General features: G+C 71.1%; 418 protein-coding genes, 5 tRNA genes, 5 pseudogenes and 2 riboswitches (2 of these 430 only partly in view). Of the genes and pseudogenes, 284 read left to right on the plus strand and 144 right to left on the minus strand.

What is annotated here, in order from left to right; all coding sequences use genetic code 11:
- Together FF096_RS00530 and FF096_RS00535 are read left to right on the plus strand one after the other, a co-directional pair.
- Window positions 1–2,436, plus strand: the 3' portion of a protein-coding gene (locus tag FF096_RS00530) for an ATP-dependent Clp protease ATP-binding subunit (protein ID WP_155214781.1). The gene continues 99 nt to the left of window position 1, outside the view; only the last 2,436 of its 2,535 coding nucleotides appear in the window; the start codon falls outside the window, past its left edge; its stop codon occupies window positions 2,434–2,436.
- Window positions 2,437–2,896: 460 nt separating this feature from the next.
- Window positions 2,897–3,550 (plus strand): C39 family peptidase, encoded by a 654-nt coding sequence (locus tag FF096_RS00535; RefSeq protein WP_309222581.1) that lies wholly within the window; start codon window positions 2,897–2,899, stop codon window positions 3,548–3,550.
- Window positions 3,551–3,601: 51 nt separating this feature from the next.
- On the opposite strand, the gene FF096_RS00540 is transcribed toward FF096_RS00535, so the two are convergent.
- The gene (locus tag FF096_RS00540) at window positions 3,602–4,504 is read right to left on the minus strand and encodes an A/G-specific adenine glycosylase (RefSeq protein WP_155214782.1); all 903 of its coding nucleotides are present in this window, start codon (window positions 4,502–4,504) and stop codon (window positions 3,602–3,604) included.
- Window positions 4,505–4,599: 95 nt separating this feature from the next.
- Between FF096_RS00540 and FF096_RS00545 the strand changes: the two genes are divergently transcribed.
- The 3 genes from FF096_RS00545 to FF096_RS00555 all read left to right on the plus strand — a co-directional run bounded on the left by FF096_RS00545 (window position 4,600) and on the right by FF096_RS00555 (window position 6,562).
- Complete coding sequence (locus FF096_RS00545) at window positions 4,600–5,112, plus strand: glycine cleavage system protein R (RefSeq protein ID WP_155214393.1); 513 nt, start codon at window positions 4,600–4,602, stop codon at window positions 5,110–5,112.
- Between the two features lie 23 nt (window positions 5,113–5,135).
- Window positions 5,136–5,702, plus strand: coding sequence for a peptide deformylase (locus FF096_RS00550; RefSeq protein WP_375335280.1), 567 nt, complete (start codon window positions 5,136–5,138; stop codon window positions 5,700–5,702).
- 128 nt (window positions 5,703–5,830) lie between these two features.
- On the plus strand, window positions 5,831–6,562 hold the full coding sequence (locus tag FF096_RS00555; protein ID WP_155214394.1) for a hypothetical protein: 732 nt from the start codon (window positions 5,831–5,833) through the stop codon (window positions 6,560–6,562).
- A 60-nt stretch (window positions 6,563–6,622) separates the two neighbouring features.
- Here the strand turns inward: FF096_RS00555 and disA are convergent, their stop codons facing one another.
- The 4 genes from disA to FF096_RS00575 all read right to left on the minus strand — a co-directional run bounded on the left by disA (window position 6,623) and on the right by FF096_RS00575 (window position 11,173).
- Complete coding sequence (disA, locus tag FF096_RS00560) at window positions 6,623–7,801, minus strand: DNA integrity scanning diadenylate cyclase DisA (protein WP_309222401.1); 1,179 nt, start codon at window positions 7,799–7,801, stop codon at window positions 6,623–6,625.
- A 97-nt stretch (window positions 7,802–7,898) separates the two neighbouring features.
- Window positions 7,899–9,395, minus strand: coding sequence for a DNA repair protein RadA (gene radA / locus FF096_RS00565; RefSeq protein ID WP_155214395.1), 1,497 nt, complete (start codon window positions 9,393–9,395; stop codon window positions 7,899–7,901).
- Between the two features lie 64 nt (window positions 9,396–9,459).
- Window positions 9,460–10,194, minus strand: coding sequence for a hypothetical protein (locus FF096_RS00570; protein WP_309222402.1), 735 nt, complete (start codon window positions 10,192–10,194; stop codon window positions 9,460–9,462).
- A gap of 139 nt (window positions 10,195–10,333) precedes the next feature.
- A complete protein-coding gene (locus tag FF096_RS00575; protein ID WP_155214396.1) occupies window positions 10,334–11,173 on the minus strand; it encodes a UbiA family prenyltransferase in 840 nt (279 codons plus the stop codon).
- A gap of 46 nt (window positions 11,174–11,219) precedes the next feature.
- Here FF096_RS00575 and FF096_RS00580 point away from each other — a divergent pair, with 46 nt between their 5' ends.
- The 4 genes from FF096_RS00580 to FF096_RS00595 are packed head-to-tail and all read left to right on the plus strand — an operon-like array spanning window position 11,220 to window position 14,897.
- Window positions 11,220–11,957, plus strand: coding sequence for a methyltransferase domain-containing protein (locus FF096_RS00580; protein WP_155214397.1), 738 nt, complete (start codon window positions 11,220–11,222; stop codon window positions 11,955–11,957).
- Between the two features lie 47 nt (window positions 11,958–12,004).
- Entirely contained in the window at window positions 12,005–13,177 is a 1,173-nt protein-coding gene (locus FF096_RS00585; protein ID WP_155214398.1) for an acyl-CoA dehydrogenase family protein, read from the plus strand.
- Between the two features lie 55 nt (window positions 13,178–13,232).
- Entirely contained in the window at window positions 13,233–14,282 is a 1,050-nt protein-coding gene (locus tag FF096_RS00590) for a 3-oxoacyl-[acyl-carrier-protein] synthase III C-terminal domain-containing protein (RefSeq protein ID WP_309222403.1), read from the plus strand.
- A 27-nt stretch (window positions 14,283–14,309) separates the two neighbouring features.
- Complete coding sequence (locus FF096_RS00595; protein WP_155214399.1) at window positions 14,310–14,897, plus strand: hypothetical protein; 588 nt, start codon at window positions 14,310–14,312, stop codon at window positions 14,895–14,897.
- A 47-nt stretch (window positions 14,898–14,944) separates the two neighbouring features.
- On the opposite strand, the gene FF096_RS00600 is transcribed toward FF096_RS00595, so the two are convergent.
- Window positions 14,945–15,616 carry a hypothetical protein gene (locus tag FF096_RS00600; protein WP_155214400.1) on the minus strand — a complete coding sequence of 224 codons (672 nt, stop codon included), beginning with the start codon at window positions 15,614–15,616 and terminating at the stop codon, window positions 14,945–14,947.
- A 372-nt stretch (window positions 15,617–15,988) separates the two neighbouring features.
- Between FF096_RS00600 and FF096_RS00605 the strand changes: the two genes are divergently transcribed.
- The 4 genes and pseudogenes from FF096_RS00605 to FF096_RS26470 form a co-directional block, all read left to right on the plus strand.
- Complete coding sequence (locus FF096_RS00605) at window positions 15,989–16,474, plus strand: CarD family transcriptional regulator (RefSeq protein WP_007073334.1); 486 nt, start codon at window positions 15,989–15,991, stop codon at window positions 16,472–16,474.
- 56 nt (window positions 16,475–16,530) lie between these two features.
- Window positions 16,531–17,226, plus strand: a complete 696-nt coding sequence (gene ispD, locus FF096_RS00610) for a 2-C-methyl-D-erythritol 4-phosphate cytidylyltransferase (RefSeq protein ID WP_309222404.1) — start codon at window positions 16,531–16,533, stop codon at window positions 17,224–17,226.
- Window positions 17,227–17,239: 13 nt separating this feature from the next.
- On the plus strand, window positions 17,240–17,725 hold the full coding sequence (ispF, locus tag FF096_RS00615) for a 2-C-methyl-D-erythritol 2,4-cyclodiphosphate synthase (RefSeq protein WP_309222583.1): 486 nt from the start codon (window positions 17,240–17,242) through the stop codon (window positions 17,723–17,725).
- Window positions 17,726–17,735: 10 nt separating this feature from the next.
- A pseudogene (locus FF096_RS26470) lies at window positions 17,736–18,410 on the plus strand (tetratricopeptide repeat protein); the annotation flags it as partial.
- Between the two features lie 660 nt (window positions 18,411–19,070).
- Here the strand turns inward: FF096_RS26470 and FF096_RS00625 are convergent.
- Complete coding sequence (locus FF096_RS00625) at window positions 19,071–20,237, minus strand: homogentisate 1,2-dioxygenase (protein WP_155214403.1); 1,167 nt, start codon at window positions 20,235–20,237, stop codon at window positions 19,071–19,073.
- A gap of 77 nt (window positions 20,238–20,314) precedes the next feature.
- Between FF096_RS00625 and FF096_RS00630 the strand changes: the two genes are divergently transcribed.
- The 5 genes from FF096_RS00630 (at window position 20,315) to FF096_RS00650 (ending at window position 24,751) form a co-directional block, all read left to right on the plus strand.
- A complete protein-coding gene (locus tag FF096_RS00630) occupies window positions 20,315–21,181 on the plus strand; it encodes a hypothetical protein (RefSeq protein WP_309222405.1) in 867 nt (288 codons plus the stop codon).
- On the plus strand, window positions 21,178–22,392 hold the full coding sequence (gene fahA, locus FF096_RS00635; RefSeq protein ID WP_155214404.1) for a fumarylacetoacetase: 1,215 nt from the start codon (window positions 21,178–21,180) through the stop codon (window positions 22,390–22,392). Before FF096_RS00630 ends, fahA begins: the two co-directional genes overlap by 4 nt.
- A gap of 171 nt (window positions 22,393–22,563) precedes the next feature.
- Window positions 22,564–22,773 (plus strand): DUF397 domain-containing protein, encoded by a 210-nt coding sequence (locus FF096_RS00640; protein ID WP_155214405.1) that lies wholly within the window; start codon window positions 22,564–22,566, stop codon window positions 22,771–22,773.
- A gap of 90 nt (window positions 22,774–22,863) precedes the next feature.
- Window positions 22,864–23,337, plus strand: a complete 474-nt coding sequence (locus FF096_RS00645) for an SRPBCC domain-containing protein (RefSeq protein ID WP_155214406.1) — start codon at window positions 22,864–22,866, stop codon at window positions 23,335–23,337.
- Window positions 23,338–23,503: 166 nt separating this feature from the next.
- Window positions 23,504–24,751 carry a PQQ-binding-like beta-propeller repeat protein gene (locus tag FF096_RS00650; RefSeq protein ID WP_155214407.1) on the plus strand — a complete coding sequence of 416 codons (1,248 nt, stop codon included), beginning with the start codon at window positions 23,504–23,506 and terminating at the stop codon, window positions 24,749–24,751.
- A 127-nt stretch (window positions 24,752–24,878) separates the two neighbouring features.
- On the opposite strand, the gene hisC is transcribed toward FF096_RS00650, so the two are convergent.
- From hisC to hppD, 3 genes are all read right to left on the minus strand, one after another.
- The gene (gene hisC, locus FF096_RS00655) at window positions 24,879–25,982 is read right to left on the minus strand and encodes a histidinol-phosphate transaminase (RefSeq protein WP_155214408.1); all 1,104 of its coding nucleotides are present in this window, start codon (window positions 25,980–25,982) and stop codon (window positions 24,879–24,881) included.
- Window positions 25,979–26,920, minus strand: a complete 942-nt coding sequence (locus FF096_RS00660; protein WP_155214409.1) for an RDD family protein — start codon at window positions 26,918–26,920, stop codon at window positions 25,979–25,981. Before FF096_RS00660 ends, hisC begins: the two co-directional genes overlap by 4 nt.
- Window positions 26,921–27,095: 175 nt before the next feature.
- On the minus strand, window positions 27,096–28,301 hold the full coding sequence (gene hppD, locus FF096_RS00665) for a 4-hydroxyphenylpyruvate dioxygenase (RefSeq protein ID WP_155214410.1): 1,206 nt from the start codon (window positions 28,299–28,301) through the stop codon (window positions 27,096–27,098).
- 141 nt (window positions 28,302–28,442) lie between these two features.
- On the opposite strand from hppD, the gene FF096_RS00670 reads away from it, so the two are divergent.
- Window positions 28,443–28,928 carry an Lrp/AsnC family transcriptional regulator gene (locus FF096_RS00670; RefSeq protein WP_155214411.1) on the plus strand — a complete coding sequence of 162 codons (486 nt, stop codon included), beginning with the start codon at window positions 28,443–28,445 and terminating at the stop codon, window positions 28,926–28,928.
- A 6-nt stretch (window positions 28,929–28,934) separates the two neighbouring features.
- Here FF096_RS00670 and FF096_RS00675 read toward each other — a convergent pair whose 3' ends face one another.
- Entirely contained in the window at window positions 28,935–29,921 is a 987-nt protein-coding gene (locus FF096_RS00675; RefSeq protein ID WP_155214412.1) for a helix-turn-helix transcriptional regulator, read from the minus strand.
- 66 nt (window positions 29,922–29,987) lie between these two features.
- Between FF096_RS00675 and FF096_RS00680 the strand changes: the two genes are divergently transcribed.
- From FF096_RS00680 to FF096_RS00690, 3 genes are all read left to right on the plus strand, one after another.
- A complete protein-coding gene (locus FF096_RS00680) occupies window positions 29,988–31,295 on the plus strand; it encodes an MFS transporter (protein ID WP_309222406.1) in 1,308 nt (435 codons plus the stop codon).
- A gap of 103 nt (window positions 31,296–31,398) precedes the next feature.
- Entirely contained in the window at window positions 31,399–32,835 is a 1,437-nt protein-coding gene (locus FF096_RS00685; RefSeq protein WP_309222407.1) for a PQQ-binding-like beta-propeller repeat protein, read from the plus strand.
- A 242-nt stretch (window positions 32,836–33,077) separates the two neighbouring features.
- On the plus strand, window positions 33,078–34,739 hold the full coding sequence (locus tag FF096_RS00690; RefSeq protein WP_155214413.1) for a fumarate hydratase: 1,662 nt from the start codon (window positions 33,078–33,080) through the stop codon (window positions 34,737–34,739).
- 59 nt (window positions 34,740–34,798) lie between these two features.
- Here the strand turns inward: FF096_RS00690 and FF096_RS00695 are convergent, their stop codons facing one another.
- Window positions 34,799–37,192, minus strand: a complete 2,394-nt coding sequence (locus tag FF096_RS00695) for a hypothetical protein (RefSeq protein ID WP_155214414.1) — start codon at window positions 37,190–37,192, stop codon at window positions 34,799–34,801.
- Window positions 37,193–37,381: 189 nt separating this feature from the next.
- On the opposite strand from FF096_RS00695, the gene FF096_RS00700 reads away from it, so the two are divergent.
- Complete coding sequence (locus tag FF096_RS00700) at window positions 37,382–38,791, plus strand: class II fumarate hydratase (RefSeq protein ID WP_155214789.1); 1,410 nt, start codon at window positions 37,382–37,384, stop codon at window positions 38,789–38,791.
- Window positions 38,792–38,908: 117 nt separating this feature from the next.
- Here FF096_RS00700 and FF096_RS00705 read toward each other — a convergent pair whose 3' ends face one another.
- Complete coding sequence (locus FF096_RS00705; protein ID WP_155214790.1) at window positions 38,909–39,454, minus strand: CGNR zinc finger domain-containing protein; 546 nt, start codon at window positions 39,452–39,454, stop codon at window positions 38,909–38,911.
- 84 nt (window positions 39,455–39,538) lie between these two features.
- Between FF096_RS00705 and FF096_RS00710 the strand changes: the two genes are divergently transcribed.
- The gene (locus FF096_RS00710) at window positions 39,539–40,498 is read left to right on the plus strand and encodes a DMT family transporter (RefSeq protein WP_155214415.1); all 960 of its coding nucleotides are present in this window, start codon (window positions 39,539–39,541) and stop codon (window positions 40,496–40,498) included.
- Window positions 40,499–40,511: 13 nt separating this feature from the next.
- Complete coding sequence (locus FF096_RS00715) at window positions 40,512–41,282, plus strand: HAD family hydrolase (RefSeq protein WP_155214416.1); 771 nt, start codon at window positions 40,512–40,514, stop codon at window positions 41,280–41,282.
- Here FF096_RS00715 and FF096_RS00720 read toward each other — a convergent pair.
- Window positions 41,205–41,894: a helix-turn-helix domain-containing protein gene (locus FF096_RS00720; protein WP_309222408.1), complete on the minus strand. Its 690-nt coding sequence runs from the start codon at window positions 41,892–41,894 to the stop codon at window positions 41,205–41,207. The genes FF096_RS00715 and FF096_RS00720 overlap by 78 nt on opposite strands.
- A 105-nt stretch (window positions 41,895–41,999) precedes the next feature.
- Here FF096_RS00720 and cysS point away from each other — a divergent pair, with 105 nt between their 5' ends.
- The gene (gene cysS / locus FF096_RS00725) at window positions 42,000–43,415 is read left to right on the plus strand and encodes a cysteine--tRNA ligase (protein WP_309222409.1); all 1,416 of its coding nucleotides are present in this window, start codon (window positions 42,000–42,002) and stop codon (window positions 43,413–43,415) included.
- The gene (rlmB, locus tag FF096_RS00730; protein WP_155214417.1) at window positions 43,415–44,536 is read left to right on the plus strand and encodes a 23S rRNA (guanosine(2251)-2'-O)-methyltransferase RlmB; all 1,122 of its coding nucleotides are present in this window, start codon (window positions 43,415–43,417) and stop codon (window positions 44,534–44,536) included. The genes cysS and rlmB overlap by 1 nt, the downstream gene beginning before the upstream one ends.
- Before the next feature lie 67 nt (window positions 44,537–44,603).
- On the opposite strand, the gene FF096_RS00735 is transcribed toward rlmB, so the two are convergent.
- The gene (locus FF096_RS00735) at window positions 44,604–45,695 is read right to left on the minus strand and encodes an ABC transporter ATP-binding protein (RefSeq protein WP_155214418.1); all 1,092 of its coding nucleotides are present in this window, start codon (window positions 45,693–45,695) and stop codon (window positions 44,604–44,606) included.
- 319 nt (window positions 45,696–46,014) lie between these two features.
- Here FF096_RS00735 and FF096_RS00740 point away from each other — a divergent pair.
- Both FF096_RS00740 and FF096_RS00745 read left to right on the plus strand, forming a co-directional pair.
- Window positions 46,015–46,091, plus strand: a tRNA-Thr gene (locus tag FF096_RS00740).
- A gap of 216 nt (window positions 46,092–46,307) precedes the next feature.
- Entirely contained in the window at window positions 46,308–47,066 is a 759-nt protein-coding gene (locus tag FF096_RS00745) for an enoyl-CoA hydratase/isomerase family protein (protein WP_309222410.1), read from the plus strand.
- A 15-nt stretch (window positions 47,067–47,081) separates the two neighbouring features.
- Here FF096_RS00745 and FF096_RS00750 read toward each other — a convergent pair whose 3' ends face one another.
- Entirely contained in the window at window positions 47,082–48,608 is a 1,527-nt protein-coding gene (locus FF096_RS00750; RefSeq protein ID WP_155214419.1) for an FAD-dependent oxidoreductase, read from the minus strand.
- A 120-nt stretch (window positions 48,609–48,728) separates the two neighbouring features.
- Window positions 48,729–49,211 carry an MSMEG_6728 family protein gene (locus tag FF096_RS00755; protein ID WP_155214420.1) on the minus strand — a complete coding sequence of 161 codons (483 nt, stop codon included), beginning with the start codon at window positions 49,209–49,211 and terminating at the stop codon, window positions 48,729–48,731.
- Between the two features lie 100 nt (window positions 49,212–49,311).
- Between FF096_RS00755 and FF096_RS00760 the strand changes: the two genes are divergently transcribed.
- Window positions 49,312–51,096, plus strand: coding sequence for a potassium channel family protein (locus FF096_RS00760; RefSeq protein ID WP_375335268.1), 1,785 nt, complete (start codon window positions 49,312–49,314; stop codon window positions 51,094–51,096).
- On the opposite strand, the gene FF096_RS00765 is transcribed toward FF096_RS00760, so the two are convergent.
- Window positions 51,087–52,334, minus strand: a complete 1,248-nt coding sequence (locus tag FF096_RS00765; protein WP_309222411.1) for an APC family permease — start codon at window positions 52,332–52,334, stop codon at window positions 51,087–51,089. The two genes, FF096_RS00760 and FF096_RS00765, sit on opposite strands and share 10 nt — an antisense overlap.
- A gap of 4 nt (window positions 52,335–52,338) precedes the next feature.
- The gene (locus tag FF096_RS00770; protein WP_309222412.1) at window positions 52,339–53,100 is read right to left on the minus strand and encodes a phosphatase PAP2 family protein; all 762 of its coding nucleotides are present in this window, start codon (window positions 53,098–53,100) and stop codon (window positions 52,339–52,341) included.
- A gap of 25 nt (window positions 53,101–53,125) precedes the next feature.
- On the opposite strand from FF096_RS00770, the gene FF096_RS00775 reads away from it, so the two are divergent.
- Window positions 53,126–54,412 carry a DUF4032 domain-containing protein gene (locus FF096_RS00775; protein WP_230462214.1) on the plus strand — a complete coding sequence of 429 codons (1,287 nt, stop codon included), beginning with the start codon at window positions 53,126–53,128 and terminating at the stop codon, window positions 54,410–54,412.
- A gap of 16 nt (window positions 54,413–54,428) precedes the next feature.
- On the opposite strand, the gene nagA is transcribed toward FF096_RS00775, so the two are convergent.
- The 3 genes from nagA to FF096_RS00790 form a co-directional block, all read right to left on the minus strand.
- Entirely contained in the window at window positions 54,429–55,538 is a 1,110-nt protein-coding gene (nagA, locus tag FF096_RS00780; RefSeq protein ID WP_155214423.1) for an N-acetylglucosamine-6-phosphate deacetylase, read from the minus strand.
- Complete coding sequence (locus FF096_RS00785; protein ID WP_309222414.1) at window positions 55,535–56,509, minus strand: ROK family protein; 975 nt, start codon at window positions 56,507–56,509, stop codon at window positions 55,535–55,537. The genes nagA and FF096_RS00785 overlap by 4 nt, the downstream gene beginning before the upstream one ends.
- 87 nt (window positions 56,510–56,596) lie before the next feature.
- Window positions 56,597–57,526 carry an SIS domain-containing protein gene (locus tag FF096_RS00790; RefSeq protein WP_155214424.1) on the minus strand — a complete coding sequence of 310 codons (930 nt, stop codon included), beginning with the start codon at window positions 57,524–57,526 and terminating at the stop codon, window positions 56,597–56,599.
- A 193-nt stretch (window positions 57,527–57,719) separates the two neighbouring features.
- Between FF096_RS00790 and FF096_RS00795 the strand changes: the two genes are divergently transcribed.
- The 6 genes from FF096_RS00795 (at window position 57,720) to FF096_RS00820 (ending at window position 62,946) form a co-directional block, all read left to right on the plus strand.
- Entirely contained in the window at window positions 57,720–58,505 is a 786-nt protein-coding gene (locus tag FF096_RS00795) for a DeoR/GlpR family DNA-binding transcription regulator (RefSeq protein WP_309222415.1), read from the plus strand.
- Between the two features lie 152 nt (window positions 58,506–58,657).
- A complete protein-coding gene (locus FF096_RS00800; protein WP_155214425.1) occupies window positions 58,658–59,668 on the plus strand; it encodes an ABC transporter ATP-binding protein in 1,011 nt (336 codons plus the stop codon).
- Entirely contained in the window at window positions 59,665–60,678 is a 1,014-nt protein-coding gene (locus FF096_RS00805; RefSeq protein ID WP_309222416.1) for an ABC transporter permease subunit, read from the plus strand. The genes FF096_RS00800 and FF096_RS00805 overlap by 4 nt, the downstream gene beginning before the upstream one ends.
- A gap of 161 nt (window positions 60,679–60,839) precedes the next feature.
- Complete coding sequence (locus tag FF096_RS00810; protein ID WP_155214426.1) at window positions 60,840–61,298, plus strand: DUF3263 domain-containing protein; 459 nt, start codon at window positions 60,840–60,842, stop codon at window positions 61,296–61,298.
- Window positions 61,299–61,377: 79 nt separating this feature from the next.
- Complete coding sequence (locus FF096_RS00815; protein WP_155214427.1) at window positions 61,378–62,334, plus strand: hypothetical protein; 957 nt, start codon at window positions 61,378–61,380, stop codon at window positions 62,332–62,334.
- Window positions 62,335–62,439: 105 nt separating this feature from the next.
- Complete coding sequence (locus FF096_RS00820; protein WP_309222417.1) at window positions 62,440–62,946, plus strand: GNAT family N-acetyltransferase; 507 nt, start codon at window positions 62,440–62,442, stop codon at window positions 62,944–62,946.
- 12 nt (window positions 62,947–62,958) lie between these two features.
- Here the strand turns inward: FF096_RS00820 and FF096_RS00825 are convergent, their stop codons facing one another.
- From FF096_RS00825 to FF096_RS00855, 7 genes are read right to left on the minus strand one after another with little or no spacing between them, the layout of a single operon-like run.
- Window positions 62,959–65,328, minus strand: coding sequence for an AAA family ATPase (locus FF096_RS00825; protein ID WP_309222418.1), 2,370 nt, complete (start codon window positions 65,326–65,328; stop codon window positions 62,959–62,961).
- A 35-nt stretch (window positions 65,329–65,363) separates the two neighbouring features.
- Entirely contained in the window at window positions 65,364–65,879 is a 516-nt protein-coding gene (locus FF096_RS00830) for a hypothetical protein (protein WP_155214429.1), read from the minus strand.
- A 42-nt stretch (window positions 65,880–65,921) separates the two neighbouring features.
- Entirely contained in the window at window positions 65,922–66,695 is a 774-nt protein-coding gene (locus FF096_RS00835; RefSeq protein ID WP_196222412.1) for an ATP/GTP-binding protein, read from the minus strand.
- The gene (locus FF096_RS00840; protein ID WP_155214430.1) at window positions 66,673–67,152 is read right to left on the minus strand and encodes a DUF742 domain-containing protein; all 480 of its coding nucleotides are present in this window, start codon (window positions 67,150–67,152) and stop codon (window positions 66,673–66,675) included. Before FF096_RS00840 ends, FF096_RS00835 begins: the two co-directional genes overlap by 23 nt.
- Complete coding sequence (locus FF096_RS00845; RefSeq protein WP_309222419.1) at window positions 67,149–67,619, minus strand: roadblock/LC7 domain-containing protein; 471 nt, start codon at window positions 67,617–67,619, stop codon at window positions 67,149–67,151. The genes FF096_RS00840 and FF096_RS00845 overlap by 4 nt, the downstream gene beginning before the upstream one ends.
- Complete coding sequence (locus tag FF096_RS00850) at window positions 67,616–70,183, minus strand: nitrate- and nitrite sensing domain-containing protein (protein WP_155214431.1); 2,568 nt, start codon at window positions 70,181–70,183, stop codon at window positions 67,616–67,618. Before FF096_RS00850 ends, FF096_RS00845 begins: the two co-directional genes overlap by 4 nt.
- Window positions 70,170–71,342 (minus strand): hypothetical protein, encoded by a 1,173-nt coding sequence (locus FF096_RS00855; RefSeq protein ID WP_155214432.1) that lies wholly within the window; start codon window positions 71,340–71,342, stop codon window positions 70,170–70,172. The genes FF096_RS00850 and FF096_RS00855 overlap by 14 nt, the downstream gene beginning before the upstream one ends.
- A 370-nt stretch (window positions 71,343–71,712) precedes the next feature.
- On the opposite strand from FF096_RS00855, the gene FF096_RS00860 reads away from it, so the two are divergent.
- From FF096_RS00860 to paaN, 6 genes are all read left to right on the plus strand, one after another.
- Window positions 71,713–74,580, plus strand: coding sequence for an alpha/beta fold hydrolase (locus tag FF096_RS00860; RefSeq protein WP_155214433.1), 2,868 nt, complete (start codon window positions 71,713–71,715; stop codon window positions 74,578–74,580).
- On the plus strand, window positions 74,580–75,479 hold the full coding sequence (locus FF096_RS00865) for an ABC transporter permease (RefSeq protein WP_155214434.1): 900 nt from the start codon (window positions 74,580–74,582) through the stop codon (window positions 75,477–75,479). Before FF096_RS00860 ends, FF096_RS00865 begins: the two co-directional genes overlap by 1 nt.
- A 173-nt stretch (window positions 75,480–75,652) precedes the next feature.
- Window positions 75,653–76,099, plus strand: coding sequence for a DoxX family protein (locus FF096_RS00870; protein ID WP_155214435.1), 447 nt, complete (start codon window positions 75,653–75,655; stop codon window positions 76,097–76,099).
- Window positions 76,100–76,228: 129 nt separating this feature from the next.
- Window positions 76,229–76,364: riboswitch (SAM riboswitch) on the plus strand.
- 9 nt (window positions 76,365–76,373) lie between these two features.
- Window positions 76,374–77,660, plus strand: a complete 1,287-nt coding sequence (gene thrC / locus FF096_RS00875; RefSeq protein WP_155214436.1) for a threonine synthase — start codon at window positions 76,374–76,376, stop codon at window positions 77,658–77,660.
- Between the two features lie 467 nt (window positions 77,661–78,127).
- Window positions 78,128–79,147, plus strand: a complete 1,020-nt coding sequence (locus FF096_RS00880) for a GNAT family N-acetyltransferase (RefSeq protein WP_155214437.1) — start codon at window positions 78,128–78,130, stop codon at window positions 79,145–79,147.
- 53 nt (window positions 79,148–79,200) lie between these two features.
- Window positions 79,201–80,874: a phenylacetic acid degradation protein PaaN gene (gene paaN, locus FF096_RS00885; protein ID WP_196222413.1), complete on the plus strand. Its 1,674-nt coding sequence runs from the start codon at window positions 79,201–79,203 to the stop codon at window positions 80,872–80,874.
- Between the two features lie 90 nt (window positions 80,875–80,964).
- On the opposite strand, the gene FF096_RS00890 is transcribed toward paaN, so the two are convergent.
- Window positions 80,965–81,495, minus strand: coding sequence for a GNAT family N-acetyltransferase (locus FF096_RS00890; RefSeq protein ID WP_155214439.1), 531 nt, complete (start codon window positions 81,493–81,495; stop codon window positions 80,965–80,967).
- A gap of 211 nt (window positions 81,496–81,706) precedes the next feature.
- On the opposite strand from FF096_RS00890, the gene FF096_RS00895 reads away from it, so the two are divergent.
- The 3 genes from FF096_RS00895 (at window position 81,707) to groL (FF096_RS00905) (ending at window position 85,026) form a co-directional block, all read left to right on the plus strand.
- Window positions 81,707–81,910: a cold-shock protein gene (locus FF096_RS00895; RefSeq protein WP_091594539.1), complete on the plus strand. Its 204-nt coding sequence runs from the start codon at window positions 81,707–81,709 to the stop codon at window positions 81,908–81,910.
- A 318-nt stretch (window positions 81,911–82,228) separates the two neighbouring features.
- Window positions 82,229–83,128 (plus strand): hypothetical protein, encoded by a 900-nt coding sequence (locus FF096_RS00900; protein WP_155214440.1) that lies wholly within the window; start codon window positions 82,229–82,231, stop codon window positions 83,126–83,128.
- Window positions 83,129–83,403: 275 nt separating this feature from the next.
- The gene (gene groL, locus FF096_RS00905; protein ID WP_155214441.1) at window positions 83,404–85,026 is read left to right on the plus strand and encodes a chaperonin GroEL; all 1,623 of its coding nucleotides are present in this window, start codon (window positions 83,404–83,406) and stop codon (window positions 85,024–85,026) included.
- A 101-nt stretch (window positions 85,027–85,127) separates the two neighbouring features.
- On the opposite strand, the gene FF096_RS26985 is transcribed toward groL (FF096_RS00905), so the two are convergent.
- Entirely contained in the window at window positions 85,128–85,259 is a 132-nt protein-coding gene (locus FF096_RS26985; protein WP_255456573.1) for a hypothetical protein, read from the minus strand.
- A gap of 150 nt (window positions 85,260–85,409) precedes the next feature.
- The gene (locus FF096_RS00910; RefSeq protein ID WP_155214442.1) at window positions 85,410–87,923 is read right to left on the minus strand and encodes a S8 family serine peptidase; all 2,514 of its coding nucleotides are present in this window, start codon (window positions 87,921–87,923) and stop codon (window positions 85,410–85,412) included.
- Window positions 87,924–88,022: 99 nt separating this feature from the next.
- On the opposite strand from FF096_RS00910, the gene FF096_RS00915 reads away from it, so the two are divergent.
- Complete coding sequence (locus FF096_RS00915) at window positions 88,023–89,846, plus strand: glycerol-3-phosphate dehydrogenase/oxidase (RefSeq protein ID WP_309222420.1); 1,824 nt, start codon at window positions 88,023–88,025, stop codon at window positions 89,844–89,846.
- An 84-nt stretch (window positions 89,847–89,930) separates the two neighbouring features.
- On the plus strand, window positions 89,931–90,455 hold the full coding sequence (locus FF096_RS00920; protein WP_155214443.1) for a hypothetical protein: 525 nt from the start codon (window positions 89,931–89,933) through the stop codon (window positions 90,453–90,455).
- A gap of 1 nt (window position 90,456) precedes the next feature.
- Here FF096_RS00920 and FF096_RS00925 read toward each other — a convergent pair whose 3' ends face one another.
- Complete coding sequence (locus FF096_RS00925) at window positions 90,457–91,857, minus strand: FAD-binding oxidoreductase (RefSeq protein WP_155214444.1); 1,401 nt, start codon at window positions 91,855–91,857, stop codon at window positions 90,457–90,459.
- A 67-nt stretch (window positions 91,858–91,924) separates the two neighbouring features.
- On the opposite strand from FF096_RS00925, the gene FF096_RS26205 reads away from it, so the two are divergent.
- Window positions 91,925–92,239 (plus strand): DUF4031 domain-containing protein, encoded by a 315-nt coding sequence (locus FF096_RS26205; RefSeq protein WP_309222421.1) that lies wholly within the window; start codon window positions 91,925–91,927, stop codon window positions 92,237–92,239.
- Here FF096_RS26205 and FF096_RS26210 read toward each other — a convergent pair.
- A complete protein-coding gene (locus tag FF096_RS26210) occupies window positions 92,208–92,846 on the minus strand; it encodes a metal-dependent phosphohydrolase (RefSeq protein ID WP_309222422.1) in 639 nt (212 codons plus the stop codon). The genes FF096_RS26205 and FF096_RS26210 overlap by 32 nt on opposite strands.
- 114 nt (window positions 92,847–92,960) lie before the next feature.
- Here FF096_RS26210 and FF096_RS00935 point away from each other — a divergent pair, with 114 nt between their 5' ends.
- On the plus strand, window positions 92,961–94,214 hold the full coding sequence (locus FF096_RS00935) for an FUSC family protein (RefSeq protein ID WP_309222584.1): 1,254 nt from the start codon (window positions 92,961–92,963) through the stop codon (window positions 94,212–94,214).
- Between the two features lie 57 nt (window positions 94,215–94,271).
- Entirely contained in the window at window positions 94,272–95,774 is a 1,503-nt protein-coding gene (locus tag FF096_RS00940) for a PrsW family intramembrane metalloprotease (protein ID WP_155214446.1), read from the plus strand.
- 53 nt (window positions 95,775–95,827) lie between these two features.
- Here FF096_RS00940 and FF096_RS26215 read toward each other — a convergent pair whose 3' ends face one another.
- Window positions 95,828–95,995 (minus strand): hypothetical protein, encoded by a 168-nt coding sequence (locus tag FF096_RS26215; protein WP_166458800.1) that lies wholly within the window; start codon window positions 95,993–95,995, stop codon window positions 95,828–95,830.
- Window positions 95,996–96,192: 197 nt separating this feature from the next.
- Window positions 96,193–96,531 carry a co-chaperone GroES gene (locus tag FF096_RS00945; protein WP_309222423.1) on the minus strand — a complete coding sequence of 113 codons (339 nt, stop codon included), beginning with the start codon at window positions 96,529–96,531 and terminating at the stop codon, window positions 96,193–96,195.
- A gap of 169 nt (window positions 96,532–96,700) precedes the next feature.
- Between FF096_RS00945 and FF096_RS00950 the strand changes: the two genes are divergently transcribed.
- Window positions 96,701–97,999 (plus strand): AI-2E family transporter, encoded by a 1,299-nt coding sequence (locus FF096_RS00950; protein ID WP_155214447.1) that lies wholly within the window; start codon window positions 96,701–96,703, stop codon window positions 97,997–97,999.
- A 63-nt stretch (window positions 98,000–98,062) separates the two neighbouring features.
- Here FF096_RS00950 and FF096_RS00955 read toward each other — a convergent pair whose 3' ends face one another.
- Window positions 98,063–100,249 carry an ATP-dependent DNA helicase gene (locus FF096_RS00955; RefSeq protein WP_155214448.1) on the minus strand — a complete coding sequence of 729 codons (2,187 nt, stop codon included), beginning with the start codon at window positions 100,247–100,249 and terminating at the stop codon, window positions 98,063–98,065.
- Window positions 100,250–100,343: 94 nt separating this feature from the next.
- On the opposite strand from FF096_RS00955, the gene FF096_RS00960 reads away from it, so the two are divergent.
- The 3 genes from FF096_RS00960 (at window position 100,344) to FF096_RS00970 (ending at window position 102,750) form a co-directional block, all read left to right on the plus strand.
- Window positions 100,344–100,850, plus strand: a complete 507-nt coding sequence (locus FF096_RS00960) for a DUF402 domain-containing protein (RefSeq protein ID WP_155214449.1) — start codon at window positions 100,344–100,346, stop codon at window positions 100,848–100,850.
- A 264-nt stretch (window positions 100,851–101,114) separates the two neighbouring features.
- The gene (locus tag FF096_RS00965; RefSeq protein ID WP_309222425.1) at window positions 101,115–101,741 is read left to right on the plus strand and encodes a DUF47 family protein; all 627 of its coding nucleotides are present in this window, start codon (window positions 101,115–101,117) and stop codon (window positions 101,739–101,741) included.
- Between the two features lie 4 nt (window positions 101,742–101,745).
- Window positions 101,746–102,750, plus strand: a complete 1,005-nt coding sequence (locus FF096_RS00970; protein ID WP_309222426.1) for an inorganic phosphate transporter — start codon at window positions 101,746–101,748, stop codon at window positions 102,748–102,750.
- A 42-nt stretch (window positions 102,751–102,792) separates the two neighbouring features.
- Here FF096_RS00970 and FF096_RS00975 read toward each other — a convergent pair whose 3' ends face one another.
- Window positions 102,793–103,761: a Gfo/Idh/MocA family protein gene (locus FF096_RS00975; RefSeq protein WP_155214450.1), complete on the minus strand. Its 969-nt coding sequence runs from the start codon at window positions 103,759–103,761 to the stop codon at window positions 102,793–102,795.
- Window positions 103,762–103,893: 132 nt separating this feature from the next.
- Here FF096_RS00975 and FF096_RS00980 point away from each other — a divergent pair, with 132 nt between their 5' ends.
- Window positions 103,894–104,724 carry an NUDIX domain-containing protein gene (locus tag FF096_RS00980; RefSeq protein ID WP_155214451.1) on the plus strand — a complete coding sequence of 277 codons (831 nt, stop codon included), beginning with the start codon at window positions 103,894–103,896 and terminating at the stop codon, window positions 104,722–104,724.
- Window positions 104,725–104,729: 5 nt separating this feature from the next.
- Here the strand turns inward: FF096_RS00980 and mshD are convergent, their stop codons facing one another.
- The 3 genes from mshD to FF096_RS00995 all read right to left on the minus strand — a co-directional run bounded on the left by mshD (window position 104,730) and on the right by FF096_RS00995 (window position 107,387).
- On the minus strand, window positions 104,730–105,656 hold the full coding sequence (gene mshD / locus FF096_RS00985) for a mycothiol synthase (RefSeq protein ID WP_155214452.1): 927 nt from the start codon (window positions 105,654–105,656) through the stop codon (window positions 104,730–104,732).
- A gap of 54 nt (window positions 105,657–105,710) precedes the next feature.
- The gene (locus FF096_RS00990) at window positions 105,711–106,562 is read right to left on the minus strand and encodes a polysaccharide deacetylase family protein (protein ID WP_155214806.1); all 852 of its coding nucleotides are present in this window, start codon (window positions 106,560–106,562) and stop codon (window positions 105,711–105,713) included.
- Between the two features lie 87 nt (window positions 106,563–106,649).
- Complete coding sequence (locus tag FF096_RS00995) at window positions 106,650–107,387, minus strand: response regulator transcription factor (RefSeq protein WP_309222427.1); 738 nt, start codon at window positions 107,385–107,387, stop codon at window positions 106,650–106,652.
- Window positions 107,388–107,638: 251 nt separating this feature from the next.
- On the opposite strand from FF096_RS00995, the gene FF096_RS01000 reads away from it, so the two are divergent.
- From FF096_RS01000 to FF096_RS01015, 5 genes are all read left to right on the plus strand, one after another.
- Window positions 107,639–108,670, plus strand: a complete 1,032-nt coding sequence (locus FF096_RS01000; RefSeq protein WP_309222428.1) for a hypothetical protein — start codon at window positions 107,639–107,641, stop codon at window positions 108,668–108,670.
- Between the two features lie 110 nt (window positions 108,671–108,780).
- Window positions 108,781–109,566, plus strand: a complete 786-nt coding sequence (locus FF096_RS01005) for a DUF2993 domain-containing protein (RefSeq protein ID WP_309222429.1) — start codon at window positions 108,781–108,783, stop codon at window positions 109,564–109,566.
- A gap of 72 nt (window positions 109,567–109,638) precedes the next feature.
- Entirely contained in the window at window positions 109,639–109,716 is a 78-nt protein-coding gene (locus FF096_RS27420) for an Ms5788A family Cys-rich leader peptide (protein ID WP_311202345.1), read from the plus strand.
- 209 nt (window positions 109,717–109,925) lie between these two features.
- Window positions 109,926–110,774 carry a sulfurtransferase gene (locus tag FF096_RS01010; protein ID WP_155214455.1) on the plus strand — a complete coding sequence of 283 codons (849 nt, stop codon included), beginning with the start codon at window positions 109,926–109,928 and terminating at the stop codon, window positions 110,772–110,774.
- A gap of 1 nt (window position 110,775) precedes the next feature.
- On the plus strand, window positions 110,776–111,111 hold the full coding sequence (locus FF096_RS01015; protein ID WP_155214456.1) for a DUF1416 domain-containing protein: 336 nt from the start codon (window positions 110,776–110,778) through the stop codon (window positions 111,109–111,111).
- A 180-nt stretch (window positions 111,112–111,291) separates the two neighbouring features.
- Here FF096_RS01015 and FF096_RS01020 read toward each other — a convergent pair whose 3' ends face one another.
- Entirely contained in the window at window positions 111,292–115,668 is a 4,377-nt protein-coding gene (locus tag FF096_RS01020) for a S8 family serine peptidase (RefSeq protein ID WP_155214457.1), read from the minus strand.
- A 290-nt stretch (window positions 115,669–115,958) separates the two neighbouring features.
- On the opposite strand from FF096_RS01020, the gene FF096_RS01025 reads away from it, so the two are divergent.
- Together FF096_RS01025 and FF096_RS01030 are read left to right on the plus strand one after the other, a co-directional pair.
- Window positions 115,959–116,498, plus strand: coding sequence for a winged helix-turn-helix domain-containing protein (locus FF096_RS01025; protein ID WP_309222430.1), 540 nt, complete (start codon window positions 115,959–115,961; stop codon window positions 116,496–116,498).
- A 12-nt stretch (window positions 116,499–116,510) separates the two neighbouring features.
- On the plus strand, window positions 116,511–117,368 hold the full coding sequence (locus FF096_RS01030; RefSeq protein WP_309222431.1) for a hypothetical protein: 858 nt from the start codon (window positions 116,511–116,513) through the stop codon (window positions 117,366–117,368).
- Between the two features lie 33 nt (window positions 117,369–117,401).
- Here FF096_RS01030 and FF096_RS01035 read toward each other — a convergent pair whose 3' ends face one another.
- The 3 genes from FF096_RS01035 to FF096_RS01045 form a co-directional block, all read right to left on the minus strand.
- Complete coding sequence (locus tag FF096_RS01035) at window positions 117,402–119,453, minus strand: glycogen debranching N-terminal domain-containing protein (RefSeq protein WP_309222432.1); 2,052 nt, start codon at window positions 119,451–119,453, stop codon at window positions 117,402–117,404.
- Complete coding sequence (locus tag FF096_RS01040) at window positions 119,450–119,830, minus strand: SCP2 sterol-binding domain-containing protein (RefSeq protein ID WP_309222433.1); 381 nt, start codon at window positions 119,828–119,830, stop codon at window positions 119,450–119,452. The genes FF096_RS01035 and FF096_RS01040 overlap by 4 nt, the downstream gene beginning before the upstream one ends.
- A gap of 97 nt (window positions 119,831–119,927) precedes the next feature.
- A complete protein-coding gene (locus FF096_RS01045) occupies window positions 119,928–120,302 on the minus strand; it encodes a DsrE family protein (RefSeq protein WP_155214458.1) in 375 nt (124 codons plus the stop codon).
- Between the two features lie 12 nt (window positions 120,303–120,314).
- Here FF096_RS01045 and mtfM point away from each other — a divergent pair, with 12 nt between their 5' ends.
- Window positions 120,315–120,419: a small membrane protein MtfM gene (gene mtfM, locus FF096_RS27145; RefSeq protein ID WP_046570768.1), complete on the plus strand. Its 105-nt coding sequence runs from the start codon at window positions 120,315–120,317 to the stop codon at window positions 120,417–120,419.
- A gap of 55 nt (window positions 120,420–120,474) precedes the next feature.
- Window positions 120,475–121,068, plus strand: a complete 594-nt coding sequence (locus FF096_RS01050; protein WP_309222434.1) for an FABP family protein — start codon at window positions 120,475–120,477, stop codon at window positions 121,066–121,068.
- 18 nt (window positions 121,069–121,086) lie between these two features.
- On the opposite strand, the gene FF096_RS01055 is transcribed toward FF096_RS01050, so the two are convergent.
- Window positions 121,087–121,935, minus strand: a complete 849-nt coding sequence (locus tag FF096_RS01055) for an aminotransferase class IV (protein WP_155214459.1) — start codon at window positions 121,933–121,935, stop codon at window positions 121,087–121,089.
- Between the two features lie 67 nt (window positions 121,936–122,002).
- On the opposite strand from FF096_RS01055, the gene FF096_RS01060 reads away from it, so the two are divergent.
- The 4 genes from FF096_RS01060 (at window position 122,003) to FF096_RS01075 (ending at window position 125,520) form a co-directional block, all read left to right on the plus strand.
- Window positions 122,003–122,431 (plus strand): Fur family transcriptional regulator, encoded by a 429-nt coding sequence (locus FF096_RS01060; RefSeq protein WP_309222435.1) that lies wholly within the window; start codon window positions 122,003–122,005, stop codon window positions 122,429–122,431.
- Window positions 122,428–123,540 (plus strand): folate-binding protein YgfZ, encoded by a 1,113-nt coding sequence (locus FF096_RS01065; RefSeq protein WP_155214461.1) that lies wholly within the window; start codon window positions 122,428–122,430, stop codon window positions 123,538–123,540. The genes FF096_RS01060 and FF096_RS01065 overlap by 4 nt, the downstream gene beginning before the upstream one ends.
- 99 nt (window positions 123,541–123,639) lie before the next feature.
- Window positions 123,640–124,467: a 3-keto-5-aminohexanoate cleavage protein gene (locus tag FF096_RS01070; protein ID WP_155214462.1), complete on the plus strand. Its 828-nt coding sequence runs from the start codon at window positions 123,640–123,642 to the stop codon at window positions 124,465–124,467.
- Window positions 124,468–124,560: 93 nt separating this feature from the next.
- The gene (locus tag FF096_RS01075; protein WP_309222436.1) at window positions 124,561–125,520 is read left to right on the plus strand and encodes an asparaginase; all 960 of its coding nucleotides are present in this window, start codon (window positions 124,561–124,563) and stop codon (window positions 125,518–125,520) included.
- An 11-nt stretch (window positions 125,521–125,531) separates the two neighbouring features.
- On the opposite strand, the gene FF096_RS01080 is transcribed toward FF096_RS01075, so the two are convergent.
- The gene (locus tag FF096_RS01080) at window positions 125,532–126,329 is read right to left on the minus strand and encodes an alpha/beta hydrolase (RefSeq protein ID WP_309222437.1); all 798 of its coding nucleotides are present in this window, start codon (window positions 126,327–126,329) and stop codon (window positions 125,532–125,534) included.
- Between the two features lie 112 nt (window positions 126,330–126,441).
- Here FF096_RS01080 and FF096_RS01085 point away from each other — a divergent pair, with 112 nt between their 5' ends.
- From FF096_RS01085 to FF096_RS01110, 6 genes are all read left to right on the plus strand, one after another.
- A complete protein-coding gene (locus FF096_RS01085) occupies window positions 126,442–127,071 on the plus strand; it encodes a helix-turn-helix domain-containing protein (RefSeq protein ID WP_155214464.1) in 630 nt (209 codons plus the stop codon).
- Window positions 127,068–127,901: a hypothetical protein gene (locus FF096_RS01090; RefSeq protein ID WP_155214465.1), complete on the plus strand. Its 834-nt coding sequence runs from the start codon at window positions 127,068–127,070 to the stop codon at window positions 127,899–127,901. The genes FF096_RS01085 and FF096_RS01090 overlap by 4 nt, the downstream gene beginning before the upstream one ends.
- Before the next feature lie 70 nt (window positions 127,902–127,971).
- Entirely contained in the window at window positions 127,972–128,286 is a 315-nt protein-coding gene (locus tag FF096_RS01095; RefSeq protein WP_155214466.1) for a DUF2516 family protein, read from the plus strand.
- A complete protein-coding gene (locus FF096_RS01100; protein ID WP_309222438.1) occupies window positions 128,283–129,170 on the plus strand; it encodes an alpha/beta hydrolase in 888 nt (295 codons plus the stop codon). Before FF096_RS01095 ends, FF096_RS01100 begins: the two co-directional genes overlap by 4 nt.
- Window positions 129,171–129,181: 11 nt before the next feature.
- Window positions 129,182–129,919, plus strand: a complete 738-nt coding sequence (locus FF096_RS01105; protein WP_155214468.1) for an alanyl-tRNA editing protein — start codon at window positions 129,182–129,184, stop codon at window positions 129,917–129,919.
- A 124-nt stretch (window positions 129,920–130,043) separates the two neighbouring features.
- Window positions 130,044–130,958: an SDR family oxidoreductase gene (locus tag FF096_RS01110; RefSeq protein WP_155214469.1), complete on the plus strand. Its 915-nt coding sequence runs from the start codon at window positions 130,044–130,046 to the stop codon at window positions 130,956–130,958.
- On the opposite strand, the gene FF096_RS01115 is transcribed toward FF096_RS01110, so the two are convergent.
- The 5 genes from FF096_RS01115 to FF096_RS01135 are packed head-to-tail and all read right to left on the minus strand — an operon-like array spanning window position 130,949 to window position 135,560.
- Complete coding sequence (locus tag FF096_RS01115; protein WP_309222439.1) at window positions 130,949–131,977, minus strand: YafY family protein; 1,029 nt, start codon at window positions 131,975–131,977, stop codon at window positions 130,949–130,951. The two genes, FF096_RS01110 and FF096_RS01115, sit on opposite strands and share 10 nt — an antisense overlap.
- Before the next feature lie 3 nt (window positions 131,978–131,980).
- On the minus strand, window positions 131,981–132,631 hold the full coding sequence (locus FF096_RS01120) for a response regulator transcription factor (protein WP_155214470.1): 651 nt from the start codon (window positions 132,629–132,631) through the stop codon (window positions 131,981–131,983).
- The gene (locus FF096_RS01125; RefSeq protein WP_155214471.1) at window positions 132,628–133,896 is read right to left on the minus strand and encodes a sensor histidine kinase; all 1,269 of its coding nucleotides are present in this window, start codon (window positions 133,894–133,896) and stop codon (window positions 132,628–132,630) included. The genes FF096_RS01120 and FF096_RS01125 overlap by 4 nt, the downstream gene beginning before the upstream one ends.
- Before the next feature lie 10 nt (window positions 133,897–133,906).
- Window positions 133,907–134,641: an ABC transporter permease gene (locus FF096_RS01130; protein ID WP_155214472.1), complete on the minus strand. Its 735-nt coding sequence runs from the start codon at window positions 134,639–134,641 to the stop codon at window positions 133,907–133,909.
- A 10-nt stretch (window positions 134,642–134,651) separates the two neighbouring features.
- Window positions 134,652–135,560, minus strand: a complete 909-nt coding sequence (locus tag FF096_RS01135; RefSeq protein ID WP_155214473.1) for an ABC transporter ATP-binding protein — start codon at window positions 135,558–135,560, stop codon at window positions 134,652–134,654.
- 160 nt (window positions 135,561–135,720) lie between these two features.
- Between FF096_RS01135 and FF096_RS01140 the strand changes: the two genes are divergently transcribed.
- The gene (locus FF096_RS01140) at window positions 135,721–136,512 is read left to right on the plus strand and encodes an EI24 domain-containing protein (RefSeq protein WP_375335269.1); all 792 of its coding nucleotides are present in this window, start codon (window positions 135,721–135,723) and stop codon (window positions 136,510–136,512) included.
- 75 nt (window positions 136,513–136,587) lie between these two features.
- Here FF096_RS01140 and FF096_RS01145 read toward each other — a convergent pair whose 3' ends face one another.
- The 6 genes from FF096_RS01145 to FF096_RS01170 all read right to left on the minus strand — a co-directional run bounded on the left by FF096_RS01145 (window position 136,588) and on the right by FF096_RS01170 (window position 143,248).
- Complete coding sequence (locus tag FF096_RS01145) at window positions 136,588–137,595, minus strand: LacI family DNA-binding transcriptional regulator (RefSeq protein ID WP_155214475.1); 1,008 nt, start codon at window positions 137,593–137,595, stop codon at window positions 136,588–136,590.
- Window positions 137,596–137,614: 19 nt separating this feature from the next.
- The gene (locus FF096_RS01150) at window positions 137,615–138,985 is read right to left on the minus strand and encodes a GH1 family beta-glucosidase (RefSeq protein ID WP_309222440.1); all 1,371 of its coding nucleotides are present in this window, start codon (window positions 138,983–138,985) and stop codon (window positions 137,615–137,617) included.
- Window positions 138,982–139,815: a carbohydrate ABC transporter permease gene (locus FF096_RS01155; protein ID WP_155214476.1), complete on the minus strand. Its 834-nt coding sequence runs from the start codon at window positions 139,813–139,815 to the stop codon at window positions 138,982–138,984. Before FF096_RS01155 ends, FF096_RS01150 begins: the two co-directional genes overlap by 4 nt.
- Before the next feature lie 67 nt (window positions 139,816–139,882).
- Entirely contained in the window at window positions 139,883–140,890 is a 1,008-nt protein-coding gene (locus FF096_RS01160) for a carbohydrate ABC transporter permease (protein WP_155214477.1), read from the minus strand.
- Window positions 140,891–141,007: 117 nt separating this feature from the next.
- Window positions 141,008–142,312 (minus strand): ABC transporter substrate-binding protein, encoded by a 1,305-nt coding sequence (locus tag FF096_RS01165; RefSeq protein WP_155214478.1) that lies wholly within the window; start codon window positions 142,310–142,312, stop codon window positions 141,008–141,010.
- 171 nt (window positions 142,313–142,483) lie between these two features.
- A complete protein-coding gene (locus FF096_RS01170; RefSeq protein WP_155214479.1) occupies window positions 142,484–143,248 on the minus strand; it encodes a maleylpyruvate isomerase family mycothiol-dependent enzyme in 765 nt (254 codons plus the stop codon).
- 70 nt (window positions 143,249–143,318) lie between these two features.
- On the opposite strand from FF096_RS01170, the gene FF096_RS01175 reads away from it, so the two are divergent.
- On the plus strand, window positions 143,319–144,401 hold the full coding sequence (locus FF096_RS01175; RefSeq protein ID WP_309222441.1) for a UDP-N-acetylmuramate dehydrogenase: 1,083 nt from the start codon (window positions 143,319–143,321) through the stop codon (window positions 144,399–144,401).
- 78 nt (window positions 144,402–144,479) lie between these two features.
- Here FF096_RS01175 and FF096_RS01180 read toward each other — a convergent pair whose 3' ends face one another.
- Window positions 144,480–145,292, minus strand: a complete 813-nt coding sequence (locus FF096_RS01180) for a class I SAM-dependent methyltransferase (RefSeq protein WP_155214480.1) — start codon at window positions 145,290–145,292, stop codon at window positions 144,480–144,482.
- Between the two features lie 10 nt (window positions 145,293–145,302).
- The gene (locus FF096_RS01185; protein ID WP_155214481.1) at window positions 145,303–146,067 is read right to left on the minus strand and encodes an SDR family oxidoreductase; all 765 of its coding nucleotides are present in this window, start codon (window positions 146,065–146,067) and stop codon (window positions 145,303–145,305) included.
- Window positions 146,068–146,251: 184 nt separating this feature from the next.
- Between FF096_RS01185 and mshA the strand changes: the two genes are divergently transcribed.
- Window positions 146,252–147,601, plus strand: a complete 1,350-nt coding sequence (gene mshA, locus FF096_RS01190; RefSeq protein WP_309222442.1) for a D-inositol-3-phosphate glycosyltransferase — start codon at window positions 146,252–146,254, stop codon at window positions 147,599–147,601.
- A 94-nt stretch (window positions 147,602–147,695) separates the two neighbouring features.
- Window positions 147,696–148,229 carry a YbjN domain-containing protein gene (locus FF096_RS01195; RefSeq protein WP_155214482.1) on the plus strand — a complete coding sequence of 178 codons (534 nt, stop codon included), beginning with the start codon at window positions 147,696–147,698 and terminating at the stop codon, window positions 148,227–148,229.
- An 81-nt stretch (window positions 148,230–148,310) separates the two neighbouring features.
- Here FF096_RS01195 and FF096_RS27425 read toward each other — a convergent pair whose 3' ends face one another.
- Window positions 148,311–148,631: a hypothetical protein gene (locus FF096_RS27425; RefSeq protein WP_375335270.1), complete on the minus strand. Its 321-nt coding sequence runs from the start codon at window positions 148,629–148,631 to the stop codon at window positions 148,311–148,313.
- Here FF096_RS27425 and FF096_RS01200 point away from each other — a divergent pair.
- Entirely contained in the window at window positions 148,516–149,199 is a 684-nt protein-coding gene (locus FF096_RS01200; RefSeq protein WP_375335271.1) for a hypothetical protein, read from the plus strand. The two genes, FF096_RS27425 and FF096_RS01200, sit on opposite strands and share 116 nt — an antisense overlap.
- Before the next feature lie 419 nt (window positions 149,200–149,618).
- Here FF096_RS01200 and FF096_RS01205 read toward each other — a convergent pair whose 3' ends face one another.
- Window positions 149,619–150,926 (minus strand): MFS transporter, encoded by a 1,308-nt coding sequence (locus FF096_RS01205; RefSeq protein ID WP_309222443.1) that lies wholly within the window; start codon window positions 150,924–150,926, stop codon window positions 149,619–149,621.
- A 149-nt stretch (window positions 150,927–151,075) separates the two neighbouring features.
- Here FF096_RS01205 and FF096_RS01210 point away from each other — a divergent pair, with 149 nt between their 5' ends.
- From FF096_RS01210 to FF096_RS01220, 3 genes are all read left to right on the plus strand, one after another.
- The gene (locus FF096_RS01210; protein ID WP_155214484.1) at window positions 151,076–151,843 is read left to right on the plus strand and encodes a phosphoglyceromutase; all 768 of its coding nucleotides are present in this window, start codon (window positions 151,076–151,078) and stop codon (window positions 151,841–151,843) included.
- Window positions 151,844–152,039: 196 nt separating this feature from the next.
- Window positions 152,040–153,317: an ATP-binding protein gene (locus FF096_RS01215; protein WP_309222444.1), complete on the plus strand. Its 1,278-nt coding sequence runs from the start codon at window positions 152,040–152,042 to the stop codon at window positions 153,315–153,317.
- Between the two features lie 57 nt (window positions 153,318–153,374).
- The gene (locus FF096_RS01220; protein WP_155214485.1) at window positions 153,375–154,055 is read left to right on the plus strand and encodes a response regulator transcription factor; all 681 of its coding nucleotides are present in this window, start codon (window positions 153,375–153,377) and stop codon (window positions 154,053–154,055) included.
- Here FF096_RS01220 and FF096_RS01225 read toward each other — a convergent pair.
- On the minus strand, window positions 154,037–154,867 hold the full coding sequence (locus FF096_RS01225; protein WP_309222445.1) for a hypothetical protein: 831 nt from the start codon (window positions 154,865–154,867) through the stop codon (window positions 154,037–154,039). The two genes, FF096_RS01220 and FF096_RS01225, sit on opposite strands and share 19 nt — an antisense overlap.
- Before the next feature lie 72 nt (window positions 154,868–154,939).
- Here FF096_RS01225 and FF096_RS01230 point away from each other — a divergent pair, with 72 nt between their 5' ends.
- Window positions 154,940–155,884 carry a Ppx/GppA phosphatase family protein gene (locus tag FF096_RS01230; RefSeq protein ID WP_155214486.1) on the plus strand — a complete coding sequence of 315 codons (945 nt, stop codon included), beginning with the start codon at window positions 154,940–154,942 and terminating at the stop codon, window positions 155,882–155,884.
- Between the two features lie 75 nt (window positions 155,885–155,959).
- Window positions 155,960–156,766, plus strand: coding sequence for a sugar phosphate isomerase/epimerase (locus FF096_RS01235; protein WP_309222446.1), 807 nt, complete (start codon window positions 155,960–155,962; stop codon window positions 156,764–156,766).
- A 43-nt stretch (window positions 156,767–156,809) separates the two neighbouring features.
- Here the strand turns inward: FF096_RS01235 and FF096_RS01240 are convergent, their stop codons facing one another.
- The 3 genes from FF096_RS01240 to FF096_RS26475 are packed head-to-tail and all read right to left on the minus strand — an operon-like array spanning window position 156,810 to window position 158,863.
- Window positions 156,810–157,367 carry a CGNR zinc finger domain-containing protein gene (locus FF096_RS01240; RefSeq protein WP_309222447.1) on the minus strand — a complete coding sequence of 186 codons (558 nt, stop codon included), beginning with the start codon at window positions 157,365–157,367 and terminating at the stop codon, window positions 156,810–156,812.
- Between the two features lie 18 nt (window positions 157,368–157,385).
- On the minus strand, window positions 157,386–158,552 hold the full coding sequence (locus FF096_RS01245; RefSeq protein ID WP_309222448.1) for a glutathionylspermidine synthase family protein: 1,167 nt from the start codon (window positions 158,550–158,552) through the stop codon (window positions 157,386–157,388).
- 2 nt (window positions 158,553–158,554) lie between these two features.
- On the minus strand, window positions 158,555–158,863 hold the full coding sequence (locus tag FF096_RS26475) for a hypothetical protein (RefSeq protein ID WP_230462216.1): 309 nt from the start codon (window positions 158,861–158,863) through the stop codon (window positions 158,555–158,557).
- Window positions 158,864–158,931: 68 nt separating this feature from the next.
- Between FF096_RS26475 and FF096_RS01255 the strand changes: the two genes are divergently transcribed.
- The 11 genes from FF096_RS01255 to FF096_RS01305 all read left to right on the plus strand — a co-directional run bounded on the left by FF096_RS01255 (window position 158,932) and on the right by FF096_RS01305 (window position 169,046).
- Window positions 158,932–159,852 (plus strand): proline dehydrogenase family protein, encoded by a 921-nt coding sequence (locus tag FF096_RS01255; protein WP_155214487.1) that lies wholly within the window; start codon window positions 158,932–158,934, stop codon window positions 159,850–159,852.
- Between the two features lie 82 nt (window positions 159,853–159,934).
- Window positions 159,935–160,735: an alpha/beta fold hydrolase gene (locus FF096_RS01260; RefSeq protein WP_155214488.1), complete on the plus strand. Its 801-nt coding sequence runs from the start codon at window positions 159,935–159,937 to the stop codon at window positions 160,733–160,735.
- Window positions 160,728–161,315, plus strand: a complete 588-nt coding sequence (locus FF096_RS01265) for a WHG domain-containing protein (RefSeq protein ID WP_309222449.1) — start codon at window positions 160,728–160,730, stop codon at window positions 161,313–161,315. The genes FF096_RS01260 and FF096_RS01265 overlap by 8 nt, the downstream gene beginning before the upstream one ends.
- A gap of 60 nt (window positions 161,316–161,375) precedes the next feature.
- A complete protein-coding gene (locus tag FF096_RS01270; RefSeq protein WP_155214489.1) occupies window positions 161,376–162,779 on the plus strand; it encodes a hypothetical protein in 1,404 nt (467 codons plus the stop codon).
- A 51-nt stretch (window positions 162,780–162,830) separates the two neighbouring features.
- Window positions 162,831–164,219: an efflux RND transporter periplasmic adaptor subunit gene (locus FF096_RS01275; protein WP_155214490.1), complete on the plus strand. Its 1,389-nt coding sequence runs from the start codon at window positions 162,831–162,833 to the stop codon at window positions 164,217–164,219.
- Entirely contained in the window at window positions 164,216–164,950 is a 735-nt protein-coding gene (locus FF096_RS01280; protein WP_309222450.1) for an ABC transporter ATP-binding protein, read from the plus strand. The genes FF096_RS01275 and FF096_RS01280 overlap by 4 nt, the downstream gene beginning before the upstream one ends.
- Window positions 164,947–166,131, plus strand: a complete 1,185-nt coding sequence (locus FF096_RS01285; RefSeq protein WP_309222451.1) for an ABC transporter permease — start codon at window positions 164,947–164,949, stop codon at window positions 166,129–166,131. The genes FF096_RS01280 and FF096_RS01285 overlap by 4 nt, the downstream gene beginning before the upstream one ends.
- A 225-nt stretch (window positions 166,132–166,356) precedes the next feature.
- Window positions 166,357–166,566 carry a helix-turn-helix domain-containing protein gene (locus tag FF096_RS01290; RefSeq protein ID WP_111242884.1) on the plus strand — a complete coding sequence of 70 codons (210 nt, stop codon included), beginning with the start codon at window positions 166,357–166,359 and terminating at the stop codon, window positions 166,564–166,566.
- Window positions 166,567–166,788: 222 nt separating this feature from the next.
- The gene (locus FF096_RS01295) at window positions 166,789–166,890 is read left to right on the plus strand and encodes a 30S ribosomal protein bS22 (protein WP_007465623.1); all 102 of its coding nucleotides are present in this window, start codon (window positions 166,789–166,791) and stop codon (window positions 166,888–166,890) included.
- Between the two features lie 117 nt (window positions 166,891–167,007).
- Window positions 167,008–168,081 carry an NAD-dependent epimerase/dehydratase family protein gene (locus tag FF096_RS01300; RefSeq protein ID WP_155214491.1) on the plus strand — a complete coding sequence of 358 codons (1,074 nt, stop codon included), beginning with the start codon at window positions 167,008–167,010 and terminating at the stop codon, window positions 168,079–168,081.
- Window positions 168,082–168,143: 62 nt separating this feature from the next.
- Entirely contained in the window at window positions 168,144–169,046 is a 903-nt protein-coding gene (locus FF096_RS01305) for a lysophospholipid acyltransferase family protein (protein WP_309222586.1), read from the plus strand.
- Window positions 169,047–169,317: 271 nt separating this feature from the next.
- On the opposite strand, the gene FF096_RS01310 is transcribed toward FF096_RS01305, so the two are convergent.
- Complete coding sequence (locus FF096_RS01310; protein WP_309222452.1) at window positions 169,318–170,178, minus strand: DUF5667 domain-containing protein; 861 nt, start codon at window positions 170,176–170,178, stop codon at window positions 169,318–169,320.
- A 254-nt stretch (window positions 170,179–170,432) separates the two neighbouring features.
- Entirely contained in the window at window positions 170,433–171,380 is a 948-nt protein-coding gene (locus tag FF096_RS01315; protein WP_155214492.1) for an ECF subfamily RNA polymerase sigma factor, BldN family, read from the minus strand.
- A gap of 507 nt (window positions 171,381–171,887) precedes the next feature.
- Between FF096_RS01315 and FF096_RS01320 the strand changes: the two are divergent.
- The 9 genes and pseudogenes from FF096_RS01320 to FF096_RS01360 form a co-directional block, all read left to right on the plus strand.
- Window positions 171,888–172,301 (plus strand): annotated as a pseudogene (locus tag FF096_RS01320) (AMP-dependent synthetase); the annotation flags it as partial.
- Complete coding sequence (locus tag FF096_RS01325) at window positions 172,294–172,545, plus strand: glutaredoxin family protein (protein WP_155214493.1); 252 nt, start codon at window positions 172,294–172,296, stop codon at window positions 172,543–172,545. The pseudogene FF096_RS01320 and the gene FF096_RS01325, both read left to right, overlap by 8 nt.
- 107 nt (window positions 172,546–172,652) lie before the next feature.
- Window positions 172,653–173,321 carry an HAD family hydrolase gene (locus FF096_RS01330; RefSeq protein ID WP_155214494.1) on the plus strand — a complete coding sequence of 223 codons (669 nt, stop codon included), beginning with the start codon at window positions 172,653–172,655 and terminating at the stop codon, window positions 173,319–173,321.
- 337 nt (window positions 173,322–173,658) lie between these two features.
- Window positions 173,659–174,429 carry a redox-sensing transcriptional repressor Rex gene (locus FF096_RS01335; protein WP_155214495.1) on the plus strand — a complete coding sequence of 257 codons (771 nt, stop codon included), beginning with the start codon at window positions 173,659–173,661 and terminating at the stop codon, window positions 174,427–174,429.
- Window positions 174,426–175,754, plus strand: a complete 1,329-nt coding sequence (locus FF096_RS01340) for a glutamyl-tRNA reductase (protein WP_309222453.1) — start codon at window positions 174,426–174,428, stop codon at window positions 175,752–175,754. Before FF096_RS01335 ends, FF096_RS01340 begins: the two co-directional genes overlap by 4 nt.
- Window positions 175,751–176,743, plus strand: coding sequence for a hydroxymethylbilane synthase (hemC, locus tag FF096_RS01345; RefSeq protein WP_155214496.1), 993 nt, complete (start codon window positions 175,751–175,753; stop codon window positions 176,741–176,743). Before FF096_RS01340 ends, hemC begins: the two co-directional genes overlap by 4 nt.
- On the plus strand, window positions 176,740–178,320 hold the full coding sequence (locus tag FF096_RS01350) for a uroporphyrinogen-III synthase (RefSeq protein WP_155214497.1): 1,581 nt from the start codon (window positions 176,740–176,742) through the stop codon (window positions 178,318–178,320). The genes hemC and FF096_RS01350 overlap by 4 nt, the downstream gene beginning before the upstream one ends.
- 39 nt (window positions 178,321–178,359) lie before the next feature.
- Window positions 178,360–179,343: a porphobilinogen synthase gene (gene hemB, locus FF096_RS01355; protein ID WP_155214498.1), complete on the plus strand. Its 984-nt coding sequence runs from the start codon at window positions 178,360–178,362 to the stop codon at window positions 179,341–179,343.
- A gap of 542 nt (window positions 179,344–179,885) precedes the next feature.
- Window positions 179,886–180,392, plus strand: coding sequence for a helix-turn-helix transcriptional regulator (locus FF096_RS01360; protein ID WP_155214499.1), 507 nt, complete (start codon window positions 179,886–179,888; stop codon window positions 180,390–180,392).
- 19 nt (window positions 180,393–180,411) lie between these two features.
- On the opposite strand, the gene FF096_RS01365 is transcribed toward FF096_RS01360, so the two are convergent.
- The gene (locus tag FF096_RS01365; RefSeq protein ID WP_155214827.1) at window positions 180,412–181,428 is read right to left on the minus strand and encodes a GNAT family N-acetyltransferase; all 1,017 of its coding nucleotides are present in this window, start codon (window positions 181,426–181,428) and stop codon (window positions 180,412–180,414) included.
- Between the two features lie 72 nt (window positions 181,429–181,500).
- Entirely contained in the window at window positions 181,501–182,688 is a 1,188-nt protein-coding gene (locus tag FF096_RS01370; RefSeq protein WP_309222454.1) for a lytic murein transglycosylase, read from the minus strand.
- 56 nt (window positions 182,689–182,744) lie between these two features.
- Between FF096_RS01370 and FF096_RS01375 the strand changes: the two genes are divergently transcribed.
- Complete coding sequence (locus FF096_RS01375) at window positions 182,745–182,963, plus strand: zinc ribbon domain-containing protein (protein WP_155214501.1); 219 nt, start codon at window positions 182,745–182,747, stop codon at window positions 182,961–182,963.
- 165 nt (window positions 182,964–183,128) lie between these two features.
- The gene (locus FF096_RS01380; protein ID WP_155214502.1) at window positions 183,129–185,957 is read left to right on the plus strand and encodes an adenylate/guanylate cyclase domain-containing protein; all 2,829 of its coding nucleotides are present in this window, start codon (window positions 183,129–183,131) and stop codon (window positions 185,955–185,957) included.
- A gap of 51 nt (window positions 185,958–186,008) precedes the next feature.
- Here FF096_RS01380 and FF096_RS01385 read toward each other — a convergent pair whose 3' ends face one another.
- On the minus strand, window positions 186,009–186,545 hold the full coding sequence (locus FF096_RS01385) for a phospholipase (RefSeq protein ID WP_309222455.1): 537 nt from the start codon (window positions 186,543–186,545) through the stop codon (window positions 186,009–186,011).
- 181 nt (window positions 186,546–186,726) lie between these two features.
- A complete protein-coding gene (locus FF096_RS01390) occupies window positions 186,727–187,452 on the minus strand; it encodes a methyltransferase domain-containing protein (RefSeq protein ID WP_155214504.1) in 726 nt (241 codons plus the stop codon).
- 149 nt (window positions 187,453–187,601) lie between these two features.
- Here FF096_RS01390 and FF096_RS01395 point away from each other — a divergent pair, with 149 nt between their 5' ends.
- From FF096_RS01395 to FF096_RS01405, 3 genes are all read left to right on the plus strand, one after another.
- On the plus strand, window positions 187,602–188,354 hold the full coding sequence (locus FF096_RS01395; RefSeq protein ID WP_309222456.1) for an ROK family protein: 753 nt from the start codon (window positions 187,602–187,604) through the stop codon (window positions 188,352–188,354).
- A gap of 102 nt (window positions 188,355–188,456) precedes the next feature.
- Window positions 188,457–188,825, plus strand: a complete 369-nt coding sequence (locus tag FF096_RS01400; protein ID WP_155214505.1) for a M48 family metallopeptidase — start codon at window positions 188,457–188,459, stop codon at window positions 188,823–188,825.
- A 116-nt stretch (window positions 188,826–188,941) separates the two neighbouring features.
- Window positions 188,942–189,196, plus strand: coding sequence for a Smr/MutS family protein (locus FF096_RS01405; RefSeq protein ID WP_013736060.1), 255 nt, complete (start codon window positions 188,942–188,944; stop codon window positions 189,194–189,196).
- Between the two features lie 13 nt (window positions 189,197–189,209).
- Here FF096_RS01405 and FF096_RS01410 read toward each other — a convergent pair whose 3' ends face one another.
- On the minus strand, window positions 189,210–191,588 hold the full coding sequence (locus FF096_RS01410) for a M28 family peptidase (protein ID WP_309222457.1): 2,379 nt from the start codon (window positions 191,586–191,588) through the stop codon (window positions 189,210–189,212).
- 219 nt (window positions 191,589–191,807) lie between these two features.
- Here FF096_RS01410 and FF096_RS01415 point away from each other — a divergent pair, with 219 nt between their 5' ends.
- The 7 genes from FF096_RS01415 (at window position 191,808) to FF096_RS01445 (ending at window position 200,644) form a co-directional block, all read left to right on the plus strand.
- Complete coding sequence (locus FF096_RS01415; protein ID WP_155214831.1) at window positions 191,808–192,986, plus strand: fused response regulator/phosphatase; 1,179 nt, start codon at window positions 191,808–191,810, stop codon at window positions 192,984–192,986.
- Entirely contained in the window at window positions 192,983–194,749 is a 1,767-nt protein-coding gene (locus FF096_RS01420; RefSeq protein WP_309222459.1) for an ATP-binding protein, read from the plus strand. Before FF096_RS01415 ends, FF096_RS01420 begins: the two co-directional genes overlap by 4 nt.
- Window positions 194,746–195,198, plus strand: a complete 453-nt coding sequence (locus FF096_RS01425; protein WP_155214506.1) for a response regulator — start codon at window positions 194,746–194,748, stop codon at window positions 195,196–195,198. The genes FF096_RS01420 and FF096_RS01425 overlap by 4 nt, the downstream gene beginning before the upstream one ends.
- Window positions 195,191–196,000, plus strand: coding sequence for an inositol monophosphatase family protein (locus FF096_RS01430; RefSeq protein WP_309222460.1), 810 nt, complete (start codon window positions 195,191–195,193; stop codon window positions 195,998–196,000). The genes FF096_RS01425 and FF096_RS01430 overlap by 8 nt, the downstream gene beginning before the upstream one ends.
- A 250-nt stretch (window positions 196,001–196,250) precedes the next feature.
- Entirely contained in the window at window positions 196,251–197,255 is a 1,005-nt protein-coding gene (locus FF096_RS01435) for a hypothetical protein (protein WP_155214836.1), read from the plus strand.
- Window positions 197,256–197,291: 36 nt separating this feature from the next.
- Complete coding sequence (locus FF096_RS01440; RefSeq protein WP_155214507.1) at window positions 197,292–198,845, plus strand: fused MFS/spermidine synthase; 1,554 nt, start codon at window positions 197,292–197,294, stop codon at window positions 198,843–198,845.
- Window positions 198,846–198,916: 71 nt separating this feature from the next.
- Window positions 198,917–200,644 (plus strand): serine/threonine-protein kinase, encoded by a 1,728-nt coding sequence (locus FF096_RS01445; protein ID WP_155214508.1) that lies wholly within the window; start codon window positions 198,917–198,919, stop codon window positions 200,642–200,644.
- 9 nt (window positions 200,645–200,653) lie between these two features.
- Here FF096_RS01445 and FF096_RS01450 read toward each other — a convergent pair whose 3' ends face one another.
- Entirely contained in the window at window positions 200,654–201,325 is a 672-nt protein-coding gene (locus tag FF096_RS01450; RefSeq protein ID WP_155214509.1) for a TrkA family potassium uptake protein, read from the minus strand.
- Window positions 201,315–202,649: a potassium transporter TrkG gene (locus FF096_RS01455; protein WP_309222461.1), complete on the minus strand. Its 1,335-nt coding sequence runs from the start codon at window positions 202,647–202,649 to the stop codon at window positions 201,315–201,317. The genes FF096_RS01450 and FF096_RS01455 overlap by 11 nt, the downstream gene beginning before the upstream one ends.
- A 371-nt stretch (window positions 202,650–203,020) precedes the next feature.
- Between FF096_RS01455 and FF096_RS01460 the strand changes: the two genes are divergently transcribed.
- The 5 genes from FF096_RS01460 (at window position 203,021) to FF096_RS01480 (ending at window position 207,873) form a co-directional block, all read left to right on the plus strand.
- Complete coding sequence (locus FF096_RS01460) at window positions 203,021–204,226, plus strand: substrate-binding domain-containing protein (RefSeq protein ID WP_155214510.1); 1,206 nt, start codon at window positions 203,021–203,023, stop codon at window positions 204,224–204,226.
- 6 nt (window positions 204,227–204,232) lie between these two features.
- A complete protein-coding gene (locus FF096_RS01465; protein WP_155214511.1) occupies window positions 204,233–204,976 on the plus strand; it encodes an ABC transporter ATP-binding protein in 744 nt (247 codons plus the stop codon).
- A gap of 67 nt (window positions 204,977–205,043) precedes the next feature.
- The gene (locus FF096_RS01470) at window positions 205,044–205,862 is read left to right on the plus strand and encodes an ABC transporter ATP-binding protein (RefSeq protein ID WP_230462217.1); all 819 of its coding nucleotides are present in this window, start codon (window positions 205,044–205,046) and stop codon (window positions 205,860–205,862) included.
- Complete coding sequence (locus FF096_RS01475) at window positions 205,862–206,752, plus strand: branched-chain amino acid ABC transporter permease (RefSeq protein WP_155214512.1); 891 nt, start codon at window positions 205,862–205,864, stop codon at window positions 206,750–206,752. Before FF096_RS01470 ends, FF096_RS01475 begins: the two co-directional genes overlap by 1 nt.
- Window positions 206,749–207,873: a branched-chain amino acid ABC transporter permease gene (locus FF096_RS01480; protein WP_155214513.1), complete on the plus strand. Its 1,125-nt coding sequence runs from the start codon at window positions 206,749–206,751 to the stop codon at window positions 207,871–207,873. Before FF096_RS01475 ends, FF096_RS01480 begins: the two co-directional genes overlap by 4 nt.
- Window positions 207,874–207,934: 61 nt before the next feature.
- Here the strand turns inward: FF096_RS01480 and FF096_RS01485 are convergent, their stop codons facing one another.
- Complete coding sequence (locus FF096_RS01485; RefSeq protein WP_155214514.1) at window positions 207,935–208,729, minus strand: hypothetical protein; 795 nt, start codon at window positions 208,727–208,729, stop codon at window positions 207,935–207,937.
- 92 nt (window positions 208,730–208,821) lie between these two features.
- Between FF096_RS01485 and FF096_RS01490 the strand changes: the two genes are divergently transcribed.
- Together FF096_RS01490 and FF096_RS01495 are read left to right on the plus strand one after the other, a co-directional pair.
- Entirely contained in the window at window positions 208,822–210,999 is a 2,178-nt protein-coding gene (locus FF096_RS01490; protein ID WP_155214515.1) for a RecQ family ATP-dependent DNA helicase, read from the plus strand.
- Window positions 211,000–211,088: 89 nt separating this feature from the next.
- The gene (locus FF096_RS01495) at window positions 211,089–212,114 is read left to right on the plus strand and encodes a hypothetical protein (protein WP_155214516.1); all 1,026 of its coding nucleotides are present in this window, start codon (window positions 211,089–211,091) and stop codon (window positions 212,112–212,114) included.
- A gap of 4 nt (window positions 212,115–212,118) precedes the next feature.
- Here the strand turns inward: FF096_RS01495 and FF096_RS01500 are convergent, their stop codons facing one another.
- The 3 genes from FF096_RS01500 to FF096_RS01510 all read right to left on the minus strand — a co-directional run bounded on the left by FF096_RS01500 (window position 212,119) and on the right by FF096_RS01510 (window position 215,616).
- Window positions 212,119–212,571 (minus strand): helix-turn-helix domain-containing protein, encoded by a 453-nt coding sequence (locus FF096_RS01500; protein ID WP_309222462.1) that lies wholly within the window; start codon window positions 212,569–212,571, stop codon window positions 212,119–212,121.
- A 119-nt stretch (window positions 212,572–212,690) separates the two neighbouring features.
- Entirely contained in the window at window positions 212,691–213,866 is a 1,176-nt protein-coding gene (locus tag FF096_RS01505; RefSeq protein WP_155214518.1) for an SAM-dependent methyltransferase, read from the minus strand.
- A 52-nt stretch (window positions 213,867–213,918) separates the two neighbouring features.
- Window positions 213,919–215,616 (minus strand): DEAD/DEAH box helicase, encoded by a 1,698-nt coding sequence (locus FF096_RS01510; protein WP_155214519.1) that lies wholly within the window; start codon window positions 215,614–215,616, stop codon window positions 213,919–213,921.
- 349 nt (window positions 215,617–215,965) lie between these two features.
- Here FF096_RS01510 and FF096_RS01515 point away from each other — a divergent pair, with 349 nt between their 5' ends.
- Window positions 215,966–216,619 carry a ferritin-like fold-containing protein gene (locus tag FF096_RS01515; RefSeq protein ID WP_309222463.1) on the plus strand — a complete coding sequence of 218 codons (654 nt, stop codon included), beginning with the start codon at window positions 215,966–215,968 and terminating at the stop codon, window positions 216,617–216,619.
- A 31-nt stretch (window positions 216,620–216,650) separates the two neighbouring features.
- Here the strand turns inward: FF096_RS01515 and FF096_RS01520 are convergent, their stop codons facing one another.
- Window positions 216,651–216,878, minus strand: coding sequence for a DUF3107 domain-containing protein (locus tag FF096_RS01520; protein ID WP_093403539.1), 228 nt, complete (start codon window positions 216,876–216,878; stop codon window positions 216,651–216,653).
- A 62-nt stretch (window positions 216,879–216,940) separates the two neighbouring features.
- Window positions 216,941–217,579: a TetR/AcrR family transcriptional regulator gene (locus FF096_RS01525; RefSeq protein WP_155214520.1), complete on the minus strand. Its 639-nt coding sequence runs from the start codon at window positions 217,577–217,579 to the stop codon at window positions 216,941–216,943.
- Window positions 217,580–218,250: 671 nt separating this feature from the next.
- Between FF096_RS01525 and FF096_RS26480 the strand changes: the two genes are divergently transcribed.
- The 6 genes from FF096_RS26480 (at window position 218,251) to FF096_RS01555 (ending at window position 225,589) form a co-directional block, all read left to right on the plus strand.
- A complete protein-coding gene (locus FF096_RS26480; RefSeq protein WP_305070125.1) occupies window positions 218,251–220,536 on the plus strand; it encodes a hypothetical protein in 2,286 nt (761 codons plus the stop codon).
- 23 nt (window positions 220,537–220,559) lie between these two features.
- Window positions 220,560–221,534 (plus strand): alpha/beta hydrolase, encoded by a 975-nt coding sequence (locus FF096_RS01535; protein ID WP_309222464.1) that lies wholly within the window; start codon window positions 220,560–220,562, stop codon window positions 221,532–221,534.
- A 160-nt stretch (window positions 221,535–221,694) separates the two neighbouring features.
- Window positions 221,695–222,468 carry a DUF3152 domain-containing protein gene (locus tag FF096_RS01540; RefSeq protein ID WP_309222465.1) on the plus strand — a complete coding sequence of 258 codons (774 nt, stop codon included), beginning with the start codon at window positions 221,695–221,697 and terminating at the stop codon, window positions 222,466–222,468.
- 158 nt (window positions 222,469–222,626) lie between these two features.
- Entirely contained in the window at window positions 222,627–223,328 is a 702-nt protein-coding gene (locus FF096_RS01545; protein WP_309222466.1) for a DUF3152 domain-containing protein, read from the plus strand.
- 124 nt (window positions 223,329–223,452) lie between these two features.
- Window positions 223,453–224,634, plus strand: a complete 1,182-nt coding sequence (gene moeZ, locus FF096_RS01550; RefSeq protein ID WP_375335272.1) for an adenylyltransferase/sulfurtransferase MoeZ — start codon at window positions 223,453–223,455, stop codon at window positions 224,632–224,634.
- Between the two features lie 133 nt (window positions 224,635–224,767).
- Window positions 224,768–225,589: a squalene--hopene cyclase gene (locus tag FF096_RS01555; RefSeq protein WP_375335273.1), complete on the plus strand. Its 822-nt coding sequence runs from the start codon at window positions 224,768–224,770 to the stop codon at window positions 225,587–225,589.
- 12 nt (window positions 225,590–225,601) lie between these two features.
- On the opposite strand, the gene FF096_RS01560 is transcribed toward FF096_RS01555, so the two are convergent.
- Window positions 225,602–226,846 carry a glutamate-5-semialdehyde dehydrogenase gene (locus FF096_RS01560; RefSeq protein ID WP_155214522.1) on the minus strand — a complete coding sequence of 415 codons (1,245 nt, stop codon included), beginning with the start codon at window positions 226,844–226,846 and terminating at the stop codon, window positions 225,602–225,604.
- Window positions 226,847–226,923: 77 nt separating this feature from the next.
- Window positions 226,924–228,033 carry a glutamate 5-kinase gene (proB, locus tag FF096_RS01565; RefSeq protein ID WP_309222468.1) on the minus strand — a complete coding sequence of 370 codons (1,110 nt, stop codon included), beginning with the start codon at window positions 228,031–228,033 and terminating at the stop codon, window positions 226,924–226,926.
- 61 nt (window positions 228,034–228,094) lie between these two features.
- On the opposite strand from proB, the gene FF096_RS01570 reads away from it, so the two are divergent.
- The 5 genes from FF096_RS01570 (at window position 228,095) to FF096_RS01590 (ending at window position 233,530) form a co-directional block, all read left to right on the plus strand.
- Complete coding sequence (locus FF096_RS01570; protein WP_309222469.1) at window positions 228,095–228,409, plus strand: MGMT family protein; 315 nt, start codon at window positions 228,095–228,097, stop codon at window positions 228,407–228,409.
- A gap of 32 nt (window positions 228,410–228,441) precedes the next feature.
- Entirely contained in the window at window positions 228,442–229,962 is a 1,521-nt protein-coding gene (locus FF096_RS01575; protein WP_155214525.1) for an MFS transporter, read from the plus strand.
- A 27-nt stretch (window positions 229,963–229,989) separates the two neighbouring features.
- A complete protein-coding gene (locus tag FF096_RS01580; protein WP_155214526.1) occupies window positions 229,990–231,441 on the plus strand; it encodes an aminotransferase class V-fold PLP-dependent enzyme in 1,452 nt (483 codons plus the stop codon).
- A 128-nt stretch (window positions 231,442–231,569) separates the two neighbouring features.
- The gene (locus FF096_RS01585) at window positions 231,570–232,175 is read left to right on the plus strand and encodes an NADH-quinone oxidoreductase subunit B family protein (RefSeq protein ID WP_309222470.1); all 606 of its coding nucleotides are present in this window, start codon (window positions 231,570–231,572) and stop codon (window positions 232,173–232,175) included.
- 38 nt (window positions 232,176–232,213) lie between these two features.
- Complete coding sequence (locus tag FF096_RS01590) at window positions 232,214–233,530, plus strand: DUF2252 domain-containing protein (RefSeq protein WP_155214528.1); 1,317 nt, start codon at window positions 232,214–232,216, stop codon at window positions 233,528–233,530.
- A 95-nt stretch (window positions 233,531–233,625) separates the two neighbouring features.
- Here the strand turns inward: FF096_RS01590 and FF096_RS01595 are convergent, their stop codons facing one another.
- Window positions 233,626–234,672 (minus strand): glucose 1-dehydrogenase, encoded by a 1,047-nt coding sequence (locus FF096_RS01595; protein ID WP_309222471.1) that lies wholly within the window; start codon window positions 234,670–234,672, stop codon window positions 233,626–233,628.
- A 161-nt stretch (window positions 234,673–234,833) separates the two neighbouring features.
- Here FF096_RS01595 and FF096_RS01600 point away from each other — a divergent pair, with 161 nt between their 5' ends.
- On the plus strand, window positions 234,834–235,550 hold the full coding sequence (locus FF096_RS01600; RefSeq protein WP_230462219.1) for an NADH-quinone oxidoreductase subunit C: 717 nt from the start codon (window positions 234,834–234,836) through the stop codon (window positions 235,548–235,550).
- Window positions 235,550–236,512, plus strand: a complete 963-nt coding sequence (locus FF096_RS01605; protein ID WP_155214529.1) for a complex I subunit 1 family protein — start codon at window positions 235,550–235,552, stop codon at window positions 236,510–236,512. Before FF096_RS01600 ends, FF096_RS01605 begins: the two co-directional genes overlap by 1 nt.
- Window positions 236,513–236,572: 60 nt before the next feature.
- On the opposite strand, the gene FF096_RS01610 is transcribed toward FF096_RS01605, so the two are convergent.
- A complete protein-coding gene (locus FF096_RS01610) occupies window positions 236,573–237,628 on the minus strand; it encodes a glutathione S-transferase family protein (protein ID WP_155214849.1) in 1,056 nt (351 codons plus the stop codon).
- A 118-nt stretch (window positions 237,629–237,746) separates the two neighbouring features.
- On the opposite strand from FF096_RS01610, the gene FF096_RS01615 reads away from it, so the two are divergent.
- The 8 genes from FF096_RS01615 to FF096_RS01650 all read left to right on the plus strand — a co-directional run bounded on the left by FF096_RS01615 (window position 237,747) and on the right by FF096_RS01650 (window position 246,694).
- Complete coding sequence (locus tag FF096_RS01615) at window positions 237,747–238,358, plus strand: NuoI/complex I 23 kDa subunit family protein (protein WP_375335274.1); 612 nt, start codon at window positions 237,747–237,749, stop codon at window positions 238,356–238,358.
- Window positions 238,355–238,876: an NADH-quinone oxidoreductase subunit J gene (locus tag FF096_RS01620; protein ID WP_309222472.1), complete on the plus strand. Its 522-nt coding sequence runs from the start codon at window positions 238,355–238,357 to the stop codon at window positions 238,874–238,876. Before FF096_RS01615 ends, FF096_RS01620 begins: the two co-directional genes overlap by 4 nt.
- Window positions 238,873–239,253: an NADH-quinone oxidoreductase subunit NuoK gene (nuoK, locus tag FF096_RS01625; protein ID WP_309222473.1), complete on the plus strand. Its 381-nt coding sequence runs from the start codon at window positions 238,873–238,875 to the stop codon at window positions 239,251–239,253. The genes FF096_RS01620 and nuoK overlap by 4 nt, the downstream gene beginning before the upstream one ends.
- Window positions 239,250–241,166: an NADH-quinone oxidoreductase subunit L gene (locus tag FF096_RS01630; RefSeq protein WP_309222474.1), complete on the plus strand. Its 1,917-nt coding sequence runs from the start codon at window positions 239,250–239,252 to the stop codon at window positions 241,164–241,166. The genes nuoK and FF096_RS01630 overlap by 4 nt, the downstream gene beginning before the upstream one ends.
- A 49-nt stretch (window positions 241,167–241,215) precedes the next feature.
- Window positions 241,216–242,751 (plus strand): NuoM family protein, encoded by a 1,536-nt coding sequence (locus FF096_RS01635; RefSeq protein ID WP_155214531.1) that lies wholly within the window; start codon window positions 241,216–241,218, stop codon window positions 242,749–242,751.
- Window positions 242,748–244,253, plus strand: a complete 1,506-nt coding sequence (locus FF096_RS01640) for an NADH-quinone oxidoreductase subunit N (protein WP_230462220.1) — start codon at window positions 242,748–242,750, stop codon at window positions 244,251–244,253. The genes FF096_RS01635 and FF096_RS01640 overlap by 4 nt, the downstream gene beginning before the upstream one ends.
- A gap of 136 nt (window positions 244,254–244,389) precedes the next feature.
- On the plus strand, window positions 244,390–245,262 hold the full coding sequence (gene htpX, locus FF096_RS01645) for a zinc metalloprotease HtpX (protein ID WP_309222475.1): 873 nt from the start codon (window positions 244,390–244,392) through the stop codon (window positions 245,260–245,262).
- A 172-nt stretch (window positions 245,263–245,434) separates the two neighbouring features.
- Window positions 245,435–246,694, plus strand: coding sequence for an MFS transporter (locus tag FF096_RS01650; RefSeq protein WP_309222476.1), 1,260 nt, complete (start codon window positions 245,435–245,437; stop codon window positions 246,692–246,694).
- Between the two features lie 99 nt (window positions 246,695–246,793).
- Here the strand turns inward: FF096_RS01650 and FF096_RS01655 are convergent, their stop codons facing one another.
- Window positions 246,794–247,018 (minus strand): winged helix-turn-helix domain-containing protein, encoded by a 225-nt coding sequence (locus FF096_RS01655; protein WP_155214532.1) that lies wholly within the window; start codon window positions 247,016–247,018, stop codon window positions 246,794–246,796.
- Window positions 247,019–247,528: 510 nt separating this feature from the next.
- Here FF096_RS01655 and FF096_RS01660 point away from each other — a divergent pair.
- On the plus strand, window positions 247,529–248,716 hold the full coding sequence (locus tag FF096_RS01660; RefSeq protein WP_309222477.1) for a helix-turn-helix domain-containing protein: 1,188 nt from the start codon (window positions 247,529–247,531) through the stop codon (window positions 248,714–248,716).
- A 643-nt stretch (window positions 248,717–249,359) separates the two neighbouring features.
- On the opposite strand, the gene FF096_RS01665 is transcribed toward FF096_RS01660, so the two are convergent.
- Window positions 249,360–250,508, minus strand: a complete 1,149-nt coding sequence (locus FF096_RS01665) for a Fic family protein (protein WP_155214533.1) — start codon at window positions 250,506–250,508, stop codon at window positions 249,360–249,362.
- A gap of 757 nt (window positions 250,509–251,265) precedes the next feature.
- Here FF096_RS01665 and tcmP point away from each other — a divergent pair.
- The 3 genes from tcmP to FF096_RS26490 all read left to right on the plus strand — a co-directional run bounded on the left by tcmP (window position 251,266) and on the right by FF096_RS26490 (window position 253,668).
- Complete coding sequence (gene tcmP / locus FF096_RS01670) at window positions 251,266–252,447, plus strand: three-Cys-motif partner protein TcmP (RefSeq protein ID WP_309222478.1); 1,182 nt, start codon at window positions 251,266–251,268, stop codon at window positions 252,445–252,447.
- Window positions 252,448–252,577: 130 nt separating this feature from the next.
- Complete coding sequence (locus tag FF096_RS26485) at window positions 252,578–253,267, plus strand: IS630 family transposase (RefSeq protein ID WP_309222479.1); 690 nt, start codon at window positions 252,578–252,580, stop codon at window positions 253,265–253,267.
- Window positions 253,268–253,338: 71 nt separating this feature from the next.
- The gene (locus tag FF096_RS26490; protein ID WP_230462252.1) at window positions 253,339–253,668 is read left to right on the plus strand and encodes a transposase; all 330 of its coding nucleotides are present in this window, start codon (window positions 253,339–253,341) and stop codon (window positions 253,666–253,668) included.
- Between the two features lie 7 nt (window positions 253,669–253,675).
- Here the strand turns inward: FF096_RS26490 and FF096_RS01680 are convergent, their stop codons facing one another.
- Complete coding sequence (locus FF096_RS01680) at window positions 253,676–254,434, minus strand: DUF5131 family protein (RefSeq protein ID WP_155214534.1); 759 nt, start codon at window positions 254,432–254,434, stop codon at window positions 253,676–253,678.
- 268 nt (window positions 254,435–254,702) lie between these two features.
- Entirely contained in the window at window positions 254,703–255,197 is a 495-nt protein-coding gene (locus FF096_RS01685; RefSeq protein WP_155214858.1) for a YajQ family cyclic di-GMP-binding protein, read from the minus strand.
- A 149-nt stretch (window positions 255,198–255,346) separates the two neighbouring features.
- Between FF096_RS01685 and FF096_RS01690 the strand changes: the two genes are divergently transcribed.
- The 59 genes and pseudogenes from FF096_RS01690 to truA all read left to right on the plus strand — a co-directional run bounded on the left by FF096_RS01690 (window position 255,347) and on the right by truA (window position 300,384).
- A tRNA-Tyr gene (locus FF096_RS01690) sits at window positions 255,347–255,430 on the plus strand.
- Between the two features lie 149 nt (window positions 255,431–255,579).
- A complete protein-coding gene (locus tag FF096_RS26220) occupies window positions 255,580–256,137 on the plus strand; it encodes a hypothetical protein (protein ID WP_309222480.1) in 558 nt (185 codons plus the stop codon).
- Between the two features lie 662 nt (window positions 256,138–256,799).
- On the plus strand, window positions 256,800–256,946 hold the full coding sequence (locus FF096_RS01700; protein ID WP_155214535.1) for a hypothetical protein: 147 nt from the start codon (window positions 256,800–256,802) through the stop codon (window positions 256,944–256,946).
- Window positions 256,947–257,010: 64 nt separating this feature from the next.
- A complete protein-coding gene (locus FF096_RS01705; RefSeq protein WP_155214536.1) occupies window positions 257,011–259,539 on the plus strand; it encodes a bifunctional diguanylate cyclase/phosphodiesterase in 2,529 nt (842 codons plus the stop codon).
- Window positions 259,540–259,631: 92 nt separating this feature from the next.
- A tRNA-Thr gene (locus FF096_RS01710) sits at window positions 259,632–259,704 on the plus strand.
- A gap of 25 nt (window positions 259,705–259,729) precedes the next feature.
- A tRNA-Met gene (locus FF096_RS01715) sits at window positions 259,730–259,802 on the plus strand.
- Window positions 259,803–259,934: 132 nt separating this feature from the next.
- Window positions 259,935–260,102 carry a 50S ribosomal protein L33 gene (gene rpmG, locus FF096_RS01720; RefSeq protein WP_093403583.1) on the plus strand — a complete coding sequence of 56 codons (168 nt, stop codon included), beginning with the start codon at window positions 259,935–259,937 and terminating at the stop codon, window positions 260,100–260,102.
- Window positions 260,103–260,226: 124 nt separating this feature from the next.
- A complete protein-coding gene (locus tag FF096_RS01725; RefSeq protein WP_155214537.1) occupies window positions 260,227–260,673 on the plus strand; it encodes a MaoC family dehydratase N-terminal domain-containing protein in 447 nt (148 codons plus the stop codon).
- 1 nt (window position 260,674) lies between these two features.
- Window positions 260,675–261,067 (plus strand): MaoC family dehydratase, encoded by a 393-nt coding sequence (locus FF096_RS01730; RefSeq protein ID WP_309222481.1) that lies wholly within the window; start codon window positions 260,675–260,677, stop codon window positions 261,065–261,067.
- A gap of 126 nt (window positions 261,068–261,193) precedes the next feature.
- A tRNA-Trp gene (locus tag FF096_RS01735) sits at window positions 261,194–261,266 on the plus strand.
- A gap of 209 nt (window positions 261,267–261,475) precedes the next feature.
- Entirely contained in the window at window positions 261,476–261,862 is a 387-nt protein-coding gene (secE, locus tag FF096_RS01740; RefSeq protein ID WP_309222482.1) for a preprotein translocase subunit SecE, read from the plus strand.
- 39 nt (window positions 261,863–261,901) lie between these two features.
- Entirely contained in the window at window positions 261,902–262,627 is a 726-nt protein-coding gene (gene nusG / locus FF096_RS01745; protein ID WP_309222483.1) for a transcription termination/antitermination protein NusG, read from the plus strand.
- Window positions 262,628–262,824: 197 nt separating this feature from the next.
- Window positions 262,825–263,256, plus strand: coding sequence for a 50S ribosomal protein L11 (gene rplK, locus FF096_RS01750; protein WP_093403591.1), 432 nt, complete (start codon window positions 262,825–262,827; stop codon window positions 263,254–263,256).
- 80 nt (window positions 263,257–263,336) lie between these two features.
- Entirely contained in the window at window positions 263,337–264,053 is a 717-nt protein-coding gene (rplA, locus tag FF096_RS01755; protein WP_155214538.1) for a 50S ribosomal protein L1, read from the plus strand.
- 74 nt (window positions 264,054–264,127) lie between these two features.
- Window positions 264,128–264,916, plus strand: coding sequence for an ATP-binding cassette domain-containing protein (locus tag FF096_RS01760; RefSeq protein WP_155214539.1), 789 nt, complete (start codon window positions 264,128–264,130; stop codon window positions 264,914–264,916).
- Window positions 264,913–265,602, plus strand: a complete 690-nt coding sequence (locus FF096_RS01765) for a hypothetical protein (RefSeq protein ID WP_309222484.1) — start codon at window positions 264,913–264,915, stop codon at window positions 265,600–265,602. The genes FF096_RS01760 and FF096_RS01765 overlap by 4 nt, the downstream gene beginning before the upstream one ends.
- Before the next feature lie 327 nt (window positions 265,603–265,929).
- Window positions 265,930–266,475, plus strand: coding sequence for a 50S ribosomal protein L10 (rplJ, locus tag FF096_RS01770; protein WP_155214540.1), 546 nt, complete (start codon window positions 265,930–265,932; stop codon window positions 266,473–266,475).
- A 54-nt stretch (window positions 266,476–266,529) separates the two neighbouring features.
- Window positions 266,530–266,919 (plus strand): 50S ribosomal protein L7/L12, encoded by a 390-nt coding sequence (gene rplL / locus FF096_RS01775; RefSeq protein ID WP_155214541.1) that lies wholly within the window; start codon window positions 266,530–266,532, stop codon window positions 266,917–266,919.
- 571 nt (window positions 266,920–267,490) lie between these two features.
- A complete protein-coding gene (locus FF096_RS01780) occupies window positions 267,491–270,922 on the plus strand; it encodes a DNA-directed RNA polymerase subunit beta (protein ID WP_155214542.1) in 3,432 nt (1,143 codons plus the stop codon).
- 128 nt (window positions 270,923–271,050) lie between these two features.
- Entirely contained in the window at window positions 271,051–274,938 is a 3,888-nt protein-coding gene (locus tag FF096_RS01785; protein WP_309222587.1) for a DNA-directed RNA polymerase subunit beta', read from the plus strand.
- Window positions 274,939–275,071: 133 nt separating this feature from the next.
- Complete coding sequence (locus FF096_RS01790; RefSeq protein WP_155214543.1) at window positions 275,072–275,437, plus strand: hypothetical protein; 366 nt, start codon at window positions 275,072–275,074, stop codon at window positions 275,435–275,437.
- Window positions 275,438–275,949: 512 nt separating this feature from the next.
- Window positions 275,950–276,321, plus strand: coding sequence for a hypothetical protein (locus FF096_RS01795; protein WP_309222485.1), 372 nt, complete (start codon window positions 275,950–275,952; stop codon window positions 276,319–276,321).
- Window positions 276,322–276,853: 532 nt separating this feature from the next.
- Entirely contained in the window at window positions 276,854–277,228 is a 375-nt protein-coding gene (gene rpsL / locus FF096_RS01800) for a 30S ribosomal protein S12 (RefSeq protein ID WP_013735958.1), read from the plus strand.
- A gap of 1 nt (window position 277,229) precedes the next feature.
- Window positions 277,230–277,700 (plus strand): 30S ribosomal protein S7, encoded by a 471-nt coding sequence (gene rpsG, locus FF096_RS01805; RefSeq protein ID WP_155214544.1) that lies wholly within the window; start codon window positions 277,230–277,232, stop codon window positions 277,698–277,700.
- A gap of 74 nt (window positions 277,701–277,774) precedes the next feature.
- Window positions 277,775–279,871, plus strand: coding sequence for an elongation factor G (gene fusA, locus FF096_RS01810; RefSeq protein WP_309222486.1), 2,097 nt, complete (start codon window positions 277,775–277,777; stop codon window positions 279,869–279,871).
- 222 nt (window positions 279,872–280,093) lie between these two features.
- Window positions 280,094–281,287, plus strand: a complete 1,194-nt coding sequence (tuf, locus tag FF096_RS01815) for an elongation factor Tu (protein ID WP_309222487.1) — start codon at window positions 280,094–280,096, stop codon at window positions 281,285–281,287.
- A gap of 349 nt (window positions 281,288–281,636) precedes the next feature.
- Window positions 281,637–281,945, plus strand: coding sequence for a 30S ribosomal protein S10 (gene rpsJ / locus FF096_RS01820; RefSeq protein WP_007073037.1), 309 nt, complete (start codon window positions 281,637–281,639; stop codon window positions 281,943–281,945).
- An 11-nt stretch (window positions 281,946–281,956) separates the two neighbouring features.
- Complete coding sequence (gene rplC, locus FF096_RS01825; protein ID WP_155214545.1) at window positions 281,957–282,622, plus strand: 50S ribosomal protein L3; 666 nt, start codon at window positions 281,957–281,959, stop codon at window positions 282,620–282,622.
- Window positions 282,619–283,269, plus strand: a complete 651-nt coding sequence (gene rplD, locus FF096_RS01830; RefSeq protein ID WP_309222488.1) for a 50S ribosomal protein L4 — start codon at window positions 282,619–282,621, stop codon at window positions 283,267–283,269. The genes rplC and rplD overlap by 4 nt, the downstream gene beginning before the upstream one ends.
- Window positions 283,266–283,568: a 50S ribosomal protein L23 gene (gene rplW / locus FF096_RS01835; protein WP_309222489.1), complete on the plus strand. Its 303-nt coding sequence runs from the start codon at window positions 283,266–283,268 to the stop codon at window positions 283,566–283,568. Before rplD ends, rplW begins: the two co-directional genes overlap by 4 nt.
- A gap of 12 nt (window positions 283,569–283,580) precedes the next feature.
- Window positions 283,581–284,420 carry a 50S ribosomal protein L2 gene (gene rplB, locus FF096_RS01840; protein ID WP_155214546.1) on the plus strand — a complete coding sequence of 280 codons (840 nt, stop codon included), beginning with the start codon at window positions 283,581–283,583 and terminating at the stop codon, window positions 284,418–284,420.
- A 12-nt stretch (window positions 284,421–284,432) separates the two neighbouring features.
- Window positions 284,433–284,714 carry a 30S ribosomal protein S19 gene (gene rpsS / locus FF096_RS01845; RefSeq protein WP_120330655.1) on the plus strand — a complete coding sequence of 94 codons (282 nt, stop codon included), beginning with the start codon at window positions 284,433–284,435 and terminating at the stop codon, window positions 284,712–284,714.
- Window positions 284,715–284,754: 40 nt separating this feature from the next.
- Entirely contained in the window at window positions 284,755–285,210 is a 456-nt protein-coding gene (rplV, locus tag FF096_RS01850; RefSeq protein ID WP_155214547.1) for a 50S ribosomal protein L22, read from the plus strand.
- The gene (gene rpsC, locus FF096_RS01855) at window positions 285,210–286,076 is read left to right on the plus strand and encodes a 30S ribosomal protein S3 (protein WP_155214548.1); all 867 of its coding nucleotides are present in this window, start codon (window positions 285,210–285,212) and stop codon (window positions 286,074–286,076) included. The genes rplV and rpsC overlap by 1 nt, the downstream gene beginning before the upstream one ends.
- Window positions 286,077–286,079: 3 nt before the next feature.
- Complete coding sequence (gene rplP, locus FF096_RS01860; protein WP_007465292.1) at window positions 286,080–286,505, plus strand: 50S ribosomal protein L16; 426 nt, start codon at window positions 286,080–286,082, stop codon at window positions 286,503–286,505.
- Window positions 286,505–286,741: a 50S ribosomal protein L29 gene (rpmC, locus tag FF096_RS01865; protein ID WP_076466662.1), complete on the plus strand. Its 237-nt coding sequence runs from the start codon at window positions 286,505–286,507 to the stop codon at window positions 286,739–286,741. The genes rplP and rpmC overlap by 1 nt, the downstream gene beginning before the upstream one ends.
- Entirely contained in the window at window positions 286,738–287,016 is a 279-nt protein-coding gene (gene rpsQ / locus FF096_RS01870) for a 30S ribosomal protein S17 (protein WP_155214549.1), read from the plus strand. Before rpmC ends, rpsQ begins: the two co-directional genes overlap by 4 nt.
- A 95-nt stretch (window positions 287,017–287,111) precedes the next feature.
- A complete protein-coding gene (gene rplN / locus FF096_RS01875; RefSeq protein WP_015619002.1) occupies window positions 287,112–287,480 on the plus strand; it encodes a 50S ribosomal protein L14 in 369 nt (122 codons plus the stop codon).
- Window positions 287,477–287,797, plus strand: a complete 321-nt coding sequence (rplX, locus tag FF096_RS01880) for a 50S ribosomal protein L24 (RefSeq protein ID WP_170863408.1) — start codon at window positions 287,477–287,479, stop codon at window positions 287,795–287,797. The genes rplN and rplX overlap by 4 nt, the downstream gene beginning before the upstream one ends.
- Entirely contained in the window at window positions 287,797–288,366 is a 570-nt protein-coding gene (gene rplE / locus FF096_RS01885) for a 50S ribosomal protein L5 (RefSeq protein ID WP_155214550.1), read from the plus strand. The genes rplX and rplE overlap by 1 nt, the downstream gene beginning before the upstream one ends.
- Window position 288,367: 1 nt before the next feature.
- Window positions 288,368–288,553 (plus strand): type Z 30S ribosomal protein S14, encoded by a 186-nt coding sequence (locus FF096_RS01890; protein WP_007073023.1) that lies wholly within the window; start codon window positions 288,368–288,370, stop codon window positions 288,551–288,553.
- Between the two features lie 96 nt (window positions 288,554–288,649).
- Window positions 288,650–289,057, plus strand: a complete 408-nt coding sequence (gene rpsH / locus FF096_RS01895; RefSeq protein WP_018784557.1) for a 30S ribosomal protein S8 — start codon at window positions 288,650–288,652, stop codon at window positions 289,055–289,057.
- A 16-nt stretch (window positions 289,058–289,073) separates the two neighbouring features.
- Window positions 289,074–289,616 (plus strand): 50S ribosomal protein L6, encoded by a 543-nt coding sequence (gene rplF / locus FF096_RS01900; RefSeq protein WP_155214551.1) that lies wholly within the window; start codon window positions 289,074–289,076, stop codon window positions 289,614–289,616.
- A gap of 67 nt (window positions 289,617–289,683) precedes the next feature.
- A complete protein-coding gene (rplR, locus tag FF096_RS01905; protein ID WP_281572198.1) occupies window positions 289,684–290,073 on the plus strand; it encodes a 50S ribosomal protein L18 in 390 nt (129 codons plus the stop codon).
- Between the two features lie 34 nt (window positions 290,074–290,107).
- On the plus strand, window positions 290,108–290,722 hold the full coding sequence (rpsE, locus tag FF096_RS01910) for a 30S ribosomal protein S5 (RefSeq protein WP_155214552.1): 615 nt from the start codon (window positions 290,108–290,110) through the stop codon (window positions 290,720–290,722).
- Entirely contained in the window at window positions 290,722–290,904 is a 183-nt protein-coding gene (gene rpmD / locus FF096_RS01915) for a 50S ribosomal protein L30 (RefSeq protein ID WP_018784560.1), read from the plus strand. Before rpsE ends, rpmD begins: the two co-directional genes overlap by 1 nt.
- Complete coding sequence (rplO, locus tag FF096_RS01920) at window positions 290,904–291,347, plus strand: 50S ribosomal protein L15 (RefSeq protein WP_155214553.1); 444 nt, start codon at window positions 290,904–290,906, stop codon at window positions 291,345–291,347. The genes rpmD and rplO overlap by 1 nt, the downstream gene beginning before the upstream one ends.
- 231 nt (window positions 291,348–291,578) lie before the next feature.
- A complete protein-coding gene (secY, locus tag FF096_RS01925; protein WP_155214554.1) occupies window positions 291,579–292,901 on the plus strand; it encodes a preprotein translocase subunit SecY in 1,323 nt (440 codons plus the stop codon).
- A complete protein-coding gene (locus tag FF096_RS01930; protein ID WP_155214555.1) occupies window positions 292,902–293,555 on the plus strand; it encodes an adenylate kinase in 654 nt (217 codons plus the stop codon). It abuts the gene before it with no gap.
- A gap of 88 nt (window positions 293,556–293,643) precedes the next feature.
- Window positions 293,644–294,495, plus strand: coding sequence for a type I methionyl aminopeptidase (gene map / locus FF096_RS01935; protein WP_155214556.1), 852 nt, complete (start codon window positions 293,644–293,646; stop codon window positions 294,493–294,495).
- A gap of 59 nt (window positions 294,496–294,554) precedes the next feature.
- Window positions 294,555–295,121, plus strand: a pseudogene (locus FF096_RS26225) (DUF1707 domain-containing protein); the annotation flags it as partial.
- Between the two features lie 407 nt (window positions 295,122–295,528).
- Window positions 295,529–295,750: a translation initiation factor IF-1 gene (gene infA / locus FF096_RS01945; RefSeq protein ID WP_007073013.1), complete on the plus strand. Its 222-nt coding sequence runs from the start codon at window positions 295,529–295,531 to the stop codon at window positions 295,748–295,750.
- A gap of 90 nt (window positions 295,751–295,840) precedes the next feature.
- Window positions 295,841–295,954: a 50S ribosomal protein L36 gene (gene rpmJ, locus FF096_RS01950; RefSeq protein WP_203997444.1), complete on the plus strand. Its 114-nt coding sequence runs from the start codon at window positions 295,841–295,843 to the stop codon at window positions 295,952–295,954.
- 215 nt (window positions 295,955–296,169) lie between these two features.
- Window positions 296,170–296,550: a 30S ribosomal protein S13 gene (rpsM, locus tag FF096_RS01955; protein ID WP_093403631.1), complete on the plus strand. Its 381-nt coding sequence runs from the start codon at window positions 296,170–296,172 to the stop codon at window positions 296,548–296,550.
- 132 nt (window positions 296,551–296,682) lie between these two features.
- Window positions 296,683–297,090, plus strand: a complete 408-nt coding sequence (gene rpsK, locus FF096_RS01960; protein WP_013288613.1) for a 30S ribosomal protein S11 — start codon at window positions 296,683–296,685, stop codon at window positions 297,088–297,090.
- Between the two features lie 13 nt (window positions 297,091–297,103).
- A complete protein-coding gene (gene rpsD, locus FF096_RS01965) occupies window positions 297,104–297,730 on the plus strand; it encodes a 30S ribosomal protein S4 (RefSeq protein WP_155214558.1) in 627 nt (208 codons plus the stop codon).
- Between the two features lie 98 nt (window positions 297,731–297,828).
- Window positions 297,829–298,851, plus strand: a complete 1,023-nt coding sequence (locus FF096_RS01970; protein ID WP_155214559.1) for a DNA-directed RNA polymerase subunit alpha — start codon at window positions 297,829–297,831, stop codon at window positions 298,849–298,851.
- A 34-nt stretch (window positions 298,852–298,885) separates the two neighbouring features.
- Window positions 298,886–299,440 carry a 50S ribosomal protein L17 gene (rplQ, locus tag FF096_RS01975; protein WP_155214560.1) on the plus strand — a complete coding sequence of 185 codons (555 nt, stop codon included), beginning with the start codon at window positions 298,886–298,888 and terminating at the stop codon, window positions 299,438–299,440.
- A 119-nt stretch (window positions 299,441–299,559) separates the two neighbouring features.
- The gene (gene truA / locus FF096_RS01980) at window positions 299,560–300,384 is read left to right on the plus strand and encodes a tRNA pseudouridine(38-40) synthase TruA (protein WP_309222490.1); all 825 of its coding nucleotides are present in this window, start codon (window positions 299,560–299,562) and stop codon (window positions 300,382–300,384) included.
- 9 nt (window positions 300,385–300,393) lie between these two features.
- Here truA and FF096_RS01985 read toward each other — a convergent pair whose 3' ends face one another.
- Window positions 300,394–301,497, minus strand: coding sequence for a hypothetical protein (locus FF096_RS01985; RefSeq protein WP_196222417.1), 1,104 nt, complete (start codon window positions 301,495–301,497; stop codon window positions 300,394–300,396).
- 127 nt (window positions 301,498–301,624) lie between these two features.
- On the opposite strand from FF096_RS01985, the gene FF096_RS01990 reads away from it, so the two are divergent.
- From FF096_RS01990 to FF096_RS02000, 3 genes are all read left to right on the plus strand, one after another.
- A complete protein-coding gene (locus FF096_RS01990) occupies window positions 301,625–302,230 on the plus strand; it encodes a methyltransferase (protein ID WP_309222491.1) in 606 nt (201 codons plus the stop codon).
- Between the two features lie 48 nt (window positions 302,231–302,278).
- Window positions 302,279–303,958 (plus strand): ATP-binding cassette domain-containing protein, encoded by a 1,680-nt coding sequence (locus FF096_RS01995; protein ID WP_309222492.1) that lies wholly within the window; start codon window positions 302,279–302,281, stop codon window positions 303,956–303,958.
- Between the two features lie 73 nt (window positions 303,959–304,031).
- On the plus strand, window positions 304,032–304,985 hold the full coding sequence (locus tag FF096_RS02000; protein ID WP_155214872.1) for an aldo/keto reductase: 954 nt from the start codon (window positions 304,032–304,034) through the stop codon (window positions 304,983–304,985).
- A gap of 62 nt (window positions 304,986–305,047) precedes the next feature.
- On the opposite strand, the gene FF096_RS02005 is transcribed toward FF096_RS02000, so the two are convergent.
- The 3 genes from FF096_RS02005 to FF096_RS02015 all read right to left on the minus strand — a co-directional run bounded on the left by FF096_RS02005 (window position 305,048) and on the right by FF096_RS02015 (window position 316,432).
- Complete coding sequence (locus FF096_RS02005; RefSeq protein WP_309222493.1) at window positions 305,048–305,593, minus strand: hypothetical protein; 546 nt, start codon at window positions 305,591–305,593, stop codon at window positions 305,048–305,050.
- Window positions 305,594–305,655: 62 nt separating this feature from the next.
- Window positions 305,656–311,490: a ThuA domain-containing protein gene (locus FF096_RS02010; protein WP_309222494.1), complete on the minus strand. Its 5,835-nt coding sequence runs from the start codon at window positions 311,488–311,490 to the stop codon at window positions 305,656–305,658.
- Window positions 311,491–311,779: 289 nt separating this feature from the next.
- Window positions 311,780–316,432, minus strand: coding sequence for a ThuA domain-containing protein (locus tag FF096_RS02015; RefSeq protein WP_309222495.1), 4,653 nt, complete (start codon window positions 316,430–316,432; stop codon window positions 311,780–311,782).
- 419 nt (window positions 316,433–316,851) lie between these two features.
- Window positions 316,852–316,961, plus strand: a riboswitch (TPP riboswitch).
- Here FF096_RS02015 and thiE point away from each other — a divergent pair.
- From thiE to thiC, 7 genes are all read left to right on the plus strand, one after another.
- The gene (gene thiE, locus FF096_RS02020; RefSeq protein WP_309222496.1) at window positions 316,956–317,582 is read left to right on the plus strand and encodes a thiamine phosphate synthase; all 627 of its coding nucleotides are present in this window, start codon (window positions 316,956–316,958) and stop codon (window positions 317,580–317,582) included. (Overlaps the previous riboswitch by 6 nt.)
- Window positions 317,576–318,751 carry a glycine oxidase ThiO gene (gene thiO, locus FF096_RS02025; protein ID WP_155214563.1) on the plus strand — a complete coding sequence of 392 codons (1,176 nt, stop codon included), beginning with the start codon at window positions 317,576–317,578 and terminating at the stop codon, window positions 318,749–318,751. The genes thiE and thiO overlap by 7 nt, the downstream gene beginning before the upstream one ends.
- Window positions 318,742–318,942, plus strand: a complete 201-nt coding sequence (thiS, locus tag FF096_RS02030; protein WP_309222497.1) for a sulfur carrier protein ThiS — start codon at window positions 318,742–318,744, stop codon at window positions 318,940–318,942. The genes thiO and thiS overlap by 10 nt, the downstream gene beginning before the upstream one ends.
- A 5-nt stretch (window positions 318,943–318,947) precedes the next feature.
- On the plus strand, window positions 318,948–319,733 hold the full coding sequence (locus FF096_RS02035; protein ID WP_155214564.1) for a thiazole synthase: 786 nt from the start codon (window positions 318,948–318,950) through the stop codon (window positions 319,731–319,733).
- A gap of 17 nt (window positions 319,734–319,750) precedes the next feature.
- Window positions 319,751–320,515 carry a thiamine phosphate synthase gene (locus tag FF096_RS02040; RefSeq protein WP_375335275.1) on the plus strand — a complete coding sequence of 255 codons (765 nt, stop codon included), beginning with the start codon at window positions 319,751–319,753 and terminating at the stop codon, window positions 320,513–320,515.
- Between the two features lies 1 nt (window position 320,516).
- Window positions 320,517–321,305 carry a bifunctional hydroxymethylpyrimidine kinase/phosphomethylpyrimidine kinase gene (gene thiD / locus FF096_RS02045; RefSeq protein WP_155214565.1) on the plus strand — a complete coding sequence of 263 codons (789 nt, stop codon included), beginning with the start codon at window positions 320,517–320,519 and terminating at the stop codon, window positions 321,303–321,305.
- A gap of 14 nt (window positions 321,306–321,319) precedes the next feature.
- Complete coding sequence (thiC, locus tag FF096_RS02050; RefSeq protein ID WP_155214566.1) at window positions 321,320–322,912, plus strand: phosphomethylpyrimidine synthase ThiC; 1,593 nt, start codon at window positions 321,320–321,322, stop codon at window positions 322,910–322,912.
- Window positions 322,913–322,998: 86 nt separating this feature from the next.
- Here thiC and FF096_RS02055 read toward each other — a convergent pair whose 3' ends face one another.
- From FF096_RS02055 to FF096_RS02070, 4 genes are all read right to left on the minus strand, one after another.
- Complete coding sequence (locus tag FF096_RS02055) at window positions 322,999–325,338, minus strand: hypothetical protein (RefSeq protein ID WP_155214567.1); 2,340 nt, start codon at window positions 325,336–325,338, stop codon at window positions 322,999–323,001.
- 78 nt (window positions 325,339–325,416) lie between these two features.
- Window positions 325,417–325,746 carry a cupin gene (locus FF096_RS02060; protein ID WP_155214568.1) on the minus strand — a complete coding sequence of 110 codons (330 nt, stop codon included), beginning with the start codon at window positions 325,744–325,746 and terminating at the stop codon, window positions 325,417–325,419.
- Complete coding sequence (locus tag FF096_RS02065; protein WP_155214569.1) at window positions 325,743–326,693, minus strand: LLM class F420-dependent oxidoreductase; 951 nt, start codon at window positions 326,691–326,693, stop codon at window positions 325,743–325,745. The genes FF096_RS02060 and FF096_RS02065 overlap by 4 nt, the downstream gene beginning before the upstream one ends.
- Window positions 326,694–326,695: 2 nt before the next feature.
- Complete coding sequence (locus FF096_RS02070; protein WP_155214570.1) at window positions 326,696–327,481, minus strand: ABC transporter ATP-binding protein; 786 nt, start codon at window positions 327,479–327,481, stop codon at window positions 326,696–326,698.
- Between the two features lie 268 nt (window positions 327,482–327,749).
- Here FF096_RS02070 and FF096_RS02075 point away from each other — a divergent pair, with 268 nt between their 5' ends.
- Together FF096_RS02075 and FF096_RS02080 are read left to right on the plus strand one after the other, a co-directional pair.
- A complete protein-coding gene (locus tag FF096_RS02075; protein WP_155214571.1) occupies window positions 327,750–328,775 on the plus strand; it encodes an ABC transporter substrate-binding protein in 1,026 nt (341 codons plus the stop codon).
- 97 nt (window positions 328,776–328,872) lie between these two features.
- Window positions 328,873–329,733: an ABC transporter permease gene (locus tag FF096_RS02080; protein ID WP_155214572.1), complete on the plus strand. Its 861-nt coding sequence runs from the start codon at window positions 328,873–328,875 to the stop codon at window positions 329,731–329,733.
- A 166-nt stretch (window positions 329,734–329,899) separates the two neighbouring features.
- Here FF096_RS02080 and FF096_RS02085 read toward each other — a convergent pair whose 3' ends face one another.
- A complete protein-coding gene (locus FF096_RS02085) occupies window positions 329,900–331,081 on the minus strand; it encodes an ABC transporter substrate-binding protein (RefSeq protein WP_155214573.1) in 1,182 nt (393 codons plus the stop codon).
- 443 nt (window positions 331,082–331,524) lie between these two features.
- On the opposite strand from FF096_RS02085, the gene FF096_RS02090 reads away from it, so the two are divergent.
- Genes FF096_RS02090 through FF096_RS02105 form a run of 4 tightly spaced genes read left to right on the plus strand, consistent with a single transcriptional unit; the run spans window position 331,525 to window position 336,021 of the window.
- Window positions 331,525–334,608, plus strand: a complete 3,084-nt coding sequence (locus tag FF096_RS02090; RefSeq protein ID WP_309222498.1) for a sensor histidine kinase — start codon at window positions 331,525–331,527, stop codon at window positions 334,606–334,608.
- A complete protein-coding gene (locus FF096_RS02095) occupies window positions 334,605–335,012 on the plus strand; it encodes a roadblock/LC7 domain-containing protein (protein WP_155214574.1) in 408 nt (135 codons plus the stop codon). The genes FF096_RS02090 and FF096_RS02095 overlap by 4 nt, the downstream gene beginning before the upstream one ends.
- Window positions 335,013–335,054: 42 nt before the next feature.
- Window positions 335,055–335,417 (plus strand): DUF742 domain-containing protein, encoded by a 363-nt coding sequence (locus tag FF096_RS02100; protein ID WP_155214575.1) that lies wholly within the window; start codon window positions 335,055–335,057, stop codon window positions 335,415–335,417.
- Entirely contained in the window at window positions 335,398–336,021 is a 624-nt protein-coding gene (locus tag FF096_RS02105) for an ATP/GTP-binding protein (RefSeq protein WP_309222499.1), read from the plus strand. Before FF096_RS02100 ends, FF096_RS02105 begins: the two co-directional genes overlap by 20 nt.
- A 65-nt stretch (window positions 336,022–336,086) precedes the next feature.
- Here FF096_RS02105 and FF096_RS02110 read toward each other — a convergent pair whose 3' ends face one another.
- From FF096_RS02110 to FF096_RS02130, 5 genes are read right to left on the minus strand one after another with little or no spacing between them, the layout of a single operon-like run.
- Window positions 336,087–337,175 carry a uroporphyrinogen-III synthase gene (locus FF096_RS02110; RefSeq protein WP_155214576.1) on the minus strand — a complete coding sequence of 363 codons (1,089 nt, stop codon included), beginning with the start codon at window positions 337,173–337,175 and terminating at the stop codon, window positions 336,087–336,089.
- On the minus strand, window positions 337,175–337,522 hold the full coding sequence (gene nirD, locus FF096_RS02115; RefSeq protein WP_155214577.1) for a nitrite reductase small subunit NirD: 348 nt from the start codon (window positions 337,520–337,522) through the stop codon (window positions 337,175–337,177). The genes FF096_RS02110 and nirD overlap by 1 nt, the downstream gene beginning before the upstream one ends.
- Entirely contained in the window at window positions 337,519–340,056 is a 2,538-nt protein-coding gene (nirB, locus tag FF096_RS02120) for a nitrite reductase large subunit NirB (protein ID WP_155214578.1), read from the minus strand. The genes nirD and nirB overlap by 4 nt, the downstream gene beginning before the upstream one ends.
- On the minus strand, window positions 340,053–341,498 hold the full coding sequence (locus FF096_RS02125; protein WP_155214579.1) for an FAD-dependent oxidoreductase: 1,446 nt from the start codon (window positions 341,496–341,498) through the stop codon (window positions 340,053–340,055). Before FF096_RS02125 ends, nirB begins: the two co-directional genes overlap by 4 nt.
- Window positions 341,495–343,606 carry a molybdopterin oxidoreductase family protein gene (locus FF096_RS02130; RefSeq protein ID WP_155214580.1) on the minus strand — a complete coding sequence of 704 codons (2,112 nt, stop codon included), beginning with the start codon at window positions 343,604–343,606 and terminating at the stop codon, window positions 341,495–341,497. The genes FF096_RS02125 and FF096_RS02130 overlap by 4 nt, the downstream gene beginning before the upstream one ends.
- Before the next feature lie 265 nt (window positions 343,607–343,871).
- Between FF096_RS02130 and FF096_RS02135 the strand changes: the two genes are divergently transcribed.
- From FF096_RS02135 to FF096_RS02165, 7 genes are all read left to right on the plus strand, one after another.
- Entirely contained in the window at window positions 343,872–344,129 is a 258-nt protein-coding gene (locus tag FF096_RS02135) for a hypothetical protein (RefSeq protein WP_155214581.1), read from the plus strand.
- Window positions 344,107–344,412, plus strand: a complete 306-nt coding sequence (locus FF096_RS02140) for a type II toxin-antitoxin system PemK/MazF family toxin (RefSeq protein ID WP_309222500.1) — start codon at window positions 344,107–344,109, stop codon at window positions 344,410–344,412. Before FF096_RS02135 ends, FF096_RS02140 begins: the two co-directional genes overlap by 23 nt.
- A 119-nt stretch (window positions 344,413–344,531) precedes the next feature.
- On the plus strand, window positions 344,532–345,899 hold the full coding sequence (locus FF096_RS02145) for a NarK family nitrate/nitrite MFS transporter (protein ID WP_155214582.1): 1,368 nt from the start codon (window positions 344,532–344,534) through the stop codon (window positions 345,897–345,899).
- A gap of 207 nt (window positions 345,900–346,106) precedes the next feature.
- Window positions 346,107–346,550 (plus strand): 50S ribosomal protein L13, encoded by a 444-nt coding sequence (gene rplM / locus FF096_RS02150; protein ID WP_309222501.1) that lies wholly within the window; start codon window positions 346,107–346,109, stop codon window positions 346,548–346,550.
- Between the two features lie 20 nt (window positions 346,551–346,570).
- A complete protein-coding gene (gene rpsI, locus FF096_RS02155) occupies window positions 346,571–347,035 on the plus strand; it encodes a 30S ribosomal protein S9 (RefSeq protein ID WP_155214583.1) in 465 nt (154 codons plus the stop codon).
- Window positions 347,036–347,169: 134 nt separating this feature from the next.
- On the plus strand, window positions 347,170–348,522 hold the full coding sequence (gene glmM / locus FF096_RS02160; protein WP_155214584.1) for a phosphoglucosamine mutase: 1,353 nt from the start codon (window positions 347,170–347,172) through the stop codon (window positions 348,520–348,522).
- Between the two features lie 124 nt (window positions 348,523–348,646).
- Window positions 348,647–349,735 carry a hypothetical protein gene (locus FF096_RS02165; protein ID WP_155214585.1) on the plus strand — a complete coding sequence of 363 codons (1,089 nt, stop codon included), beginning with the start codon at window positions 348,647–348,649 and terminating at the stop codon, window positions 349,733–349,735.
- Window positions 349,736–349,804: 69 nt separating this feature from the next.
- Here FF096_RS02165 and FF096_RS02170 read toward each other — a convergent pair whose 3' ends face one another.
- Window positions 349,805–350,998 (minus strand): pyridoxal phosphate-dependent aminotransferase, encoded by a 1,194-nt coding sequence (locus FF096_RS02170; protein WP_309222502.1) that lies wholly within the window; start codon window positions 350,996–350,998, stop codon window positions 349,805–349,807.
- A 155-nt stretch (window positions 350,999–351,153) separates the two neighbouring features.
- Between FF096_RS02170 and glmS the strand changes: the two genes are divergently transcribed.
- Window positions 351,154–353,067 carry a glutamine--fructose-6-phosphate transaminase (isomerizing) gene (glmS, locus tag FF096_RS02175; RefSeq protein WP_155214586.1) on the plus strand — a complete coding sequence of 638 codons (1,914 nt, stop codon included), beginning with the start codon at window positions 351,154–351,156 and terminating at the stop codon, window positions 353,065–353,067.
- An 11-nt stretch (window positions 353,068–353,078) separates the two neighbouring features.
- On the opposite strand, the gene FF096_RS02180 is transcribed toward glmS, so the two are convergent.
- Window positions 353,079–354,668: an alpha/beta hydrolase gene (locus FF096_RS02180; protein ID WP_155214587.1), complete on the minus strand. Its 1,590-nt coding sequence runs from the start codon at window positions 354,666–354,668 to the stop codon at window positions 353,079–353,081.
- Window positions 354,665–354,961, minus strand: coding sequence for a hypothetical protein (locus FF096_RS02185; protein WP_155214588.1), 297 nt, complete (start codon window positions 354,959–354,961; stop codon window positions 354,665–354,667). The genes FF096_RS02180 and FF096_RS02185 overlap by 4 nt, the downstream gene beginning before the upstream one ends.
- A 221-nt stretch (window positions 354,962–355,182) precedes the next feature.
- Here FF096_RS02185 and FF096_RS02190 point away from each other — a divergent pair, with 221 nt between their 5' ends.
- The 10 genes from FF096_RS02190 (at window position 355,183) to FF096_RS02235 (ending at window position 364,328) form a co-directional block, all read left to right on the plus strand.
- The gene (locus tag FF096_RS02190) at window positions 355,183–356,652 is read left to right on the plus strand and encodes an NAD(P)H-hydrate dehydratase (RefSeq protein WP_155214589.1); all 1,470 of its coding nucleotides are present in this window, start codon (window positions 355,183–355,185) and stop codon (window positions 356,650–356,652) included.
- 42 nt (window positions 356,653–356,694) lie between these two features.
- The gene (gene alr / locus FF096_RS02195) at window positions 356,695–357,813 is read left to right on the plus strand and encodes an alanine racemase (protein WP_155214882.1); all 1,119 of its coding nucleotides are present in this window, start codon (window positions 356,695–356,697) and stop codon (window positions 357,811–357,813) included.
- A 55-nt stretch (window positions 357,814–357,868) separates the two neighbouring features.
- A complete protein-coding gene (locus tag FF096_RS02200; protein WP_309222503.1) occupies window positions 357,869–358,972 on the plus strand; it encodes an alpha/beta hydrolase in 1,104 nt (367 codons plus the stop codon).
- A complete protein-coding gene (gene tsaE / locus FF096_RS02205) occupies window positions 358,951–359,448 on the plus strand; it encodes a tRNA (adenosine(37)-N6)-threonylcarbamoyltransferase complex ATPase subunit type 1 TsaE (RefSeq protein WP_155214590.1) in 498 nt (165 codons plus the stop codon). Before FF096_RS02200 ends, tsaE begins: the two co-directional genes overlap by 22 nt.
- Window positions 359,449–359,528: 80 nt before the next feature.
- Entirely contained in the window at window positions 359,529–360,230 is a 702-nt protein-coding gene (gene ung / locus FF096_RS02210; protein ID WP_155214591.1) for a uracil-DNA glycosylase, read from the plus strand.
- Window positions 360,231–360,545: 315 nt separating this feature from the next.
- Window positions 360,546–361,697, plus strand: coding sequence for a glycoside hydrolase family 11 protein (locus FF096_RS02215; protein ID WP_196222418.1), 1,152 nt, complete (start codon window positions 360,546–360,548; stop codon window positions 361,695–361,697).
- A 185-nt stretch (window positions 361,698–361,882) separates the two neighbouring features.
- A complete protein-coding gene (gene tsaB / locus FF096_RS02220; protein ID WP_309222505.1) occupies window positions 361,883–362,560 on the plus strand; it encodes a tRNA (adenosine(37)-N6)-threonylcarbamoyltransferase complex dimerization subunit type 1 TsaB in 678 nt (225 codons plus the stop codon).
- Window positions 362,557–363,009 carry a ribosomal protein S18-alanine N-acetyltransferase gene (gene rimI, locus FF096_RS02225; RefSeq protein WP_309222506.1) on the plus strand — a complete coding sequence of 151 codons (453 nt, stop codon included), beginning with the start codon at window positions 362,557–362,559 and terminating at the stop codon, window positions 363,007–363,009. Before tsaB ends, rimI begins: the two co-directional genes overlap by 4 nt.
- Before the next feature lie 5 nt (window positions 363,010–363,014).
- Window positions 363,015–364,061, plus strand: coding sequence for a tRNA (adenosine(37)-N6)-threonylcarbamoyltransferase complex transferase subunit TsaD (gene tsaD, locus FF096_RS02230; protein ID WP_155214593.1), 1,047 nt, complete (start codon window positions 363,015–363,017; stop codon window positions 364,059–364,061).
- Window positions 364,062–364,073: 12 nt separating this feature from the next.
- Window positions 364,074–364,328, plus strand: coding sequence for a hypothetical protein (locus FF096_RS02235; protein ID WP_309222507.1), 255 nt, complete (start codon window positions 364,074–364,076; stop codon window positions 364,326–364,328).
- Window positions 364,329–364,354: 26 nt separating this feature from the next.
- Here FF096_RS02235 and FF096_RS02240 read toward each other — a convergent pair whose 3' ends face one another.
- The 7 genes from FF096_RS02240 to FF096_RS02270 all read right to left on the minus strand — a co-directional run bounded on the left by FF096_RS02240 (window position 364,355) and on the right by FF096_RS02270 (window position 372,884).
- The gene (locus FF096_RS02240; protein WP_155214594.1) at window positions 364,355–365,995 is read right to left on the minus strand and encodes a copper resistance protein CopC; all 1,641 of its coding nucleotides are present in this window, start codon (window positions 365,993–365,995) and stop codon (window positions 364,355–364,357) included.
- A gap of 17 nt (window positions 365,996–366,012) precedes the next feature.
- Window positions 366,013–366,750: a DUF4142 domain-containing protein gene (locus FF096_RS02245; RefSeq protein ID WP_155214595.1), complete on the minus strand. Its 738-nt coding sequence runs from the start codon at window positions 366,748–366,750 to the stop codon at window positions 366,013–366,015.
- A 146-nt stretch (window positions 366,751–366,896) separates the two neighbouring features.
- On the minus strand, window positions 366,897–368,078 hold the full coding sequence (locus FF096_RS02250) for an ROK family transcriptional regulator (protein WP_155214596.1): 1,182 nt from the start codon (window positions 368,076–368,078) through the stop codon (window positions 366,897–366,899).
- 29 nt (window positions 368,079–368,107) lie between these two features.
- Entirely contained in the window at window positions 368,108–369,367 is a 1,260-nt protein-coding gene (locus FF096_RS02255; RefSeq protein WP_155214597.1) for a sugar ABC transporter permease, read from the minus strand.
- Window positions 369,364–370,182 carry an ATP-binding cassette domain-containing protein gene (locus tag FF096_RS02260; protein WP_309222508.1) on the minus strand — a complete coding sequence of 273 codons (819 nt, stop codon included), beginning with the start codon at window positions 370,180–370,182 and terminating at the stop codon, window positions 369,364–369,366. Before FF096_RS02260 ends, FF096_RS02255 begins: the two co-directional genes overlap by 4 nt.
- Before the next feature lie 104 nt (window positions 370,183–370,286).
- Complete coding sequence (locus FF096_RS02265; RefSeq protein ID WP_155214598.1) at window positions 370,287–371,381, minus strand: sugar ABC transporter substrate-binding protein; 1,095 nt, start codon at window positions 371,379–371,381, stop codon at window positions 370,287–370,289.
- A gap of 231 nt (window positions 371,382–371,612) precedes the next feature.
- Window positions 371,613–372,884, minus strand: a complete 1,272-nt coding sequence (locus tag FF096_RS02270; RefSeq protein ID WP_309222509.1) for a methyltransferase domain-containing protein — start codon at window positions 372,882–372,884, stop codon at window positions 371,613–371,615.
- Between the two features lie 371 nt (window positions 372,885–373,255).
- On the opposite strand from FF096_RS02270, the gene groES reads away from it, so the two are divergent.
- From groES to FF096_RS02285, 3 genes are all read left to right on the plus strand, one after another.
- Window positions 373,256–373,570, plus strand: a complete 315-nt coding sequence (gene groES / locus FF096_RS02275) for a co-chaperone GroES (protein ID WP_089155197.1) — start codon at window positions 373,256–373,258, stop codon at window positions 373,568–373,570.
- Between the two features lie 70 nt (window positions 373,571–373,640).
- Window positions 373,641–375,290 carry a chaperonin GroEL gene (groL, locus tag FF096_RS02280; protein ID WP_155214600.1) on the plus strand — a complete coding sequence of 550 codons (1,650 nt, stop codon included), beginning with the start codon at window positions 373,641–373,643 and terminating at the stop codon, window positions 375,288–375,290.
- Between the two features lie 116 nt (window positions 375,291–375,406).
- Window positions 375,407–377,002 (plus strand): molybdopterin-dependent oxidoreductase, encoded by a 1,596-nt coding sequence (locus tag FF096_RS02285; protein ID WP_309222510.1) that lies wholly within the window; start codon window positions 375,407–375,409, stop codon window positions 377,000–377,002.
- Window positions 377,003–377,083: 81 nt separating this feature from the next.
- Here the strand turns inward: FF096_RS02285 and FF096_RS02290 are convergent, their stop codons facing one another.
- On the minus strand, window positions 377,084–377,467 hold the full coding sequence (locus tag FF096_RS02290) for a WhiB family transcriptional regulator (RefSeq protein WP_155214601.1): 384 nt from the start codon (window positions 377,465–377,467) through the stop codon (window positions 377,084–377,086).
- A gap of 252 nt (window positions 377,468–377,719) precedes the next feature.
- Here FF096_RS02290 and FF096_RS02295 point away from each other — a divergent pair, with 252 nt between their 5' ends.
- Window positions 377,720–378,520, plus strand: coding sequence for a response regulator transcription factor (locus FF096_RS02295; RefSeq protein WP_309222511.1), 801 nt, complete (start codon window positions 377,720–377,722; stop codon window positions 378,518–378,520).
- Window positions 378,521–378,527: 7 nt separating this feature from the next.
- Here the strand turns inward: FF096_RS02295 and FF096_RS02300 are convergent, their stop codons facing one another.
- Window positions 378,528–378,935 carry a DUF5319 domain-containing protein gene (locus tag FF096_RS02300; RefSeq protein WP_309222512.1) on the minus strand — a complete coding sequence of 136 codons (408 nt, stop codon included), beginning with the start codon at window positions 378,933–378,935 and terminating at the stop codon, window positions 378,528–378,530.
- Between the two features lie 196 nt (window positions 378,936–379,131).
- Between FF096_RS02300 and guaB the strand changes: the two genes are divergently transcribed.
- The 3 genes from guaB to FF096_RS02315 all read left to right on the plus strand — a co-directional run bounded on the left by guaB (window position 379,132) and on the right by FF096_RS02315 (window position 383,396).
- The gene (gene guaB, locus FF096_RS02305; protein ID WP_309222513.1) at window positions 379,132–380,694 is read left to right on the plus strand and encodes an IMP dehydrogenase; all 1,563 of its coding nucleotides are present in this window, start codon (window positions 379,132–379,134) and stop codon (window positions 380,692–380,694) included.
- 36 nt (window positions 380,695–380,730) lie between these two features.
- On the plus strand, window positions 380,731–381,849 hold the full coding sequence (locus FF096_RS02310; RefSeq protein ID WP_155214603.1) for a GuaB3 family IMP dehydrogenase-related protein: 1,119 nt from the start codon (window positions 380,731–380,733) through the stop codon (window positions 381,847–381,849).
- Window positions 381,850–381,965: 116 nt separating this feature from the next.
- Entirely contained in the window at window positions 381,966–383,396 is a 1,431-nt protein-coding gene (locus FF096_RS02315; protein WP_375335276.1) for a M1 family metallopeptidase, read from the plus strand.
- A gap of 44 nt (window positions 383,397–383,440) precedes the next feature.
- On the opposite strand, the gene FF096_RS02320 is transcribed toward FF096_RS02315, so the two are convergent.
- The gene (locus tag FF096_RS02320) at window positions 383,441–384,553 is read right to left on the minus strand and encodes an LCP family protein (RefSeq protein WP_155214604.1); all 1,113 of its coding nucleotides are present in this window, start codon (window positions 384,551–384,553) and stop codon (window positions 383,441–383,443) included.
- A gap of 221 nt (window positions 384,554–384,774) precedes the next feature.
- On the opposite strand from FF096_RS02320, the gene FF096_RS02325 reads away from it, so the two are divergent.
- Together FF096_RS02325 and guaA are read left to right on the plus strand one after the other, a co-directional pair.
- Entirely contained in the window at window positions 384,775–386,448 is a 1,674-nt protein-coding gene (locus FF096_RS02325) for an FAD-dependent oxidoreductase (protein ID WP_155214605.1), read from the plus strand.
- A 145-nt stretch (window positions 386,449–386,593) separates the two neighbouring features.
- On the plus strand, window positions 386,594–388,150 hold the full coding sequence (gene guaA / locus FF096_RS02330; protein WP_155214606.1) for a glutamine-hydrolyzing GMP synthase: 1,557 nt from the start codon (window positions 386,594–386,596) through the stop codon (window positions 388,148–388,150).
- Between the two features lie 294 nt (window positions 388,151–388,444).
- Here guaA and FF096_RS02335 read toward each other — a convergent pair.
- A pseudogene (locus FF096_RS02335) lies at window positions 388,445–388,816 on the minus strand (PspC domain-containing protein); the annotation flags it as partial.
- A gap of 144 nt (window positions 388,817–388,960) precedes the next feature.
- Here FF096_RS02335 and FF096_RS02340 point away from each other — a divergent pair.
- The 3 genes from FF096_RS02340 (at window position 388,961) to FF096_RS02350 (ending at window position 392,268) form a co-directional block, all read left to right on the plus strand.
- Window positions 388,961–389,908: an NUDIX hydrolase gene (locus tag FF096_RS02340; RefSeq protein WP_309222514.1), complete on the plus strand. Its 948-nt coding sequence runs from the start codon at window positions 388,961–388,963 to the stop codon at window positions 389,906–389,908.
- 146 nt (window positions 389,909–390,054) lie between these two features.
- Complete coding sequence (locus FF096_RS02345) at window positions 390,055–390,960, plus strand: NUDIX domain-containing protein (protein ID WP_309222515.1); 906 nt, start codon at window positions 390,055–390,057, stop codon at window positions 390,958–390,960.
- A gap of 363 nt (window positions 390,961–391,323) precedes the next feature.
- The gene (locus FF096_RS02350; RefSeq protein WP_155214894.1) at window positions 391,324–392,268 is read left to right on the plus strand and encodes a phosphatidylcholine/phosphatidylserine synthase; all 945 of its coding nucleotides are present in this window, start codon (window positions 391,324–391,326) and stop codon (window positions 392,266–392,268) included.
- Window positions 392,269–392,382: 114 nt separating this feature from the next.
- Here FF096_RS02350 and FF096_RS02355 read toward each other — a convergent pair whose 3' ends face one another.
- The 3 genes from FF096_RS02355 to FF096_RS02365 all read right to left on the minus strand — a co-directional run bounded on the left by FF096_RS02355 (window position 392,383) and on the right by FF096_RS02365 (window position 396,047).
- The gene (locus tag FF096_RS02355) at window positions 392,383–393,630 is read right to left on the minus strand and encodes a phosphatidylserine decarboxylase (RefSeq protein ID WP_155214607.1); all 1,248 of its coding nucleotides are present in this window, start codon (window positions 393,628–393,630) and stop codon (window positions 392,383–392,385) included.
- A 186-nt stretch (window positions 393,631–393,816) separates the two neighbouring features.
- Entirely contained in the window at window positions 393,817–394,245 is a 429-nt protein-coding gene (locus FF096_RS27430) for a hypothetical protein (protein WP_155214608.1), read from the minus strand.
- The gene (locus tag FF096_RS02365; protein ID WP_230462222.1) at window positions 394,242–396,047 is read right to left on the minus strand and encodes a PspC domain-containing protein; all 1,806 of its coding nucleotides are present in this window, start codon (window positions 396,045–396,047) and stop codon (window positions 394,242–394,244) included. Before FF096_RS02365 ends, FF096_RS27430 begins: the two co-directional genes overlap by 4 nt.
- Window positions 396,048–396,217: 170 nt before the next feature.
- On the opposite strand from FF096_RS02365, the gene FF096_RS02370 reads away from it, so the two are divergent.
- The 8 genes from FF096_RS02370 to FF096_RS02405 all read left to right on the plus strand — a co-directional run bounded on the left by FF096_RS02370 (window position 396,218) and on the right by FF096_RS02405 (window position 405,826).
- A complete protein-coding gene (locus tag FF096_RS02370) occupies window positions 396,218–397,483 on the plus strand; it encodes an ATP-binding protein (protein ID WP_155214896.1) in 1,266 nt (421 codons plus the stop codon).
- On the plus strand, window positions 397,483–398,169 hold the full coding sequence (locus FF096_RS02375; protein ID WP_155214609.1) for a response regulator transcription factor: 687 nt from the start codon (window positions 397,483–397,485) through the stop codon (window positions 398,167–398,169). The genes FF096_RS02370 and FF096_RS02375 overlap by 1 nt, the downstream gene beginning before the upstream one ends.
- Before the next feature lie 177 nt (window positions 398,170–398,346).
- Window positions 398,347–399,531 (plus strand): thioester domain-containing protein, encoded by a 1,185-nt coding sequence (locus tag FF096_RS02380; RefSeq protein WP_155214610.1) that lies wholly within the window; start codon window positions 398,347–398,349, stop codon window positions 399,529–399,531.
- A gap of 414 nt (window positions 399,532–399,945) precedes the next feature.
- On the plus strand, window positions 399,946–401,580 hold the full coding sequence (locus FF096_RS02385) for an ABC transporter substrate-binding protein (RefSeq protein ID WP_155214611.1): 1,635 nt from the start codon (window positions 399,946–399,948) through the stop codon (window positions 401,578–401,580).
- A 99-nt stretch (window positions 401,581–401,679) separates the two neighbouring features.
- Window positions 401,680–402,690, plus strand: a complete 1,011-nt coding sequence (locus tag FF096_RS02390; RefSeq protein ID WP_155214612.1) for an ABC transporter permease — start codon at window positions 401,680–401,682, stop codon at window positions 402,688–402,690.
- Window positions 402,691–402,762: 72 nt separating this feature from the next.
- A complete protein-coding gene (locus FF096_RS02395) occupies window positions 402,763–403,701 on the plus strand; it encodes an ABC transporter permease (RefSeq protein WP_155214613.1) in 939 nt (312 codons plus the stop codon).
- 84 nt (window positions 403,702–403,785) lie between these two features.
- Entirely contained in the window at window positions 403,786–404,823 is a 1,038-nt protein-coding gene (locus FF096_RS02400) for an ABC transporter ATP-binding protein (protein WP_155214614.1), read from the plus strand.
- Window positions 404,816–405,826 (plus strand): ABC transporter ATP-binding protein, encoded by a 1,011-nt coding sequence (locus FF096_RS02405; protein WP_155214615.1) that lies wholly within the window; start codon window positions 404,816–404,818, stop codon window positions 405,824–405,826. Before FF096_RS02400 ends, FF096_RS02405 begins: the two co-directional genes overlap by 8 nt.
- Window positions 405,827–405,995: 169 nt before the next feature.
- On the opposite strand, the gene FF096_RS02410 is transcribed toward FF096_RS02405, so the two are convergent.
- Window positions 405,996–406,355, minus strand: coding sequence for a chorismate mutase (locus FF096_RS02410; protein ID WP_230462223.1), 360 nt, complete (start codon window positions 406,353–406,355; stop codon window positions 405,996–405,998).
- 287 nt (window positions 406,356–406,642) lie between these two features.
- Here FF096_RS02410 and pcrA point away from each other — a divergent pair, with 287 nt between their 5' ends.
- Window positions 406,643–409,063, plus strand: a complete 2,421-nt coding sequence (gene pcrA, locus FF096_RS02415) for a DNA helicase PcrA (protein ID WP_155214616.1) — start codon at window positions 406,643–406,645, stop codon at window positions 409,061–409,063.
- Window positions 409,064–409,084: 21 nt separating this feature from the next.
- Here pcrA and FF096_RS02420 read toward each other — a convergent pair whose 3' ends face one another.
- Window positions 409,085–409,867, minus strand: coding sequence for a M23 family metallopeptidase (locus FF096_RS02420; RefSeq protein ID WP_309222516.1), 783 nt, complete (start codon window positions 409,865–409,867; stop codon window positions 409,085–409,087).
- A gap of 278 nt (window positions 409,868–410,145) precedes the next feature.
- Window positions 410,146–410,859: a M23 family metallopeptidase gene (locus FF096_RS02425; protein ID WP_309222517.1), complete on the minus strand. Its 714-nt coding sequence runs from the start codon at window positions 410,857–410,859 to the stop codon at window positions 410,146–410,148.
- Between the two features lie 471 nt (window positions 410,860–411,330).
- Between FF096_RS02425 and FF096_RS02430 the strand changes: the two genes are divergently transcribed.
- The 3 genes from FF096_RS02430 to sucD all read left to right on the plus strand — a co-directional run bounded on the left by FF096_RS02430 (window position 411,331) and on the right by sucD (window position 414,342).
- A complete protein-coding gene (locus FF096_RS02430) occupies window positions 411,331–411,735 on the plus strand; it encodes a cobalamin B12-binding domain-containing protein (protein WP_155214617.1) in 405 nt (134 codons plus the stop codon).
- 537 nt (window positions 411,736–412,272) lie between these two features.
- The gene (sucC, locus tag FF096_RS02435; RefSeq protein ID WP_309222518.1) at window positions 412,273–413,451 is read left to right on the plus strand and encodes an ADP-forming succinate--CoA ligase subunit beta; all 1,179 of its coding nucleotides are present in this window, start codon (window positions 412,273–412,275) and stop codon (window positions 413,449–413,451) included.
- Window positions 413,452–413,454: 3 nt separating this feature from the next.
- Entirely contained in the window at window positions 413,455–414,342 is an 888-nt protein-coding gene (sucD, locus tag FF096_RS02440) for a succinate--CoA ligase subunit alpha (RefSeq protein ID WP_155214618.1), read from the plus strand.
- A 122-nt stretch (window positions 414,343–414,464) separates the two neighbouring features.
- Here the strand turns inward: sucD and FF096_RS02445 are convergent, their stop codons facing one another.
- The gene (locus FF096_RS02445; RefSeq protein WP_309222519.1) at window positions 414,465–414,725 is read right to left on the minus strand and encodes a DUF4190 domain-containing protein; all 261 of its coding nucleotides are present in this window, start codon (window positions 414,723–414,725) and stop codon (window positions 414,465–414,467) included.
- Window positions 414,726–414,903: 178 nt separating this feature from the next.
- Between FF096_RS02445 and FF096_RS02450 the strand changes: the two genes are divergently transcribed.
- Entirely contained in the window at window positions 414,904–416,196 is a 1,293-nt protein-coding gene (locus FF096_RS02450) for a DUF6350 family protein (protein WP_155214619.1), read from the plus strand.
- 210 nt (window positions 416,197–416,406) lie between these two features.
- Here the strand turns inward: FF096_RS02450 and FF096_RS02455 are convergent, their stop codons facing one another.
- Window positions 416,407–417,081, minus strand: a complete 675-nt coding sequence (locus tag FF096_RS02455; RefSeq protein WP_155214620.1) for a DUF4190 domain-containing protein — start codon at window positions 417,079–417,081, stop codon at window positions 416,407–416,409.
- Window positions 417,082–417,272: 191 nt separating this feature from the next.
- Between FF096_RS02455 and purN the strand changes: the two are divergent.
- Together purN and purH are read left to right on the plus strand one after the other, a co-directional pair.
- Window positions 417,273–417,884, plus strand: a pseudogene (gene purN / locus FF096_RS26495) (phosphoribosylglycinamide formyltransferase); the annotation flags it as partial.
- A gap of 3 nt (window positions 417,885–417,887) precedes the next feature.
- The gene (gene purH / locus FF096_RS02460; RefSeq protein ID WP_309222591.1) at window positions 417,888–419,459 is read left to right on the plus strand and encodes a bifunctional phosphoribosylaminoimidazolecarboxamide formyltransferase/IMP cyclohydrolase; all 1,572 of its coding nucleotides are present in this window, start codon (window positions 417,888–417,890) and stop codon (window positions 419,457–419,459) included.
- A 43-nt stretch (window positions 419,460–419,502) separates the two neighbouring features.
- Here purH and FF096_RS02465 read toward each other — a convergent pair whose 3' ends face one another.
- The 6 genes from FF096_RS02465 to FF096_RS02490 all read right to left on the minus strand — a co-directional run bounded on the left by FF096_RS02465 (window position 419,503) and on the right by FF096_RS02490 (window position 427,685).
- The gene (locus FF096_RS02465; protein WP_309222520.1) at window positions 419,503–421,872 is read right to left on the minus strand and encodes an EAL domain-containing protein; all 2,370 of its coding nucleotides are present in this window, start codon (window positions 421,870–421,872) and stop codon (window positions 419,503–419,505) included.
- Window positions 421,873–421,974: 102 nt separating this feature from the next.
- On the minus strand, window positions 421,975–423,003 hold the full coding sequence (locus FF096_RS02470; RefSeq protein ID WP_155214623.1) for an ABC transporter ATP-binding protein: 1,029 nt from the start codon (window positions 423,001–423,003) through the stop codon (window positions 421,975–421,977).
- Window positions 422,987–424,024, minus strand: coding sequence for an ABC transporter ATP-binding protein (locus FF096_RS02475; protein WP_309222521.1), 1,038 nt, complete (start codon window positions 424,022–424,024; stop codon window positions 422,987–422,989). The genes FF096_RS02470 and FF096_RS02475 overlap by 17 nt, the downstream gene beginning before the upstream one ends.
- Window positions 424,025–424,090: 66 nt before the next feature.
- Entirely contained in the window at window positions 424,091–425,047 is a 957-nt protein-coding gene (locus tag FF096_RS02480) for an ABC transporter permease (protein WP_155214624.1), read from the minus strand.
- Window positions 425,048–425,065: 18 nt separating this feature from the next.
- Entirely contained in the window at window positions 425,066–426,004 is a 939-nt protein-coding gene (locus FF096_RS02485) for an ABC transporter permease (protein ID WP_155214625.1), read from the minus strand.
- A gap of 76 nt (window positions 426,005–426,080) precedes the next feature.
- A complete protein-coding gene (locus FF096_RS02490; RefSeq protein ID WP_155214626.1) occupies window positions 426,081–427,685 on the minus strand; it encodes an ABC transporter substrate-binding protein in 1,605 nt (534 codons plus the stop codon).
- 434 nt (window positions 427,686–428,119) lie between these two features.
- Between FF096_RS02490 and FF096_RS02495 the strand changes: the two genes are divergently transcribed.
- The 3 genes from FF096_RS02495 (at window position 428,120) to FF096_RS02505 (ending at window position 431,575) form a co-directional block, all read left to right on the plus strand.
- The gene (locus tag FF096_RS02495) at window positions 428,120–428,980 is read left to right on the plus strand and encodes a bifunctional methylenetetrahydrofolate dehydrogenase/methenyltetrahydrofolate cyclohydrolase (RefSeq protein WP_309222522.1); all 861 of its coding nucleotides are present in this window, start codon (window positions 428,120–428,122) and stop codon (window positions 428,978–428,980) included.
- A gap of 168 nt (window positions 428,981–429,148) precedes the next feature.
- On the plus strand, window positions 429,149–430,099 hold the full coding sequence (locus FF096_RS02500; RefSeq protein WP_155214628.1) for a malate dehydrogenase: 951 nt from the start codon (window positions 429,149–429,151) through the stop codon (window positions 430,097–430,099).
- Between the two features lie 258 nt (window positions 430,100–430,357).
- Window positions 430,358–431,575, plus strand: a complete 1,218-nt coding sequence (locus FF096_RS02505; protein ID WP_155214629.1) for an NADP-dependent isocitrate dehydrogenase — start codon at window positions 430,358–430,360, stop codon at window positions 431,573–431,575.
- 364 nt (window positions 431,576–431,939) lie between these two features.
- Here FF096_RS02505 and galT read toward each other — a convergent pair whose 3' ends face one another.
- From galT to FF096_RS02525, 4 genes are all read right to left on the minus strand, one after another.
- The gene (galT, locus tag FF096_RS02510; RefSeq protein ID WP_155214630.1) at window positions 431,940–433,013 is read right to left on the minus strand and encodes a galactose-1-phosphate uridylyltransferase; all 1,074 of its coding nucleotides are present in this window, start codon (window positions 433,011–433,013) and stop codon (window positions 431,940–431,942) included.
- A 2-nt stretch (window positions 433,014–433,015) separates the two neighbouring features.
- On the minus strand, window positions 433,016–433,798 hold the full coding sequence (locus tag FF096_RS02515; RefSeq protein WP_309222523.1) for a DeoR/GlpR family DNA-binding transcription regulator: 783 nt from the start codon (window positions 433,796–433,798) through the stop codon (window positions 433,016–433,018).
- Between the two features lie 94 nt (window positions 433,799–433,892).
- A complete protein-coding gene (gene cysC / locus FF096_RS02520; protein WP_155214631.1) occupies window positions 433,893–435,422 on the minus strand; it encodes an adenylyl-sulfate kinase in 1,530 nt (509 codons plus the stop codon).
- Window positions 435,422–437,122, minus strand: coding sequence for a glycosyltransferase family 2 protein (locus FF096_RS02525; RefSeq protein WP_155214632.1), 1,701 nt, complete (start codon window positions 437,120–437,122; stop codon window positions 435,422–435,424). The genes cysC and FF096_RS02525 overlap by 1 nt, the downstream gene beginning before the upstream one ends.
- Window positions 437,123–437,332: 210 nt before the next feature.
- Here FF096_RS02525 and FF096_RS02530 point away from each other — a divergent pair, with 210 nt between their 5' ends.
- From FF096_RS02530 to FF096_RS02545, 4 genes are read left to right on the plus strand one after another with little or no spacing between them, the layout of a single operon-like run.
- Entirely contained in the window at window positions 437,333–438,247 is a 915-nt protein-coding gene (locus tag FF096_RS02530) for an ABC transporter ATP-binding protein (protein WP_309222524.1), read from the plus strand.
- On the plus strand, window positions 438,240–439,124 hold the full coding sequence (locus FF096_RS02535) for an ABC transporter permease (RefSeq protein ID WP_155214633.1): 885 nt from the start codon (window positions 438,240–438,242) through the stop codon (window positions 439,122–439,124). Before FF096_RS02530 ends, FF096_RS02535 begins: the two co-directional genes overlap by 8 nt.
- A complete protein-coding gene (locus FF096_RS02540; protein ID WP_155214634.1) occupies window positions 439,121–440,068 on the plus strand; it encodes an ABC transporter ATP-binding protein in 948 nt (315 codons plus the stop codon). Before FF096_RS02535 ends, FF096_RS02540 begins: the two co-directional genes overlap by 4 nt.
- Window positions 440,068–440,778, plus strand: a complete 711-nt coding sequence (locus tag FF096_RS02545) for an ABC transporter permease subunit (protein WP_155214635.1) — start codon at window positions 440,068–440,070, stop codon at window positions 440,776–440,778. Before FF096_RS02540 ends, FF096_RS02545 begins: the two co-directional genes overlap by 1 nt.
- A gap of 147 nt (window positions 440,779–440,925) precedes the next feature.
- Here the strand turns inward: FF096_RS02545 and valS are convergent, their stop codons facing one another.
- The 5 genes from valS to FF096_RS02570 form a co-directional block, all read right to left on the minus strand.
- Window positions 440,926–443,529, minus strand: a complete 2,604-nt coding sequence (valS, locus tag FF096_RS02550; RefSeq protein ID WP_155214636.1) for a valine--tRNA ligase — start codon at window positions 443,527–443,529, stop codon at window positions 440,926–440,928.
- Window positions 443,530–443,592: 63 nt separating this feature from the next.
- Window positions 443,593–445,470, minus strand: a complete 1,878-nt coding sequence (locus tag FF096_RS02555; RefSeq protein WP_309222525.1) for an ABC transporter ATP-binding protein — start codon at window positions 445,468–445,470, stop codon at window positions 443,593–443,595.
- Window positions 445,467–447,320: an ABC transporter ATP-binding protein gene (locus FF096_RS02560; RefSeq protein WP_375335278.1), complete on the minus strand. Its 1,854-nt coding sequence runs from the start codon at window positions 447,318–447,320 to the stop codon at window positions 445,467–445,469. Before FF096_RS02560 ends, FF096_RS02555 begins: the two co-directional genes overlap by 4 nt.
- A 337-nt stretch (window positions 447,321–447,657) precedes the next feature.
- Complete coding sequence (locus FF096_RS02565; RefSeq protein ID WP_309222592.1) at window positions 447,658–448,161, minus strand: methylated-DNA--[protein]-cysteine S-methyltransferase; 504 nt, start codon at window positions 448,159–448,161, stop codon at window positions 447,658–447,660.
- 8 nt (window positions 448,162–448,169) lie between these two features.
- Entirely contained in the window at window positions 448,170–449,597 is a 1,428-nt protein-coding gene (locus FF096_RS02570) for an AlkA N-terminal domain-containing protein (RefSeq protein ID WP_309222526.1), read from the minus strand.
- Between the two features lie 131 nt (window positions 449,598–449,728).
- Here FF096_RS02570 and FF096_RS02575 point away from each other — a divergent pair, with 131 nt between their 5' ends.
- Together FF096_RS02575 and ychF are read left to right on the plus strand one after the other, a co-directional pair.
- Entirely contained in the window at window positions 449,729–450,211 is a 483-nt protein-coding gene (locus FF096_RS02575) for a hypothetical protein (protein WP_155214638.1), read from the plus strand.
- A gap of 51 nt (window positions 450,212–450,262) precedes the next feature.
- Window positions 450,263–451,348 carry a redox-regulated ATPase YchF gene (gene ychF, locus FF096_RS02580; protein ID WP_309222527.1) on the plus strand — a complete coding sequence of 362 codons (1,086 nt, stop codon included), beginning with the start codon at window positions 450,263–450,265 and terminating at the stop codon, window positions 451,346–451,348.
- Window positions 451,349–451,387: 39 nt separating this feature from the next.
- Here the strand turns inward: ychF and FF096_RS02585 are convergent, their stop codons facing one another.
- Entirely contained in the window at window positions 451,388–451,753 is a 366-nt protein-coding gene (locus FF096_RS02585; protein ID WP_155214639.1) for a PH domain-containing protein, read from the minus strand.
- 42 nt (window positions 451,754–451,795) lie between these two features.
- Window positions 451,796–452,560, minus strand: a complete 765-nt coding sequence (locus FF096_RS02590) for a TetR/AcrR family transcriptional regulator (RefSeq protein WP_155214640.1) — start codon at window positions 452,558–452,560, stop codon at window positions 451,796–451,798.
- Window positions 452,561–452,665: 105 nt separating this feature from the next.
- Here FF096_RS02590 and FF096_RS02595 point away from each other — a divergent pair, with 105 nt between their 5' ends.
- The 4 genes from FF096_RS02595 to FF096_RS02610 are packed head-to-tail and all read left to right on the plus strand — an operon-like array spanning window position 452,666 to window position 457,372.
- Complete coding sequence (locus tag FF096_RS02595) at window positions 452,666–453,625, plus strand: ATP-binding cassette domain-containing protein (RefSeq protein ID WP_155214641.1); 960 nt, start codon at window positions 452,666–452,668, stop codon at window positions 453,623–453,625.
- Window positions 453,622–454,440 (plus strand): ABC transporter permease, encoded by an 819-nt coding sequence (locus tag FF096_RS02600; protein WP_309222528.1) that lies wholly within the window; start codon window positions 453,622–453,624, stop codon window positions 454,438–454,440. The genes FF096_RS02595 and FF096_RS02600 overlap by 4 nt, the downstream gene beginning before the upstream one ends.
- Entirely contained in the window at window positions 454,437–456,782 is a 2,346-nt protein-coding gene (locus tag FF096_RS02605; protein WP_196222419.1) for a DEAD/DEAH box helicase, read from the plus strand. Before FF096_RS02600 ends, FF096_RS02605 begins: the two co-directional genes overlap by 4 nt.
- The gene (locus tag FF096_RS02610) at window positions 456,779–457,372 is read left to right on the plus strand and encodes a hypothetical protein (protein WP_155214643.1); all 594 of its coding nucleotides are present in this window, start codon (window positions 456,779–456,781) and stop codon (window positions 457,370–457,372) included. The genes FF096_RS02605 and FF096_RS02610 overlap by 4 nt, the downstream gene beginning before the upstream one ends.
- Here the strand turns inward: FF096_RS02610 and FF096_RS02615 are convergent.
- Window positions 457,359–457,664 carry a 4a-hydroxytetrahydrobiopterin dehydratase gene (locus tag FF096_RS02615; protein WP_155214644.1) on the minus strand — a complete coding sequence of 102 codons (306 nt, stop codon included), beginning with the start codon at window positions 457,662–457,664 and terminating at the stop codon, window positions 457,359–457,361. The two genes, FF096_RS02610 and FF096_RS02615, sit on opposite strands and share 14 nt — an antisense overlap.
- Window positions 457,665–457,846: 182 nt before the next feature.
- Between FF096_RS02615 and FF096_RS02620 the strand changes: the two genes are divergently transcribed.
- Entirely contained in the window at window positions 457,847–458,290 is a 444-nt protein-coding gene (locus FF096_RS02620; RefSeq protein WP_309222529.1) for a (deoxy)nucleoside triphosphate pyrophosphohydrolase, read from the plus strand.
- Window positions 458,291–458,413: 123 nt separating this feature from the next.
- On the opposite strand, the gene FF096_RS02625 is transcribed toward FF096_RS02620, so the two are convergent.
- Window positions 458,414–459,325, minus strand: the 3' portion of a protein-coding gene (locus FF096_RS02625; protein ID WP_155214646.1) for a succinate dehydrogenase/fumarate reductase iron-sulfur subunit. Its footprint extends 159 nt past the window's final position; 912 of the gene's 1,071 nt are visible here — the last part of the coding sequence; its start codon lies off the right edge, out of view — the gene reads right to left on this strand; the stop codon is at window positions 458,414–458,416.

Below are 459,325 nucleotides of genomic sequence, written 5' to 3' on the forward strand. Positions count from 1 at the left end.
CTGTTGGGCCTCATCCATGAGGGCGAGGGTGTGGCGGCGAAGGCTCTGGAGAGCTTGGGGATCTCTCTGGAGGGCGTTCGCCAGCAGGTTGAGGAGATTATTGGTCAGGGCCAGCAGGCGCCGAGTGGGCATATTCCGTTCACGCCTCGGGCTAAGAAGGTGCTGGAGCTGTCGCTGCGCGAGGCGTTGCAGCTGGGCCACAACTACATCGGCACGGAGCACATCCTGTTGGGGTTGATCCGTGAGGGCGAGGGTGTGGCCGCGCAGGTGTTGGTGAAGCTGGGGGCGGACCTGAACCGGGTTCGTCAGCAGGTGATCCAGTTGCTGTCGGGCTATCAGGGCAAGGAACCGGCGGCGGCGGGGACGGCTCCGGGTGAGGCTGCGCCGTCGACGAGTCTGGTCTTGGACCAGTTCGGGCGGAATCTGACGCAGGCTGCCCGTGAGGGCAAGCTCGATCCGGTCATTGGGCGGGAGAAGGAAATCGAGCGGGTGATGCAGGTGCTCTCCCGCCGGACGAAGAACAACCCGGTGCTGATCGGTGAGCCGGGTGTGGGCAAGACGGCTGTGGTGGAGGGGCTGTCTCAGAAGATCATCAAGGGCGAGGTGCCGGAGACGCTGAAGGACAAGCAGCTGTACACGCTTGACCTCGGTGCGTTGGTGGCGGGGTCGCGGTATCGGGGTGACTTCGAGGAGCGCCTGAAGAAGGTGCTCAAGGAGATCCGCACCCGCGGCGACATCATCCTGTTCATTGATGAGATCCACACGCTGGTGGGTGCGGGCGCGGCGGAGGGTGCGATCGACGCCGCGAGCATCTTGAAGCCGATGTTGGCGCGAGGTGAGTTGCAGACCATCGGCGCGACGACGTTGGACGAGTACCGCAAGCACCTGGAGAAGGACGCGGCGCTGGAGCGACGGTTCCAGCCGATCCAGGTCGGTGAGCCGTCGTTGGCGCACACCATCGAGATCCTCAAGGGCTTGCGGGATCGGTACGAGGCGCACCACCGTGTGTCGATCACCGACGCGGCGTTGGTGGCGGCGGCGACGTTGGCTGATCGCTACATCTCCGACCGGTTCCTGCCGGACAAGGCGATCGACCTGATCGACGAGGCGGGTGCGCGGATGCGGATCCGTCGGATGACCGCGCCGCCGGACCTGCGTGACTTCGACGAGCGGATCGCGCAGGTGCGCCGCGACAAGGAGTCCGCGATCGACGCGCAGGACTTCGAGCGGGCCGCGCAGCTGCGGGACAAGGAGAAGCAGCTGCTGGGCCAGAAGGCGCAGCGGGAGAAGGAGTGGAAGGCCGGTGATCTGGACGTCGTCAGTGAGGTCGACGACGAGCAGATCGCTGAGGTGCTGGGCAACTGGACGGGCATCCCGGTCTACAAGCTGACCGAGGAGGAGACCTCGCGTCTGCTGCGCATGGAGGACGAGCTGCACAAGCGCGTCATCGGCCAGGAAGACGCGGTCAAGGCGGTGTCGAAGGCGATCCGACGCACGAGGGCAGGTCTGAAGGACCCGAAGCGTCCGTCGGGCTCGTTCATCTTCGCCGGCCCGTCCGGGGTGGGTAAGACCGAGCTGTCCAAGGCTCTCGCGGAGTTCCTGTTCGGCAGCGAGGACGCCCTGATCCAGCTGGACATGTCCGAGTTCCACGACCGGTACACGGTGTCCCGGCTCGTCGGTGCCCCTCCCGGCTACGTCGGCTACGACGAGGGCGGGCAGCTGACCGAGAAGGTGCGGCGTCGGCCGTTCAGCGTGGTGCTGTTCGACGAGATCGAGAAGGCCCACCCGGATGTGTTCAACACGCTGCTGCAGATCCTGGAGGACGGTCGGCTCACCGACGGTCAGGGCCGGATCGTGGACTTCAAGAACACGGTCATCATCCTGACCACGAACCTGGGCACCCGGGATGTCGCCAAGGCGGTGTCGCTGGGCTTCCAGGCCTCGGAGGACTCCGAGTCGAACTACGACCGGATGAAGCAGAAGGTCAACGACGAACTCAAGCAGCACTTCCGGCCGGAGTTCCTCAACCGGATCGATGACACCATCGTGTTCCACCAGCTGCGCCAGAACGAGATCCTGTCGATCGTCGACATCATGATCAGCCGGATCGAGACCCAGCTGCGGAACAAGGACATGGGCCTGGAGTTGACCGACAACGCCAAGAAGTACCTGGCCGCGAAGGGCTTCGACCCGGTGCTCGGGGCGCGTCCGCTGCGTCGCACCATCCAGCGCGACATCGAGGACAACCTCTCCGAGCGCATCCTGTTCAACGAGCTGACCCCGGGTCAGATCGTGGTGGTGGACTGCGAAGGCGATCCCGACAACACCGACAAGTCGAAGCTTGTCTTCAAGGGGTCTGACCGGCCGGTGCAGGTGCCGGACGCCGTACCGGCCGACCTCGGCGGCACGGCGGCCTCGACAGGCACGGACGAGTAGCTCGTCAACCGAAGTAACGGCGGCCCGGTGGCACACAGCCACCGGGCCGCCGCCTTCTGTCCCGGGGGCGGCTCGGTAGGCCGGGGGGTAGCCCACTCAGCCCGGCCTACGGGGCGAATGCGGCGACCGACTGCGTCGCTGGGGCCCTTGGTGCGCGGTCGAGCGGTGGCACGCCGCGGTGGGCAGGTTGGGCACCCAGCTGACCGGCTGAGTGGTTTGACCGATTAAAAGGTCACTTGTCGTGACGGCGGTCACGGTTTGTCCGGGCATTGACCCGCCCTCGCGGCCGTTGTACGAGGAGTAACCGCGACGGCCTGTGCCTCCGCCGCCCGGAAATGCCGGGCCCACCCGAGGCCGTTGTAGCCCGGGGCAGGCGTTCCAGCCGCCCCCTTCTCCCGACGCGGTATCCGCATCCTCCTTTTCCCGGTTTCGTGTCGATCCCCCGAGACGGAAGGCAACGATCATGACTAGCCCGATCCGCAAGGCTGCCCTGACCGCCGCCGGTGCCGTCTGCGCCGGTGGAATGATCGCCGGCCCGGTGGGCGCGTTGGCGGCCCCGCCGACGGGCAACCCGCTGGGCGCCGTGACCGAGCGAGGACACGGCAAGGGTGAGCGACAGCTGAAGGTCCGCTACGAGGCGCAGCCGAACTTCTACTACTGCGGCCCGGCCGCGGTGCGGAACACCCTGAGCATCCTGAACAAGGAAGTCTCCCAGGACGACCTGGCCCGCGAGATGGGCACCACCGAACGCGGGACCGACTCGGCGTACCTGATCACCGAGGCCCTCAACCGGAAGGCCGGCAAGGACCTCTACCGCACGGTGGAGATCCCCGGCCAGAGTGCCGACCGCGCCGAGACCGACCGGCTGCGTGAGGACGTCGTCCGCGCCATCGACGACGGCCGGGGCGTGGTGGCCAACGTCGTCGGCACCGCCACCGACCTCGACGGGGGTAGCCACACCTTCGACGGTGGTCACTACATCGCGGTGACCGGCTACCGCCACGGCGGCGATCAGATGAAGATCGCTGACTCGGCCGACGCCGCTCGGGCCGAATACTGGATCAGCACCGACGCGTTGGCCGACTGGATCGCCAGCCGCGGCTACTCCGCCTGATCCTCCTCGAAACACGCGACTGAGGGCCGGCCCACACGGGCCGGCCCTCAGTCAGTTCGTCACCGGTGCCGGCGGTCCATCCCCGACCAGCCGGAACGAGGTCTCCCCGACCGGCTCGACCAGTCCGTCGGTGACCAGTCCGGCGAGGGCCCGGGCGCGCTGCACGTCGTCCGCCCAGACCTGATCCAGACGCTGGTGCGGCACTGGGCCGGTGGCTTCCCGGAGCACTCCCAGCAGCAGGCCGCGTACCTGCCGGTCGGTGCCCGCGTACCGCTGAGGGCGGCGGGTCGGACCGGCCGGCGCGGGAAGCCCCGACGCCCGCCAGGCGCAGGTCGACTCGACCGGGCAGGCTGGGCAGCGAGGGGACCGGGCGGTGCAGACGACCGCCCCCAGCTCCATGATGGCGGCGCTGGCCAGGGCGGCGGCAGCCGGATCGGCGGGCAGGAGTTCCTCGGTGGCGACCAGATCGGCGGGTCGGGTGGTCGGGCCGGCGTCCGGTTCGCCGGCAACCGCCCGGCAGACCACCCGGCGTACGTTGGTGTCGACCACCGGGTGACGCTGGCCGTACGCGAAGGCGGCGACCGCCCGGGCGGTGTACGTGCCGACCCCGGGCAGCGCCAGCAGCTGTTCCAACCGGTCCGGCACCTCACCGCCGTGACGCTCCACGAGCGCCGTCGCGCAGTCGTGCAGCCGGAGCGCCCGGCGGGGATAGCCGAGTCGCCCCCACATCCGGATCGCCTCCGCCGGACTGGATGCGGCCAGGGCGGCCGGGGTCGGCCAGTGCTCCAGCCACGCCTGCCAGGCCGGTATCACCCGGGCGACCGGAGTCTGCTGGAGCATGACCTCGCTGACCAGGATCGCCCATGGAGTGACGCCGGGGCGACGCCACGGCAGGTCCCGTGCGTGCTGCTCGTACCACCGGCTCACCCGACCGGCGAAGGAGAGTTCTGTCATCGCGTCGCCGATGATGTCACGCACCTCGGTCCCGCCGTATGGACGGTGGGGTGGGTCGCCGCCGACAGCGGGTGACGATCGGGCAGAATGCCCGGATGAACGAGCTCGCGATCACCGTCATCGGTCGGGACCGGCCCGGCATCGTGGCTGACGTCGCCGAGGTGCTCGCCCGGCTCGGTGCCAACCTCACCGACAGCACCATGACCCGCCTGCGGGGGCACTTCGCGATGACCCTGATCTGCGTCGGCCCGGCCGCCGCCGAGGTCGAGACCGCACTGGCGCCACTGGCCGCCGACGGTCAACTGCTGGCCACCGTACGCGCGGTGACACCCGACGGCGAGACGGCACCGGCAGGCGACCCGTACGTGATGGCGGTGCACGGTGCCGACCGGATGGGCATCGTGGCCGAGATGACCCGGGTGCTGGCCGACGCCGGCGGCAATGTCACCGACCTGAGCACCCGCCTGGCTGGTCCGCTCTACGTGGTGGTCGCCGAGGTGGAGCTGCCCCCGGGCACGGCCGGTGAGCTCGCCGACCGGTTGAACGAGGCCGCCGCCGGGCTCGGTGTCGAGGTGACCCTCCGGCCCGCCCTACCGGACATGCTGTGAGCGGCGCGCCGGATGGGCCGCACGTGGAGGAGCGGTCCGATGTCTACGTGGGCCTCGGCGACTGGACGCCTGAGTCACTGGGCAGCGGCCGGGTCGTCCCGGTGGTCGCCGCCCCGGACCCGGTGCTCAGTCGGCCGGGAGCGGAGGTCGACCCGACCGCCGAGGAGACCGTGCGGCTGGCGGCCGATCTGGTCGCCACCATGCGGGTGTCGCCCGGGTGCGTGGGTCTGGCCGCCCCGCAGGTCGGGGTGAGTGCCCAGGTCTTCGCGGTGGACGTCACCGGGCACCCCAAGACGGTCACCGGGCACGGCGTCTTCGTGCTCTGCAACGCTCGGGTGGTGGAGGCGACCCGGTGGAAGGCGGGCCGGGAAGGCTGCATGTCAGTGCCGGACCTGACCGGCGATGTGAAGCGCGCGACCCGGCTGGTGGTGGAGGGCGTGCTGCCCGGTAGCGGCGAAAGCGTACGGCTGGTGACGGACGGCTTCGAGGCGCGCGCCCTGCAACACGAGATCGACCACTGCGCCGGACTGCTGTTCCTGGACCGGGTGGCTGGCGCGCACGCGATCTACCAGCGGAAGGTCTACCTCTGAGGCAGTCGCGCTGAGTGACCGTCGCCGAGGCGAACTGTCGTGAATGGAGGGTCGGATCCGATGGGTCAGGTGGGCCACGGCGCGTCGCTGCGGTCCGCCGCACCCGCCGCCGCTACGGTGGTGACATCATGCGTCTGACGGTCGGCCCCCTGCCTCCCACCGTGTACTGGCGGCGTCGTGCCGTCGTGCTCGGTGCGGTGCTGCTCTTCCTGATTGTCCTGCTCTACTCGTGTAACGGGCCCAACGGGGGCAACGACGCGAGCAATGACGGCCGTCCCGATCCGGGCGCGGCGACCGGCACGCCGGACCCGACAGGCTCGGTGCTCACGCCGCAGACCGGCGCGCCGCCGTCCGGTGACGCCGGGGCCGATCCCTCCGCCTCCGGCGAGGAGACCGACCCCACCACTCCGGAGAGTGAGCGGAGCCTCAGCAACGACCCGCCAGCGGTCAACCCGGTGTCGGACGAGGGAAACTGCGCGGACTCTGAACTTTCGGTGACCGCCGTGCCGCTGCCCGCGCAGGTGGCCTCCGGCGCCACCGTCGACCTGCACCTGAAGGTCCGCAACCGGTCGGATCGCACGTGCAGCCGGGACGTCGGTGCCACCGCCCAGGAGTTGTACATCAAGGCCGGTGCCGAGGTGGTCTGGTCCTCGGACACCTGCGGCACGGCCGCTGGGTCGGACGTGCAGTCCTTCACTCCCGGCTTCGAACGCTCCTACCTGGTCAGTTGGAACGGCAAGGACAGCAGCCGGTGCGCCGACGGCCTGGCCAACGGCCCGGTCGTGCCCGCCGGGACGTACGAGGTGTTCGCCCGGGTGGGCACCAAGCTCAGCCAGCCCGCGAAACTGGTCCTCAAATAGCTCTCCGACGGTTCGGCCCGGGGGCGGCCCCCGCCGTGCTACGTCCAGCGCCGGACGGCGTCAGACGTAGCGCTCCAAGATGGACGCCTCAGCGAGCCGGGACAGCCCTTCGCGTACGCCCCGAGCCCGGGCGTCACCGACGCCCTCGACCGCCTGGAGATCCTCCACGGTGGCGCCCAGCAGGCGTTGCAGGCTGCCGAAGTGCACCACCAGCCGGTCGACCACGGCCGTCGGAAGTCGGGGCACCTTGGCCAGCAGCCGGAAGCCACGCGGGCTGACCGCGGCGTCCAGCGCGTCGGACGCGGCCGGATAACCGATCGCCTTGGCGACCGAGACCAGGTCGATGAGTTCGGTGGCGCTGAGCAGATCCAACTCGACGAGCGCCTCGTCGAGGGTCCGGGACTTGCGACCGGCGGGCAGGTAGTCCCGGATGACCAGGGTGCGATCGGCGTCGACGCCGGCCATCAACTCGTCCAGTTGAAGGGCGAGCAACCGCCCGTCGGTGCCCAACTCCACCACGTAACCGGCGATCTCGTCGGCGATCCGTCGGACCATCTCCAGCCGCTGCACCACGGCCACCGCGTCGCGTACGGTGACCAGATCCTCGATCTCCAGGGCGGAGAGCGTGCCGGACACCTCGTCCAGACGGAGCTTGTACCGCTCCAGCGTGGCCAGTGCCTGGTTGGCGCGGGAGAGGATCGCCGCCGAGTCGTCCAGCACGTGCCGCTGGCCGTTGACGTAGAGGCTGATGATGCGCATGGACTGGCTGACCGAGATGACCGGGTAGCCGGTCTGCCGGGCGACCCGCTCCGCGGTCCGGTGCCGGGTGCCGGACTCCTCGGTGGGGATGGTCGGGTCGGGCATCAGGTGCACTGCCGCGCGGACGATCCGGGTGCCGTCGCTGGAGAGCACGACCGCGCCGTCCATCTTGCACAACTCGCGGACGCGGGTCGCGGAGAACTCGACGTCCAGCGGGAAGCCGCCGGTGCAGAGGCCCTCCACCACCTTGTCGTAGCCGAGGACGATCAACGCACCCGTCCGACCCCGCAGGATCCGTTCCAACCCGTCCCGTAGGGCGGTGCCCGGTGCCATCAGGGCGAGGTTGGCGCGTAGCGGGTCGCCGAGGACGCCGCCTCCGGTCACGCTCACGCTGATCGGTCGGGCGGGCGAGCCCACGGCACCGGCGCGGGCGTGGGGAGTCGCGCCGGCAGGCTTGGTGGTGTCGCGGTCGATCGGCACGGGCACAGTCTACGGACTGCCCTGCGGTGGGTGCTCTTGCGGTTACTGTGCTGTGTCACGATTCCGCCCAGCGTGACCGACCCGCCCGGTGGACGGCTCACTCCGCCGACGCCCGTGCCGCGGCCTGCAACGCCGAACGGACGTCGGACACCTCGATCACCCGCATCTGCTCCGGCCCGGCGCCGGTGCTCGTCGGCCCGCAGCCGGGCGGCACGAGGGCGAGTCGGAAGCCGAGTCGGGCGGCCTCGGCCAGCCGACGTGGTACCGCGCCCACCCGGCGTACCTCGCCGGTGAGGCCGACCTCGCCGATCGCCACCAGGTGTGGTGCGATCGCCAGGTTGAGCCCGCCGGAGGCGACCGCGAGGGCGACCGCCAGGTCGGCGGCGGGCTCCACCACCCGGATGCCACCCACCGTGGCGGCGAAGACCTCCCGGTCGTGCAGGGTGAGCCGTTCGGTGCGGCGTTGGAGCACCGCCAACACCATCGCCAGCCGGGCGGAGTCGAGCCCGGAGACGGTACGCCGGGGAGAGCCGGCCACCGTGGCGCCGATCAGCGCCTGAACCTCGGTGAGCAGGGCTCGGCGGCCCTCCATCGCCACCGTCACGCAGGTGCCCGGCACCGGTTCCGAGTAGCGGGTCAGGAACAGGCCGGAGGGGTCGGCGAGGCTGCTGATGCCGCCCTCGTGCATCTCGAAGCAGCCGACCTCGTCGGCCGCGCCGAACCGGTTCTTCACGCCACGCACCATCCGCAGCGACGAGTGCTTGTCGCCTTCGAAGTGCAGCACCACGTCGACCAGGTGTTCGAGCACCCGAGGACCGGCGACCTGGCCGTCCTTGGTGACGTGGCCGACGAGCACGGTGGCGACGCCGCGTTCCTTGGCGACCGCGACGAGGGCGGCGGTGACCGCCCGGACCTGGGTCACGCCGCCCGGTACCCCCTCGATGCCGGAGGTGGAGATGGTCTGCACCGAGTCGAGGACGAGCAGGCCGGGTTTGACCGCGTCGAGGTGACCGAGCACCGCCGCGAGGTCGCTCTCAGCGGCCAGGAAGAGTTGATCGTGCAGGGCGCCCATGCGTTCTGCCCGCAACCGCACCTGGCTGACCGACTCCTCGCCGCTGACCACCAGCGACGGGCTACCCGCACCGGCGGCCCACTGCTGGGCGACGTCCAGCAGCAGGGTCGACTTGCCCACCCCCGGCTCACCGGCGAGCAGCACCACCGCACCCGGGACCAGGCCGCCGCCGAGGACGCGGTCCAGCTCACCGACCCCGGTGGGGCGGGCGCGGGCCGGTGCCGCGCTGATGGTGGCGATGGGCCGGGCCGGCTCGGCGGGCATCCGGGAACTCACCACCCGGCCCGAGACGGTCGGGCCGGTGACGGTGCTCTCGATCACGGAACCCCACTCGCCGCACTCGGGACAGCGCCCCACCCACTTGGGCGGCTGGTGCCCGCAGGCGTCGCACTCGTAGGCGGGGCGGGGCTCGCGACCGGCGGCCCGGCTGCGCGAGCCGGTGCCCGCCCGGGACGGGGTCGATCGGGAGATGCTCACCCGACCGACGCTAACCCCCGGGTACGACGACGGCGTCGTCGGCATGGCTGAACATGCCGACGACGCCGCCGGAAATCACCTGGACCGGTGCGATCCCGGTCGAACGGGCTCAGTGGCCGCCTTCGCCCTCGTACTCGGTGTGCCGCTCGATGATCGGCGACGGCTGCGGCGCGGGGGTGAGCGGCACGGCGATCGGCGCCGGAGCGGTGATCGTCTCGCCGTCGAACTCGAAGCTCAGCGTGACGTTCTGGCCGGCGAGCCGGGCCTCGGTCAGCCCGAGGAGCTGGAGCACCTGCTCACCTTCGGTGTTCAGCTGCACGTAGTTGAACGCCGGGATCTCGATCCGGGCCGGGCCGCCCGTGGCGGATTCGCTCGGGCTGGGCGACGGGGAATCATCCGGTGAGGGCGAGTCCGGCGAGGGGGAGTCGTCCGGCGAGGGGGAGTCGTCCGGAGACGGGGAACCCTCGGGGGACTGCTCCGGCGACGGTGACGCGCTGGGTGAAGGGCTGGTCGCGGCGGCGACGGTGGTGAGCACCACCTCGCGGGCGTCCGGCGAGGTGATGGTCACCGTGACCGGTTCGGGTGAGTCGTTGTAGAGCACGACGTTGAGCAGGGCGTTGTCCCCGGCCTGGTAGCCCTCGACACCGGGATAGGCGACCAAGGCGCCGCGTACGGCGTACTTCCCGTCACCGGCCTGGATGTTGGCGCCCTGGATCGACGGCACCTTGTTGGCCGTCTCGGAGATCTGGCCGGCGCCACAACCGGACAGCAGCAGCCCGGCTGCCGCCGCGATCCCGGGCAGCAGCACGGCAGCCCGCCGGGAACCCCTGATCGAGCGCCTCACGTCGGTCCTCCTCGTTACGATCACGCCCGGCTCGTCCGCCGGAACCGCTGGCCATGCCCGCGCAGACCGGGCTCCAGGGTAGTTGGAGCTGATCGTGGCCCGCACGCCGACCCGGTGCGGCCACCTGCGGGAGTGAGACTCAGCCCAGCCGACCGTTGGTGACCAGCAGCACGACGTCGATCAGAGCGACCAGCAGCACCGCCCGGAAGGCGGCCACCGGCCGGTCCCCGCCACGACCGCCGCCCCGGCCCAGGTACCACGCCAGGGTGAAGATCACGACGGCGGCGACGACCGCCGCGAGGCCGACGCGGGTCGGTGGTCCGGGCGGCCCGAACACCAGCGTGACGGTGGCCGCGATCAGCAGTCCGACAGCGGCGACCCGGCTGCCGACCGGGCCGAGTCGGTGGGGCAGCCCCCGGACCCCGGTCCGGGCGTCATCGGCGAAGTCGGGCAGGACGTTGGCGAAATGAGCACCCGCACCGAGCAGCGCCGCCGCGGCGACCAGCCAGGCCGGGGGTGGCGGAGCGCCGGGCAGGGCCAGCACCACGAAGGCGGGCAGCGCGCCGAAGGAGATCGCGTACGGCAGTACCGAGATCGGGGTGGACTTCAGCGGCCAGTCGTAGAGCAGCGCCGACACCAGGGCGACGGTGGCGCACAGCGCGGCCGTCGGGTTGGTGGTCAGGGCCAGCGCCACGGTCGCGGTGGCGGCCACGGCGGCGGCCACCGCGACGGTACGCCGGCCGAGCGCGCCGGAGGCCAGCGGTTTGTCGGTACGCCCGACCACGGCGTCGCGATCGGCGTCCAACAGGTCGTTGGTCCACCCGACCGCGAACTGGCTGGCCGCGACGGTGAGCACCACCGCGAGGACGCCGCCGGGTGGGTGCCCGACCCCGACGGCGAGCAGACCGGCCACTGTGGTGACCGCCACGGTCGGCTCTGGATGGCTCGCTCTGACCAGCCCTAACACCGTCGACGACATAACGGAAGTCTGGTCGTTACCGGGGAGTCGTGCCACGCTCGTTGCTATGCGTGACGCTGGCCTCGTGCTGCCCCGCAACGACCCACGCCAGTACGACGAACTGGCGGACGAATGGTGGCGGCCGGACGGCGTGTTCGCCATGCTGCACTGGCTGGCTCGGGCTCGGGCCGCGCTGGTACCCCCGGCGGCGCGACCCGGTGCGCTCCTGGTCGACCTGGGCTGCGGGGCGGGACTGCTCGCGCCGCACCTGGCCGGCAAGGGTTACCGGCACGTCGGAGTGGACCTCACCCGCTCCGCGTTGACACAGGCTGCGGCGCACGGCGTGACGGCGGTCAACGGCGACGCCACGGCGGTGCCGTTGGTGGACGGTTGTGCCGATGTGGTCGCCGCCGGTGAGCTGCTGGAACACGTGCCGGACTGGCGGGCTGCGGTGGCCGAGGCGTGCCGTCTGCTGCGTCCCGGTGGCCTGCTGGTGCTGGACACCCTCAACGACACCGCGCTGGCCCGGTTGGTCGCCGTCCGGATCGCCGAGCGACTACCGACCGTGCCGCGTGGCATCCACGATCCACGGTTGTTCGTCGACGATCGTGAGCTGGTCACCGAATGTGCCCGGCACGGCGTCGACCTGAGCGTGCGTGGCGTACGGCCGGGCGTGTCGGGGCTGCTGCGGTGGCTGTTCCGGCAGGCGCGGGGGGCCGCGACGCCGCCCGGTCAGGAGCCACGCATCGTGCCGACCGGGTCGCCGGCGATCCTCTACCAGGGCCACGGCGTACGCGACGGATAGCTGATCCAGGTGAGGGTATGGACATGGCCGAAGAGGGGGTTCCATCCATGACCGAGCGCAGTGGAGCGCCGGCGGCGGCCCGGCGGCTGGCGCCCCGACTGGCGGCGCGGGCGGCCGGGCACGACCGCGACGGTTCCTTTCCTGTGGACGACTTCGCCGACCTGCGCGAGGCGGGGCTGTTCGGGCTGATGGTCCCCGCCGAACTCGGTGGTGCCGGTGCCACCTTCGCGGAGTACGCGGCAGTCGCCACCGAGTTGGCCCGGGGCAACGGTGCCACCGCGTTGGTGTTCAACATGCACGCCTCGGTCACCGGTGCGCTCGGTGCGGTGACCGAGGAACTGGCCGAGGCGCTCGGCGTACCGGCGGAGGCGCTGGCCGCCCGGGACCGCCTGTTGCGGGCGGCGGCCGACGGGGCGTGGTACGGCGTCGCGATGAGCGAGCGGGGCGCGGGTGCCCGGCTGTCGCAGCTCGCCACGGTCTACGAACCGGTCGACGGAGGCTGGCGGATCAAGGGCAGCAAGACTTTCTGCTCCGGTGCCGGTCACGCCGACGGTTACCTGGTGGCCGCCCGCAGCGCCGCCGACCCGTCGGTGGTCTCGCAGTTCCTGGTCCCGGCCGGTGAGGGGCTCACCGTCGAGCCGACCTGGGACGCCCTCGGCATGCGCGCCACCGCCTCACATGACCTGCACCTCGACGTGACCGTCGGGACCGACCGGCTGCTCGGCGGGGTCGAAGGGCTGGCCCTGGTGGTGGCGCAGCTCATGCCGCACTGGCTGGTGGCCAGCTACGCGGCCGTCTACGTGGGAGTGGCCCGGGCGGCGATCGACGCGGCCGTGGAGCACCTGAACGCCCGCAATCTCGCCGGGCTGCCGGCGGTACGCGCCCGGCTGGGGCGCGCCGACGCCGCCGTGGCGGCGGCACAGTTGGTGGTCGCCGAGGCGGCGCGGCGGGTGGACGAGGCACCGGGCGACGAGGAGACCAATCGGTGGGTGTGGCGGGCGAAGCTGCTGGCCGGCACCACTGCGGCGGACGTCGCTGCGTCCATGCTGGAGGCGGCGGGCACCTCCGCCACCCGCCGGGGTCATCCGCTGGAGCGCCTGTACCGCGACGCCCGTTGCGGGTCGTTGCACCCGGCCACCTCCGACGTCTGTGCCGACTGGCTCGGCATCGCCACACTCGGTGGTGACCCGGACCGTGACGGGTCGACTCCTCGTTGGTGAGACGGGACGGGGCTGGTCGGCGTGAGATGTGCGTCTGCGAGAGGAAGGTGGGACCGTGTCCGTACCGGTGATCGCGGGCCTGGGCACGGCCCACCCGCCCTCGGCTGACCAGCAGGAGCTGTGGGAGAAGTTCTTCTCCCAGCACTTCTCCGGTTCCACCCGCGCCCTGGCCGAGCGGATATTCGCGCACTCCGGGGTGACCCGGCGGCAGGCGGCGGTCAACCCGCTGCTCGAGGACGTCTCCGACTGGCCGACCGAACGACGGATGCTCCGCTACCAGGTCGAGGCGTTGCCGTTGGGTAAGGAGGCGGTCGGCCGGGCGCTGACCGCCGCCGGGCTGGACGCCCGCGACGTGGGCCTCTTCGTGGTCTGCTCCTGCACCGGGTACGCCACCCCCGGGCTGGACATTCTGCTCGCCCGGGACCTGGGCATGGCCAGGACGACCCAGCGGATGTTCGTCGGTCACATGGGCTGTTACGCGGCCTTGCCGGGGTTGGGTGCGGTGGGTGACTTCGTCACCGCGCGGGGCCGTCCCGCGCTGCTGCTCTGTGCCGAGCTGACCAGCCTGCACCTTCAGCCCTCCTCGGCCCGGATGGACACCCAGCAGATCGTCTCCCACGCGCTCTTCTCGGACGCCGCGGTCGCCGCGGTGGTGGTTCCCGGGGGTCGGGGCTACGCGGTTCGGGAGGTCGCCTCGGTGACCGACACCTCCACCGCCGACCACATGACCTGGGACGTGACGGACACCGGTTTCCGGATGGGACTGTCGCCGAAGGTGCCACAGGTGCTGTCGACGCACGTCCAGGGCCTGGTCGACGAGGTGCTGGCCCGGCACGGCACCAACCGTGGTGAGGTGGACGGCTGGGCAGTGCACCCGGGCGGCCCCCGCATCCTCAACGTGGTGGAACGGGAGTTGGGGTTGGCCCCGGCGGCGTTGGCGGCGTCCCGGGCGACGCTGGACGAGCACGGGAACTGTTCCTCGCCCACGGTGCTGTTGATCCTCGACCGTCTGTTCCGCGCGGCAGCGGCACCGAGCCGGGTGGTGATGATGGCCTTCGGGCCGGGTCTCACCCTCTATGCCGCCCTGCTGGAACGCCACCCCTGATCTTGCGCGAAGGGCTACTCTCTAAGCATGTTCGTCGATGCTGAGCATCGGCTGCGCGGGGTGCTGTTGGCCGCTGTCGGGGTGGCGGCGCTGGCCCTCGGCGGCTGGTGGTGGCAGACGCAGACGCCGGAGGCGTCGAGCGACGGGAGTGCCGCGCCGGGCGGCTCGTCCGCCGTCGTGCAGTGGCGCGATTACCAGGAGCCGGGCGAGCTTGTGCGTGAGGCCCCCGCTGCCTCAGCCCACATGCTCATCGACGAGCGCACCGGCGCCGTGGTGCGGTTGCACGATGAGCCCATGGAACCCGCTGGCTCCACCCGTCCCCGGTCCGATCTGGTGTGGACGGAGCAGGCGAGGCTACCCGCCGGTGGAGGAGTCGTCCGGCAGGCCCGGATGGGCCCCGGCGAGCGACATCTGCTGCGCCTGCGCTGTACCGGGCCGGGGGAGCTGCTGGTCGCCGTCGCCGGGGCCCGGTCAGCGGCTCCGATCACCGTGGCCTGCGACGGCGGGCTGGTCACGATGGAGATCACCGGCAGCGGAGGGCCGGCACGGCTGTCGTTCTCGCCCGCCGGATCCGAGTCGGTCGAGGTAGAAGCCCGCTTGATCGCCCTGCGCTGAGCGACTGCCGACGGCGGGCCGAGACTTCGAATCCGAGCGGAGGCGGGTCAGTCGGCCAGTCGGGAGAGTTCGGCCCGGTGGTCGGCGATCGAGATCATCTTGGGTACGACCAGGGTGATCCGGCCGGTGCGGTCGGCGAGCAGGGCGGTCACGCCGTCGTGGCTGGCGGGCACGTGCAGGAAGGCGCGTAACCCTCCGGCGGGGTCGGCGAGGGCGCGGACCCGGGTGTCGGCCGGTGCCGCCCGTGGCACGGCACCCGCCACGGTGACCACGGTCACCCCGGGCGGTGCCGCCGTCGCTGCCTGCGCGACCTGCTCCGGGCAGGCGCAGCCGTCCACCAGCAGCACCACGACCGGCAGCAGCCCGCGCAGTGGTACCGGCGATTGCCCGGCGTCGACCAGGTCGAGCGCGGGTAGCGGGCGGCCGGTCAGCAGGGTTGGTGCCGGGTCGTACGTGCTGGTGCTCGGCCCGGTCCGGCCGTTCCTGGGCCAGGTGACGGCGGCCAGACCGGCGATGGTGGTCAGCACCGCGACGACCAACACGATCACCGGGCCGGCGGGTGGACGCCAGCGACGGTGCTCCGCGCCCGCCCGTCGCAGCTCCCGCCGGACCTGCTCAGCCTCGTCAGCCAGGGCGGATATGTCGTCCGGTATGACCACCCGGCCCCACTCCGGTGGCAGATCGGGCAGTCCGGGACCGTCGGCGTCAGCCTTGCCCATTACGACCCCCTGGAACATCACGGGTGCGCGGACGGGGCACCCCTCCAGCGTCCCGCACCGGGCCGGGTACCGCTACCGCTGCCCGCACCTCGCTGCGGCGGGATACCATGGAAAGGGTGCGTAGCCCTTGATCTCCAGCGGGCGTGTTGCAGTGCCTTGGCGATTACGTTTCCGGATCTTCGCGTTCACAGCGGCGGGTCCGGGGGGTCATCTCTAGGTTACTGAGCGTGTTGGAATCATCGTCTGGATGGTCTGTCAAGCCGAAGAAATACCTCTCACATGGCCCCTGAGCTGCGCCAACGGTCAGGACAGCGGTGAGACATCGGTGCCTGAGCGTGTTACCCTAGACACAGCGAAAGGGGTTTCGAACCTATGGTTTTCAGTGTCGGCGAGACCGTTGTTTACCCCCACCACGGGGCCGCACTCATCGAGGCAATCGAGACTCGGGTCATTAAGGGCGAGCCCAAGCAGTACCTCGTCCTGAGGGTCGCGCAGGGTGACCTGACGGTCCGGGTACCGGCCGAGAACGCCGAGATCGTGGGTGTGCGCGAGGTGGTCGGCGAAGAGGGCCTCGGCAAGGTCTTCGACGTCCTCCGGGCTCCGCACACCGAGGAGCCGACCAACTGGTCGCGGCGTTACAAGGCAAATCTGGAGAAGCTGGCCTCCGGCAACCCGCTGAAGGTGGCCGAGGTTGTTCGCGACCTGTGGCGTCGGGAGCGGGAGCGGGGTCTGTCCGCTGGCGAGAAGCGGATGCTCGCCAAGGCGCGTGACATCCTGGTCGGCGAGGTCGCGCTGGCCGAGAAGAGCACCAAGGACGAAGCGGAGACGCTGCTCGACAAGGTGCTGACCGAGGCCTAGTCCGCACAGCATCGTCGTACCCGATTCGTAGCGAACAAACCGTCGAGGACCGCGACGTGACCGCGCAGCTCAATCCGTGCGGTGACGTCGCGGTCCTCGTGCCTGCGGCCGGTGCCGGGGTACGCCTCGGGCCTGGTCGCCCGAAGGCGCTGCGCCTGCTGGCCGGAGAACCGCTGCTGGTGCACGCGGTCCGGCGGCTGGCCGCAGCCCCCTCGGTGCACAGCATCGTGGTGGCGGCTCCGGTCGCCGAGCTCGACGCCGTGCGTACGCTGCTCGCGCCGGTCGCCCCGGTGACGGTGGTGCCCGGTGGGGCGGAACGGCAGTCCTCGGTGGCCGCCGCGCTCGCCGCGGTGCCTGCCGGTCCGGAGATCATCCTGGTGCACGACGCGGCCCGCGCGCTCACTCCGCCCGCGCTGGTCGAGTCGGTCGCCGCCGCGGTCCGGGCGGGCCACGACGCCGTGATCCCGGTGCTGCCGGTCGTCGACACGATCAAGCAGGTCGACGCGGACGGCGTGGTGCTCGGCACCGTCGACCGGACCGTGTTGCGCGCGGTGCAGACTCCCCAGGGATTCCGCCGGGCGGTGCTGTCCGCCGCGCACGCCGCTGCCGCCGACGCCCTCACCGACGACGCCGGGCTGGTGGAGAGGCAGGGCGTGCCGGTGTGCTCCGTGCCCGGTTCGGAGCACGCCTTGAAGATCACCAGGCCGTTCGACCTGGCGCTGGCCGAGCACCTGCTGGCGACACCGCACTAGCACGTACCCTCGAATCATGATCGTTCCTCGGGTGGCCATCGGGACCGACGTGCACGCCTTCGAGGCGGGCCGACCCTGCTGGGTGGCCGGCCTGCACTGGCCGGAGCAGGACGGGTTGGCCGGCCACTCGGACGCGGACGTGGCCGCCCACGCCGCCTGCAACGCGTTGCTCTCCGCCGCCGGTCTGGGTGACCTCGGCGCCAACTTCGGGGTGGGGCAGCCCGAATGGGCCGGAGCGAGCGGGGTGGCGCTGCTGACCGAGACGGCCAACCGGGTACGCTCCGCCGGCTTCGCCATCGGCAACGTGTCGGTGCAGGTGGTCGGTAACCGTCCGAAGATCGGCCCGCGTCGCGCCGAGGCCGAGCGGGTGCTGTCGGAGGCCGTCGGGGCGCCGGTCACCGTCTCCGCCGCGACCACCGACGGTCTGGGCTTCACCGGGCGCGGCGAGGGACTCGCCGGGATCGCGGTCGCCCTGGTGTACGAGCAGCCGAGCGCCTAGGCTCGCCGCGATGTCCTCCGACGTCCCCACCGACCCGCCCGGCGCCGACGGCTACCTGGAACGCGCCACGCTCCTCGCCGAGCTGGGCCGGTACGACGAGGCCGTGAGCGAGTTGGGCTTCGCGCTGGCCCTCGACCCGACCGACGCCGAATTGTTGATCATGCTGGCCCGGGTGCAGCTGGCCGCCGGTCGGCCGGTCGAGGCGCTGGCCGCCGCCGAGGCTGCGGTGGCTGCCGCGCCGGGGCAGGTCCCCCCGCTGGTCACCCGGGGGCTGGCCCTCGGTGACCTGGAACGGTACGCCGAGGCCGCTCGTACCGCTGACGAGATTTTGGAGCTGGGGCCGCAGGACGCGTACGCCCAGCGCAGCGCGGCGGCGATCCTGGCCGGCTCCCGGAACGGACAGCCCGCGTTGAACGCGGCCTGGCGCGGGGTGGAGTTGGCGCCCGAGGAGCCGCAGGGTCACCTGGTGCTGGGACTGGTCGCGGCCAACATGCGGATGTACGACCTGGCCGAGCGGGCCTACCGGGAGGCGCTGCGGCTGGACCCGCGACTCGCGGAGGTGGGCGACGACGTCGGGGTGCTGCGGTTGGAGCAGCGACGGTGGAGCGCCGCATTGGAGCGATTGGCGGAGGCGGCCACGGCATACCTGCCGCCGACCGATCCCCGCCGCGCCGACGAGGTACGCGACGACGCGAGCCGACGTGACCAGGCCGACGACGATCCGAACCGTCCGGGTACCGCCCAGCCGGGCGGCCCGGCTGGGGAGCGCGGCGACGGTAACCGCCCCACTGCGGGATCGGCGGAACCGCCGGGCCGGCCAGCGCGGGACGCGGACCTCTCCGCCGGTGGGCAGCCGCCCGCCAGCGCCGGAGACCCGGAGCGGACCGGACGTGGCGAGGTCTGGCCGGCTGGGCCGGAGCAGGTCGGCACCGGGCCGGTCGTCGCGCGCCAGCCGGTGCCGGTGGCACTGCGGCAGTTCGTGCTCTGGGGCGCCGGATGGTCGATGGTCGCCGCCATCGTGATCGCCTGTTCGACCGCGACCGGTTCCGGGTTCTCCCGGCTGCTGGCGGTGGTGGCGGCTGCCGGTGGCGGCGTGATGCTCTGGCAGCAGGCGTCCCGGCTGCCCGGATTGACCCGGACCGTGCTGCCGGTGCTGCGGCGTACCGACCGTCCGCTGGCGCTGGCCGTGTACGCCGCCGTGGCCGCACCCGGGCTGATCCTGCTCTACGCCCTGCTGGGCACCCCGTGGTCACTGGTCCTGGCCATCGTGATCGCCACCGCCGCCCGGCTGGCGATCGTCGGCCGGCCGGTGGCCTGACCGCCGACCGCTCACCGGGTGCGAACGTCAGGGCCGTCGGGCCCAGGTCCAGGCGTACCCGTCGTCCTCGCACTCGGCTGCCGCGTCGCAGAGGTCGAGGGGGCGGAAGGTGTCGACCATGACCGCCAGTTCGTCGAAGAAGTCCACTCCGATGGAGCGTTCCGCCGCGCCGGGCTGCGGTCCGTGCGTGAAGCCGGACGGGTGCAGTGAGATGGAGCCCTGCTCGATGCCGGAGCCGCGCCGCGCCTCGTAGTTGCCCCCGGTGTAGAAGAGCATCTCGTCGGAGTCCACGTTGTGGTGGTGGTACGGCACCGGGATGGCGTCCGGGTGGTAGTCGACCTTGCGGGGCACGAACGAGCAGATCACGAAGTTCGGGCCGGCGAAGGTCTGGTGCACCGGTGGCGGCTGGTGGATCCGCCCGGTGATCGGTTCGAAGTCGTGGATGGAGAACGCCCACGGGTAGAGGTGCCCGTCCCAGCCGACCACGTCGAACGGGTGGTTGGCGTAGACGTGTCGGGTCCATCCGCGTCGATGGCGGACCAGCACCTCGACATCGGTCCCGTCGACCAGCAGCGGCGCGTCCGGTCCCCGGACGTCGCGCTCGCAGTACGGCGAGTGTTCCAGGAACTGGCCGCGTACCGAGAGGTAGCGCTTGGGCGGGCCGATGTGCCCGGACGCCTCCACGGCCAGCAGCCGGGTCGGAGCGTCTCCGGTGGGCACCAGCCGGTGCACGGTCGAGGTCGGGATGATCACGTAGTCGCCGGCCACCGCGTCGAGCACGCCGAACGTCGACTCGACCCGCAGGGCGCCCGCCTCGACGTAGAGGCAGTGGTCGCCGGTGGCGTCCCGGAACAGTGGGGAGGGCTGGTCGGCCAGGACGTAGGCGATCCGTACGTCGTCGTTGGCGAGCAGGTACCGCCGACCGAGGACCGGGTCCGCGCCGGTCCCGTCGAGCTTGTGGGTGCGCAGGTGCCGGGGCTTGAGTGGCAGGTTGGGCACCCGGGTCACGGCGGGTGGGGTGAACTCCTCGGCGGCGACGATCGCGGTGGGGGCGTACCGGTGATAGAGCAGGGAGGAGTCGGAGGAGAAGCCCTCCTGGCCCATCAGTTCCTCGGTGTAGAGACTGCCGTCCGGCTGCCGGAACTGGGTGTGGCGCTTGCGTGGCAGCTCGCCGACGCTGCGGTAGTACGGCATCTCGCCTCCCGGTCCGCTGTGTCCGATAATCGGACGCTGTTGTCCGCTTCCTGAAGCGTCCCGTACATTCTTGTCTCGTGTCAACGCAGCTGCCCACTCTTGTCGCTGGCCTGGTCGACGACGCTGCGGTCTTTCCGCCGGGCAGCGCGCCGCTGCCCGACGCGATCCGTGCCCACCGTCGGCACCGCACCGCGTGGTACGCCGACCTGGTCGGCCCGTTGCTGTTGCCGGCCTCCACGATCACGGCGGGCGAGCTGAGTGGCCTGGTCGACCCCGAAGAGAACCTCGCGATCGGGTTGGTCGGGGACACCGGGCTCGACCGGCTGCCCTTCGCGCTGTCGTCCCTGCCTCCGCTCGGGCTGCGGGCACGGCAGATCGAGGCACCTGTCGCCCGCCGGGGCGAGGACTGCCAACCCGGACTGACCGAGCTGGTGAAACTCGCCGAGCGGCTGGACGGCGTCCCCGTCTACGCGGAGATCCCGCTCACCTTCGGGCTGATGGGCGCGCTGGACGCGCTCGCCGCCGCGCGGGCCGCCGGGGTGCCGATCGCCGCCAAGTTCCGCACCGGTGGGCTCGCCGCCGAGCTGTTCCCGACACCGGCCGAGCTGGCTGCGGTGATCTGCGCCTGCCGGGACCGGGAACTGCCGTTCAAGCTCACCGCCGGACTGCACCACGCGGTGCGGCACGTGGACCCGGAGACCGGCTTCACCCACCACGGCTTCGGAAACGTGCTCGCGGCGACGGTCGCCGCCGCCGACGGCGCGACCGTCGCCACGGTCGCCGAGCTGCTCACCGTCCGCGACGAGCGGCCACTGGTGCAGGCGGTCGACGGGCGGCACGACTCGGCGCGTCCGCTGTGGGTGGGATTCGGGTCGTGCAGCATCGTGGAACCACTTACCGATCTGATCCGGCTCGGGCTGGTGAACGGAGGCTTTGAGGCATGAGCGAACGTCAGTCGGCGAGTTGGGTGCCGGGTGCGGCGGGTTCCGGATACGACGTGCACCACCTGCCGTACGGGGTGTTCCGGGCCGACGACGGCGAGCCGCGCATCGGCGTACGGGTCGGGAACCAGGTGTTGGACCTGGCCGCCGCAGAGTCCGCGGGCCTGGTGCTGGCCGGTGGCGCGCTGTGCCGCCCGACGCTGAACGCGTTTCTGGCCCTGGGGCGTCCGCAGTGGACAGCGGCACGGGATCGGATCACCGAGTTGCTCACCGATCCGGCACACCGCACCGCGGTGGAGCCGCTGCTGGTGCCGGTGGACGAGGTACGGATGGAGCTGCCCTTCGAGGTGGCCGACTACGTGGACTTCTACTCCTCGGAGCACCACGCGTCGAACGTCGGCCTGATCTTCCGTCCCGGTCAACCTCCGCTGCTGCCCAACTGGCGGCACCTGCCGATCGGCTACCACGGCCGGGCCGGCACGGTCGTGGTCTCCGGCACCCCGGTGGTCCGTCCGCAGGGGCAGCGGCCCGGCCCGGATGGGCCGACCTTCGGTCCGTCGGCGCGCCTGGACATCGAGGCCGAGGTCGGATTCGTGGTCGGCGTGCCGAGCCCGCTCGGTCGTCGGGTGGCCGCCGCCGACTTCGCGGACCACGTCTTCGGCGTCGTGTTGGTCAACGACTGGTCGGCGCGGGACATCCAGGCCTGGGAGTACCAGCCGCTCGGACCGTTCCTGGGTAAGTCGTTCGCCACCTCGATCGCAGCCTGGGTCACCCCGTTGGACGCGCTGCGGCACGCCTTCGTGGCGGGCCCGGCACAGGATCCGCCGGTGGCCGACTACCTGCGGGATGAGCCGCGTCAGGGCCTCGACCTGCGGCTGAGGGTGATCTGGAACGGGGAACCGGTCACCGAGCCACCGTTCGCCGGGATGTACTGGACGCCCGCCCAGCAACTGGCCCACCTGACCGTCAACGGTGCCTCGTTGCGCACCGGCGACCTGTACGCCTCCGGCACCGTTTCGGGCCCCCGGCGCGACCAGGTCGGCTCGTTCCTGGAACTCAGTTGGGGCGGCCGCGAGCCGGTCACCGTGGGCGGGGCGGAACGGACCTTCCTCGCTGACGGCGACACGGTGACGATCACCGCCACCGCACCCGGTCCGGATGGCACCACCCTCACGTTGGGCGAGGTGACGGGCGTCGTCCTGCCGTCGAACTGACCTGAACCCGACACCAGTCCTTGATCGCACAGCGGGTGCGATCGGGGGCCGTCGCCGCCTTCGTTGATCGCCTCGGAACTGCGTCGCCACGCCGCGCCGGGCCAGCCGGTACCCCCTTACCGGTCGGCCCGGCCCCGGCGGGCGCAACGTCGAAAGCTGAGGGAGATGACGATGCACGATCTCGTGGGCGCGGTCTGGCGCACCAGCAGCCGCTCCAACGACCAGGGCCTCTGCGTGGAGGTGGCCGACAATCTGGCCGGTGTCCACGGTGTGGTGGGTATCCGCGACTCGAAGGACCAGGCCGGGCCGGTGCTGGTGGTCAGCCCGTCGGGTTGGACCTCGTTCGTCGACGCGATCCGGGCCGGTCGGTTCGTCGCCTGATGCCCACGAGGGGTCTCCGACGGGGGGGTCTCCGCTCGGGGACCCCGAGCCGCGCTCACGCGGCGTACCGTCGACACCACGGGAGGTGGCATGTCGACGGTTTCGGTCAACGGTCTGGTCGCGGCACCCGCGGGCGAGCTGTGGCGGGTGCTCACCGATCTGTCCCGGCTCAGATCCGGCGGTCGGCCGGTGCGACCGCTGACCACGGGCCCCTTCGGTCCGGGCACCTCGTGGCGCGAGGACCGGACCCGGCCGGACGGCGGCACGATGACCGAGGAGTTCGTCGTGTTGGCCGCCGAACCACCCCGGCGGCTGGTCCTCGGCTCGCCCGGTGAGGGCGTCGACTACCGGATCACCTGGGCACTGCGGGACGTCCGCCGTCGCGGGCGTCGGCACACCTCGGTGACGGTGACGGTACGCGCCCAGCCGGCCGCACCCGCCGGTCGGGCGTTGGCGTTCCTGCTCGGCGGTCTGGCTGCCCGAGCGGCCGAACAGGTGCTTCGGCAGGATCTCGCCGTACTGGCCGCCGAGGCGGGCGTCCGCCCCGAGCCGGCCGTGGCCTGACGGGTTCCGCGACCGCGCGCAGGCATTGCGATCCGGTGGGCCGCTCCCGGTCCGCGTGCGGAGTCGGTGCCCACGTCGTGACGTCACGTCCGTGCCGTCGTGACGTCACCCATGGCCCGGGGCGGCTGCCGGGAACGCTGGGTAGGGTGCCGTGCGGAGGTGCGGCATGGGGTGGGCAGGTCGGCGGCGGATCGTGGCTGCGGCGACGGCGGTGGCTGTCGCCGCCACGGTCGGGGTCATCGCGTACCGGGTCCTGGCACCGGCCGAGGTGAGCACCCCCGCCCAAGAGGGCTACCCGCAGCGGAGCACGCCGACCGTCGGCGTGACCGGCCGGCTGCCGGTCGCTCCGCTGATCGTCGACGGGCGGCTGCGGGTGTACGCCGCGCCTCGGCAGGTGTACGCCGACCAGCCGGTCGACAGTCGCAGCCGGAACACCCCGTACTGGTCCTTCCGGCGCTGGCCGGCGAGCCTGGACGCGGTGGTGGCGAGCGGGACGACGGTGGTCAGCCGATGGTCGGACGGTCAACTGGTGGCCCTCGACGCGCGTACCGGTCGGGTCGCCTGGCGGGCGGAAGGGCCGCCACCGGCGTCGGAGCGGACGACGCGACGCACCGGCACCGCCGTCGTCTGGCAACCGAGCGGGCTCTCGCTGGGCACCACCGCCGACCGTCGGCAGGTGGTGCTGACCTCCGGTGCCGGCGAGGTGCGGGCGGTCGACCTGGCCGACGGCGGGACACTGTGGCAGGCGGCGGTGGACTCCGGCTGCCGTGAGCCGGTGGGCACCGGCCCCGGTGGACGGCTGCTGACCGTCGACGAGTGTGCCGGACCGGCCGTGGTCGAGTTCCGGGATGTCGCGACCGGCGTGGTGACGGCCAGGTGGCGACCGCTGGGCGCTGGCGACGAGTTGACGGCCACGTTGATCGGTTGCGGACCGGGCGGCGTCGGCTGCGCCGCCCTGCGTACCGCAGGGCCCGGTGACGGGTCCGCGCAGGGCTGGTTGCTCGGCCCGGACGAGCCGGTCCAACTGCCGGAACTGGATGGACCGGGTACCGAACTCGTCGACGACACGGTGGTGAACATGGTCGACGGGGTGCTGGTCGGCCGGGTTGTGCCCGACGGCGGGGAACGCTGGCGGGTCGAGATCGGTCCGGGCCGGTTGATCGCCGTCCAGCCCGGCCGGGTACACGTGCTGACCGAGGCGAACGAACTCGTCACGCTGGACCCGGCCACCGGTGCGCGGCTGTCCGGGTTCGTCCTCGACATCGGCGCCGACGGCACCGGATGGACACCGGGTCAGGCGTACGCCGCCGACGGGTACGTGGTGGTGGAGCGGTTGCGCCGTCCGGTAGATCCCGACGGCGACGACCAGCGGTACTACCTCACCGCCGAGGCGTTGATCGTGGCGGCGACCTGACCGCGCCGGTGCCGGCGGTGCCGTTCGCATCGCGTACCGGGACGGCAGCGGCTGCCGGTTGTCGCAGGAGTAGCAGACTCCGGGCCGGTCCGCTGGGGGATGGCGGACCGGCCCGGTCCGTGCTGGTTCAGCCCAGCGCGGCCTCGGCCGCCGCCAGGAAGGCGTCGTTCTCGGCCGGCGTACCGATGGTGACCCGCACCCCGTCGCCGGAGAACGGACGTACGATCACGCCCCGCGACTCGCACGCCTTGCCGAACGCCACCGACCGGTCGCCCAGCGGCAGCCAGACGAAGTTCGCCTGGCTGGCGGGGACGCCGGGGACGAGCTTGCCCAGCGCCTCGCCGACGCGCTCGCGTTCGGCCACCACCAGCGCGCACCGCCGATTGACCTCGTCGGCCTGGGCCAGCGCGGCCAGTGCGCCCGCCTGCGCGGCCATGCTGGTGGAGAACGGCGTGACGACCTTGCGTACCGCCGCCGCGACCTGTGGCTGAGCGACCAGGAAGCCGATCCGCAGACCGGCCAGTCCCCAAGCCTTGGAGAGGGTACGCAGCACCGCCACGTTCGGCCGGTCGACGTAGGTCAGTCCGTCCGGCACCTCCGGGTCGGTCACGAACTCGCGGTAGGCCTCGTCGATCACCACCAGGACGTCATCCGGCACCGCGTCGAGGAAGCGGTCCAGCTCGGCACGGCGGACGGCGGTGCCGGTGGGGTTGTTGGGGTTGCAGACCAGCACCATCCGGGTGCGGTCGGTCACCGCCGCGGCCATCGCCGTCAGGTCGTGCCCGTGCCCGGCGTCGTTGGGCACCTGCACGCTGGTCGCGCCGCTGGTCGCCGCGATGATCGGGTACGCCTCGAACGAGCGCCACGAGTAGACGAGTTCGTCACCGGGCAGGCAGGTGGCCCGGACCAGGTGCTCGGCCAGCGCCACCGAGCCACAACCGGTGGCCACCCGGTCGACGCTCACCCCGTACCGGTCGGCGAGCGCCTGGCGGAGTGCGACGACGCCCATGTCCGGGTAGCGGTGCACCCCTGCGGCGGCTTCGGCGACCGCTTCCACCACCCCGGGCAGCGGACCGTACGGCACCTCGTTGCTGGCCAGCTTGATGGCCTCGGGGAGGCCCAGTTCCCGGGCCAGGTCGGCCGGGCTGCGTCCGGGTACGTAGTTGGGCAGCGCGTCCAGGTCGGCGCGGGTCAGCCGCACTGCCGCCTGGTGTCGTCCGTCGTCGGTCATGTGGTCTCTCCCGGGGGGTTGGCGCGGTCGTCGGGGGTACGTGGAACCTGAACCACCACGGTCTGCGCCCGCTTGTCGTGCAGCGCCTGCCGTAGCGGATGGTCGAACAGCGGTGAGAGCGCGTCGATCAGCTGGAGCACCAGGCCCAGGCCGCAGCAGTACCAGAGCAGCGTGGGCAGGCCGAGGGTGTTCCAGCGACGCAGTGCCCGACCGAAGCCCAGCGGCGCGTCCGCCTCGACCGGCACCGCCCGCACGCGCAGCAGTCGCTTGCCGAAGGTCTGTCCACTGGCCGCCATCGACGGCACCTCGTAGGCGAGCCAGAGCGAGGTGGCGATCAGCAGGATCGTCACGACCAGCGCGCCGGCCTGGTCACCGGCGGCGGGCAGCGGATCGGTGGTGCGATCCTGCTCCTGCACCCGGCGCCAGAACTCGTTCAACGGCGTGGAGAGTTCCTGGAGGTAGCGCCAGACGAACCAGCCGTTGACCAGGGCGTTGAGCGCGAAGACGATGCCGAAGTCGATCAGCCGGGCACCCAGCCGGGTGCCGAGCGAGGCCAGCGGCATCCCGTGTGGTCGGGGGGCCGGTGGCGGCACCGGCCAGTTCGGGTACGGCCAACCGGGTGGCGGCTGCGACGCGCCGCCGGTCGGCCAGGTGGGCGGCGTGCCCGGCGGAACTCCCGGTGCGCTCGCGCCAGCCGGCCCGCCCGACGCCTGGCCGTGCGGCCAGGTGGCCGGCGGGGTACCGGCGGCGGATGGTGCCGAGGTGGACGCCGGTGACGGGGACTCCGGCTCGGGCTCGGGCTCGGGCTCAGGCGGGGGTGGGCCCTCCGGCGGCGTGGCGTCGACCGGGATGGGCGCGCCGATCCAGCCCCCGCCGTCCCAGTACCTACGGGTCTCCGGGTCGGCGGGGTCGACGTACCAACCGGGTGCCACACTCATGTCGCGGCCTCGCTGCGCTCGTTCACCTCGCCACCTTAACGACGACTGTCCCGGCGACCGTCTCGTGGAGTGGTTGCTGCCAGGGCTTGTCCGACAGGGGCCGGAGGCCGTCGGGGTGACGGCCGCCGGCCGGGGGCACAGGCCCGTCGGCCGGCGGCGAAAGCACGGGTAGCTCCTACAGGTTGCCGCGCTTCTCCTGCTCGCGCTCGATGGCCTCGAAGAGCGCCTTGAAGTTGCCCTTGCCGAAGCCGAGCGAGCCGTGCCGCTCGATCAGCTCGAAGAAGACCGTCGGCCGGTCCTGCACCGGCTTGGTGAAGATCTGCAACAGGTAGCCGTCCTCGTCCCGGTCCACCAGGATCTTGCGGGACTTGAGCTCCTCGATCGGTACGCGCACCTCGCCGATCCGGGCACGCAGCTCCGGGTCGTCGTAGTAGGAGTCCGGGGTTTCGAGGAACTCGACGCCTGCTGCCCGCATCGCGTCGACGCTGGCCAGGATGTCGTTGGTGGCCACGGCGATGTGCTGGGCGCCCGGACCCTGGTAGAACTCCAGGTACTCGTCGATCTGCGACTTCTTCTTGGCGATCGCCGGCTCGTTGAGCGGGAACTTCACCTTGCGGGTGCCGTTCGCGACCACCTTGCTCATCAGCGCCGAGTAGTCGGTGGCGATGTCGTCGCCGATGAACTCGGCCATGTTGGTGAATCCCATGACCCGGCGGTAGAACTCGACCCACTCGTCCATCCGGCCCAGCTCGACGTTGCCGACGACGTGGTCGACGGCCTGGAAGAAGCGCTTCGGCTGGATTCCGGCGTCGATCATCGGCTGCCGGTCCACGATCGGACCCCGGGCGGCGAAGCCGGGCAGGAACGGACCGGTGTAGCGGGACCGGTCCACCAGCGTGTGCCGGGTGTCGCCGTAGGTGGCGATGGCCGCCAGCCGTACGGTGCCGTGCTCGTCGGTCACGTCGTGCGGCTCCACCAGGCCGGTCGCGTCCTGCGCCGTGGCGTGCGCGTACGCGGCGTCGACGTCGGGCACCTCCAGCGCGATGTCGCTGACGCCGTCGCTGTGCCGGGCGACGTGCTCGGCGCCCTCGGCGTCGGGGCGTACCGCGCCGGTGAGCACGAACCGGGCCGAACCGCTGGTCAGCACGTACTCGGCGTGGTCGCGGTAGCCCTGCTCGGGTCCCCGGTATGCCACGCAGGTCATGCCGAACGCGGTGGAGTAGTAGTGCGCGGCCTGCTTGGCGTTACCCACCAGGAAGCGCACGTGGTCGAGCCCCTTGACCGGGAACGGGTCCTTGCTGGTGTCGTGGTCGACGGCGCCGATGAGAGCGTCGACGTCGACTTCCTCGGTCGGCTGGGGTCGGTCGATCGCCTGGGTCATGGTGGCCTCCCTCGCGTACCGGCCGGCCTCGTGGGCCGACGGATCGTGTCTGCTGCCGCCGAGCATCGCGGGGACCGGCCCGACTGGGCAACCCTCTCTGCCTGGGCTGGTCAGGTTGCACAAACGGTATGGTGTTCCGGCATGAACAGTGGTCAAATTGCCCAGCTCGACGAGCTGGATGTGCGACTCATCGAGTTGCTCGCCGAGGAGCCTCGGATCGGCGTGCTGGAATGCTCGCGCCGGCTTCAGGTCGCCCGGGGGACGGTGCAGGCGCGGCTCGACAAGCTGGTCGGGCGGGGGGTCATCGCCGGCTTCGGGCCGGATCTCGGCCCGGCCGCGCTGGGCTTCACGGTGACCAGCTTCGTCACCCTCGAAATCAGCCAGCGGCACGGGCATGATCCGGTCACCCGCCACCTGGCGGCGATCCCGGAGGTGTTGGAGGCGCACACCATCACCGGCTCAGGCGATCTGCTCTGCCGGATCGTGGCCCGGTCGAACACCGACCTCCAGCGGGTGATCGACCAGATCGTGGCGTACGAGGGGATCACCCGCGCCTCCACGATCATCGCGCTCGCCGAGCAGATTCCCTACCGGGTCCTCCCGCTGCTGCGCTCGGCGGTGCGGTGAGGCCGGTCAGTCCTCCGCCAGCGTGTCGCCCAGCGGGGTGCGGCGGTAGCGGACGGATCGGCCGGACCGGACCCGGGTGATCAGGCCCGCGTCGCGCAGCACGGCCAGGTGGTCGCCGACGCCGCCCAGGCTCATCCCGAGTTGCGCGACGAGTTGACTGGTCGTGGCGGGCAGGGCGAGTGCCCGCAGCACCGCCGCGCGGGACCGCCCGACCAGCCGGTCCAGGGCGTCGGCGGGGCGGTCCGGGTCGGGTGGCCCGAGCAGTTCGGCTACTCCGGAGGCCCGGTAGACGATCGCGAACGGCCACGGCGGCTCGACATAGTTGATCATCATGCCGAATACCGTGGGGATGAAGAGCAGGCCCCGACCGTCGAGCGAGTAGCTGCGGGGATCGCGGTCGGCCACCTCGATCGCGCCGAGGGCACCGTCGGAGACCCAGCGCAACCGTGGGTCCAGGTCCGCCACGGCGGCCCCCCAGCCGTACGCGAGCAGCCGGCCGGCCCGGTGCACCAGGTCCCGCTCCAGCACGGCTCGCAGGCGCGGCCAGTCCGGCTGCACCAGCGACACCCAGGCCGCCTCGATCGCGTCGGCCATCTGGTCGACGACGTCCGGCGAGTCGTAGATCCGTCGGGCGTACGCGGGTGGGTTGCCGTGCCCGGCGAGATTGCGGGCGAGTTCGCTGCGGGCCTGGGCGAGCGGTGTGGCCCGGACCACGGCGATCTCCTCGGCGAAATCGCGTGGGTTGCCGTCCGGGGCGGGATGGATGAAGTCGGCGTTGTAGCCGCCCCGGCGCAGCAGCGCCAACAGCGCGCCCACCGCCGGCCGCTCCCGACGCAGCCGCTCGAACGTCGGCCGGGTGCGGGCCACCCAGGGCGCCAGCCCCGGCACGGAGTGCTGACCTGCGTGCACGCGCAGCGCCCAGACCGCCTCGCCCAGCGGCGAGATGGCGTACCGGCTGGCCGCCACGTCCGCCGGGGTGACCTCGATCCGCATCGCCGACCTTTCGTTGACCAGCGAAAGGATAGAGCCGCCCCGGGGTGGGCGACCACGCTGGCCGGCGTGGACAACACCAGCCTGAGCGCGCCGAAGGTGGCCGAACGACCGGCCACCTTCCGGGACGTGTTCGCCGTCGCCGAGTTCCGGGTGATCTTCGGCAGCTTCGGGATCTTCATGATCGGCGAGACGGTGAAGATGCTCGCCCTCTCCGTGCTGGTCTATGAGCGCACCGGATCCGGGTTGCTGGCCGCGCTGGCGTACGTGACCGGGTTCCTGCCGCACGCGCTCGGCGGGGTGTTCCTGCTGGCCCTGGCGGACCGGATGCCGGCCCGCGCGCTGATCGTCGGGTACGACCTGTTGCGACTGGCGGTGGTCGTGGTGCTCGCCACCGGCGCGCTGTCACCGCCGCTGATGCTCGGCCTGGTCGCCGTCGTGGCGCTGTTCGGCCCGGTGAGCAGTGCCGCGCGGACGGCGCTGCTGCCCGAGGTGCTGCACGGCGACGCGTACGTGTTGGGTCGGTCGCTGCTCTCGGTGGCCGCCGGGGGCACCCAGGTGGCCGGCTTCGCCGTCGGTGGCCTGCTGCTCGGACTGGTCGGGCCCTACGGCGCGCTCTGGCTGACCGCGCTGACCTGCGGCCTGTCCGCGCTGCTGGTACGCGTCGGCCTCACCCGCCGTCCCGCCCGGATCCGCACCGCCCCTGCCACCGATGCCGTAAGCACTGGTGCCGTGGGCCCGGCCAGCGGTGCCGGGGGCGCAGCCGTGGGGCGCGGCAGGGGTGGTGCCGTTCGGGAGACGCTGCGGGTCAACCGGCAACTGCTCGCCGATCGCCGGATCCGGGGACTGCTGCTCGCCCAGTGGCTGCCCGGCTCGCTGCTCGTCGGTGCCGAAGGCGTGGCGGTGCCGTACGCGGCGCAGTTGGGGCTGGGCGCCAGTGCCGGCGTACTGCTGATGGCCGGTGCGGGCGGGATGCTGGTCGGTGACCTGGTGGTGGGACGGTTCGTGGCGCCGGCGCGCCGGGAGCGGTGGACGCCGTGGCTCGCGCTGCTGCTCGGCGTACCGATGCTGGTGTTTCTGGCCGGTCCGGGGCTGCTGCCGGCGGCGGCGCTCTTCGCGGTGGCCACCGCGGGCTTCGCCTACCAGCTCGGGCTGGCCCGGCGCTTCCTCGACGCGGTGCCCGAGTTGCGCCGGGGACAGGCGTTCGGGCTGGTCAACACGGGGATGATGGCGATGCAGGGGCTGGCGGCGGCGGGCGCGGGCGGGCTGAGCGAGTGGCTTGCTCCGGGCGTGGTGATGGCGGTGGCCGGTGCCGCGTCGGTCGCCGCGACGCTGACACTGTGGCCGGTGCTGAAGCCTGCCGCTCACTCGCGTTAACAAGGGGCCCTTCTACTACCGCAGGCGTTAATAAGGTGCCCTTCCTTTCACGACACGCGGTGTGGTGCGGGCGGTGGGGGGTGCGGGTGGCTACCGTGTTCCGGTGGCGAAGGGGAGCGGCCTCGGCGTACGTAGCTGGCTGCTGCTCGGCCTGATCACGGTGGTGGTGCTGGCTGCTACCGGAGTCTGGAACCCGTTTCCTACCATGTGGGACTGGGTTAATCGCCGCCAACCCATCTCCCAGCCGGACGTGGTCTGGCAGCAGCGCGTCGGCGGAACTCCGCGCAGCGTCACCATCGCCGGGGAGAGCGTGGTGATCGAGCAGCGCACCCGCGTCGAGGCCCGCAGTCTGGCCACCGGCACCCAGCTCTGGGAGCGCAAGGCCGACTGGAGCGCGGTCGCGGGCGCCGGCGGGGAGTCCGTGGTCGTCGTGGGCAAGCTCCTGGTCAAGGGGTACGAGGTGCTCGACCCCACCACCGGGGTGACCCGTCGCCGTGACGACGACGCGGTGGCCGTCTGGACGTACCGCAACCTGCTGTTGGACGCGCGGTGCGTGGAGGCCACCGACTGCACGCTGAGCGCCTGGGACCCGCGCGGCACCACTCCGCTGTGGACGGCCTTCCTCCCAGGGGTGAGCTCGGGCCTGCTCGCCGACAACCCGAACCTGCTCGACACCCGGCGGCTCACCAGCAACCGGATCCACGGCGAGGTGGCCGGCCCGGAGGCGGTACCCCCGCTGCTCGGCTTCCCGGTCGACGGCCGGGTGCACGTGGTGGACACGGCGAACGGCCGGGTGCTCCAGAACGTCGAGCCCGGCCGCGAGGAGCGGCTCGCGGTGATCGGGGGTCGGCTGCTGCGGATCACCGCCCGTGCCCAGGACGGCAGCTGCTACTACGCCATCTCCGGCCAGGACTCGGCCACCGGCCAGGAGGCGTGGCAGCAGTCCGGGCTCAACCTCCGTACCGCCGACAGCGCCGGTTGCGTGCAGCGGGAAGACCCGTACGGTGCCCGCAACGTGCTGCTCGGTGTGTCGCCGGACGGCCGGGAGGCGGTCCTCGACGGGTACGACGGGCGGCTGCTGCTGGTCACCGCCAACGCCGAACGGGTGCTCGCCGTGGACGACCGGTACGCGCTGGTGCGTACCGCCGACGGTGGCACCGTCTCTGCCCGTGAACTCGGCACCAAGCAGACCCGGTGGAACCGTCCGGCCGGGAAGAAGGCGGGTGCCGCCCTCACCCCGTACGCGGCGATCGTCACTGACGAGAAACCCAACCGGTTGATCGCGCTCGACCCGCGTACCGGGCGGGAGCTGGCCGTGCTGCGTACCTCCGCCAACGCCCTCGCCGTCGGGCCCGCCGGGATGGTGATCGGTGAGGGCCGGGAGATCGGGTACGTCCGCTTCGGCGCGACAGCCGGTGAGTCGCGGCGCGACGCCGACAGGGCGGATCCGGGGCCCGACGGCAGTGGCCCGGAGCCGCAGCCACAGGGCAGCTGCGGTCCGAAGAACGAGCTGTGTGCCGCTCCTGATTCCGGTAAGTGATCGGGCCCCCCGGGGGGTGGGACGGGCAAACCCTCTGCCCTAGGCTTTGCCACCATGAGCGAGCGGCAGCGAGCGAATCATCAGCACAGAGCGATGGTGTCTCACGGCGGCGCGGAGCGACAGCGGAGTGTCGTCGTGAGCGAGCGGCAGCGAGCGAATCATCAGCACAGAGCGATGGTGTCTCACGGCGGCGCGGAGCGACAGCGCAGTGTCGTCGTTAGCGAGCGGAGCGGAGTGCTGTCATGAGCGCCGACTTCTCGTATGCCCCCCTGCTGCCGACCGGCCCCGACCAGACGGAGTACCGCCTGATCACCGACGAGGGCGTCGACGTGGTCAACGGTCCGGGTGGTCGACGTTTCCTGACGGTCGAGCCGGCCGCGCTGACCGCGCTGACCGCCGAGGCGATGCACGACATCGCCCACTTCCTGCGTCCCGCGCACCTGGCCCAGCTGCGGTCGATCATCGACGACCCGGCGGCCTCGCCGAACGACCGGTTCGTCGCGTTGGACCTGCTGCGCAACGCCAACATCGCGGCCGGTGGCGTGCTGCCGATGTGTCAGGACACCGGCACGGCGATCGTGATGGGCAAGCGTGGCCGGCACGTGCTCACCGACGGCGCCGACGCCGAGGCGATCTCGCGCGGCGTGTGGCAGGCGTACACCCGGCTCAACCTGCGCTACTCGCAGCTCGCCCCGCTGACCATGTGGGAGGAGCGCAACACCGGCAGTAACCTGCCCGCGCAGGTGGAGCTGTACGCCGAGGACCCGGACGGCCACCCGGACGCGTACAAGTTCCTCTTCATGGCCAAGGGTGGTGGCTCGGCCAACAAGTCGTACCTCTACCAGGAGACCAAGGCGCTGCTGAACCCGACGCGGATGATGCAGTTCCTGGAGGAGAAGCTGCGGCTGATCGGCACCGCCGCCTGCCCGCCGTACCACCTGGCGGTCGTGATCGGCGGCACCAGCGCCGAGTACGCCCTGAAGACCGCGAAGTACGCCTCCGCCAAGTACCTCGACGCGTTGCCCACCTCCGGCTCGATGGCCGCGCACGGCTTCCGGGACCTGGAGCTGGAGGCCGAGGTGCTGGAGTTGACCCGCAACTTCGGCATCGGCGCTCAGTTCGGCGGACGCTACTTCTGCCACGACGTCCGGGTGGTGCGGTTGCCTCGGCACGGGGCCTCCTGCCCGGTGGCGATCGCGGTGTCCTGCTCGGCCGACCGACAGGCGGTGGCCAAGATCACCCCGTCGGGCGTGTGGTTGGAGCGCCTGGAGACCGACCCGGCGCGCTTCCTGCCCGACGTCACCGAGGCGCAGCTGGACGCGACCGAGGTGGTGCGCGTCGACCTGAACCGGCCGATGGACGAGATCCGCGCCGAGCTGTCCAAGTACCCGGTCAAGACCCGGTTGTCGCTCAGCGGGCCGCTGGTGGTGGCCCGAGACATCGCCCACGCGAAGATCGCCGAGCGGCTGGACGCGGGCGAGTCGATGCCGCAGTACCTGCGCGACCATGCCGTCTACTACGCCGGCCCGGCGAAGACCCCGGAGGGCTACGCCTCCGGCTCCTTCGGCCCGACCACCGCCGGTCGGATGGACGCCTACGTGGAGAAGTTCCAGGCCGCCGGTGGCTCGATGGTGATGCTGGCCAAGGGCAACCGCTCGACACAGGTCACCCGCTCCTGCGAGCAGCACGGCGGCTTCTACCTCGGCTCGATCGGCGGCCCCGCCGCCCGGCTCGCCCAGGACTGCATCAAGCACGTCGAGGTCCTGGAGTACGCCGAGTTGGGCATGGAGGCGGTCTGGAGGATCGAGGTGGAGGACTTCCCGGCCTTCATCGTGGTCGACGACAAGGGCAACGACTTCTTCGCCGAGGTCACCAAGCCCGTCCTCACCATCGGCCGCCGCTGACACACCGACACGACGAGGGGCGCCGGGCGGAGGCCCGGCGCCCCTCGTCGTTGCGGACCTCAGCCCGGGTGGTTGACGTTGAAGTAGTAGTAGTCCTCGCCGGACGTGGCCCCCGACGCGGTCCTGCTCGACACGTACAGGTAGTGGCTGCCGTAGTGCTGCGGGGTCAACGTGATCGTCGCGGTGCCGTCGGCTCCAACGGCGACCGTCTCCTCCTCCCCGTTGTACCGGTAGACGAACTCGGCGCTGCCGGGCATCTGCGCGGTCAACGTGAACTGGCCCGGAACACCTGGGCCGCCTCCGCCGGTGGGCGGGTAGTCCGAGCTGCTCACGGTCGGGGCCAACCGCTTCAGTATCAAGGAGTGCTCGGTCTCGTCTGAGACGATGGAGCCCATCGTGGCGCGTACGGTCAGCCGCACCCAGCCGGACCGGTCGGCGGGGTAGGACTGCGGCGTCCAGCTGATCGTGGCAACTCCGTCGGCACCCGCGATGACCGTCCGTTCCTCCTCGCCTTCGAAGGTGTAGACGTAACCGGTCACGCCGTCTCGGGCCGGGCGGAAGGTGAACTCACCGGCGACTCCCGGTCCGCCGCCCTCCTGGTAGATGGGATAGTCCGTCGATTCGATCGTCGGTGCCCATGACGTCGCTTCGAAGTACACGGAGGCGGTACCCGAGACGGTGCCGTCGGCGGTCCGGCTGTAGACCTGCATCCAGTGGAATCCGCCGAAGGTGGAGGTGAAGGTCACGCTCGCCGTACCGTCCGCCTTGGCGGCGACCGTCTGCTCCGGTCCGCCGACCACCGACCAGACATACTCGGTCACGCCGGGCATGCCGGGGCGGAAGACGAACGTACCGGGAGTACCGACGAGGGCGCCTTCGCCGCCTCCGATCGGGTACTGCTCCGAGGAGACGGTGGGCTCGGTCGCCAGGTAGAAGTACAACTGCCCCTCGCTGCTGGGCAGTCCGCCGGAGGTTCGACTGGTCACGGTGATCTGGTTCGAGCCGGACTTGCGGGGAGTTATCGTCGCGGTCGCCGTGCCGTCCGCTTCGGCCGGCACGGCGACCGGCTCGTCGTCGTTGAGCCGGTAGGTGTACTCGACCACGTCCTCCATACCGGGTGTGAACGTCAGCTCGCGGGGCTCACCGATCGCGCCATTCGGATTTCCGTCGGTGATCCGAGGAGCGGTGTCGCGCACCGTGAACTCGTAAGTCGTCTGTGCCGAGCGGTTGCCGGTCCGGTCGACGGCCTGCACGTACAGCCGGTTGCTGTAGGTGCGCGTCGGCGCGTGGCTGATGCTGGCGGCCCCCGACTCGTCGGCGACCACGTAGGAGGTCGGTCCGCTCTCGCCGTAGTAGTAGCCGGCGATGTCGTCCGCGCCCGGCGCGGTGAAGTGGAAGGTGCCGGGGATACCCGGACCGCCGTGACCTGGCGGATTCCAGCCAGACGGGTAGTCGGTGGAGGTCACCGTCGGGGCTGGCGGCCGAACCGTGTCGACGGTGAACCGGCACTCCGGTGACCAGTCGGAACTGGCGTGCTGATCGGCGGCGCGCACCGAGAAGGCGTACGTGCCGCCGTTGACCAACACACCCTCCGGCACCGTGTAGGTGAAGCGGGCCGGTGCGTAGGAGCGGTAGGACGTCCACTCGGTGCGCTCGGTGGGCCGATCGACCGACCACCAGGCAAAGGTCGCCGTCACCTGATCGCCGGCCGACCCCTCGACCGTGTCCGGGTCGGTGATCTCGGCGCTGAGCACCGGGCTGGTGGTGCCGATCAGACGGCCGTCCGCGCAGGTTAGACCTGCGACAGTCAGCGCGCTGGGGACGTCGGGTGCGGCGTTCGCCTCAATCGAGATGCCCAACGGGGTGAGCCACCGGCTGAAGCGCTTGTTCTTTTCGTGGTGCCCGGCCACCCGGGCCATCAGGGTGAGCTTGTCCTGCCCGTCGGTGACCGCCTGGCGCAGCGTCTCGGTGAGGTCGAGTTCCAGGTAGCTGGCCGGGCAGGCGGGGGAATCGAAGACGTCACCGGCCTGCTCGTGCACCTGCGGTGCGGTCTTCCAGGTCGGGGGCTGTGCCGGCGTGTCGGTACGCCAGATCTCGATCTTGCGTGGCTTCTCGCAGTCGGTAACCGACGATTCTCCGATGACCCCGCCGGCCTGGATGATGTCCTTGCCCTGATAGGGCGCCAGGTCGAAGGTGAAGTACGCCCGGGAGGTGTGGTTACCCTCGTCGGATTTCCAGGTACCGACCGGCACCTCGTCGGTGGTGTCGACCGGAAACGCGACGGAGGGCTGCTTGGCGTCGGTGTAGCTGATGCTCGTCGCGCGTTCGAATCTGGTCACGCTGGCGGCTGCCGGCGTGGTGGTGCCGAGCACGGCGAGTGGTGCGGTCAGCAGGGCGGCCGCCCCGGTGACGAGGAATCGGCGCGGTGCGCGCCACCGGCGTGCGGTGCGCACGCCGGCCCCGTTGTGATGCAACGTGCAAACCTCCTGAGCGGAGTGGTGGGATTTCGACGATGTTAAGAGCATCACTGCCTGCGAGGTGCCAGACTTTCGGGTGGAAGCCGACTCCCGGCCGGCTCGGTGGCTCATCCGGAATCGTGCGGCTGGGGCGAACATCTGCACGTCGTCGCGGTGCGCGGCAGGATGGTACGCGTGACGACTCCAGAGAGCATGGGCTACCGGATCGAACGCGACTCGATGGGCGAGGTGGAGGTGCCCGCCGAGGCGTTGTGGCGGGCCCAGACGCAGCGGGCGGTGCAGAACTTCCCGATCTCCGGCCGGGGCATCGAGCCGGCCCAGATCCGGGCGTTGGCCCAGATCAAGGGTGCCGCCGCCGAGGTCAACGGCGAGCTGGGGGTGATCGACGCGAACGTGGCCGCAGCGATCGCCGCAGCCGCTGCGCACGTGGCCGCCGGCGGGTACGACGACCAGTTCCCGGTGGACGTGTTCCAGACCGGTTCCGGCACGTCGTCCAACATGAACACCAACGAGGTGATCGCCACCCTGGCCAGCCGTGAGCTGGGTCGGGAGGTGCACCCGAACGACGACGTCAACGCCTCACAGTCCAGCAACGACGTCTTTCCGTCCTCGATCCACCTGGCCGCGACCGAGGCCGTGGCGGGGGATCTGCTCCCGGCGCTGGCCCACCTGGCCGGTGCGCTGGAGGCGAAGGCGGCGGAGTTCGAGACCGTCGTAAAGGCTGGGCGTACGCACCTGATGGACGCCACCCCGGTGACGCTCGGGCAGGAGTTCGGCGGGTACGCCGCCCAGGTCCGCTACGGCATCGAGCGGTTGGGGGCGGCGCTGCCCCGGCTGGCGGAGTTGCCGCTGGGTGGCACGGCGGTGGGCACCGGCATCAACACTCCGCTCGGTTTCGCCGCCCGGGTGATCGAGAAGCTGCAGGCCTCCACCGGGTTGCCGGTGACCGAGGCACGTAACCACTTCGAGGCGCAGGGGGCCCGGGACGCCCTGGTGGAGACGTCAGGCCAGCTGCGTACCGTCGCGGTCGGGCTCTACAAGATTGCCAATGACATCCGCTGGATGGGTTCCGGCCCCCGTGCCGGTCTGCGCGAACTGCGCATCCCGGATCTTCAGCCGGGGTCGTCGATCATGCCCGGCAAGGTCAATCCGGTGGTCTGTGAGGCCGTCCGACAGGTCTGCGCGCAGGTGGTCGGCAACGACGCGGCCGTGGCCTTCGCCGGGTCACAGGGCGACTTCGAGCTGAACGTCATGCTGCCGGTGATGGGCCGCAACATCCTGGAGTCGATCCGGCTGATCGCCGCGTCGAGCCGCCTGCTCGCTGACCGGTGTGTGGTCGGCCTGGTCGCGGACGCCGAGGTCTGCCTGTCGTACGCCGAGGGCTCGCCGTCGATCGTCACCCCGCTCAACCGCCACCTCGGGTACGACGAGGCCGCGTCGATCGCCAAGGAGGCGCTGGAGAAGCAGATCTCCATCAAGGAGGTGGTGATCTCGCGTGGCCACATCGACTCCGGGAAACTCTCCGAAGAGCAGTTGGAGGAGGCGCTCGACCTGCTCCGCATGACCCACCCCTAACTCGCCGCACTGGCCCGCGCCGGGCGGCGGTCGTCTGCGACAAGACGTGGGTACATCTGTTGTCGTGCGAGCGACAAGAAATGTACCCATGCCGCCACCCGATCTTGCCGCGCCCGGTCAGGCGCGGGCGGCGGCCTTGCGGGCACGGTAGGCGCTGACCGCAGCCCGGTTGCCGCAGCCGGCCTCGCAGAACCGGCGTGACCGGTTCTTGGAGAGGTCGACCAGCACGTTGTCGCAGTCGGGGTGATCGCAGATGCGCAGCCGGCGCAGTTCGTCACCGCGTACCACGTCGGCGATCGCCATCGCCGCCTCGACCGCCATCCGGGTGGCCAGCGGGGCGTCCCGGGGTACGGCGTGCAGGTGGTACGGCTCGGCGTCGTGCGTGATGAGCTGGGGCAACGCACGGTGCTCGCGGAGCAGGGCGTTGACGATCGACACGATCTCGTCGACCTCGGCGTACCAGATGCGGCGGAGCCGGGGGCGTAGCGCGCGCACCGCCCGCAGCTCGGCCTCGGTGTGTTCGTACCGACCGCTGTAGGCATGGCGGGTGTAGAAGGCGTCCAGGGCTGCGACGTCCGGGAGCCCTTCCCCGTCGGGGCCGGCGGTGTTCACCAGTGCGGCGGCGGCGATCAGCGAGCATTCGGTGTCATGGGCGAACAGCAACTTGACTCCTGTCGTGGCCCCATCTAGCGTCATCGGCGAAAGCTATCTTTGCCCATGGCGGGCAGTCGCGCCAAGGAGAGCCCCATGCGTCAACCGCCCGCCGCCGGTGCCGGTCTCACCCTGGCGCTGCTCTCCGCGATCACCTTCGCCACCTCCGGCACCTTCGCCCGATCCCTGATCGACGACGGCTGGTCGGCCGAGGCGGTGGTCATCGCCCGGGTCGGCATCGCCTCGGTGATCCTGGCGGTGCCCGCCATGCTCGTCCTGCGCGGGCGGTGGCAGGTGTTGCGCCGGAACCTCGCCTCGATGGGCGTCTTCGGGCTGTTCGGTGTCGCGGTGGCGCAGGCGTGCTTCTTCAACGCGGTGCGCTACCTGCCGGTAGGCGTTGCGCTGCTGCTGGAGTACCTCGGCATCGTCCTGGTCGTCGGATGGACCTGGCTGGTGCAGGGTCAGCGCCCTCGCCGCCTGACCGTCGCCGGATCGGTGGCGGCCATGGTCGGCCTGGTCTTCGTGCTCGACCTGGCCGGTGCGGGCCGACTCGATCTGGTCGGCGTGCTCTGGGGCCTCGGTGCGGCGGTCGGATTGGCCGGGTACTTCGTGCTCGCCGGTCGGGTCGACCCCGCCCTGCCGTCGATGGTCCTGGCCAGCGGCGGGATGGCCGCCGGTGCCGGCGTGCTGCTGCTGCTCGGCCTGGCCGGGGCGCTGCCGCTGCGGGCCACGTTCGACACCGTGCAGTTCGCCGGCATGCAGACCAGTTGGCTGGTGCCGATCGCCGGACTGACGCTGGTGGCCGCGGTGGTCGCCTATTCGGCCGGGATCGCCGCCGTGCGGACGCTCGGCTCCCGCCTGGCATCGTTCGTCGGGCTGACCGAGGTGCTGTTCGCGGTGCTGATCGCCTGGCTGGTGCTGGGGGAACTGCCAACCGTGGTGCAACTGCTCGGTGGGTTGCTGATCGTCGCGGGGGTGGCGTTGGTACGCCTCGACGAGCTGCGGGCCCCCGTCGAGCCCGCCCCGACGGAGGCGACGGAACCAGCCCTGCGGTGACAGGCTGAGCCACATGCTGACCACCGTGGTGTTCGATGCCGACGAGACCCTGGTCGATCTGCGGCCCGCCGTCACCGGTGGGCTGGAGGCCGTACTGGCGCGGATGCGACGGCTGACCCCGGCCGCAGTCGGGGTCACTCTCGCGGACCTGGAATCGGACTGGTCTGCGGTCTTCGGAGACCTGGCCGCCGCGCCGGTGGCGGAGATCCGGCGAGCCGCTCTGGCCCGGTCGCTGGACCGGGCGGACCTCGGTGGCCACCTGGACGAGATCGTTGAGCTGTTCTTCGCCCGTCGCTTCGCGCTGACCCGGCCGTTCGCCGACGTGCTGCCGGCACTGGCCGCACTGCGTACGCAGTGGTCGGTCGGCCTCGCCACCAACGGCAACAGCCGCGCGGAGCGCTGCGGCCTCACCGGTCAGTTCGCTTTCGAGGTGTACGCGCACCACGACGGGGTGCCGAAGAAACCGGACCCGGACTTCTACGCGGCTGCGTGTGCCGCCGCCGGAGCTGATCCGACTCAGGTGGTGCACGTCGGCGACAACCTGGTCAATGACGTGGTCGCAGCGCAGCAGGCCGGCCTGCGTGCCGTCTGGCTCAACCGTCGCGGCGAGCGGTTACCGGCCGACGTGGTGCCGGACGCGGTGGTCTCGACGCTGACCGAGCTGCCCGGGGCGCTGGCCAACCTGTCGCGCGGAGTGGCTCGCGGGTCAGGCCAGGGCGGTGGCGATGGCGGCGGCGGCGGCCGTCACCTGTGCGCCGACCGCTTCGGCGTCCAGCGGCGCTAGCGCCACCACCCCGACGCTCGCCTCCAGACCGGGCACGCCGAGCACCGGCGCGGCCACCCCGTACGCGCCGGGTTGCAGCTCACCGACGGTGCTGACCGGCCCGGCCTCGCCCGCGCGCCCGGCCAGGATGGCCTGCCCGGCGGCGCCGCGTTCCAGCGGATGCCGGGCACCGGTCCGGTACGCGACGTGGAACGACGTCCAACTCGGCTCGACCACCGCCAGCGCGACCCCCTCACCACCCTCGACCACGGTGAGATGGGCGGTGGCTCCGGCCTGCTCGGCGAGGCGGCGCAGCGCGGGCAGCGCACCCTCGGCGAGCAGCGGCTGGGCCCGCCGGGCCAGGTGCAGCACCCCGGCGCCGAGGCGCAGCCGGCCGTCCGCGCCACGGCGCAACATGCCGTGCCCGGCCAGCGGCCCGACCAACCGGTAAACGGCGGCGCGGCCGATGCCCAACTGGTTGGCGGCCTCGGTGACGGTCAGACCGCCGGGGACGTCCGCCACCAGTTGCAGCAACCGCAGCCCCCGGTCCAGGGTCTGCGACGCCTCCCCGCCTGGTGACCGACCGCCTGGCGTTGCCGACGGGGTGGCACCGGGCGTCGCTGGATTGCTCACGACCAGCAGCGTACGGCTCGCGGGGCGGCCACCGGCAGACGGCGAGCGGCCCGATGGCACCAGGCTCGCACCGACCGGACGAGCGTGGACGGCTACCCTTGTACGGTGACGCTACGCCTGTATGACACCGCCACCCGATCGGTGCGGGACTTCGTCCCGCGGGAAGCCGGCAAGGTGGGGGTCTACCTGTGTGGTCTCACCCTCCAGGCACCGCCGCACATCGGCCATCTTCGCTCCGGCGTCAACTACGACGTGTTGCGTCGCTGGCTGTCGGCCGCCGGTTTCCAGGTCACCTTCATCCGCAACCTGACCGACATCGACGACAAGATCCTGGTCAAGGCGCAGGAGCAGCAGCGGCCCTTCTGGTCGATCGCGTACGCCAACGAGTTGAAGCTCGCCGAGGCGTACCGGGCGTTGAACGTGCTGCCGCCCACCTACGAGCCACGGGCCACCGGCCACATTCCCGAGATGCACGAGCTGATCGCGCAGTTGATCGAGCGGGGGCACGCGTACCCGGCCACCGACGGCTCGGGTGACGTGTACTTCGACGTGTGCTCGTGGCCGGCGTACGGGGCGTTGTCGAACCAGTCGCCCGACGACATGCAGTCCGCCGACGACGCGCCGGATCGGGGTAAGCGCGACCCGCGTGACTTCGCCCTCTGGAAGGGGGCCAAGCCGGACGAGCCGGCGGACGCCTACTGGCCGTCGCCGTGGGGGCGGGGCCGACCCGGCTGGCACATCGAGTGCTCGGCGATGTGCTGGCGCTACCTGGGCGCGGAGTTCGACATCCACGGCGGTGGGCTCGACCTGACCTTCCCCCACCACGAGAACGAGTTGGCCCAGTCCCAGGCCGCCGGCCTGCCCTTCGCCCGCTACTGGGTGCACCACGGCCTGCTCGGCATCGGCGGGACGAAGATGGGCAAGTCGCTGGGCAACGCCCTCGACCTGGACTATGTCGCCTCCCTCGGGGTGCGTCCGGTGGAACTGCGCTACTACTACGTGGCCGCCCACTACCGTTCCCGGATCGACTACTCCGAGGAGGCGTTGCGCGAGGCGGCCGTCGCGTACCGGCGGATCGAGGGCTTCGTGACGCGGGCCGTGGAACGGGTCGGCGCGGGCGGCCACGGTGCGCTGCCCGAGGCGTTCACCGTGGCGATGGACGACGACCTGAACACCTCGGCCGCGCTGGCGGCCCTGCACGAGGTGCTGCGCGACGGCAACAGCGCGCTGGCCGCCGGGGACGATGTGACCGTCCGCACCACGCTCGCCAGTGTCCGCGCGATGCTGGATATCCTCGGGGTCGACCCTCTCGACCCGGCGTGGACCGGCGGAGCCCGGGCGAGTGACCTCCGTGGTGTGGTGGACTCCCTGATCGCCCTGGCCCTCGAACAACGCGCGCAGGCCCGGGTCCGTAAGGACTGGGCCGCCGCCGACGCCCTGCGGGATCAACTCAAGCGAGCCGGAGTGGTGGTCGAGGACACCCCACAGGGGCCGCGTTGGACTATTGGAGAGCATGACTGATGGCCGGCAATTCTCAGCGCCGTGGCCGACGGGTGGTATCGAAGGCTAGTGCCCCGAAGGGGTCCGGTGGCAAGAACCGGGACTCCCTCGCTGGGCGTGGCCGGACGTTGCCGGCCGACGAACGCCCCTGGCACAAGGCCTACTCCGGCACCGAGAAGTTGCCGCAGCGCACCGCGTGGAAGCAGGAGAAGGAGCGCCGGGCGGCGGCCGAGGAGGGGCGTGCCCCGAAGGTCGGCCAGCCGGGCAGCAAGGACACCACCTGGGGCAAGGGCGGCGGCCGGGGCCCGGGCGTCGGGAAACCGTCCCGGGGCAAGCAGCCCGCCGGGCGCAGCGGTCCCCGCGTCGCGCCGGGGCGCAAGTCCAACCCGGCGAAGGACACCCCGGAGTTGTTGGTCGGTCGTAACCCGGTGCTGGAGGCGCTGCGTACCCACGTTCCGGCGACCGCGCTCTACACGGCGCAGGGCATCGACATCGACGACCGGGTCAAGGAGATCGTCCGTACGGCTGCCGACCGGGGGATCGCGATCCTCGACGTCAGCCGCGCCGAGCTGGACCGGATGACCGGCGGGGTACTGCACCAGGGCGTCGGTCTCCAGGTGCCGCCGTTCGCGTACGAGCCGTTCGACGATCTGATGGCCGCCGCACTGGAACAGCCGGCACCGCTGCTGGTGGCGCTGGACGGGGTCACCGATCCGCGTAACCTCGGCGCGGTGATCCGCTCCGCCGCCGCGTTCGGCGCGCAGGGCGTCTTCGTGCCGGAGCGGCGGGCGGCCGGGATCACCGCGACCGCGTGGCGGACCAGCGCGGGCGCAGCGGCTCGGGTGCCGGTGGCCCAGGTGACCAACCTCACCCGGTCACTGAAGGCATGCCAGGCCGCCGGGTTCGTGGTGGTCGGTCTGGACGCCGACGGGGAGACCGACCTGTACGACCTGGAGGCAGCCGTCGGCCCGCTGGTCGTGGTGGTCGGCTCGGAGGGGCGGGGGCTGTCCCGCCTGGTCGGGCAGACCTGCGACCTCAACGTCAGCATCCCGATGATCTCCGAGGTGGAGTCGCTCAACGCGAGCGTGGCGGCTGCGGTGACCCTCGCGGAGGTGGCGCGCCGCCGGGCCGCCGAGGGCTGACGAACCGGACAGCGTACGTAAGAAGGGCGGCCCGCCATCGGCGGACCGCCCTTCTCGTGTTGCTACGTCAGATGCGCTGCCCGGAGGCGGCGTGGAAGACGTGGCTCTGGCCGGTACGCGGCTTCACGAAGATCGTGTCGCCCATGTTCGGCATGTGCCGACGGTCGGTGCGGACCACGAACCGCTCGGAGGCACCGTCGAGCGCGGCGTGGCCGTAGACGTTGGCGTCGGAGCCCAGGTCCTCGACCAGTTCGACGACGACCGGCATGCCGCCCTCGGTCGGGCTGACGATGTCGCAGTCCTCCGGACGGAAGCCCACGGTCACCTTGCCGTTGCCGCCGTCGGCGTTCGCCGCCTCGGCCTGCTCACGGGTCAGCGGCACGAACATCTCGGCGAACGCCGCGCCCTGCTCGGTGAGCGGAACGGTCTTGATGTTCATGGCGGGCGAGCCGATGAAGCCGGCGACGAAGACGTTGGCCGGGGCGTCGTAGAGGGTCCGGGGCGTGTCGACCTGCTGGAGCACGCCGTCGAGCATGACCGCCACCCGGTGACCCATGGTCATGGCCTCGACCTGGTCGTGGGTGACGTAGACGGTGGTGATGCCGAGCTTGGCCTGAAGCGACGCGATCTGCGTACGGGTCTGCACCCGCAGCTTGGCGTCGAGGTTCGACAGCGGCTCGTCCATCAGGAAGACCTGCGGCTCCCGGACGATGGCCCGGCCCATCGCGACCCGCTGGCGCTGACCACCGGAGAGCGCCTTGGGCTTACGGCTGAGGTACTCCTCCAGCTGGAGCAGCGCCGCCGCCTCCTTGACCCGCCGGTCGATCTCGGACTTGGAGGTCTTGCGCAGCTTGAGCGCGAACGCCATGTTCTCGTACACCGTCATGTGCGGGTAGAGGGCGTAGTTCTGGAAGACCATCGCGATGTCACGGGCCTTCGGCGGCAGGTGGGTGACGTCCCGGTCGTCGATGTAGATGCCGCCGTCGTCGACGTCCTCCAGGCCGGCGAGCATGCGCAGGCTGGTGGACTTACCACAACCGGAGGGGCCGACCAGGACGAGGAACTCGCCGTCGCCGATCTGGAGGTCGAGCTGGTTGACCGCGGGGCGTTCGGTGCCCGGGTAGATCCGGGACGCCTTCGCGTAGGTGACCGTAGCCATGGGGGAACGCTTCCTTTCACCGGCAGGAACGTGCCGGACGATCCGAGTGAAGGAGCGACCGGTACGTAGGCCCGTACCGGCGCCACGGCCACCGCGAGGCACGCTCGCGTCAGCCGTGTCACTGCACGGTAAACGGCTTTCGCCGCGATGCCAAGGTCCACGGTCGACCGGTACTTCCGAAGCATTCGCATTCCGGTCACTCGGGCACGGTCGGACACGAATCGACGCTCGCAGGTCGGGTTGTTGACGTTTCCCATGCTCGGAACCCCTGCCGAGCAGGAAAAGCTGACGTCGGTCGCTATGCTGGCCTCGACACAACGCCCCTGTAGCTCAGCTGGCCAGAGCACCCGCCTTGTAAGCGGGATGTCGCCGGTTCGATCCCGGCCGGGGGCTCCATCCGTATCGCAATGGTTCACCGGGCGGACGTCGCGGCGTAACCGGGTGCTCGGGACGGGCCGTCAGGCTCGGTCTCCACCCGCCACGCCCGGCCCGGTCACCTCGACCGAGGGCCACCCGCCACCGTGCGCCGCGCCCGTCTGCCCGCCCGGGCAGGCGACGTCGCTAAGGTCGCCGCAGGTGACGTACGACGTGGTGCGGCGAAGGGATGGTGCGGTGACGGACGCGGACCTGGTGGTCGAGGTCGCGGGTGCGGTGGCCACGGTGGTGATCCGCAATCCGGGCCGACGCAACGCGATGACGCCGGCCATGTGGCGGCGACTGCCCGTGCTGCTCGACGGTCTTGAGGTCGACCCGGCGATCCGTGTGGTGGTGCTGACCGGAGCCGACGGCACCTTCTGCGCGGGTGCCGACCTCGGCGACCTGGACGAGTTGCTGGCGGCCGGTGACGGCAGCATCGCCGTCGCGGCGGAGGAGCGGCTGGCGACCTTCGCCAAACCGACCGTGGCGGCCATCCAGGGTGCCTGCGTCGGGGGCGGCTGCCAACTGGCGGTCGCCTGCGACCTGCGGATAGCCGCGGCCGACGCGCGGTTCGGCGTACCGCCGGCTCGGCTGGGGCTGGTCTACCCGGCACCGACCACCCTCCGGTTGTCCCGACTGGTCGGCCCGTCGGCGGCCAAGCACCTGCTTTTCACCGGCGAGTTGATCGACGCCGAGCGGGCGATGCGGATCGGCCTGGCCGACGAGGTATTGCCCGGCGACGAGCTGGCCGCCCGGGTCGCCACGCTCACCGGCACGATCGCCGAGCGCTCGCAACTCAGCGTCGCCGCCGCCAAGGAGATCGTCGACGGTCGGGCGGACGAAGCCCGGATGACCTGGTGGCACGGGCAGGTACGGGCCAGCGGCGAGGCCCGGGAGGGCGTGGCCGCCTTCCACGAACGTCGCGCTCCGCGATTCGGCTGGACCCACCCCTGAGCCGGTGGGCAGCAGTCAACGCCGGACGAGCAGCCCACGCGGGCGGATCGAGTGCACCGGCTCGGTGGCACCGCCCACTGCCCGCAGAACGTGGTTCGCCGCGAGGACACCGGTGGCCGCCGCGCGTTCCATCAGGGCGCTGGGGAAGTCCGTGCGGATGCCGTCGCCGGCCAGGTAGATGCCGGCCGCGTCGGTGCGGACCCCCGGCCGTCCGGCATGGCTGCCCGGCGTGAAGGCCGGTGCCTTCGCCTCGACGCGGGCGCGCAGGTGCCGTACCCGCAGTCGTGCCGTCTCCGGCCAGAGTACGGCCAGCTCGGCCCGCATCCGTTCGGCCAGCTCCGTGGCGGGCACGTCCGGCTCACAGGCGTACGCGTGCAGCTCGATCACCGAACCGCCGGTCTGCTCCGCCCACTGGCGGGACTCGCGTTCCAGCCGGTGGTACACCGTCACCGAGTCCAGCGTGGGCTGTCGGGACACTCCACTGAAGATTGCCCGCTCCGGGTCGACGTCCCCCTCGCACCAGTAGCGGGCCACCGCGTACGGCGGACCGGGCCGACCGTACGCGGGCATCGCCGCCGCCAGCGCCGGAGCCTGCTCGGCCAACTCCGGGCAGGCCGCGACCAGTGCGGCGAGCGCCGGTGGGTCGACGGCGAGCACGACGTGTTCGGCTCGGTACGTGCCTTCGGCGCTGCTCACCCGCCAACCGTCGGCCTCGCGGCGCAGCCCGGTCACCGGCTCCCCGGTACGGACCCGGCCGCCGTGCCGCTCGACGTGTCGGCTCAGCGGCCCCCAGATCGCCGTGGCGTAATCCTCGTCGGGGCAGTCGAAGGCCAGCCCTTCCGGGTTGCCGAGCAGGTAGAAGTGGAACTGCGCGATCATCTCGGCGGCCGACATGTCGGCCTCGTGGTTGAAGAACGAGTGGGAGAAGACCTCGAAGAGCATCGCCCGGGCCCGGTCGGGCAGGCGCAACGAGTCGAGCAGCTCGTCGGCGGTGGTGTGGTCGAACTCGGCGTAGGTACGCACCGGGTCGTAGGTCAGCAGTGGCAGGGCGGCGTCCCGGTCCATCGCGCGCAGGTCGCGTAGGCGGAGACTTGGGCTGCGGGCGAGCAGGGTGAGCAGGTTCGCCGGTGGCGCGGGCGGCAGTCGCCCGAACTCCTCCGTCGGCCACTCGGCACTGAGCACCGGATAGCCGGGGACGGGCCGCAGGAAACGCAGGGCCGGGTCGGCTCGGCGCAGGATGTTGCGCCAGTTGTAGTACTGCCGGAAGAAGGCGTGGAAACCGTGCTCGTTGACCTGGCGGGTGCCGTCGTCCAGGGCTTCCGGCCAGGCGCCGAGCCGGCCGCCCAGGGTGGCCGCGGCCTCCAGCACGGTCACCTCGACACCGCGTTCGGCGAGCACCACGGCCGCCGACATGCCGGCGATGCCGCCGCCGACGACCACCGCGGTGACCGGGCGCGGCACGCGTCGAGCGCCACCGCCGCCCGGGTCGACCTCATGCCGGCGTACGCCGATGAGCCGTCCAGCAACCTGCGACAGGGCCATGTGGAACCTCCCGAGTCGCCCACCAGTCTGCCCAGTCGCAAGGAAGGGCCCCTTGTTAACACGCTGCTGTTAACAAGGGGCCCGGGCACCTCACGAGGCGTTAACAGGGGGCCCTTCCTTTCACCGAAGGCAGCGGCGGGGGCGGTCGGAGTCGGGCCAGACGTATTCCAGGTCGTCGGGGACATCGTCGCCGAAGATTGGGCGGTAGTGCGCCGGATCCTTGCGCAGCAGCGACGAACGGTGGCTCAGGTGCACCTCGGTCCGGCCGAGCCAGGGCGGCAGTTCCCTGGCGACGGCAAGCTCCTGCTGGGTACGGACCTCTTCGATGCCGCAGGCGGTGGCCAGGTCCACGGCCAACGTGGTGGCGCAGGTGTCGGCTCGTCCGGCCGCGCACCAGACCGCGCAGACGTCCAGCCCGTAGCGGGTCAGGGCCTCCTCGTACCCGGCCCACATCTTCACCGCCGGGTGGTTGCGCCACCCGTACGTGGGCCAGGTCAGCCCGCGCAGCACCTGGATCGCCTCCACCCGCTGTTTGCCGAGTCGGCGCTGGTCCAGCGCCCGGGCACTGGCCAGGAAGTCCGGGTACGGCAGGAAGGTCTGCATACCGCTGCCCTACCCGGCGCGGGCCAGGACATGCCGCGCGACGGCAACCACGATCATGAAGGGCTGCGCGGGCTGCGACCGGCTGATTACCATGCGGGGCATGGCGGAGCCGCTGCTCGACCGGGCCCTGCGGGCCAGCCGCCGATTGCGGGTCAACGGGGAACCCCGGGCACACTTCGTGATCTGCGGGCAGGACCCGCTCGCCTACTGGGTGGTGCGGGCGATACTTGCTGGCGAAACGCAGGCGGGCCGGATACGGATCACCCTGATCGTGCCGGACCGTCGGCGCTCTCCCGCACCGGACGGCCGTGACCTGCCGGGCATCGAGGTGGTCCGGGCCGACCGGCTCGACGAGCGCACCTTCCGTCGGGCGGGGCTGGCCGGCGCGGCCGGGCTGGCCCTGCTGCATCAGGACGACGTGGGCAACATGCACGCCGCGCTCTGCGCGCAGGAGGTGGAGCCTGGGCTGCGCCTGGTGGTGCGGATGTTCAACACCGGGCTGGCCAACGGCGTACGACAGATCTTCCCCGACTCGGCGGTGCTCTCGGACGCCTCGATGGCCGCACCGGCCTTCGTGGCCGCCGCGCTCGGCGAGGTCGCGCCGACGCACTTCCGGCACGGCGGGCGCACCCTCTACGTGGCCCGCCGTGACGACGTACGCCCGAGCGAGGTGGTCTGCGGGGTGGCCGACACTCGCGACGACCAGCAGGATCTGGTACTGCCCGCTGACGAGCGGGACGCCGACGTGGTGATCGCCGAGGCGGTCGGTCGACCGGCCGGCACCGAACTGGCGGCGCGGCGGCTGGTCCGGGCGCGGCGGCTGCGTCGACCCGTGGCGATGCTGCTCCGCGCGATCCGCAGCTTCGCCACCCGGAAGATCGGCATCGCGGTGCTCTCGCTGATCGCCATGGTGGCCGCGCTGGGCTGGCTGTACGCCGACGCCGCGGATGTCGGCTGGGCCGAGGCGCTCTACCTGACCCTGGTCACCACGCTGACCGGGCAGGACCCGGACACCACCAAAGGGGGCGCCGAACAGGTCATGCAGGTGGTGCTCAACCTTGCCGGGCTGGCACTGATCCCGCTGATCACGGCGGTGGTGGTCGACGGGGTGGTGCAGGCCCGGTTGGCCCTGCACACCGGGCGGATCCTGCCCGAGCGCTCGGGGCACGTGGTGGTGGTCGGTCTGGGCAACATCGGTACCCGGGTGATGGGTCAGCTGCACGACTTCGGCGTCGAGGTGGTGGCGATCGACAAGAACGCCGACGCGCGCGGTGCCGGGCTGGCCCGGCGGCTGGGCGTACCGCTGGTGGTGGGTGACGCGGCGCAGGAGGAGACGCTGCGGGCCGCCTCGGTCGCGTCCTGTCAGGCGTTGGTGGTGGTCTCGACCGACGACGGGGCCAACCTGCGGGCGGCGCTGAACGCCCGAGCCCTCGACGAGGAACTCCGGGTGGTGCTGCGGCTCTTCGACGGCGACTTCGCCGAGCGGGTGCAGCGCGCCTTCGGCATCGGCACCTCGCGCAGTGTTTCGTACCTGGCGGCACCGTCGTTCGCCGCGGCCCTGCTGGACCGGGCGGTGGTCGCCACCATCCCGGTGGGCCGGCACGCCCTGCTGGTCACCGAGGTCGCGGTGGCCGCCGGTTCGGCCCTGGACGGTCGTACCCTCGCCGCCGTCGGGCGGCCCGGCAGCGTACGCCTGCTCGCGCACGCCCGCAGCGGGCAACGGATCGACTGGTCACCAGATCCCCGGATGGTGATCATCGCCGGTGACCGGTTGACCGTGGTGGCCCGCCGCGCCGGTCTCAACGCGCTGCTGCGCGAGACGGCGCCGCCACCCCCGGAGCCGGACTCGTCGGTGGCACCGATGCCCCGCGACGGTCAGCGCTGATCCGTCAGGCGGTAGCGGTGCCGCACGGCGTACCAGGCGGCGCCGAGGGCGAGCACGCCGAAACCGGCGAGCACGGAGGCCAACGGCAGGTTCACCGCGAGCAGGACGCAGCCGAGCAGCCCGGCCACGGCGAGCGCCTGGACCGGGAGCTTCCGCTCCGGCTCCCGCCCGAGGGTCAACGCTGCGGCGTTGGCGATGGCGTAGTAGACCAGCACCGTGCAGGCGGAGAAGCCGATCGCGCCGCGCACGTCGCCGAGCACGACCACCAGGATCACCACGGCGGCGACCGCCAGTTCGGCCCGGTGCGGCACCCGGTGCACCGGGTGCACGGCGGCCAGCGTGACGGGCAGGTCCCGGCGGCGGGCCATCGCCAACGTGGTGCGGGCGACCCCGGCCAGCAGGGAGAGCAGCACCCCGGTCACCGCGACGGCTGCCCCGACGCGGACCACCCAGGCCAGGCCGGGCAGCCCGGCCGCGCTCACCACGTCGGCCAGTGGTGCGGCCGACCCGGCGAGCCGGTCCGGCCCGAGCACCCCGAGCGTGATCACGGCCAGCACCAGGTAGCTCACCAGCACCACGCCGAGTGCCAGCGGCACCGCCCGGGGGATGGTCCGCTCCGGGTCGCGTACCTCCTCACCGAGGGTGGCGATCCGCGCGTACCCGGCGAAGGCGAAGAAGAGCAGGCCAGCGGCGGTGAGGATGCCCCGCGCTGAGCCGCCGGGCTGATCGATCCGACCGATCGACAGGTCGGTCGCGCCAGCCACCGCCACCAGTGCCAGCACCGCCAGCACGATCAGCACCAGGACCCGGGTGGCGGTCGCGGTCTTCGCCACGCCGCGCAGGTTGACGGCGGTCACCGCGACGACCGCGGCGACCGCGACCAACCGGGCCTGACCCGGCCAGAGGTACGCCCCGATGGTCAGCGCCATCGCCGCGCAACTGGCCGTCTTGCCGATGACGAAACCCCACCCGGCGAGGAACCCGGCGAACGGGCTCAGCCGCTCCCGGCCGTAGACGTAGGTGCCGCCGGACTCCGGGTAGCGGGCGGCCAGCCGGGCGGAACTGGTGGCGTTGCAGTACGCGACGAAGCCGGCCAGCGCCAGGGCGACCAGCAGTCCGGTGCCGCCGGCCGCGCTCGCGGCGGGCGCGAAGACCACGAAGACGCCCGCGCCAAGCATCGATCCGAGGCCGATGACCACGGCATCCGGTACGCCGAGGCGACGCGAGAGTCGGTCCACCGGCCTAGTGCCGCTCGGTGAACGGCGCGTCCCAGCGCCGTAGTCGGCCACCCAGCGGCAGGTCGTCCCAGGGCACCCGGTGCAGGAACCGGTCCAGCAGCAGCCCGAGCAGCAGGGCGGCCAGCCCGTCGGTGAGCCAGTGGAAGTTGAGGTAGGTGGTGGTGATCAGCAGGATCCCGGGCGGCGCGTAACGAACCAGTCGGTACCCGCCGACGGGCAGCCGACCGGCGGTCAGCGAGACCAGCAGCAGGGCGATCACGCCGTACCAGACGATCGCGTTGGCCACGTGCCCCGACGGGTACGACATCGAGTACGCCCCGGCCGGCAGTTGGTTGAAGATCTGCACCGCCTCCTCGGGAGCCAGGAACGGCTCCTTGACCGAGGCGGTGGGTGCCGCCCGGTCGGTCCAGATCTTTAGCGGCCCGATGGTCAGCATGGTGACCAGGAAGGCGGCGGCGACCAGCAGGAATGGCCGGACCGTACGACGACGCCAGGCCACCGCCACCGCCAGCGCGCCGGAGACCGGTAGCAGCAGTCCGCCACCTTGGCCGAGCAGGTTGAACACCCGGGCGGTCCAGTACGCCGGGGCCGGGTCGTGGGTGAAGGCCCACTCGCTGACGGCGAGGTCGAGGTCGAGCAGGTGTCCCCGGGCGAGCGCGGCGGTCAGCGCCGCGAATCCCGCCAGCAGCACGGCGTCGAACCACCAGCCGGCCGGACGTACCGGCGTCAGACGCGTCCCACGGCGTACCGATGTCGTCTTCCGCACCCCGGTCACGCTACCGGCCTGCGGGATGCTCGCAGCGGACGCCGACTGTGGGCCCAACCACGTGGGGAGGCGTTCCGACCCGGAAGACGTCAGACTTGACGTCGTGCGGATCACCTCGGCCCTCGTCGACCCGGCGTTGCTCGACCTTCCCTGGTCGACGCCGTTGGAGCAGTGGCCGGCCGAACACCTGGTCGCACTGCCCCAGGGCATCTCCCGGCACGTGGTGCGTTTCGTGCAGTTGGGCGGGTACGTCTACGCGGTCAAGGAAACCGGCGAGCGGGTGGCCGAGCGGGAGTACGACCTGCTGCGGGCCCTGGAACGGATCGACTTCCCGTCGGTGAAGGCGGTGGCGATCGTCGCCGACCGGGAGTCCGACGCGGGTGAGCCGCTGGACCCCGTCCTGATCACCCGGCACCTCCAGTTCTCCCTGCCGTACCGGGCGCTGTTCTCGCACACGCTGCGCCCGGAGACGATGGGCCGTCTGCTCGACGCGCTCGCCGCGCTGCTGGTCCGGATGCACCTGACCGGCTTCTTCTGGGGCGACTGCTCGCTGTCGAACACGCTGTTCCGGCGGGACGCGGGCGCCTTCGCCGCGTACCTGGTCGACGCCGAGACCGGCGCGCTGCGCAGCGTGCTCTCCAACGGTCAGCGTGGCGAGGACCTGGAGATCGCCCGGGTCAACATCTTCGGGGAGGCGCTCGACCTCCAGGCCGCCGGTCTGCTGCACGACTCGATCGATCCCGAGGTCGTCTGCGAGGAGGTGGTGCAGCGCTACGAGCGGCTCTGGCACGAGATCACCTACGAGCAGCAGGTGGAACGGCAGGCCCGGCACGATATCGAGGGGCGCATCCGCCGGCTCAACGAGCTGGGCTTCGACGTGGCCGAGGTGGCCATGTCCACCATCGACAACGGCCGCTACCTGATCCGGCCCAAGGTGGTCGACGCCGGGTACCACCACCGTCGGTTGCTCCGCCTCACCGGGCTCGACGCCGAGGAGAACCAGGCCCGCAAGCTGCTCAACGACCTCGACGCGTATCGGGCGGAGAGCGACCTGACCGACGAGCAGCAGGCCGCGCACCGCTGGCTGACCGAGGTCTTCGAGCCGGTGGTCCGGGCGGTACCGGCGAACCTGCGGCGGAAGCTGGAGCCGCAGGAGCTGTTCGCCCAGATCATCGAGCACAAGTGGCTGCTCTCCGAGCAGGTCGGTCGGGACGTCGGGATGCGCCACGCGGTGCAGTCGTTCCTGTCGGACGTGCTGGTGCACCGTCCCGACGAGCAGGCCGTCCTCGGTGTGGAGATCTCTTCCGGCTGACCCGCCGGCTGCCGCGTCACTCCACCCAGACGCCGGCCCGCATCACCCGGACGATCTCCAGGTCGTCGTCGAGCACCACCAGGTCGGCGCGGAGCCCGGCCTGGAGGCTGCCCACCTGGTCGCCGAGCCCGACGGCGAGAGCCGGCGTGGTGGACGCCATGCGTACCGCGTCGGGGACCGGGACCCCCGAGGCGACCGCGTTGCGCAGTGCCCTGTCCATGGTCAGCGTGCTACCCGCGATCGCCCCGTCGGGGGAGAGCCGGGCGACCCCGTCGCGCACGGTCACCGCCTGGCCGCCCAGCTCGTACTCGCCGTCCGGCATTCCGGCGGCGGCCATCGAGTCGGTGACCAGCGCGCACCGTTCCGGCCCGGCGGTCGAGGTGGCGAAGGTGAGCGTCCCCTCGTGCAGGTGCACCCCGTCGGCGACCAGCTCGCAGATCACGTTCGGGGCGGCCAGCAGCGCCACCACGGGGCCCGGCTCGCGGTGGTGCACCGGGCGCATCCCGTTGAACAGGTGGGTGCCGACGCTCGCGCCCGCCGCCACGGCGGCGCGGGTCTGCTCGTACGTGCCGTCGGTGTGGCCGACCGCGGCGACCACCCCGTGCCGGGTGAGCATCTCCATGGTCGCCAGCGCGCCGGGACGCTCGGGGGCGAGGGTGACCATCCGGACCGCTCCCTCACCGACCTTGATGAGCTCGGTCAGCTCGTCGACGGAGGGGTCCCGCAGGAACTCCGGGTTCTGCGCCCCGCACCTGGCGGCGGAGAGGTACGGCCCTTCGAAGTGGATGCCGGCCAGCACGCCGTCGCGGACCAGCGGCGCGAACGCGACGGTGGCCGAGCGCATCAGCTCGAACGGCGAGCTGACCAGGCTGGCCACCAGGCTGGTGGTGCCGTGGCGCAGGTGGAACGCGGCGGCGGCACGCGCCTGGCCGGCGTCGCCGGTGGTGAAGGTGTGCCCGCCGCCGCCGTGGCTGTGGATGTCCACGAAGCCGGGCACGATCCAGTGGCCGTCGCGCCCCGACGGGTATTCGGCGACCGCGCTGATCCGGTCGCCTTTGACCTCGACGCAGCCTTGCGCGATCACCCCGGCCGGGGTCACCACCTTGCCGTTCACCCGTACGGTCATGGCGTCTCCAGTTGATCGAGAGCGAGCAGTGCGGCACCGAGGCAGCCCGCCTCGTCGCCGAGGACGGCCGGGACCAGTCGTGGCTCCCGGTGGAAGGTCAGCCGGTCCCGCAGCGCGGCACGAAGCGGGTCGAACAGCCCGGCGCCGGCCTGGGCGAGGCCGCCGCCCAGGACGATGGTCTCCACGTCGAACAGGGCCTGAGCGGTGGCGAGGCCGTCGGCGAGGGCTTCCACCGTCTCCCGCCAGACCCGGGTGGCCAGTTCCTCACCGGCTGCGGCCCGGGCGGCCACGTCGGCGGCGGTCACCATGGTCCGTCCCGGCTCGGATTTCCCGGCGGACCCACCGTCCGACGTCGCGCCGGTGAGTTCGGCGTAGCGGCGAGCGACGGACGAGGCGGAGGCGATCGCCTCCAGGCAGCCCGGTCGTCCGCAGCCGCAGGTCGGCCCGTCCGGACGGACCAGGATGTGACCGAGTTCCCCGGCCGCGCCGTGCGCCCCGGTGGCGGCCGAGCCGGCCACCACGTGCGCTGCGGCGATGCCGGTGCCGATCGCCACGAACAGCACGTGTCCCCGGTCCCGGCCGGCGCCCAGCCGGGCCTCGGCGAGGCCACCGGCGCGTACGTCGTGGCCGAGCGTGGTGGGCAGGCCGAGCCGAGTGGACGCCAGGTCGCGCAGGGGCACGTTCCGGAAGCCGACGTTCGCCGACCAGACCGCGACGCCGCGCGCGGTGTCCACGACGCCCGGCACCACGATGCCGAGCGCGGTCGGCGTGAGTCCGTCCGCCCGCGCCTTGGCGGCGAGGCCCTCGGCCACCGTCAGGATCGTCTCGACCACGGCGTCGGGGCCGCGCCCGGCGTCCGTGGGGTGCCGTTCGGCGTGCCGTACCGCGCCGTCCGCGCCGACCAGCGCGCACTTCATCCCGGTGCCACCCACGTCCAGCGCGACGGCGACCTGCCCGTCGTTCACCGCCACCGCGTCACCTGACGCCTCGAAGCGCTCGGGTCAGGTCGGAGGGTCCTGCTGCGGGCGGGTTCGGGCCGGGATCTCGTGGCGTCGAGGTCACGTGAGCACCACGGAGCGGCTCAGGTGCCGGGGTGCGTCGGGGTCGAGCCCACGGCTGGTGGCGAGGGCGACGGCGAACCGCTGGGCCAGGATCAGGTCGGCCATCGGGTCGACCGGGGTACGCCCGGCGGCCCACCGGCCGAGCACCGAGTGGTAGCCGTGGGTGCGGCTGTGCGCGAAGGAGGCTCCGGTGGCGGCGACGTCCTCCGGCAGCCCGTCGGGCAACTCGCCGAACGCCCAGACCAACCGCCCCGGGGCGGCCACCGAGATGGGGCCGTGCCGATAGTCCATCGCGGGGTACGCCTCGGCCCAGAAGGTCGCCGCCTCGCGACACTTCAGCGCGGCCTCCTGGGCCAACCCGATGGTCCAGCCGCGACCGAGGAAGGTGACCTGTTCGATCAGGCTCGGGTCGATCGGCAGCGGGGTACGTACGGCGACCTCCGCGTCGGCGACCAGCGCGGTCATGTTGTCGCCCAGGTGTGCGCGGAGCAGGGCCAGCGCGGTGGTGGCGAAGCGGGTCTGCACCACGGAGCGTTCGTCGGCGAACGGCATGGTGACGGCGGCGTCTGCGATCTCGACCACCGGTGAGTTGGGATCACCGACGATCACCGTCGTCGGGGTCTGGCCGTGCAGCGCGGTGAGCAGGTCCAGCACCTCCGTGGTGGTGCCGGAGCGGGTGATCGCCAGCAGCCGGTCGTAGCGGCGGCCGGTGGGGAACTCGCTGGCCTGGAAGGCGTCGGTCTCGCCCTGGCCGGCGGCCTCGCGGCGGGTCGCGTACGCCATGGCCATGAACCACGACGTGCCGCAGCCGACGACGGCGACCCGCTCACCGGGGCGGGGCAGGCGGTCGAGCATCGCAGGTGCCAGCTCGCTCGCCTGACGCCAGCAGTCCGGCTGGCTCGCGATCTCCGCGTGGACGTACGCCATGAGAACTCCTCGCAGGCCGAGCCTGCGCGTTACGGCTCGTTAATCCCGTCTTTCGAGCGTCATTCTGCGTGAAACTTACCGGAAATGGCAACCGCAGGAGTGATCGAGCACACCCGGCTTTTGCCACTTCGTAGTTTCGAGCACTAGTGTGCACGCAACCAAGCACCGATCGTGCAGACACGGGAGGCCCGGGGTGGACCGCTACGCGAGATGGAACGCCCTGCTCGAAATGCTGACCGATTCGGGTCGGGTCACCGTCGAGGAGGCCGCCGACCGGCTGGACGTTTCGCAGGCGACCATCCGCCGCGACTTCGACCAACTCGCGCAGCAGCAGATGATCACGCGTACCCGGGGTGGCGCGGTCGCCAACGGCGTCTCGTACGACCTGCCACTGCGTTACAAGACGGCCAAGCACTCCGCCGAGAAGCAGCGGATCGGTGCGGCTGCGGCGGCACTCGTCTCTCCGGGGACGGTGGTCGGCCTCAACGGCGGCACCACCAGCACCGAGGTGGCTCGGGCGCTGGCCGTACGCCCGGATCTCAACACCAACGCCGAGGGTGCCCAACTGACCGTGGTCACCAACGCCCTGAACATCGCCAACGAGTTGCTCGTCCGGTCCCGGATGAAGGTCGTGGTGGCCGGCGGCGTGGTGCGGCCGAAGTCCTTCGAACTGGTCGGCCCGCTGGGTGGGGCGCTGCTGCGCGAGGTCACCCTGGACGTGGCGCTGCTCGGGGTGGACGCCATCGACCCGTCGCTCGGTGCGGCAGCCCATCACGAGGGCGAGGCGGCGATGAACAACCTGATGGTGGCGCGGGCCAAGCGGGTGGTGATAATCGCCGACTCGTCCAAACTGGGCGGTCACGCCTTCGCCCGGATCTGCCCGGTCGAACGGGTCGAGACGCTGGTCACCGACTCCGGGGCCGCGCCGGATCTGGTCGACGCCTTCCGTGCCGCCGGGGTCCACGTCATCTGCGCCTGAGGGCGTACTGGGTCAACGCCGCGTCGCGGTTGCGCTGCTTGACGTGTAGGAAGCCTGCCCTTTCGGCGTGTCGATACATACCGGGTATTGCGCGGTGATGCATACCGCGTATGGTGTCGTCGTCGCCCACACACCAACGGGGGAGGTGCAGCTTGCCGGCTGTCCTGGAAATCGAAGGTCTACGAAAGACGTACCGAAGTCGACGCCGGGGTACCCGTAACGCCCTGGACGGCTTCGACATGCAGGTCGAGGCGGGTCAGGTGCACGGCTTCCTCGGCCCCAACGGGTCGGGCAAGACCACCACGCTGCGTACGCTGCTCGGCCTGATCCGGCCGGACGGCGGTCGGATGGCGATCCTCGGGCACGAGGTGCCCGCAACGCTGGACCAGGTCGCTCCGCAGGTCGGCGCGATCGTGGAGAGCCCGCAGTTCTTCCCGCACTTCACCGCGCGGGACACGCTGTCGCTGCTGGCCAGCGCCGGTGAGCTGCCCGAGCAGCGGGTCGACGAGGTGCTGGAGCTGGTCGGGCTGCGCGACCGGGCCGGTGAGCGGGTCAAGACGTACTCGCTCGGCATGAAGCAGCGGCTCGCGGTCGCCTCGGCGCTGCTCAAGAACCCCAAGCTGCTGATCCTCGACGAGCCGGCCAACGGTCTCGACCCGGGCGGCATCCGGGAGATGCGGACGCTGATGCGCGACCTCTCCGCCTCCGGGATGACCGTGGTGCTGTCCAGCCACATCCTCGGTGAGATCCAGCTGATCTGCGACTCGGTCACCATCATCTCGCTGGGTCGGCGGGTCGCCTTCGGCCCGGTCGACGAGGTGCTGGCCCAGCACTCGTCCGGTGCGGTCCGGGTGCGGCTGGAGGCTGCCGCCGACCTGCCGGTCGCCGCCACGGCGCTGACCCGGGCCGGCGTACGCGTCACCACCAACGACGACCACCTGATGCTCGCCGGGGTGGACAAGCCCGCCACGGTCACCCGGCTCCTGGCCGAGCAGGGCCTCTACGTCAGTGAACTCGCGCCGATCGCGGTCGACCTGGAGAGCGTCTTCCTCGAACTGACCAACACCGCGCCGCTACCCGGCCAGCATCGACAGGTCGACCAGTCCGTACGAGTCGACGGGGCGGCGTCGTCCGCGCCCGTCGGGGGAGGTTGGGGCGCGTGAGTCTCTTCCGTACCGAGCTGCGCCGGCTGGCCAAGCGGCGTTTCGCCCGCTGGATGACCGCAGGTGGCCTGGTGGTGCTGGTCCTGGTGGCGGCGGGCATGTTCCTCAGCAACGAGAAGATCGGCCCGGACCAACTCGCGGAGGCGCGCCAGGCCGCCGACCGGCAGCACCAGGAGCAGGTCCGCTGGGCCGAGCAGGAACGCGCGAACTGCGAGCGGGCCAAGGCGGCCGGGGAGAACGTCGACTACTACCCGGTCGACTGCGCCGAGATCACCCCGCCGCCCCGCGAGTCGATCGAGGAGCAGTGGTTCCTGCCCTCGACCTTCAACTTCCGGGAAAGCTTCGGGGAGATGCTCATCCCGCTCGCCGCGATCCTGGCCCTGGTCGGATTCGTGGTCGGCGCCTCCTTCGTGGGTGCCGAGTGGAACACCGGCGGCATGATGAATCTGCTGCTCTGGCGGCCGAAACGGCTGACCGTCCTGCTGACCAAGCTGGGCGCGCTGCTCACCGGACTGCTCGCGCTGGCCCTGCCCGCCACTGCGGCCTGGTTCGGCAGCATGTGGCTGATCGCCAACTGGCGGGGCACCACCGAGGGGATGACCTCCGGCGCCTGGCAGTCGTTCCTCATCACCGGGCTGCGCGGCATGGTGCTGGCGTTGGTCGCGGCGACGGTGGGCTTCGCCCTGGCCTCGCTCGGCCGACACACCGCGATGGCGCTCGGCGGGGCGATCGCGGTGATGGTGGTCGGCCAGATCGGGCTCGGCATCGTGCTGTCCATGGCGCAGGTCCGGTTCGCCGAGGCGTGGCTGCTGCCCACCTACGCGTACGCCTGGATGGCCAAGACGGTCACCCTTCAGGACTGGCAGGCGTGCAACGCCACCTACACCGGCGAGTGCGAGCCGGCCACCCTGGACATCACCTGGCAACACTCGTCGGTGCTGTTCAGTGTCGGGATCGTGCTCTTCCTGGGCGCGGCGCTGTGGACGATGCGTCGGCGGGACATCACCTGAGCCGGGGTGGGCGCGACCGCATCCCGGTCGCGCCCACCCACGCCTCCGACCGTGCACGGGGACGGTCGGAGGCGTGGTCGGATGCGCCAGGTGGTGCCCCTGGTTAGGCTGGTAGGCCCGGTTGGCGTCGCCCGACCCGCCGCCCCCGCGTGAGGAGCACGATGCAGCCCGCCGACGCCACCCCGGCAGCGCAGACCGGTCCGGACGCCGTCACGGTGCCGCCGCCGAGGGCCGCCCCCGAGGTCGAGTCGTCGCCGCAGGCCGCCGCTCCAACCACCGTGCCCACGGACGCCACCGTCTCCACGGAGGCCGCCGCGCGCACGGCCGCCGCCGAGTCGACGGACGCCGGGGGGTCGGACACCGGCTCGGGACGTGCCGGGTCGGCCTCCGGCGGACTCGACGAGCGGGAACGCGAGATGCTCGCCTTCGAGCGACAGTGGTGGCGGCACGCCGGAGCCAAGGAGCAGGCCATCCGGGACCGGTTCGGCCTCTCGGCCACCCGCTACTACCAGCTGTTGAACGCGTTGCTGGACAATCCCGCGGCGCTCGCCGCCGACCCGGTGCTGGTGGGCCGGTTGGTGCGACTGCGCGCCTCCCGCAGCCGCAACCGCCGGCGGTAGGCGCGCGGGACCGACACCATCCCGGCCGTGACGTGTCGTCCGGTACGAGGCGGGTAGCCGGAGCGCGGTGGAGGTGGCGATGAGCGGCGCGGGGGCAGGACGAACGGGACGGACGACGCATCCGGACACCGGGGTGCCCGAGGCCGCCCCGGAGGAGCGCCGACGGGGTGCGGTGGTCGGGCACCCACCCACCATGCGGGTTCGATCCGCTTCCGCCCCACCGCCCGGTCGGACCGTCAACGAGGACCTGGTGTTCCGGTTCGGGCCGCTGGTCGGGGTGCTGGACGGCGCGACCGTGCCGGAGGGCTTCGACACCGGCTGTGTACACGGACCGCAGTGGTATGTCCAGCACCTCGCCGCCCGCCTCGGCCTGGCCGAGGCGGCGCGTCCGGCCGCAACGCTGGTCAGCAACCTGGCCGCCGCGATCCTCGCGGTCCGTGCCGACCACGGCGAGCAGTGCGACCTCGACCACCCCGGCACCCCGTCGAGCACGGTGTGCCTGCTCCGCGACGGTGGCGACCAGGTCGACTACCTCGTGCTCTGTGACAGCCCGCTGGTGCTCGACACCGGTGGTCGCATCAACGTGGTGACCGACGACCGGCTCGCCAGCTCGGTGAGGGACCTGCGGGAGACGGCGGAACTGCTGCCCGAGCCGACCGATCCGGCCACCCGGTTCCGGCACGCGGTCACCGCGCAGCGGGCGCGGATGAACCGCACCCACGGCTACTGGGTCGCCGCCGCCGATCCGGACGCGGCCTACCACGCGGTGGTCGGGACGGTGCCCCGGCACGGTCCCGAGGCGTTGCGCCGCGCCGTGCTGCTCTCCGACGGCGCCTCCGCCCTGGTCGAGGAGTTCGGTCTGCTCGACTGGCCCGGCCTGTTGGACGTGGTGACCACGGAGGGACCGGACGCGCTGATCGACCGGGTACGCGTCGCCGAACGAGACCATTCCGACCGACGCCGACGGCACAAGGCGGCCGACGACGCCTCCGCCGTCTACTGCGAGTTCGCCCGGCCGGACGATCGCGGAGCGTGACCCGGGAGGCTGATTCGACCCGACCGGTCGGTACCGCTCCGCCGGAGGGTCCGGTCGTCGCCAACTGGCTGGACGCACGGCTCCGGGCGCGGAAGACTGCGGCACGTGACTGGTGCGGTCCGGTTGGAGCCGGTGGACGAGCGGAACCTCGAACCGTTGCTCTCCGTGGCGGTGGCCGAGGCGGAGCCGGCCGACGTGATGCCGCCGGTGGAGGCACCGGCCGGCTGGTCGCACGCCCGGCGGGAGGCGTTCCGGGACTTCCACCGGGCCAGCTTCGGTGGGCTGGGCGGGTCCGCTCGCAGCGCGATGTACGCGATCGTGGCGGGCGGCGAGGTGGTCGGGATGATCCGGATGAGCTGCCGGGACGAGCCTGGCGTCGCCGAGGTGGGCATGTGGCTCGGCCGGTCGGCCCGAGGGCAGGGGATCGGCGCGGCAGCGCTGCGGGAGCTGCTGCACCTGGCGGCGGCGGCCGGCATGCGGACCGTGGTCGCCGAGACCGCGCCGGAGAATCGCGGCGCACTCTCCGTGCTCGGCAGGTGCGGCGCGAAACTGCGCGAGGCCGACGACCGGGTGTACGCCGAGATCTCGCTGGACGACACCGCGCCCTGTTGACCGTCGGCGCGCTCAGCCGCGCTGTTCGGCGTACGCGGCGAGCCAGGCGACCTGGGCCGGGTCCAGGGACGGGCGCACCCGGGACCGGGCCGCCGCGACGTGCTCGGCGGTGACCGTGGAGGCGGTCAACGACTCCCGCATCGCGGCCAACGCCGCCTCACGGACCAGCGCCGCGCAGTCGGCGGCCGAGAACCCGTCCAACTCCGCGCCGAGGGCGGGCAGGTCGACGCCCTCGGCGAGCGGCACGTTGCGCGCGGCGGCCCGCAGGATCTCCGTGCGGGCCTCGGCGTCCGGTGGCGGCACGTAGACCAGCCGTTCCAGCCGCCCCGGACGCAGCAGCGCCGGGTCGACCAGGTCGGGACGGTTCGTCGCGCCGACCACCACCACGTTGCGCAACGCCTCCACCCCGTCCAGCTCGGTGAGCAGCGCGGCGACCACCCGGTCGGCGGTGCCGCCGTCGGTGGCCTGGCCGCGTACCGGGGCGAGCGCGTCGATCTCGTCGAGGAAGACCAACGTCGGGGCGGCCTCCCGGGCCCGGCGGAACAACTCGCGGACCGCGCGTTCGCTCTCGCCGACCCACTTGGACAGCAGCTCCGCGCCCTTGACCGACAGCACGTTCGCCCGTCCGGTCCCGGCCAACGCGGTCACCAGGTAGGTCTTGCCGCAGCCGGGCGGGCCGTAGAGCAGCACACCGCGCGGCGGCTGCACGCCGAGCCGGGCGAAGGTGTCCGGGTAGGTCAACGGCCACAGCACCGACTCGGTGAGGGTCTGCTTGACCTCCACCAGGTCGCCGACGTCGTCCAGGGTCACCCGGGCCAGTTCGAGGGTGGCGGCGGCCATGGTGGTCGGCCGTACCACCTCGAGCGCGGCGGTGAAGTCCGCCATCAGCACCGTGGGCGTCTGCGCCGACTTCTGTCGCAGGGCCGCGCGTACTCCGGCCTCGCGGACCAGCGCGGCCAGGTCGGCGGCGACGAAACCGGGGGTACGCGAGGCGACCTCGTCGAGCCGTACGTCGTCGGCGAGCGGAACCGGGCGGGTCAGCACGGTCAGCTGCTCCCGGCGCAGGGCCGCGTCGGGCAGCGGTACGTCGATCCGCAACGAGAGTAGGCCCGGGGCACGTATGGCCGGGTCCACCGCCTCCGGTCGGCTGCTGGTGCCGACCACCGCCGCGCCGGCCGCGACGAGCTGTGCCACGCACTGGCGGAACACCGTGGCCAGCGGTCCGGGTGTCTCCGCCGGGGTCAGTGCCTCCACGTCGGTGACCAGCAGCACGGCCGGTCCACCGGTCAGCGCGTCGGCGGTCACCGCCCGGAGCCGGGCCGCGGCCGAGTCGTTGGTCAGCGCCGCGAGCTCCGGTGCCCAGAGCGCATGCACCCGGGCACCGACCTGGGCGGCCACCGCCCGGACCAGCGCCGCCTTGCCCGACCCGGCCGGCCCGCTCACCAGCACGCCCAGCGCCACGGTGGTGCTCAGCCGGCTGAGCACCTCCCGGTGGTGGAAGCCGAGGTCGAGCAGTTCGGTCAGTTCCTCCGCCTGGGCGCGTAGGCCGGGCAGCTCGTCCACCGAGGGCACGTGCTGTCCGTCCGCCTCGTCGGCCAGATTTCCGTCGATGTCCTGCCCCGCGTCGGTACGCGAGGCGCCCCGCGACGCGGCCCGGACACCGCCCGCGTCGCCGGGCCGCCCGCCGCCAGCGGTCGGCGTACCCGGCCAGCCGTTGGCGGTCGCACCGTAGGTTGGCCAGTCACCGGCCCCACCACCGGGGTGCCGGTCGCCGGCACCCGAGGCGTCGGCCGCCCCGCCGTGGGTGGCTGGACCGTGCTCCCAGGCCACCAGGGTGTCCATGGTGACCAGTGCGCCCGGATCCGGCTCGGCGGCCAGCACCCGCAGCAGGGTGCTGGTCCAGGCGTAGCCGACCCGGGTGGACAGGCTGCGTCGGGCCGCCTCGACCAGGGTGCGGGACGAGGCGTCCGGCAGCACGTCCTGGGGCAACAGGGAGACGTCGTCCCCGGTGGTGACCACCTTCCCGAGCAGCGCCAGCCGCAGCATCTCCGGGGATACCACCGCGACGATCTCGGCCGGTCCGGCGAGCAGCACCCGGCGGGCCGGGGTGACGGGTATCGGGCTCAGTCGCACCTGCCCGCCGTCACGTACGCCGAGATTGCCCAGCATCAGGTCGTCGGCGTGCAACAGGGCCGCGCTGGCCGTGCTCTCGGCCGCCGCGACGAGGCCGGCGGTCACCCGCCGTCCGGCCAACCGGACCGGGTCACCCGGGCGCAGCGCGAGGGCGGTGAGCGCCTCCGGGTGCAGCCGGACGATACCCCGTCGGGCGTCCAGCGCGGCCGGCCGCAGGCTCGCGATCAGGGTCAGCTCTGGTTCGCCCACCGCCCGACCCTAGCGCCTGGCCGCCCGTCGCCCGGTCAACCGGCTGGCTCCTCCCCGGTGAGCAGCGACGGATCGCGCCGGATCAGCTCGGCCAACCGGGCCGCCGGGGCCTCGGTCAGGCCGTCCGGTGCGGAGGACCGGACGGGCACGGTCTTGATCGACAGCGGCCAGGAAGGCGGCGGCGCGGCGGGCTGCCCGCTGACCGTGACCTCCTGATCGACCCACGTGACCCGTAGGTCGTACGCCTTCCCGCCATGCTCGACCCGGGCGGTGACGGAGGTGCCCGGATGCGCCGCCACGGCTGCCCGCAGCGCCTCGGCGACGTCCTCCACGGGGTGCCGGGACGGCGTCTCGTGAGCGGGAGGACGGGTGCCGACCCAGCCGGGCCCCGCGTTGCGGTTGTCGGTCCGGCTCAAAGAGGAGCCGCTGCCCCCCTCCGGCCCCGGACCGGGTTGGTCGTCGGCCGCCCCGGTCGGATCTCCGGCCCGTCGGCGCAGCGCCTCCTCGCGCCGACGCATCCGGGCCAGAGTCTCGTCCAGTCCGCCTCTCATCCGCCTCACCCCTTCCCACGAGGGGCCCGTGAGCCGATCGGCTCAGGCCCGCTTCTCCCGGGTGGCCCGGTCCAGCGCACGGTCCAGGACGACCAGCAGGGCGTCCCTGACCGAGAGCCGGTCCCGCGCGTCGAACTGCACCAGAGGTATATGTTCGCCGATCGCCAGCGCCCACCGGATCGCACCCAGGTCGTGCGCCAACCGCCCGTCGAAGGCGTTCACCCCGACCACGAACGGCAGTCCCGACCGTTCGAAGAAGTCGATCGCCGGGTAGCAGTCGTCGAGCCGGGCGCTGTCGACCACCACCAGCGCACCGAGCGCACCCCGGGCCAGGTCGTCCCACATGAAGCCGAAACGGGTCTGGCCCGGTGTGCCGAACAGGTAGAGCTTCAGGCTGCGGTCGATGGTGACACAACCGAAATCCATCGCCACCGTGGTGGTGGTCTTCCCGGAGCGCTGACCGGGGTCGTCGACCCCGATTCCGGCGGTGGTCATCTCCGCCTCGGTGGTCAGCGGAGCGATCTCCGAGATCGAGCCCACGGTGGTGGTCTTGCCGACCCCGAAGCCGCCGGCCACCAGGATCTTCACCGGGATCGGCGGCTTCGCCCGGTGGCGCGTACCCGAGCCGGACGACGCCGCGGCCGGCGGCCGGTACGGCGGGGGTACCGGGGCGGGATGGGCCGGCGGCGGCGGCGCGGGGGCCCGGCCGATGGACGGCGGTGGCGGCGCGGAACCGCCGTAGCGGGTCGCGGCGCTGTTGGCGGCGAGCGCGCCCGGTGGTGCTGCGGGCCAGTCAGGAGATTGCACGAAGTCCATCAATCACTCGCAGGATGACATCGGGGTCGAGGGCGTCGTCGGCATCGGTCACGTGCACGTCCAGATGGCCGGCGGCGCGCAGGTCGCCCACCAGCACTCGGGTCACGCCGAAGTGCAGGCGGGTCTTGGCGGAGATCTCGGCGACCGAGATCGGCTCACTACACAGCGCCACGATCGCCTGGAGTTCGGGGCTCAACCGGGTGGCTGTGACACTCCACGGCTCGGTGGCCGGTCGGGCGGTCACCTGTGTCTCCAGGCCGATCGTGGGATCGGCACCGGCCACCCGGCCGGCGGTCAGCACGAAGGGGCGCGGCCCGGTCGGTCCGACCTCCTCGGGCTCCGATCCCGCCGCCGGTGCACCTGCCGGGCCGGCGGAGCCGACCGGGGAGGAGTCGCGCAGGTAGGGCCGGATGCGGATCACCGGCTCCTGTTCCGCACCGGCGGCGTCGGGAGTCATTGCTGCACGGAGTTCTTGAGTTCGGCGATCAGGCGCGGGGTGAGCGCGCCACCGGCTCGACCGGCGAAGAGGGTCATCTCGTAGGCGACGGTGCCCAGGTTCGCCGACCGGTCCGCGACGACGCCGAGCACCGAACCGCTGCTGATCGCGCTGATCAGGAGATAACCCTCGGCCATGTCCACCACGACCCGGTTCAGGCCGCCCAACGCGTACCAGCTGGCGGCCCCACCGGCCAGGCTGGTCATGCCGGAGACCACCGCGGCGAGGCGCTCCGCGTTGGACCTGTCCTTGATCGCGGACATCGCCATCAGCAGACCGTCCGACGACACGGCGATCGCCTCCAGCACCCCTGCGGTTCCCGAGGTGAAGGAGTCCAGAAGCCAGTTGAACGTCCGGGCCTCGGGGCTGAGGTCACCGGCCGGATGGTTCTGGTGGTCGAGGTTCTCGTGCACGTGCGGGCTGGTCACCGTGGCGTTCCTTCGTTGTCGTTACGGACGTCGCGCAGAGCCCGGGCGACGCCCGTCTCGAACGCGTTGATGCGATCGCGGACCTCGGCCGGGTCACCCGGGTCCTGGGCGACCGGTTGCTGCGGTCGCTGTGCCATCAGGTTGGCACCGGGCACTCTGCGGGACAGGTGCGACATCCCCGGGGGAGCCGGTGGTTCGACCGGCTGTGGCAGGGCGTCGGCGTGGCTCTGCTCGGCCCGGCGTACCCCGGACTCGAACGCCTCGACAGCGGCGCGGGCGGCGATCGGGTCGACGTCGGTGACGCCGCCGCTCTGACCCGCCTTCGGCGTCGTCTTCGGCAGGCTGGCTCCCGGAACCCGCTGCCGGATGCCGGGCATCGGAGCCGGTGGGGCCGTCGACACCGGTGCGATCTGCGGCACCGTCACGGTCGCCGGGTCGATTCCGCTCGACGGTCGCGGGCCGGTCAGCTCCGGGGCCTCCGGGGCGGTGGCGAAGGCGTCCCAGGACTCGGAGACATCCAGGCTCTCGGTTGCCCGGGTCAGCAGCATCGGGTTGAACCCGGCCGGCACCGTCGCCGGCTCCGTGGTCGGGTCGAGCGCCACCGGGGTCTCCCGGGCCGATGACGCCGGCGGGAGCTGGTGCCGGTTCGGGCCGACGGCCACCGGGGTGGCCCGGCCGACTGGCGGCACCGGGGGGCCGGGCGGCTCGGGCGTCCCGACGACCAGGGAGGTACGAGGAATTCGGAGGGTGGCGGTGACACCGCCACCCGGAGTGGCGGAGAGGTCGACCGCCCAGCGGTGCCGACGGGCCAGCCGACCCACCACGAACAGCCCCAACACCTCGGTCGGCGCGAGGTCCAGCCGTTCCCGCCGGGTCAGCCGGGCGTTCTCGTCGGCCAGCCGTGCCTCGGTCATGCCGATGCCGTGATCCACCACGGTGAGCTGTACGCCGTGCTCGTCGAGTTCGCCGCTGACCAGCACCCTGGTGTGCGGCGGCGAGAAGACGGTGGCGTTCTCCATCAGCTCGGCGAGCGCCAGGACCAGGTCGCCGACGATCGCCGGGGCCGCCTCGGCCTCGGTGGGCACCTGGACGTCCACCCGGGTGTAGTCCTCGATCTCACCGAGGGCGAGGCGGACCACGTTGGCCAGCGGGACCGGCGCCATGTGCGCCACGTCGCCCACCGCACCGGAGAGCACCACCAGGTTGCCCGCGTTGCGCCGCAGGCGGCTGGAGATGTGGTCGAGGCGGTAGAGGTTCTCCAACCGTTCCGGGTCGGTCTCCTGCTGCTCCAACCGGTCGATCAGGGCGATCTGTCGACCGACCAGGTTCTGGGTACGCCGACCGACGTGACCGAACATCTGCGCGACGTTGCGTCGGCTCGCCGCCTGCCGTTCCACCAGCCGCGCCGCCGTGCTCTGCACGCGTTCGAAGGCACGGGCCAGGTCGCCGACCTCGTCCCGGGCCCGGACGTCGATCGGGTCTAGGCGAACGGGTTGGGCGTTGTCGACCTCGTCGTCGGCCACCCGGACCAGCTCGGACTCGGCGACCCGGGCGACCCGGTCGGCGGAGCGGGTGAGCCGGGTCAACGGTCCGGTCACCGTACGGCCGATGGCCAGGGCGAGCAGCACCACGCCGACCAGGATCGCCGCCACCAGCGCGGTCACCCAGTACGCCCCGAACAACGCCGCCTGCCGCTGCGCGCGTACCTCGGCGGTCACGTCGGCGACCAGCTTCTTCTCGACGAACTGACCCAGTGTGATCAGTGAGGAGACGGTCGGGAAGAGGGCCTGGACGGGGATGTCCGCCACCGCTGCCGCCGGGTCCTGGGCGCTCTGCTGGAGGAACTCCGGGCTGGTCCGGGCGGCCACGGCGGTCTGCTCGATGTTCACCAGCGCCTGCTGCTCCGGGGTGAGCAGGCCGAGCATCTTGTTGCTCTCCGACTGGAGGGTGGCCATGTTGGCCACGAAGGCGGTGGCGAACTGTGGGTTGTTCGTGGTGGCGACCAGCACGATCAGTGCTCCGCCGCCGCTGAGTCCCTCGCTCTTGCGCAGGATGCTGTCCAGCGCCAGCGTCTGCCGCCCGGCGGGGGTTCGGGTGTCCACGTCGTAGGGCAGCCGCAGCGAGTCGATCAGGGCGAGGTGGATCGGCCCGTACGCGCCGACGATCTGCGGCGGTTCCGCCTGTCCGGCCAGGACCGCGGTGCGCAACCCGGCCAGTTGCTGGACGCCGTCGAGTGCCCGGTCGACCTCGGCCGGGAGGTCGGAGTCGAACTCGGTCCGCAGGTCGACGATCCGGTCGTCGACCTCGGCGATCTCCTGCACCAGCGCGCTGCGCTCGACCTGCCCGAGCAGGAAACCGATGGCGAGCATGCGTTCCCGCTGCATGTGTTGGAGCAGGGTGCCGACCCGGCTGGCGAGCTGGACGGTCTGGTCGATGTCGCCGGCTCGTTGGGCCACCCCGGTTCGTTCCCAGACCACGGGCAGGGTCAGCCCCAGCATGCAGAGCAGGGGAACGGTCACCAGCAGGGTGAGCTTGCCCCGGATCCGGAGCCTACCGAGCAGCATCGAAGGGCCTCCACCGATCCGGCTCCTGGAGCTGTCCCACCGGCTGGAGCGCCGGTGGCTGCTCGCCGGGGCGTACCCCGACGGGATCCCGCCGGAGGTCGGCCGGCGACATCGGCGTCACGTCCTCCGACATCCTCGCCGGGGTGTCTCGCCGTGGGGACAGCCAACTGCTCACCATGAGGCCGACCAGCAGCAGCGCGGCGAGCGCGCCCGCGCCGAGGATCAGCAGACGATCCCGGTCCAACTCGTCGAGTCGCTCCACCAACAGCCGGTCGATCTCGTCGAGGAGGACCGGTTGGAGCAGCTTCGCGGCCTGTTGTGCCTCGTTACGGGAGGCCAGCAGTCGGGTGGTGTCGAACGTGCCGGCTCGGCCGGTCGGCTGTGAGTACAGGGCCAGCGCCTCCACGGCCCGCTGGTAGGCGTCGAAGGGGGTGAGCACGTTCGCGCCCAGGTCGGCGCTCTCGGTGTTCTCCACCACCGCCCGCAGGTTGTTGGCCAGGTCGTTGGCGGGTTGCAGCGCGGCAGCCCGCAGCGCGGCCAGCTGGCTGAGCGACTGGACCCGCTCGTCGGCGGGCCGACGGTTGATCAGCACGGCCAGGTCGGTGAGCCGGGCGACGGCGACCACCGCCTCCGGCATCTCCTCCCCGACGCCGTCCTGGAGGAAGTAGGCGTCGGCGCTGGAGTCCCGGATCAGGCCGGAGGTCTCCCGGACCTTGCCGTGCAGGGCCAGCAGCAGGTCGGTGGCCTCGCCGTACACGGTGAAGGCGGCCTCCGGGTCGGCGAGCGGGCGTTCGGGCAGGGCCTCCAGCTTCGCGCGGAGTCCGGCCCACCGCTCGCTGGTGCTCAACTCGCCGCCGATGCGCGCGTCGACCGCGGCGGCCCGCTCGACCGCCTGGTCGAGGGTGTCCCGGCGCAGCGACCGGCCGGTGACGGCGGCGCTCTGTGCGTCGACCAGCGCGTCGGTCACCGGGCCGAGGGCGCGGAGGTATTCGACGCCGAGTCGCTCCCGGGCGAGGACGTCGCGGTCGGCGTCGACGAGTTGGTGTGCCTGAATGACGAGAAACGCCACGGGCACCAGGAGTGCCGTGGCGAGTAGCAGCGGCAACAGCCGGCCCGGTGTTCGGGATCGGCGACGCACCCGCGAAGCGGGAACGGTCATGGTTTGTCTCCTCCGGCGTGGCGCAGGGTTGTCCGACGGCGTCGACGAGCCGGTCCCGTGCGCCGGACCGGAAAACTAATCGAAGCCCGCAGGTCTGGGATCGGTCTGCAACCGTCAGCTTTGCGTCACTTCGAGCGATGTGACTTACGGCGATCGATTTCTGCACCGTCGGTGGCGCTGGTCCAGGGGATAGGCGCGCTTCAGTATGGAATCGGTGAAAGGCGGGAATTTCCATGATGTGAGTTCGCCCTGAAGGTTCGCCGACTGGACGCTGTGCGGACGACCGCCGCCGGATGACGATCGGGCTACCAGAACGGACGTACGGCGGATCTCAGCTAATACTCAGGTCGCGGGCCGTACCGTGTGCCCAATGAGATCGCCGTTCTCGGCCGCGCGGATCCGACGCGCCCTGCCCACCGGTCGCCGGGCCGTCGCCGCCACGGTGGCCGCCGGTCTGCTGGCGGTCGCCCTGGTGTGGGCGGCCTGGCCGGACCGACCGGGCTTCCGCACCGAGTCCGCGATGCTCACCGTCCGTTCCGGACCCAACGGCGACGAGCCGGTCGACCTGGACACCACGCTGTATCTCCCGCGTGACGCCGCCGCTGGTAGTGCGGTCCCGGCGGTGCTGCTCGCCCACGGCTTCGGCGGCACCAAGGAATCCGTCCGAGCCGACGCCGAGGATCTGGCCGACCGGGGCTACGTCGTCCTGACCTGGACCGCTCGCGGCTTCGGCCGCAGCGGTGGCCAGATCCACCTGGACAGCCCCGACCACGAGGTTCGCGACGCCCAGCGGTTGCTGGACTGGCTCGCCGAGCGTCCGGAGGTCCGTACCGACGCCGCGGGTGACCCCCGGGTGGGCGTGGTCGGCGGCTCCTACGGCGGCGCCCTGGCGCTGCTGCTCGCCGCGCAGGACCAGCGGGTGGACGCCATCGTTCCCATGATCACCTGGAATGACCTGTCCCGTGCCTTCCTGCCGGAGAGCACCGGTGGCGAGCCGGTCGACGGCGTGTTCAAGTCCGGCTGGGCCGGGATCTTCTTCGGGGCCGGCGGAAACCTCGGCTCCGGCCCGGCCGGAATGACCGGCACCAGCGCCGAGACTCCGGAGGGCGCGCCGGGTGCCGGGCCACCCAGCCCCGCGCCCGGTCAGGGCCCCGGCACCGCACCCGGCGCACCGACCGGCGGCGGGCTGCCCGATCCCGCCTGCGGCCGGTTCGCCGCCGACGTCTGCGCCGCATATCTGCGCATCGCCACCACCGGGCGGGCCGACCAGGCCGCCGTGGACCTGCTGCGTCGGTCCAGCCCGGCCGGTGTGCTGAATCGGATCGAGGCGCCCACCCTGCTGATCCAGGGCGCGGCCGACACCCTCTTCCCGCTCGGTGAGGCCGACGCCAATGCCCGGGGCATCGCCGCGAACGGCACGCAGGTGCGGGTGGCCTGGTTCACCGGCGGGCACGACGGCGGCTCCGGGCCGCAGACCGACTCCGACCGGGTCAGGTTCCTCACCGCGCAGTGGCTCGACCACTGGGTCGCGGGGACCGGGGTGGCGCCGGGCCAGACCTTCACCTTCTCCCGCATCGCCGGCTTCGACGCGATGGACCGGGGCCTGGTCGCCACCGGCTACCGCACCGACGACTACCCCGGTATCGGCGGCGACTCGCGCACCGAGGTGACCGTGACCGGCCCGGCCCAGCCGGTGGCCAACCCGCCCGGCGGCAACCCCGCCGCGATCTCCTCGGTGCCGTTCGCCGGCTCGTTGGGGTCGCTGCTCGGCGGGGTGGCCGGTGACATACCGGGGCAACACGGCCGGTTCGAGTCCGAGCCGCTGGCCGAGGCGGTCGACATCGTCGGCGCGCCGACCGTGTCCCTGCGCGTCGCCTCCAGCAGCGGCGAGGCGGTCCTCTTCGCCAAGCTCTACGTGGTCGACCCGGAAGGGGCGGCCACCCTGCCCAGCGGACTGATCGCGCCGATCCGGCTCAGCGGCCTGCCGGACAGCATCGACGCCGCGGCGCCGGTCACCGTGACCCTGCCCGCGATCGTCCACCGGGTGGAGGCCGGGCACCGGCTCCGCCTGGTGGTGGCCACCTCGGACCAGGCGTACACGACCCCGAGCGAGCCGGTCGTCCACACGGTCGCGGTCGGTGACGACCCGGTCAGCCTGCCGACGGTCGACGCCGACCCGATCCCCACCGAGGCGGTCCTCTGGCGCTGGATCCTGGTGGGGCTGCTCGCCGCGATCGTGATCGGGCTCGTGGTGCTCGTCGCCGTGCTGCGCCGGCGGCACCGTCGCCAGGACACCTCGGTGCATCCGGAGTACGCGAACACGCCGCTGGCGGTACGCCGACTGCGCAAGGAGTACGCCGACGGTTTCGTCGCGGTCTCCGAGGTGGACTTCGAGGTGCATCCCGGTCAGGTGGTCGGGCTGCTCGGGCCCAACGGCGCCGGTAAGACCACCACGCTGCGGGTGCTGATGGGGCTGACCCAGCCGACCGCAGGGGAGATCTACGTCTTCGGGCACCGGCTGGTACCCGGCTCACCCGTGCTGTCGCGGATCGGCGCGCTGGTGGAGGGGCCGGGATTCCTGCCGCACCTGTCCGGTCTGGAGAACCTCAAGGCGTACTGGCGGGCGACCGGCCGACCGGAGGCCGACGCCCACTTCGAGCAGGCCCTGGAGATCGCCGGGCTGGGTTCGTCGGTGCACCGGCGGGTGCGCAAGTACAGCCACGGCATGCGGCAGCGGCTGGCCATCGCCCAGGCCATGCTCGGCCTGCCGGAACTGCTGGTGCTCGACGAACCGACCGACGGGCTGGACCCGCCGCAGATCGCCGAGATGCGTCGGGTGCTCCAGCGGTACGCCACCGACGGTCGGGCGGTGCTGGTCTCCAGCCACCTGCTCGCCGAGGTGGAGCAGACATGCACCCACGCCGTGGTGGTGAACAAGGGCCGGATCGTGGCTTCCGGACCGGTCGAGGAGATCGTCGGTGACTCGCCCAGCGTGCTGGTCGAGGTGAGCGACGCGGTCGCCGCCCGGGACGTGCTCGACGGTCTCGGTGGCGTACGCGTCCTGGACGACGCCGACGGACAGTTGGTGGTCGACACCAACGGCACCGCCCGCAGCGAGGTGGTTGCCGAGTTGGTCCGGGCCGGGATCGCGGTGGACCGGGTGGTGCCCCGGCGTCGCCTGGAGGACGCATTCCTCGCCCTCGTGGGTGAGAATTCCCGAGGAAGCGGGGACCGGTGATGACGCGCTCGACTGTCGACCCGACGCCGGAGCAGACCGGAGTGGCCGCCTCGGGTGCGGCGACCGGTTACCGGCCCGCCCGGACGCTGCCGTTCGGTGCGGAGTTCCGCAGGCAGGCATCGCGCCGACGCACCCAGCTGGCGCTCGGCTTCATGGTGCTGCTGCCGTTGATCATTCTGATCGCGTTCCAGTTCGACACGAACGACGACGACAACGGCAGAGGCGAGTTCGGCAGCCTGATCGATCTCGCCACCTCGGGTGGGCTCAATTTCGCTCTCTTCACCATCTTCGTGTCGGCCTCTTTTCTGCTGGTCGTGGTGGTGGCGCTGTTCTGCGGCGACACGGTGGCGAGTGAGGCGAGTTGGGGGAGTCTGCGTTACCTGCTGGCGATCCCGGTGCCGCGGGCTCGACTGCTCACGGTGAAACTGCTGGTCGCGCTCACGTACTCGGCGCTGGCGTTGGTGCTGCTCGCCGGTACGGCCCTCACCATCGGCACGCTGCGCTACGGCTGGTCGCCGCTGCGCAGCACGGTCGCCGCGCAGTTGGAGCCGGGCGAGGGGCTGCTGCGGCTGCTTGCCGTGCTCGGCTACCTGGCCATCGTCCTGCTGGTGGTCGCGGGTCTGGCGTTCCTGCTCTCGGTGACCACCGACGCGGCGCTCGGCGCGGTGGGCGGTGCTGTGCTGCTCTGGATCCTCTCCAGCATCCTGGACCAGATCACCGCGCTCGGCGTGATCCGGTCGTTCCTGCCGACCCACTACAGCACCGCGTGGTTGGGCTTGCTCTCCACGCCGGTGCAGACCGACGACATCGTCCGGGGCACCGTCTCGGCGGTCTGCTACGCGACCGTTTTCTGGGGTCTGGCCTTCTGGCGCTTCACCCGCAAGGACGTCACCAGCTGACTTATGCCTGGTCGGCCGCTGTTCACTTTACGGCTGGCGAAACGGAGGGCTGTCTCGCGGAAGTTCCGACGGCTAAGCTTGATGTGGGAGCGTTCCCACGTAGAGAGATTGCATCGACAACTATCTATAGATCTCGCATTCTGGTACCACCACCCCACTAGTAGGAGGTACCAATGCGAGTTGACCGGTTCGGCGGGCCGGCATTGTCCCTGTTCCGCATTGTGATCGGGTTACTCTTCCTGATTCACGGCATGTCGTCTGTGTTCGGTCTCTTCGGCGGCAACCGTGGCACCGGCGAGGCGGTGCCACTCGGCGAGTGGCCCGGCTGGTACGCCGCGCTGATCCAACTGCTCTGCGGCGGCCTGGTGCTCCTGGGGCTGTTCACCCGGCCCGCGGCTCTGCTGGCGTCGGGTTCGATGGCCTACGCGTACTTCGTGGTCCATCAGCCCGAGGCGCTGCTGCCGATGCGTAACCACGGCGAGTTGTCGGTGCTCTTCTGCTGGTCGTTCTTCCTGGTCGCGGTGCTCGGTCCGGGTACCTGGGCGGTGGACAACCTGTGGCGACGAGGTGCGTCGACGGTCGCCGTCGGTGAGGACGAACGACGTTCCGTGCCGGCCTGACCGGCGACGCTCGGCGGCGGTGCCGGTGGGTGCGACCGGCACCGCCCAGGCGGGTTCGACCGCTCACAAGCTGGGATTGACCTGCGACGGCCCCAGTCGGAGTGCCTAGACTCGGCGGCACAACTGCATACCTCATCCAGAGGGGCTGAGGGATACGGCCCGACGACGCCCCGGCAACCACCTCGCGCGCTCGACGCTGAGCGTCCTGCGGGGCAGGTGCCAATTCCGTCCCCGCCGCAGGGTGCGATGCGGGGAAAGATGAGAGGACTTCGACATGACGTCGACGCTCGCCCCGTCCGGCATCGACACCTCCGCCAGCCCCGCCCGTGCCCTGGTCTGCCGGGCCTGTTCGGCTCGATACCCGCTGGCTGCCCAGCACGCCTGTTACGAGTGCTTCGGCCCGCTGGAGGTCGACTACGACCCGGCGGCACTCGCCACCGTGACCCGCGAGCAGATCGAGGCCGGCCCGCGCAACCTCTGGCGCTACGCCGCTCTGCTGCCCGTCGGCCAGGACCCGGCCACCAGGGTCACCCTGGACCCGGGGTTCACGCCGCTGGTGGCCGCCGACCGGCTCGCCGCCGAGTTGGGCATCACCGCGCCGCTGTGGGTCAAGGACGACAGCGCCAACCCCACCCACTCGTTCAAGGACCGGGTGGTGTCGGTGGCGCTGACCGCCGCCCGGGCGCTCGGCTTCTCCCGGTTCGCCTGCGCCTCCACCGGCAACCTCGCCAACTCCGTCGCCGCGCACGCCGCCCGGGTGGGTACGCCGTCGGTGGTCTTCATCCCCAGTGACCTGGAGCAGGGCAAGGTCGTCACCACCGCCGTCTACGGCGGTGATCTGGTCGCCATCGACGGGTCCTACGACGACGTGAACCGGCTCTGCGGCGAGTTGGTCGAGACCGACGAGTTCGAGGACACCGCGTTCGTCAACGTCAACGTGCGGCCGTACTACGCGGAGGGATCCAAGACGCTCGGCTACGAGGTGGCCGAGCAGCTCGGTTGGCGGATCCCGGCCCAGGTGGTCATCCCGATGGCCTCCGGCGAACTGCTCACCAAGATCGACAAGGCGTTCAGTGAGCTGGTCGAGATCGGCCTGGTCGAGGCGCCGGCCGACGGCTGGAAGGTCTTCGGCGCGCAGTCGACCGGGTGCAACCCGATCGCCACCGCATTGCACGCCGGCACCGACGCCATCACCCCGGTCAAGCCCACCGGCATCGCCAAGTCGCTGAACATCGGTGACCCGGCGGCGGGACTGTACGCCCTGGAGGCGGTGCGGCGTACCGATGGCTGGATGGACCACGCCGACGACGACGAGATCCGGGCGGCGGTGCGGCTGCTGGCGCGTACCACCGGGGTCTTCGCGGAGACGGCCGGTGGCGTGACCGTGGCGGTGCTGCGCAAGCTGGTCGAGTCGGGCCGGCTGGACCCGGCCGCCGAGACGGTGGTGTTCAACACCGGCGAAGGGCTGAAGACGCTCGACGCGGTCGCCGGTCAGGTGGGCCCCACCCACCGGATCAAGCCCTCGTTGCGGGCCGCCCGGGACGCGGGCCTGCTGGGCTGACCCGACCCGTGGGCTGTAAGCGGCATTTCGCAGGGAGTGAGCAAAACACGCCCCCGGGGACTTGACGGCCGCAAACGGACGGCGCAAGATGCTCCGTGCGGGAGGGCGTTTCGCCGTAGACTTTCAGTCTTTACGACCCAGCGCCGGAGGCGTTGTGCGATCGACCCTCCCGACCAACGTCCGAGCGGGCCAGCGAGAACTCGCTGGCCCGCTCGCCTGTCTGTGGCGCATGCTGCCGCGATGACTGTCACCGTCACCCCCTTCGGCCCCGCCGACGAGCAGACGATCGAGTAGGCATGCCCGATCGGCGCGGCGTACGTCGCCGCCGACCTGCCCGATTACCCACCCTTGTCCGGCAACGGTTCTCGGCGATGATCTGCCATCAGATGCCGGGCACGTGTCGATCAGCCGGTGACCGGCGGAAAACCGGTGGCGGTGAGCGTCGGCCGCCCGGCAGGCTCGCGCCCATGGCCATCACTGTCACGCCGTACGACTCCACCGACGAGGCAGCGCTCGACGACGCGTACCGGGTCGTCGCCGCAGCGCAGGCGGTGGACCTGCCCGACCTGCCGGTGGGGGACCGCGACGAGTTCGAGCTGCTGGTCGCCCACCCGCCGTACGGCAGCGTGATCCACCAGGCGTTGGCCCGGCGTGACGGTGTGGCCGCCGGGCACCTGCGGATGCGGCTACCGCAGCTGGACAACACCGCGATGGCCACCGTCGAGCTGACCGTCGACCCGGCGCAGCGTCGGCGCGGCGTGGGCCGGGCGCTGCTGGCGTACGCCCGGAAGGTGGCCGTCGAACAGGGCCGGAAACGGCTGTTCGGCGAGACCCCGGGCCCGCTGCCCGGCGGGCCGGGGCGCCCGGCGCCCGGGGCGGCCTTCGCGGCGGACGCCGGAGCACAGGCCGCGCTGGCCGAGGTGCGGCGGCGGCTGGAGCCCTCGCGGCTCGACCAGGCGAGCCTGACCGCGCTGCTCGACGCCGCCCGCGAGCGGGCCGCCGGCTACCGGACGGTGGCGTGGCAGGGGGCGGTCGCCGAGGAGTACGTGGCCGACATCGCCCGACTGGAGGGCCGGCTGCTCATCGACGCGCCGATGGGTGACCTCGTCATCGAGGCGGAGCAGGTGGATGCCGTGCGGATCCGGGAGTCGGAGCGGGTCCAGCGGCTGCGGGGACGACGGCGCTACCACGTCGGCGCGGTGCACGAGGCGACCGGTCGAATGGTCGCCTGGACGGTCATCGACCGGGGGCCGTCCACGCCGTGGCACGCCTGGCAGGAGATCACCATCGTCGACCCGGCGCACCGGGGCCACCGCCTCGGTCTGCTCGTCAAGGTCGAGAACCTCAGGCACGCGTTGGCCCACGAGCCGGAGCTACGCGCGATCGACACCTGGAACGCGGCGGCCAACGAGCACATGATCAGCATCAACGAGCAGCTCGGCTTCTGCCCGGTCGACGCCTGGACCGACTGGCAGCTCGCCATCTGAAGTTGTGACACGCCCCTACTGATCTGAGGGCTTGGTGTTGCATGATGGCGGGCATGACGGAGACCCCGCACCCCCTCTACGACAGGCACGCCGAGACCCTCAACCGCGCGCTGACCGCGATCGCGGAGCGGGGATACTGGTCCGCCTACCCGGAGTCACCCAGTCCACGGGTGTACGGCGAGACCGCCGCCGCCGACGGCAAGGCCGCCTTCGAGGCGTACCTGGGCGCGGACTTCCCGCTCGACCAGCCCGGCGACGGCGACCGGGTGGCCAGCGAGAGCAGCCCGTTCGGCGTGGCGCTGGGCGTCCGCTACCCGCACACCGACGCCGACCGGCTGATCGCCGCCGCATCCGCGGCGCTGCCCGCCTGGCGTGACGCCGGCCCGCAGGCCCGGGTGGGCGTCTGCCTGGAGATCCTCGACCGGCTGCACCGGAACATCTTCGAGCTGGCCAACGCGGTGCAGTTCACCAGCGGTCAGGCGTTCGTGATGGCCTTCCAGGCCGGTGGCGCGCACGCGCTGGACCGCGCGCTGGAGGCGCTCGCCTACGCGTACGCGGAGATGACCCGGCACCCGGGCACCGCCGGCTGGGAGAAGGCCGCTGGCAAGGGCGACCCGCTGCGGATGACCAAGACCTTCCACGTGGTGCCCCGGGGGGTGGCCCTGGTCGTCGGCTGCAACACCTTCCCGACCTGGAACTCGTACCCGGGTCTGTTCGCCTCGCTGGTCACCGGCAACCCCGTCGTGGTCAAGCCGCACCCGCGCGCCGTGCTGCCGCTGGCCATCACCGTCCGGTACGCCCGCGCGGTGCTCGCCGAGGCTGGCTTCGACCCGAACCTGGTCCAGTTGGCCCCCGAGGCACCCGGCGAGAAGCTCGCCTCGACCCTCGCCCTGCACCCCGCTGTGAAGATCGTCGACTTCACCGGCTCCACCGAGTACGGCGACTGGCTGGAGGCCAACGCCCGGCAGGCGGCCGTGTACACGGAGAAGGCCGGGCTCAACACGGTGGTGATCGACTCGACCGACGACTTCGTCGGGATGTGCCGCAACCTGGGCTTCACGCTGACGCTCTACAGCGGCCAGATGTGCACCACCTCGCAGAACATCCTCATCCCCCGGGGCGGCATCGAGACCGACCAGGGGCACAAGAGCTTCGACGAGGTGGCCGCCGGCATCGCCGCCGCGGTGGGCAAGCTCACCGGCGACCCGGCTCGGGGCGTGGAGCTGACCGGCGCGATCGTCAACGACGGGGTGTTGGAGCGGCTGGACGAGGTGACCAAGGTCGGCGTGCCGGTGCTGGAGTCGCGTACCGTCGAGCACCCGTCGTTCCCGGACGCGGTCGTGCGTACGCCGACCATCGTGAAGCTGGAGGCCGACGACACCGCGACCTACTCGCGGGAATGGTTCGGGCCGATCTCCTTCGTCATCGCCACCGACTCCACCGCACACAGCGTGGAGATCCTGCGCTCGACCGTGGGCGAGAAGGGTGCCCTCACCGCAGCGGTCTACTCCACCGACGGGGCGGTGCTGGACGCGGTCGAGGCCGCCGCGATCGAGGTCGGGGTGCACCTGTCGGCGAACCTCACCGGAGGCGTCTTCGTGAACCAGTCGGCGGCCTTCTCCGACTTCCACGGCAGCGGGGCGAACGCGGCGGCGAACTCGGCGCTGACCGACGGGGCGTACGTGGCCAACCGGTTCCGGATCGTGCAGAGCCGCCGGCACGCCTGAGCCGTGGCGGGCTCCGGGCGGACTGCCCCGGAGCCTCCGGCCCGGGCCTGTGTCGAAGTCCTCGGTCGAGCCGAGGACTTCGACGCAGGCCTAAGCGGCCCGGCGCATATGGAGTTCGCGCAGGGTGGGGATGCCCGGGTGGGGCAGGCGGACGCCGGTGTCGACGAAGCCCAACCGCTGATAGGCGCGATAGGCACGGTCGTTGCCGACCACCACTTCGAGCATCAGCTCGTCGCGCCCGCAGGCCCGGGACCACTCCGCCACCCCGTCGACCAGATCCGCGAGCAGTCCGGTGCGTCGCCAGGTCGGGGTGATGTAGACGGCGTAGAGCACCGTCACCCGTCGCTCGGTCGGGTGGGCGACCCCGCCGACGTGCCCGACGAGTCGGCCGCCCGGATCCGCCACGAACTGCGCGGTGTGCCCACCGGCGGAGACCTGGGCGATCCGGGCGGCGTACTCGGCGTGCGGCCGGGCCGCGGCCTCGGCGATCGTCTCCAGGAACGCCAGCGGTGCGTCGGCGAGCATCTCCAGGCGCAGGGCACGCATGCGGGCCGCGTCGGCGGGCTCCACCCGGCGGACGACGGCACGGCGTGCGCCCGTCCGGTCGGCGGCGCTGGTCATCCCGCATGGATATCACAATGACGTCGGACGATGTGGCTGACTGTAATACGCCCGATTTGTGGTCGTGCGCGGTCGTCACTGCTCGTGTAGCGTGCGATTTCGGTCACCCGTTTCGGCGGTCGTCGCCGATTGTCGAAACCAGTGATTTCCGGGGTGCCGGGGCGCCGGCGACCGGTGGTAGTGGAACGCCGTGCAGAGTGAGGAAAACACCGTGGCACAAGGCACCGTGAAGTGGTTCAACGCCGAGAAGGGCTACGGCTTCATCGCCGTCGACGGCGGGCAGGACGTCTTCGTCCACTTCTCCGCGATCGAGATGGACGGCTACAAGGCGCTGGACGACGGTCAGCGGGTGGAGTTCGAAATCGCCCAGGGGCAGAAGGGCCCGCAGGCCGAGCGGGTACGCGTCATCGGCTGAACGCGAAACACCCACCCCACTGACTGATCGTCGTCGGGTGGCGTGACCGTGGCCGGAGGGGGCTGCGATGCCGGTGCCCCACAAGGGAAGATCATGGGCCGTTCCAGCCGATGCTGAGGAGGGTCCATGTCCGACCAGCCGCCCCCGACGGGTCCGTCCGCCCACCCCCCGGGCGGGTGGGGGCCACCCGGCGGTTGGGTTGGGCAGCCGCCTCACCCCGCTGCGCCGCCGTACGGTGCCCCGGTTTATCCCGCTGCGCCGCCCCATGCCGCTGCGCCGCCGTACGGTGCTCCGGGTTATCCCGTACCACCGCCCGGGATGCCGTATCCCGGCCAGCCTGGTTACCCGGGCCATCCGGCATCCGGCAGCTATGGACTCGGCCCGGCCGACGCTTTGGTCAACCCGCCCGGTGCCGGGCTGGAGGGCTGGCTCACGCGCCTGATGGGAGCGGTCCGCCGGGGCTGGCGCCTGTTGCTGCCGATCCTGCTGCTGACCCAGGTGGTGCCGGGGGCGCTGATATCGGGTCTGCTGCTGGTGTTCGACCGGACCGGGCAGTGGGAGGACGAGATAGCCGCCGGCGAGGTCCTGCCGGCCGCCTACTGGGCCGACCTGGGCTCGTTGTTCGCCGTGCTGGCGGGTGGCACCGCCCTGCTCGGCCTGGTGCAGGCCGCGGGCTGGGCTGCTGGCACCTGGGTGATCACCCGGCAGGCAAGCGGTGCGCCGGCCGACGTCTCGGCGGCACTGAACTACGGAGTACGCCGGGCACCCGCGCTGTGGGGTTGGACGCTCCTGGTCGGCTTCATCGTCACCATCGGCATGTTCTGCTGCTTCCTTCCGGGCCTCGTCGCCGGGTTCATGCTCAGCATGACCGGGCCGGTGTTCCTCTTCGAGCGGGCTGATCCGATCGGTCGTTCGTTCCAGATGTTCCGGAACCGGGCGGCTCTGCTGTCCAGCCGGGTGGCGTTGGTGGTGGGGGCGACACTGGTGTTCCTGCTGCTGACCACCCTGCTGGATCGGGCCTCGGTTCCGCTGTTCGGGGCGCAGCCCCTGACCTCGCTGGGTACGGCGTTGGGCGCCATCTCGATGGTGCTGGTGATCGCGGTGCTGATGCTGCCGGCCTACTTCGCGCAACTGGTCGGGTTCGTCGTCACGTACGCCGAGCAGCGGGCTCACGAGGGCCCGGTGAACAGCGCGCGACTGGTGGCCGAACTCCGCTGACCCGGGCCATCGTGCTTGCACTCGGCAGGGCAGAGTGCTAAACAAGTCATTGGCACTCGCATGGCGTGAGTGCCAGTTGGTCGGGACGGTGGGGCCTCGGTCGCACTCGTGGCATAACCACGGGTGAGGCACGTGGCCGGTCGTCGCGGGCTATCCGGCCCGGCCGAGGAGACGTCACCGTCGCCAGGTGGTGACGTCCCAAGGTGCGTACACCAGACGGCCCATCCGGGGCACACACTCGGGTGGCCCGTGAGTGTCCAGGAGGACAACGCCGTATGGCCAAGATGATCGCGTTCGACGAAGAGGCGCGCCGCGGCCTCGAGCGGGGCATGAACCAGCTCGCCGACGCCGTAAAGGTGACCCTCGGCCCCAAGGGCCGCAACGTGGTGCTCGAGAAGAAGTGGGGCGCCCCCACCATCACCAACGATGGTGTGAGCATCGCCAAGGAGATCGAGCTCGAGGACCCCTACGAGAAGATCGGCGCTGAGCTGGTCAAGGAGGTCGCCAAGAAGACCGACGACGTCGCCGGTGACGGCACGACGACGGCGACCGTCCTGGCCCAGGCACTCGTTCGCGAGGGTCTGCGCAACGTGGCCGCCGGTGCCAACCCGATGGCCCTGAAGCGGGGCATCGAGGCCGCCGTCGCCAACGTCTCGGAGGAGCTGCTGAAGCTCGCCAAGGACGTTGAGACCAAGGAGCAGATCGCCTCCACCGCCTCCATCTCCGCCGGTGACACCAGCGTCGGCGAGATCATCGCCGAGGCGATGGACAAGGTCGGCAAGGAAGGCGTCATCACCGTCGAGGAGAGCAACACCTTCGGGCTGGAGCTGGAGCTCACCGAGGGTATGCGCTTCGACAAGGGCTACATCTCGGCCTACTTCATGACCGACCCGGAGCGTATGGAGGCCGTCTTCGACGACCCGTACATCCTGATCGCGAACAGCAAGATCTCGTCGGTCAAGGACCTGCTCCCGATCCTGGAGAAGGTCATGCAGTCGGGCAAGCCGCTGCTGATCATCGCCGAGGACCTGGAGGGCGAGGCCCTGGCCACCCTGGTGGTCAACAAGGTCCGTGGCACCTTCAAGTCGGTGGCCGTCAAGGCGCCGGGCTTCGGTGACCGTCGCAAGGCCATGCTGACCGACATCGCCATCCTCACCGGTGGCCAGGTCATCAGCGAGGAGGTCGGCCTCAAGCTGGACGCCGTCGGCCTCGACATGCTGGGCCGCGCCCGCAAGGTCGTGGTGACCAAGGACGAGACCACCATCGTCGACGGTGCCGGCGACGCCGAGCAGATCCAGGGCCGGGTGAACCAGATCCGGGCCGAGATCGACAAGAGCGACTCCGACTACGACCGGGAGAAGCTGCAGGAGCGGCTGGCCAAGCTGGCCGGCGGCGTTGCGGTGATCAAGGTCGGCGCGGCCACCGAGGTCGAGCTCAAGGAGCGCAAGCACCGCATCGAGGACGCGGTCCGCAACGCCAAGGCCGCCGTCGAGGAGGGCATCGTCCCGGGTGGTGGCGTCGCGCTGGTCCAGGCCGGCAAGACCGCCTTCGACAAGCTCGACCTGGCCGGCGACGAGGCGACCGGTGCGCAGATCGTGAAGATCGCGCTGGACGCCCCGCTGCGGCAGATCGCGGTGAACGCCGGCCTTGAGGGCGGCGTCGTGGTGGAGCGGGTTCGCAACCTCGACTCGGGTCACGGCCTCAACGCCGCGACCGGCGAGTACGTCGACCTGCTGGCCGCGGGCATCATCGACCCGGCCAAGGTGACCCGTTCGGCGCTGCAGAACGCCTCGTCGATCGCCGCGCTGTTCCTCACCACCGAGGCCGTCGTGGCGGACAAGCCGGAGAAGACCCCGGCCGCCCCGGCTGGCCCGGGTGGCGGGGACATGGACTTCTGAGTCCAGCTCCAACGCCGAAGGGGGCGGGCCGCGTCAGCGGTCCGCCCCCTTCGGCGTTGTCTGGGCAGTCGGCGCCCCGGCCGCCGACGTCCTCCACCTGGTCAGGGTGGTCCGGAGACGCCGCCTCGGTGGCCGAACGGGTCGTCGGTGGCCGACCTGGTGACCACGTGTATCACCCCGCAGCACAGGGCCACGACGAGGGCCGGGACACCCAGCAGGACCAGAAGGGCCATGCCCCGCCACCGGGCTGTCGACGGCGGCGGGAGGGGAGCCGCCGCGCCGGGCGAATGACCATGCATGAAGCCGCAAGATAGCAGTTCAGGCGAGGTTGGATAACCCCGGAGCGAGATCCGCTCACGTCGGGTGGGAGCGTTCCTCCGCGATCATCCACGGGCGGCGGAGACCGCCGCGTACGCGTTGACCAGGCCGGCACCGACGAGGTTCGCCCCGCCACCACAGTCGTCGGTCTGCTCCCGGGGCGAGTCGCCGGTCTCGACCGGGTCGGCCGTCTCGGCCAGGATCCGCCGGGTCCGGTCCAGGTCGCCGACGAGTTCCGGATTGGCCGACCACATCAGCGCCACCACGCCGGCCACCTGAGGGGTGGCCATCGAGGTGCCGTCGAGTACGGCGTACCCGCCACCGGGCATCGCCGAGAGGACATCCTTGCCCGGTGCCATCAGGTCCGGCTTCGCCGCTGCGGTGACCGTCGGGCCCCGGGAGGAGAAGGCGGTGACCCGTCGCCGGTCGTCCACCGCACCGACGGTCAGCACGTCCGGGTACGGCGCGGGAGGATCCTGCACGGAGCCGCAGAACGGGCCGGTGTTGCCGGCCGCCGCGACGACCAGGATCCCGGCCGCCTCCAGCGCGGCGGTGGCCGGTCGCAGCGCCTGCGGGTCGCAGCCCTCGATCGGCGGGCAGCCCCACGAGTTGGTCAGGATCTCCGGTGCTCGCGCCGGTCGACCCTGCCGGAACGGGTCACCACCGGGTGGGAAGGGCGCCAGCATGAACTGGAGGCAGTCGAGGTAGGCGGCCGGATTGCCCAGGTTGCGGTCGAGGTTGACGCAGCCCACCCACCGCGCCCCCGGGGCCACGCCGATGCCGTCCCGGCCGACCGCACTGGCCATCGTGTGGGTGCCGTGCCCGCTGCGGTCGGTAGGTGACCGGGTGCCGTTCCACGGGTCGAACCACGAGTCGTCGCCGCCGCGGAAACCCTCGGCCAGGGTCGGATGCCGCCCGTCCACGCCGGAGTCGGAACTGCCCACGGTCACCCCGGCACCGGTGACGCCGAGTTCGGCCCAGACCCGATCCGCGCCGAGCATGGTGATGTTCCATGGTGGGCCGGACGGGGCGGCGGCGCTGCCGGTGGCGCTGGTCGCGGGCATCGGCAACGGACGCAGCCGTTGGCTGACCAGCACCCGGGCCACCTCGGGTCGGCTGGACAGCCAGGCCCGTACCGCCGGACCGCCCGCCACCTCGATCGCGTTGACCAGGTAGTAGGGGGTGTGTGGCAGCCGGGCCCGCCGCAGGTCCCGCCGTAGCTCGGCCTGGCTCCGGTAGGCGGTGTCGACCAACCGCCGGTAGACCTCCTCGGCGCGGGCGTCCCGACCCGCTCGACCTGAGCCGCCACCGATGTCGCTCAGGTCCGCCTGCTCCCGCAGCAGCACCAGGAGCCGCTCGCCGTGCAGCCCGGGTTGGCCGACCGTCGCGCCGACCAGGCCGACCGTGACCAGCAGCGTCAGCGCGCTCGCGGCGGCCAGCGTCCGATGGGGTACGCGGGCCGAGCGCCGCGCCAGCAGCAGCCCGTACCCGATCGCCAGCACCACGGCGACGACGAGCCCGGCACCGGTCGCGACCGCCACCCAGAACGGCACGTCGCGGGTGCCGACCAGCAGCAGGCTGACCTCCTCCGGGTCGGTGAACGCCAACGGGCCGAACACGCCGAGCCCGACCAGCCAGGCGGTCGGAGCCGAGCCCCGCGCCCCGCCCGGACGGCGGGCCACGGCGCGCAGCGCGGCCAGCGTGAAACCGACCGGCGGTAGCGTCACCAGCAGCGGCAGCTGCGCACCGGAGTGGCCGACGCCGGCGGCCACCAGGAGCAGCACCACTGCGGCGACGGACCCGCCCAGCAGCACCAGGCGGGCGGGCCGAGGCGGCTCGCCGGCCTCGAACCGAGCCCAGAACCGGGCGTCGAGCAGCGCCCCGGCCAGCGCGCCGACCGTCGCCGCGCCCAGCCCGGCGAGAACGGTCTCCAGCAGCCCGCCCAGCGCGCCGATCCACACCCAGGGCAGCAGCAGGGCGAGCCCGGCGGTGACCGCCAGCAGTACCGCCACTGACGGGCGCGCGTCCGATCGCGCCGGATGCCCGAGCCGCCCGGTCGCCCCCGCGCTCGGCTCCGTGGGCTCGGCGGCGACCGCCTCCGGACCGTCCGAGGGCTCGCCGGGGCGGTACGCGGCCGCTCCGGCCTCGGCGAGCCGACCGGGGCCGAGAACCCGGGCCGGCAGTCGGGTCGCCACCACCGTCAGCAGCCCGGCCATGGTGGCCAGCGCGGCGAGGTACGCCTCGTGGTGCACCGGAGGGATCGCCCGCAGCAGCCCGAGCACACCGAGTACGAGCGCCCCGGCGAGCCAGAGTCGGCCGGTGACGCGGACCGCCGCCGAGCGTGGCACGAGGGCCAACGGCAGCGCCGCAGCGGCGATCAACAGCACGGTGAACAGGCCGACCACCGGCCAGAGCGGCACCAGCCGGTCCAGACCGCCGATCAGCACCACCTGGTCGACGGCCCAACCGCCGGTCTGCGTCACGATCGTGACCGCGACCGTCCAACAACCGGCGAGAACCGCCGCCACGATCGCCCAGGGGCTACCGGTCGAGCCGGGTGTGGTGTGTTCCGCCCGCATCCGCACACAGTACGACCCCAACCCTGGCGGCCGGGGCGACTGATCCGGCCCCCGTGCCGCCACGTGTCGACGGTGGGTCGGGACGGTTACCGTGGACGGGTGCGTGATCCGTTCGTACCGCGGTCCGTTGCCGGACAGCTCTCGCCCGCCCGCCGCGCCGCCGACCTGCGTCGGTTGCGCGCCGAGCGGTTCGACGTGCTGGTGATCGGAGGCGGGGTGACCGGCGCCGGAGCGGCCGTCGACGCCGCGTCCCGGGGCCTCAAGGTGGCCCTGGTGGAGGCGCGTGACTTCGCCGCCGGCACCTCCAGCCGGTCCAGCAAACTGATCCACGGTGGTCTGCGTTACCTGGAGCAGTTGGAGTTCGGCCTGGTGCACGAGGCGTTGACCGAGCGCGGGCTGCTGGCCACCCGGCTGGCACCGCACCTGGTGCGGCCGGTGCCGTTCCTGGTGCCGCTCCCCGCCGGTCAGAGCCTGCGTGACCTGCCGGCCCGCCTGCTGCGTCGGGCCTACTACGGCGCCGGGGTGGCCGCGTACGACGCGTTCGCCGGAGTCTTCGGCGGCGGCCGGGGCATGCCGCTGCACCGACACCTGAGCCGGGAGGGGGCCCGTCGGGTCTTCCCGAGCCTGCGCTCTGACGCGGTGTCCGGCGCGATCCGCTACCACGACGGGCAGGTCGACGACGCCCGCCTGGTGGTCACCCTGGCCCGCACGGCGGCCAGCCTGGGCGTGACGGTGGTCAGCAGTACCCGGGCGGTCGGGCTGATCCGCCAGGCACGGGAGGTCACCGGGGTCCGGGTCCGTGACCTGGAGGCACCCGTCGGCTCAGCCGATGCCGAGTTCGAGGTGGGCGCGCGTACGGTCATCGCCGCCACCGGCGTCTGGACCGACGACATGTCCCGGATGCTCAACGACGTCGGGCTGCGCCCGGGTATCCGGGTCCGGGCGTCCAAGGGCGTGCACCTGGTGGTGCCCCGCTCGGCGATCACCGGTGAGACCGGGCTGATCCTGCGTACGGCCACCAGTGTCCTGTTCGTCATCCCCTGGGGCGGGCACTGGATCATCGGCACCACCGACACCGACTGGCGGCTGGACCGTTCGCACCCGGCGGCCTCCGCCAGCGACATCGACTACCTGCTCCGGCAGGTCAACACGGTGCTGGACCGTCCGCTGACCACCGCCGACATCGAAGGTGTCTACGCCGGGCTGCGCCCGCTGCTGGCCGGCGAGGCGGACTCCACCTCGAAGCTGTCCCGGGAGCACGCGGTCATCGAGCCGATGCTCGGGCTCCTGTTGGTGGCCGGTGGCAAGTACACGACGTACCGGGTGATGGCCGCCGACGTGGTGGACCGGGCGGTGCGCCGGCTCGGCAGCCGGCGGGTGTCGCGTACGGCTGACCTGCCGCTGCTCGGCGCGGACGGGTACGGGGCCATGTGGCGGGACCGGGCGGACCTGGCCCGCCGCCACGGGTTGCCGGTGGGCGTGGTGGAGCACCTGCTGGAGCGCTACGGCAGCCTCACCATCGACCTGCTCGCCATGATCGACGCTGATCCGTTGCTGGCCTCACCGTTGGCCGGTGCGCCGGAGTATCTCGCCGCCGAGGTGACGTACGCGGCCCGCGCCGAGGGGGCGTTGCACCTGGAGGACGTGCTGACCCGGCGTACCCGGATCTCGTTCGAGACGGCACACCGGGGCCTGGAGTCGGCCGAGCACGCGGCCGAGCTGATGGGCGCGGTGCTGGGCTGGGACGCGGCGACCCGGGACCGCGAGGTGGCCCACTACCGGGCCCGGGTGGAGGCCGAGCGGCAGTCCCAGCTGATGCCGGACGACGCGACCGCCGACGCCGCCCGACTCGGTGCCCCTGACGTGCGGGGTTACGCGGCGGATCGGGGTGCCGACGACGGCGCGGCGGGCCTGGCCCGCTGACGGATCCACTCGGGAACCACCGGTCACGGATGTCCGTCCGACGGGTTACGCTCCCTACCTACGGTGGGGTAAGTTCCGCGAGTGATGGCGCTTTCCCGATCACGACTGGCCTTCCTACCCGGCGTCGCCCTGCTGGCGATCGTCCTCGGCGGCTGTGCGTCCTTCGGTGACCGCTCCGAACCACCCGTGGAGGCGAGCGCGCCGGCCGCCGACCAGCCCGGCGGCACGGGAGCCACCACCACCGGCAAGGGGCGGGTCAGCCTGCTCCAGAACCACGGTCCCGACGGCCCGCTGCGCACCCTGAACGTGGAGCCGGACGGCCGGTGGGAGTGCATCGACTGCGCCGGTGACGGGGTCACCTCGACCGGGGCGCTGAGCGAGGAACAGCGGGAACGGTTGCAACAACTCCTGGCCGAACCGGAGCTGGCACAGGAGACCGACGAGGCCCGGGGATACCGGGTCAGCTGCGTCGGCGCCCTCACCTCCAGCCTGCTGACCTCGGTCGGCCTGATCACCTCGCAGGACTGCCCGGGGGAGGAACGCCCACCCGTGGCCGAGGAGATCCTGCTGCTGCTCACCCAGAACACCCCCGCCGAGATGGTCGGCTAGGTCAGAGCACCTTCCCGGGGTTGAGCAGGCCCGTCGGGTCCAGCGCCGCCTTGATCGCCTGATGCACGCGTACGCCCACCGGGCCGATCTCCCGGGCCAGCCAGTCCCGCTTGAGCAGGCCGACGCCGTGCTCACCGGTGCACGTACCGCCCAGTTCCAGCCCCAGCCGCATGATCTCGTCGAAGGCCCGCCGACCGCGTTCCAGGCTCGCCGGATCCGCCCGGTCGACCACGATGTTGGGGTGCATGTTGCCGTCCCCGGCGTGGCCGACCACACCGATCGGCACCTGGCACTCGGCCGCGATCCGGGTCACCCCGTCGAGCAGGGCGGCGAGCGTTCCCCGGGGCACCGCCACGTCGTCGATGATCAGACCGCCGTTGCCACCCGGGTACGTGTCCGCGGCGTACTTCTCCATCGCCGAGTGGGCCAACCGCCGGGCCTGCAACAACGCGGCGGCCTCCACGGCGTCGTCGGCCGCGTAGACCTCCTCGGCCCCGGCGGCCGCGCAGACCCTGGCCAGTTCGGCGAGGTCCGCCGCCGCTCGGGGGCCGGTGTCGGCCGCAGCCAGCAGCAGCGCCTCGGCGTCGGTGCGCAACCCCATCGGCCGGTACGCCTCGATCGCGACCAGGTGGGTGCGGTCGAGTAGTTCCAGCAGGCTGGGGGAGAGCCCCTGAGCGGCGATCCGCGCCACCGCCTCGCCGGCCTGCGCGGTCGAGCCGAACACCGCCACCAGGGTCAACGACTCCGCCGGAGCGGGCCGCAGCGCCACGGTCACCTCGGTGATCACCCCGAGCGTGCCCTCCGAGCCGACGAAGAGTCGGGTCAGGTCGTAGCCGGCCACCCCCTTGGCCGTACGCCGCCCGGTGCGCAGCACCTCGCCGGAGGCGAGCACCACCTCCAGGCCGAGCACGTACTCGGTGGTCACGCCGTACTTGACGCAGCACATGCCACCCGCGTTGGTGGCGACGTTGCCGCCGATGGTGGACGACTCCCAGGAACCCGGGTCCGGCGGATACCACAGACCGTGCTCACCGACTGCGGCGGTGAGCGCGGCGTTGACCACTCCCGGCTGGACGACCGCGATCCGACTGACCGGGTCGATCTCCAGGATCGCGTCCATCGCGGTCGTGCTGACCACCACCGCGCCGTCGACCGCGTTCGCCGCGCCCGCCAGCCCGGTCCGCGCGCCCTGCGGCACCACCGGTGCGCCGTGCCGTCCGGCCGCCCGGACCACCGCGACCACCTCCTCGGTGGTGCGCGGCCGGGTCACCACCAGCGGCGTACCCGACGCGCACAGGTCGGCCTCATCCCGCTCGTACGTGCGCAGCAGGTCCGCATCGGTGAGCACCGCGTCCGGCCCGAGGGCGGCACGTAGGTCGTCGAGGAGGGGGGAGGTGGCCATGCGGCCGAGGCTACGGCCGACCGTCGGTGATCATCAACCCGCGCCGACACCCGGTACGGTGGCTGCCGTGATCTACCTGGACCGGCCGTCCTGGCCGGGGCGCGGCCGTCTCTGGTCGCACCTGATCAGCGACGTCTCCCTCGCCGAACTGCACGTCTTCGCCGAGCTGCTGGGCGCGCCCCGGAAGGGCTTCGACCGGGACCACTACGACATTCCTGCGGAGCGTTTTCCGATGGCTGTCTGGCTCGGCGCGCGGGTCGTCTCCAGCCGCGACATCGTCAGTCTGCTCCGAGCCGCCAACCTCCGCCGCCCCAAACACCTCAACCCGCCCCGACCCCGCCCGCACGAGGTCAGCGGGACAGACGCGCCAGTTCGCGGGTGAGGTTGGCGCGCGCGGGGTGACTCCAGCGGGCGGCCAGGGCGGGGATGCGGTAGAGGGAGGGCAGGGCGAGCAGGCCGGAGAGCACCCGGGCGCGGCCGACCCGGTAGTCCGGTTCGGGCACGTGGGCGTACTCCCGGCGGATCGCCGTGGCGTACCTGTCGTAATCCGGTTCCGGTGCGGCCAGCACGGCCAGGTCGGCGTCGCAGAGCAGCGCCCCGTCGGCGTCTGACGGATCCACCGCGTGCCCGGCGGTGAGCAGGATCAGCCGATGCACCTCGGTCACCTCGTCGGCGGGTAGGCCCAGCCGGGTGAGCAGGGCGTCGGCCAGCGCCGCGCTGTCGCGTTCGTTGCGGTCGCCGGAGGCGCGCGGGTCGTACACCGCGTCGTGGCACCACGCGGCGAGCCGGACCAGATCGGGGTGCGGCGCGGTCGAGGCGTACTGGTCGATCACGTCCAGCATGGCGGCCAGGTGGGTGAGCGTGTGGTAGTGCCGGTGCGGCTCCTGCCACCGTTCGAGCAGCTCGGCCCCCACCGCGTCGACCACCGCCGGATCGACCGCACCGGCAGCCCGTGCGGTGGTACGCCATCGCTCGTTCAACCCCGCCACCCGGTCGAGTCTGCCCCATCCGGCGACGTGCCGCCATCGTTGCCTCCCGTCCGGACGGGTGGGTCGCTTCGGCGGGAATGTCCGGGCGTGACGTGGGTAGTCCCGGCCATGGCAGTGGCCAGGGAGCGGGTTTCTCGGCTGCTGCGCCGCAGCACGCCTGACGGCCGATCCGACATCGACACGGCCCGGATCTCCGAGGCGGTGGCGCAGCTGCACCACCGTGGGAAGGCCACCCTGCGCGATCGCCTGCATCGGGTACGTCTGTCGCTCGGCGTGGCCGCCCAGGCAGGTCTGGCGGCCGGGCTGGCCTGGCTGGCCGCGCACGAGCTGTTGGGTAACCCGCAGCCGGTCTTCGCCCCGATCTCCGCTGTCGGCACCCTGGCCGTATCGGTAGGGCAGCGGTTCCGCCGAACCATCGAGCTGATCATCGGGGTGGGTGTCGGGGTGGCCGTCGGCGACCTACTGGTCTATTTCCTCGGCACCGGCCCGTGGCAGCTCGCCCTGGTGGTCACCGCTGCCATCGTGCTGACGGTCTTCGCCGGGGGTAGCGTCGCCGTGGTCATCCAGGCCGCGGCGACGGCGGTGCTGATCGTGACGCTCAGCCCGTCGGTCGAGGACCTGGAGATACCCCGCTTCATCGACGCCCTGGTCGGTGGCAGTTGCGCCCTGCTGGTCACCGCGATCCTGCTGCCGCTCAACCCGCTACGGGTGCTCAACCGCGCCGCCAGGCCGGCGCTCATCCTCCTCGCCGACCAGCTCGACCTCGCCGCCGAAGGGCTGGGGGAACAGGATCGTGACAAGATCCAGACTGCGCTGGAGCGGCTGCGAGACAACAAGGCGGAGTTGGCCACCTTCTCCGAGGCGATCGAGGGTGCCAAGGAAACCGCGATGCTCTCCCCGGCCCGCTGGCACCGACGCAGCGAACTCACCCACTACGCGGAGGCGGCCGACCCGATCGAACGGGCGATGCGTAACAGCGGCACGCTGATCCGTCGCGCGGTGACCCTGGTGGAGGACGACGAGCCACTCCCGGAACCGATGCCGGACGCGGTCGGTCACCTGGCCGAGTCGGTACGCCTGCTCCAGAAGGAGTTCGCCCAGGGCGACGAGCCCGAGAAGGCCCGGGAGCGGGCGCTGCGCGCCGTCAGCGAGGCCGGCCGGGCGTACGGCCGTGGGGTCGGGTTCTCCGGCAGCGTGGTGGTGGCACAGGTGCGTACCACCGCCAGTGACCTGCTGGTGGCCTCCGGTCTCAGCCAGGAGGAGGCGAACCGGCTGGTGCGGCGTTCCTTCGGTGAGCTGGAGCGACCGGGAGCACCGGCCGGACCGGAGCCGGCTGTGCAACAACCCACCGCGCCCCCGGTCGGCTGACCACCGGGGGTGGCCGTGCGCCCGGACCGACGGGCCGGGCATGACTACGCTGATCGCATGGCCGTCACCCCGTCCGGCGGATCTCTGCCGCCGTCACCGTACGTGCCCGCTGCGCCCGGCGCGGATGGTGGCGTACCCGGAATGCCACGACGCCGGCTCAGCTGGCGGCGGGCGCTGGTGCTGGTCGGGGTGATCATCCTGATCGCGGCCTGCGCGATCTTCATGCTCTTCACGCTCGGCACCAGCCTCGGCTCGGAGGCGTTGCTGGTCGGAACCGCCGCGGCGGTGCTGCCGGTCCCGGTGCTGGTGGCCTGCTTCCTCTGGCTCGACCGGTACGAGCCCGAGCCGCTGAAGTACCTCGTCTTCTGCTTCGCCTGGGGCGCTTTCGTCTCCACCGCGGCGTCACTGATGGTCAACGAGACGGCCGCCGGCTGGTTCGAGGACCAGGGCCTACCCGTCGCGCTCACCGCCGTCCTGGTGGCGCCCTTCATCGAGGAACTGACCAAGACCCTGGGCCCGATCCTGCTGCTGGTGTTCCGGCGGCGGGAATGGTCCGGCATCACCGACGGCCTCGTCTACTGCGGGCTCTCCGCGATCGGCTTCGCCATGGTGGAGAACATCCTCTACCTCGGTGGACACGGCTACGCCTCGGGTGTCGAGCAGTACGGCCCGGCGACCGGTGCGCAGCAGGTCATCGCGATCTTCATCGTCCGGATCCTGCTCTTCGGGTTCGCCCACCCGTTGTTCACCTCGATGGCCGGTATCGGACTCGGCATCGCCGCGCGGTCGGCGGACCGGCGGGTGCGGTTCTTCGCCCCCCTCGCCGGGCTGCTCCTGGCGATGATGCTGCACGGGACGTGGAACCTGCTGCCGACGCTGACCCAGGCCACGGGCGAGGTGCTGATCTCGATCTTCGGCTTCGTCGGCGTGATGGTTCCGATCTTCTTCGGCATGGTCGGTCTGGCGGTGTGGCTGCGCGCCTGGGAGGGGCGGCTCACCGAGCGGGTGCTGCCGGACTACGTGCGGGCCGGTTGGCTGACGCCGCCGGAGGTGGCGGCGTTGAGCAGCCTCGGCCGACGCCACGCGGCCCGGGTATGGGCCCGGCGGGTGGCCGGCGACGCCGGTCTCCGGGCGATGCGCGGCTACCAGTTCGCGGCGACCCGGCTGGCCCTGCTCCGGGATGGTGCGACGCGTGGTCTGGACCGCCGACCGGTCGACCGGGACCGGACGGCCCGGGAGGAACAGGAGCTACTGAACTCGATCGCCGCGTACCGGTCGTACTTCGTGGGTCGAGACCCGCAGTCGCCGGTCGGTGTCTGGGACGGGCACCGCTACCACCTGCGTTTCCCCGACGGCTCGCAGCGAGCGGTGGAAGCACCGGAGGAACCGGTGGTGCCGATTCCGGTGGTGCTCACCCCACCGCCTCCGCCGCCCGTCTCCCCCGGCGGCTACGGCCACCCGGGCTGGCCCAGCCCCGCCGGCTCCTGGCCGCCCGGCCCCGGTCCCGCCGGCCACTGGCCACCGGGCCCCGGCGGCTCGTGGCCACCCGGCCACCGCTGAGCGTCGGCACCTGGCCACCGCCGCCCGCCCGTCGACCGGGTCGGGCGGCGGACTCAGGTCATCAGGCTGGTGAGGAAGTCTCCGAGCCCCTGCGCCATCATCATCAGGGCCGCACCGATCGCCTTGAACATCTGCGCGGCGCCCTCCGGCCGGAACGCCATGAAGTAGATCAAGAACGCGAGGCTTCCCCAGGCCAGCACCTTCTTCACGAATACCGGCATCGTCCCTCCCCAGGCCGGTGGTGCGGCTGGCTTCCCGCCGGGGAGCGCGGCAAACGACGCGTGGGCCGATCGAGGGGCGGCAGGGGTGGTCCCGGTGGGCTCAGCGGCGGGCAGGACGGCGCCGGGCGGCTGGTCGCGCCGCGCCGCATCCGGCGTGACCGGCTCCGAACGGGTCACCCAGATGGCGACCGCTCGCGTCAGAGGTAGAGCCCGGTCGCGTCTTCCTCGATCCGCTCGGCGGCCACCGCGTGCACGTCGCGTTCCCGCAGCAGGACGTATTCGCGGCCGTGCAGCTCGACCTCGGAGCGGTCGTCGGGGTCGAACAGCACTCGGTCGCCGGAGACGATGGAGCGTACGTTGGGGCCGACGCCGACCGCGGTTGCCCACGCCAGCCGTTTGCCCACGGCTGCGGTAGCGGGAATCACGATGCCGGCGCTGGAACGCCGCTCTCCATCGCTGCCCTCTATCCGCACCAGCACACGGTCGTGCAGCAGCCGGATGGGCAGGCCAGTGTCGAGGTTCGGGTCGGCGGTCACGCCGCAGACGCTACCGTGTCCGTCCCCGTCGGATGTCGGTGGTATTCCGGTTAGCGCACGCAGTGAGCGGGGCACTGTGGGTGGTGAAATTCGTCCTACCCTCGACCGGTCGGGCGTATCCTGTCCGACCTGACGCAGAGCGCGGGCCGAGATCTGCCGGGAGGTGCGCTTGAGTCGCTTCGAGCGGTTACGCGGACGGCTGCGTCGCGCGTACGAGTCGGGCCGGGACGCGGTCCGTGCGGGTCGTCAGACGCCACCCGACGTTCCGGAGCCGGCGCGGGTGGCCTCGCCGTCGAGCCCCGGGCCGGAGGCGCCGACGTCGGCGACCGTGGTCGATGCCGAGACGCCCACCCCGGTCCACAACTCCACCTCCAGCCGCGACGACGCCGACGTGCCGCACGCGTTGCGGATCGCCGCCGCCTGGTGCTGGCGACTGATCGTCATCGGCATCGTCTTCTGGGCGTTGCTGAGACTCGTCAGCATGATCAGCATCGTGATCATCCCGTTGGCCGTGGCGCTGCTGCTGTCGGCGCTGCTGGCACCTGCGGTCGGCTGGCTGCTACGGGCCCGGCTGCCGAGATCGCTGGCGACCGCAGTGGTGCTGGTCGCCGGGTTGGCCGGGGTGATCGGCACGCTCACCCTGGTGGTGAACGAGTTCATCAAGGGCGTTCCGGAGCTGACCGAGAAGTCGACCCAGGGTCTGCAGCAGATCCAGGACTGGCTCAAGACGGGGCCGCTGCACCTGTCGGACAACGACCTCGACCGGTTTATCGAGGAGACCCAGCAGTGGGTCAACAACAACACCGAGCGCTTCACCAGCGGTGCCCTCTCCACCGCAGCCACCCTGGCCGAGGTGCTGACCGGGATCGTGCTGGTCCTCTTCGCGACCTTCTTCTTCCTCCGCGACGGTGCGGTGATCTGGCGTTTCCTGGTCCGGATGCTGCCGGTGGCGGCGCGCTGGAAGGTCGACGACGCCGGCCGGGCCGCCTGGGCGACGCTCGTCGCCTACGTCCGGGCGACGGTGCTGGTCGCCTTCATCGACGCCGTCGGCATCGGCATCTTCCTGGTGATCTTCGACATCCCGTTCGCCTTCCCGTTGGCCGCCCTGGTCTTTCTCGGCGCGTTCATCCCGATCGTCGGTGCCACCCTCTCCGGGGGTGTGGCGGTGCTGGTGGCGTTGGTCGACAGTGGTCCGGTGACCGCGTTGATCATCCTTGGCGTGGTGATCGGCGTACAGCAGGTGGAGGGGCACGTCCTCCAGCCGCTGATCATGGGTAGGGCGGTGGCCATCCACCCGCTCGCAGTGATCATCGGTCTGGCGGCCGGCGTGGTGCTCGCCGGGATCACCGGCGCGCTGGTCGCGGTGCCCATCATCGCGGTGCTCAACACGGCGATCCGCCGCCTCGCCGCCCGGAGCGTCCCGGACACCCCGCCGGACGCCGTCGTCGTCGCCTCCCGCGCACCCTGAGCGGCTGAGGGGGCCATGCCCGCCGCGCCAGCCCGAGACGACCGGGCCGCGCGGCGGGGCCGCTCAGCTCGCCCCGAGGCGGGTCAGCGCGCCCCGGGCCACCTCCGGGCGGGTCGTGTACCAGAACGGGGGCAGCGAGCGGCGCAGGAACGAGCCGTAGCTGCGCGCGGTCTCCAGCCGGGAGTCGAGCACCGCCACCACGCCCCGGTCACCGTTGGCGCGGATCAACCGGCCCACGCCCTGCGCCAGCCGGACCGCCGCGATCGGGACGCTGACCGCCGCGAAACCGGAGCCGCCCTTGGCGTCGACCGCCGCCGCGCGGGCTGCGGCGAGTGGCTCGTCGGGACGCGGGAAGGGGAGCCGGTCGATCACCACCAACTGGCACGAATCCCCGGGAACGTCGACGCCCTGCCAGAGCGACATCACCCCGAACAGACAGCTCGACCGTTCCTCCCGGAAGCGCCGGACCAACAACGGCAGCGCCTCCTCACCCTGGAGCAGCACCGGCAGGTCGGTCCGAGCGCGCAGCAACTCCGCCGCCTGCTGCGCGGCCCGTCGGGAGGAGAAGAGGCCGAGCGTACGCCCGCCGAGCGCGGTGACCAGCGCGAGCAGTTCCTCCCCGGCGGCCTCGGGCAGCCCGGAGGCCCCTGGGCGGGGCAGGTGGGCGGCCACGTAGAGGATGCCCTGCCGGGGATAGTCGAACGGCGAGCCGACATCCAGCGAACGCCACCCGAGCCCCGAATCGGTCAACCCGTCCACCTCGTCGGCCCGGGCCGACGCCTCACCCGCCGAGTCCTTCGGCTCTCTCGGTCGCCGGGTCGCCTCGGCCAAAGCGGTGGCGGCCGGCGACGGTGGGCTGGGCGGCGGCGAGTCGAGGCCCAGGGCCCGGGCGACCGTGTCGAACTGACCGCCCAGCGCGAGCGTGGCCGAGGTGGCCACCACCGTCCGCTCGTCGAAGAGATGGGTGGCGAGGGTACCGGCCACCGAGAGCGGGGCCACCACCAGCGCCCGCCGTCCGGTGACGTCGTTGCGCTCCACCCAGGCGACGTCGTGCTCGGCTTCCTCCAGCAGCCGTTGGGTGGTGGTGGACAACTCGTCGAGGACCGCCTTGGCCTGCTGCTTGCGCACCGGGTCGGGGTCGTCGGCCTTGACGTCGCCGATGCTGTCCAGGGCGGTACGGGTGGCACCGTCCAGCAGCGTGCACGCCTCCCGCAGCGCAGCGGGTAGCCCGCTGGTGATCCGCCCGGCCGGCGCCTCGGCCAGCCCGACCGCGAGGGCGTCGCCGGACTCGGTCAACGCCTCGGCAATCTCCGGCCGCAGCAGCGGGCGGGCCCGCCGGGCGGACCGGTCGATCAGCTCCGGGGTCAGTTCCGCCTGGGCCGCCGAGGAGACCCGGTCGGCCAGTTCGTGGGCCTCGTCGACGATCAACAACCGGTGCGGCGGGACGATGTGCCGGCCGGCCAGCATGTCGACGGCGAGCAGGCTGTGGTTCGTCACCACGATGTCCGCCTCCCGGGCGCGGGCCCGCGACGCCTCGGCGAAGCACTCCGCGCCGTACGGGCAGCGGGCGGCACCGACGCACTCGCGGGCCGGCATGGAGACCAGCCGCCACGTCTGGTCGTCGACGCCCGGGTCCAACTCGTCGCGGTCACCGGTGTCGGTCTCCAGGGCCCAGTCCCGTAGGCGCTGGATCTGCTTGCCCAGCCGACCGGCCTCACCGAGCCAGCGGGTGCCGCCGGTCCGCTCGGCGGGGGCGTCGAAGAGGGTGTCCTCCGGTTCGTCCGCTGTGGAGTTCTCCAGTCGGGCCATGCAGAGGTAGTGGTGCCGGCCCTTGAGCACGGCGAACGTGGGACGTCGCCCGAGCAGCGGTTCGACCGCGTCGGCCAACCGGGGCAGGTCGTGCTCCACCAGTTGCGACTGCAACGCCAGGGTGGCGGTGGAGACCACCACTGGGCCGTCCACGGTCAGTGCCGGGGCGAGGTAGGCCAGGGACTTGCCGGTGCCCGTGCCCGCCTGCACCAGCAGGTGGTCTCCGCTGCTGACGCACTCCTCGATGGCCTTGGCCATCCGCTGCTGACCGGGACGGGCGGTACCGCCGGGCACCGCTGACACCGCGGCGGACAACAGCTCGGCGCCGCTCGGCCGGTCGCCCCGACGGCGGGTCTTCGCGTGGGCGGTGCCGGTGGCGATGCGGGGCGGAGTCACCGTGGCACGGTACCCGTCGGGGCGGACGTGGTTGCTACCCCGCAGTCGTGTCGCGGGTCGTGCCGAGCGGAGATGTCACCGCCTCGTCCGGTAACTTCCCGACGGCGCCGCATGGGCGGAATCGGCTAGGGTGCGACTCATGCCGAGCGACGTGATCCGGGTGATCTACCGCAAGTTCGACGGCAGCGCCCACCGCGACTACCCGGCCCGTCGGCTGGCCGAGGACGACCTCGGCATCTGGCTCGGGGTGCCGGCCGGCACCAGCTCGGTCTACCACGGCCGACCCTCGGTCGAGCAGATTCCCTTCGTGCTGCTGGTGCCGCACCACGCCTGGTGGACGTGCATGTTCAACCCGCCGCCGCGAACCAGCGAGGTCTACTGCGACATCGCCAGCCCGGCCCGCTGGGAGGGCGACGACACCGTCCACCTGATCGACCTGGACCTGGACGTGGTCCGGCGCCGCGAGACCGGCCTGGTGGAGCTGCGCGACGAGGACGAGTTCGCCGAGCACCGGGCCCGGTTCGGATACCCGGACGACCTGGTGGTGGAGGCCGAGGCGGCGGCGCAGTGGCTGCTCGGCGCGCTCGGCGACGGCACGGAGCCCTTCGCCAGCTCGTACCGTAAGTGGTTGGCCCTGGTGGTCTGACCCGCCGGATCGGTCGGCTGAGACGTTCGACACCCTGGTTCCGGGCATCCACCCGGCCGACTCCGACGCCGCGCGGGGAACGGAAGCGACTGCTGGGAATCACGGGGCCGGTGAAGGTGAACAGAAGTTGAACAGGCGGTGAAAGCTGTCTCGCCAGGGGTAGGCCGCCGAATTTCCAAGCCGATGGTTCCCTAGCATTCCCCTGAGCAGGGCGCCGGAGCGGCGGCTGCCACCCCTTTCACCCGACACGACGAGGTCCTTGCTGTGAGGTTTTCCTTCCGCCCCAACGAGGGCGCTTTCTACGAGCTCTTCACCAGGGCTGCGCAGAACCTGGTCCGGGGTACCCAGCTGCTCAACGAGCTGTCCCTGCCCGATGTCGAGGTGCAGTCGGTCAGCGAGCGACTCACCGAGGTGGAGCACGACAGCGACCAGATCACCCACGACCTCTACAAGAAGATCAACTCCACCTTCGTCACCCCCTTCGACCGGGAGGACATCTACCGTCTCGGCTCGCTGCTCGACGACGTGATGGACCACCTGGAGGCGGTGGGCAACCTGCTCTACCTCTACGGGCTGACCAAGCTGCCGTCGCTGCCCCGGGAGATGCACGAGCTGGTGCACGTGCTCGATCAGCAGGCGAAGCTGACCGCCGACGCGATGCCGCGGCTGAAGTCGATGAAAGACCTCGAGGACTACTGGATCGAGATCAACCGGCTGGAGAACGACGGCGACCAGGCCTACCGGATGCTGCTGGTGCGCCTCTTCTCCGGTGAGTACGACGCGTTGACCGTGCTGAAGATGAAGGAGGTCGCCGACGAGTTGGAGGCCGCCTGCGACTCCTTCGAGCACGTGGCCAACACGGTCGAGACCATCGCGGTCAAGGAGTCCTGATCCTGTGAGTCCCGAGCTCATCGCCGTGCTGGCGGTGATCGGGGTGGCCCTGGTGTTCGACTACACCAACGGCTTCCACGATGCCGCGAACGCGATCGCGACCAGCATCTCCACCCGGGCGCTGACCCCACGGGTAGCCCTGGCCATGGCGGCGGTCGGCAACTTCATCGGCGCCCACTTCGGCGCCGAGGTCGCCAAGACCGTCGGTAGCGGTCTGGTCGAGCTACCGACCGGGGTGTCCAGTCTCGGCATCGTCTTCGCCGGTGTGATCGGCGCGATCACCTGGAACCTCATCACCTGGTACTTCGGGCTGCCCTCGTCGTCCTCGCACGCCCTGATCGGTGGTCTGGTCGGCTCGACCGTCGCCGCCTCCGGCACCGTGCTCTGGACCGGCATCGGGGAGAGCGTGATCATCCCGATGATCCTGTCGCCGATGGTCGGTTTCATCCTCGGCTACATCGTGATGATCGCCGTGCAGTGGATCTTCCGGAACGGGCACCCGGGCAAGCTGAACCGGGGCTTCCGCTGGGCCCAGACCGCCTCGGCGGCGGCCATGTCGGTCGGTCACGGCATGCAGGACGCCGCCAAGACCATCGGCATCGTGGTGCTCGCCCTCTACGTCGGCGGCTACCAGAGCGACCCGACCCACATCCCCGAGTGGGCGTTCTGGACCTCGGCGGCGGTGCTGGCCGCCGGGACGTACGCCGGTGGTTGGCGGATCATCCGCACCCTTGGGCGGAAGATCATCGACCTGCGCCCGCCGGAGGGTTTCGCGGCCGAGACGGTGGCCAGCGGGGTGCTCTACTTCAACGCCCTGGTGCTCGGCGCCCCGATCTCGACCACGCACACGATCACCTCGGCGATCATGGGGGTGGGTGCCACCAAGCGGCTCTCCGCCGTGCGCTGGGGCGTGGCCGGCAACATCGTCGGCGCCTGGATCCTGACCTTCCCCGCCGCCGGTGCGATCGGCGCCCTGATGTACTTCCTGGCCCGCCCGCTGTTCAGCTGAGCTGAGTCGAGGGGGCCCTGGCCATGGCCCCCTCGACCAGCGTCAGATGTAGGAGACCCCGATCTGGGCGCGGATGTCGTCCAGCAGGCCCATGATCTCCAGAGTGGCCGAATGGGGCACCAGCGGACTCTCGGTCAGCCCGTCGGCCAGACACCGCTGCACCTCGATGGCCTCGTGCTGGTAGCCCGAACCCACCAACTCCTCGGTGAACGTCTCCGGTTCCGCGTCGGCCCGGTACAGGGTGAACCCGCCCGGCCGGAAGAACGGCTCGGGCAGGTCGATCCGCCCGGTGCTGCCGGTGATCGAGGCGGTGAGCCCGGTGGCCCCCACCATGCTGCAACCGAGCGTGGCCACCGCACCGGAGTCGTACCCGAAGACCATGCCGGTGTTCTCGTCCGTGCCCTCCGGGCCCAGCTTCGCCCAGGACCGCACGTGCTGCGGCACGCCCAGCAACAGGTGCGCCAGACTGATCGGGTACACACCGAGGTCCAGCAGCGCGCCACCGCCCAGCGCCCGGGCGCGCATGCGGTGTTCGGGCGGGAACGGTCCGGCGACGCCGAAGTCGGCCCGGACACCGGTCAGCGTGCCGATCGCACCGTCGGCGATCAGCTGGCAGACCCGCCGGATGAGCGGGTTGCACCGCATCCACATCGCCTCCATCAGGAAGACTCCGGCGGCGCGGGCGGTGTCGACCAACTCGGTGCTGGTGGCGAGGTCGAGAGTGAACGGCTTTTCCAGCAGCACCGGACGACCGGCGGTAAGGCAGGTCAGGGCCGCCTCGTGGTGCGCGGCGTGGGGAGTGGCGACGTAGATCACGTCGACGTCGGCGTCCCTGGCCAGTTCCGCCCAGGAGCCGTACGCACGGGGTACGCCGTGCCGTTGCGCGAAGCGCTCCGCGCTCTCGGCGGTGCGCGAGCCGACCGCGACGAGTTCGGCCCCCGGCACCAACCGGAGGTCTTCGGCGAAGCGGGCGGCGATTTGGCCGGTGGCCAGGATGCCCCAACGAGTCATGGCGCGACGCTACCGAAGATCAGCAGTGGGCTGTACTGGGCATCCATGTGTCGGGACAGCACGGCGGCCACGACTGTCGACGCCGTGGTGACCCGGTGGAGGTCGCCGCTTCGCGCCCTCTAGTCTCGGCGCATGACGACCGACCGTGGCTACCCGGCGCCACCGGCACTGGTGGAGCACGCCCGCCGGTTCCGCGACTCCGGCGCGCAGCCAGCGGTACCCCGGGTGGCCGCCACCGTGTTGTTGCTCCGCCCCGCCGACGATGGCTTCGAGGTCTACCTGATCCGGCGGGTCGCGGCGATGGCGTTCGGCGGCATGTACGCCTTCCCGGGCGGTGGGGTGGATCCGTCGGACTCCACCACCCACCTGGACTGGGCCGGTCCGACCCCGACCGACTGGGGGGTACGCCTCGGCCAGGCCCCGAGCGCGGCGCAGGCGGTGGTCTGCGCGGCGGCTCGCGAGGTCTTCGAGGAGGCCGGCGTACTGCTCGCCGGGCCGGATCCGACCCGGGTCGTCGGTGACGTCAGCGACGACGGCTGGGAGAGCGCCCGAGTCGACCTGGAGCAGCGGCGTACCGGGTTCGCCGACCTGCTCGCCGGGCGAGGGCTCACCCTGCGGTCGGACCTGCTGCTGCCGTGGAGTCGGTGGGTGACCCCGGAGTTCGAGCCGCGCCGTTTCGACACGTACTTCTTCGTGGCGCTGCTGCCGGAGGGGCAGCGGACCCGCGACGTCTCCGGCGAGGCCGACCACACGCTGTGGATCCGACCCGTGGACGCGGCGCGGCAGGCGGCGGCCGGTGAGCTGACCATGCTCCCGCCGACCCTGGTCACCCTCGGCGAGGTGGCGGCCTGCGCCGACCTGGTGGCGGTGGCGGAGGCGGCGGCGGGCCGGGACGCGGTCACCCCGATCACGCCCCGCCTGGATCTGGCCGATCCGGAACGACCCCGGTTCTACCTGTCCTGAGCGGGTCAGCCGAGGTGATAGTTGACGTGGGCGGCCCACCGGGCGAAGCCGAGCCGTTCGTAGAGCGCCACTGCGCCGGTGTTCGACTCGTCGACGTAGAGCATCACCCGGTCCAGCCCACGCCGGTCGCGTAGATACGCCAGGCCGGCCGTGGTCAGGGCCCGACCGAGCCCCCCACCGTGCGCGTCGGGCTCCACGCCGAGCACGTACACCTCACCGATGCGGGCGGAACCGGGTCGTTCATGGACCTTGGTCCAGTGGAAGCCGAGCAGCCGACCGGTCGCCGACTCGACGGCGAGCAGGAAACCGGCCGGGTCGAACCACGGTTCGGCGAGGCGTACCCGTAGGTCCTCGGCGGTCCACCGGCCCTGCTCCGGATGGTCGGCGAAGGCGCGTGCGTTGAGCGCCAACCAGGCCGCGTCGTCGCGGCCGGGTTGGAACGCGCGCAGCGTCACCCCGTCGGGCAGGCGCGGTTCGGGCAGCGGGGCGGCGAGCGGTCGACGTAGTTGCCAGAGCACGCGTGCGCGCTGGAAGCCGAGGTCCACCGCGAGGGCGGCGGCCGAGGGGTGGTCGCCGTGCGCCCATGCCCGCAGCGGCCCGGTGGCGGTGGCCAGCACCGCCTGGGCCAGTCGTCGGCCGGTGCCCCGCCGCCGGTACGCCGGGTGCACCATCAGTTCCACGCCGACGCCGCGCTCGGGGTCGGTCGTGTCGAGGTGGGCGTACCCGATGAGCGTGCCGTCGGCGGCGCGGGCCACCAGGTGGCTCGCCGGGGCGTTGTCGTCCCGTAGGCGGAGCAGCACGTGTTCGTCCATCGGATCGGCTCCGTCGGCGTCACCGGTCGTCCGGGCGAGCGCCAGCACGGCGGTGACCTCCGCCGGGCCGAGCCGGTGGATGTGGTGGACCTGGTCGCTGCCCGGCCGGGTGCTGCTCATCGCTTCACCGTATCCGGACGGCGGGAGCGTAGCCGGAGACGGGTGGTGCGTCCGTCACAGTCCGCGTGGCGGCAACGCCTGGACGTCGAGCCTGCCGGCCAGTTCCGGCAGGATCTGGTACAGCGCGTTGACGGTGCCCTGACGGTCGCCGCCCGCGTCGTGCAGCAGAACGATCGAGCCGGGTCGTACCCCGTCGAGCACGAAGCTGGCGATCCGGTTCGCCCCGGGTGACCGCCAGTCGGAGGGGTCCACGGTCCAGTGCAGCGGGGTCATGCCGAGGTCCCGGGAGACGGAGATGACCGAGTAGGTCCAGGCCCCGCCGGGCTGCCGGTACCAGGCGATCGGCGCGTCCGGCGCCGCCGCGCGGATCGCCTCGCTGGTACGCATCAGGTCGGCGCGGATCCGGTCGGTGGACCGGCTGCCCAGGGCGACGTCGTGGTCCCAACTGTGGTTGCACAGCGTGTGACCCTCGGCGGCGATCTGCTCGATGAGCCACGGGTACGCCTTGGCGTTTCGGCCGACCACGCAGAAGGTGGCCGTGACGTTGTAGTCGCGCAGGATCGCGAGGACCTGCGGGGTGTAGTCGGGGTGTGGCCCGTCGTCGAAGGTGAGCGCGACACCGGCGGTACCGGTGCTCACTCGGGTGCCCATCGGGCCGAAGTTCGGGTCCTGCTCCTGCTCCTGCTCGTCGGAGCGTTGCGCCCCGTTCGGCGAACCGGTGGCGGTGGGTTCGGCGTCGGTGGGGGCGGACTGGTCGGCGTACTCCGGATGGTCGGCGCCGGTCGCGGTGACCGCGCTGCCGTTGCGTGTCGGCTCGGGTACCAGGCTGCGTCCGAGCAGGTACGCCGAGCCGAGCACCGCCGTCACCACGAGCGTGATGATTCCGGCGGCTCGCACCGCCCCCATCTGGTTACCGCCCACCGATGCCCCCCGCTGGTCAACTGGCAGTCACCATAAGGCGCGCAAGTAGACCAAAAAGGGCATATGGGAAATTTATCCTTCGGTGGTGAGGGCGTGCATCGGCATCGCCGCGTGCTCGGCCGTCTCCGACATGCCGCGCGACGGCGGGACCACGAACTTGTAGCCCACCTGCCGAACGGTGCCGATCATCGACTCGTACTCGGAGCCGAGCTTCGCCCGCAGGCGACGCACGTGCACGTCGACCGTCCGAGTGCCGCCGAAGTAGTCGTAGCCCCACACCTCGCGCAGCAACTGGTCGCGGGTGAACACCCGGCCCGGGTGCTGTGCCAGGAACTTCAGCAGCTCGAACTCCTTGTAGGTGAGGTCGAGCGGGCGGCCCTTGAGCTTCGCGGCGTAGGTGTCCGGGTCGATCATCAGCTCGCCGGCCCGGATCGAACCGCCGGCCCCGGCGGTCGCGTTGCTCAGCCTGCCGACCGCGAGCCGCAGCCGCGCCTCCACCTCCGCCGGGCCGGCGGACGCGAGGATGACGTCGTCGACGCCCCAGTCGGCGTTCAGCGCGATCAGCCCGGCCTCGGTCACCACCGCGACGAGCGGTACGCCCAGCCCGGTCGCGTGCAGCATCCGGCAGGTGGCTCGGGCCTCGCTCAGCTCGGAACGGGCGTCGACCAACACGGCGTCCGGGCTCGGGCCGGCGACCAGGGTTCGGACATCGCGGGGCGCGGTGCGAACCGAGTGCGGCAGCAGATCCAGGGCCGGCAACACGACGGATGGTTCGCCTGCCCGGGCGCTGACCAACAGCAGGATCTCCACGACTACCTCCGTCCCGGCGGCCGTTGCGGCCGCACGCGACCAGCGGCACTCCTGCGGATGTGGCGCTGGGAACTTCCGTGGGTCCCGGCGTCGCTGACGGGCGGGTTTCGCCGTTGAGCGTAGCCGATGGCTCGCGTACGACCATGGCACGATTTCCTCTTTGCCCTATCTGCCCCTGATCGCGGCTCAGGTTTTAACGTGGCGGAAACGGTGGCACCCGCGATCTGCGGTTGGTCTGGCACGATCGGTGGGTGTTTCCCTCCAACTCGCCCGAGACCGGCCGTGACCCGTGGACCGACGACCCGTCCACGGCGCAAGGCACGGCACCGCGCACCGGTCCGGGCGTGGAAACCGACGAGAGACGCGCCCGAGGCCCACGCCGGTTGCGTCGGGGCGGCTCGGCTCGCCGCCCCGACGACGAGGCCGACGCCGACGTCGAGGACGAGGAGGAACCGCCGGTCGAGGTGAGCCGGCAGCTCTCGCTCGCCATCGGTGGTTTCGCCGCGCTGCTCGGCCTCGGCCTGATCGTCGCCGCGCAGACCTCCAACCCCGGTTACCGGCTGCCCTTCACGCTCGTGGTGCTCACCGTCCAGGTGTTGTTCGCGCTCTCCTGGACCATGGTCACCCGGCCACCCGCGGTGGCGGTCGTCCTCGGGGTCGCCGTGGCGACCGGGCTCGCCGCCGACGTGGTGGCCGTACGGTCAGCCGAGGCGCGGCTGGCGCCGCTGTTCTACCTCGCGGTCGGCGGGGCGTTCGTGGCGGTGCTCGGCCAACTGGTTCGCCGGGTGGACCGGGCCCGGGTGACCGACTCGTTGCGGACCACCGCGACCACCGTGTTCGGCGTGGTCGCCTTCGCCACGCTCATCGTGCTCAGCCGGATTCCGGCCGGCACCCAGGCGATCGCCGTCTGCCTGCTCGCCGCCGGGGTGGCGCTCACCGTCGCGCGGCTGACCGACGCGGTGGCGGCCTGGCCGCGACTGGCGCCCCAGGTGCCCAGGGGAGCGGCGGGAGTGGTCGGCGGCGCGATGATCGGCACCCTGGTCAGCGCGCTGCTCGGTGGTTACCTGGTCACCCCGTTCACCCCCACCCGGGCCGCGATCATCGGCCTGGTGGCGGCGGTGGTCGCGGTGCTGGCCGATCTCGCCGTCAGCTACGCGGAGGCGGGTCGGCTGATGGCCGGCGAGGTGCCGACGGTCTGGGTCGCCCGGCACGTGCAGGGGCCGCTCGGCGGCTTCGCGATGGCGGCACCGGCCGCGTACCTGATGTGTCGGCTGGTGCTCTGACCGTCGGCGCGCGGTGGCCCGAGTCGGTCGTCGGAGATTGAAGAATCCGCACCACGGGTACCACCGGATGGCCGCTGGCGGCATCGAGGTACGACGAGACAGGAGGCGGCGTGGAGCCGGAGCAGACGTACGGACACCGGCCACGGCGACGTGGGCGCAAAGTGCTGATCGGGTTCGTCGTCCTGCTGCTGGTGCTCGCCGGGCTGCTCGCCATCGCCGACCGGGTGGCGGCGAGCGTGGCCGAGCGCGCCATCGCCGACGAGGTGCGCCAGCAGGTCGCCGAGCAGGGCGCGCAGTCCGCGCCACCCGAGGTCGAGGTGGGCGGTTTCCCGTTCCTCACCCAGGTGCTCGACGGCCGGTACGAACGCATCTCGATCAAACTGCGGGACGTGAGCGCCTCGGTGCAGGGCGACGCGGTCGCGCTGCCCAGCCTGGACGTCGACGCCCGCAACGTACGTGCCTCGCTCGACACCCTGCGTACCGGCCAGGGTGAGGTGGTGGCCGAGACGGTCAACGGCACCGGCACCGTCAGCTACCAGAGTCTGGCGGCCCTGCTGGACCGGGAGGGACTGACTCTCGGCGAGCGGGACGGACGACTGGCCGTCACCGCCCCGGTGGACATCCTCGGTCAGCAGCTCACCGTCACCGGCACCGCCGACATCGTCGTCGGCGAGCAGGGAGAGGTGGCGCTGAAGTTCGAGGAGTTGACCGCCGAAGGGCTGCCGGACGTACCGCTGGCCCGCACCCTGGTGAACAACTTCGCCCGGAGCATCTCGGTCGACGTACCCCTGCCGGAGCTACCGTTCCAGCTCACCGTCCGGGAGGTACGGCCGCAGCCGCAGGGGCTCACCGTCACCGCCGATGCGCGGGACGTGCCGATCAACTCGGCGCGCTGACCTCCGGCCCGGCGTCCCGGATGCTGGTCGACCCGATAGAGATTTCTGGGATCGCTGGTAGGCTCCCTGCTCATGGGGACGCTCCTCACCAAACGGCGCGCGGTCGACCTGTGCCGCGTGGCCACCTGCCTGTGTCGCCCCGTCATCTGACGGCGGGGCTGTTTCGGGCCGCCTAGCGGCCTAGGCACTCGGGGCACGCGTACCTAGTTCCCGGTGCACCCACCGGACGTCCGGCAGCGGCGCCGTCGCACGAACCCGTGATCCGTTCCTAGCTATGGGTCCCGCGCGTGGTGCGACATCTAGACATCCCACGACCTCCGCGCGCTGGCTCACCACCATCCTCACCAGGGAGTGATCTGATGAGTCGCGACACCGCACTCGTTTCGGCCGAGTGGGCCGAGAAGAACCTCGACGCCCCGGGCGTCGTCTTCGTCGAGGTCGACGAGGACACCACCGCCTACGACTCCGGCCACATCGCCGGTGCCATCAAGCTGGACTGGAAGACCGACCTGCAGGACCCGGTCCGCCGGGACTTCGTGAACAAGGCCCAGTTCGAGGCGCTGCTGTCCGAGCGGGGCATCAGCAACGACGACACCGTCATCCTCTACGGCGGCAACAACAACTGGTTCGCCGCGTACGCGTACTGGTACTTCAAGCTCTACGGCCACCGTGACGTCAAGCTGCTCGACGGCGGTCGCAAGAAGTGGGAGCTGGACGCCCGTCCGCTGGTCAACGACACGGTGACCCGCCCGGCCACGCAGTACGTCGCCAGCGAGCCGGACACCAGCATCCGGGCCTTCCGCGACGAGGTCGTGGACGCGATCGGCACCAAGAACCTGGTCGACGTGCGCAGCCCCGACGAGTACGCCGGTCGCCTGCTCGCCCCCGCCCACCTGCCCCAGGAGCAGGCGCAGCGCGGCGGCCACATCCCGACCGCGATCAGCGTGCCGTGGTCGAAGGCGGCCAACGAGGACGGCACCTTCAAGTCCGACGACGAACTGCGCAAGATCTACGGCGAGGCCGGGCTGGACGACAGCAAGGAGACCATCGCCTACTGCCGGATCGGCGAGCGTTCCTCGCACACCTGGTTCGTGCTGCAGGAGCTGCTCGGGCACCGCAACGTGAAGAACTACGACGGATCGTGGACCGAGTACGGCTCCCTGGTCGGTGTGCCGGTGGCACTCGGCGATGAGCCGGGGGAGGCCTGAGATGACCGCACCCACCGCCGCGAGCGCCGCCACCGGCTGCGCCGCCCCCGACCAGGCCGCCCCGCTGCCCGCCGGTCTCGACCTGGAACGGGAAACCGTCATCACCGGTATCGTCCGCTCCGCCGAGGGCGAGGCGGTGCCCGGGGCGTACGTCCGTCTGCTCGACTCGACCGGTGAGTTCACCGCCGAGGTGGTGACCTCAGCTGCCGGTCAGTTCCGCTTCTTCGCCGCGCCGGGTGCCTGGACGTTGCGGGCGCTCTCCCGCCAGGGCAACGGGGACACCACGGTGACCGCCGGTCTCGGCATCAACGAGGTGGGCGTCACCGTCACCGACTGACCCACGCTCTGATCGACCTGGTGGCCCGCATCCCGGCGAGGGATGCGGGCCACTGTCGTCGGGGCCGTCCGCGCCTACCGTGCCGCCGCGTGACCTCGTCGTGGCGACGGCAGCGGTGCCCGGAACATGCCGATCTCGGGGCACCGGCCTGGATGGCCGGCACCCCGAGGTGTCGACGGGTCAGATACCGGTGGCTCTGGTGCAGGTGGAGGCGGGCTCCAGGGCGAAGTCGAGCGTGCCGACGATGCCTGCCTCGACCCGGTGCCGCTGCACCTGTGGCACCCAGCCGTCCTTGGCCACGATCACCTCGTAGCGGCCCTTCGGCAGCCACCACTCGTAGCGGCCGTCGGCCCCGGCCGTCAGCGTCGTGCCGGTGCCAGCCGAGATCAGGTTCACCCGTACCGTCGCCGGGATGCCGACCGTGACGCCGCCGCAGGTGGTGCCCGTGACGGTGCCCCGGAGTTTGCCCCAGCTGGCCGGCGGTGACACGTTCATCTCCACCGAAACCGGGCTGACCGGGTAGGGGGTGTCGGAGGCGACGGCGATCTCGCCCGCGTACCGGCCGGGCTGGGCGACGCCCGCCGCCTCGGTGGCGGTGAGGGTGACGGTCACCGTCTTCGACTCACCCGGGGCGAGGGTGAACGTGGTCGGGGAGGTGCTCAGCCAGGCCAGGTCAGCCTCGGCGGCGCAGAGTTCCAGACCACCGAGCCGTTCGCTGTCCGCGCTGCCCACGAAGGAACTGGGCGACCCGCCGACCTTGTACACGCCGCAGGCGGCGGCTCCCCGGTACCGGCCGAACCGGACGTTGGGCAGGTCACGCCAGGCCCCGGTGGCCGGATCGAAGCCGACGGTGCGGTTGGTGACGGCGGTCGATCCGTCGGTCACCCCGCCGGCCAGCACCAGCAGCCCACCGGCTGCCGCGTACTGCGACCCCCACAACTCCAGCGGCAGGTTCGGCAGCGGGCTCCAGCTGTCGGCCGCCGGGTCGTACCGGTAGGCGTCGGTGTACTCGGTGCTGCCCGTGCCACCGGCACAGTAGACCGCGGAACCGATCCCGCCGCAGGCCAGCCAGGACACCGGATGCGGGTAGGTGGCACCGGTGCTGAACGAGCCGGTGGCCGGGTCGAACACCACCAGTTTGTCGCTGTCGGTGCAGGTGGCATCGGCGCAGCCACCCACGAGGTACACCTTGCCGCCGACCACCGCCGTACCGGCCGCCGCGACCGGAGCGGGGTTGGTCGCTCCCGCCAGGGTGCTCCAGGTGCCGGCGACCGGGTCGAAGACGTCGACCGTGGCGACGGGGGCGTCGTCAGCGCCCCAACCGCCGAGCACGTACAGCTTGCCGTCGGCCGCTACCGCGGCGGGCTTGGAGCGCACCGTCGGCAGGTCCGGCAGGGCGGTCCAGGCGCCAGGCCCCGGGTCGTACGCCCAGACCTTGCGCTCGGTGCCGGTACCGCCACCCCCACCGACCGAGTAGATCTTCCCGTCCAGCCACACTGCGGCGTTGTCGTAGATCGCCGCCGGTAGCTTGGCGATCTCGCTCCACGCGTCGTCGGCGGCGGTGCCGGCCGTCGGTGCCGCCCCGCCGTACGCGGTGCCGGTGCGCGCCTTGCTGAGCCCCTTCACCTTCTGTTCCAACAGCGGTGCGCCGTCCTGCTTCAGCAGGTCGAACCGACCGGCGCGTTCCAACAGATCGACGCTGGCCGGTGCGGTGCCGGTGTTGCGCACCGTCACCCGGGTGGTGCGGGTGCTGCCGTACGGCTGATGGGACTCGACGGTCGTCGGGCTGACGCTCAGGCGACCGGCGGTGAGGGCGAAGTTCGCCCGCTTGACCCGGTCGGCGGTGACCGTCACCTCCTTGGTGACCGACGCGTACGGGGTGCGCTCGGCGGTGACCGGGTGGGTGCCGGTCAACTCGGAGAAGAACCAGTAGAAGCCGTCCGGCTCGGCCGGGTCCGCTGGCGTGGCCCCCGAGACCGCGCTGTTCTCGGGTCGGTGGTCGCTGGCCACCGTCACGCCGTTGAGCGGGTCGCCGGTGTTGCGGTCGGTGGTGGTACCGACCACCAGCCCACCGGGCACCGGCGAGCACTCGCGGTTGACCACCTCCACGTCGTCCACCTGCCACCACCAGGCGAAGGTGCCCTTGAAGCGGAAGCGGACCAGCGCCGAAGCGGCGTTCGCGGCCGGGTCGAGCGGCACCTCCTCGATCCGGGGGCCACGCCGGCTGGCGGTCTGGTGCCAGACGTTGGTCCAGGTCTCCCCGGCGTCGGTGGAGACGTCGATGTCGGCGGTGTCGCTGATGCCGACGGCGCGCCAGTCACTGCGGAACCGCAGCACCGGCGCGGCGGTTGTGGACAGGTCGATCGGTGGGGCGATCAGGTCGGTGTCCTGGGTGTTGCCGGAGCCGAGGGCGTCACTGTCGATGATGGCGAAGCCGCCGGTGCCGCCGGTGAGGTTGCCCCGGGAACGGGGGTCGTCGAAGACCCAGCCGCCGGAGGCGGTGCGGTTCGCCACCGTCCAACCGGTCGGCGCGCTCGTGCCGTCGAAGCTCTCGGTGAACAGTGGAGCGCCGAACTGAGCCGTGTACCCGGCCGCGGTGCAGGCGGCGTCGACGGGTACCGCCAGGTTGATCGTGGTGTCCGCCCCACCCACGGCCACCTGCCGGGTGACGGTGCGGTACCCCGGGTACTGGGCGGTCACGGTCAGCCGGTACGAGGTGTTGCCCGGCAGGGTGAGCGAGTAACGGCCGTTCACCGGGTTGGTGAACACCGCATCGCCGGTGCGGCCCGCGACATCGATCCGGGCGTACAGCGGCCAGCCGTGGCCGGAGGCGTCGGTGACCTTTCCGCTGACCGTGACGCTCGGGGTGGCCAGCAGGGCGAAGTCCTGGTCGAGGGTGCCGCCGTCGGGCACCGTGACGGTCGCCGACTGGTCGGCGTAACCGAAGGCGCTGACCGAGAGGGTGACCTCGCCGGCCGGCACGGTCAGCGCGTACCGTCCGTCGGCGCCGGTGGTGGTGCTGCGGGTGCCGTCGGTCACCGTCGCGCCGGGCACCGGGTCGTCGTCGGCGGAGTCGGTGACCACCCCGCTGACCCGGCCGACCGGCCCACGGGGGGCGTCCCGCACCGCCGCGTACGCGTCGAGCCGCCCCTCGCCGAAGACGTTGTTGTCGGCCGGCGTGCCACCGCAGGTGGTGGCGTCGACGTCGCGGGCCGTGCGGTCCAGCAACTCCTCGGTGGCGGTGATGTCCCCACGCAGACCGGGGGAGGCCCCCCAGAGCAGCGCCACGGTGCCGGCGACGTGCGGGGCGGCCATCGAGGTGCCGCTGAACGAGGCGTACCCGCCGTTGCGGACGCTGGATCGGACGCTGCTGCCGGGCGCGGCGATGTTCGGCTTCAACACCTCGGTGCCGGAGCCGCGGCCGGAGAATCCGGCGATGTTGTTGTTCACGTCGTACGCGCCGACCGCGTACGCGTTGACGTAGTCCCCCGGTGAACCGGCGCTGCCGCAGGCCGGCCCGTCGTTGCCGGCGGAGAAGACGGGGAAGATGCCGGCGGCCCGCCACGCGGTGACCGTCTGCTGGTACCAGGGGTCGCCCCCGTCCCCGCCCCAGGAGTTGTTCACGATGTCCGGGCGGAGATCGGGCCGGGGGTTCTGGCCGGCGGCGTCGGTGGGGGCGAGCACCCACTGCCCGGCGGCGAGCAGCGAGGCGTCCGAGCAGCTGTTCGACTCGCATCCCTTGGCGGCGATCCACCGGGCACCGGGGGCGACGCCGATCTGGTTGCCGGCACCGTCGTCACCGACCATGGTGCCCATCGTGTGCGTGCCGTGGTCGTGGTTGTCGCAGGGTGCCGTGCCGGCGCACACGCCCGCCGGGTCGAACCAGTTGTACGCGTGGTCGAAGTTGCCGCCGCCGAGGTTGCCCCGGTAGGAGGCGACGAGGGCGGCGTGGTCGTAGCGAACGCCGCTGTCGATGTTGGCTACGACCACGCCCTCGCCACGGGCGCCGAACTCGTCCCACGCCCGGGGCGCGCCGATGTTGGTCAGTCCCCATTCGACGGCGGTGGTGCGAGCGCGCGTGGCCTCGGTCTCGGTCGGTTGGATGAGGGGATAGCTGCGGCTCGGCGTGATCCGGGCCACCTCCGGGCGGCGGGAGATCTCGTCGAGCAGGGCCTTGTCGCCCTCGACCCGCAGCGCGTTGGCGATCCAGTACGAGGTGTACGGCACCTTGCGGTCGTCGAGCAGCGTGCGCAGGTCGCGCTGGGTGCGGGTGGCCGTGCCGGTGAGCAGCCGGTGCACCTCACCGGCCCGGGCGTCGGGGTCGCGTTCGCGGCTGGCCTGCGCCAGCGGGGCGGTCTCGGTCAGATAGACCAGGAACGGGGCGGTCGACGTGGTGCCGAGCTGGTCGAGCAGCGCCGGGTCGACGGCGGCCCGGTGCGGTGCCGGCTGTGGGGCCGGCGCGGCGATCGCGGGCTGGCCGGTGACGCACAGCACGGCGGCGGTCAGCACCGCTATCGCCCGCCATCGTGGCGACCGGCTGGATGGTCGTATGAACAATTTTCCTCCCCACGTCGTCGGTCCCGATCCGTTCGGGCCCGCACACCCGCGCGCCGCGACGCGGCGGCGCGGAGCGGCCGGGGCGATGTGGGTGGTCAGTGGTGGTGCCTCCGCCCGCTGAGAGTCATGCTCTTGCGCCGACCGGCGGTGATCAATGGACGGCGTCGGTCAGTACTCGGTCAGTGACGAGGCGCGATCCTGACCGATAGGCTGCATCCGGGCGTCATCGGTGACCGTCATTGGCGATCGATGGAAGTCGCAGGTCAGAGGGCTTGCTCGGGGGAGGCGTCGTGTCCGGTGAAGAGTTTCCGATCCTGGTCTGCGTCAGCTCGGACGCCACCGTCCGGCAGCGGGTGGTGCAGCGGCTGGACGGTGTCGGCCCGGTGGTGATCTGCGCCGACCTGGCCCAACTGCGGGCGATGTTCCCGGCCCCACCGTCGGAGTCGGGCGGGCCGGCTGACGATCCCACCGAGCGCCCCACGGAACGGCCGGCCACCTGGGGTGATCTGGTGGTCGACCGGGCGGGGCACCTGGTCACCTGGCGCGGCACCCCGCTGGGGCTGACCCGTACCGAGCGGGAGCTGTTGGCCCGGCTGGTCAGTCCACCGATCACGCTGTGGAGCTACGAGCGGCTGTTCGCCTCCGTCTGGGGCGGTGCCTACCTGGGCGACACCGCGATCCTGCACTCGGCGGTGAAGCGGCTGCGCCGAAAACTGCGGGCGCTACCCGACGGGCCGCAGGTGCAGACCGTACGCGGCGTCGGCTACCGACTGAGCGCGCCGCCGGAGTCCGGTGACGGGCGTCCCGACGGACGGTTGCAGCAGGCGTGACACGATGACCGGGTGAGCAACGCCGTCCACACGTACCCCCCGCCGACCGGTCCCCGACCACCGGCCACCGAATCCCGGTGGCCGCGCTGGCTGGTTGTGGCGACGGTGCTCTGGGCGGTCCTGCTGGCCGGTCTCACCTGGATCTCGGCGGCCGACGACCCGCCGACCGTCCGGGAACAACGCACCCTCACCCAGGCCGGGCTGGTGGTCGACGCCGCCGTCGGTGAGCTGGTCGCGGCAGCTGGTGACGGCGTGCTGGCGTTGACACCACCCGATCTCGACAGGGGCTGCCGGATCAGTCCGCTCGCCGACGGCGCGACGCTGACCCGCGCGGTCGACCTGGCCGCGCCGGTGGGCGAGGAGCAGGCGCTGCTGGAGCGGGTCGCCGACCGGCTACCCGCGCGGTGGCGGGCCGGTGTCCGGCTCACCCCCGACGGTTTCCGGCTGCGTGGCGACGCCGGTGAGTTCGTGACGGTGACCGGGCGACCGGCGACCGACGGCCGGATTTGGGTCACCGTCGACACGGGATGTCGACCGGTGGGCGACGACTACGACCCGGCCCGCCCCGGCCCGGCCGGGCCCGAGGTCGGTGTGCTGGCCGAGGCGCTGCGGGCGTTGGGTGGCCGGGTCGACGATCCGGAGTCGGTGGTGAGCGCGCCCTGTCCCGGCGGCGGCGCGGCCCGTACCGTCCGGTCCGTGGTGGACCGGGTGGCCACCGAGCCGCACGCCGCGCTCGCGCCGTTGGCCGGCGGCACGCCGGTGGTGGACACCCCCGATGTGTACGGCTACCGGCGCGACGGCGTCGCGGTGCTGGCCGACGTCCAACCGGAACAGGTCGTGGTCTCCGCGACGACGGGCTGCACCGGCTGAGCGACGCCGATGCGCTGGCGAACCCGCCGCCGCTCACTCGGCAAGCCCTGGCTCCTCCTCGCGGCTGCGACCCAGTGCGTCCACCCGGCCCCACCGGCCGGGGATGTCCAGCAACTCCACCCGGCCCAGGCCAGGCGGCACGTGCGGGTCGATGATCAGGTGCTCGCCCTTGGGTTCGAGGCCGAGCATGACCCGCAGCAGCAGCAGCGGCGTGCCCGCCGACCACGCCTGCGGGCTGCACGCGGTCGGGTACTCCACCGGAAAGTCGGTCAGGTCCCGTTCGTAGCCGGCGAACGCCTCCGGCAGTCGGCCGGAGAAGTACTGGGACGCCTGCAACATGCCGTCGCAGATCCGGCTCGCCTCCTCCCGTAGGCCGTACTTCCACAGACCCCACGCGATGATCGAGTTGTCGAACGGCCAGACAGTGCCGACGTGGTAGCCGATCGGGTTGTATCGGCCCTGGTCGTCGGCGAGGGTGCGGACACCCCAGCCGGAGAAGAGCTGGGGGCCGAGCAGGTGGTCGGCGACCTGTCGGGCCCGGGATTCGTCGACGATGCCGCTCCAGAGCAGGTGCCCGATGTTGGAGCTGAGCGCGTCGACCTGGCTGCCGTCGGAGTCCAGGGCCAGTGCGTAGTACCCCTTGTCCGGCAGCCAGAAGTCCCGGTTGAAACGCTCCTTCAGCTCGGCGGCCTCCCGCTCCAGCCGGTCGGCGTAGACCGGGTCGTTCCAGTACTGGCGGGCCAACCGCGCGCCGCGCATCTTGGCGTCGTAGGCGTAGCCCTGCAGTTCGCAGGTGGCCCGGGGGAAGCTCGGCAGCCGACCGTCGGCGTAGCAGATCGCGTCCCAGGAGTCCTTCCAGCACTGGTTCTCCAGGCCGGTGGCGGGGTTACGGGTCTGGTACCAGACGTATCCGGTGCCGAGCAGGTCACCATAGGTGTCGATCCAGGTCAGCGCGGCCCGCGCGGCGAACTCCAACTGTTTGATCAGCTCGGCGTCGCCGGTCCACCGCTCGTACTCGTCGAGCAGAATCACGAAGAGCGGGGTGGAGTCGGCGGCGCCGTAGTAGGGCGAGTGGGGCTGCTCCTCGAAACCAGCGGTCTCGCCGTACCGCAGCTCGTGCAGGATCTTGCCCGGCTCCTCGTCGCGGAAGTCGTCCACCCGGTGACCCTGCAGCCCCGCCAGCATGGTCAACGTCGGCGGGATCAGCTCCGGTACGAACGGCAGCACCTGAAGCGAGGTGAAGATGCTGTCCCGGCCGAACAGTGTCATGAACCAGGGCAGACCGGCGGCCATCAGCCGGGCGCCGAGCGCGATCGACTCGTACCGCAGCGATTCCAGGTCGGCCAGGCTGCGCCGGTACGCCCCGGCCAGCGGCTGGCAGTCACAGCTCAGCTTCGGCGCCTGATCGACGAAGTCCGCGTGTTCGCTCTCGATGGCCGCCGACGTCCTGCTGCCCGCGAAAGGCAGCAGGGCGCGGACGTTCTGGCCACGGGCACCGTAGATGACAGTGGTGACCGTCAGGCGGGTGGTCCACTCTCCGTGCGGTCCGATCCGGATCTGGAAGGTCATCCCCCGACGGTCGACCTGGGCGTCGGCGCTGCTGTGGATCGTGGTCTCGCGGTGGAACGCGTCCCGCCGATAGGTCAGCCGCAACGAGTTCTCGCCGGGCGTGGCCGTGTTGTGCCCCTTCTTACTCTTTATGTCCTTGATCTCGAAGATGTCCGCGAAGTCCGAGGCCATCTCCATCCGTACGGTGAAGCTCATCTCCTGTCCGGAGTGGTTCAGCACGGTCAAGTCTTCGGACAGGTCACCGCTGACCATCCGACTCCTGATCACCGAGACCTTGGTGTCCAGGAAGTGGGTCGCCTCGCCCGGCACCAGGAAGTAGCGGGTGCGGTGGCAGGCGGCGTCGTCGACGGAGAGAGCGTGCAACCGCTGGCCGTCGATCAGCAGCAGCCAGGTGGACAGGAAACGGGTGTCGAAGGAGAACAGCCCGGTGGGAAAGTCCAGCGACGGCTCGACGTCCCCACGCTGGTCGCTGACCAGGAAGGTGTTGCCGTCCAGGATGCTGACCAGGTCCTTCACCGGGTCCACCTGGCATGCTCGCGGGCGACCTCGCGCGGATCGCGGGTACTTGGTGCGGACGGGAAGAACCGGCGGAAGGCGAGCAGCAGCACCACGTTTCCGCGAAAGGTGCTCTCGTTGCGGAGCACCGCCGCGATCGTCTGCGCCCGTCCGGTGACCAGCCGGTCGAAGAGTTCCGTACCGCAGTACCAGGTCGCGTCGCTCGGCTCTGGTCCCCGGTCGACCTCGGCGGCACCGGGTCGCATCCGGACCAGCCAATGGTCGGTGCAGTGCCCGTCGGACAGGTCGATCCGCAGCGTTCCCGCGACCGGGGCGCGCAGGACCTCAGGCGCGCGGGCCGGCAGGGTCGCGAAGAACTGCTCGGTCGCCTTGGTCACATCCGAATCGTAGGCATTCGTCCGCCTTGACGGGTCTGTTCCGGTCGCCTTCCCGGGCCTTGCCCGGCAGCGAGCCCGCCAGACCCTGTCCGGCGAGTCAGTAGACGAGTGCCTGTGCGCCCTCGGCCATGATCTCCTCGACGAAGACGGCCGCGCCCGCGATCCGTACCCCCGGGATCACGTCGCCGGAGTCGATGTCGCGGCGAGCCGCGCACTGGGTGCAGGCCGTCACCTTGCCGGTGGTGAGGACCACGTGCAGCAACTCGGCCAGCGGGGCCGAGTGCGGCAACTCGAAATCCCGCGCCCGGCCGGGTAGCGCGAACCAGGTCGACTCCCCGGTCAGCCAGAGTGAGACGGCCACCCCGGCGGCGGCTGCGGTGGCGGCCACGGTGAAGGCCTGGGCACACCGTTCCGGAGCGTCGGCACCGGCGGTGGCCTTGACGACAAGAGTGCGGGCCATGTCCGCCAGCATAGGATGACCCGGATGGTCACCGAGATCGGGTTCGTCAGCCTGCTGGTCGCCGGCCTGGGCGCGCTCGCCGGTGGCCTGGTCTACCTGGCTGTACGCATATCGAGAGGCAAGTGGTGATCCCGAGGAGTGCGCCGCTACGGCGAGCCCCGCAGTCGCGAACGAAGGTGGTCCGGTGAGTGACGACAACCCGTTGGCGCCGCCGCCCTGGCTGAACGCGCCCCCGGTCGAGCCGTACCCCTTCGAGGAGAGTCACGACCTGCGGGTCGGCCCGAAGCTGCACCCCACACTCGACGGCCTGCTGCCGTACATCGGCGTCTGGCGGGGGCGGGGACGAGGCGGCTTCCCCACCATCGAGGACTTCGACTTCGCCCAGGAGATCCGGATCAGCCACGACGGGCGGCCGTTTCTGCACTACGAGTCGCGGGCGTGGATCCTCGACGAGCAGAGCCGACCGGTCCGGCCGGGCGGCCGGGAGGTCGGCTGGTGGCGTCCGGTGCTCGACGGCGATCGGGCGACCGACGAGTTGGAGGCGCTGCTGACCACCCCGACCGGGGTGATGGAGTTGCACATCGGCCGACGTAAGGGCACCCAGGTCGAGTTCGTCACCGACGCGGTCGTGCGGACCTCCACCGCCAAGGAGGTCACCGCCGGTCACCGCCTCTTCGGCATCGTCGAGGGCGCCCTGCTCTACGCGCAGGACATGGCCGCCGTCGGTCAGCCGCTCTCCCCGCACCTGTCGGCGCGCCTGATCCGGGTCGCCGGCTGATCCAGCCGGGGGCCCGGTCTACGGCAGCGGGAAGCCGAGCAGGTCCTGCAACGGCCCGGTACGCGGGCTGACGGGCAGCGGCACACCGTCGAGCGTGTGTACCGCGACCAGGCCGCGCACCGACGAGGTGAGCCACACCCCGTCGGCTTCGCGTAGGTCCGCCGGGGTGACCATGCGTTCGGCCGCTGTGCAGCCGACCTGGCCGCAGTGGGCGAGCAACCAGGCGACGGTGGTGCCGGGCAGGATGCCGGTGCGGGCAGCGGGCACCGTGCACAGCGTCTTCCCGGCCAGCCAGACCAGGTTGGCGGTCGGTCCTTCCAGGGCGTACCCGTCGGAGGAGACCCAGAGCACGTCGTCCACGCCGACGCGGGCGGCCCAGCGTCGGGCGGCGGTGCTCGCGCCGTACGAGGTGGACTTGATGCCTACCGGAAGCCAGTCCAGCTCCGGGCGGGCCTCGGCGGGCACACCGAGGGAGAGGGTGGCCACGCTCACCCCGTCGCGTCGGGCCTGGCGGGCCGTGGGGGAGACTGCCGACAGGGTGGCGTAGACGGTGGGCGGGCCGCCGCCCTCCGGCCCACGGGTGCAGATCAGCCGCAACGCGCCCTCCACCTCGGTCGGCCAGCCGTCGGCGACCTCGTCCAGCAGTTCGACCAGGGCGGCGTCCGCCGGCAGGGTCAGCTCCACGGCCGCCGCGCCGACCCGCAGCCGGGCCAGGTGCTCCTGGCGCAGCCAGGCCCGTCCGTCGCGTAGGTGCATCGTCTCGAAGAGGCCGTCACCTCGCAGTACGCCGAGATCGTCGCCGCGCAGCACCGGTTCACCGATCGGCAACCGGCCCCGACCCAGCACGCCGATCCGAGAGGTCGCCATCTGCCGAGCATAGTTGTGGCGTTGGTCGCCCCGGGAGGCGCGCGTACGGCCGAACTATGATCGGAGGGTGTCCGAATCCTCCCTCGCGGAACTGCTCCGCGCCCGTGGGCTGCGGCTGACGGCGCAGCGACAGCTGATCCTCCAAGCGGTGTTGGACCTGGGGCACGCCACCCCCGAGCAGGTGCACACCGCGGTACGCGAGGTGGCCGCCGGGGTCAACATCACCACCATCTACCGCACGCTGGAGCTGCTGGAGCGGCTCGGCCTGGTCACCCATACCCATCTCTCCCACGGGTCGCCGACCTACCACGCCGCCGGGGAGGACCAACACGTACACCTGGTCTGCCGTGAGTGCGGCGCGATCGACGAGATGGAGCCGGAGCTGATGCGCCCGCTCGCCGATCGACTGGCCGGGGAGCGGGGCTTCCGGGTGGACATCAGCCACGTCTCCTTCTTCGGCCTGTGCGCGCGGTGCGGAAACGGGGAACAGACATGATCGACATCGCGGGCGCGGTGGCTGTGGAGAGCATCGACGAGGCCAGCCGGGACCAGCCGGAGCCGGCTCACGCCGCAGCCGGCGTGCGGGGCGTCGCCGCGCACTACGGCGACCCGATGCGTGAGCAGCGTCAGGCCAGCACCGAGGTCGGCCTGGTGGACCGTTCCCACCGGGGCGTCATCGCCGTGCCGGGTGCTGAGCGGATCTCCTGGCTGCACACCCTCACCACGCAGCACCTGGCCGAGTTGGGCCCCTGGCAGGGCACCGAACTGCTCGTGCTCTCGCCGCACGGCCACGTCGAGCAGCACGCCATGGTGACCGAGGACGGCGACACCACCTGGCTCGACACCGAGCCGGGGGCGACCGAGGGGCTGTTGGGCTACCTGGAGAAGATGCGGTTCTTCAGCCAGGTCGATCCGCGTGACGTCACCGCCGAGCACGCGCTGCTGTCGTTGGTCGGGCCGAAGGCCGCCGAGGCGGTGGCGCTGCTCGACGTACCGCCGCTGGCCGAGCCGGACGTGGTGGCGCTGCCCGGCCCGAAGTTCCGCTCCGGTGAGGTGCCGCCCCGCCCGACCGCCCGCTACGCGGTGCGACCACTGCCCCAGGGCGGGTGGGCCCGACGCGGTCCGCTCGGCGTGGACCTGCTGGTTCCCCGGCCCGCGATGGACCAGATGGTGGCGCGGCTGCGCGACCACGGGGTGCCTCCGGTCGGGCTGTGGGCGTACGAGGCGGTGCGGGTGGCCGCCCGGCGGGCCAGGGTCGGCGTCGACACCGACCACCGGACGATCCCCGCCGAGGTGGACCTGATCGCCCCCGCCGTGCACCTGGACAAGGGCTGTTACCGGGGGCAGGAGACGGTCGCCCGGGTGCACAACATGGGCCGCCCGCCGCGCCGACTGGTGCTGCTGCACCTCGACGGGGTCGCCACCGACCAGTTGCCCGCCGCCGGTACCCCGGTGACCCTCGACGGCCGTACCGTCGGCTTCGTCGGCACCGCGGTGCTCCACCACGAGTTGGGCCAGGTGGCGCTCGCGGTGGTCAAGCGTTCGGTGTCCGACGACGCCGCGCTCCGGGTCGGCGACAGCGCCGCCGCCATCGACCCCTCGTAGCATCCCGTTCGATCGGACGGCGGCGACTCCACAGGTCCGCTGATCAGCGGAGTCACCGGGTGCGGCGCTGGTGGCGGCGGGCACTCTAGGATCGCGGGCATGACAACAGGGACGTTGATCACGGTTGCCCCCACCGGCGCGGAGTCGGCGAAGACCGAGGTGCCGGCGCTGCCGGTGACCCTCGACGAGCTGCTGCTCACCGCCAAGGAGTGCGAGGCGCTGGGTGCCTCCGTGATCCACGTCCATATCCGGGACGACGCGGCGCGGCCCACCCTGGACCTGGGTCGGCTCCGCGCGACCGTGGCGGCGCTGCGGGAGAGCACCGACCTGATCGTGCAACTGTCCACCGGGGGTGCGGTCACCGACCCGGAGGCCGACCGGCTCGCCGTGCTGGACGCGGGCCCGGACATGGCCTCCTGCACCATGGGTACGGTCAACTTCGGTGACGAGGTCTTCCTCAACCGCTGGGAGTTCGTCGTCGACCTGCACACCCGGATGCAGGAACGGGGCATCGTGCCGGAGTACGAGATCTTCGATCTCGGTCACCTCAGCGCCCTCCAGCGCCTGTTGGGCAGGTACGGCCTGCCGCACGGCGGCCATGTCCACGTCGACTTCGTGATGGGCGTGCCGGGCGGTATGCCGGGCACCACGGCGACGCTCGTCGCGGCTCAGCAGATGCTGCGGGATCTGCCCGAGGGCACCACCTTCTCGGCTACCGGCATCGGCCGTACCAGCCTTCCGGTGCTGCTCGCCGCGCTCTCCGCCGGGGGACACCTGCGGGTCGGGATGGAGGACACGGTCACCTACGCCAAGGGCCGTCCGGTGGAGTCGAACATGCAACTCGTCGCGCGTGCGGTCGGCTTCGCTCAGCTCGCGCAGCGGCCCCCGCTGAACACCGCCGAGGCCCGCGAGCTACTCGGCCTGTAAGGCGCGCATCGCTGTAGGTTCTTTACGCCCGGAGGTGGATTCCCTGCTCACCCCGGCGTGAGGGCGTTCGGACACCTCGGTACCGTCCACGTTGTGGGAAAGACGTACGAGGGTGGCGTGCCGCTCGCCGAGGTGGTCCGGTCCGACTTCGTGGAGGGCGTACACCGAGGGTCGGTGGTGGTGCTCGACGGTGTCGGCGCGCCGCTGGCCGTCGCGGGTGATGTCACCTCGCCGATCTTTCCCCGATCGTCGAACAAACCGATGCAGGCCGTCGGGATGCTCCGGGCCGGTCTGTCGCTGACCGACTCCGCCGACTTGGCCATCGTGGCGGCCAGCCACGCGGGGGAGGGGTTCCACCTGGCCCGGGTCGCTGGGCTGCTCACCGAGGCCGGGCTCGACGAGGGCGCGCTGCACTGCCCGCCGGAGCTGCCGGTGGGCGAGCAGGCGCGCAGCGCGGTACTGCGGGCCGGCGGTGGGCCGACCCGGATCCAGATGAACTGCTCCGGCAAACACGCCGGAATGCTGCTGACCTGCCGCGTCGCTGGTTGGCCGTTGGACGGGTACTGGCGTGCCGATCATCCGCTCCAACGGTGGCTGCGCGGGACGTTGGAGGAGTTCACCGGGGAGGAGGCGGTGGCGGTCGGCGTCGACGGGTGCGGCGCGCCGGTGCTGTCCGCGTCGCTGACCGGGCTGGCCAGGGCGTACCTGCGGTTGGTCACCGCCGACGGCGACACCGAGGCGGGGCTGGTGGCCGGTGCGATGCGGGCCCACCCGGAGCTGGTCGGCGGTACGCAGGCGGACGACACCCGGCTGATGCGCGGCGTACCCGGGCTGCTGGCGAAGGTCGGCGCGGAGGGTGTCATCGCCACGGCGCTGCCCGGCGAGGGTGCCGTGGCGCTGAAGATCGACGACGGTGCTGGCCGTGCCCGGATGCCGGTCCTGGTGTCAGCGCTGCGCCGGCTCGGCGTCGACGCGCCGGTGTTGACCGAGTTCGCCGAGGTGCCGATCTTCGGCGGCGGCCTTCCCGTCGGTGCCATCCGCTCCCTCTGGTGATCCCCCAGGCCCTAGCCGAGGAAGCTGAGGAGGGCGGCGTTGATCTCGCTGGGGCGTTCGAGAGGGAACAGGTGGGCGGCGTCCGGTATGTCGGGCAGGCGGGACGCGTGGGGTGCCTCGGCGGCGATCCGGTCGGCCAGCTGCCGGATGTCGGGGATGTCGGCGGCACCTGCGGCGACCAGTACGGGCATGGTCAACTCGGCGAGTCGCCCGATGGCCGGTGGGTTGAGTTCGGCGACGTCCACGGCGCTGAGGGCCATTTCGGCGGCGAGTGCGCGTTCGTCCATCTGCACGGCGAAGCTGACCAACTCAGGGGCGACGGCGGCCGGTTCGCGTTCCGGGCCGACCACCCAGAACCGCACCTCACCGGCGGCGCTCGCGGCGAAGTCCTCCTGGTCGACGTCACCGACCAGCTGGTCCCACAGTTCGTTGGTCTGCTCCGACCATTCGTAACCGGACACGGCGGTGCCGAGCAGGGCGAGCGCGCTCACCCGGTGCGGGTGAGCGAGCGCCGTGTCGATCGCCACCGCCCCGCCGAAGGAGCAGCCGACCAGCGCCGCGCTGGCCAGCCCGAGGGCGTCGAGCAAGCCGACGACGTCGTCGTGGTGGGCGAAGGCGTTCGGCGGCAGTTCGGACTCCCCGTAGCCGCGTAGGTCGACGGCGATCACCCGGTGTCGGGCCGCGAGCGGGTCGATCTGCTCGCGCCACATGCGGCGGTCGGCGATGCCGGCGTGCAGGAGGACGACCGGTGATCCGGTGCCGGCCTCGTCGTACGCCAGAAGGGTTCCATTTACCTGGATCTTGGTCACCGCAGGACGGTACGACCAGGTCCAGGGGTTTGCAACTGAACTATGAGAGACGTCGCTAACTCTGGCTAGCACTTTGCTTGCAGCTGCTAGCAGGGCGGGCTAGCGTTGAGTCATGGCCACTTCCAAGGACCTTCCCGACGTCGGCGGGTTCATTCGTGACCTGCGGCGGAACGCGAAGATCTCACTCCGGCAACTGGCCGAGCAGGCGGGGGTCAGCAATCCCTACCTCAGTCAGATAGAGCGCGGCCTGCGCCGACCGAGCGCCGAGGTGCTCCAGCAACTGGCCAGCGCGCTGCGGGTATCCACTCCCGCGATGTATCTGCGGGCCGGTCTGCTCGATGACAAGGAGGGCCAGGGTGTGCTGGCGGCCATCGCCGTCGACCCGGACCTGACGATGGCCCAGAAACAGTCCCTTACCCAGATATACGAGACATTCCGCCGGGAGAACGCCCGGCTGGCGGAAGCGACCGCGACGGCGAGCGGGGACACCACCGCCGGACCGGCCCCGAGCGACGCGACAGGTGGCTCCGGCGCGGACGACATCGCCGCCCCAGACGTGGCCAATCTGGCCGCCACCGGGCCCACCACCGAGGCGGGAACTCCGACCGAGGCGGTGCTTGAGTCGGTCGCCGTCACCGAAGCGGGTTCCGCGCCCGCCCCGAACAACACCTCACCCAGGAAGACCGCCCGCAAGGTGGTCCGCAAGACCGCTACCGCGGTCCAGAAGGAGAAGCAGTCATGACCCAGCCGAAGACCAATCGCATTCCTGCTCCGATCTACGCTGCGGCGGGTGCCGGCGAACTCGCCCTACAGCAGCTGCGCAGGCTGCCCACGGTGGTCGGTGAGCTGCGTGACCGGGTCGTCGCCGACGGCGGCCGGGTCGTCAACGAGCTGGGCGGCAAGGCTGTCGTCACCGGCTTCGAGCTGCGCCAGAAGGCCAACGACACGCTGCGCAACGCCAACCGGACGGCCGAGACGCTGCGGCAGAAGGCCGCCCCGACCGCCGACCTGAACCGGCTGCGCGAGCACGCCGACCTGGCCAAGCTCCGCGAGGCGGCGGATCTCACCAAGCTGCGGGAGACCGCCGACCTGAACAAGCTGCGGGAGGTCGCCGACCTGGACCGCCTGCGCGAGGTGGCCACCCGCAACGCGGCAGTGGTGGTCGCCGGTGCCCAGGCTGCCCAGGAGCGGGCGCTGGCCGCGTACGGCGCGCTGGTGGCACGGGGTGAGCGGGTCGTCGGCACGGGCGTGTTGGAGGCCGCCGAGACGGTGAACGCCGACATCGAGGCGACCGAGGCCACCGCACCGGTGGCGACCGTCACCGACATCACCGAGGCGGCGTCGACCGGCGACAAGCCGACGACCGCCCGGAAGGCCGCGACCGCTCGCAAGCCCCGGAAGACCACGCCCGCCGAGGTGCCGAGCCCGGCCGAGGTGGCCGAGATCGTGGAGGCCAAGCCGGCCGCCGCGAAGAAGGCCACCCGGACGAGGTCGACCACCCGGCAGGCCGCCGTCAAGCGGACCGACAGCCCGTCGGCGAAGCTTCCCCGGAGCACCAAGCGGGGCCAGTGAGCCAGTAGCCTGCGATCCCGGGGCCGTCCTGTCGCCACGGACCCGGGATCGCAGGCATAAGCTTGCCGTCATGGCCAACGCCGCGCCGATCTTCGTCTTCGACGTCCGCCTCGTGATCGAACTGATCCTGTTCGTCTTCGCGCTGATCGTGCAGGGGGTGGCGCTGGTGCACGCCGTGACGCAGCGCTCCGATGCCTTCCCTGCCATCGGCACCCTGCCCAAGGGCGGCTGGATCGCGATCCTTGCGGTCACCCTCCTGCTCACCCTGCTCACCCGCTCCACCCTCAGCATCTTCGGGCTGATCGGTGTGGCGGCGGGCCTGATCTACCTGCTCGACGTCCGGGTCGGGCTCCGCGACCTGGGCGACAACAGAGGGTCCTGGTGAGGTCCTTCCGGTGGCCACCACCGCCGGACGGCGGCCCACGCACCTGGGGCCCCGGCCCAGGTGCCCCACGCACCGGTCGACCGCCGCTGCCCGATCCGGAAACCGAGCTGGTCGCCACCCCGCACGGCGTACGGCTGGAGCGGCTGGTCACCGGCACCGGTGACCCGGTCACCGTCTTCGCGCACGGGCTGGCCAACGGCATCGCCACCACCAGGCCCTTCGGCAGCGGTGTCGCCGGTCGCCGAGTCTTCTTCCAGTTCCGTGGGCATGGTCGATCCGACGCGCCCGACGGCCCGTGGAGCTACCTCGACCTGGCCCGTGACCTGCGGGCGATCGCCGATCTCAGCGGGGCGACCCGTGCCTTCGGGGCCAGCCTGGGAGCCGGTGCGCTGTGCCGCCTGCTCGCCGAGAGTCCAGAACGCTTCGAGCGGCTGGTCTTCTTCCTGCCCGCCGCACTCGACCGGCCGCGCGGCCCGGTCGCCCGTGCCCGGCTGACCGAACTGCTGTCGGCGGTGGAGAGCGGGGACGCCTCTGCGGTGGCGGAGGTCGTCTCGACCGAACTGCCACCGGCCGTACGCAACACCCCGGCTGGCTGGGCCTACCTGCGACAACGGCTGGATCACCTGCTGCGCGACGGACTCGCCGCCGGGCTGGTCGACCTGCCGGAGCAGGCTCCGCTGCCCGATGCCACGGTGCTCGCCCGGGTGACCGCCCCGGCGCTGGTGATCGCGGCTGCGGGCGACGACCTGCACCCGGTGGAGGTGGCCGAACAAATCGCCGCCGTGCTGCCCCGGGCCATCCTGCACCGCTACGACCGCCCCGGCGTGCTCTGGACGGAACGCGCCGACCTGCGTGGGCGGATCTCGGACTTCCTCAACGGGTAGCCTCCCCTGTCATGGGCGTCACACACCATGGCCGTACCCACCGACTCGACCTCGCCGATCCGACCCTGCGGGAGTGGGAGTGCACCGTCCTGCACGCCGACCCGGAGCAGGGCGTGGTGTTGGACCGTTCGGCGTTCTACCCGGGCGGTGGCGGCCAACCACCGGATCACGGCGTACTGCTCTGGCAGGGGGTGCAGACCCGGATCGTCGGCACTCGTAAGGGCGACGACCTGTGGCTGATCCCCGCCGAGGGCGACCCGTTGCCGCCCGCCGGGACCACGGTCACCGGCGCGGTCGAGGACGAGCGGCGTACCCGGCTGATGCGTACCCACTCCGGTCTGCACGTGCTCTGCGGGGTGGTGTTCCGTGATTTCGGCGCGCTGGTAACCGGCGGCAACATGGAACCGGGCGAGGCCCGGATGGATTTCAACCTCCCTGAGGTGCCGGCGGACTTCAAGACCCGCATCGAGGAGTTGGTCAACGCCGAGGTCGCGGCGGACCGGGCCGTCGCCACCCGGGTGCTGCCGCGCGAGGAGGCGCTGGCCCTGCCGGACATCATCCGTACCCAGTCGAATCTGATCCCACCCGACGAGGTGGAGGTACGCATCGTCGACATCGTGGGGCTGGACGTGCAGGCCGACGGCGGCACCCACGTCGCGTCGACCGCCCAGATCGGCAAGGTTCGGGTGGTCAAGGTGGAGAGCAAGGGGCGGGCCAACCGCCGGGTACGCATCCGCCTGGCCGACTGACCCGGCCCATCGGCACGGCGTTTCACCGCCTCCGGCCACGCTGCTCGGCCACCGTTCACCCGGTCGGCCGGTTGCCAGGAATACCTGACCTTGGCTGTCAGGTATTCCTGGCAGCGTGGCAGCCATGACGACATCGCTGACAGGGAAGGTGGCGCTGGTCGCCGGGGCGACCCGGGGCGCGGGCCGGCAGATCGCCGTGCAACTCGGTGCGGCGGGAGCCACCGTGTACGCGACCGGCCGCAGCAGCCGTGCGGGCCGCTCCGAACTGGACCGCCCGGAGACCATCGAGGAGACCGCCGAGCTGGTCACCGAGGCCGGAGGCACCGGCATCGCGGTCCGGACCGACCACCTGGTGCCCGACGAGGTGCGGACGCTCGTCGAGCGGATCGACGCCGAACAGGGGCGGCTCGACGTGCTGGTCAACGACGTGTGGGGTGCCGATCCGCTGATCACCTGGGAGAAGCCGGTCTGGGAACAGCCCCTTGACGCCGGGTTCCGGACGCTGCGGCTGGGCGTCGACACGCACGTGATCACCAGTCACTTCGCGCTGCCGCTGCTGATCCGTCGACCCGGAGGGCTGGTCGTGGAGATGGGGGACGGTACGAAGGCGTACAACGAGCGCAACTACCGGCTCTCGGTCTTCTACGACCTGGTCAAGACCTCGGTCAACCGGCTCGCCTTCAGCTGGGCCCACGAACTCAAGCCGTACGGCGGGACGGCGGTGGCGCTCAGCCCGGGGTGGCTGAGGTCGGAGGCGATGCTGGAGCACTTCGGCGTGACCGAGGCCAACTGGCGGGACGGCGCGGCCAAGGACCCACACTTCCTGATCTCGGAGACCCCGGCGTTCGTCGGCCGGGCGGTCGCCGCGCTCGCCGCCGACCCGGACAAGGCGCGCTGGAACGGCCAGTCCGTCTCCGCCGGGGAACTGGCCAAGGTGTACGGCTTCACCGATGTCGACGGCAGTCAGCCGGACGCGTACCGCTACATCAGTGAGGTGGTCGACGCCGGTCGCCCCGCCGACGTCACCGGCTACCGCTGACCGTCGCCCGCCGACCGGCTCTCCTCGCCGGTCGGCGGCCTCCGGTCGGCGGCGTAGAGGGCCGTGGTCCGCCTCGCCGCCTCGGCCAGCAACGCCCGCAGCTCGGGCGGGTCGAGCACCTCCGCCTCCGGGCCGAGACCGAGCAACTGGCTGTACGCCACCTCGACGGACTCGACGGGTAGCCGGAGCGTCAGCCAGCCCTGCTCGTCTGGTCCGGTCGCGGCGGCGACCGCCTCGTCGTACCCGAACGGTGCGTCGACCACGTGCCGCAGGCCGCGCAGGCCGACGGGGCTCACCCGGAGCGTCACCTCGGCCCGCAGCATCTTCCGCAGGAACGACGCGGCCTGGCGCTGCCAGTGGGCGGCCAGGTCGAAGTCCGGCTCGCGGTCGAAACCCTCCTCGTGCTGCTCGACCGCGATCACCCGGTCCACCCGGTAGGTGCGGAAGTCCTCGCCGACCCGACCGACGAGATACCAGGTCCCGCTCTTGAGGACCAGGCCGCACGGGCAGACCCGGCGGGTCACCTCGTGTTCCCCGCGCCGGTAGCGGAGCGTCACGATCCGGTCCCGCCAGACCGCACCGGCCAACTCGGTCAGCCACGGCGGCGGGGCGTTCTGGTGGTGGTACCAGCCCGGCACGTCCAGGTGGAACCGCTGTCCGGCGCGTACCGGGGCGTCGCGCAGGCTCGGTGGCAGCGCGGCCAGCACCTTGAGCTGTGCCGCTGCCACCGCGTCGGTCAGCCCCATGTCACCGGCCGGTCCGGGCAACCCGGCGAGGAAGAGCGCCTCCGCCTCGTCGCGCGTCATCCCGGTCAGCCTGGTCCGGTAACCGCCGAGCAGCCGGTAGCCACCCGCCCGCCCCCGGTCGGCGTAGACCGGCACCCCCGCGGCGGAGAGCGCCAGCACGTCCCGGTAGACCGTCCGCTCCGAGACCTCCAGCTCGCGGGCCAGCTCCGCCGCCGTCATCACCTCCCTGGCCTGCAACAACAGCAGCAGCGAGATCAGTCGCGCGGCGCGCACCGGTCACCGTCCACCGGGCGTGAGCAGCCCGCGGTCGTACGCGGCGGCCACCGCCGCGGCCCGGTCGTTGACCCCGAGTTTGGCGTAGACGTGCAGCAGGTGGGTCTTGACGGTGGCCTCGCTGATGAACAGCCGGGCGGCCGCCTCGCGGTTGGACGAGCCGCGCGCCACCAGGGTCAACACCTCGAGTTCGCGCTGGCTGAGTGGTTCCTCGGCCGGCTGGCGTGGGGTGCGCAGCCGACCCATCAGCCGACTGGCCACGCTGGGGGAGAGCACCGACTCGCCCCGTGCGGCGGCGCGTACCGCCCGGACCAGTTCCTCGCGGGGCGCGTCCTTGAGCAGGTAGCCGGTGGCGCCCGCCTCGATCGCCGGCAGCACGTCCGCGTCGGTGTCGTACGTGGTCAGCACCAGCACCCGCACCGGGTCGTCCGCCGCGACGAGGTGGCCGATCGCGGTCACCCCATCCATCCCGGGCATCCGTAGGTCCATCAGCACCACGTCGGGGCGGTGACGGGCAGCCATCGTGAGCGCCTCGGCACCGTCCGCCGCCTCGCCGACCACCTCGAACCCGGGATCGCCGACGAACATGCCGCGTAACCCGTCCCGCACCACCGGGTGGTCGTCGACGATGAGCAGCCGTACCGGGTCACTCATGCGACGCCCTGCGGCAGGGCCGGTACGGTGGCCGAGATGGCGGTGCCGCCACCCGGCTCGGACTCGACGGCGAGTTGACCACCGACCCGGATCACCCGCTGTCGCATCGCGGTCAGGCCGTAGCTGCCGTCCCGGTCCGGCGCTGTCGACCGCTCGGTCACGTCGAACCCCGAACCGTCGTCGCGGACGTCCAGAGTCACCACATCCGACATGTACGACAGGGTCACTCCGACCCGGGACGCCTCGGCGTGCCGGGCCACGTTCGCCAGTGCCTCCTGGGCGGCCCGCAGCAGCGTCACCTCGATCTCCGGATGCAGCGGGCGGGGGGTGCCGGTGGTGCTGACACTCGCCGCCACCCCGTGCAGGGCGGACCAGCGTCCGCCCAGCTCGGAGAGGACGTCGGGCAGCCGGGCGGTCTCCAGCGGCTCCGGGCGGACGGCGCGTACCGAGCGGCGGGCCTCGGTGAGGCTCTCCCGCGCCAGGCTCAGCGCGTTGTCCACGTGCCGCCGCCAGTCGGTCGAGCGGTCCCGGGACTGTTCGGCGGCCTCCAGCTGGGTGATGATCCCGGTGAGCCCCTGGGCGAGGGTGTCGTGGATCTCCCGGGCCATCCGCTGGCGTTCGTCCAGCATGCCGGCCTCCCGGGCCTGGGCGATGAGCTGGGCGTGCAGCCCTTCGTTCTCCCGCGCCGTCTCGGCGAGCCGCTCGTTGGCGGCGGTCAGTTCCGCCACCAGTTGCCTGCGTCGTTCGTTCTCCCGCTGGGCGACGTACGCGAACCAGCTCACCCCACCCGCTACCACCAGGTTGAACAGCACCATCACCAGCCAGATGGGCCAGTCCGACCACACCGACGTCAGACCGCCGATCTGTGAGGTGGCGACCAGTACGGCGGTGGCGGCGACACCGGCGATCGGCCACCTGCCGGTCAGGAGGTGGGCGTGCAGGTAGCCGACCCAGGCGAAGAAGCCGAACCACGGGCTGACGATCACCAGGGCGGCGGCGAGCGCGAGCAGCCCCACGTAGTAGAACGCCATCAGCGCCCGACGGCTCTCCCATTCGGGATGCAGGGTGACGAACCAGGCGACCCAACCTCCGGCCACTCCGGCGAGGGCCAACGTGCCCGCCGTCGGCAGGCCGGTGGCCGTCGGCGCGAGGACGGCCAGCAGCGTGCTCACCGCCAGACCGCCGTACGGCAGCACCCGGTAGAGCGTCGCCTCCCGTGCCTGCCAGACGTCGTGCCGACCCTCGGCTTCTCCGTAGCTGGTCATCGGTCCCCGCTCACTCCCAGCGGAACAGTTTCGCCGCGCCGACGCCGGCCGTCACGGCGACGACCGCCATTATCCCCAGGTGCAGCGGGTGCGGTGCGGTGCCGGTCCAGGCATCGAGCAGCGCCTGCACGCCCGGCGGCGTGTACGCGCCGACATCGGCCAGAAAGTCGGGTAGCAGGAATCGGGGCAGGTACACCCCACCGAAGAACATGATCACCATGAACACCGGTACGGCCATCGCCTGGGCGGTCTTGGCCGTCGGGGCGACCGCGGCGACCAACAGGCCCAGCGCGAGCAGCGCCGCCGTACCGAGGACGAGGGCCACCGTGAACCCGAGCAGGTGCTGCGGCAGCGGAGAACCGAACGCCACCCGAGCCACCACGGCGAGGAGTGCCGCGCTGACCAGGATCCCGGCCAGCGCGAGGACGAGCTGGGCGGTCAACAGCGCCAGCGGACTGGCCGGTGTGGTGGCCAGCCGGCGGAGGATGCCGCGCTCCCGGTAGGTGGCCAGCACGGTGGGCAGGGTGTTGATTCCGACCATCGCCAGGGTGATCACCAGTAGCGAGGGGGTGAAGTACGTGACGAAGGACTGGTCGCCGAACTCCGGGCTCGGCTCCCGCAGCGCGGGAATGAGCCCGAGCACCACCAGGATGAACGTGGGCAGGGCGACGGTCAGCGCCCACGTCGGGACGTCGCGCAGGTGGAGCTTCGCCTCAGTCCTGAGGATCTGGCCGAAGGCGTGCATCGCTTTCCTCTCAGTCGGTGAGCCGGTGCCCGGTCAGCTCGACGAACGCGTCGTCCAGTGTGGCCTGCTCCAGCCGTAGGTCGGCGACGACGATCCGGTGGCGGGCGAGCAGCGAGGCGACCGCGTACAGCAGGTCACCGGTTCCGGTCACCACCACCTGGGGGCCGCTGCGGGTCACTGCGGTCACCTCGGGTAGGTCGGTGAGGTGCCGGTCGTCGAGCGGTGCGGAGGGCCGGAAGCGGATCCGCTGCTCCGGAGCGACGGCCGAGACCAGCCCGGCCGGACTGTCCAGCGCCACCACCCGTCCCTTGTCGATGACGGCCAGGCGGTCGCAGAGCCGCTCCGCCTCCTCCATGAAGTGGGTGACCAGCACGATGGTCACTCCGCGGTCGCGTACCCGCTCGATCAGGCTCCAGGTGTCCCGCCGGGCCTGCGGGTCCAGCCCGGTGGTCAGCTCGTCCAGGATGGCGATCCTGGGATTGCCGACCAGGGCCAACGCGATGGAGAGCCGCTGTTTCTGGCCGCCGGAGAGCTTGTCGTACGGGGTGTTCCGCTTCGGCCCGAGCCCCAACTCGTCGATCAGCTGAGCCGGGTCGGCCGGGTCGCGGTAGAACGACGCGTACAGCTCCAACGCCTCCGCGACCCGGAGCCGATCCGGTAGCTGGCTCTCCTGGAGTTGCACCCCCACCAGCTGACGTAGCCGGGCGGCGTCCCGGCGAGGGTCGAGCCCGAAGACCGACACCTCGCCCCCGTCAGGGACGCGCAGCCCGGCGACGCACTCCACCGTGGTGGTCTTGCCGGCACCGTTCGGACCGAGCACGCCGAAGATGTCTCCGGTCTCGACGTGGAACGACACGTCGTCCACCGCCACGGTGTCGCCGTATCGCTTGTGCAGGTTGGTCACCTCGATGACCGGCATAGTCCCCTGCCTCTCACCATCGGTTTCGCGTACCTCTCAAGGGTCGCGACCGGCGGTCGGCGACGAATCGACCAGCTGTAGATGATCTCGGTCCGCTTCCGGTGGATGCCGCCGATCCGTCAACCGGTGGATGCGGCGACAACTGGTTAGGCTCCACGGCGTGCAACCATCCGGAATCCCCGGCACTGCCGTCGGCGCGGGCCGCCGTTTCGCCGGCGGAGCCGCGCTGCTGCTGCGGGGCATCGGCCTGTACGTACGCAGTCCAGGGCTGATGCTGCTCGGCGTCGTCCCGGCGCTGATCTCCGGCACGATCTTCGTGGGCGCGTACGCCTTGCTGGTCTTCTTCGTCGACGACCTGGCCGTCGCGGTCACGCCGTTCGCCGACGACTGGTCGACGACGCCCCGCAGCGTGGTCCGGGTGGTCGCCATGCTGGGTTTCCTCGGCCTCGGTGGCCTGCTCACCGTGCTCACCTTCACGGCGGTCACACTGGTCGTCGGCGACCCGTTCTACGAGAAGATCTCCGAGCGGGTGGAGCAGCGCTACGGCGGCACTCCCGACGCGGTCGAGGTGCCCTTCTGGTCGTCGCTGCGGCGCAGCGCCGCCGACTCGATCCGCCTGGTGGCCCTGGCCGTCCTGGTGGGCATCCCGCTGTTCGTCGCCGGTTTCATCCCGCTGGTCGGCCAGACCGTGGTGCCGGTGATCGGCGCGGTGGTGGGCGGCTGGCTGCTCGCCGTCGAACTGGTGGGCGCACCCTTCTACCGTCGAGGCAAGGGGCTGCGGGACCGGCGGGCCGTGCTGAAGGCGGACCGCCCCACCGCGCTCGGCTTCGGCGTGGCCGTGTTCGTCTGCTTCCTGATCCCCCTCGGTGCCGTCCTGCTGATGCCGGCGGCGGTGGCCGGTGCCGCCCTGCTGGCCCGCCGCTCGCTCGGCCAACCCATCACCGAGGGCTAGCGGACGCGGCATCGAGGGGGTGTGGGTACGTTTGTTGTCGCCTGGACGGCAACAAACGTACCCAGGCGCGGCGGATCAGGCGGATTCGCGGATGATCAGCTCGGTGGGCAGGATGAGGGCCGGCTCGACCTCTTCCCCGGCGGCGAGGCGGAGCAGCAGCCGGGTGCCCTGGCGGCCCAACTCCACTATCGGTTGCCGGACGGTGGTCAGCGGCGGGTCGGTGTACGCGGCGGTCTCGATGTCGTCGAAGCCGATCACCGCCACGTCCTCGGGCACCCGCCGCCCCGCCTCGCGCAGCGTACGCAGGGCGGCGTGTGCCATCAGGTCCGACGCGGCGAAGACGGCGTCCAGGTCCGGGTACGTGTCGAGCAGCTCACGCATCGCCGCCGCGCCGGACTCGCGGGTGAAGTCACCCACTGCCACCATCTCCGGCAGCCCGGCGGCGGCGACGGTGTCCCGGTAGCCGGCCAACCGCTCGATGCCGGCGACCATGTCCTGCGGGCCGGCGATGGTGGCGATGCGACGTCGGCCGGTGTCGATCAGGTGGCGTACCGCGCGGGTGACCCCGCCGACCTGGTCGACGTCGATGTACGGCACGTCCGCCCCGTCGAGCGGCCGACCGCTGCACACCACCGGGATGCCCAGCGCGGCCAGCCGGGCGGGCAGCGGGTCGGCACCGTGCAGCGAGGCGAACAGCACCCCGTCGACGTGCCGGCCGGTGGTGTACCGGGCGACCCGCTCGTGCCCGGCCGGCGATCCGGCCAGCATCAGCACCAGCTGTTTGTCGGCGGCCTCCAACTCCTGCGCGGCCCCTCGGATGATCCCCGGGAAGACCTGGTCGTCGGAGAAAACCCGGGTGGCCTCCTCCGGCATGACCAGGGCGATCGAGTCGGTCCGCTGGGTGACGAGGGTGCGTGCGGCCAGGTTCGGCACGTACCCCAACTCGGCGACCGCCTGGCGGACCGCCTTCTGAATCGGCTCGGCGACCGTGGTCGAGCCGTTGACCACCCGGGAAACGGTGGCCCGGGACACCCCGGCCCGTCGTGCCACCGCCTCCAGGGTGGGCCGCTGCGCCCCCGTCATCGGAGAAACCACCACCTCGTCACAGCCCGTTCCGGGAGATCACCTCCTGGTACCACCGGGCGCTGGACTTCGGTGTACGCCGCTGAGTGAGGTAGTCGACGTGCACGATGCCGAATCGCTTGCGGTACCCCTCGGCCCACTCGAAGTTGTCAAGCAATGACCATACGAGATAGCCGCGCAGGTCGACGCCCCGGGCGATGGCCTCGTGGGCCGCGCGCAGGTGACCGTCGAGGTACGCGATCCGGTCGGTGTCCTGAATCGGGCTGGTCACGTCGGTGGCGGCCTTGTCCGGGAAGGCGGCGCCGTTCTCGGTGATCAGCAGCGGCACCGCCGGGTAATCGGTGGCGATGCGTTCCAGCAGCCGGGTCAGACCGGCCGGCTCGATCATCCAGCCCATGTCGGTCAGCGGCCCGACCGGCGCGAGGAACTCCACCGCCCCCTCGGTGCCGGGGTACGCCCCACCGCCGGCGCCGTCCGGTCGCCCGGCCACATAGGTCGGCGCGTAGTAGTTGATCCCGAGCAGGTCGATCGGAGCCGCGATGATCTTCTCGTCGCCGTCCTGCACGAACACCGGATCGACGATTCGTGCGACGTGCTCGCGGACGTCGTCCGGGTACCCGCCGACCAGCAGCGGATCGAGGAAGATCCGGTTGTGCAGGCCGTCGACGAGGCGTACGGCAGCGGCGTCGGCGGCGCTGTTCGGGTCGGCGGGGCGTACGTCGGCGGGATTGAGCGTGACCCCGACGCGGCCGGCACCGCCCGCGCGCAACGCCTGGGCGGCGAGGCCGTGCGCGAGCAGCAGGTGGTGTACGGCGGCGAAGGCCGCGCCCGGATCCTGCACCCCCGGTGCGTGCACGCCGTTGCCGTAACCGAGGTAGGCCGAACACCACGGCTCGTTCAGCGTCGTCCAGGTGCCGATCCGGTCGCCGAGCCGGGCGTACACGGCGGAGGCGTAGGTGGCGAAGTGCTCCGCCGTCTCACGGCTGACCCACCCGCCCCGATCCTGCAACGTCTGCGGCAGGTCCCAGTGGTAGAGCGTGATGATCGGGTCGATGCCCCGGCGCAGCAGCTCGTCCGTCAGACGGTCGTAGAAGTCCAGGCCGCGCGGGTTGACCGGGCCGGTGCCGTCGGGCTGGATGCGGGGCCAGGACACCGAGAAGCGGTACGCCTGCAAACCCAGGTCCGCCATCAGCGCGACGTCGTCGGCGTACCGGTGGTAGTGGTCGCAGGCGACGTCACCGGTGTGGCCGGCGTACACCTTGCCGGGCGTACGGCTGAAGGTGTCCCAGATCGACTCGCCGCGACCGTCGTCGCGGGCCGCGCCCTCGATCTGGTACGCCGCAGTGGCCGCACCCCAGAGAAAGTTGTCGGGGAATCTCAACTCAGTCACGCCTTGACCGCACCTTCCATGATCCCGCCAATGATCTGGCGGCCGAACAGGACGAATACCAGGAGAAGGGGCAGCGTGGCGATGGCCGTGCCGGTGAAGACCTGGGACATGTCCTGGTAATAGCCGTCAGACAGGGCCCGCAACGATAGCTGCACGGTGGGATTCTCCGGGTCGTTGAGCACCGCGTACGGCCAGAGGAAGTCATTCCACGTGGTCATGAAGGTGAGTAGACCAAGCACGGCGGCGGCCGGCCGCAGTGCCGGCACCACCACATTCCAGTAGATGCGGGCGGTACCGCAACCGTCCACCCTGGCCGCCTCGATCAGTTCGCTGCTGACCGCCTGCCCGGCGTACTGCCGCATCATGAACACGCCGAAGCCGGTGACCAGCGCGGGCAGGATCACCGCCGGTAGCCGGTCGTTCAGGTTCAGCTTGGTCATCAGCATGTACAGCGGGATGATGCCGAGTTGGGTGGGCACCATCATCGTCGCGATGATGATCATCAACAGGGCGTTGCTACCCCGGAACCGCAGCTTGGCGAAGGCGAATCCGGCGAGCGTGGAGAAGAGCACCACCGAGATGGTGACCACGGTGGCGACGATCGCCGAGTTGATCAGGCCGGTCAGGAAGTAGGCGTCGGTGTTGGCGAACAGCCGCGAGATGTTGGCACCCAGGTTGCCGCCGGGGGTGACCGGCGGCGGCAGCTGCCCCATCGCGTCACTGGACCGGCTGGCCACCACGAACATCCAGTAGATCGGGAAGACCGACAGGACCCCGGCGGCGACCAGTGCGAAGTACGTCAGCGGGCTAGCCCGCCACAACCTGCTCATCGCTTCACCTCGCTTCGCTCGGCGCCGCGATGAGGCACGGTCGCACTGAGCCGAATGATTCGCTCGCTCATCGCGCCTTTCCCTTTCGCTTTCCGGTGGCTGGCTGGGCACCCGCGCCGAGTCGGCGGATGATCAGAACGTTGATCGCCGCGACGATGGCGATCAGGGCGAAGAGCAGCCAGGCGACCGCGGACCCGTAGCCGAAGTTGTAGTAGGGCGCGAAGGCGTTCTCGAACATGTACATGGTCATCGTCTGCGATTCGCGCATCGGCCCGCCGCGGATCGCGTTGGTGCCGGAATGGAACAGCCGGGGCTCGGTGAACAGTTGGAGCCCGCCGATGGTGGAGATGATGACGCAGAAGATGATGGTCGGCTTGAGCAGTGGCACGGTGATGGTCCAGAACTGCCGGGCCCGGTTCGCGCCGTCGATCGCCGCCGCCTCGTAGAGGTCGCGGGGAATGGCCTGCATGGCGGCCAGGAAGATCAGCGCGTTGTAGCCGGTCCAGCGCCAGTCGACCATGGTGGAGATGGCGACCCAGGAGGCGAACCGGTCGGACTTCCAGGCGATGCCGTCGATGCCGACCAGGTCGAGCATCCAGTTGATCATGCCGAACTCGCGGCCGAACAACACCCCGAACACGATCGCCACGGCGGCCGTGGAGGTGACGTTGGGCACCAGTACCGCCATCCGCCAGCCGGTACGCATTCGCAGTTGCCGGTTGAGCAGGTTCGCCAGCCAGAGTGCGGCGAGCAGTTGCGGGACGGTGCTGATGACGAAGATGCCGAGGGTGTTGACGACCGAGTGCCAGAAATCGCCGTCGACCAGCAGCCGGGTGTAGTTCTCCGCGCCGACGAAGGTGGGATCGCTACCCAGCAGGTCCCAGTCGTGCAGCGAGACCCAGAAGGTGTACGCCAGCGGCCAGGCCCCGAAGATCGCGAAGACCACGAAGAACGGTGCGATGTAGAGATAGGGCGAGTACTTCGCGTCCACCCGGCTCAGCCACCCGGCCCGGGACGGGCGGATGCCACGCGGCGTCGGTGCGGCCGGTGGTCGCGCGTCGAGCTGCAACGCCATGACCCGTTGACTCCTTTCCGAGCCCCCGCCCCGCGCCGGGCCAGGGTGAGCCGCTGTACGCGTCGGGTGGACGCGGCGGGACCCTGGACCGGCGGCGGGGTGGGGCCGTCCAGCCGGTTACTTGGCGGCGGCCTTCTTGGCGTTGTTGATGGCGTCCTGCCAGGCCTGGTCGGGGTTGCGCTGGCCCAGCTCGACGGTGCGGACCGCGTTCTCCACCTCGGTACGGACGGCCTGGTTCTTCGGGCCCATGTAGACCGGCTTCAGCGTCTTCGCGCCCTCACCGAAGATCTTGCCGACCGGTGCGTCGGAGAAGTACGCGTTGGTGGCCTCGGTGATGGCGGGGTCGTCCAGCGCCTGCGGCGAGGACGGCAGCGGACCCTTGGCCTTGAAGGCACCGATGTGGCCCTCGGCGCTGGTCAGGAACTTGACCAGCTTGACCGCCTCGTCCTGGTGCTTGCTCTGCTGCGGCACGGCCAGGTGCGAGCCGCCCCAGTTGCCGCCGTTGCCCGGCACCCGGGCGATGTCCCACTTCCCGCTGGCCTCCGGCCCGGCGTTGCCCTCGATCACACCGGTCATCCAGGCGGGGCAGGCGATGGTGGCGAACTTGGCCTGCTTGAACGCCGAGACCCACTCCTCCGACCAGGAGCCGTACTTGCCCGACAGCCCGGCGTTGATGATGTTCATGGTGGTGTCCCAGGCCTGCTTCACCGCCGGGTTGCTGTCCACCACCAGGTTGTCGCTGGTGTCGTAGTAGTGGTAGCCCTGCGCGTTGCCGGCCGTCTGGAGCACGATCGTGTTGAAGGTGTTGGTGGCCGCGTCCAGGAACGAGGCGCCGGTGTTGGCGCTCTTGAACTTCTCGCCGGTGGCGATGTAGTCCTCCCAGGTCGGCCAGAGTGCCGAGACCTGCTCGCGGTCGGTGGGCAGGCCCGCCTTCTCGAAGAGGTCCGTGCGGTAGCACATGGCCATGCCGCCGACGTCGGTGCCGAGCCCGATCAGCTTCTGGCCGTCGGCGGTGAGCCCCTGGTTCCACTTCCACTCCAGGAAGTTCCCCTTGAGGTCGGCGGCGCCGTGGTCGAGCAGGTTGACGAAGTTGTCCGGGTTGGCCTTGTACTCGACCATCAGGCCCTCTTCGATGGCCACCACATCGCCGGCGCCCTTGCCCGCGGCGAGCCACTGGGTCAGCTTCGGCGAGTACTCGTCGAGGTTGCCGCCGGTGCCCCGCTCGACGATCTTGATGTTCGGGTTGGCGTCCATGTACTGCTGGTAGAGCTGCTCGTAGCCGAACTGCCCGAAGACGTCGACGGTGAGCGTTATCTTGCCGTCCCCGGCCTCGTCGCTGCCGCCGCAGCCGCTGGCGACGAGTAGGACGCCGGTGGCGGCCAGAGCGACCGCCGCGAGGCGGTGACGCGGGAATGTGCCCATTGTCTGATGACCCCTCTCAGGTCGATTGGTGGTGGAGAAGCTGTCTGAGAGCGCTCTCACGTAGCCTGCGGCGTGGGCCCTACGCTGTCAAGAGAGCGCTCTCTCAGGAGGGGTCACAGAATGGCCACGGCGGCCCTCGGGTACCGAGGGCCGCCGTGGGCCGCGCGAGGATCAGCCGGTGCGGACCCCGTCGAGCAGGGCGCGATCACCGGCGACGGTCAGCGTGTCGAAGCTGACCCGCCCCCAGAGCGCCAGCAACAGATCGCTGGCCGTGCCACTGACCTGTACCCGGGCGTGATGGTCGTCGTGGTCGAGGATGGTGCCGGTGTCGAGTAGCGCGACACCCTCGCCGCGCAGCCGCAGGTACCACTCCTGGGCGGCGTCGGTGGCGGTCAGCCGGACGACCCCCTGCCACGGGCCGCCCGACCTGCGCCGACCCGCCGGCAACCAGGTGTCCAGCACCTCGCTCACCCCGTCGGCCGCGAGCTTGGCCTCGATCGGCTCACCCGAGGCGATCGCGAGTTGGGCGTCCCAGCGGTGCACCGCCGTCTCGTGAGCCATCCGGCGCGGCCAGAAACCCGCCTTCTTCGGCTGTGGAGCCCAGTTCCACGCCGGGGCCTCCGGGTCGAGGGAGTCGAAGAGCGTCATCAGCTCGTCGTACGCCTGCTGCCACTGCTGCACGGCGGTGACGCCGTCGACCGGCTCGACCGGCTGCGAGCGGCTCTGTTGCGGTGCCGTGGCGTCACCCGAGGCGACCAGGCCGTGCACCCACCGATAGATCCCGGCGAGGTGGCGGGTCAGGTCGGTGACGGTCCAGCCTGGGCAGGACAACACGGGCGTCTCGGGTGGCGCCTCGGCCACCGCGGCGGCGAACGCCGGGCCCTCCGCCCGGAGTGCCCCGATCCAGAAGTCCTTGCTGCCGTGCAATCTGCTCATCGCCATCCTCCCGGGGGTGACCGGGCCACCAGTGGGTGCCACGGCTACCTATCAGCCTAGGGTGAGAGGCGTGTCTGACGTCTACGCCCAGCCGACAGCCGCCGCCCAACCCGCCAGCACGGGCGATCTGGCGCAATACACGACATTGTGCCTGGGCGGGCCGGCCGGCAGGGTCGTCACCGCCACCACCGCCGACGAGATCGTCGGCCGGGTACGCGAGGCGGGCTCCGAGATCCTGTTGCTCGCCGGGGGCAGCAACGTGGTGATCGGTGACGCCGGCTTCCCCGGCACGGTGATCCTCGTCCGCTCCCGGGGGTTGCGGGTGCTGACGGAGGACGAGCGCACCGTGACGGTACGCGTCGAGGCCGGTGAGCCGTGGGACGACCTGGTCGCCGCGACGGTGCGAAACGGCTGGGCGGGGCTGGAGTGCCTGTCCGGCATCCCCGGCTCGACCGGGGCCACCCCGATCCAGAACGTCGGGGCGTACGGGCAGGAGGTCGCCGAGACGATCGTGGCCGTGCAGGTGTACGACCGAATCGCCGGGACCGTCGGGCAGGTCGAGACCGACGCCTGCGGCTTCGCCTACCGATCCAGCATCTTCAAGTACAGCGAGCGCTGGGTGGTGCTCTCGGTGGACTTCCGGCTGGCCCGCTCGCCGCTGTCCGGCCCGGTGCGTTACGCGGAACTGGCCCGGGCGCTCGGCGTCGAGGTCGGTGACCGGGTGCCGTTGGCGCAGGCCCGGTCCACCGTGCTCGGGCTGCGCGCGGGCAAGGGCATGGTGCTCGACGCCGACGACCCGGACACCCGTTCCGTCGGCTCGTTCTTCACCAACCCGGTCCTCGACGCCGCGACCTACGAACAGGTGCGGCAGCGCGCCGCCGACCTTGGTGAACCGCCGTCCTGGCCCAGTGCCGGCGACACGGTCAAGGTCAGTGCCGCCTGGCTGATCGACAAGGCCGGCTTCGGCAAGGGGTACGCCGGTCCCGAGGGCACCGCCATCTCCAGCAAGCACACCCTCGCCCTCACCAACCCCACCGCGAGTGCGAGCACCCAGGCCCTGCTCACCCTGGCCCGCGAGATCCGCGACGGCGTCCACCACCGGTTCGGCGTCACCCTCCACCCCGAACCCGTCCTCATCAACTGCACCCTGTGACGTCAACTGCGCCCTGTGACGTGTTGATCAAGAAGTTTTCGTCTGATCGCGGCCCCGAACCCGACCAAAACTTCTTGATCAACACGGTGGGGTGGGGGTGGGGGCCACGGTGGGCCAGGGGAGGGTGAGGTGGCCGTGGCGCCATTGGCGGGGCCCGTCCAGGATCGGCCAGCCCTGGGCGCGGACGGCTGACACGGTGTGCAACCAGCGCTGGCGGGGACCGAAGGGGACGTATCCGGCGGCGGCGTGCCAGGCGTCGTCCAGGGTTCGGATCAGGTCGTGGATCCGCTCACCCGGTACGTTGCGGTGGATCAACGCCTTCGGCAACCGCTCGGCCAGCTCGGCGGGGCTCTCCAGGGTCGTCAGCCGGGCGGCCAGGGTCAGCGAGCGGGGCCCGTCGGCGTCGAGCAGCACCCACCCGCCGAGGCGACCCAACTCGTCGCAGGTCCCCTCCACCAGCAGCCCGCCGGGTGCCAACCCGGCGCACAGCGTGCGCCACGCGCCGGCCACCTCGCGCTCGTCGTACTGGCGCAGCACGTTGAACGCGCGGACCAGGGCGGGACGCAGACCGGCCAGCTCGAAGCCACCCCGGGCGAAGGTGAGCCCGGGTGGGTCGGCGGCGGCCTGTGCGTCGGCGACGCGTACCGGATCGATCTCCAGCCCGACCACCCGCACGTCGGCACGGACCCGGGCGGCGAGCCGGGCGCGCAACTCCACAGTGGTCACCGGGGTCGCGCCGTAGCCGAGGTCCACCACCAGCGGGTCGGCTGCGGCGCGCAGCGGCTCGGCGCAGTGCTCCACGATCCAGTTGTCCACCCGGCGGAGCCGGTTGGGGTGAGTGGTTCCCCGGGTCACCGCACCGAGCGGCCGGGACGCCCGCGACGCCATCATGGTTCCCGGCTCAGCTGGTCCGGTGCACCTTGTGCTGGGCGGCCTGGGCCAGCGGCCGGACGACGAGCCGGTCCACGTTGACGTGTTGCGGGCGGGTGGCGCACCAGGCGATGCAGTCGGCGACGTCCTCGGCGAGCAGCGGCTCGTCGACACCGGCGTAGACCGCCGCTGCCCGCTCGGTGTCCCCGCCGAACCGGGTCAGCGAGAACTCGTCGGTCTTCACCATGCCCGGGTCGATCTCGATCACCCGCACGGGACGGCCGCACAACTCCAGCCGTAGCGTGCCGGCGACCGCGGTCTGCGCGTGCTTCGCCGCGGTGTAGCCACCGCCACCCTCGTAGACGGTGAATCCGGCGGTCGACGAGACGACGACGATCGTGCCCGCCCCGGACTCCTCCAGCAGCGGCAGCAGCGCCTGGGTGACCCGCAGCGTGCCGAGCACGTTGACGTCGTACATCCACTGCCAGTCACCGATCGCGCCGGACTCCACCGGATCCAGCCCGCGCGCCCCGCCCGCGTTGTTCACCAGGAGGGTCACCGGCCCGCCGGTCTGCCGCGCGGCCCGAGCCAGATCGGCCACCGACTCGTCGGAGGTGACGTCGCAGCCGACCGCGGTGGCGGTGCCACCCGCCGCGGTGATCTCGGCGACCAGGTCGACCAACCGGTCGGTACGCCGGGCGGCGGCGAGCACGTGGAAACCCTCGCCGGCGAGCCGCCGGGCAGTGGCGGCGCCGATCCCGCTGGACGCTCCGGTGACGATCGCGACACGACTCATCTGGCCATTCTCGCCCCCCGCCGGTCGGCGGTGGGCGGCGCGGTCGTCATGAGGTCGGTCACGCCCGAGGGCCTGCCCGACGTATTTCCCGTCGCCGATCGGGAAGATGACATCCGGCGTGAAGCGTTGAGGCAGGAGCGCCGGTCGTGCGGGGACGGCATCAACCGTGGCAAAGGGAGCGGACGTGGCGGAAGAGCACACCGGTGTCGGTCGTCAGCGAGGTGCCCTGCCGTGGCCGCGTCCCCGGCGGATCGCGACCCTGTCGGTACACACCTCGCCGTTGCACCAACCGGGGACCGGGGACGCGGGCGGCATGAACGTCTACATCCTGGAGGTCTCCCGCCGGTTGGCCGAGGCGAACGTCGAGGTCGAGATCTTCACCCGGGCCACCTCGGGTGACCTGCCCCCGGTGGTGGAGGTGGCCCCGGGGGTGCACGTCCGGCACGTGATGGCCGGTCCGCTGGAGGGGCTGACCAAGGAGGAACTACCCGGTCAGCTCTGCGCGTTCACCGCCGGCGTGCTGCGCGCCGAGGCGGCCCGCCCGCCCGGCCATTACGACCTCGTCCACTCCCACTACTGGCTCTCCGGGCAGGTCGGTTGGCTGGCCAAGGAGCGCTGGGGAGTGCCGCTGGTGCACACCGCGCACACCCTGGCCAAGGTGAAGAACGCGCAGTTGGCCGCCGGTGACCGGCCGGAGCCCAAGGCCCGGGTGATCGGTGAGGAACAGGTGGTCGCGGAGGCGGACCGGCTGGTCGCGAACACCCGGGTCGAGGCGCGCGACCTGATCGACCGGTACGACGCCGAGCCCGCCCGGGTCACGGTGGTCGAACCCGGCGTGGACCTGGACCGGTTCCGTCCCGTCGCCGGCGACCGGGACGCCGCCACCAGGGCCGCCCGGATCCGGTTGGGCCTGCCGCCCGATGGCCACCTGGTCGCCTTCGTCGGGCGGATCCAGCCGTTGAAGGCACCCGACGTGCTCATCCGGGCGATCGCGGCCCTGCGGGCGCGGGACGCCGAGTTGGCTCGTGACGTGGCAGTGGTGATCTGTGGCGGTCCCAGTGGCAGCGGGCTGGACCGGCCCACCGCGCTGATCGAGTTGGCCGCCTCGCTCGGCGTCGCCGACCGGGTGCACTTCATGCCGCCGCGCACCGGAGCGGAACTGCCCCTGCTGTACCAGGCGGCCGACCTGGTCGCGGTGCCGTCGTACAACGAATCCTTCGGCCTGGTCGCCCTGGAGGCGCAGGCCTGCGGTACGCCGGTGGTGGCCGCTGCCGTCGGCGGCCTGGTCACCGCAGTGCGCGACCAGGTCAGCGGGGTGCTGGTGCGCGGACACGACCCGGTCGACTGGGCGGGTACGTTGGCCCGCCTGCTCCCCGACCGAGCCCGTCGGGCCGAGTTGTCGGTCGGTGCCGCCCAGCACGCCCGGAACTTCTCCTGGCATCGCACCGCCGCCGGCCTGCTCGCCGTCTACGGCGAGGCGATGGCCGACCACCGGGCCGGGCTCGCCGCCGCGCTCACCGGCTCCTGCTGCTGACCGCCGTGGGCCCGGCTGTCGGCCCGGCCAGCAGGGCGGCGACGACCTACCGGCAGCCGGGCGGCGCGGTGACGGTCGCCGTAGAGTTGGTCGGATGAGCGACCTCGGTGCACTGATCGAGTCCGTCTGCGCGGAGCGGGAACTAGCCTGCGAGCCCACCGGTCCGGGGTCGTACGCGGTGACCCTGCCCGGCACGCACAAGCTCAAGACGATCTGCAATCTGATCGTCGGCGAGCACGCGCTGCGGATCGAGGCGTTCGTGATGCGTCAGCCGGACGAGCGGCGCGAGGAACTGTGGGCCTGGCTGTTGCAGCGCAACGCCAAGATGTACGCCGTGTCGTTCTCCATCGACGCCGTCGGCGACGTCTACCTCACCGGCCGGGTCAACCCCGACGGTGTCGACGCCGACGAGCTGGACCGGCTGCTCGGCGCGGTGCTGACCTACGCCGACGAGTCCTTCGACACGATGCTGGAGATCGGGTTCGGCAGCTCGATCCGCCGCGAGTGGGAGTGGCGGGTGAAGCGGGGTGAGTCGACCGCCAACCTGGCGGCGTTCGCGCACCTGTTCGAGCCCTCGGCGGCGGCCCGGTCGGCTCCGCCGGCCGCCGGAGGTTCGGACCGCTCCTGACGGGTAAGCCGCAGCGCGCGGTGCGGCGTTGGGACCCGCCGCGCCGAGACGGCGAGTTCGAGGAGCGTGAGCGTCCATGGCTCAGCGAAGTAGCTCGGGTCGCGGCGGGACCGCGACCAGGACCAGACGGCAGGGCGGTAACCAGACGCCGAACACGCCAAGGATCTCCGAGGCGGAGATCTCCCGGATGCGGGTGGACGACATCCGGGGACAACTGCGGCGGCACGGGGTTTCCGGCATCTCCACGCTGCGTAAGCCGGAACTGGTGAAGACGCTGGTGAAGACGTTGCGGTCCAGCGGTGCCGGGCGTCGCAGCAGCGGCCCGGCGGGCCGGGCCAAGGCGACGAAGGCATCGGGTGCCAGACAACCGGCGTCCAGTCGGACCGCGCCGGGCCGGGCCAAGGCGGCACCGGCGAAGCGGACCATCGCGGCCCGCACGTCGACCGGCACGGCGGGCAGGACCGCCGCCCGCACGTCGACCGGCACGACGGGTAGGAGCGCCACCAGCGCTCGGAAGGCAGCTGCGCGCAAGGCGGCTCCGCGCAAGGCGGCGACGAGCGGTACGGCGGCCGCCACCCGCCGGGCGGCCGGTGGCGGCGCGGTGCGCACCGGACGGTCGACGTCCCGGTCGGTCCGCTCGTCGCAGCTGATCACCTCGCTCCAGGACCGGCCGGAGCGTCCCGGCCGCAGCCTGGTCACCACCAACCACGACGTCATCCGGCGGTGGGCCCGGCAACGGGGTGCCAAACCGGCGACGATCAGCGGCACCGATCGGGCGGGCCGAGCCGGGGTGTTGACGTTCAACATCCCGGGCTACCGGGAGAGCAGCCGGATCCGTGAGATCACCTGGGACGAGTGGTTTCACACCTTCGACCTGCGTCGGCTGAACCTGATCTACCAGGAGCAGATGCGCGACGGTCGGCAGAGCAACTTCTTCCGGACCGAGTCACCCGATCGGGAAGACGGATGAGGTTTGCGGGAATAGCCCTCGGGTACCCGCTGTTGGCCTTGACCGAGGGCCTGAGCACCGTCCGGCGGGGTCGCTGTGACGGGCGAGACAGCCGCTCAAGTTGAATCGCGAGGTCAGGCCGCACTAGCTTTATTGCACCGCGTTACGCTCGGAACCGTTCGGGGGAGCGGCGGATCGATCAGATCTGTGCATCCGGGTGGGCGCGGGGGACGGGTGGACCGACACCGTTGGGGGACGGTGGCCCACCTGTTTGGACCGGCGGCGCGAGCGGGCGTCGCTTACGGGGGTGAGTGCCGCCCGCCGCCGCCGGTCGTACGACGTCGAACGCCCGGTACGGCTTCCGTACCGGGCGTCGACTGTTTCGTCAGCCCAGGTCCTTCTGCGCAGGGCCGCCGGGGGTGGCGACGCCCGGGCTCGGCTCACCCCTGGGAGGTGGCCACCGGCTCGGCCGCCTTGGGTGCGGCGGGCTGCGGTGCGGTCGACTGCGTCGTCAGCACCGCAGCGGCGCCGACGGTACGCAGGGCGACGGCCCGCCGTTCCCGAGCCGGCCCGGAGAGCAGGTGACCCACCGCCATCACCAGGCCGATCGCCGCGCAGCCGAACCAGAGCGTGGCGTTGCCGGCCTGCTCGCGCACCAGTCCGCCGAGGATCGGTGCCGCCGCCCCGGCCAGCTGCCAGGAGAGCGAGAAGACCCCCTGATAGCGACCGCGCAGCTCGGCCGGGGAGAGTTCGGCGATGAGGGTGGCGTTGGAGGGTGAGTGGAGCATCTCGCCGAGGGTCCAGATCAGCACCGTCAACCCGTAGAACCAGGCGACGTCGGCGAACGCGGTCAACCCGAAGCCGACTCCGGTCACCACCGCGGCCAGGGCGAGCACGTGCGACCGGCTCCGTCCCTTGATCAGTCGGGGTACGAAGAGTTGCCCGGCCACGATCATCACGCCGTTGAGCGCGATCACCGATCCGTAGGTGGCGGGGCTCAGGCCGGAGTCGGCCATCGCGATCGGCAGCATCGAGATGTGTTGGAGGAAGACCAGCGCCCCGAGCAGGTTCAGCGCGACGAAGCCGAGGTACACCCGGTCGTTCAGGATGGTCCGCAGGGCGCCGGACGGAGCGCCGCCGCGAGGCATCCCGACGACGACCGTGCGGGTCTCCCGCACCTTCACGAAGATGATCAGCGCGGTGATCAGGGTGGTGGCCGCGTTGACCACGAAGAGGAGCAGGTAGCCGGCCTGGGCGGCGAAGCCGGCGAGGACGGCGGCGCAGGCGAAGCCGAGATTGACCGCCCAGTAGTTGAGCGAGAAGGCGCGCAGCCGGTCCCGCTCCGGCACCACGTCGATCATCATGGCGCCGTACGCGGGGCGGGCCGCCTCGGCGAAGAGGCCGAGCAGCAACGCACCCGCCGCCACCGTCCACAGGTCACGGGCGAAGCCGAGGGCGAGCATCATGGTGGCGGCACCGAGATGGGCGGTGAACAGGGTCGGTCGGCGGCCCCACCGGTCGGACAGGGTGCCGCCCGCGGTGGTGCCGACCGCGCCGCCGACACCCCACGCGCCGAGCACCAGGCCCGCCTGTGCGGCGGAGAAGCCGCGCTCCTGGGTCAGGTAGATGGCGAGGAAGACCAGGACGAACGAGCCGAGCCGGTTGATCAGCGTGCCGGTCCAGAGGTACCAGAAGGTTGTCGGTAGCCCACCTGTTGTGTCCCGGAACCAACCCCGTATCGCGTGCACGCCCGCCCCCGCATCCGTAATGACTGATGATCTATTGGATCCTTACCAACCTAGTGGCGTGCCGGAATCAAGGTCACCCGTATTTCCACGTGGTGGTCGTCACCACCCTTCCCGCACGGCCCGCTCCGGCTTGCGGCAGGATGATCGGCATGACAGCTAGCGAGGGGCCCACCGTCGGGACGCTGGTCCTGCTGCGGCACGGCGAGAGTGACTGGAACGCCAAGAACCTCTTCACCGGCTGGGTCGACGTCGACCTGACCGCGAAGGGGGAGGACGAGGCGCGCCGCGGCGGCGAGCTGCTGCGCGATCACGGCCTGCTGCCGGACGTGGTGCACACCAGCGTGATGCGCCGTGCCATCCGGACCGCCGAGCTGGCGCTCAACGCCGCCGACCGGCACTGGATCGCGGTACGCCGGTCGTGGCGGCTCAACGAGCGTCACTACGGCGCGTTGCAGGGCAAGAACAAGAAGCAGACCCTTGAGGAGTACGGCGAGGAGCAGTTCATGCTCTGGCGCCGGTCGTACGACACCCCGCCGCCACCGATCGCCGACGACGACGAGTGGTCGCAGGTGGGCGATCCGCGGTACGCGCTGCTGCCGACCGAACTGATGCCGCGTACCGAGTGCCTCAAGGACGTCGTCGCGCGGATGCTGCCGTACTGGTACGACTCGATCGTGCCGGACATCCTGGCCGGTCGTACGGTGCTGGTGGCCGCGCACGGCAACTCGCTGCGGGCGCTGGTCAAGCACCTGGACCAGATCAGCGACGAGGCGATCGCCAAGCTCAACATCCCCACCGGCATCCCGCTGCGCTACGACCTGGACCCGCTGCTGCGCCCCCAGACGCTGGGCGGCACCTACCTCGACCCGGAGGCGGCGAAGGCCGCCGCCGCGGCGGTGGCCAACCAGGGTCGCTGACCCCGACACCGAGGGCCCCGGCGAGTGTCGGGGCCCTCGGCGTGTCCGGCGGACGAGAGTCACCGTCGACCAGGTGCGACCAGGGGCTCGGTACGGGTGAACGATGCCGGACAGGTAGGTGAACTCTGCTCGACGTCGGAGTGCTTCGTCCCGTTCTGGGCGATCGCCGGGTCGAGAATGACCCTACGATCGCCGGGTGACATGGGCAGTGACGGTGGGTGTGGCCACGGCCCTGGCGGTCGGGGTGATCGCCGGGCTGGGGTTGTCCCGCGTGGTCCCGGCGGCGCGCCGGGCCACCGAGTCCACCCGGAGTCCGCGGGCCGGTTTCCGGGTCGGTAAGGGGAGGCCCGTCATCGACGAGGTGCAGGGCGGCATCGGCCGTCGCGCGATCGACTCGCTGCGTGCGGGTGTCGTGGTGTTGGACGCGGACGACGTGCCCGTGCTGACCAATCCGGCGGCGCGGGCGATGGGGCTGTTGCGGGCCGGTGGTCGACCCGGATCGGTCATCGCGCATCCGATGATCCGTACCCTGGCGGGGCAGGTACGCCGCACCGGCGTACGGCGCGAGATCGAGCTGGACCTGCCCCGAGGCGGCGACAACGCCGCGGAGAATCCGCTCGGCGTGCACCTGCGGGCGATGGGGCTGGGCGGCGGCTACATCGCGGTGGAGGCGGTCGACGTGACCGAGTCGCACCGGTTGGCCCGGGTCCGCCGGGACTTCGTCACCAACGTCAGCCACGAACTCAAGACCCCGATCGGTGCGTTGCAACTGCTCGCCGAGGCGCTGCTGGACGCCACCGGCCCGGCCGGCGAAGGTCGCCCGGAACTCTCCGAGGACCTCGGCGCGGCCCGCCGCTTCGCCGAGCGCATCCAGCACGAGTCGACCCGGTTGGGACGGCTGGTGCAGGAGCTGCTGGAGCTGACCCGGCTCCAGGGCGCCGAACCGCAGCCGGCGCCCGAACCGGTCGCGGTGGACTGGGTGATGTCCGAGGTGATCGATCGCACCCGGACCGCCGCCGCTGCCCGCCGGATCGAGGTGACGGTCGAAGCCGAGCGGGGGCTGACCCTGTACGGCAGCGACAGCCAACTCGCCACCGCGGTGGCGAACCTGGTGGAGAACGCCCTCAACTACTCCGGCGAGGACACCACGGTCCGCATCGTCGCCCGGTCCGCCGGTGAACAGGTGGAGATCGCGGTCACCGACCAGGGCATCGGCATCGCCCCCACCGACGTCGACCGCATCTTCGAACGGTTCTACCGGGCCGACCAGGCGCGTTCCCGGGCGACCGGCGGCACCGGCCTGGGGCTGGCGATCGTCAAGCACATCGCGAGCAACCATGGTGGCCGGGTGGACGTCGCGAGCACTCTTGGTGGTGGGTCGACGTTCACCCTCCGGCTGCCCGCCCGTCCGCCGGACGACCTGCTGGGCACACTGCCGGAGGCGGAAACCACGGCCGAACCCGGGCAGGGTTGACCGCACGTGGATCGGGTCGGGGCGCCGTCCGGTCCGACCGATGGAAAGGAAACGCCGTTGAGTCGCGTACTGGTGGTCGAGGACGAGGAGTCGTTCTCCGACGCCCTGTCGTACATGCTTCGCAAGGAGGGGTTCGAGGTCTCGGTGGCCGCCACGGGGCCGGCGGCGCTCACCGAGTTCGACCGGACCGGCGCGGACATCGTGCTGCTCGACCTGATGCTGCCGGAGATGTCCGGCACCGAGGTATGCCGACAGCTGCGGCAGCGCTCGCAGGTGCCGATCATCATGGTCACCGCGCGGGACAGCGAGATCGACAAGGTGGTCGGCCTGGAGATCGGGGCCGACGACTACGTGACGAAGCCGTACTCCCCCCGGGAGCTGGTCGCCCGGATCCGCGCGGTGCTGCGCCGGCAGACCTCGGAGGTGGAGTCGAGCGAGGCGACGCTCGTCGCCGGGCCGGTCCGGATGGACGTCGAGCGGCACGTGGTGACCGTGGCCGGGGGTGCGGTGCAGCTGCCGCTCAAGGAGTTCGAGCTGCTCGAACTGCTGCTGCGCAACGCCGGTCGGGTGCTCACCCGGGGCCAGCTGATCGACCGTGTCTGGGGCGCCGACTACGTCGGTGACACGAAGACGCTCGACGTCCACGTCAAGCGGCTACGTTCCAAGATCGAGCCGGAGCCGTCCACCCCACGGCACATCGTCACGGTGCGGGGTCTCGGCTACAAGTTCGAGCCCTGACCCGGTACCGGGTCGGCCGGGTGGGGGGCGACGAGGCCCTGCCGGATCCGCGCCGCGCACAGCTCGGCCAGTTTCACGTACCCGGCCTCGCCGATCAGCGCGGTCAGCTCCGGGGCGTACGACAGGTACATCGGTTCGGTGCCGACGTGCGCGTCGGTGGAGGAGGTGCACCACCAGTCGAGGTCGTGCCCGCCAGCCCCCCAGCCGCGCCGGTCGAACTCGGCCAGCGTGGACACCAGCACCTTGGTGTTGTCCGGCCGCTTGACCCAGTCCTGATCGCGGCGGATCGGCAGTTGCCAGCACACGTCCGGTTTGTACTCCAGCGGATGCGCCCCGTCGCGCAACGCCTGGGCGTGCAACGCGCACCCGCCCCCGCCCGGGAAGTCCGCGTCGTTGAGGAAGACGCAGGGGCCGTCCGCGTCCTGGGTGGCGGTGCGCCGTGCCGGGGTCTTGCCGTCGACGGTGTCGTTCTCGGTCCAGTTCTTGAAACCGCGTCGATAGTGCTGCCAGGTCTGTGGCGTCAACCGTTTCACCGCGGCCCGGACCCGCGTCTCGTCGTCGGAGTCGGTGAAGAAGGCACCGTGCGAGCAGCAGCCGTCGGCCGACCGGCCGGCGATGATCCCGTGACATCCCCGGCCGAAGATGCAGGTCCACCGGGACAGCAACCAGGTGAGATCGGCCCGGATCAGGTGCCGCTCGTCCGCCGGGTCGACGAACTCGACCCACTCCCGGGGAAAGTCCAGCGGCACTTCCCGGCTGCGCGGATCGGCCGGGTCGTCCACCAGCACACGCAGTTCGATCTGCCCTGTCACCTGGCCAGCGTACGCGTGGTGGGGCAGCCCGGTCGTCGAGTGACGCGAACCAGGTGGGCCTATGGTTCTCCCATGCGACTGGGTGTCCTCGACGTCGGTTCGAACACGGTGCACCTGCTGGTGGTCGACGCGCACCACGGGGCGCACCCGTGGCCGGCGCACTCGGAGAAGGCGGTGCTGCGCCTCGCCGAGCAGATCGGCCCGGACGGCGCACTCCGTGAGGCTGGCGCGGACGCCCTGGTCAAGGCGGTGGACGCGGCGCGTACGGCGGCCACCGGACTGAAGGTGGACGAGTTGATCGCCTTCGCCACCTCCGCGGTGCGTGACGCCACCAACGCGGCCGACGTCCTGGCCCGGGTGCGCGACGCCACCGGCGTACGGCTGGAGGTGCTCTCCGGCGCCGACGAGGCACGGATGACGTTCCTCGCGGTCCGGCGGTGGTTCGGATGGTCCGCCGGGCGGCTGCTGGTGCTGGACATCGGCGGCGGCTCGTTGGAGATCGCGGCGGGCATCGACGAGAATCCGGACGCTGCGGTGTCGCTTCCCCTCGGAGCCGGTCGGCTGACCCGGGACCGGCTCGGCGTCGACCCGGAAAGCCGCGTCCCGCCCGCGTCGAAGATCGTGGAGGAGCTGCGGCAATACGTCGAGGCGCAGCTCGATCCGGTGGTCGAGCGGATGATCGAGGTGGGGTGGGATCGCCCGGTGGCGACCTCCAAGACGTTCCGTACGCTGGCCCGGCTCGCCGGTGCGGCCCCCAGTGGTGCCGGGCTCTGGGCCCGCCGCCGACTCACCCGGTCCGGCCTGCGACAGGTGCTCGGCTTCATCCGGCACATCCCGCCCGCGCAACTGGTCGAGTTGGAGGGGGTCAGCGCGGGGCGGGCCCACCAACTGCTGGCCGGTGCGGTGGTCGCCGAGTCGGTGATGCGTCGACTCGGGGTGGAATCGGTGGACATCTGCCCGTGGGCGCTGCGGGAGGGCGTGATCCTCAACCGGATGGATCGACTGGCTCCGGTGTGATCCCCGTCGTCCCTCCTGTCCGGTTTGCGTACTCTCGTCATGATGCCTCAATGAACGGCGGCTACCCTCGGTGGTGTGACTTCCCGCGTCCCGGTGCTCCTGTCCAGTTCCTCGGTCTTCCCTGAGCGGACCGCGGCGGCGTTCCAGCTCGCCGCCACGCACGGCTACGACGGCCTTGAGGTGATGGTCTGGACCGACGCGGTCAGCCAGGACGCGGGCGCGCTGCGGGGCCTCGCCGACCACTACGGGGTGCCGGTCCTCTCCGTGCACGCCCCCTGCCTGCTGGTCACCCAGCGGGTGTGGAGCCCGGACCCGTGGGAGCGGCTCCGCCGGGCGGCGGTGCTGGCCGAGACGCTTCAAGCGCCGACGGTGGTGGTGCACCCGCCCTTCACCTGGCAGCGGGACTACGCCCGACGCTTCGCCGAGGGGCTCGACCGGGTGGCCGGCGAGTTCGGTGGCCTGCGGTTCGCCGTGGAGAACATGTATCCGGTACGGATGGCCGGCCGCCAGTTCGTCCCGTACGTGCCCGGTTGGGATCCCACCGACGCCGGTTACACCTCGTACACGCTCGACCTGTCGCACTGTGCCGCCTCGCACAGCGACGCGTTGGCGATGGCCGACCGGATGGGCGACGGTCTGGCGCACGTGCACCTCGGCGACGGCACCGGCGAGGGACGCGACGAGCACCTGGTGCCGGGGCGCGGCAACCAGCCCTGCGCCGAGTTGCTGCGCTCGCTGGCCGGGCGGGGCTTCACCGGCTCGGTGGCGGTGGAGGTGACCACCCGGGGCGCGAAGAGTCGGCAGGTCCGCGAGGCGGATCTGAGCGAGGCGCTGGCCTTCGCCCGTCAGCACCTCGGCACGCCGTCCCCGGTCGACGCCTGACCGTCGACCCGCCCGTTCTGACCGTCGACCCTCCAGGGGCGGGTCAGGAAACCGGTGTCAGCGGGTCCGGTTGGCTGGGCACCGCAGCCCGCTTACGCGCCCGGTGGGCGGCCACGTGCGAGCGGGTGGCGCAGCGCTCCGAGCAGAACCGCCGGCAGCAGTTGGACGAGGTGTCCAGGTAGACGTTGCCGCAGCGGTCGTCGGCGCAGACGCCGAACCGGGCGCTGCCGTACTCGCACAGCCAGACCGACAGCCCCCAGACCGCACCGGCGAGGTATTCCGAACTGACCGAGGCACCCCGGCTGGTGACGTGCATGTGCCAGTCGCTGGAGTCGTGTCCGGAGATGCGCGGTTGCACCGGGAACGCCTCCAGCAGGGAGTTCAGCTCGCTGACCGCCAGGGCGTCCCGCCCCGAGGTGCCGTACGCGAAGACGTCCCGCAGCCGCTTCTGTGCACGCCGAAAGGTCGGTAGATCCCGTTCCGTGACCTCGTCGCGCATCCACTCCTGGTCGTCGCAGAAGAGGCCACGCAGGTCGTCGAGGTCGTTCAGTCGCGCGTTGACGAGGTCAACCCCGGTCCGGGCGTACGCGTCGAAGTCCACGTGTCAACCGTAGACGACTCATCCCGGGCGTGGCGCGTCGATGTAGTGCGGGAGGAACCGCGCGTAGCCGTCGGTGATCAGACTGGCGCTCTCCCGCAGCCCGGCACCGGCCGACTCACCGTCGACGATCCAGCTGCCCAGCACCAGATGACTGTCGCCGAATGTCGGCAACGCCCGGAACTCCTGGTAGCAGAAGCCCTCCTCGCCGTAGTCGCCGGGATTGTTGATCTCACCGCCGGGGGTGACGATGCGTACCGCCGCGCCCTCCCGGCCGAGCAGCGGCTTGGCGACGTATTCCGACATTCCGCGCGGACCGTCCAGGTACGCCGGCAGCAGCAGCTCGTGCCCCGGATACAACTCCCACAGCACGGCCAGCAACGCCTTGTTGGACAGCAGCAGCTTCCAGGCCGGCTCGATCCAGGTGGTCGGGGTGCCCGGCCGCACCGCCAGCGGGCCGTACGGTTCGGCGAGCATCCACTCCCACGGGTAGAGCTTGAAGCAGGTGACGACCGGTCGGTCGTCGGCGTCGACGAAGCGCCGGCCGTCCCAGCCGAGGTGCTGGATCGGCAGTAGTTCGACGTCCAGCCCCGCCTGGCGGGCGGTCTCGGCCAGGTAGCCGGCGGTCATGTGGTCCTCGCCGGTCTCCTCCTCGTTCGACCAGACCACGTGCACCCGCCGGTCGTGCAGCCCCGCGCCGATCTTCGCCCAGGTGCCGACGAGCCGCTCGTGCAGGCTGTTCCACTGGTCCAGCTCCGGCCGGGTGTGCTCCAGCCAGTACCACTGCGTGATGCTCGCCTCGACCAGTGCGGTGGGGGTGTCGGCGTTATACTCCAGCAGCTTCGGCGGCCAGCTGCCGTCGTACCAGAGGTCGAAGCGGCCGTAGAGGCTGGGTGGCTTCTCCCGCAACGACCGGGCGACCGCCTCGGTAGCCCATTGCGGGATGCCGAACTCGGCGTACCGGTTGCGCCGCACCACGTGCTCGGCGGCGGCCAGCGACATCCGGTGCAGCTCCTCGGTGGCCTCCTCCAGGCGCAGCACCTCGTCCAGGTCGAAGACGTACGCCGCGGTCTCGTCCCAGTACGACATGACCCCGCCGTCGGGCAGTTCCGTGTCCACGTAGACCAGGCCCTGTTCGCGGATCGTGGTGTCCCAGTCGGGGCGCGGTGTGACCGTCTCGCGCCGCACGCTCAGCCGCCGCAGTAGGCGAGATGGGTACCGAAACCGCCGCGTTCGGGCACCGAGGCGCTCACCGGTTCGGGCGCGGTTCGGCTGCCGACTTCGGCGGCTGGGGCGGGAATCCGCATGGCCAGAGCGACCGTCGCGCCACCACCGGCGGGGCCGAGGGCGCATTCGTCATCGTCATCGTCGTCGGAGTTCATATTGCAGCCGGAGAGGGCGAGCGCCAGGGCGGTGAGCGCGCCAAGCTGCACGGAGGCCGACCGAAGCCGGCGGCGGGGGCGATTTTCCACGACATCGTTGTAACCGATGGATGCCATCCCGTCCGCCCCGGGCCGAGGGCGGACGGGAAGGTACCTGGTGGTCGGGTGGGAGTTACGCTCGGCTCATGCTCCGTTCCGTCATCCTCGCCGCCTCCCGGTCATCCCGGGTCGAGCGGCTCGTCGCGACGGCCCCGTTCTCCCGGGACGTCGTCCGCCGGTTCGTTGCCGGCACCACGACCGACGACGCGTTGCGCGTGACCCGCGAACTCGTCGAGGACGGTCTCGCGGTCACCCTCGACAATCTCGGCGAGGACACCGTCACCGGCGAACAGGCCAACGCCACCCGGGACGAGTACCTCACGTTGCTGCGGATGCTGGCCGAGGCGGAGTTGACTCCCGCCGCCGAGGTGAGCGTGAAGCTCTCCGCGCTCGGTCAGGCGTTCGACGAGCAACTCGCCTACGACAACGCCCGGGCGATCTGCGCCGCCGCCGAGGCGGCCGGCACCACGGTCACCCTGGACATGGAGGACCACACCACGACCGACTCGACCCTGGACATCCTGGCCAAGCTCCGCAAGGACCACCCGTCGACCGGTGCGGTGTTGCAGGCTTATCTGCGGCGTACCGAGTCGGACTGCCGCGAGCTGGCGTCGGCCGGGTCGCGGGTGCGGTTGTGCAAGGGCGCGTACCGGGAGCCGGAGTCGGTGGCGTACCAGTCGGCCCGGGAGGTCGACAAGTCGTACGTCCGGTGCCTGAACATCCTGATGTCCGGCGACGGTTATCCGATGCTCGCCACCCACGATCCGCGCCTGATCGCCATCGGCGAGGACCGGGCGCGTTGGTTCGACCGTGACCCGGACCGCTTCGAGTTCCAGATGCTCTACGGCATCCGGCCGGAGGAGCAGGCCCGCCTGGTCGGTGAGGGCTACACGGTCCGCACCTACGTGCCCTACGGCGACGACTGGTACGGCTATCTGATGCGTCGGCTCGCCGAGCGTCCGGCCAACGTGGCCTTCTTCGCCCGCGCGCTCACCTCCCGCCGGTAACACCCGGCAGCAGCCGTACCGCCGGTCGGCGGGTGCGAGCCGTGCCTTGACCAGGAAAGCTAACAACATTAGCCTTGCGGCTATGTCAACTAGCTTTGTGGCGTGTGCCGACGGCCGGATCGCGTACGAGGTGCACGGGCAGGGGCCCCTGGTGGTGCTCTCGCACGGCATGGGGGAGAACCGCCGCTCCTACCGGCACCTGATTCCGTTGCTGGTGGCAGCGGGCTACCGGGTGGCCTCGGTCGACGTACGCGGGCACGGCGACTCGACCACCGGCTGGCCGTCGTACACCCCGGCGGAGGTGGGCGGCGACCTGCTCGCGGTGGTGCGTGACCTCGGTGGCGGCCCGGCGGTGCTGGTGGGCAACTCGTCCAGCGGCGCGGCCGTGGTCTTCGCCGCCACCGAGGCGCCGGAGTCGGTCAACGGCATCGTGTTGGTCGGCGCGTTCGTCAACCAGCCGAAGCTCAACCCCTTCATGCGGCTGGCCATGGTCGTGGTGCTGCACAGTCCACGGCTGTTCGGGTTGTTCCGCCGCACGCTCTTTCCCGTGCACCGTCCGGCCGACGACGCGCAGTACCGCCGGCAGTTGGTGGCGGCGCTGCGCCGGCCCGGCCGGATGGCACCCTTGCGCGGGGTGATCCACCCGGTGGAGCCGCACTGGACCAGCCTCGCCGCGCAGGTCCGCCAGCCGGTACTGGTGCTGATGGGCACCAGGGATCCCGACTTCTCCGACCCCGGCGCGGAGGCCCGGGCCGCCCGGCGACTCTTCCCGGTCGCCGAGGCGCGGATGATCACCGAAGCGGGTCACTACCCGCACGCCGATCGCCCGGAGGCGATGGCGCACGAGCTGGTCGCCTTCCTGGCCGAGGTCAACCGTGCCTAGGGCCGGGCTCAACACCCAGATCGTGGTACGTGAGGCGGCCCGGCTCGTCGACGAGGTCGGGTACGGCCAGCTCACCCTCGCCGCGTTGGCGAACCGGCTCGGCGTGGCACTGCCCAGCCTCTACAAGCACGTCAAGGGTGCCGAGGCGCTCGCGCAGCAGTTGTCCGCGCTGGCCACCGCGGAGATCGCCGACGAGATGACCACAGCTGCCGCCGGGCGCAGCGGCGAGGACGCGCTACGGGCCGTCGCCGCCGCCTACCGCTCGTACGCCCGTCGGCACCCCGGCCGCTATCCGGCCACCCAGCGGGTACCGGATCCGGCCGACCCGGCGCACCTGGCCGCCGGGGAACGCGCGGTCGGCGTCGTCTACGCCATCCTGCGGGGATACGGCATCGAGGGCGACGCCGCAGTGGACGGGGTCCGGATGTTCCGCGCGGCGGTGCACGGCTTCGTCTCGCTGGAGGCGACCGGAGACTTCGGACTACCCCGCGACGTCAACCGGTCCTTCGACCGGATGATCGCCGCCCTGGACGTGGCGTTCCGTTCCTGGCCCGCCTCGGCGGAGCCCGACGCTGCCTGACCCGAGTCGGCCGGTAGATCACACTTCCGTCGGCGCTACCGCAGGCTTTACCCTTCGCCGGTGAATGAGGGGGCCCCGGCGGGCGACGACCATCCAGCGGTGACCAGCCCGGCAGCGCAGGAGGCGGCGCTGCCACCCACAACGGTGATGCCCGACGCCGACCCGGTCCCCGAGCGACGGCCGCGTCGCCGATGGCCATTGTGGGCCGCCGTGGTGGCGGTGGTGCTGGCGTTGGGTGTCGGCGTACCGGCGGCGCTGCTGAACGGTCGACTGTCCGATGCAAAGGTCGGTGAACCGGCCGTTGCCGCCTCGCCGACGGAGAACCCCACCACCATCGCCGCCCGGCAGGTCGCCGAACGGATCACCGCGCAACTCGACAAGCAGGCCGCCGCGCTGCTCGACGGCGACCGGTCCGGGTTCGCCGCGATCGCGGCCCCAGCCGTACGCCCTGACCTGCGTCGGCGGTTCGCCGCGCTCCGGGCCCTGCGGGTGACGCGCTGGCAGGGCCGTCCGAGTGGCCTGCCCACCTCGGCGGGGCGCCCCGGACAGTGGCGGGTGCAGATCGAGTTCCAGTACTGCTTCGTCGCGCCGAATTGCCAACCGAGCCCGATGGTGGTGGAGACCCGCTGGCGGGACGGTGCGCAACCCCGACTGCTCGCCCTGTCGAAGTCGAAGTCCTCGCCGTACGTGAACGGTCGCTTCAACGGCCAGCCCGGTGCCCTGCCCTGGGAGATCAGCAAGCTGGCCGTGGTGGTCGGCAAGCGCGTCATGGTGGCCAGTACCCCGGATCACCGCAACCGGTTGCCGGGGTTGTTGAAGCGGGCCGAGGCGGCGGCGAAGGTGGCCGACACCTATGTCGTCGACGGTACGCCTCCGGACATGTACCGCGTCTTCTACGCCGGGCCGAAGGAGTGGAAGCGGTGGTACGGCGGTGACCAACCGGAATGGGGTGCCGGGGCCGCGATCAACACCGGTGGCGGGCACTACGAGGTGATACTGGCACCCGAGACGCTCGACTACTACGGCCCCGCGTTGGACGAACTGCTCCGTCACGAACTGGCCCATGCCGCCTCACTGCCGGACAAGAGCTACTGGGACGACTCGGCTTGGTGGCTGATCGAAGGGTTGGCCGAGCACGCGGGTGCCGACGGCCAGCCGGTCTCCCGGTACGACGGACTGGCGCCCACCCGCCGGCTGGTGACCGGCGACTGGGACGGCAAGCTGGACGGACTCCTTCCCGACGACGACACGCCCGACCGGAAGGTGACCGGCAGCTACGGGATCGCCTACCTCGCCTTCCGGCACCTGGTCGACCGGTTCGGCGAGGAGCAGGCGTTCGCCTTCTTCAAGGCGGTGGTGTACGACCTGCGGCGACCGGAGCAGACCACCGAGGAGATCTTCGGCGAGTCCTGGTCGAGCCTGCGTAAGGAGTGCGTCGCGTACATCCGCAAGGCCGTGCGCTGACCCGGTGGCCTGGTCGGGGCGGTCGGGGCGACATCGACAGATGCTCGTAGCATGTGTCGCGTGCGCCGCTCCGACTCGCCGCGGTTGCCAGCCACTCGGCTGCGCCTGGTCACCGTTCTGCTCGCCGTCACCGTACTGACCCTCACCACCGCAGCTTCCTGTGGTGGTGACGAGCCGCCGATCGCGCTCGCCGCAGCGACGCGCGCCGCAGTGGCGGAGGAGATCGATGCTCCCGCCACCGTTGTCGCCCGGGCGGCGGCCACCCTCACCGCCCCGGCCGACGGCACGCTGGCCCGCCTCCGGGTGGAGCCGGGTCAGCGGGTCAAGCGGGGGCAGGTGCTCGCCGTGATCAACTCACCGTCGGCCCGGGAACGCCTCCGCCAGGCCCGCGCCGCGCTGCGGGCCGCGCAACGCGCCGGTGGCGGCGGTGGCGGCGGCGACCTCGTCGGGTCGCTGCGCGGCACCGACCGCGCCGCCGACGCCACGCACGCCGCCGCCCGAGCCGCGGCGGCGAAGATCAGCGACCCGGAACTCCGCAAGGCGCTGCTCGCCCAGGTCGAGGCGGCACAGCGCCGGTACGACGCGGCGGCCCGCGCCGCCGACCGGGCGGTACGGGAGGTGCAGCGCGGCGTACGCAACCTGAACAGCGCGGTCAGCGCGCTCGCCACCGCCCAGCGACTTCAGGCACAGCAGGCGTACGACCTGGCCAAGGCGACCGTCGACGCGTTGACCCTGCGCGCCCCGATCGCCGGTGTCGTGCAGCCGGGCGGCGTCAGCACCGGCACCGGCTCGGCGGGAGCCCTCGCCGGGCTGCTCGGATCGGGTGGAATGCCGTCGGGGATCGGTGGGGAGTCGTTCGGTGCGCCGGCCGGACCGCCGCCGGGCGTGGACACCGCGGTTCCGGTGGGCGGTCGGGTCACCGCCGGCACCCCGGTGCTGACCGTGGTGGACACCCGCGAGCTGGGTCTGCTCGCCGAGGTCGACGAGACGGACGTCCTGCTGGTCCGCCCCGGGCTGACCGGCACCGTCGAACTCGACGCCGTCACCGGTGCCAGCTACCAGGCGACGGTGCAGTCGATCGACGTACTGCCCACCACCTCGGCCCGGGGCGGGGTGAGCTACCGGGTGCGACTCGCCCTCGGCCCCGGGCAGTTCGGTGAAGCCGAGCCCGCGCCCACCCCGCGCCCCGGGATGAACGCGGTGCTGCGGCTGCGGGTCCGGGAGGAGGCGGACGCGGTGACCGTGCCCGCGTCGGCGCTCTTCTCGGTCGACGGCCGGGACACCGTCTGGCTGGTCCGCGACGGCCGCGCCGACCGGGCCGTGGTCACCGTCGGCGTCCAGGGGCAGGATCTGGTGCAGATCGTCGACGGGGTGCAGGCCGGCGACCGGATCGTGATCCGGGGCACCGACCAGGTCCGCGAGGGCCAGGAGATCGGGTGAGCCGGGCTCCGGCGATCGAAGCGGTCGACGTCTCCCGGACGTACCAGCTGGACGGCGTGTCGGTGCCCGCCCTGCGCGGGGTGTCGCTGACCGTCGAAGCCGGGGACTATGTCGCGCTGATCGGGCCCTCCGGCTCCGGCAAGTCCACCCTGATGCATCTGCTCGGTGGGCTGGACCGCCCCAGCGGCGGCCGGTTGGTCATCGGTGGCCGGGAGGTGGGCACCCTCACCGCCCCGGAGTTGGCCCGGCTGCGCAACGAGACCATCGGCTTCGTGTTCCAGGCGTTCCACCTGCTGCCGCGTACCTCGGCGGTGGACAACGTGGCGTTGCCGCTGGTGTACCGGGGCGTGAGTGCGCGGCAGCGGCGTGAGCGCGCCGCCGCGATGCTCGGGCGGGTCGGCCTGGGTCACCGGTTGCACCACCGGCCCAACCAGCTCTCCGGCGGCGAGCAGCAGCGGGTGGCGATCGCCCGAGCCCTGGTCACGGATCCGACCGTGCTGCTGGCCGACGAACCGACCGGCAACCTGGACAGCACCACCGGTGCCGCCGTGCTGGAACTGCTGGAACGCCTCAACGGCGAGTCCGGGGTGGCGCTGGTGATGGTCACCCACGACGCGGAGGTGGCGGCGCGGGCGCGGCGACGCATCGCGATGCGCGACGGCGTGGTGGTCGCCGACAGCGCCGCCGAATCCGGCTCGACCGAGGTGGCGGACGGAGGGGCTGGCGCGTGAGGGTGGCCGAAGCCTGGCGGGTGGCGTGGGACGCGTTGCGCGCGAACCGGATGCGCAGCGCGTTGACCATGCTCGGGGTGGTCATCGGGGTGGCCTCCGTGGTGTTGCTGGTGGCCATCGGCACCGGCACCAAGCAGCGGGTGGAGCAGCAGGTCGAGGGCCTCGGTTCCAACCTGCTGCTGGTCGTGCCGGGGCGACTCGACGTGGGTAGCGCGCCGGCGCTCTCCCCGCTCACCCTCCAGGACGTGGACGCCGTCGGCCGGGTGGTGGGTGATCCGAGCCGGGTGGCGGTGACGGTCGCCTCCGGGGCGACCGTGCGGGCCGGCAACCGGGAGGACTTCACCACCGTCCAAGGGGTGCTGGAGACGACCCCCACGGTCTTCGCCCGGGAGGTCGCCCGGGGGCGATACCTGACCGGTTCCGACGTGGACACCGGTCGCCGGGTCGCGGTGCTCGGCGACTCCGTCGCCCGCTCCCTCTTCCCGGATCGGGAGGCGGTCGGTCAGCAGCTCAACGTGGCCGGCGTGCGCTTCCGGGTGATCGGTGTCTTCACCCCGCTCGGGCAGAGCCTCGGGGTGGACCGGGACGACGAGGTACACGTGCCGGTGACGGCGGCGCAGCGGCTCTACGGCACCCAACGGGTCGACGCCATCGCGGTGAAGGCCCCGGACCGGGAACGGATCGACGAACTCGGTGAGCGGATCGTGGCCGAGCTGAACGGTCGACACCCGGGTACCGAGTTCAGCGCCGTGACTCAGGAGCAGATCCTCGGTGTGCTGGGCGACATCCTGGGCATCCTGACCGGCGTACTGGCCGCCATCGCGGGCATCTCGCTGCTGGTCGGTGGGGTCGGCGTCTCCAACATCATGCTGGTCTCGGTCCGGGAACGGACCCGGGAGATCGGTCTGCGCAAGGCGGTCGGCGCCCGGCCCCGAGACATCGGGGTGCAGTTCCTGCTGGAGGCGGTGCTGCTGACCTCGGCCGGTGGCCTCACCGGGATGGCCCTCGGCGTGGGCGGCGCGCTGTTGGTGGCCGCCGTCTCACCCATCCCGGCGGCGGTGACCTGGTGGTCGCTGGCACTGGCCTTCGGCGTCTCGGCGGCGGTGGGCATCATCTTCGGGGTGGTACCCGCCCAGCGGGCTGGTCGGCTCGATCCCGTGGTGGCCCTGCGCTCAGAGTGATCTCCCCGATACCCGTGGCCGAGGTTGATCGGTGTCGGAACCCGGGACACAGCACCCGACCAGGGGTTTTTTCTCACCAGGCGGCAACCGATCATGATCAGTTGCGGGAAGGGATCGCGCCGGTCACAGCCGCCCCGCTACCGTACTGGTAACACGCGCGTCGCCGGCCGCGCGGGAGGACCCGTGTGGCGGCACGCGCCGGGCATGGGATGGGTCGGGTGAGCCATGGCCGGGTCGCAGTCCGACGGTCGGCTGTCGGATGTCAAGTTCCTGACCGTCGCCGAGGTGGCGACGGTCATGCGGGTGTCGAAGATGACGGTCTACCGCCTGGTGCACAGCGGTGAGTTGGCCGCCGTGCGGGTGGGCAGGTCGTTCCGGGTACCCGAGCACGCGGTGCACGAATACCTGCGTGGCGCCTTCCAGGAGACCGCCTGACCCGGGTGCGGACCGGGCCGTACGGGCCCGGTGGAACGGGCATCGAGCGGGGGCGCGTTGGTCCTGTTGACGCCTCCCCGCTACGCTGGACTCCGATCGTGACCGCTGGTGCGCTCCGCCGCCCATCCCGCCGGTCCGGTCCCTGTCCGTAAGCGGTCGCCGACGCCACAGGCTCGTGGTGTTCTCCCGATCGCGCCGCACGTTGCATCGAAAGGCTGTCGTATGGGCTCGGTGGTCAAGAAGCGCCGCAAGCGCATGGCTAAGAAGAAGCACCGCAAGCTGCTGCGCAAGACCCGCGTCCAGCGTCGCCGTCTCGGCAAGTGACCGACGCCGGGCGCAGGCCCGGCGTCCGTCCTTGCCAACTTGTCGACCCTCGGAGGCTCAGGTGATCAGGCCGTGGCTGTCCCGGCTCGGTCCCACCTGCCGGGGCGGGTGCGAGACATGACCCCCGGTGGCTCCCAGAGCCTCCCGGGGGTCGTCGTCGTGACCGGAGTCAGCCGCTACCTGGGCGCGCACGTCGCGGCCCGGCTCGCCGCCGACCCACGGATCGACCGGGTCATCGGCATCGACCTGCCGGAGCCGGGTCCCGAGATCGAGGCGCTGCTCGACCGGGTCGAACGCATCCGGATCGACGCCGGCTCGGTGGGGGGTCTCCTCGCCGACCTCGACGTGGACACCGTGGTGCATCTGGCCCTGGTCAGCTCCCCGGATCCACAGCACGGTGGTCGGGCGGCGATGAAGGAACAGAACGTCATCGGCACCATGCAGTTGCTCGCCGCCTGCCAGCGGGCACCGCGACTGCGCAAGATCGTGGTCCGTTCCTCCACTGCGGCGTACGGTGCCTCGTTCCGTGACCCGGCCGTCTTCACCGAGGAGACCGAGCCGCGCGAGGTGCCGCGTGGCGGCTTCGGCCGCGACATCCTCGACATCGAGGGGTACGTCCGTGGCTTCCGCCGACGGCGCGGTGACGTCACCGCCACCGTGCTGCGCTTCGCGCCGTTCATCGGCTCGACGGCGGACACCACGCTCACCCGCTACTTCGCGCAGCCGGTGGTGCCCACCATCCTCGGTCGGGACGCCCGGTTGCAGTTCCTGCACTTCGAGGACGCGCTGGAAGTGCTGCACCGGTCGGTCGTCGAGGACCATCCCGGCACCTTCAACGTCGCCGGGCCCGGGGTGCTCGCGCTGTCGCAGGCGATCCGCCGCGCCGGGCGGATCGCCGTGCCGGTGCTGGAGCCGGGCCTGTCCGGTGCTGTCGCGCTCGCCCGGCTCATGGGCTTCGGCCGCTACGGCCTCGACCAGGTCGACCTCTTCGTGCACGGCCGGGTGGTGGACATCTCCCGGCTGGAGCGGGAGTACGGTTTCACCCCCCGCTCCACCGCCGCCGCCTTCGACGACTTCATCCGGGCACACCACGGGCGTGCCGTGGTCACCCGGGACCAACTGGCCGCTGCCGAGAAGCTGGTCTTGGACCAGATCAGGCAGGTTCGCAGCGCTGTCCGGGAGCGGTCGTGAGTAGGCCGGAGGAGCAGCACGACGAGTCGCGCCTCGACAACCGGTACGCCGTACCGCCGCCGGTGACGCCCGACACCGACCCGGCCCGACAAAACGGACACCGCCCGGCGCCGGACCAGGTCGGCGACGTCTGGGACCGGCGGGTCGCCAGCGGCCTGGCCTTCCTGCGCCGCCGGTTGGCCGGCGACTACGAGGTGGACGAGTTCGGCTTCGACCCGGAGCTGACCGAGGCGGTCTTCCACCCGCTGCTGCGTCGGCTCTACCGTGACTGGTTCCGCACCGAGGTCAGCGGCCTGGAGAACGTCCCCACGGACGGGGCGGGACTGATCGTCGGCAACCACTCCGGCACGGTCGCCCTGGACGCGCTGATCCTCTCCACCGCGCTGCACCACGAGCACCCCGACCATCGCTACCTGCGGCTGCTCGGCGCGGACCTGGTCTTCCGGATGCCGGTGGTCTCCGAGATCGCGCGCAAGACCGGCGGCACGGTGGCCTGCAACCCGGACGCCGAGCGGTTACTGCGCAACGGTGAACTGGTGGGTGTCTTCCCGGAGGGCTTCAAGGGCGTCGGCAAGCTGTACGCGGAACGCTACAAGCTGCAACGCTTCGGGCGGGGTGGCTTCGTCTCGGCGGCGCTGCGTACCGGCACCCCGATCATCCCGGTGGCGATCGTCGGCGGCGAGGAGATCTACCCGATGCTCGCCGACATCAAGCCCCTGGCCCGACTGCTCAAGCTGCCGTACTTCCCGGTGACCCCGACCTTCCCCTGGCTCGGCCCGCTGGGCATGGTGCCGCTACCGAGCAAGTGGCTGATCGAGTTCTGCCCGCCGATCCCGACGGCGCACCTGATGGACTCGGCGGACGATCCGCTCGTCGTGTTCAACCTCGCCGACCAGGTACGGGAGACTATCCAGCAGACCCTGCACCAGTTGCTGGAGCGCCGGCCTGACCCGTTCGGCCCTTAGATCTCAGGTGCAGGGAGAAGCTGCCCCGCACGGCCGTCACCGTCGCGTCGAACCGGGCGAGCGGTAGTTTGCTGTCAGGGATCATGCAGAACAGGGTGGCGACCGACTCGCCATCGCCGGTGGGACTCTTGACCGCGCCGTAGCGGGAGCGAAGACCGGTGTCGGGCATGGGCGCGGTGGTGTCGTAGCCACGGCTGGAAGCCTTCGGTGGGGTGTCCCAGCCCGGCGACTAGCCGGTCCGGACCCCGGCGGGCCCGAAGCGCCCGACCGGTCAGGCGCAGGTGGCGGGGATCGGGCCGAGCGAGTCGCTGCTGGCGGTGAACCCCTGACCGCAGGCGATGGCGGCGCGCATGGCGTCGGCCCGCTCGGCGACGGATTCGAGCAGCGCCAGCGATTCGCTGGTGCGCGCCCGATCGGCCCGGGAACCCCGGTCCTCCAACGCGCTCAGGGACCGTCGCTGCGCGGTGAGGAATGCGTCGACCGCAGCCAGCGACGCGGGATCCGAGCGCTGCGCGGCGGCTCCGGCGAGCAGGCGTACGCCCTGGCGGGTGTCCTCGTCCATGTCGTCCAGCACGGCGCGGTATCCGCTCTGGCCACCCCGCAGCGTGGCTGCCTCGGCCAACCGGGTGCGGGCGAAGTCGAGGAAGAGTTGGCCCTTGCTGATGTCGGAGCTGGTGAGCGCGAGTTGCGCCCGTTCGGTGCCACGCTTCATCCCGTACAGCGCGTCACCGGGCACCGCGTCCTCACTGGCCGCCGAGATGCCGGAGACGGCCACCGCACCGGCGGCGATGCCGATCAGGATCGCACCACGGGCGCGAGCCCGGCGGGCGGTGACCGCAGGCAGTAGTGACCCCCGGACCGACGCGGACTTCTCGGTCGGCTTGGTGGCGGCCGACGCCCCGACACCCTCGCGAGCGGCGGTGGCCAGCAACATCGCCCGTAGGCCGGTGCGGAACTCCGGGTCTACCTCGACGACCGGAGGGTTGGCCCCGAGCTGCCGGCCGAGCGTGACGAGCGGCATGAGCCCGTCGTCGTCCCGGGATCGCACATGATGACGTCGGCCGCCGTTGGCTTCGTCGAGAAGCTGCGCGAAGCGCTCGGCGCGCCGACGGGAGAAGAGGGCGTTGTCCACCGTGGCACCTCCTCTCGCTGGTCACGGCCGGTCGGCCGCGTTCACCGCCAGCGACCGATGACCTCGTGACACCACGGCGGATGGCCGTAGGCGGCACCGTCCCAGGTCACCCGCAGGGCTCCTGGTCTGTCTGCGGTCGCACCCGGAGAAACGCGCCGCGCCGGGGACGGGTTACGGCCCGGTCCGCGTCGAAAATTACCCAAAGTGATCGCGTCCGGTGGTGGATCGGTGACTGACGTGCCGGTACGCGTAGGTCACGGCTGGAAGCCGTCGGGGAGCAGCCGGGCCAGGGCCCGGACCGCTCGGTACTGGAGCGCCTTGATCGCGCCTTCGTTCTTGCCCATCGCCCGCGCCGTCTCGGCGACCGAGAAACCCTGGAGGAAGCGGAGCACGATGCATTCCTGCTGCTCGGGATTGAGGCGCTTCACGGCGCTCAACAGGGCGACGTTGGTGATGTGCTCCACCACCGCCGCCTCCGGGCTGCCCTCCGGGCCCCGGTCCTCCCGATCGGCGTCGAGGACATCGCCGGTGGTGACCTCCAGCCGGTAACGACCGGACTTGAAGTGGTCGGCGACCAGGTTGCGCGCGATGGTCACCAACCAGGCACCGAGGTCCCGACCCTGCCAGGTGAAGCTACCGATCCGCTTGAGGGCACGCAGGAAGGTGTCCGAGGTGAGGTCCTCGGCGAGCTGCCGATTGCCGACCCGGAAGTAGACGAAGCGGAACACCGTGTCCACGTACCGGTCGTAGATCAGCCCGAACGCCTCCGCCTCGCCCGCCTGGGCGCGTTCGACGAGCGCCCAGACCTCGGTAGCCGGATCGGACGGATCCGGTCGGCTCGGGAACCCGGTCGAGCCGCCGCTCGTGTCGGTGACCGCCGGCAGTACCGCGGTCTCGGTGGTGGACGCCTCGGTGACCGGCGCGTCCCCGCCGCGCCGAGCCTGGGCCGGCATCGTCGGGCGATTCGGGGAGGCGACCCGCCCACCGGCGGACTTCGTGTTTCCCCCCGGCACCGGTGGTCGGTGTGGCGGTTCGTTCTGATGTGGTCGGCTACCCACCCGGCGGGCGGTGCCGTCGCCTCGCACGGCGAGGTTCGCCGACGCGTCCGACGCGCTGTGGGCGCCGCCGCGTTCATTGATCGGAGTACGGGCGGCGGGACCGGTCAGGCCGACCGGACGCTCGGCGAAGCTGAAGGCGGTCATCGCGTCGCCTCCGTTCCGCCGGTGGCCGCCGGGCCGGCAACGACCGGTCGACCGGTCGTTGCCCCGTCGGGCAGGGTGGCTCCGGGGTGTGCCGACGTGCGGCAGATCCCCTTGAGGTGCTGGTCCAATGCGCTCAACGGCACGGGGGCCTCCTCGGGCTGAGGGGTGTCGACTCACGGCAAATGGGGTGAGCCGACCCGAGTGATGATAGGGCCAACGTCACCCGCGCGTGGCAAGTCCGTTACACAGGGCCGAAGTATTTCCCGACGTGTCGCCGGGCTGGCGGACCGGTTGTCCGTCGGGTGTGGTTGACAATCGGCGCTTCACCTGATCCCCAGTGGAACCCCTGTTATCGCTGGTGAGGGGCATGGTCCCGGGTGGTCGAGCGGGGTCGGAAAGGTGGCCGTCGACCGGCGGGTCGGGAAGCTGCGGTGCGTTCCTCGCCGTACCCGCTCCGCACCGTCGGTGATGTCGACGGGTTCCGTCGACGGGACTCGTCGTGTCCTCCCGGACGGCGGGGGTGGACCGGACGCCGACGGTTGGTGGGCCACCGGTGACGTCGCGTACGCCGATGCCGACGGCGACCTCTTCCTGGTCGACCGGCTCGGCGAGCTGATCCTGGTCAACGGCTTCAACGTGTACCCGCACGAGGTGGAGCTGGTGCTGTCGGCACACTCGGCGGTGGCAGAGTCGGCGGTAGTGGGCGTGCCGCATCCGAGAACCGGGGAGACTGTTCGGGCGTACGTGGTGCCGGCGCCACGGGTCGAGGTGGCCGGCACCGAGCTGATCGCCCACTGCACGCGTAACCTGGCCCGATTCAAGTGCCCGACCGAGGTCGAGTTCGTCGACGCGCTGCCGCGCTCGGTGATCGGGAAGGTACGCAAGACCCTGCTCGGCACGACGGAGGAGACCGATGCGTGAACCCCGCCTGACCCTGATCACCCGCCCCGGCTGCCACCTCTGTGAGGACGCCAAGGCGGCGCTCGACCGGGTGGTCGCGGTCACCGGCGACCGGTGGATCGAGCGGGACGTCAGCGGTGACGTGGAGTTGGAGCGGGAGTACGGTGACCGGCTGCCGGTGGTGCTGCTCGACGGCAGGGAGCACGGTTACTGGCGGGTCGAGGAGGACCGACTGCTGCGGGACCTGACCACCCCCCAGCTCTGAGCCCGCCGCGCCCTCGGCTCTGAGTCCGCCGCGCCCTCGGCCAAGGGGCCGTCATGCGCCCAGCTCGGGGGCGGCCGAGGGGCCACCTCGCCGGATAAGGTGCGGCGATGACCCCTGTGCGCCCTCATCTGGTTTGGGACTGGAACGGCACCCTGCTCGACGATCTCAGCCTCGTGGTGGCCTGCACCAACGCGGTGTTCGCCAGCGAGGGTGGGCCGAGTGTCAGCCCTGACGAGCATCGGGTTCGGTTCCGTCGGCCGATCGCCGACTACTACGCGGACGTGCTCGGCAAAGCGGTGGACGACGAGGCGTTCGGCCGGTTCGACAAGATCTTCCATGACGCGTACCGGGTCGGTCTGACCACCTGCGAGCTGGCGAACGACGCGGTGGACGCGTTGACGGCCTGGCCGGGCAGTCAGTCGCTGCTGTCGATGTGGTTCCACGACGAGTTGGTGCCCGCCGTCGAGACGTACGGGCTCAGCGGGCGATTCGCCCGCATCGACGGGCTGCGGGCGCAGGTCGGCGGGGACCGCAAGGCGGAGTCGTTGGCCCGGCATCTCGACGCGCTGGGCGTCGACGGCCGATCGGTGGTGCTGATCGGCGACTCGCTGGACGACGCCGACGCCGCCCTGTCCGTCGGTGCCCGCGCCGTCCTCTACACCGGCGGATTCACCGACCGGTCCCGCCTGCTCGCCTCGGGCCACCCGGTCGCCGACACCCTCACCGAGGCCGTGACCCTCGCCACCACTTTCGCGGACGTGTCCGTTCGATCGTGAAGTAGCGCGCTCGGAATCGGGGCGTCGAGGTCACAACCTCGTGATCGGCTCATGGGAATGCGGTTGGGCGGCCCGCGTGTGATTGGTCAGAGAAGTCGGGATTGGGCCATAATCGCGCGAGTGCTTACGGCAAGGTGGTGATCGATCTTGTGGGATGGAGGGGCCGGTGGGGGCGCGGGCCGTGCCAGCAAGATCGCGATTTGTGCACGTCTTCACAAGCGCCTACTCTGTAATTCCGACGCGCCCTGCTAGCACAGCCGGCAACATCGGTCGCCAGCGGGAGTCCCGAAACGGCCGACCGGTGGAGTTGGTCGAGGATCGCACCGCACGGAGTCTCATGAGTCAGCACCGTCACCCTGGCGCGCCCGGTCGCGCAGGTGCCGTACCGGCGCTCCCGGACCTGCCCGAGGCGACGGTGGCCCGGCTCCCCGAATATCTCCGTGCCCTGCACAATCTCGCTGAAACCGGTCACGAGACGGTTTCCAGCGAAGGGTTGGCCAACGCCGCCGGGGTGAACTCGGCCAAGCTCCGCAAGGATCTGTCCCAGCTCGGTTCGTACGGCACCCGGGGCGTCGGCTACGACGTCGGGCTGCTGATCGACCAGATCGAGTACGTGCTCGGGCTCACCCAGCGTCGGGCGGTCGCCCTGGTCGGAGTGGGTAACCTCGGTCACGCCCTGGCCGGCTACGACGGCTTCGCCAGCCGTGGGTTCCGCATCGCCGCCCTCTTCGACGCCGACCAGGAACGCGTCGGCGAGGAGATCAACGGACTGGTCGTACAGCACATCGACGACCTGCCCCGGGTAGCTGCCGAGGAAGCCATCGCGATAGGCGTCATCGCCACCCCGGCCACCGCCGCGCAGCGGGTCGCGGACCAGCTGGTCGCGGTCGGTGTGACGAGCATCCTGAACTTCGCGCCATGCGTACTCTCGGTCCCCGAGGGGGTCGACGTGCGCAAGGTCGACCTCGCCATCGAGTTGCAGATCCTGTCGTTCCACGAGCACCGCAAGGCATCCCTGACCGCGCTCCCCGCCGCCGGTGGGTCCGCCCTCACCGCCCTGCCGGGCGGTCTCGCGGTCACCGAGAGCCAGGAGGCGATCGGCACGTGAAACTCCTCGTCGTGGGCGCGTCCTACCGCACCGCACCGGTCGCCACCCTGGAACGGCTCGCGGTGTCACCCAGCGGGCTCGACCACATCCTGGCGCGTCTGGTCGCGCAGCCGTACGTGAGCGAGGCCGTCCTCGTCTCCACCTGCAACCGGGTGGAGGTCTATGCGGCGGTCTCCGGCTTCCACGGCGGCCTCGGGGACATCTGCGCCGTACTCGCCGAGCAGGCCGGCTGCCAACCGGCCGCGCTGGCCAACCACCTCTACGTGCACTTCGACTCGGCGGCGGTGGATCACGTCTTCCGGGTGGCCACCGGCCTGGACTCGATGGTCATCGGCGAGGCGCAGATCCTCGGGCAGCTGCGCGACGCGTACCACTGGGCCAGTGCGGCGGACACCGCCGGACGGTTGCTGCACGAACTGATGCAGCAGGCCCTGCGGGTGGGTAAGCGGGCCCACTCGGAAACCGGCATCGACCGCGCCGGCCAGAGCGTCGTCACCGCCGCCCTGGGGCTCGCCGCAGGCCACCTCGACGACGATCTCACCGGCCGTCCCGCGCTGATCGTCGGTGCCGGTGCGATGGGCTCGCTGGGCGTGGCGACGCTCTCCCGGCTCGGCGCCGGGCCGCTGACCGTCACGAACCGGAGCACCGACCGGGCCGTCCGGCTGGCCGAGTCGTACGGCGCTGCCGCACGGCCGCTGGCCGAGCTGGCCGACACGCTCGCCGCGGTGGACGTCGTGGTGGCCGCCACCGCCTCCCCGGAGCCGGTCCTCACCCGCGAGGTGGTCGCCGCGGCGGTCGCCGACCGTGACTCCGGGCGTGGTCCGCTGGTCCTGCTCGACCTCGCGGTGCCCCGGGACGTCGGCCCCGACGTCGCCGAGCTGCCCGGCGTCGAGGTGATCGACATCGACCGGATGGCGGCGCTGCTCGCCGACGGTCCGGTGGCGGCCGACGCCGCCGCCGTCGAGCGGATCGTGGCGGGGGAGGTCGAGTCCTTCCTCAGTTGGCTGCGCGGTGCCGACGTGGCCCCAACCGTCGCCGCCCTGCGCGGCCGGGCCGAGGACGTGGTCACCGCGGAGCTGAGCCGGCTCGCGCAGCGTCGCCCCGACCTCAGCGACGACCAGCGTGCCGAGGTCGCCCGCACCGTGCACCGGGTGGTCCAACGGCTGCTGCACCAGCCGACCGTCCGGGTCCGCCAACTCGCCGCCGAACCCGGTGGCGACCAGTACGCGGCCCTGTTGCGTGAGCTGTTCGACCTCCAGGTCCCGCAGACCTCGCCGGTGGACACCGTGCCCGACATCACCCCAACCAGTGGAGGCGAGCGATGAACGAGGCTCCGCTGCGCCTCGGCACCCGGGGCAGCAAGCTGGCGATGGCCCAGGCCGGGCACGTCGCCGAAGCGTTGACCGCGCGCACCGGTCGGCCTGTCGAGCTGGTCGAGGTGGTCACCGCCGGCGACCGTTCCAACGCGCCGGTGCACCGGCTCGGGGTCGGTGTGTTCGTCTCCGCGCTGCGGGACGCCCTGGTCGCCGGCACGATCGACTTCGCGGTCCACTCGTACAAGGACCTGCCCACCGCCACTGCGGCCGGGCTGCACATCGCCGCGGTGCCGCCGCGACAGGATCCGCGCGACGCACTCGTCGCCCGCGACGGCAAGACGCTTGCCGAACTCGCACCCGGCGCGGTCGTCGGCACCGGCGCGTTGCGCCGGATCGCCCAGCTGCACGCGTTGGGCATGCCACTGTCGGTCACCCCGATCCGGGGCAACATCGACACCCGGCTGGCCCGGGTGCTCGGCCCGGAGGCCGACCTGGACGCCGTCGTCCTGGCCCGGGCGGGCCTGGCCCGCATCGACCGCGCCGACGTGGTCACCGAGACGCTCGACCCGATGCTGATGCTGCCGGCTCCCGCCCAGGGCGCCCTGGCGGTGGAGTGCCGGGTCGACGACACCGACCTGGTCGAGCTGCTCGCCATGCTCGACCACGCACCGTCCCGCGCCGCGGTCACCGCGGAACGGGCGCTGCTGGCCACCCTGGAGGCCGGATGCTCCGCTCCGGTCGCCGCCTACGCCGTCGTCGCCGAAGGCGAGCCGACCGGCGACGAGGGTGACGCTGTTGAAGAGATCTACCTGCGCGGAGCGGTGATCAGCCCGGACGGCACTCGTGACATCCGGCTGTCCCGCACCGGAACGCCCGCCGATGCGGCGGAGATCGGTAAGGCGCTCGCCACCGAACTCCTCGACCTCGGCGCCGACTCGATCCTCGGCCCGCAAGGACACGATGGCCCGGGGACCCAGCAATTTGGGAGCACAGAATGACCCGCACCCGTAAGCCCGTAGGCCGTATCGCGTTCGTCGGGGCAGGACCCGGCGACCCGGGCCTGCTGACCCGCCGGGCGCACGACGCCCTGGTCGACGCCGACCAGGTGGTGTACGACCGGGGAGTCCCCGAGTCGCTGCTCGACGTCGTCCGGGCGGAGGCCCGATCCGACGCCCAGTTCACCCCGGCCGAGGGCGCGCCGGGCGACGTGGCCAAGGTCCTGATCTCGGCGGCCCGTTCCGGGCAGAACGCGGTGCACCTGGTTGCTGGCGACCCGTTCGGTCACGACTCGGTGGTCAAGGAGGTGCAGGCGGTGGCGCGCACCGCCGCGCACTTCGAGGTGGTTCCCGGCGTCGGCCAGGCCGAGGGGGTGGCCACCTACGCGGGCGTGCCGCTGCCGGGCGTACGCACCGCCGCTGACGTCGAGGACGTCAGCACCCTGGACTTCGACGCGCTGGCCGCAGCCGTGCAGCGCGGCTCGCTGGCGCTGGCGGTCGACGCCGGTGACCTGGCCGCGATCCGGGACGGCCTGCTCGCCGCCGGAGTCGACGGCGCCACCGATGTCGGGGTGACCGGCGACGGCACCGGCGAGACGCAGTACACCACCACGTCGACCGTGGACTCCTTCGTCGCGGCGGCGCTCGGCTTCACCGGCCGTGTCGTGCTGACCATCGGCGAGGGGGTGGGCCAGCGGGACAAGCTCAGCTGGTGGGAGAACCGCCCGCTGTACGGCTGGAAGGTGCTGGTGCCCCGCACCAAGGAGCAGGCCGGTGTGATGAGCGCCCGGCTGCGTGCGTACGGGGCGATCCCCTGTGAGGTGCCGACCATCGCGGTGGAGCCGCCGCGTACCCCGGCGCAGATGGAGCGGGCGGTCAAGGGCCTGGTCGACGGCAGGTACGCCTGGGTGATCTTCACCTCGGTCAACGCGGTACGGGCGGTCTGGGAGAAGTTCGCCGAACACGGTCTGGACGCCCGGCACTTCGGCGGCGTCAAGATCGCCTGTATCGGCGACGCCACCGCTGACGCGGTCCGCGCCTTCGGTATCCAGCCGGAGCTGATCCCCTCCGGCGAGCAGTCGTCCGAGGGACTGCTGGCCGAGTTCTCGCCGCACGACGAGGTGCTCGACCCGGTCGGCCGGGTACTGCTGCCGCGCGCCGACATCGCCACCGAGACGCTCGCCGCCGGGCTCACCGAGCGCGGCTGGGAGGTTGACGACGTGACCGCCTACCGGACGGTCCGGGCCGCTCCGCCGCCCGCCGAGATCCGGGACGCGATCAAGTCGGGCGGGTTCGACGCGGTGCTGTTCACCTCGTCCTCCACGGTCCGGAACCTGGTCGGCATCGCGGGCAAGCCGCACACGCGTACCGTTGTGGCTGTCATCGGGCCCAAGACGGCGGAGACCGCGACGGAGTTCGGCCTGCGGGTCGACGTCCAGCCCCCGCACGCGTCGGTTCCCGATCTGGTGGAGGCGCTCGCCGGCTACGCCGTCGAGCTGCGGGAGAAGCTCGCCGCGATGCCGGCGAAGCAGCGCCGCGGCTCGAAGGTCCAGGGGCCGACCGCGCTGAGGTTCCGGTAGCCGCTTCGGCGCCGGCTGCTCGTCAGGGAGGGTTGGTTCATGCCGTACCCGCAGATGCGACCCCGTCGGCTGCGCCGCACCGCGGCGATGCGTCGGCTGGTCTCCGAAACCCGTGTCGACCCGGCCGAGCTGGTCGTGCCGATGTTCGTCAAGGAGGGGTTGACCGAGCCGCGCCCTATCTCCTCGCTGCCGGGCATGGTCCAGCATTCGCGTGACTCGCTGCGTAAGGCGGCGGTGGAGGCGGTGCAGGCCGGTGTCGGTGGGATCATGCTGTTCGGTGTGCCGTCGTCGCGTGACGCGCACGGCTCCGGTGGCATCGACCCGAACGGCATCCTGAACGTCGCCATCCGTGACGTGGTGGCCGAGGTGGGCGACGCCACCGTGGTGATGAGCGACCTGTGCCTGGACGAGTTCACCTCGCACGGGCACTGCGGGCTACTCACCCCGGACGGTGAGGTCGACAACGACGCCACCCTGGCCGCGTACGCCGAGATGGCGGTGGCCCAGGCCGCTGCGGGAGTCGGCGTGGTCGGTCCGTCCGGGATGATGGACGGCCAGGTCGGGGTAACCCGCCGGGCACTCGACGCGGCGGGTTACCCCGACGTGGCCGTGCTCGCGTACGCGGTGAAGTATGCCTCGGCCTTCTACGGGCCCTTCCGGGAGGCCGTCGAGTCGGCGTTGGAGGGGGACCGGCGCACCTACCAGCAGGATCCGGCGAACCTGCGCGAGTCGCTACGCGAGGTCGAGTTGGACGTCGCCGAGGGTGCCGACATGGTGATGGTCAAGCCGGGGCTGCCGTACCTCGACGTGGTGTCGGCGGTGCGCGCCGCCGTGGACGTGCCCGTGGCGGCCTACCAGGTCTCCGGTGAGTACGCGATGATCGAGGCCGCCGCCGCGAACGGCTGGATCGACCGGGAGCGGGCGATGCTGGAAAGCCTCACCTCGCTGCGCCGCGCCGGTGCCCAGATCATCCTCACCTACTGGGCCGTCGAGGCCGCTCAACTGCTCCGCCACCGCTACTGACCCCTAGCTCGCCGGTGTAGCCGGTACGGCACACGGTCAGCGCTGCCCCCGGTCAGCGCTGCCCCCGGTCAGCGCTGGTGACCCACCCCGCCGGAGCCGCAGCACGCCCAAGTCCGGCGGCTGCGGCCGGACAACCTGGCCGATTTCCGGCGGTTCACCGACGATGACCCAGACGTTCCGTCACGCTGGGTGTCCGCCTGCCCTACCCGACCTACTTCCCCACCCATCCTTTGCTCTGCTTCACTCCACGCACAGCTTACGGACGGTAGTCGAAACCCGGCGGGTGGGCCAAAAACCTCCGCTGCTGCGCCGCTGGTCAGTGGCGGTTGCGTGGGTTGAAGCAGAGCAAAGGGCGCGCGAGGGGATGTCGGGGGTGGCGGGAGAAGGACCAGATCCGTCGCCCAGCGTGACTGTTGCTCAGCGTGAGTGTTGGTCGGGTCGGTCGAGGTCCTCATCAGGTCGTGGGTGCGAAGGGCGGGCGATATCCACAGGGTTTTCCACAGGGATTGCCGCGTGGGTCACGGCAGCGGCAAGGTCGGAGCATGTCTTCCGTCTTCGAGCCGCCGGACCTGGGCCCCACGGTCGGCCCCTTTCCCATCGCGGGTCTGGTGCGACGCGCCCGCCGGATCGTCGGGCTCAGCCAACTGCGGATGGCCCGGTTCGCCAAGGTCGCGCCGTCGACCGTCGCGCGCGTCGAGGCGGGCAGCCTGACGCCGAGCCTCGCCGTGCTCGAACGGCTGCTGGGCGCGGCCGGGCTCTACCTCGTGGTCGTCGATCAGGACGGGCGGGTGGTGCTGCCGATGGAGGTCTGGGACGACACGCGCGATGGCGCGAATCGTCGCTACCCGGCCCATTTGAACACCATTCTCGACCCGGAACCCGGCGAATGGTGGGGGGACATCTACGGTCTGGCTCGACCACCGGAGACCTACCACCGTTGCCGGGTCGACCGCGAGGCGCGGCGACGCCGTAGTCAGTGGGAGGTACGGGTGGCCAAGTACCGGAACGTGCCACCCCCGCCGGATCCGCGCTCCTGGTACCGGGACTGACCGGCCAGCGGGAGACCGGTCAACGCTTCGCGTCGAGCCGGTGGACCAGTTCGGCGACGTCGATGCTGTATTCGCACCAGTCCCGGTCGGTGCGGTAGCCCAACTCGGCGTTGACCTTGAGCATGGCCTCGTTGGCCTGGGCGTTCCAGGTCTGCACCTCGGTCAACTGTGGCTCGGCCGAGCGCAACTCCAACAGCATCCGGGCCTTGATCGCCCGGTCGATGCCGTAACCGCGGTGATCCTGCACCACGATGGTGTCGTACTGGTCGGCTCGGGTCGGGTGCTGAGCCGGCACCACCACCTCGGTCAAGCCGGCCACCTCGCCGGTCTGCTCGTGCAGGGCGAGCACGATGTACGGCTTCATGCCCCGCCGGTGCAGGCAGTCGAGGCTGTCCCGGAGTCGCTGTGGATCGTACGAACTCGGTCGTAGCTCGCCGTCCTCAATGTCCCGGGCCTCGGCCTTGGCACGGGCGTACGCCTCGATCAGCTCGTCCGGCGGGCCTCCAGGGTGGAACTGGACGCGATAGCCTTCGCCGACCACGGTGGACATCTGCGCCAACTCGGCCCAGTCGACAGTGGCGAGGTCGAGCACGCTGCGGGTCTCGACGTACTCCTTGCTGAAGCCGAGCGACTCGTAGAAGGCGACGGCGGGAGTGTCGCCGACCACCTCCACCCCGATCGACTCGAAGCCCTCCTGGTAGACCCGGCGGGCCGCGCGCAGAACGAGGTCACGGCCGAGGCCGCTGCGTCGCACCGTCGGATGGACCAGGACCTCCATTACGCCGATGTTGCCGAGCAGCAACACGTGCACCTGGCCGAGGATGGCCCCCGGTTTGCCGTCCGCGTCCGGATCCTCCTGGGCGACCCAGGAGATCCGGCGTTCGCCGGGCATCACCTCGGCGAGGTACTCCCGCAGGGAACTCTCCCGCCACGGCGGATCCTGCGGCAGATCGGCCGCCAGGACCGCGTTCAGCGTGTCCAGCAGCGACGCGATCTCGGCGGACGACGCGGTCCTGGGGTCCCACTCGCGCACCATCACCCGTCTAGCTTGCCGTCAACCGCAGCCTGGGGGAAGTGTCCAGTTCTCCAATGTATGCGGACGATCACTTCACGTGCGACTGGCCTGTCCGTACCGGTTGGCGGTGTCGAAGACGTCCTGGGCGTACCGCCGGACGTCGTTGTACGACAGGATCGCGTTCCACCAGTCACCCGGAATGGTGAGATTCCTGCCGCCCTTGCAGAGGTACATCCCGGCGGCGAGCGCCGCGTCGTGAATGTTGTGCGGGTCCTTGCGGCCGTCGTTGTCCGCGTCGGCGCCGATCTCCTGCCAGGTGGTCGGGATGAACTGCATCGGCCCGATCGCCCGGTCGTAGGTGGTGTCGCGGTCCAGCTCGCCCCGATCGGTGTCGGTGATCCGCATCCGGCCGCCCTGGCCGTCCAGCGGTAGCCCGATGATCTCCGGGACGGCTCGGCCGTCCGCACCGAGCTGGGCGTTGTTGGCCTGGCCGTGGCGGGACTCGACAAAGCCGATCGCGGCCAACGTGGTCCAGCTCAGGCCGCAACTCGGGTCGGTCTCGGCGAGCACCAGCTCGGCGTAGCCGTACGCCTGCATGGCGATCGGGTCGATGCCGACCTTGGCGCCGGTGTCGCGGGCCCAACCGGCCAGGGCGTCGGATGGGCGTCCACCGGCCGGTGCGACGCCGCCCGGCGGGGTCGCACCCGGCGGCGTCGCGGTGGGCGGCGGGAACTGCCCGGGTGGCGGCGCCGCGCCGGACGACGGCAAATCGCCGGTGGGCGCGTCAGGCACGTCGGCGGTGGCGTCCACCGCCACCGGACGCGGATCGCCGAGGGTCGCGGGCACCACCAGCGCACCGACCGTGGCGGTGGCGGCGACCAGAGCGAGCAGGAAGACGCCGGGCAGGGTCAGCCGACCACTGGGTCGGCGCGACCAGTCGCGGGTCGCCCGGGCCGCCGCGCGTGGCCCTGGTATGCGTACGGCGTGGGCGAAGCGTGTCCGGCGGCGCCGGGGCACCGGCGTACCGGTCTCCGGAGTGGACTCCGCGGCGGCGGCCTTCGATTCCTCGCCGGCGGCCGCCGGTTCCGAGCTGACGGTGGTCTTCGGTTCGGCGGCGGCGGTGCCGGAGGTGTCGTCCGGCTTGGTCGGACCCGACTCCAGCCAGGGACGGCGAGGTCGGGGCAGCCCGGTCGCCGGCCCCTCCGCGCCGGTGGTGGAACCAGCGGGCGGCGTGGCCGGTCGGAGGGGCCGAACGGTCGTGCGCTCTTCGCCGTCTGCCACCCGTCGAGTATCACCCATCTCTGGGCGGACGTCAGGTGCGGTCGTAGGCTGGTGCCATGCCCCGCTACGAGTTTCGTTGTCGCGCCTGCGGCGACACCTTCGAGGTCAACCGTCCCATGGCGCGGGCCGGCGAGCCGGCGTCCTGCCCACAGGGACACGTCGACACGGTGAAACTCCTCTCCACGGTCGCGGTCACCGGTCGAGGTGGCGGCGGGGCCGGTGCCGCTCCCGCACCGGCCGGTGGCGGCTGCTGCGGTGGCGGCTGCGGCTGCTGACCACACCGGCACGGTCCGTCGATGGGTGGTACGGGTGATGGCGGTCTTGCCCGGACGCAGAGTCCGATGGCACCTTGGGTCGGAGTCTTGGCCAGCCGTTCTCACGATGCGTGATGATCTGATCTCGGGAAGTATGGTGCCGAGACCAGGGGGGAGGTTCCACGCATGCCGCCACGGATCCAACTCCCGACCGGCTGGGTGACGTTCGTCTTCACCGACATCGAAGGTTCCACCCGGTTGGCGCAGCTGCTCGGGCCCGGCTATCGACCGGTGCTGGCCGAGCACCGGCGGCTGCTGCGCCGGACGATCGCGGCGACCGAGGGCGCGGAACTGCTGACCGAGGGCGACTCGTTCTTCCTCGCCTTCGACGACGCCACGGCGGCGTTGACCGCGTGTCTGACGGCGCAGCGGGCCCTGGGCGAACACGAATGGCCGACGCCCGAGGCGGCCCCTCGGGTCCGGATGGGACTGCACACCGGCTGGGCGGAGCCACGCGACGGGGAGTACGCCAGCCCGGAGGTGCACCGGGCAGCCCGGGTCGCCGCCGCCGCGCACGGCGGGCAGATCCTCTGCTCGGCTGCCACCGCGCGGCGGGCCGACCCACTGCCGGCCGGAGCCTCCCTGCTCGACCTCGGGCTGCACCGGCTGCGGGGGTTCGACGACCGGGAGCGGCTCTTCCAACTCGTCGCGCCCGGCCTGGAGTTGCAGTTTCCGCGGCCGCGTACCGCCGACGCGGCGGCGCACAACCTGCCGATCCAGGTCACCACCTTCGTCGGCCGGCAGACCGAACGCGCCGAGCTGCGGCGACTCGTGTCTCGACACCGACTGGTCACCGTGCTGGGTGCGGGTGGCAGCGGCAAGACCCGGTTGGCCGTGGAACTCGCCACCGACCTGGTGGACGAGTACCCGGACGGGGTCTGGTTCGTCGACATCGCCGCGGTCACCGACCCCGGGCTGGTCGCGTTCGCGATCGCCGCCGTGCTCGGGCTGCGTCCGGAGCCGGGCCGCCCGATGGTCGACACGCTGGTGGAGTACGCCGCCTCCCGCCGGATGCTGATCGTGCTCGACACCTGCGACGCGCAGCCGGCGTCCTGCGCCGAGGCGGTGTCCCGGCTGCTGGCCGGCGGTGGCGGGGTGCGGTTGCTGGCGACGACCCGGGAACCGCTGGCGCTGCCGGGTGAGGTGGTGTGGCGGATCCCGCCGCTGTCCGTCGACCCGGCCCCTGACGGCACCGAGAGCGATGCGGTGGCCCTGCTGGTGGACCGTACGGCGGCGGCGCGGGGCGGGCGGCAGCCCGACCCGTCCGAGCTGGCCGACGTACGGCGGGTGGTGCGCCGACTCGATGGCCTGCCGCTCGCGATCGAGCTGGCCGCGGCCCGGCTGCGGGTGCTCTCGGTGGGGCAGCTCGCCGAGCGTCTCGACGACGTACTCGGCACGCTGGACGCCGGGCGGGTGGATTCGCTGACCCCACCGGCCGAGCGGGACAACGCCGGCAGCCAGCGGGACACCGTCGACCTGGCTGCGGCGGCGGCCGGGGCCGACCCCTCGATGTCGGCCACCCGGGCGATGGCGCGTTCGGCGGTCGAGCGGCACCTGACCATGCAGGCGACGGTGACGTGGTCCTACCGCACGCTCGGGCCGCGCGCCGCGCGGCTGCTGCGCTGGTTGGCGGTCTTCGCCGGCCCGGTCGACTTGCCGACGGTGGAGTGGCTGCTCGACGACGACCCGCTCGACCCGCTGTCGGTGCTGGTCGACAAGTCCATGGTGTTGGCGGAGCCGCACGCGGCCGGCTGCACGTACCGGATGCTCGACCCGATCCGGGCCTACGCGGCGCGCCGGCTCGCCGAGGCCGGCGAGGAGCAGGCCGCCCGGGACCGGCACGTGGCCTGGTCGGCGCACGCCCTGGAGCGGGCGCGTCTCGGGCCGGGCGGGCAGCCGGTGACGCTCTCGCTGTACGCGCTCGATCCCCTCGCCGGGGAGTTGCGCGCCGCGCTGCGTTGGTGCGCCACGGGTGGCAGCGCGCGGGCGGGCCTGCGGCTGGCCGGGGGGCTGGACCAGTGGTGGCGGGAGCGCGGACTGGCCCGGGAGGGACGCCTCTGGCTGTTCCGGTTATACGGACGGCTGGCCGAGACCGGTGAGGTGGTCCCGGAGGACGAGTTGGCGGCGGCCTACCACATGCATTCGCTGCACGCCGGGGGCGACGGCGAGTTCGGCGAGGAACTGCGGTACTCGCAGCGGGCCGAGGCGGCGGCCCGTCAGGCCGGTGACGCCGGCCTGCTGGCCCGGGTGCTCGCGGGTCGGGCCGCCCCACTTGTCGACATGGGACAGTTCGCCGAGGCGGAGCGGGTCTGCCGGGAGGTCATCGACTGGGCGCGGGATCAGGGCGTCGAGTCGGAGGCGTTGTTCGCCGTGTTCCGGCTGGCCGAGTTGCTGTGGCGGCGGGGCGCGCTGGACGAGGCGGCGGAACTGCTCGGTGCGGCCCGGCCGGTGGAGGCCGCCCGGCCGGTGGACCGGGGCCGACGCTCGGTGGACATGCTGCTCGGCATGGTCGCGCTGGCTCGGGGCGACCTGGTGGCCGCGCACGAACACCTGCTGGTGGCGCTGCGCTCGCGGATGAATCACGGCTTCCACGGGCGGGCCTGCGACACGTTGAACGCCGTCGCGGTGCGCTGTGCCCTCGGTGGCCACCCGTTGACCGCGGCTCGACTCTTCGGTGCCGCCCAGGCGACCCGGGCGGGCCTGCGGTCGACCCCCGGCATCTACGAGGCGTACTGGACGCAACGGCAGGTGGAGCTGCGGCGGGTGCTGGGTGACGCCGTCTTCGACGAGGCGTACGGCGAGGGTGCCGAACTGGGGCTGGACGAGGCGGTCGCGCTGGCGCTCGGTGTCGAGCATCCCGACCTGGCGGCCGATTCGGGACGGTTCGCGACCGGGGCGTCTCGTTCCGCCCCGCGCCAGACCAGCACCGCCGACCGCCGTACCGAGCACGCCTGAGACGCCGAAGACGCCCGGCCACGCTGCTGGCCGGGCGTCCCTCGGTGTTCGTCAGAGCGCGGCGCGACGCTCGGCGTCAGCCTTCATCCGAGCCGCCCGGTCGATGTCGGACTGCTGGACAGCGGCTACCGACCCGAAGATGGAGACCGCCTGGTAGTAGGTCCACGCCAGGCTCAGGCAGGCCGGTCGGACGACGGAGTTGTAGTTGGCGCACGAACGCTTCAGATCCTCGTAGAAGGCGCTGTCGAGACGCGACTTGTTCGCACTGAACTGGCCGACCGCCTTGTAGTTGCGGTAGCCGAAGTCGTGGCGGGCGCAGGAGATGTCGAACTTGAACCCGAGGGGGTTGTCCGGGCTGGACGAGCAGTAGTCGGTGGACCAGTCGAAGTTGTACTCCGCCCAGGGCGCCCGGTTCTGTCGGGCGGAGTACCAGGCGTTGTAGCTGCTGACGCTCGTCTGGGTCCAGCTGGACAGTACGGACAGCTTCTGCTGTGGCGTCACGGCCGCCGTGGCGGGGGAAGCCACGGCGAGGGCGGTGAGCAGCGCGAGTACGCCCGAGGCGAGGATGGTGGCGAAACGTCGATGCACGGTCAATACCTCCGCTGGGGGTGTGCGGTGGAGCACTGATTACCGGCGAGTTGCCGGGGTTCGATGATTTTCGATCAATGACCCGGCCCGCCGGTGTTACCCGCGAGAAATATTGGTGACCTGTGCTGAAACAGACGAATGCCCTGGACATCGACCGATGTCCAGGGCTCTGGCGAGGTCCTCAGTCGAAGAAGCGGGCCAGATGGCTGGTGGAGGGGCCCTCGTCGTCCGGTCCCAACGGCGTGAGGTCGGCGAAGATGGAGGCACCGTCGCTGCTGGCGTGCAGTGGATACCAGCGCGGAGTTCCCGGCGGTCGCATCAGGCAGACGCCCTTGATGGTCTGCACGTCCAACAGCCGTACGTGGGTCGGATCGGCCACCGCGTTCACATGACCCCACCAGGGGCTCATCACGTGCAGCACACCGCCGGGGCGCAGCACCCGGTGGCACTCGTCCAGCAGGGGCAGGAAGTCGATCAGATGCTCCAGGATGTGCACCGCGAACAGCACGTCGACGGAGTCGTCGGCCAGCGGCAGGGAGCCGGACAGGTCGGCGACCGCGTCCACCCCGGGCGCGGGGAAGATGTCGAGCCCGAGGTTGCCCGGCCACTGTTTGGTGGCACCGCAGCCCAGGTCGACCACCACCGGGTCGCGGCCACCCACCCGTACCCGGCACCAGACGCCGAAGACGCCGGCCAGCCGGCCGATCTGCTCGCGTACCAGTCGTAGTTGGGCCGGCTCGTCGACCTCGCCGGTCAGGTGGGCGACGCCCCGGTCGAAGCGGACGTCGACGCCGAGCGTACGCAGTCGCTCGTCGTGGCGGGCCTGCTCCGCCCACGCCTCGGTGAGGAACCCGTCCACCGCCCGCAGTCGCTCGGCGGAGGGCGGGGTGTGTGCCAACGCGACCATACCGGCCACCTCCGGCCCGCCCGTTACCCGGATAGTTGACCGGTATGCGCTGGTTGTCCGTGGAATTCTCGTCGACGCGGCAACCGCACGAACGGGCGAGCCATCCGTCGCCGAGCGGCCGACCACCGGGACGAGGCAGACTCACGTTCGTGTTGACCACTCTGGCGATCGACTGCGGGGGCGGCGGGATCAAAGCGTCGGTCCTCGACGGCGCGGGCACCATGCGGGCCCAGCCGATGCGGGTGCCGACGCCGTACCCCCTGCCGCCGAAACTGTTCGTCCAAACCCTGGTGGAACTAGGTGCACGACTCCCGGCGGCCGGTCGGGTGACGGTCGGGATACCCGGCATGATCCGGCACGGCGTGGTGGTGGCCACCCCGCACTACGTGACCCGGTCGGGCCCGCGCAGCCGCGTCGACCCCGCCTTGCTCGCCGAATGGTCCGGATTCGACGCGCGTAGTGCGCTCTCGGCCGCGTTCGACCTGCCGACACTGGTCCTCAACGACGCCGAGGTGCACGGTGCCGGGGTGGTCGCCGGCACCGGCTGCGAACTGGTGTTGACCCTCGGCACCGGGCTGGGCAGCGCCCTCTTCGACGGCGGGGTGCTCGCCCCGCACCTCGAACTGTCCCACGCGCCGGTGCGCTGGGGCACCACCTACGACACGTACGTCGGTGAACCGGAGCGCCGCCGGTTGGGTGACGCGTTCTGGTCCCGGCGGATCCGGCAGGTGGTGGAGGGCCTGCGGCCGGTCTTCCGCTGGGACCGGCTCTACCTGGGCGGCGGCAACTCGCGGCGGATCCGCCCCGAGCAGCTCACCCGGATGGGTGACGACGTCGTGGTGGTGCCCAACAGCGCCGGGATCGTCGGTGGTGTTCGCGCCTGGGACCTCGCCACCGTGTAGGAGGCGGTCCGGCAGGCGGAGAAGGGCGGTCGGGAACAGTCGCGGTATCGCCGGTGTTGTGCCAGCGTCGGAGCAGTGGTGCGACACGGAGGGGGTGGCGGCATGGATCTTCTGGCCGAGTACCGACGGGCGACCCTGTTCTTCGAGGCGGGTGACCCCGGCAGCGCGGCCCGGCTGCTCGAACCGATCATCGAAGCCGAGCCGGACAACGCCGCCGTGCGGCAGCTGCTGGCCCGGGCGTACTTCCAGTCGGCCCAGCTCAGCCGGGCCGAGCAGCAACTGCGGGAACTGGTCGACCGTAACCCCAGCGACCACTACGCCCACCACGTGCTGGGCCGGACGCTGGAGCGGCTCAACCGGTACACCGACGCGCTGCGCCACCTGCGCATCGCGGCGGCCATGCACTCGTCCAACGACGACTACACCTCGGCCCTGCGCCGGGTCGAGACCCGGGTCGCCAGCGGTCGCTGACCCGGACCCACGTCGAGAGGGGCAGCCCGGTCGGGCTGCCCCTCTCGACGTCCCGGCCCGGCGGGCGACCTGCCTACCATGGGCCGCATGACAGCCGACCGGACGGTGGACGTGGCATGAAGCTGAAGCTGGACCTGCACGACATCTTCAACAAGGGCCACGACATCGACCGCGCGCTGCGCGGGATCATGGACGAGGCGGTGGCCAAGAAGGCCACCCTCGTCGAGATCATCCCCGGTAAGGGTTCCGGTCAGCTCAAGAAGCGCGTGCTGCGTTTCCTCGACCAGAAGGACGTCAAGCAGCTCTACCACCGCGTCGAGAAGGACTCCAAGAACTTCGGTCGCCTCTTCGTCCACTTCCGCTGGAAGTAGTGCCGCAGACGGGTCAGAGCGGGTAGGTGCGGGCGACGGCGAGCATCTCGGAGGTGTGCGAGCCGACGACGCCGACGTCCGGTGGACGGGGGCGGAATCCGGGGACCGCGTCGAGACCGTCGCTGGCGTCCATCGCGCGCAGCGCCAACTGCGGCGTCTTCGGCTCGACGGTCAGGGTGATCTCGATTCCCTCCGGTGGCGGGGCGTGGAAGACGATCCCGAAGCCCCACCGGCCGGCACGTTCCTCCACCGGGACCGGCCGGTTCGCCACCTGGGCGGCGCGTACGGTCGCGGTGGACGTGTCGACGTGCAGGGTGACCAGGCGTACGGGGCGTTGCGGGGTGAGCCGCAGCGACACGGTACGCAGACCGGCGGCGGTGGTGTCGGCCACCACGTCGAGCCGGGGTGCGGGCAGGTCGGCGGGCTGCGCCGGGCCGCCGAGCAGCTCGCGCCCGCCGATCCCCGGGAACTCGTCGGTGATCTCGACGGGACCGTCCACGTACTCGTCGGTCCAAGGTTGTGGCCCGGTCTCGCGGCTGAGCCAACGGGCCTGGCCGGTGCCGGTGTCCACCGCGTACATCAGGTGGGTGGGCGCGGGGTGTGCGGCGTCGAAGCGGTCGACGGCGACGCCGACCCCGGCGAGGACCACCGCGGCCAGTGCGGCGGCCCCGGCCGGTAGGGCGCCGAGCCGGCGGGCGCGTACCGCCACCATGCCTCGCTGGCCGCCCGCCTGCGGGTGCAACAGGTCGATCACGGGGAGCGCGGCCAGCCCGAGCAGCACCGCGAAGAGGGCCGCGACGCCGCCCATCGCCATGCCCAACGCGGGGAAGAGCAGCACCACGGTGGGAAGCAGCATGATCACCGCGACCCCGGCCGCGACGGTCACCGCGATCACCGGTACCGGACCGTCGAGGCGGGTGGTCAGTGCCACCAGCCCACCGAGGGCCCCGGCCAGGGCGGGCAGCGTCGCCAGGTAGGCGCCGCCGGGTGCCAGCATCGCGAGCAGCAGGCCGAGCAACGCCAGCCAGCCGAGCCCGCCGATGGCCAGGGCGGCCGGACCGATCCGCCGTCGGCTCAGCGCGTACCAGGCGAACACGACGGCGGCGGCGAGCGCCAGCACGGCCAGTCGGTACCAGGTCGGCCGGTACGGGTCGAGCAGTTCGGCGTTGCCCGGCCGGACGGCGAGGATCGCCGCCCAGAGCAGCTGCGCGCCGACCGGCGCCACCACGATCGGCACCAGGGCCAGGCCGAAACCGGCGGCCAGTCCGCCGCCGGTGACCCGGCCTCGACGTCGGGCCAACCAGCCGAGTACGACCACGCCGATCAGCGCCAGCAGCGCCAACGGCAGCACCAACCAGCCGGGATAGCGGGCGAGGCCGCCGGGAACGGGGAAGTAGGTGGCGTCGTGACCGGCGCGTAGGTCGGCGAGGTCGATCCGCCCGAACTCCCGGGCGAGACCGAGGGCGTTGTCACCGTGGTGTTGGAGGCTGGCCCGGTCCATCGAGGCGGGGGTGTCCAGCGGTGTGTGGTAGGTCGCGCCCCCGTCGAGGTACGCCGAGTTGAGCCCGAGGAACCCCTCGTCGAGGAAGGCGGTGAAGTCGGTGTCGTTGGGCAGCGCCCGGTACACCTCCACGGCGAACGAGGTGCCCACCGGGTGCGGCGCGGCCCGACCGAAGACCTCGATCAGGCGGGCGTTCTCCGGCGATGTCTCAAACATGATCACCGGCCCGGTGCGCCCCCGTGCCTCCAGGTTGAGCACCACTCCCTTACCGGCGGCCAGCGGGTGCTCGGAGGCGAACGCCGAGGCACCGCAGAGACACGCCTCCTCGGCGTCGGTCAGGACGAGGACGACGTCGTTACGGGGTGCCGGACCTGCGGTCAGTGCGCGGGCCACCTCCAGGATGGTGGCGACCCCTGCGGCGTCGTCGTTGCCGCCCGGCCCGGTCTGCACCGCGTCGTAGTGCGCGACCAGGAACACGGTGCCGGTGGGGTCGGTGCCGGGTAGTCGGGCCACTACGTTGCGTACCCGGGCCAGAGTGGCGCCACCGGCCGCGCCGCTGAGCTGTCCGGCCTCCTCGGCGACGGTGTCCTGGACCTGCGTCTGCAGCCCGAGGCCACGCAGTACGCCTTCCAGATAGACCCGGACCTCGTCGTTGGCCGCGCTGCCCGCGACGTGCGGCCGTCCGGCGACCTGCGTCACATGCGGGTACGCGCGGGCCGCGCTGAACTCACCAGCCGGGGCGTCGGCCGGTCGGGGCGTCGGGGGACGCAGGTCGAGCAGGGCGCTCGTGCCGACGGCGACGAGCGCGACGAGTGCCGCCAGTGCGGCGAGGGCACGTCGACGTGGCCGGGCGAGAGCACGGTCGGCGGCGGGGCTGGGGGGTGCGCCCACTGGTGACTCCTTGCGGGGGGTTCGGGGGTGCCCGTCATCCTCACATGCCGCCCGAGGGCGCTCCGTCGTGTTGTGTGCGAACGTTGTCTAATACAGGATCAGCAGGGCACTCGGAAGGAGCCCGACATCACCAGCGATCTTCCGCCAATCGCGGCAGCGACCCGGGGGACCGGCCCGGCCGGCCCCTCCGTCGTGTCGTGGCCGTACCCGCAGGGAGGGCTGGGGAGCAACCCGAACCTGCCCCCCGGAGAGCGGCTGCGCGTGCTGCTGGTCGAGGACGACGAGGGTGATGCCTTCCTGGTCGGCGAGTTGCTGACCGAGACGAACTCCGGCATCGACCTGGTGGTGGCGACGAGCCTGCGTGAGGCCCGGCGGCGGATCGCGGACGTCGACTGCGTGCTGCTCGATCTGGGTCTGCCCGACGCGCAGGGGCTGGACGGGCTGCGGCAGGTGCTGGAGATGTCCGGCAGCGCTGCCGTCTGTGTGCTCACCGGGCGCACCGACGAGCACCTGGGCATCGTGGCGGTCGCCGAGGGAGCGCAGGACTACCTGGTCAAGGGCCAGGTCGACGGGGTGCTGCTAACCCGGGCGCTGCGCTACGCGGTGGAGCGTAAGCGGGCCGACGAGAATGCCCGCCGGTTGCGCGAGGTGGAACTGCGCCAGGCCGAGTCGGCCCGGTTGGAGCGCGGTCTGCTGCCGCAGCCGTTGATGTCGACCGACGAGATCGCGGTACACACCTTCTACCGGCCCGGTCGGCACGCCGCCCTGATCGGCGGGGACTTCTACGACGTGGTGCAGACCCGTCCCGACCGGGTGGATCTGATCGTCGGTGATGTCTGTGGGCACGGCGTCGACGAGGCGGCCCTCGGCGTCGAACTGCGGGTCGCCTGGCGGGCGCTGATCCTTGCCGGGGTGCCGGACGACGAGGTGCTCCCCGCGCTCGAACAGGTGCTGATGAGCGAGCGCCGGCTTCAGGAGATCTTCGCGACCGTGGCGACGGCGCGGCTGGACCTCAACGCCAACCAGGCGACGGTGCGGTTGGCCGGCCATCCGCCGCCGGTGCTGCTCGCCGGTGGGCGGGTTACGCCGGTGCCGGCGCCGGGCGGTCTGCTACTCGGTGTCCGGCCACGCCGGCCCGTCGCCTTCGACCTGAAGTTCGACACCGAGGACTGGTCACTGCTGATGTACACCGATGGTCTGATCGAGGGTCGGGTGGGTGCGGGCGACGAACGTCTCGACGTGCCGGGCCTGACCCGGCTGCTCAGCGAGCCGGCCGGCCGGGCGGTTCCGCTGCCGGATCTGCCGGCGTGGCTGGTCGGCCGGGCCGAGCAGCTCAACGACGGGCCGTTCGCCGACGACGTGGCGATGCTGCTGGTCACCCGGGGTGGTGGCCGGTGACGTCCACGAGCGCCGGCTGGAGTTTGCGTGGCCGGCTGGCGATGCTGGTCGCGGTCGTCGCGTTGCTGTTGATCGGGGTGGCCGGCGCGGAGGCGGTGGTCGCCACCCGGAACCGGGCACACATCGACGCGGTGCTCAACACGACCGGCCCGCTGCGCGCCCAGTCCCAGGAACTGCTCGCGGTCCTGATCGACCAGGAGACCGCGATCCGGGGGTACGCGTTGACCGGCGATCGGGACGATCTGGTCCCGTTCGACACCGGTCGGCAGCGGGAGCAGGAACTGGTCACGTCGATGAACCGGTTGCTGGCCACCTACCCGCAGCTGTACGACGAGCTCGAAGCGGTGCGGGAGCGGGCCGAGCAGTGGCGGCAGTCGGTCGCCCTGCCGGTCATCCAGGCGATCGAGGTCAGCGGCACCACCGCCGGTCGACAGCTGCTCACCGACCAGTCCCGACAGCAGTTCGATCAGATCCGGGTCGCCGTGGAGGTGCTCCAGGAGGGGATCCTCGACGTCCGCGAGGAGACCGCGACGGACGTCCGCGAGACCAGCAACCTGCTGGTGCTGCTGCTGGTCGTCGCGGCGCTGGTGGTGCTGGTCGCCGGGGTGGTGCTGCTCACCTCGCTGGAGCGGATGGTGATCCGCCCGTTGACCGGGCTGGCCGGGCAGATCCGGCAGGTCGCCACCGGCGACTACGGGCACCGGATCACCGGCGCCGGTCCGCGCGAGTTCCGGCGGCTCGGCAAGGACGTGGACGCCATGCGGCAGAAGATCGCCGCAGACCTGGCCGAGGTGCGTGAGGCGCGGGAGCGGATCGAGTGGGTCAACACCCAGTTGCAGAAGCAGGCCGAGGAGCTGACCCGCTCCAACCGTGACCTGGAGCAGTTCGCCTACGTCGCCTCGCACGACCTGCAGGAGCCGCTGCGTAAGGTGGCGAGCTTCTGCCAGCTGCTCCAGCGGCGCTACGCCGGGCAGCTCGACGAGCGGGCCGACCAGTACATCGCCTTCGCGGTGGACGGTGCGCAGCGGATGCAGCGGCTGATCAACGACCTGTTGGCGTTCTCCCGGATCGGTCGGCTCACCGCGGGTTTCACCGATGTCGACCTGAACCGCCTGATGGAGGAGGTGGCGGCGCAGACCGAGCCGGCCCGGCAGTACGCCGACGCCGAGCTGACCTGGGATGACCTGCCGGTGATCCGCGGCGAGGAGCCCCTGCTGACCAACCTCCTGGTCAACCTGGTCAGCAACTCGGTGAAGTTCCGTCGGGCGGATGTCGCGCCGAAGGTGCACGTCTCGGCCCGCCTGGTGGGCGAAGATTGGGAGATCACCTGCCAGGACAACGGCATCGGGATCGAGCCGGAGTTCGCCGACAAAATCTTCGTCATCTTCCAGCGGCTGCACGCCAAGGACGCCTATCCGGGCACCGGGATCGGGTTGGCGATCGTGAAGAAGATCGTGGAGTACCACGGTGGTCGGGTCTGGGTGGACACGGACGTGCCCGAGGGGACGGCGATCCGTTTCACGCTGCCCGCGCTGCCTGCCGACGTGCAGGCCGCGACCGACACGGGTACCGCCGAGGTGGACCGGCCCGATTCGGTGGAAGGCGGGACGGACCCGGCGTCGGACCGGCCCGATGACGGGGGCGGGGCGGATGACGGTAGCGTCGGCGCCGAGGCCGGCGGCGGAATGGAGCGCCCTTCGGCCGTCGCTGGCCTGTCACAGTCCGGCGGTGGGACAGGCCACATGAAGGAGGCGGTGGGATGACCGCGCCGGCGGACGGCAACAGCCCGATCGAGGTGCTACTGGTCGAGGACGATCCGGGCGACGTGCTGATGACCCAGGAGGCGTTCGAGGAGCACAAGCTGCGTAACCGGCTCAACGTCGTCTCCGACGGTGCCGAGGCGCTGGCCTACCTGCGCCGTGAGGGCAGGTATGCGGACGCCGAGCTGCCGGATCTGATCCTGCTCGACCTGAACCTGCCTCGCCGCGACGGCCGGGAGGTGCTGGAGGAGATCAAGCGGGATCCGGAGTTGTGCCGGATCCCGGTGGTGGTGCTGACCACCTCCCAGACCGACGAGGACATCCTGCGCAGCTACCAGCTGCACGCGAACGCGTACGTGACGAAGCCGGTCGACTTCGAGCAGTTCATCTCGGTGGTCCGGCAGATCGACGAGTTCTTCGTCAGCGTGGTGAAGCTGCCGCCGCGTGGCTGACACCCTGCTCGACGACGTCGCCGGACTGCTGCGGGACACCGCCGACCGCGTCGTACTGCCGTTGTTCCGCCATCTCGATGACGCCGACGTGATCGAGAAGGCTCCTGGTGAGCTGGTCACGATCGCTGACCGGCGGGCCGAGGAAATGATCAGCGCCGGGTTGCTCCGGCTGCGTCCCGGGTCGGTGGTGGTCGGTGAGGAGGCCGTGGCCGACGATCCCGACCTGCTGCGTCACCTGCGCGCCTCCGGGGACGTGTGGCTGGTCGACCCGGTCGACGGCACCGGCAACTTCGCGGCCGGGCGTCGCCCGTTCGCGTTGATGGTCTCCCTGCTCACCGACGGCGAGCCGGTGGCGGCCTGGGTCTTCGACCCGCTGGCCGACGCGCTGGCGACCGCCCGCAGCGGTGAGGGCACGTACCTGGACGGTCAGCAGTTGCACCTGCCCGAGAAGGCCCCGCCGATGGGCGAGTTGCGGGGTGCCGCGATGACGCGGTACCTGCCGGGTCCGTCCCGGCGCAGGGTGGAGGCGGGCGGTGCGCGGCTCGGCGAGCTGCTGCCGGGGCAGCACTGCGCCGGCCGCGAGTATCTCGATGTGCTCACCGGCCGTCAGCAGTTCGTGTTGTTCGGGCGGACCCTGCCCTGGGACCACGGGCCGGGCACGTTGCTGGTGCGGGCCGCCGGTGGCGTGGCACGTCGGCTGGATGGTACGGACTACCACCCGGCCAACTCGGAACACGGCCTGCTGGTCGCCGTGAACGACGAGGTGTGGAACACGGTCCACGCCGCCCTGCTGCCCTCCTGACACCTCCCGGCCGAGCGGCGGCAACGCGACGGGTCGCCGCGAGTGGTGCGCAGGGTGAGGGGATCGTCGCGGAGGGTCGACGAGAGTCGGGAGGTGGCGATCGGTACAGTGGCCGACCGGGCTGGTTCCGGTATTCTGACCGGCGGCCTTCCGCCAGCAGGCCGCCGATCGGCGCCGGCGAGGGTCGCCGCCGTGCAGTGAGTTCTCGGGGGTCGGCGGCCGACGAAAGGATGCTTTCGTGCGCAGGTCCATGCCCGTCATGCGGCGCGCCCACCGGCCGCTGATCGCCTTGCTCGCCGCCGTGGCACTGCTGCTCGGCGTGGGCGTCGTGCCGGCGTACGCCGAGCCTAACGAGGGCGGCAGCAAGAAGCTGCGAGACGCCTTGGAGGCCACCGCCAAGGCGCACATCGAGGCGAAGCGCAAGCTGGACGGCTCCAAGAAGCGGCAGAAGCAGTTGGCCAAGGAGCTGTCTGAGATGGAAGGCCGGCTGGAGGAGCTGACCGCGCTGGTCGGCGAGGTGGCCGCGCAGTCCTACCGGGTCGGCCGGCTCAGCCCGGCCGCCGCGCTGCTGGACAGCGCGACCCCGGAGGCGTTCGTGCAGCGGGCCGCCAACCTCGACATGATGGCCCAGCGCGACGGCCGCCGGGTCCGGGAGCTGACCGAGGCGCGGGAGCAGGCCCGGCAGGCCAAGCTCGCGATCAACGCCGAGGTACGCGAGCAGACCAAGCAGCTGGCGGTGATGGCGAAGAAGAAGCGGGAGGCCGAGGCGGCGCTGGCGGCGGTCAGCTCGGGTACCAGCGGTGGGTTCAGCGGCGGCAGTTCGACGTCGGCGAAACCGGCACCTCGCAACTCCGACGGATCGTGGCCCAGCGAGTCGTGCTCGGTGAACGACCCGACCACCTCGGGCTGCATCACGCCACGCACCCTGCACGCGTTGCAGCAGACCCAGGCCGCCGGCTACAAGCGGCACGTCTCCTGTTACCGCAGCGGTGGCTCCGGCGAGCACCCCAAGGGGCGGGCCTGCGACTTCTCCGCCGCCCCGAACGGCTTCGAGAACCGCTCGGCGACCGGTGGCGACAAGTCGTACGGCGACAGCCTGGCCGCCTGGCACGTCCGCAACGCCGACCGGCTCGGTGTGCTCTACGTGATCTGGTATCGCCAGATCTGGCACCCCGGCACCGGCTGGCGGGCGTACAGCGGGAGCGGCAGCCCGGCCGCCGACCACACGAACCATGTTCATCTTTCGATGCATTGACGTACGCGCGGCGAATCGCTGCGTACCATCGCCACGATGAACTCTCCATCGCCTGACGTGGCGGCCCGGTCCACGCCCTCCCTGGTGGAGGCGCCCCGGGCGCTGCCCAACGGGCTCGCCGCGTTCCTGGTCTTCTACTCCAGCGGTGCCGTCCTGGTGCTGGAGACCGCCGCGCTGCGCCTGGTCGGGCCGTACGTCGGGGTGACCCTCCAGGTGACCAGCTCGGTCATCGGCATCGCGCTGGCGGCGATCGCGTACGGGGCGTGGGCGGGCGGCTGGCTGGCCGATCGGCGCAACCCGCGTACGCTGCTGGCCCCGGCGTTGGTGCTCTCCGGCATCGCCACCGCGATCACCCTGCCGGCGGTGCGGTACGCCGGTGAGGTGTTGCGCGGCGGTGCGGCCAGCGCGGTGCTGCTGCTGGTCGCGGTGGCCGTGTTCGCGCCCGCGATGCTGCTCTCCTCGGTCAGCCCGCTGGTGATCAAGCTCCAGCTCGCCGACCTGCGCCGCACCGGCCAGGTCGTCGGCCGGCTCTCCAGCATCGGCACGCTCGGCGCGGTCACGGCCACCCTGGTCACCGGCTTCGTGCTGGTGGCCGCGCTGCCCAGCACCGTCATCCTGTTCGGGCTGGCCGCCTCCCTCGGCGTCGTCGGTATCGCGTTGGGTGTGTACCTGCACCGGCAGGACCGGGCCGCCCTCCCCGGGCCGGCCCGGGTCAAGGCCGCCCTGGCGGTGCTCGGTCTGGCCGGGGCCGGGCTGACCATGGTCGCCCCGAACCCCTGCGACGTGGAGACGGCGTACCACTGCGCCCGCGTCGAGACCGACCCGGGCCGGGCCAGCGGACGGACCCTGCTGCTCAACTCGGCCCAGCACTCGTACGTGGACCTGGCCGACCCGACCCACCTGGAGTACGCGTACACCCGGTGGATCGGCGCGGTGGCCGACGTGCTCGCCCCGCCGGGTCAGCGGCTCGACGCGCTGCACCTGGGCGGCGGCGGGTTCACCGTGCCGCGTTACCTGACCGCCACCCGGCCCGGCACCGACAACCTGGTGTTCGAGATCGACGGCGGGCTGGTCGAGTTGGGGGAGCGGCGACTCGGCGTACGCCAGGGGCCGGACCTGCGGGCGGTGGTGGGTGACGCCCGGTTGCTCGTCGCCGCCGAGGCGACCGACAGTCGGGACTTCGTGGTGGGCGACGCGTTCGGGCACCTGGTGGTGCCCTGGCACCTCGCCACCCGGGAGATGGCCGCGGAGATCCGGCGGGTGACCCGGCCGGGCGGGGTCTACGTCCAGAACGTCATCGACTACCCCCCGCTGCGGTTCATCCGCAGCGAGATGGCCACCGTCGCCGCCGAGTTCGCCCATGTCGCGCTGATCGCACCGCCCGAGGCGCTGGCCGGTGAGCGGGGCGCCAACTTCCTCGTCGTGGCCTCCGACGCGCCGTTGCCGCTGGCTGCGGTGCGTGCCCGCCTCGACGACGCCAACGAACCGGTCAGCCTGCTCAGTGGCGGCGACCTGACGGACTTCGTCGGTGACGCGCTGGTGCTGACCGACGACTACGCCCCGGTGGACCAACTGCTCGCCACCGCCTGATCGGGTGACATCGGTGACCGAATCAGACCAGAAAGGTGTAGGCGGCCTCACGTCGGGCAACAACGCCGACCATGGGTGGTGGGGTTAGCGGCGGAGCGGATCTGCTCGGCGAGCGGTACCGGCTGATCGAGCAGCTCGGCGCGGGCGGCATGTCCGTGGTCTGGCGGGGCTACGACGAGGTGCTCGGCCGGCAGGTGGCGGTCAAGGTCCTCGCGTCCCGACTGGCCAGCGACCGGGCGTTCCGGCACCGGATCCGGATCGAGGCCCAGGCCGCCGCCCGGTTGTGCCATCCCAACATCACCAACGTGTACGACTACGGCGAGTCCGAGCGGGACGGCGTGACCGTGCCGTACGTGGTGATGGAGCTGATCGACGGTGTTCCGCTGACCGCGCGGTTGGCCCGCGACGGACGCCTGCCGTGGCGGGAGGCGGTGTCGGTGGCGGCCGAGGTCACCTCCGCGCTGGCCACCGCGCACGCCCGGGGTGTGGTGCACCGTGACGTCACCCCCGGCAACGTGATGCTCACCGCGACCGGGGTGAAGGTCGTCGATTTCGGCATCTCCGCCCTGATCGGCGAGAGTGAGAAGGGGCCCGACGGCACGCTGCTCGGCACACCGGCGTACCTCGCCCCGGAACGACTCGACAACGGGCAGGTCAGTCCGGCCACCGATGGCTACGCGGTCGGGCTGCTGTTGTACCGGATGCTCACCGGTCGGCTGCCCTGGCAGGCCGACACCACCACGCAGATGTTGCGCGCGCACATGTACCGGGAGCCGGATCCGATGCCCGACGTGCCGGGGCTGCCCGGCAACGTCGTCGATCTCGTTCACCGGTGTCTGGCGAAGCTGCCGGCGGATCGACCGGCCACCGCCGAGCTGGCCCGGACCCTCGCCGAGGCGGCCGGGAAGGTGCCGACCGTGCCGGTGGCGGGCGGTACCGGGGACACCGGTCCGGAGTCGTTGGCCGACGCCGGCACCACGATCCTGCCCTGGTCCGCGGCGACCGACGCGCTGCCGCTGGCCGGGCTGCGTACTCGTCGCGGGTTGAGCCGCCGACGCCGGATCGAGGCGGTGGCGGCTGCCGCCGGGCTGATGGTCATCACGGCGGCGGTCTGGGGTGTCACCTCGCACAGCCCCGCCAGCGGCGGGATCGACCAGCCGACCCAGGCGCGTATCGGCGGGGAGCGTGGGGTCCCCTGCCAGGTCACGTACGCGCTGCGCAAGGACTCCGGCAAGGACTTCACCGCGGAGCTGAGCCTGACCAACACCGGTGACCGTGAACTGCGTGACTGGACGATGAGCTTCGCCTTCCCGGGCGAGCAGCAGGTGACCGCGGCGACACCGATGCCGGTACGGCAGCAGGGTCGGGCGGTGGCGGTGCAGCCCGCTCCGCAGCGGCCCGTGCTGGCCCCCGGCGCCACCGAGAAGCTGAACCTGACCGGGCGCTACTCCGGGACGAACCCGCTGCCGGTGGAGTTCCGGGTCGGCACGGCGGTGTGCGGGGTACAGGTCTCCGGGGTGGCGGGCAGCGCGCCGATCACCAAACCGGCACCCACCAAGTCGGCCAAGACGGTGAAGGCGACGGCCGGTAAGGCGGGCTCTGTCGGCTCCGGCGACGCCAAGCCCGGCGGGAAGCCCAAGCCGGAGAAGGCCAAGCCCAAGCCGGAGAAGGCCAAGCCCAAGCCGGACAAGCCCAAGCCTGAACCCAAACCCAAGGACCCCAAGGCGGAGGACGGCAAGGCGAAGGGCGGGGCGAAGCCGCAGCCGGGCAAGAAGCCCGGCAAGGGTGCCGGCAGCTGAGCCGGCCGGTCAGGACAGCGCGGCGAAACGCTGGAGCTGTTCGATGGTGCCCTCCACGATGAGGATCATGTCCTCGTCGAGTTCAAGGTCGTCCGCGATGTACCGGTAGCGGTGTTCGCCGGGGCGCCGGATCCCGATCACCCGCACCCCGTAGCGGTCCAGCAGCCGCATCTCGTTGGTGCGGTGACCCCGCAGCGGTGGCGGTACGCGGATCCGCGCCACCGCGAAGGCCTCACCGAACTCCACCGAGTCCAGCATCCGGCTCACGATCAGGTGGGCGAGCCCCTCACCGGTCTCCGCCTCCGGGAAGACCACGTGGTGCGCGCCGACCGAGGAGAGGATCTTCGCGTGCTGGGCCGACGTCGCCCGGGCCCAGATCTGCGGTACGCCCAACTCCGCCAGGGCGAGCACGGTGAGCACGCTGGCCTCGACCGATGCACCGATGGCCACCACCGCCCGGCCGAGGTCGCCCAGGCCGAGCTGACGCAGCGCCTGCTCGTCGGTGGAGTCGGCCTGGGCCACCTGATCGAGCAGTGACGACCACTTCTGCACCAGATGAGCGTCGCGGTCGACGGCCAACACCTCGTGACCGAGGGCGGAGAGGGATTCGGCCAGGTGGCTGCCGAACCGGCCGAGCCCGATCACGGCGATGCCACCGTCGTCTGGATTCCTAGCCAACAATGGGTTGCTCCTCTGGATAGCGGTAGAGCCGGTGTCGGGTGTTCAGGGCGATCGCCGAGCCGAAGGTGAGCGGCCCGATCCGGCCGACGTACATGAGCACGGTCAGCAACAGTTGGCCGCCGTCCGACAGGGAGGACAGGACGCCCACCGAGAGCCCGGTGGTGCTGAACGCCGAGGTGACCTCGAACAGCGCCGCGTAGAACGGAAGCTTGTCGGTCATCACGATCATCGCGGTGGTCCCGGCGGCGACGATCGCGAGGCTGAGCAGCGCGACGGCGACGGCATGTCGCTGGCTGGCGGTGGCGATCCGGCGGTGCCCGACCGTGACGTCGGGCTCGCCGCGTACCTCCGCCCAGATGACGAAGGCGAGCAGGAAGAAGGTGGAGACCTTGATCCCACCGGCGGTGCTGGCGCTGCCACCACCGATGAACATCAGCCAGATCAGCAGCAGGTAGCTCTCCTCGCGGAGCAGGTCGGTCGACACCACCTCGAAGCCGCCGGTGCGGGCCAACGCGATCTGGGCGAACGTGGCGAGCACCTTGCCGGGAACGTCGTACCGACCGACGGTCTGCGGGTTGTCCCACTCGGCGGCCAGGAGCGCGGCCACGCCGACAACCATCAGGGCGGCGCTGCCCCAGATGGTCAACTTGGTGGCGACTCCCCAGCGGCCCGGTCGCCGCCACTCGCGGGCCGCCTCGAACAGGGCCGGAAACCCGAGCCCGCCGATGATGCCGCCGACGGACATCGGCAGGCAGATCCAGGAGTCACGGGCGAAGGTCAGCAGCCCGTCGGGGTAGAGCGAGAAACCGGAGTTGTTGAACGCCTGGATGGAGTGGAACGCGCCGTGCCAGAGGGCCTGCCAGAACGGTTCGTCGTAGGCCAGCCAGAGCCGACCGGTGACGATTACCGTCATCGCCAGCTCGCAGGCGAAGACCGTGGCGGCGATGCGCAGCAGCAGCCGGCGTACGTCACCGGGGCCGTACTCCGCGGTCTCGGCCTGCACCAGCATCCGGTTGTGCAGGCCGAGCCGTCGGGACACGGTGAGGATCACCAGCGCGGCACCGGTCAGGATGCCGAGCCCGCCCAACTGGGTGAGCACGGTGATGAGCACCAGCCCGGAGGCGGACCAGTAGTTCGGGGTATCGGTGACGGTCAGGCCGGTGACCGAGATGGCCGAGGCGGCGGTGAACAGGGCGGTCATGAACGGGGGACGCTGGTGCTCGACGGTCATCGGGCGCAGCATCAACAGGCCGGTGCCGATCAGGATCGCCACCAGGAAGACCAGCGGCACCAGCCGCACCGGGTGACGTAGAAGCCGACGCACCAGACAATCTTCTGATTCCGCCCGCACATCCGGGCCGGAACCGGGATCCCCCACCAGCCTCGCTCCGGCTCCGGGCGGCGGCTGGCCGGGACGCCCGATCCACCTCGCCGAAGCCGAGCCGCCGGGCGGACAGGCGCTCCCGATGCGGGGCCGGAGCGTGGGGGGAGGCGACACATGGCGGGCCGAAGTCGTGGGAGCCGGGCCCATCGCCACGCCGGACCACCACCACTGAGCGGGCGAGGTTTGTGACAGCTGGCCACACCAACCCGGTTACTTGTGTGTTTCCGCCACATGGCCCGTGGGTGACGTCACTTCTAGCGTGAGCCGACACATAAGGTTTTCCTTCCTCTGAGTCCTCACGTGGAGTCGCAATGACGGTCCGGACGACACGGCGGGTGGTTCTCTCCGCCGCCACGATGATGGCCGCGGCGATCGCCGCCACGGCCTGTGGCAGCCCCCAGGACACCGCAAGCGGCGGCGGCGACAGTGCCGCGCCGGTGAAGGTTGGTCTGGTCTACTCCCAGTCGGGAGCGTTGGCCAGTTACGGAAAGCAGTACATCGAGGGGTTCAGGGCCGGCCTGGACTTCGCCACCAACGGCACCAACAAGGTGGGCGATCGGGCGATCGAGATCACCGAGGTGGACGACGCGGGTGATCCGGCGAAGGCGGTCTCCGCGGCCAAGGACCTGATCGGCAAGGGCAACAAGATCATCGCCGGTTCGACGGCCTCCGGGGTGGCGCTTCAGGTCGCCCCGATCGCCGCACAGAACAAGGTGCTGTTCATCTCGGGTCCGGCCGCCACCGACGCGGTGACCGGCGCGAACAAGTACACGTTCCGGTCCGGTCGGCAGTCGTACCAGGACGTGCTGACCGCGAAGTCGTTCATCGGCGACCCGGCTGGCAAGAAGGTCGTGGTGTTCGCCCAGGACGGCGCCTTCGGCGACGCCAACGAGGCTGCGGTCAAGGAGGTGATCGGCGGGGCCGGCGCGAGCGTCAGCTCTGTCCGGGCACCGGCCAGCGCCACCGAGTTCACCCCGTTCGCCAGCCAGATCAAGTCCGCCAAGCCGGACCTGCTCTTCGTCGCCTGGGCCGGCACCACCGCTCCGGCGATGTGGCAGACCCTGGACCAGCAGGGCGTGCTCACCTCCACCACGGTCGTCACCGGTCTGGACATCCGTGCCTCGTGGCCCACCTTCGGCGCCGCCGGTACCAAGATCTCCTTCCTGTCGCACTACTTCGACGGCGCGAGCGACACCGAGGCGGCCAAGGCCGCGAAGGCGAAGGTCCCCGGCGGCACGCTCGACCTGTTCCACCCCGACGGGTTCGCCGCCGCGCAGATGGTGGTCCGCGCTGCGGCCGAGGGTGGCGACGACGTGGAGCAGATGGTCACCGCGCTGGAGGGCTGGAGCTTCGAGAGCGTGAAGGGCACCATGACCATCCGCGCCGAGGACCACGCGCTGCTCCAGCCGATGTACCAGGCGGGTCTGACCGGCAGCGGCGACGCCTTCACCGCGACCGCCCAGAAGGCGCTCGCCGGTGACGAGACCGCACCCCCGGTCCAGGCGATGAAGGGCTGACCGGAGATGCTCGCCACCCGCGGTCTGACCTGGCGGATCGGTGAGGTCTCCATCGTCGACTCCGTCTACCTGGACCTGGCGCCCGGGGAGTTCCTCGGCGTGATCGGTCCCAACGGTGCCGGCAAGACCTCGCTGTTCAACCTGATCACCGGCCTGCGCCGGGCCACCGAAGGTCGAGTCAACCTGGACGGGCAGGACATCTCCGACCTGCCGCCGTACCGACGGGCCCGGCTGGGCCTGGGGCGTACCTTCCAGGCGTCCTCGGTCTTCGGCTCGCTGAGCGTGCAGGAGAACGTCCGGCTCGCCGTGCAGGCACACCGCGGGGGTTCGCTCAAGCTGTGGCGGCGGGCGGCGGCCGACCGGGAGGTCGCCGCCGCCGCCGACGCGGCGCTCGACCGGGTCGGCCTGGCCCACCGGGGTACGGCGTTGGCCGGCACCCTCGCCCACGGCGAGAAACGGAAGCTGGAGATCGCGCTGCTGCTGGCCGGTGAGCCACGGGTGATGCTGCTCGACGAGCCGATGGCCGGGGTCAGCGCCGAGGACGTGCCGGAACTGGTCCAGGTGATCCGGTCACTGACCGGCGACAGCGGCCGTGCGGTGCTGATGGTCGAGCACCACATGGACGTGATCCTCGAACTGGCCGACCGGATCGCCGTGATGCACCACGGCGCGCTGCTGGCCTGCGACACACCGGAGACGGTGATGGCCAACCCGACCGTGCAAGAGGCGTACCTGGGGGAGTCCCTGTGAGTGAGCGAACCATCAGGCTCAGGGTCCTGGTGCCTCATGTCGGCACGGAGCGAAGCGGAGTGCCGACATGACTGAACCGGTGTTGACCGTGGAGGATCTGTCGGTCCGGATCGCCGGGCTGCACATCCTCCAGGGAGTGTCGTTCACGGTCGCCCCGACCGGGGTCACCGTGCTGCTCGGCCGTAACGGCGTCGGTAAGACCACCACGCTGCGCGCCGTCGTGGGGCTGACCCCACCGGGCGGCGAGGTGCGCGGCACGGTCCGGATGGGAGCCCAGAGCCTGTTGGCCCAGCGGACCCACCGCTTGGTCCGTGGCGGGCTCGGCTACGTGCCGGAGGACCGCTGCGTCTTCGCCGGGCTCACCGTCGCGGAGAACCTGCGGCTCGCCGAGCGGCGCGGCAGCACTCCGGCGTACGACCGGGTGTTCGCTCTCTTCCCCGAGCTGGACCGGCGTTCCCGGCAGCGGGCCGGCTCGCTCTCCGGGGGCCAGCAGCAGATGCTCGCCATCGGCCGGGTGCTGCTCAACGACAACCGACTGCTGCTGGTCGACGAGCCGACCAAGGGGTTGGCGCCGAAGGTGGTGACCGAGGTGGCCGAGGTGCTGGAACGGGTCGCGGAGTCCGTGCCGGTGCTGCTGGTCGAACAGAACCTGGCGGTGGTCCGGCGGCTGGCCCGGGACGCGGTGGTGCTGGCCGCCGGTCGGGTCGCCTGGGCCGGTGACGCCCAGGAACTGCTGCTGGAGACCGCACTGACCCGGTCCCTGCTCGGCGTCGGCTCGGCCGAGGGCCACCAGCCTGCCGCCGATCACCAGCCTGCCGAAGCGGCCGTCGACCAGGTCGCCGCCCGCCCGGCGGGCGCCGCGTCGGCCCCGGAGGACGGCAGCTGATGGACACGATCATCCTGTTGACGCTGACCGGCCTCGGTCTGGCAGCCCTCTACTTCCTGGTCGCCTCCGGGCTGTCGCTGGTCTTCGGTCTGGCCGACGTGCTCAACTTCGCCCACGGGCTGTTCCTCGGTGTCGGGGCGTACGCCACCTGGTGGGCGGCGGGGAACCTGCCGGGTGCCGGACCCGACGGCCTCGGCTTCGTGGTCGCGGTCGCCTTCGGGGTGGCCGCCGGCACGCTGATGGCGGTCCTGGTGGAGCTGGTGCTGATCCGGCCGCTCTACTCGCGCACCATCGAGCAGGTGCTGGTCACCGTCGGCCTCTCCCTCGCCGGTGTGGCGTTGTTGCAGGCCACCTGGGGTGCGGACGCCCGACCGTTCCCGCGCCCGGCGTGGACCCGCGAGGTGACCTCGATCCTCGGCGCACAGGTGCCCAACGGAGGGCTGCTGCTGATCGTCGCCGCGTTGCTGGTGCTCGGCGCGATACTCGCCTTCCTCCGCTGGACCCGCTACGGCCTGATCATCCGGGCCGGGGTGGAGAACCGGGAGATGGTCACCGCGCTCGGCATCGACGTCCGCAAGGCGTTCACCCTGGTCTTCGCCATCGGTGGCGCGGCAGCGGCGCTGGCCGGGTCGCTGGGCAGCGTCTACTTCGGCACCGTCTCGCCCCAGCAGGGCGGCTCGCTGCTGATCTTCGCGTTCATCGTGGTGGTCATCGGCGGCATGGGCTCGGTGGTCGGGTCCGCGTACGCGGCGGTCGCGGTCGGGCTGCTGCAACAGTTCGTCAACTACTACGGCACCTCCGGGCTGGGTGACATCTGCGTGGTGGCGCTGCTGGCCGTGGTGCTGCTGCTGCGTCCGCAGGGCATCGCCGGAAAGGCGGTTACGGCATGACCGAGGTCAAGAGTCCCGAGGTTCCGGCACCCCCGGCGGCGGTGCCCGGCGAGTTGACCGAGGCAACGAGCCGCTGGGGTCGGCTGCGCCCGTTCCTGCCGCTGGTCGCGCTGGCCGTGGCGCTGCTCCTGCCGTACTCGACGCTGCACCTGCCCGGCATCTTCGAAGGGGCGCTGAACTCGCCGGGCACCCTGCAACTGCTCGCCGTGTGTCTGGTCTTCGGCGGTCTGGCGGCCGGTTACGACCTGTTGTTCGGGCGCACCGGGATGCTCTCCTTCGGCCATGCGCTGTACTTCGCCGCCGGGGTCTACGGCACCGACATCCTGATCACCCGGTTCGGGTTGTCGCTGTGGCAGGCCGCGCCGCTGGCGATCATCGGTGGCACCATCCTCGCCGGCCTGCTCGGCGCGGTGGCACTGCGCACGGTCGGCATCGCCTTCGCCATGGTGACGCTGGCGTTCGCGCAGGTCGGAGCGATCCTGGTGGCCCGGGACTTCGGCGGGCTCACCGGTGGTGAGGAGGGGCTGCCGCTGGACGTGGCCGGGCTGCCGGACGGGCTGGTCGGGGTCGCCAACACGGTCAACCTGTACTGGCTGGCGCTGGCGTATCTCGCGGTGGTGGTGTTGGTGGTGCACCGGGTCAGTGCCTCGCCGACCGGTCGGGTGCTGGCCGGGCTGCGTGACGACGAGCGCCGCATCGGCGTACTCGGGTTGGACCCGTACCGGTTCAAGCTGGTCGCCTTCACCCTGGCCGGTGGTCTCGCGGCGGCGGGCGGGGTGGTGTACTGCCTGATCGTCGGCGGTGCCTCGCCGCACATCACCGGCAGCGAGCTGACCCTGTCGCTGCTGGTGATGGTGGTCCTCGGCGGTCCGGGCACCCGGTGGGGCCCGGTGCTGGGCGGCATCGGCTACATGTACCTCGATCACCGGCTGGTGTCCTTCGGCACCTCCGACGCGGTGGACGCGTTGCCGGCGTTCCTCAGTCGGCCACTGTCCGAGCCACTGTTCGTGCTCGGCACGGTCTTCATCCTGGCCGTCTACTTCTTCCCCGGCGGCCTGGCCAGCCTCACCTCCCGGCTGTCCCTGCTGCGCGACTCGCTTCGCCCCGGCACCCGGCGGTGATCGGTGGCGGGGTGGCACAACGGCGTGCCGCCCCGCCGCTGCGGCTCGGGCGCTGCCCCGGTCAGCCGTTGATCAGGTCGTACGCGGAGTCCGGGGCCTGCTGCGCCTGGTCGTCGGTGAACGCGACGACCTCGGGAGCGGTGCCGAAGTCGAAGTACTCGATCACGTACTCGGACGCCTTCTTCTTACCGACCGCCGGGATCTGAAGGGTCAGCGACGAGAGGTTGCCGTCCGCACCGACCACCGCGCTGAGCGGAAGCTGCGCGGTGGCGTCGTCGAGCGCGGCCAAACTCTCCAGCGCGTCGGTCAACTCGGGCGCGGCGGACAGATCCACCACGCCGGTGTACGTCCCCGGCTCACCGGCCTGGATGTCAGTGGCCGCGCGGATGATGGCGTCGGCGTTGCCCGGGTCGGTGCCCTCGTAGGTGGGCAGCGCGTCCGGGGTCTCGATCTTCGCCGGGTCCATCTCCATCCACTTGGTGGGCAGCTTCATCAGCTTCTGGATGTCCTTGGCGCCCTTGAAGTTCACCTTCATCCAGGTGCGCGACTCGACCATCCGGAAGGACATCTCCAGGGTGAAGTCCTTGTCCTTGGTGACGGTGTCGATGTCCATGCCCCGGTTCGCCGGGTCGACCACCCCCGAGACGTCACCCGAGGCGTCGCTGGTGGTGAAACGGAAGGCCGGGTCCTGGTCGTCCGGCACGGCCGCCAGCAACTCCTGCTTCGGGTCCGGCGGTGGCGCCGCCTCGGGGGTGGCCTTGTCGTCGCAGCCGGCCACCAGGGTCGCGGCCAGCAGGGCGGCGGCTGCGACCGCGAGACGCCGGGTTGTGGCGGTGGTGCCGGTTCGCTGAGTCATCTCGTCTCTCTCTCCGGGATCGAACGGGAATGGTAGAGCAAACCCCCGACCGTGGCCCGGCTCCGGCATCGCGCCGCTGGTAGAAACGTCGGATGAGCCAGGAACGGACGGTGGTACGGCAGCGGGCCGAGGCGGTGCTGCGGCGGCTGGCCGGTGCGCGGGCCCGGCTCCGCGAGGACCAGTGGCGGGCCATCGAGGCGTTGGTGGTGGACCGGCGGCGGGTGCTCTGCGTGCAGCGCACCGGATGGGGCAAGTCGGCGGTGTACTTCGTGGCGACCGCGCTGCTGCGGGAGCGCGACGGCGCTGACCCGCAGGGTGTCGAACCGGTCGGACCGACGGTCATCGTGTCGCCGTTGCTGGCGCTGATGCGTAACCAGGTCGAGGCGGCGGCTCGGGCCGGGATCCGGGCCCGCACCATCAACTCGGCGAACCTGGACGAGTGGGACGAGATCACCGCCGAGATCCAGGCCGGCACGGTGGACGTGCTGCTGATCAGCCCGGAACGGCTCAACAACCCGGATTTCCGGGACGGCGTGTTACCGAAGCTGGCCGCCACCACCGGTCTGCTGGTGGTCGACGAGGCGCACTGTGTGTCGGACTGGGGGCACGACTTCCGGCCGGATTACCGCCGGCTGCGTACCTTCCTCGGTAACCTGCCCGACCGCACTCCGGTGCTCGCGACGACCGCCACCGCCAACGCCCGGGTGACCCGGGACGTGGCCGAGCAGTTGGGCACCGAACCGGCCGCCGCGACCGGGCACCGACCCGACGTCCTGGTGCTGCGCGGCAGCCTGGACCGGGAGTCGCTGCGGTTGGGCGTGCTCGACCTGCCGAGCCCGGCACACCGGCTCGGTTGGCTCGCCGACAACCTGGAACGGCTGCCCGGCTCCGGCATCATCTACACGCTGACGGTGGCTGCGGCGACCGAGGCCGCCGAGTTCCTCCGGTCGCGCGGCTGGGCGGTGGCCGCGTACACCGGGCAGGCCGAGGACGCTGACCGCCGCGCCGCCGAGCAGGACCTGCTGGAAAACAAGATCAAAGCCTTGGTGGCCACCAGCGCCCTCGGCATGGGCTTCGACAAGCCGGATCTCGGCTTCGTCGTGCACCTCGGCGCGCCACCGTCGCCGATCGCGTACTACCAGCAGGTGGGTCGGGCCGGGCGAGCCGTGGAACACGCCGAGGTGCTGCTGCTGCCCGGCGTCGAGGACGCGGCCATCTGGCGGTACTTTGCCTCGCTGGCGTTCCCACCCGAGGAGCAGGTCCGGACGGTGCTGGCCGCGCTGCCCACCGACCGACCGATGTCCACGCAGGCCCTGGAACCGCTGGTGGACCTGCGCCGGGCCCGGCTGGAGATGATGCTCAAGGTGCTCGACGTGGACGGCGCGGTCCGTCGGGTACGGGGTGGCTGGCTCGCCACCGGCGAGCCGTGGACCTACGACGAGGCTCGGCTGCGTCGGGTCGCCGCGGCCCGCGCCGCCGAGCAACAAGCCATGATCGAGTACGCCTCGACGACCGGTTGCCGGCTGCGTTACCTGCGCGAATGCCTGGACGACGCGGAGGCGGCCGACTGCGGGCGGTGCGACCGCTGCGCCGGGCCGCTGTTCGCGCCCGAGGTGTCGGCGGCCTCGCTGACCGTCGCGCAGACCTTCCTCGGCCGCCCCGGGGTCCAGGTCGCGCCGAAGCGGCTCTGGCCCACCGGGTTGGCTGCGGTCGGCGTACCGCTGAAGGGGCGCATCGCCCCGACGGAACAGGCGCTGCCGGGCCGGGCGGTCGGCCGACTGTCCGACCTCGGCTGGGGCGGTCGGCTGCGTGACCTGGTCGGGCCGGAAGCGCCGGACGCCCCGGTGCCCGACGACGTGACCGCCGCGGTGATCGAGGTGCTCAAGGCGTGGGCACACGGTGACGACCCCTGGCCGAGCCGCCCGGCCGGGGTGGTCGCGGTCCGCTCCCGGACCCGCCCGTCGCTGGTCGGGTCGCTGGCCGAGCGGATCGCCACTGTCGGGCGACTGCCGCTGCTGGGCCAGGTGGACTCGACCGGGCCGGTGGCGGCCGACGGCCCCCGGGGCAACAGCGCCCAGCGGGTACGCGCCCTGCACGGCACCCTCACCGTCGCCGGTGACGTCGCCGCCGCCCTCGCCGGGCTCGACGGTCCGGTGCTGCTGGTGGACGACCTGGTCGACTCGGGCTGGACCATGACGATGGCGGCCCGGGAACTCCGTCGCGCCGGTGCGCAGGCGGTCCTTCCGCTGGCCCTCGCCCTGGCGGCGTAGCGGCGCACCGATCCGCGACCTGGCTGCCGGGTGCGGCCGGGCCAGGACCGCGCCGAGGGTGACCCAGGCGACGACGGTACGGTGGGCACATGGCTGACCAGGCACCCGACGCGCCTGCGCTCGGGTCGGTGCGGGCCGCCGAGCGAGCGGCGGCCGGGCCCGATCCCGGCGCGGCCCCGGCTGCCCAGGACCGTGCCGTGGCCTCTGCCGTGCCGGACCGGGCCACGCTGCGGCTGGCCCTGGTGGTCGGCGGCCTTGTGCTGGCGGTGCTGCTCGGGTTCGGGCTCGGCCGAATCGACGGTGGCGGTGACGCCATGGCGACGGGCCGGACGGACAGCGCGTTGGCCGACCACACCCACGCCCCCGGCCTCGGCGCGCACTCGCACGGTGCCGACCAGGACGCGGCGGCCGAGGCCGGCGGTCTGGCGGTCAGCCGCGACGGCTACACCCTGACCCCGCTGAACGCCGAGTTCACCGCCGGCCAAGCCGGTGAGCTGCGGTTCCGCATCCAGGACGAGCAACGCCGGCCGGTCACCCGGTTCGCGGTCGTGCACGACAAGCCGATGCACCTGATCGTGGTGCGTCGGGACCTGTCCGGTTACCAGCACCTGCATCCGACCATGGCGGAAGACGGCACCTGGTCGGTGCCGCTGACGTTGCCGTCACCCGGCGTCTGGCGCGCGTACGCCGACTTCACCGCCCTCGCCGCCGACGGCCGGCAGACCGCGACGACGCTCGGGGTGGACCTGGTGGCGCCCGGCGACTACCTGCCTCGTGAGCTGCCCACCCCGGCGACCACGAGCACCGTCGACGGATTCACCGTCGAGTACCGGGGCGTTCCCCAGCCCGGCCTCACCGTGCCGGTCAGCTTCCGGATCACCGGGGCGGACGGCGGGAGCCCGGAGCTGGAGCGCTACCTGGGCGCGTACGGCCACCTCGTCGCGCTGCGCGAGGGGGATCTCGGCTACCTGCACGTGCACCCGGACGCGGAACTGGTCGACGGGGCGGTGCGGTTCTGGCTCACCGCGCCGGGGCCTGGGCGCTACCGCCTCTACCTGGACTTCGCGACCGGCGGAGCGGTGCGTACGGCGGAGTTCACGGTCTCCGTGCCGTGACGGGTCAACACGCGTTCCGGCGCATCGGTGTGGCGGTGCCGTCCCCGGGGCGGCGGATCGGCCGTCGGGCCAGATAACGCAACAGGTCGCGGATGTGGTGCTTCTCCTCCGCCGGCACCGTCGGATCCGCCAGCCGTTGCAGGATCACCCGCACGTCGGCCTCCACCGGGCTGTCGTCGCCGCGTCGCCACGGCCCGCCGCCCGCGTCGGGCAGGCCGAGCGCGCGGAAGGCCGCCGCGACCGGTAGATCGAGCGCGGCGCAGAAGCCCCGGACCTTGGCGAGTTCGGGATAGTCCTGCCAGTCACCGGCGAGCCAGCGGAAAACGGTGGAGCGACCGACGCCGGTGTGTGCGGCCAGATCGGTGACCGTCCAGCCACGTTCCTCGCGGGCATCGTCGATGGCACGGCGCACGAAACGCGCGAAGGCCATCTGTGGCGAAACCTCTGCCGAACCCACAGCTGGGTCTTCCCTCCCGCCCGGCACCCAACGGTGCGCAACTTCGAGAGTAGTACGGGAACGGCGTTGGGCAATTGACTGATCGACCAGACGGCCCCGGGCGGCGTGACGCGAATCCGTCACCCGGCCGTCGGCTGCTGCGCGAGCAGGGTCTCCAACCGGGGCGTGAGTTGCCACTGGGCGACCAGGTCGCGGTATTCGGCGCGCTGGGCGTCGGTCGGGTCGGCCCCGGTTCGCCGTGCCCGGATGAGCAGGTTGCGTGGGGTGTGCGCGGAGTCGACGAACTCGACCACCTCGGCCCGGTAGCCGTGCAGACGCAGCAACCCCGCGCGCAGCGCGTCGGTGAGGACGTCCGCGAAGCGCTCCCGCAGGATGCCCTGCCGGGTGAGCAGGTCGTACGGCGTCGGGGCCGGTCGGGCGCGCAGCTGGGCCGCGACGTCGTGGTGGCAACACGGCGCGGCGAGCACCCATCGGGCCTGCCAGCCCACCGCCCGGGCCAACGCCTCGTCGGTGGCGGTGTCGCAGGCGTGCAGCGCGAGCACCAGGTCGGGCGTCGGCTCGACGGTCGCGTCGGCGATGGTGCCGGCGACGAAACGCACCCGCTCGGCCCAGCCCAGCCGTTCGGCCAACTCGGTGTTGCGGCGACGCTGGTCGTCGCGTACGTCCACACCCACCAGCTCGACGTCGAGCCCGGACCGGGACAGATAGCGGTACGCGGCGAACGTCAGGTACGCGTTGCCGCAGCCGAGATCCACCACCCGCAGCGGGCGGCCCAACTGCCCGGCCAGCCCGTCCGGCAGGGTGGCCGCCAGCGCCCGTAGGAAGGCGTCCACCTGCCGCCGCTTGGCCGCCGAACCACCGATCTCGGCGAACAGCGGATCGCCCGGATCGAGCAGGTACTCCTTGGCCCGGTCGTGACCGGCGACCGCCGCCGGGGCGGCCGGTCGGGTCGCCACGGCCCGGTGCACCTGGGCCTCGCCCGACTTGGTGACCCGCAGTTGCAGGGTGGCGTGGGTGGTCTCCACATGCCAGTTGCCGAACGGCTCGGCCAGCAGCGCCTCCACCGCCGCGTCCGCCTCCGGCCCCGGGCTCACGTTCCGGGTGTGCGGCCGTGCCCCGTCGGAGGTGGCGATCTGTAGCCGCTGACCGGCTTTCAGAGTGACCGGCCGCAGTTCGGCCCGGACCATCGAGGGGCGCTGGCCGCGCCGCCGTCCGGCCGCGACGGCCCGGGTCAGCCCCGGACCGAGGAGCATCGAACGGACCTCGGCCAGGGCGGAATCCAGTGGTTCGGGCATCGCTCCATCTTCCAGGGGCGGCCGTTCGCCGCCACCGGGGGGCGGGCCGAGGTCAGTCGGTGGTCGATTCGGCGGGCGTGCCGTTACCGGAATCGGCACCACCCCGACGGCGGCGGCGTCGGCGCGGGCGCGGGGCGGCTTCACCGACGGCGTCGTCGCTGCGGCTGCTGCTCGTCTCGCTGGGTGCGCTGTCGACCGCCGACGTGACGGCGTCAGCGCCCGCTACCGTCTCGCCAGCCCGGCGACGACGGCGACGACGGGGGGTACGGGTGCCCTCCTCGGCGTCGCCTCCGGTGGATCCGCCCGGCGTGGTGTCGGCACCGTCCTGTCGACGACCGCCGGAACCGCGTCCCCGGCCGCCGTCAGCCCGGCCGCCCTCGCCGCGACCGCGACGACGGGTGCCGCGTGGCTCGCCGCCCCGCCGGGACCGGCCACCACCCAGGTCTTCCTCGACCTCGGCGGCCAACCCGGCGCGGGTGCGCTCGGCGGTCGGCAGGGTGCCGGTGACCTCGGTGGAGATGTGCAGGTCGGTGTAGAGGTGGGGTGAGGTGTGGTAGGTCTCCGGCGGCTCGGGCATGTCCAGCCCCAGCGTCTTGTCGATGATCCGCCAGCGGGGCATGTCGTCCCAGTCGACGAAGGTCACCGCGACGCCGCTCGCGCCGGCCCGACCGGTCCGGCCGATCCGGTGGGTGTAGGTGTCCTGGTCTTCCGGACAGTCGTAGTTGATGACGTGGGTGACGCCGCTGACGTCGATGCCCCGAGCTGCCACGTCGGTGGCGACCAGGGTGTCGATCTTCCCGGCCCGGAAGGCCCGCAGGGCCCGCTCCCGGGCGCCCTGACCGAGGTCGCCGTGCACCGCGGCGACCGCGAAGCCACGGAAGTCCAGGTCTTCGGCGACCCGGTCGGCGGCCCGCTTGGTCCGGGTGAAGATGATGGTCAGGCCACGGCTCTCGGCCTGGAGGATCCGGGCCACAATCTCGATCTTGTTCATCGAGTGGGTCCGGTAGACCAGCTGCTCGGTCTGTGGCGACGGACCGGTCTCGGCGGTGTGCCCGGCGTGGATCGTGATCGGGTGGCGCAGGAAGCGCCGGGACAGCGTCACGATCGGGTCCGGCATGGTCGCGGAGAAGAGCATGGTCTGCCGGTCCTCCGGCAGCATCGCCAGGATCCGCTCGACGTCGTCGAGGAAACCGAGGTCGAGCATCCGGTCGGCCTCGTCCAGCACCAACGCGCGTACGCCGTGCAGCCGCAGGTGCTTCTGCTTGGCGAGGTCGAGCAGGCGGCCCGGCGTGCCGACGAGGATCTCCACGCCCTTGCGCAACGCCTCGATCTGCGGCTCGTACGCGACACCGCCGTAGATCGGCAGCACCCGTACGCCACGGGTACGGCTGGCGGCGGCGATGTCCTTGGCGACCTGGATGCCCAGTTCGCGGGTGGGTACGACGACCAGGGCCTGCGGCAGCCCGTCGCCGCCCTCGTCCGGTGCGAAGACCCGCTCCAGCAACGGCACGCCGAAGCCCAGCGTCTTACCGGTGCCGGTCGGGGCCTGCCCGATCAGGTCGGCGCCGCGCAGCGCGATCGGCAGCGCGTACTCCTGGATGGCGAAGGCGCGGGTGATACCGGCCGCGGCCAGCGCCTCGACGGTCTCGGCGCGGGCGCCGAGTTCGGCGAAGGTCGGTGCCTCGGGCCGGACCGGGGCTGTCGGGGTCAGTTCCTGGCCCTCGGTGAGGTCTTGAATCGGTTCACTCATGTGGTTTTGGGGGTGCCCTCTCGTGGGTGCGCCCCGTCATGTCCGCAGGGCGCTCTCGGTTTGACGCGGGCCACACGGTCGGCGGCAGAGAAGCCGAGCCGGACCGGGCCGCACGCGCGCCGTGGGTCGACGTCAACCGGGGTCGGAGTTGGCTCCGGCCGGGATTGGCACCTACGGCAACTGCTCCATGCTACCTGAACGGGCTGAACAGAGTCCCGATTCCGTGAGGGCGAGCGTTGGCGCAAAGGTTTGCATGTGATCCGTATCACATGCAATGGGCGTCGTCGTTCGGCTGGCCCGGCCGGGTCGGGGGACTGCCGTCCCGGCGGCCGGACGGTAGCCTGCGCGGGTGTCCGCCTCCACCCCGCCCGGCCCCGCCGTCACCGATCTGCTCGGCTTGGTGGCTCTGGGCGAGTTGCTGGCCTTCGACCGGATGGCGGCCGATGCCCGGCTCGCCCCCGACCTGCGCCGTCGGGCCGCCCTGAGCGAGATGGCCGCCGCCGAGATCGCCAACTACCGGCGGTTGGCCGACCGGCTCACCGCGCTCGGTGTGCTGCCGGACGACGCGATGGCGGCGTATGTCGGCCCGTTGCAGGCGTACCACGACTCGACCGTGCCCCGCGACTGGGCGGAGGCGGTGACCAAGGCGTACGTGGGTGACGCGATCAGCGACGACTTCCTCCGGGAGATCGCCGTCGCGCTGGGGGAGCCGGACCGCCAACTGGTCCTCGACGTGCTGCACGACTCGCGCTACGCGGAGTTCGCCGCCGCCGAGATCCGCCTCGCGATCGAGGCCGATCCGAAGGTGGCGGGCCGACTGTCGATGTGGGCCCGACGACTGGTCGGCGAGGCGTTGTCCCAGGCCGGTCGGGTCGCCGCCGCCGACGACGGTGCGCTCACCGCGCTGATCGCCGCGAGCGGTCAGGTGGACGTCACGGAATTGTTCCGGCGGCTGACCGCCGCGCACACCGCGCGGATGGCCGCCGCCGGGCTCAACAACTGAGCAGAGACCGCCTACCGGTCTCTGCTCGCCGTCAACGGACGGTGAAACCGACCGCTCGTGGAGACGCCTCGGCGATCTCGACGTAGGCGACCTTGCCGACCGGCACGATGACCCGCCGACCCTTCTCGTCGGTCAGGGAGAGGGTGCCCTCACCCCTGGCGACGGCGTCGGTCACGATCCGCTCGATCTCGGCCGGCGACTGTGCGCTCTCCAGGACCAGCTCGCGCGGTGCGTACTGCACCCCGATCTTGACCTCCACTGTGCCTCCTCCATCGGGCGAATGGCCGCCCTGCGAAGGCTATCCGATCACGGGGGCGAGGGTCAGGCTGACTCACCTTGCAGCGGGAAGCTGGCGATACCCCGCCAGGACAGCGCCGCGACCAGCGCCTCCGCCTCGGCTTTGGGCACCTGGCGGCCACGGGCCAACCAGAACTGCGCGGCGGTCTCCGCCGCACCCACCAGGCCCGAGGCGAGCAACTCGGCGTGCGCCCGGCTGATCCCGGTGTCGGAGATGATCGTGTCGGTGATGGCCGCGATGCAGCCCTGCTCGACCCGCTCCACCCGCTGCCGGACGGCCGGTTCGTTGCGCAGATCCGACTCGAAGACCAGCCGGAACGCCTCGCTCTCGTGGTCGACGAAGTCGAAGTACGCGCGCACCGATGCGCTGACCCGCTCCTTGTTGTCGGTGGTGCTGGCCATGGCATCGTGCACCTTGGCGACGATCGCGTCACAGTGCGTGTCGAGCAGTGCGAGATAGAGATCCATCTTGCCGGGGAAGTGTTGGTACAGCACCGGCTTGGAGACTCCCGCTCGCTCGGCGATGTCGTCCATGGCCGCGGCGTGGTAGCCCTGCGCGACGAACACCTCCTGAGCAGCGGCGAGTAGCTGCTTGCGGCGCGCCGAGCGGGGCAGGCGCGTGGGTCGGCCGGCGGTCTGGGCGCCGTTCCCCACAGCGGTCATCGGAACCTCCGAGGTCGTCGTACGGGCCGGCATTTCACCCGAACCGGTCGGGGCCCCTCGGCCCCTCGCGGAATTGGCCCGCCGCTGTAACTTATCGCCACTGTCGCCACACGGTAGCCTCAGCGGGGGCGACCAAGGAGCGCGCGGTGAGTGAAACAGGGCAACCCGGTGCCGCCACCCCGGGAGAGCACGGCGACGGGACGGGTCAGCGCGATGACCTGGCCCGTTCCGGCAACGGGTGGGCCCCGCCACCGGCCGACTGGTCGTGGGGCCCGGAGGTGACACCTGGTTCGGGCCCGACAGGGCCCCGGGTCGAGTCTGCCTCCGGTTGGGCGACCGCCTCGTCGCGCCACGCCGACCTGCCCGCTCCGCTCGGTGAGCAGGCGGAGCCCGAGCGGCCCGCCCGGGTCAACGGCAACCACGTCAACGGCCACCAGGTGAACGGCAACCCGGTCGCCGAGCAGCCGTCCGCCGGGCGGCACGCCCCGGTCAGCTCGCCACCCGGCCTGCGTGGGCCGGGCCATGACCCTGGCCAGGACCGGCTCGTCGTACCGGCACCCCGCCCGGTCCCGCCCGGTGAGCAACCGGGCACCTCCGGCACGGGTCTGCCGACCTCGGCACCCCCGGCGATGCAGGTGCCACCGGTCGGCACCGCCCCCTCCGGCTTCGAGATGCCGCCTGGCCTGCACGCACCGACCGCCGAACGACCCGGCGAGGGCCCGACCGGCGGCCGGCAGCACGGGTGGGACGACTATCCGGCAGCCGCCGAACCGATACCCGGGTCGGCCGACCACCCACCGACGAGCGCCGACCAGCCAGCGGGCTGGTCTCCGGCCGACCAGCCCTCCGGTGAACCGGACCGGCCGCACTGGGCACAGCCCGGCCCGGCCAGCGACTGGGCGCCGCCGTGGGCGCGCGAGGAGAACGAGCCCACCGACCGCCGGTCCCGCGAGGTGCCGGCCCGGCCCTGGGCCAGCGAGCCGAGTCGACCGTACGAACCGGTCCGCGCCGAGCCGACCCGGCCGTACGAGCCGGTCCGCGCGGAGCGGTCCCGCCCCTACGAACCTCGCCGTGACGGCGGCGAGCCCGCACCGGAAGGGCAGCAGCCCGCCGCCCCCGAGCCGGCGGAGCAGCCCGCCGCCGTCGACCCGACCAGCGCACCCCCGGCCCAGCCTCCCTCCTGGGCGGCCCGCTCGGCCGACCCGCCGCCGGCCGACAATCGCCCGTCCTGGGCGTTGCCTCCGGTCAGCGGTGCGCCGACCAACGCCTCACCGGCTCCGCGTCCGTCCTGGGCGCGGGCACCCGAGGAGCGTCCGTCGTGGGCGTCGCCACCGGTCAGCGGCGCACCGGCGGACAGCGGCGTGCCCTGGGGTACGCGGAACGAGGAAGTCCCGCCCTGGGGCAGCCGGGCCGAGGCTCAACCCGCCGACGAGCGGCTGCCGTGGGCGCTGCGTCCGGCCAGCTCTCCACCGGCCGACGCACCGTCCGGCGCGGTCGACCCGACCAGCGCCCCGCCGGTCGACACCCGGCCGACCACCCCGAACACCTCGGCCGCTGGTGCGGCGCAGCCGGGTACGTCGAGCCGACCGGAGACGCCCGAGCCCGGCCCGACGGCACCGGTCGCCGAGGCCCGGTCGACCGCCGACTCCTCCGGGTACCGACCGTTCCGACTGCGGCCGGTTCCGGACGCGCCGGCTGCCGCCCCGCCGGAGTCGCCCGCCGCCGACCAGGTCGCGGGTGAGCCCGGCCGCCGCGAGCGCACCCCCTCCGCACCCGTCTCGACGGGTGCCGCCCCATACACGGCACGCCGGTCCGCGCCCGACCCGGTCCCGCCGACCGAGCCGGCCGGGGATCGCTCGCGGGAGGGCGCCACGGCGGTGTTGCCGCAGCGCGTCCCCGCCGAACCGGACGTGCCTGTCGTGCCGGAGCCGCCAGCTGTGGAGCCACCCGCCGAAACCCCTGAACTCGCCCGGATCGCCACCCACCTCCGCCGTGACGACGAGCCGGCTCCGTTGCGGGACCGGCCCGAGGGCTTCGACGTCAACGCGATCCTCGCCGCCGTCCGAGGGGTCGACGGCGTACGCGACGCCGCCCTGCGGCGTACCCCCGCCGGGGCGCACAGCCTGCGCCTCGACCTCGCTGACGGGGCCGACCCGGCCGAGGTGAGTCGACAGGTCGCCCGGTTGTTGCAGGAGCGGATGGGGCTGGCGGCGGCACCGCGCGGCCTGCCCGGCGTCCCGGCCGTGCCGGTGCGCCGACGCTCCACGGAGAGCCGGAACGAGGCGGGCGAGACGCGTCCGACCGCCGAGCCCCGACGCCCGTCGGCCCGTCCCGGCGGCGCCCGGACGGAGACTGCGCCGACTCGGCCGGAGACCGTGCCGGAGACCACCCGTCGGCGGCGGCCGTCACCGGCCACGACCCGGGGCCGGGCGGTCGTGGACGAGCCCGGCGCGGTCGGCAGTCCGGTGACGCTCGGCGCGTCCTACTCCGGTGGGCAACTCACCACCACCGAGTCCGCGCCGTCGCGCCCGCTGGACACCGGTGGGGTGCCGGGCCCCCGGGTGGTGCTCGACCACGTCCAGGTGAGCACGTTCGGGCTCGACGCCAATGTCGAGGTTCGGCTGATCGCGGGCGACCACAACGCCTCGGGACACGCCACCGGGCCGGCGGTGGACGGGTTCGTGCTGCGGCTGTGTGGCGTCGCGGCGGCGGCGGCGATCGACGAGCTGCTCTACGTCGCCGGCACCTCGACCGAGCGTGGCCGGTGTTTCGTGGAACACGCGGCGGTGGTGCCGTTCGGCAACTGTGAGGTGGCCACGGTCGTGGTGCTGCTGGTCTGTGACGGGTGGGTCGAGCAGTTGGCCGGCTCCGCGCTGGTGGCCGGCGATCCCCGACAGGCGGTGGTGCGGGCGACCCTGGCCGCGGTCAACCGGCGACTGGAGGCACTGCTGGCGTGAGCCGTTCCAGGCAGACTGGAACGGTGAAGCCCGCGACCCTCTGGCCCGACCGGCTGCTGCCCGCCCCCTCGGTCCCGCCGCCCTGGCCGGGGCGCGAGGTCCGTCTCGACGGGCTGGTCACCTACGTCCGGGAGACACCGGCGACCAGCCCGGACGCCGAACCGGCGCTGTACGTGCACGGCCTGGGCGGCTCGTCGCAGAACTGGACCGACCTGGCGGGGCTGCTCGCCGGCCGGCTGGACGGCCAGGCGATCGACCTGCCTGGCTTCGGTCGCAGCGAGCCGGGTCGGCGGTACACCGTGCCGGTCTTCGCGGAGCGGGTGATCCGCTGGATCGAACACTCCGATCGCGGGCCGGTGCACCTGATCGGCAACTCGCTCGGCGGTGCGATCTCGGTACGGGTGGCCGCGCTCCGGCCGGACCTGGTCCGGACGCTGACCCTGGTGTCGCCGGCCCTGCCGTTCCTCGACTTCCGCCGGTCGTTGCAGGGGCGGATGCTGCCCCTGCTGGCGATCCCCCGGGGCGAGCGGCTGGCCGCCTGGCGGCTGGCCCGACTGGCACCGGAGGTGATGGCCCAGCAGGTGATGGAGGCGTGCGTGGCCGATCTCAGCCGGATCTGTGACCAGCGCCGCCGTGAGGCGTTGGAGGAGATCCGCGTCCGTCACCAGGCGGAGCACCACGCGGCGGCGTACGTGCGGACCTTCCGGGGGCTGGTGTCCAGCTTCCTGCGGTCGTACCTGCCCGGGTCCGGTTCGCTGTGGCGGATGGCCGGTGCGGTGCGGGCGCCGTCGCTCGTCATCGGCGGACGGCAGGACCGGCTGGTCGACGTGCGGGTGGCTCCGCAGGCCGCACGGGTGATCCCGGACAGTCGGCTCCTGATGATCGACGATGTCGGCCACGTGGCCCAGCTGGAGGTGCCGCGCCTGGTGGCAAGGGCCGTGCTGGGGCTGCTCGCCGACGCGACGGACCCCGCTGTTCAGGTTGACCTGGCAGGATGACCGGGTGCACAGCCCTGGTAGCCGTCCTCGATCGGCTGGTTCCGCCGGCCGGCATGCCATCCGCCGGGAGTCCCCCGACCGTGATCGAGCGCCGGGGCGGCCGACCGCGTCCGGCAGACCGCACTCCGGGCGGGGATCGCTGATCCGGGGCGCGGTGCTGGTGGCCGCCGTCGGTGCGGCGGTGGCGCTGGTGGCCGGTGGCATCGGGTCGGGCCCGGGTGCGGCCGAAGAGGTGGCCCCGGTTGCTTCCGCGTCGAGTGTGGCTGCCCCCTCCCCGGCGGACCCGCCGCCGCAGCCGTCCCTCTCCCCGTCTCCGGAGGCTCCCGTCCTACAGGAGCCGGGTGCGGTCCCGTCGACCGGCCCAGGTCGGTTCAGGTACGACGACCGGACCGGCCCGGTGCTGGGCAAGGCCGGTGGCGTCCGGCGCTACCGGGTGGCGGTGGAGTCCGGCTCCGGCGTGGACGCGGGTGAGTTCGCCCTGGCGGTGCGCGCGGCGCTGGCCGGTCCGGGCAGTTGGGTGGACGGCGGTCGGTTGCGGTTGCGGCAGGTCGCCGGGACGGCCCGGCACGACTTCACCGTCTACCTGGCGACGGCGGGGACGGCGCGCCGGATGTGTGCCGCCGGTGGTGTCGACATCCGGGTCGGTGGTCGGCCGTACACCTCCTGCCGCACGTTCGGGAAAGTGATCATCAATCTGGACCGGTGGCGGCTGTCGGTGCCGCACTTCGTCGAGGCCGAGGTGCCGCTCTCGCTCTACCGCACGTACGTGATCAATCACGAGGTGGGCCACGAGTTGGGCAATCGGCACGAGCGCTGCCCGGGGCGTGGCAAGCCGGCTCCGGTGATGATGCAGCAGACGCTCTTCCTGAGGGGGTGTGTCGCGAACCCGTGGCCATACCTGGACGGCAGGCGGTACGCGGGTCCACGCCTCTGAACCGCACCGGGCTGCGCAAAATGCAGTGATGTGCGGAAATGGGGTGCGACCATGGGGCTATGCCCTCTTCGCCCCTTTCATCTGGTTATGGTGGTTCGGCTCGTCCACCGGAGCCGGGAGACCGGCGTCCCGGGTCGGTGCTACCGCACCGGACGGCCGTGCTGCTGGGCGTGGTGCTGGCCGCCGCCGTGGTGGTGCTGCTGGCCCGCGCCGGTCAGCCGGTGGCAGAGCCGGACCAGGGCTTCGGCCACCGGGTCGCCTCCGGTGCGGGAGGTGACGAGCGGAGCGGGTACCCGTGGGTGGGTGCGGGCAGCTTCACGGTGGCCGGTGACCGCTCACCGGTGCACGGCGAGGACGGACCGGTGGCCCGCTACCGGGTCGCCGTCGAGCAGGACACCGGCCAGGACCCGGACGCCTTCGCCGCCGAGGTCGACGCGGTGCTGGCCGACCCCCGCAGCTGGATCGGCACCGGGGAACTGCGCGTCCAGCGGGTGGGCGAGGCGGAACCGGCGGACTTCACCATCTACCTGGCCACCCCGCTGACCTCGGAGGCGATGTGCGCCGAGGGGGGACTCAGCACGGAGGGCTACACCTCGTGCCGGCTGCCCGGACAGGTCATCATCAACCTGGCCCGTTGGCTGGAGGCGGTGCCGGACTACGGCGCACCGCTCCAGGTCTACCGGGCATACGTGATCAACCACGAGGTAGGGCACGAGTTCGGGGAGGGGCACGAGGCGTGTCCGGGCCCGGGGGCTCCGGCACCGGTCATGCAACAGCAGACGTACGGCCTGGACGGCTGCCTGGCGAACGCCTGGCCGATCCTCGACGGGCGTCGACACGTCGGTGAGCTGATCGGCTGACCTGGATCGGCCGGGTATTCCCGCTCCCGCATGTCGGGCGACGTGTCGCTGCTCATGGTCGATGAGCGGGTCGGCGAGCGACAATGGCCCGGTTGCCCACCACATCGATCCCGGGGAGTCCACCGTGTCGTTGCCCCCGCTCGTCGAACCCGCCGCCGAGCTGACCGTTGACGAGATCCGTCGCTACTCGCGCCACCTGATCATCCCCGACGTCGGGGTGACCGGGCAGAAGCGGCTGAAGAACGCCCGGGTGCTCTGTGTCGGCGCCGGTGGCCTCGGTTCTCCCGCCCTGCTGTACCTGGCCGCCGCCGGGGTCGGCACCCTGGGCATCATCGACTTCGACACCGTCGACGAGTCCAACCTCCAGCGTCAGGTCATCCACGGCGTCTCCGACGTCGGCCGCTCCAAGGCCGACTCGGCCGCGGCGAGCATCCGTGAGATCAACCCGCTGGTGAACGTCGAGATCCACAACACCGCGCTGGACCGGGACAACGTCCGGGAGATCTTCGCCCAGTACGACCTGATCGTCGACGGCACGGACAACTTCGCCACCCGGTACATGGTCAACGACGCGGCCGTGCTGCTCGGCAAGCCGTACGTCTGGGGGTCGATCTACCGCTTCGACGGTCAGGCTTCGGTGTTCTGGGCCGAGCACGGCCCCTGCTACCGCTGCCTCTACCCGGAGCCGCCGCCGCCGGGCATGGTGCCCTCCTGCGCCGAGGGCGGCGTGCTCGGTGTGCTCTGCGCCTCGATCGGCTCGATCCAGGTGAACGAGGCGATCAAGCTCCTCGCCGGCATCGGTGAGCCGCTGGTCGGTCGGCTGATGGTCTACGACGCCCTGGAGATGAGCTACCGGAAGATCAAGGTTCGCAAGGACCCGAACTGCGTGCTCTGCGGCGAGAACCCGACGCTGACCGACCTGATGGAGGACTACGAGGACTTCTGCGGCGCGGTGTCGGTGGAGGCCCAGGAGGCGGTGGTCGACGCCACCATCACCGCGACCGAGCTGAAGGAGTGGCAGGACGCCGGCAAGGACATCTTCCTCGTCGACGTCCGGGAGCCGGCCGAGTACGAGATCGTCCGCATCCCCGGTGCCACCCTGATCCCCAAGGGCGAGATCCTCTCCGGTGAGGCGCTGTCCAAGCTGCCGCAGGACCGTCAGATCGTGCTGCACTGCAAGTCCGGCGTCCGTTCCGCCGAGGCGTTGGCCGCGTTGAAGGCGGCCGGGTTCCGCGACGCGGTGCACGTGCAGGGTGGGGTGCTCTCCTGGATCAAGCAGGTCGACCCGTCGCTACCCGCGTACTGAGTCACCGGCCGAGGGGCCACTCCGCCTTCGCCGAAGGGTGGAGTGGCCCCTCGCCGCTACCCTGCCGTCGGTCGGATCTCACCTATCCGTCCTCCTGAGGCGAGATCACGTTTGCGCCGGTAGCGTGGCCGCCGTGGTCGACATCGACGCCGCGATCGGGTTCGTGGTGGCTCACGGGGACGCGGTGGAGCGTGCCCGCCTGTCCTGGTTGTGCGCCGGTACGCCGCCACCGCCGGAGGTGCTCGACAGCGCCGAGGTCGGCCAGACACTCGGCGGCGGTTGGCCGGCCTCCTGGGGCGAGGAGATCGCCTCGGTCGACGCGACCTGCTTCCGCCTCGCGGAACTGGACGATCTCGGTGCGCTGGGCCGCCCGAGCGCCCGTCGGGCGTTGGACTGGCTCGCCGCCGGTCAGCACCGGGACGGCTGCTGGGAGGAGGACCCGGCGCTCGCGGACTCCGCGCCCGAATGGGCCCGCCCCGGTGACCCGGAGGCGCGGCTGTACCTCACCGCCAACGCCGCCTTCTGGCTGACCGTGGCGGGCTTGGACGCCCGAGCCGCCGGACCGTTGGACCACCGGGTCGGCGGGGCGTACGCGGGGGTGGTGACCGCCGCCAGCCAGGCGCTCGCCGCCCAGTTGCGCCCGGACGGCAGCTGGCCGTCCTTCCTGGCCGCCGGTTGGCTCAGCGCGGCGGTCCTGCACCGGCAGCAGATGTTCTACGAGTCGGCGCAGATCAAGGCGGTGCTGGCGGAGCGGCTGCCGCAGGCGTCAGCCGCCGACGCCGCCTGGCTCGCCGTGACGCTGCGCCGGGTGGGCGTCGACCACCAGGAGTGGACGCTGGTGGCCGCGCGGCGTCGGCTCAGCGAGACGCAGCGCACCGACGGCGGCTGGAGCAGCGACGACGGCCACCAGTTCGACGTACACGCCACCCTCGCCGTGATCCGCGCCTTCCGCTGACCCGGTTGGGGCTCAGGTGCGGAGGTGACCGGTACCGGTGACCACGTACTTGGTGCTGGTCAGCTCCGGCAGACCCATCGGGCCACGGGCGTGCAGCTTCTGCGTGGAGATGCCGATCTCGGCGCCGAAGCCGAACTCGCCGCCGTCGGTGAACCGGGTGGAGGCGTTGACCATCACGGCTGCCGAGTCGACGCGGGCCACGAACTCCCGGGCGGCCGACTGCGAGTCGGTGACGATCGCCTCGGTGTGGCCGCTGCCGTACCGCCGGATGTGCGCGACCGCGGCGTCGAGCGAGTCGACGACGGCGGCCGAGATGTGCGCGGCGAGGTACTCGGTGCCGAAGTCCTCGTCGGTGGCCGGGACCACGGCGTCGGAGTACGCCGCGACCCGTTCGTCGCCGTGCACGGTCACCCCGGCGTCGGCGAAGGCGGCCAGCACCGCCGGCAGGAAGGCGTCGGCGATGTCGGCGTGCACCAGCAGCGACTCGGCGGTGTTGCAGGTCGACAGGCGCTGCGTCTTGGCGTTCAGGGTCAGTGCGACCGCCATCGACACGTCGGCGGCGGCGTCCACGTAGACGTGGCAGTTGCCCACCCCGGTCTCGATGACCGGCACGGTCGACTCCTCGACCACGGTGCGGATCAGGGACGCGCCGCCACGCGGGATCAGCACGTCGACCAGGCCTCGGGCCCGCATCAGCTCCTTGACCGAGTCGCGGGTGCTGGCGTCGACCAGCTGCACCGCGTCGGTGGGCAGGCCGGCCTCGCCGATCGCGTCGCGCAGCACCGCGACCAGGGCGGCATTGGAGTGCGCGGCCGAGGAGGAGCCGCGCAGTAGCGCCGCGTTGCCGGCCTTCAGGCAGATGCCGGCGGCGTCCACGGTCACGTTGGGGCGACCCTCGTAGATGACGCCGACCACGCCGAACGGCACCCGGATCTGGCGCAGCTCCAACCCGTTGGGCAGGGTCGAACCACGGACCACCTCACCCACCGGGTCGGGCAGCGCGGCCATCTGACGCAGCGCGTCGGCGATGCCGGCCACCCGTCCTTCGTCGAGGGCGAGCCGGTCCAGCACGGCCGCGCTCAGCCCGGCATCGCGTCCGGCCGCCAGGTCCGTGGCGTTCGCGGCCAGGATCTCCGGCGTACGCGCCACCAGCGCGTCGGCCATCGCGTGCAGCGTGGCGTCCTTGGCGGTACGCGTCGCGACGGCCAGCGTCTCCGCCGCCGTTCGCGCCCGCCGAGCCTGCTCACTCACGCTCATGCCTTGCTCCTCACAGTGTTAGGAAGGGGCCCTTGTAATACACCAGGCGTTAACAAGGTGCCCTTCCTTACCAGCATCTACAGCAGTACGAGGTCGTCGCGGTGGACGACCTCCCGTTCGTACGCCGGGCCGAGGGCCGCGGCGAGGTCGGCGGTCGACCGCCCGAGCAGGCCGGGCAGTTCGATCGCGTCATAGTTGACCAGCCCTCGGGCCACCGGCGCGCCGGAGGTGTCGACCAGGTCGACCGGGTCACCGGCGGTGAACGCCCCGTCCACGGCGGTGATGCCTGCGGGCAGCAGCGACTTGCGTCGGCCCACCACGGCGGCCACCGCGCCCGGGTCGAGGTGCAGCCGTCCCCGGGGCGCGGTGGCGTGGGCGAGCCAGAACAGCCGGGCGGCGGGTCGGCGGAGACTGGGGTGGAAGAAGGTGCCGACCGGCTCCCCGGTCAACGCGGCGACGGCCTGGGCGGCGGAGGTGAGCACCACCGGGATGCCGAAGCCGGTGGCGATCCGGGCCGCCTCGACCTTGGTCACCATGCCGCCGGTGCCGACCCCCGCGCGACCGCTGCCGCCGATCTCGACGCCGACCAGGTCTCCCTCGTCGCGTACCTCGGCGATCCGGCGGGAGCCGGGTCGGGCCGGGTCGCCGGTCCAGAGCGCGTCGACGTCGGAGAGGAGCACCAGCAGGTCGGCGTCGACGAGCGCGGCCACCAGCGCGGCCAGCCGGTCGTTGTCGCCGAAGCGGATCTCCTCGGTGGCGACCGTGTCGTTCTCGTTGACGATCGGCACCGCTCGCAGGTCGAGCAGCTTGCGCAGGGTGCGGTACGCGTTGCGGTAGTGCGCCCGCCGGGTCACGTCGTCGACGGTGAGCAGCACCTGCCCGACGGTGCGGCCGTGCCGGGCGAAGGCGGTCGCGTACCGCCCGATCAGCAGACCCTGACCGACGCTGGCGGCGGCCTGCTGGGTGGCCAGGTCACGCGGTCGTCGGGCCAGGCCGAGGGGGGCGAGGCCGGCGGCGATGGCACCGGAGGAGACCAGCACCACCTCGCGGCCCTCGACGTCGCGCAGGCCGAGGGCGTCGACCAACGCGTCGACCCGCTCGTCGTCCAGCCCGCCACTGGCGGTGGTCAACGAGGAAGACCCGATCTTGACAACGACCCGCCGGGCCGCCCTTACTGCGTCACGCACCCGCCCATTCTGCGCTGTGGTCGCGGCGTGGCCAGCCGCCGTTCCCATAGTCTGGCCGCTTGTGACACCTGACGAGTACGTCGAGGCGGTGCTGGAACTGGTCGACCGGATCCCGCCCGGCCGGGTGATGTCGTACGGGGCGGTGGCCGACGCGTTGGCCGAGCGCTCCGGGCGGGCGTCGGCGCGGCTGATCGGGGCGATCATGGCTCGGCACGGTGCCGGGGTGCCGTGGCACCGGGTGGTGAACGCGGGCGGCGTACTGCCGCCGAGGCTGGCCCAGCAGGCACGGGCGCGGTGGCTCGCGGAGGGGACGCCGCTGCGTGGTGCCGGGGTGGACATGAAATCGGCGGGGTGGTGGCCCGAGCAGGGGATGTGACCATCGCCATAACGTGAGTAATATTCGGCCCCATGATCGCGTCGCCGGGTGGCTCCGGCCCACCATCCGCACCCGGCTCGCCCACGCCCGCCTCCGGCCCACCATCCGCACCTGGCTCGCCCACGCCCGCCTCCGGCCCGTCCACCGCCGCCTCGGCGGCCACGGCCGGCGGTGCCGGAGTGGCGGCGGCACCGGGCGCGCTGCCGCGCCGGGTGCACGCCGGCTACGCGTTCGGCTCACTGGCGACCGGCGCCTTCGGCACCGTGCCGGGGCTGCTGCTGTTGCCCTATCTCACCGACACGCTCGGCGTGGCCGCCGGGATGGCCGCCCTGCTGGTGCTCTTGCCGAAGGCGTGGGACGTGCTGGTCAACCCGGTCGCCGGGCGGATCTCCGACCGCACCCGGTCACGGTGGGGCGCTCGACGTCCGTACCTGCTCTTCGGTGGGCTGGCGCTGGCCGCACTCTTCGGGGCCATCTTCGCCGCGCCGTTCGGTGCCGGTGCCGCCGCCGGGGCGTACGTCGCCGTCGCCTTCCTGGCCACCGCGACCGCGTTCGCCTTCTTCCAGGTGCCGTACGTGGCCATGCCCGCTGAGCTGACCAGCGACTACGCCGAACGTACCCGGATGATGACCTGGCGGATCGCGGTACTGGCCCTGGCCATTCTGGTCGCCGGTGCGGTGGCGCCACTGGTGCGCGACGCGGCCGGCGGCGGGATCGCCGGGCACCGGTGGATGGGCGTCTTCGTGGCCGCCCTCATCGCGCTCGGTGCCGTCGGTGCCTTCCTCGGCACCCGGTCCGCGCCACAGGGCACGGTCGGCGAGAGCGAGCCGAGCCTGCGCGCCCAGCTCGCCGTCGCGGCCCGTAACCGGCCCTTCCGGGCGCTGCTGCTCTGCTTCGTGGTGCAGTCCGCCGGGGTGGCCACGATCCTCGCCGGAGTCCAGTACTTCGCCGACCACGTGCTGCGGGACTCGACGACCGGCCCGACCGTGCTGTTCGCCTGCTTCGTCGGCCCGGCGCTGGTGGTGATGCCGCTCTGGTCCCGGGTGGGTGCCCGGGTGGGCAAGCTCGCCGCCCTGGTGGCGGCGTCGCTGATCCTGTCGGCCGGTGGGCTGGCGCTGGTCGCCGCGCCGGTGCTGCCGACCCTCGTGGTCTATCTGCTGGTCGCGCTGCTCGGCGTCGGGTACGCCGGACAGCAGGTGTTCGCCCTGGCCATGCTCCCGGACTGCATCGCGTACGACACGATGCGTACCGGGCGGCGGCAGGCCGGCGTCTTCACCGGGGTGTGGACGGCCGGTGAGACGTTCGGGCTGGCCCTCGGGCCGGGCATCTACGGTCTGGTGCTCGCCCTGACCGGCTACGTCTCCTCCACCACCGGCACCGCCGCTACCCAGACCGACACCGCCCGCCTCGGCGTGCTGCTCGGCTTCACGGTCCTCCCCGCGCTCCTGATCGGCCTGGCTACCCTCCTGTTGCGCCCCTACGACCTCACCCCGTCCCGCCTGACACCCGCCACCCCCGATGCCGCGGTTGTGCCAGGAACCCCGAGCCGCTGAAACCCACGGAAAGGGCGCCACCACTTCATGATCGACGAGAACCTGCCAGCGGAGCAGGTGTTGGCGGAGATCCGGCAGCTGCGGGCGATGGACCGGCCGACCCACGGTGGACGGCTGTTCGCGTACGTGTACGACCCGGCGGTACCCGGACTCGACGACCTGGCCGCCGCCGCGTACGCCGAGAGCGCCCATGTCAACGGGCTCGACCCGACGGCCTTCCCGTCCCTGCTGGCCATGGAGAACTCGCTGGTCGCGGCGGCGGCGCGGCTGCTCGGCGGCGGGCCGGGCACGAGCGCTCCGGATGTCGTCGGCAGCGTCACCAGCGGCGGCACCGAGTCGCTGATCCTGGCGGTGAAGACCGCCCGGGACGCCCGGCCGGAGATCACGGCACCCCGGATCGTGGTACCGGCCAGCGCGCATGCCGCGTTCGCCAAGGCCGCCCACTACCTGCGGGTGGAACTGGACACCGTGCCGATCGACCCGACCACCCTGCGACCGGCTGCCGCCGCCGTGGCCGCCGCCATCCGGCCGGAGACGGTGCTGGTCGTCTGCTCGGCTCCCTCGTACGCGCACGGGGTGGTGGACCCGGTCGAGGAGATCGCCGAGGTGGCCGCCGCCGCAGGGGTCCGCTGTCACGTGGACGCCTGCTTCGGCGGCTGGACGCTGCCGTACCTGCGACGCCTCGGCGTCGAGGTGCCGCCGTTCGACCTCGCCGTACCCGGCGTCACCTCGATCTCGGTGGACCTGCACAAGTACGCGTACGCGCCGAAGGGCGTGTCGGTGCTGCTGCACCGCGATCCGCAGCTGCGCGCCCCGCAGTACTTCGCGTACGCCGACTGGCCCGGGTACACCATGATCAACCCAGTGATCTCGTCGACCCGCTCCGGCGGGCCGATCGCCGCCGCGTACGCCACCCTGCGGCATCTCGGCGACGACGGCTACCTGGAGCTGACCCGCCGGACCTGGGAGGCGGTGCACACGCTGGCCGACGCGGTACGCGGCACCGACGGTTTGCGGCTGATGGCCGAGCCGGAGTCGACAGTGGTCTGCCTGACCGCCACCGACACCGGGCCGGACCTGTTTGTGCTGGTCGACGAACTGGCGGCACGCGGTTGGCACACCCAGCCACAGTTGTCGTACGCCGAGCTGCCGCCGAGTGTCCATCTGACGGTGACCGCCGCCGTGGCCCCCCGCGCGGCGGAGTTCGGCCCCGACCTGGCCGACGCGGTCGCGGCGGCCCGAGCGGCGGGCCCGGTGGAACTGCCGCCGGAACTGCGGGCCCTGGCTGGCACGTTGGCCCCGGAGGCGCTCACCGGTGACCTGGTCGCCGGACTCGCCGCCGGTCTCGGGCTCGGCCCCGGCGGTGGGCTGCCGGAACGGATGGCCCCGGTCAACACGCTGCTCGACGCCGCGCCACCGGCGCTGCGGGAGCGGCTGCTGGTGGAGTTCGTCAGCCTGCTGCAACGCCCAGCCTGGTAGCGGCCCGTCGGTGCGCGATGTTAGGAGGGGGCCCTTGTACAACGCCAGGCGTTAATAGGGGGCCCTTCCTTTCAGCAAGGTGCGGTGGGGGCTGTGGTTGACTGTCGGGGACGGGAGGGGGAGCGGTCGTGCAGCTGCCTGCGGTGCTCGGTGAGCCGATCCGGTTCGTGCTCAACTGGGGTCGGCGCTACTCGCTCTGGGTCTTCAACTTCGGCCTGGCCTGCTGCGCCATCGAGTTCATCGCGACCAGCATGTCCCGCCACGACTTCATGCGACTCGGGGTGATCCCGTTCGCGCACGGGCCCCGGCAGGCCGACCTGATGGTGGTCTCCGGCACCGTGACCGACAAGATGGCTCCGGCGATCAAGCGGCTCTACGACCAGATGCCCGAGCCGAAGTACGTCATCTCGTTCGGTGCCTGCTCCAACTGCGGCGGTCCCTACTGGGACTCGTACTCGGTGACCAAGGGGGTCGACCAGCTCATCCCGGTCGACGTCTACGTGCCCGGCTGCCCACCCCGGCCCGAGGCGCTGCTGCACGGCATCCTCCGGCTACAGGAGAAGATCGCCGCCGAGCAGTCCGGCATCGGCGGCGTGCCCCGTCCGGACCCGCTCGCCGCACCGGGCGACGCCGCACCGGTCGACACCGCGCCGGGCGACGCCGCACCCGGCAATGCCGCGCCGCGCTCCACCGCCTCGCTGACCGCCCCGGCGGTACGCCCGCCGAACGCCTGAGCGGATCCCGACTGGCGTCCGGTGTTTAACGTCGGATCATGACCGACGTCGTGGAACAGCGTTCCGCTTTCATTGTCAAGGTGTTGACCGAGGAGTTCGGCACCCTGATGGCGCTCGACCCGGCTGCCTTCCGGCGCAAGTTCCGCAAGATGGCCGCCTCGCCGTTCGCCTTCTACCGGGGCAGCGCCAGCCTCTTCTACGCCGACCAACGCGGCGACTTCGCCGACGACCGTTTCCTGGACGCGCAGACCAGCCGGGTGTGGATACACGGTGACCTGCACGCGGAGAACTTCGGCACCTACATGAACGGCTCCGGCCAACTCGTCTTCAACGTCAACGACTTCGACGAGGCGTACGTGGGGCCGTTCACCTGGGACCTGCGGCGGTTCGTCGCCAGCGTGGCGTTGATCGGCTACACCAAGGCGCTCTCCGACCGGGTGATCAGCGATCTGGTCACCTGCTTCGCCGAGGCGTACCTGGTCGAGCTGCGGGCCATCGCCGCCGGTGGGGACGACGCCATCGGCTCGATCACGCTGGACAACGCCGACGGCGTGCTGCGTCGGGTGCTCCAGCAGGCACGGCTGAACACCCGGGTCGACCTGCTGCGCGAGCAGACCACCGTCGACAACTACGAGCGCCGTTTCTCCCTCGGCGACGGGGTGTACGAGGTCGACGATGAGGTCCGGGCGCGGGTGTGCGCGGCGTTCGAGGCGTACCTGGAGACCTTGCCCGCCACGACCACGCAGGCCCGGCCGCTCGCGGCGACCGTCAAGGACGTGGTGCTGCGTAAGGGTGTCGGCATCGGCTCGGCCGGGCTGCCGTCGTACAACCTCCTGCTGGAGGGGCACACCCAGGCGTTGGAGAACGACGTCCTGATCTACATGAAGCAGGCGCAGGTGCCGGCGGTGGCGCGGTACATCGACGACGAGCGGGTGCGCGGCTACTTCCGGCACCAGGGGCACCGCACCGCCGAGTCCCAACGGGCCCTCCAGGCGCACGCCGACCCGTGGGTGGGCTACACCGAACTCGACGGCGTCGGCCAACTCGTCGCCGAGGTGTCGCCGTACGCGGCCGATCTCGACTGGGCGGACGTCAACGAGCCGGAGGAACTCGCCGGGGTGCTGGCCGACCTGGGCCGGGCGGTCGCCCGGATGCACTCGGTGGCCGACGACGAGTCCAGCCACGACCTCGTCGACTACTCGACCGAGGAGGCCATCGTCGCCGCCGTCGACGCGGACCCGGCCGGCTTCGTCGGGCACCTGGTCGATTTCGCCCACGCGTACGGCGTCCGTGCCCGGCAGGACCACCAGCTCTTCGTCGACCTGTTCCGCAACGGTCGGCTCCCCGGCATCTGACCGCTCCCGACCCGGTCCGACCCGCCGCTCCCGACCCGCTTCCGACCCGGTCCGACCCGGTCCGGCGCGGGCGGACGGTGCCGGACCGGGTCGGCTCAGCTGTCGAAGTCGAGGACCACCTTGATGTCCTGCGGGCCGGGGGAGTAGGCGGTGGCGTACTCGGCCAGCGGCACCCGACGGGTGATCAGCGAACTCAACCAGCTGCGGTCGGCCTTGGACAGCGCCTCGGCGGCCCCCTCCCAGTGCCGCCGGTTCGCGTTCACCGAGCCGAACACGACGTTGTTCTCCAGCACCAGCGTCCGGTTCAGCGCGCCCGCATCGAAGTCGATGGTCCGGCCGCCGCTGGAAACACCGGCCAGGCAGACGATCCCGTTGCGGCCGACCTTGCACATCGCCTCCAGGACGACCACCGGCGCGCCGGTGCACTCGACGATGACGTCCGGTTCGAGATCCAGCTGGTTGAGCGGTCCGGAATGGTACGTCGCACCGAGCGCACCGGCCAGCGCCGGCTTCGGGCCCTCGGTGGCCAGGTCGAGCACGTGCACGGAGAGACCCCGCTGGCTGGCCAGCAACGCGCCGAGCAGGCCGATCGGCCCGGCCCCGGTGATCAGCGCGGTACGCGGCTGCCACTCCGCGCGTCGGCCGATCCGGTCGATGTGGTCCCACGCCTTGACCATCACACTGGCCGGTTCGAGCAGTACGCCCACCTCGATCAGTGACGGATCGAGGCCCACGGCGAACCGGGGCTGCAACCGCCACCGCTCACGGGCGAAACCCGGCAGCCCCTTGATGCCGTGCTCGGTGAACATGCCGTTGCGGCACATGTCCCACTCGCCCGCCGCGCAGTTCGGGCAGGGCATCGGGTCCGGTTGCCGGACGATCCCGGCCACCAGGTCGCCGGGTTGTCGGGTGCCGGTCGGGTCCTCCAGCACCCGGCCCAACGACTCGTGGCCGAGCACCAGGTGGTCGATGCCGGGCGGCGCCTCGCCGTACTGGCCCTCGATGATCTCGATGTCGGTGCCGCAGACACCCACCGCGACGGCCTCCACCAGGATCGGCCCCTCCTCAAGGGCCGGTTCCGGGTAGTCGTCGAGCAGCCGCAGCGAGCCGGGTACTCCGGGAATCACGGTCACAGCGCGCACGGGTCCATCCTGGTGGCCGTACGCGGGCGGCACCGGCGAAGCCCGAAGGCGTCACCCGGCCGCGTGCATCGCCCCGGGCGGCCGCCCGAGATCCGCCGTTCGCCCGTCGGGGCACGTGCGCGCTCAGCGAGATCCCGCAGCCACGTCCTAGGATCAGCGGCATGACACCGGAAGAGGTCGGCCGGCGACTCGTCGCGTTGCTCGCGCCCGTCGAGGCCACCGCGACGGTCTCCGGCGGGCAGGCACATGCCCGGGCCACCGTCGACGTACCCCCGCATGCCTGGCGGGCCGCGTTGCTGGCAGTCCGCGACGACACCGAACTGGCCTGCGACTACTTCGACTGGTTGTCGGCGGTGGACGAGCTGGCCGACGGCTTCGACGTGGTGGCCCACCTCTGGTCGACCACGCACCGGCACGGTGTCCTGGTGCGCGCCCGGGTCCCCCGCGAGACGCCGACCGTCGACTCCGTGGTGTCGGTCTACCCGGGTGCCGCCTGGCACGAGCGGGAGACCCACGAGATGTTCGGCATCGACTTCGCCGGGCACGCCGACCTGCGTCCGCTACTGCTGCCACCGGAGTTCGAGGGCCATCCGCTGCGCAAGGAGTTCGTGCTGGCCTCCCGGGTGGCGAAGCCCTGGCCGGGTGCGAAGGAGCCGGGTGAGTCGGAGGCCGGTGGTGGTCGCCGTCCGATCCGACCGCCGGGCGTTCCCGCACCGGGGGAGTGGGGAGTCGTGCCCACCCCCGCCGGTGCCGGTGGGGTGGGGGAGGGTCCGCGTGGCGGCACCCCGGCCCGACCAGCCCGGGAGCGACCGTCCCGCGAGCGACCGCCCCGCGAGCGACCGCCCCGTCCGACGTCCGGCGGGGAGGGTGGGGCCTGATGCCGCTCTGGCTGGAACTGGTGATCCGGATCGGTGGGGTGCTGGCCGCCTTCCTGGTCCTGCCGCTGCTGGTGGGGCAGGCGGAGCACAAGGTGATGGCGCACATGCAGGGGCGGCTCGGCCCGATGTACGCGGGCGGGTTCCACGGTTGGGCGCAGCTGATCGCCGACGGGGTGAAGTTCGTCCAGAAGGAGGACGTGACCCCGCGTGCCGCCGACCGGCCGGTGTTCCGGTTGGCTCCGGCGGTGGCGCTGGTGCCGTACCTGCTGGCCCTGCTGGTGATCCCGCTCGGCCCGAACGACCTGGTCGGGCAGCCGCTCGACATCGGGCTCTTCTTCGTCCTCGCGGTGGTCGGCGTGGGTGTGCTGGCCGTGCTCATGTCGGCCTGGGCGTCGGCCAACAAGTACAGCCTGCTCGGCGGGCTGCGCGGCGCCGCCCAACTGCTCGGCTACGAGCTGCCGCTGGTGCTCGCCGCCGCCTCGGTGGCGATGGCCGCCGGTACGCTCAGCCTCTCCGGCATCGTCGAGGCGTGGCAGCCGTGGTGGCTGCTCTGGCAGGCCCCGGCGATGGTGATCTTCTTCGTGGCGGGGCTGGCGGAGATCCGCCGACCGCCCTTCGACATGCCGGTCGCCGACTCGGAGCTGGTCTTCGGCTACCTGACCGAGTACACCGGCCTGCGGTTCGCGTTCCTGCTGCTGGCCGAGTACGTCGGCATCGTGGTGATCGCCGCGCTCACCACCGTGCTGTTCCTCGGCGGCTGGCAGGGGCCGTTCGCCGACGCGCAGCTCGGCTGGCTCTGGACCCTGCTGAAGGTCGCCGCCGTCAGCTTCGTGATCATCTGGCTGCGGGTCTCCTACCCGCGCCTGCGCGCAGACCAACTGCAACGCCTCTGCTGGCTGGTCCTGGTCCCTGCTGCCCTGGCCCAGCTCGTCCTGACCGCCGCCGTCCGCCTGGCGATGTAAGGAAGGGCCCCCTATTAACGCCTCGTGTATAGGAAGGGCCCCCTCCTAACACATCGATGCTCAACCGCGATCAGCAGCGCCGTCGGAGCCCAGCGGGGTGTGGGCGGGGTCGACGCGCTCGGCGGGCTTGGGCGGTGCGGGTGGGGTGCCGTCGCCGAAGGGACGACCGCCGAGCGCCTCGCGGTCGTGCGGGGTGAGCCAGTTCGACAGGTCGGGGCCGAGCGGCACCACACCGGTCGGGTTGATGTCCCGGTGCACCTCGTAGTAGTGCCGCTTGATGTGGTCGAAGTCGACCGTGTCACCGAAGCCGGGGGTCTGGAACAGGTCCCGCGCGTACGCCCACAGCACCGGCATCTCGCTGAGCTTCTGCCGGTTGCACTTGAAGTGGCCGTGGTAGACCGGATCGAAGCGGACCAGCGTGGTGAACAGCCGTACGTCGGCCTCGGTGATCGTCTCGCCGACCAGGTACCGCTGCCCGGCCAGTCGTTCGCTGAGCCAGTCGAGCCGGTCGAACAGCCGGTGGTACGCCTGCGCGTAGGCATCCTGACTGCCGGCGAAGCCGCACCGGTAGACGCCGTTGTTGACGTCGGCGAAGACCACCGCGTTGACCTCGTCGATCTCGGCGCGCAGGTGTTCCGGGTACAACTGCGGTGCGCCGGGGCGGTGGTACGCGGTCCACTCGGTGGACAGGTCCAGGCTCATCTGGGCGTAGTCGTTGGTGACCACCTGCCCGGTCGGCACGTCCACGATGGCCGGCACGGTGATCCCCCGGGGATAGTCCGGGTAACGGGCGAAGTACGCCTCCTGGATGCGCTCGATGCCGAGCACCGGGTCCCGCCCGCCCGGGTCGAGGTCGAAGGTCCAGCTCCGCGCGTCGTGGGTGGGCCCGGCGACGCCCATCGAGATGGCGTCGGTCAGCCCGAGCAGCCGGCGCACGATGATCAGTCGGTTGGCCCAGGGGCAGGCCCGGCTGACCACCAACCGGTACCGGCCGGGCTCGACCGGGTAGCCGTCCCGTCCGTCGGCGGTGATCCGGGTGGTGATGTAGTTCTGGTCCCGCTTGAACTCACCCGGTTCGACGTACTTGCCGCCGCTGCCCTTGCCGCCCTCGCCCATGTCGCCCCCAGGGGTGTGCCCGACTCGTCCTCGCCCCATCATGGCCGATCTTCGTCGGCCCGGCCCGGTGACCGTCAACCCCGGGTGGTGGTCGCGCGCACCGGGGACACAGGGCAGGATGTTCGGCATGAGCGAGAGCGAGCGAGGCGAGGCGACCGGACTGCCCGGCAGCGGCTTGGTCAAGGGGCTCGCCGTCACGCTGAAGACGATGACGAAACGCTCCACCACCGCGCAGTACCCGGACGTCGCCCCTGAGCTGCCGCCCCGCTCGCGTGGGGTGATCGCGCTGATGGAGGAGAACTGCACCGTCTGCATGCTCTGCGCCCGTGAGTGTCCGGACTGGTGCATCTACATCGACTCCCACAAGGAGGAGGTGGCGGTGCCGGGTGCCGCGCGTGCGCGGCAACGCAACGTGCTCGACCGGTTCGACATCGACTTCTCACTCTGCATGTACTGCGGCATCTGCATCGAGGTGTGCCCCTTCGACGCGCTCTACTGGTCGCCGGAGTTCGAGTACGCCGAGTACGACATCAAGGACCTGCTGCACGACAAGGACCACCTGGGCGAGTGGATGGCCACCGTGCCGCCGCCCCCGGCCCACGACCCGAACGGCGAACCGGCGAAGGAGGAGACCGCCGCCGCGCGCAAGGCCGCCGTCCCGGGGACGACGCCCGCCGCCCGTCCGACCACCCCGGCGGTACGCCCCGACGACGGAGGTACGCCCGCGTGACCGGGGTGGATGTGCTGCTGCTCGCCCTCGGTGCGGTAGCGGTCGGCTCGGCGGTGCTGGTGGTGTCCACCCGGCACCTGGTGCGTGCGGGGCTCTACCTGGTGGTCTGCCTCGGCGCGGTGGCCGGCATGTACCTCGTCCTCGCCGCCGAGCTGGTCGCCTGGGTGCAGGTGTTGATCTACGTCGGCGCGGTGGTGGTGCTGCTGCTGTTCGCCGTGATGCTGACCCGCGCACCGATCGGCGCCTCCGACGATCTGGACCGTCCCGGTTGGCCGGCCGCGCTGATCGGCGGCGGGGTGGGGCTCGGCCTGGCGGCGTTGCTGGTCGACGCGTACCGCTGGACGACGGTCAGCCTGCCCGAGGCGGGCAACGCCGAGCGCATCGGTGAGCAGGTGTTCAGCAGCTGGGTGCTGCCCTTCGAGGTGCTGTCGGTGCTGCTGCTGTCGGCGTTGGTGGGGGCCGTCGTGCTGTCCCGCCCCGACATCGGCGCGACGGCCGATCGGGGGCGGTCACGGTGAGGCCGGTCATCCCGTACGTCACCGCCGCGCTCCTGTTCGGCCTCGGCACCTACGGCGTCCTGCGACGCCGCAACGCGGTGCTGGTGCTGATGGCCGTCGAGCTGATGCTCAACGCGGTGAACCTGATCCTGATCACAGCCGACGCCACGGTGCGGGCGGTGCTGCCGCACAGCGGGCAGGTCTTCGCGCTCTTCGTGATCGTGCTGGCCGCCGCCGAGATCGGGGTGGGCCTGGCCATCGTCCTCCAGCTCTACCGGATGCGGGCCAGCGTCGCCGTCGACACGATTCCGCTGGGCGACCGGAACGCCGAGGCGGTACCCGCCACGACGAGCGCGGCGGCTCAGGCGGCCGGAAGCGAACCGGAGGGGCGGCGGTGAGCGCCACGACGTTGGGTGCGGCACTGCCGGTCGTACCGCTGCTCGCCGGGCTGACCGGCCTGCTGCTGCCGCCGTCGTCGAGCGGCGCGACCACCGGCCGGACGGCCCGTCGGGTGGCCGTGGCCCTCGGTGTGGCGGGCGCGGCCGGTGCCCTGGCCCTGGCGGTGGCGTTGCTGGTCACCCTGGACGATCCGGCCGAAGCCTCGACCACCTGGATCGACCTGGGCGGGCTCACCGTCACCCTCGGGGTACGCCTCGACGGTGCCGCCGCCCTGGTCGCCGTCGCGGTCACCACGGTCGCCCTGGCGGTGCAGGTCTACTCGATCGGCTACCTGCGGCAGGGGCCGCCCGACGAACCCGACCACCGCTACCCGCCGTACGCCGCGCAGATCAGCCTCTTCACCGCCGCGATGCTGCTGGTCGTGGTCTCCGGGGACCTGATCCTGCTGCTGGTCGGCTGGGAGGTGATGGGCATCTGTTCGTACCTGCTCATCGCCCACGACCGGCGGCTGCCGGAAGCACCGGCCGCCGCGATGAAGGCGTTCCTGGTGACCCGGGTCGGCGACGTCGGCTTCCTGCTCGGCATCGCGTTGCTCGGTGTCTCGGCGGGCAGCTTCCGGATCACCGACGTGCTCGCCCACGATCACGGCACCGCCACCCTCACCACGGCCTGCCTGCTGCTGCTCGCCGGGGTGGCCGGCAAGAGCGCACAGTTCCCGCTGCACACCTGGCTGCCCGACGCGATGGCCGGTCCGACTCCGATCTCCGCGCTGATCCACGCCGCGACCATGGTCGCCGCCGGGGTGTACGCGGTCACCCGGCTGTGGCCGCTTTTCGAGGCCACCCCGACCGTGCTGGCCGTGCTCGGCGTGATGGCGTCGGTGACGCTGCTGCTCGGCGCGCTGGCCGCCACCGCGCAGGACGACATCAAGCGGGTGCTCGCCTGGTCGACGGTCTCGCAGATCGGCTACATGACCGGTGCGCTCGCCGTCGGTGCGCCCACGGCCGCGCTGTTCCACCTGCTCACCCACGCGGCGTTCAAGGCGCTGCTGTTCCTGGCCGCCGGTGCGGTGATCCACGCCGTCGGCACCTCGCTGATGTCCCGGATGGGCGGGCTGCGGCACAGCATGCCGGTGACCTTCTGGTGCACGGTGATCGGTCTCGGCGCGCTGGTCGGCGTACCGCCGTTGTCCGGTTTCTGGAGCAAGGAGGGGGTGCTCGCCGCCACGGAGGACGCCCTGCTCGGGCACGGCCCGGCACCGGCCTGGGTGGGTTGGCTGGTGTTGGTCTCGGGGCTGCTCGGGGTGGCCGTCACCGCGTGGTACGCCACCCGGCTGCTGCTGCGGACCTTCTTCGGCGTCAACCGGCTCCCGTCGGCGCGTCCGCACGACCCACCCGCCACGTTGCGCTGGCCGGTGCTGCTGCTGGCCGTGCCGGCGGCCCTGCTCGGGTTGGCCGGGTTCGCGCCCTGGTTCACCGACCGGCTGCTGTCCAGCGCTCCCGGCGAGCTGGGAGTACCCGGGTTGCTGCACGTCGGGCCGCTGATGGTGCTGCCGTTGGCGTTGCTGCTCGTCGGGGTCGGGCTGGCCTGGTCCCGGTGGCAGCGCGACGGTAGCGTCGATCCGGCCACCACGCTGGGTCCGCTGCGGCCGGTCCTGGCCCGCGCGTTCCGCCTCGACGACGTGCAGCACACCCTGGTCGTACGCCCGACGACCGCGCTGGGTCGGCTGGCCCGTTCCGCCGACGAACGGGTGGTGGACGGCGCGGTCACCGGCACCGGACGCGCCGCCCGTGCCCTCGGCGGTGGGCTGGGCACCCTGCACCGGGCGGCGCTGCCCCGGGCCGCCGCCGGGGTGCTGGCCGGCGCGCTGCTGATCGGCCTGGCCGCCGCCCTGATCGGAGTGACCACATGAGCGAGCGAGCGGATCAGCTCAGGGTGTTGGCGCGGGCCGGAGGGACGGCATGAGCACCGGGGAGTTCCTGCTGGTCGCGGTGCTCGCGCTGCCGGCACTGGGCGCGCTGGCCGTGGCGGCCATCCCACGCGACCGGGTGGCCCGGTCGGTGGGTGTGCTCGCCGCCGCCCTGACCCTGGTGGCGGCGGTGGCGTTGGTCGCCGACCGGGAGCAGGGCTGGACGGCGTACGCGGCGACCACTCCGGCGGTGCGTCCCTGGCACTCGATCGACCTGCCCTGGGTGCCGGGGCTGGACCTGCGCTTCCACCTGGGCGTGGACGGCATCTCCTGGCCGCTGGTGGTGCTCACCGCCCTGCTCACCCTGCTCTGCTGCGCCTACAGCCTCTGGCGGGTGCCCGGCGGTGGCGCGGGCCGGGCCCTGGTGGCGTTGCTGCTGGTCGTCGAGGTCGGCATCCTCGGCACCTTCCTCGCCCTCGACCTGGTGCTGTTCTTCCTCTTCTTCGAGGTCGTCCTGCTGCCGATGTACGCGATCATCATCGGCTGGGGCGGTGACGGCGCGGACCCTGCCGCACCCGACGCGCGGCGGCGGGCGGGGCGGAAGTTCGCCCTCTACACCCTCTTCGGTTCGGTGCTGCTGCTGGTGGGCGTGTACGTGGTGGTGTCCGCCGCCGGTACCGCCGACATCGTGGCGCTGACCGGCGGCGGCGACCTGTCCCGGGCCACCCAACTCGCGGCCTTCACCCTGCTCGCGCTGGCCTTCGCGGTGAAGAGCCCACTGTGGCCGCTGCACTCGTGGCTGCCCGACGCGCACACCCAGGCACCCACCGTGGGCAGCGTGCTGCTCGCCGGGGTGCTGCTCAAGATGGGCACGTACGGCCTGATCCGGGTCGCTGTCGGGGTGGCCCCCGAGGGGGCCCGCTGGGCGGCACCCGTGCTCGGTGTGCTCGCCGTCGCCGCCATCCTGGTCGGCTCGCTGGTCTGCCTGGCCCAGACCGAGTTGAAGCGGCTGATCGCGTACTCCAGCGTCGGGCACATGGGTTTCGTCCTGCTCGGGATCGCCACCCTGACCGCCACCGGCATCCAGGCGGCGCTGATCGGCAACGTCGCCCACGGCATCATCACCGGCCTGCTGTTCTTCCTGGCCGGGGCGATCAAGGACCGCACCCACACCGGCGCGCTCAGCGAGCTGTCCGGGCTGCGGGAGACCGCGCCGCGCCTGTCGGGGCTGCTCGCGTTCGCGGCGGTCGCCTCGCTGGGCCTGCCCGGACTGGCCGGCTTCTGGGGTGAGGCGTTCGCCGTGGTAGCCGCCGTCAATGCCGGTGGCGCGTTGTGGACCACGCTGGCGGTGCTGGCCGCGTTCGGCGGGGCGCTGACGGCGGCGTACCTGCTGCGGCTGCTGCGGCGGGTGACCCACGGTCAGCCCACCCCGACGGTCGCCGCGCTCCGGCCCGGGTTGGCCGGTGCCGAACTGGCCGCCTGGGCACCGCTGGTGCTGCTCGCGCTGGCGGTCGGGCTGGCCCCGACGCTGGTGCTGGGCGTCGCGGAAGCCCCGGTCGAGGCCCTGCTGGGAGTGGTGGCGCGATGAGCGAGCAGATCATGTGGCTCGGTGCGACGAGCGAGCCGAGCCTGGTGCAGACCGTCGACCACGTGGCGCTGCTCCCGGCGTACCTGGCGGCCGGGACGGCGGTGCTGGTGCTCCTGGTGGACCTGCTGCTGGCCCGACCGGTGGCCACGGTGGCCACGGCGGCCACCGGCGCGGTCGCCACCACGCTCGGCGCGGCGGCGGTCGGTTCGGGGGCCGAACGACGCACGTTCTGCGTCGGCGCCGACTGCTCGTACGTCTTCGGTGGCCGGGCCGCCCTGGTCGCCGCGCTGGTGGCGTTGCTCGTCCTCGGGGTGTTGGCGTTGTCCGGGCCGATGCTGCGGGCCGGGAACACGCCGGTGGGGGAGTTCTGCTTCCTGCTCACCTGCTCGATGACCGGTGGCGTGGTGCTCGCCGCGGCCGGTGACCTGATCACCCTGATCGTGGCGGTGGAGGTGCTCACCCTGCCGCTGTACGTCCTGGTCGGGCTCCGCCGGGGCAGCCTGGCCAGCGCCGAGGCGGCGGTGACCTTCTTCGTGGTCAGCGTGGTCGCCACCACGCTGACCCTGCTCGGTGCCGCCCTGCTGTACGCGGCGACCGGTGGGTTGCACCTGGAACGGCTGGGTGCGCTGCTCGCCGACGAGGCGCTGCCCGACCTGCCGTTGACCACGGTCGCGGTGACGCTGGTGGTGGCGGGCCTGGCGTTCAAGGTGGCGGCGGTGCCGTTCCACGCCTGGGCACCGGCCACCTACGACGGGGCACCGCTGCCGGTGGCCGCGTATCTGTCGACCGCGTCGAAGCTCGGTGGGGTGATCGCCCTGCTGGCGGTGGTACGGGAGGCGCTGCCGCCGGAGGTGACCGGCCCGGTGCTGGCCGTGGTCGCCGCGCTGACCATGACCGTCGGCAACCTGGTGGCGCTGCGTCAGCGGCGTACGGTGCGGCTGCTCGCCTGGTCCTCGGTGGCCCAGGCCGGCTACATCCTCGCCCCGCTCGGCGCGCTGGCCCTGGTCACCGAGGCGGACGCCCGCACCGCCGGGTACGCCGCCGCCCTGGCGTACGCCGTCTTCTTCGTGCTGCTGGAACTGGCCGCCTTCGCCGGTGTGGTGGCGTTGCGCCCGGCGGGCGCGGACGGCGGCCACCTGGACGAGCTGCGCGGCGCGGCACGCCGACACCCGTGGGTCGGTGCCGGGTTGGCGTTCGCGCTGATCGGCCTCGCCGGTCTGCCACCCGGACTGGCCGGGCTGTTCGCCAAGGTGACGGTGGTCCGTTCCCTGGTCGACGGCGGCGCGGGCTGGCTCGCCCTGGTGGTGGCGATCAACGCGGTCATCGGCCTGGCCTACTACCTGCGGTTCGCCGCGTTGCTCTACGCCCCGGCGGGTGGGGTCGCGGCGGGCCCCGCCGTCCGGCCGGCCCGCGCGGTGGTGGTCGCGCTGACGGTGGCGACCGTGGTGGCCCTGGCCGTGGGCTTCGCGCCGCAGGTCGTGCTCGATCTCGCCGGTAGCTGAACCCGGCAAACCTTCACCTCATTCCCACCCGAACCTCGTCTCAGGTAACTCTCAGTCATGAGACGGATGTTTCGCGGGTACGGATGTGTTGTACCGGTCAGCGGATTCCACACATCCGTGCACCGAAGGAGTGATCGTGCACCACAACCGTCTCAAGACCGCCGCGTTGCTGGGCCTGCTCACCTCGCTGATCCTGGCGGTGGGCTACTGGTTCGGCGGCAGTGGCGGCCTGGTCATCGCCGTACTCGTGTCGCTGGTGATGAACGGCGTCACGTACTTCTACTCCGACAAGCTGGCGCTTCGCTCGATGCGGGCGCAACCGGTCAGCGAGGCTCAGTTCCCCCAGCTGTACCACATGGTGCGGGAGTTGGCCGCCGAAGCCCGGCAGCCCATGCCCCGGCTCTACGTGAGCCCGACCGCCCAGCCCAACGCCTTCGCCACCGGCCGCAACCCGCAGAACGCGGCCGTCTGCGTCACCCAGGGCATCGTCGAGCTGCTCGACTACCGTGAGTTGCGGGGCGTCATCGGCCACGAACTGTCGCACGTCTACAACCGGGACATCCTCATCTCCAGCGTGGCGGCCGGGCTGGCCGGCATCATCACCATGCTGGCGAATCTCGCCCTGTTCATCCCGCTGGGCGGCAACGACGAGGACGGTCCCAACCCGCTGGTGCTGCTGCTCACCATCATCCTGGGCCCGATCGCCGCGACCATCATCCAGCTGGCGATCAGCCGCAGCCGCGAGTTCCAGGCGGACGCGTCGGGCGCCGAACTCACCCGGGATCCGCTGGCGCTGGCCAGCGCGCTGCGGAAGATCCACATGGGTGCCCAGCGGCGGCCGTTGCCGGCCGAGGGGCAGCTCACCAGCACCGCCCACCTGATGATCGCCAACCCGTTCCGGGGTGGCGGGGTGGCCGCGCTCTTCGCCACGCACCCGCCGATGGAGCAGCGGGTCGCTCGGCTGGAGCAGATGGCCGCACAGCAGGGGCCGGTGCGTTACCGGCGCTGACCCGACGATCCGCCGCCCGCGTCCGGCCAGTCCGGCGCGGGCGGCGGCGTGCTCGGGGCTGCCCCGGAAAGGCTGGTGAGCGCCGCCACAGGCCCGGACGGGGTCGCCGGAAGCCCTTCGGGCGTTAGGGTCGAACTGAATCTCACTCATTACATCCTCGTGGAGGTCCGCTGTGGCTGGGCTGCGCCGGTATCTGGCTGTCTGGCAGATCCCGGGCGCGCCGACCCTGCTGATCACCGGCATCATCGGGCGGCTCGGGATCGGCATGACGCCGCTGGCGTTGCTGCTCGTCGTCGAGGGCGTGACCGGGCGCTACTCGCTGGCCGCCGTGGCGGGTGGCTGCTACGCCCTCTTCGGCGCGGCCCTGAGCCCGGTGGCCGGGCGGATCGCCGACCGGATCGGCCCCACTCCGGTGCTGCTCGGCACCGCGATCGCCCACCCACTGGCCCTGCTCGGGCTGCTCTGGGCGGCCCGTACCGAGTCCGCCCCCTTCGGGCTGGTGCTGCTCGCGTCGGCGGTGGCCGGTGGGACGTACCCGCCGATGACCGCCGCGATCCGGGGTGCCTGGAACGACCTGACCAACGTCGAGTCCGGGCGGTACCACCTGCGCAACACCGCGCTGGCCGCCGAGACCACCCTGTTCGAGATCGTCTTCGTGCTCGGACCACTGCTGGTGGCCGGGTTCGTCCTCGTCGCCGACGCCGGGGCGGCGCTGGTCGGCGCGGCCGTGGTGACCCTGGTCGGCACCGTGGTGGTGGCGCTCGGCCAGGTCATGCGCCAATGGCGTCCGCACGCCCGGGAACACCACGCCCGTGGCCTCGGCCCGCTGCGGGTCGCCGGTTTCCCGGCGCTGCTGCTCTGCGTGGCCAGCCTCGGCATCGCCTTCGGGGCGGCCGGGGTGACCGTACCGGCGTTCGCCACCCGCTACAGCCCGGACGACCCGGACAGCCTCGCCGGGGTGCTGTTGGCCGTCTGGGGGGTCGGCAGCGCGATCGGCGGATTCTGGTTCGGCGTCCGCCGACCGGCGCGCAACATGACCCGCCTGTTCGCCTGGCTGCTCGCCGGGGTCGCCGGCAGCTTCGCCGTCTTCGCCGTGATGCCCACACCGATCGCGCTGGGCACCGCCCTGGTGATCGGCGGGGCCATGATCGCTCCCGCGTTGACCCTGGAGAACACCCTCGTCGGGAGGATCTCGCCGACCGGCATGCTGAACGAGGCGTACACCTGGGTGGTGACCATGTCGGTCGGGGCGAGCGCGGTCGGCGGCGCGGTCTCCGGCCTGATCATCGACCATGCCGGCGGCGTGCCCTGGGCCTTCCTGTTCGCCGGGGGAGCGGTCGCCGTCGGGGCGGCGGTCGCCGCGCTGCCCACCGGCCCCATCGCCCGCGCGGAGGCCGCCACCGTACGCGTCGACAGCCCCGCCGTGGTCTGAACCGGCGCGTCGCACGCCCGGTAGCCTCTGCCGCGAGGAGGCGCACTATGAAGTTGACCGCCCCCGGCCCCGCCCACCCGGCCGTCGTGGTCAACGCTGCTATCGGGGGAGTGGGTCAGCGATGTACACGCCCTTGCCCTGTCGGCCGTCAATAAGCCCCTCAGCCTTGAGGATCAGCATCGCGGCGCGGACGACGGTGTTGCTGACCTTGTAGTGCTCGCACAAGGCGGCGAAGGACGGCAGCTTGTCACCCGGCTTCAGTTGACCGGAGCTGACCTGCTCTCGGATATCCCGGGCGACCTGAAGGTACGCGGCTTCAGACATAGGTGGTGCTCCCAGCTTGGCGGCTGGTGCAAGGAGATCACGCCACGCCCCCAACTTGCAACGCTATGTGCTGTTAGTAGTTGACCCTGAGCACATTGCGTCCTAAGTTGCTCGTGGGGTCATCCAGCTTGGCGGCCGGGTGCTCCTGCCGTGGGTGCTCCTTCACTAGCTGGGGGTGCCCACGGGCTTCTCCAAGTCCTGCGGGAGGCAACGTGGCGGGATCTGACGATCCGACTGTTCGGGCCGCAGGGCTGGGGCAAACGGACCAGAACGCTGGCCGTCGCCAGATTCCTGCCCAGAATCATGGAATCGGCCGCAATCGGAGGCGAGTGTCCTATGGCGAGTACGTCGCGGCGGTGGCGCTGACTCTCGCGTACCGCCATCGCCCGGTCTGGTCGTGGCGGCGGTGGCGGCGCGTATGCCGCTGTGGTGCGGACCTGCCCTGCCGGGTCCGGCACCGAGTGCCGATCAACCGTGGGCACTGGCCGGTGCCGGATCGGCGGTGCGGTCGTGAGCCGTGATCCGGTGCCGATCGGTCGGCGGGTCGCCTACCTGCGGGTACGGCGGCGGATGTCGCAGCAGTCGTTCGCGGACCGGTTGGGCAAGTCGAAGAGTTGGGTGGACAAGGTCGAGCGTGGGGTGCGCTCGTTGGAGCGGGTGTCGACCATCCGTGACATCGCCGCCGTCCTGCGGGTTGATGTGTCGACGCTGCTCGGCCGCGACGCTCAGCCGGCCGAACCGGTCGCGCGAAGCGAGGGCGTGGCGCGGATCCGGGCGGCGCTGTCGACGTACGACGCGGCACTCGGCCGCCTGGCCCGCCGCGAACCGGCGTCGAACGAGCTGGCCGGGGCCGTTGCCCACGCCTGGACCAGCTACCAGCACGCCCGGTACCCGTACCTGATCGAGCAGTTGCCGTCGCTGCTCGCCGACGTGCAACGCGCCCACGCGCACGAGCCGGAGGTGGCCCGGGGCACGGTGGTCGAGGCGTACCGATTGACGGCGGCCCTGCTGGTCAAGCTGGACGAGCCGGGTCTGGCCTGGCTGGCCGCCGACCGCGCGATGTCCGCGGCGACCGGTGACCGGGTGTTGGTGGCGTGCGCGGCGATACAGCTCGGTCAGGCGTTGCGAGCCACGCCGAGGGCAAGATCCATACTGCTGGCCGCCGCCTATCGGATCGCTCCGCGAGACTTCGACACCGGTACGCCGGAGGAGCTGTCGTTGTGCGGATCCCTGCTGGTGCAGGCGGCGCTGGTGGCCGGCAGGTCCGGCGACGAGCGCGGGGCGGCCGAACTGCTGGACGAGGCCGCCGAGCTGGCCGCCCGGGTGGGCGAAGGGCACGACCATCATCGGACCGGCTTCGGGCCAACGGCCGTCGAGGTGGCCCGGGTCGCCGCTGCGGCGGCGGGTGATGCGGGGGAAGCTGTCCTCCGCCACGAGAAAATGATGACGCGGAGCGGGTGGCGCTGGCTCTCCGTCGAGCAGCGGGCCGCGCACCTGATCGACGCGGCCTGCGCCTACCTGCACGTCGACGAGGTCGGCAAGGCTGGTCACGCCCTGACGCAGGCCGACCACATCGCCCCGGCCGAGATACGTCACCGGCCGACGGGCCGGGAGATGGTCGCGCAGGTCGCCCGTGCCCCGGGCGCCCCCGCGACGATCACCCAGCTCGCCATCACCCTCGGCGTACTCCGCCCATGACCGCGTCCTCAGCCCGCCGACAGCCGGGCGCCCGCGAGCACCACCGGAGGTACGGCAGCCGGCAGCCGGCGATGTCAGCCGGCGAAGTGGTTCAAAGTTTCTGTACGTCTTCAAGGCGGCCCTGAACGGGCCGCACGCACCGCCGCCTGGGCGCGCGTCCGTCGCTCCGCTGACGCTCCGACTCCGGCCACGCAACACGCCCGGCGGCTGGCGCGGAAGCGGAAAGCCCAAGGGGCCGCCGCAGAACGACAGGGGCGTTGACCGGTGAGGGGTGGGCCGGCAGCCGGCCGGGCCGCGCGTCCACGAGCCCGCGCGGCGCAGGGCAGCGGACGCCGGCCGCGTCGGCGAGCTGGCGGCGGTGGCGGGGTTGCGGTTACTGCTGCCTCCGGCGGGGGCGCTCCGGCGCCAGGATGGCCCGGGCACCGTCGGCGCGTCACGGTCCGTGGGTGGTTACGGTAGGCCATCCCGCCCGCCATCGACCCGGGCAAGCCGAGCAGACCACCGCCCGACCCGCCAGCGCCCGAACTTGCGTCAAGGTCCGCTTGACGTGGCGGGCCGGGCGGCGGCCCGCTCCCCCAGGGGCGGGTCGACGGCAGACGGGATGGCTGAGTGCGCGCCGGTGTGCAGTGAGCTTCAGCAGAGCTTATGCCACGGATACCGAGTAGATATTCTTCTCTCGGTAGGGATCGGTCAGGCGAGGTCGATCCGCAGCCACTCGTTGTCGGATCTGGCGAAGTCTCTCAGTTGCAACATAGAAGCGTCCACGCGTCTCCCCGAGCGGTTCAAGCAACTGACGGCTTACCATCATGCGGAGGTCGCGGTTTGCGGTTCCGACCTCAATCTCCGCATCCTTCTCATAAACCGGCCTCCGAACCCTGAGTCCCATAGCTGCTGGATACAGTGCGAACACGGTCCTCGGCGACAGGTCGAGCCGCTCTACCTCTTGTTCAAGCTCCAACCACGTCCGTTGCGCGTCCTCTACTCGACGGAGGACTGTCTGAGCCTGCATATGGTGAGCTACTAGGTTGAAGCGAACCCAGGGGCGCGTGTCGTTCTCGGGATGCCAAGAGCCCTGACCAACGGCAGCTAGGACTGCGTAGTATGCGGCGGTGTTTCGCCCTAGCCATTCCTCGATGGAACTGAACTCGGGCGCGAGAATTCTTTCTCGCGCTAGCACCAGCGTCTGTAAGGCGCGAGCCATGCGTCCGTTGCCGTCTCTGAATGGATGAATCATTACCAGGTTGAGGTGGGCGAGGGCGGCTCGGACGAAGTTGGGAGTCTCGCTTGCGTTCCGAAGATCTTCGATAAGTTCCCGCATCAGTCCCGGCACTATGTCAGAACTTGGCCCTTCGTATACAAGGAGGTTCTTCTCCTCGTCGTGAACGAATATCTGCCCTGGGCGGTACCTGCCTGGGCTCTTGGTTAGGTCGTGACCCAGCATCATGAAGTGCAAACTTCGGATTAGCGACTCATCCAGCGAGAAGTCTGAGTCGTCGGCAAGTTGCTGGATGTAAGTCAGGGCATTTCTATAGCCTAGGATTTCCAGCGAAGTGCGCTTGTCTGCGTCGAGAGGTTCCTCGTCCTCAAGAAGGGCAACCGCATCGTCTAGCGACACGTCGTAGCCCTCAATGCTGTTGGATCCGCGGATCGCGCGTGCCTTGAGGTTGCGACGTAGTTGACCCTTCCAGCGGCGAGGCTCGTGCAGGAACAACCGCAGTCTCTGCCGGAACTCATGGACCTCTGAGATGACTCGGAGGTCTTCATCGTCTAGAGGGGGAGGCGTGAAGAGCATGGCAAATCCTCCTTGCTGATAGAACTTCTGTCAACATTAACAGATCATCTGGCAATCTGGTTACTGTCGGTGTGTTGATCGTTGCAGCTCGCCTCCTGGTCCTGCGTTGCAGCTGAGGCTGCTGTGGTGGGTGGTTGTTGGCGGCGGCTGTGGTTGTGAGCGTGCTTGCCGCGATGCGCTGGGCAGATTGCCAGATGTTCTATCAATCCGGTTGGGCCGCTGCGCTGCTGCCAGCGTGCGTGCTGCGTCGGGAGGTCGGTTGCGGCGGTGCGTTGCTGCTGCTGGTTGCGTGCGTCGTCATGAGTAGATTGACAGAAGTTTTGTCAATCTCGCCACGCCGCTGCATCGAGGGTGTCTGTAGAGGCTTCGTGTTCGAGCGTCACTGCAGTGGGGCGGTGGCTGCGAGGTGTGCCGATGCTGGGCATGTGGCTGCTACTGAGGCTGCTGTGGTGGGTGGTTGTTGGCGGCGGCTGTGGTTGTGAGCGTGCTTGCCGCGATGCGCTGGGCAGATTGCCAGATGTTCTATCAATCTGGTTGGGCCGCTGCGCTGCTGCCAGCGTGCGTGCTGCGTCAGGACGTTGGTTTCGGCGGTGCTGGACTGTTCGGACAGTTCGGCCCCGTTGCTGGCGCAGCTCATTGGCGGCTTTGGTTCCTCTTGGCGAAGAAATCAACCATGTGTTGGCGGAGATTCACAGCCTTCCGCGCGCCGCAACCTTCCGCTAGCGTGGCGCTACTTACTGTGGCCAGGGGAGGGCTCGTGGCCGGTGCAGACTTCTTCGCTTCAAAGAAGGCGGCTGCCGTCTTCAAGCACGGCATCCTGAGCCGGTACCCGGTCGTGTTCGCATCGAAGACTGGCAAGAGCGTCGAGGGCAACCGGGTTGTCTTCCTAGATGGATACGCCGGCCGTGGGGAGTACGACGACGGGCAGCCGGGCTCGCCGCTGCTGCTGTCGCGGTGTGCCGAGTTCGTCAGGGGTTACCGCAATGTCCTGGGGTTCTTCATCGAGCAGAACCCGGACAACTTTGCCAACCTGGAGCGCGTACTCGACGAGAAGGGTGGCGACGCTGAGCGGGTCGTCCGGTCCGGCTCGGTTGACGAGCACCTTCCCGAAGTCCTAAGACGGGCCCAGGGCGCGTCGCTGTTCGCCTTTCTCGACCCGTTCGGTCCTGCGTTGGACTTTGACCTCCTCAAGGCCGCCCTGCTCGGTCGCCCGTCGTGGCCGCCTACTGAGGTCCTGCTCCACTTCAGCGTCTTAAGCGTCGCTCGAATGGGCCGTGCCGTACATGCGGCTCGTTCCAGGCGCGGGGAGCTGTCGCCGGCAGATCAAAAGACCGCCGGCCGGCTAGACCGCTTTCTCGGCGGCGACTGGTGGCAAGAACACTTTGCCGGCGTTCGGGACGAAGGCGATGAGCAGCGAGCTACCGAGATTGCCTTAGAAGTCTGTGACAAGTACGAGAAGCTCTTGACGGCCGGAACGAGATACCGAGCGGTCAAGATGCCGGTGCGGCCCAGGCCCGATCTGCTGCCGAAGTACGTGCTGGCGCTGTTCACGGCCAGCAACGAGGGAGCCTGGCACTTCGCGGACTCGCTGGGTAAGGCGGGCGTGGAGTGGTCGGTGGCGTGGCAGACGGACCTGCTCCGCAAGGGGGAAAAGCACGGGCAGGGCTCGCTGTTCGGCGACGATGAGTTGCCGACTCCCGAGAGCTACAGCAGTCGACACGGCACCGAGTGGACGAGGATTATTGCGGGGAACCTCGAACGGCTGCTGGACGAATTGGGCCCGTACTGCCCTGCCGATTATGTGCCGGAGGTCTATGGCGCGACTCTAGGCCAGGCAAGCACCCCTCACGTCCGGGCCGCCGTGAAACAACTGAGCGGAACGTCTGTGGCCAACACTGGTAAGGGCGACTTCTGGAAGGAGCAGCTGCGGCGCCCGTAGGGGGTGTAGTCCCTCCTCTCCGGGCTGGCTTCTAGTGCCTCGTCTTTGAACGTTGATCGTGTAATGCGTCGGTTTTGAGGGTCTATCGGGCAGGCTGTCTCCCAGCACTCGTGGTGGGAGGTGATGGCCGGTGGGTAGACGGCCGGAGGTGTTTGTCCGGCAGGTGTCGATGGCCGAGGGGCAGCGGTTGCAGCGGATCACCCGGACCGCGAAGGACCCGGTGAAGCTGCGCCGGGCGATCGTGGTGCTGATGTCCGCGCAGGGGCAGCCCGCGCCGGACATCGCTCACCTGCTCAAGGCCAGCGAGGACTACGTCCGTGACGTGATCCACGCGTTCAACGAACGGGGGTTCGACGCCTTGAACCCAAAATGGAGCGGGGGCGCACCGAGACGGATCGATGAGCAGACCAGAGACTGGATCTGCGTCATCGCCCGGTGCGACCCCCGCTTCCTCGGCCAGCCGTTCTCCTGCTGGTCCCTGGCCAAACTGCGCGACTACCTCATCGCCGCTGGCTACGCCACGGCGATCAGCAGCGAGACCATCCGACGGATCCTGCACGAACGCGGGATCTCGTGGCAGGCCACCAAGACGTGGAAGGCCAGCACCGACCCCGACTTCACCACCAAGATGCGCCGCATCCTGGACCTCTACGACCACCCACCACCTGATGGGCGGGTGCTGTGCGTCGACGAGTTCGGGCCGCTCAATCTGCAACCCCGCCCCGGCCGCGCCTGGCGGCCCGTGGCACACCCGGTGCGGCTGCGGGCCACCTACACCCGTGACCAGGGCGTACGGCACATGATCGCCGCCCTGGACTGACCACCGGACGGCTGCACTACCGCATCCGCGACCGCAAACGCTGGCGCGAGTTCCTGGCCTTCCTCAAGACCCTGCGCCGCCGCTGGCCCGACCAGCGTCTCTACCTCATCGTGGACAACTTCTCCCCGCACAAGCACCCCGAGGTCCGCACCTGGTGCGCCGACAACCAAGTGGACCTGGTCTTCCTGCCCACGTATGCGTCGTGGCTGAACTGGATCGAGGCCGAGTTCGCCGCCGTGCGCTACGTCGCCCTCAACGGCACCGACCACCGCAGCCACGCCGAGCAGGACACCGCGATCGGCGACTACATCCGCTGGCGCAACCAACGCGCCAGACCGAAAACCGCATTCGCCACCGGATCCAAGATCCGCCACCCGGATTACCCGTTCAAGGCTGCATGACGAGGCACTAGCCGATCGACGTGAGTTCCCGCGCTGTTGGCATCTCGTCCCATGTCCGACCGTCCAACTCCCGACCGCCGGCCTTTGGCGTTCTGCCGCCCCACTGTTTGAAGAAGAAAGCCGTACCGCTTGCGACGCACTGGTCGCGCAGCGATCGCACCCAAGCGGGATCCATCGGCCGGCAGCCGGGGCCAGACTCGCCACCGGCGATCAGCCAGTCAACGCTCTCAAGGTTCAGGTCGTCCAGCGGGCCGAGTAGCGGCTCGGCCGAGACAAACCGAACGGCAGCAGGCACCCGGCGGAGATGGTCGATGCGCTCCGTCTGTTCATCATCCTCGACGGAGACACCCATCCAGACGTTGGCCGGCCAGGTCAGTCGGGGTGCGAGCTTCGCAAGCCTCGCGGCTCGCTTGGTGAGTACCTGGTAGGTGTGCTGCGGGGTTGCCGCCATGACCTCAAAGACCTGCTCAACGAAGTCGAAGGGAACCTTCGCGTGGAACAGGTCGCTCATCGAGTTGACGAACACGACGCGGGGTTCTCGCCATCGAAGAGGCAGCGTTAGCTCACCGGGGTGTACTGCGATTCCGAAGCCCGGTCCCGACGTACGGGGGTCGCCGTCCGTCTGATACTTGGCCGACCCCATGGCCTTCAGCCGCTTCGCCAAGGTCAACGCGTAGCAGTGATCGCAGCCGCGCGAGATGCGATCGCAGCCAGTTGTCGGGTTCCATGTGGCTTCGGTCCACTCGATAGAGCTCTTGTCTGCCATCACCACTCCCCGGCCGGTTGGAACGATTCTGTCGAACGTGCGTACGGATTGAAAGGCGTGGAGGCGATCTTTCTGCCGGGCGAGCAACACGGGCAGCAGTTGCCCATGCTCCAATCGACCAACGCGCAAGGCCCAGAGTGAGACGCGACCAGGCCGTCGCCAGGCCGTCGCAGGCCGAATGGCGGTGACCAACGACGACCACTGGTGACGACTTCTGCCCAGGTGACAAGGCGTGGCCGGCGCGATGACCAGGCCGGCCGGGACCGCCTTACCTGTAGTTGGTGAACTGAAGGGCGACGCCGAAATCCTCGGCCTTGAGCAGCGCGATGACCGCCTGAAGGTCGTCCTTCTTCTTGCCCGTGACGCGGAGCTGGTCGCCCTGGATCTGGGCCTGGACACCCTTCGGGCCCTCGTCGCGGATCTTCTTGCTGATCGCCTTCGCCTTGTCCTGGTCGATCCCCTGGATCACCTTGGCGTCGATCTTGAAAACCTTGCCCGAGGGACGCGGGTCGCCGGCGTCCAGCGACTTCAGCGAGATGTTCCGCTTGATCAGCTTCTCCTTGAACACCTCCAACGCGGCGCGGACCCGCTCCTCGGTCTCCGCCTGGAGGCTGATCGTCTCCTCGCCCGACCAGGAGATCCCCGCCCCGGTGCCCCGAAAATCGAACCGCGTCCCGAGCTCCCTCTCCGCCTGGTGGAGGGCGTTGTCGACCTCCTGGCGATCGACCTTGCTCACGATGTCGAACGACGGGTTCGCTGCCATACTCATGCTCCTGCTGTCCGGCCGGTTTGTGGTCCTTCGTCCCTGGTTGCCCAGGGGTACGACACCCTGACGGTACCCGGTTGCACCATCGGCGGTTGGAGCCGCTATCCTTGCTTCCGCTGCCGCATCACGGTGCGGTGGTACGCCCTGGCGGGTTGCCCGAGCGGCCAATGGGAGCGGACTGTAAATCCGTCGCGAAAGCTACAGAGGTTCGAATCCTCTACCCGCCACCAGGTGAAACAACGGCCCCTGACCTGCGAAAACGCAAGTCAGGGGCCATCGCGGTTCGCGGCTGTCCCGGAGGCGGCCGGCTGCGCCCCCGGCCACGCCGAGGACACCCGATTTCCGCGCCAACCGTTACCGCAGCGACTTGAATAGCGGTGTGCAGGTCAGCAAAGACGGGCGGAGCTGGCGGGTAGGCACCGCCGCCGACGTGGAGTGGATCGCCGGTCACACCACTGCCGGCATCTCGATCACCACCGCCATCCCGCCGATCTACGACGCCTACGCCACCACCCACCAAGCCGACGACGTCACCGTCACCGCCTATGAACACGCCCTCGTCGAGGACCTGATCAACCAGACCTCCGACCAGCCCTGGTGGCTGGCCTACCTCGACACCGGCGCCCACGACATCGTCTTTCCCCACGCCCCCAGAGTGTCGCTCTACTGGAACTGGTCTTACGTGCTGGTCGAGGCCGGACCCGAGCAGGCCCTCACCTGGCGGACCGGTCACATGCGCCACGGCCACGGATCGCTACCCGACCTGTTCTTCCCCGTCGATCGATCATGGCTGGTCTCCGCACTCTGGGACGACACCTGGACCTGCATCGGCGGCCCGGAACCACTGATCGACACCCTCCACCGCAACCCCCTGGCCAACGCCCACCGGGTCCGACCCGACGAAGACGCGCTGCCACCGGGACTCACCCGCGAGTGACACCCAACGCCTGACCCAGTCGCGCTACCCCAGATGAAAGCGCTCAGGGTTCCTGCGTGAGCGGACTGGGTGACGTTATGCTCGCGTCTTCGCTGCGAACGACGTCGATGCGTGACGGCCTGGCTGGCTTCACAGGTGTCGAGACTAAGACTGTGGTCGAGGGGCGGCTGGCGTGACCGGGTGTGAGAACCGCACCTGACCAGGGGAGATGGTGATCGGGGGCTGCTCTCGTTGATCTCGCGCGGTCCGACTGGAGAGATTCAGGCATCCATGGGGGTGACTGAAAGGGGTCTGCGGCCTACGCTGACGGTGGCGAATCTTCCCGTGACCGGGTTGGCTCGTCGTGATGCCATGACTGAGGGTGACGGGTGGGGCGCGCTGGGGGCCAGTCATTCCGCAGTGTCGGTCCGCGCGTTTCCACGACCGTGTCCACTAGATCCATAAAGCCGCCTTGGCGGGGGAATAGGCAGTTGGTGCTTTCTTTGACTGTGGCTGCCTCCCCGCCTCCGTCGGATGGCTCTGACCTGCGCAAACTCAAGCAGTCGGGCGGTGCGGAGCGACGAGCGCGCCGACATCGGGTTCGTGAACTTTCCAGCGAAGGACCGGCTGTGGCACCATCGGGGGACCTCCAATGCGTTCCCGTCACCCCGTCAGGAGCACAGATGTCTGCTCAACGTTTGGGCCGGTTGCTCGGCTCCCTATTGCTGGTCTCCGGCTTGGTGGTCGCGGCAGGCGTCGTCGCTGATCTTGAGTTCAGGTCGAACGGCCTCGAATGGCAGATGCCGGTAACTGGCAGCGTGGTGCGCTGACGCGCATCCGATCCCGCACAGGCAGCCTCGACACCTCCGGAAACCCGACGTCGCGAGGGGAGCCATGACGTCCCGTGTCGGCTCCCCTTCCCGGCGTACTGAGAACGCCTGGCTGATCACCGGCCCACTCGCCCTGTGCGCGGTGATCTTCTCGCTCCTGCTCGGGTTGACCGTGCACCCGGCACTGGGCGACTGGCCACTCACCCTGCTGCTGACCGTGGCGATGATCGTCGCCGCGATGCCGACGATCAACGTCGTGGTCCGCCGGCAGGCGCTCGGCATCACCTTCACCGAGATCCCGCTGGTCGTCGCGCTGTACGTCCTGCCGCCGCTGTCGGTGGTGGTGGCCTACACCTTCGCCACGCTCGTGGTGCAGCTGCGCCGCAAGCTCCTGCCCGCCAAGCTCTGGTTCAACGTCGCCCTGGCGGCCTGCGCCACGTCGCTGGCCACCGTCGTCTACACACTGCTGCCGAAGCCCGAGGGGGTCGGCCCGGGCGCGTGGGCGGTGATGCTCGCCGCCGTCGGTACGCACACCCTGGTCGCCCTGATGGCGATGGTCGCTGTGTTCACGATCGCGCAGAGCTGGCAGGCCGGGCGGGAACTCCTGCGCGCCACCCCACCGATGCTGCTCGGCGTCGCGCTCAACCTCTTCATCGGTCTGCTCATCATCATCGCCCTGGAGAGCACCCTCTGGGCCGTGCTCCTCTTCGCCGGTCTGGCGATCGCGTTCGCGCTGGTCTACGACACGTACACGCAGTTCATCCGGCAGCACCGGACCTTGGCCGAGATGTACGAATTGACCAAGGCGATCACCGAGAGCGGATCCGACAGCACCCTCATCGACGTGCTCCTGGTGCGTATCCGCAGCTTGATGCAGGCGGAGTACGCCACGCTCTGGCTACCGGCCCAGGGGCGTCACCCGGAGGTCCTGCTGAGCGCGCAGGAGGGCAAGCCGGGGCTGCTCGACGCCGCGCTCACCCCGGGGGCCCTGCGGGACGTCGCCGTGACGCGCCAGGAGACGGTGACCGTGGGCCGGGGGTTGGGCGGTGACCCTGAGGCCCGCGAGGCGTTGGGGCCGAACACGGCCAAGGACGTGATCGTGGTGCCGCTGCGCTCCGGCAAGGCGGTCATCGGCACCCTGGAGGTCGCGAACCGGCTCGGCGACACCAACTTCTTCCGTGGCCCGGACGTCCCCGTCTTCGAGACGGTAGCCGCGCACGCCGCGGTCGCGCTGGAGAACTCCCGTCTGGTCGACCGGCTGCGGCACGACGCGTACCACGACGCGCTCACGAAGCTGCCCAACCGTCGCCGCATCCTCGGCGCGCTGGCCGAGGCGGTCCGGATCCGGGCGCCCGGCGAGGTGGTCGCGCTGCTCCTCTTCGACGTCGACCGGCTGCGCCAGGTCAACGAGGCGCTCGGCCACGCCGCCGGGGACAAGGTCCTGATCGAGGTCGCCGACCGGTTGCGAGGTTGCGTGCCGTCGGCCGCGCTGGTGGGGCGGGCCGGTGGTGACGAGTTCCTGGTGACCCTGCGGCTGGAGAGTGCCGAGGCGGCGGTCGAACTCGCCGGCCAGTTGCGGGAGCAGATCCGCGACGAGATGGTCTTCGACTCGCTCACGCTGGACGTCGACACCGCGGTCGGGGTGGTCGTACACCCGGATCACGGCGACGCCCCGGCGACCCTGCTGCAACGGGTGGACGTGGCCGCGACGGCGGCCAAGGCGGTCCCCGGCAGCGTCCAGCTGTACACGCCGGCGTTGGAGTCGCGGTCGCTGCACCGGCTCGGCCTCGCCGGAGATCTGCGCAGCGCGCTCGACAACGGCGAGCTGGAGGTCTACTACCAACCCAAGGTGACGCTGCGGGACCGTCGCCTCATCGGGGTCGAGTGCCTGGCCCGCTGGGAGCACCCGACACACGGGGCGGTCACCCCGGCGGACTTCGTCGCCGTGGCCGAGCACACCGGCCAGCTCGGCCGGCTCACCGAGTTCGTGCTCCGGGAGGGGCTGCGGCACAGTCGGGACTGGGCGCACGGTGGCCAGTCCCTCGCCGTCGCGGTCAACGTGTCCGCGCGTACCCTCACCGACCAGCGCTTCCCGGAGCGGGTCCAGGAGCTACTGGAGGAGTACGGCGTCCCGGCGCAGCTGCTGACCCTGGAGGTTCCGGAAGCCGGGGTGCTGGACGGCACCGAGCGTCCGATCCCGACGCTGCGCCGCCTGCGGGATCTCGGCGTGCGGCTCGCGGTGGACGACTTCGGCACCGGTAGCTCGTCGCTGGCGCACCTGCGCCGGTTGCCGGTGCACGAGGTGAAGGTGGACCACTCCTTCGTCCAGGGCATGGCCACCGACCCGGGGGATCTGGCGATCGTCAACGCCGTGGTGACCCTCTCCCAGCAGTTCGGTCTGACCGTGGTGGCCGAGGGAGTGGAGAGCGAGCTGACCCTGGAGCTGCTCCAGGACATCGGGTGTGAGGTCGGGCAGGGCTTCCTGTTCAGCCGCCCGCTGCCGTTCGAGCGCCTGGAGGCGTGGTTCGGCGCTCAGGTCGACCCCGAGTCGATCTCCAATAGTGAGCTCCCGAGACTGCGTGTGGTGCCCTGAGCTGGGCGTACGCCGTCCAGGGGGATCCGATTTCACCAGCCGGGTAGGGGCGTGTACTCTTACCTCTGCGCGGGCACCGAGTGATCGCGCAGGCCCCCTTAGCTCAGTCGGCAGAGCGTCTCCATGGTAAGGAGAAGGTCTACGGTTCGATTCCGTAAGGGGGCTCAGAGGGTCCGGCTGGGCCCACCGCGGCGGTGTAGCTCAGATGGCAGAGCAAGCGGCTCATAATCGCTGTGTCGCCGGTTCAAGTCCGGCCACCGCTACTCTCGTCCGCCCCGGAGTGATCCGGTGGTCGGTGGGACGGGCGCCACAGGCGCCCGCTTTGCGTGTCCGCCCTGGTGGCGCGTAGGCTGTAGCGCCGTAGTTGTATCCGTTATCGAGGAAGGCACTCCGCCGTGGCGAAGGCGACCGATGTCCGGCCGAAGATCACTTTGGCGTGTGTGGAGTGCAAGGAGCGCAACTACATCACGCGCAAGAACCGTCGTAACGACCCGGACCGCATCGAGCTGAAGAAGTTCTGCCCCCGGGACGGGCGGCACACCCTGCACCGCGAGACGCGCTGACCTGCCCCGGGCCGATCGGCCCGGTTCCGTACGTCTCACGATCGCCGGTTCGACTGGACGGCGCGGCCTGAGCCGCCGCCGACCGCTCGGACCGGCGTTCGCGCTATGCGTGTAGTTTCGCGGCATGCCTCTGGACCAGTCTTTCGTCGGCCGGGCCTATCCGCCGACCGCCCCCTATCAGGTGGGCCGCGAGAAGATCCGTGAGTTCGCATCGGCGATCGGTGCCACCGATCCCGCCTACCACGACCCTGAGGCCGCCCGCGCGCTGGGCCACCCGGACGTGGTCGCGCCACCGACCTTCGCGATCGTGCTCACCATGGCCGCCAACCAGCAGATGGTCGAGGATCCGGAACTCGGCATCGACTACAGCCGGGTGGTCCACGGCGACCAGCGGTTCGCGTACACCCGACCGGTGGTGGCCGGCGACGAGTTGGTCTGTGTCAACGCCATCGAGGACGTCACCAGCCGGGGTGGCCACGAGTTCGTGACCACCCGGACCGAGGTCCACACGACCGCCGGTGAGCCGGTGGTCACCGCCTGGATGAAGCTCGTCGTACGCGGGGAGGACTGACGTGGAACTGCCCACCCAGACGTTTCAGGTGACCCGGGCGGACCTGATCCGCTACGCCGGAGCCTCGGGCGACTTCAACCCGATCCACTGGAGTGACCGCTTCGCCACCAAGGTGGGGCTGCCCGGGGTGATCGCCCACGGCATGTTCACCATGGCGCTCGTCGGCCGGGCGGTCACCGCCTGGGCCGGCTCGCCCGACGCGGTGGTCGACTTCGGCGTCCGGTTCACCCGCCCCGTGGTGGTACCCGACGACGACGCCGGCACCGAGGTCGTGGTGAGCGCCGTGGTCCGTGAGGTCACCGAAGAGGGCTTGACCAGGCTGGATGTGACCGCCACCTGCCTCGGTGAGAAGGTGCTGTCGCAGGCGCGGGCCACCGTGCGGACGCGGGCCTGACCGGCGTCGGGCGGCACGTGGGGTAGACCGGTTGGGAAAGTCGGGTCGGTACCCGTACACTGGTCCGCCGTGGGGCAAGTGACCCCTGCCTGGTCGTGTGACCGGGTGGGGTGAGCGTTGCCGCACAGGGGTGTAGCTCAATTGGCAGAGCAGCGGTCTCCAAAACCGCAGGCTGCAGGTTCAAGTCCTGTCACCCCTGCGCCTCAGGCCTGACCGTTCCGTGGGTCGCGCCGCCTTCTGGTGGCGTCCGGCCCGTGGTGGTGGCATCGGCGGGGAGGTCCGAGGCATCGGGCCTTCCGGTTGATCCGCCGGCCGCGGCCCGTCCCGGGACGGTTGGTCCGGCTGGCGTGACCAAACGCCGCGCACGCGCACCGCGTGCGACACCGACATCCCGCGACGGAGGGCGAAGTGGCCGACAACAAGCGGCGCGGCGAGGACGCCGACGACGAGCGCCTGAACGACGAAGTCGTCAACGACAGCGCCGAGGACGACGCCACCGACGCGGACGAGTCGGGTTCGCGAGGTGCCGCCGCCGGTTCGCCGGCCCGGGCGGATTCCACCGAAGGTCGCAAGTCGCGTACCGGCGGAGACAAGGTGGGCCTGTTCGGCCGCATCGCGCGTTTCGTCCGCGAGGTCGTGGCCGAACTGCGTAAGGTCATCTGGCCGACCCGCAAGGAGCTGCTGACCTACACGGCGGTGGTGATCGCGTTCGTCTCGGTGATGCTGACCATCGTGGCCGTCCTGGACTTCGCCTTCGCCAAGGGCGTGTTGTGGGTCTTCGGCAACCCCAGCTGACCGGCTGATACGTGCCGATAGTGACGGAAGTGAGCAAGCGTGCCTGAGTACGACGAGACCGCCGAAACCCCGGACGAGCAGTCCACGGTGGCGACGGCGGCTGGTGACGAGTCGGTCGAGGCCGCCAGCGAGCCGGAGTTCGCGATGACCGAGCCGGCTCCCGAAGAGGGCTTCGACCCGGTTGCGGAGCTGCGGCAGAAGCTGCGCTACGCGCCGGGCGACTGGTACGTGGTGCACTCGTACGCCGGTTACGAGAACAAGGTCAAGACCAACCTCGAAACCCGGATCACGTCCCTCGACATGGAGGACTACATCTACCAGGTCGAGGTGCCGACCCGGGAAGAGGTCGAGGTCAAGAACGGCAAGCGTTCCCAGGTGCAGGCGAAGGTCTTCCCGGGCTACATCCTCGTCCGGATGGAGTTGACCGCGGAGTCCTACTCCTGCGTGCGGAACACTCCCGGGGTCACCGGCTTCGTCGGCGCGACGGACCGGGCCGACCGCCCGGCGCCGCTGAGCCTCGACGAGGTGCTCAAGTGGCTGGCACCGGCTGTCGAGACCGAGCAGCAGAAGAAGGCGAAGCCGGAGGTCAAGGTCCTCGACTTCGAGGTCGGCGACTCCGTCACCGTCACCGACGGCGCCTTCGCCTCTCTGCCGGCCACGATCAGCGAGATCAACGCCGACCAGCAGAAGCTCAAGGTGCTGGTGTCGATCTTCGGCCGGGAGACGCCGGTGGAGCTGAACTTCAACCAGGTCGCCAAGATCTGATTCGTCGGCGACCGGCGGCGGGCCACCGTCGCCGGTCGCCGTTCGTTCGGTTCACCCGGCTGGGCAACCTCCGTGGCTGCGGGGATCCGGGCCTGCGCTACCCTAGAACGTCGCCGCCGTCGCATGCGCGCTGACCGTGCGCGCCTCGACGGCGGTGTCGTGTGAACCTTTCCCAGTTCCAAGCCCCAGGAAGAGACATGCCTCCGAAGAAGAAGCTCGTCAAGACGTTCACGCTTCAGCTGCCGGCGGGCCAGGCCACTCCGGCGCCGCCGGTCGGTCCCGCGCTCGGTCAGCACGGCGTGAACATCATGGAGTTCTGCAAGTCGTACAACGCGCAGACCGAGTCGCAGCGGGGCGACATCGTCCCGGCCGAGATCAGCGTGTACGAGGACCGCTCCTTCACCTTCGTGCTGAAGACCCCGCCCGCCGCCCGGCTGCTGATCAAGGCTGCCGGTGTGCAGAAGGGCTCGGGCGTCCCGCACACCCAGAAGGTCGGCTCGGTGACCCGCGCGCAGCTGCGCGAGATCGCCGAGAAGAAGATGGCCGACCTCAACGCCAACGACCTCGACCAGGCTGAGAAGATCATCGCCGGCACCGCCCGGTCGATGGGCCTGAACGTCACCGACTGACGTCGGTCGCCGACCCGTACGGATCGTGGGAGGGCGCGCGAGCACCGCGGCCCGCCAGAGACCACAGGAGTAGACAGAACATGCAGCGCAGCAAGAACTACCGCAAGGCCGCCGAAGCCATCGACCGGTCGAAGCTCTACAGCCCCGCCGAGGCCGTCAAGCTGGCCAAGGAGAACACCGCCGTCAAGTTCGACGCCACGGTCGAGGTCGCGATGCGCCTCGGCGTCGACCCCCGCAAGGCGGACCAGATGGTCCGCGGCACGGTCAACCTGCCGCACGGCACCGGTAAGACCGCCCGCGTGATCGTCTTCGCCGCCGGTGCGAAGGCTGAGGAGGCCGTCGCCGCCGGTGCCGACGAGGTGGGCACCGACGAGCTGGTCGCCCGGATCCAGGGTGGCTGGCTGGACTTCGACGCGGCGATCGCCACGCCCGACCAGATGGCCAAGATCGGCCGGATCGCGCGGATCCTGGGCCCGCGCGGTCTGATGCCGAACCCGAAGACCGGCACGGTGACCATGGACGTCGCCAAGGCCGTCAACGACATCAAGGGCGGGAAGATCACCTTCCGGGTGGACAAGCACTCGAACCTGCACCTGATCATCGGTAAGGCCTCGTTCTCCGAGGCTCAGCTGGTCGACAACTACGCGGCCGTTCTCGACGAGGTGCTGCGCGCCAAGCCGTCGGCAGCGAAGGGCAAGTACCTCAAGAAGGTCACCCTCACCACCACGATGGGCCCCGGCGTGCCGGTCGACCCGAACATGGTGAAGAACCTTCAGGAGAGCTCGGCCGACAGCTGAGCACGACACTCCGACGCGGCCCCGCCACTCGTGGCGGGGCCGCGTTCGTCTGTCCGGTGTGGCAGGCTCGCGGCATGTGGCTGGACGACGTCGGGTTGCGGTATCACCGGCGCGGTCCGTGGGTGCTGCGAGAGGTGACGGTGAGCCTCGCGCCGGGCGAAGCGGCGGTGGTGCTCGGCCGCAACGGGGCCGGCAAGTCGACCCTGCTCCAACTCGCCGCCGGGGTGCTCCGACCGTCGCGCGGCCGGGTGCTCGACCGGCCGTCGGTGGTGGGCTGGGTGCCGGAGCGCTTCCCGGCCGACCAGCCGTTCTCCGTCGACGGCTACCTCACCGCGATGGCCCGGATCGCCGGCCTCTCCTCCGGCGAGACGGAGCGTACGGTGCGCCGGTGGGTCGACCGGCTGGGTCTCGGGCCGTTCCGCACCGTCCGGCTGTCCCAGCTCTCGAAGGGCACCGCCCAGAAGGTCGGCCTGGCCCAGGCCATGCTGCGTCCGCCCGGCCTGCTCGTGCTCGACGAGCCTTGGGAGGGTCTGGACGCCGCAGCGCGCGAACTGGTCCCGCAGGTGGTCGACGAGGTGCTGGCCGAGGGTGGCTCGGTGCTGGTCAGCGACCACCGTGGGGAGACCGTCCGACTGCCCGGCGCGCGGGAGTGGCTGGTGGCCGAGGCGACGGTGGTCGAGCGGCCTCCGTCGGGCGAGGCGGCGGTCGCGGTGGTCGAGCTGGCGGTCCCGGTCGGGCAGGTGTCGGCCACCGTCGCCCGCCTGCGCGCCGAGGGCCACCACGTTCTGGGAGTACGCGGACAGAGCGCACCAACCGTGGCCACGCGACCGGGGGCGGGGCCGCCGTCCGAGGTGACCCGGTGAGCGCCCTGGTCCGGTTCCGGCTCGCCGGCTTCCTGCGTACCGGACGGGCGTTGGCACCGGTCCTGGCCGGCCTGCTCACCCTCGGGATCCTCTACGGCGGTGGCCGGGCCCAGCCGGCGGAGGCCTACGGTGTCTCGGCGGTGGTGCTCTTCCCGGTGCTGGCCTGGCAGACCAAGGTGCTGTTGGACGTGGAGCCGGACGTGCAGCGTCGGCTGGCCGTGGTCACCGTCGGCCCGGCACGGGAGTACGCGGCCGGCCTGGTCGCCGCGGCGGTGGCCGGCCTCGGTCTGGTGATGGTCGCCCTGGTCTTCCCGTGGCTGGTGGGCGGGGTGACCGGTCCCAGCCTGCCCGGTGAGCGGTCGATTCCCGCAGGCGTGGCGCTCGGCCTCTGGGCACACCTGCTCGCCCTGCCGGGCGCGGTGGCGCTGGGTGCGCTGGCCAGCCGGGTGATCACCCGCAGTGCCGGGTACGGTGTGGCGGTGCTCACCTGCGGTGTGGTCGGCGCGCTGGTGTTCGGCGTCGCGAAGTCGGCCGTGCCGTGGTTGGCGCCACCGCTGCTCCCCACCGCCCGGGCGCTGGTGGGACCGCTGCCCGGCTCGACCGCGCTGCTGCTGAGCGGGTGGGCGTTGGCCTGGGCGGCGGTGGTGCTGTCCGGCTACGTTCGCGTCCGCGCCCGGCGTGCCTAGGGTGCCTCGGCCGGGTCGGTGACCACGGGTGTGGCGGGGGCGATTTGGCGGTCACCGTAGGTGTCGCGTAGCCTGATGGGCGAAGTTCCACCCAGAGACCGCTGGTCACCGTGCCCCGGGCACGGTCGAAGGTCCCGCGAAGACGGGCGACCCGCGCAGGGCGGTAAGCGATACCGGTTGCATCCTGTGGTCCGCCGACCACCTGATTCCGCCGTCCTCGCCCCGTGCGCCCTGCGCCGGGGCTTTTCTGTTGCCGCGATACCTCCGCCCCGTCACAGGCGTTCGCCGACGACGGTGACCGGCCTCGAGCAACGAGAGAGGAGGGACATGGCGGACAAGCCGATCCGGGCCGACAAGGCCACGGCCGTCGCAGAGCTGACCGAGAGCTTCCGGAACGCCGGTGCCACGGTGCTGACCGAGTACCGCGGTCTGACGGTTTCCCAGCTCACCCAGCTGCGGCGCTCGCTCGGCAAGGAGACCAGCTACACGGTCGCCAAGAACACGCTGGCCAAGCGTGCCGCGGCGGACGCGGGCATCTCCGGCCTCGACGAGCTGTTCACCGGTCCTACCGCGCTGACTTTCGTTTCGGGCGACGTCGTCGAGGCGGCGAAGGGCCTTCGCGACTTCGCGAAGGCCAACCCGAAGCTCGTCATCAAGGGCGGTGTCTTCGAGGGCAAGGCCATTTCCGCGGCCGAGGTCACGAAGCTCGCCGACCTGGAGTCCCGCGAGGTGCTGCTGGCCAAGCTGGCCGGCGCGATGAAGGGCAACCTGAGCAAGGCCGCGGCCCTGTTCCAGGCCCCGCTGTCGAAGACCGCCCGCCTGGCGGCGGCGCTGCAGGACAAGCGCGAGAAGGAAGGCGCCGAGGCGGCCTGAGACCGCGCCGGCGCACCACGTTCTTAGTTTGAACCATGAGAAAGGACGCCAGACATGGCGAAGCTCAGCACTGACGAGCTGCTCGACGCGTTCAAGGAGATGACGCTGATCGAGCTCTCCGAGTTCGTGAAGCAGTTCGAGGAGACCTTCGAGGTCACCGCCGCCGCTCCGGCCGCGATGATGGTGGCGGGCCCGGCCGGTGGCGGCGGCGCCGCCGAGGCCGAGCCGGAGAAGGACGAGTTCGACGTCATCCTCGACGCCGACGGTGGCAAGAAGATCCAGGTCATCAAGGTCGTGCGTGAGCTGACCGGCCTGGGCCTCAAGGAGGCCAAGGACCTGGTCGAGTCCGCGCCGAAGCCGGTCCTGGAGAAGGTCAACAAGGAGACCGCGGACAAGGCCAAGGCCAAGCTGGAGGGTGAGGGCGCCAAGGTCACCCTCAAGTGACCTGAGCGCACCTGGCCGTTCCGGCTTCGATTGCTCGAACCGGGGCAGACCGCATCGCGGCGGGCGGCGATCCGACAGGGATCGCCGCCCGCCGTGTTCGTCGACTCGCGCAACCGGCATGAGCAGGGCGTCGGGTCCGCTCGGCGGCGCGGCGGCCAGGTCGGCGGACTCGCCCGTGAGCAGGAAAGAGAGTCCGATGCCGACAAGGACCCTTGACGCGGCCCTGGACTGCCAGGCACGCTGGCATCAGCAAGACCTTCCGCGCTTGCGACGGCCACCGCGTGGGTAATGCAGCGGCAGCACCACTCGCCACGCATACCTGAGCGGCCCGGCAGGGACGTTGCGTTCCGAGCGGCCCGGTTGACCCGTTAGAGGGGTCCCGAGGCACGTTCCGCGACAACCTGCGGGGTGAGCTGGACAGCGGTTAGCCTCTCGGCTACACTGCTAGTTTGCGCTGCCTTCCGACTTGACCCCTGCTCGGAAATGTCCGTTTGTGGATATTTTCTGGTGGGGTCATTGGAGTGCACGCGTACCAGCCGTTCTGCAGCACCGGTCCTCGGAAGGACGCATCTTGGCAGCTTCCCGCCCTGCGAAGACCAGTCGTACGTCGAGCGCTTTCGCTCCCCGCCGAGTTTCCTTCGGTCGGATCACCGAACACCTCGAGGTCCCCAACCTCCTCGCCATTCAGAACGAGTCCTTCGACTGGCTCGTCGGCAACGAGGCTTGGCAGGGCCGGTCGGCGGACGACCCGCACGCACGCTCGGGTCTCGCGGAGATCCTCGACGAGATCAGTCCCATTGAGGACTTCTCCGGCACTATGTCGCTGTCCTTCTCGGCGCCGCGCTTCGACGAGGTCAAGGCCTCGATCGAGGAGTGCAAGGAGAAGGACCTCACCTACTGCGCGCCACTGTTCGTGACCGCGGAGTTCACCAACAACACCACCGGCGAGATCAAGAGCCAGACGGTGTTCATGGGTGACTTCCCGATGATGACGCCGAAGGGCACCTTCATCATCAACGGCACCGAGCGCGTCGTGGTCAGCCAGCTCGTCCGCTCGCCGGGCGTGTACTTCGACAAGCAGCCGGACAAGACCTCCGACCGCGACCTCTCCAGCGTCAAGGTCATCCCGAGTCGGGGTGCCTGGCTGGAGTTCGACATCGACAAGCGCGACACGGTCGGCGTACGCATCGACCGCAAACGCCGGCAGGCCGTCACGGTTCTGCTCAAGGCCATCGGATGGTCGGCCGAGCAGATCCGTGAGAAGTTCGGCTGGTCCGAGCTGATGATGACCACGCTCGAGAAGGACCACATCGCCGGTCAGGACGAGGCGCTACTCGACATCTACCGCAAGCTCCGCCCTGGCGAGCCGCCGACCCGTGAGAACGCCCAGACCCTGCTCGACAACCTCTTCTTCAACCCGAAGCGGTACGACGTAGCCAAGGTCGGTCGTTACAAGTTCAACAAGAAGCTCGAACTGGACGTGCCGATCACCACCGGCACGCTGACCGAGGACGACATCGTCGCCACCGTGGAGTACCTCTGCCGGCTGCACGCCGGTGAGGAGGGCTACGAGGCCGACGACATCGACCACTTCGGCAACCGGCGGCTGCGTACCGTGGGTGAGCTGATCCAGAACCAGGTTCGGGTCGGCCTGTCCCGGATGGAGCGGGTCGTCCGCGAGCGGATGACCACCCAGGACGTCGAGGCGATCACGCCGCAGACCCTGATCAACATCCGTCCGGTCGTCGCCGCGATCCGGGAGTTCTTCGGCACCTCGCAGCTGTCCCAGTTCATGGACCAGACCAACCCGCTGGCGGGCCTGACCCACCGGCGGCGGCTGAGCGCGCTCGGCCCCGGTGGTCTGTCCCGGGAGCGGGCCGGCTTCGAGGTCCGCGACGTGCACCCGTCCCACTACGGCCGGATGTGCCCGATCGAGACGCCGGAAGGCCCGAACATCGGTCTGATCGGCGCGCTGTCCACCTTCGCCCGGGTCAACCCGTTCGGCTTCATCGAGACGCCGTACCGGAAGGTCATCGACGGTCGGGTCACCGACCAGATCGACTACCTGACCGCGGACGAGGAGGACCGGTTCGTCAAGGCGCAGGCCAACGCCCCGCTGCGGGCCGACGGCTCGTTCGCCGAGGATCGTGTCCTGGTCCGTCGTAAGGGCGGCGAGACCGAGGACGTCCCGCCGGCCGCCGTGGACTACATGGACGTGTCGCCGCGGCAGATGACCTCGGTCGCCACCGCGATGATCCCGTTCCTGGAGCACGACGACGCGAACCGGGCCCTGATGGGCGCGAACATGCAGCGTCAGGCGGTGCCGCTGGTCAAGGCCGAGTCTCCGCTGGTCGGCACCGGCATGGAGTACCGTGCCGCGGTCGACGCCGGTGACGTGGTCGTGGCCGAGGTCGGCGGCGTGGTCGAGGACCTCTGCGCCGACTACATCACGGTCCACCAGGACGACGGCCACCGCCGGACGTACCTGCTGCACAAGTTCCGTCGCTCCAACGCCGGCTCCTGCGTCAACCAGAAGCCGGTGGTCTTCGAGGGTGACCGGGTCGAAGCCGGCCAGGTCATCGCCGACGGTCCGTGCACCGACGAGGGTGAGATGGCGCTCGGGCGCAACCTGCTCGTCGCGTTCATGACCTGGGAGGGGCACAACTACGAGGACGCGATCATCCTGTCGCAGCGCCTCGTGCAGCAGGACGTGCTCACCTCGATCCACATCGAGGAGCACGAGGTCGACGCTCGGGACACCAAGCTCGGCCCGGAGGAGATCACCCGCGACATCCCGAACGTCAGCGAGGAGATGCTCGCCGACCTCGACGAGCGCGGCATCATCCGGATCGGCGCCGAGGTCGTCCCCGGCGACATCCTGGTCGGCAAGGTCACGCCCAAGGGTGAGACCGAGCTGACCCCGGAGGAGCGACTGCTGCGGGCGATCTTCGGTGAGAAGGCGCGTGAGGTCCGGGACACCTCCCTGAAGGTGCCGCACGGTGAGACCGGCACGGTCATCGGCGTGCGTACCTTCTCCCGGGAGGACGGCGACGAACTGCCGCCGGGCGTCAACGAGCTGGTCCGGGTCTACGTCGCGCAGAAGCGGAAGATCCAGGACGGTGACAAGCTCGCCGGTCGACACGGCAACAAGGGCGTCATCTCCAAGATCCTGCCGGTCGAGGACATGCCGTTCCTGGAGGACGGCACCCCGGTCGACATCGTGCTCAACCCGCTGGGTGTGCCGAGCCGGATGAACATCGGCCAGGTGCTGGAGACGCACCTTGGCTGGGTGGCCAAGACGGGTTGGCGGGTCGAGGGCGACGACGCCGAGTGGAAGCGCCAGCTCAAGAGCATCGGCGCGGACTCCTCCGAGCCGGACACCAACGTGGCCACGCCGGTCTTCGACGGTGCCCGCGAGGAGGAGATCTCCGGTCTGCTCGAGTCGACCCTGCCCAACCGGGACGGGCGGCAGCTGATCGGCTCCTCGGGTAAGGCGCAGCTGTTCGACGGTCGCTCCGGCGAGCCGCTGCCTGACCCGATCGCGGTCGGTTACATCTACATCCTGAAGCTCAACCACCTGGTCGACGACAAGATCCACGCTCGTTCGACCGGCCCTTACTCGATGATCACGCAGCAGCCACTGGGTGGTAAGGCGCAGTTCGGTGGCCAGCGCTTCGGTGAGATGGAGTGCTGGGCGATGCAGGCATACGGTGCCGCGTACGCCCTGCAGGAGCTGCTGACGATCAAGTCCGACGACGTTCTCGGCCGGGTGAAGGTCTACGAGGCCATCGTCAAGGGCGAGAACATCCCAGAGCCGGGCATCCCGGAGTCGTTCAAGGTGCTGCTCAAGGAGCTGCAGTCGCTGTGCCTCAACGTTGAGGTGCTCTCCAGCGACGGCGTGGCCCTGGAGATGCGCGAGACCGACGACGAGGTGTTCCGGGCCGCGGAGGAACTGGGTATCGACCTGTCCCGGCGGGAGCCGAGCTCGGTCGAGGAAGTGTGACGTTGGGGTTTCGGGGCGGGGCGACCCACTCCGGGCGGTCAGGATTGATCCCCTCGTGGATCGCTCCGCCCCGAAACCAAAACCCGGTGAGCTGCTGACGCACCAAGCGACGTGTGAGGGATTTGAACGTGCTCGACGTCAACTTTTTCGACGAGTTGCGAATTGGGCTGGCGACCGCGGACGACATTCGTCAGTGGTCGCACGGCGAGGTCAAGAAGCCCGAGACGATCAACTACCGCACCCTCAAGCCGGAAAAGGACGGGCTCTTCTGCGAGAAGATCTTCGGTCCGCAGCGGGACTGGGAGTGCTACTGCGGTAAGTACAAGCGGGTCCGGTTCAAGGGCATCATCTGTGAGCGCTGCGGCGTCGAGGTGACCCGCTCGAAGGTCCGCCGGGAGCGGATGGGCCACATCGAGCTGGCTGCGCCGGTGACCCACATCTGGTACTTCAAGGGCGTGCCGAGCCGGCTGGGCTACCTGCTGGACCTCGCTCCGAAGGACCTTGAAAAGATCATTTACTTCGCCTCGTACGTCGTGACGAGCGTTGACGCCGAAGCGCGTCACCGTGACCTCTCGACCATCGAGAACGAGATCCTGGCCGAGAAGCGGCAGTCGGAGAACAGCCGCGACTCGGAGATCGAGAAGCGGGCCGCCAAGCTGGAGGCCGACCTGGCCGAGCTGGAGGCCGAGGGCGCGAAGGCGGACGTCCGGCGCAAGGTCAAGGAAGGCGGAGAGCGCGAGATGCGCCAGATCCGCGACCGGGCCCAGCGCGAGATCGACCGCCTGGACGAGGTGCTGGACACCTTCCGCAAGCTGGAGCCGAAGCAGCTGGTCACCGACGAGCTGCTCTACCGCGAGCTGCGCGACCGGTTCGGCGAGTACTTCACCGGTGGCATGGGTGCCGAGGCGATCAAGGCCCTGGTGCAGAACATGGACCTCGACGCCGAGGCCGAGAGCCTGCGCGAGACCATCCGCACCGGCAAGGGGCAGCGGAAGATCCGGGCGCTCAAGCGGCTCAAGGTGGTCGCCGCGTTCCAGAACACCCGCAACTCGCCGCTCGGCATGGTGCTGGACTGCGTGCCGGTCATCCCGCCGGACCTGCGCCCGATGGTGCAGCTCGACGGTGGTCGGTTCGCCACCAGCGACCTGAACGACCTCTACCGCCGGGTGATCAACCGGAACAACCGGCTCAAGCGGCTGATCGACCTCGGCGCGCCCGAGATCATCGTCAACAACGAGAAGCGGATGCTCCAGGAGGCCGTCGACGCGCTGTTCGACAACGGCCGCCGGGGCCGGCCGGTCACCGGTCCGGGTAACCGCCCGCTCAAGTCGCTGTCCGACATGCTCAAGGGCAAGCAGGGTCGGTTCCGTCAGAACCTGCTCGGCAAGCGCGTCGACTACTCCGGCCGTTCGGTCATCGTGGTCGGCCCGAAGCTCAAGCTGCACCAGTGCGGCCTGCCCAAGCAGATGGCGCTGGAGCTGTTCAAGCCGTTCGTGATGAAGCGGCTGGTCGACCTCAACCACGCGCAGAACATCAAGTCCGCCAAGCGGATGGTCGAGCGGCAGCGGCCGGTCGTGTGGGACGTGCTGGAAGAGGTCATCGGCGAGCACCCAGTGCTGCTCAACCGGGCGCCCACCCTGCACCGACTCGGCATCCAGGCCTTCGAGCCGCAGCTGGTCGAGGGCAAGGCCATCCAGATCCACCCGCTGGTCTGCACCGCGTTCAACGCCGACTTCGACGGTGACCAGATGGCGGTGCACGTGCCGCTGTCCGCCGAGGCCCAGGCCGAGGCGCGGATCCTGATGCTGTCGTCGAACAACATCCTCAAGCCGGCCGACGGCAAGCCGGTCACCATGCCCACCCAGGACATGGTCATCGGTCTCTACCACCTGACCCACCTCACCACCGGTGAGCGCGGGGAAGGCCGGGCGTTCAGCTCGGACGCCGAGGCGCGGATGGCGTACGACAACGGTGAACTGCACCTGCAGGCACCGGTCAAGATCCGTCTGCGGGACGTCGTCGAGGTCGACAACGGCGCTGGCGCGCAGCCCTGGACCCCGCCGGAGGGCTGGGTTCCGGGCGAGCCGGTGACGGTGGAGACCACCCTTGGCCGGGTGCTGTTCAACGAGACCCTGCCGCAGGGCTACCGGTACGTCAATTACGAGATCCGCAAGGGTCAGCTCTCCGCGATCGTCAACGATCTCGCCGAGCGGTTCCCGAAGGTGGCCCTGGCGGCCACCCTGGACGGGCTCAAGGAGGCCGGTTTCCACTGGGCCACCTGGTCCGGCGTCACCATCGGCATGGAGGACGTCATCGCTCCGCCGCGCAAGCGGGAGATCCTGGAGCGGTACGAGAAGGAAGCCGACCGGATCGACAAGCAGTACCAGCGTGGTCTGATGACCGCCGAGGAGCGTCGCGGCGAGCTCATCGAGATCTGGACCAAGGCGACCAACGAGGTCGCCAAGGAGATGGACACCGCGCTGCCGCAGGAGAACCCGCTGTGGAAGATGATCAACTCGGGTGCTCGCGGTAACCTGCTCCAGCTCCGGCAGATCGCGGCTATCCGTGGTCTGGTGGCCAACCCGAAGGGCGAGATCATCCCGCGGCCGATCAAGGCCAGCTACCGGGAGGGTCTGTCCGTGCTGGAGTACTTCATCTCCACGCACGGTGCGCGTAAGGGTCTCGCGGACACCGCTCTGCGTACCGCCGACTCGGGTTACCTGACCCGGCGTCTGGTGGACGTCTCGCAGGACGTCATCATCCGCGAGGAGGACTGCGGCACCGACCGGGCCATCCCGATGCAGGTCGGTCAGCAGCTCGACGGCCGGCTGGTGGTGCACGAGCACGCCGAGACCAGCGTGCACGCCCGTACCCTGGCCGACGACATCAAGGGGCCGGACGGCACCGTCGTCGCCGAGCGGGGCGCGGACATCAACTCGATCCTGGTCGACAAGATCGTTGCCGCCGGGGTCGAGACCGTCCGGGTGCGCAGTGTGCTCACCTGTGAGTCGAAGCTGGGCGTCTGCGGTGCGTGCTACGGCCGTTCGCTGCCGACCGGCAAGATCGTCGACGTCGGCGAGGCGGTCGGCATCATCGCCGCCCAGTCCATCGGTGAGCCGGGTACGCAGCTGACGATGCGTACCTTCCACACCGGTGGTGTCGCCGGTGAGGACATCACCCAGGGTCTGCCGCGTGTCCAGGAAATCTTCGAGGCCCGGATCCCGAAGGGTAAGGCGCCCATCGCCGACACCCCGGGCCGGATCCGCATCGAGGACGGCGAGCGGTCGCGCAAGATCGTGGTGATCCCGGACGACGGCAGCGACGAGATCGTCTACGACAAGATCTCGAAGCGGGTTCGGCTGCGGGCCCACGACGGCGACCACGTCGAGGTCGGCGAGAAGCTCACCGAGGGCACCATCGACCCGCACGAGCTGCTGCGCATCCTCGGCCCCCGGGCGGTCCAGGTCCACCTGACCCAGGAGGTCCAGGAGGTCTACCGCTCGCAGGGTGTGCTCATCCACGACAAGCACATCGAGATCATCATCCGCCAGATGCTCAAGCGGGTGACGGTCATCGACTCCGGCTCGACCGAGTTCCTGCCGGGCGTGCTGGTCGACCGGGCGCTGTTCGAGTCGGAGAACCGACGGCTCGTCGGCGAGGGCGGCGAGCCCGCCGCAGGTCGCCCGGTGTTGATGGGTATCACCAAGGCCTCGCTGGCCACCGACTCCTGGCTCTCGGCGGCCTCCTTCCAGGAGACCACCCGGGTGCTGACCGACGCGGCGATCCACGCTCGCAGTGACTCGCTGATCGGTCTCAAGGAGAACGTGATCATCGGTAAGCTCATCCCGGCCGGTACCGGCATCAGCAAGTACCGCAACGTCCGGGTCGAGCCGACCGAGGAGGCGAAGGCCAAGGTCTACTCGATGACCGGCTACCCGGAGACCGACTACGGCTTCGGGCCGGCCAGTGGCCAGGCGGTCCCGCTGGACGACTTCGACTTCGGGTCGTACCGCTAGATCGCGCAGTGACGTGGGAGGCCCCGGCGTGTACACGCCGGGGCCTCCTCGTGCTCCGGGCCGGCCCTCGACGCAGCCACCGTCCTGCCGTGGGTACGACGCGGACATCCGTCGACGGGGGCATCATGTGGTCATGACGATCGCACCCGGATCGGTGCCGACCGAGTCGGCACCGCGCCATCCGCTCGACCCGGATCCGGTCCGGGCGACCAAGTCCCGGGCCGTCTTCGCCCTCGGCCTGATGGCGGCTCTCACCGGGCTGCTGATCGGTGGTGTGGTTCCGGCCACGGTGGCCCTGGTCCTGGCCCGGCAGGCACGTCGGGAGGCGTACGCCTCGGCGGGCTTCCTGACCGGGGCGGCCTGGCTGCGTCGTGGCGAGCAGTTGGCCTGGACGGGGCTGGTGCTGGTCGCGGTCAGCCTGGTGGTGGCGTTGGTGATCGGGGTGGTCCGGCTCGCCGAGGCACCGTACGGGCACGACTTCGCGCCCGAGATCGACTGACCTGGCGCGGCCCGATGGGTCCTCGCGCCCGGCACCGAGGGGCTGACTGGCGACGGTAGCCTGACCGGTGTCCGTCGCGCGGTGCGGGGACGCTGCCCGACAAGGAGGATCCCGTGACGGAACCGGCGCGCCCCGAGGGCGGCGAAGCCGCTCAGCCCACTTCCGGGCGCCCCGATGCCGATTCGGCGGGATGGGCCCGCCCCGACGCGTCGTCGGACCAGCCGTCGCCAGCCTCCGGCCCGTCCTTCGGACAGCCACCGAATCCGCCCACGTTCGGACCACCGCCGGGTTCACCTACGTTCGGGCCACCGCCGGGGCCACCGGCGTACGGGCCACCGCCGGGGCCGCGACCGCCTGCTCCGGTGGGCTTCGGCTCACCGGCTCCGGGACCGCCGGCGCACGGGCCCGTGCCGGGGCCGCCGGCTCCGGGTTGGCCGGGTGGCGGCTCGGGCTGGGGGCCGCCGCCGCCTCGGCCGGGGGACCGTCCCCGGCCGCCGAAGCGGATCGAGCCGGTGCCCGGCACCCCGTTCGCGGTGGTGCACCTCGACGTGCCGCCGGTCACCTCGGGCCTGGCCGTCGGCTCGCTGATCGCCGGGATCACCTCGATCCTCGTCTCGATCCTGGTGATCTGTGTCGGTGCCGTCGGGGGAGGGGCGAACGGAGCCTGGGCGGCGGGTGCCTTCGCCGCGCTGGGCGGCCTCACCGGCGCCGGTGCCGTCGTGACCGGACTGCTTGGCCTGCGGCAGATCCGGCGCCCGGCGCCTCCGCCGGGGGTCCGCTTCACCGGCCGTGGGCTGGCCATCGCGGGCGTCAGCTGCGGCGGCACCGGGCTGCTGTTGTGCCTGGTGGGTGTGGGGCTGGCGTTGCTGTTGGCGGTGACCTAGGCGGGTCAGCGGTCTGGGTGTCGGGCCGCACAGCCCGCATCCTCTCTGCTCTGCTTCACCCCACGCACTGCCCAGCCTGAGGGCTCGTGGGCCGGTTTCCGGCGGAGCCGGTACACTTGTCCCCCTAGGTACCGATCACGGTCGGGCGGTGTGACAGAGGCCAGCCGACAGGTGGTGCGACGTTCGGCAGGTCTTCCGTTTTGACCTGCGCGGCTGTGGTAGGTACTCTTTCCCCTTGTGCCCGGGCCCGCCCGGGCGACTCGTGCGTGCGCTGGAGCCGGTTGATCCGGTAGCCGGACGGCAACACGACTGAGCCAGAAGATCCGGCCTGCGGCGATCCGTGTGCCGGTGATAAACCCCCGGGCCTGCGCGTGAGCGTCGGACGGGGACCGTGAGTTGGGCGACACGCCCGACCGCGGGTGCCGGGACCTCCGCGAGGTGGCCCTGGCCGGAATGTAGGAGAGCCGACCACGAGGTCGGCTACGGCAGACGGCGCGGCCGCGACAGCGGCCGAAGGGAGCGGAGAAACCCGGTGCCCACCATTCAGCAGTTGGTCCGAAAGGGCCGTCAGGCGAAGACGACCAAGACCAAGACCCCGGCGCTCAAGGGCTCCCCGCAGCGGCGGGGCGTGTGCACCCGGGTGTACACCACCACCCCGAAGAAGCCGAACTCGGCGCTGCGCAAGGTCGCTCGTGTCAAGCTCAGCAGCCAGGTCGAGGTGACCGCCTACATCCCCGGTGTCGGGCACAACCTGCAGGAGCACTCGATCGTGCTCGTGCGTGGTGGCCGGGTGAAGGACCTCCCCGGTGTGCGTTACAAGATCGTCCGCGGTTCGCTCGACACCCAGGGTGTCCGTAACCGCAAGCAGGCGCGCAGCCGCTACGGCGCGAAGAAGGAGAAGAGCTGAGATGCCGCGTAAGGGACCTGCTCCGCGGCGGCCGCTGGTCGCTGACCCGGTGTACAACTCGCCGCTGGTCACGCAGCTGGTGAACAAGATCCTGCTGCGCGGCAAGCGTCAGCTCGCCGAGCGCGTCGTCTACGCCGCCCTGGAGGGCTGCCGGGAGAAGTCCGGCACCGACCCGGTCGTCACCCTCAAGCGCGCCATGGACAACGTCAAGCCGACCCTTGAGGTCCGCAGCCGCCGTGTCGGTGGCGCGACCTACCAGGTTCCGGTCGAGGTCCGGCCGGCTCGGGCCACCACGCTCGGCCTGCGCTGGCTGGTCACCTACGCCCGCGCCCGGCGTGAGAAGACCATGGTCGAGCGGCTGATGAACGAGCTGCTGGACGCGAGCAACGGCCTCGGCGCTGCGGTCAAGCGGCGCGAGGACACGCACAAGATGGCCGAGTCGAACAAGGCCTTCGCGCACTACCGCTGGTAACACCCTGGTCCCGGTGCCAGCGGGCGCCGGGACCGCCACCAGTTGTGTCGAGACGACGATAAGTAGGGATTGAAGTGGCCGCCGCAGACGCGCTCGCCAACGTACGCAACATCGGCATCATGGCGCACATCGATGCCGGTAAGACCACTACCACCGAGCGGATCCTGTTCTACACCGGCATCACGTACAAGATCGGTGAGGTTCACGACGGCGGTGCCGTCATGGACTGGATGGAGCAGGAGCAGGAGCGCGGTATCACCATCACTTCCGCCGCCACGAAGTGCGAGTGGAAGGGCCACACGATCCAGATCATCGACACGCCCGGTCACGTCGACTTCACGGTCGAGGTGGAGCGGTCGCTTCGAGTCCTGGACGGTGCCGTCGCGGTTTACGACGGTGTGGCCGGCGTGGAGCCGCAGACGGAGAACGTCTGGCGTCAGGCGGACAAGTACAACGTCCCCCGGATGTGTTTCGTCAACAAGCTCGACCGCACGGGTGCCGACTTCTTCCGCTGCGTGCAGATGATGATCGACCGGCTGAACGCCACCCCGCTGGTGCTTCAGATCCCGATCGGCGCCGAGAGTGACTTCATCGGCGTGGTCGACCTGGTCGAGATGCGCGCCCTCACCTGGCGGGGCGAGACCCAGAAGGGTGAGGACTACACGGTCGAGGAGATCCCGGCCGACCTGGCCGACTCCGCGGCCGAGTGGCGCGAGAAGCTGATGGAGACCCTGGCCGACGTCGACGACGCGGTGATGGAGAAGTACCTGGAGGGCGAGGAGATTTCCGTCGAGGAGATCAAGGCCGCCATCCGTCGGGCCACCATCGCCGGCAAGGCCAACCCGGTCCTCACCGGCACCGCCTTCAAGAACAAGGGCATCCAGCCGATGCTGGACGCGGTTGTCGCGTACCTGCCGTCGCCGCTGGACATCCCGGCGATCGAGGGTACGGCCACCGACGGTGAGACCCCGATGCAGCGCAAGCCGTCGGTGTCCGAGCCGTTCTCCGGCCTGGCCTTCAAGATCCAGACGGACAAGCACCTCGGCAAGCTCACCTACGTGCGGATCTACTCCGGCACGCTCGAGTCCGGTTCCCAGGTGGTCAACTCCACCAAGGACCGCAAGGAGCGGATCGGCAAGATCTACCAGATGCACGCCAACAAGCGGGAAGAGCGCAGCTCGGCCCAGGCTGGCGACATCATCGCGGTGCAGGGTCTGAAGCAGACCACCACGGGTGACACGCTCGCCGACCCGGCGAACCCGGTCATCCTGGAGTCGATGACCTTCCCGGAGCCGGTCATCGAGGTGGCCATCGAGCCGAAGACCAAGGCCGACCAGGAGAAGCTCAGCACCGCCATCCAGCGGCTGGCCGAGGAGGACCCGACCTTCCGCGTCAAGCTGGACGACCAGACCGGCCAGACGGTCATCTCCGGCATGGGCGAGCTGCACCTGGACATCCTGGTCGACCGGATGCGCCGCGAGTTCAACGTCGAGGCGAACATCGGTAAGCCGCAGGTGGCGTACCGCGAGACCATCCGCCGCGCGGTGGAGAAGGTCGAGTACACGCACAAGAAGCAGACCGGTGGTTCCGGCCAGTACGCCCGGGTCATCATCAGCCTGGAGCCGCTGCCGCTCGGCAACGACGCCCCGACCTACGAGTTCGCCAACGCCGTCACCGGTGGCCGTGTCCCTCGGGAGTTCATCCCCTCGGTGGACGCGGGCGCGCAGGACGCCATGCAGTACGGCATCCTCGCCGGCTTCCCGCTGGTGGGCATCAAGCTCACCCTGGTGGACGGCCAGTACCACGAGGTCGACTCGTCGGAAATGGCATTCAAGATCGCCGGCTCGATGGCAATGAAGGAGGCGGCCCGCAAGGCCGACCCGGCACTGCTCGAGCCGATGATGGCCGTTGAGGTCACCACTCCTGAGGAGAACATGGGTGACGTCATCGGCGACCTCAACTCCCGCCGTGGCATCATCCAGGCGATGGAGGAGCGCAGCGGCGCCCGCGTCGTCCGCGCTCTGGTGCCGCTGTCGGAGATGTTCGGCTACGTCGGCGACCTGCGGTCGAAGACCCAGGGCCGGGCTAGCTACAGCATGCAGTTCGACTCCTACGCGGAGGTTCCGGCCTCGGTCGCGAAGGAGATCATCGCCAAGGCGACGGGTGAGTGACTCTCACCTGACGTGATCGGATGATCCGAGGGTGGTCGCGGGAGGTTTTCCCGACCGCGACCACCTCGGTCGGATTGGGTGAATTCCGGGCCTGTAGGCTTCATCGCCGCAGAACCCACAAAAGCTTCCCGGCCGTCAGGCCGGAAAGGCTGTCGACAGAGTCCTAAGCGCCGACTTGGCGCGCCGGGGCGAACGAACCAAGAAGTCCACAGGAGGACACCAGTGGCGAAGGCGAAGTTCGAGCGGACTAAGCCGCACGTCAACATCGGCACCATTGGTCACATCGACCACGGTAAGACGACGCTGACGGCGGCCATCACCAAGGTCCTGCACGACCAGTACCCGGACCTGAACCCGTACACGCCGTTCGACGAGATCGACAAGGCGCCGGAGGAGAAGGCCCGCGGCATCACGATCTCGATCGCGCACGTCGAGTACCAGACCGAGGCGCGGCACTACGCGCACGTCGACTGCCCCGGTCACGCCGACTACATCAAGAACATGATCACCGGTGCCGCCCAGATGGACGGCGCGATCCTGGTGGTCGCCGCGACCGACGGCCCGATGCCGCAGACCCGCGAGCACGTGCTGCTGGCCCGCCAGGTCGGCGTGCCGTACATCGTCGTGGCGCTGAACAAGAGCGACATGGTCGACGACGAGGAGCTGCTGGAGCTCGTCGAGCTTGAGGTCCGCGAGCTGCTCTCGTCGCAGGAGTACCCGGGCGACGACCTGCCGGTCGTGCGCGTCTCGGCGCTGAAGGCCCTTGAGGGTGACCCAGAGTGGACCGGTCGCCTGATGGAGCTCATGAACGCCGTCGACACCGCGATCCCGCAGCCGGAGCGCGAGATCGAGAAGCCGTTCCTGATGCCGATCGAGGACGTCTTCACGATCACCGGTCGTGGCACCGTCGTCACCGGCCGCGCCGAGCGTGGCGTGCTCAAGCCGAACGAGGAGGTGGAGATCGTCGGTATCCGCGAGAAGTCGCAGAAGACGGTCTGCACCGGCATCGAGATGTTCCGCAAGCTGCTCGACGAGGCCCGTGCGGGTGAGAACGTCGGTCTGCTGCTGCGCGGCATCAAGCGCGAGGACGTCGAGCGCGGCATGGTGGTCGTCAAGCCGGGCACCACGACCCCGCACACGGAGTTCGAGGCGACGGTCTACATCCTCTCCAAGGAGGAGGGCGGCCGGCACACCCCGTTCTTCCAGAACTACCGTCCGCAGTTCTACTTCCGGACCACGGACGTCACCGGTGTCGTCACCCTCCCCGAGGGCACCGAGATGGTCATGCCGGGCGACAACACCACGATGACCGTGAAGCTGATCCAGCCCATCGCGATGGAGGACAACCTCAAGTTCGCGATCCGGGAGGGTGGCCGTACGGTCGGCGCTGGTCGCGTCACCAAGATCATCAAGTGAGCTGGGTAACCCCGATTAGACCCGCCGCCGGTCGTGCGGCATACTAGTCAGGTTGCGTAACGACAGTTCGCCGCCCGTGTTCGGCTTCCGCCGAACCTCCGGGTAGGCAGAGCAGTCGGGCGTGGGGTGGTTGGCGGTCAGCCCGCCAACCACCCTCGCACGGCGTTCCGATCGCCTCAGTGCGATCGGCGTCTGGACCCACCGCGGTCAGGATCGCTCCGGTATCCCGGGGCGGAGCCTGGCCCCAGGGCGCGACACGCCCGACCGCGGGGGTGGGCGAAGAGGGCCTGTGCCAGCCGGTACAGGCACCCGCAACACAGCGGCATCGAGAGAAGGAACAGAAGCCACCATGGCGGGACAGAAGATCCGCATCCGGCTCAAGGCCTATGACCACGAGGTCGTCGACTCCTCGGCTCGGAAGATCGTCGAGACGGTGACGCGTACCGGGGCGCAGGTCGCGGGCCCGGTGCCGCTGCCCACGGAGATCAACCGTTTCTGCGTCATCCGCTCGCCGCACAAGTACAAGGACTCGCGCGAGCACTTCGAGATGCGTACGCACAAGCGGCTGATCGACATCATCGACCCGACCCCGAAGACGGTCGACTCGCTCATGCGCCTCGACCTGCCGGCTGGCGTCGACATCGAGATCAAGCTGTAGGGACCGGACACATGGACAGGCAAGTTAAGGGGATCCTGGGCGCGAAGCTCGGCATGACCCAGGTCTGGGACAACAACCGCGTTGTTCCGGTGACCGTGGTTCAGGCCGGCCCGTGCGTCATCACCCAGGTTCGTGACGCCGACAAGGACGGTTACTCCGCGGTCCAGCTGGCGTACGGCACGATCGACCCGCGGAAGGCCAAGAAGCCGCTGCGCGGGCACTACGCCAAGGCCGATGTGGCGCCGCGCCGGCACATCGTCGAGCTTCGCACCACCGACGCCGCGGACTACTCGCTCGGTCAGGAGATCACGGTCGAGGAGTTCCCGGCCGGTGTCTCGATCGACGTGACCGGCAAGACCAAGGGCAAGGGCTACGCCGGCCCGATGAAGCGGCACGGCTTCCACGGTCTGCGCGCCAGCCACGGTGTCGAGCGCAAGCACCGCTCGCCGGGCTCCATCGGCGCCTGCGCCACCCCGGGTCGTGTCTTCAAGGGCACCCGGATGGCCGGCCGCATGGGCGGCGTGCGCTACACCGTGCAGAACCTGACCGTCCAGGCGGTCGACACCGAGAACAACCTCCTGCTCGTCCGTGGCGCCATCCCTGGCCCCAAGGGCGCGCTGGTCCTGGTCCGCACCGCGGCCAAGGCCAAGGCGAAGAAGGGCGGTGTGGGCAAGTGACCACCGTTGACGTCCTCAACCCAGAGGGCACCAAGACCGGCTCGGTCGAGCTGCCCGCCGACATCTTCGACGCGCAGGCCAACATCGCGCTGATGCACCAGGTCGTCGTGGCGCAGCTCGCCGCTGCTCGGCAGGGCACCCACAAGACCAAGACCCGTGGCGAGGTCTCCGGCGGCGGCAAGAAGCCGTACAAGCAGAAGGGCACCGGTCGTGCCCGGCAGGGCTCGATCCGCGCGCCGCAGTTCGCCGGCGGTGGCGTGGTCCACGGCCCGGTGCCGCGCGACTACAGCCAGCGCACCCCGAAGAAGATGAAGGCCGCCGCGCTGCGCGGTGCCCTGTCGGACCGGGCGCGCGCCGGGCAGGTGCACGTCGTCGAGGCGTTCGTCACCGGCGAGAAGCCGTCGACCAAGGCGGCCCTGGCCACGCTCGCGAAGCTGACCACCGCCCGCCGGGTCCTGGTCGTGCTGAGCAGCACCGACGAGCTGAACTGGGTGTCGCTGCGCAACGAGCCGCGGGTGCACCTGATCGAGGCCGGCCAGCTCAACACGTACGACGTGCTGGTGGCCGACGACGTGGTCTTCACCAAGGAGGCCCTGGACGAGTTCCTGGGCGTGCCGGCCGAGACCACCGAGGAGGGTGGCAAGTGAGCACGATCGCCGATCCGCGCGACATCATCATCGCGCCGGTCGTCTCGGAGAAGAGCTACAGCGAGCTGAACCGCAACTGGTACACCTTCCTGGTGCACCCGGACGCGAACAAGACCGCGATCAAGATCGCTATCGAGCAGATCTTCAACGTCCGTGTCCTGACGGTCAACACGCTCAACCGCGAGGGCAAGCGCAAGCGGACCCGTACCGGGTTCGGCAAGCGCAAGGACACCAAGCGGGCGATGGTGAAGCTGGCTGAGGGCGACCGCATCGAGGCCTTCGGCGGCCCGGTCAGCTGAGGGGTGTAGACAATGGCTATCCGTAAGTACAAGCCGACGACGCCGGGCCGGCGTGGCTCGAGTGTCGCCGACTTCGCCGAGATCACCCGGTCGACGCCCGAGAAGTCGCTGCTGGCTCCGCTGCCCAAGAAGGGCGGCCGGAACGTGCACGGCCGGATCACCGCCCGGCACCACGGCGGCGGTCACAAGCGTCAGTACCGGATCATCGACTTCAAGCGGGTCGACAAGGACGGTGTGCCGGCCAAGGTCGCGCACATCGAGTACGACCCGAACCGCACCGCGCGGATCGCGCTGCTGCACTACGCCGACGGCGAGAAGCGTTACATCATCGCGCCGAAGGACCTGAAGCAGGGCGACCGGGTCGAGTCCGGTCCGAGCGCCGACATCAAGCCGGGCAACAACCTGCCGCTGCGCAACATCCCGGTCGGTATCACCATCCACAACGTGGAGCTGCGTCCGGGTGGCGGCGCCAAGCTGGCCCGCTCGGCCGGCGTCGGCATCCAGCTGCTCGGCCGGGAGGGCGCGTACGCGACCCTGCGTATGCCGTCCGGTGAGATCCGGCGGGTGGACGTGCGCTGCCGGGCCAGCATCGGTGAGATCGGCAACGCCGACCAGTCGAACATCAACTGGGGTAAGGCCGGCCGGATGCGGTGGAAGGGCAAGCGCCCGACCGTCCGTGGTGTCGCCATGAACCCGGTCGACCACCCGCACGGTGGTGGTGAGGGCAAGACCTCCGGTGGTCGCCACCCGGTGAACCCGAAGGGTAAGCCCGAGGGCCGTACCCGTCGTAAGGGCCAGCCGAGTGACCGGCTGATCGTCCGCCGCCGCTACGCCACGCGTAAGCGCGGCTGAGGGAGATAAGACATGCCTCGCAGCCTGAAGAAGGGCCCGTTCGTCGACGACCACCTGCTCAAGAAGGTGGAGACGCAGAACGAGAAGGGCACCAAGAACGTCATCAAGACCTGGTCGCGGCGCTCGACGATCATCCCGGAGATGCTCGGGCACACGATCGCCGTGCACGACGGACGCAAGCACGTCCCGGTGTTCGTGACCGAGGCGATGGTCGGGCACAAGCTCGGCGAGTTCGCGCTGACCCGCACGTTCAAGGGTCACGAGAAGGACGACCGGAAGAGCCGCCGGCGCTGACGCCGCGGGCATACGGATAGAGGATCAAGGGGTTACAGCGATGCCAGGAAAGGGCGACGCTCCGGTGCTTCCGGGCGCGCGGGCGGTTGCGCGGTACGTGCGCATCTCGCCGATGAAGGCGCGCCGGGTGGTCAACCTCGTCCGCGGCCTGCCCGCGAAGGAGGCGCTCACGGTGCTGCAGTTCGCGCCGCAGGCTGCGAGCGAGCAGGTGTACAAGGTGCTCGCGAGCGCGATCGCCAACGCGGAGAACAACGAGCGGCTGGACCCCGACGCGCTGCTCGTCAGCGAGGCGTTCGTGGACGAGGGCCCGACGATGAAGCGGTTCCAGCCACGGGCGCAGGGCCGGGCGTACCGGATCCGTAAGCGCACCTGCCACATCACCGTGGCGGTCGAGGCGGTCGCGCCGGCCGCGCCGAAGAAGTCGGCGAACAAGGCGGCTCCGGCGAAGCAGACCGCGCCGGCTGAGACGCAGAGCAACACGGAGGGTGCCGAGTAATGGGTCAGAAGGTCCACCCGCACGGGTTCCGGCTCGGCATCTCGACCGACTGGAAGTCCCGCTGGTTCGCGGACAAGCTCTACAAGGACTACATCGGCGAGGACGTCAAGATCCGCCGGATGATGTCCAAGGGCCTGGAGCGCGCCGGCATTTCCAAGGTCGACATCGAGCGCACCCGCGACCGGGTCCGCGTCGACATCCACACCGCCCGGCCGGGCATCGTCATCGGCCGTAAGGGTGCGGAGGCCGACCGGATCCGCGGCGAGCTGGAGAAGCTCACCGGCAAGCAGGTGCAGCTGAACATCATCGAGGTGAAGAACCCCGAGTCGGATGCGCAGCTGGTCGCCCAGGGCGTCGCCGAGCAGCTCTCCAGCCGGGTCAGCTTCCGTCGCGCGATGCGCAAGGCGATGCAGTCGGCGATGAAGAACCCGATGTGCAAGGGCATCCGGGTGCAGGTCTCGGGTCGCCTCGGCGGCGCCGAGATGAGCCGCACGGAGTTCTACCGCGAGGGTCGGGTTCCGCTGCACACGCTGCGCGCGAACATCGAGTACGGCTTCTTCGAGGCCCGTACCACCTTCGGCCGCATCGGCGTGAAGGTCTGGATCTACAAGGGTGACGCGGTGCCGGGTCGGGAGACCCCGACCGAGGCTCCGTCGCGCCCGCGCCGGGAGCGCGGTGACCGGCCTGAGCGGCCGCGCCGTGGTCGGTCGGGTTCGTCCGGCACGACCTCCGGTGGCACCGAGGCCGGCCGGGCTGCCGCGACGACCGTCGCGCAGCAGGCCGAGACGCCGAGTGGCGAGCCGGTCGACAGCTCCGCTGTCGCGGCTGCTGCCTCGGCTCCGGCAGAAACGCAGCAGGAGGGCTGACAGATGCTGATGCCGCGCAAGCCCCCGAAGGGCTTCCGCAAGCCGCACCACCCGGACCGCAGCGGCGCGTCCAAGGGCGGCAACCGGGTGGTGTTCGGCGAGTTCGGGATCCAGGCTCTGGAGCCGGCGTACGTGACCAACCGGCAGATCGAGTCGGCGCGTATCGCGATGACCCGCCACATCAAGCGTGGCGGCAAGGTCTGGATCACTATTTTCCCGGACCAGGCCCTCACCAAGAAGCCGGCCGAAACCCGGATGGGCTCCGGTAAGGGCTCGCCCGAGTGGTGGGTCGCCAACGTCAAGCCCGGGCGGGTTCTCTTCGAGATGTCCTTCCCGAACGAGCAGATCGCGCGAGAGGCGATGCGTCGCGCGATCCACAAGCTCCCGATGAAGTGCCGCATTGTTACGCGCGAAGTGGGTGAATCCTGATGGCAGCGGGCGTTAAGGCCTCCGAGCTGCGTGAGCTCTCCGAGGAGGAGCTGGTCACGAAGCTGCGCGAGGCCAAGGCGGAGCTGTTCAACCTCCGCGTGCAGGCCGCAACCGGGCAGCTGGACAACAACCGGCGGCTGCAGGTCATCCGTCGGGAGATCGCCCGGATCTACACGATCATGCGTGAGCGTGAGCTGGGGCTCTCGGCCGCGCCGACTGAGGTGACTGCAGGATGAGCGAGAACACGACCGCCACCAAGCCACGGGGCCGGCGCAAGGTCCGTGAGGGCCTCGTGGTCAGCGACAAGATGGAAAAGACCATCGTGGTCGAGGTCGAGGACCGGGTGAAGCACGCGCTGTACGGCAAGATCATGCGCCGGACCAGCAAGCTCAAGGTCCACGACGAGCAGAACTCTGCCGGCATCGGCGACCGCGTCCTGATCATGGAGACCCGGCCGCTCTCCGCCACCAAGCGGTGGCGGCTCGTGGAGATCCTCGAGAAGGCCAAGTAGCGAAGGCTCGAGCTCGGCCCAGATGGTCGGGCGCAGGTTCCGCCAGGCTCCGGCCGCTCCGGCGGCCGGAGAACCGGCAGACATAGGAGATAGACGTGATTCAGCAGGAGTCGCGACTGCGCGTCGCCGACAACACGGGTGCCCGGGAGATCCTGTGCATCCGGGTGCTCGGCGGCTCCGGTCGGCGCTACGCGAGCATCGGCGACGTCATCGTGGCCACCGTCAAGGACGCGATCCCGGGTGCCGGTGTGAAGAAGGGCGACGTGGTCAAGGCCGTCATCGTCCGCACCGCCAAGGAGAAGCGGCGTCCGGACGGCTCGTACATCCGCTTCGACGAGAACGCCGCCGTCATCATCAAGGACGGTGGGGACCCGCGCGGTACCCGTATCTTCGGCCCGGTTGGTCGCGAGCTGCGGGACAAGCGGTTCATGAAGATCATCTCTCTCGCGCCGGAGGTGTTGTGACCGTGAAGGTCAAGAAGGGCGACACGGTCGTCGTCATCGCCGGCAAGGACAAGGGTGCCAAGGGCAAGGTCATCGCGGCCTACCCGCGGCAGGACAAGGTCCTGGTCGAGGGCGTGAACCGGATCAAGAAGCACACCCGCATCAGCACCACCCAGCGTGGCGCCAAGACCGGTGGCATCGTCACCCAGGAAGCCCCGATCCACGTCTCGAACGTGATGGTCGTGGACTCCGACGGCAAGCCGACCCGTGTCGGTTACCGGATCGACGAGAACGGCCAGAAGGTTCGCATCGCGCGTAGCACCGGTAAGGACCTGTGATGACCACGGCTACCGAAACCAAGACGATGCCGCGCCTCAAGGAGCGGTACCGCAACGAGATCATCGCTCAGCTGCGGGAGCAGTACCAGTACGGCAACCCCATGCAGGTGCCGCGACTGGTCAAGATCGTCGTGAACATGGGTGTGGGCGAGGCCGCCCGGGACGCCAAGCTCATCGACGGTGCGGTCCGCGACCTGGCCACCATCACCGGCCAGAAGCCGCAGGTCCGGCGGGCGACGAAGTCCATCGCGCAGTTCAAGCTGCGGGAGGGCATGCCGATCGGCGCGAAGGTGACCCTGCGCGGCGACCGGATGTGGGAGTTCCTGGACCGGCTGCTGTCCATCGCGCTGCCGCGTATCCGTGACTTCCGCGGCCTCGACGGGCGCAAGCTCGACGGGCACGGCAACTACACGTTCGGTCTGACCGAGCAGTCGGTGTTCCACGAGATCGATCAGGACAAGATCGACCGCCAGCGGGGCATGGACATCACGGTGGTCACGACCGCCACGACCGACGACGAGGGCCGGGCGCTGCTGAAGCTCCTGGGCTTCCCGTTCAAGGAGAACTGAGATGGCCAAGAAGGCGCTGATCCTGAAGGCGGCCGCGAAGCCGAAGTTCTCGGTTCGCGCGTACACCCGCTGCCAGCGGTGCGGGCGTCCCAAGGCGGTCTACCGCAAGTTCGGGCTCTGCCGGGTGTGCATCCGGGAGATGGCCCACCGCGGTGAGCTGCCCGGCGTGTCCAAGGCTTCCTGGTAATAGCCCGACGCGCTCCGGCGCGTCAGCTGGACTGTCTCTTCGCCGTAGGCCTGCGCGTGTCGCGGGAACCCCGGCGAGAAAGGTTGACGAGTTTTCATGACGATGACCGACCCGATCGCAGACATGCTCACGCGTCTGCGTAACGCCAACCAGGCGTACCACGACCGGGTGACGATGCCGTACTCGAAGATCAAGGCGAACATCGCCGAGGTCCTCAAGTCCGAGGGTTACATCGCCACCTGGTCGGTCGAGGAGCCCGAGGAGGGTGCCGTCGGCAAGCGACTGGTCGTCGAGCTGAAGTACGGCCAGAACCGGGAGCGGAGCCTGGCCGGTATCAAGCGCGTCTCCAAGCCCGGTCTGCGGGTGTACGCCAAGTCGGACGGGCTCCCCAGGGTGCTCGGCGGGCTGGGCGTGGCGATCATTTCGACGTCCCAGGGACTGCTCACCGACCGGCAGGCCCGCAAGCGGAGCGTTGGCGGGGAAGTCCTCGCCTTCGTCTGGTAACGGGAGACAGGTAGAAATGTCGCGTATTGGACGTAAGTCGATCCCGGTGCCATCCGGAGTCGACGTGACGATCGACGGCCGGACCATCAAGGTCAAGGGCCCCAAGGGCGAGCTGTCGCACACCCTGGCCGAGCCGATCACCATCGAGCGGGCCGAGGACGGGCAACTGAACGTCAACCGCCCGAACGACGAGCGCAAGGCCAAGGAGCTGCACGGCCTGAGCCGTACCCTGGTCGCCAACATGATCGTCGGGGTCACCGAGGGCTACCGCAAGAGCCTGGAGATCGCCGGCACCGGTTATCGGGTCACCGCCAAGGGCAAGGACCTGGAGTTCGCGCTCGGGTTCTCGCACCCGGTGCTGGTGCAGGCCCCGGACGGCATCACCTTCACGGTGGAGCGGCCCACGCTGTTCCACGTGGCCGGCATCGACAAGCAGCTCGTCGGTGAGGTCGCCGCCAACATCCGGAAGATTCGCCCGCCGGAGCCCTACAAGGGCAAGGGCGTGAAGTACCAGGGCGAGGTCATCCGACGCAAGGCCGGAAAGGCGGGCAAGAAGTGACCGCGCGCATCAGCACTGAGGCGAGGTCCTCCGCCGGCCGTGAGGCTGTGAGAAAGGCAGGTAAGAAGTGAGCGCCACGCTGCTCAAGCGCCGCCGCGGCGTCGCCGCCAAGCGTGCCGTCGGGCGGGCGCGGCGGCACTTCCGAGTGCGCAAGAACGTCAGCGGCACCGCCGAGCGTCCGCGCCTGGTCGTGACCCGTTCGCTGCGGCACATCGTCGCCCAGATCGTGGACGACACCAAGGGTCACACCCTGGCGTCGGCCTCGACCCTGGACGCCTCGCTGCGCGGCACGGAGGGCGACAAGAGCGCCCTCGCCGGCAAGGTCGGCGCCCTGCTGGCCGAGCGGGCCAAGGCCGCTGGCATCTCCAAGGTCGTCTTCGACCGCGGTGGCAACCGGTACGCGGGGCGGGTCGCCGCGCTTGCCGACGCCGCCCGCGAAGCCGGGCTCGAGTTCTGACAATCCCCGTCACGAGAGAGAAGGAAGGCTGCTGATGCCAGGTCAACAGCGCCGTGGCGGCGGGTCCGGTGGCAACGAGGGTGGTCGCCGCGACAACCGCCGTGAGGGCGGCCGCGGAAACGCGCCCGCCGAGAAGACCCCGCACCTCGAGCGGGTCGTCGAGATCAACCGTGTCGCCAAGGTCGTGAAGGGCGGTCGTCGCTTCAGCTTCACCGCCCTGGTGGTCGTGGGCGACGGCGACGGCACCGTGGGCGTGGGCTACGGAAAGGCCAAGGAGGTGCCCGCGGCGATCGCCAAGGGCGTCGAGGAGGCCAAGAAGCACTTCTTCAAGGTGCCGCGGATCGGTTCCTCGATCCCGCACCCGGTCATGGGCGAGGAAGCCGCCGGTGTGGTGCTGCTCAAGCCGGCCTCGGCCGGTACGGGTGTCATCGCCGGTGGTCCGGTCCGTGCCGTGCTGGAGTGCGCGGGCATCCACGACGTGCTCTCCAAGAGCCTGGGCTCGTCGAACCCGATCAACATCGTGCACGCCACCGTGGCCGCGCTGAAAGGGCTGGAGTCCCCGGAGGCCGTGGCATCGCGGCGGGGCCTGCCAGTGGAGGACGTCGCTCCGGCGGCCATGCTGGCCTCGCGGGCGGAGGTGGCGTCCTGATGGCACGTCTCAAGGTCACCCAGGTCCGTTCCGAGATCGGGACCAAGCGCAACCAGCGCGAGTCGCTGCGTTCGCTCGGTCTCAAGCGGATCAATGACGTGGTGGTCAAGGAGGACCGGCCCGAGATTCGCGGCATGATCTTCACGGTCAACCACCTCGTGAAGGTCGAGGAGGTCGAGTAATGACGATCAAGGTCCATCACCTGCGTCCGGCGCCGGGTGCCAAGACCGCGAAGACCCGCGTGGGTCGCGGTGAGGGCTCCAAGGGCAAGACCGCCGGTCGCGGTACCAAGGGTTCGAAGGCCCGGAAGAACATCTCGGCGGCGTTCGAGGGTGGGCAGATGCCCATCCACATGCGCCTGCCGAAGCTGAAGGGCTTCAAGAACAAGTTCAAGGTGGTGTACCAGGTTGTCAACCTGGACCGCCTGGCCGAGCTGTTCCCCAACGGTGGCCAGGTCGGCCCGGCCGAACTGGTCGAGGCCGGCGCCGTCCGCAAGGGACAGCCGGTGAAGGTTCTCGGCACCGGGGACCTCGGCGGGGTGGCTCTCCAGCTGTCGGCGCACGCGTTCAGCGCCTCGGCCAAGGAGAAGATCACGGCCGCCGGCGGCTCGGTCACCGAGCTGTAGTGCTGTTTTCCATGGCGCCCGCCAGTTGATCTCAGCTGGCGGGCGCCGTGGTCTACAACGGGCAGGGCGCGCCCGGTAATATCGGATCTGGTTTATGTAGCCGGGCAGATCTGCCCGTACCGGGATCGGGCTGTTAGAGTCCCTTCCCAGCCATGGAATCGGGCACTTGCCCGGAGCCCACCCCGAACCGCCAGGGACGACCGGCGGCCCGCCTCGCGCAGGAGGAAGAAGTTGCTGTCCGCCTTTCTCAGTGCGTTCCGTACGCCTGACCTGCGCAAGAAGCTGCTGTTCACAGTCGGCATCGTCGCGATCTATCGGCTCGGCGCCACGGTGCCCAGCCCAGGTGTCTCGTACGGCAACGTTCAGAAGTGCCTGGAAGCCATCGAGGGCTCGACCGGCGTACTGAACCTGCTCGACCTCTTCTCCGGCGGCGCGCTGCTCCAGCTGTCGGTCTTCGCGCTGGGCATCATGCCCTACATCACCGCGTCGATCATCCTGCAGCTGCTGACGGTGGTGATCCCCCGGCTTGAGCAGCTCCGCAAGGAGGGCCAGGCCGGTCAGGCGAAGATCACCCAGTACACCCGCTACCTGACGCTGGGGCTGGGTATCCTGCAGGCCTCGGCCTTCGTGGCGCTGGCCCGCTCCGGGCAGCTGTTCAACAACCAGTGCAACGAGGAGATCATCCCGACCGGCACCGGTGTTCCGGACTGGCTGACCCTGTCCATCCTGGTGATGACGATGACCGCCGGTACCGGCATGGTCATGTGGCTCGGTGAGCTGATCACCGACCGGGGCGTCGGTAACGGCATGTCGGTCCTGATCTTCACCTCCATCGCGGCCCGCCTGCCCAGCGAGGGCTGGCGGATCAAGGAGAGCCAGGGCTGGTGGAAGTTCCTGCTCGTCATCGCGTTGGTCCTGGTGGTCATCACCGCGGTCACCTTCATCGAGCAGTCACAGCGCCGGATCCCGGTGCAGTACGCCAAGCGCATGATCGGCCGGCGGATGTACGGCGGCACGTCGACCTACATCCCGCTGAAGGTCAACCAGGCTGGTGTGATCCCGGTCATCTTCGGTTCGTCACTGCTCTACCTGCCGCAGCTGGCGTTGCAGTTCTTCGACCAGAACGACCCGGGCAAGACCCAGGCGTGGATCCAGAACAACCTGGTCGACCCGACCAGCCCGATCTACATCACGGTCTACTTCCTGCTGATCATCTTCTTCACCTACTTCTACGTCTCGATCACGTTCAACCCGACCGAGGTCGCAGACAACATGAAGAAGTACGGCGGCTTTGTGCCGGGTATCCGCCCCGGTAAGCCAACCGCCGACTACCTGGACTTCATCCTCAGCCGCATCACCCTGCCGGGCGCGCTGTACCTCGCGACCATCTCGATCCTGCCGAACTTCTTCTTCATCTGGCTGGACCGGCAGCAGTACCTCAACTTCCCGTTCGGTGGTACCGCTGTGCTGATTATGGTCGGCGTGGCTCTGGAGACGAGCAAGCAGATCGAGAGCCAGCTGATGCAGCGGAACTACGAAGGGTTCCTGCGGTAGATGAGACTGGTTCTGGTTGGCCCGCCGGGTGCGGGCAAAGGCACACAGGCTGAGTTCATCGCCGCGCATCTGTCCGTGCCCAAGATCTCGACTGGCGACATCTTCCGAGCCAACGTGTCTCAGGGCACGCCGCTCGGCGTCGAGGCCAAGCGCTACATGGATGCCGGCAAGCTCGTGCCGGATGAGGTCACCATCAACATGGTGCGGGACCGGCTCGCGGAGCCGGACGCCGCCGAGGGGTTCCTCCTCGACGGGTTCCCGCGTACCACCCCGCAGGCCGCCGCGCTGGACAAGCTCCTCGCGGATCTCGGGACCTCGTTGGACGTCGTCCTCGAACTGGTGGTCGACGACGACGAGGTGATCCGGCGGCTCTCCGGTCGGCGTACCTGCCGGGGCTGCGGCAAGATCTGGCACGTCGAGTTCGACCCGACCAGCCGGGAAGGCATCTGCGACCGCTGTGGCGCGGAGCTGTTCCAGCGCGACGACGACAAGCCGGAGACCATCGCCGCCCGACTGCGGGAGTACGCCGAGAAGACCGCGCCGCTGGTCGACTACTACGGCGCGCAGGGCAAGCTGGTCGGCATCGACGCCACGGGTCCGGTGGAGGACGTCACGGTCCGCGCCATCGACGCCCTGCGGTCGTACGGGGCCTGAGGTCGCCCGGCTGCCAGCCGGATAGAGTCCTGACAGCGGGGTACGCCGGTCGTACCCCGCTGTTTCGGCAACGAAAGGTAGCGCCTCCATGCGTCGTCCCCAGCTGGACATCCAGCTGAAGACTCCTGAGCAGATCGAGAAGATGCGTGCCGCCGGCCTCGTGGTCGCGGAGGCGCTTCGCCGGATGCGGGAGGCGGTGGCCCCCGGGGTGAGCACCGCCGATCTGGACGAGATCGCCGAGTCGACGATCCGGGACGCGGGAGCGGTCCCGTCCTTCAAGGGCTACCACGGGTTTCCCGCGTCGATCTGCTCCTCGGTCAACGAGCAGATCGTGCACGCCATCCCGTCGCCGAAGCAGGTTCTCGCCGAGGGAGACCTGATCTCGATCGACTGCGGCGCGGTGCTGGACGGATGGCACGGCGACGCGGCGATCACGGTCGGCGTGGGCGAGGTCGATCCGGCGTTGCTGCGGATGGCCGAGGTGGCCGAGGACGCGATGTGGGCTGGGATCGCCGAAGCAGCTCGCGGCGCGGCCAACGGTAGGGGTCGGCTGACCGACATCTCGCACGCGGTCGAGCGCGCGGTACGCAAGGCGGGGCGGTACGGCATCGTGGACGGCTACGGCGGCCACGGCATCGGCACCGAGATGCATCAGGACCCGCACGTGCTCAACCACGGACGGCCGGGCAAGGGACCCCGACTGGTGCCCGGGATGGCGCTGGCCATCGAGCCCATGATCACCATGGGTTCGCCGCGTACGGCGGAACTCGCCGACGGTTGGACGGTCGTCACCCGCGACGGCTCGCGGGCCGCCCACGTCGAGCACACCATGGCCCTGCTGCCGGACGGGGTGTGGGTGCTGACCGCCCACGACGGTGGCCGCGCCCGCCTGGGTGACCTGGTCACCGCCCGCCAGCCGAGCGGCACGCCGACCGCGTAGCGGCTCACTCCGCGACCCGGCCGATCGCGCACTGGCAGCGCGGTGGCATGCTTGCCGACATGGACGAGCAGGGCGCCATGCGGGCAGCGGACTCCGACCGGCAGGCGGTCGCCGAACGTCTCCGGGTGGCTCTCGACGAGGGCCGACTAGACCTGCACGAGTACGACGAGCGGTTGCAGCGGGCCTACGCCGCTCGCACCTACGCCGAACTGGACACCCTCGTCAGCGATCTGCCGGCGCCCGCAGGTGCGGTGGTGCCGACGCCGGTGGCGTCGACGCCCGCAGTGCCGGACGCGCCGGTGCCGACCCGGGCCGGACGGGGGCCGACCGCACAGTGGCTGGCCATGATCTGGGGGCCCTGGCTGCAAGCGGTCGGGATCGTGGTGACGGTGTGGGCCGTCACCTCGATGGCCGCCGGTGTGGCGCTCTACTTCTGGCCGGGCTGGGTGGCGGGTCCGTGGGGTGCGGTGCTGCTGGTGCGTACCGTCACCGGACTGGCCAGCGGCGAGCCGGAACGGTGGGCCGCACAGCGGGAGCGTCGCCGCCAGCGGCGGGCGCAGAAGCGGGCGCTCAAGCGGGAGCGCAGGATGCTGAGTCAGCGGCAGCCCGATGCCGCCGGCTCCGGTGGGGCAGCGGCCGGCGAACGTGCCGCGCTGGCGGTGAGCGACGGCGTCTGCGGGGACGGGCGGCCGGTGGCCGAGGCCGCCGCCGGCGACGACGCGGCGGACGGCACCGGGACCGGCGAGGTGGCCGGGGCTCCGGCGGGCGAGGCGCGCCGCTCAGACCGGGGTGACGTGGGCTGATCGTCCCGTTTCCGCAGCCGGTCCGGGTCGGGCTGGCCGGTCGGTTTGGCGACGGCATGCAGGCGGGCGTACACTTTCTGATCGGCGCACAGCGTCCACTCCGCCATGCCCACCAGCGCTTCGGTGGGACGCGGAGCCGCGGCTGGCGCGGGAAGTCTGATCTTGGTCAAGCATCCCGTGTAAGACGTTGTGGGCCGTCCGGAGCAACCGACGTCAGGACAGCGGAGGACATGCCGAAAAAAGACGGAGCCATCGAGATCGAAGGTCGGGTCATCGAGCCCCTGCCGAACGCTATGTTCCGGGTGGAGCTCGCCAACGGCCACAAGGTGCTGGCTCACATCAGCGGCAAGATGCGGCAGCACTACATCCGCATCCTGCCGGAGGATCGAGTCGTCGTCGAGCTTTCGCCGTACGACCTGACCCGCGGGCGCATCGTCTACCGCTACAAGTAAGCCTGACGACGGCCGGGAACGTCCCGTGTCCGTCTTCGATGTCCGGTGTCGCGCCATGCGACCTCGGGCCAGATGGGAAGTAAGGCAACCGTGAAGGTCAAGCCGAGCGTCAAGCGGATCTGCAACAAGTGCCAGGTGATCCGCCGGCACGGCCGGGTCATCGTCATCTGCGTCGACCCGCGCCACAAGCAGCGCCAGGGCTGAACCAGCCCACACAACACACATGCTCGTCCCAGCCGCGAGCGGTGCGCAGCGCGTACTCCAATCGTGGTTGACCCCCGGTCGAAGGCCGGGGCCCGCTCGGGCAGCGACCGATCCCGGTCGCCGGCGTCATCGGCGTCGGAAGGACAGGGACGGCCGGTAGCGGGGTGGGACGGGTCCACACCTTCGCCAGCACACCACGAGGAGTACGCCCGCACATGGCACGTCTAGTCGGCGTCGACCTCCCCCGCGAAAAGCGGATGGAGATCGCGCTCACCTACATCTTCGGCGTGGGTCGCACCCGCGCCCTGGAGACGCTCAGCGCCACCGGCATCTCGCCGGACAAGCGCGTCCGGGACCTCACGGACGAGGAGCTGGTCCAGCTCCGGAACCACATCGAGGCCAACTACAAGGTTGAAGGTGACCTGCGCCGCGAGGTCGCCGCTGATATCCGCCGCAAGGTCGAGATCGGCTGCTACGCCGGCATCCGGCACCGTCGGGGTCTGCCCGTGCGAGGCCAGCGGACCAAGACCAACGCCCGGACCCGCAAGGGCCCGAAGCGGACCGTCGCCGGCAAGAAGAAGCCCGGCAAGAAGTAGTAGTTCCTCAACCGGAATTCTGGTCGTTCTCCGCCGTGGTAGGCCGGGTTCCAACCGGAACCGGTGCCTACCGATTCAACAGGCGACGGGCCAGGACCCGATCGAGAACCGAAACAGGAGCGCACAAGACTTATGCCACCGAAGGCTCGTGCCGGAGCCGCTGTCAAGAAGGTCCGGCGCAAGGAACGTAAGAACGTCGCCCACGGGCAGGCGCACATCAAGAGCACCTTCAACAACACCATCGTCTCGATCACCGATCCGACTGGTGCCGTCATCTCCTGGGCCTCGTCCGGCCAGGTTGGCTTCAAGGGCTCCCGCAAGTCGACTCCGTTCGCCGCGCAGCTGGCCGCCGAGGCCGCCGCGCGTCGGGCCATGGAGCACGGCATGCGCAAGGTCGACGTGTTCGTCAAGGGCCCCGGCTCCGGCCGGGAGACCGCCATCCGTTCGCTGCAGGCCGTGGGCCTTGAGGTCGGGCAGATCTCCGACGTCACCCCGCAGCCGCACAACGGGTGCCGTCCGCCGAAGCGTCGTCGGGTCTGAGAGGTAGAGAGAGATGGCTCGTTACACCGGTGCCGACTGCCGCCGCTGCCGGCGGGAGAAGATGAAGCTGTTCCTCAAGGGCAGCAAGTGCGATGGTCCGAAGTGCCCGTTCGAGTCCCGGCCGTTCCCGCCCGGGCAGCACGGCCGCGGCCGCACGAAGGAGACGGAGTACCTGCTCCAGCTCCGTGAGAAGCAGAAGGCCCGCCGCGTCTACGGCGTGCTGGAGAAGCAGTTCCGCGGCTACTACGAGGAAGCCGTCAGCAAGAAGGCCAAGACCGGCGAGGTGCTGCTGCAGATCCTCGAGTCGCGGCTGGACAACGTGGTCTACCGGGCTGGCTACGCCAAGTCCCGGGACATGGCCCGTCAGTTGGTCAAGCACGGTCACTTCACGGTGAACGGCAAGAAGGTCGACATCCCGTCGTTCCGCGTCAAGGAGCACGACATCATCGAGGTCCGGGGCAAGAGCAAGGAGCTCACCCCGTTCATCGTGGCTCAGGCCGAGGCCGGCTCCAAGACCGTTCCGGCGTGGCTGGAGGCCATCCCCAGCCAGATGAAGATCCTGGTGCACTCGCTCCCGGCCCGACAGGTGATCGACACCCAGGTCCAGGAGCAGCTGATCGTCGAGCTCTACTCCAAGTAAGGGCTCGTTGCGGTGGCCCGCCCCGCTCGGGGCGGGCCACCGGAACAGTTTGTGTCGTGGGCGTCATATAGCGGGCGTCCCGGAAGAGAAGAGAAGACATGCTCATCAGCCAGCGACCGACTCTGTCGGAGGAGTCGCTCAACGAGACGCGGTCCCGGTTCACCATCGAGCCGCTGGAGCCGGGCTTCGGCTACACCCTGGGCAACTCGCTGCGGCGTACGCTGCTGTCGTCCATCCCGGGTGCGGCGGTCACCTCGATCAAGATCGACGGTGTGCTGCACGAGTTCACCACGATCCCCGGGGTCAAGGAGGACGTGGTCGAGCTCGTCATGAACATCAAGGAGCTCTGCGTCAGCTCCGAGCACGACGAGCCGGTCAGCATGTACCTGCGCAAGCAGGGCCCGGGCGATGTGACCGCCGGTGACATCCAGCCTCCGGCCGGTGTCTCGGTGCACAACCCGGACCTGAAGCTCGCCACCCTCAACGGCAAGGGCCGGCTCGACATGGAGCTGACCGTCGAGCGGGGTCGCGGCTACGTCACGGCGGCGCAGAACAAGCAGGCGGGCGCGGAGATCGGCCGGATCCCGGTCGACTCGATCTACTCGCCGGTGCTCAAGGTGACCTACCGGGTCGAGGCGACCCGTGTCGAGCAGCGGACGGACTTCGACCGGCTGATCATCGACGTCGAGACCAAGCCGTCGATGGGGCCGCGTACCGCCCTGGCCTCGGCCGGTTCGACGCTGGTGGAGCTGTTCGGGCTGGCCCGTGAGCTGGACGAGACCGCCGAGGGCATCGACATCGGCCCGTCGCCGCAGGACGCGCAGCTGGCTGCGGACCTGGCCCTGCCGATCGAGGAGCTGGACCTGACCGTTCGCTCCTACAACTGCCTCAAGCGCGAGGGCATCAACTCCGTTGGTGAGCTGATCGGGCGTACCGAGGCCGACCTCCTCGACATCCGCAACTTCGGCCAGAAGTCGATCGACGAGGTCAAGATGAAGCTCGCCGGGATGGGTCTCGGGCTGAAGGACTCGGCCCCGAACTTCGACCCGGCGCACGTCGTGGACACCTTCGGCGAGGCTGACTACGACACCGACGACTACCGCGAGACCGAGCAGCTCTAGTCCGCGCTGCCGCCACACCTGAGGAGCACCAAGCATGCCCACGCCCACCAAGGGCCCCCGCCTCGGCGGCAGCCCCGCGCACGAGCGGCTGATGCTGGCCAACCTGGCCACCTCGCTGTTCCAGCACGGCAAGATCAAGACCACCGAGACCAAGGCCCGGCGGCTGCGTCCGCTCGCCGAGCAGCTGATCACCAAGGCCAAGCGGGGCGACCTCGCGTCGCGTCGGCGCGTGCTGACCGTGGTCAAGGACAAGGACGTGGTCTACGCCCTGTTCGACCAGATCGCGCCGCGGTACGCCAACCGCAACGGCGGCTACACCCGGATCGTGAAGACCGGTCCGCGTAAGGGTGACGCCGCTCCGATGGCGATCATCGAGCTGGTCGAGGAGCTTCAGGTCGCCGAGCCGAAGGCGAACAAGAAGACCGCCGGTCGCAAGGCCGCCCAGCAGGACAAGGTCGAGGCGCTGGCCCCGGCCGAGGAGGCCCCGCGGTCGGCCGACCAGGACGCCGAGGCGCCGCAGTCGGCCTCCGGTGACACCGCCGCTGCCCGCAAGGACAGCGACCTGGCCACCGAGGAAGGCAAGGCCTGATCCAGGCTGTCGTCGGGCCCGGCACCCTCAGGGGTGCCGGGCCCGACCCCGTTCAGGGGCGATGGTGAGATCCTCGGTCGCGCCGGGGGGATCGGCGCAGACCAACCAGGAGGTACGAGGTGGACGAGCGGACCCGGTTGCGGCTGGACGTCGCGTACGACGGGACGGCCTTCTCCGGATGGGCCGCCCAGCCGGACCGGCGGACGGTCGCGGGGGTGCTGGTCGAGACGCTGGACCTGGTGCTCGGCGAGGGTGCCGCGACGGGACTGACCGTCGCCGGGCGCACCGACGCGGGGGTGCACGCCACCGGGCAGGTCTGTCACCTGGACATGCTCACCGACGTCTGGAAGGCGCACGAGGGACGGTTGCTGCGTCGGCTGGCCCGCCTGCTCCCGACCGATGTGCGGGTGCGAGCGATCAATGCGGTGCCGGCCACCTTCGACGCCCGGTTCTCGGCGACCTTCCGCCGCTACGAGTACCGGGTGACCGATGCCGCGTGGGGATGCGACCCGCTGCGTCGGCACGTGATCCTGGCCTGGCCCCGCGAACTCGACCTCGACCGGCTCAACGCTGCGGCGGCCGGGCTGGTGGGGGAGCACGACTTCGCCGCGTACTGCCGACGCAAGGAGAACGCCACCACGCTGCGGGAGGTGACCAGGCTGGACTGGCGGCGCGACGCCGACGGCACTCTCGTCGCGACCGTGCAGGCCGACGCGTTCTGCCAGGCGATGGTCCGCAGCCTGGTCGGTGCCATGCTGGTCGCCGGTGACGGTCGTCGACCGGTGGACTGGCCGGCCGACCTGCTGACCCGCCGGGAGCGGGCCAGCGAGGTGACCGTGGCACCCGCGCACGGGCTGACCCTGGTGGCGGTGGGTTACCCGGACGACCCTGCCGAGTACGCGCGCCGGGCCGAGGCGACCCGGCGGCTGCGGGTGGCGACGTAGCCTCGGCGGTCAGTCCTCGTCGGACCCGCCCTGGTCACCGGTGCCGTCGGAGGGCTCTTCGGTCGGTTGACTCGCCGTCCCGCCGTCGGCGCGCCGCTCCAACACACCCTGACTGAGGTGCTGTTCGAGCATGTCGAAGAGGATCTCGCGGACGGTGGTGTCGCCGGAGCGGATGGTCGCGCCGTCGGTGCGGACGACCACCGCGTAGGCGATGTAGTGGCCGCGTACCTGCCAGCCGACGCGAGCCGGGGCAGTGGCGACGACCTCGGTGTCGTCTCCCGCCGACATGCCCCGGAAGCGCCCCTGCCGCTCGTCGAGCAGTTGGCGGATCCGGTCTCGGGCGCGTTCGGCGCTGGACCGGTCGGTGAGGTTGAACAGGCCCGTGGTGACCAGGTGGTCGCCGTCGGGTGTGCGGAGGGTGGCGCGGACGACCTGGTTGCAGCCGAGCCGCACCAGCAGTTCCCCGACCTCTCCGGTGGCGGCCACGGCGCAACTGGCGCTGGACTGGGTGCGCAGCACCTCGTAGCCGTTCTCGCCGTCACCGACGGCGATCGTGCTGGCGGGGAAGACCTCGCGGGCGGTGAGCGGTGCCTGGTCGGTGTCCCGGGAGTCGAGGTCGCTCGCCGTGGTGGGCGGGGTATCGCGGGCGGTGTCCGCCGGGTCGCTGGGGGCGGCCTGTTGACCGATCAGGGTCCGACCGTCCATCAGGGTGGCGGCGGTGAGTCCGCAGAGAGCGAGCAGCACCAGCGCCGCGGCGCCGCCGATCAGCACCTGCCAGGCCCGACCGCCACCACGCCGGGGCGGCGGCACGACCGTGGTGGTGCCGCCATCGACCGGTGCCTCCGCCACGCCGACCGACAGCGGTTCGTCGAGGGTGGCCGGTGCCGGGTCGTACCGTGGTGCCGGCTCCTGCCGCGCGGTGGAGTACGCCCCGGTCGGCGGCGTCGACGACGGCAGCATGATCTGGTTCGGCCGGGTCAGGGACGGGGCGGGGAAGCGCGACGGGGACGGACCCGCCGGCGGCGGCGGGCCGGGCGGGGGCGCGATGCCCTCGGGCTCGTCGTCCCGGTACGGGACGTGTGCGTCCTCATCGGAGTCGTACCGATACACCATGTCGTCCAGAGTAGGGATGTTTATCCCTTTAGTAGGTATTTTGGAAAAACGCGGCGTACGGACGTGTCGGGTCGACTGCGGCTGCCGCCGCTGGGTGCACCTCCGGGCCGGTGCGAGAATGGCCCGCGTGACCGGGGACCACTACTTCACCACCGAGCCGAACGCGCCCGCCCAGGCGCGCGAGGTGCAGTTCGCCGTCGCGGGGCGGGACTACACCCTGGCCTCGGCCTCCGGGGTCTTCTCCGCCAGCCGCCTTGACCCCGGCACCGCGGTGCTGCTGCGCAAGGCGGAGTTGCCCGACGCCACGACCACCGGCGACCTGCTCGACCTCGGCTGCGGGTTCGGCCCGATCGCCTGTGTGCTCGCCACCGTCGCCCCCGCCGCCACCACCTGGGCGGTGGACGTGAACGAGCGGGCTCGAAGCCTCACGGCCGGTAACGCCGCCCGGCTCGGACTCTCCGACCGGCTGCGGGTGGCTGCGCCCGAGGAAGTGCCCGCCGACCTCCGCTTCGCGCAGATCTGGTCCAACCCACCGATCCGGATCGGCAAGGACGAACTGCACCGGATGCTGCTGCACTGGTTGCCCCGGCTGGCCGCGGACGGCGTCGCCTGGCTCGTGGTGGCCCGCCACCTCGGCGGTGACTCGTTGCAGAACTGGTTGGTCGAGCAGGGGTGGCAGGTCGCTCGCCAGGCCAGCCAGAAGGGATTCCGGGTGTTGCGCGTCACCCGCTGACCGGGTAATCGGTTGGCCTGTCGATTCCGGCTCCGGCAGGATGCCGGCGTGGGATACGTGGACGTGGCGGCGGTCGGGCATGTCCTGCCCGACGGCCGGGAACTCTTCGCCGATGTGTCGTTCCGGGTCGGTGAAGGCGCCAAGGTGGCCCTGGTCGGGCCGAACGGTGCGGGCAAGACGACGTTGCTACGGATGGTCGCCGGGGACCTGCCGGTGCGCACCGGCACCATCGCGCGTACCGGCGGGTTGGGTGTCATGCGCCAGTTCATCGGCATGATCGGCGACGAGTCGACCCTCGCCGACCTGGCCCTGTCGCTCGCCCCACCGCCCCTGCGCGAGGCCGGTCGCCGACTCGCCGAGACCGAGGCGGCCATGCGTGCGGCCGAGCTGCGCGGCAAGTACAGCACCGCCGCCGGAAAGGCCCAGCTGGCGTACGCCGACGCGTTGGCCGCCTGGGGCGAGACCGGCGGATACGACGCGGAGGTGCTTTTCGACACCGTCGCCACCATCGTCCTCGACCTGCCCTGGGAGACTGCCCGGCAGCGTCCCGTACGCACCCTCTCCGGCGGTCAGCAGAAGCGTTTCGCCCTGGAGTTGCTGCTGCGCGGCCCCGACGAGGTGCTGCTGCTCGACGAGCCGGACAACTTCCTCGACGTGCCCGGCAAACGGTGGCTGGAGGCGCGGCTGCGCGAATCCGCCAAGTCGGTGCTCTACGTCTCCCACGACCGGGAGTTGTTGTCGCACACCGCCGACCGGGTGGTCGCCGTGGAGGGCGGCAGCGCCTGGGTGCACCCGGGTGGCTTCGCGAGCTGGCACGCGGCGCGGGTGGCCCGGCACGCGCGCCTCGACGAGCTGCGCAAGCGGTGGGACGAGGAGCACCAGAAGCTGCGCGAGCAGATGCTGATGTACAAGCAGAAGGCCGCGTACAACTCCGACATGGCCTCGCGCTACCAGTCGGCGCAGACCAAGCTGCGTAAGTTCGAGGAGGCCGGGCCGCCGCCCGTACCGCCGAAGGAGCAGGACATCCGGATGCGCCTGGCCGGTGGCCGGACCGGCAAGCGTGCGGTGGTCTGCGAGCAGCTGGAGCTGGACGGCCTGACCTACCCCTTCGATCTGGAGCTGTGGTACGGCGACCGCCTGGCCGTGCTCGGTGCCAACGGCACCGGCAAGTCCCATTTCCTGCGCCTGCTGGCCCGGGGAGGGACGGACCCGGACCCGGCGAACGGTCCGGTAGACAACGGGGCAGCGCTGACGCCCGTGGCGCATGACGGGGTGGCGCGGCTCGGTGCGCGCGTGCGTCCCGGGCACTTCTCGCAGACCCACGACCGGCCCGAGCTGATGGCGAAGACCCTTGCCGAGATCCTCTGGCGGGGTGACGAGCATCGGGACGGGATGGACCGGCACACGGCCATGGCGGCACTCAACCGGTACGAGTTGGCCGGACAGGGCGACCAGCGCTTCGCCACCCTCTCCGGTGGACAGCAGGCCCGCTTCCTGGTGCTGCTGCTGGAGTTGTCGGGCGCGACCCTGCTGCTGCTCGACGAGCCCACCGACAACCTCGACCTGGCCTCGGCCGAGGCGCTGGAAGCCGGGCTCGCCGCCTTCGCCGGCACGGTGGTGGCGGTCACCCACGACCGTTGGTTCACCCGCACCTTCGACCGGTTCCTGCTGTTCCGTGGCGACGGCGAGGTGGTCGAGACCGACGAGCCGGTCTGGGACGTGGCTTGACCACCGCATCGGCTCCTGCCGTGCGTCCCTGCGACCACCCGGCGAGGCGACATATGGTGATCTCGTGAGTGAGATGACCTATCGCCGGTTGGGCGACTCCGGGCTCGTGGTGTCCGTCGTGGGCATCGGCTGCAACAACTTCGGCCGCAAACTCGACGCCGACGGCACCCGCGCGGTGGTCGACGCGGCCCTCGACGTCGGGATCAACTTCTTCGACACCGCCGACATCTACGGAGAGCCGCACGGTGCGTCGGAGGAACAGCTCGGGGCGGCCCTCAAGGGCCGTCGGGACGAGGTGGTGCTGGCGACCAAGTTCGGCATGTCGATGGCCGGTGGCAACGGACGCGACTTCGGGGTACGCGGCTCGCGGCGGTACGTGATCCGGGCGGTCGAGGCGTCGCTGCGGCGGCTGGACACCGACTACATCGACCTGTACCAGTTCCACGAGCCGGACCCCGGCACCCCGATCGACGAGACGCTCTCCGTCCTCGACGATCTGGTCCACGCCGGCAAGGTGCGCTATCTCGGCAACTCCAACTTCGCCGGTTGGCAGATCGCCGACGCCGACTGGACGGCGAAGGACCGGGGCTTCACCAGGTTCGTCAGCGCGCAGAACCACTACAGCCTGCTCAACCGGGACGCCGAGATCGAGGTGCTGCCGGCCTGCGACCGGTTCGGGCTGGGCATGCTGCCGTTCTTCCCGTTGGCGAACGGGTTGCTGACCGGCAAGTACAAGCGGGGTGAGGCACCGCCGGCCGGCAGCCGCCTGGCCGGTGGTGGTCGGTACGCCCAGCGCCTCGCCGCGGCGGACTGGGACACCATCGAGGCCATCGAGGCGTACGCCGCCGAGCGCGACGTGACCATGTTGCAGGTGGCCATCGGTGGGCTGGCGGCCCAGCCGGCGGTGACCTCGGTGATCGCCGGAGCGACCACGCCCGAGCAGGTGCGCGCCAACGCGGAGGCCGGTTCCTGGCAGCCCAGCGACGCCGACCTCAAGGCGCTGCGCGAGGTGCTCGACCGCCGATAGTCGCGGCCCCACACGAAGCGGCCCGGCACGCGACGCGTGCCGGGCCGCTTCGCACCCACGTCCTAGGGTCGCTCGCGACGCCGGCTCAGCAGCGGTGCGACCAGCGCCACCACCACGAGCGTGGCGACACCGATCCCGACCGCCCACCACCAACCGGGCGCCGCGCCGTCGGCGGTCGAGCGGCCCTGCGCCGATCCGCCGGACCGGTGCTCCGACACGGGGGCCAACGACGGAGTCTGCGGCACCCGTGCCTGCACCGTGGCGGTGCCGGTGCCGGAGTACGGGCCGGACGCCTGCACCCGCACCTGCCAGGTGCCGGGGGAGAGGATCGGGCCGGTGGTGTAGAAGCCCTGCCCCTCGGCGGAGGGGTCCAGCTGCACCGGGCCGACCGTGCGACCCTGCTCGCCGGTGGCGGTGACGACCAGCCGGACGACCTCGTCCAGGTAGTGCCCGTCGGCGTAGGTCGCCTGGATGGTCACCCCGCTCGCACCGTCACCCGCCACGGTCACGGTGAGCTTGTTGCCGTGCGCCGCCGCCGGGCTCCCGGCGAGGACCGCCAGGAGCAGCGCGGCGAGCAGGCTGGTGGTCACCGTACGGACCCGCGTCACGGTGCCTCCTCACTTCGTCGTGCAGGGGCCCCGTCCGGTCGAGACCGGACGGGGCCCATGGATCACAGGTGACGACCGGGCGCGAGCCGGGTGGGATCCGCACCGAGGCGACCGGCCCCCTTGACGGACTTGCCGTCGTTGGCCTTGACCCCAGCCGTGCTGGCGGTGCCGCCGAGCCGGACGATCATCGCGTCGGCGTCCCGGATAAGCACCTCCCGGATCTCCGCCTCGCCGATCTGAGTGGCGTCGCCGGCAAGGTCGCGGAACTTGCGCAGTTCCTTGATGGCCTTGTCGTCGTTGCCCTTGGCCTCCTCCTTGCGGACCTTCTCCAACTGCTTCGACAACTGGTCGTACGCCTTGTTCGACAGGCGTCCCGTGGCCTTGAACCGGTCCAGCAGGTTCTGCATGTCCCGGAACGAGGTGGTGACGAAGAACCGGACCGACGCGGTGGTGGCGTTACCCGCCTTGTCGGTCGCGACCACTGTCAACTCGTGCAGACCCAACGGCAGCTCGTACATCGCCTGGAGGGTGCCGCTGGCGTACGGGCGGTCGTTGAGCGTGCCGACCACGGTGGCGATACCGGAGGTCGGGTCGACCGCCTGCCAGGACACGCGTACGTCCTGGCTGTCACCGTAGAGCTGGCCGTCGGCGAGGCCGGAGACCAGCAGGGTCGGCTTCGTGCCGTCGATGCGGACCACCGCCGACTTCAACGTCTCGACGTGGCCGAGCTTGTCGGTGGCCCGGTACAGCAGCTCGTGGATGCCGTCACCGCTGATCTCCACCGGCTCGGTGTACGGCGTCCAGTCGCCGTCGTCGAGCGACCACTCCAGCAGCTCCACCCCGGCACCGGCGTCGGTCGAGGTGAGCACCACCGGAATGGTGCCGTCGTGCCAGCCCTCGTCGTTCGCCGGAGCGAACGAGGCGGTGCTGACCGGTGCCGTGGTGTCGATCCGGACGGTGACCGTCTTCGTCTCCTCCACGTTGCCGGCCTCGTCTACCGACCGGAACCGCACCTCGTGATCGCCGTCCCCGACCACCTGCACCGGCTCGGTGTAGGTGGTCCACTCGGTGGCCTCACCGACCTGGTACTCGGTGCGGGCCACCCCGCTGCCGCCGTCGGAGTCGGTGGCGGAGAGCGTCACGGTCACCGGCCCGGTGTGCCAGCCGTCGACCGGCGTACCGGAGACCTCAGCGGTGGTCACCGGGGGCACGGTGTCGCTCGGTCCGTCCTCCGCGGAGAACCGGAAGTACTCGAACGAGGCCGGCTTCGATTCGGTCTGGTTGCCGCTGAGGGTGAACACGCCCACCTTCGGGGTGGCCCCGACGGCCGCGTTGGTCAGCTCGGTCAACGCGGTCCAGGTCTCGCCGTCGGCCGAGTACGACCCGGTGAACGTGTCACCGGTGCGCGCCAGCCGCAGGTACCACTCGGCCGAGGTCAGGTTCTCCGCACCCGGCTGTGGATCCTGGATCGTCCCGTCGATCTCGCTACGCAGCTCGATCCGGCGGGACACCGGCTGGCCGACCTGGTTGTCGACGACGAAGTCGAACTTGATGTAGTTGTCGTCGTCGCCGTACACGATCAGGCCCGCCTGCTGGTACTGCTCGTCCAGCAGACTTCCGTCGATCTTCGTCTCCATGGTCCAGTCGCCCTCAGGGGCGTTCTGCAGGATGAAGTTCGTCGGATCGGTGTTGTTGGTGCCGTAGATGTCACCGTTGGGCACGTCGATGTGCAGCTTCCCGCCGCTGACCCGGTAGGCGCTCAGGTCCTCCCGCAGGATCGCGTTCCACCGGCACTTGTCCAGCGAGATGCCGTCGAACTCGTCGGACGGGTCGACCGGCCCGGCCGGCTCGTCCGGGATCACCTGGAACCAGTCGAACGCGGCCTCCACCACCGGCGCGTCGGTGCCGCCGTTGAGCGCGAACAGGCCGATCTGCGGGTTCTCGATGCCGTCCAGCTCGGCGGACCGCCCGACCGGGCTGTAGGTCTGCCCGTCAGCCGACATCTCCGCGGTCAGGTTGGTGCCGTCGCTGCTGATCCGCAGGTAGACGGTGTCACCGTCCGGTGCGGCCACACTGTCGGCACTGTCGTTGCGCGGCGTGCCGGCAGTCTCCCGGAGGAACTCCACCCGCCGGCTGCCGTTGTAGAGCAGATCGACCTTGGCGTAGTTGTCGTCGTCGCCGTAGACGATCAGACCGGCCTGCTGGTAGGTCGCCGTCACCGGGACGGTCACCTTCGTGGTCACCTGCCAGGCACCCGACGGTGCGGGCTGGAGCACCAGGTTGGTGGCGTCGTTGCGGCTGCCGTAGAGGTCACCGACCCCGGTGGGGAGTCGCAGCGCACCGTCGGAGACGGAGAGGAGCTGGTTCTCCCGCACCACATTGGTCCAGCGGTCCCGGTTGAGCGTGTCGCCGTCGAAGTCGTCCGAACGTGCCCCGAGGCAGGAGGTGTTCGGCGATTCGACCCGGACCGACACGGCGGCGTACGCCCGGGCACCCCGGCTGTCGGTCACCGTCAGGGTGGCGGTGAAGTTGCCGGGCGCGGCGTACGTGTGCTCGGCCTGGAGCGTGTCGGCCGTACCACCGTCACCGAAGTCCCACTCGTACGTCAGCGGGGTGTCGCCCTCGGGGTCGGTGGCGGTACCGCTGAACGCGACGGTGAGCGGCGCGGTGCCGCTGGTCGGCGTGGCGGTGGCGGTGACGACCGGCGGGGCGTTGTCGGTGACGCCCTTGCCGACGAAGTCGACCCAGTTGACGTTGAACAGGCTCGCCGTGCCGCCTTCCGGGTCACGGGCGACGAAGAACAGCTTGCCGTTCGAGTCGGCGTCCGCCGGCACCTCTGCGGTGACGTCGGTGTACGTCTGCCAGTCTCCGGTGCCCGGTACGTCGACGGAGGTGACCAGCGGACCGTCGGGCGCACCGGCGCGGACCTCGATCCGTCCGCCGGAGCCGGCCGAAGCCGCCCGGAACCGGATCGACTCGATGCCGGTCAGGTCCGCCGGCTCGAACGACCACCAGTCGCCGTCCTCGATGAATCCGATGTTCTGTCCACCGCCGGCGGTGTCACTTGAGGTCTCCTTGACCACACCCGCGTCGCCGCCGCCGGTGCTGCCGGGGATCCGGCCGGTGTTGGAGTAGTACTCGGCCTGCTTGCGCTTGGGCTGGAGGATCTCCAGGGCCCGACCGGTGAGCGGGTTGGCCCCACCGGAGCCGCCCTTGTCGGTGTAGGTCGCCTCCAGCACGGTGAAGACGTTCGCCTCGGCACCGTGTCCGGCGGCGAGCTGGGTCTGCACCACGCCCTCGCAGCCGGTGTGCTGCTCCAGCGGGTGGGCGTGCTCGTCGTGGCCGAGGAGGACCTGGAGTTCCACGTCGGCGCAGTCGATCTCGCCGTCCTCGGGGTCGGTCACCTTGATGGTGTACTTGACCTGGTCACCCCAGTCGAAGAAGCCACCGTCCGGCGGGAACTCGATGGTGACCGTCGGTGCGGTGTTGCCGACCGTGACCGGCACGTTCGCCACCGCGGTGCGGCCCTTCGGGTTGGTCACGGTGAGCTGGGCGTTGTAGTTGCCCGCCGAGGCGTACGTGTGGGTCGGGTTGGCCTCGTCGGAGGTGTTCCCGTCACCGAACGTCCAGGCGTAGGTGAGATCGCCGCCGTCCGGGTCGCGGGACCCGGCGCTGGAGAAGTTCACGGTCAGCGGTGCCGGACCGGAGGTGGGATCGGCGCTGGCCACGGCGATCGGAGCCCGGTCACCGGCGATGTAGTCGATCCGGTAGACGCCGGAGTTGTCGTTGTTGCCGCCGAAGCCGCTGCCCCACTCGATCAGGTACAGCGCGCCGTCGGGGCCGAACTCGAAGTCCATCGGCCGGATGAAGCTCATGCCGTCTAGCAGACGGTTGATGTCCACCAGGGACTTGCCGTCCTGGCTGACCTGCATGGTGTACATCCGCGACTGGTTCCACTCACCGAGCAGCGCCTTGCCGTCGTAGTACGCCGGCCACTTGCGGTCGGAGACGAGGTCGGCGTCGTACCGGTAGACCGGGCCGCCCATCGGCGCGCCACCGCCGCCGATCTCGGGGAACCGCGGGTTCGCGGCGTAGCCGTAGTCGACGGTGGCCGCGATGGCGGGCGGCAGGTTGGTCAGGCCGGTGTTGTTCGGCGAGTCGTTGACCAGGTTCGCGCAGTCGAACGGGGCCCCACTCGGCCCGGACGGGAACTGGTAGTCGTTGTACGCCCGGTTGTTGCCGTGGCAGTACGGCCAGCCGAAGTTGCCGGGCTTGTCGACGATGTTCCACTCGACCAGGCCCTCCGGGCCCCGGTTCGGGTTGGCGGAGTTCGCGTCCGGCCCGTAGTCGGCCACGTAGAGCACGTCCGTGGCGAGGTCGATACCGATCCGGAACGGGTTACGGAAGCCCATCGCGTAGATCTCGGGACGGGTCTTCTCGGTGCCCGGCGGGAACAGGTTGCCCTCCGGGATGGTGTACGTCCCGTCGTCCTCCGGGTGGATCCGGATCACCTTGCCGCGCAGGTCGTTGGTGTTGCCGGAGCTGCGCTGCGCGTCGTAGTCGGCGCGACCGGGCCGCTCGTCGATCGGGGTGTACGCGTCCGACGAGAACGGGTTGGTGTTGTCTCCGGTGGCCAGGTAGAGGTTGCCGGCCGAGTCGAAGACCAACGAGCCGCCCGCGTGGCAGCAGGTGTTGCGCTGCGTGTCGACCCGCAGCACCTCCTGCTCGCTGGCCGGGTCGATCGAGTCGCCGGTGACGGTGAACCGGGACAGCAGGTTGCGCGCGATCCCGTCGTTCGGGGCGTAGTAGAGGTAGACCCACCCGTTGCTGGCGAAGTTCGGGTCGAGCCGGATGCCCAGCAGACCGTCCTCGTTGCCGGTGAAGACGTCGAGGCTGAGGGCGGTGACGGTCTGGCCGGTGTCCGGCTTGATGATCTGGACCCGGCCGTCGCGTTCGATGTAGAAGACCCGGCCGTCGGGTGCGATGTCCAGCTCCATCGGGTTGCTGGTGTTGCTGTCCAGCGTCACCTTCTCGAAGCTGGCGGTCAGCGACGCCCCGCAGTCGGCGTCCTCGACCCCGGCGGCGGTGCGGATGCCGCCGAGCAGGTGGGCGCGGAAGTCCGGATCAGCGAAGGACTCCTGGGTGTGGCCGCCGCCGGTGTACCAGGCCCGGCCGCCGTCGTAGTCCTGGCACCAGGCGATCGGGTGGTCGTGCCCCATCGCGCCGGATCCGGGGTTGTAGCTGTTCTCGTCGAGGGTGGCCAGCACGTGCACCGTGCCGCGCGGGTTGGTGCGGTAGTTGTACCACTCGTCGTACCGGGACCACTGGTCCGGCAGGTGCGCCGTGGAGGGGTGGGCCGGGTCTTCGACCTTGACCGTGGCGGTCTGGTTCGCCGGGTGGCTGTTGAAGTACGCGCCCACCAGTTCGCCGTACCAGGACCAGCTGTACTCGGTGTCGGAGGCGGCGTGGATGCCGGCGTAGCCGCCACCGGCCTGGATGTAGCGCTCGAACGCGGCCTGCTGGTCGGCGTTGAGCACGTCACCGGTAGTGGAGAGCCAGATCACCGCCTGGTACTGGGCGAGGTTCGCGTCGGTGAACGCGTCACCGTCCTCGGTGGTGTCGACGGTGAAACCGTGCTCGGCACCGAGTTCCTGGATGGTGGCGATGCCGGTGGGAATGGAGTCGTGGCGGAAGCCGGCGGTCTTGGAAAAGACCAAGACCGAGAAGTCGTCGGCTGCGGCTGCGGGCTCGGCCTGCTGGGCGGGCGCGCGTTGCGCGACCGCCTCGACGCTCGGCGCGGCCTGTGCGGCGGGAACGCCGACGAGGCCGGTCGCGGCGAGGCCGAGGGTGAGAAGTGTGGCGGTGATGGGTACGCGGGCACGGCGTGGTCGGGGCACTCCGGTCTCCTCTGTCCTTACTCGACGTGAGTCGCGGGGGCCGGCTCGCCGAAGACCGTCCCGGGTGGAGCTGGTCCGGACCGCCTTGCCGAAGGGCGTCCGATCCAGCATTATGTCGAGTCGCTGAACAAATTAATTCTGTCGAAACGATTTATGGCAAGACTTCGATAGATAACGTTTCGGTAAATGCGGGCGACATTTCTGCACAGTCCGTGCAAACCACTACGAGCGCCGGCCCGCACCTCCGGGTGGAAGGTACGGGCCGGCATCGATGGGTCGGCGTCGCCGACTATCCCGGGGTCAGCCGGAAGTAGTCGAACGCGGCTGTCTTCGACGCGGTCTGGTTGGCACCGAGAGTGAACAGGCCCACCTTCGGAGTCGAGCCGACCGCGGTGCTGGTCAACGTCCCCAAGGTCGTCCAGGTCGTGCCGTCGGCCGAGTACGCGGCGGCGTAGCTGTTGCCGCTGCGCGACAGCCGTAGGTGCCAGATGCCCTGGGTCAGGCCGGTCGCCTGCGGCTGCGTACTCTGCACGACCCCGCCGACCTCGCTGCGGAACTCGATCCGCCGCGAGATCGTCTGGCCCGCCGCGTTGTCCGTGACGTAGTCGAACTTGAGGTAGTTGTCGTCGTCGGCGTACACCAGCAGACCCGCCTGCTGGTACTGCTCGTTGAGCAGGCTGCCGTCGACCCGGGTCTGTATCGTCCAGTTTCCGGCCGGGGCGTTCTGGAGGATGAAGTTGGTCGGCCCGGTGTTGGTGGTGCCGTAGATGTCACCGTTCGGCACGTCGATGCGCAGCGCGCCGTCGGTCACCCGGTAGCCGGTGGCGTCCTCCCGGACGATCGCGTTCCACCGGCAGATCTCCAGGCTGCTCCCGGTGAACTCGTCCGACGGAGAGACCGCGGTGGTGCTGTTCTCCGGGGTGATCCGGAACCAGTCGAACGTCGCGGTCAGCACCGGGGCGGTGGTGCCGCCGTTGAGGGCGAAGAGCCCGATCCGGGGGTTGGTGATCCCGGCCAGGGCGGCCGACCGGCCGACCGAGGTGAAGGTCTGTCCGTCGGTCGAGTAGGCGGCGGTCAGGTTCGTCCCGTCGCTGGTCAGTCGCAGATGGATGGTGTCACCGGTGGGCGCCGAGGTCGAGTCCGAGCTCTCGTTGCGCGGCGTCCCGGCGCTCTCCCTGATGAACTCGACCCGGCGGCCGCCGCCGTAGAGCAGGTCCAGCTTGGCGTAGTTGTCGTCGTCGCCGTACACCAGCAGGCCGGCCTGCTGGTAGTCGGCCTGGGCCGCCAGCGTGACCCGGGTGGTCGCCTGCCATGCCCCGCTGGGCGCGGGCTGGAGCACCAGGTTGGTGGCGTCGTTGCGGGTGCCGTACAGGTCACCCGCCGAGGTGGGCAGGCGCAGCGAACCGTCGGAGACCGAGTACGACTGGTCCTCCCGCACCACGCTCGTCCACCGCCCGCGATCCAGCGAGGTGCCGGTGAACTCGTCGGACCGCAGTGGGCCCTGCTCGGTCTGGCAGGGAACGTCCTCCCCGTCGACCCGGATCTGCACGCTGGCCTGTCCCCGCGCGCCCCGGCTGTCGGTGACCGTCAGGGTGGCGGTGTAGTTGCCGGGGGTGGTGTACGTGTGGGTGGCGGCGAGCGTGGTCGCGGAGCCACCGTCACCGAAGTTCCAGGCGTACGTCAGGGGAGTGTCCCCGTCCGGATCGGTCGCCGTGCCGGTGAAGGACACCTCCAGCGGTGCCGTCCCGCTGGTCGGGGTGGCCGTGGCGGTGACCGCCGGTGGCGCGTTGCCGCTCACCCCGGGGCCGACGAAGTCCATCCAGTTGACGTTGAACAGGGTTCCGGAGCCGCCGCCCGGATCCCGGGCGACGAAGTACAGCGCGCCCTCCGCCGCGGCACCGTTGGGGACCTGGGCGGTGACGTCGGTGTACGTCTGCCAGCCCCCGGTGCCGGCCACCGTGGCCGAGGTGATCAGCGGCCCGTCGGCGGCTCCGGCGCGGACCTCGATCCGGCCGCCGGAGGTGGCCGAGGCGACCCGGAATCGGATCGAGGTGACGCCGGTCAGGCTGGCCGGCTCGACCGACCACCAGTCGCCGTCCTCGATGAATCCGATGTTCTGCCCACCGCCGGCGGTGTCACCGGTGGTCTCCTTGACCACACCCGCGTCGCCGCCACCGGTGCTGCCGGGGATCCGGCCGGTGTTCGAGTAGTACTCGGCCTCCTTGCGCTTGGGCTGGAGGATCTTCAGCGCCCGGCCGGTCTGCGGCTCGGCCCCGTCGGACCCACCCCGGTCGGTGTAGATCGCCTCCAGCACGGTGAAGACGTTGGCGTCCGCCCCGTGGCCGTCGGCGAGTTGGGTCTGCACCGTGCCGGTGCAGCCGGTGTGCCGCTCCAGCGGATGGGCGTGTTCGTCGTGGCCGAGGAGCACCTGGAGTTCGACGTCGTCGCAGTCGATCGTGCCGTCCTCCGGGTCGGTCACGCTGATGGTGTAGGCCACCTGGTCACCCCAGGCGAAGAAGCCACCGTCCGGCGGGAACTCGATGGTGACCGTCGGTGCCGTGTTGCCGACGGTGATCGGCACGTTCGCCAGCGCGGTGCGCCCGGCCGAGTTGGTCACCCGCAACTGCGCCGTGTAGCTGCCGGACCGGGTGTACGTGTGGGTCGGGTTGGCCTGGGTGGAGGTGCCGCCGTCACCGAACGTCCAGGCGTAGCTGAGCGTGCCGCCGTCGGGGTCGCGCGAGCCGGCGCTGGAGAAGCTGACCGTCAGCGGCGGAGCCCCGGAGTTCGGGTTCGCCGAGGCGACCGCGATCGGCGCTCGGGCACCGGCGGTGTAGTCGATCCGGTAGACGCCGGAGTTGTCGTTGTTGCCGCCGAAGCCGCTGCCCCACTCGATCAGGTACAGCGCGCCGTCGGGGCCGAACTCGAAGTCCATCGGCCGGACGAAGCTCATCTGGTCGAGGATCCGGTTGATGTCGACGAGCGTCTTGCCGTCCTTGCTGACCTGCATGGTGTACATCCGCGACTGGTTCCACTCGCCGAAGATCGACTTGCCGTCGAAGTACGCAGGCCACTGGCGGCTGGAGGAGATGTTCGGGTCGTACCGGTAGACGGGGCCGGCCATCGGTGCTCCGCCGCCGCCGATCTCCGGGAAGCGGCTGTTGCCGCTGTAGCCGTAGTCGACCGTGGCCGGGATGGCCGCCGGCAGGTTGGTCAGACCGGTGTTGTTGGGGGAGTTGTTCACCGGCGCGGAGCAGTTGAACTTAGCCCCGCTCGGGCCGGACGGGAACTGGTAGTCGTTGTACGCCTGGTTGTTGCCGTGGCAGTACGGCCAGCCGAAGTTGCCGGGCTTGTCGACGATGTTCCACTCGACCAGGCCCTCCGGGCCCCGGTTGGAGTTCGCGGTGGTGGCGTCCGGCCCGTAGTCGGCGACGTAGAGCACGTCGGTGACCGGGTCGATGCCGATCCGGAACGGGTTGCGCAGGCCCATGGCGTAGATCTCCGGCCGGGTGCGCGCGGTTCCCGGCGGGAAGAGGTTCCCGGCCGGAATGGTGTACGTGCCGTCGGCCTGCGGCCGGATGCGGAGGACCTTTCCGCGCAGGTCGTTGGTGTTGGCGGCGGTGCGCTGCGCGTCGTAGTCGGCGCGGCCGGAGCGCTCGTCGATCGGGGTGTAGCCACCGGACTCGAAGGGGCTGGTGTTGTCTCCGGTGGCCAGGTAGAGGTTGCCGGCCGAGTCGAAGGTCATCGTCCCGCCCATGTGGCAGCAGGTGTTGCGCTGCGTGGGCACCTCCAGCACGACCCGCTCGCTGGACGGGTTGATCGTGTCACCGGTGGCGGTGAACCGGGACAGGTAGTTACGGGAACCGCCCGCGCTCGGCGCGTAGTAGAGCCAGACCCATCCGTTGCTGGCGAAGTTCGGGTCGAGCCGGATGCCCAGCAGACCGTCCTCGTTGCCCGCGAAGACGCTCAGCCGCAGCGCGGTGACGGTCTGGCCGGTGTCCGGCTTGATGATCTGGACCCGGCCGTCGCGTTCGATGTAGAAGACCCGACCGTCGGGTGCGATGTCCAGCTCCATCGGGTTGCTGGTGTTGCTGTCCAGCGTCACCTTCTCGAAGCTGGCGGCCCGGCCGGCGCCGCAGTCGGCGTGCACCACCCCGGCCGCGGTCTGGATGCCGCCGAGCAGGTGTTGCCGGAACTCGGCGTTGCTGAACGACTCCTGGGTGTGGCCGCCGCCGGTGTACCAGGACCGACCGCCGTCGAAGTTCTGGCACCAGACGATCGGGTGGTCGTGCCCCATCGCGCCGCTGCCCGGGCTGTAGCTGCGCTCGTCGAGCGAGGCGAGCACCTGCACCTGGCGGGCGCGGGGGTTGGTGCGGAAGTTGTACCACTCGTCGAACCGGGACCACCGCTCCGGCAGGTGCCGGGTGGACTCGTGCGAGTGGTCCTCGACCTTCACGGTCGCCGTCTGGTTGGCCGGGTGGCTGTTGAAGTAGGCGCCGACCAGTTGGCCGTACCAGGCCCAGTCGTACTCGGTGTCGGACGCGGCGTGGATGCCGACGTATCCGCCACCGGCGCGGATGTAGCGTTCGAAGGCCGCCTGCTGGCTGGAGTTGAGCACGTCACCGGTGGTCGACAACCAGATGACCGCCTTGAACTGGGCGAGGTTGGCGTCGGTGAACGCGCCACCGTCCTCGGTGGTGGTGACGCTGAATCCGTTCGCCGCGCCGAGCTGCTGGATCGCGGTGATGCCGGCGGGGATCGAGTCGTGCCGGAATCCGGCGGTCTTGGAGAAGACCAGGACGGAGTACGGCTCGGCCGCGGCGACCGGGTTGGCGTTCGGGGCGGCGGCGATCGGGGCCGGTGCGGCGGCCAGGACGAGTACGAGGGCGAGTAGCGCCACGGTCAACGGGGCGAGCGTTGCTCGCCCCTGACTGGGTCGGGGCACGAAGATCTCCTCTGTCGGTGGGACGGGTCGGAGTGGACGGGGGTGGTCACTCCGCGTCGGTCCGAGCGCCCATACCTGTCGAGTGAGGTCTGGGTGGCGACAAGCCCTACCGATCACTCTATTTGCGTTCGTGAATTAGTTTCGGGCAAGGCGAACGCTCGTAACGGTTTGGTAACGGTCGCATTGCTTATCGGTGCGAGTCACTGCATATCGGGGCTACTCGGATCTCCGGTCCGCCCGAAATTCGGCGTACCGGATCGCGGTTCGTCGGTCCGCCGGGATAGCGCTGTCCTGTCCATCGAGTCGCGGTGCGCCCGTCCGTCGGCTCGCGGTGCGCCAGCACGGAACGTGCAGCTCCGGCCCAGGCCGCGGCGTGGGACGGGCTTGGCTGAGCCGGTGAAACGTCGTACGGTGACACCCAACGAACCCACGGGAGCCCGGTGCACCGGGCTGAGAGGGGGGCTGTGAGCCCCCGACCGTCGAACCTGATCCGGGTAATGCCGGCGCAGGGAGGAGTGTTGCCGTGCCGTCCCTGGGACGACTGCATCTGATCACCGACACCCGACCCGGGCGCGATCCGCTCGCCGTGCTCCGCGCCGTGCTGCCGGTGGCCCATGACCACCTCGTGGTGCAGGTCCGCGTCGAGGACACCGCGACCGACCGGCAGGCGTACGAGCTGACCCGGCAGGTGCTGGCTCTCTGCACGCCGTACGAGGTGCCCTGCCTGGTCAACGACCGGCTGCACGTGGCGCTGGCCACCGGGGCTGCCGGCGGTCACGTCGGCGCCGACGACCTGCCCGTGGCGGCGGCCCGCGAGGTGCTCGGCCCGGCTGCCGTGCTCGGCGCCACCGCGCGGGAGCCGGCAACCGCGCTCGCGGCGGTCACCGCCGGGGCGAGCTACCTGGGCGTGGGCCCGTGTCGGGCCACCGCCACAAAGGACGGACTGCCACCGCCCATCGGCGTGGCAGGTGTGCGGGCGGTGGTCGAGGCGGTCGACGTCCCGGTGATCGCCATCGGTGGGGTGACGGCGGCGCACGTGGCCGAGTTGCGGGCTGCCGGCGCGTACGGGGTGGCGGTGGTCGGTGCGCTCTCGCAAGCCGCCGACCCCACCCGCGCCGCCGTCGAGCTGGTCCGGGCGCTGACATGGTGACCGGGGAGTCCGTCGACACCGGCCCGACACAACCCGATGTGGCAGTCGTCGGGGGCGGGCCGATCGGGTGGGCCATCGCCTGGCGATGCGCCACCCGAGGGCTGCGGGTGGTCGTGCACGACCCGGCACCCGGATCGGGTGCCTCGCAGGTGGCCGCCGGAATGCTGGCGCCGGTCGCCGAGGCGTACTTCGGTGAGCGGGAGCTGACCGGCCTGCTCACCGAGTCGGCCAGCCGCTGGCCCGGGTTCGCCGCCGAACTGACCGAGGCGACCGGCGTCGACATCGGCTACCGAACCGAGGGCACGCTGATGGTCGGGCTCACCGCCGACGACCTCGCGGAGGCGCGCCGACTCTGGGCCTACCAGCAGGGCCTGGGGTTGCCGGTGACGCCGCTGCGCCCGTCGCAGCTGCGCGAACGCGAGCCCGCGTTGGCGCCCCGGGTGCGCGGCGGCGCGCTCGCCGCCACCGACCACCAGGTCGATCCGCGTCGGCTGGTGCCGGCGCTGCGGCTGGCGGCGGAGCGGGCGGGAGCGGTGCTGGTCGCCGAGCCGGTGCGCTGGCTGTCGGAGATCACGGCCGGAGTGACGGTGGTCGCCGCGGGTTGCGGTGCGGCGGCGTTGACCGGCCTGCCGGTCCGCCCGGTGAAGGGGCAGGTGCTGCGGCTGCGCGCACCCGACGGCGCGCCGCCGGGCTTCCGGCACGTGATCCGGGGGTACGCCGACGGCGAGCACGTCTACCTGGTGCCGCGCGAGTGCGGCGAGGTGGTCGTCGGTGCGACCGTCGAGGAACGCTCCGACCTGGAGGTTTCCGCCGGGGCGGTGTTGCGGCTGCTCCGGGCCGCCGTGGATCTGCTGCCCGAGATCGCCGAGTACGACCTGGTGGAGACGACGGCGGGGCTGCGTCCGGGCACCCCGGACAACGCCCCGATCCTGGGCCCGTTGCCGGGGCACCCGGGCGTGCTGGTCGCCGCCGGTCACCACCGGCACGGGATCGTGCTCACCCCGGTCACCGCGGATCTGATCACCGATCTGGTCACCGGAGGTGGCGGGCCGGAGCCACTGCTCGCGCCCTTCCGGCCGGACCGGTTCGGCGACCTGCCGGGCGGTGTGGGCGTGACCGCTACCGGCAGCACCTTCCAGCCAGCGACGGAGGTTGACACGTGGAACTGACGGTTAACGGTGCCGGGCGTAGCCTGCCGGACGGCTTGACGGTGGCCGACCTGGTCCGAGACGTCACCGGCCAGCAGCGCGGTGTGGCGGTGGCGGTCAACGGCGAGGTGGTGCCGCGCGCGGGCTGGCCGGCGACGGTGCTGCGGGGCGGGGACCGGGTCGAGGTGCTCAGCGCCGCCCAGGGCGGGTGAGCCGGATGGACAACGAGGCGACCGGCTTCGAGCTGGGCGGTGTGCGGTTCAACTCCCGACTGATCCTCGGCACCGGCGGTGCGGCCAACCTGCACGTGCTGGAGCAGGCGATCCGGGCCTCGGGCACCGAACTGGTCACCCTGGCGCTGCGCCGGGTGGAGAGTGTGCCGGGTGGCTCGGGCGGCCTGCTGGACCTGCTCGATCGATGCGGCGTACGGCTGCTGCCCAACACCGCTGGCTGCTACACGGCGAGTGAGGCGGTGAAGGTGGCCCGGCTGGCCCGGGACGCGTTCGAGACCGACTGGATCAAGCTGGAGGTGATCGGCGACGAGCGGACGCTGCTGCCCGACGGGGTGGAACTGCTGCGCGCCGCCGAGGAACTGGTCGACGAAGGGTTCACCGTACTGCCGTACACCTCCGACGATCCGGTGCTGGCCCGCCGTCTGGCCGACGTCGGTTGCGCGGCGGTGATGCCGGCCGGTGCGCCGATCGGCTCCGGCCTGGGGATCAACAATCCGCACCACATCCGGCTCATCCGGCAGGACGTCGCCGTGCCGGTGATCCTGGACGCGGGTATCGGCACCGCCTCCGACGCGGCGCTCGCCATGGAGCTGGGCTGCGACGCGGTGCTGCTGGCCAGCGCGGTGACCCGGGCGGCCGACCCGGTGGCGATGGCCACCGCGATGCGGTACGCGATCGCCGCCGGTCGCCTCGCCCACGCCGCCGGTCGCATTCCCCGCCGCTTCCACGCCCTCGCCTCCACTCCCGACGAAGGCCGTCCCGACCTGTGACCGCGCGGACCGATCCCGTGGCGCCTGGCGCCGAACTGTCCCGCAGGATCCCGCCGATCTCCGGTGTCGTCGTGCTGACGGACCGGCGGGTGGCAAGGGGCGGGCTGCGTCGAGTGGTGGCGGCGGCCGTGGCCGGGGGAGTGCGCTGGGTGGTGCTGCGGGAGAAGGATCTGCCGCGCGTCGAGCGCCTGGCCCTCGCCGCCGAGCTGCGGTCGATCCTGGACGAGGCTGGTGGAACCCTGATCGTCGCTGGCCCGGACCCGCTGCTGGACGCCGATCCCGGCGGGGCGGACCGCCCGCCGGTCGCCCTGCACCTGCCGGCCGCCGGACCGTACCCGCCGCCCGCCGCCGCCCTGGTCGGCCGCTCCTGCCATGACGCGGCGGAGCTGGGTCGCCTCACCACCGAGGACTACGTCACCCTCTCGCCGGTCTTTCCCACCCGGACCAAGCCGGGCTACGGCCCGCCGCTGCTCCCCGGAGGGCTGGCCGAGCTGATCGCGCAAAGCCCGGTGCCGGCCCTGGCTCTCGGCGGCATCGAAACCCCCGACCAGGTACGCGCCTGCGTCCAGGCCGGAGCCGCCGGAGTGGCCGTCCTCGGCACCATCATGCGCGCCGAAGACCCCCACCAAACAGCCACCACCCTGACCGCCGCCTTCTACACCACCGCAGGCGGCCCACCCCACCACGCCCCCCTGACGTCCCCACCCGACACGTCCGGTCGGCACCCGACCCGGACGTGGCTGTGCCCAACACCGCAACCACAACCCGCTGCAAGGACGTGACATGACCCCCACCACCGTGCTCACCGTCGCCGGTTCCGACTCCGGTGCCGGCGCTGGCATCCAGGCCGACCTGAAGGTCTTCGCGGCGCTCGGCGCGTACGGCACGAGCGTGCTCACGGCGGTCACCGCGCAGAACACCCGGGGCGTGGACGCGGTGCTGCCGCTGCCGCCGCAGATGGTCTCCGATCAGCTCGACAGTGTGTTGTCGGACTTCGCGGTGCAGGCGGTCAAGACCGGGATGCTGGGTACTCCGGCCGTGGCGGGCGCGATCGCCGACGCGGCGGCGGCCGGTCGGCTGCCGCAACTGGTCGTCGACCCGGTGCTGGTGGCGACCAGCGGGCACCGGCTCGGCGTGGTGGAGGCGGTGGAGCGGCTGCTGCCGTACGCCCGGGTGGCGACGCCGAACAGCGCGGAGGCCGCAGCCCTCACCGGGGCCCCGGTGACCGACGTGGATGAGATGACCACGGCGGCGCGGGCCCTGGCGGCCGGGGGACCGGAATGGGTGATCGTCACCGGCGGCGACGTGGACGCGGGTCCGGAGGCGGTGGATGTGCTGCACGGCCCCGACGGGACGACGGTGCTGCGGGCCCCGCGGGTGCCGACCCGGCACACGCACGGCACCGGCTGTTCGTTCTCGGCGGCGGTGACGGTGCGGCTGGCGTTGGGCGATCCGGTGCCGGTGGCCGTCGAGGCCGCGAAGAAGTACGTGACCCGGGCGCTGACCGGCGCGCGGGACTGGGAGCTGGGCGCGGGACGCGGACCGATGGACCACTTCGGCTGGTCCGCCTGATCAGGGAGGCTGTCATGCAGGCACGTCGCAAGGTGTACGTCGAGGGATCCCGACCGGACATCCAGGTGCCGTTCGCGGAGGTGGAACTGACCGGGGACAACCCACCGGTACGGCTCTACGACACCTCCGGTCCGGGCTCTGACCCGCAGGTCGGGCTGCCGCCGTTGCGGGGGCCGTGGATCGCCGAGCGGGGCGACGTGGCTCCGGCGCGCGGTGCCGGTACGCCGCTGGCGGGAACGGACGGTAAGCGGCCGACGCAGCTCGCGTACGCGCGAGCGGGTGTGGTCACGCCGGAGATGGAGTTCGTGGCGATCCGGGAGGGGATGGCCCCGGAGTTCGTCCGGGACGAGATCGCCGCCGGGCGGGCCGTGTTGCCGCTCAACGTCAACCACCCGGAGTGCGAGCCGGCGATCATCGGCAAGGCGTTCCTGGTCAAGGTGAACGCGAACATCGGCACCTCGGCGGTGACCTCCTCGGTGGCCGAGGAGGTGGAGAAGCTGACCTGGGCCACCCGGTGGGGCGCGGACACCGTGATGGACCTGTCCACCGGCAAGCGGATCCACGAGACGCGCGAGGCGATCGTGCGTAACTCCCCGGTGCCGATCGGCACGGTGCCGATCTACCAGGCGCTGGAGAAGGTCGGCGGTGACCCGGTGAAGTTGAGCTGGGAGGTGTTCCGGGACACCGTCGTCGAGCAGGCCGAGCAGGGCGTCGACTACATGACGGTGCACGCCGGTGTGCTGCTGCCGTACGTGCCGTTGGCGGTGGACCGGGTGACCGGCATCGTGTCGCGGGGCGGCTCGATCATGGCCGCCTGGTGCCTGGCGCATCACGAGGAGAACTTCCTCTACACCAACTTCCGGGAGCTGTGCGAGATCCTGGCCCGCTACGACGTGACGTTCTCCCTCGGCGATGGTCTGCGTCCCGGCTCGATCGCAGACGCCAACGACGAGGCGCAGTTCGCGGAACTGCGGACCCTCGGCGAGCTGACGAAGATCGCCTGGGAGTACGACGTGCAGGTGATGATCGAGGGCCCCGGGCATGTGCCGATGCACAAGATCAAGGAGAACGTCGATCTCCAGCAGGAGTGGTGCCACGAGGCCCCCTTCTACACGCTCGGCCCGCTGGCCACCGATATCGCGCCCGCGTACGACCACATCACCTCGGCCATCGGAGCCGCGATGATCGGCATGTTCGGCACGGCGATGCTCTGTTACGTCACCCCGAAGGAGCACCTCGGGCTGCCGGACCGGGACGACGTGAAGGCCGGTGTGATCGCGTACAAGATCGCGGCGCACGCGGCCGACCTGGCGAAGGGGCACCCGGGGGCGCAGGCCTGGGACGACGCGCTCTCCAAGGCGCGGTTCGAGTTCCGGTGGGAGGACCAGTTCAACCTCTCGCTCGACCCGGAGACCGCGCGGTCCTACCACGACGCGACGCTGCCCGCCGAGCCGGCGAAGACCGCGCACTTCTGCTCGATGTGTGGGCCGAAGTTCTGCTCCATGAAGATCACCCAGGATCTCAAGGAGTACGCCGCCCGGGGCATGAAGGACAAGTCCGACGAGTTCGTCGCCGCCGGCGGGCGGGTCTACCTGCCGCTGGCCTGACCGGTCGGGCGGCCTGCCGACGCCCCGGCACCCCTGCCGTGATCATCAACGTGCCCGAAGGTGAGATCGGCGGGGGCGTACGGGTCTCAGCGCCGGTGGTGCCGCCCGGTCGACCGCAGTGACCGGCGCGGCCCCTTCGGCGGCGTGGGTTCGTCGTCGTCCAGCGGTCGGCTCAGGCCGGCGACCCAGTCGACGTACTCCTCGTCCTGGGCCGGTAGTGGTTCGTCGTCCTCGGTCGCGGCGTGCTCTCCGGAGCGCGGTCGGCCCCGCCGGAACAGCCCGCGTCGGCCCTTCTCCGGTTCACCGTCCGGCTGGACGTCCTCGGCCCGGACGGCGGGAGGCTTCGTGAAGGCGGCGGTGAGGTCCCGGGCGGTGGCCGCAGGCTCGATGGAGACCTCGGGGGTCTCCGGGAGCGCCGCTGAGATACCGAGCGGGACCGGCGCGCCCGGCTCAGACGTCGCTGCGACGGGCTCAGACGTCGGTGCTTCGGGACGGGGCTTCGCCCGACCGAGATCCGGCAGTACGAACCGTTGCCGGGGCCGCGGCGTCACCTCGGGTACGACCGGCTTCGCCGTCTCGCGGTCGGCCTCGTCCGTTGGCTCGCCGATCGGCGGTGCGGCGGGTGGCGGGACCGCAGACGGATCCGGTGTCCGAGGCTTGCGGGCGCGTCGAGGCGTCGGGGTCCGGCCGGCGGGGGTGCCGGACTCCATCGTGGCGGGGGTGGGCCGGGGGAGGTCGCTGCCGTCACCAACCGGCGTCGGATCGATGGCCGGACCGGGTTGCCCGTCGGTCTCCGCCGCCGACTGCCCGCCGACCGTCGACCCGGCCGGCCCCTGCGCGTCGTGCGCGTCGGTTCGCGCCGCGAGGTCGCCCGCCCGCTCGGCACCGTCGTCGGTCCGGCCGCGCTCGGCGCGGCTGTCCGCCTGGCCGTGCTGCGCGTGGTCGTTGGTCTGGCCGTGCTCGGTGCGGTCGTCAGCCTGGTCGTGCTGGGCACGGGTTCCAGCCTGGTCGCGTTCGGTGTCGGTACCGTCGGTCGGCTCGTCGCCGGTGGCTTCGGTGTCGACGAAGGGTACGTCGACCTCTCGCGGGTGCTCGACGTCGGCGGTGTCGGCCGCCGCTGCCGCCTGCGGCGCTGCGGTCACCGCCGCCGGGCTGTGGGTGTCCGCGTCGCTGGTGGACGGCCCGGTCGAGGCGGCAGTGGTCGCCGTGGTCGGCGTGATGGTGGCGGCAGTGGTCGTCGTGGTCGGCGTGGTGGTGGCGGACGGGGCAGTGGACGCGATCGGCCAGTGCCAGTGCGGCGGTGAACCGTCCGAGGGGACGGCCTGCGGACCGTCGGCGGTGCGGGTCTCGCCGGTCGTGCGGCCGATCGCGGTGCCGCTGACGATCGCGCCCGCCGGGGAGACCGACGCGCCGGTCGAGCCCGCAGGGGACACGGAGGCGTCGGCCGGGGTGCCGGAGTCATCGGTCGCGGCACTGGCCGAGGAGGGCAGCGCGGGGCTGGTCGGCAGCGGTTGGAGGATGGCGGTCGGTTCGATGGCCGTACTGCTGGTGGGTGTGACCCGGTGGCCGAACCGGGCGGTGACCGTCGCGGGCAGTAGCGCCACGGCGGCCGAACCGAGCGCACCGACCAGCACCGCGATCAGTGCCCCGTAGTAGGGCGTCAACTGGTACCGGTCGCCTGAGTCACCCGGGCCGGCGGCCAGGTAGGCGAACGCCACCAGCACCGGTCCGGCGACCCCGCTGGGGCCGCTGACCAACGGGGGATGTCCACGCCACCGGGCCACCGCCGCAGTCGCCGCACCGGCCAGCAGGGTCACCAGCGGCAGGATCAACAGCGCCAGTCGCTGCGCGGTGTCGGCGGCGAGCCAGGCGGGCTCCAACACGCCGAGGCGTACCGGGGTCAGCGGTCCGCTCGCGCCGAGCGACGGCAGCACCGAGCAGAGGGCGAGCAGCCAGACCACGGCGGCCACCGCTGCCATGTTCCAGGCCATCGGCGGCCGGACCAGCACGGCCAGCGCGGCACCGGCACCGACCACCGCGCCGAGGCCGGCACAGATGGCCACGGCCCACACCGGGTCGACCGAGATGAGTTCCGCGCTGCGGGCGGGTTGCATGCACAGCGGTGCCACGACCGTGGCACCCAGGGCGGAGCCGGCGGCGACGGCCACCTGCCGGGTGGTGCCGGTCAGTTGCCCACCGTGACGGGCCAGTCGCTCGGTCAGCACGGCACCGATCACGGCGGCGTTCGTGGCGAACCAGCAGGCCCAGACGAGCTGCGCCGGCCACTGGTTGATGCTCGCGCCGGTGAAGGTGCCGGTGAGCCGGACGATGCCGAAGCCGAAGGCGAGGCCGAGTTGACCGGCGCCGGCCAGCAGGCTGAGGCCGAACGCGGTGAACAGTAGTCGGCTCGATGTCCGATGGGCCATGACGGGCACGTTACGGTCCGTCGCCACCGATCGCCACCGGCACGCCGTGACCGAACGTACGACCTGGTCGCGGCGGGTCTACTTGAGCTCGACCAGCCGGGCCAGGTATGTCGTGTCGCCGACGTTGGTGAGCATGTGCACCGCACCCGGATCGCGGTAGACCACGCCACCGGTCGGCTCGTCGGCATCGATGCGTACGCCGTCGACGGTCTGGATGACGTTCTTCGCGCCCTGGACGGCCACCACGAGATAGGGGTGATCGTGACGGTGCAGTGGCTGGCTCTCACCCGGCTCCAGCCGGATGTGCCAGACCCGGACCCGGTCGTTCTCCAGGACGATCTCCTGCCCCACCGGGCCGAGGGCGGGTTCGTGGTCGAGGGTGGGACGGTCGGGCGGTGTGGCGGTCATCGGTTTCCATCCAGTTGGGGAAGCACCTCGCTGGCGATCAGCTCCAGGTGGTCCAGGTCGGCCAGCTCGATCAGTCGCAGATGCACCCGGTCGGCGCCGATCGCCGCGAACTCACCGATCCGGTCGACCAGTTGCTGCGCCGAGCCGATCACCGAGTCCTCGGGTGGCAGGGCACTCTTGACGTGCAGCGGTGCTGCCCGCCGCTGGGCCTCGCTGTCGGTGCGTCCGATGGCGACCACGATGCCGGCGGAGAGCGTCAACGGGGGGCGTCCGTCGGCGGATCGGCCGACCCGCTCACAGGCGTCCCGCACCCGCTCGTACGCCTCGCGGGTCTGCGCGACGCTGGTGAAGGGAACGTTGAACTCGTCGGCGTACCGGGCGGCGAGTTCCGGGGTGCGCTTCGGTCCCCGACCGCCGATGATCACCGGAGGGCCCGGGGTCTGCACCGGTCTGGGTAGGGCCGGACAGTCGGTGAGCTGGTAGTGGTCACCGGCGTAGGTGAAGGTCCCGCCAGGCGGGGTGCGCCACAGACCGGTGATCACGTCGAGTTGTTCGGTGAGGCGGTCGAAGCGTTCACTGATTCCGGGGAACGGGATGCCGTACGAGACGTGTTCCCGGGCGTACCAGCCGGCACCGATGCCCAGTTCCACCCGGCCACCGCTCATCTGGTCGACCTGGGCCACCATCACCGCCAGTGGGCCGGGAAGCCGGAACGTCGCCGAGGTGACCAGCGTGCCCAACCGGATCCGGCTGGTCTCCCGGGCGAGCGCTGCCAGGGTCAGCCAGGCGTCGGTCGGTCCGGGTGGGGCCGGGTCGTCCCCCATGGCCTGGTAGTGGTCGGCCCGGAGGAAGGCGTCGAAGCCGCCCTGCTCGGCGAGCTGGGCGAAGCGGAGCTGGTCGTCGTAGGTGGCACCCCGGTGCGGCTCCGTGAAGACAGCCACCCGCATGCTCAGTGTCCTTTCGTGCCGGCTCCAGCCGGTTCGTCGCGTTCCATCAGCAGTTCGTGCAGGTCCGCACTGACCTGGGCGACCTCCGCCAGGTGGGCGTTGCGGCCCAGGGTGCGGGGGCGGGGAATGGTCACCTCGACGACCTTCCGGACCCGGCCGGGTCGCGGACTGAGCACCATCACCCGGTCGGCGAGCAGCACCGCCTCGTCGATGGAGTGGGTGACGAAGACGACCGTCGCGCCGTTGCGCATGTGGACCCGCTGGAGTTCGCCGGAGAGTTCCTCCCGGGTGAGCGCGTCGAGCGCCGAGAAGGGTTCGTCCATCAGCATGACCCGGGGGTCGCCGATCAGCGACCGGCACAACGAGACCCGCTGCTGCATGCCACCGGAAAGCTCGTGCGGCAGCCGCTTCTCGAAGCCGGACAGCCCGGCCAGGTCGAGCAGATCCCGGGCCCGGCCGCGATGCGCGGCGCGCTTCCAGCCGAAGATCTCCACCGGTAGCAGGACATTGTCCAGGACGGTACGCCAGGGGAGCAGGGCCGGCCGCTGGAACAGCATGGCGATGTCCCGGCGTGGCCCGGTGACCGGCTTGCCGGCGACGGTGACCTCGCCGGAGGTCACCGGGATCAGACCGGAGATCAGCCGTAGCAGGGTGGACTTACCGCAGCCGGAGCGGCCGAGAACCGCGACGAACTCACCCTCGGCGACGTCGAGATCAATGCCCCGCAGCGCCTCGACCCGGCCGGCACGGCCGTCGAAGGTGCGAGACACCTTGGAGAGTCGGATCATCGCCGACGTGCCTCCCCTGAGTGGAAAATCAGGAACCGGCAAAGGTTAGCGGGCGCGGTCTGAAAACGCACCGTCCGGGGTGGACATCACTTTGTATCCGTTCCGCAACCCGGAACGCCTGGCGTCGCAAAGGTGGGGTTCTCGTACGCTGTGCCCGCGAGAGTCCCCCCTCGATACGCGGTGTCGGCTTCCATCCGGCTGCCGGTGCCGCCCCGACAACTCCCTTCCGGCGGCCCGACGCCCCGGTTGGAAAGGACAAGGTGCACTGATGAGAAGGCTGACCCGTACGGTCGCCGCGGCCACGATGGCCACCGCCCTGGCCCTGGTCTCCGCGTGCAGCAGCGGCTCCGACGACAGCGACGGCGACAGCGTCGGCTCGTCCCTTGAGCAAGTGACGTACCTCACGTCGTTCGGTAACTTCGGACGCGACTCGTACGCGTGGGTGGCCAAGGAGAAGGGCTACTTCAAGGACGCCGGTTTCGACGTAGAGATCAAGCCGGGGCAGGGTACCGGCGCTGTGATCCAGACGATCGTCGGTGGTCAGGCGCAGTTCGGCCCGATCGACCTGACCGGTGGGCTGCTCCAGCTCGGCAACGGTGACGCCAAGGACTTCGTCGCGGTCGCCGCTATCCAGCAGCGCACCATGGCGGCCATCGCCACCGTGGACGGCACCGGCATCACCACGCCGAAGGACCTGGAGGGCAAGACCCTCGCGGACACCCCCGGCTCGGTGGTCCGCAACCTCTTCCCGACGTACGCCCGGATGGCCGGCATCGACTACACCAAGGTGAAGTGGGTCAACGGCGAGGCGCAGTCCTTGATGGGCACGCTGGCCTCCGGTTCGGTGGACGGCATCGGTCAGTTCGTCGTCGGCCAGCCCACCATCGAGACGGTGACCAAGAAGAAGGCCGTCCTGCTGCCCTACAGCAACGTGATGCAGGACCTCTACGGCAACGTGCTGATCACCTCGAAGCAGTACGCCAGCGAGAAGCCGGAGCAGGTCAAGCGGTTCACCGAGGCCCTGCTCAAGGGTCTGGAGTACGCACTGGCCAACCCCGACGAGGCCGCCGAGATCCTGGCCAAGAACGCCGAGGCGGTCGTGCCCGCGGCGGCTGCCGCCGAGCTGCAGCTGATGGCCGGGTACGTCCGGTCCAACAACTCGGGCACCGCGCTGGGCACGCTGGACAGCGGCCGGGTGGCCAAGAGCATCGCGATCCTGCGCGGTGCCGGCGCCCTCAAGTCGGACCTCACCCCCGAGCAGATCATCGACTTCGACCTCGCGCCGAAGGCCTGAGGTCGTTCGCTGTCGCACGGAGCACGCCGCACCGCATCGTGCGGTGCGGCGTGCTCCGCTCCCCGCCCACCAAGGCACTGAATCGCAGGAGGATCCGATGACCGACGTCCGCCCACGGCCGCCGGAGGCGACGCTCGCACCCGAGCGACCGCCGGCCGCAGTACGTGGCCGACGGTGGCGAGCGGGTGACCTGCGCTCGGGTACGACCGCCGCGCTGCTGCCGACTGCCGGGCTACTGGTCGCGCTCGGGCTGTGGTGGCTGGTGGCCAGGATGGAGCTGGTCCACCCGGCCGCCCTGCCGCCGCCCGGTGACGTGCTCGCGGCGTTCTCCGACCGCCCGATCAGACTGCTGGAGCACACCGCCGCCACTACCGGCGAGATCCTGATCGGTTTCGCGCTCTCCGCGGTGGCCGGGGTGCTGATCGGTCTGGCGCTGGCCGCGTCCCGGGCGGTCGAGCGGATGTTCACCCCGCTGCTGGTCGCGGTCAACGCGGTACCGAAGATCACCCTGGGCCCGCTGCTGGTGGTGGCGCTCGGCTGGGGTCAGAAGCCGATCCTCACCATGGTCTTCCTGCTCTGCTTCTTCCCGATCGTGCTGTCCACCGCCACCGGGTTGACCACCACTCCGGCCGAGCTGGCCGAGCTGGTGCGTTCCTGGAACGCCTCCCGCTGGCAGGCGTTCCGCAAGGTCCGTTTCCCGGCCGCGCTGCCGCAGATCTTCGTGGGTCTGAAGGTTGCCATGCCGCTGGCCGCGATCGGTGCGGTCATCGGCGAGTTCCAGGCCGGTGAGGGCGGCCTCGGCTACGTGATCCAGCAGTACGCCGGTATCGGCGACACCGCCACCGCCTGGGCCGCGATCATCCTCGTCGCCCTGGTCAGCATCCTGCTCTACACCGCGCTGGTCCTGCTTGAGCGGCGCAGCCTGCCCTGGCTGCGGGAGACCACCTCCACCCGCTGACCACACCAGCCGCCAAGAGATCACCCCCGGCTGGAGTCGGTCGTCCCGCCCCCTGCTCGCAGGTGTGGTCGCACCGCAACCGGCTCCGGGCGGTCAGGCTTGATCCCTCCGCCGGTTGCGGTGCGACCACTTCCACCGCAACCGGGCAGACCCGGTGACGGACCGATCAGCTGGACAGCCGCCACCGGCCGTTGCGGGCGACCAGGGTGGTCAGCGCCTGCGGCATCAGCCCGGAGTGGTTGTCCGGCGTCATCCGGATCGGACCGGACAGGCCGTCCATCTGGGACGTCTCCAGCACGTCGCGCAGGCGCTTGCGGTCGACCTCGCCAGCGGGGCCGCCGGCCCGCAGCTCCGAGTCGGCGATGAGCTGGATCGCGTCCGCGGCGAACGACGAGGAGCCGTGGTAGCCGCCGTATCGGGCCGTGTAGTCCTGGAACCACTGACGGCGCGCGGCCTTGGCGGGGGTGGTCGCGATGATGTCGTCGATCACCATCGTCTGGGTGAAGACCAGGGTCGCCCGCTCGGCGGCCCGGGCGGCTGGGCCGAGGAAGAGGTCACCGGCGGCGGCGGCGTCGAGGAACAGCGGACCGGTGTAGTTGGACCGCTTGACCGCGCTGGACGCGAGCATCGCCTGCTCCGGCGGGGTCCAGATGACCACGGCGTCCGGGTCGGCCGCAGCCACCCGGCCGGCCGGTCCGTCCAGTTCCGTGTCGGTGCCACGGACGGACGCCTCGGTCCGCACCCGGATGCCGACCTTGTCGAACTCCCGGCGCAAGGCCTTGGCACCCTCCTGGCCGTAGGCGTCGTTGCTGCGCAGCAGCCCGACCGTCTCGATGTTGCGGCGGCGTAGCTCGACGGTGAGGGCGGCAGCGTTGTCCTCGGCGTTGGGGGCCAGCTTGAACATGTAGCGGCGTTCCGCGACCGGGTTCACCACGGCGCCGGCCGCGGCGAGTGCGATGGTCGGGATCTGGTTCTCATTGACCGTACGGACCGCGCCGACCGCACATTCGTTACATCCACCCATGACGATGGCAGTGACTCGCTTATCGTTGCTGAAGTCGACGATGTTGCGCAGTGACTCACTCGCGTCGGACCGGTTGTCCTTCAGCAAAAGTTCGACCTTCCGGCCGTTGAGTGCGCCGGAGGCGTTCAACTGCTCGACCTTCAGTTCCAGAGCCTGCCGGTACGCCTTGCCGACCCCGGCCGCGGCGCCGGAGAGTTCCAGGTCGGCGGCGATCACGATCGGGCTCGTGTCCTGCTCGTCTCCGCCGAACTGACAGCCGGCGAGAGTGGTGACGAGCAGGGTCGACACGAGCGCCGTGGCGGTCGCGGAGCGGAAGGGGCTCAACTCTGTCCTCCTGATGCGGCACGGGGGCCCCGCTGACCGGTGACTCAGCCGTCCTCTGTGGATAATGGGACGGCTCTGCCGTACCGTGTGCGCGAAGCCTGCAAAACCTTGCCAATGCCGGGCGCTGCGGTCAAGCGGGTCAGCGAAGACGTTTCGGGACGCCGATCCCACATGTTGGCGTAACCAAATGTTTTCAAATGCTCACTGTGCAGACACGCTTGACCACGCTGGAGTTACATCCCCTGTTCAGGGGCGCTGTGGAAATGTAGGTATTAGTTGACCGGATCACGTGATGCATGCCGTCCGACCGTTTCCTGCCCGCCTGCGGCTTCCCAAACACGATCTCGTCTGATGAAATCGCGGCCGTGCCGCGCATGGCGCCGGCCGTCGCTCGACACACGGGTCGGCGGTTGTGGCGGGAAGAGAACGACGGAGGCGATGTCGTGAGCACCGGACCGACGACCCTGCCCGCCCGTGCTGACGCCGCGCAGAAGAGCGGCGCTCGGCTGCCCCGGCTGCGCGATGCCCGGATCCGGTCCAAGCTGGCGTTGATCCTGGTGGTTCCGGTGGCGGCGGTCATCGCGCTGGCCACGGTCCGGCTGGTCTCCGTCGTCGAGGGCGCCTACGACGCGACTCAGGCCCGCGCGCTCACCGCGCTGTCCACCGACGTCTCCGCGCTGACGAACGACCTGCACGCCGAACGGATGGCGGCGGCGGCCTACCTCGCCGCACCGCAGCAGCGGGCCGACGCGTACAACCTGCGGGTCCGTCAGACCCAGCAGCGCATCGACGAATACCGCGCGGAGCGGGCCCGCATCGGTGACGCCCCCGCTGCCGTCCGCGACCGACTCGCGGCTATCGACGCTCACCTGGACACCCTCGACGGCACCCGGCAGGAGGTGCTCGCCCGCGAGCAGATGGAGGTCGCCGAGGCGGCGTTGCGCTACGGCGTGATCCTCAACGACCTGGTCGGCTACGGCGACGGGTTGGCCCAGCTGCCCGGCGACGAGGCACTCGGTGACACCCGCCGGGCGGTCGCCGCCTTCGCCCGCGCCAAGGCGGCCGTCGCGGAGGAGGAAGCGGTCGTCTTCACGGCCCTCAGCGGTGGCCGGCTGGACAACGAGCAGTTCTCCACCTTCGTCGCCACCCTCACCGGGCAGCAGGAGGCGTTGGTGTCCTTCTCGCTCGCCGCCGACCCGGTGCAGCGTGCCCTGGTCGAGAGCACCGTTTCCGGTGACGCGGTGGTGCTCGCCGACCGGATCGCCACCGACCTCAGCCGGGCGGTCAACCAGCGTGCGCCGTTCACCGCGCAGGAGGCGACCTCGGCGATCGGCGCGGTCAACGAGCTGATGCGGTGGGCCGAGATCGAGCTGCAGAACCGCCTGCTCGACCAGGCCGAGCAGGCTCGCTCGGACGTCATCCGGCAGGCCATCGTCGAGACGACGCTGGTACTGCTCACCCTGATCATCGCCGTTACCCTGGCCGTGGTCCTGGCCCGGTCGCTGAACCACTCCCTGCGGCGGCTGCGGGAGGGCGCGCTCTCCGTGGCGAACCACGACCTGCCGGAGGCGGTGCGTCGCCTCCAGGGGATGGGCAACGTCAGTGACGGCAGTGTCGACGAGATCGTCCGCGAGGTACGCGATCCGATCCAGCTCGACAACCGCGACGAGGTGGGTCAGGTCGCCTCGGCCTTCAACGTCGTGCACCGGGAGGCGGTCCGGGTCGCGGCCGAGCAGGCGGCCCTGCGGACCAGCGTCTCGGCGATGTTCCTGAACCTGGCCCGGCGTAGTCAGACCCTGGTCGACCGCATGATCGGTGAGCTGGACGCGATCGAGCGCGGTGAGGAGGACCCGAAGCGGCTCGCGCAGCTGTTCGAACTCGACCACCTCGCCACCCGAATGCGCCGCAACGACGAGAACCTGCTCGTGCTGGCCGGGGCGGACTCGGCCGTGCCACGCCGCGACGACGCCCTGTTGGTGGACGTGCTGCGGGCCGCGCAGTCCGAGGTGGAGCTCTACAACCGGATCGAGTTCGGCACGGTCGACACCGACGTGTCGGTGGCGGCCCACGCGGTCAACGACGTGGTGCGACTGGTGGCCGAACTACTCGACAACGCCACCCGCTTCTCGCCGCCCAACACCACTGTGGTCGCCGACGGGCGGCGGATCCGTGACTACGTGCTCATTCAGATCGAGGACCGGGGTCTCGGCCTCTCTGACGAGCAGTTGGACTCCCTCAACCGGCGGCTCGCCGCGCCGTCCGCGGTCGACGTGTCGGCGTTCCGCCTGATGGGTCTCGCGGTGGTCAGCCGACTGGCTGCCCGCTACAGCATCCGGGTCGAGCTGCGACGCAACGTCGAGGGCGGCACCGTCGCGCAGGTAACTCTGCCCGCCGCCACCGTGGTGCTGCCCAGCCTGCGCGGTCGCGACCAGGCGATCACCCGGCCCCGGCAGCCGCTCGCGGTCGAGCAGCCCCCGCCCGCGCCGGCCGGACTCGGAGAGCCCGCCGGGCGCGGCAACACCGCGACCCTGGTCGACCGACTCCACAACGGCACGTCCCCCGGCACACCCTGGCCGACCCCGGGGGCTGCTCCGGCCGCGCCGCCGCCGGCCCGTACGCCGTCGCCCTCCTTCAGCGGGTTCAACGCGGGGACGCCGACGGTCGCACAACCCACGCTCGATCCGGTCCCGAACCGAGGTGCCACCGAGCACAGCTACTTCTCTCCGCCCGGACTGCCGGCTGGACCGGTCGCGGGTGCCGCCGTCAACGCGCCGACCGGATTCGCGCCGAGCGCCGGTCAGCAGCAGCCCGGCGGTGGTGACGGCTCCGAGTTCCGTGGGCTGGGCGCCAGCCTGGCTGCCACGACCCCGCCGCCGATGACGCGTCCGATCACCGTTCCACCGGAGCAGACCTCCGAGGCGCCGATCTTCCGGGAGATGGAGGCGGTCTGGTTCCGGTCGCACGGCAACGACGCGACCACGATCTTCAGCCGGCCGCAGTTCGACGAGCAGCCGCCGCCGGTGGCCGCCGCACCACCGGTGCCTCCTGTCGAGCCGACCAGGGGACGGAGTCCGTTGCCAACCCGCACGCCGGGTGCGGCCGCCGCCGCGACGCCCGCGCCGCCACCGTCGTACACTTCCTCGTCCGCCAGCACGACCGGTCCGGCGCCGAGCGCGCCGCAGACCCGGCCCTCGCCGGCACCGCAGTCCGCGCCACCGCAGTCCGCCCGGCCCGAGAGCGGCCAGTCGGCGGACGACGCCTGGCGGACCGCGGCCGACGAGGGCTGGTCACGGGCCAGCCAGGCGGCCGAGCCCACCCCCGCGGGGACGACCCGGTCGGGGCTGCCGAAGCGGGTGCCCCAGGCGCAGCTCGTGCCCGGTGGCATCGAGCCCCGCGCGCGTGAGCACGGCCGCCGGACTCCCGACGAGGTACGCGGTCTGCTGTCGGCGTACCACCGGGGCGTCCAGCGTGGACGGACGGCCGGGGCGAGTCAGAACAGCACCTCGACCAAGGAGACGAGCCGATGAACAGGCCAGCGGCCATACAGGACATGGGTTGGCTGCTCAGCAACTTCGCCGACAGCGTGGCTGGCATCGCCCACGTGGTGGCGGTGTCCGCGGACGGGCTGTTGCTCGCCTCCTCCCGGGACCTGCCGCCGGACCGGGCGGACCAGCTCGCCGCGATCACCTCCGGCGTGGTGAGCCTGACCGAAGGTGCCGCGCGGATGTTCAGCGCCGGCGGGGTGTTGCAGACAGTGATCGAGATGGACAGTGGGTACCTGTTCCTGATGTCGATCAGTGACGGATCGTCGATGGCGGTGCTCGCGGCGCGCAGCTGCGACGTCGGCCAGGTGGGTTACGAGATGGCATTGCTGGTGGAACGGGTGGGCGCGGCGCTGGTACCGCTGCCCCGGGATGCGGTGCGGTCGTAACGAGTGCGCCAGCCCGGCGGAAGGCAGAGGAGGTGATCACGGATGGATCGACAGCGTGACCCACGGGGTGCGCTCGTCCGCCCGTACGCGGTCACCCGGGGCCGGACCGAGCCGTTGCGGGACATCGCGCTGGAAGCGGTGTTGGTGGCCAGTCCCACCCAGATCGCCGAGTCGCGTTTCGCCGGGCACGACAAGCATCGCATCGCCATGGTCTGCGAGGGCCGGCCCGAGTCGCTTGCGGAGATCGCCGCGTACACCCGGCTACCGCTGGGTGTCGCCCGGGTGCTGGTCGCCGACATGGTGGCCGAGGGCCTGTTGACGCTACAGACGGCTGCTCCCGCCACAGGTTTCGAGGAGCGGATGGAAATGCTGGGAAGGGTGCTGAGTGGACTTCGCGAGCTATGACCCCGCCGGGGCCCGCCAGAGCCGGGGAATCATCTCCGCGAAGATCGTCGTCGCGGGTGGCTTCGGTGTCGGCAAGACCACGCTGGTCGGTGCGATCTCCGAGATCACACCGCTGACCACCGAAGCGGTGATGACCTCGGCGGGAGTCGGAATTGACGACCCGTCCAAGGTGCCGGGCAAGGAGACCACCACGGTCGCCATGGACTTCGGCCGGATCACCATGGCGCAGGACCTGATCCTGTACCTCTTCGGCACGCCTGGGCAGACCCGGTTCTGGTTCATGTGGGACGAGATCATCCGAGGCGCGGTGGGTGCCGCGGTGCTGGTGGACACCCGCCGGATCACCGACGCGTTCGCCCCGCTCGACTACTTCGAGAACCGCAACCTGCCGTACGTGGTCGCACTCAACCGGTTCGACGGGGCACCCCAGTACGAGCTGGACGAGGTGCGCGAGGCGCTGGCCATCTCGCCGGACGTGCCGTTGGTGATGACCGACGCCCGGCGACGTGAGTCGGTCAAGCAGGTCTTGATGACGGTTGTCGAGCACGCCATGGCGCGGCTCCAGGCCGAGCACGATCGCGGCTTCCCGACCCCGGTCGGGTAGGCCGCCGGAGCTTCGCAGGCCACCTGCCGGTCCGGCCGCCGACCGGGCCGGCAGGTGGTGTCGACTCAGTCGACCTGCAGGCGGTAGCCCCGCTTGACCACGGTCTGCACCACTCGTGGTGCCTTCAGTCCGGCCCGCAGCCGGGCCACCGCCATCTCCACGGCGTGCTCGTCGGCGCCACGGGGCAGCGTTCGCAACAGGGCGGTACGCGACAGCACCCGCCCGGGTGACTGGGCCAGCGCCCGCAGCACCGCCATCGGGGCCGGGGCCAACGGGCGCAGCTCACCGTCGATGACCGCCGCGTGCCCGCGCAGGGTCAGCAGGTGTCCGGCGACCTTGATGGTCTTGGTACGTCGCGGCAGCTCGTCGACGATGGTGCGGACCAGCGCACCGAGGCGGGCCCGACTCGGCGCGCTCACCGGCACTCCGCGTCGGACCAGCGGCTCGGCGGTGACCTGGCCGACGCAACTGGCCAGCACGTCGGTTCGCAGCGCGTCCAGCACCGTTTCGGTGCGGTCCCCGGCGGCCCGCAGCAGCGCCTCCACCGCCGGTGCCGAGGTGAAGGTGACCGCGTCGACCAGCCGCCCCGCCACCAGGTCGACCAGCCGGTGCAGCGGTGCCGGGTCGGTCGGTGGGGCCCAGCGGTAGACCGGGATCTCGATGACCGTGGCCCCGGCGTCCTCCAGCGCACGGGTGCACTCCGGTTGCCGTTCGCCGTGCAGCTGCATGGCGATCACCTGGCCGGACACGCCGCGCTGGCGCAGGTGGTCGACCACCTCGTCGCAGCTCTCGGAGGCGGGGGACCACTGGTCGTAGAGGCCGGCTGCCCTTATCGCGCCGCGCGCCTTCGGCCCCCGGGCCACCACGTACGCGTCGCCGAGCACCCCGCGCAGCGGCTCGGCGAGCCCCCAACCCTCGGCGGCCTCCAGCCACCCACGCATCCCGATGCCGGTGTTGGCCATCAGGATGTCGGGTGGGCGTTCCAGACAGGCGCGGGTCGCTTCGCGCAGTTCGGTGTCGTCCGCGAGCGGCACGATCCGCAGGGCGGGGGCGAGCACCACCCGGGCGCCGCGCCGTTGGAGCAGCGCGGCGAGTTCGTCCCGCCGCCGGTCGGCGGTCACCCCGATGGTGAAGCCGGCCAGTTCCTCGCGCATCAGCCCTCCTGTCGCAGCCGCACCTCGACCATGCCGTCGTGACAACGGATCTGGTGCCGGGCGACCGAGACGCCCGGCAGGTCGAGACAATCCCCCGTGCGCAGGTCGTACACCTGCTTGTGCAGCGGCGACGCGACCGTCGGCACCTCACCCCGGCTGCCCACGATGCCCCGGGAGAGCACGTACGCCCCGGAGACCGGGTCGCGGTTGTCGATCGCGTACAGCCCGTCGGTGGTGCGGAAGATCGCCACCTGCACGCCGTCGACGAGGGCGGCGACGCCCCGGTCCGGGTCCAGGCGGTCCACCGGGCAGACGGTGACCCAGTCCAGTGCCGTCGTGGTCGTCATCGACGCACCTCCGGCAGACCGAGCGCGACCGGCTGGCCGAGCGTGACGGGTTGGCGGCCTGGGGTGGCCTGCTGGCCGCCGACGGGTACCGGCTGCCCGCGTTCGGTGACGAAGGTGATCGACGGGTCGGGAACATCCGGCGCGTTGACGAACGAGGTGAACCGGCGTAGCCGGTCCGCGTCGGCCAGTACGTCACGCCACTCGTCCGAGTAGGACGCGACGTGCCGGGCCATCGCGGCGTCGAGTTCGGCGCAGAGGCCGAGCGAGTCGTCCACGATCACCGACCGGAGGTGGTCCAGCCCGCCGTCCATCGCCTCGATCCAGGCGGCGGTGCGTTGCAGCCGGTCGGCGGTGCGGATGTAGTACATCAGGAACCTGTCGATCAGCGTGATCAGCGCCTCGGTGGACAGGTCGGTCGCGAACAGGTCGGCGTGCCGGGGCCGGAAGCCGCCGTTGCCGCCGACGTAGAGGTTCCAACCGGTTTCGGTGGCGATCACACCGAAGTCCTTGCTGCGGGCCTCGGCGCACTCGCGGGCGCAGCCGGAGACCGCCGACTTGATCTTGTGTGGGGCGCGGAGCCCCCGGTAGCGCAGTTCCAGGGCCACGGCCAGACCGACCGAGTCCTGCACCCCGTAGCGGCACCAGGTGGAGCCGACGCAGGACTTCACGGTGCGCAGCGCCTTGCCGTACGCGTGCCCGGACTCGAACCCGGCGTCGACCAGCCGACGCCAGATCTGCGGCAACTGGTCGACCCGGGCACCGAACAGGTCGATCCGTTGACCGCCGGTGATCTTCGTGTAGAGGTTGAAGTCGCGGGCCACCTCACCGATGACGATCAGCTTCTCCGGGGTGATCTCCCCGCCGGGGATCCTCGGCACCACCGAGTAGCTTCCGTCGCGTTGCAGGTTCGCCAGGAAGTGGTCGTTGGTGTCCTGCAACGAGGCCTGCTCGCCGTCGAGGATGTGCCCGTTGCCGAGCGAGGCGAGGATCGAGGCGACGACCGGCTTGCAGATGTCACAGCCGCGTCCCCGACCGTGCTCGGAGATCAGCCGGGAGAACGTCTTGATGCCGCGTACCCGGACGATGTCGAACAGTTCCTGCCGGCTGACGTCGAAGTGCTCGCAGAGCGCCTTCGACTGCACGACGCCGGCCGCGTCGAGCAACTGCTTCAGCATCGGTACGCAGGAACCACAACTCGTCCCGGCCCGGGTGCACGCCTTCAGGGCGGGCACGTCGGCACAACCGTCCGCGATGGCCGAGTCGATGTCCGCCCGGGTCACCGCATTGCAGGAGCAGACCTGGGCGGTCGCGGGCAGGGCACCGGCCGAGGCGCCCACCGCGTCGTCACCGGCCAGCAGCGCCAGCGGAGCGGCCGGCAGCGGCCCGCCGACACTGGCCCGCAACGTCGGGTACGCGCTGGCGTCGCCGACCAGCACCCCGCCGAGCAGCGTCGACGCGTCGTCGGAGAGGACCAGCTTGGCGTACACCCGGCAGGCGGGATCGGTCCAGGTGACGTCCAGACAGCCCGGGGTCGTGCCGTGCGCGTCGCCGAACGAGGCGACATCGACACCGAGCAGCTTGAGTTTGGTGGCGGTGTCCGCGCCCGGGAAGGTGGCGGCACCGCCGACCAGCCGGTCGGCCACCACCTCGGCCATGGCGTAACCGGGGGCGACCAGGCCGTAGCAGGTGCCGTCGACGGCGGCGCACTCGCCGACCGCGTAGATCCGCTCGTCGCTGGTCCGACAGGCGTCGTCGACCAGCACACCGCCGCGTGGACCGATGTCGAGACCGGCTGCCCGGGCCAACTCGTCGCGGGGCCGGATGCCGGCGGCCACCACCACCAGGTCGGCCTCGATCAGCGCGCCGTCGGCGAGTTCCAGGGTGGCGACGGCCCCGTCCGCCCCGGGCCGCAGCGCGGTGGTGGCCACCCCCAGGTGGCAGGTGACGTCGAGTTCCTCGACGTAACGGCGGAGCATCGCGCCACCGGCGGTGTCCACCTGCACCGGCATCAGCCGGGGGGCGAACTCGACCACGCTGGTGGTCAACCCGAGCAGGCGTAGCGCGTTCGCCGCCTCCAGGCCGAGCAGCCCGCCACCGATCACCGCGCCGGTGCGGCGGTCCTTGGCGTACCGGCGGATGGCGGCGAGGTCGTCCAGGGTCCGGTAGACGAAGACGCCGCTCAGGTCGGTGCCCGGCACCGGCGGCACGAACGGGTACGACCCGGTGGCGAACACCAGGACGTCGTACGGGTACTCGCCGCTGGTCGTGGTCACCACCCGGCGGCTCCGGTCGACGCCGGTGGCTGCCTCACCGAGCCGCAACCGCACCCCGTCGTGCGGGGTGTGCAGGTTGAGGTCCTCCTCGTCGGCACCATCGAAGTACGCCGAGAGCCGCACCCGGTCGTACGCCGGTCGGCTCTCCTCGGCGAGCACGGTGACCCGCCACCGCTGCTGTGGGTCGCGGGCGCGCAGCGCGTCCACGAACCGCTGGCCGACCATGCCGTTGCCGATGACGACCACATTGCCGCCGGTCATCGTCCCACCTCCACCGGATCCGTCTTGGACAACCAGTCGACGATGCCGGCGACCGCGTCGCGGCATCCGCCGCAGCCGGTACCGGCCCGGGTCCCCGCGACCACGGCGTCGACCGTGCGGGCTCCGTCCCGCCAACACCGCACGAGGGCCCCCTTGCTCACCGAGTTGCACTGGCAGACCACTGCCGCGTCCGGCATCAGCGCCGGTGACGGGGCCGATGCCGTGACGGCCCCGCCGATCGCGCGACCGAGCAGCAGGGCCCGCCGGTCGGAGGGCACCGGGTGTCCACGGTCGAACAGTTGGATCACCGTGCCCACGGCGGGGTTGTCGCCGAGCAGGATCGCGGCGGCCAGCCGTTCGTCGTGGATGCGCAGCCGGGCGTAGGTGCCCCGGGCCGGGTCGGCGAAGGTCAGCTCCTCGCCGGGGCCACTGGTCGGGTCACCCATCGCGGCGAGGTCGATGCCGGATGCCTTGAGCCGGGTGACCGACGGCCGTGGCCGGAACCGGGCCAGTGGGTCCTGCCCGGTCACCACCTGGGCCACCACCCGCGCCTGCGCCCAGGCGGGCGCCACCAGCCCGGTCAGTGTGCCGTCGTGCTCGGCGCAGTCGCCGATCGCGGAGATGCGCGGGTCACTGGTGCGCAGCCGGTCGTCGACCAGCACCCCCCGATCCACGGCCAGACCGGCTGCCGTGGCGAGGGCCGTGTCGGGGCGTACGCCGCAGGCCAGCACCAGCAGGTCGGCGTCGAGTGACCGGCCGTCGGCCAGGTCCAGCCGCACCCCGGCGGCGTCGGCGTGCACCGCGGTCGGCTCCACCGCCAGGTGGGTGGTGACGCCGAGGTCGGCCAACGTGCCGGCGAGGATGGCACCGGCGGTCGGGTCGAGCTGACGGTCCATCAGGTACGGCACCCGGTGCACCACGCCGACGTCGAGCCCGCGCAGGGCCAACCCTCGGGCCGCCTCCAGACCGAGCAGCCCGCCGCCGAGCACCAGGGCGCGCCGGGCGGTGGCGGCGAGGGCGAGGATGCGCCGGCAGTCGTCCAGGGTGCGGAACGGGACCACCCGTGCCGGGAGCCGTCCCGGGTCGAGCCCGGGCAGCGCGGGCACCACCGCCTGGCTGCCGGTGGCGAGGACCAGGTGGTCGTAGCGGATCCGGTCGCCGTCGGTGGTGCGTACCTGACCGGTGGCCCGGTCGATCGCGCTGACCGTCACCCCGGTACGCAGGTCGACGCCCCGGCCGACGACCTCGGCCAGTTCCACGTCCGCCTCGCCGATCTTGCCGGTGAGCAGAGTGGACAGCATGATCCGGTTGTACGCGGGGTGGGGCTCCGCGCCGAGCACGGTGACCTTCAGGTCGTCGCCACGGGCGTGCAGTTCCGCCGCCACCCGGGCGCCGGCCATCCCGTTGCCGACCACCACGACCCGTTCGCTGTACCCGGTCATGCCTTCTCCACCCGTACCGCGCAGATCTTGAACTCCGGCATCCCGGAGATCGGGTCGACGGCGTCGTTCGTGACGGAGTTGGCCCGTGCCCGCCCACCCCAGTGGAACGGTGCGAAGACGGTGTCCGGCCGGATGTTCGGGCTCAGCCGGGCCGGTGCCTGGAACTCGCCGCGCCGCGAGGCCACCCGTACCGGCACGCCATCGGCGACGCCCAGCCGCTCGGCGAGATCCGGATGCAGCTCCACGAACGCCTCGGGGGCGGCCCGGCGCAGTGCGGCCACCCGGCGGGTCTGGGTGCCGGACTGGTACTGGGCCAGCACCCGGCCGGTGGTGAAGTGCAGCGGGTAGTCGGCGCAGACCTCCTCGACCGCCGGCCGGTGCTCCACCGGGTGGAACCGGGCCCGCCCGTCGGCGGTGGCGAAGCGGTCGGTGAACATCCGGGGGGAGTCGGGTCCGTCGCCGTCGGGGCACGGCCAGAAGACACCGTCGGTGGCGTCGATCCGCTCCCAGCTGATCCCGGCGTAGTCGGCGATGCCGCCGGCCGACGCGCGGCGCAGCTCGGCGAAGACCGAACGCGGGTCGTCGGGCGATTGCCGCACCGACGGCCGGAGACGGGCCGAGAGGGCGGTGAGGATCTCCAGGTCGGTGCGGACGTCCGGCGGCGGCGGACGCAGCGCCCGGCGGCGTAGCACCCGCCCCTCCAGGTTGGTCATCGTGCCGTCCTCCTCGGCCCACTGGGCGGTCGGCAGCACCACGTCGGCCAGCGCGGCCGTTTCGGAGAGCAGGAAGTCGGCGACTACCAGCAGGTCCAGGTCGCGCAGGCGACCCTCGACCCGGGCGGCGCGGGGCGCGGAGACCACCGGGTTCGAGCCGAACACCAGCAGCGCCCGTGGCCCCTGGTCCGTGCCCAGCGAGTCCAGCAGCTGGTACGCCGGGACTCCCGGTCCGGGCAGCTCGTCCGCAGACACCCCCCAGACCCGGGCGACGTGGGCCCGCGCCTGAAGATCGTCGATGCGGCGGTATCCGGGGAGTTGGTCGGCCTTCTGCCCGTGCTCCCGGCCACCCTGCCCGTTGCCCTGCCCGGTCAGGCAGCCGTAGCCGGAGCCGGGACGTCCGGGTAGACCGAGCGCGAGGGCGAGGTTGACGAAGCCGGTGACGGTGTCGACGCCCTTGGCGTGCTGTTCCGCACCCCGGGCGGTGAGGATGATGGCCCGCTCGGCGGTGCCGAGCGCTCGGGCGGTCTCCTCCAGGTCGGCCACGGGCACACCGGAGAGCGCTTCGGCGCGCGCCGGCCACCATCCCGCCACGGTGCGTCGCACCGCCGGGAACCCGGTGGTACGGGTGGCGATGTAGTCGCCGTCGACGTACCCCTCGGTCAGCGCGATGTGCAGCAGCGCGCTGGCCACCGCCAGATCGGTGCCGGGCAGCGGTTGCAGGTGCAGGTCGGCCTGCCGGGCGGTGGCGGTGACCCGTGGGTCGACCACGATCAGCTTGCCGCCCCGTTCCCGTTGCTCGGTCAGCCAGCGCATCAGCGGCGGCATGGTCTCCGCCGGGTTCGCGCCGACCAGCAGCAGGGTGTCCGCCCGGCCCAGGTCGGACAGCGGGAACGGCAGCCCTCGATCCACACCGAAGGCCCGCATCCCGGCGGCCGCCGCCGAGGACATGCAGAACCGCCCGTTGTAGTCGATGAACCGGGTGCCCAGCACCACCCGCGCGAACCGGCCCAGCGCGTACGCCTTCTCGTTGGTGAGCCCGCCGCCGCCGAAGACGGCGACCGCGTCACGGCCGTGCCGTTCCCGCACATCGCGCAGCCCGGTGGCGATCCGGTCCAGCGCGGCGTCCCAACTGGCCGGGCGCAACTCGCCGCTGGCCGGGTCGCGTAGCAGGGGACTGGTCAGCCGCTCCGGGTGCCCGAGCAGGTCCGTCGAGGTCCAGCCCTTCTGGCACAGGCCGCCCCGGTTGGTGGGGAAGTCGCGGGGCAGGACGCTGACCGTGTCGGCCTCCTCGCGCAGGACCATGCCGCACTGGAGGGCGCAGTACGGGCAGTGGGTGGCCACTTCCCGGGGCTCTCGCCCCGTTCGGGTCGCCGGCCATGCACCGTCTGTCATGTCGGCAAAGCGTGCCGTTGGGCAGTTTCCGGTCCGCGTCCCGTTTGTTTCGGCCCTGTCAAGAGCCGCTCACACCGCACCTTGGCTGCGGGCCGGCTGGTGTGGCCGAGGGCGACCGAGGCGTCGTCCGGGCCATTTCGGACCGTCGATGTCGAGGATCGGCGGCAGCGACCTACGCTGCGCCGTTGCCCTCGACGCCCCGGCAGTGGGCCTTCCGCCGGTCGCCGGGATGACTAACGGTCATACCAGCGGGTAGTCTTCCGGTATGACGGCTAAGGTGACTCTGTCGTTCGCTGACGAGACGATCGCGGACGCCCGACGATTCGCCAAGCGGGAAGGGCTCTCGCTCTCCGCCTGGATGGACCAGGCGGCCCGGGAGAAGGCGCTGCGCGAGGTCTTCGCCGCGCACGCCGCTGCGGTCGGGCGTGCCGGGCTGGATCTGGAATCCGCCTCGCTGGCCGACGCCCAGGAGGTCGGCATGGTCGACGATCTGCTCTTCGGTGGTCCGCCGCGTGCTGCGTAGGGGCGAGGTCTGGCGGATCGAAGGAGCCCGGGAGCGGCTCGGGCTGGTGATCAGCTCCGACGTCTACAACTCCACGGCGGTGCCCATCGTGATCGTGGCCGAGGTGGTGGAGGCGGCACTGCTGCGCGACTCGCCGCTGGCGGTGCCGATGGGGGATCAGGTGGTGATGCCCGACCGGATCTCCTCGCCGATGAAGAAGTGGTTCACCGAGTGCGTGGACGTCGCCGACGCGGAGACGATGCGGCGGGTGGACCGCGCGTTGCGCATCCTCCAGCAGCTCTGAGCGCGCCGCCGCGACACCGCGCGTCTCACCAACGCGGCCGACTGGTGGTGCGCTTCCCGTTGCCCGGCCGACCCGAACGGCGAACGCCGCGGTAACGGCGGCTCCCTAGCTTCTGCGCCATGACCACCACGAGCGCGCAGCCGACGGTAATCGAAGAGGAGAGCCTGGACCGCCGACCGGGGCGGTGGATCGGGCACTGGGCACCGGAGGATCCCGCCTTCTGGCGGCGGGTCGGCAGCGGTGTCGCACGGCGTAATCTCATCTGGTCGATCTTCGCCGAGCACATCGGCTTCTCGGTGTGGCTGCTCTGGAGCATCGTCGTCGTCCGGCTCGGCGATGCCGGTTGGCAACTCACCACCAGCCAGGCGCTCTGGCTGACCGCGGTGCCCAGCGGGGTGGGCGCGCTGCTGCGGCTGCCGTACACCTTCGCCGTGCCGGTCTTCGGCGGGCGCAACTGGACCGTCATCTCCGCACTGCTGCTGATCGTGCCCTCCGCCGGACTGGCCTGGGCGGTCGAGCACCCGGAGATCGGCTTCCTGCCCCTGCTGCTGATCGCTGCCACGGCCGGGTTCGGCGGCGGCAACTTCGCCTCCAGCATGGCCAACATCTCCTTCTTCTATCCGGAGCGGGAGAAGGGGTGGGCGCTGGGTCTGAACGCCGCCGGCGGCAACATCGGGGTGGCCGTCGTGCAGTTCGTGGTGCCCCAGGTGATCGTGCTCGGTGGCGGGCTCGCGCTGGCCCGGGCCGGTCTGATGTACATCCCGCTGGCGGTGATCGCCGCCGTCTGCGCGTACCTGTTCATGGACAACCTGGTCGAGGCGAAGGCCGACGTACGGCCGGTCTGGTCGTCGCTGTCACACCGCGACACCTGGATCATGTCGCTGCTGTACATCGGCACCTTCGGTTCGTTCATCGGCTACTCGGCGGCCTTCCCCACCCTGCTCAACTCGGTGTTCGGGCGGCCGGACGTCGCGCTGGCCTGGGCGTTCCTCGGGGCGGGGGTGGGCTCGCTCTGCCGACCGTTCGGGGGACGCCTGTCCGACGTCATCGGCGGGGCCAAGGTCACGGTGGCCAGCTTCGTGCTGATGGCCGTCGGGGCCCTGGGGGCGCTCTGGTCGGTCGAGCAACGCAGCATGCCCCTGTTCTTCGTGGCGTTCCTGCTGCTGTTCGTGGCCACCGGCGTCGGCAACGGTTCGACCTACCGGATGATCAGCAGGATCTTCCAGATCAAGGGCGAGGAAATGGGTGGCGCGCCGGAGGTGATGCTGGCGATGCGCCGACAGGCCGCCGGTGCCCTGGGCATCATCTCCGCGGTCGGTGCCTTCGGTGGTTTCCTGGTGCCGATCTGTTACGCCTGGGCCCGGTCGACCTACGGGGGCATCCAGCCGGCGTTGCGCTTCTACGTCGGGTTCTTCCTGGTGCTGCTGGTGGTCACCTGGGTGGCGTACCTGCGTCCGGGCAGCCGGATGGCTCGGGCGGGGGTGTGACGACCGTCATGTCGGCTTCCGTCGCCCGTCGGCTGGACCCCGTTTTGACCGGCCGACCGGGCTACGGGTATCGTTGCCTGCTGTTGTACGACATCTGTGGGCGTGCCGCCTGAGGTACGCTTGGTCGTTCGTGCGCGCTGGTCCGGCTGGGATGTCCTGGTCACCTCGGCGCGCTACCCCAGACCGACGACGAGACAAGGTAGACCTGTGCGTACGTACAGCCCGAAGCCGGGTGAGATCGAGCGTCAGTGGCACGTCATCGACGCCTCTGATGTCGTGCTGGGCCGCCTGGCCACCCACGCCGCCACGCTGCTGCGGGGCAAGCACAAGCCGACTTTCGCGCCGCACGTCGACACGGGCGACTTCGTCGTCATCGTGAACGCGGGCAAGGTGGCGCTGACCGGCAACAAGCGGCAGCAGAAGATCGCTTACCGGCACTCCGGTTACCCGGGTGGCCTGAAGCAGGTTGGCTACGACGAGTTGCTGGCCAAGCGCCCCGAGCGGGCCGTCGAGCTGGCGGTGAAGGGGATGCTCCCGCACAACAAGCTCGGCCGTCAGCTCATCAAGAAGCTGAAGGTCTACGCCGGTGCCGAGCACCCGCACGGCGCGCAGCAGCCGGTGCCGTTCGAGATCAAGCAGATCGCGCAGTGAGCGCGGGCGAAGGAAGCAGCATGACCGACATCACCGCCACCGAGGTCGCCCTTGAGGCCACCGAGGCGCCGGCGCCCGTCGCGCGCGCGCCTCGTGGTGACCGCCCGATCCAGACCGTGGGTCGGCGCAAGGAGGCCATCGTCCGCGTGCGTATCGTGCCGGGCTCCGGCAAGATCACCTGCAACGGGCGTGACCTGGAGGCGTACTTCCCGAGCAAGGTGCACCAGCAGCTGATCAAGGACCCGCTGGTCACCGCCGAGAAGGCCGAGGCGTTCGACGTCATCGCCAACCTGCGTGGCGGCGGCACCACCGGCCAGGCCGGTGCGCTGCGGCTGGCCATCGCCCGGGCGCTGATCGTCAGCGAGCCCGACGACCGCCCGGCCCTGAAGAAGGCCGGCTTCCTGACCCGGGACGCCCGGGTCAAGGAGAGCAAGAAGTACGGCCTCAAGAAGGCCCGTAAGGCTCCTCAGTACTCGAAGCGCTGATCTCCAGCCGCACCTTGTACTTCTGACGGACGGCCGGTCCGCCTCCTCTCGACAGGGGAGGTGGCCCGGCCGTTTTCGTTGCTTCGCGACAAGGCATTCTTCCTGTATCGGCAGTTCATCGGAGGTTGGTGGGTATGGGCCGATTGTTCGGCACGGACGGCGTACGTGGACGGGCGAACGCCGACCTCACCCCGGAGTTGGCGCTCTCGGTGGCGGTCGCGGCCGCCCACACCCTCGCCGAGTCGGATCGGGGTCGCCCCCCGTTGGCGGTGGTGGGTCGGGACACCCGGGCCAGCGGCGAGATGCTCGAAGCCGCAGTGGTGGCCGGGCTGACCAGCGCGGGTGCGACGGTGATCCGGGTCGGTGTGCTGCCCACGCCGGCGGTGGCGTTCCTCACCGCCGAAGCCAAGGCGGACCTCGGCGTGATGCTGTCGGCCTCGCACAACCCGATGCCGGACAACGGGATCAAGTTGTTCGCCGCAGGCGGGCACAAGCTGCCCGACGAGATCGAGATGCGGATCGAGGCGGCGATCGAGGCCAACGCCACCACCGCCTGGAAGCGTCCGGTCGGAGCCGGGGTGGGCCGGGTACACGACCTGCTCGACGGCGCGAACCACTACGTGCAACACGTCGTCGGCACCGCGACGCACCGGCTCGACGGGATCAAGGTGGTGGTCGACTGCGCCAACGGTGCCGCCGCCGAGGTGGCCCCGGCCGTCTACCGGGAGGCCGGCGCCGAGGTCATCGCGATCCACGCCGAGCCGGACGGGCTCAACATCAACGACGGCTGCGGCTCCAACCACATCGAGGCGCTGCGCCAGGCGGTGGTCGAGCACGGCGCACAGGTGGGCATCGCGCACGACGGCGACGCGGACCGGTGCGTGGCGGTGACCGCCGAGGGCGACGAGGTCGACGGCGACCAGGTGATGGCGATCCTGGCGCTGGCCATGCGGGAGGTCGGCACGTTGACCGGGGACACCCTGGTCGCCACCGTGATGAGCAACCTCGGTCTGCGCCTGGCCATGTCCGCCGCCGGCATCCGGCTGGTCGAGACCAAGGTCGGCGACCGGTACGTGCTGGAGGAGTTGCGCGCCTCCGGGCTTGCCCTCGGTGGCGAGCAGAGCGGACACATCGTGATGCCGGCGTACGCGACCACCGGCGACGGTGTCCTCACCGGACTGCACCTGATGGCCCGGATGGCGGCCACCGGCCGTTCCCTCGCGGACCTCGCCAGCGTGGTCACCAAGCTGCCGCAGGTGCTGATCAACGTGCCGGTCGGTGACCGCACCGTCGGTGCCGCCGCACCGGCGGTACGCGCCGAGGTCGAGCGGGCCGAGGCCGAGCTGGGTGAGACCGGGCGGGTGCTGCTGCGTCCGTCGGGCACCGAGCCGTTGGTCCGGGTGATGGTCGAGGCGGCCACCGAGCAGATCGCCCGCGACATCGCCGAGCGCATCGCCGCCCAGGTTCGGACCGCCAGCCCCGCCTGACCGACACGGCAGGTCGCGCCTCGGCTCCGCCGAGGTCCGACGCACCTCCCCCTACTGTGTAGGGTGCCGTGGGACGATGACCGCCGGCCGCCGAACGGGCGGACCACACCTGACGGGGGTGACCGTGTCTCACCCAGGTTCTCCTGGCTTCCTGGGGCAACCCGCCGGCTCGGCGCCGGCCGACGCCCCGCCCGACGCAGGGCAGAGCTGGCTCGGGGCCCGCTGGGGTCGCCTGCTCGTGATCGTGGTCGCGTTGGGGCTGGTCGTCGGCTCCGTGGCAGCGCCCTGGTCCGAGGTGACCCTGAGCGTGCTGGGCAGCAGGAACGACTCGCTGATCCATCAGGATTCGACCACCGGGCTCGCTGTCACCGAAATCGACGGATGGGGCTGGGCGTACCTCCTCCTGTTGGTGCCGCTGGTGCCGCTGGTGGTGGGCGCGGTGGTGCTGCCCAGATCCGTGGCACGGATCGCCGCGGTCGCGGCGGGCGGTGCCCTGCTGGCGATGTCGACCGTGCTGTTCGGTGCCGCGTACCGTATCTCGTCCACACCGGACGAGGCCGCCGCCCGCTGGGCCGAGGTCGTGCGCCGGCTGACCCCGGTGCTGGACCGGGACTTCGGCTCGATCTGGCTCGGCTATGACAGCCTCGGCCTGACGTTCGCCGTGCTCGCCGTCGCGGCGCTCGCCGCGGTGGTGCTGACCAGCCTGTGGCCGGGGTCCGGCCGGTTCGTCGTGGCGGGGGCCGGCACACTGGCGCTGTTCGCCGGCATCGCGCTGCCCTGGGTGACCGTCTACGGCGTGACCGGGAGCGGAGTGGACCGGAGCAACGCCTGGTGGCCCACCTTCGGTGGCGGTGCGGTGCTCACCATGGTCGGCACGCTGGTGCTCGCCGCCGTGACCTGGTGGGCCGCGTTGCGCCGGTCGACCCGTGGGCGGTTGCCCCTGCTGCTCGTGACGGTGCCGGCAGCCTTCGCGCTCCTCCTCGCGCACGATTTCATCGGGCTGGACCCGAAGGAGTGGCAGGACGCGGCCGAGCGGGCCCGGTTCCTCGCGGTCACCTACGACGTCCGGTCAGCGGCCGAAGTCGCCCAGCTCGCGCCCGTGCTCTTCCTCGTCGCGATGGTGCTGGCCTGGTCGGCGGCGCGGCGACGGGCCCGGACCGCGCGGCCACCGGTCGTCGCCGCGCCGACCGGGGCAGCCCGCACTCCCAGCTGACGCCGGGGCCGCGCCCCGACGGCGAATCGACGTCGGGCGCGGCCCTCGCGTGACCTCACGCCGTGTCGGTCATCGGGCCTCGGGCAGCCGGCGCAGCCGGGTCACCGCCTCGGTCAGCACCTCGGGACGTTTGCAGAAGGCGAACCGGATCAACCGCCGACCGGCCTCGGGGTCGTCGTAGAAGACCTGGGTGGGCACCGCGACCACGCCGGACCACTCGGGCAGCGTGCGGCAGAACTCCACCCCGTCGTTGCCGCCGAGGGCGGTGATGTCCGCGGTGACGAAGTACGTCCCCTCCGGGGTGAGTACGTCGAAACCGGCGGCGGCCAGCCCGTCGACCAGTTGGTCCCGGCGGGCCTGCAAGCCGTCGCGGAACGCGGTGAAGTAGTCGTCGGGTAGGGCGAGCGCCACCGCCACCGCGGGTTGCAGGGGCGCGGCGTTGACGAAGGTGAGGAACTGCTTGACCCGCAGCAGCGCCGACACCAGCGGCGCCGGGCCGCTGGCCCAGCCCACTTTCCAGCCGGTGCAGGAGAAGGTCTTGCCGGCGGAGGAGATCCGCAGGGTGCGCTCCCGCATTCCCGGCAGGGTGGCCAGCGGCACGTGCCCGCTGGCGGCGTCGGTGAAGGCCAGGTGCTCGTACACCTCGTCGGTGACCGCGTACGTGTCGTGCTCCTGGCACAGCTGGGCGATCAGGGTCAACTCGTCGGGTGTGAACACCTTCCCGGTCGGGTTGTGCGGGGAGTTCAGCAGCACCAGCCGAGTACGCGCACCGAACGCGGCCCGCAGGTCGTCGGGGTCGAAGGCGTACCGCCCGGTGGCGTCCGGGCGGAGCGTCACCGGCCGCCGGACCGCACCGGCCAGGGTGATCGAGGCGGCGTACGAGTCGTAGTAGGGCTCGAAGCAGATCACCTCGTCACCCGGCTCGCAGAGGGCGAGGATCGCGGCGGCCACCGCCTCGGTGGCTCCGGCGGTCACCACCACCTCACCATCCGGGTCGTACTCCAGTCCCCAGAAGCGGCGCTGGTGTGCCGCGACGGCCGCGCGCAGCTCGGGGATGCCGGGGCCGGGTGGGTACTGGTTGCGTCCGTTGGTCAGGGCCTGCGCCGCGGCGGCGAGCATCTCGGGCGGGCCGTCGGTGTCCGGGAAACCCTGTCCGAGGTTCACCGCGCCGGTGCTTACCGCGAGGGCGGACATCTCCGCGAAGATCGTCGTCCCGAACGGGCGCATCCGGGCCACCAGCGGGTCCACATCGCTGATCGTCACGCCCGTCAGGGTACGGGGATGAGCCGCCGGTCCGCCCTCACCGGATGAGTGCTTTGTGGCAACCTCCGCCCCCATCGCCGAATCGCTCAAGTTGCGTGATTGTTTACCCCGGTTTCGAGCAGACATCGTGAGCGAAACTAGTTAGGCTGTCACCCATGTGTGGAATCGTGGGTTACGCCGGGGCCCGACCGGCGCTCGGCATCGTGCTCGACGGCTTGCGGCGGCTGGAGTACCGCGGCTATGACTCGGCCGGCGTCGCCATCGTCTGCGACGGAGAGCTGTTGACTGAGAAGAAGGCCGGCAAACTGGCCAACCTGGAGAAGGTGCTCTCCGAGCGGGCGGCCGAGGACCCGGCCGGCTGCGCCGCCAGCCCGATCGGCATCGGCGACGGCACCACCGGCATCGGGCACACCCGTTGGGCCACCCACGGTGGCCCGACGGACCGCAACGCCCACCCGCACCTGTCGCCCGACGGTCGGGTCGCGGTGATCCACAACGGCATCATCGAGAACTTCGCCAAGCTCCGTGCCGAGTTGGAGGAGCAGGGCGTCACCTTCGCCAGCGACACCGACACCGAGTGCGCCGCGCATCTGCTCTCCACCGCCCTGAACGACCTGCGTGCGGCGGGCCAGCCGGACGGGCCGCAGTTGCTGACCGCCGCCATGCGGGTGGTCTGCCAACGGCTGGAGGGCGCCTTCACGCTGCTCGCCGTCGACTCGGCCATCCCCGGCGCGGTGGTCGGCGCACGCCGCAACTCACCCCTGGTCGTCGGTCGCGGTGACGGGGAGAACTACCTCGCCAGCGACGTCGCCGCGTTCATCGAGCACACTCGGGACGCGGTCGAACTGGGCCAGGACCAGATCGTCCTGATCACCAGCGAGAGCATCGAGATCACCGACTTCGACGGCCAGCCGGCCACCGGCAAGGACTTCCACATCGACTGGGACTCCTCCGCCGCCGAGAAGGGCGGCTACGACTGGTTCATGCTCAAGGAGATCGCCGAGCAGCCGGCGGCGGTGGCCGACACGCTGCTCGGTCGGCTCACCGAGTCCGGCGAGATCATGCTCGACGAGGTCCGCCTGAGTGACCAGGACCTACGCGACGTCGACAAGGTCTTCATCGTCGCCTGCGGCACCTCCTACCACGCCGGGATGGTGGCGAAGTACGCCATCGAACACTGGACCCGGATCCCCTGCGAGGTGGAGTTGGCCAGCGAGTTCCGCTACCGCGACCCGGTGCTGGACCGGTCCACCCTGATCGTGGTGATCTCGCAGTCCGGCGAGACCATGGACACCTTGATGGCGCTGCGCCACGCCAAGGACCAGAAGGCCCGGGTGCTGGCCATCTGCAACACCAACGGCTCCACCATCCCGCGCGAGTCCGACGCGGTCCTCTACACCCACGGCGGGCCGGAGATCGCCGTCGCCTCCACCAAGGCGTTCCTCACCCAGTTGGTCGCGTGTTACCTGATCGGGTTGCACCTGGCCCAGGTGCGCGGCATCAAGTTCGCCGACGAGGTGGCGGCCGTGGTCGAGCAGCTCCACCAGGTGCCGGACAAGCTGCGGGAACTGCTCGGGCGGGTCGAGCCGGTCCGCGAGCTGGCCCGCCAGTTGAGCGCCGAACCGACCATCCTGTTCATCGGCCGGCACGTCGGCTACCCGGTGGCGTTGGAGGGTGCGCTGAAGCTCAAGGAGTTGGCGTACATGCACGCCGAGGGCTTCGCCGCAGGCGAGTTGAAGCACGGCCCGATCTCGCTCGTCGACCAGAACACCCCGGTGATCTGCATCGTCCCGTCTCCGGTGGGCCGGGGCATGCTGCACGACAAGGTGGTCTCCAACATCCAGGAGGTACGCGCCCGTGGCGCCCGCACCATCGTCATCGCCGAGGAGGGCGACGAGTCGGTCGTCCGGTACGCCGATCATCTGATCTACGTCCCACGGACGCCCACGCTGCTCGCGCCGCTGGTCACCGCAGTGCCGCTCCAGGTGCTCGCGGCCGAGGTCGCCGCCGCCCGGGGTCACGACGTCGATCAGCCGCGCAACCTGGCCAAGTCCGTCACGGTGGAGTGACCGGTGGCCGGTCACCGGCCCAGCACCACCCGCGCCATGCCGTCCAGGGCCGGATTGTCCGGGTGCCAGTAGCCGGTGTGGCCGTACCGGCCACTGGGGAACGTCCGGCCCCCGAAGCCCGGCTCGGCCGGGTCGCGCCCGAACCAGCGTTCGTCGCCCGACCCGGCCAGCCAGCCGACGATGGTGCCGACCGGGGAGGCACCGAGTGCCGCCCGCCGGGCGAGTTCGTCCGGCGGGCGGGTCAGCCGGATCACGTCGTCCGGCGCGGTGCTGGCCCACACTCGGTCGGGTGGCAGGCCCAGGTCGGCCGCGTGTTGCACGCCGACCCCGGGTGAGCCGACGAAGACCAGCGCGTCCGCCGCCAGGCCATGATCGCGAGCGGCGGTGCCCACCACCAGCGACCCGTAGCTGTGCCCGAGCACCGTCTGCCGTCCCGGCGGATCGTCGTGGGTGGCCCGCAGGCCCTCCTGGAACCGGTGCAGCGCCTCACCGGCCGCGCGGGCCTGCCCGTCCCGGGCCGCCTCGTGTAGGAAGTCCGGGGCGTCGTAGTCCAGCCAGAGCACCGCCGAGGTCTGCGTACCGGGGGCCAACTCGGCGCAGCGGGCCAGCACCTGCGCCGCCCGGCCCAGCTCGCCGGTTGCGTCGTGCAGCCCGGAGGTCATGCCCGGCACATAGGTGAGCACGTCCGTGGCCCGATCCGGGTTGCCCAGCGCCACCACCGCCCGCCCCTCGCCGCCGACGTCCAGACCCAGCAGGTACGCCCGGGGCTGCTGAGCCGAATCCAGCCGGTCGACGAGGGCGTCCAGCCCGGATCTCGCGGCGTCGACGGCACGCAGGCCGACCAGCTCTGCCGGGCCCCGTGGCAGCCGGGCGAGCAACTGCTCCCACCGCTGGGCCAGCTCCGCCCGGCGGGCCGCGAGCAGTAACCGGTTGGCCTGGTCACGGGCGTCGGCCGGCACCCCGTCGAGGCGGCCGATCAGCTCCGGCTCGTGCACCACCAGCCAGCGCCGCTCGGCCGAGGTGAGCCCGGCCCACCAGCGACGCACCAGAGCCGGATCGGCGTTCGGCGGCGGACGGTACGACGGTGGCCGGGCCGTCCAGCCGGTGCCGGCGGCCTCGGTCAGCCGCGCCAGGCGGGCCGTGGCCTCCGCGTCGGCCGTGGCGGCCTGGTCGAGGGCCGACCGCAGGGCCGTGGACACCTGGCGCACGGCGTGCTCGGGCGGCATCCGGGTCGGGTCGGCGCGTACGCCACCCCGACGGTCGATCAACACGCCGGTCTCGGCAGCGGCGGCCACGGCTGCCGTCAGCCGACCCCGGGCGGCGACCAGCCGCGCGGCGAACTCGGCAAGTACCTGATCGGTCTCGATCGCGGCCGGAGCCAGCGCGACCAACTCGTGGCGCAGCCCGGACAGCCGGGCGTCGGCCGACCCGGCGGCACTGCCGGACCACCCGGTGCGCAGGGTGTTGCCGACCTCGGTCAGCTCGCCGGCCCGCCGCTCGGCCAACCCGCCCAGCCCCGCCCAGGACGACCCGGTGGCCCGCCACGCGCTCGGGTCGGCCGTGGAGAGCTGGGCGTAGCCGACCCGCGTGGGTGTGCTCATCGGGGCAGGGCGGAGAGCCGGGCGGCGGCCCTGGCGTCCACCGACTCGTACGCCCCGGCGGCTGCGCGCACCGCGTCGCCGGTCGCCGCGACCCGGGCACCGAGCCGCCCGGACCAGGCGTGCACGGCCGCCTCCAGGCGGGCGAGCGCCTGTGCCGTCGACCATTCCCGAGCCGGTGCGGTCAGACCCCGCTCGCCGGCCAGCCCGTGCGCCAGCCGGTAGCCGGCGGCATCCAGCGCCCGCCCGGCCTGGTGCAGCAGCTCCGGCCGCACGGTCAACTTCTGCTCGGTCATCGGCCCCTCCCACCCGGCATCAGCCCGACGCCGCCGACGCTAGGCGTCGCCGATGCCGGTGGCGGTGCCCTGTGGACAACCGGTGGTGTGGGTACTCCTGCTCTGTCCACAGGTGTTGCTCCAGCAGTGCTCGACGGCTATCTTGCGGCCCGCGCGCCGGTAGGGTTGGCCGTGGTGTTCGGCGACGGTCGCGCCGGTGCGCGCGGGGAACGGGGTGGGCCTTGAGACCGGTCTGGCGGGTGGCGGACGTGCGTGCCGCCGAGGCGTCCCTGATGGCCACCCTGCCGTCCGGCACGCTGATGCAACGCGCCGCCGCCGGGCTGGCCCGCCGCTGTGCGCTGCTGCTCGCCGAGCGGGGCGGGGTGTACGCCGCACCGGTGCTGCTGCTCGTCGGCTCCGGTGACAACGGCGGCGACGCCCTCTACGCCGGTGCCCGGCTCGCCCGGCGTGGGGCCGAGGTGTCGGCCCTGCTGCTCACCCCGGAGCGGGTGCACCGAGAGGGGCTGGCCGCGCTACGCGCCGCCGGAGGACGGGTCGTGTCCCGCCCACCGGCCGTGGTCGACGTGGTGCTCGACGGGATCGTCGGCATCGGCGGGCACGGTGGGCTACGGGAGACCGCCGAGCAGTTGGCGGCGAGTCTGCTCCGGCACCGGGGCCGCGACGGTGAGCGGGCGACGGTGGTGGCGGTGGACGTGCCCAGCGGTGTCACGGTGGACACCGGCGGGGTGCCGCTGACGGCGTCCGGCCGTCCGAACGCGGTACACGCCGACGTGACGGTGACCTTCGGCGCGTGGAAACCGGCACTGGCGGTCGGCCCGGCCGCCGCGCTGGCCGGCGAGGTGGAACTGGTCGACATCGGGTTGGCGCCGTGGCTGCGCGGCAGCCCCGCCCTGCACGTGGTGGAGTGGTCCGACGTGGCCGACTGGTGGCCCACGCTCGGCCCCCACTCCGAGAAGTACTCCCGGGGCGTGGTCGGGTTGGCCACCGGCTCCGCGACGTACCCGGGTGCGGCGGTGCTCTCCGTCGGCGGCGCGCTCGCCGGGCCGACCGGCCTGGTCCGCTACGCCGGGGGCGCCCGGGACGAGGTGGTGCGCCAGCACCCCTCGGTGATCGCCACCGACCGGGTGGCCGATGCCGGTCGGGTGCAGGCCTGGGTGTGCGGGTCGGGACTGGGCACCGACGAGCGGGCCGCGGCCGAGCTGCGCAGCGTACTCGCCGCGCCGGTTCCGGTGGTGCTGGACGCCGACGCGCTGACCCTGCTGGTCGACGGCTCCCTGGCCGACCAGCTGCGCCGGCGGGACGCGCCGATCGTGGTGACCCCGCACGATCGCGAGTTCACCCGGCTCTGCGGGGAGGAACCGGGTGCCGACCGGGTCGCCGCCACGCTGCGACTGGCCGCCTGGATGAACGCGGTGGTGCTGCTCAAGGGGGACCGCACGGTGATCGGCACGCCGGACGGGCAGGCGTACGTCAACCCGACCGGAACGCCCGCGCTGGCCACCGGTGGCACCGGCGACGTGCTGGCCGGCCTGCTCGGTTCGCTACTCGCGGCGGGGCTGCCGGCCGAGCGGGCCGCCGCCGCGGCGGCGTACGTGCACGGGCTGGCCGGCCGGGAGGCGGCCCGCAGCGGCCCGGTCACCGCGCCGGACGTCGTCGCCGCGCTGCGTCCCGTGCTGGCCCGTCTGCCCTGAGTACCCGCCGTGGTGATCAGCGTGGAAAGTAGGGTGGAGGGCATGTGGCAGGCCGAGGTACGTGTCGACCTTGACGCGATCCGGGAGAACGTGACCCGGCTGCGCGCGGGCACCAGCGCGGAGCTGATGGCGGTGGTGAAGGGCGACGGCTACGGCCACGGCATGGTTCCGGCGGCCCGTGCCGCGCTCGACGCGGGCGCGGACTGGCTCGGCGTCTGCACCCTGGACGAGGCGCTGGCGTTGCGCGCGGCCGGCATCGACGCCCCGGTGCTGGCCTGGCTGCTCGCCCCGGGGCTACCGCTGCACGCCGGCGTGTCGGCCGGCGTCGACCTGGGGGCGGCCAGCCTGCCGCAGCTCGACGAGATGCTGGAGGCGAGTCGGACGGCAGGCCGTCCGGCCCGACTGCACCTGAAGATCGACACTGGGCTGGCCCGGGGCGGCGCGACGGTCGCCGACTGGCCGGCCCTGCTCGACGCCGCCGCGAAGGCCCAGGCCGACGGACTGGTCGAGGTGGTCGGGGTGTGGAGCCACTTCGTGTACGCGGACTCGCCCGGCCACCCGACCACCGACCGGCAGTTGGCCGTCTTCCACGAGGGGCTGGCCATGGTCGAGCGGGCCGGGCTGCGTCCGCGCTACCGGCACCTGGCCAACTCGGCGGCCACGCTGACCCGGCCGGACACCCACTTCGACCTGGTCCGTCCGGGGCTGGCCGTCTACGGCCTGTCGCCGGTGACCGGCGAGACGTACGGGCTGCGTCCGGCGATGAGCGCCCGCGCCCGGGTGATGCTGACCAAGCGGGTGCCGGCCGGTGCCGGTGTCTCCTACGGCCACACGTACACCACCGGACGCGAGGCGAATCTGGCCGTGGTGCCGCTCGGCTACGCCGACGGGGTGCCCCGGCACGCCTCGAACTCCGGTCCGGTGCAGCTCGGCGGAGTCCGCCGGACCATCTCCGGTCGGGTCTGCATGGATCAGTTCGTGCTCGACTGCGGCGACGATCCGGTGGCCGCGGGCGACGTGGCGACTCTGTTCGGCAGTGGGGCCGAGGGCGAACCCACGGCCGACGACTGGGCCGAGGCGGTCGGCACCATCAACTACGAGATCGTCACCCGGTTCGGCAGCACCCGGGTGCCCCGCGTCTACGACGGCGAGTCGTCGTGAGCAGGCAAGCCCGGCGGGAGTCACGAGGCGCACGGTCGTGCGGCGAGGTGGTGCGGTGACCGGCTGGCAGATTCCCCGGCCCCGGACCACCGTCGGCAAGGCCGCCGGGCTGGTCGGCGCGGCGCTGGGGGTGGCCGCCGCCGGACTGGCCGCCAGCGTCGCCACGGAACGCGCCCTGGTCCGCCGGCTCAAGGCGGACCCCGCCGACGCGTACGCCGACGAGGTCTTCGGTGACCAGCGGTACGACGAGGCGTACCGGCTGGAGATGAGCGACGGCACCGACATCCACGTCGAGGTGGTCGAGCCCACCCGCCCGGTGGCGGACAACCCGACCGTGGTGCTGGTGCACGGCTTCTGTCTGGACATGGGCACCTTCCACTTCCAGCGCAAGCTGCTCGCCGAGCGGGGCGAGCACCGGATCGTCGCGTACGACCAGCCCGGGCACGGCCGGTCGGGGCGGCTGGAGAGCGGCGAGTACGACCTGGTCGCGTTGGGCCGCACACTGCGCCGGGTGATCGACGAGGCCGCACCGGAGGGGCCCCTGGTGCTCGTCGGCCATTCGATGGGCGGCATGACCATCATGGCGCTGGCCGAGTTGTATCCGGAGATGTTCGGTGACCGGGTGGTCGGCACCGTGCTGATGGCCACGTCGGGTGGGCTGCTGGCGGAGACGAAGCTGGTCGCGCCCGCCCTGCTGGGCCGGGTGGGTGCGCCGGTGCTCTACATGGCGGGCAACGTCACCCGCTACGGCGGGGCGGTGATCGACCGGGCTCGCCGCTCGACCACCAACGTGGCCTGGTTGCTCACCCGCCGGTACGGCTTCGGCTCCCGAACGCCGAGCCCCGCGCTGGTGTCGTACGTGGAGGAGATGAACTCCCGTACCTCCGCCGACACGGTGACCCGTTACCTGCGTACCCTGGCGACCCACTCCCGGTTCCCGGCGTTGGCCGCGTTGGCCGGCACGCCGGTGCTGGTGATCGTCGGCGACAAGGACATGATCACCCCGCTGAACCATTCGGAGGAGATCGTCCGGCGGCTGCCGCACGCCGAGTTCGTCCGGATCCCGGACAGCGGCCACGTGGTGATGCTGGAGCACGCCGACGAGGTCAACGCCGCGTTGCTGCGCTTTCTCGACACCTGCCGGAGGGACGACCCGTGACCGAGGTCGTGCTGCCGACCGTCGCCGACACGTACGCCTTCGGGCGTCGGCTGGCCGGGCTGCTGCGCGCCGGTGACCTGGTGCTGCTCACCGGTCCGTTGGGCGCCGGCAAGACCGCGCTGACCCGGGGGATCGGCAGCGGCCTGGGCGTGCTCGGTGACATCACCTCCCCGACGTTCGTGATCGCCCGGGTGCACCGTGCGGATCCGGCCGGTGGGCGGGGGGTGGCGCTGGTGCACGCCGACGCGTACCGGCTGGGCGACGCGGGCGACCCCCGGGCCGAGATCGACGACCTCGACCTGGACGCCTCGGTGGACGAGTCGGTGACCGTGGTCGAGTGGGGCGAGGGGTTGGTCGAGCAACTGGCCGACGCGCATCTGCGGATCCGGCTGCACCGGCACGACGACGACACCCGCACGGTGGAGCTGGAGCCGGTCGGTGGCGACTGGGCGGAGCGCCTCGCCGCCCTGGGCTGAGCGCTGTCGCACCCGGTACCTACAGTGCGTACCCGGTACCGACGGTGCCCGTAGACGTGCTCACCAGTGAGAGGTTGCCGATGCCCGACGACGCCCCCGCCCTCGACCTGCCGGCGATGCTTCCCGACGAGTGGCGGGCGGTGCTGACCCCTCACCTCGATCCGGCCCGCACGGCCGCGCTGGGTGATTTCGTCGCCCGGGAGTACGCCGCCGAGACGGTCTTCCCGCCGGTGGCGGACCTCTTCGCGGCCTACCGGCTCTGCGCCCCCTCGGCCTGCCGGGTGCTGATCCTCGGCCAGGATCCCTACCACCGGGCCGGCCAGGCACACGGGTTGAGCTTCAGTGTTCGCGAGGGGGTGTCGGTGCCCCCGTCGTTGCGCAACATCTTCAAGGAACTGGGCGAGGATCTAGGGGTGCCGAAGCCGCGCAGCGGCAACCTCGACGGCTGGGCGGCGCAGGGCGTGCTGTTGCTCAACTCGGTGCTGACCGTGCGCGAGGGGCGGCCCGGGTCACACGCCAACCGGGGCTGGGAGGAGTTCACCGACGCGACCATCCGGGCGCTCGACGCGCTGGATTCCCGGGTGGTGTTCCTGCTCTGGGGCGGTTACGCGCGCAAGAAGGCCTCGCTGGTGGGCAACCCCCTGCACGTGGTGCTGGAGGCCGGTCATCCCAGCCCGATGAATCCGCGCGGCTTCCTCGGCAGCCGGCCGTTCAGCGCGGCCAACAAGGCGCTCGCCGACGTCGGCCTGCCCACCATCGACTGGGAGCGTTCGGCCGGTTGAGCCGGGTGCTCCGCCCGCCACGCCGCCCGCACGTACCAGGTGGTGGCAGCCACCTGGTTGGCTCGGTAGAGCCGGTCGGATGACCCTTCTTGACTGACGTCGATCGTTGGATAACGATATCGGAAATAGATGTCGGCTAACGTTTTCAGTCTGGGGGTCAGTGGCTACGCCGAGCAGTAGTGGATCACCCACCCAACCGACAGTCCGGTAGTTCGTACAACCATGGCGCGGCCTCGACGCGTGGTGACCGTCCCTCAACCACACACGCCCCGTCGATCACGCCACGCCGCCTCTCGCAAGGAGAAGCACGCCACCATGAACGAAGTCCCCACACACCGCAAGAGCCGCCGACGCAGCCGCGTCAGGATGCTGGCTGCCGCCGCCTTCGCCGCAGTGTTGGCAACCACCGTCGTCGTGGCCAGCCCTGCCCAGGCCGAGGCTGACCGTCAGGTCTGTTCGAACACGGAGGGTACCCACAACGGGTTCTTCTTCTCGTTCTGGAAGGACAGCGGCGACGCCTGCATGGTGTTGCGCGAGAACGGTCGTTACAGCAGCTCGTGGAGCAGGAGCACGAACAACTGGGTCGGCGGCAAGGGCTGGAACCCTGGCACGCGCCGTACGATCAGCTACTCGGGTACCTACAACCCGGGTAACAACAACAGCTACCTCGCGCTGTACGGCTGGACCCGTAACCCGCTGGTCGAGTACTACATCGTCGAGAACTTCGGTAGCTACAACCCGAGCAGTGGCGCGACCCGGCTGGGCAGCGTGACCACCGATGGTGGCACCTACGACATCCTGCGTAGCCAGCGGGTGAACCAGCCGTCGATCGACGGTACCGCGACGTTCTACCAGTACTGGAGCGTCCGGCAGCAGAAGCGCAGCAGTGGCACCATCACCACCGCGAACCACTTCGACGCCTGGGCCCGGGTCGGGTTGAACCTGGGCAACCACTACTACCAGATCATGGCGACCGAGGGTTACCAGAGCCAGGGCAGCTCGGACATCACCCTGCGCGAGGGCGGCAGCTCCGACCCCGGCCCGACCAACCCGGGCAACCCCACCACCCCGCCGCCCAGTGGCGGTAGCGGCCAGATGATCGTCGGCCAGCAGTCCGGCCGCTGCCTGGACGTGCCGAACTCGAGCACCTCCAACGGCACCCAGATCCAGTTGTACGACTGCTGGGGTGGCTCGAACCAGCGGTTCACCCACACCTCGAACAGGCAGCTGACGGTGAACGGCAAGTGCCTGGACGCCTCTAACCAGGGCACCAGCAACGGCACGCGGGTGATCATCTATGACTGCCACGGTGGCGCGAACCAGCAGTGGAACGTCAACTCCAACGGCACGATCACCGGAGTGCAGTCAGGGCTCTGCCTCGACGCCGGTGGCAGCGGTAACGGGGCGATGATCCAGCTGTACAGCTGCTGGGGTGGAGCGAACCAGCAGTGGAGCCGTCGCAACTGATCCATCGCGACTGATCCGTCACCACGGGGCCAGGCTCTCACGAGCCTGGCCCCGTGCTTTCTTGCTGAATACGGCTTGCTCAGCACTACGCACGATCGTGGGTGCGCCGCGCGGGCGCTACGACCCGGCGGCGAAGGCGGGCGGGCGTCCAAGTGCCCGAGGCGATGCGGCTAGGCTGGTTCACCGTGCTCGTACTGGTGGTGGACAGCTCGACCCCGGCGGTGACCGCGGCGCTCGTCGAGGTCACCGCGAGCGGCGTCATGACCCGGGCGCACCGGTGCACGGTCGACGCCCGGGCGCACGGCGAACTGCTCGCCCCACAGGTGGACGCGGTGCTCGCCGACGTCGGTGCCCGCCCGGCCGACCTGGGGGCGATCGTCGCGGGGCTCGGCCCCGGGCCGTTCACCGGGCTGCGGGTGGGGCTGGTCACCGCCGCCACGATGGGGCAGGCGCTCGGCATCCCGGCGTACGGTGTCTGCTCGCTGGACGCCATCGGCCACCCGGCGGCGTCGGGCGAACCGGTGTTGGCGGCGAGCGACGCGCGGCGTCGGGAGATCTACTGGGCGGTCTACGACGGTGCCGGTCAACGCCTGGTCGGCCCGGAGGTCTCCGCCCCATCGGTGGCCGCCGAGCGGGCCCGTGAGCTGGCCGTCGTCGCGGCGGTCGGCGACGGCGCGCACCGCTACGCCGACACGCTGGGTCTGCCGGTGCGCGACGAGCCGCGCTACCCGGACGCGCACGCGCTGGCCACCCTCGCCGCCGAGCGGATCCGTGCGGGTGCGCCCGGTGATCCCCTCACCCCGCTCTACCTGCGCCGACCGGACGCGGTGGCCGCCACCGCCCGCAAGTCGGTGCTGCCGTGAACCAGTTAGGACCGGCCCGGTTCCGCTGGTGGCACATCGACGAGGTGCTGCCCATCGAGGCGGACCTCTTCGGCGCCGAGCAGTGGTCCGCGGCGATGTTCTGGAACGAGCTGTCCCACGGGCACTTCTACCGGGTCTACACCGACGACGAGGGTGCCGTACTCGGCTACGCCGGGCTCGCGGTCGCCCCGCCCGACGAGGCGTGGGTGCAGAACATCGCGGTCCGGCGGGACGCCCAACGCCGGGGCATCGGCCGGCTGCTGCTGGAGGCGCTGCTCACCGAGGCCGGTCGGCTCGGCGTACGCGCCGTGTTGCTGGAGGTCGCCGCCGACAACGTGGCGGCCCAGCGGCTCTACGCGACGTACGGTTTCGAGCCGATCGGCGTGCGGCGCGGCTACTACCAACCGAGCAACACCGACGCGCTGGTCATGCGGCGCACCCAGGATTGAGAACCATGGCTGACGAACCACTGATCCTCGGCATCGAGACCTCGTGCGACGAGACCGGTGTCGGTGTCGTACGCGGGCACACCCTGCTCGCCGACGCGCTCGCCTCCAGCGTGGACCAGCACGCCCGGTTCGGTGGCGTGGTGCCGGAGGTGGCCAGCCGGGCGCACCTGGAGGCCATCGTGCCGACGATGGAACGGGCGTTGAGCGAGGCGGGGGTGACGCTCGCCGACATCGACGCGATCGCGGTCACCGCCGGGCCGGGTCTGGCCGGGGCGCTGCTGGTCGGGGTGGCCGCGGCCAAGGGGTACGCGGTCGCCGCCGAGAAGCCGGTCTACGGCGTCAACCATCTCGCCGCCCACGTCGCGGTGGACACCCTGGAGCACGGACCGCTGCCCGAACCGGCGATCGCGCTGCTGGTCTCCGGTGGCCACTCGTCGCTGCTCCTGGTCGACGACCTGGCCCGGGGGGTGACTCCGCTGGGCGCCACGATCGACGACGCGGCCGGTGAGGCGTTCGACAAGGTCGCCCGTCTGCTTGGCCTGCCGTTCCCCGGCGGACCGCACATCGACCGGGAGGCCCGGGACGGTGACCCGGCGGCGATCGCCTTCCCGCGCGGCCTGACCGCCGCGAAGGATCTCGTGGCACACCGCCACGACTTCTCCTTCTCCGGCCTGAAGACGGCGGTGGCGCGGTGGGTGGAGGCGCGGCAGCGGGCCGGTGAACCGGTCCCGGTCGCCGATGTCGCCGCCTCCTTCCAGGAGGCGGTCTGTGACGTGCTGGTCGGCAAGGCGCTGGACGCCTGCCGTGGCCGGGGTGTGGAGACGCTGGTGATCGGCGGGGGAGTGGCGGCCAACTCGCGGCTGCGGGCGATGGCCGAGCAGCGGGCCGCCCGACACGGCATCCGGGTCCGCGTGCCCCGGCCCGGCCTGTGCACGGACAATGGCGCGATGGTGGCGGCCCTCGGCGCACACCTGGTCGCGGCCGGTGTCGCGCCGAGCCGGCTGGACCTGCCTGCGGACTCGGCCATGCCGCTGACCACGGTCAGCGTCTGAGAGGACAGCGACGTGATCGTACGGATGTGGGAGGCACGGGCGGAGCCGTACGCGCTCGCCGACCTGATCACCTGGGTCTGCGACACCGCGCTGCCCGAGTTCGAGCACGACCCGCTGCACGTGTCCAGCGAGGTCTTCTCCTCCACCGACCACCGGGTCGTGGTGATCTCCAAGTGGCGCAGCAGTCCTCGGCCGCTGCCCGACCCACCGGTGATGCTGCTCGCCCGGCAGCCGCACTCCTGGGACTTCACCCAGGTCGACCGCTGACCCGACGACGGCGCGGGCGGGCACGCTCAGCGAATGGTCACCGTGGTGGTCGCGGTGGAACGGTCGATCTCACTGGTCCGAGCGCTGATCCGCAACGTCCAGTCACCGGCGACCGGGAAATGGATCTCGGCGCTGCCGTGGTGCGGCTCCAGCGCGAGGACGTCGACGGTGATCGGCTCGATACCGGCCTCCGGTAGCGCCGCGGTGACCGTCCACTCCGCCACCGGCAACTCCTTCGCCTGCGGGGTGTAGACGTACGCGTGCAGGCTGTTCGCGGTGCCGGCGACCGCCGGATAGACGTCGAACTGGAGGGTGAACAGATCGGTGGTGAGCGACTGCGCGACGCCCTCCCGGGTCACCCCGTCGGCCGTCGTGCCGGCGGCGCGACCGGGTGGTGTCTGGACCAGCATCGCGGTCAACGCCAGCACCACCGCGGTCACGGCGAGTTCCACCCCGGCCGCCCGGGTGACCCATCGGGGTCGGCTGGCCGCGACCCGACGGCGGATCAGGCGGCGTTGTCCGGCCGCGACGGCCAGCACCCCGGCCAGCAGCGCCGCCTTTCCCAGCAGCAGCCGACCGTAGGTGCTCTCCCACAGCGCCGGGGGGCGGCCGAGTTCGATCGCCGCCTGCATGATCCCGGCGGTGACGAGCCAGGCCACGGCCAGCGTCGCCCATCGGGACCAGGCCGGCAGGATCCGGGCGAGGACCCGCTCGTGGGTACCCCGGAGCAGGAACACCGTCAGGGCGAGCAGCCCGCCCAGCCAGATGGTGACCCCGGCGATGTGCACGGTGGCCAGCACGATGCTCACAGGCGGCACCGGCGAGGCGATCGGATGCCCGGCCAGTGGCCAGGTGACCAGGCCGGCCACGCCCACCGTGGCCAGCGCGCCGGTCCGCCGACGTCCGGCGGCACCCCGGGTGACCGCCGGCAGCAGCGCCGCGGCGAGGCCGACCAACGCCAGGCGTACCGCCAGCACCGTTCCGACGTCGGTGTCGGCGACCGCCCGCAGGTCGGCGGTGGAGAGCCGACCGACCGGCGCGCCGACCACCTGTGCCGCCTGCCCGATCCAGGTGCCGAGCGTGCCGACGGCGATCAACCCGAGCCCGACCAGCGCCACGATCGTCGCCCCGCGTCGAGGTCGGCGGCGGGGCCAGAGGGTGGCGGTGAGCAGGGTCGGACCCACCGCCAGCAACAGGCCCAGGTAGCCGAGGTACTTCGCCACCGGCAGCAGCGTCGCGGCCGCAGTGGCGTCCGCCTCGGCGGGTAGTGGCGGGGTGGCCGACGGCGCCCCGGCGGCGAAGGTGAAACTGCCCGCGACCGGGTGACTGTCCGCCGAGATGACGCGATAGCTGACCAGGTAGGTGCCGAGTGGACGATCCGACGCCCGCAGGGCGATCCGCATGGTCCGGCCGCGGACCTCCGGTTCGCCGACGTTGATCCGCTTGCCGTCGGGCGCGAGGACCTGCACCCGACCGGGGACCACGGCGATGGTCTCGCTGAAGGTCACCAGCACCTCGCGCGGCGCGTACCCGAGCACCTCGTCGTGCTGCGGAGTGGTGGCCACCACCACGGCGTGCGCCGCCGCTGGGCTGGCGGAGCCCAGGGCGGCGCACAACGCGGCGAGGACCAGCCCGAGCAGGGCGGTGACTCGGGCGCGGCGGGTCATCGGTCGCTGGAAGACGGTCAGGCGCGGCGGAACATGCGGTACGTGAGGAAGCCGCCGGTGCCGAGGGCGCCGAGGAAGATCGCCCAGATGAGCGTGTTGCTGACGCCGATCTGCGGGCCGGTGTTGGCCGACGCGGCGGCGAGCAGGCCGTCGTTGCCCGGTGCCGGCAGCGCGGCGGGCGGAAGCTCGGCGTACCGGACCAGACCGGTGCTCTCCAGCATGTCCATGTGGTCGCCGACGAAGGTGTTGGCCGAGTTGGCCAGCTCCCGGATCACATCGTTTCGCGTGCTGGCACGGACCGCGCCGATGACCGGGAAGATCTTGCCGTGGGCGACCCGCAGCCGGGTGACGAAGATCTGGTCGAAGCGGGCACCCTTGGCGTTCTTCATCTCGTCCAGCCAACCCTGCTGCTCCGCCGTCGGCTGGGTCGGGATGGTGGCACCCAACTTGTTGGCCGCCTCCACCGTGAGTCGGTCCAGTTCCTCGTGCTGCCGGGCGATTTCGGCGCCGACCTCGCGGACCACCCGTGACTGGCCCTTCTCGGCGGCCATCTGCCCGGCCGGCATCTCCCAGAGCCCGGCCAGTCGCACTCCGTCGAGCAGTGCCTGGTCGGCGGCGGCGAGTTGCTGGGCGACCGGCGCGGCCAGCGCCATGCCGGGCAGGACGACGAGGGCTGCGGCGATCGTGGTGAGCAGCACCGCCAAGCGACGGGACCGGTTGCCCTGCCGGCGACGAGCGGAATCCAGCGGTGCCATGTCTGCGGCGCCTCCTCGGACGAGAACCGATCGTTGAGCGACGGACCTCCGCACCTGTCGGATGTCCGTCCGCAGACTGGTACGGATTGTCTTGCCGATCAGTTCACCAGTCGGCGAGACCGGCTCACGAAAACGTGAAGTGGAGATCAGCCGACGTCGAGCGGGTCGGCGAGCAGCCGGTCGAAGGCGAGTTCGGCGGCACCGACCAGCGGCGCGTCCTCGCCGAGCAGCGGCGTACGCAGCCGGACGTGCTCCAGACAGGCCGGCAACCCGTTGCAGTTGAGCCGGCTGCGCACCTGGGCGGCGGCGGCCAGGTAGAGGTCCCGCATGGTGCCGCCGAAGATGACCATCTCGGGGTTGAAGAGGTTGACCAGGTTGGCGACGCCGAAGCCGAGCCAGTCACCGGCCTGCCGTACCGCTATCTGGGCCTGGGCGTCCCCCCGGTCGGCGGCGTCGAAGACCGCCAGCAGCGCCTCCCGACCCCGGGCATCGGATCGGCCGGCAGCCCGCAACAGCCCATGCTCGCCGATCTCGGTCTCCCAGCAGCCCCGGTTGCCGCACTCGCAGCGGGCCCCGTCGCGGGTCACCACCATGTGCCCCACCTCGCCGCTGTAGCCGCCGTGCCCGGTCAGCCGGCGCCCTCCGGCGATGATCCCGGCGCCCACGCCGACGTCCCCGTAGAGGTAGACGACGTTGTCGCAGCCGGCTGCCGCGCCCCGGGCGTGTTCGGCGAAGGCCGCCACGTCGGCCACGTTGCCGACCGTGACCGGCATGTCGAGACCGAGTTCCGTGCTCAGGGCCGGGCCGATCGGTTCGTCCACCCAACCGGTGGTCGGCCCGAGCCGGACCAGCCCGTCGGCACGACGGACCATGCCGCAGACCGCCACCCCGGTGCCGACGCAGACGGCGTCCTCCGGCAACGCCTGGCGCATCTCCTTGACCGCGCTGGCCAGCAGCGGTGCGGCCTCCGCAGCGGTGAGACCGCGCGGACGGTCCAGTTCCCGGCGGTCGAGCACCGCGCCGCCGAGCCCGACCCGCGCGGCCCGCAGCCGGTCCACCTCGATGCTGTACGCGTACGCGAAGATCCGCTCCGACTCGGGCCGGACGACCAGCGACGGTCGTCCGGCCCGGCCGGTTTCCCTCGGCGCCCCCTCAGTCACCAGGCCGGCCGCGGCGAGGTCGGCGGTGAGCGCGCCGATGGTGCTCCGGTTCAACCCCAACGCGGTGGTCAGTTCCGCGCGCGTGGTCGCGCCGTGCACATGGACGAAGCGCAGCAGGGCACCCAGATTCTGTCGACGAATCTCGTCCTGGCTCGGTCCTACGCGCATCAGGGTCTGACTACTTTCGGTGGAGCGGATCAGCGACTGCCGGTGGCGGCGGCTCGGCGGCGCGACAACGCGTCGACGCTGGCCGCCAGGAGCAGCACCACGCCGGTGACCACGTACTTGACGCCCGAGCTGTAGCCCATCAGACCCATGCCGTTGTCGATCACCGCGACCACCGCGCCGCCGAGCACCGCGTCCAGGACCCGACCCTTGCCACCGAAGAGACTGGTGCCACCGATCACGGCCGCGCCGACGGCGTAGAGCAGCACGTTGCTGCCGCCGGTGTTCGGGTCGACCGAGTTGGCCCGGCTGGCGGCGACGATGCCACCGATCGCGGCCATCGTCGAGCAGATGACGAAGACCGAGATGCGGATCCGGTCCACGTTGATGCCGGCCCGGCGGGCGGCCTCCTTGTTACCTCCGACGGCGTAGATGTGTCGGCCGTAGCTGGTGCGCTGCAGCACGAAGGTCCAGACGACCAGCAGCACGGCGATGAGCGGCACCACGATCGGCACGCCCTTGAGCGAGCTGATCAGGACGTTGCGGCTGCGCTCCAGGTTGAGCACGTAGACCGCGAGACCGAGGATGACCGCCAGCCCGCCGATCCGGGCGAGGATCACCGCGATCGGGTCGGTGACCAGGCCCCGCGCGGAGCGGCTGCGGTGGCGGAGCAGCTGAGCGGCGGCGTAACCGGCGACGGCCACGGCGGCCAGCGCCCAGCCGAGCAACGGCGGCATGTTGCGGTTGGCGATCGCCACCAGCACCGAATCGCGTACCGAGATGTTGCGGCCTTCCTCCATCAGCAGCAGCACCACGCCCTGGAAGGCGAGGAAACCGGCCAGGGTGACCACGAAGGAGGGAATGCCGACCTTGGCGACCAGGAAGCCGAGCGTCGTACCGATCACCATGCCGGTGAGCACGGCGGCGATCACCGCGACGTACCAGGGATGTCCGAGCACGGTGACCACGTTGGCCAGGACCGCCGCGCAGACGCCGCTGGCGAAGCCGGCCGACAGGTCGATCTCGCCGAGCAGCAGGACGAAGACCAGGCCCATCGCGATCAACGTGACCGCCGCGCCCTGGGTGAACAGGTTGGCGAAGTTCCCGGCGGTGAGGAACGACGGCCGCATGATCGAGAAGACGGTGCAGAGGACGAGTAGACCGAGTACGGCGGGCAGGGCACCGATGTCACCACCGCGTACCCGTCGCCAGTAGTCGCGGGCGTGGCTGGCGACGGTGGGTGCCGGCGTGACGGCGGCCGGCCCCTCCTGCTTGACGACGGTGGTGCTCATGCGAGGCCTCCCGTGGTGCTGTCGGCCGACGCCGCGCCGTTGCCGCTGGTTGCCGGTTCGCTGGCGAGCCCGAGTTCGCCGGAGCGACCGGCGGTGATCAGTTCGACCACCTGGGCGTGAGTGATGTCGGTGGTCTTCACCTGGGCGACCATCTGTCCGAGGTAGAGCGCGGCGATCCGGTCGGAGACCGCGAAGACGTCGTTCATGTTGTGCGAGATCAGGACGACGGCCAGACCGTTGTCGGCCAGCCGCCGGACCAGTTCGAGCACCTGGGCGGTCTGCGCCACGCCGAGCGCGGCGGTCGGCTCGTCCAGGATCACCAGCTTGCTGTTCCAGAGCACCGCCTTGGCGATCGCCACGGTCTGGCGCTGGCCGCCGGAGAGGCTGGAGACGTGCTGGCGTAGCGACTTGACGGTGCGTACGGAGAGCCCAGCGAGGGTCTCGGCCGCCATCTGTTCCATGGTCGGCTCGTCGAGGACGATGCCGTTGCGCTTCTCGCGGCCGAGGAACATGTTCTGCACGATGTCGAGATTGTCACAGAGTGCGAGGTCCTGGTAGACGACCTCGATGCCGAGCGAGGCGGCGTCGCGCGGGCTGTTGATGCTGACCGGCTGGCCGTCGAAGAGGAACTCTCCGGCGTCGGTCGGGTAGATGCCGCTGATGCACTTGACCAGGGTGGACTTGCCGGCGCCGTTGTCGCCGACGAGTGCGGTGACCTCGCCCGGGTAGGCGGCGAAGGCGACGTCGCGCAGAACCTGGACGGGACCGAAACTCTTGTCGATCCCGCGTAGCTCCAGCAGAGGGGTCGCGGACACGGGGTTCTCCTTATGTCGCGGAGGGAGATCGGGGCCCGTCCAGCGGCGCACGCCGCCCGGCACGGGGTCACCGTGCCGGGCGGCGTCGCCTAGGCGGGGGGCGGTCAGCTGATGCCGGCGTCGGCGCAGAGCTTCGCGAACTCGCCGGTGCAGACCTGCTCCTTGGTCACGTAACCGTCGGCGATGACGTCCTTGACGTTCTCCTTGTAGATCGCCTGCGGGGTGAGCAGGACGGACGGCACCTCTCGGCTGCCCTCCGGGTCCGTGACGGTCTGGCCGGTCTCCTTGCGCTCGCCCTTGGCCAGCGCGATGGCCAGCTCGGCGGCGGCGTCGGCCTCCTGCTTGACCGCCTTGTAGACGGTCATGCACTGGTCACCGGCGAGGATGTTCTGCAACGCCTGCGGGTCGGCGTCCTGGCCGGTCACCGGCACCTTGCCGTTGAGCTTGTTCTTCTTCAGCACCGAGATGGCGGCGTTGCCGAGACCGTCGTTGGCGGAGAGCACGGCGTCGATCTTGCCGCCGGTCTGGGTCAGCATCTGCTCGAAGATCGTCGCGGCCTGGGCGTTGTCCCAGTCGGGAACGTCCTGGTCCGGGCCCTTGACGTACTCGTTGGCGTCGAACTTGGGCTTGAGGACCGAGTCGTAGCCGTTCTTGAACAGGGTGGCGTTGTTGTCGGTCGGCGAGCCGTTCAGGTACGCCACGACCGGCTTCTCGACCTTCTGGTCGGTCAGGCACTTGACCAGGCCCTCGCCCTGGAGCTTGCCGACGGCCTCGTTGTCGAAGCTGACGTAGTACTCCGCCGAACCGCCGAGGGTGAGGCGGTCGTAGTCGATGGTGGCGACGCCCTGCGACTTGGCCTTGTCGAGGACCGCCTTGCCGGTGCCGGAGTCCAGGTTGACGATCATCAGCGCGGTGACGCCACTCGTGATCATCTGGTCGGCGATGGTCTGGAACTGGGTCTTGTCGCCCTGCGCGTTCTGGATGTCGTACTTGACCCCGGCGGCCTCGAAGGCGGCCTGAAGGAACTTGCGGTCGGCCGTCTCCCAGCGGACGGAGGACTTGCTGTCCGGCAGGATCACGCCGATCTTCGGGGTCTTGTCGGAGCCGGCCCGGTCGCCGCCGGACTCGTCGCCGCAGGCCGTCAGGCTGCCGAGGGCCAGCAGGCCCACGGTGCCGACGGCGAGGAAGCCCTTGCGCATGTGCAGGGTCCTTTCGAGGGTGGGGATGGGTTTCGGTGCTTGTTTTGTTGTGCCCGGCAACGTATTCCGCGTCACACGCCAGCACAAGGGTGTGCTGGAGATGAGTTTGTTGTCGGCGGTAACAATTCAGCAACGCGGTTGATACGCCGGGACTGCCGTTCGTGTGACGGGGCGTCCGTTCCGCTCTCGGCGCTCGTTCCGGGTGATTCGGCGATCGGCCCGGCGGCTGGTTCAGTGGGCGGGACGGCAGACCAGGACCGTCGGCGCGGCGTCCACCCGGGTGAGCACCAGGCTGGCCGGCTGGTCACCGGCCAACCGCAGGTCCCGCCGGAGCCGCTCGGGCTCCACCGCGGAGCCGCGCTTGAGGATCTCCACCCGGCCGACCCGCCGCTCCCGCAGCAACGCCCGCAGCCGCTTGAGGGAGAACGGCAGCACGTCGGTCACCTCCAGGCAGCGGGCGTACGGCGTCGGCGTCGCCGCGTCGGCGTAGAGGTAGGCGATGGTCGGATCGGCCAGGGTGGCACCCAGGTCAGCAGCCAACTCGGCCACCAGATGCGCGCGGACCACCGCCGGATCCGGGTCGTACACGAAGCGCCGCACCGGCCCCACCGGCGCTTCGGTCGCCCCCTCGCCGGTGAGCTGGTACGCGGCTCGGGCGCTGCCGTCGGTGCGGTGCGTCCCGCCACCGGCCAGGTGATAGGAAGGGCCCCCTGCTATACCGGAGGCGTTAAGAAGGGGCCCTTCCTTCAGGACGGTCGCGCGGCGGGGTACTTCGGCGAGCTCGCCGCACCAGAGGGCCGCCTCGACCAGGTCGCCGTCGACGCTGACCCACTCGGCCTCGGCGCCCGCCGGGATCAACGCGTGGTCGAGCCCCGGTGCGACCTTCACCACCGTGCGCGGCACCCGCTCGGCCAGCCCGGTCACGAAGTGCCACGGCGGCGAGTACGAGTTGGGGTCGAAGATCCGGCGGCCGGTGCCGGTTCGGCGGCGGGCCGGGTCGCAGAAGACCGCCTCCACCCGGGTCACGTCGAACGCGGTCGCATCGCCGCACTCGACGGTGACCAGGTCGGCCAGCCCGGTGGCCCGGGCGTTCTCCTCGGCCAGCGCGGCGGTGAGCGGGTCGGCCTCCACCGCGTACACCCGGATGCCGGCGCGGGCGGCGGCGAGCGCGTCGGCCCCCAGCCCGCAGCCGAGATCGGCCAGAGTGCTCACCCCGGCGGCCCGCAGCCGCTCGGCGCGTCGCCGCGCGACGACCTGCCGGGTGGCCTGCTCCAGGCCCGGGCGGGTGAAGAACATGCCGGTCGCCGCTTCCCCGAACTTGCCCACCGCTCGGCGGCGCAGCTCCGCCTGGGTCAGCGCCGTCGCCGCGAGCCCGGCGGGCACCCCGGCCGAGCGCAGCGCCGCCGCCGCGGTCAGTGGATCGCCGCCGGCAAGCCGGGCCGCCGCGTGGAGCGCGGCCGACCCCTCCGGCGTACGCAAGGCGGCGAACTGCTCCAGATCCACCCACCCATCCTTCCGCCCCACCCGACCACCCACGCAGCCGCCCCGTCGGTGTGCGACGTGATCGTCTGCACCTGGGTGAGCCGACACGCCGACGTCCGAGTCACCGGAGTGCAGACGATCGAATGCGGTGGGGCCCCGAGCGGCGACACGAGGGGGCATCGGATTGGCACTCTCCTTGACGGAGTGCTAGCCGAGGAATAACCTGCGATTAGCACTCTCACCCTGAGGGTGCCAACCTCCGGGCCCTGGTGTCCGGGGGTTGAACGCCAGGCGGACCGGCACCCGCGACGACGGCCCCGCCCGGTGGCATGTGGCAGATTGACGCCGGTCGGCATGCCGATCGGCAACGAAACCAAGTACCCCAGGAGGGTATGCCCGTGACTACCGCGACCAAGGTTGCGATCAAGCCGCTCGAGGACCGCATCGTGGTCCAGGCGAACGAGGCCGAGACCACCACCGCCTCGGGCATCGTGATCCCCGACACCGCCAAGGAGAAGCCGCAGGAGGGCACCGTCCTCGCTGTCGGCCCGGGCCGGATCGACGACAAGGGCAACCGCGTGCCGATCGACGTCTCCGTCGGCGACACCGTTCTCTACTCGAAGTACGGCGGCACCGAGGTCAAGTACGCCGGCGAGGAGTACCTGGTGCTCTCCGCCCGCGACGTCCTCGCGGTCATCGAGAAGTAAGCAACCGATCAGTGTCGTTGCCCCGGTCCGGCTCGCCGGGCCGGGGCAACGTCGCTTCGAAGGGACATTCATGGCGAAGATCCTGAGCTTCTCGGACGACGCCCGGCACCTGCTGGAGCACGGTGTCAACGCGCTCGCGGACGCGGTCAAGGTCACCCTCGGGCCGCGCGGGCGCAACGTCGTCCTCGACAAGAAATTCGGTGCGCCGACGATCACCAACGATGGCGTGACCATCGCCAAGGAGATCGAGCTCACCAACCCGTACGAGAACCTCGGTGCGCAGCTGGTCAAGGAGGTGGCGACCAAGACCAACGACGTCGCCGGTGACGGGACCACCACCGCGACCGTGCTCGCCCAGGCGATGGTCCGCGAGGGCCTGCGCAACGTCGCGGCCGGTGCCAACCCGGCCGGACTCAAGCGGGGCATCGACGCCGCCGCCACCAAGGTCTCCGAGGCGCTGCTCGGCAAGGCCGTCGAGGTCTCCGACAAGAAGTCCGTCGCCCACGTAGCGACGATCTCCGCGCAGGACGCCACCATCGGCGAGCTGATCGCCGAGGCGATGGAGAAGGTCGGCCGCGACGGTGTGATCACCGTCGAGGAGGGCTCGGCGCTGCAGACCGAGCTGGACGTCACCGAGGGTCTCCAGTTCGACAAGGGCTTCATCTCGCCGAACTTCGTCACCGACGCGGAGGCGCAGGAGTCGGTGCTGGAGGATGCGTACATCCTCATCACCACGCAGAAGATCTCCGCGATCGAGGAGCTGCTGCCGCTGCTGGAGAAGGTCCTCCAGAACAACAAGCCGCTGCTCATCATCGCCGAGGACGTCGAGGGCCAGGCGCTGTCCACCCTGGTGGTCAACGCCATCCGCAAGACCCTCAAGGTCTGCGCGGTCAAGGCCCCCGGCTTCGGTGACCGCCGCAAGGCGATGCTCCAGGACATGGCGATCCTGACCGGGGCCGAGCTGGTCGCCCCCGAGCTGGGCTACAAGCTCGACCAGGTGGGCCTGGAGGTGCTGGGCAGCGCCCGGCGCGTCGTGGTCGACAAGGAGAACACCACCATCGTCGACGGTGGTGGCCAGGCCAGCGAGGTGGCCGACCGGGTCGCCCAGATCCGCAAGGAGATCGAGGCCTCGGACTCCGAGTGGGACCGGGAGAAGCTCGCCGAGCGGCTCGCCAAGCTCTCCGGTGGTATCGCGGTGGTCAAGGCCGGCGCGGCCACCGAGGTCGAGATGAAGGAGCGCAAGCACCGCATCGAGGACGCCATCGCGGCGACCAAGGCTGCGGTCGAGGAGGGTACGGTGCCCGGCGGCGGTGCCGCCCTGGCGCAGATCCTGCCGGTGCTCGACGACGACCTGGGCTTCACCGGTGACGAGAAGGTCGGCGTGTCGATCGTGCGCAAGGCGCTGGTCGAGCCGCTGCGCTGGATCGCCCAGAACGCCGGCCACGACGGCTACGTGGTGGTGCAGACGGTCCGCGAGAAGGAGTGGGGCCACGGCCTCGACGCCGCCGTGGGCGACTACGTCGACCTGGCCAAGGCCGGCATCATCGACCCGGTCAAGGTGACCCGCAACGCGGTCACCAACGCCGCGTCGATCGCCGGTCTGCTGCTCACCACCGAGAGCCTGGTGGTGGAGAAGCCGGCCGAGCCGGAGCCCGCCGCGGGCGGCCACGGCCACTCGCACGGTCACGGTCACAGCCACCAGCACGGCCCCGGCTTCTGAGCCCTGCCGTACGCCGGACGTGGGGCGCACCGTCGACGTGACGGTGCGCCCCACGCGTCCGTAGACGCAGACCACGGCTACTACCCCAGCCGTGGTCGGTGGGAAAGACTGGACGGGTGAGCAGCACGACACCCCGGTTCGCCGCGCTGGGCGGCGTCGCCGCCGCTGCGGCGGCCATCGGCACCGCCGAGCTGGTCGCCGCCCTGACCGGCCCCCGGTCGTCGCCGTTGGTCGCGGTCGGCGGCCTCGTCGTGGACATCGCCCCCGAGCCGGTCAAGCGGTTCGGCATCGAGGTCTTCGGCACGTACGACAAGATCGCCCTGCTGGTCGGCACGGCGCTGCTGCTCGGTGGGTTCGCCGCCCTGCTGGGCTTGCTGGCAGCCCGCCGACTCATGGCGAGCCTGGTGGGCATCGCCGTCTTCGGCGGAGTCGGCGCGGCAGCCGCCCTCACCCGGGCCAGCGCGGACGTCGCAGACGTGCTGCCGTCACTGGTCGGCGCGGCGGCCGGTGGGCTCGTGCTGTGGGCGTTCGTCGCCGGTCCGCTGGAACTGGACCCGTGGCCCTGGGCCCCGCCGACGGTGGCCGAGCCGCCCGTGTCCGCCGACGGCACCCCGGCTCCGGTCGGCCGCGGGCAGCGGGTCGACCCGGACGCGCGTCGACGCTTCCTCACCGGTGTCGGCACCGTGATCGGCGTGGCCACCGTCGGGGGAGTGGCCGGGCGGTGGCTGGCCGGTCGTCAGGGGGTGTCGGCGGCCCGCGAGGCGATCACGTTGCCGGCCCCGGTGTCCGCCGCGCCGCCGGTGCCGGCTGGCGCCGACCTGGATCTGCCCGGGTTGGCCAGCTACGTCACGTCGAACCGGGGCTTCTACCGAATCGACACCGCCTTGGTGCTGCCGCAGGTCGATCCGGAGACCTGGCGGCTGCGCATCCACGGCCGGGTCCGTCATCCGGTCACGCTGAGCTACGCCGATCTGCTCGCCCGACCCCTGGTGGAGCGGTACGTGACGCTGGCCTGTGTCTCCAACGAGGTGGGCGGCGACCTGATCGGCAACGCGCGCTGGCTCGGCGTGCCGCTGCGGGAACTGCTCGACGAGGTGGAGCCGTTGGACGGAGCCGACCAGGTGGTGGGGCGTTCCGTCGACGGTTGGACCTGTGGCACCCCGACCGCCGTGTTGCGCGACGGGCGGGACGCGCTGCTCGCCGTCGGCATGAACGGTGAGCCGCTGCCCGTGCGGCACGGTTTCCCGGCCCGGATGGTGGTGCCGGGCCTGTACGGCTACGTGTCGGCGTGCAAGTGGATCACCGAACTGGAGTTGACCAGTTTCGCCGACTTCGACGCGTACTGGGTGCCTCGCGGCTGGTCGGCGCAGGGGCCGGTGAAGACGCAGTCGCGGATCGACACGCCCCGGCCGCGGAACCGACCGGCCGCCGGGCCGGTGACCGTCGCCGGGGTCGCCTGGGCGCAGCACCGGGGCATCGATCGCGTCGAGGTACGCGTCGACGACGGACCCTGGCAGGAGGCCCGACTCGCCCCGACGATCTCGGTCGACACCTGGGTGCAGTGGTCGTGGCAATGGCAGGCCACCCCGGGCAGGCACACCCTCCAGGTCCGGGCGACGGACAGCACCGGCGAGACGCAGACCGGCCAGTCGCGCGGTGTCGCGCCGGACGGTGCCACCGGCTGGCACACCGTCACGATCACCGTCACCTGAACCGCCGCCACCAGGCGGCGATGGGCGAACGAGCGACGCCGCGCCCAGGATCCTGGGCGCGGCGTCGCTCGGTGCGGTCGGTCAGGCGACGTTGCGCTGACTGGGCACCGTGGACAGGTGGGAGTTACCCAGCCTGGCCTCCAGCCTGTTGATGTCGACCCGGGTCTGTCGGCGGTCGGCGAGGTCCTCCCAGCCGAGCGCGAGCAACCGCAGCCGCTCGGACTCGCTGAGGCCGCCCCACACGCCGTACGGCTCGCGTACGGCCAGGGCATGCGCGGCGCACTCGGCGCGGACCGGGCAGGTACGGCAGACGGCCTTGGCGGCGGATTCCCGGCGCAGCCGGGACGAGCCCCGCTCGCCGTCAGGGTGGAAGAACTGGGCGCTGTCACGGCCCCGGCAGGCACCGAGCCGTTGCCAGTCCCAAAGATCGATGATGGGCCCGGGCAGTCTACGTACGTTCGACATCAGCACCCCCTCCTCTCGCGCGGCACCGCGAGACGCTCGTTGCCGGTTGTCCGGCGGCGGGCCGCGCAGGCGCACCGTTCCGGCCCGGCAACTCCCTACCCGGGCGCCTCACGCCTCACACCTCTTTAGATCCAAAACACGTGGCAGCTTGCGCCATATGCCCTGGATGTCGGAAAAGTTGGGAGGATTGCCCGGAACTTCCCCCCGACCGAGGCCGGTCATGGTCTGCTCGTCACCGGAGAGGAGATGCCTGTGCGTACCGTTCTCGTGTGCGTCCGAACGCCGCTCGCGGCGCAGCACCTGACCTCCGCGGCAGCGCGGTTGGGGTTGTCGGGTGCCGTCCGGACGGCGGTCTCTGATCCCGAGGTGATGCTGCGGCTGGCCGAACGCCCGGCCGACGTGGTGCTCGCCGACACGGCGCTCACCCGCCCCGACAGCGCCGGGTTCGTCCGCCGGGTGCTGGCCCGTGCTCCGCAGGCCGCCGTCCTGCTGCTCGGTGCCGAGGAGTCCGAGGCGGCGGCAGCGACCATCGGCGCCGGTGCCCGCGGGCTGATCCAAGGGGTCGACCAGGACTTGACCAGTGCCGTCGCCAAGGCGCTGTTACTGCTGGCCGCGCCGGGCCGGGCCAACCGGCACCGGATCGCCGACCCCGCGCGGGACGCGGCGGCGGTGGGCAGCCCGACCCGGCCCACGCCCGGGGGACGCACCGGGGGCGAGCCGCCGACCGCCTGGTCGGCGACCGACGCGGCCGGTGGGCCGGCGGTGGTGCCCGCGCAGCGCGGCGACGACCCGGCCGAGCCGGGTGCCGAGGTCGAGCCGGACGCGCCGACGACACCGGCGCGGCCCGACCGGTCCACCATCGGCCTCACCGAGCGGGAGTTGCAGGTGCTGCTCGGCATGGCCGAGGGCAAGAGCAACGCCGAGATCGGCCGGGAACTCTTCGTCTCCGAGGACACCGTGAAGACCCACGCTCGGCGGCTGTTCCGCAAGCTCGGTGCCCGGGACCGGGCGCACGCGGTGGCCGCCGGCTTCCGGGCCGGGCTGGTCGCCTGAGCCGGGCTCAGCCTTCGGCGCTCTCCTCCTCGGTGCCCTCGCTGAGGGTGTCGTGCACGCCGTCGGCGTAGCCGCGCGCGTAGTCCCAGGTGACGTAGTGGTCGGGGTCGGGGTCGTAGGCCGGCTCGTGCACCCGGGGCCGCCCGGAACTGAGCAGGTGCCGCAGGTTGCCCCGGAGCAGGTCCCAGTCGAAGTAGTGCGGCTCCCGACAGTCCTCACACTCGATGACGAGCCCGCGTACGCCGATCGGTGCGAGCAGCGCCTGGTAGATCTCCAGGTCGGCGAGATCCTCCAGCACGTCCTGGCGCTCGACGTCGGTCAGTGGGTCCAGCGGCGCGTCGCCGCCGGAGGCGTCCAGGTCGGCCGCCGGGTCGGTCGGGTCGCCGGTGAACGGGTCGATGGGATCGTCGTGCACCCCCTCACCGTAGTCCCCTGCCCCCGGTCGACGCCTGTCCCCCGGTTGCGCGAGCCGTCACCGGGGGTGCCGCGCGGTTCGGGTGGAGAAACCTTCAGTGGGTACGATGAGGCTGACGCACCCTTCGCCCGGCGATCGTCGGTGCCCCCCGTGCCACCTCACTGAAGCCCGGTTCGAGCAGCTCAGGAGAGCAATCGTGGAGAATTCGCCCCGTACCGACCTTTCTGCCGGCATCGAGGGCGGCGAGCTGGGCGGTCATCTGCCCGAGCTGCCCGCCGGTTCGGCGAGGGTGGTGCCGCTGGGGCTGACCTTCGACGACGTGCTGCTCCAGCCGGGGGAGTCCGACGTGGTGCCGAGCCGGGTGAACACCATCACCCGGCTGACCCGCAACGTCTCGCTCTCCATTCCGCTGCTGTCCAGCGCGATGGACACGGTCACCGAGGCCCGGATGGCGATCGCGATGGCCCGGCAGGGCGGCATCGGCGTGCTGCACCGCAATCTCTCGGTGGAGGACCAGGCACTCCAGGTCGACCTGGTCAAGCGTTCCGAGTCCGGCATGATCACCAATCCGGTGACGGCGAGCCCGGACGACACCCTGCGGGAGGTCGACCAGCTCTGCGGGCGCTACCGCATCTCCGGGGTGCCGGTGGTGGACGGCCAGGGGCAGTTGGTGGGCATCGTCACCAACCGGGACATGCGCTTCGTCTCCGACCCGGACCTGCCGGTCCGCGAGATCATGACCAAGGCGCCGCTGGTGACGGCCCCGGTCGGGGTGAGCAAGGACGATGCGCTCGGCCTGCTGCGCCAGCACAAGGTCGAGAAGCTGCCGATCGTCGACGGCTCCGGCAAGCTGCGTGGCCTGATCACGGTCAAGGACTTCACCAAGAGCGAGCAGTACCCGAGTTCCACCAAGGACGAGGCGGGGCGGCTGCGGGTGGCGGCGGCCATCGGTGTCGGCGACGACGCGTACAAGCGGGCCCGTGCCCTGGTCGACGCGGGCGTCGACGTCATCATCGTGGACACCGCCCACGGGCACCAGCGTGCGGTGCTGGAGATGGTCAGCCGGCTCAAGAAGGACGTCGCCGTGGACATCGTCGGCGGCAACGTGGCGACCTACGCCGGAGCCAAGGCGCTGGTCGACGCCGGAGCCGACGGCGTGAAGGTCGGTGTCGGGCCGGGGGCGATCTGCACCACCCGGATCGTGGCCGGTGTCGGCGTGCCGCAGATCACGGCGATCATGGAGGCTGCTCGGGCGGCCCGACCGGCCGGGGTGCCGGTCATCGGTGACGGCGGCATCCAGTACTCCGGCGACATCGCCAAGGCGCTGGTCGCCGGCGCGGACACGGTGATGCTCGGCAGCCTGCTGGCCGGCTGCGAGGAGAGCCCCGGCGAGTTGATCTTCGTCAACGGCAAGCAGTTCAAGACGTACCGCGGCATGGGCTCGCTCGGTGCCATGCAGTCCCGTGGCCAGGCCAAGTCGTACTCCAAGGACCGCTACTTCCAGCAGGACGTGACCAGCGACGAGAAGCTGGTCCCGGAGGGCGTCGAGGGTCAGGTGCCGTACCGTGGGCCGCTGGCCCGGGTCGCCCACCAACTGGTCGGTGGCCTGCGGCTGGCGATGGGGTACGCGGGCGCGGAGAACATCCCCGAGCTGCACCAGCGGGGTCAGCTCATCCGGATCACCGCGGCCGGGCTCAAGGAGAGCCACCCGCACGACATCCAGATGACCGTCGAAGCGCCGAACTACCACACCCGCTGACCCCTCCCACCACCCCCGAACACATCTGGAGTGCCCATGCGTGACGTGGTCGAGATCGGGCTGGGTAAGACCGCGCAGCGCGGCTACCACCTGGACGACATCGCCATCGTGCCGTCCCGTCGGACCAGGGACGTCGACGACGTCTCCACCGGGTGGCAGCTCGACGCGTACCAGTTCGGCATCCCCTGTGTCGGGCACCCCTCCGACGCGACGATGAGCCCGGCCTCGGCCGTGCGGCTCGGTCAGCTCGGCGGGCTCGGCGTGCTCAACGTCGAAGGGCTGTGGACCCGCTACGAGAACCCGAGCAAGGTGCTGAAGGAACTCGGCGCCCTCGACGAGGACGCCCGCGCCACCAAGCGGCTCCAGGAGGTGTACGCCGAGCCGATCCGGCCCGATCTGATCACCGAGCGGGTTCGTGAGCTGCGTGACGGTGGCGGCACGGTGGCGGTGCGCGTCTCCCCGCAGCACACGCTGGCGTTGGCCCCGGTCATCCTCGACGCGGGCGTCGACATCCTGGTCATCCAGGGCACCATCGTCTCCGCCGAGCACGTCTCGACCACCGACGAGCCGCTCAACCTCAAGGAGTTCATCGCCGATCTCGACCTCCCGGTCATCGTCGGCGGCTGCACCGACTACAAGACCGCCCTGCACCTGATGCGTACCGGTGCGGCCGGCGTGATCATCGGCATCGGCGGGGACGAGTGGTCCACCACCGAGTCGGTGCTCGGCATCCGGGTGCCGATGGCCACCGCGATCGCCGACGCCGCCGCCGCCCGGCGGGACTACCTCGACGAGACCGGCGGGCGGTACGTGCACCTCATCGCCGACGGTGACATCCGCACCTCCGGCGACATCGCCAAGGCGCTCGGCTGCGGCGCGGACGCGGTGATGCTCGGCGAGCCGTTGTCGCTGTGCGAGGAGGCACCGGCCAGCGGAGCCTGGTGGCATTCGGCGGCCAGCCACCCGTCGCTGCCCCGGGGCGCCTTCGAGACCGCCGGTGAGCCGCTCGGCTCGATGGAGCGTCTGCTCTTCGGCCCTGCCGACGAGCCGGACGGCCAGCTGAACCTCTTCGGCGGTCTGCGCCGCGCGATGGCCAAGTGCGGCTACCGCGACCTGAAGGAGTTCCAGAAGGTCGGTCTGGTCCTGGACCGCTGAGACAGCAGCGCCGCGTCGTTCACCCAGGAGCGGCACCCGGTCGACACCGGTGATGCCCGATCCGACACGTGCCGCAGCTCCATGATCGACGGAGCTGCGGCAGTAGGCTCGGGCTGGTGAACAGCAGGTCTGGCGGGTGGTGGGTGGCCGGTGCGGCGGCAGTGGTCGTTGCCGTGCTCGCGTCGATCGTGCTGGTCTACGACGTCGGCGACCGCAAGCCGGCGGATCGGGGTGGATTCCGGGCCGGTAGCGCCGACCTCGGCGACCCGTACGTGCCGGGCAGCGGCAACGGCGGGTACGACGTCGCCCACTACCGACTCGGGGTGCGGTACGACCCGGCGGACGACCAGCTCACCGGCCGGGCCGAGATCACCGCGACCGCGACCCACGGCCTGTCGCGATTCAACCTGGACCTGTCCGGGTTGACGGTCAGCTCGGTGACCGTGAACGGTGCCCCGGCCGAGCACCGCCGGGAGGACAGCGAACTGGTGGTCACCCCGTCCCGGGGGATCGACTCCGGAAGCCGATTCATGGTGGAGGTCGCCTACGGCGGCGTGCCCCAGCCGGATGCCGACGGCGTGTTGGGCAGCGGTGGGTTCCAGCACACCGACGACGGCGCGATCGCCCTGGGCCAGCCGCACTCGGCGGCCACCTGGTTCCCGGTCAACGACCATCCGTCCGACAAGGCCACGTACGACCTTGAGGTGACCGTGCCGGACGGGCTGGCCGCGCTCAGCAACGGGGTACCGGGGGAGCGGACCAGCGCCGACGGCTGGACCACCTGGCGGTGGACCGAGCGTTCACCGATGGCGAGCTACCTGACCACGTTGGTGATCGGCGACTATCGGGTCGAGACCGGCGAGCACGCCGGTAAGCCGATGGTCACCGCCGTACCCGACGGTCTTCCGGCGAGCGGGCCGGCGGCGGCCTCTCTCGCCCGCACCGGCGAGATCGCCGACTTCTTGACCAGCCAGTTCGGGCCGTACCCCTTCGAGTCGTACGGCGGCGTGGTGGTCTCCGACAGCCGGATCGGGTACGCGCTGGAGACCCAGTCCCGACCGGTCTACGGGCCGGGTTTCTTCCGTAGTGGCGAACCGAACTACCACGTGGTCGCCCACGAGCTGGCCCACCAGTGGTTCGGCAACAGTGTGGCGCTGGCCCGCTGGAGCGACATGTGGCTCAACGAGGGTTTCGCCAGCTACGCCGAGTGGCTGTGGGAGGAGCACGACGGCGGGCGCAGCGTCCAGCGCAACTTCGAGATCCAGTACGCGTCGACGAACTGGTCCCGGCGCACCCTGGATCCCGGCCCCGACCAGCTGTTCAGCTCCGCCGTCTACAAGCGCGGGGCGCTGACCGTGCACGCCCTGCGGCGTACCGTCGGTGACGACACCTTCTTCGAGATCCTGCGGGCGTGGACCAGCGAGCGGCGCGACGGCACCGCCACCACCGCCGACTTCGTCGCCCTGGCCGAACGGACGTCCGGGCGTGAGCTGGGCTCCTTCTTCGACACCTGGCTGAGCGGCACCACCGCGCCCGGCCTGCCCTGACCGGCGGCACCGCCGACGGGTCCGGAGCCCACCGGGGGCAGCGGTCAACTCGGCACGGTGAGCTTCGGATGCTCCGCCAGGTAGGCGTCGGCCTTGCCGGCCCGCAGTTCGGTGAGGAATCGGCGACCCACCGAGGTCAGTTCCTCGCCCCGGTAGGCGTTACCCCGGCCGACCGAGGCACCGGGCAGCCCGACCAGCGTGATCGCCTGCGGCGACAACGTACCGAGGGCGTACGCGAAGTCCACGATTCGCCGTCCACCGACGTAGAGCAGTGCGTCGCCGAGCGCGGCGACCACCTGTTCGACCCGCTCGGGTTGCCGGGCCAGGTCCTGGTCCATGATCTTGCCGATCAGTGCCCGGATCAGTTGCTGGTGGTGACGTTGCCGGGTGTAGTCACCGCCGGGCAGGTAACGCTGGCGGGCGTAGTCGAGCGCCTGCCAGCCGTTGAGGTGCTGCTTGCCGGGCTCGTAGACCATCTGCGGGCCGACGTAGCCGCCGACGCCCGGACCCGGCTTCCGGTGCTTGCCGTCGGGTTGCCGGTGCCGAGACACCACCCGCTGGTCGACGTGGATGTCCACGCCGCCGAGACTGTCGACCAACTCGTCGAAGCCGCCGAAGGTGAGCACCGCGCCCGCGTCGATGCGCAGGCCGGTGTAGTCGCTGACCGTGCGGCGCAGCAGCTCGTACCCCTGGGCGGGGTCGGGCTGCTTGGGACGGCCCGGCACCCGGCTGCCGTAGCTCATCGCATGGGTGAGCTTGGTGCGTCCGCCCCGGTAGCCGGCCGGCTTGTACGCCGGGATCTCCACCACCAGGTCGCGGGGGAGGGAGAAGAGGTACGCCTTGGACAACCCGGCCGGCACGTGCAGCACGAGTACGGCGTCGGCGTGCGGCTCCCAACCGGGCACGCTGACCCGGGTGTCCACCCCGACCAGCAGCAGGTTGAGCGGGCCGGTGATGTCGGCCCCGGGCGGCGGGCTGGGGCTCGGGCTGGCACTGGCGCTGGGCGACGCGCTGGGACTCGCGGTGGCGGCGGTCGGCGTCGGCGGCTCGTCGCCGACCGTACGGGTCACCACCACACCGATCACCGCGATCACCGCGATCGTGGCCAGACCGGCCAGCACCAGCGTCAACCGTCTCCGGTCTCCTCCGAACATCATCCCCCGCTTTCCCTCGGGCGTCGGTCGGAAGTGCCCGGCCGACGAGCGGTTCCGCTCGGCTCGCCGGGGACGTCGACACCCGCCCTGGGTCAATACCGGTCCAACGCGCCGAGCCGGGCTCGGGGTTGCGTCCCCGGTCGGGCGAAACTGACGCGGTGCGCAGCATGATCGCGCGAATTCGGGCCCTGGCGCGAGGGCTACTCGCGAGTAATGATGCGTGCATGCGGTACGACGTGGTGGTCATCGGGTCGGGTTTCGGCGGCAGCGTCACCGCGTTGCGGCTGGCCGAGAAGGGCTACTCGGTGGGCGTACTGGAGGCGGGCCGGCGGTTCGCCGACGACGAGTTCCCGAAGACGTCGTGGCGGATGCGCCGCTTCCTGTGGGCGCCGAAACTGGGCTGCTTCGGCCTCCAGCGCATCACCCTGCTCCCCGCCGCCGACCGGCGGGCCGGCGGCGGGGTGCTGGTGCTGTCCGGTGCCGGTGTCGGAGGTGGCTCGCTGGTGTACGCCAACACCCTCTACGAACCCCTGGACGCCTTCTACGACGATCCGCAGTGGCGGCACCTCACCGACTGGCGAGCCGAACTGGCCCCCCACTACGACCAGGCGAAACGGATGCTCGGGGTGACCACGTATCCGATCGACACCGGGGCCGACCGGGCGATGCGGCGGGTCGCCGAGCGGATGGGCGTGGGGCACACCTTCCGCCCCACCCCGGTCGCCGTGCACCTCGGGCGGCCGGGGGAGCGGGTCGCCGACCCGTACTTCGGTGGGGCGGGCCCGGAGCGCACCGGCTGCACCCACTGCGGCGGCTGCATGACCGGCTGCCGGGTCGGAGCGAAGAACACCCTGGTCAAGAACTATCTCTGGTTGGCCGAGCGGCTCGGCGTCCAGGTGCATCCGCTGACCACGGTGACCGCGGTCCGGCCGGTCGACGGCGGGTACCAGGTGCACACCGAACGCACCGGTGCCTGGCTGCGGCGCCGACCGCAGGTGATCCACGCAGGTCAGGTGGTGTTCGCCGCCGGTGCGCTGGGCACCCAGCGGCTGCTGCACGAGATGCGGGAACGGGGCGACCTGCCCGGCCTATCGCCCCGGCTCGGTGAGCTGACCCGGACGAACTCGGAGGCGATCCTCGGTGCCTCGGTGGCGCAGCGGAAGGCCCGTGCGCGTGGCGTGGACTTCACCGAAGGGGTCGCCATCACCAGCTCGTTCCACCCCGATCCGCAGACCCACATCGAGCCGGTCCGCTACGGCCGGGGCTCGAACGCGATGGGGCTGCTCCAGTCGCTGCTGGTCGACGGTGGGCCGCACCGGTCGCGTCGTTGGCTCGGGCAGTTGCTCCGGCATCCCTGGTCGGCCGCCCGGATGCTCTCGGTGCGCCGCTGGTCGGAGCGTACGGTGATCGCCCTGGTCATGCAGTCGGCGGACAACTCGCTGACCATCCGGCTGCGGCGCGGTCCGCTCGGCCGCCGGCTCGTCTCCGGGCCGGGTCACGGCACCCCCAACCCGGCCTGGATCCCAGCGGGCAACGAGGCGGTCCGGCTGCTCGCCGAGGAGATCGACGGTACGCCGGGCGGCGCGCTGACCGAACCGTTCGACATCCCGGTGACCGCGCACATCCTCGGCGGGGCGGTGATTGGTGCCAGCCCCGCTGACGGGGTGATCGACCCGTACCACCGGGTCTACGGACATCCGGGGTTGCACGTGGTCGACGGTGCCGCGGTCTCGGCCAATCTCGGCGTCAACCCGTCCCTGACCATCACCGCCCAGGCCGAACGCGCCATGTCGCTCTGGCCCAACAAGGGCGACCCCGACCCCCGCCCCGAGCTCGGTGCCCCGTACCGCCGGTTGGCCCCCGTGCCGCCCCGCAACCCCGCCGTCTCCCACCCCTGATCGGCGTCCTCGCCCCGCGCGCAGCTCTCGGTGGCACCCGTGGAACAGCCGTCACGATCGAGGGCCGGGTGACTCGGCGTGCCTGACGCCGGGGAAGGGGCGGTAGGCGGGGGAGGCGCGGTCACGCTCGGTAGGATTGCCGGCTATGAGCCTGCCGCGTCCAGTCCTCGTGGTCGACTTCGGAGCCCAGTACGCCCAGCTGATCGCGCGCCGGGTACGCGAGGCCAAGGTCTACTCCGAGATCGTCCCGCACACCATGCCCGTGGCCGAGATGCTGGCCCGTGACCCCGCCGCGATCATCCTCTCCGGCGGTCCGGCCAGCGTCTACGAGCCGGGCGCTCCGCAGGTCGACGACGGGCTGTTCACCACCGGCGTGCCGGTCTTCGGCATCTGCTACGGATTCCAGGCGATGGCCCGCTCCCTCGGTGGCACGGTGGCGCGCACCGGCAGCCGCGAGTACGGCGGGACGCCGCTGCGCCCCCGCCTGACCGACCCGGGTGTGCTGCTCCGTGACCTGCCAGCCGACCTGCCGGTCTGGATGAGCCACGGGGACTGCGTGACCGAGGCTCCCGAGGGTTTCACGGTGACCGCCGAGTCGGCCGGCGCGCCGGTCGCCGCCTTCGAGGACGTGGCCGGGCGGCGGGCCGGCGTGCAGTTCCACCCCGAGGTGGGGCACACCGCGCACGGGCAGGAGATGCTGACCCGCTTTCTCTACGAGATCGCCGGGATCGAGCCCACCTGGACGCCCGAGAACATCATCGACGAGCAGGTGGCCCGCATCCGTGCGCAGGTCGGCGACAAGGAGGTCATCTGCGGCCTCAGCGGCGGGGTGGACTCGGCGGTCGCCGCAGCCCTGGTCCACCGGGCCGTCGGTGACCAGCTCACCTGTGTCTTCGTGGACCACGGCCTGCTGCGCGCGGGTGAGGCCGAGCAGGTGGAGAAGGACTACGTCGCGGCCACCGGCATCAAGCTGAAGGTGGTCGACGCCGCGGACCGGTTCCTCGGCGCGCTGGCCGGGGTGACCGACCCCGAGCAGAAGCGCAAGATCATCGGTCGGGAGTTCATCCGGGTCTTCGAGGCCGCCGCCCGGGAGATCGCCTCGCACGGCGACGTCGAGTTCCTGGTGCAGGGCACCCTCTACCCGGATGTGGTCGAGTCCGGCGGCGGCACCGGAACCGCGAACATCAAGAGCCACCACAACGTCGGCGGGTTGCCGGAGGACTTGAAGTTCGCCCTGGTCGAGCCGCTGCGCACGCTGTTCAAGGACGAGGTCCGTACGCTCGGCCTCCAGCTCGGGCTGCCCGAGGCGATGGTCTGGCGGCACCCGTTCCCGGGCCCCGGCCTGGCCATCCGGATCATCGGAGCGGTCGATCGGGAGCGCCTCGATGTGCTCCGTCGAGCCGACTTCATCGCCCGTCAGGAACTCAGCGCCGCCGGTCTCGACCGGGACGTCTGGCAGTTCCCGGTGGTGCTCCTGGCCGACGTGCGCAGCGTCGGCGTGCAGGGTGACGGGCGCAGCTACGGGCATCCCGTGGTGCTGCGCCCGGTCTCCAGCGAGGACGCGATGACCGCCGACTGGTCCCGCCTGCCCTACGACGTGATCGCCCGGATCTCCACCCGGATCACCAACGAGGTGGCCGAGGTCAATCGGGTGGTGCTGGACGTCACCAGCAAGCCGCCGGGCACCATCGAATGGGAGTGACGCGGCACCTCGCCGACGCCGGTTGACGGTGTCTCACGCGGGCGGCTGAGGCGCCGGGCGCGGCGTCGTCTCGGCCTCCGGCGTGGCGTCGGGTGCCGTCGCCGCGACGTCGGGCTGGGCCGTCGGCGTGGCGAGGTCCTGCTGCGCCGTCGGCACGGTGTCCTGGGGTGCCGCCGGGCTGGCCGGTGGCGCGTCGAGGTCCTGGGCCGGTGACGCCGGTTGGGCAGGCGAGGCCGGTTCGGGCGCCCGCTGCGGTTGAGTGGGCGGCGGGGCCGTCGGCGGCCAGGTGGTAGGTGCCGGAGCGGGCTGCGGCCCGGCGTGCGGCACCGGCCCGGGGAACGGCCAGGCGGGGTGCGGCGCGGCGGCCGGCTGCGGCGGCGTCCCGACGGGTCCGTGCGGCGGGGTGGTGGGTCCGTGTGGTGCGCCGGGTGCCGGGTGCGGCCAGGCGGGTGCGCCAGCCGGCTCCTCGGGCATCAGGAACCACATGATCGGGTACGCGAGCGCGGCGAGCCCACCGGTGAGCAGTGTGACGACGGCGAATGCGACTCGGACCAGGGTGGGGTCGACGGCGAAGTAGCGGCCGACGCCGCTGGCCACCCCGGCGATCATCCGGTCGGTGGTCGGACGGCGCAGTTGTCGATACGGAGCGTGAGGTGTGGAGGTCATGACTCCACGGTGCCCGTCGCGGAGCGTATCGACTTCGGTGACCGCCCGGATCCCTACCCTGAACTGCCTCTCAGGGACGAGTGATCAGTCAGGAATCCGACTCTTTTCCGCGCCGGTAACGGGTGGCGGGGAGAATTTGGCTCCGTGACCACCATGCTGGAGCCGCTGCGCAGGATCGCGGCATACGCCGTCTGTACTGATTCCGTAGACCGAGTGTTGCTGGTCCGCGCATCGGAGCGCTCCGGCACCCCCGGCACATGGTCCCTGCCCGGCGGGGCAGTCGACCACGGCGAAGACCCGCAGCACACCGTCGTCCGCGAGACCGCCGCCGAGACCGGCCTGTCGGTGGCCGTCGCCAGCCTGCACGACGTGCTGGCCGACATGCGGGCACTGCCCGAGCGGGGCATCACCATCCACACCGACCGGCTGGTCTACCGGGTGTCGGTCCGGGGTGGCTCGCTCACCGACCGGGTCGACCGGCCGACCGACCTGGCCCGCTGGTTCACCCGGGACGAGGCGGCGCAGTTGCCGCTGCGTTCGTTCACCGCCCGCGCTCTCGGGTTGCCCGCTTCGTCGGCCGACATCGTGCCCGACGAACCGCCGGAGTTTCCCTCGTTCTACGCGGTGCCCGGCCCGGACGGGCTGCACCGGGCGCAGCGCTTCGCCGCGTACGCCGTGGTGACCGACCCGGAGGGGCGGGTGCTGTTGACCCGGGTTTCCGACGGCTACCCGGGGGCGGGCTGCTGGCACCTGCCCGGGGGCGGCACCGACTACGGCGAGCAGCCGGGCGCGGCGCTGATCCGGGAGCTGGTCGAGGAGACCGGGCAGACCGGGCGGCTCGTCGGGCTGCTCGGGGTCGCCAGTCACCGGGACGCCGCCTCGCTCGGACCGGAGGGCTACCCGATCGACTGGCACGGGGTACGCGCCTTCTACCGGGTGGTGGTGGACAAGCCCGCCCCGCCCACCGTCGGCGACGTCGGCGGTTCCACCTGCGAGGCCCGCTGGTTCGCCCGCGAGGAACTCGGCGCCCTGCCCTCCGACCGCCTTACCGAGGTGACCGCCGAGGCCGTCCAGGCCGCCAACCTCACCTGACCGGCCGTCCACCCTCACTCACCCGCCCGCACCGGCTGATCATGAAGTTAATGTCGGGACACGCCACGCGAACGGCGATAGCTTCCTGATCGACGCGAGCCGAGCGGGCGGGGCGGACGCGAGCCGGGTAGGGCGGGTGGGGACGGGTGGAGCAGGTGCGGCAGGTCGGGGCGTACGGGGTGCTGCGGGACGCCGAGCGACGGGTGCTGCTGGTGCGCGGATCCGCGCTGGCGGACTTCCCCGGCGTCTGGTCGTTGCCCGGGGGCGAACTGGACCATGCCGAACATCCCGCGCACGCGGTGGTCCGTCAGGTCACCGAGACGACCGGGCTGACGGTCGAGGTGACCGGGCTGCGGGCGGTCGTCGCGGACGTGGTGCCGTACCCGGACCTCGGGGTCGCGCTGCACACGGATCGAGTGCTGTTCGACGTGACGGCGGTGGGTGGGAGGCTGCGCGCCGAGCATGACGGCGGCATCGACCGGGCCCGCTGGCTGACCCTGGACGAGGCGGCGCGAGTGCCACTGCTGGCGTTCACCGCCGAGGCCGTCGGCCTGCCGGTGGTCGCGCTACCGGCCGGGGCGCTGCGTCGCCGGGAGCCGTTCCCCACCCCTGGTGCCGACCGTCGGCAGCGGTTCGGGGCGTACGGGGTGGTCACCGATCCGGACGGCCGGGTGCTGCTGACGTTGATCGCCGACGGGTACCCCGGGGCGGGCCGATGGCACCTGCCCGGTGGCGGCACCGATCACGGTGAACAGCCGGTCACCGCGCTGCTACGGGAACTGGTCGAGGAGTCCGGCCAACTGGGTCGGGTGACCGAGCTGATCGGGGTGGACAATCTGCACAATCCGGCGGCGGTGGGCCCGGAGGGGTACCCCATCGACTGGCACGGCGTCCGGATCGTCTACCGGGTGCGGGTCGACGTACCGACCGAACCGGCAGTGACCGAACTGGCCGGCGGTTCCACCGCTCGTGCTGCCTGGTTCACCCGTTCTGAGCTGCGAGAACTTCCGTTGACCGAGATCGTCGAGCTGGCCCTCACGCCGTCGACGTGACCCACGGTCACCGCTCCTGGGTGATCTCGCCGCCGCGCCGGTGTGGGTGCCCTCCGGTACAGTCGAGGCAGGGCCGGTGCAGAAACGGGCGGTGGTGTCCCGGATGGGAATTGGACGGCGGTTCGCACGGTTAAGGGAGTTATAAGTACCGCCGGCAGCTATCGCCATTCCCCACCCCCCTGTGCGATGGTGTACTCCGCAAAATGGCTGCCGGGCCAGGAAGGTCCGGCACGAGACAGCCGGACGCCCGCTCGCGTGGCGGTAAGCCGATCCGGTGATGGAGGAAACGTGCCGAGAGCCCCATGGCGCCGGCGTCGTACGACTGACAGCCCGCGTCCCGCAGGGCGAAGCTGGACGGGCCCGCTGCGCCGCAGCGGCACCCTTGCCCGCCAGGTCCTGCTGGTCCGCGTCGGCCGCCGAGGTGCAGAACTGCACGGTGCGACCGACGTGTTGCCCGAGCCCCGGTATCAGGACCGCCCGCGTCGTCGGTACGGCCTCAAGCGGTTCCACCGCACGGGGATGGAGACGATCGCCCCGATCAGCCCGCTGGTCGGCCCGGTCACGGTGGACCCGCCCGTCACAACAGCCCCGGTCGAGTCGACAACAGCGACACCGGTTCCGCTTCTGCCGGGTGAGCGCACCCCGGCCCGGCGGATGAAGTTCGCCCTGGTCAACGCCTGCACCCTGGCCAGCCTGCTACTCGGCATCAACGCCATCTTCGTCGCGATGCAGGGCGAGGTGCGGCTTGCCGCGTTCCTGTTGATCGCCTGTGTGGCGTTCGACGGCCTCGACGGTGCGTTGGCCCGCAAGCTCGGGGTGTCCAGCCCGTTCGGCGCCCAGATGGACTCGCTGGCCGACATGTGCTCCTTCGGGCTCGCCGCGCCCGTGGTGGTCTACGCGTCGCTGGCCGGCTCCGTGCCGACCGCCGCCGCCGCGGTGGCCGCCGCCCTCGTCGCCGCCTGCGCCGCCATCCGCCTGGCGCGATTCAACGTCTCGCCCTCGGATGGCCGGTTCTTCTCCGGGGTGCCCACCACGATGGCCGCCGCCGTGCTCGCCCTGATGGTGGTGATCGGCATGCCGGTGCCGGGGGCGGTGCAGATCGCCGGAGTGGCGCTGCTCGCCTTCACCATGGTCAGCAGTTTCCCGTACGCCAAGCTCGCCCGCCTGGTGAAGCTGCCGCCGTGGGTCTGGCTCGCTCCGGTGATCGGTGCGCTGATCGACATCCGGCTCACCTTCGGGCTGGTCGTGGTCGGTTACCTGATCAGCGGCCCGGTGCTCTGGCTGCGGCAGCGCCGCACCATCGCCTGATCCAGTAGTTGCCCGAAAAAGGGGCGTCGCGGCCAAGGCCGCGACGCCCCTTTTCGGCTCGTGGAGCCGGTGTCGGCCCGGGTCGTCGTGACCCGGGGCCCGGCTACCTCCCGCTCAGCGCCAGCGGGCGATCACGCTCGACCCGCCGACCACCTTGTCACCCGGCCCGACCAGCGGCTCGGCGGCCTCTGCCGGCAGGTAGACGTCGGTACGCGAGCCGAAGCGGATGAGCCCGAAGCGCTCACCACGGGCCAGCAACGTACCGACCGGAGCCCGTTGCACGATCCGGCGGGCGATCAGCCCGGTCCGCTGCGCCACCACCACGGTGCCGTGAGTCGTCTCCAGCACCGTGTAAGCGGCCACGTTGTGCTCGGCGTCCGGCTTCATCGCGTTGACGAACCCGCCGTCGGCGACGAAGTAGTCGACCACCTTGCCGGCCACCGGGGAACGGTTGACGTGCACGTCGAGCACCGACAGGAAGACTGCGATCCGCAGGAACTCGCCGTCGCCGAAGCGTTCGTCGGTCAGGCGCTGCACCGACAGCACCTGCCCGTCGGCGGCGGCCACCACGGCCGACGGATCCTCTGGCACGTCGCGCTCCGGATCCCGGAAGAAGGCGGCCACCGGGGCGGCGGCCAGCGCGGGCAGCAGCCAGAGCTTCGACTTCGGTCGGGCCAGTCGGGTCAGTGCGGCCACGCCGAGGGCGATGCCGGCGGCGACGACCCCGTTGGAGTCGATGTGCATGCCCCGGGTGAGCGGCACGCTCGACGGCCGGTAGGCGGGCGCGAGCCGTTCCGCCGACGCGGCGGCGGCCGGGGTGAAACGGAGCCGGTACACGCGTACCGGCGGGTTGTTGCGCAGCACCAGGTCGTTGCCGACGCCGTACAGCGCGCCCTGCCGCTCCAACTCGGCGGCGGCACCGGCGGTCTTGGCGACCGCGGTGGCGACGCTGAGCACCGCACCGTCGGCCAGGTACTTGGTGAGGCCCTCGATGGTGGCGCGGGCCTCGTCGGCGGTGCCGGTGAGCGCCTCCGCGACGATGACCACCGCGGCGGGCTCCGCCTCGGCGAGACTCTCCACGACCCGGACCCGCTCGTCGACCCAGCGGCCCTGGGCGTTGACGTGCTGCCGCAGCGCTGTGGCGCTGACCCGCTCGGCGGGTACCACGGTGAGGGTGTCGCCAGGCAGCATCGCTTCGATCGCTGCGGCCAGCACCGCGGACTCCGGAGCAGCGCCGACCAGGAGGGCGGCCTTCGGGTCGTTGATCCGGGCAAGCTCGGAGGCGAGGGTACGGGCGGCGCGCTCGCCGAGGCGGACCGGACCGGATCGGTCGGGCGTACGCACGGCGGGGGACTGGGTCATGTCGAACGAACTCCTGACGAGTAGAGGCGACTGACGCGGAGGTCACCGCCGGCGGCGAGGTCCACCCGGTCACGGACAACCCGGGTGGGCCCGACGACCCACGGGGGATGCCCTACGGCGCGGGCCGGCCGACGCTGGCGGGAGTACACCGGCCAGCATAGGCGGCCCGCGACCGCTCCCGCACGGTCAGGCACCGTGCCCCGGTCGTCCGGGCGGTGACGCCTCCTCCCCGCCGAACAGATCGAGCGTGCCGTCCTCCCGTGGTTCGTCGCCGGTTGCCGACTGCGGGCTGGTCGGGGCCTGCGTACCCGTCGGGTCGGACGGATCCGCCGGGTCCTGAAGCGGGTGGGCGGCGGTCTCCCCGGCGTTCGGTGGCAGGTTGTCCGGGCCGGGCTCGCCAGGCGTGCCGACCGGAGCCGGACCACCGTTGTGCCGGCTGGAGCGCAGGGCGCCGATCAGGCCGAGCCCGCCGACCAGGATCAGCCCACCGGCCAGGAACCAGCCGACCGGTGGCAGGACGAGCCCGAGCACCTGGGCGAGCAACCACCAGGCGGTCAGGGCGAGGAAGAGCAGCCCGAAGGCGAACGACACCAGGTCGGTACGGTGGGCCTTCACCGGGTCACCTCCATGTGTCCGGCGTTGACGTGCAGGTTCAGGCGTAGCTTTCCGCCGCCGGCACCGTCCGGGCCGAGGTCGACGACGTCCGTGAGCCGGTTGTCCATGCCCCGCGCGCGCTGGCCGAGGACGTTCGCGTCACCGGCGGTCACCTGGGTCACCGCCGTGACGTCCACCTCCGGCGGTACCACCACGGTGGCCTCGCCGAAGTTGATGACGACGGTTATCTCGGTCTCCTCCTGCTCACTGAAGTCGATCGCACGCAGGTCGAGCACCGCGTCGGCGAAGCTCTGCTCGTACCGGACGGCGAGGTCGCGGTGACTGGTCGGCGCCCAGGTGACCGCGCCGTCCACGCCGCGCACCCGGTCGTAGGACTCGACGACGGTGACCACCGCCAGGGCGGCGGCGGTGACCAGGCCGAGCGCGATCAGCCAGCGGGCCCGCCCGAACCAGGTACCCACGATCAGGCCGAGACCGATCACCGCAAGCGCCGCGGCGAAGTAGGCCGACGCGCCGATCCCGAAGACGTCCAGCAGGTCGAGAACACCGACCAGCCCCAACGCGACGAAGATCAACGAGAAGGTCACCGCGCCCAGGGCCGATCGCTCCCGGGGTTTGCGGGGCGGTTTCGGCCGGGGCGGTGGCGGCGGAGCCACCTTCGGTGGCCCGGCGTAGGGACCGTGTGGGGCGAACGGGGGACGGTAGGTCGACGGGGCGGACGGTGGGCCCGCCGGGGCGGCGCTGGTCGGCCACGGCGGCGTCGGCGGCAGTTGCATGGTGGGCTCCTCAGGCTCGCCGGGTGCCGACGGCACGGGCGGTGTCGACGGCGCGGGCGGCGCCGGGGGCACGCCGTACGCCGTGCCGGGTGGATGGAACGCGGGTGGCGTTACGGTCGCGGTCCGGCCGAACCCCGGATAGGGCACCGGGTAGGCGGTCGGCCCGGGATAGCTGACCGGTGGCACCGGGCCGGGTGGTGGGGGTGGGCTCGGGGGGACTTCCGCACCCGGTGGTCCGGGCACGGTCCCTGTCGGACCGGGCTGCGTCTCGCGCTGCTGACGGTTGAGCAGCAGCGCACCGCCGACCAGGATGGCCGCGCCGAGCAGTACCGCGCGGAAGGCGTCGGTGACGACGAAACCGAAGCCCACCGCGACCACCACGCTGAGGACGATCACGGTGACCGGCGACATGCTGGACCGTCCCCGGCCCAGCATGGACTCGACGGGCGAGGCGCTGTCACCCTCCCCGGGGATGATCAGCCACGCGGCGACGTAGACCAGGATGCCGACGCCGCCGAAGAAGCCCAGGACCGCCAGCAACACCCGCCAGAGCACGGGGTCGGTGTTGGTGGCCCGGCCGACGGCAGCGCAGACGCCTGCCAGGTAACGGCCGTCCCGGGGCCGGACCAGTCCGTACCGCGAGGTGAAGCCGGCACCACCGGACGAGGCACCCGGACCGCCCGGCGGTGGCCCGCCCGGTCCACCCGGCGGCGGTGGTGGTGCGCCCGGCCCGCCGGGGCCGGGCCAGCCCGGTCCACCTGGTCCGCCCGGCCCCCCCGGCCCGGCGGATGGTGGCGCGGTGCCGGCCCTCCAGACGGCCTCGCCGCTGGTCGGCCCGGCGGCGACGCCGGGCGGCGCGTCGTCCCACACGGTGCCGTCGGCGGGTGGCCGCCCACCGGCCGGTGCGGCCAGGTCGTCCGCCCCGGCCCCGGGGGATTCGGGTACGTCCGGCCGGGTGGCCGCCGGAGGTGTCGGCTCCGGTGCGGTCGACCCCGGCCGGTCCGGCTGGGCAGCGTCGTCGGTCATGTCTCGATCCTGCTGCGCCGGACGCCCGAACGTCCTCCGGCGGCGACCCTGACCCCACCCTGAGATCCTGCCGACCCGAATGTCCGGGGCGTCCCCGTGGTCGGGCGGCCGCACCGCGTGTGACGATCGGTTCGACGCCGGAACCTCGCCTCCTGTCCGGCCCGCCCGTCCTGACCAGGGAGCTCACGATCAGCAGCGTCAGCCAACCACCCCGCCTCTACCGCGCGCCGGAGCACCGGATGGCCGCCGGGGTGGCCGCCGGCATCGCCGAGCACCTCGGAGTCCCGGTGGTCCGGGTCCGGATCGCCTTCATGGTGCTGCTCGGACTCAGCGGGTTGGGTCTGCTGCTCTACGCGGCCTTCTGGGCGGTGGTGCCGCTGCGGCCCGGTGACACCGCCGTACCGCCTCGGCGCGACGTCGGCCAGTTGCTGCCCTTCGTGGCCATCGGGCTCGGTGTGCTGCTGATCCAGGTGATGGTCTTCGACTCGGTCGGCGCGGCCGGCACAGCGGGCTGGCTGGTCGCCATCATCGCGGTCGGCGCCGGTGTGATCTGGCACCAGTCCACGCCCGAGCGGCGACGCCAGTGGGGCGAGTCGCTGCCCGTACCGTGGCTCGGCGCGGTGATAGAGGAGAGCGACCGGCGGGCGTTCGTGCTCCGGTTCGTCGGCGGTGGGGTGCTGGTCGCGGTCGGCATCATCGGCGTGGCCGCGGTCTACTCCCCGGCGCAGAATCTCGACGCCGTGCTCAACGGCGTGATCTTCGCACTGGTCGGTCTGGCCGGGGTCGGTGTGGTGGCCGCGCCGGTGCTCTGGCGTACCTGGAACCAGCTCCGCTCGGAGCGCGAGGGCCGCATCCGCGAGCAGGAGCGGGCCGAGTTGGCGGCCATGGTGCACGACCAGGTGCTGCACACCCTCGCGTTGATCCAACGCAACGCCAGTGACGTCAAGACCGTGCAGCGGCTCGCTCGGGGCCAGGAGCGCTCCCTGCGCAACTGGCTCTACAAGCCCACCGCGTCACCCACCGAACGCCTCGCCGCCGCGCTGGAACAGGCCGCGGCCGAGGTGGAGGACACCTATGCGATGACGGTCGAGGCGGTCGTCGTCGGCGACCGGGAGACCGACGAGCGGGTCGGTGCGCTGGTGGCGGCGGCCCGTGAGGCGCTGGTCAACGCCGCCCGGCACGCGGGTGTGCAGACCGTCTCGCTCTACGCGGAGGTCGAGCCGGAACAGGTGAGCGTCTTCGTGCGGGATCGGGGTGTCGGGTTCGACCCGGATACGGTGGAAGACCATCGGCACGGTGTCCGGGGCTCGATCGTCGGGCGGATGAAGCGGCACGGCGGCCGGGCGGAGATCCGCTCCCGGCCTGGAGAGGGGACCGAGGTCCGGTTGATCCTGCCGATCTCCCGGGACTCGACCACGGCGGAGAGGGACAGATGATGGCCGAGCAGTCGACGCGACCTGTCGAACCGGAAGGCACCGGGCCCGGGCGGCTGCGGGTGTTCCTGGTCGACGACCACGCCATGTTCCGAGCGGGGGTACGCGCCGAACTCGGCGCGCACGTCGAGGTGGTGGGCGAGGCGAGCACGGTGTCCGAGGCGGTCAACCGGATCGCGGCCACCGGACCGGACGTGGTCCTGCTCGACGTGCACATGCCCGACGGCGGCGGTCGGGCCGTGCTGGAGGCGATGCGGCGTACCCATCCCCAGGTGCGGTTCCTGGCGCTCAGCGTCTCCGACGCCGCCGAGGACGTGATCGGGCTGATCCGGGCCGGTGCCCGGGGCTATGTCACCAAGACCATCTCACCGGACGAGTTGGCCGCCGCGATCCGACGGGTGGCCGACGGCGACGCGGTGTTCAGCCCGCGCCTGGCCGGCTTCGTGCTGGACGCCTTCGCGGCCCGCCCGGACGCACCGGTCGCCGACCCGGAGTTGGACCAGCTCACCAACCGGGAACGCGAGGTGCTGCGGCTGCTCGCCCGGGGGTACGCGTACAAGGAGATCGCCCGGGAGCTGTACATCTCGATCAAGACGGTCGAGACGCACGTCTCCAACGTGTTGCGCAAGCTCCAGATGTCCAACCGGTACGAGCTGTCCCGCTGGGCAGCGGATCGACGCCTGGTGTAAGCGACCTTTCTGGCATATGTGACCAAGCGGTCCCAGGGGCGTGACTTTTGATCAAGTCGCGATTGATAATGCCCCTCGCCTTCCCTGCGTGCGGATGCCGCTCATCCCGCGGGAACGGCGACTTCGACCGCCCGCGCGTACGCGGGTCACTCCCTGCCCGAGAGGTGCACAACACTCATGATCGGACAACGAGGACGGCGTTGGGCGCGGATCGCGCTCGCCGCCGTCACCGGCGGCGCGCTGGCGCTTGGTGTCGCCGCCCCGGCCGCCGCCGAAGCCCCGGCCACCGGCGTGGCGAAGTCGGTGTCGGGTAGCAGCGTCAAGCTCCTGCTCAACGGCAAGGCCAAGCAGGCCTCCGCGCTGGCCATCGAGATCAAGGGCAAGCGCGTCCCGGCCTTCTGCATCGACTACCACACCAACGTCGCCATCGACGGCACCTACCAGGAGGGCACCTGGGACGAGTCCCAGGTGAAGAACCTCGCGAAGGTCCAGTGGGTGCTCACCCACGGTCACCCCAACGCCGACCCTGATGCGCTGCTGGCCGCCGCCGGTGCCACCGTGCCGGACGGGACGAGCGAGAAGGACCGCGGCAACCTGCTCTACTTCGGCACGCAGACCGCGGTGTGGCACTTCAGCGACGGCATCGTGCTCGGTGACTGGGTCGCGGGACGCGATCTGGTCAGCAAGGAAAAGTACGACGTGATCAAGAAGGTCCACGACTACCTGATCGCGAACGCCACCGACGAGCCCGAGCCGAGGGCCGAGTTGAGCATCGACCCGGCCACGGCGACCGCGACGGTCGGCGAGAAGGCCGGTCCCTTCACCGTGAAGGGTCCAGCGGGCGAGATCACCCTGGCGGTGGCCGGCGGTACGGCCGTCGACGCCGAGGGCGCGCCGGTGACCACCATCGGCAACGGGGGCCAGTTCTGGCTCACCGCCGAGGGGACCGGCGAGGTCCGGGTGACCGCGTCCGCCGCCGATTCGGTCTCCTTCGGCCGGGTCTTCCTCTACACCGGCACCAAGGCGGCGCAGAAGCTCATCCTCGGTGGCAGCACCGGCGCCACGGTGACCGCCGAGGCGTCCGCCGACTTCACCGCGGCACCGTCCCCGCAGCCGAGCAGCCCCGAGACCAGCACGCCGCAGCCGAGCCCGTCCTCTCCGGCGGACTCCCCGTCGCCGAGCGCCCCCGAGGAGTCGCCGTCGAACCCGGCGCCGTCCACCTCGCCGGCCTCGAACGACGGTGGTCTGCCGCTGACCGGCGCGCCGATCGTCACCGCGATCGGCGTCGGGTTGGTGCTCCTGCTCGCGGGCGCGGTCACCGTTCTGGTGCTGCGTCGGCGCAGGGTCCACTTCACCGCCTGATCGCCAAGCCGTAACCCGACCCGACCCCGGATCCCCGCACCACGCGGATCCGGGGTCGGGTCGTCTCCGGGCGCAGGGGATCCATCCGGCCACGATCGGCCGCTGGTCTGGAATCAGGCTCGTACTTTCGGGTAGCATCGCAGAGAGTGGTGGGATTCACGTCGATGCTCCACCGGGAGACGCCGGGGGCGTCGACCTCGCCGCCCGGACTTCGGCTGAGCGTGGAAATGCGGTTGACGAGCAGCTCATACCATGCCTCCGGGGTGCCGGAGAGGCGGCTGCGGGTCGATGTCGGCACCGTCCCGGGCGGGTATCGGGTTGATAACACGCCTTCCCGCCTGGGCGCATCGGGTGTCACAGTTGCAGGCACCTCACAACCCCCTCGTGAGCCGAGCGCCCTGAGGAGGCACTCCCATGCGCGGGAAATTCCTAAAGGTGGCGGTCGCGGCGACCGCCACCGCCATGTTGGCCACCGCTTGTAGCGGCGGTAGCGACGACAACGACTCGGCCGGTCAGGCCGGCGGCACGCTTCGCGTTTACGCGTCGGAGCCTGCGTTCCTGACCCCGTCCGGTGGTGACGACGAGCCGTCGCTGTACGTGATCCGGCAGCTCTTCCGCGGTCTGGTCAAGTACAACGCCGAGACCTCCGCCGTCGAGATGGACCTGGCCGAGTCGGTCGAGTCGGACGACCAGAAGCTCTGGACGATCAAGCTCAAGAGCGGCTACGTCTTCGACAACGGCGAGCCGGTCAACGCCGACGCCTTCATCCGTTCCTGGAACTTCGCCGCTTACGCGCCGAACGCCCAGAACAACGGCTACTTCATGAAGCGGATCGCCGGCATCAAGGACGTCCAGTCCGAGGACCCGGACGGCGACGGCCCGAAGAAGGCTCCGGAGCCGAAGGCCAAGGAGCTCTCCGGCCTGAAGAAGGTCGACGACCTGACCTTCACCGTCGAGCTGGAGGAGCCGTTCTCCGGCTTCCCGACCACGATCGGTTACCCCGGCTTCTTCCCGATGGCCCAGGCGTGCGTCGACGACATCGCGGCGTGCAACGAGAAGCCGATCGGTAACGGCCCCTACAAGATGGACGGCAGCTGGCAGCACAACGTCGCCATCAACGTCGTCCGCAGCGACAGCTGGAAGGGCGAGCCCGGCAAGCCGGACCGGATCGAGTACCGGATCTTCGCCGACGTCGACGCCGGCTACTCCGCCTTCCAGGCTGGTGAACTGGACGTCATGTACACCCTGCCGCCGGCCCGCTACAAGGAGGCCAAGGCGCAGTACGGCGACCGGATGTACGAGCTGCCGGGTGACAGCTTCACCTACGTCGGCATGCCGCTGTACCAGGACGACTTCAAGGACAAGCGGATCCGCCAGGCGCTGTCGCTGTCGATCGACCGCCAGTCGATCATCGACGCGGTCTTCGACGGCCGGTTCACCCCGGCTACGGGCTTCGTGGCCCCGACCTTCGAGGGTGCCCGTGAGGGTGTCTGCAAGTACTGCACCAAGGACGTCGAGAAGGCCAAGCAGCTGCTCGCCGAGGCTGGCGGCTGGCCGGCCGGCAAGAAGCTGACCCTGTGGGCCAACGCCGGTGCCGGCCACGACCAGTGGCTGCAGGCGGTCGGTGACCAGATCCGCGAGGCGCTGGGCATCGACTACGAGCTCAAGGTGAACCTGCAGTTCCCGGAGTACCTTGACACCGCGGACAAGAAGAAGTTCACCGGTCCGTTCCGCCTCGGTTGGGGCCCGGACTACCCGTTCCTGGAGACCTACCTGTACCCGCTGTACGGCACCGGTGCCGGTAGCAACAACTCCCTGTACACCAACCCCGATTTCGACGCCCTGCTGAAGCAGGGTGACTCGGCCGACTCGATCCAGGCTGCGCTGCCGTTCTACCAGCAGGCCGAGGACATCCTGGGCGAGGACCTGCCGGTCATCCCGATGTGGTTCAACAAGGTCGGTGCGGTCTACAGCGAGAACGTGGACCAGTTCGTCTGGAACGCCGTCTCGGACGCCGACTACGGTGCGATTTCGCTGAAGCAGAACTGAGCTTCAGACTCCTGATCCTGCCGTAATACGACGTGGCGGCAACGGTGACCCAACAGGGTGATCGTTGCCGCCACGTCAGCGCCGAGAGGAGACCCCGTCATGGGGCGCTACGTCATTCGACGGTTGCTCCAGTTCATCCCCACCGTGCTGGGCACCATGTTCCTTCTGCACTACATGACCTCGCTGGCGATTCAGTTCAGCGGGAACCCGGTTCGAGCGCTGTTCGGGGACCGGACGCCACCGCCCGCCCTGTTGCAGGCGATCACCGAGCGGCTCGGTTACAGCGACCCCTGCCTGAGCCAGCGGGGCAATCCCTGCTTCGGGCTCTTCATCGATCGTTTGCAGAACATTTTCCTGCACTTTGACTTCGGCGTGAACCTGCGTCAGCGAGAGGTCACCGACCTGGTCGCCGACGCCATTCCGTTCACCCTCAAATTGCTGGTGATCGCGATCGTGTTCGAGGCGGTCGTCGGCATCGCGGCCGGTGTGCTGGCGGGTCTGCGTGGCGGTAGCTTCGTCGACTACCTGGTGAAGATCAGCACGGTGTTCATCATCTCGGTGCCGATCTTCGTGCTGGGCGTCGTGGTCCGGGAGTTCGTCGGGGTCAAGTTCGGCAACATACTGCGCGGCCAGGACTGGATTCCAGACCTGATCTCCGTTGGCGTCTTCACGCCCGGTTTCAAGCCCGACTATCCGTTCGCCAGTTTGCTGATCCCGGGCATGGTGCTCGGCGCGGTCTCGCTGGCGACGACGGCTCGGCTCACCCGGACCAGCATCATGGAGAACGTCCGGGCCGACTACGTCCGCACCGCCAAGGCCAAGGGACTGACCAACAAGCGCGTCATCGGCGTGCACACGCTCCGCAACTCGCTGATCCCCGTGATCACCTTCCTCGGTGTCGACATCGGCTCCGCGATGGCCGGCGCGGTGGTCACCGAGACCATCTTCAACGTCCCGGGCATCGGCCGACTGGTGACGATGGCGGCGCGTGGCGGCGAGTCCTCGGTGGTGGTCGGTGTGGTGACCATGCTGGTGCTGGTCGTCCTGCTCGCCAACCTGTTGGTCGACCTGCTCTACGCCGTGCTCGACCCGAGGATCCGCTATGAGTGACCGAACCACGGTGGCGGACGCTGGTCTTCCGACCGTTCCTGTTGGCCGGGTGGAGCGAAACGAGGTGTGGACATGAGTGATCTGACGAGCGCGGGCACCGCCGTCGGCGGTGCACCGGTGGGCGGTGACGGCCCCGCGGCTGACGCACCGGGCGGTACCTCGGAGCGCAGCGCCAGCCTGTGGGCGGACGCCCGACGGCAACTGCTCCGCGACCCGGTCTTCGTGATCGCGTCCCTCTACGTCCTCATGGTCGGCTCGATGGCGGCCTTCCCGAAGCTGTGGACCAGCCAGGATCCGCGGGCGTGCAGCACCGACCGGTCCCGGATCTCCCCGAGTTGGGAGCACCCCTTCGGGTACGACATCCTGGGTTGTGACTACTACTCGCACGCCATCTACGGGGCTCGCCCCTCGATGGTGATCGCGGTGATGGCGACCGGTGGCATCGTGCTCTTCGGTGGCCTGCTCGGTCTGCTCGCCGGCTACTACGGCGGCTGGGTCGACGCGGTCATCTCCCGGGTGATGGACATCTTCTTCTCGCTGCCGTTCCTGCTCGGTGCGATCGTGTTCCTCACCGTGATCAAGCGGCAGAACATCTGGACCATCACCGCGGTGCTGTTTCTGCTGGCGTGGCCGACCATCGCCCGGATCATCCGGGGTAGCGTCATCTCGTCCAAGGATCTGGACTACGTGCACGCCGCCAAGGCGGTCGGGGCGCGTAACTCGCGGCTGATGTTCCGGCACATCCTGCCGAACGCGATCGCACCGATGCTGGTCTACGCCACCATCGTGCTCGGCTCGTTCGTCGCCGCGGAGGCCACGCTGACCTTCCTCGGTGTCGGGCTCCAGCCACCGGCACAGTCGTGGGGAATCATGATCTCGGTCCACCAGGTCTACTTCCTGGAGGATCCGTGGCTGCTGCTCTTCCCCTGTGGCCTGCTGGTCGGCACGGTGCTCTCCTTCATCCTCATGGGTGACGCCCTGCGTGACGCCCTCGACCCGAAGTTCCGGTGAGTCCGATGAGCGAGTCTCGGCGAGCGAATCATCAGCAAAGGGCGACGGTGCCTCATGAGGGCACGGAGCGAGCGGAGCGCCACCATGAGCACTGATGTGAACGTCAAGATGGACGCGTTGGCGGGCGCCGACCCGGACGCGTTGCCCTTGCAGGTCAAGGACCTGCACGTGGAGTTCCGCACCCGTAACGGCGTCGCGCACGCCGTCAACGGGGTGAGCTTCGACCTGCGGGCGGGCGAGACCCGGGCGATCCTCGGTGAGTCGGGTTGCGGCAAGAGCGTGACCGCTCAGGCGATCATGGGCATCCTGGACACCCCGCCCGGGTACATCACCGGTGGGGAGGTCCTCTACCGGGGTGTGGACCTGCTCAAGCTGCCGGAGTCGGAGCGCCGCAAGGTGCGCGCGAACCGGATCGCGATGATCTTCCAGGACGCGCTCTCCGCGCTGAACCCGGTCTTCACCGTCGGGTTCCAGCTCGCCGAGCTGTTCCGTAAGCATCGGGGCATGTCCCGCAAGGACTCCAAGGCCCGCGCCGTGGAGCTGCTGGACCTGGTCAAGATCCCGGCGGCCAAGCAGCGGGTCAACGACTATCCGCACCAGTTCTCGGGTGGTATGCGGCAGCGCGTCATGATCGCCATGGCGCTGGCGCTCGACCCCGAGGTCCTGATCGCCGACGAGCCGACCACCGCGTTGGACGTGACCGTGCAGGCGCAGATCATGACGTTGCTCGCCGAGTTGCAGCGGGAACGGAACATGGGTCTGGTGCTGATCACCCACGACATGGGTGTGGTGGCCGACGTCGCGGACCGGATCTCCGTCATGTACGCGGGCCGGGTCATCGAGGAGGCCGGCGTGGAGGACATCTACGCCAGCCCGGCGCACCCGTACACCAAGGGTCTGTTGGAGTCGATCCCGCGGCTGGACCTCAAGGGTCACGAGCTCAGCGCCATCAAGGGCCTGCCGCCGATGTTGACCAACATCCCGCCGGGCTGCGCCTTCAACCCCCGGTGCCGGTACGCGCAGGAGGTCTGCCGGAAGGACCCGGCGCCACCGCTGTACCAGGTGTCGTCGAGTCGGACGGCCGCCTGCCACTTCTGGAAGGAGGTCAAGGGCGATGAGTGACGTCGTGCTGGAGACCCGCGACCTGGTGAAGCACTTCCCGCTGACTCGGGGCATCGTGTTCAAGAAGCAGTACGGTGCGGTTCGGGCGGTCGACGGGGTCAACCTGCAACTGAGGCGGGGCGAGACGCTCGGCATCGTGGGCGAGTCCGGCTGCGGCAAGTCGACGCTGGCGCGGATGCTGGTGGGGCTGGAGAAGCCGACCTCCGGTGACCTGTTCGTGCAGGGCAAGAACATGTCCAACGTCGGTGCCGAGGAGCGACGTCGGGGCCGGCGCAACATCCAGCTGGTGATGCAGGACCCGTACACCTCGCTGAACCCCCGAATGACCGTCGGTGACATCATCGGCGAGCCGTTCGAGGTGCACCCGGACGTGGTGCCGAAGGGTAAGCGGCGGGCCAAGGTGCAGGAACTGCTGGACCTGGTCGGCCTCAACCCCGACCACATCAACCGGTACCCGCACCAGTTCTCCGGCGGCCAGCGGCAGCGCATCGGCATCGCCCGCGCGCTGGCGCTCAACCCGGAGATCATCCTGTGTGACGAGCCGGTCTCCGCGCTGGACGTCTCCATCCAGGCCCAGGTGATCAACCTGCTGGAGAAGCTCCAGGCGGAACTCGGGCTGTCGTACATCTTCATCGCCCACGACCTGTCGGTGGTCCGGCACATCGCCGACCGGGTCGCGGTGATGTACCTCGGCAAGATCATCGAGATCGGCACCGAGGACGAGATCTACGACAAGCCGACCCACCCGTACACGCAGGCACTGCTGTCGGCGGTACCGGTGCCGGACCCGAAGCTGCGTGGGCACCGCGACCAGATCGTGCTCACCGGTGACGTGCCGTCGCCGGCCAACCCGCCCTCGGGCTGCCGCTTCCGTACCCGGTGCTGGAAGGCCCAGGACATCTGCGCCGAGCAGGAGCCGCAGCTGGTGACCCGCGACAAGTCGGGCCACCCGAGCGCCTGCCACTTCGCCGAGGTACGCGACGTCGTGCACGCGACGGAGTAGCCCCACAGACGCCGTCGGCTCCCGTCCATCCGTACCGGGAGCGGCGGTGAAGGTAGTGCCTCCTCAGTGATTCGGGGCGTCGGCCGTCACCAGCAGCCGGCGCCCCGGTCCACACCCACCAAGGATTGCCGTCGACGATCCGGGCGCGCCGCCGATCGGGGGCCGACGGTCAGAGGGGCCCGCGACCGGCGCGGAGCAGCAGCAGGGCGAGCTGGGTGCCGTCCGCGCCGAGCGCCTCCCGGAACCGCTCCAGGATCTCCTGCTCACGGGAGAGGACGAGCCGGGTACCGCCGGAGGCCATCCGGGTCGCACCGACCTCCCGGGAGAGCGCGGCCCGTTCCTGCCACAGCTCGATCAGGGCCTTGTCGATCTCGTCGATGCGTACCCGGATCTCGGCGATCCGGTTGGCGGCGCCCGGCTCGGCGGTGCCGGTGGCCGGGGTGCCTGCCGCTGGCCTGGTGGGGGCGGTGCCGTTCGAGATCGTGCCGGACCCGTTCGCGCCGCCGTTCTGCTCCATCACGTCTGTCATCTTCGGGTACCTCTCGCGATGTGGTGCCCGGTGCCCGGATCCCGGGACGCGAAAAGCCCCGGGCTCCGAGAGCCCGGGGCTTTTCGTAGGTCTGATCGATCAGGCGCGACCTACGGCTGCCGGACTCCCGGTGCCGTAGTAAAAGTAGAAGCGCTGGTCGAACACGCTGTCGAGTATGCCGCTGCACCGGCTGGCGCGCAAGGAAAGCCGCGAGCGGGTCGGGCCTCGGCCCGTCGGTGGTGCCGTCGGCGGGTGATGTCCGGCCGGCGGCATAGACTCGTCGTGCGATGCATCCTCTCTTCGACATCCCCGCGTCCCCGCCCGAGCCAGCGCCTGCCCGGACGCTGCCGCCCCATCGGCCCACGCCGGGTCGCCTCGATCCGGCACAGCTGGTTGAGGGACTCAACGGCCCCCAACGGGACGCGGTCACCCACGCGGGTTCGCCGCTGCTGATCGTGGCCGGTGCCGGGTCCGGCAAGACCCGGGTGCTGACCCACCGGATCGCGTACCTGCTCGCCGCGCGGGACGTGCATCCCGGCGAGATCATCGCGATCACCTTCACCAACAAGGCCGCCGGCGAGATGAAGGACCGGGTCACCGCCCTGGTCGGCCCACGGGCCCGGCTGATGTGGGTCTCCACGTTCCACTCCGCCTGTGTCCGCATCCTGCGCGCCGAGCACGAGCACGCCGGGTTGAAGTCCACGTTCTCGATCTACGACGCGGACGACTCGCGACGGCTGATGCAACTCGTCACCCGAGAGCTGGACCTCGACCCGAAGCGGTACCCGGCGCGCGGCCTCGCCGCCCAGGTCTCGAACCTGAAGAACGAGCTGGTCGACCCGGAGACGTTCGCCGCGCGGGCCAGCGGGCCCAACGAGCGCGCCCTCGCCGAGGCGTACGCCCTCTATCAGCGTCGGCTGCGCGAGGCGCACGCGCTCGACTTCGACGACCTGATCATGACGACGGTGCACCTGTTCCAGTCGCATCCGCACGTCGCGGAGAGCTACCGCCGCCGCTTCCGGCACGTGCTGGTCGACGAGTACCAGGACACCAACCACGCGCAGTATGTCCTGATCAAGGAGTTGGTCTCCGGCACCGAAGGCGTCGAACCGGCGGAGCTGTGCGTGGTCGGTGACGCGGACCAGTCGATCTACGCCTTCCGGGGTGCGACGATCCGCAACATCCTGGAGTTCGAGCGCGACTTCACCGACGCCCGCACCATCCTGCTGGAGCAGAACTACCGCTCCACCCAGACCATCCTGAACGCCGCCAACGCGGTGATCGACCGGAACACCTCCCGTAAGCCGAAGCGGTTGTGGAGCGACGCCGGCCCGGGGGAGCCGATCGTCGCGTACGTCGCCGACACCGAGCACGCCGAGGCGGACTGGGTGGCCCGGGAGATCGACCGGTTGGTCGACGACGGGGAGACCCGTCCGGGCGACGTGGCGGTCTTCTACCGCACCAACGCGCAGTCCCGGGTCTTCGAGGAGGTGTTCATCCGCCTCGGCCTGCCGTACAAGGTCGTCGGCGGGGTGCGCTTCTACGAGCGTAAGGAGGTCCGGGACGCGCTGGCCTACCTGCGTGCGGTGGTCAACGACGATGACACGGTCAGCCTGCGCCGGATCCTCAACACCCCTCGTCGGGGCATCGGCGAACGCGCCGAGGCGTGCGTGGAGGCGCTGGCGAGCCGGGACCGGATCTCCTTCGGTGCCGCGTTGCGCCGGGCCGGTGACGCGCCCGGCATCTCGACCCGGGCCGCCAACGGGATCGCCGAGTTCGTGGCGTTGCTCGACTCCGTACGCGAGCTCGCCGTCGACGGCACCCCGGAGGAGGTGCTGGAGGCGGTGCTGACCCGTTCGGGTTATCTGACCGAGTTGGAGGAGAGCCTCGATCCGCAGGACGCGGGTCGGGTCGACAACCTCCAGGAACTGGTCAGCGTCGCCCGCGAGTACACCGAACGGATCGAGGCGACCGGTGCCGAGGGGGAGCGGGCCACCCTGGCCGGTTTCCTGGAGCAGGTCGCCCTCGTCGCCGACGCCGATCAGGTGCCGGCGCAGCCCGGGGCGGAGGGCGACGACGAGCCGTACCAGGGCGTGGTGACCCTGATGACGCTGCACACCGCCAAGGGCCTGGAGTTCCCGGTGGTGTTCCTGACCGGCCTGGAGGACGGCGTCTTCCCACACCTGCGCTCGTTGGGCGACACCCGGGAGTTGGAGGAGGAGCGCCGGCTGGCGTACGTCGGCATCACCCGGGCCCGCCAACGGCTCTACCTCTCCCGGGCGGTGACCCGCTCGGCGTGGGGCCAACCGGCCTACAACCCGCCGTCTCGGTTCGTCGAGGAACTGCCGCCCGAACTGGTCCGCTGGGAGCGCACCGAGGGCTCGTACACCTCGTGGGGCGGCGGTGGCGGCGGCGTGGGCGGTCGCGCGGAGCGGATGCCCGGCGGTCGCGGTGGTTTCGCCGGTGGCACCCCACGGGCGGTGCAGTTGGCCCGCAAGCTCGGGGTGGACGGCAGCCGGCTGGCCACCGCGAGCGAACTGCCGCAGGGTCCGAAGGTCGCGGTCGGCGACCGGGTGAACCACCAGCGGTACGGCCTCGGCCGGGTGGTGGCCGTGGAGGGACACGGCCCCGGTTCGCGAGCGCAGATCGACTTCGGCGACCAGACGCTGTGGTTGGTGCTGCGGCACGCTCCGATCGAGAAGATCTGAGCGTCCGGGCGGCGAGCCCGGTCAGCAGGCCACGTCGATGCCCCTGGCGCGCAGGAACGGCGCCGGGTCGATCTGGTTCCACATCTGGCCCTGATGCACCTCGAAATGCAGGTGTGGGCCCGTGGAGTCGCCTGTGGAGCCCTCCAGGCCGATCGTCTGCCCGGTGCTGACCGTCTCGCCGACGCTCACCCTGGCGGTGCTCAGGTGGGCGTAGTGGGTGAGGTAGCCGTTGCCGTGGTCGACGACGACGGAGATGCCGTACCCGTCGCCGACGTCGCCGGCCTTCGTCACGGTGCCCCGGAAGGCCGCCCGCACCGGGGTGCCGGCGGGCATGGCGAAGTCGATGCCGGCGTGCAGGGTGCCCCAGCGGGGCCCGTAGCAGGAGGTGATCGTGGCCCCCGCCATCGGGATCACCCAGGACGTCGTCGGCTTCGTACTCTTCTTCGGCTTCGCCGTGGCGGTGGCCGTCCGGCTGGCCTTCGGCTTGGGCTTGGAGCTGGGGCTGGGCTTCACGGTGGGGCTGGCGCTGGGAGTCGGGCTCGCCGACGGGCTGTCCAGGGTGACCGGCTCCCGGGCCGAACGGTCGGCCCGCTCGGCGGCCTCGGCCCGCTCCCGGGCGTCGAGGGCCACCGGATGGGTGGTCGCGGGGTCGTCGCGGTCGGTCATGACGACACCGGCGACGCCGAATCCGACCACGGCGACCGCACCGACGGCCAGCAGCCGCGTACGCCGGCTCAGCGTGCGCCGGTGGCGCGCCGGGGCGGCGGGGATCTCACGGGTCGGGGTGGGTTTGTCGTCCTGCACGGGTACGGACCTCACAGCTTTCGAGTGGTACGTGACCTCGAAATCCTGGTGCCGGTCCGAGCGGCGCCGAGTACCGGGGGTGGGTGCGGCAGGTGAGACGGCCGGTGTCGCTGTCCACCTCTGGGCTTCGCTGTCCTCGACTGCCCGATGTCGACCCGACGGCTTGGTGTGTCGCCGGTCACATTCCCGACTGTGGGCTGGGACACGTTTGCGGCTGGCTCGTCATACGAAACCGCCCGGATCGACAGATCCGGGCGGTCAGCGGGCGTTACGGCCGGTCAGGACGCGGCTACCTCGCTGTAGATTGCCTCGACTTGTAGCTTGATGTCCACTCCGCGCTCCTGCAGCCACGGCACCGGGTCGAGGGGCTCGCCCTTGACATGGATCTCCAGGTGCAGGTGGGAGCCGTAGGAGTGGCCCGTGTTGCCGACCAGGCCGAGCTGGTCGCCGGCCTTGACCTGCTGGCCCTCGCGGACGCTCAGCGAGGAGGAATGGCCGTAGATCGCCTCACTGCCGTCGGCGTGCTGGACGATGACCGCGTAGCCGTAGCCGCCGAACCAGCCGGCCTTGGTGACCGTGCCTTCGTGGATGGCGACGTACGGGGTTCCCTCCGGCGCGACGAGGTCGACACCGGTGTGCAGTTTGCCCCACCGCATGCCGTAGGGGGAGTTGAAGTCGTAGCCCTGAAGGGGCAGTAGCCAGACGCCGGAGTCCTCGGCGCTCTCCGGGCCGTTGCGGCTGTCCCGGGAGGCTCGGTCGGCGGCATCGGCCCGGTCGGCCGCGCCCTGGTTGCTGATCGACGCCTGCTTCAGCTCGTCGAGGACCGTCGGGCTGACGCTCTTGGCGTCCGGCATCGCGCTGGCGCCCAGCGCCACCACACCGGCACCGACGAAGGCGGTGGTGACGACCGCGGCGTAGCGGCTGCGTGGAGGGGTGGGTACGCGGCGGCGACCGCGATATCGATCGGGCTCAGACGACAGGCGCTGGCGCACGCATACCCTCCGTTGTCGGGGTTCCGATGCGGATCAGTCGCCGTGCCGATCTGGTGACCGTGCGTCGACTGATCGCGTCGTCACCCGTCCGTAGACCTGATGACAACCGTGGACACGGTAGCCAACCGTCAGCCCTGTCACAAGCCGGAGCGCCGAATTGGTTGCGCCTTTCTGTCCGTTTCCGTCCTAGATTGTCAGGGGTCGGGGGTGCTGTGGGGTGCCCTTGTTATCCTCCGTTCGTCGCACACCGTGACCGTTCGGCGGAGTCGTCCCGCTTGACGCCTACCGCGTCGGTCGTGTCTCTGCGTGAGGTGACAGTGGTGCCCGGGTTAGTACGGGTGCCACGCCAGTTTGGTGGACGCCGACGGCGTCCACGGCCCGCCCGTCCGGCCCCGGTTCCCCGGTCCCGGTCAGGCGGGTTACCGTTCGTTCAGGGGATATGGCCGCTGAGCCGGTGAAAGGGATACCCAGATGAGCTCTCGTGTTCGGGTCGTCGTCGCCAAGCCGGGCCTGGACGGCCACGACCGTGGTGCCAAGGTGGTGGCGCGCGCACTCCGCGACGCCGGCATGGAGGTCATCTACACCGGCCTGCACCAGACTCCGGAACAGATCGTGGAGACCGCGATCCAGGAGGACGCCGACGCCGTCGGCCTCTCGGTGCTCTCCGGGGCGCACATGACGCTGTTCCGGCGGGTCCTGGAACTGCTCGACGAGCGCGACGCCCGTGACATCGTGGTCTTCGGCGGGGGCATCATTCCGGAGGCCGACCTGCCGGAGTTGGAGCGGCTCGGCGTGGCCAGGATCTTCACCCCGGGTGCGACCACCGCGTCCATCGTGGAATGGGTGCGGGAGAACGTCGCGCAGCCGGTGGCCTGAGAAGCCGCGCAACCGAAGACAGGGGAGGGGCCGGACGCACCCCTCACACGTCCGGCCCCTCTATGCACGATGCCCCGCCGCCACCCCTCGACCGACAGGGCATCGGCCGCTTTCGTCCTCGCGCTTTCCAGCGCTCCGACACCTGACTCAACGACGCCCTTCCTGCGGGGTTACGCAGGGCCGTCGAGAACCGTGGCGCCCCCGGCAAGATCGCTCGAACGGGTGACGGCGTCCGGCTCCACCGCCCCGATCGGGGCACGGCCGGTGACCCGGCGTCGGCTCGGGCTGTGCATTACCGCACACCGCGCACCCGCTCGGTTGCCGGAAGTGCCAGCATCGCTAGGCTGCGCCCAATGAACCCTTTCCGACCTCCCCTTGCGGGCCGGACCGGCAGGTCGGCTACGGCGCGTGGTTGCGGTGGTGGGGGTTCGACTGCCTGCGTCAACTTCTACTGATGTCGGGCATCGCACTGTTTTCTTTCCATACGCTGGTGGCGGCGCGACGGCGCGCCGCAGAGACGGGACGGGACGCGCAATCGTGGACCTGTACGAGTACCAGGGGCGGGACCTGTTCGAGCGGCACGGACTTCCCGTGCTCGCCGGCGGCGTCGCCACGACCCCGGAGGAGGCCCGCGCGATCGCCGAACGCCTCGGCGGCCGGGTGGTCGTCAAGGCACAGGTGAAGGTCGGCGGACGAGGCAAGGCGGGCGGCGTCAAGCTGGCCGAGGGCGCGGAGGAGACGGTGGCCCGCGCCACCGACATCCTCGGCATGGACATCAAGGGTCACACCGTCCACAAGGTCATGATCACGGTGACCGCGGACGTGGCCGAGGAGTACTACTTCTCGTACCTGCTCGATCGGGCGAACCGTACGTTCCTCTGCATCGCCAGCGTCGCGGGCGGCATGGACATCGAGCAGGTCGCCGCCGAGACCCCGGAGAAGGTCGTCAAGGCTCCGATCGACGCCGTCACGGGCGTGGACGAGGCGAAGGCGCGGGAGATCGTCGAGGCGGCCGGTTTCCCGGCCGAGGTCGCCGACCAGGTCGTCGAGGTCGCGGTCGGCCTGTGGCGGGCGTTCGTCGCCGAGGACGCCACCCTGGTCGAGGTGAACCCGTTGGCCAAGACCGCCGACGGCAAGCTGCTGCTGCTGGACGCCAAGGTCTCGCTCGACGAGAACGCCGGCTTCCGGCACCCCGACCACGAGGCGCTGGTCGACCAGGCGGCGGTGGATCCGCTGGAGCAGGCCGCCAAGGAGAAGGACCTCAACTACGTCAAGCTCGACGGCGAGGTCGGCATCATCGGCAACGGCGCGGGCCTGGTCATGTCGACCCTCGACGTGGTCGCCTACGCCGGTGAGCGGCACGGCAACGTCAAGCCGGCCAACTTCCTCGACATCGGCGGCGGCGCCAGCGCCGCGGTCATGGCCAACGGTCTGGAGATCGTGCTCTCCGACCCGTCGGTCAAGAGCGTCTTCGTCAACGTCTTCGGCGGCATCACCGCCTGCGACGCCGTGGCCAACGGCATCGTGCAGGCGTTGGACCTGCTGGAGCAGCGGGGCGAGCGGGTCACCAAGCCGCTCGTCGTCCGCCTCGACGGCAACAACGCCGAGGCCGGTCGGGCGATTCTCGACGGCGCGAACAACCCGCTGATCGAGCGGGTCGACACCATGGACGGCGCGGCCGAGCGGGCCGCCGAGCTGGCGGCTGCGGGGGTCTGACACATGGCTATCTGGCTGACCAAGGACTCGAAGGTCATCGTGCAGGGGATGACCGGTTCCGAGGGTTCCAAGCACACCCGTCGGATGCTCGCCGCCGGTACGAACGTGGTGGGCGGCGTCAACCCGCGCAAGGCGGGCACCACCGTCGACTTCGACGGCACCGAGCTGCCCGTCTTCGCCAGCGTCGCGGACGCGATGAAGGACACCGGCGCGGACGTCACGGTCATCTTCGTGCCGCCGCAGTTCACCAAGGGTGCGGTCATCGAGGCGGTCGACGCCGAGATCCCGCTGGCCGTGGTGATCACCGAGGGGGTGCCGGTGCACGACACCGCCGCCTTCTGGGCGTACAACGTGGCCAAGGGCGAGCGGACCCGGATCATCGGCCCGAACTGCCCCGGCATCGCCTCACCGGGCGCCTCGAACGCCGGCATCATCCCGGCGGACATCACCGGCACCGGCCGCATCGGGCTGGTCAGCAAGAGCGGCACGCTGACCTACCAGATGATGTACGAGCTGCGTGACATCGGCTTCTCGACCTGTGTCGGCATCGGCGGCGACCCGATCATCGGCACCACGCACATCGACGCGCTGGCCGCCTTCGAGGCGGACCCGGACACCGACGCCATCGTGATGATCGGTGAGATCGGTGGCGACGCCGAGGAGCGGGCGGCCGAGTTCATCAAGGCCAACGTCACCAAGCCGGTGGTCGGCTACATCGCCGGTTTCACCGCCCCGCCCGGCAAGACCATGGGGCACGCCGGTGCGATCATCTCCGGCTCGGCGGGCACCGCCGACGCGAAGAAGGAAGCGCTGGAGGCGGTCGGCGTGAAGGTCGGCAAGACGCCGACCGAGACGGCCAAGCTGATGCGCGAGATCATGTCCGCGAGCTGAGAGCGTGTCGGAGGGGGACATGCCCTACTGCGCCGCCTGGGACTCGGCTCGCTACGGGCGAGCCTCCGCACACCCGCTCTGAGCGGACCACGCGTCGAGGGGCCGACCTGCGGGTCGGCCCCTCAGCTGTTCCAGGACGGGTAGTTCCCGGTCGCCCGGAGGATCAGGTTGATGACGATGTTCAGCACACCCAGACCGATGGCCACGTAACCCAGCACGGGGGACTGGCGGTACCGACGCGCGTCGCGGATCGACAACCAGCCGAAGACGATGCCGAGGATGCCGCAGCAGAGCAGACCGGTCACGATGCCGAGCACGCCCCAGAGGGTCGTTCGGTCCCGGCCGGCGGGCGGTGGCGGGGGTGGTGGATACGGAGCGTTCACAACTCCCCTTCCGGTCACTAGCTGCCGCGACGATGGTCACGGCCCCTGTTGCCGAGGCTAGAGGAGCCGGTGCCCGCCCACGCCCGATCAGGCGAACTGGTTCGGCCCACCGGCGCAGCGCCGGCTGCCGGCGGGTGTCGGGCAGCCGACGTCGGCCTGACATGCCAGAGTAGAGCCGATGTCCTTTGTCACCCCTGACCAGCCGCGCCGGGCAGCCGACGTCCGCGGAGCCGGTGCCAGGCCACCCGGCCGGGCCGGCCCGCCACGCCGGGTGCCCGCCGCGCGTACGGCGCCCCCGGGGCGCTCGCACGCGCCGCTCGCGGTGGCCGCGTTGGTCGCGGCCGGCGGGGCGGCCGTCACGGCCTGGCTGCCCGTGGCGCTGGCGTTGTGGCTGTTCCAGCTCAGCGAGGGCACCGGCACCCTGCTCGACGCCATCCGGGCGGGAGCCGCCGGTTGGCTTCTCGGTCACTGGGTGCCTCTGAACACGGACACCGGCCCGTTGGGCCTGGCACCGCTCGCGGTGACCGCGTTGGCGGTGTGGCGGCTCACCCGGGCCGGCGTACACGTCAGCCGGGCGATCGGAGCGCGCGGCGGGCGATCACCGGGGCGGACGATCGCCGCCGCGTCGGCCGTCGGCGTCGCGTACGGGCTGCTGGGGGTGCTCGCCGCGCTGCTGGTCGGAGCCGGTGGGCCGAGCGTGTCGCCGGTACGCGCCGGGCTGACGCTGGTGGCCGTCGGCATGCTCGCGGCCGGGGTGGGCGCTGCCCGTACGACAGGGGTGGCGGAGGTCTTCGCCGACCAGGCACCGATACCGCTGCGCGAGGGGGTGCGGGCCGGTGCCGTCGCCGCCCTGGTGCTGCTCGCCGCAGGGGCCGCAGCGGCCGGGTTGGCGGTGGCGACCGGTGGTGGCGACGCGGCCGACCTGATCGGCGCCTACCGCACCGGTGTCGCCGGGCAGGCCGGTATCACCCTGGTCAGCCTCGCGTACGCGCCGAACGTCAGTGTGTGGTCGGCCAGCTACCTGCTCGGCCCCGGCTTCGCGGTCGGCACCGACACGGCGGTACGCACCAGCGAGGTGTCGGTCGGCGCGCTGCCGGCCCTGCCGTTGTTCGCCGGTCTGCCCGACGGGCCGGTCGACGGGCTCGGCGCGGTCGCGGTCCTCGCCCTGCCCGTCCTCGTCGGGATGGCCATCGGCTGCCTGCTCGCGCGCCGGTTGCTGCGACTGGCCATGGCCGAGCGGGCCCGACTGTCGTGGCGGCGGCTGCTCGTCTCGGCGGCGCTCGCCGGACCGGTGGCCGGCCTCCTGCTGGGCGCGGCGGCGACGGCGTCCGGTGGGCCGCTCGGCGGCGGCCGGCTGGCCGAGGTCGGTCCGGTCGGTTGGCAGGTGGCGCTCGCGGCGCTGCTGGTCACCGGTGGTGGGGCGCTGCTCGGCGCCGCCGCCACCCAGTGGCTCGCCCGACTCGCGGCCTGATCGGCACCCGGTCGGCCAACCGGTCCCGCGCGGCCCGCAGCTGCGGCAGGCCGCCCCGGCAGGCCGCCCTCGCCTGTGGCCGGGTGAGAACCAGCCTCGACTCGACGTCACCGCGCAGGCCCGGTCGGGCAGTTCCACGAAGGGCGGCACCTGACGCGCCAGGGGCGTCCCGGATACTCCGGGACGCCCCTGGGAGCGGGCGGGCGCTGGTCAGGGGGTTAGCGAACCACTGACGTTCAGCGCCACCAACACGAGCTGAACCACGCCCAGCAGTAGACCCACCGCGCCGCAGATCAGACCGGCGAGCGCCTGGCCGGAGTTGCCGGCCAGCCCCTGGTCGGCCTTCTGCTTACCGAGCCAGCCGGTGATGAGGGCGGTCAGGCCCAGCGGAATGCCGAGGTAGCAGCAGGCCAGCGGAATCGAGGCGATACCGAGGATCATCGCCACCAGGCCGAGGGTGTTCTGCTGCCCCTGCGGGCCGGCGAAGCCCGCGTTCGGGTACATCGGCGTGCCGCCGTACGGCTGGGGGGCGTTCGGGTCGGTGTAGGGCTGTCCGTACGCCGGCTGTCCGTATGCCGGCTGTCCGTACGCCGGGGGCTGACCGGTGCCCGAGGGCTGGCCGGCCGGTGGCGCGTACGGGTCGTAGGGCGCGGGTGAGGCCGGCGGCTGGGCCTCCGGCTGTCCCGAGGGCTGCTGACCGTACGGGTCGGCGGGGGGCTGCTGCTGACCGTAGGGGTCGGCGGGCGGCTGCTGGCCGTACGGGTTGGCCGGCGCGGCGTACGGGTTGGCCGGCGGCGGAGCGTACGGGTTGGCCGGCGGCGGTGCGGTGGGGTCCCCGTTGGGCTGCTGGCCGTACGGGTCCTGAGCGGGCTGACCGGGCTGCATCCGCTGCTCAGTATCCGTTGACGGGTTGGGGCTGCATGACGACTGCTCCTCACGGTTGTTCGCTGACGGGCGGCGGGCCGGGCATGCGCCGGTCCTAAGCGACCGGCAGCGTACCCGGTCCGGACCAGCCCGGCTGCCGTGCGATCCCGTGTCGCCCAGCGGATGGGCCCCGGTCGGCGGCCGGATAAGGTGTGCCGGTGACCCAGGCCGCCCGTATCGTCGTCCTTGTCTCCGGCTCCGGAAGCAACCTCCAGGCACTGCTGGACGCGACCGCCGACCCGGCGTACGGGGCACAGGTGGTGGCGGTCGGGGCGGACCGCGACGGGATCGCGGGCCTGGACCGTGCCGTGGCCGCCGGGATACCGACCTTCGTCGAGCGGGTCAGGGACTACCCGGACCGCGAGGAGTGGGACGCCGCGCTCACCGCCCGGGTCGCCGAGCACCGACCCGATCTGGTGATCTCGGCCGGTTTCCTGAAGTTGGTCGGTCCGCGTTTCCTCGCCGCCTTCGGCGACCGCTACCTCAACACGCACAACACCCTGCTGCCGGCCTTCCCCGGCATCCACGGTCCGCGTGACGCCCTCGCCTACGGGGTCAAGGTGACCGGGGCGACCCTCTTCTTCGTCGACGCCGGGATGGACACCGGCCCGATCGTCGCGCAGGCGGCGGTGCCGGTGCGCGAGGACGACGACGTCGACACGCTGACCGAACGCATCAAGGAAGCGGAACGGCGCCAGCTCGTCGAGCAGGTGGGCCGGCTGGTCCGCGAAGGTTGGACGATCACCGGAAGAAAGGTCAGGGTCGGAGTGAACCCCATCGAGGACGGGCGCCGCCCGATCCGGCGGGCACTGGTAAGCGTCTACGACAAGACCGGCCTGGCCGATCTGGCCAAGGCGCTGCACGCCGCCGGTGTGGAGATCGTCTCCACCGGCAGCACCGCGTCGACGATCGCCTCGGCCGGGGTGCCGGTGACCCCGGTGGAGCAGGTGACCGGTTTCCCGGAGATCCTCGACGGGCGGGTGAAGACCCTGCACCCGGCCATCCACGGCGGGCTCCTCGCCGACCTGCGCAAGGACACGCACACCGCACAGCTCGACGAGCACGGCATCGGCGGCATCGACCTGCTGGTGTCCAACCTGTACCCCTTCCAGGACACGGTCGCCTCCGGTGCCGGTCAGGACGAGTGCGTCGAGCAGATCGACATCGGTGGTCCGGCGATGGTCCGGGCGGCTGCCAAGAACCACGCCTCGGTGGCCGTGGTGACCGACCCCGACGCGTACCCGATGCTGCTGGCCGCCCTCGACGGCGGTGGCTTCACGCTGGCGCAGCGTCGGACGCTGGCCGCCCGCGCCTTCGCCGCCATCGCCGAGTACGACGTGGCGGTCGCCGAGTGGTTCGCCGAGACGGTCGCCCCGTCCGCCGACGGCTGGCCGCACTTCGCCGGGTCGGCGTTGCGGCGGCAGTCGGTGCTGCGCTATGGCGAGAACCCGCACCAGGCCGCCGCGCTCTACACCGACCCGGCCGGGCCGGTCGGGCTGGCCCAGGCCGAGCAGCTGCACGGCAAGGAGATGTCCTACAACAACTACGTCGACGCGGACGCCGCCTGGCGGGCCGCGAACGACTTCGCCGACCAGCCTGCGGTGGCCATCATCAAGCACGCCAACCCGTGCGGCATCGCGGTCGGCGCGGACGTGGCGCAGGCGCACCGCAAGGCGCACGCCTGCGACCCGGTCTCCGCTTTCGGCGGGGTCATCGCCGTCAACCGGCCGGTCTCGGTCGAGCTGGCCGGGCAGATCGCCGAGATCTTCACCGAGGTCGTGGTGGCGCCCGGCTACGAGCCGGGCGCGGCCGAGGCGCTCCAGGCCAAGAAGAACATCCGGCTGCTGCGCGCGCCGGAGTTCCGACCGCGTCCGGCCGAGTGGCGACAGGTCACCGGCGGCGTCCTGGTGCAGCAACGCGACGCGATCGACGCCGAGGGCGACGACCCGGCCACCTGGCGGCTGGCCACCGGCGAGGCGGCCGACGAGGCCACCCTGGCCGACCTGGCCTTCGCCTGGCGGGCGGTACGCGCGGTGAAGAGCAACGCCATCCTGCTGGCCCGTGACGGTGCGACGGTCGGCGTCGGCATGGGTCAGGTCAACCGGGTGGACTCGGCCCGTCTCGCGGTCAGCCGGGCCGGTGCCGACCGGGCACGTGGCGCGGTGGCCGCCTCGGACGCGTTCTTCCCGTTCGCCGACGGGCCGCAGATCCTCATCGACGCCGGCATCCGGGCGATCGTGCAGCCCGGTGGCTCGATCCGCGACGAAGAGGTGATCGACGCCTGCAAGCGGGCGGACGTCACGATGTACTTCACCGGCACCCGCCACTTCTTCCACTAGGCACGGCTGGCGGCGACGCCCGTCGTCGCCGCCGGCCACCCGGTCAGGCGGGCGGTTGGAGGGTCGCCACGGTCCGCTGTCGCGCCAGCAGGCCGGAGATGCCGTCGGCGGTCATCGGTCGGCCCAGGTAGTAGCCCTGCCCCCGGGTGTAGCCGAGTTCGCGGAGTACGGCGACCTGCTCGGCGCTCTCGACCCCCTCGGCGACGGTCTCCAACCCGAGCGCGTGGGCGAGCTGGATCACCGCCCGGGCCACCGCCTGTCGGGCGTCGACCGCCGACGGCTGGCCGTCGTCGATCTCGATCCCGTCGACGAAGGACTTGTCGAGCTTCACGATCGCGGCGGGGAAGGCCCGCAGCAGGCTCAGTGACGACTCGCCGGTGCCGAAATCGTCCAGCGAGAGGCGGATCCCCATCCGGTCGAGTTCGAAGAGGGTCCGGGAGACCTGCTGACCGCGCAGTACCGCCGACTCGGTCACCTCCAGCACCAGCTGTTCGCAGGGCAGCCCGCTGTCGGCGAGCGCAGCCGCCACGTCGGAGACGAAGTCGGGGTCGTGCAGTTGCCGCGCGGAGACGTTCAGCCCCGCCTCCTGAAGCGCGTCCGGCCCGAACTCCAGTGACCACGCCACCGCCTGGCGGCACGTCTCGCGCAGCACGAAGCGGCCCAGCGGCACGATCAGGCCGGTTCGCTCGGCGGCCGGGATGAACTCGGCCGGGCTGACCACGCCACGGCTCGGGTGGTGCCAGCGGACCAGCGCCTCGACCCCGACCAACCGGTAGTCGTCGAGCCGCAGGATCGGTTGGTAGACGACCCGCAGCTCGTTGTGGTCCAGGGCCCGGCGCAGCTCGCCGCCGAGCTGCATGTGCCGCAGCACCGGCTCGCCCATGCCGTCCACGTAGCGGACGAAGCTCGCCTTTCCCCGCTGCTTCGCCGTGTACATGGCGATGTCGGCGTCCCGCAGCACCGAGTCGACGGTGGCTCCCGGCGTGGCGTCGGCGATGCCGATGCTGGCCTGCACCAGCAGGCGGTGCTGGCTGATCGGCTGGTCGAGCGCGGTGAGCAGCCGACCGGCCAGCTCCTCGGGGTCGGCGTCCGCGCCGGTGAGCAGGACGGCGAACTCGTCACCGGCGACCCGTACCGGCAGACCGTCGTCGCCGACCTCGGCGCGCAGCAGCTCGGCGACGGAGACGAGCAGCCGGTCGCCGACGCCGTGCCCGAGCAGGTCGTTGACGGTCTTGAAATCGTCCAGGTCGACCAGGAGCACCGACGCGGGTGTGGTCGCGGCGAGCGCGGCGGCGAGCCGGTCCCGGAAGAGCACCCGGTTCGCCAGCCCGGTGAGGCCGTCGTGGCTGACCTCGTACTGGAGGCGCTCCTCCTGGACGCGGGTGTTGTGCAGCAGCCGGGCGTTCTCCCGGTACGCGATGAACTGTCGGGCGCTGACCAGCGCGGTCACCACCACGGCGGTGACCAGGACCACCCGGACCGGCCAGGTCAGCGGGGCGCCGAAGGCGAGCGCGAGCAGTGGCACGTCGACCGCCACCACGGCCAGGTACGGCAGGAGCATCCCGTTGCGGGACTGATCGCGCCGGACGCCGAGTTCGGCCCGCCACTGCGCCGCGACGCCGAGGGTGAAGAACACCGGGGTCAGCGGCATCACGATCGCCTGGGCGGGGATGCCCGCGACGTACCCGTACCGGACCGCGAGCACGGCGACGATCCCGGCGGTGACGCCACCGCTCGCCGCGACGAATCGCAGGGCGACGCGGTCCACCGGGCCACCGGTGACGAAGGACACCTTGGTGGCGGCGCCGACCGCGACCAGGAACGCGAGCCCGACCAGCGCCATCGCCTGCGTGCTCCACGGCTCGTCGGCGGACAGCATCGGGGCCAGCCCGATGTAGCAGAGCAAGGCCGTGCAACCGAGGAACGCGATCATGCGATCGAGCAGGATGCGCCACCGCTCGACACCGCCGGCCTCGACGACGGGCACCCGGCCGACCGCCCAGATGGCGATGACGAATCCGATCGCGACGGAGGCCGCCGCCGGTAACGGCATGCTTCGGGTGCGGGCCTCGGCGGCGTGCGTCAGCATGTCCAGCGCCAGCCAGGCGTACCCGATCGTGATGAAGACCGCCGCCACGAGGAGCGCGCGCCAGAAGCGGCGGCTGACCGGGTCGAGTTCGGCGCAGCGGAGCAGGTGTACGACGGACCCGGCGGCGAGGACCGAGCCGCCGGGAACGAAGACGTACGCGAGCGCCTCGGTGCCGGCGCCGACGGTGAAGTTCGCGACGCACCAGACGGTGCCGAGGGCGACGACCACGACGGTGGCCTGCACGAACCGCCCCATGATCCGGCTGTTCCTCGCGGCGACCCCGGTGGTGGGGTCCGTCGTTCGCCGAAGCGCCAGCTGCGTCACGGCACTGACCATAGTGACTGCGGAGGGTCACGACATCGGTCATCGGTTGCGTCTTCCACAAAGGATCGACACAGCGGTGTCCACTACGGAGCGAGGTCGCCCTCACGGCCCCGGGCGTAGCTCGGCGAAGTGGCAGGCAGACGGGTGGGGGTCGGCGGCGCGCAGCACCGTCTGCGGGTCCTGGACGGCGCAGATCTCCTGAGCCTTCCAACAGCGGGTCCGGAAGTGGCAGCCGCTGGGCGGGTCGGCCGGGCTGGGCACGTCACCGCGCAGCCGGATGATGCTGCGGTGCTCCCGGGCATCCGGGTCCGGCACCGGCGCCGCGGAGAGCAGCGCCTGGGTGTACGGGTGGGTGGCCCGCTCGTAGATCTCCTCCTCGGTGCCGATCTCCACGATCCGGCCCAGGTACATCACCGCGATCCGGTCGGAGATGTGCCGCACCACCGACAGGTCGTGCGCGATGAAGATGTAGGACAGGCCCAGTTCGTCCTGCAGCTCCTCCAGCAGGTTGATCACCTGCGCCTGGATGGAGACGTCCAGCGCGGAGACCGGCTCGTCGCAGACGATCACCTCGGGCCGCAGCGCCAACGCCCGGGCGATGCCGATGCGCTGCCGCTGGCCGCCGGAGAACTGGTGCGGATAGCGGTTGATGTGCTCCGGGTTCAACCCGACCACGTCGAGCAGTTCCTGCACGCGGCGCTGGCGGCTGCCCTTCGGGGCCGCCTCCGGATGGATGTCGAACGGTTCGCCGATGATGTCGCCGACGGTCATCCGTGGGTTCAGCGAGGTGTACGGGTCCTGCATGACCATCTGCATGTTGCGCCGGATGCGGCGCAGCTCGCCGCCGGAGGCGGCGAACAGGTCCCGGCCGGCCAGCCTGGCGCGGCCGGCGGTGGGCTGCTCCAGCCGCATCAGCAGCCGGGCCAGGGTGGACTTGCCGCAACCCGACTCGCCGACGATGCCCAGCGTCTCGCCCCGGCGGAGCTGGAAGCTCACCCCGTCGACGGCCTTGACCGCACCGACCTTCTTCTTGAACAGCACACCCTGCGTGATCGGAAAGTGCTTGACCACGTGGTTGACGTCGAGGAGGGTCTCGCCGCGCACCGTGGTGGGGCTAGCCGGCGCGGTCATCACGTACCTCCTGGGCGAAATGGCACGCGCTGGTCCGGCCGTCGCCGAGGACCAGGTCGTGCGGCACGACATCCACGCAGACCTGCTGCACGTACGGGCACCGGGGGTGGAAGGGGCAGCCGCTGGGGATGCGCATCAGGTTGGGTGGGAGCCCTCGGATGGTGGACAGCTTCCCGCCCCGCTGGTCCAGGCGCGGAATCGATTCCAGCAACCCCTTGGTGTACGGGTGGGCCGGCGCCCGGTACAGCGACCGGACGTCGGCGTGCTCGACGATCCGGCCCGCGTACATGACCGCGATCCGGTCCGCGACGTCGGCGACCACGCCGAGGTCGTGGGTGATCAGGATCATCGCCATGTCCAGGTCCCGCCGCAGGTCGGCGAGGAGGTCCATGATCTGTGCCTGCACGGTGACGTCCAGCGCGGTGGTGGGCTCGTCGGCGATGAGCACCTTCGGCTCCATCGCCAGGGCCATCGCGATCATCACCCGCTGCCGCATACCGCCGGAGAACTGGTGCGGGTAGTCGCCGAGCCGCTTGGCCGCCGCCGGGATCTGCACCAGGTCCATCAGCTCCACCGAGCGACGACGGGCGTCCGCGCGGGACATGCCGAGGCGCTGGCGCAGCGTCTCACCGATCTGCCAGCCGACCGGGAAGACCGGATTCAACGCGGAGAGGGCGTCCTGGAAGATCATCGCGATCTCCCTGCCCCGGATCTGCCGGCGTTGCGCCTCCGGTAGACGCAACAGGTCCTGGCCCTGGTAGCGGATCTCGCCGGAGCTGACGTGTGCCGGCGGGGTGTCCAGGATGCCCACGATGGCCTGGGCGGTGACCGACTTGCCGGACCCGGACTCGCCCAGCACGGCCAGCGTCTCACCCGGGTCCAGGTGATAGCTGACCCCGTTGATCACCTTGGCCACACCCTCGCCGGTGCGGAACTCGACGTGCAGGTCGCGTACCTCCAGCAGGTGTCCGCCGGGTGGGGTGGGCGAGGCCGGCGTCGGCCGGACGGCGTTCTGACTCACGGTGCCTGCCTTTCGCTCGCGGCGGCGGGGCTCGCTGCGCTCACTCCTCGCGCTCGCACGACCGCCTCACCTGAGCTTCGGGTCGAAGGCGTCGCGGATCGCGTCGCCGAGCATGATGAAGGCCAGTACGGTCAGGGCCAGGAAGGTCGACGGGACCACCAGTGGGGTCGCCGACTCCCGCATGTGCACCCGACCGTTGTTGATTTCGATGCCCCAGGAGATGGTCGGCTCCCGCAGCCCGATGCCGAGGAACGACAGCGTCGCCTCGGCGGCGATGAACGAGCCGAGCGCGATGGTCAGCACCACGATGGCCGGGGCGAGCGCGTTCGGCAGGATGTGCCGCCACATGATGCGGCCGTTACCGGCCCCGAGCATCCGCGCCGCGGCCACGTAGTCCTGCTCCCGGGCGGTGATCACCGAGGAGCGGACCACCCGGGCGGCGGTGGTCCAGCCGAGCACCGCCAGCACGAAGATGACCGCGGCGACGCGGACCGTGGAGCTGTCGCTGCCGACCCGCTTGAGCAGGACGATCGCGGCCAGCAGCAGGGGGATGCCGAGGACGATGTCGATCACCCGGGAGAGCACCGCGTCGACCCAGCCGCCGAAGAATCCGGCGAGCATTCCCACGAGCAGCGCGATCAGGCCGGTGAACAGGGCCGAGAGCGCGCCGACCAGCAGCGACGCGCGAGCGCCGTAGACCGCTCGGGCGTACGTGTCGCAGCCCTGGAAGTCGTAGCCGAAGATGGCACCGCCGGAGGGCGCGGCGTGTTGTCGGGACAGTACGCAGTCGCTGGGGTCGTTGCTGGTGAACAGGCCCGGCACGGCGGCCATCGCGGTGACCAGGAGCACCAGGACCAGGCTGATCCAGAAGATCGGCTTGCGGCGCAGGTCGCGCCAGGCGTCGCCGGCCAGACTGCGCGGCTTGCCGGGCCGACCCACCTGGTTCGGCGCACCCGGTTCCCCGGCGGGGCCGCGCCGGGCGGCCTGGTTCTCCGACGCCGCCACCGTCTCGAAGTCACTCATGACCGCACCTCGCTGCGCTCACTCATAGCGGATCCTCGGGTCCAGCACGGCGTACAGGATGTCCACCACCAGGTTGGAGACCAGGTAGACCACGACGAGCACGCTGACGATGCCCACCACCAGTGGGCCGTCCTCGGTGCGGATGCCCCGGAAGAGGTTGAAGCCGACGCCGGGGATGTTGAACACCCCTTCGGTGATGATCGCGCCGCTCATCAGGTTGCCCACCTCGACCCCGAGGAACGTGATCACCGGGATGAGCGAGTTGCGCAGCACGTGCACGCTGACCACTCGCCGATTCGGCAGGCCCTTCGACCGCGCGGTGCGTACGTAGTCGGCGCGCAGGTTCTCGGCCACCGAGGTACGGGTCAGCCGCAGTGCGGTGGCTAGCGAGAGCGACCCGAGCACGATGCCCGGTAGCAGCAGTGCGAAGAAGTCCGGGTCGGCACCGGCGGTGGGTGGGAAGAGTTGCCACTTGACGCCCAGGAAGTACTGCGCGAGCGGGGCGAGCACGATGGTGGGGATACCGAGCACCAGCAGGGTGAGCAGCAGGGTGGCGTTGTCGAAGATGCTGGCCCGCCGGATGCCGGCGAGCACGCCCGCGGTGACGCCGAAGACGACCGCGACCGCGATGGCGATCAGGGCCAGCTTGATGGTGACGGGCCAGGCGGCGGCGAGGATGTCGCCGATCGACCGCCCGGTGAGCGACTCGCCCAGGTCGCCGCGGAGCAGGTTCGAGATGTAGTCGAAGTACCGGTAGAAGAAGCCACCGACCCCGGTGGCGTCGAGGTGGTACTTCTCCGTGAGGTAGGCCCGCTGTGCGGCGGTGACCGGGCGTTCACCGGCGAGGGCCTGGATCGGGTCACCCTGCCCGGCGAACATCAGTGCGTAGACGATCAGCGTGGTCCCGAAGAACGCCAGGACCATCTGGAGCAGACGCCGCACGATGAAGCGGAACATACCGGCAGTCTCTCTGAAAAGGTGCGAACCGCGTGGCGGGTCGGGTCACCTTGACCCGACCCGCTCGCGTGAGTTGTTACTTGATGGCTTCGATCTTGATCAGGTCGATCCGGTCGAAGAGGTCCATCTCGACGTTCTTGACCTTGGTCGAGTGACCGAAGTTGTTCTGGCCGAACCGCAGCGGCACGACCGGCAGGTCCTCGGCCAGCATGTCCTCGGCCTCCTGGTACTTCTTGATCGCGGCTTCCTCGTCGGGGGCGCTGGCGCCCTCGGCGAGCAGGCGGTCGAAGTCCGGGTTGCTGTAGCCGTAGTAGTTCGACGAGCCGTTGGTGCTGTACAGCGGGCCCAGGTAGTTCTCCATGGACGGGTAGTCCATGACCCAGCCCATCCGGAACAGACCCACCGGCTGCTTGGCCTTGACCTTCGTCAGCAGGTCGGCGAACTTGGGCTCGGCGGTGCCGACGCAGTCCACGCCCAGGTTGGCCTTGAGCTGGTTGCAGGTGGCGTCGATCCAGTCCTTGTGGCCACCGTCGCCGTTGTAGGACAGGGTGATCTTCGACGGGCCGCCTGCGGCCTGGTAGAGCGTCTTGGCCTTGGCCGGGTCGAACTCGCCCGAGGCGCCGACGGTGTTCTCCCGGTAGCCGGCGACGGCAGGGGAGACGAACGAGCGGGCCGGCTGCTGCGAGTCCTTGAAGATCGACCGAGTGATCTCCTCGCGGTCGATCGCCATCGAGATGGCCTTACGCACGTCCGGGTTGCTGAACTCCTCCTGGAAGGTGGGGAACGCCAGGAAGTGCAGCGACGACGCCGGGCTCTGCTGGAACCGGTCGCCCAGGTCGGTGCCGGCGGTGGAGAGGTTCTCCGTCGGAATGGTCTTGATCACGTCGAGGTTGTCCGACAGCACGTCCGCGTACGCGGCGGTCAGCTGCTGGTAGATCCGGAACTCGACGCCGGCCACCTTCGGCTGCTCGCCGGGGAAGGCGTCGTACCGCTCGACCTCGACCTTGGCGTCGTGCTGCCAGGTGCCCTTCATCTTGAACGGGCCCTGGCCGATCGGCGCCTGCTCGTAGCCCTCGGCCAGCTCGCCGGGTGCGGAGAAGGCGGCCTTGGGCAGCGGGTAGAAGGCGGTGTAGCCGAGCATCGCCTTGAACTCGCTGTACGGCTGCGACAGCGTGACGGTGAAGGTCAGGTCGTCGACCTTCTTCAGCCCGCTGAGCGTCTTGGCCTTCGGGCTGTCGCCCTGGAGGTCGTCGTAGCCGGCGATCTTCTCGAAGAAGTAGCTGGAGTTCTGGCCGTTCGGCGCGTACGCGCCGTAGTTCCACGCGTCGATGTAGTTCTCGGCGGTGACCGCCTCGCCGTTGTGGAAGGTGTAGCCGTCCTTGAGCTTGATCGTCCAGGTGGTGTTGTCCTCGGACGTGATCGACTCGGCCGCCACCTCGTACGGCTTGTGGGCCTCGTCGTAGTCCACCAGCGGGCTGAACAGGGCGGCGAGCACCTGGGAGCCGCTCGTCTCGTTGGTGTTGGTCGGCACCAGGTGCTGCGGCTCGGCGATCTCGATCCGCACGGCCGCGTTGGGGTCGCTCTCGCCGGATCCACCGTCGCCGCCCGAGCCGCAGGCCACCAGGCCCAGGGTCACCGCGAGCGGGAGGGCGGTCCAGGCAGCGAGCCTACGAACACGCATCTAGCCTCCTCATCTCCATTACGCTGCGCAGTCGGGCCCGGCATTGGGTGACGCTGCGCAACGATCGGCAACGGTAGGTCGTGTGCCGCGACTCGGCAACGTAGCGGTTGCGAAGGGGTAACAGAACGCCACCCCCGCCTTGTCGGGCTGGTGTGCGCGTGCTACGAGAAGCGGCCGTAACACCACTATGACGTGCGGAGATGTTAGCGACTTTGGGTGTCGGCGGCGAACTCCGGTCGCCTGGTCACCAGGCTGTCGTGATCGCCGTAATGCGATCGTTCGTGCCTGGCTGTCCGGTGTCACTGTGCGGCACTCCACAAATCGTCACGCTAAGTGACAAAGAACACCTCACGCAAAGTAATCTGACCGGCTGGGATGACCGAGGCTGGCGAGGTCGGGGGAGCCGACGGCGACGGGCGTGAGACGATCTGCTCGTGACGGCGACGCTTCTGGATGGCAAGGCGACCGCGGCCGAGATCAAGGACGAGCTGCGGGCGCGGGTCAAGGCGCTGGCGGAACGGGGCACCGTGCCGGGGCTCGGCACGGTGCTGGTCGGGTCCGATCCCGGCTCCCAGGCGTACGTCAACGGCAAGCACCGGGACTGCGCCGAGGTCGGCATCGCCTCGATCCGCCGGGAGTTGCCGGCCGACGCCAGCCAGGAGCAGGTCGACCGGGTCCTCGCCGAGCTGAACGCGGACCCGGCCTGCCACGGCTACATCGTCCAACTGCCGTTGCCGGCGCACCTGGACACCCAGCGGGTGCTGGAACTGATCGACCCGGACAAGGACGCCGACGGCCTGCACCCGGTCAACCTGGGTCGGCTGGTGCTCGGCTACGACGGGCCCCTGCCGTGCACCCCGCGCGGCATCGTGGAGCTGCTCCGCCGGCACGACGTGCCGCTGCGGGGCGCCAACGTGGTGGTGGTGGGCCGGGGCAACACGGTAGGCCGACCGCTGGGGCTCCTGCTGACGCGGCGCAGCGAGAACGCCACCGTCACCCTCTGCCACACCGGCACCCTCGACCTGGCCGCGCACACCCGGGCCGCGGACATCGTCATCGTGGCGGCCGGAGTGCCCGGCCTGCTCACCACGGACATGGTCGAGCCCGGTGCCGTCGTGGTCGACGTGGGCATCACCCGGGTGATCGGCCCGGACGGCAAGGGCCGCTACACCGGCGACGTGGATCCGCAGGTCGCCGAGGTGGCCGGCAAGCTGGTGCCGATGCCGGGCGGGGTCGGGCCGATGACCCGCGCCATGCTGCTCACCAACGTGGTGGAGCGGGCCGAACGCGGCTGAGCGCGCCACGGGCCGGTCACGCGCGTACCGCCGAACCCGGTCAAGAGCATCCTCCGTCCCGGGTACGAAAACCCCGGAGTGCTCATAACCGTCCGCCCCTGGCCCGCTCGGTGCCAGGATGGCTGATACGGTCCGGAAAACCGACTGGTATCAGGGAGTGGGACGACCATGGGTAAGAAGGTCACTGTCGTCGGGGCCGGCTTCTACGGCTCCACCACCGCGCAGCGCCTGGCCGAGTACGACGTCTTCGACACCGTCGTGATCACCGACATCATCGAGGGCAAGCCCGCAGGCATCGCCCTCGACCTCAACCAGTCGCGTGCTGTGGAGGGCTTCGAGACCAAGGTCGTCGGCGTCACGACCGGTCCGAACGGTGAGGGCTACGAGAGCATCGAGGGCTCGGACGTGGTGGTCATCACCGCCGGTCTGCCGCGCAAGCCCGGGATGAGCCGGATGGACCTGCTGGAGACCAACGCCAAGATCGTGCGTCAGGTCGCCGAGAACGTGGCCAAGTACGCCCCGAACGCCGTCGTCATCGTGGTCTCCAACCCGCTCGACGAGATGACCGCGCTGGCCCAGATCGCGACCCAGTTCCCGCGTAACCGGGTGCTCGGCCAGGCCGGCATGCTGGACACCGCCCGGTTCACCAACTTCGTGGCGGAGGCGCTGGACGTACCGGTGAAGTCGGTACGCACCCTGACCCTCGGCTCGCACGGCGACACCATGGTTCCGGTGCCGTCCAAGAGCACGGTCGACGGCAAGCCGCTGCGCGAGGTCATGCCGGCCGAGCAGATCGAGGACCTGGTCGTGCGTACCCGCAACGGTGGCGCCGAGGTGGTGGCGCTGCTGAAGACGGGGTCGGCGTACTACGCCCCGTCGGCGGCGGCGGCCCGGATGGCGAAGGCCGTCGCGGAGGATTCCGGCGAGGTCATGCCGGTCTGCGCCTGGGTCGACGGCGAGTACGGCATCTCCGGGGTCTACCTCGGCGTGGAGGCCGAGATCGGCGCCCAGGGCGTCAAGCGCGTGGTGGAGACCGACCTCGACGCCGACGAGCTGGCCGCGCTCAAGGAGGCCGCCGAGGCCGTCCGCGCCAAGCAGGCCGACGTCGCCAACATGTGATTCCACTCCCTGCCGAGCGCCCCACGACTCGCGGTCGTGGGGCGCTCGGCGTTGCGCCCGGCCGGGGCACGGTCCGCGCCGCTGACCGCCTCCCGCTGGTGTGCGTCGGCCCCGGTGGGGTATTGCTTCGCCGGCCCACCCGTGGCGGTGCCTCCGGCCTGCCGGTACGGGCCGACCGGTGGGCGCGGCGTTCCTTGTCCGAGCCGATCCAGTACGCTCGTACTGCTTGAGCATGTCCCCTGAGAGGAGCGCCGGCCGATGGCGAAGATCAAGGTAAACAACCCGGTCGTGGAGCTCGACGGCGACGAGATGACCCGGATCATCTGGAAGCAGATCCGGGAGCAGCTGATCCTGCCCTACCTCGACGTCGACCTGCACTACTACGACCTCTCGATCCAGCACCGCGACGCGACCGACGACCAGGTCACCATCGACGCCGCCAATGCCATCAAGGAGCACGGCGTCGGCGTCAAGTGCGCCACCATCACCCCGGACGAGGCGCGGGTGGAGGAGTTCGGCCTGAAGAAGATGTGGCGGTCGCCGAACGGCACCATCCGCAACATCCTCGGCGGCGTCGTCTTCCGCGAGCCGATCATCATGTCCAACGTGCCGCGACTCGTCCCCGGCTGGACCAAGCCGATCATCATCGGCCGGCACGCTCACGGCGACCAGTACAAGGCCACCGACTTCGTGGTCCCCGGCCCGGGCACGGTGACCATCACCTACACGCCCGCCGACGGCTCGCAGCCGGTCGAGATGGAGGTCGCCAACTTCCCCGGCGGCGGCATCGCGATGGGCATGTACAACTTCGACGAGTCGATCCGGGACTTCGCCCGGGCCTCGTTCCGCTACGGCCTGGACCGTAACTACCCGGTCTACATGTCGACCAAGAACACCATCCTCAAGGCGTACGACGGCCGGTTCAAGGACATCTTCGCCGAGGTGTTCGAGAACGAGTTCAAGGCCGAGTTCGACGCCGCCGGCCTCACCTACGAGCACCGGCTCATCGACGACATGGTCGCCGCCGCGCTCAAGTGGGAGGGTGGCTACGTCTGGGCCTGCAAGAACTACGACGGTGACGTGCAGTCCGACACCGTGGCGCAGGGCTTCGGCTCGCTCGGCCTGATGACCTCGGTCCTGCTCTCGCCCGACGGGCGCACCGTCGAGGCCGAGGCCGCACACGGCACGGTCACCCGGCACTACCGGCAGTGGCAGAAGGGCGAGAAGACCTCGACCAACCCGATCGCCTCGATCTACGCCTGGACCCGTGGCCTGGCCCACCGGGGCAAGCTGGACGGCACCCCGGCGGTCACCGAGTTCGCCAACACCCTGGAGCAGGTCATCGTCGACACCGTCGAGAGCGGCCAGATGACCAAGGACCTCGCGCTGCTCATCTCGCGGGACGCTCCGTGGCAGACCACCGACGAGTTCATGAACACCCTCGACGAGAACCTGGCGCGTCGCCTCGCCGCCTGAGTCGGACCGGCACGGGCGGGCACCTCACGGCCACCCGCCCAGCCGTCGCCCGCGTGTGATGCGCCGTGGTCTCCGAGCCCGCCGGCCGAGTGCCGGCGGGCTCGGTGTCTCCGGTACGCGAACCAGCGGCGTGTCGTGCCGGGACGCGCCAGGTGGCGTCACTTCGCCCGGCGCGCCTCGTTGACCTGGGTGGACGAGATGCCAGTCCCGTCCTGGAAGGTTGACCGTCGCCACCGCGCGGCGCGCGTGCCCAGCAGCCAGCCTTCCCGGCTGTCGAGTACAGCCAGCCGTCCCTTCCCCGCGGGGGGCCCTGTCCCGGGCCCCCCGCGCCCTGCTGTCCGGGGTCGGCTTGCGCGGCTCCGCGTCACGCCGTGCGCAACAGCTCGGCGGCCCGCTCCGGCGCGATGTCGTTGATGAAGACCCCCATCGCCGACTCCGAGCCGGCCAGGTATTTCAGCTTGTCCGCCGCCCGCCGGACGCTGAACAGTTGCAGGTGCAGGAACCCCAGCTCGCGATCGACGCGTACCGGTGCCTGGTGCCAGGCGGCGATGTAGGGCATGGGCGAGTCGAACAACCTGTCGAAGCGGCGCAGCAGGTCCAGGTAGAGCGGTCCGAAGGCGTCGCGTTCCGGGTCGGTCAACGCCGGGATGTCGGGTACCACCCGATGCGGCGCGACGTGCACCTCGAACGGCCACCGGGCCGCCGCCGGGACGTACGCCGTCCAGTGTTGGTTGGTCGCCACCACCCGCTCGCCGCTGGCCCGCTCGGCGGCGAGCACGTCGGCGTAGAGGTTGCCGCCGGTGCGCTCGGCGTGCCGACGGGCCGCGCCCAGCAGCGACCGGGTGCGCGGCGTGACGAACGGGTACGCGTAGATCTGCCCGTGCGGGTGGTGCAGCGTCACCCCGATCTCCACGCCCCGGTTCTCGAAGCAGAACACCTGCTCGACACCGGGCAGCCCGCTGAGCACCGTGGTCCGGTCGGCCAGCGCGTCCAACACGGTACGTACCCGGCTCGGTGGCAGCGCGGCGAAGGAGGCGTCGTGATCGTCGGTGAAGCAGACCACCTCGCAGCGTCCCTGCCCCGGTCGGGCCGGGGTGAACGGGGTGATCGCCGCCGGCTCCGCGACCACCCGCTCGCTCAGCGCCGGGAACCGGTTCTCGAAGACCGCGACCGCGTATTCCGGGGCCGGGATCTCGCTGAACCGGTCCTCCGTCGAGGGACAGAGCGGGCACTGGTCGGCCGGCGGTAGGAAGGTCCTGGTCTGCCGATGCACCGCCAACGCCACCCACTCGTCGGTGAGCGGGTCGTAGCGCAGTTGGGAGGCGGGCGGGGGAGACGGCAACCGGCGTCGGTCCGGCTGGTCCCGGACGGCGTCGTCGCGCTCGTCGAAGTAGATCAGTTCGCGGCCGTCGGCCAGGGTGATCGCCGTACGCTTCATCGTCATGTCCCGTCTCGGGTCACCGGTACGACGATCAGCTCGCCGACCCGGTCGGTGAGCAGTTGTCGCGCCTGCGGTGTCAACCGGTCGTCGGTGATCAGCACGTCGGCCGTGCTCAGGTCGGTGATGGCCGAGATCCCGACCGTGCCCCACTTGGTGTGGTCGGCCAACACCACCAGCCGGTCCGCCGCCGTGACCAGCGCCCGGTTCGTCTCGGCCTCGGTCAGGTTCGGCGTGGTGAAACCGGTCCGTTCGGTGATCCCGTGCACGCCGAGGAAGAGCAGGTCCAGGTGCAGGGTGCGGACGGCGCCGACGGCCACCGGCCCGACCAGGGCGGCGGAGCGGGTGCGTACCCCGCCGGTCAGCACCACCGTCTGGTCGGCGCGGCCCCGCTCGTGCAGGATGTCGGCCACCGGCAGCGAGTTGGTCACCACGGTCAGGGCCGGCACGTCGACCAGTTGCCGGGCCAGCTCGGCGGTGGTGGTCCCGGCGGAGAGCGCGATCGCCGCCCCGGGCCGGACCAGCCGCGCGGCGTGCGCCGCGATCGCTGCCTTCTCGGCCTGTTGGCGCACCGACTTCGCCCGGAAACCCGGCTCGTCGGTGGCACCGGCGACGGTCGCGCCGCCGTGCACTTTGGCGACCAGGCCACGCTCGTGCAGCAGATCGAGGTCGCGGCGGATGGTCATCTCCGAGACACCGAACTCGGCGGCCAGGTCGCCGACGCGTACCCCGCCGGTCACGCGGACCCGGTCGAGGATCGCCGCGTGGCGCTGCTGCGCGAGCACCCGACCCCTCCCGCCTCACATGAGCGCACACCTTCTAACAGAAACAAACACTAGTGCTCGGGGTCGAACATCGCGAGCAGCGGGTGCCCGGATATCAGAGCGTGGGCAGGCGGGGCTCCACCCAACCGGTCTCGGTCAGCTGGTGCAGCACCCGCTGCACCGCTTCGTCGACGGTGAGATCCGTGGTGTCCAGCACCAGATCGGCGTCGGCCGGCTCCTCGTACGGGTCGTCGATGCCGGTCATCCCGGTGAGCAGCCCGGCCCGGGCGCGGGCGTACAGGCCCTTACGGTCGCGCTGCTCGCAGACCTTCAGCGGGGTGGCGACGTGCACCAACACGAACCCCGCGCCCGCCGCGACCGCCATCTCCCGGGCAGCCGCCCGCGCGTGGGCGTACGGGGCGATCGGGCAGCAGATGGCGATCCCGCGGTGCCGGGCGATCTCGGCGGCGACCCAGCCGATCCGGCGCACGTTGGTGTCCCGGTCGGCCTTGCTGAAGCCCAACCCGGCGGTCAACTCGCGGCGCACCACGTCCCCGTCGAGCAGGGTGACCGTCCGATCGCCCGCCTCGCGCAGCGTGTCGGCGAGCCCCCGGGCGACGGTCGACTTGCCGGAACCGGAGAGCCCGGTCAGGAACACCACCAGGCCACGGTGCCGACGGGGCGGCCGGGCCCGGCTCAGTTCCTTCGCCACCGCCGGAGGGGTGTGCCACTCGGGCAGGGGGAAGCCTCGGTCCAGCAGATCGTCGATCTCCGCCTGGGTCAGCGCCAGCCGCCGGTTACGGGGCGGGATGTCGTCGCGCCAGCGCCACTGACCGTCCCGGTTGTCGTAGGCCAAGTCGCGGGGCACCAGCACCCGCAGCCCGGCCCCGGAGAGCATCTCGCCGGTGGAGAGCAGATGGGTGACGCCGTACGCGGCGGAGACCCGGGCCAACAGCAGGGCGTCGCTGATCTCGTCACGCCGCCGGGAGAACGGCACGGCGACCACCGTCGCCGGTGGCATCCGGTCCCGGGCGGCGAACACGCTGCGTACCAGCGCCTCCGGTGCGAGCCCACCGGTGCCGTCCTCGCTCACCGGGATCATGACCAGCAGGTGGGCGCTCAGGGTGCGTACCGCGTGCGCGATCTGGGCCAGTTGCGGCCGGTGCAGCGGGCGGTCGGCGACCACCCCGAGCACCCGGCCGGACGGCAGCAACGCCCGGATCTCCTCGGGCGTACGCCGCAACCGCCGGAACGGACCGTGCCCGCCGTCGCCCAGCCGCCGTACCGTCCCACCGACCCCGGCCACCGCGTCGCGGATCGGCCATGCGTCGGCCACCTCCAGGGCCGCCATCGGCGCGCCCTCACCGTCGGTGAGGACGAGCGTCCGACGCTCCGGGTCGGCGAGGTCGAGCTGCTGCACCAGCGTCGCGGGCACCTGGAGGGACACGGCGACCGGCCACGCAGTGCCGTCCACGAGCTGGCCCCGGCGGCTGACCGAGACCAGGTCGGCCCGGGTCATGAAGCCGGCCAACGGCGCGTACGCGCCGATCAGCAGCAGTTCGAGATCCGCGAGCTCACCGGGACGCGGCGTGTACGTCGGCGCGTTCCGCAGCACCTCGTCGGGCAGCACCCACCCGTTGCTCATCAGACCCCCAACTCCGGCGACCGGCACACAGTTTCGCAGCCGGTCGCCGATCGGTCGAGAGCGCCACCGGTGCCGCCGGTGCGGCCCACCGACCCCCGGGTGCCGCCCACCGACCCGCGAGTCGACCACCCGGCCTGGCCGAGTCGCTGCCGCACGGCGACCTTCAGCCGTTGCCACGGCCCGGTCCTCGGGGCCGGGGCAGCCGGCCTGGGCCGTGGTGGCCGCTTGTCGACGACCACGGGGCGAGCGCCGTCGGCGGCACACGACAGGGCCAGCGGCAGATTCGCGTCGACCTCGAACCCGGAACCGGTGAGCCGCGCCTTGAGGATCCAGTCGCCCTCGGTACGGCCACCGTCGAGGGTGCGGAAGTCGACCGCCGCCCGGCCCTGCCACATCAGCCGCAACCCGCCCCAGCGATGCGGTACTCGGTCCACCTCGAAACTCACCGGCAGGTAGAACTCGTCGCCGTCGGCGACCCGCCGGGCGACCACGTCGAGCCGGGCCCGGCGCAGCTCGTCGGTGGTCGCCAGCAACTCGTCCGAGCAGTCGACCAGCTCGGCGGGAATCTCCTCGACCGGTAGGGCCAGCAGCTCCCGACCGTCCGGGGTGCGGTCGTACGAGACGGGCCGGTCACCGACGCGGAGTCGGCCGCCGACCGTGACGGTCAACGTGTGGCCGGTCAGCTCGTACGCCTTGAGCCGGACCTTCGCCTGGATGCCCGCCTCCCACTCGGCGATGCGGAACAGATCCTCGATGCGTCCCCGTTCGGCCAGACCGGCGACGGTTCGTTCGAGCGTCGGCAGCCCGGCGGCCACCCCCGGCGCGAACCGCTCCCGGATGGTCCGCCCCACCTCCGCCACCATCCGGTCGACCCAGTCGCGGGGCGCGTTGCGCAGCCGATCGCCGCGCAACCGGCGGACCATCTCGATCCGCAACCAGCGCTGGTGCAGCCGGTCCCGGAACGGTCCCGGCTCGGTGTGCGCGTCGACGATGTCGAGGACCTCCCGCAGGCTGCGGAAGTAACCCCCCGGTTCGATCCGAGCTGCGGTGAGGTTGCCGCCGCCCGGCCGCCGCGAGTGGTGATAGCAGGTGTAGTCGGACAGCACACAGGTGCGCTGGGACAGCAGGTAGGCCCGGGTGACCAGGTGATGATCCTCCAGCCGTTTGCGACCCTCCTCCGGGAACCGCAGGTCGTGCTCGATCAGGAAGGCCCGGCGGAACATCTTGTGGCAGGTGAGGCTCTCCATCAACGGCGCGTCGGCCAGCGTGGCGTCGGGCCGGTTGACCCGGAACAGGTCCCGGGGCACCGAACGACCGTGTCCGGCCATCCGGCCGATGGCGATGTCCGCGCCGTTGTCCACCGCGTACCCGTACAGCCGGGCCAACGTCTCGTCGGCGAGCCAGTCGTCGTCGTCGACGAACTGGACGTACTCGCCGACAGCCCGCGCCATGCCCAGATTGCGCGGGCGCGACGGCCAACCGGAATGCTCGACGTGCAGCACGTGGAAGTGCGGGTGGGTGGCGGCCAGGGCGTCGAGCCGGGCCGGGGTGGCGTCGGTGGAACCGTCGTCGACGAAGATCACCTCGAACTCGCTCGCCGGCATCGACTGACGCAGCAGCGACGCGACGAGCCGGTCCAGAGTGTCGCCGGGGTTGTACGTCGGCACCACCACGCTCACCCTGAGGGCCCCAGCGGTCATGGCTCTCCCGTCACCCGGCGTACCGCCGCACCGGGCGGACGGTGAGATCCATTGTGTAACACGGGATCCGGCCCTGCGGGGACAGACTGTCCGCCGCGCCCGGTCGACCGGCCGCCGACCACCCTAGGGGGCGCGGGTGCGTCGGGATCAGGGGAAACGGGGGTTGGTTCCGGAGCGCGGTGGATCGCCCGGCGGCCCTACGCTGACCACGTGACACTGATCGCAACCGAGTCGTTGACGAAGGTCTACGGCGGCGAGGTCACCGCACTGTCCGATCTGACGGTCGCGGTGGAACCAGGGATCGTCGGTCTGGTCGGCGCCAACGGCGCCGGCAAGTCGACCCTGATCAAGCTGCTGCTCGGCCTGCTCACACCCACCCGCGGCCGGATACAGGTGCTGGGACTGGACCCGACCGCCGACCCGGCGGCCGTACGGGCCCGGGTCGGCTACATGCCGGAGCACGACTGCCTGCCGCCCGACCTCTCCGCCGCCGAACTGGTCACCCACCTGGGTCGGATCAGCGGCCTACCCCGCACCGTCGCCCGGGAACGTGCCTCCGAGGCGCTGCGCCACGTGGGCCTGCACGAGGAGCGCCACCGGCCGGTGGGCGGCTACTCCACCGGCATGAAACAGCGGGTCAAGCTCGCCCAGGCGTTGGTGCACGACCCCGACCTGTTGCTGCTCGACGAACCCACCAACGGGCTCGACCCGGCCGGTCGGGACGCCATGCTCGCGCTGGTGCAGCGGATCGGCACCGAGTTCGGCATCTCCGTACTGGTCTGCTCGCACCTGCTCGGCGAGGTCGAGCGGATCTGCGACACCCTGGTCGCGATTGAGGGCGGGCGGCTGCTGCGGGCCGACCACATCGCCGCCATGACCTCCGCGACCGACGTGCTCGCGGTCGAGGTCAGCGAGGGCACCGAGGAACTGGCCGCCCGGCTGGCCGCGCTCAACCTGCCGGTGGGCCGGGAGGGCAGGCTGCTGCTGGTGCCGCTGGCCGACCAACGCACCTACGACCTGATCCTCGGTGCGGTGGCCGAGCTGGACCTGCCGCTGCACCGGCTGGACCAGCGTCGGCACCGGGTGGCCGAACTCTTCGCCCGGAGGGAGAACAGCCATGTCTGAGCCGACCGGCGTCATCCACGACATCGGCTACCAGCGCTACACCGGCCCCCGCCTCGGCCGCCGGCACGTCTTCGGCGCGATGTACATCCACGGCGTACGGACCGCCTTCGGGCTGGGGCGCAGCGCCAAAGCCAAGATCTTCCCCTGGCTGGTGGTCGGCATCGTGCTGATGGTGGCCGCCGCAGTGACCGCGATCCGTAGCCAGATCGGTGAAGTGGTCATGACGTACGCCCAGTTCGCCGACGCGATGAGCTGGCTGGTCATCTTCTTCGTCGCGGTGGCCGCGCCCGAGCTGGTCTCCCGGGACCTGCGCTCCGGTGTCCTGCCGCTGTACTTCTCCCGGCCCGTGCCGCAGGCCGACTACCCGCTGGCCAAGCTGCTCGCGCTCATCACCGCACTGTTCCTGCTGCTCGGCGCGCCGCAGCTGCTGATGTTCCTCGGCGGGGCGTTCACCGCCGACGGCATGGGCGCGGTCTGGGACGAACTGCTCGACCTGCTGCCGGGGTTGCTCTACGCCGGGCTGTGGGCAGTGGTCTTCGCCTCGGTCGGCCTGCTGGTCGCCTCGATGACCGGCAAGCGCGCCTTCGCCGCCGGTGGGATCGTCGCCGTGTTCCTGATGACCACGCCGATCGTCGGCATCCTGTCGGTGCTGCCCTCGCAGGCGGCGAACCAGCTGTCCGGCATCGCCTCGCCGCCCACCCTGGTGCAAGGGGTCGGCATCTGGGCGATGCGCGACCTGTTGATCACCGACCTCGCCGAGGGTGCCGGCCCCGACCTCGGACCCTACGGCCCGGTGTACGCGCTGGCCGCCGTCGCGCTGGTGGCGGGCTGCGTCGCCCTGCTGCTGGCCCGCTACAAGAAGGTGGCCGCACGATGACCACGACGAACACCACCGCACCGACGGCCACCACCAGCACCCTCGACCTCGCCGGGGTCTCCCGCTGGTACGGCAACGTGGTCGCGGTCAACAACGTGAGCATGAGCCTCGGGCCCGGGGTGACCGGGTTGCTCGGCCCGAACGGCGCGGGCAAGACCACCCTGCTGCACATGATGGCCGGGTTCCTCGCCCCGTCCCGGGGTCGGGTGACGCTGGACGGTCGGCCGACCTGGCGCAACCCGGAGGTCTACCGGCGGCTCGGTCTGGTCAGCGAGCGGGAGGCGGTGCACAGCTTCCTCACCGCCTACGAGTTCGTGCTGGCCACTGCGAAGCTGCACCGGCTGCCCGACCCGCAGGCCGCGGCCCGCCGCGCCATCGACCTGGTCGAGATGGCCGACGCCCAGGACCGCCGCATCGGCACGTACTCCAAGGGCATGCGGCAGCGCACCCGGGTGGCGGCGGCGCTGGTGCACGACCCGCAGGTGCTGCTGCTCGACGAGCCGTTCAACGGCATGGACCCGCGTCAGCGGTTGCACATGATGGAGCTGCTGCACGCCCTCGGCGACGAGGGCCGCACGATCCTGTTCAGCTCGCACATCCTGGAGGAGGTCGAGCAGGTCTCCGGCACCGTCCAGGTGATGGTCGCCGGTCGGCTCGCCGCCTCCGGTGACTTCCGGACCATCCGGCGGCTGATGACCAACCGGCCGCACGTCTTCGCCATCCGCTCCACCGACGACCGGGCGCTGGCCGTCGCGCTGATGGCCGAGGCATCCGTCACCGGCGTCGAGTTGGGTCGCGACGGCCTGACCGTGCAGGCTGGTGACTACGGTGCCTTCACCCGGGTGCTGCCGAAGATCGCCCTGGCCCGCGGCGTACGGGTTCGGCACCTGATACCCGAGGACGAATCCCTGGAGAGCGTCTTCTCCTACCTGGTGGAGGCCTGATGTCCACTGTCACCTGGATCACCGCGCGCGGCCTGTTCGGGCGTCGCCGGTTCCTACTGCTGCTCCCGCTGCCACTACTGCTGGTGGGCCTGGCCGTCCTCGCCCGAGGGCTGGCAGTGGCACCCGCCGACTGGGGGCCGCCGGTGCTGGTCGGCCTCGGGCTGGCCGTGGTGCTCCCCGTGGTCGCCCTGATCGTCGGCACCGGGGTGCTCGGCGCCGAGATCGACGACGGCACGGTGGTGCACGTGCTCACCACGCCGCTGCCGCGCTGGCAGATCGTGCTGCCGAAGCTGGCCGTCGCGGCCGGGGTCACGGCGGTAACCGTCGCCGTCCCGCTGTTCGCCGCCGGTTTGCTGGCCGACTCGGCACGCCTCGGCCTGTCGCTGGCAGTCGCCGCGTCGGCCGGTGCGCTGGCCTACTCGGCGCTGTTCGTGGCGGCCAGCCTGCTCACCCGACGGCCGGTGCTGCTCGGTCTGGTCTACGTGCTGATCTGGGAGGGACTGCTCAGCAACGTGATCGGCGGCACCCGGGTGCTCTCGATCCAGCACTACGTGATCGCCCTGGCGGACCGGCTCGCCCCGACCGACCTGCTCGGCACCACCGTCACCGCACCGGTGGCGGCGGTGATGACCACGTTGATCATCGTCGGCGCCACCCTGCTCGCCATCGACCGCCTCCGCTCCTTCTCGGTAGCCGGCGAAACCAGCTGAGATGCAAGGAAGGGCACCTTATTAACGCCTCCGGTAGAGGAAGGGCCCCTTGTTAACAAGCCGGCGGCTTAGCCTGCTCGGCCCGGGGTTAATAAGGTGCCCTTCCTCTACACCAGACGTTAATAAGGTGCCCTTCCTTGCGCTCCGTCAGAAGGCGCAGGCGATGACCAGTTCGGCAGTGCGATCGGGAAGCAGGTCGAGCTTGCCGATGCGACCGGCCGCGCGCAGGTCGTCGATGACCAGGTTGAGCTGGTCGAGCAGGTCGGCTGGGCCGAGCGCCTCGGCCAGCGGCACCTCCGCCCGCATCGACAGCTTCCGCTCCGACTTGGCCCGCCGGACCTGCCCCAACGCGTCGGCGGCGAGCCGCAGCAGGTGCGGATCACCGTCGCCCTGGACGGCGCGACCCACCTCGTACGTGGTCGGCCACGGTGCGCGGTGCACCGAACCGTACCGCCACCACGACCAGACCTCCTCGGTCACGAACGGCAACACCGGCGCGAACAGCCGCAACTGCACCGACAGCGCACACGCCAACGCGGCCCGTGCCGAGTCGGCCGCCGCCCCGCTGCCGTAGGCGCGTTCCTTCACCAACTCGATGTAGTCGTCACAGAACCGCCAGAAGAACGACTCGGTGGCCTGGAGCGCCGCCGTGTGGTCGTACTCCTCGAACGCCGCCGTCGCAGCCGTCACCACCTCGGAGAGTTCGGCGAGCATGGCCCGGTCCAGTGGTTCGGTCGCCGGGGCGCGCAGCGCGTCGGCGGCACCCAGCCCGAGCGCGAACTTCGACGCGTTGAGCAGCTTGGTGGCCAGCCGTCGGCCGATCCGGATCTGCGCCGGGTCGAAGGCCAGGTCGGTGCCGGGCTTGCCGCTGGCCGCCCAGTACCGCACCGCGTCCGAGCCGTGCTGTTCCAGCAGCGCCATCGGGGTGACCACGTTGCCCACGGACTTCGACATCTTCTTGCGGTCCGGGTCGAGGATCCAACCGGACAGCTCCGCCGTCCGCCAGGGCAACTCGCCGTGCTCCAGGTGTGCCCGGACCACGGTGGCGAACAGCCAGGTACGGATGATGTCGTGGCCCTGCGGACGCAGGTCCATCGGAAACACCTGCGCGAACAACTCCGGGTCACGTTCCCAGCCACCGGCGATCTGCGGGGTCAGCGACGAGGTGGCCCAGGTGTCCAGCACGTCCGGGTCGCCGACGAAGCCGCCCGGCACCCCACGACGCGACTCGTCGTACCCGGGCGGGGCGTCCTCGGCCGGGTCGATCGGCAGCGCGGACTCCTCCGGTACGAGAGGCTGGCTCCAGTCCGGCTCACCGGCGTCGTCGAGCCGGTACCACACCGGCACCGGCACCCCGAAGTAGCGTTGCCGGCTGACCAACCAGTCGCCGGTCAGGCCGCCCGCCCAGTGCTCGTAGCGGTGCCGCATGTGCTCCGGCACCCAGCGCAGTTCCCGGCCCCGGGCCAGCAGTTCCGCCCGCAACTGCGGGTCACGGCCGCCGTTGCGCAGATACCACTGCCGGGTCGAGACGATCTCCAGGGGACGGTCGCCCCGCTCGTAGAACTTGACCGCGTGCGTGATCGGGCGTGGCTCGCCGACCAGGTCACCCGCCTCGGTCAGCTGCGCCACCACCGTCCGCCGGGCGCCGTTGACGGTCTGCCCGGCCAGCGCCGCGTACGGCTGTGCGGGCACCCCCGCCGGTGGCTCCGGCAGCAGCCGGCCGTCCCGGCCGATCACCACCCGCGTCGCCAGGGACAACTCCCGCCACCAGGTCACGTCGGTCAGGTCACCGAAGGTGCAGACCATCGCGATGCCGGTGCCCTTGGCCGGCTCCGCCAGCGGGTGCGCGCGCACCGGCACCTCCACCCCGAACACGGGGGTACGCACACAGCCGCCGACCAGGTCCGCGTACCGCTCGTCGTCGGGGTGACAGACCAGCGCGACGCAGGCCGGCAGCAACTCCGGTCGGGTGGTGTCGATCAGCACCTCCCGCCCGTCGGGCGCGTGGAAACGCAACCGGTGGTACGCCCCGGGGCGTTCCCGGTCCTCCAACTCGGCCTGCGCCACGGCGGTGGCGAACCCGACGTCCCACAGCGTCGGCGCCTCGGCCTGGTACGCCTCGCCTCGGGCCAGGTTGCGCAGGAACGCCCGCTGCGAGGTGGCCCGGGCCGCCGGTCCGATGGTGGTGTACATCAACGACCAGTCCACCGACAGGCCGAGCCGCCGCCACAACGCCTCGAAGACCTGCTCGTCGGCAGCGGTCAACCGCTCGCACAGCTCGATGAAGTTGCGTCGGGAGATCGGTTTCGGGTTCTTCCGGGCGGCGTCGTCCACCGGATCGGCTGCCGGCGCCCAGTCCGGGTCGTACGGCAGGGAAGGATCACAGCGCACCCCGTAGACGTTCTGCACCCGGCGTTCGGTGGGCAGGCCGTTATCGTCCCAACCGATCGGGTAGAAGACCGCCCGGCCACGCATCCGCTGGAACCGGGCGATCAGATCGGTGTGGGTGTACGAGAAGACGTGCCCCATGTGCAGCTCACCCGATACGGTCGGCGGCGGGGTGTCGATCGCGTACACGTCCGACCTGCGACCACCGGGGGAGGTCGTGCCGCCTACCCGCGTCGTCGGCCGATCGCGGTCGAAGGCGTACGTGCCGTCCTCCTGCCAGCGGCGCGACCAGGTCTCCTCCAGCCCGTCCAGGATCGGGCGTTCGGGGACACCGGTGCGGGCCGTCCTCGCCGTATCGGTCATCCGCCGATCGTAGGCACCGGCACCCTGGCGGGCACGCCGAATATCCGGTCAGGAACACGCACTTCAGAGCAGCGAGTCGCGCCATTGGCGGTGCAGGTCGGCGTAGCGACCACCGCTCGCGATCAGTTCGGCGGGCGGGCCGTCCTCGACGATCCGACCCCGGTCGAGGACCAGCACCCGGTCGGCGGACGCCACCGTGGAGAGCCGGTGCGCGATCACCAGGGCGGTCCGGTCCCGCAGGATGCTGCCGAGGGCGTGCTGCACCAGCCGTTCGGTCGGCACGTCCAGCGACGAGGTGGCCTCGTCGAGGATCAGCACCGCCGGATCGGCCAGGAACGCCCGCGCGAAGGCGACCAACTGACGCTGTCCGGCGGAGAGGCGACCACCGCGCCGGTGCACCTGTGTGGCGTACCCGTCGGGCAGCGCCGAGATGAAGTCGTGCGCGCCGATCGCCCGGGCGGCGGCCTGCACGGCGGCGTCGTCGGCGTCCGGGCGGCCGAACCGGATGTTGTCCGCCACGGTGCCGCCGTACAGGTGGGTCTCCTGGGTCACCAGCACCATCGCCCGGCGCAGGTCCGCGTCGGCGACCTCGCGCAGGTCCACCCCGTCGAGCGTGATCGTGCCGGTGTCCGGGTCGTGGAACCGGGCCAGCAGCTTGGCGACGGTGGACTTACCGGCACCGGTCGGCCCGATCAGGGCCACCGTCTGCCCGGCGGGAATGGTGAGGTCCAGCCCGGTGAGGATCGGCGAGTCGGCGCGGTACCCGAACGACACCGCGTGGAAGTGGACCGCGCCGCGGTCCGGGCCGTCGGGCAGCCGCACGGGCCGGGTCGGCTCGGGGACCGACGGCCGCTCGTCGAGCACCCCGGCGAGTTTCTCCAGCGCCGCCGTGGCCGACTGGAGCGAGTTGTAGAACTGGCTGAGTTCCTGCATCGGCTCGAAGAACCGGCGCAGGTAGAGCAGGAAGGCGGCCAGCACGCCGACGCCCGTCTCGCCGCCCAGCACCCGGGCACCGCCGTAGCAGAGCACCACCGCCACAGTGACGCTGCCGATCAGCTTGATGCCGGGCGCGTACGTCGCGATCAGGCGGTAGGCGTCCCGGCTGGCGCGCCGGTAGTCGTCGTTGAGCGAGTCGAAGATGTGCTGGTTGCGTGCCTGGCGGCGGTACGCCTGAACCGCCCTGATGCCCCGCATCGACTCGACGAAGTGGACGATGACCAGCGCCACCGCCTCCCGGGTGCGCCGATACGCGGCGGCCGAGGCGCGGGCGAACCAGCGGGACATCCAGAACAGCAGCGGGAAGGCGAGCAGCGTCACCGAGGCCAGCGGCAGGTCCAACCAGAGCAGGATGCCGGCCACCGAGACGATCGTCAGGGCGGCCATCACCAGACTCTCGACGCCCCCGTCGACCAGCTCGGCGATCGAGTCGATGTCACTGGTCAGCCGCGAGATCATCCGACCCGACGTGTAGCGCTCGTGGAACGCCACCGGCAGGTGCAGGAAGTGCGCGTACACCCGTCGGCGCAGGTCGAGCAGGACGGCCTGGCCGATCCGGGCGGAGAGGGTGAGGAAGCCACGCCGGGCCGCGTACTCGACGCCCGCCGCAGCGGCGAAGGCCACGGCCACGCCGATCAGCGGGCCGGGCTCGCCGGCCCGGAGCGGCTCGATGGCCCGGTCGATGCCGAGCATCACCAGGTACGGCCCGGACATGGCCGCGGCGTTCTGGGTCAACAGCAGCGCGACCGCACCGCCCAGCCGGGCCCGGTGCGGGCGTAGCACGTCCGCCAGCAGTGCCCGGCTGCGGACGCGGAGCCGAGCCACCGCCGCCGGGTCGCTGTCCTCGGCGAGACTGCGGTCGGCGTGCGGATCCGGTGCCACCCCCCGCCAGTGGGCCGGGTTCGCCTCGGACGGCGGATCCGGCGCCGCCGAGGCGGCGGTCACGAGCGCACCAGGGAGGAGCCGTCCGACGTCGGACCGGTCCCGGAGCGTGCGATCGGCGGTTCGGCCGGTTCGGCCGGTTCGGCGGAGAGCAGGCCACGGTACGCGGGCACGGTGGCGAGCAGCTCGGTGTGGGTACCGACAGCGGTGATCCGGCCGTGCTCCAGTAACGCCACCCGGTCGGCCAGCGCGATGGTGGAGGGACGGTGCACCACCAGCAGCGCGGTGGTGTTCCGCAGCACCCGCTTGAGCGCCTCCTCCACCAGCGCCTCGGTGTGCACGTCGAGCGCGGAGAGCGGGTCGTCGAGGACGAGCACGGCGGGGCGGATCAACACCGCTCGGGCGAGGGCGAGCCGTTGCCGCTGGCCGCCGGAGAGCGACAGGCCCTGCTCACCGAGTCGGGTACGCAGTCCCCACGGCAGGTCGTACGCGAATTCGGCCTGGGCCAGTGCCAGGGCGGCGCGGACCTCGTCCTCGCTGGCGTCGGATCGGCCCAGGGTGAGGTTCTCCCACACCGACATGGAGAACAGTGTCGGCTCCTCGAAGGCGAAACCGACCAGGCCACGAAGTGAGGCCAACCGCAGGTCGCGCAGGTCGTGCCCGTCGAGGGTGATGCGCCCGGTGCTGACCTCGTGCAGCCGGGGCACCAGGGACAACAGGGTGCTCTTGCCGCTGCCGGTGGCACCGACCACGGCCAGGGTCTCGCCCGGCTCGACGGTGAGGTCGAGCCCGCGCAGCACCGGGAGGGCGTTGCCCGGATAGCGGAAACCCACCCCCTCGAAGCGGAGTCGACCGCGTACAGCCGAGCGGGCCAGCGCGATGGCGACCGGCCGGTCCACGATGGCCGGGCGGCTGTCCAGCACGTCCTGGATCCGGTCGGCGGCGGTGGCCGCCTCCTGCCCGTTGGCGATGATCCAGCCCAGTGACTGCACCGGCCAGATGAGCATCAACTGAAGGCTGACGAAGGCGATGAGCTGGCCGATGGTGAGCCGGCCGTCGGCGACCGCGGCGGCACCGGCCACCAGGACCACGCCCAGGGTCAGGTTCGGCACCAGACCGAGCAGCGCGGAGGTGCGGGCGAGCAGCCGTCCCTTGCCGATCCCGATGTCGTGCAACGCTTCGGTGTCGGCCGCGAACCGGGCGGCCAGTTGCGGTCCCCGCCCGTACGCTTTCATCGTGCGCAGGCCCTGCGCGGTCTCCTCGACCAGGGTGGCCACGTCACCCTGCTGGTCCTGCATGCGGCGGGACGCGACGTGATAGTGCCGGCCGAAGCGGCGGGCGATCAGGAAGAGCGGCACCGCGCTGGCCGCCACCAGCAGGCCGAGCGCGGGATGCAGCCGGATCAGCAGCACCACCACGGCCAGGTAGGTGACCAGGTTCAGGATGAGGAAGAACAGGCCGAAGGAGAGGAACCGGCGCAGCACCGACAGGTCGCTGGTGATCCGGGAGAGCAGCTGCCCGGACGGCCACCGGTCGTGGAACCCGGCCGACAGTCGTTGCAGGTGGGCGTAGACGTCGGTGCGGATGGCCGCCTCCATCGCCACCGAGGACGACGACTGCATCCAACGCCGAATGAAGATGAGCACCGCTTCGGCCAGCCCGAGCAGCAACGCCAGCCCGGCCAGCAGGAAGAGCCCGGTCAGGTCACGCCGGGCCACCGGCCCGTCGACGACCCGTTGCGCCACCAGGGGGACAGCGAGGCCGGCGGCGGTGGAGGTCAGCCCGGCGAGCATCAACCAACCGAACTCGGCCAGGTGCGGGCGTAGGTAGCGGCGCAGGCGCCAGAGGTTGCGCAGGGGATGTCGACGGATCTCGCCCCGGTCGGCCGGGCCGCCGCCGCTCCCCGCAGCCACTATCCGACGGTAGCCGCATTTGGCTGCGCCGCCGCTGTCAGCTTGCCGTCAGCTCCCGCTGGGCGTCCGTACTCCTCCGGTCGCTCCTGACGCCGCGTGGCCGTCAAGCTCGACCCCTGTCTCCCCCTCACCCCCTTTGCTCTGCTTCAACCCACGCAACGGTCACCCTCTGTGCCGGGTGGCGGCTTTGTGATTGGCGCGCCGCCGGCGCGATGGCGCTGGTCACCGGCTGGTGCGTGGAGTGAAGCAGAGCAAAGCGTGCGGTTGGGGCATGGTCACCCGGCAGGCGTCCGGCGGCGGTCGTCGCACACCGTGACGGTTACCCAGTGTGACATTTCTAGCCGAGGTGTTCGTGGTCGAGGAGCCAGCGTTTCACCGGCAGCCCCCAGCGGTAGCCGCCGAGCGTGCCGTCGGTGCGCAGCACCCGGTGGCAGGGGACGAAGAGCGCCGCGGCATTGCGGGCGCAGGCCGCCGCGGCGGCGCGTACCGCCATGGGTCGGCCGGCCAGCGCGGCGTACCCGGTGTAGGTGACCGGCGCACCCGGTTTGACGTCGCGCAGCACCCGCCAGGCGTGTGCCATGAACGCTCCGCCGGTGTGCTGTTCGACCGGGACGTCGTCGATCGCGACCAGATCACCGGCGAGGTACGCGGCGACCGCCGCGGTGACCGGGCCGAGATCCGGCCGCTGTCGCGGCTCGCCGCGCAGGCTCGGGTGCACCAGGGGCAGCAGGGTCGCCGGGTCCGTGGTGAAACCCGACGCCCGTACCGCGCCGTCCGGACCGACCAGGACGGCGAACGGTCCGACAGGCGTGTCGACGACCGCGCTGTCGATCGAGCTGATCGTGCTGTTCATGCTGACCTCCAAAGGCGGATCACGGCGTACGACCGCCAGGGGCGCCAGCGGGCCGCGTACTCGTCAAGGGTTCTGGGATCGTCCGTAAGTCCCGAGGCGGCGGCTCCCCGGCGGACCGCGAGGTCGGTGGGGAGGAACGTGTCGGGGTCGCCGAGCGTGCGCATTGCCACATAGCCGGCCGTCCAGGCGCCGATGCCCGGGATCTCGGTCAGCCGCCGCACCGTCTCCGCCCGGTCCCCGCCCGGCTCCAGGTCGATCTCGCCCGCCGCGACCGCCCGCGCCACCGCCCGGATCGTCTCGCGTCGACCCGCCGGCATCCGGAACCCCGAATCCGGCACCTCAAGCACCTCCTCGGCGGTGGGGAATCCGGACAGTGTGCCGTTGCCCGGCTCACCGTGGGCCTCGCGGAGCAGGTGCCTGAGCGTGGTGCGGGCGGAGGCCAGCGACACCTGCTGGGTGGCGATGGCGCGGACGGCGATCTCGAAGCCGTCCACCGCGCGGGGTACGCGTACCCCCGGCTCCGCCGCCACGGAGGCGGCCAGCGCGGGGTCGTCGGCGAGCGTGTCGTCGACGGCGACCGGGTCCGCGTCCAGGTCGAACAGGCGTCGGCACCGGGCCACGGCGGGAGCCAGGTCGCGTAGGTCGGTCAGGCGCAGCGTCGCCGCCACGTGACCGACCGCCGGGGTGAGCGTGGCCTCGCCGGGGCCGTGCGGCAACCGCAGACCCCGGCGGTACGCCCCGTCGACCACCTCGTCGACCCCGGGCAGCGTCCGGCGGGCGAAGAAGTCGAGCAACGCGGCGGCATGCAGCGGCGGACGGTACGCCAGCCGCAGGGTGACCGTGCCCGCACCACCGACCGCAGCGTCCTTACCGGCCCGTAGTTGCGACGGCGCGGCCCCGTACACCGCGCGTACGGTGTCGTTGAACTGCCGGACGCTGCCGAACCCGGCGGCGAACGCGATCTCGGCCAGGCCCAGCCCGGTCGTCTCGATCAGGGTGCGGGCGGTCTGCGCCCGCTGCGCCCGGGCCAGTGACAGCGGTCCCGCGCCGAGTTCCGCCCGCAGCATCCGGTGCAGGTGCCGCTCGGTGTAGCCGAGTCGGGCGGCCAGCCCGGGCACCCCGTCGCGGTCGACCACGCCGTCGGCGATCAGCCGCATCGCCCGGCCCACCACGTCGGCCCGTACGTCCCACTGCGGTGAGCCGGGGGAGGCGTCCGGGCGACAGCGGCGGCAGGCGCGCAACCCGGCCCGCTGGGCCGCCGCCGACGACGGGAAGAAACGGACGTTGCGCCGCTTCGGCGTCACCGCCGGACAGGACGGCCGGCAGTAGATCCCGGTCGAGGTCACGCCGGTGTAGAACCAGCCGTCGAATCGCTGGTCACGGCTGTCGACGGCCCGGTAACACCGCTCGAAGTCCAACTCCACGCCACCGATGATGCGCCTGCGCACACCCGTCCGGCTCGCGGAAATCGGACCACACCGTGGTGCCGAGCGGCACGCGGAATTGTCGGTTGTCGTGGGTAGCGTGCGGCCACCAACTCCAGAAGGGTGCGGCAATGGTTAGCGTGGCGGGTCGGGCGACGTCGAGGCACGAGCACCCACCGCTCGACCCGACAGTGGTCCAACGCTTCTACGACCGGATGCGTGCCGTCGCCCCCGCCGCGGTCGGCGCCATCGAGCGGGACCGCGCCGACGACCCGGGGCGTGCCTTCAGCGACACCGCCTGCGGTCGGCTGGTCGGGTCGCTCGACCAGGACGGGGTTCGCGCGCTCGGGATGTGGGTGCACCACTGGTGCATGCGCTTCTACGACGACGACACCCGGGCGGCGCTGCGGCTGCTCCGGGAGATCGCCGCCCGCCCGCGGCTCGGCTGGACCGCCGACGAGGTGCACTGGATGCTCGGCGAGTCGCAGCAGGCGGGCCCCGCCGCCGACGCCCGGTTCACGCTGCCGCTGGCCGCTGCGGCCGAACTCGCCCCGGACGCGCTGCGGGTCGATCTGCTGGTGCCGCAGCAACGGCGGCCCCGGCACGACCGGTGACACCCGCCTACCTGTCGGTGGCCCGGCGGTAACCGCGTAAGCTGGCTCGTCGTGAGTCTCACCATCGGCATCGTCGGCCTGCCCAACGTCGGCAAGAGCACCCTGTTCAACGCGCTGACCAAGAACGACGTGCTCGCCGCGAACTACCCGTTCGCCACCATCGAGCCCAACGTCGGCGTGGTCGGGCTGCCCGACGAACGGCTGGACAAGCTCGCCGAGATCTTCGGTTCGCAGAAGGTGATCCCCGCCCCGGTGTCGTTCGTCGACATCGCTGGTCTGGTGCGTGGCGCCTCCAAGGGGCAGGGGCGGGGCAACGCCTTCCTGGCCAACATCCGGGACGCCTCGGCGATCTGCCAGGTGGTGCGAGCCTTCTCCGACCCGAACGTGGTGCACGTCGACGGCAAGGTCTCCCCGGCCGACGACATCGAGACGATCAACACCGAGTTGATCCTGGCCGACCTCCAGACGCTGGAGAAGGCGCTGCCCCGGTTGGAGAAGGAGGCCAAGCTCCGCAAGGACCGGGCCGCCGCGGTGGACGCCGCCCGCAAGGCCGTCGAGGTCCTCGACGGGGGCACCACCCTCTACGTCGGTGCGGCGGCAGCCGGCGTCGAGTTGGCGCACCTGCGTGAGCTGCACCTGCTCACCACCAAGCCGTTCCTCTACGTCTTCAACGTCGACGAGGCGGAGCTGAACAACGCCGAGTTCCTTGCCGAACTGCGCGCACTGGTGGCACCGGCCGAGGCGGTCTTCATGGACGCCAAGATCGAATCCGAGCTGGTGGACCTGCCCGAGGAGGAGGCCCGGGAGCTGCTGGAGTCGATCGGGCAGTCCGAGCCGGGGCTGGACCAGTTGGTCCGGGTCGGCTTCCGGACGCTCGGCCTCCAGACGTACCTCACTGCCGGGCCCAAGGAAGCACGGGCCTGGACCGTGCCGGTCGGCGCGACCGCACCGGAGGCCGCCGGGGTGATCCACTCCGACTTCCAGCGCGGCTTCATCAAGGCCGAGGTCGTCTCCTACCTCGACCTGGTCGAGGCCGGCTCGATGGCGGCGGCCAAGGCGGCGGGCAAGGTCCGCATCGAGGGCAAGGAGTACGTGATGCAGGACGGCGACGTCGTCGAGTTCCGTTTCAACGTCTGAGTCCCGCGCACCAGGTCGAACAGGGTGTGGACGGTCGGCTCAGCTGCTGATGTAGTGCAGGATCACGTTGTGCACATGGTGGCTCTTCTGGTCGCCCCGGAACTCCACCTCATAGGTCTGCGCGCCGACGTGGATGGCGATCGCGCCGGTGGAGAAGAAGGACCCGCCCCATGACTTGTTGCTGACCACGCTCACGCTGGTGATCTTCGAGTACGGGATGCTGGTGATCGCGTACTTCTTGCCGATGAACGAGCGGTCCTGGATGATCACCCGCCGGTCGGTCAGCCCGATGAACCCGGTGCCGGTGCCGACGGCGTCGTACACGGCGATGATCTGTTCCCCGTCGAGCAGGCCGCTCTGGATCTGCTGGAACTGCTCCTTGCGGTCATACGTCGCGTTCGTCATGTACGCCACGGTAGGTGGTCGATGCCACCAATCAAGATCGGCCTAGCCTGCCTGTTTGCTCGCGACGAGGCGCTCGACCCCGTCGATGATCATGCGCAGGCCGAAGCTGTACGCCCGGTCGGGGTCGATCGCGGCGTCGTACTCGGCACCGGCCGCGTTGCCGATCCGGGCGGCGTGGGGGTACCGCTCCGGGCTGATCAGGGCGGCGAGCAGCGGACCGGCGGTGTCCCACCACTCACGATCGTCGCGCCCGGTGGCCTGGGCGGTCTCCGCGACCCCGAGGGAGAGCCGAGCTGACGACCTGACGTGATCGAGGACCAGGGTGAGCACCTGGTCGATCTCGACGTCGCTGAGCCCGATGCCGACGAGGGGCCGCAGTTCGATGTCGTACTTCGACGTGGTGCCGGGGCCCAGGGGCGGGCGGGTGACGTCGATGCCCAGCAGCCAGCGGTGCGCCGCGAAGAGTTCCCAGTTCCGTTCGGCGACGGCTTCCAGGGCGGGCCGCCATCCCGAGTCGAGCGGCAGGTCGTCCGGCGACTGGTAGAGCGTGCCGTTGACGTGGTCGACCATCAGGTCGATCAGTTCGCCCTTGCCCGGGACGTGGGCGTAGAGGGACATCGCTCCCACGCCGAGGCGATCAGCGATCTTGCGCATCGAGAGCTTGTCGATCCCGATCTCCGACGCCACCGCGATGGCGGCCGCCACGATCGCGTCGAGGGTGAGGCCGGAACGTCCGGTCTTCGGGTTGGTCCGCCACAGCAGCGCGATGCTCAGCAACGGGTCGCCCGTTCCGGTGTGCTCGGCCATCCTCGGTCGCCTCCTGCCGTACGGGAATGAACCGCCACCCACCTTACGTTACGGTACGTCGTATCGTACGGTGTACCGAACGCCGTAGGGGAAGGGCGGGAGACGATGACCCGAGCGATCGAGGCCGAGCAGGTCGGAAAGCGGTACGCCGTCAAGGGCGGCGAGGTGGGCCTGCACGACCTCAGCGTGCAGGCCGAACAGGGGCAGGTGCACGCCCTGCTCGGGCCGAACGGTGCGGGCAAGACGACTGCCGTGCGCGGACTGGCGACACTGCTGCGCTTCGATCGCGGTACCGCTCGCGTCGCCGGCTACGACGTCGGTCGCGAGGCCGAACGGGTCCGCGAGCGGATCGGCCTGGTCGGTCAGTACGCGGCGGTGGACGAGCGGCTCACCGCCGTACAGAATCTGCGGTTCCTCGGTCGCCTGCGAGGGCTGGGCCGGGCGGCGTCGGCCGCGCGGGCCGAGGCGCTGATCGAGCAGTTCGGTCTCGTCGCGGCGGCGAACCGAGCGGTCAGTGGCTACTCGGGAGGAATGCGCAGGCGGCTGGACCTGGCGGCCAGCCTCATCGTCACCCCGCAGGTCCTCTTCGTCGACGAACCCACCACCGGTCTCGACCCGGCCGCCCGCCGCGACCTCTGGAACGCGCTGCGCGAACTCGTCCGACAGGGCACGACGATCCTCCTGACCACGCAGTATCTCGAAGAGGCGGACGAGCTGGCGGACAAGATCGTGCTGTTGGCCCGTGGCAAGGTCGTCGCCGAGGGCTCCGCCGACGACCTCAAGGCGATGGTCGGCCCACCGATAGTCCAGATCCGCTTCGCCACCGACGCCGACGCCGACGCCGCGCTCCCCGCGCTGGTCCGCGTCGACGCCGGGGCGCGGCTGGACAGCTCCGGATCGACGGTGACCCTGCCCGCCACCGCGCCCGAGGTGCTGGGCCGATCCGTCGACGCGCTGACCGGGGCGGGGCTCGCCGCCATCGAGGTGACCCTGCGCAAACCGACCCTGGACGAGGTGTTCCTGACCCTGACAGGCGACGAGCCCGCCACCGAGGAGGCCGCGTGACCACCACGATCACGACCGCCCCGGCCATCGCGGCTCCCCGGCTGCTCGCCGCCTCGTGGATCATCGCCCGGCGCAGCATCAGCTCCTGGCGTCAACAGCTCGGGACGATGGCAACCGGGTGGCTCTTCCCGATCTTCGTCACGCTGCTCTTCCTCGGGCTGTTCGGCGGCGCACTCGACGTGCCGGGCGACTCGACCTACGTCGACTTCCTGATCCCGGGGATGTTCGCCGTCACGATGCTCTTCGGGCTGGAGTCCACCACGCTGTCGGCGGCTGCCGACGCCACCGGTGGCCTCAACGACCGGCTGCGTTCGTACCCCATCAACGGGGCCGCGATCGTCCTGGGCCGCGCCGCCGCCGACCTGATCAGCTCACTGATCAGCCTCACGCTCATGATCGCCTTCGCCCTCGCGGTGGGGTGGCGACCCGACGTCGGCGTGCCGGGAGCGATCCTCGCGCTGGTGCTGCTGCTCGCACTGCGATTCGCCCTCCTGTGGATCGGGATCTTCGTCGGCTACGGGGCGAGATCGGTGGAGTCCGTCGCGTACATCCAGATCGTCACCTGGCCCATCGCCTTCCTCTCCAGCGTCTTCGTCAACCCGGCGACGATGCCCGACTGGTTGGGCACGCTGGCCGAGCTCAACCCGGTCTCCGCGACGGCCACCGCCGTTCGTGAGCTGTTGGGCGCCACCTCATGGCCGACCCAGAGCTTCGCCGGAGACCAGGCGGTGGCGATGGCGGCCTTGTGGCCGCTGCTGCTCACCGCGGTTTACCTGCCGCTGGCCGCCCGTCGATTCCGGAAGGGGGGCAAGTGAACGACCTCGACCAGCTGCTCGCCGGGTCGGACTCCCACGTCACGGTGGCGGACCGGTGGGCGACCATCGCCAGCGGCGGAACGGAGCGGCGGGTGCCCCTCGCCCAGCTCCTCGAACCACTCGTGACGGCCCGCCGGGATGGGCGTATCGCCACCCGGTCGATCCTCGACCTCAGCGACGCCGCGCTACAGGCGGTGCGGGCCGTCGCCGCTCGCCGGATCGCGCGAAACGCGGCGAGCGGCAGGTGGCACCGGGTCGACGCCGACGGTGGCGAGACCGTCGACCTGTTCGTCGACGCCTTCGTGACCGGGGGAGGGGCCGACCAGGCCGGTGGCGACGGGCCGGTGCTCACGTTGTCGGTCGACGTCAGCGACGACGGGCGGGCGCAGCTTCACCCCAGCGGATGGTCGAGCGATCGTCGGAGCAGCGACACGCTGCGCCGCGCAGCGGGAATCTGGGATCCGGTCGCCCGGCTCGCCGCCGGCACGTCCCGTACCGAGCTGACCGGCGCCGAGGTGGCCGAGTTGCTCGATCCGGTGCGGCGCGGCGCGCTGTCCGAGGCGAACATCCAGGTCGAGTGGGCAGGTGTCGCCAGCGCCAGCGTGGCCGTCAGCCTCGACGAGGACGACAGCCTGCACTGGCAGCTGCGCATCCCGTCCGGCCGGCTGACCCGTGAGGAGATCGCCGAACTGGCCGCCGCCCAGCGTCCCCTCGTGCGGGTCCGCGGCGACTGGGTCGTCAACGACCCCCGCGAGCTGGCCAGGTTCCAGCGACAGAAGCCGCGCAGGCTGACCCCGAGTGAGCGGGCCGCGACGATCCTGTCCGGCAGCCTGATCCGGGGCGACGAGGTCGCGCCGCTCACCGAATCGGCCGCCACCCGTCGGCACCTCGCCGCGCTGACCGCCACACCGGCCGCCGTCGTCCCACCGGCGGCCCTGAACGCCACGCTGCGCAACTACCAGCTCGACGGTCTGGCCTGGTTGCTGCGCAACGCCGAACTCGGGCTCGGCAGCTGCCTCGCCGACGACATGGGCCTCGGAAAGACCGTCTCGGCCATCGCGTTCCATCTCGCGCTGCGGGAACGTGGCAACACCGCGCCGACGCTGGTCGTCTGTCCCGCGTCGGTCCTGCGTAGCTGGGAACTCGAAGCTCGACGGTTCGCCCCCACCCAGCGCGTGATCCGATACCACGGAGCGGCGCGGGCCCTCGATCAGGACGCGGATCTGGTGGTCACCACCTACGCCACCGTACGCAACGACCACGAGCTGCTCAGGGCCACCCGATGGGGGCTCGTCATCGCCGACGAGGCACAGATGGTGAAGAACGACTCCTCGAAGACGGCGCACGCGCTGCGGGTCATTCCCACCGCGCACCGGCTCGCGCTCACCGGCACCCCGATCCAGAACAGCCTCGACGACCTGTGGGCCCTGCTCGACTGGACGACCCCCGGCCTGTTGAGCAGCAAGACGGCATTCCGGCGCCACTATTCCGGGCCGATCAGGAACGGTGCCCAGGCTCCTCGCCTCCGGCTGGCCAGGCTCACCGGCCTGGTGGTGCTCCGGCGGCGTAAGGACGACCCCGACATCGCTCCCGAGCTGCCCGCGAAGACCGTCTCCCACCAGGCGGTCGCACTGACGAGCGAGCAGATCGGCCTCTACCAGGCGGTGGTGGACGACAGTCTGACGCGCATCGCCGACCTCGACGAGAACGCCCGGCGAGGGCGAATACTCGCCCTGCTCACCGCGCTCAAGCAGATCTGCAACCATCCCGCCCAGTACCTCAAGGAGACCGGCCCGCACCTCGCCGGTAGATCTGGCAAGCTCGACGCGCTCACCGACATCATCGACATCACCAGCGCGGAGGGCTCACCGGCGCTCGTCTTCACCCAGTTCGTGACGATGGGTCGGCTGATCGTCGATCACCTGCGCGACCGGGGCGTCGGAGTCGACTTCCTGCACGGAGGACTCGACATCGCGCAACGGCAGCACCTGATCGACGCCTTCCAGCGCGGTGAGCTGGCCAACCTGGTGCTCTCCACCCACGCCGCCGGCACCGGGCTCACGCTCACCCGCGCAGAGCACGTCATCCACTACGACCAGTGGTGGAATCCGGCGGTCGAGGACCAGGCGACCGACCGCGCGCACCGCATCGGCCAGACCCATCCGGTGCAGGTCCATCGCCTCGTCTGCGAAGGGACACTTGAGGAGCGCATCGATGCGATCCTGCACGCCAAACGGGCCCTGTCGGAGTCGATCCTCGACGACGACGCGGGGCTGCGGATAGCCGACCTCGACGACGCCGCCCTCGCCTCGCTCGTCACGTTCAACGGAGTCTCGTCATGACCCACCCGACCTGGCCCGGTCTGCTCCGCGATGCCTTCAACGCCACCGCCCTGGACGACGACGTGGTCAAGGGCGCGCGCCGTCACAAACGCAGGGGGATGATCCGCTCGGTGGGCTCGGTACCCGGCGCACTCTCCGGGGTGGTGCAGGACGGCGCGGAGTTCTGGCACGTCAACTGGCGGATCGCCCCGATCGACGAGGCCGGTTGGGCGGAGATCGAGCGCGACATCCACGCCGATCCGGTGGTCATGGTGGCACTGTTGGAGAGCGGGGCCCCAGCCCGTACGCGGGACGTCGAGGAGATCCTGTCCCGGCTCGTGCCCGACCCGGCGGACCTGGAGGCGACGTGCGACTGCGCCGACTGGCTGGTGCCGTGCGCACACGCGCTGGCCGTCGGGCTGGCCTTCGCCGAGGCGACCCGCGACGACGTCTGGGCACTGCTGCTGCTTCGTGGGAGGGGCCGCGACTGGCTCGTGGTCTCCGAGGCGGCGGCTCGGGCGCGACGACTCCTGGACCGCCTCGGCGGACGACCGCCGTCGGAGGAGGTGTTCGGACCGGTGCCGAGCGGGGCTCGGGTCAGCTCTGGGTGACCGCCCGGTAGGCGTCCTCGATGCGGGCGGCCAGCAGGACCTCGCCCTCGGAGAGAGGTTCCTGGCCGTGCCCCACCCGGATCTGGGTACGGTCGGCGCGCCGGCTGATCTCCGGGCGCAGATGTAGCGCGTCGGCGACCACCTTCACCCGCTCGGTGAGTGCCGCGTGCTGCGTGTCGTCGATGACGAGAGTGCGCCGGATCTGCTCCCCCTCACGTGTCCAACCGGACAGTAGGGTGAGGGCGTCGCTGAGGTAGTCGTGCTTCGCCCGACCGCCAAACAGCGCACGCATCACCGCACCTCCCAGGCTTCGTTGCCGGCTTGTGGCCAAATCGTCGCCGCCCCGTGTCTTGTCGGTGCCTCTAGTCTTACGTCACACGGAGGGTGTGTCCACGCCCACACTTCCGGGTATTCCTGGCCTGACGGACGACCAAGCTACCCAAACCGCTGATTGATCTGGCACCCTGGACGCCCGTGCGGACCGAACGGGCGAACGACGGCGGGCACGCCGTACGACGTGATCTGAAGGTGATCGTCGGCGCGGCCATCATCGACGACGGACGGGTGCTGGCCTGCGCCAGGGCCGCCCCGCCGGAGGTGGCTGGCAGGTGGGAGTTCCCCGGCGGCAAGGTGGAGCCGGGGGAGAGCGAGACGGCCGCGTTGGCCCGCGAGTGCGTCGAGGAGTTGGCCGTACGCGTGGAGATCGGAGAGCGGGTCGGCCGCGACGTCCGGATGGCGCACGGCCGCTCGGTGCTCAAGGTGTACGCGGCCCGCCTGCTGCACGGTGACCAACCGCAGGCGCTCGAACACTCCGCCCTGCGCTGGCTCTCCGCCGCCGAACTGGACACGGTCACCTGGCTCCCCGCCGACGCTCCCATAGTCGCCGCCCTCCGCCCCCTCCTCCAATCCCCGCGATGATCAAGAAGTTTTGGTCGCGGAGAACGCTCTCCGGTGACCAGAACTTCTTGATCGACGAGTTGGGGGTGGGAACGGGACGGGGGCCGTGGCGAATGCCACGGCCCCCGGGTGTTGCTCGGGTGCTCAGTGGTCGCGCTCGTCCTGCTCGGGGTGCGCGAAGTTGAGGTGCTCCGGCGGCAGGGGGAAGGTGACGTCGTCACCGAAGGGCGACGGCGCCGCAGCACGGTCGAAGGTGAGCTCCGTCAGGGGGAGCTTCCCGCTGGCGTCGACCGCCGGGGCGGTGGGATGGGGCACCTCGCGGTGCCAGTTCACGCCCTGCTGGGCCTGCGTCTCGGCCTGGGCGTCGTGCGACCCACCCGCGTGGGAGTGCACACCGCCGCTCGCGGCGCTGGAGCGCACCGCGCCCGGGGAGTGTCCGCTGGTCACGCTGGTCTGAGGCACCTGACCCCTCCGGAAGATCTTGCTACCGAGCCATACAAGTGGATCGTACCTGCGGTCGACGACCCGCTCCTTCATGGGGATGATCCCATTGTCGGTGATCTTGATGTGCTCGGGGCAGACCTCGGTGCAGCACTTGGTGATGTTGCAGAAGCCGAGACCCTGTTCGGTCTGCGCGTAGTCCTTCCGGTCGGTCCGGGCGTCCAGCGGGTGCATGTCCAGTTCGGCGGCCCGGATGAAGTACCGGGGGCCGGAGAACGCCTGCTTGTTCTCGTCGTGGTCCCGGATGACGTGGCAGACGTTCTGACACAGGAAGCACTCGATGCACTTGCGGAACTCCTGCGAGCGTTCCACGTCGACCTGCTGCATCCGGTACTCACCGGGCGCCAGATCGCTCGGGGGAGCGAACGCGGGCGTCTCCCGGGCCTTCTCGTAGTTGAACGACACGTCGGTGACCAGGTCCCGGATGACCGGGAACGTCCGCAACGGGGTCACCGTGATCGTCTCGTCCTCCTCGAACGTCGACATCCGGGTCATGCAGCCGAGCTTCGGCATCCCGTTGATCTCCATCGAGCAGGAGCCGCACTTGCCGGCCTT

Source organism: Micromonospora sp. CP22, assembly GCF_009712475.1.
Classification (GTDB): domain Bacteria; phylum Actinomycetota; class Actinomycetes; order Mycobacteriales; family Micromonosporaceae; genus Micromonospora.

What these genes read in the sequence shown, in the direction of transcription:
- FF096_RS00540 (WP_155214782.1), bottom strand. Translation starts at nt 4,504, where the DNA reads ATGACAGAACTCTCCTTCGCCGGTCGGGTGAGCCGGTGGTACGAGCAG.
- FF096_RS00545 (WP_155214393.1), top strand. Translation starts at nt 4,600, where the DNA reads ATGAACGAGCTCGCGATCACCGTCATCGGTCGGGACCGGCCCGGCATC.
- FF096_RS00555 (WP_155214394.1), top strand. Translation starts at nt 5,831, where the DNA reads ATGCGTCTGACGGTCGGCCCCCTGCCTCCCACCGTGTACTGGCGGCGT.
- radA (WP_155214395.1), bottom strand. Translation starts at nt 9,395, where the DNA reads ATGCCGACGACGCCGTCGTCGTACCCGGGGGTTAGCGTCGGTCGGGTG.
- FF096_RS00575 (WP_155214396.1), bottom strand. Translation starts at nt 11,173, where the DNA reads ATGTCGTCGACGGTGTTAGGGCTGGTCAGAGCGAGCCATCCAGAGCCG.
- FF096_RS00580 (WP_155214397.1), top strand. Translation starts at nt 11,220, where the DNA reads ATGCGTGACGCTGGCCTCGTGCTGCCCCGCAACGACCCACGCCAGTAC.
- FF096_RS00585 (WP_155214398.1), top strand. Translation starts at nt 12,005, where the DNA reads ATGACCGAGCGCAGTGGAGCGCCGGCGGCGGCCCGGCGGCTGGCGCCC.
- FF096_RS00595 (WP_155214399.1), top strand. Translation starts at nt 14,310, where the DNA reads ATGTTCGTCGATGCTGAGCATCGGCTGCGCGGGGTGCTGTTGGCCGCT.
- FF096_RS00600 (WP_155214400.1), bottom strand. Translation starts at nt 15,616, where the DNA reads ATGGGCAAGGCTGACGCCGACGGTCCCGGACTGCCCGATCTGCCACCG.
- FF096_RS00605 (WP_007073334.1), top strand. Translation starts at nt 15,989, where the DNA reads ATGGTTTTCAGTGTCGGCGAGACCGTTGTTTACCCCCACCACGGGGCC.
- FF096_RS00625 (WP_155214403.1), bottom strand. Translation starts at nt 20,237, where the DNA reads ATGCCGTACTACCGCAGCGTCGGCGAGCTGCCACGCAAGCGCCACACC.
- fahA (WP_155214404.1), top strand. Translation starts at nt 21,178, where the DNA reads ATGAGCGAACGTCAGTCGGCGAGTTGGGTGCCGGGTGCGGCGGGTTCC.
- FF096_RS00640 (WP_155214405.1), top strand. Translation starts at nt 22,564, where the DNA reads ATGCACGATCTCGTGGGCGCGGTCTGGCGCACCAGCAGCCGCTCCAAC.
- FF096_RS00645 (WP_155214406.1), top strand. Translation starts at nt 22,864, where the DNA reads ATGTCGACGGTTTCGGTCAACGGTCTGGTCGCGGCACCCGCGGGCGAG.
- FF096_RS00650 (WP_155214407.1), top strand. Translation starts at nt 23,504, where the DNA reads ATGGGGTGGGCAGGTCGGCGGCGGATCGTGGCTGCGGCGACGGCGGTG.
- hisC (WP_155214408.1), bottom strand. Translation starts at nt 25,982, where the DNA reads ATGACCGACGACGGACGACACCAGGCGGCAGTGCGGCTGACCCGCGCC.
- FF096_RS00660 (WP_155214409.1), bottom strand. Translation starts at nt 26,920, where the DNA reads ATGAGTGTGGCACCCGGTTGGTACGTCGACCCCGCCGACCCGGAGACC.
- hppD (WP_155214410.1), bottom strand. Translation starts at nt 28,301, where the DNA reads ATGACCCAGGCGATCGACCGACCCCAGCCGACCGAGGAAGTCGACGTC.
- FF096_RS00670 (WP_155214411.1), top strand. Translation starts at nt 28,443, where the DNA reads ATGAACAGTGGTCAAATTGCCCAGCTCGACGAGCTGGATGTGCGACTC.
- FF096_RS00675 (WP_155214412.1), bottom strand. Translation starts at nt 29,921, where the DNA reads ATGCGGATCGAGGTCACCCCGGCGGACGTGGCGGCCAGCCGGTACGCC.
- FF096_RS00690 (WP_155214413.1), top strand. Translation starts at nt 33,078, where the DNA reads ATGAGCGCCGACTTCTCGTATGCCCCCCTGCTGCCGACCGGCCCCGAC.
- FF096_RS00700 (WP_155214789.1), top strand. Translation starts at nt 37,382, where the DNA reads ATGGTACGCGTGACGACTCCAGAGAGCATGGGCTACCGGATCGAACGC.
- FF096_RS00710 (WP_155214415.1), top strand. Translation starts at nt 39,539, where the DNA reads ATGCGTCAACCGCCCGCCGCCGGTGCCGGTCTCACCCTGGCGCTGCTC.
- FF096_RS00715 (WP_155214416.1), top strand. Translation starts at nt 40,512, where the DNA reads ATGCTGACCACCGTGGTGTTCGATGCCGACGAGACCCTGGTCGATCTG.
- rlmB (WP_155214417.1), top strand. Translation starts at nt 43,415, where the DNA reads ATGGCCGGCAATTCTCAGCGCCGTGGCCGACGGGTGGTATCGAAGGCT.
- FF096_RS00735 (WP_155214418.1), bottom strand. Translation starts at nt 45,695, where the DNA reads ATGGCTACGGTCACCTACGCGAAGGCGTCCCGGATCTACCCGGGCACC.
- FF096_RS00750 (WP_155214419.1), bottom strand. Translation starts at nt 48,608, where the DNA reads ATGGCCCTGTCGCAGGTTGCTGGACGGCTCATCGGCGTACGCCGGCAT.
- FF096_RS00755 (WP_155214420.1), bottom strand. Translation starts at nt 49,211, where the DNA reads ATGCAGACCTTCCTGCCGTACCCGGACTTCCTGGCCAGTGCCCGGGCG.
- FF096_RS00760 (WP_375335268.1), top strand. Translation starts at nt 49,312, where the DNA reads ATGGCGGAGCCGCTGCTCGACCGGGCCCTGCGGGCCAGCCGCCGATTG.
- FF096_RS00775 (WP_230462214.1), top strand. Translation starts at nt 53,126, where the DNA reads ATGCTCGCAGCGGACGCCGACTGTGGGCCCAACCACGTGGGGAGGCGT.
- nagA (WP_155214423.1), bottom strand. Translation starts at nt 55,538, where the DNA reads ATGACCGTACGGGTGAACGGCAAGGTGGTGACCCCGGCCGGGGTGATC.
- FF096_RS00790 (WP_155214424.1), bottom strand. Translation starts at nt 57,526, where the DNA reads ATGGCGTACGTCCACGCGGAGATCGCGAGCCAGCCGGACTGCTGGCGT.
- FF096_RS00810 (WP_155214426.1), top strand. Translation starts at nt 60,840, where the DNA reads ATGCAGCCCGCCGACGCCACCCCGGCAGCGCAGACCGGTCCGGACGCC.
- FF096_RS00815 (WP_155214427.1), top strand. Translation starts at nt 61,378, where the DNA reads ATGAGCGGCGCGGGGGCAGGACGAACGGGACGGACGACGCATCCGGAC.
- FF096_RS00830 (WP_155214429.1), bottom strand. Translation starts at nt 65,879, where the DNA reads ATGAGAGGCGGACTGGACGAGACTCTGGCCCGGATGCGTCGGCGCGAG.
- FF096_RS00835 (WP_196222412.1), bottom strand. Translation starts at nt 66,695, where the DNA reads ATGGACTTCGTGCAATCTCCTGACTGGCCCGCAGCACCACCGGGCGCG.
- FF096_RS00840 (WP_155214430.1), bottom strand. Translation starts at nt 67,152, where the DNA reads ATGACTCCCGACGCCGCCGGTGCGGAACAGGAGCCGGTGATCCGCATC.
- FF096_RS00850 (WP_155214431.1), bottom strand. Translation starts at nt 70,183, where the DNA reads ATGCTGCTCGGTAGGCTCCGGATCCGGGGCAAGCTCACCCTGCTGGTG.
- FF096_RS00855 (WP_155214432.1), bottom strand. Translation starts at nt 71,342, where the DNA reads ATGACCGTTCCCGCTTCGCGGGTGCGTCGCCGATCCCGAACACCGGGC.
- FF096_RS00860 (WP_155214433.1), top strand. Translation starts at nt 71,713, where the DNA reads ATGAGATCGCCGTTCTCGGCCGCGCGGATCCGACGCGCCCTGCCCACC.
- FF096_RS00865 (WP_155214434.1), top strand. Translation starts at nt 74,580, where the DNA reads ATGACGCGCTCGACTGTCGACCCGACGCCGGAGCAGACCGGAGTGGCC.
- FF096_RS00870 (WP_155214435.1), top strand. Translation starts at nt 75,653, where the DNA reads ATGCGAGTTGACCGGTTCGGCGGGCCGGCATTGTCCCTGTTCCGCATT.
- thrC (WP_155214436.1), top strand. Translation starts at nt 76,374, where the DNA reads ATGACGTCGACGCTCGCCCCGTCCGGCATCGACACCTCCGCCAGCCCC.
- FF096_RS00880 (WP_155214437.1), top strand. Translation starts at nt 78,128, where the DNA reads ATGGCCATCACTGTCACGCCGTACGACTCCACCGACGAGGCAGCGCTC.
- paaN (WP_196222413.1), top strand. Translation starts at nt 79,201, where the DNA reads ATGACGGAGACCCCGCACCCCCTCTACGACAGGCACGCCGAGACCCTC.
- FF096_RS00890 (WP_155214439.1), bottom strand. Translation starts at nt 81,495, where the DNA reads ATGACCAGCGCCGCCGACCGGACGGGCGCACGCCGTGCCGTCGTCCGC.
- FF096_RS00900 (WP_155214440.1), top strand. Translation starts at nt 82,229, where the DNA reads ATGCCGTATCCCGGCCAGCCTGGTTACCCGGGCCATCCGGCATCCGGC.
- groL (WP_155214441.1), top strand. Translation starts at nt 83,404, where the DNA reads ATGGCCAAGATGATCGCGTTCGACGAAGAGGCGCGCCGCGGCCTCGAG.
- FF096_RS26985 (WP_255456573.1), bottom strand. Translation starts at nt 85,259, where the DNA reads ATGGCCCTTCTGGTCCTGCTGGGTGTCCCGGCCCTCGTCGTGGCCCTG.
- FF096_RS00910 (WP_155214442.1), bottom strand. Translation starts at nt 87,923, where the DNA reads ATGCGGGCGGAACACACCACACCCGGCTCGACCGGTAGCCCCTGGGCG.
- FF096_RS00920 (WP_155214443.1), top strand. Translation starts at nt 89,931, where the DNA reads ATGGCGCTTTCCCGATCACGACTGGCCTTCCTACCCGGCGTCGCCCTG.
- FF096_RS00925 (WP_155214444.1), bottom strand. Translation starts at nt 91,857, where the DNA reads ATGGCCACCTCCCCCCTCCTCGACGACCTACGTGCCGCCCTCGGGCCG.
- FF096_RS00940 (WP_155214446.1), top strand. Translation starts at nt 94,272, where the DNA reads ATGGCCGTCACCCCGTCCGGCGGATCTCTGCCGCCGTCACCGTACGTG.
- FF096_RS26215 (WP_166458800.1), bottom strand. Translation starts at nt 95,995, where the DNA reads ATGCCGGTATTCGTGAAGAAGGTGCTGGCCTGGGGAAGCCTCGCGTTC.
- FF096_RS00960 (WP_155214449.1), top strand. Translation starts at nt 100,344, where the DNA reads ATGCCGAGCGACGTGATCCGGGTGATCTACCGCAAGTTCGACGGCAGC.
- FF096_RS00975 (WP_155214450.1), bottom strand. Translation starts at nt 103,761, where the DNA reads ATGACTCGTTGGGGCATCCTGGCCACCGGCCAAATCGCCGCCCGCTTC.
- FF096_RS00980 (WP_155214451.1), top strand. Translation starts at nt 103,894, where the DNA reads ATGACGACCGACCGTGGCTACCCGGCGCCACCGGCACTGGTGGAGCAC.
- mshD (WP_155214452.1), bottom strand. Translation starts at nt 105,656, where the DNA reads ATGAGCAGCACCCGGCCGGGCAGCGACCAGGTCCACCACATCCACCGG.
- FF096_RS00990 (WP_155214806.1), bottom strand. Translation starts at nt 106,562, where the DNA reads ATGGGGGCGGTGCGAGCCGCCGGAATCATCACGCTCGTGGTGACGGCG.
- FF096_RS27420 (WP_311202345.1), top strand. Translation starts at nt 109,639, where the DNA reads ATGGGGACGCTCCTCACCAAACGGCGCGCGGTCGACCTGTGCCGCGTG.
- FF096_RS01010 (WP_155214455.1), top strand. Translation starts at nt 109,926, where the DNA reads ATGAGTCGCGACACCGCACTCGTTTCGGCCGAGTGGGCCGAGAAGAAC.
- FF096_RS01015 (WP_155214456.1), top strand. Translation starts at nt 110,776, where the DNA reads ATGACCGCACCCACCGCCGCGAGCGCCGCCACCGGCTGCGCCGCCCCC.
- FF096_RS01045 (WP_155214458.1), bottom strand. Translation starts at nt 120,302, where the DNA reads ATGCTGGCGGACATGGCCCGCACTCTTGTCGTCAAGGCCACCGCCGGT.
- mtfM (WP_046570768.1), top strand. Translation starts at nt 120,315, where the DNA reads ATGGTCACCGAGATCGGGTTCGTCAGCCTGCTGGTCGCCGGCCTGGGC.
- FF096_RS01055 (WP_155214459.1), bottom strand. Translation starts at nt 121,935, where the DNA reads ATGGCGACCTCTCGGATCGGCGTGCTGGGTCGGGGCCGGTTGCCGATC.
- FF096_RS01065 (WP_155214461.1), top strand. Translation starts at nt 122,428, where the DNA reads ATGATCGACATCGCGGGCGCGGTGGCTGTGGAGAGCATCGACGAGGCC.
- FF096_RS01070 (WP_155214462.1), top strand. Translation starts at nt 123,640, where the DNA reads ATGACAACAGGGACGTTGATCACGGTTGCCCCCACCGGCGCGGAGTCG.
- FF096_RS01085 (WP_155214464.1), top strand. Translation starts at nt 126,442, where the DNA reads ATGGCCACTTCCAAGGACCTTCCCGACGTCGGCGGGTTCATTCGTGAC.
- FF096_RS01090 (WP_155214465.1), top strand. Translation starts at nt 127,068, where the DNA reads ATGACCCAGCCGAAGACCAATCGCATTCCTGCTCCGATCTACGCTGCG.
- FF096_RS01095 (WP_155214466.1), top strand. Translation starts at nt 127,972, where the DNA reads ATGGCCAACGCCGCGCCGATCTTCGTCTTCGACGTCCGCCTCGTGATC.
- FF096_RS01105 (WP_155214468.1), top strand. Translation starts at nt 129,182, where the DNA reads ATGGGCGTCACACACCATGGCCGTACCCACCGACTCGACCTCGCCGAT.
- FF096_RS01110 (WP_155214469.1), top strand. Translation starts at nt 130,044, where the DNA reads ATGACGACATCGCTGACAGGGAAGGTGGCGCTGGTCGCCGGGGCGACC.
- FF096_RS01120 (WP_155214470.1), bottom strand. Translation starts at nt 132,631, where the DNA reads ATGAGTGACCCGGTACGGCTGCTCATCGTCGACGACCACCCGGTGGTG.
- FF096_RS01125 (WP_155214471.1), bottom strand. Translation starts at nt 133,896, where the DNA reads ATGACCAGCTACGGAGAAGCCGAGGGTCGGCACGACGTCTGGCAGGCA.
- FF096_RS01130 (WP_155214472.1), bottom strand. Translation starts at nt 134,641, where the DNA reads ATGCACGCCTTCGGCCAGATCCTCAGGACTGAGGCGAAGCTCCACCTG.
- FF096_RS01135 (WP_155214473.1), bottom strand. Translation starts at nt 135,560, where the DNA reads ATGCCGGTCATCGAGGTGACCAACCTGCACAAGCGATACGGCGACACC.
- FF096_RS01145 (WP_155214475.1), bottom strand. Translation starts at nt 137,595, where the DNA reads ATGACGGGGGCGCAGCGGCCCACCCTGGAGGCGGTGGCACGACGGGCC.
- FF096_RS01155 (WP_155214476.1), bottom strand. Translation starts at nt 139,815, where the DNA reads ATGAGCAGGTTGTGGCGGGCTAGCCCGCTGACGTACTTCGCACTGGTC.
- FF096_RS01160 (WP_155214477.1), bottom strand. Translation starts at nt 140,890, where the DNA reads ATGGCGTTGCAGCTCGACGCGCGACCACCGGCCGCACCGACGCCGCGT.
- FF096_RS01165 (WP_155214478.1), bottom strand. Translation starts at nt 142,312, where the DNA reads ATGGGCACATTCCCGCGTCACCGCCTCGCGGCGGTCGCTCTGGCCGCC.
- FF096_RS01170 (WP_155214479.1), bottom strand. Translation starts at nt 143,248, where the DNA reads ATGAGCAGATTGCACGGCAGCAAGGACTTCTGGATCGGGGCACTCCGG.
- FF096_RS01180 (WP_155214480.1), bottom strand. Translation starts at nt 145,292, where the DNA reads ATGATGGCGTCGCGGGCGTCCCGGCCGCTCGGTGCGGTGACCCGGGGA.
- FF096_RS01185 (WP_155214481.1), bottom strand. Translation starts at nt 146,067, where the DNA reads ATGAGTCGTGTCGCGATCGTCACCGGAGCGTCCAGCGGGATCGGCGCC.
- FF096_RS01195 (WP_155214482.1), top strand. Translation starts at nt 147,696, where the DNA reads ATGAGCGACCTCGGTGCACTGATCGAGTCCGTCTGCGCGGAGCGGGAA.
- FF096_RS01210 (WP_155214484.1), top strand. Translation starts at nt 151,076, where the DNA reads ATGACAGCTAGCGAGGGGCCCACCGTCGGGACGCTGGTCCTGCTGCGG.
- FF096_RS01230 (WP_155214486.1), top strand. Translation starts at nt 154,940, where the DNA reads ATGCGACTGGGTGTCCTCGACGTCGGTTCGAACACGGTGCACCTGCTG.
- FF096_RS26475 (WP_230462216.1), bottom strand. Translation starts at nt 158,863, where the DNA reads ATGGCATCCATCGGTTACAACGATGTCGTGGAAAATCGCCCCCGCCGC.
- FF096_RS01255 (WP_155214487.1), top strand. Translation starts at nt 158,932, where the DNA reads ATGCTCCGTTCCGTCATCCTCGCCGCCTCCCGGTCATCCCGGGTCGAG.
- FF096_RS01260 (WP_155214488.1), top strand. Translation starts at nt 159,935, where the DNA reads ATGTCAACTAGCTTTGTGGCGTGTGCCGACGGCCGGATCGCGTACGAG.
- FF096_RS01275 (WP_155214490.1), top strand. Translation starts at nt 162,831, where the DNA reads ATGTGTCGCGTGCGCCGCTCCGACTCGCCGCGGTTGCCAGCCACTCGG.
- FF096_RS01290 (WP_111242884.1), top strand. Translation starts at nt 166,357, where the DNA reads ATGGCCGGGTCGCAGTCCGACGGTCGGCTGTCGGATGTCAAGTTCCTG.
- FF096_RS01295 (WP_007465623.1), top strand. Translation starts at nt 166,789, where the DNA reads ATGGGCTCGGTGGTCAAGAAGCGCCGCAAGCGCATGGCTAAGAAGAAG.
- FF096_RS01300 (WP_155214491.1), top strand. Translation starts at nt 167,008, where the DNA reads ATGACCCCCGGTGGCTCCCAGAGCCTCCCGGGGGTCGTCGTCGTGACC.
- FF096_RS01315 (WP_155214492.1), bottom strand. Translation starts at nt 171,380, where the DNA reads ATGACCGCCTTCAGCTTCGCCGAGCGTCCGGTCGGCCTGACCGGTCCC.
- FF096_RS01325 (WP_155214493.1), top strand. Translation starts at nt 172,294, where the DNA reads ATGCGTGAACCCCGCCTGACCCTGATCACCCGCCCCGGCTGCCACCTC.
- FF096_RS01330 (WP_155214494.1), top strand. Translation starts at nt 172,653, where the DNA reads ATGACCCCTGTGCGCCCTCATCTGGTTTGGGACTGGAACGGCACCCTG.
- FF096_RS01335 (WP_155214495.1), top strand. Translation starts at nt 173,659, where the DNA reads ATGAGTCAGCACCGTCACCCTGGCGCGCCCGGTCGCGCAGGTGCCGTA.
- hemC (WP_155214496.1), top strand. Translation starts at nt 175,751, where the DNA reads ATGAACGAGGCTCCGCTGCGCCTCGGCACCCGGGGCAGCAAGCTGGCG.
- FF096_RS01350 (WP_155214497.1), top strand. Translation starts at nt 176,740, where the DNA reads ATGACCCGCACCCGTAAGCCCGTAGGCCGTATCGCGTTCGTCGGGGCA.
- hemB (WP_155214498.1), top strand. Translation starts at nt 178,360, where the DNA reads ATGCCGTACCCGCAGATGCGACCCCGTCGGCTGCGCCGCACCGCGGCG.
- FF096_RS01360 (WP_155214499.1), top strand. Translation starts at nt 179,886, where the DNA reads ATGTCTTCCGTCTTCGAGCCGCCGGACCTGGGCCCCACGGTCGGCCCC.
- FF096_RS01365 (WP_155214827.1), bottom strand. Translation starts at nt 181,428, where the DNA reads ATGGTGCGCGAGTGGGACCCCAGGACCGCGTCGTCCGCCGAGATCGCG.
- FF096_RS01375 (WP_155214501.1), top strand. Translation starts at nt 182,745, where the DNA reads ATGCCCCGCTACGAGTTTCGTTGTCGCGCCTGCGGCGACACCTTCGAG.
- FF096_RS01380 (WP_155214502.1), top strand. Translation starts at nt 183,129, where the DNA reads ATGCCGCCACGGATCCAACTCCCGACCGGCTGGGTGACGTTCGTCTTC.
- FF096_RS01390 (WP_155214504.1), bottom strand. Translation starts at nt 187,452, where the DNA reads ATGGTCGCGTTGGCACACACCCCGCCCTCCGCCGAGCGACTGCGGGCG.
- FF096_RS01400 (WP_155214505.1), top strand. Translation starts at nt 188,457, where the DNA reads ATGGATCTTCTGGCCGAGTACCGACGGGCGACCCTGTTCTTCGAGGCG.
- FF096_RS01405 (WP_013736060.1), top strand. Translation starts at nt 188,942, where the DNA reads ATGAAGCTGAAGCTGGACCTGCACGACATCTTCAACAAGGGCCACGAC.
- FF096_RS01425 (WP_155214506.1), top strand. Translation starts at nt 194,746, where the DNA reads ATGACCGCGCCGGCGGACGGCAACAGCCCGATCGAGGTGCTACTGGTC.
- FF096_RS01435 (WP_155214836.1), top strand. Translation starts at nt 196,251, where the DNA reads ATGCCCGTCATGCGGCGCGCCCACCGGCCGCTGATCGCCTTGCTCGCC.
- FF096_RS01440 (WP_155214507.1), top strand. Translation starts at nt 197,292, where the DNA reads ATGAACTCTCCATCGCCTGACGTGGCGGCCCGGTCCACGCCCTCCCTG.
- FF096_RS01445 (WP_155214508.1), top strand. Translation starts at nt 198,917, where the DNA reads ATGGGTGGTGGGGTTAGCGGCGGAGCGGATCTGCTCGGCGAGCGGTAC.
- FF096_RS01460 (WP_155214510.1), top strand. Translation starts at nt 203,021, where the DNA reads ATGACGGTCCGGACGACACGGCGGGTGGTTCTCTCCGCCGCCACGATG.
- FF096_RS01465 (WP_155214511.1), top strand. Translation starts at nt 204,233, where the DNA reads ATGCTCGCCACCCGCGGTCTGACCTGGCGGATCGGTGAGGTCTCCATC.
- FF096_RS01470 (WP_230462217.1), top strand. Translation starts at nt 205,044, where the DNA reads ATGACTGAACCGGTGTTGACCGTGGAGGATCTGTCGGTCCGGATCGCC.
- FF096_RS01475 (WP_155214512.1), top strand. Translation starts at nt 205,862, where the DNA reads ATGGACACGATCATCCTGTTGACGCTGACCGGCCTCGGTCTGGCAGCC.
- FF096_RS01480 (WP_155214513.1), top strand. Translation starts at nt 206,749, where the DNA reads ATGACCGAGGTCAAGAGTCCCGAGGTTCCGGCACCCCCGGCGGCGGTG.
- FF096_RS01485 (WP_155214514.1), bottom strand. Translation starts at nt 208,729, where the DNA reads ATGACTCAGCGAACCGGCACCACCGCCACAACCCGGCGTCTCGCGGTC.
- FF096_RS01490 (WP_155214515.1), top strand. Translation starts at nt 208,822, where the DNA reads ATGAGCCAGGAACGGACGGTGGTACGGCAGCGGGCCGAGGCGGTGCTG.
- FF096_RS01495 (WP_155214516.1), top strand. Translation starts at nt 211,089, where the DNA reads ATGGCTGACCAGGCACCCGACGCGCCTGCGCTCGGGTCGGTGCGGGCC.
- FF096_RS01505 (WP_155214518.1), bottom strand. Translation starts at nt 213,866, where the DNA reads ATGCCCGAACCACTGGATTCCGCCCTGGCCGAGGTCCGTTCGATGCTC.
- FF096_RS01510 (WP_155214519.1), bottom strand. Translation starts at nt 215,616, where the DNA reads ATGAGTGAACCGATTCAAGACCTCACCGAGGGCCAGGAACTGACCCCG.
- FF096_RS01525 (WP_155214520.1), bottom strand. Translation starts at nt 217,579, where the DNA reads ATGACCGCTGTGGGGAACGGCGCCCAGACCGCCGGCCGACCCACGCGC.
- FF096_RS26480 (WP_305070125.1), top strand. Translation starts at nt 218,251, where the DNA reads ATGCCGCCTGGCCTGCACGCACCGACCGCCGAACGACCCGGCGAGGGC.
- FF096_RS01560 (WP_155214522.1), bottom strand. Translation starts at nt 226,846, where the DNA reads ATGAGCGTGAGTGAGCAGGCTCGGCGGGCGCGAACGGCGGCGGAGACG.
- FF096_RS01575 (WP_155214525.1), top strand. Translation starts at nt 228,442, where the DNA reads ATGATCGCGTCGCCGGGTGGCTCCGGCCCACCATCCGCACCCGGCTCG.
- FF096_RS01580 (WP_155214526.1), top strand. Translation starts at nt 229,990, where the DNA reads ATGATCGACGAGAACCTGCCAGCGGAGCAGGTGTTGGCGGAGATCCGG.
- FF096_RS01590 (WP_155214528.1), top strand. Translation starts at nt 232,214, where the DNA reads ATGACCGACGTCGTGGAACAGCGTTCCGCTTTCATTGTCAAGGTGTTG.
- FF096_RS01600 (WP_230462219.1), top strand. Translation starts at nt 234,834, where the DNA reads ATGACACCGGAAGAGGTCGGCCGGCGACTCGTCGCGTTGCTCGCGCCC.
- FF096_RS01605 (WP_155214529.1), top strand. Translation starts at nt 235,550, where the DNA reads ATGCCGCTCTGGCTGGAACTGGTGATCCGGATCGGTGGGGTGCTGGCC.
- FF096_RS01610 (WP_155214849.1), bottom strand. Translation starts at nt 237,628, where the DNA reads ATGGGCGAGGGCGGCAAGGGCAGCGGCGGCAAGTACGTCGAACCGGGT.
- FF096_RS01615 (WP_375335274.1), top strand. Translation starts at nt 237,747, where the DNA reads ATGTTCGGCATGAGCGAGAGCGAGCGAGGCGAGGCGACCGGACTGCCC.
- FF096_RS01635 (WP_155214531.1), top strand. Translation starts at nt 241,216, where the DNA reads ATGAGCACCGGGGAGTTCCTGCTGGTCGCGGTGCTCGCGCTGCCGGCA.
- FF096_RS01640 (WP_230462220.1), top strand. Translation starts at nt 242,748, where the DNA reads ATGAGCGAGCAGATCATGTGGCTCGGTGCGACGAGCGAGCCGAGCCTG.
- FF096_RS01655 (WP_155214532.1), bottom strand. Translation starts at nt 247,018, where the DNA reads ATGTCTGAAGCCGCGTACCTTCAGGTCGCCCGGGATATCCGAGAGCAG.
- FF096_RS01665 (WP_155214533.1), bottom strand. Translation starts at nt 250,508, where the DNA reads ATGCTCTTCACGCCTCCCCCTCTAGACGATGAAGACCTCCGAGTCATC.
- FF096_RS01680 (WP_155214534.1), bottom strand. Translation starts at nt 254,434, where the DNA reads ATGGCAGACAAGAGCTCTATCGAGTGGACCGAAGCCACATGGAACCCG.
- FF096_RS01685 (WP_155214858.1), bottom strand. Translation starts at nt 255,197, where the DNA reads ATGGCAGCGAACCCGTCGTTCGACATCGTGAGCAAGGTCGATCGCCAG.
- FF096_RS01700 (WP_155214535.1), top strand. Translation starts at nt 256,800, where the DNA reads ATGTCTGCTCAACGTTTGGGCCGGTTGCTCGGCTCCCTATTGCTGGTC.
- FF096_RS01705 (WP_155214536.1), top strand. Translation starts at nt 257,011, where the DNA reads ATGACGTCCCGTGTCGGCTCCCCTTCCCGGCGTACTGAGAACGCCTGG.
- FF096_RS01725 (WP_155214537.1), top strand. Translation starts at nt 260,227, where the DNA reads ATGCCTCTGGACCAGTCTTTCGTCGGCCGGGCCTATCCGCCGACCGCC.
- rplK (WP_093403591.1), top strand. Translation starts at nt 262,825, where the DNA reads ATGCCTCCGAAGAAGAAGCTCGTCAAGACGTTCACGCTTCAGCTGCCG.
- rplA (WP_155214538.1), top strand. Translation starts at nt 263,337, where the DNA reads ATGCAGCGCAGCAAGAACTACCGCAAGGCCGCCGAAGCCATCGACCGG.
- FF096_RS01760 (WP_155214539.1), top strand. Translation starts at nt 264,128, where the DNA reads ATGTGGCTGGACGACGTCGGGTTGCGGTATCACCGGCGCGGTCCGTGG.
- rplJ (WP_155214540.1), top strand. Translation starts at nt 265,930, where the DNA reads ATGGCGGACAAGCCGATCCGGGCCGACAAGGCCACGGCCGTCGCAGAG.
- rplL (WP_155214541.1), top strand. Translation starts at nt 266,530, where the DNA reads ATGGCGAAGCTCAGCACTGACGAGCTGCTCGACGCGTTCAAGGAGATG.
- FF096_RS01790 (WP_155214543.1), top strand. Translation starts at nt 275,072, where the DNA reads ATGACGATCGCACCCGGATCGGTGCCGACCGAGTCGGCACCGCGCCAT.
- rpsG (WP_155214544.1), top strand. Translation starts at nt 277,230, where the DNA reads ATGCCGCGTAAGGGACCTGCTCCGCGGCGGCCGCTGGTCGCTGACCCG.
- rpsJ (WP_007073037.1), top strand. Translation starts at nt 281,637, where the DNA reads ATGGCGGGACAGAAGATCCGCATCCGGCTCAAGGCCTATGACCACGAG.
- rplC (WP_155214545.1), top strand. Translation starts at nt 281,957, where the DNA reads ATGGACAGGCAAGTTAAGGGGATCCTGGGCGCGAAGCTCGGCATGACC.
- rplB (WP_155214546.1), top strand. Translation starts at nt 283,581, where the DNA reads ATGGCTATCCGTAAGTACAAGCCGACGACGCCGGGCCGGCGTGGCTCG.
- rpsS (WP_120330655.1), top strand. Translation starts at nt 284,433, where the DNA reads ATGCCTCGCAGCCTGAAGAAGGGCCCGTTCGTCGACGACCACCTGCTC.
- rplV (WP_155214547.1), top strand. Translation starts at nt 284,755, where the DNA reads ATGCCAGGAAAGGGCGACGCTCCGGTGCTTCCGGGCGCGCGGGCGGTT.
- rpsC (WP_155214548.1), top strand. Translation starts at nt 285,210, where the DNA reads ATGGGTCAGAAGGTCCACCCGCACGGGTTCCGGCTCGGCATCTCGACC.
- rplP (WP_007465292.1), top strand. Translation starts at nt 286,080, where the DNA reads ATGCTGATGCCGCGCAAGCCCCCGAAGGGCTTCCGCAAGCCGCACCAC.
- rpmC (WP_076466662.1), top strand. Translation starts at nt 286,505, where the DNA reads ATGGCAGCGGGCGTTAAGGCCTCCGAGCTGCGTGAGCTCTCCGAGGAG.
- rpsQ (WP_155214549.1), top strand. Translation starts at nt 286,738, where the DNA reads ATGAGCGAGAACACGACCGCCACCAAGCCACGGGGCCGGCGCAAGGTC.
- rplE (WP_155214550.1), top strand. Translation starts at nt 287,797, where the DNA reads ATGACCACGGCTACCGAAACCAAGACGATGCCGCGCCTCAAGGAGCGG.
- FF096_RS01890 (WP_007073023.1), top strand. Translation starts at nt 288,368, where the DNA reads ATGGCCAAGAAGGCGCTGATCCTGAAGGCGGCCGCGAAGCCGAAGTTC.
- rpsH (WP_018784557.1), top strand. Translation starts at nt 288,650, where the DNA reads ATGACGATGACCGACCCGATCGCAGACATGCTCACGCGTCTGCGTAAC.
- rplF (WP_155214551.1), top strand. Translation starts at nt 289,074, where the DNA reads ATGTCGCGTATTGGACGTAAGTCGATCCCGGTGCCATCCGGAGTCGAC.
- rpsE (WP_155214552.1), top strand. Translation starts at nt 290,108, where the DNA reads ATGCCAGGTCAACAGCGCCGTGGCGGCGGGTCCGGTGGCAACGAGGGT.
- rpmD (WP_018784560.1), top strand. Translation starts at nt 290,722, where the DNA reads ATGGCACGTCTCAAGGTCACCCAGGTCCGTTCCGAGATCGGGACCAAG.
- rplO (WP_155214553.1), top strand. Translation starts at nt 290,904, where the DNA reads ATGACGATCAAGGTCCATCACCTGCGTCCGGCGCCGGGTGCCAAGACC.
- FF096_RS01930 (WP_155214555.1), top strand. Translation starts at nt 292,902, where the DNA reads ATGAGACTGGTTCTGGTTGGCCCGCCGGGTGCGGGCAAAGGCACACAG.
- map (WP_155214556.1), top strand. Translation starts at nt 293,644, where the DNA reads ATGCGTCGTCCCCAGCTGGACATCCAGCTGAAGACTCCTGAGCAGATC.
- infA (WP_007073013.1), top strand. Translation starts at nt 295,529, where the DNA reads ATGCCGAAAAAAGACGGAGCCATCGAGATCGAAGGTCGGGTCATCGAG.
- rpsM (WP_093403631.1), top strand. Translation starts at nt 296,170, where the DNA reads ATGGCACGTCTAGTCGGCGTCGACCTCCCCCGCGAAAAGCGGATGGAG.
- rpsK (WP_013288613.1), top strand. Translation starts at nt 296,683, where the DNA reads ATGCCACCGAAGGCTCGTGCCGGAGCCGCTGTCAAGAAGGTCCGGCGC.
- rpsD (WP_155214558.1), top strand. Translation starts at nt 297,104, where the DNA reads ATGGCTCGTTACACCGGTGCCGACTGCCGCCGCTGCCGGCGGGAGAAG.
- FF096_RS01970 (WP_155214559.1), top strand. Translation starts at nt 297,829, where the DNA reads ATGCTCATCAGCCAGCGACCGACTCTGTCGGAGGAGTCGCTCAACGAG.
- rplQ (WP_155214560.1), top strand. Translation starts at nt 298,886, where the DNA reads ATGCCCACGCCCACCAAGGGCCCCCGCCTCGGCGGCAGCCCCGCGCAC.
- FF096_RS01985 (WP_196222417.1), bottom strand. Translation starts at nt 301,497, where the DNA reads ATGGTGTATCGGTACGACTCCGATGAGGACGCACACGTCCCGTACCGG.
- FF096_RS02000 (WP_155214872.1), top strand. Translation starts at nt 304,032, where the DNA reads ATGACCTATCGCCGGTTGGGCGACTCCGGGCTCGTGGTGTCCGTCGTG.
- thiO (WP_155214563.1), top strand. Translation starts at nt 317,576, where the DNA reads ATGGTGACCGGGGAGTCCGTCGACACCGGCCCGACACAACCCGATGTG.
- FF096_RS02035 (WP_155214564.1), top strand. Translation starts at nt 318,948, where the DNA reads ATGGACAACGAGGCGACCGGCTTCGAGCTGGGCGGTGTGCGGTTCAAC.
- thiD (WP_155214565.1), top strand. Translation starts at nt 320,517, where the DNA reads ATGACCCCCACCACCGTGCTCACCGTCGCCGGTTCCGACTCCGGTGCC.
- thiC (WP_155214566.1), top strand. Translation starts at nt 321,320, where the DNA reads ATGCAGGCACGTCGCAAGGTGTACGTCGAGGGATCCCGACCGGACATC.
- FF096_RS02055 (WP_155214567.1), bottom strand. Translation starts at nt 325,338, where the DNA reads ATGGCCCATCGGACATCGAGCCGACTACTGTTCACCGCGTTCGGCCTC.
- FF096_RS02060 (WP_155214568.1), bottom strand. Translation starts at nt 325,746, where the DNA reads ATGACCGCCACACCGCCCGACCGTCCCACCCTCGACCACGAACCCGCC.
- FF096_RS02065 (WP_155214569.1), bottom strand. Translation starts at nt 326,693, where the DNA reads ATGCGGGTGGCTGTCTTCACGGAGCCGCACCGGGGTGCCACCTACGAC.
- FF096_RS02070 (WP_155214570.1), bottom strand. Translation starts at nt 327,481, where the DNA reads ATGATCCGACTCTCCAAGGTGTCTCGCACCTTCGACGGCCGTGCCGGC.
- FF096_RS02075 (WP_155214571.1), top strand. Translation starts at nt 327,750, where the DNA reads ATGAGAAGGCTGACCCGTACGGTCGCCGCGGCCACGATGGCCACCGCC.
- FF096_RS02080 (WP_155214572.1), top strand. Translation starts at nt 328,873, where the DNA reads ATGACCGACGTCCGCCCACGGCCGCCGGAGGCGACGCTCGCACCCGAG.
- FF096_RS02095 (WP_155214574.1), top strand. Translation starts at nt 334,605, where the DNA reads ATGAACAGGCCAGCGGCCATACAGGACATGGGTTGGCTGCTCAGCAAC.
- FF096_RS02100 (WP_155214575.1), top strand. Translation starts at nt 335,055, where the DNA reads ATGGATCGACAGCGTGACCCACGGGGTGCGCTCGTCCGCCCGTACGCG.
- FF096_RS02110 (WP_155214576.1), bottom strand. Translation starts at nt 337,175, where the DNA reads ATGCGCGAGGAACTGGCCGGCTTCACCATCGGGGTGACCGCCGACCGG.
- nirD (WP_155214577.1), bottom strand. Translation starts at nt 337,522, where the DNA reads ATGACGACCACGACGGCACTGGACTGGGTCACCGTCTGCCCGGTGGAC.
- nirB (WP_155214578.1), bottom strand. Translation starts at nt 340,056, where the DNA reads ATGACCGGCGGCAATGTGGTCGTCATCGGCAACGGCATGGTCGGCCAG.
- FF096_RS02125 (WP_155214579.1), bottom strand. Translation starts at nt 341,498, where the DNA reads ATGACCGGGTACAGCGAACGGGTCGTGGTGGTCGGCAACGGGATGGCC.
- FF096_RS02130 (WP_155214580.1), bottom strand. Translation starts at nt 343,606, where the DNA reads ATGACAGACGGTGCATGGCCGGCGACCCGAACGGGGCGAGAGCCCCGG.
- FF096_RS02135 (WP_155214581.1), top strand. Translation starts at nt 343,872, where the DNA reads ATGACGGCTAAGGTGACTCTGTCGTTCGCTGACGAGACGATCGCGGAC.
- FF096_RS02145 (WP_155214582.1), top strand. Translation starts at nt 344,532, where the DNA reads ATGACCACCACGAGCGCGCAGCCGACGGTAATCGAAGAGGAGAGCCTG.
- rpsI (WP_155214583.1), top strand. Translation starts at nt 346,571, where the DNA reads ATGACCGACATCACCGCCACCGAGGTCGCCCTTGAGGCCACCGAGGCG.
- glmM (WP_155214584.1), top strand. Translation starts at nt 347,170, where the DNA reads ATGGGCCGATTGTTCGGCACGGACGGCGTACGTGGACGGGCGAACGCC.
- glmS (WP_155214586.1), top strand. Translation starts at nt 351,154, where the DNA reads ATGTGTGGAATCGTGGGTTACGCCGGGGCCCGACCGGCGCTCGGCATC.
- FF096_RS02180 (WP_155214587.1), bottom strand. Translation starts at nt 354,668, where the DNA reads ATGAGCACACCCACGCGGGTCGGCTACGCCCAGCTCTCCACGGCCGAC.
- FF096_RS02185 (WP_155214588.1), bottom strand. Translation starts at nt 354,961, where the DNA reads ATGACCGAGCAGAAGTTGACCGTGCGGCCGGAGCTGCTGCACCAGGCC.
- alr (WP_155214882.1), top strand. Translation starts at nt 356,695, where the DNA reads ATGTGGCAGGCCGAGGTACGTGTCGACCTTGACGCGATCCGGGAGAAC.
- ung (WP_155214591.1), top strand. Translation starts at nt 359,529, where the DNA reads ATGCCCGACGACGCCCCCGCCCTCGACCTGCCGGCGATGCTTCCCGAC.
- FF096_RS02215 (WP_196222418.1), top strand. Translation starts at nt 360,546, where the DNA reads ATGAACGAAGTCCCCACACACCGCAAGAGCCGCCGACGCAGCCGCGTC.
- tsaD (WP_155214593.1), top strand. Translation starts at nt 363,015, where the DNA reads ATGGCTGACGAACCACTGATCCTCGGCATCGAGACCTCGTGCGACGAG.
- FF096_RS02240 (WP_155214594.1), bottom strand. Translation starts at nt 365,995, where the DNA reads ATGACCCGCCGCGCCCGAGTCACCGCCCTGCTCGGGCTGGTCCTCGCC.
- FF096_RS02245 (WP_155214595.1), bottom strand. Translation starts at nt 366,750, where the DNA reads ATGGCACCGCTGGATTCCGCTCGTCGCCGGCAGGGCAACCGGTCCCGT.
- FF096_RS02250 (WP_155214596.1), bottom strand. Translation starts at nt 368,078, where the DNA reads ATGCGCGTAGGACCGAGCCAGGACGAGATTCGTCGACAGAATCTGGGT.
- FF096_RS02255 (WP_155214597.1), bottom strand. Translation starts at nt 369,367, where the DNA reads ATGAGCACCACCGTCGTCAAGCAGGAGGGGCCGGCCGCCGTCACGCCG.
- FF096_RS02265 (WP_155214598.1), bottom strand. Translation starts at nt 371,381, where the DNA reads ATGCGCAAGGGCTTCCTCGCCGTCGGCACCGTGGGCCTGCTGGCCCTC.
- groES (WP_089155197.1), top strand. Translation starts at nt 373,256, where the DNA reads ATGCCCGTGACTACCGCGACCAAGGTTGCGATCAAGCCGCTCGAGGAC.
- groL (WP_155214600.1), top strand. Translation starts at nt 373,641, where the DNA reads ATGGCGAAGATCCTGAGCTTCTCGGACGACGCCCGGCACCTGCTGGAG.
- FF096_RS02290 (WP_155214601.1), bottom strand. Translation starts at nt 377,467, where the DNA reads ATGTCGAACGTACGTAGACTGCCCGGGCCCATCATCGATCTTTGGGAC.
- FF096_RS02310 (WP_155214603.1), top strand. Translation starts at nt 380,731, where the DNA reads ATGCGTGACGTGGTCGAGATCGGGCTGGGTAAGACCGCGCAGCGCGGC.
- FF096_RS02320 (WP_155214604.1), bottom strand. Translation starts at nt 384,553, where the DNA reads ATGATGTTCGGAGGAGACCGGAGACGGTTGACGCTGGTGCTGGCCGGT.
- FF096_RS02325 (WP_155214605.1), top strand. Translation starts at nt 384,775, where the DNA reads ATGCGGTACGACGTGGTGGTCATCGGGTCGGGTTTCGGCGGCAGCGTC.
- guaA (WP_155214606.1), top strand. Translation starts at nt 386,594, where the DNA reads ATGAGCCTGCCGCGTCCAGTCCTCGTGGTCGACTTCGGAGCCCAGTAC.
- FF096_RS02355 (WP_155214607.1), bottom strand. Translation starts at nt 393,630, where the DNA reads ATGACCCAGTCCCCCGCCGTGCGTACGCCCGACCGATCCGGTCCGGTC.
- FF096_RS02365 (WP_230462222.1), bottom strand. Translation starts at nt 396,047, where the DNA reads ATGACCGACGACGCTGCCCAGCCGGACCGGCCGGGGTCGACCGCACCG.
- FF096_RS02375 (WP_155214609.1), top strand. Translation starts at nt 397,483, where the DNA reads ATGGCCGAGCAGTCGACGCGACCTGTCGAACCGGAAGGCACCGGGCCC.
- FF096_RS02380 (WP_155214610.1), top strand. Translation starts at nt 398,347, where the DNA reads ATGATCGGACAACGAGGACGGCGTTGGGCGCGGATCGCGCTCGCCGCC.
- FF096_RS02385 (WP_155214611.1), top strand. Translation starts at nt 399,946, where the DNA reads ATGCGCGGGAAATTCCTAAAGGTGGCGGTCGCGGCGACCGCCACCGCC.
- FF096_RS02390 (WP_155214612.1), top strand. Translation starts at nt 401,680, where the DNA reads ATGGGGCGCTACGTCATTCGACGGTTGCTCCAGTTCATCCCCACCGTG.
- FF096_RS02395 (WP_155214613.1), top strand. Translation starts at nt 402,763, where the DNA reads ATGAGTGATCTGACGAGCGCGGGCACCGCCGTCGGCGGTGCACCGGTG.
- FF096_RS02400 (WP_155214614.1), top strand. Translation starts at nt 403,786, where the DNA reads ATGAGCACTGATGTGAACGTCAAGATGGACGCGTTGGCGGGCGCCGAC.
- FF096_RS02405 (WP_155214615.1), top strand. Translation starts at nt 404,816, where the DNA reads ATGAGTGACGTCGTGCTGGAGACCCGCGACCTGGTGAAGCACTTCCCG.
- FF096_RS02410 (WP_230462223.1), bottom strand. Translation starts at nt 406,355, where the DNA reads ATGACAGACGTGATGGAGCAGAACGGCGGCGCGAACGGGTCCGGCACG.
- pcrA (WP_155214616.1), top strand. Translation starts at nt 406,643, where the DNA reads ATGCATCCTCTCTTCGACATCCCCGCGTCCCCGCCCGAGCCAGCGCCT.
- FF096_RS02430 (WP_155214617.1), top strand. Translation starts at nt 411,331, where the DNA reads ATGAGCTCTCGTGTTCGGGTCGTCGTCGCCAAGCCGGGCCTGGACGGC.
- sucD (WP_155214618.1), top strand. Translation starts at nt 413,455, where the DNA reads ATGGCTATCTGGCTGACCAAGGACTCGAAGGTCATCGTGCAGGGGATG.
- FF096_RS02450 (WP_155214619.1), top strand. Translation starts at nt 414,904, where the DNA reads ATGTCCTTTGTCACCCCTGACCAGCCGCGCCGGGCAGCCGACGTCCGC.
- FF096_RS02455 (WP_155214620.1), bottom strand. Translation starts at nt 417,081, where the DNA reads ATGCAGCCCGGTCAGCCCGCTCAGGACCCGTACGGCCAGCAGCCCAAC.
- FF096_RS02470 (WP_155214623.1), bottom strand. Translation starts at nt 423,003, where the DNA reads ATGACCGCGCCGGCTAGCCCCACCACGGTGCGCGGCGAGACCCTCCTC.
- FF096_RS02480 (WP_155214624.1), bottom strand. Translation starts at nt 425,047, where the DNA reads ATGAGTGACTTCGAGACGGTGGCGGCGTCGGAGAACCAGGCCGCCCGG.
- FF096_RS02485 (WP_155214625.1), bottom strand. Translation starts at nt 426,004, where the DNA reads ATGTTCCGCTTCATCGTGCGGCGTCTGCTCCAGATGGTCCTGGCGTTC.
- FF096_RS02490 (WP_155214626.1), bottom strand. Translation starts at nt 427,685, where the DNA reads ATGCGTGTTCGTAGGCTCGCTGCCTGGACCGCCCTCCCGCTCGCGGTG.
- FF096_RS02500 (WP_155214628.1), top strand. Translation starts at nt 429,149, where the DNA reads ATGGGTAAGAAGGTCACTGTCGTCGGGGCCGGCTTCTACGGCTCCACC.
- FF096_RS02505 (WP_155214629.1), top strand. Translation starts at nt 430,358, where the DNA reads ATGGCGAAGATCAAGGTAAACAACCCGGTCGTGGAGCTCGACGGCGAC.
- galT (WP_155214630.1), bottom strand. Translation starts at nt 433,013, where the DNA reads ATGAAGCGTACGGCGATCACCCTGGCCGACGGCCGCGAACTGATCTAC.
- cysC (WP_155214631.1), bottom strand. Translation starts at nt 435,422, where the DNA reads ATGAGCAACGGGTGGGTGCTGCCCGACGAGGTGCTGCGGAACGCGCCG.
- FF096_RS02525 (WP_155214632.1), bottom strand. Translation starts at nt 437,122, where the DNA reads ATGACCGCTGGGGCCCTCAGGGTGAGCGTGGTGGTGCCGACGTACAAC.
- FF096_RS02535 (WP_155214633.1), top strand. Translation starts at nt 438,240, where the DNA reads ATGTCTGAGCCGACCGGCGTCATCCACGACATCGGCTACCAGCGCTAC.
- FF096_RS02540 (WP_155214634.1), top strand. Translation starts at nt 439,121, where the DNA reads ATGACCACGACGAACACCACCGCACCGACGGCCACCACCAGCACCCTC.
- FF096_RS02545 (WP_155214635.1), top strand. Translation starts at nt 440,068, where the DNA reads ATGTCCACTGTCACCTGGATCACCGCGCGCGGCCTGTTCGGGCGTCGC.
- valS (WP_155214636.1), bottom strand. Translation starts at nt 443,529, where the DNA reads ATGACCGATACGGCGAGGACGGCCCGCACCGGTGTCCCCGAACGCCCG.
- FF096_RS02575 (WP_155214638.1), top strand. Translation starts at nt 449,729, where the DNA reads ATGGTTAGCGTGGCGGGTCGGGCGACGTCGAGGCACGAGCACCCACCG.
- FF096_RS02585 (WP_155214639.1), bottom strand. Translation starts at nt 451,753, where the DNA reads ATGACGAACGCGACGTATGACCGCAAGGAGCAGTTCCAGCAGATCCAG.
- FF096_RS02590 (WP_155214640.1), bottom strand. Translation starts at nt 452,560, where the DNA reads ATGGCCGAGCACACCGGAACGGGCGACCCGTTGCTGAGCATCGCGCTG.
- FF096_RS02595 (WP_155214641.1), top strand. Translation starts at nt 452,666, where the DNA reads ATGACCCGAGCGATCGAGGCCGAGCAGGTCGGAAAGCGGTACGCCGTC.
- FF096_RS02610 (WP_155214643.1), top strand. Translation starts at nt 456,779, where the DNA reads ATGACCCACCCGACCTGGCCCGGTCTGCTCCGCGATGCCTTCAACGCC.
- FF096_RS02615 (WP_155214644.1), bottom strand. Translation starts at nt 457,664, where the DNA reads ATGCGTGCGCTGTTTGGCGGTCGGGCGAAGCACGACTACCTCAGCGAC.